Annotated in this window: 440 protein-coding genes, 6 tRNA genes, 5 pseudogenes, 6 riboswitches and 3 other annotated features; of the genes and pseudogenes, 210 read left to right on the top strand and 241 right to left on the bottom strand. The window is 33.5% G+C overall.

Annotated features, from left to right (window positions below; translation table 11 throughout):
- Positions 1 to 401 precede the first annotated feature (401 nt).
- The 5 genes and pseudogenes from Q8X41_RS03045 (at position 402) to Q8X41_RS03025 (ending at position 5,293) form a co-directional block, all read left to right on the top strand.
- A complete protein-coding gene (locus tag Q8X41_RS03045; protein ID WP_397538791.1) occupies positions 402 to 1,010 on the top strand; it encodes a trimeric intracellular cation channel family protein in 609 nt (202 codons plus the stop codon).
- An 86-nt stretch (positions 1,011 to 1,096) separates the two neighbouring features.
- Positions 1,097 to 1,468, top strand: a complete 372-nt coding sequence (locus tag Q8X41_RS03040) for a DUF2294 domain-containing protein (RefSeq protein WP_397538790.1) — start codon at positions 1,097 to 1,099, stop codon at positions 1,466 to 1,468.
- Positions 1,469 to 2,354: 886 nt separating this feature from the next.
- Positions 2,355 to 4,481 carry a DNA topoisomerase 3 gene (locus tag Q8X41_RS03035; protein ID WP_397538789.1) on the top strand — a complete coding sequence of 709 codons (2,127 nt, stop codon included), beginning with the start codon at positions 2,355 to 2,357 and terminating at the stop codon, positions 4,479 to 4,481.
- A gap of 1 nt (position 4,482) precedes the next feature.
- A pseudogene (locus Q8X41_RS03030) lies at positions 4,483 to 4,646 on the top strand (GNAT family N-acetyltransferase); the annotation flags it as partial.
- Positions 4,647 to 4,780: 134 nt separating this feature from the next.
- Positions 4,781 to 5,293, top strand: coding sequence for a cysteine hydrolase family protein (locus Q8X41_RS03025; protein ID WP_397538788.1), 513 nt, complete (start codon positions 4,781 to 4,783; stop codon positions 5,291 to 5,293).
- 777 nt (positions 5,294 to 6,070) lie between these two features.
- Here the strand turns inward: Q8X41_RS03025 and Q8X41_RS03020 are convergent.
- Positions 6,071 to 7,603, bottom strand: coding sequence for a thiol-activated cytolysin family protein (locus Q8X41_RS03020; RefSeq protein WP_397538787.1), 1,533 nt, complete (start codon positions 7,601 to 7,603; stop codon positions 6,071 to 6,073).
- A gap of 1,267 nt (positions 7,604 to 8,870) precedes the next feature.
- Here Q8X41_RS03020 and cdaS point away from each other — a divergent pair.
- Positions 8,871 to 9,482, top strand: a complete 612-nt coding sequence (cdaS, locus tag Q8X41_RS03015; RefSeq protein WP_397538786.1) for a sporulation-specific diadenylate cyclase CdaS — start codon at positions 8,871 to 8,873, stop codon at positions 9,480 to 9,482.
- Positions 9,483 to 9,603: 121 nt separating this feature from the next.
- Here the strand turns inward: cdaS and Q8X41_RS03010 are convergent, their stop codons facing one another.
- Positions 9,604 to 9,939 (bottom strand): 2Fe-2S iron-sulfur cluster-binding protein, encoded by a 336-nt coding sequence (locus Q8X41_RS03010; RefSeq protein WP_397538785.1) that lies wholly within the window; start codon positions 9,937 to 9,939, stop codon positions 9,604 to 9,606.
- A gap of 824 nt (positions 9,940 to 10,763) precedes the next feature.
- On the opposite strand from Q8X41_RS03010, the gene Q8X41_RS03005 reads away from it, so the two are divergent.
- Positions 10,764 to 10,946 carry a hypothetical protein gene (locus Q8X41_RS03005; protein ID WP_397538784.1) on the top strand — a complete coding sequence of 61 codons (183 nt, stop codon included), beginning with the start codon at positions 10,764 to 10,766 and terminating at the stop codon, positions 10,944 to 10,946.
- 68 nt (positions 10,947 to 11,014) lie between these two features.
- Here the strand turns inward: Q8X41_RS03005 and Q8X41_RS03000 are convergent, their stop codons facing one another.
- Positions 11,015 to 11,638, bottom strand: a complete 624-nt coding sequence (locus Q8X41_RS03000; RefSeq protein ID WP_397538783.1) for a TetR/AcrR family transcriptional regulator — start codon at positions 11,636 to 11,638, stop codon at positions 11,015 to 11,017.
- A gap of 504 nt (positions 11,639 to 12,142) precedes the next feature.
- Positions 12,143 to 12,652 carry a VanZ family protein gene (locus Q8X41_RS02995; protein ID WP_397538782.1) on the bottom strand — a complete coding sequence of 170 codons (510 nt, stop codon included), beginning with the start codon at positions 12,650 to 12,652 and terminating at the stop codon, positions 12,143 to 12,145.
- 568 nt (positions 12,653 to 13,220) lie between these two features.
- Between Q8X41_RS02995 and Q8X41_RS02990 the strand changes: the two genes are divergently transcribed.
- The 6 genes from Q8X41_RS02990 (at position 13,221) to Q8X41_RS02965 (ending at position 19,276) form a co-directional block, all read left to right on the top strand.
- Positions 13,221 to 13,946 (top strand): ABC transporter ATP-binding protein, encoded by a 726-nt coding sequence (locus Q8X41_RS02990; protein ID WP_397538781.1) that lies wholly within the window; start codon positions 13,221 to 13,223, stop codon positions 13,944 to 13,946.
- Positions 13,943 to 14,959: an ABC transporter permease gene (locus tag Q8X41_RS02985; RefSeq protein WP_397538780.1), complete on the top strand. Its 1,017-nt coding sequence runs from the start codon at positions 13,943 to 13,945 to the stop codon at positions 14,957 to 14,959. Before Q8X41_RS02990 ends, Q8X41_RS02985 begins: the two co-directional genes overlap by 4 nt.
- A gap of 478 nt (positions 14,960 to 15,437) precedes the next feature.
- Positions 15,438 to 16,526 carry a glutamate 5-kinase gene (gene proB / locus Q8X41_RS02980; protein ID WP_397538779.1) on the top strand — a complete coding sequence of 363 codons (1,089 nt, stop codon included), beginning with the start codon at positions 15,438 to 15,440 and terminating at the stop codon, positions 16,524 to 16,526.
- A gap of 12 nt (positions 16,527 to 16,538) precedes the next feature.
- A complete protein-coding gene (locus Q8X41_RS02975) occupies positions 16,539 to 17,786 on the top strand; it encodes a glutamate-5-semialdehyde dehydrogenase (RefSeq protein WP_397538778.1) in 1,248 nt (415 codons plus the stop codon).
- Positions 17,787 to 17,872: 86 nt separating this feature from the next.
- Positions 17,873 to 18,319 (top strand): CoxG family protein, encoded by a 447-nt coding sequence (locus Q8X41_RS02970; protein ID WP_397538777.1) that lies wholly within the window; start codon positions 17,873 to 17,875, stop codon positions 18,317 to 18,319.
- A gap of 432 nt (positions 18,320 to 18,751) precedes the next feature.
- Positions 18,752 to 19,276 (top strand): hypothetical protein, encoded by a 525-nt coding sequence (locus Q8X41_RS02965; protein ID WP_397538776.1) that lies wholly within the window; start codon positions 18,752 to 18,754, stop codon positions 19,274 to 19,276.
- A gap of 39 nt (positions 19,277 to 19,315) precedes the next feature.
- On the opposite strand, the gene Q8X41_RS02960 is transcribed toward Q8X41_RS02965, so the two are convergent.
- Entirely contained in the window at positions 19,316 to 19,717 is a 402-nt protein-coding gene (locus Q8X41_RS02960) for a hypothetical protein (protein WP_397538775.1), read from the bottom strand.
- Positions 19,718 to 20,240: 523 nt separating this feature from the next.
- Here Q8X41_RS02960 and Q8X41_RS02955 point away from each other — a divergent pair.
- Both Q8X41_RS02955 and Q8X41_RS02950 read left to right on the top strand, forming a co-directional pair.
- Entirely contained in the window at positions 20,241 to 20,672 is a 432-nt protein-coding gene (locus tag Q8X41_RS02955; RefSeq protein ID WP_397538774.1) for a DUF1641 domain-containing protein, read from the top strand.
- 34 nt (positions 20,673 to 20,706) lie between these two features.
- Positions 20,707 to 21,891 (top strand): NAD(P)/FAD-dependent oxidoreductase, encoded by a 1,185-nt coding sequence (locus Q8X41_RS02950; protein ID WP_397538773.1) that lies wholly within the window; start codon positions 20,707 to 20,709, stop codon positions 21,889 to 21,891.
- A gap of 165 nt (positions 21,892 to 22,056) precedes the next feature.
- Here the strand turns inward: Q8X41_RS02950 and Q8X41_RS02945 are convergent, their stop codons facing one another.
- Together Q8X41_RS02945 and Q8X41_RS02940 are read right to left on the bottom strand one after the other, a co-directional pair.
- Positions 22,057 to 22,794, bottom strand: a complete 738-nt coding sequence (locus tag Q8X41_RS02945; RefSeq protein WP_397538772.1) for a class I SAM-dependent methyltransferase — start codon at positions 22,792 to 22,794, stop codon at positions 22,057 to 22,059.
- 606 nt (positions 22,795 to 23,400) lie between these two features.
- Positions 23,401 to 24,996 carry an FMN-binding glutamate synthase family protein gene (locus tag Q8X41_RS02940; RefSeq protein WP_397538771.1) on the bottom strand — a complete coding sequence of 532 codons (1,596 nt, stop codon included), beginning with the start codon at positions 24,994 to 24,996 and terminating at the stop codon, positions 23,401 to 23,403.
- A 218-nt stretch (positions 24,997 to 25,214) separates the two neighbouring features.
- Between Q8X41_RS02940 and Q8X41_RS02935 the strand changes: the two genes are divergently transcribed.
- The 10 genes from Q8X41_RS02935 (at position 25,215) to Q8X41_RS02890 (ending at position 36,895) form a co-directional block, all read left to right on the top strand.
- On the top strand, positions 25,215 to 26,849 hold the full coding sequence (locus tag Q8X41_RS02935) for an acetolactate synthase large subunit (RefSeq protein ID WP_397538770.1): 1,635 nt from the start codon (positions 25,215 to 25,217) through the stop codon (positions 26,847 to 26,849).
- Between the two features lie 95 nt (positions 26,850 to 26,944).
- Positions 26,945 to 28,375: an aldehyde dehydrogenase family protein gene (locus Q8X41_RS02930; RefSeq protein ID WP_397538769.1), complete on the top strand. Its 1,431-nt coding sequence runs from the start codon at positions 26,945 to 26,947 to the stop codon at positions 28,373 to 28,375.
- A 204-nt stretch (positions 28,376 to 28,579) separates the two neighbouring features.
- Positions 28,580 to 28,622: riboswitch (PreQ1 riboswitch) on the top strand.
- 54 nt (positions 28,623 to 28,676) lie between these two features.
- Positions 28,677 to 29,336 (top strand): 7-cyano-7-deazaguanine synthase QueC, encoded by a 660-nt coding sequence (queC, locus tag Q8X41_RS02925; protein WP_397538768.1) that lies wholly within the window; start codon positions 28,677 to 28,679, stop codon positions 29,334 to 29,336.
- Between the two features lie 3 nt (positions 29,337 to 29,339).
- A complete protein-coding gene (gene queD, locus Q8X41_RS02920; protein ID WP_397538767.1) occupies positions 29,340 to 29,813 on the top strand; it encodes a 6-carboxytetrahydropterin synthase QueD in 474 nt (157 codons plus the stop codon).
- A complete protein-coding gene (queE, locus tag Q8X41_RS02915; RefSeq protein WP_397538766.1) occupies positions 29,806 to 30,534 on the top strand; it encodes a 7-carboxy-7-deazaguanine synthase QueE in 729 nt (242 codons plus the stop codon). Before queD ends, queE begins: the two co-directional genes overlap by 8 nt.
- 544 nt (positions 30,535 to 31,078) lie before the next feature.
- Positions 31,079 to 31,450: a hypothetical protein gene (locus tag Q8X41_RS02910; protein WP_397538765.1), complete on the top strand. Its 372-nt coding sequence runs from the start codon at positions 31,079 to 31,081 to the stop codon at positions 31,448 to 31,450.
- Positions 31,447 to 31,683 (top strand): hypothetical protein, encoded by a 237-nt coding sequence (locus Q8X41_RS02905; protein WP_397538764.1) that lies wholly within the window; start codon positions 31,447 to 31,449, stop codon positions 31,681 to 31,683. Before Q8X41_RS02910 ends, Q8X41_RS02905 begins: the two co-directional genes overlap by 4 nt.
- A 139-nt stretch (positions 31,684 to 31,822) precedes the next feature.
- Complete coding sequence (locus tag Q8X41_RS02900; protein WP_397538763.1) at positions 31,823 to 33,505, top strand: methyl-accepting chemotaxis protein; 1,683 nt, start codon at positions 31,823 to 31,825, stop codon at positions 33,503 to 33,505.
- Positions 33,506 to 33,686: 181 nt separating this feature from the next.
- Complete coding sequence (locus tag Q8X41_RS02895) at positions 33,687 to 35,369, top strand: methyl-accepting chemotaxis protein (RefSeq protein WP_397538762.1); 1,683 nt, start codon at positions 33,687 to 33,689, stop codon at positions 35,367 to 35,369.
- Between the two features lie 692 nt (positions 35,370 to 36,061).
- Entirely contained in the window at positions 36,062 to 36,895 is an 834-nt protein-coding gene (locus Q8X41_RS02890) for a hypothetical protein (RefSeq protein ID WP_397538761.1), read from the top strand.
- Positions 36,896 to 36,918: 23 nt separating this feature from the next.
- Here Q8X41_RS02890 and Q8X41_RS02885 read toward each other — a convergent pair whose 3' ends face one another.
- Positions 36,919 to 37,713, bottom strand: coding sequence for an enoyl-CoA hydratase/isomerase family protein (locus tag Q8X41_RS02885; protein ID WP_397538760.1), 795 nt, complete (start codon positions 37,711 to 37,713; stop codon positions 36,919 to 36,921).
- Positions 37,714 to 38,193: 480 nt separating this feature from the next.
- Here Q8X41_RS02885 and Q8X41_RS02880 point away from each other — a divergent pair, with 480 nt between their 5' ends.
- From Q8X41_RS02880 to Q8X41_RS02860, 5 genes are all read left to right on the top strand, one after another.
- Positions 38,194 to 38,967: an alpha/beta hydrolase gene (locus Q8X41_RS02880; protein ID WP_397538759.1), complete on the top strand. Its 774-nt coding sequence runs from the start codon at positions 38,194 to 38,196 to the stop codon at positions 38,965 to 38,967.
- A 190-nt stretch (positions 38,968 to 39,157) separates the two neighbouring features.
- A complete protein-coding gene (locus Q8X41_RS02875) occupies positions 39,158 to 40,501 on the top strand; it encodes a sodium-dependent transporter (RefSeq protein WP_397538758.1) in 1,344 nt (447 codons plus the stop codon).
- Between the two features lie 136 nt (positions 40,502 to 40,637).
- Positions 40,638 to 41,801, top strand: a complete 1,164-nt coding sequence (locus Q8X41_RS02870) for an exonuclease SbcCD subunit D (protein WP_397538757.1) — start codon at positions 40,638 to 40,640, stop codon at positions 41,799 to 41,801.
- Complete coding sequence (locus Q8X41_RS02865; protein WP_397538756.1) at positions 41,801 to 44,878, top strand: SbcC/MukB-like Walker B domain-containing protein; 3,078 nt, start codon at positions 41,801 to 41,803, stop codon at positions 44,876 to 44,878. The genes Q8X41_RS02870 and Q8X41_RS02865 overlap by 1 nt, the downstream gene beginning before the upstream one ends.
- An 824-nt stretch (positions 44,879 to 45,702) precedes the next feature.
- A complete protein-coding gene (locus Q8X41_RS02860; RefSeq protein ID WP_397538755.1) occupies positions 45,703 to 46,041 on the top strand; it encodes an LPXTG cell wall anchor domain-containing protein in 339 nt (112 codons plus the stop codon).
- A gap of 55 nt (positions 46,042 to 46,096) precedes the next feature.
- Here the strand turns inward: Q8X41_RS02860 and proC are convergent, their stop codons facing one another.
- Complete coding sequence (proC, locus tag Q8X41_RS02855; RefSeq protein ID WP_397538754.1) at positions 46,097 to 46,921, bottom strand: pyrroline-5-carboxylate reductase; 825 nt, start codon at positions 46,919 to 46,921, stop codon at positions 46,097 to 46,099.
- Positions 46,922 to 47,401: 480 nt separating this feature from the next.
- Positions 47,402 to 47,614, bottom strand: a binding site (T-box leader).
- Between the two features lie 114 nt (positions 47,615 to 47,728).
- On the opposite strand from proC, the gene Q8X41_RS02850 reads away from it, so the two are divergent.
- The 19 genes from Q8X41_RS02850 (at position 47,729) to Q8X41_RS02760 (ending at position 64,419) form a co-directional block, all read left to right on the top strand.
- Positions 47,729 to 48,673 carry an MBL fold metallo-hydrolase gene (locus Q8X41_RS02850; RefSeq protein WP_397538753.1) on the top strand — a complete coding sequence of 315 codons (945 nt, stop codon included), beginning with the start codon at positions 47,729 to 47,731 and terminating at the stop codon, positions 48,671 to 48,673.
- The gene (locus Q8X41_RS02845; protein WP_397538752.1) at positions 48,660 to 49,412 is read left to right on the top strand and encodes an SDR family NAD(P)-dependent oxidoreductase; all 753 of its coding nucleotides are present in this window, start codon (positions 48,660 to 48,662) and stop codon (positions 49,410 to 49,412) included. The genes Q8X41_RS02850 and Q8X41_RS02845 overlap by 14 nt, the downstream gene beginning before the upstream one ends.
- Before the next feature lie 354 nt (positions 49,413 to 49,766).
- Entirely contained in the window at positions 49,767 to 50,978 is a 1,212-nt protein-coding gene (locus tag Q8X41_RS02840; protein ID WP_397538751.1) for an argininosuccinate synthase, read from the top strand.
- The gene (gene argH, locus Q8X41_RS02835) at positions 50,975 to 52,369 is read left to right on the top strand and encodes an argininosuccinate lyase (RefSeq protein WP_397538750.1); all 1,395 of its coding nucleotides are present in this window, start codon (positions 50,975 to 50,977) and stop codon (positions 52,367 to 52,369) included. The genes Q8X41_RS02840 and argH overlap by 4 nt, the downstream gene beginning before the upstream one ends.
- 264 nt (positions 52,370 to 52,633) lie before the next feature.
- On the top strand, positions 52,634 to 53,311 hold the full coding sequence (locus Q8X41_RS02830; RefSeq protein ID WP_397540189.1) for a nuclease-related domain-containing protein: 678 nt from the start codon (positions 52,634 to 52,636) through the stop codon (positions 53,309 to 53,311).
- A 187-nt stretch (positions 53,312 to 53,498) separates the two neighbouring features.
- Positions 53,499 to 54,407 (top strand): alpha/beta fold hydrolase, encoded by a 909-nt coding sequence (locus Q8X41_RS02825; protein ID WP_397538749.1) that lies wholly within the window; start codon positions 53,499 to 53,501, stop codon positions 54,405 to 54,407.
- A 24-nt stretch (positions 54,408 to 54,431) separates the two neighbouring features.
- Positions 54,432 to 54,812, top strand: coding sequence for a hypothetical protein (locus Q8X41_RS02820; RefSeq protein WP_397538748.1), 381 nt, complete (start codon positions 54,432 to 54,434; stop codon positions 54,810 to 54,812).
- A gap of 112 nt (positions 54,813 to 54,924) precedes the next feature.
- Positions 54,925 to 55,209 (top strand): hypothetical protein, encoded by a 285-nt coding sequence (locus Q8X41_RS02815; protein WP_397538747.1) that lies wholly within the window; start codon positions 54,925 to 54,927, stop codon positions 55,207 to 55,209.
- A 154-nt stretch (positions 55,210 to 55,363) separates the two neighbouring features.
- Positions 55,364 to 55,939, top strand: a complete 576-nt coding sequence (locus tag Q8X41_RS02810) for a histidine phosphatase family protein (protein ID WP_397538746.1) — start codon at positions 55,364 to 55,366, stop codon at positions 55,937 to 55,939.
- A gap of 230 nt (positions 55,940 to 56,169) precedes the next feature.
- Complete coding sequence (locus tag Q8X41_RS02805) at positions 56,170 to 56,496, top strand: metalloregulator ArsR/SmtB family transcription factor (protein ID WP_397538745.1); 327 nt, start codon at positions 56,170 to 56,172, stop codon at positions 56,494 to 56,496.
- Positions 56,483 to 57,181, top strand: a complete 699-nt coding sequence (locus Q8X41_RS02800) for an SRPBCC domain-containing protein (protein WP_397538744.1) — start codon at positions 56,483 to 56,485, stop codon at positions 57,179 to 57,181. Before Q8X41_RS02805 ends, Q8X41_RS02800 begins: the two co-directional genes overlap by 14 nt.
- Positions 57,182 to 57,435: 254 nt before the next feature.
- Positions 57,436 to 57,555 carry a YjcZ family sporulation protein gene (locus tag Q8X41_RS02795; RefSeq protein WP_397538743.1) on the top strand — a complete coding sequence of 40 codons (120 nt, stop codon included), beginning with the start codon at positions 57,436 to 57,438 and terminating at the stop codon, positions 57,553 to 57,555.
- Between the two features lie 535 nt (positions 57,556 to 58,090).
- Positions 58,091 to 58,453, top strand: a complete 363-nt coding sequence (locus tag Q8X41_RS02790) for a hypothetical protein (RefSeq protein WP_397538742.1) — start codon at positions 58,091 to 58,093, stop codon at positions 58,451 to 58,453.
- Between the two features lie 17 nt (positions 58,454 to 58,470).
- Positions 58,471 to 58,725, top strand: coding sequence for a zinc ribbon domain-containing protein (locus tag Q8X41_RS02785; RefSeq protein ID WP_397538741.1), 255 nt, complete (start codon positions 58,471 to 58,473; stop codon positions 58,723 to 58,725).
- A 359-nt stretch (positions 58,726 to 59,084) separates the two neighbouring features.
- The gene (locus Q8X41_RS02780; protein WP_397538740.1) at positions 59,085 to 60,842 is read left to right on the top strand and encodes an ABC transporter transmembrane domain-containing protein; all 1,758 of its coding nucleotides are present in this window, start codon (positions 59,085 to 59,087) and stop codon (positions 60,840 to 60,842) included.
- Positions 60,839 to 62,629 carry an ABC transporter ATP-binding protein gene (locus tag Q8X41_RS02775; protein WP_397538739.1) on the top strand — a complete coding sequence of 597 codons (1,791 nt, stop codon included), beginning with the start codon at positions 60,839 to 60,841 and terminating at the stop codon, positions 62,627 to 62,629. The genes Q8X41_RS02780 and Q8X41_RS02775 overlap by 4 nt, the downstream gene beginning before the upstream one ends.
- Positions 62,630 to 62,794: 165 nt before the next feature.
- Positions 62,795 to 63,505 carry a cytochrome c biogenesis CcdA family protein gene (locus Q8X41_RS02770; RefSeq protein WP_397538738.1) on the top strand — a complete coding sequence of 237 codons (711 nt, stop codon included), beginning with the start codon at positions 62,795 to 62,797 and terminating at the stop codon, positions 63,503 to 63,505.
- Positions 63,506 to 63,535: 30 nt separating this feature from the next.
- Entirely contained in the window at positions 63,536 to 63,895 is a 360-nt protein-coding gene (locus Q8X41_RS02765; RefSeq protein ID WP_397538737.1) for a response regulator, read from the top strand.
- A 53-nt stretch (positions 63,896 to 63,948) separates the two neighbouring features.
- Positions 63,949 to 64,419 carry a CcdC family protein gene (locus Q8X41_RS02760; protein WP_397540188.1) on the top strand — a complete coding sequence of 157 codons (471 nt, stop codon included), beginning with the start codon at positions 63,949 to 63,951 and terminating at the stop codon, positions 64,417 to 64,419.
- Positions 64,420 to 64,564: 145 nt separating this feature from the next.
- Here the strand turns inward: Q8X41_RS02760 and Q8X41_RS02755 are convergent, their stop codons facing one another.
- Positions 64,565 to 64,993, bottom strand: coding sequence for a DUF2621 domain-containing protein (locus Q8X41_RS02755; protein ID WP_397538736.1), 429 nt, complete (start codon positions 64,991 to 64,993; stop codon positions 64,565 to 64,567).
- A gap of 104 nt (positions 64,994 to 65,097) precedes the next feature.
- Here Q8X41_RS02755 and Q8X41_RS02750 point away from each other — a divergent pair, with 104 nt between their 5' ends.
- From Q8X41_RS02750 to Q8X41_RS02735, 4 genes are all read left to right on the top strand, one after another.
- Positions 65,098 to 65,316 carry a DUF1659 domain-containing protein gene (locus Q8X41_RS02750; protein ID WP_397538735.1) on the top strand — a complete coding sequence of 73 codons (219 nt, stop codon included), beginning with the start codon at positions 65,098 to 65,100 and terminating at the stop codon, positions 65,314 to 65,316.
- 21 nt (positions 65,317 to 65,337) lie between these two features.
- On the top strand, positions 65,338 to 65,553 hold the full coding sequence (locus tag Q8X41_RS02745; RefSeq protein ID WP_397538734.1) for a DUF2922 domain-containing protein: 216 nt from the start codon (positions 65,338 to 65,340) through the stop codon (positions 65,551 to 65,553).
- Between the two features lie 67 nt (positions 65,554 to 65,620).
- The gene (locus Q8X41_RS02740) at positions 65,621 to 65,743 is read left to right on the top strand and encodes a YvrJ family protein (protein ID WP_397538733.1); all 123 of its coding nucleotides are present in this window, start codon (positions 65,621 to 65,623) and stop codon (positions 65,741 to 65,743) included.
- Positions 65,744 to 65,840: 97 nt separating this feature from the next.
- Positions 65,841 to 66,440 carry an SCO family protein gene (locus Q8X41_RS02735; RefSeq protein WP_397538732.1) on the top strand — a complete coding sequence of 200 codons (600 nt, stop codon included), beginning with the start codon at positions 65,841 to 65,843 and terminating at the stop codon, positions 66,438 to 66,440.
- A 41-nt stretch (positions 66,441 to 66,481) separates the two neighbouring features.
- Here Q8X41_RS02735 and mscL read toward each other — a convergent pair whose 3' ends face one another.
- Entirely contained in the window at positions 66,482 to 66,856 is a 375-nt protein-coding gene (gene mscL, locus Q8X41_RS02730; protein ID WP_397538731.1) for a large conductance mechanosensitive channel protein MscL, read from the bottom strand.
- A gap of 192 nt (positions 66,857 to 67,048) precedes the next feature.
- Between mscL and Q8X41_RS02725 the strand changes: the two genes are divergently transcribed.
- Positions 67,049 to 68,494, top strand: coding sequence for a DHA2 family efflux MFS transporter permease subunit (locus tag Q8X41_RS02725; RefSeq protein WP_397538730.1), 1,446 nt, complete (start codon positions 67,049 to 67,051; stop codon positions 68,492 to 68,494).
- A 56-nt stretch (positions 68,495 to 68,550) separates the two neighbouring features.
- On the opposite strand, the gene Q8X41_RS02720 is transcribed toward Q8X41_RS02725, so the two are convergent.
- Positions 68,551 to 69,099, bottom strand: coding sequence for a cysteine hydrolase family protein (locus Q8X41_RS02720; RefSeq protein WP_397538729.1), 549 nt, complete (start codon positions 69,097 to 69,099; stop codon positions 68,551 to 68,553).
- Positions 69,100 to 69,777: 678 nt separating this feature from the next.
- Between Q8X41_RS02720 and Q8X41_RS02715 the strand changes: the two genes are divergently transcribed.
- The 20 genes from Q8X41_RS02715 (at position 69,778) to Q8X41_RS02620 (ending at position 97,324) form a co-directional block, all read left to right on the top strand.
- Positions 69,778 to 70,953 (top strand): alanine racemase, encoded by a 1,176-nt coding sequence (locus Q8X41_RS02715; RefSeq protein ID WP_397538728.1) that lies wholly within the window; start codon positions 69,778 to 69,780, stop codon positions 70,951 to 70,953.
- Positions 70,941 to 72,260 carry a D-arabinono-1,4-lactone oxidase gene (locus tag Q8X41_RS02710; RefSeq protein WP_397538727.1) on the top strand — a complete coding sequence of 440 codons (1,320 nt, stop codon included), beginning with the start codon at positions 70,941 to 70,943 and terminating at the stop codon, positions 72,258 to 72,260. Before Q8X41_RS02715 ends, Q8X41_RS02710 begins: the two co-directional genes overlap by 13 nt.
- An 808-nt stretch (positions 72,261 to 73,068) precedes the next feature.
- Positions 73,069 to 73,968, top strand: a complete 900-nt coding sequence (gene ilvE / locus Q8X41_RS02705) for a branched-chain-amino-acid transaminase (RefSeq protein ID WP_397538726.1) — start codon at positions 73,069 to 73,071, stop codon at positions 73,966 to 73,968.
- Between the two features lie 12 nt (positions 73,969 to 73,980).
- Complete coding sequence (ilvD, locus tag Q8X41_RS02700) at positions 73,981 to 75,648, top strand: dihydroxy-acid dehydratase (RefSeq protein ID WP_397538725.1); 1,668 nt, start codon at positions 73,981 to 73,983, stop codon at positions 75,646 to 75,648.
- 341 nt (positions 75,649 to 75,989) lie between these two features.
- Complete coding sequence (gene ilvB, locus Q8X41_RS02695; protein ID WP_397540187.1) at positions 75,990 to 77,744, top strand: biosynthetic-type acetolactate synthase large subunit; 1,755 nt, start codon at positions 75,990 to 75,992, stop codon at positions 77,742 to 77,744.
- On the top strand, positions 77,741 to 78,256 hold the full coding sequence (gene ilvN, locus Q8X41_RS02690; RefSeq protein ID WP_397538724.1) for an acetolactate synthase small subunit: 516 nt from the start codon (positions 77,741 to 77,743) through the stop codon (positions 78,254 to 78,256). The genes ilvB and ilvN overlap by 4 nt, the downstream gene beginning before the upstream one ends.
- A 38-nt stretch (positions 78,257 to 78,294) precedes the next feature.
- A complete protein-coding gene (ilvC, locus tag Q8X41_RS02685) occupies positions 78,295 to 79,320 on the top strand; it encodes a ketol-acid reductoisomerase (RefSeq protein WP_397538723.1) in 1,026 nt (341 codons plus the stop codon).
- Between the two features lie 171 nt (positions 79,321 to 79,491).
- A complete protein-coding gene (gene leuB / locus Q8X41_RS02680) occupies positions 79,492 to 80,592 on the top strand; it encodes a 3-isopropylmalate dehydrogenase (protein WP_397538722.1) in 1,101 nt (366 codons plus the stop codon).
- 17 nt (positions 80,593 to 80,609) lie between these two features.
- Positions 80,610 to 82,019 carry a 3-isopropylmalate dehydratase large subunit gene (gene leuC / locus Q8X41_RS02675; RefSeq protein ID WP_397538721.1) on the top strand — a complete coding sequence of 470 codons (1,410 nt, stop codon included), beginning with the start codon at positions 80,610 to 80,612 and terminating at the stop codon, positions 82,017 to 82,019.
- Positions 82,020 to 82,033: 14 nt separating this feature from the next.
- Positions 82,034 to 82,624, top strand: a complete 591-nt coding sequence (leuD, locus tag Q8X41_RS02670) for a 3-isopropylmalate dehydratase small subunit (protein ID WP_397538720.1) — start codon at positions 82,034 to 82,036, stop codon at positions 82,622 to 82,624.
- Between the two features lie 765 nt (positions 82,625 to 83,389).
- Complete coding sequence (locus tag Q8X41_RS02665; protein WP_397538719.1) at positions 83,390 to 84,106, top strand: (Fe-S)-binding protein; 717 nt, start codon at positions 83,390 to 83,392, stop codon at positions 84,104 to 84,106.
- Positions 84,107 to 84,120: 14 nt separating this feature from the next.
- Positions 84,121 to 85,551 carry a LutB/LldF family L-lactate oxidation iron-sulfur protein gene (locus Q8X41_RS02660; protein WP_397538718.1) on the top strand — a complete coding sequence of 477 codons (1,431 nt, stop codon included), beginning with the start codon at positions 84,121 to 84,123 and terminating at the stop codon, positions 85,549 to 85,551.
- Positions 85,548 to 86,258: a lactate utilization protein C gene (locus tag Q8X41_RS02655; protein WP_397538717.1), complete on the top strand. Its 711-nt coding sequence runs from the start codon at positions 85,548 to 85,550 to the stop codon at positions 86,256 to 86,258. Before Q8X41_RS02660 ends, Q8X41_RS02655 begins: the two co-directional genes overlap by 4 nt.
- A gap of 816 nt (positions 86,259 to 87,074) precedes the next feature.
- Entirely contained in the window at positions 87,075 to 88,574 is a 1,500-nt protein-coding gene (locus tag Q8X41_RS02650) for an amino acid permease (RefSeq protein WP_397538716.1), read from the top strand.
- A gap of 194 nt (positions 88,575 to 88,768) precedes the next feature.
- The gene (locus tag Q8X41_RS02645) at positions 88,769 to 89,485 is read left to right on the top strand and encodes a (Fe-S)-binding protein (RefSeq protein WP_397538715.1); all 717 of its coding nucleotides are present in this window, start codon (positions 88,769 to 88,771) and stop codon (positions 89,483 to 89,485) included.
- A gap of 17 nt (positions 89,486 to 89,502) precedes the next feature.
- The gene (locus Q8X41_RS02640; protein WP_397538714.1) at positions 89,503 to 90,939 is read left to right on the top strand and encodes a LutB/LldF family L-lactate oxidation iron-sulfur protein; all 1,437 of its coding nucleotides are present in this window, start codon (positions 89,503 to 89,505) and stop codon (positions 90,937 to 90,939) included.
- On the top strand, positions 90,936 to 91,646 hold the full coding sequence (locus tag Q8X41_RS02635) for a lactate utilization protein C (RefSeq protein WP_397538713.1): 711 nt from the start codon (positions 90,936 to 90,938) through the stop codon (positions 91,644 to 91,646). Before Q8X41_RS02640 ends, Q8X41_RS02635 begins: the two co-directional genes overlap by 4 nt.
- A 114-nt stretch (positions 91,647 to 91,760) precedes the next feature.
- Positions 91,761 to 92,150 (top strand): thiol-disulfide oxidoreductase DCC family protein, encoded by a 390-nt coding sequence (locus Q8X41_RS02630; protein ID WP_397538712.1) that lies wholly within the window; start codon positions 91,761 to 91,763, stop codon positions 92,148 to 92,150.
- A 140-nt stretch (positions 92,151 to 92,290) separates the two neighbouring features.
- Positions 92,291 to 94,996: an aconitate hydratase AcnA gene (gene acnA, locus Q8X41_RS02625; RefSeq protein ID WP_397538711.1), complete on the top strand. Its 2,706-nt coding sequence runs from the start codon at positions 92,291 to 92,293 to the stop codon at positions 94,994 to 94,996.
- A gap of 375 nt (positions 94,997 to 95,371) precedes the next feature.
- On the top strand, positions 95,372 to 97,324 hold the full coding sequence (locus Q8X41_RS02620; RefSeq protein ID WP_397538710.1) for a M14 family zinc carboxypeptidase: 1,953 nt from the start codon (positions 95,372 to 95,374) through the stop codon (positions 97,322 to 97,324).
- A gap of 267 nt (positions 97,325 to 97,591) precedes the next feature.
- Here the strand turns inward: Q8X41_RS02620 and Q8X41_RS02615 are convergent, their stop codons facing one another.
- Both Q8X41_RS02615 and Q8X41_RS02610 read right to left on the bottom strand, forming a co-directional pair.
- On the bottom strand, positions 97,592 to 97,771 hold the full coding sequence (locus Q8X41_RS02615; RefSeq protein WP_397538709.1) for a hypothetical protein: 180 nt from the start codon (positions 97,769 to 97,771) through the stop codon (positions 97,592 to 97,594).
- Positions 97,772 to 97,844: 73 nt separating this feature from the next.
- Positions 97,845 to 98,294 carry a GyrI-like domain-containing protein gene (locus Q8X41_RS02610; RefSeq protein WP_397538708.1) on the bottom strand — a complete coding sequence of 150 codons (450 nt, stop codon included), beginning with the start codon at positions 98,292 to 98,294 and terminating at the stop codon, positions 97,845 to 97,847.
- A 351-nt stretch (positions 98,295 to 98,645) separates the two neighbouring features.
- On the opposite strand from Q8X41_RS02610, the gene Q8X41_RS02605 reads away from it, so the two are divergent.
- Positions 98,646 to 99,071: an acyl-CoA thioesterase gene (locus Q8X41_RS02605; RefSeq protein WP_397538707.1), complete on the top strand. Its 426-nt coding sequence runs from the start codon at positions 98,646 to 98,648 to the stop codon at positions 99,069 to 99,071.
- A gap of 47 nt (positions 99,072 to 99,118) precedes the next feature.
- On the opposite strand, the gene Q8X41_RS02600 is transcribed toward Q8X41_RS02605, so the two are convergent.
- Together Q8X41_RS02600 and plsY are read right to left on the bottom strand one after the other, a co-directional pair.
- Positions 99,119 to 99,406: a HesB/YadR/YfhF family protein gene (locus Q8X41_RS02600; protein ID WP_397538706.1), complete on the bottom strand. Its 288-nt coding sequence runs from the start codon at positions 99,404 to 99,406 to the stop codon at positions 99,119 to 99,121.
- 17 nt (positions 99,407 to 99,423) lie between these two features.
- The gene (gene plsY / locus Q8X41_RS02595; protein WP_397538705.1) at positions 99,424 to 100,026 is read right to left on the bottom strand and encodes a glycerol-3-phosphate 1-O-acyltransferase PlsY; all 603 of its coding nucleotides are present in this window, start codon (positions 100,024 to 100,026) and stop codon (positions 99,424 to 99,426) included.
- Between the two features lie 246 nt (positions 100,027 to 100,272).
- On the opposite strand from plsY, the gene parE reads away from it, so the two are divergent.
- From parE to speB, 11 genes are all read left to right on the top strand, one after another.
- Positions 100,273 to 102,249 carry a DNA topoisomerase IV subunit B gene (gene parE, locus Q8X41_RS02590; protein WP_397538704.1) on the top strand — a complete coding sequence of 659 codons (1,977 nt, stop codon included), beginning with the start codon at positions 100,273 to 100,275 and terminating at the stop codon, positions 102,247 to 102,249.
- On the top strand, positions 102,246 to 104,675 hold the full coding sequence (gene parC / locus Q8X41_RS02585; RefSeq protein ID WP_397538703.1) for a DNA topoisomerase IV subunit A: 2,430 nt from the start codon (positions 102,246 to 102,248) through the stop codon (positions 104,673 to 104,675). Before parE ends, parC begins: the two co-directional genes overlap by 4 nt.
- Before the next feature lie 105 nt (positions 104,676 to 104,780).
- Positions 104,781 to 105,995, top strand: a complete 1,215-nt coding sequence (locus tag Q8X41_RS02580; protein ID WP_397538702.1) for an MFS transporter — start codon at positions 104,781 to 104,783, stop codon at positions 105,993 to 105,995.
- Between the two features lie 403 nt (positions 105,996 to 106,398).
- Complete coding sequence (locus Q8X41_RS02575; protein ID WP_397538701.1) at positions 106,399 to 107,988, top strand: ABC transporter substrate-binding protein; 1,590 nt, start codon at positions 106,399 to 106,401, stop codon at positions 107,986 to 107,988.
- 296 nt (positions 107,989 to 108,284) lie between these two features.
- Positions 108,285 to 109,574 carry an ammonium transporter gene (locus tag Q8X41_RS02570; protein ID WP_397538700.1) on the top strand — a complete coding sequence of 430 codons (1,290 nt, stop codon included), beginning with the start codon at positions 108,285 to 108,287 and terminating at the stop codon, positions 109,572 to 109,574.
- A 49-nt stretch (positions 109,575 to 109,623) separates the two neighbouring features.
- Positions 109,624 to 110,598 carry a DUF294 nucleotidyltransferase-like domain-containing protein gene (locus tag Q8X41_RS02565; protein WP_397538699.1) on the top strand — a complete coding sequence of 325 codons (975 nt, stop codon included), beginning with the start codon at positions 109,624 to 109,626 and terminating at the stop codon, positions 110,596 to 110,598.
- 2 nt (positions 110,599 to 110,600) lie between these two features.
- Positions 110,601 to 111,323, top strand: coding sequence for an exonuclease domain-containing protein (locus Q8X41_RS02560; protein ID WP_397538698.1), 723 nt, complete (start codon positions 110,601 to 110,603; stop codon positions 111,321 to 111,323).
- A 328-nt stretch (positions 111,324 to 111,651) separates the two neighbouring features.
- Positions 111,652 to 111,900, top strand: a complete 249-nt coding sequence (locus Q8X41_RS02555; RefSeq protein WP_397538697.1) for a hypothetical protein — start codon at positions 111,652 to 111,654, stop codon at positions 111,898 to 111,900.
- Positions 111,901 to 113,014: 1,114 nt separating this feature from the next.
- Positions 113,015 to 113,197 carry a hypothetical protein gene (locus Q8X41_RS02550; protein ID WP_397538696.1) on the top strand — a complete coding sequence of 61 codons (183 nt, stop codon included), beginning with the start codon at positions 113,015 to 113,017 and terminating at the stop codon, positions 113,195 to 113,197.
- Between the two features lie 2 nt (positions 113,198 to 113,199).
- Positions 113,200 to 114,687, top strand: a complete 1,488-nt coding sequence (locus Q8X41_RS02545) for an aminotransferase class I/II-fold pyridoxal phosphate-dependent enzyme (protein WP_397538695.1) — start codon at positions 113,200 to 113,202, stop codon at positions 114,685 to 114,687.
- Between the two features lie 422 nt (positions 114,688 to 115,109).
- The gene (gene speB / locus Q8X41_RS02540) at positions 115,110 to 115,970 is read left to right on the top strand and encodes an agmatinase (protein ID WP_397538694.1); all 861 of its coding nucleotides are present in this window, start codon (positions 115,110 to 115,112) and stop codon (positions 115,968 to 115,970) included.
- A 151-nt stretch (positions 115,971 to 116,121) separates the two neighbouring features.
- On the opposite strand, the gene Q8X41_RS02535 is transcribed toward speB, so the two are convergent.
- Positions 116,122 to 116,682, bottom strand: coding sequence for a shikimate kinase (locus Q8X41_RS02535; RefSeq protein ID WP_397538693.1), 561 nt, complete (start codon positions 116,680 to 116,682; stop codon positions 116,122 to 116,124).
- Positions 116,683 to 117,404: 722 nt separating this feature from the next.
- On the opposite strand from Q8X41_RS02535, the gene Q8X41_RS02530 reads away from it, so the two are divergent.
- The 10 genes from Q8X41_RS02530 (at position 117,405) to Q8X41_RS02485 (ending at position 125,637) form a co-directional block, all read left to right on the top strand.
- Positions 117,405 to 118,712 carry an aspartate aminotransferase family protein gene (locus Q8X41_RS02530; RefSeq protein ID WP_397538692.1) on the top strand — a complete coding sequence of 436 codons (1,308 nt, stop codon included), beginning with the start codon at positions 117,405 to 117,407 and terminating at the stop codon, positions 118,710 to 118,712.
- A gap of 13 nt (positions 118,713 to 118,725) precedes the next feature.
- Positions 118,726 to 119,526 (top strand): transporter substrate-binding domain-containing protein, encoded by an 801-nt coding sequence (locus Q8X41_RS02525; RefSeq protein WP_397538691.1) that lies wholly within the window; start codon positions 118,726 to 118,728, stop codon positions 119,524 to 119,526.
- A gap of 131 nt (positions 119,527 to 119,657) precedes the next feature.
- Positions 119,658 to 120,164 (top strand): GNAT family N-acetyltransferase, encoded by a 507-nt coding sequence (locus Q8X41_RS02520; RefSeq protein WP_397538690.1) that lies wholly within the window; start codon positions 119,658 to 119,660, stop codon positions 120,162 to 120,164.
- 378 nt (positions 120,165 to 120,542) lie between these two features.
- On the top strand, positions 120,543 to 121,331 hold the full coding sequence (locus tag Q8X41_RS02515; protein WP_397538689.1) for a transporter substrate-binding domain-containing protein: 789 nt from the start codon (positions 120,543 to 120,545) through the stop codon (positions 121,329 to 121,331).
- A gap of 22 nt (positions 121,332 to 121,353) precedes the next feature.
- Complete coding sequence (locus Q8X41_RS02510) at positions 121,354 to 122,016, top strand: amino acid ABC transporter permease (RefSeq protein WP_397538688.1); 663 nt, start codon at positions 121,354 to 121,356, stop codon at positions 122,014 to 122,016.
- Positions 122,009 to 122,731 (top strand): amino acid ABC transporter ATP-binding protein, encoded by a 723-nt coding sequence (locus tag Q8X41_RS02505; RefSeq protein ID WP_397538687.1) that lies wholly within the window; start codon positions 122,009 to 122,011, stop codon positions 122,729 to 122,731. Before Q8X41_RS02510 ends, Q8X41_RS02505 begins: the two co-directional genes overlap by 8 nt.
- Positions 122,732 to 122,948: 217 nt before the next feature.
- Positions 122,949 to 123,410 carry a GNAT family N-acetyltransferase gene (locus Q8X41_RS02500; RefSeq protein WP_397540186.1) on the top strand — a complete coding sequence of 154 codons (462 nt, stop codon included), beginning with the start codon at positions 122,949 to 122,951 and terminating at the stop codon, positions 123,408 to 123,410.
- Positions 123,411 to 123,987: 577 nt separating this feature from the next.
- On the top strand, positions 123,988 to 124,206 hold the full coding sequence (locus Q8X41_RS02495; protein WP_397538686.1) for a hypothetical protein: 219 nt from the start codon (positions 123,988 to 123,990) through the stop codon (positions 124,204 to 124,206).
- 140 nt (positions 124,207 to 124,346) lie between these two features.
- Positions 124,347 to 124,814, top strand: a complete 468-nt coding sequence (locus Q8X41_RS02490; RefSeq protein WP_397538685.1) for a DUF523 domain-containing protein — start codon at positions 124,347 to 124,349, stop codon at positions 124,812 to 124,814.
- Positions 124,815 to 125,049: 235 nt separating this feature from the next.
- Positions 125,050 to 125,637, top strand: a complete 588-nt coding sequence (locus tag Q8X41_RS02485; RefSeq protein ID WP_397538684.1) for a Crp/Fnr family transcriptional regulator — start codon at positions 125,050 to 125,052, stop codon at positions 125,635 to 125,637.
- A gap of 7 nt (positions 125,638 to 125,644) precedes the next feature.
- On the opposite strand, the gene Q8X41_RS02480 is transcribed toward Q8X41_RS02485, so the two are convergent.
- Together Q8X41_RS02480 and Q8X41_RS02475 are read right to left on the bottom strand one after the other, a co-directional pair.
- Positions 125,645 to 126,364 carry a DUF4386 domain-containing protein gene (locus Q8X41_RS02480; protein WP_397538683.1) on the bottom strand — a complete coding sequence of 240 codons (720 nt, stop codon included), beginning with the start codon at positions 126,362 to 126,364 and terminating at the stop codon, positions 125,645 to 125,647.
- 260 nt (positions 126,365 to 126,624) lie between these two features.
- Positions 126,625 to 127,323 (bottom strand): nicotinamide mononucleotide transporter, encoded by a 699-nt coding sequence (locus tag Q8X41_RS02475; RefSeq protein ID WP_397538682.1) that lies wholly within the window; start codon positions 127,321 to 127,323, stop codon positions 126,625 to 126,627.
- A 200-nt stretch (positions 127,324 to 127,523) separates the two neighbouring features.
- Here Q8X41_RS02475 and Q8X41_RS02470 point away from each other — a divergent pair, with 200 nt between their 5' ends.
- Positions 127,524 to 128,000 (top strand): DinB family protein, encoded by a 477-nt coding sequence (locus Q8X41_RS02470; protein ID WP_397538681.1) that lies wholly within the window; start codon positions 127,524 to 127,526, stop codon positions 127,998 to 128,000.
- Positions 128,001 to 128,302: 302 nt separating this feature from the next.
- Here Q8X41_RS02470 and Q8X41_RS02465 read toward each other — a convergent pair whose 3' ends face one another.
- Complete coding sequence (locus tag Q8X41_RS02465) at positions 128,303 to 128,470, bottom strand: hypothetical protein (RefSeq protein WP_397538680.1); 168 nt, start codon at positions 128,468 to 128,470, stop codon at positions 128,303 to 128,305.
- A gap of 208 nt (positions 128,471 to 128,678) precedes the next feature.
- Between Q8X41_RS02465 and Q8X41_RS02460 the strand changes: the two genes are divergently transcribed.
- The 4 genes from Q8X41_RS02460 (at position 128,679) to Q8X41_RS02445 (ending at position 133,024) form a co-directional block, all read left to right on the top strand.
- A complete protein-coding gene (locus Q8X41_RS02460; protein ID WP_397538679.1) occupies positions 128,679 to 128,966 on the top strand; it encodes a hypothetical protein in 288 nt (95 codons plus the stop codon).
- Positions 128,967 to 129,271: 305 nt separating this feature from the next.
- Entirely contained in the window at positions 129,272 to 130,474 is a 1,203-nt protein-coding gene (locus tag Q8X41_RS02455) for a macrolide family glycosyltransferase (protein ID WP_397538678.1), read from the top strand.
- Between the two features lie 491 nt (positions 130,475 to 130,965).
- Positions 130,966 to 131,412, top strand: a complete 447-nt coding sequence (locus Q8X41_RS02450) for a DUF5946 family protein (RefSeq protein WP_397538677.1) — start codon at positions 130,966 to 130,968, stop codon at positions 131,410 to 131,412.
- Between the two features lie 718 nt (positions 131,413 to 132,130).
- Entirely contained in the window at positions 132,131 to 133,024 is an 894-nt protein-coding gene (locus Q8X41_RS02445; RefSeq protein WP_397538676.1) for a cation diffusion facilitator family transporter, read from the top strand.
- Positions 133,025 to 133,321: 297 nt separating this feature from the next.
- On the opposite strand, the gene Q8X41_RS02440 is transcribed toward Q8X41_RS02445, so the two are convergent.
- A complete protein-coding gene (locus Q8X41_RS02440; protein ID WP_397538675.1) occupies positions 133,322 to 136,105 on the bottom strand; it encodes a dynamin family protein in 2,784 nt (927 codons plus the stop codon).
- A gap of 321 nt (positions 136,106 to 136,426) precedes the next feature.
- On the opposite strand from Q8X41_RS02440, the gene Q8X41_RS02435 reads away from it, so the two are divergent.
- The gene (locus Q8X41_RS02435) at positions 136,427 to 136,774 is read left to right on the top strand and encodes a hypothetical protein (RefSeq protein ID WP_397538674.1); all 348 of its coding nucleotides are present in this window, start codon (positions 136,427 to 136,429) and stop codon (positions 136,772 to 136,774) included.
- A 187-nt stretch (positions 136,775 to 136,961) separates the two neighbouring features.
- On the opposite strand, the gene Q8X41_RS02430 is transcribed toward Q8X41_RS02435, so the two are convergent.
- Positions 136,962 to 137,345, bottom strand: a complete 384-nt coding sequence (locus tag Q8X41_RS02430) for a hypothetical protein (RefSeq protein ID WP_397538673.1) — start codon at positions 137,343 to 137,345, stop codon at positions 136,962 to 136,964.
- A gap of 262 nt (positions 137,346 to 137,607) precedes the next feature.
- Between Q8X41_RS02430 and Q8X41_RS02425 the strand changes: the two genes are divergently transcribed.
- From Q8X41_RS02425 to Q8X41_RS02375, 11 genes and pseudogenes are all read left to right on the top strand, one after another.
- Positions 137,608 to 138,039, top strand: coding sequence for a hypothetical protein (locus tag Q8X41_RS02425; protein ID WP_397538672.1), 432 nt, complete (start codon positions 137,608 to 137,610; stop codon positions 138,037 to 138,039).
- Between the two features lie 155 nt (positions 138,040 to 138,194).
- Positions 138,195 to 138,713 (top strand): hypothetical protein, encoded by a 519-nt coding sequence (locus Q8X41_RS02420; RefSeq protein ID WP_397538671.1) that lies wholly within the window; start codon positions 138,195 to 138,197, stop codon positions 138,711 to 138,713.
- A 477-nt stretch (positions 138,714 to 139,190) separates the two neighbouring features.
- Positions 139,191 to 139,394 (top strand): DUF4083 domain-containing protein, encoded by a 204-nt coding sequence (locus Q8X41_RS02415; protein ID WP_397538670.1) that lies wholly within the window; start codon positions 139,191 to 139,193, stop codon positions 139,392 to 139,394.
- A 538-nt stretch (positions 139,395 to 139,932) separates the two neighbouring features.
- Entirely contained in the window at positions 139,933 to 140,202 is a 270-nt protein-coding gene (locus Q8X41_RS02410) for a hypothetical protein (RefSeq protein ID WP_397538669.1), read from the top strand.
- 425 nt (positions 140,203 to 140,627) lie between these two features.
- Positions 140,628 to 140,874 (top strand): annotated as a pseudogene (locus tag Q8X41_RS02405) (ferredoxin--NADP(+) reductase); the annotation flags it as partial.
- A gap of 235 nt (positions 140,875 to 141,109) precedes the next feature.
- Positions 141,110 to 141,802: a response regulator gene (locus Q8X41_RS02400; RefSeq protein WP_397538668.1), complete on the top strand. Its 693-nt coding sequence runs from the start codon at positions 141,110 to 141,112 to the stop codon at positions 141,800 to 141,802.
- Between the two features lie 66 nt (positions 141,803 to 141,868).
- Positions 141,869 to 142,783 (top strand): sensor histidine kinase, encoded by a 915-nt coding sequence (locus Q8X41_RS02395; RefSeq protein ID WP_397538667.1) that lies wholly within the window; start codon positions 141,869 to 141,871, stop codon positions 142,781 to 142,783.
- Positions 142,784 to 142,885: 102 nt separating this feature from the next.
- A complete protein-coding gene (locus Q8X41_RS02390) occupies positions 142,886 to 143,647 on the top strand; it encodes an ABC transporter ATP-binding protein (RefSeq protein WP_397538666.1) in 762 nt (253 codons plus the stop codon).
- A complete protein-coding gene (locus Q8X41_RS02385; protein ID WP_397538665.1) occupies positions 143,637 to 145,631 on the top strand; it encodes an FtsX-like permease family protein in 1,995 nt (664 codons plus the stop codon). The genes Q8X41_RS02390 and Q8X41_RS02385 overlap by 11 nt, the downstream gene beginning before the upstream one ends.
- Positions 145,632 to 145,815: 184 nt before the next feature.
- Positions 145,816 to 146,445 (top strand): VC0807 family protein, encoded by a 630-nt coding sequence (locus tag Q8X41_RS02380; protein WP_397538664.1) that lies wholly within the window; start codon positions 145,816 to 145,818, stop codon positions 146,443 to 146,445.
- 95 nt (positions 146,446 to 146,540) lie between these two features.
- Positions 146,541 to 147,008, top strand: coding sequence for a YrvL family regulatory protein (locus Q8X41_RS02375; protein WP_397540185.1), 468 nt, complete (start codon positions 146,541 to 146,543; stop codon positions 147,006 to 147,008).
- A 214-nt stretch (positions 147,009 to 147,222) separates the two neighbouring features.
- On the opposite strand, the gene Q8X41_RS02370 is transcribed toward Q8X41_RS02375, so the two are convergent.
- Positions 147,223 to 147,573 (bottom strand): hypothetical protein, encoded by a 351-nt coding sequence (locus Q8X41_RS02370; RefSeq protein WP_397538663.1) that lies wholly within the window; start codon positions 147,571 to 147,573, stop codon positions 147,223 to 147,225.
- A gap of 21 nt (positions 147,574 to 147,594) precedes the next feature.
- Here Q8X41_RS02370 and Q8X41_RS02365 point away from each other — a divergent pair, with 21 nt between their 5' ends.
- Positions 147,595 to 148,443, top strand: a complete 849-nt coding sequence (locus Q8X41_RS02365; protein WP_397538662.1) for a LysR family transcriptional regulator — start codon at positions 147,595 to 147,597, stop codon at positions 148,441 to 148,443.
- A 162-nt stretch (positions 148,444 to 148,605) separates the two neighbouring features.
- Here the strand turns inward: Q8X41_RS02365 and Q8X41_RS02360 are convergent, their stop codons facing one another.
- Entirely contained in the window at positions 148,606 to 149,571 is a 966-nt protein-coding gene (locus tag Q8X41_RS02360; protein WP_397538661.1) for a quinone oxidoreductase family protein, read from the bottom strand.
- 322 nt (positions 149,572 to 149,893) lie between these two features.
- Here Q8X41_RS02360 and Q8X41_RS02355 point away from each other — a divergent pair, with 322 nt between their 5' ends.
- The 4 genes from Q8X41_RS02355 to Q8X41_RS02340 all read left to right on the top strand — a co-directional run bounded on the left by Q8X41_RS02355 (position 149,894) and on the right by Q8X41_RS02340 (position 153,632).
- Complete coding sequence (locus Q8X41_RS02355) at positions 149,894 to 150,049, top strand: helix-turn-helix domain-containing protein (RefSeq protein ID WP_397538660.1); 156 nt, start codon at positions 149,894 to 149,896, stop codon at positions 150,047 to 150,049.
- Between the two features lie 653 nt (positions 150,050 to 150,702).
- The gene (locus Q8X41_RS02350; protein ID WP_397538659.1) at positions 150,703 to 151,077 is read left to right on the top strand and encodes a DUF1761 domain-containing protein; all 375 of its coding nucleotides are present in this window, start codon (positions 150,703 to 150,705) and stop codon (positions 151,075 to 151,077) included.
- Positions 151,078 to 151,546: 469 nt separating this feature from the next.
- The gene (locus tag Q8X41_RS02345; protein ID WP_397538658.1) at positions 151,547 to 152,548 is read left to right on the top strand and encodes a hypothetical protein; all 1,002 of its coding nucleotides are present in this window, start codon (positions 151,547 to 151,549) and stop codon (positions 152,546 to 152,548) included.
- Positions 152,549 to 152,939: 391 nt separating this feature from the next.
- A complete protein-coding gene (locus Q8X41_RS02340) occupies positions 152,940 to 153,632 on the top strand; it encodes an AIM24 family protein (protein ID WP_397538657.1) in 693 nt (230 codons plus the stop codon).
- A 376-nt stretch (positions 153,633 to 154,008) separates the two neighbouring features.
- Here the strand turns inward: Q8X41_RS02340 and Q8X41_RS02335 are convergent, their stop codons facing one another.
- On the bottom strand, positions 154,009 to 154,848 hold the full coding sequence (locus Q8X41_RS02335; RefSeq protein ID WP_397538656.1) for an aldo/keto reductase: 840 nt from the start codon (positions 154,846 to 154,848) through the stop codon (positions 154,009 to 154,011).
- Between the two features lie 689 nt (positions 154,849 to 155,537).
- On the opposite strand from Q8X41_RS02335, the gene Q8X41_RS02330 reads away from it, so the two are divergent.
- From Q8X41_RS02330 to Q8X41_RS02285, 10 genes are all read left to right on the top strand, one after another.
- Complete coding sequence (locus tag Q8X41_RS02330; protein WP_397538655.1) at positions 155,538 to 156,842, top strand: VTT domain-containing protein; 1,305 nt, start codon at positions 155,538 to 155,540, stop codon at positions 156,840 to 156,842.
- A 1,007-nt stretch (positions 156,843 to 157,849) separates the two neighbouring features.
- Complete coding sequence (locus tag Q8X41_RS02325) at positions 157,850 to 158,356, top strand: DUF1648 domain-containing protein (RefSeq protein ID WP_397538654.1); 507 nt, start codon at positions 157,850 to 157,852, stop codon at positions 158,354 to 158,356.
- 175 nt (positions 158,357 to 158,531) lie between these two features.
- Entirely contained in the window at positions 158,532 to 160,223 is a 1,692-nt protein-coding gene (locus Q8X41_RS02320) for an alpha-glucosidase (RefSeq protein WP_397538653.1), read from the top strand.
- Position 160,224: 1 nt separating this feature from the next.
- On the top strand, positions 160,225 to 161,112 hold the full coding sequence (locus Q8X41_RS02315; RefSeq protein WP_397538652.1) for an ROK family protein: 888 nt from the start codon (positions 160,225 to 160,227) through the stop codon (positions 161,110 to 161,112).
- 20 nt (positions 161,113 to 161,132) lie between these two features.
- Positions 161,133 to 162,224 (top strand): ABC transporter ATP-binding protein, encoded by a 1,092-nt coding sequence (locus Q8X41_RS02310; RefSeq protein ID WP_397538651.1) that lies wholly within the window; start codon positions 161,133 to 161,135, stop codon positions 162,222 to 162,224.
- A 99-nt stretch (positions 162,225 to 162,323) separates the two neighbouring features.
- Positions 162,324 to 163,634 carry an ABC transporter substrate-binding protein gene (locus Q8X41_RS02305; RefSeq protein ID WP_397538650.1) on the top strand — a complete coding sequence of 437 codons (1,311 nt, stop codon included), beginning with the start codon at positions 162,324 to 162,326 and terminating at the stop codon, positions 163,632 to 163,634.
- Between the two features lie 388 nt (positions 163,635 to 164,022).
- A complete protein-coding gene (locus Q8X41_RS02300; protein ID WP_397538649.1) occupies positions 164,023 to 164,883 on the top strand; it encodes a carbohydrate ABC transporter permease in 861 nt (286 codons plus the stop codon).
- A complete protein-coding gene (locus tag Q8X41_RS02295; protein WP_397538648.1) occupies positions 164,883 to 165,698 on the top strand; it encodes a carbohydrate ABC transporter permease in 816 nt (271 codons plus the stop codon). The genes Q8X41_RS02300 and Q8X41_RS02295 overlap by 1 nt, the downstream gene beginning before the upstream one ends.
- 22 nt (positions 165,699 to 165,720) lie before the next feature.
- A complete protein-coding gene (locus Q8X41_RS02290; RefSeq protein WP_397540184.1) occupies positions 165,721 to 166,758 on the top strand; it encodes a LacI family DNA-binding transcriptional regulator in 1,038 nt (345 codons plus the stop codon).
- Complete coding sequence (locus Q8X41_RS02285) at positions 166,755 to 168,419, top strand: alpha-glucosidase (RefSeq protein WP_397538647.1); 1,665 nt, start codon at positions 166,755 to 166,757, stop codon at positions 168,417 to 168,419. Before Q8X41_RS02290 ends, Q8X41_RS02285 begins: the two co-directional genes overlap by 4 nt.
- A gap of 148 nt (positions 168,420 to 168,567) precedes the next feature.
- On the opposite strand, the gene Q8X41_RS02280 is transcribed toward Q8X41_RS02285, so the two are convergent.
- Together Q8X41_RS02280 and Q8X41_RS02275 are read right to left on the bottom strand one after the other, a co-directional pair.
- Positions 168,568 to 169,536, bottom strand: a complete 969-nt coding sequence (locus Q8X41_RS02280; protein ID WP_397538646.1) for an NAD(P)-dependent alcohol dehydrogenase — start codon at positions 169,534 to 169,536, stop codon at positions 168,568 to 168,570.
- Between the two features lie 52 nt (positions 169,537 to 169,588).
- Entirely contained in the window at positions 169,589 to 170,872 is a 1,284-nt protein-coding gene (locus Q8X41_RS02275; RefSeq protein ID WP_397538645.1) for a glucose-6-phosphate isomerase, read from the bottom strand.
- A 176-nt stretch (positions 170,873 to 171,048) separates the two neighbouring features.
- Between Q8X41_RS02275 and Q8X41_RS02270 the strand changes: the two genes are divergently transcribed.
- From Q8X41_RS02270 to Q8X41_RS02240, 7 genes are all read left to right on the top strand, one after another.
- Positions 171,049 to 172,098 carry a DUF4097 family beta strand repeat-containing protein gene (locus Q8X41_RS02270; RefSeq protein WP_397538644.1) on the top strand — a complete coding sequence of 350 codons (1,050 nt, stop codon included), beginning with the start codon at positions 171,049 to 171,051 and terminating at the stop codon, positions 172,096 to 172,098.
- 578 nt (positions 172,099 to 172,676) lie between these two features.
- Positions 172,677 to 173,306: a hypothetical protein gene (locus Q8X41_RS02265; protein ID WP_397538643.1), complete on the top strand. Its 630-nt coding sequence runs from the start codon at positions 172,677 to 172,679 to the stop codon at positions 173,304 to 173,306.
- 200 nt (positions 173,307 to 173,506) lie between these two features.
- A complete protein-coding gene (gene lepB / locus Q8X41_RS02260) occupies positions 173,507 to 174,037 on the top strand; it encodes a signal peptidase I (RefSeq protein WP_397538642.1) in 531 nt (176 codons plus the stop codon).
- 163 nt (positions 174,038 to 174,200) lie between these two features.
- On the top strand, positions 174,201 to 174,707 hold the full coding sequence (locus tag Q8X41_RS02255; RefSeq protein ID WP_397538641.1) for a YusW family protein: 507 nt from the start codon (positions 174,201 to 174,203) through the stop codon (positions 174,705 to 174,707).
- 324 nt (positions 174,708 to 175,031) lie between these two features.
- The gene (locus Q8X41_RS02250) at positions 175,032 to 176,351 is read left to right on the top strand and encodes an SPFH domain-containing protein (RefSeq protein ID WP_397538640.1); all 1,320 of its coding nucleotides are present in this window, start codon (positions 175,032 to 175,034) and stop codon (positions 176,349 to 176,351) included.
- Positions 176,352 to 176,363: 12 nt separating this feature from the next.
- Positions 176,364 to 177,455: a hypothetical protein gene (locus tag Q8X41_RS02245; RefSeq protein WP_397538639.1), complete on the top strand. Its 1,092-nt coding sequence runs from the start codon at positions 176,364 to 176,366 to the stop codon at positions 177,453 to 177,455.
- Between the two features lie 114 nt (positions 177,456 to 177,569).
- Positions 177,570 to 177,923 (top strand): VOC family protein, encoded by a 354-nt coding sequence (locus Q8X41_RS02240; RefSeq protein WP_397538638.1) that lies wholly within the window; start codon positions 177,570 to 177,572, stop codon positions 177,921 to 177,923.
- A 111-nt stretch (positions 177,924 to 178,034) separates the two neighbouring features.
- Here Q8X41_RS02240 and Q8X41_RS02235 read toward each other — a convergent pair whose 3' ends face one another.
- Together Q8X41_RS02235 and Q8X41_RS02230 are read right to left on the bottom strand one after the other, a co-directional pair.
- Positions 178,035 to 178,556 carry a GNAT family N-acetyltransferase gene (locus Q8X41_RS02235; protein WP_397538637.1) on the bottom strand — a complete coding sequence of 174 codons (522 nt, stop codon included), beginning with the start codon at positions 178,554 to 178,556 and terminating at the stop codon, positions 178,035 to 178,037.
- Positions 178,557 to 178,686: 130 nt separating this feature from the next.
- The gene (locus Q8X41_RS02230; protein ID WP_397538636.1) at positions 178,687 to 179,592 is read right to left on the bottom strand and encodes a DMT family transporter; all 906 of its coding nucleotides are present in this window, start codon (positions 179,590 to 179,592) and stop codon (positions 178,687 to 178,689) included.
- A gap of 110 nt (positions 179,593 to 179,702) precedes the next feature.
- Between Q8X41_RS02230 and Q8X41_RS02225 the strand changes: the two genes are divergently transcribed.
- Positions 179,703 to 181,100 carry a PLP-dependent aminotransferase family protein gene (locus tag Q8X41_RS02225; RefSeq protein WP_397538635.1) on the top strand — a complete coding sequence of 466 codons (1,398 nt, stop codon included), beginning with the start codon at positions 179,703 to 179,705 and terminating at the stop codon, positions 181,098 to 181,100.
- A 295-nt stretch (positions 181,101 to 181,395) separates the two neighbouring features.
- Here the strand turns inward: Q8X41_RS02225 and Q8X41_RS02220 are convergent, their stop codons facing one another.
- Positions 181,396 to 181,710: a YbjQ family protein gene (locus Q8X41_RS02220; protein ID WP_397538634.1), complete on the bottom strand. Its 315-nt coding sequence runs from the start codon at positions 181,708 to 181,710 to the stop codon at positions 181,396 to 181,398.
- A 248-nt stretch (positions 181,711 to 181,958) separates the two neighbouring features.
- Between Q8X41_RS02220 and Q8X41_RS02215 the strand changes: the two genes are divergently transcribed.
- On the top strand, positions 181,959 to 182,618 hold the full coding sequence (locus tag Q8X41_RS02215) for an HAD family hydrolase (RefSeq protein ID WP_397538633.1): 660 nt from the start codon (positions 181,959 to 181,961) through the stop codon (positions 182,616 to 182,618).
- Positions 182,619 to 182,716: 98 nt separating this feature from the next.
- On the opposite strand, the gene Q8X41_RS02210 is transcribed toward Q8X41_RS02215, so the two are convergent.
- Both Q8X41_RS02210 and Q8X41_RS02205 read right to left on the bottom strand, forming a co-directional pair.
- Entirely contained in the window at positions 182,717 to 183,997 is a 1,281-nt protein-coding gene (locus Q8X41_RS02210; RefSeq protein ID WP_397538632.1) for a dicarboxylate/amino acid:cation symporter, read from the bottom strand.
- 260 nt (positions 183,998 to 184,257) lie between these two features.
- Positions 184,258 to 185,304, bottom strand: coding sequence for a DctP family TRAP transporter solute-binding subunit (locus Q8X41_RS02205; RefSeq protein WP_397538631.1), 1,047 nt, complete (start codon positions 185,302 to 185,304; stop codon positions 184,258 to 184,260).
- 111 nt (positions 185,305 to 185,415) lie between these two features.
- On the opposite strand from Q8X41_RS02205, the gene Q8X41_RS02200 reads away from it, so the two are divergent.
- The 5 genes and pseudogenes from Q8X41_RS02200 to Q8X41_RS02180 all read left to right on the top strand — a co-directional run.
- The gene (locus Q8X41_RS02200; RefSeq protein ID WP_397540183.1) at positions 185,416 to 186,990 is read left to right on the top strand and encodes an ATP-binding protein; all 1,575 of its coding nucleotides are present in this window, start codon (positions 185,416 to 185,418) and stop codon (positions 186,988 to 186,990) included.
- A gap of 15 nt (positions 186,991 to 187,005) precedes the next feature.
- Positions 187,006 to 187,692 (top strand): response regulator, encoded by a 687-nt coding sequence (locus tag Q8X41_RS02195; protein ID WP_397538630.1) that lies wholly within the window; start codon positions 187,006 to 187,008, stop codon positions 187,690 to 187,692.
- Positions 187,693 to 187,730: 38 nt separating this feature from the next.
- Positions 187,731 to 188,243 (top strand): GrpB family protein, encoded by a 513-nt coding sequence (locus tag Q8X41_RS02190; protein WP_397538629.1) that lies wholly within the window; start codon positions 187,731 to 187,733, stop codon positions 188,241 to 188,243.
- A gap of 219 nt (positions 188,244 to 188,462) precedes the next feature.
- Entirely contained in the window at positions 188,463 to 188,873 is a 411-nt protein-coding gene (locus Q8X41_RS02185; RefSeq protein WP_397538628.1) for a hypothetical protein, read from the top strand.
- Positions 188,874 to 189,235: 362 nt separating this feature from the next.
- Positions 189,236 to 189,367, top strand: a pseudogene (locus tag Q8X41_RS02180) (hypothetical protein); the annotation flags it as partial.
- 567 nt (positions 189,368 to 189,934) lie between these two features.
- Here Q8X41_RS02180 and Q8X41_RS02175 read toward each other — a convergent pair.
- A complete protein-coding gene (locus Q8X41_RS02175) occupies positions 189,935 to 190,702 on the bottom strand; it encodes a GNAT family N-acetyltransferase (protein WP_397538627.1) in 768 nt (255 codons plus the stop codon).
- Between the two features lie 41 nt (positions 190,703 to 190,743).
- The gene (locus tag Q8X41_RS02170) at positions 190,744 to 191,448 is read right to left on the bottom strand and encodes a response regulator transcription factor (protein ID WP_397538626.1); all 705 of its coding nucleotides are present in this window, start codon (positions 191,446 to 191,448) and stop codon (positions 190,744 to 190,746) included.
- A gap of 116 nt (positions 191,449 to 191,564) precedes the next feature.
- Here Q8X41_RS02170 and Q8X41_RS02165 point away from each other — a divergent pair, with 116 nt between their 5' ends.
- Complete coding sequence (locus tag Q8X41_RS02165; protein ID WP_397538625.1) at positions 191,565 to 192,515, top strand: carbon-nitrogen hydrolase family protein; 951 nt, start codon at positions 191,565 to 191,567, stop codon at positions 192,513 to 192,515.
- A 277-nt stretch (positions 192,516 to 192,792) separates the two neighbouring features.
- Here Q8X41_RS02165 and Q8X41_RS02160 read toward each other — a convergent pair whose 3' ends face one another.
- Together Q8X41_RS02160 and aspA are read right to left on the bottom strand one after the other, a co-directional pair.
- Positions 192,793 to 193,401, bottom strand: coding sequence for a histidine phosphatase family protein (locus Q8X41_RS02160; RefSeq protein ID WP_397538624.1), 609 nt, complete (start codon positions 193,399 to 193,401; stop codon positions 192,793 to 192,795).
- A 266-nt stretch (positions 193,402 to 193,667) separates the two neighbouring features.
- Positions 193,668 to 195,089, bottom strand: a complete 1,422-nt coding sequence (gene aspA, locus Q8X41_RS02155; protein WP_397538623.1) for an aspartate ammonia-lyase — start codon at positions 195,087 to 195,089, stop codon at positions 193,668 to 193,670.
- Positions 195,090 to 195,450: 361 nt separating this feature from the next.
- Here aspA and Q8X41_RS02150 point away from each other — a divergent pair, with 361 nt between their 5' ends.
- Complete coding sequence (locus Q8X41_RS02150; protein WP_397538622.1) at positions 195,451 to 196,002, top strand: sigma-70 family RNA polymerase sigma factor; 552 nt, start codon at positions 195,451 to 195,453, stop codon at positions 196,000 to 196,002.
- On the top strand, positions 195,989 to 196,537 hold the full coding sequence (locus Q8X41_RS02145) for a hypothetical protein (protein ID WP_397538621.1): 549 nt from the start codon (positions 195,989 to 195,991) through the stop codon (positions 196,535 to 196,537). The genes Q8X41_RS02150 and Q8X41_RS02145 overlap by 14 nt, the downstream gene beginning before the upstream one ends.
- A gap of 154 nt (positions 196,538 to 196,691) precedes the next feature.
- Here Q8X41_RS02145 and Q8X41_RS02140 read toward each other — a convergent pair whose 3' ends face one another.
- The 3 genes from Q8X41_RS02140 to Q8X41_RS02130 are packed head-to-tail and all read right to left on the bottom strand — an operon-like array spanning position 196,692 to position 200,384.
- Positions 196,692 to 197,429 carry an SDR family NAD(P)-dependent oxidoreductase gene (locus Q8X41_RS02140; RefSeq protein ID WP_397538620.1) on the bottom strand — a complete coding sequence of 246 codons (738 nt, stop codon included), beginning with the start codon at positions 197,427 to 197,429 and terminating at the stop codon, positions 196,692 to 196,694.
- A 59-nt stretch (positions 197,430 to 197,488) separates the two neighbouring features.
- Positions 197,489 to 198,808 carry an MFS transporter gene (locus tag Q8X41_RS02135; RefSeq protein ID WP_397538619.1) on the bottom strand — a complete coding sequence of 440 codons (1,320 nt, stop codon included), beginning with the start codon at positions 198,806 to 198,808 and terminating at the stop codon, positions 197,489 to 197,491.
- Between the two features lie 16 nt (positions 198,809 to 198,824).
- A complete protein-coding gene (locus tag Q8X41_RS02130) occupies positions 198,825 to 200,384 on the bottom strand; it encodes an AMP-binding protein (protein ID WP_397538618.1) in 1,560 nt (519 codons plus the stop codon).
- Between the two features lie 175 nt (positions 200,385 to 200,559).
- Here Q8X41_RS02130 and Q8X41_RS02125 point away from each other — a divergent pair, with 175 nt between their 5' ends.
- A complete protein-coding gene (locus Q8X41_RS02125) occupies positions 200,560 to 201,162 on the top strand; it encodes a TetR/AcrR family transcriptional regulator (RefSeq protein ID WP_397538617.1) in 603 nt (200 codons plus the stop codon).
- Between the two features lie 289 nt (positions 201,163 to 201,451).
- Complete coding sequence (locus tag Q8X41_RS02120; protein ID WP_397538616.1) at positions 201,452 to 202,048, top strand: hypothetical protein; 597 nt, start codon at positions 201,452 to 201,454, stop codon at positions 202,046 to 202,048.
- A 337-nt stretch (positions 202,049 to 202,385) separates the two neighbouring features.
- On the opposite strand, the gene Q8X41_RS02115 is transcribed toward Q8X41_RS02120, so the two are convergent.
- The 8 genes from Q8X41_RS02115 to Q8X41_RS02080 all read right to left on the bottom strand — a co-directional run bounded on the left by Q8X41_RS02115 (position 202,386) and on the right by Q8X41_RS02080 (position 212,490).
- Positions 202,386 to 202,871: a GNAT family N-acetyltransferase gene (locus tag Q8X41_RS02115; protein ID WP_397538615.1), complete on the bottom strand. Its 486-nt coding sequence runs from the start codon at positions 202,869 to 202,871 to the stop codon at positions 202,386 to 202,388.
- A 756-nt stretch (positions 202,872 to 203,627) separates the two neighbouring features.
- The gene (locus tag Q8X41_RS02110; protein WP_397538614.1) at positions 203,628 to 204,212 is read right to left on the bottom strand and encodes an anthranilate synthase component II; all 585 of its coding nucleotides are present in this window, start codon (positions 204,210 to 204,212) and stop codon (positions 203,628 to 203,630) included.
- Positions 204,209 to 205,600: an anthranilate synthase component I gene (trpE, locus tag Q8X41_RS02105; protein WP_397538613.1), complete on the bottom strand. Its 1,392-nt coding sequence runs from the start codon at positions 205,598 to 205,600 to the stop codon at positions 204,209 to 204,211. The genes Q8X41_RS02110 and trpE overlap by 4 nt, the downstream gene beginning before the upstream one ends.
- An 86-nt stretch (positions 205,601 to 205,686) precedes the next feature.
- Positions 205,687 to 205,886: a binding site (T-box leader), on the bottom strand.
- 57 nt (positions 205,887 to 205,943) lie between these two features.
- On the bottom strand, positions 205,944 to 206,696 hold the full coding sequence (locus Q8X41_RS02100; RefSeq protein ID WP_397538612.1) for a hypothetical protein: 753 nt from the start codon (positions 206,694 to 206,696) through the stop codon (positions 205,944 to 205,946).
- Between the two features lie 496 nt (positions 206,697 to 207,192).
- Positions 207,193 to 209,448 (bottom strand): S8 family serine peptidase, encoded by a 2,256-nt coding sequence (locus tag Q8X41_RS02095; RefSeq protein WP_397538611.1) that lies wholly within the window; start codon positions 209,446 to 209,448, stop codon positions 207,193 to 207,195.
- A 648-nt stretch (positions 209,449 to 210,096) separates the two neighbouring features.
- On the bottom strand, positions 210,097 to 210,249 hold the full coding sequence (locus Q8X41_RS02090; protein WP_397540182.1) for a transcriptional regulator: 153 nt from the start codon (positions 210,247 to 210,249) through the stop codon (positions 210,097 to 210,099).
- A gap of 526 nt (positions 210,250 to 210,775) precedes the next feature.
- The gene (gene panF / locus Q8X41_RS02085; protein ID WP_397540181.1) at positions 210,776 to 212,221 is read right to left on the bottom strand and encodes a sodium/pantothenate symporter; all 1,446 of its coding nucleotides are present in this window, start codon (positions 212,219 to 212,221) and stop codon (positions 210,776 to 210,778) included.
- The gene (locus Q8X41_RS02080) at positions 212,221 to 212,490 is read right to left on the bottom strand and encodes a YhdT family protein (RefSeq protein WP_397538610.1); all 270 of its coding nucleotides are present in this window, start codon (positions 212,488 to 212,490) and stop codon (positions 212,221 to 212,223) included. Before Q8X41_RS02080 ends, panF begins: the two co-directional genes overlap by 1 nt.
- A gap of 560 nt (positions 212,491 to 213,050) precedes the next feature.
- On the opposite strand from Q8X41_RS02080, the gene Q8X41_RS02075 reads away from it, so the two are divergent.
- Positions 213,051 to 213,914: an aminoglycoside phosphotransferase family protein gene (locus tag Q8X41_RS02075; protein WP_397538609.1), complete on the top strand. Its 864-nt coding sequence runs from the start codon at positions 213,051 to 213,053 to the stop codon at positions 213,912 to 213,914.
- A gap of 217 nt (positions 213,915 to 214,131) precedes the next feature.
- Here Q8X41_RS02075 and Q8X41_RS02070 read toward each other — a convergent pair.
- From Q8X41_RS02070 to Q8X41_RS02045, 6 genes and pseudogenes are all read right to left on the bottom strand, one after another.
- Positions 214,132 to 214,425 (bottom strand): annotated as a pseudogene (locus tag Q8X41_RS02070) (ABC transporter); the annotation flags it as partial.
- 164 nt (positions 214,426 to 214,589) lie between these two features.
- A complete protein-coding gene (locus Q8X41_RS02065; protein ID WP_397538608.1) occupies positions 214,590 to 215,165 on the bottom strand; it encodes a MepB family protein in 576 nt (191 codons plus the stop codon).
- A 41-nt stretch (positions 215,166 to 215,206) separates the two neighbouring features.
- Positions 215,207 to 215,593 (bottom strand): GyrI-like domain-containing protein, encoded by a 387-nt coding sequence (locus Q8X41_RS02060; RefSeq protein WP_397538607.1) that lies wholly within the window; start codon positions 215,591 to 215,593, stop codon positions 215,207 to 215,209.
- Positions 215,594 to 215,654: 61 nt separating this feature from the next.
- Positions 215,655 to 216,566, bottom strand: coding sequence for a helix-turn-helix transcriptional regulator (locus Q8X41_RS02055; RefSeq protein ID WP_397538606.1), 912 nt, complete (start codon positions 216,564 to 216,566; stop codon positions 215,655 to 215,657).
- A gap of 197 nt (positions 216,567 to 216,763) precedes the next feature.
- Positions 216,764 to 217,714: a tyrosine recombinase XerC gene (locus Q8X41_RS02050; protein ID WP_397538605.1), complete on the bottom strand. Its 951-nt coding sequence runs from the start codon at positions 217,712 to 217,714 to the stop codon at positions 216,764 to 216,766.
- A gap of 290 nt (positions 217,715 to 218,004) precedes the next feature.
- On the bottom strand, positions 218,005 to 218,841 hold the full coding sequence (locus Q8X41_RS02045; RefSeq protein WP_397538604.1) for a MerR family transcriptional regulator: 837 nt from the start codon (positions 218,839 to 218,841) through the stop codon (positions 218,005 to 218,007).
- Between the two features lie 135 nt (positions 218,842 to 218,976).
- On the opposite strand from Q8X41_RS02045, the gene Q8X41_RS02040 reads away from it, so the two are divergent.
- The 3 genes from Q8X41_RS02040 (at position 218,977) to Q8X41_RS02030 (ending at position 222,575) form a co-directional block, all read left to right on the top strand.
- A complete protein-coding gene (locus tag Q8X41_RS02040) occupies positions 218,977 to 220,350 on the top strand; it encodes an MATE family efflux transporter (RefSeq protein WP_397538603.1) in 1,374 nt (457 codons plus the stop codon).
- A 291-nt stretch (positions 220,351 to 220,641) separates the two neighbouring features.
- Positions 220,642 to 221,046 carry a DUF485 domain-containing protein gene (locus Q8X41_RS02035; RefSeq protein WP_397538602.1) on the top strand — a complete coding sequence of 135 codons (405 nt, stop codon included), beginning with the start codon at positions 220,642 to 220,644 and terminating at the stop codon, positions 221,044 to 221,046.
- A complete protein-coding gene (locus Q8X41_RS02030) occupies positions 221,043 to 222,575 on the top strand; it encodes a cation acetate symporter (protein ID WP_397538601.1) in 1,533 nt (510 codons plus the stop codon). Before Q8X41_RS02035 ends, Q8X41_RS02030 begins: the two co-directional genes overlap by 4 nt.
- A gap of 684 nt (positions 222,576 to 223,259) precedes the next feature.
- On the opposite strand, the gene Q8X41_RS02025 is transcribed toward Q8X41_RS02030, so the two are convergent.
- From Q8X41_RS02025 to Q8X41_RS01980, 10 genes are all read right to left on the bottom strand, one after another.
- Positions 223,260 to 224,615 carry a D-serine ammonia-lyase gene (locus Q8X41_RS02025; RefSeq protein WP_397538600.1) on the bottom strand — a complete coding sequence of 452 codons (1,356 nt, stop codon included), beginning with the start codon at positions 224,613 to 224,615 and terminating at the stop codon, positions 223,260 to 223,262.
- Between the two features lie 45 nt (positions 224,616 to 224,660).
- Positions 224,661 to 224,981 (bottom strand): DMT family transporter, encoded by a 321-nt coding sequence (locus tag Q8X41_RS02020; protein ID WP_397538599.1) that lies wholly within the window; start codon positions 224,979 to 224,981, stop codon positions 224,661 to 224,663.
- 12 nt (positions 224,982 to 224,993) lie between these two features.
- Positions 224,994 to 225,350: a DMT family transporter gene (locus Q8X41_RS02015; RefSeq protein ID WP_397538598.1), complete on the bottom strand. Its 357-nt coding sequence runs from the start codon at positions 225,348 to 225,350 to the stop codon at positions 224,994 to 224,996.
- Between the two features lie 181 nt (positions 225,351 to 225,531).
- Entirely contained in the window at positions 225,532 to 226,404 is an 873-nt protein-coding gene (locus Q8X41_RS02010) for a Cof-type HAD-IIB family hydrolase (protein ID WP_397538597.1), read from the bottom strand.
- Positions 226,405 to 226,419: 15 nt separating this feature from the next.
- Positions 226,420 to 227,202, bottom strand: a complete 783-nt coding sequence (locus Q8X41_RS02005) for a DeoR/GlpR family DNA-binding transcription regulator (protein WP_397538596.1) — start codon at positions 227,200 to 227,202, stop codon at positions 226,420 to 226,422.
- 23 nt (positions 227,203 to 227,225) lie between these two features.
- The gene (locus Q8X41_RS02000) at positions 227,226 to 228,239 is read right to left on the bottom strand and encodes an ABC transporter ATP-binding protein (protein WP_397538595.1); all 1,014 of its coding nucleotides are present in this window, start codon (positions 228,237 to 228,239) and stop codon (positions 227,226 to 227,228) included.
- Positions 228,240 to 228,252: 13 nt separating this feature from the next.
- A complete protein-coding gene (locus tag Q8X41_RS01995; RefSeq protein WP_397538594.1) occupies positions 228,253 to 229,101 on the bottom strand; it encodes an ABC transporter permease in 849 nt (282 codons plus the stop codon).
- Positions 229,098 to 229,952: an ABC transporter permease gene (locus tag Q8X41_RS01990; RefSeq protein ID WP_397538593.1), complete on the bottom strand. Its 855-nt coding sequence runs from the start codon at positions 229,950 to 229,952 to the stop codon at positions 229,098 to 229,100. The genes Q8X41_RS01995 and Q8X41_RS01990 overlap by 4 nt, the downstream gene beginning before the upstream one ends.
- 181 nt (positions 229,953 to 230,133) lie before the next feature.
- Entirely contained in the window at positions 230,134 to 230,967 is an 834-nt protein-coding gene (locus Q8X41_RS01985; protein ID WP_397538592.1) for an alkaline phosphatase family protein, read from the bottom strand.
- Complete coding sequence (locus tag Q8X41_RS01980) at positions 230,957 to 232,072, bottom strand: ABC transporter substrate-binding protein (protein ID WP_397538591.1); 1,116 nt, start codon at positions 232,070 to 232,072, stop codon at positions 230,957 to 230,959. Before Q8X41_RS01980 ends, Q8X41_RS01985 begins: the two co-directional genes overlap by 11 nt.
- A 784-nt stretch (positions 232,073 to 232,856) precedes the next feature.
- Between Q8X41_RS01980 and Q8X41_RS01975 the strand changes: the two genes are divergently transcribed.
- The 4 genes from Q8X41_RS01975 (at position 232,857) to Q8X41_RS01960 (ending at position 236,527) form a co-directional block, all read left to right on the top strand.
- The gene (locus tag Q8X41_RS01975) at positions 232,857 to 233,417 is read left to right on the top strand and encodes a sigma-70 family RNA polymerase sigma factor (RefSeq protein ID WP_397538590.1); all 561 of its coding nucleotides are present in this window, start codon (positions 232,857 to 232,859) and stop codon (positions 233,415 to 233,417) included.
- Positions 233,387 to 234,754, top strand: a complete 1,368-nt coding sequence (locus tag Q8X41_RS01970) for a DUF4179 domain-containing protein (RefSeq protein ID WP_397538589.1) — start codon at positions 233,387 to 233,389, stop codon at positions 234,752 to 234,754. Before Q8X41_RS01975 ends, Q8X41_RS01970 begins: the two co-directional genes overlap by 31 nt.
- A gap of 2 nt (positions 234,755 to 234,756) precedes the next feature.
- On the top strand, positions 234,757 to 234,990 hold the full coding sequence (locus Q8X41_RS01965) for a hypothetical protein (RefSeq protein ID WP_397538588.1): 234 nt from the start codon (positions 234,757 to 234,759) through the stop codon (positions 234,988 to 234,990).
- A 463-nt stretch (positions 234,991 to 235,453) separates the two neighbouring features.
- On the top strand, positions 235,454 to 236,527 hold the full coding sequence (locus tag Q8X41_RS01960; RefSeq protein ID WP_397538587.1) for a saccharopine dehydrogenase family protein: 1,074 nt from the start codon (positions 235,454 to 235,456) through the stop codon (positions 236,525 to 236,527).
- Between the two features lie 843 nt (positions 236,528 to 237,370).
- On the opposite strand, the gene Q8X41_RS01955 is transcribed toward Q8X41_RS01960, so the two are convergent.
- The 16 genes from Q8X41_RS01955 to Q8X41_RS01880 are packed head-to-tail and all read right to left on the bottom strand — an operon-like array spanning position 237,371 to position 252,156.
- On the bottom strand, positions 237,371 to 238,891 hold the full coding sequence (locus Q8X41_RS01955; protein WP_397538586.1) for a cobyric acid synthase: 1,521 nt from the start codon (positions 238,889 to 238,891) through the stop codon (positions 237,371 to 237,373).
- 17 nt (positions 238,892 to 238,908) lie between these two features.
- Positions 238,909 to 239,445: a cob(I)yrinic acid a,c-diamide adenosyltransferase gene (locus tag Q8X41_RS01950; RefSeq protein ID WP_397538585.1), complete on the bottom strand. Its 537-nt coding sequence runs from the start codon at positions 239,443 to 239,445 to the stop codon at positions 238,909 to 238,911.
- Positions 239,446 to 239,461: 16 nt separating this feature from the next.
- Positions 239,462 to 240,025, bottom strand: a complete 564-nt coding sequence (locus Q8X41_RS01945; RefSeq protein ID WP_397538584.1) for a nitroreductase — start codon at positions 240,023 to 240,025, stop codon at positions 239,462 to 239,464.
- 12 nt (positions 240,026 to 240,037) lie between these two features.
- A complete protein-coding gene (cobA, locus tag Q8X41_RS01940) occupies positions 240,038 to 240,802 on the bottom strand; it encodes a uroporphyrinogen-III C-methyltransferase (RefSeq protein WP_397538583.1) in 765 nt (254 codons plus the stop codon).
- A complete protein-coding gene (locus Q8X41_RS01935; RefSeq protein WP_397538582.1) occupies positions 240,799 to 241,440 on the bottom strand; it encodes an NAD(P)-binding protein in 642 nt (213 codons plus the stop codon). The genes cobA and Q8X41_RS01935 overlap by 4 nt, the downstream gene beginning before the upstream one ends.
- Positions 241,433 to 242,821, bottom strand: coding sequence for a cobyrinate a,c-diamide synthase (locus tag Q8X41_RS01930; protein ID WP_397538581.1), 1,389 nt, complete (start codon positions 242,819 to 242,821; stop codon positions 241,433 to 241,435). The genes Q8X41_RS01935 and Q8X41_RS01930 overlap by 8 nt, the downstream gene beginning before the upstream one ends.
- A 20-nt stretch (positions 242,822 to 242,841) precedes the next feature.
- Positions 242,842 to 243,957: a cobalt-precorrin 5A hydrolase gene (locus Q8X41_RS01925; RefSeq protein WP_397538580.1), complete on the bottom strand. Its 1,116-nt coding sequence runs from the start codon at positions 243,955 to 243,957 to the stop codon at positions 242,842 to 242,844.
- Positions 243,954 to 244,736, bottom strand: a complete 783-nt coding sequence (gene cobM, locus Q8X41_RS01920; protein WP_397538579.1) for a precorrin-4 C(11)-methyltransferase — start codon at positions 244,734 to 244,736, stop codon at positions 243,954 to 243,956. The genes Q8X41_RS01925 and cobM overlap by 4 nt, the downstream gene beginning before the upstream one ends.
- Positions 244,736 to 245,443: a precorrin-2 C(20)-methyltransferase gene (gene cobI, locus Q8X41_RS01915; protein ID WP_397538578.1), complete on the bottom strand. Its 708-nt coding sequence runs from the start codon at positions 245,441 to 245,443 to the stop codon at positions 244,736 to 244,738. The genes cobM and cobI overlap by 1 nt, the downstream gene beginning before the upstream one ends.
- Entirely contained in the window at positions 245,436 to 246,656 is a 1,221-nt protein-coding gene (gene cbiE, locus Q8X41_RS01910; protein WP_397538577.1) for a precorrin-6y C5,15-methyltransferase (decarboxylating) subunit CbiE, read from the bottom strand. Before cbiE ends, cobI begins: the two co-directional genes overlap by 8 nt.
- On the bottom strand, positions 246,634 to 247,746 hold the full coding sequence (locus tag Q8X41_RS01905) for a cobalt-precorrin-5B (C(1))-methyltransferase (RefSeq protein ID WP_397538576.1): 1,113 nt from the start codon (positions 247,744 to 247,746) through the stop codon (positions 246,634 to 246,636). Before Q8X41_RS01905 ends, cbiE begins: the two co-directional genes overlap by 23 nt.
- Positions 247,746 to 248,396, bottom strand: coding sequence for a precorrin-8X methylmutase (locus Q8X41_RS01900; RefSeq protein ID WP_397538575.1), 651 nt, complete (start codon positions 248,394 to 248,396; stop codon positions 247,746 to 247,748). The genes Q8X41_RS01905 and Q8X41_RS01900 overlap by 1 nt, the downstream gene beginning before the upstream one ends.
- A gap of 11 nt (positions 248,397 to 248,407) precedes the next feature.
- Positions 248,408 to 249,175 carry a precorrin-6A reductase gene (gene cobK / locus Q8X41_RS01895; RefSeq protein ID WP_397538574.1) on the bottom strand — a complete coding sequence of 256 codons (768 nt, stop codon included), beginning with the start codon at positions 249,173 to 249,175 and terminating at the stop codon, positions 248,408 to 248,410.
- Positions 249,172 to 250,080, bottom strand: coding sequence for a sirohydrochlorin chelatase (locus Q8X41_RS01890; RefSeq protein WP_397538573.1), 909 nt, complete (start codon positions 250,078 to 250,080; stop codon positions 249,172 to 249,174). The genes cobK and Q8X41_RS01890 overlap by 4 nt, the downstream gene beginning before the upstream one ends.
- Positions 250,081 to 250,096: 16 nt before the next feature.
- Complete coding sequence (gene cobJ / locus Q8X41_RS01885; RefSeq protein ID WP_397538572.1) at positions 250,097 to 251,770, bottom strand: precorrin-3B C(17)-methyltransferase; 1,674 nt, start codon at positions 251,768 to 251,770, stop codon at positions 250,097 to 250,099.
- Between the two features lie 20 nt (positions 251,771 to 251,790).
- A complete protein-coding gene (locus Q8X41_RS01880) occupies positions 251,791 to 252,156 on the bottom strand; it encodes a (2Fe-2S) ferredoxin domain-containing protein (protein WP_397538571.1) in 366 nt (121 codons plus the stop codon).
- A gap of 158 nt (positions 252,157 to 252,314) precedes the next feature.
- A riboswitch (cobalamin riboswitch) is annotated at positions 252,315 to 252,507 on the bottom strand.
- A 238-nt stretch (positions 252,508 to 252,745) separates the two neighbouring features.
- Positions 252,746 to 252,931: riboswitch (cobalamin riboswitch) on the top strand.
- A 176-nt stretch (positions 252,932 to 253,107) separates the two neighbouring features.
- Between Q8X41_RS01880 and Q8X41_RS01875 the strand changes: the two genes are divergently transcribed.
- The 4 genes from Q8X41_RS01875 to Q8X41_RS01860 are packed head-to-tail and all read left to right on the top strand — an operon-like array spanning position 253,108 to position 255,779.
- Positions 253,108 to 253,869, top strand: a complete 762-nt coding sequence (locus Q8X41_RS01875; RefSeq protein WP_397538570.1) for an energy-coupling factor ABC transporter permease — start codon at positions 253,108 to 253,110, stop codon at positions 253,867 to 253,869.
- Entirely contained in the window at positions 253,866 to 254,174 is a 309-nt protein-coding gene (locus tag Q8X41_RS01870) for an energy-coupling factor ABC transporter substrate-binding protein (RefSeq protein WP_397538569.1), read from the top strand. Before Q8X41_RS01875 ends, Q8X41_RS01870 begins: the two co-directional genes overlap by 4 nt.
- Positions 254,161 to 254,952 (top strand): cobalt ECF transporter T component CbiQ, encoded by a 792-nt coding sequence (gene cbiQ, locus Q8X41_RS01865; protein WP_397538568.1) that lies wholly within the window; start codon positions 254,161 to 254,163, stop codon positions 254,950 to 254,952. Before Q8X41_RS01870 ends, cbiQ begins: the two co-directional genes overlap by 14 nt.
- Complete coding sequence (locus Q8X41_RS01860; protein WP_397538567.1) at positions 254,949 to 255,779, top strand: energy-coupling factor ABC transporter ATP-binding protein; 831 nt, start codon at positions 254,949 to 254,951, stop codon at positions 255,777 to 255,779. The genes cbiQ and Q8X41_RS01860 overlap by 4 nt, the downstream gene beginning before the upstream one ends.
- 363 nt (positions 255,780 to 256,142) lie before the next feature.
- On the opposite strand, the gene trpA is transcribed toward Q8X41_RS01860, so the two are convergent.
- The 8 genes from trpA to Q8X41_RS01820 form a co-directional block, all read right to left on the bottom strand.
- A complete protein-coding gene (gene trpA, locus Q8X41_RS01855; protein WP_397538566.1) occupies positions 256,143 to 256,925 on the bottom strand; it encodes a tryptophan synthase subunit alpha in 783 nt (260 codons plus the stop codon).
- On the bottom strand, positions 256,915 to 258,123 hold the full coding sequence (gene trpB / locus Q8X41_RS01850; RefSeq protein ID WP_397538565.1) for a tryptophan synthase subunit beta: 1,209 nt from the start codon (positions 258,121 to 258,123) through the stop codon (positions 256,915 to 256,917). Before trpB ends, trpA begins: the two co-directional genes overlap by 11 nt.
- Complete coding sequence (locus Q8X41_RS01845) at positions 258,124 to 258,738, bottom strand: phosphoribosylanthranilate isomerase (RefSeq protein WP_397538564.1); 615 nt, start codon at positions 258,736 to 258,738, stop codon at positions 258,124 to 258,126.
- Positions 258,735 to 259,526, bottom strand: coding sequence for an indole-3-glycerol phosphate synthase TrpC (gene trpC / locus Q8X41_RS01840; protein ID WP_397538563.1), 792 nt, complete (start codon positions 259,524 to 259,526; stop codon positions 258,735 to 258,737). Before trpC ends, Q8X41_RS01845 begins: the two co-directional genes overlap by 4 nt.
- Positions 259,523 to 260,557 carry an anthranilate phosphoribosyltransferase gene (trpD, locus tag Q8X41_RS01835; protein WP_397538562.1) on the bottom strand — a complete coding sequence of 345 codons (1,035 nt, stop codon included), beginning with the start codon at positions 260,555 to 260,557 and terminating at the stop codon, positions 259,523 to 259,525. Before trpD ends, trpC begins: the two co-directional genes overlap by 4 nt.
- A 23-nt stretch (positions 260,558 to 260,580) precedes the next feature.
- Positions 260,581 to 261,954 carry a chorismate-binding protein gene (locus Q8X41_RS01830; protein WP_397540180.1) on the bottom strand — a complete coding sequence of 458 codons (1,374 nt, stop codon included), beginning with the start codon at positions 261,952 to 261,954 and terminating at the stop codon, positions 260,581 to 260,583.
- Between the two features lie 359 nt (positions 261,955 to 262,313).
- Positions 262,314 to 262,528 (bottom strand) — a binding site (T-box leader).
- Between the two features lie 156 nt (positions 262,529 to 262,684).
- Entirely contained in the window at positions 262,685 to 263,467 is a 783-nt protein-coding gene (locus Q8X41_RS01825; RefSeq protein ID WP_397538561.1) for an SH3 domain-containing protein, read from the bottom strand.
- A 329-nt stretch (positions 263,468 to 263,796) separates the two neighbouring features.
- Positions 263,797 to 264,438 (bottom strand): alpha/beta hydrolase, encoded by a 642-nt coding sequence (locus tag Q8X41_RS01820; protein WP_397538560.1) that lies wholly within the window; start codon positions 264,436 to 264,438, stop codon positions 263,797 to 263,799.
- Positions 264,439 to 264,592: 154 nt separating this feature from the next.
- Between Q8X41_RS01820 and Q8X41_RS01815 the strand changes: the two genes are divergently transcribed.
- Positions 264,593 to 265,744 (top strand): acyl-CoA dehydrogenase family protein, encoded by a 1,152-nt coding sequence (locus tag Q8X41_RS01815; RefSeq protein WP_397538559.1) that lies wholly within the window; start codon positions 264,593 to 264,595, stop codon positions 265,742 to 265,744.
- Positions 265,745 to 265,981: 237 nt separating this feature from the next.
- Here the strand turns inward: Q8X41_RS01815 and fosB are convergent, their stop codons facing one another.
- Positions 265,982 to 266,404, bottom strand: a complete 423-nt coding sequence (gene fosB / locus Q8X41_RS01810; RefSeq protein ID WP_397538558.1) for a metallothiol transferase FosB — start codon at positions 266,402 to 266,404, stop codon at positions 265,982 to 265,984.
- 199 nt (positions 266,405 to 266,603) lie between these two features.
- Here fosB and Q8X41_RS01805 point away from each other — a divergent pair, with 199 nt between their 5' ends.
- Positions 266,604 to 266,861: a hypothetical protein gene (locus Q8X41_RS01805; protein WP_397538557.1), complete on the top strand. Its 258-nt coding sequence runs from the start codon at positions 266,604 to 266,606 to the stop codon at positions 266,859 to 266,861.
- Positions 266,862 to 267,000: 139 nt separating this feature from the next.
- On the opposite strand, the gene Q8X41_RS01800 is transcribed toward Q8X41_RS01805, so the two are convergent.
- The 10 genes and pseudogenes from Q8X41_RS01800 to Q8X41_RS01755 all read right to left on the bottom strand — a co-directional run bounded on the left by Q8X41_RS01800 (position 267,001) and on the right by Q8X41_RS01755 (position 274,267).
- Complete coding sequence (locus Q8X41_RS01800) at positions 267,001 to 267,966, bottom strand: zinc-binding alcohol dehydrogenase family protein (RefSeq protein WP_397538556.1); 966 nt, start codon at positions 267,964 to 267,966, stop codon at positions 267,001 to 267,003.
- Between the two features lie 271 nt (positions 267,967 to 268,237).
- Positions 268,238 to 268,678 carry a GNAT family N-acetyltransferase gene (locus tag Q8X41_RS01795; protein WP_397538555.1) on the bottom strand — a complete coding sequence of 147 codons (441 nt, stop codon included), beginning with the start codon at positions 268,676 to 268,678 and terminating at the stop codon, positions 268,238 to 268,240.
- Between the two features lie 112 nt (positions 268,679 to 268,790).
- Positions 268,791 to 269,237, bottom strand: a complete 447-nt coding sequence (locus tag Q8X41_RS01790) for a GNAT family N-acetyltransferase (protein ID WP_397538554.1) — start codon at positions 269,235 to 269,237, stop codon at positions 268,791 to 268,793.
- A gap of 258 nt (positions 269,238 to 269,495) precedes the next feature.
- Positions 269,496 to 269,885 carry a YybH family protein gene (locus Q8X41_RS01785; protein ID WP_397538553.1) on the bottom strand — a complete coding sequence of 130 codons (390 nt, stop codon included), beginning with the start codon at positions 269,883 to 269,885 and terminating at the stop codon, positions 269,496 to 269,498.
- Positions 269,886 to 269,938: 53 nt separating this feature from the next.
- A complete protein-coding gene (locus Q8X41_RS01780; RefSeq protein WP_397538552.1) occupies positions 269,939 to 270,496 on the bottom strand; it encodes a hypothetical protein in 558 nt (185 codons plus the stop codon).
- 196 nt (positions 270,497 to 270,692) lie between these two features.
- Complete coding sequence (locus tag Q8X41_RS01775) at positions 270,693 to 271,055, bottom strand: VOC family protein (protein WP_397538551.1); 363 nt, start codon at positions 271,053 to 271,055, stop codon at positions 270,693 to 270,695.
- 89 nt (positions 271,056 to 271,144) lie between these two features.
- Entirely contained in the window at positions 271,145 to 271,627 is a 483-nt protein-coding gene (locus Q8X41_RS01770) for a DUF4362 domain-containing protein (RefSeq protein WP_397538550.1), read from the bottom strand.
- Between the two features lie 452 nt (positions 271,628 to 272,079).
- Positions 272,080 to 272,781, bottom strand: coding sequence for an MgtC/SapB family protein (locus Q8X41_RS01765; RefSeq protein WP_397540179.1), 702 nt, complete (start codon positions 272,779 to 272,781; stop codon positions 272,080 to 272,082).
- 299 nt (positions 272,782 to 273,080) lie between these two features.
- Positions 273,081 to 273,614 (bottom strand): annotated as a pseudogene (locus Q8X41_RS01760) (cation transporting ATPase C-terminal domain-containing protein); the annotation flags it as partial.
- Positions 273,615 to 273,817: 203 nt separating this feature from the next.
- The gene (locus tag Q8X41_RS01755; protein WP_397538549.1) at positions 273,818 to 274,267 is read right to left on the bottom strand and encodes a hypothetical protein; all 450 of its coding nucleotides are present in this window, start codon (positions 274,265 to 274,267) and stop codon (positions 273,818 to 273,820) included.
- Positions 274,268 to 274,518: 251 nt separating this feature from the next.
- Between Q8X41_RS01755 and Q8X41_RS01750 the strand changes: the two genes are divergently transcribed.
- Positions 274,519 to 275,046 carry a hypothetical protein gene (locus Q8X41_RS01750; RefSeq protein WP_397538548.1) on the top strand — a complete coding sequence of 176 codons (528 nt, stop codon included), beginning with the start codon at positions 274,519 to 274,521 and terminating at the stop codon, positions 275,044 to 275,046.
- A gap of 130 nt (positions 275,047 to 275,176) precedes the next feature.
- On the opposite strand, the gene Q8X41_RS01745 is transcribed toward Q8X41_RS01750, so the two are convergent.
- On the bottom strand, positions 275,177 to 275,623 hold the full coding sequence (locus Q8X41_RS01745) for a DUF4306 domain-containing protein (protein WP_397540178.1): 447 nt from the start codon (positions 275,621 to 275,623) through the stop codon (positions 275,177 to 275,179).
- Positions 275,624 to 275,824: 201 nt separating this feature from the next.
- On the opposite strand from Q8X41_RS01745, the gene Q8X41_RS01740 reads away from it, so the two are divergent.
- Positions 275,825 to 276,262, top strand: a complete 438-nt coding sequence (locus Q8X41_RS01740) for a GNAT family N-acetyltransferase (protein ID WP_397538547.1) — start codon at positions 275,825 to 275,827, stop codon at positions 276,260 to 276,262.
- Positions 276,263 to 276,568: 306 nt separating this feature from the next.
- Here the strand turns inward: Q8X41_RS01740 and Q8X41_RS01735 are convergent, their stop codons facing one another.
- The 15 genes from Q8X41_RS01735 to Q8X41_RS01665 all read right to left on the bottom strand — a co-directional run bounded on the left by Q8X41_RS01735 (position 276,569) and on the right by Q8X41_RS01665 (position 292,899).
- Positions 276,569 to 277,762 carry an MFS transporter gene (locus tag Q8X41_RS01735; RefSeq protein ID WP_397538546.1) on the bottom strand — a complete coding sequence of 398 codons (1,194 nt, stop codon included), beginning with the start codon at positions 277,760 to 277,762 and terminating at the stop codon, positions 276,569 to 276,571.
- A 50-nt stretch (positions 277,763 to 277,812) separates the two neighbouring features.
- On the bottom strand, positions 277,813 to 278,325 hold the full coding sequence (locus tag Q8X41_RS01730) for a GrpB family protein (RefSeq protein WP_397538545.1): 513 nt from the start codon (positions 278,323 to 278,325) through the stop codon (positions 277,813 to 277,815).
- 74 nt (positions 278,326 to 278,399) lie between these two features.
- Positions 278,400 to 278,792, bottom strand: a complete 393-nt coding sequence (locus Q8X41_RS01725) for a hypothetical protein (protein ID WP_397538544.1) — start codon at positions 278,790 to 278,792, stop codon at positions 278,400 to 278,402.
- Between the two features lie 30 nt (positions 278,793 to 278,822).
- Entirely contained in the window at positions 278,823 to 279,047 is a 225-nt protein-coding gene (locus Q8X41_RS01720; RefSeq protein ID WP_397538543.1) for a hypothetical protein, read from the bottom strand.
- A gap of 361 nt (positions 279,048 to 279,408) precedes the next feature.
- The gene (locus tag Q8X41_RS01715; RefSeq protein ID WP_397538542.1) at positions 279,409 to 279,573 is read right to left on the bottom strand and encodes a hypothetical protein; all 165 of its coding nucleotides are present in this window, start codon (positions 279,571 to 279,573) and stop codon (positions 279,409 to 279,411) included.
- Between the two features lie 346 nt (positions 279,574 to 279,919).
- Complete coding sequence (gene helD / locus Q8X41_RS01710) at positions 279,920 to 282,259, bottom strand: RNA polymerase recycling motor HelD (RefSeq protein WP_397538541.1); 2,340 nt, start codon at positions 282,257 to 282,259, stop codon at positions 279,920 to 279,922.
- Between the two features lie 228 nt (positions 282,260 to 282,487).
- Positions 282,488 to 285,688, bottom strand: coding sequence for an SNF2 helicase associated domain-containing protein (locus Q8X41_RS01705; protein WP_397538540.1), 3,201 nt, complete (start codon positions 285,686 to 285,688; stop codon positions 282,488 to 282,490).
- Positions 285,689 to 286,583: 895 nt separating this feature from the next.
- Complete coding sequence (locus Q8X41_RS01700; RefSeq protein ID WP_397538539.1) at positions 286,584 to 287,369, bottom strand: PhzF family phenazine biosynthesis protein; 786 nt, start codon at positions 287,367 to 287,369, stop codon at positions 286,584 to 286,586.
- 260 nt (positions 287,370 to 287,629) lie between these two features.
- Complete coding sequence (locus Q8X41_RS01695) at positions 287,630 to 287,911, bottom strand: hypothetical protein (protein WP_397538538.1); 282 nt, start codon at positions 287,909 to 287,911, stop codon at positions 287,630 to 287,632.
- A 138-nt stretch (positions 287,912 to 288,049) separates the two neighbouring features.
- Positions 288,050 to 288,325 (bottom strand): DUF4190 domain-containing protein, encoded by a 276-nt coding sequence (locus Q8X41_RS01690; RefSeq protein WP_397538537.1) that lies wholly within the window; start codon positions 288,323 to 288,325, stop codon positions 288,050 to 288,052.
- Positions 288,326 to 288,444: 119 nt separating this feature from the next.
- Positions 288,445 to 288,885, bottom strand: a complete 441-nt coding sequence (locus tag Q8X41_RS01685) for an NUDIX domain-containing protein (protein WP_397538536.1) — start codon at positions 288,883 to 288,885, stop codon at positions 288,445 to 288,447.
- Positions 288,886 to 289,141: 256 nt separating this feature from the next.
- Positions 289,142 to 289,993 (bottom strand): YitT family protein, encoded by an 852-nt coding sequence (locus Q8X41_RS01680; RefSeq protein WP_397538535.1) that lies wholly within the window; start codon positions 289,991 to 289,993, stop codon positions 289,142 to 289,144.
- A 600-nt stretch (positions 289,994 to 290,593) separates the two neighbouring features.
- Complete coding sequence (locus tag Q8X41_RS01675) at positions 290,594 to 291,484, bottom strand: DMT family transporter (RefSeq protein ID WP_397540177.1); 891 nt, start codon at positions 291,482 to 291,484, stop codon at positions 290,594 to 290,596.
- A 391-nt stretch (positions 291,485 to 291,875) separates the two neighbouring features.
- Positions 291,876 to 292,397, bottom strand: a complete 522-nt coding sequence (locus tag Q8X41_RS01670; protein WP_397538534.1) for a GNAT family N-acetyltransferase — start codon at positions 292,395 to 292,397, stop codon at positions 291,876 to 291,878.
- Between the two features lie 67 nt (positions 292,398 to 292,464).
- Positions 292,465 to 292,899 (bottom strand): hypothetical protein, encoded by a 435-nt coding sequence (locus tag Q8X41_RS01665; RefSeq protein WP_397538533.1) that lies wholly within the window; start codon positions 292,897 to 292,899, stop codon positions 292,465 to 292,467.
- Positions 292,900 to 293,102: 203 nt separating this feature from the next.
- On the opposite strand from Q8X41_RS01665, the gene Q8X41_RS01660 reads away from it, so the two are divergent.
- Positions 293,103 to 293,555: a hypothetical protein gene (locus Q8X41_RS01660; RefSeq protein ID WP_397538532.1), complete on the top strand. Its 453-nt coding sequence runs from the start codon at positions 293,103 to 293,105 to the stop codon at positions 293,553 to 293,555.
- Positions 293,556 to 293,626: 71 nt separating this feature from the next.
- Here Q8X41_RS01660 and Q8X41_RS01655 read toward each other — a convergent pair whose 3' ends face one another.
- Positions 293,627 to 293,854 carry a hypothetical protein gene (locus Q8X41_RS01655; RefSeq protein ID WP_397538531.1) on the bottom strand — a complete coding sequence of 76 codons (228 nt, stop codon included), beginning with the start codon at positions 293,852 to 293,854 and terminating at the stop codon, positions 293,627 to 293,629.
- Positions 293,855 to 293,951: 97 nt separating this feature from the next.
- On the bottom strand, positions 293,952 to 294,488 hold the full coding sequence (locus Q8X41_RS01650; protein WP_397538530.1) for a DUF1572 family protein: 537 nt from the start codon (positions 294,486 to 294,488) through the stop codon (positions 293,952 to 293,954).
- Positions 294,489 to 294,812: 324 nt separating this feature from the next.
- Between Q8X41_RS01650 and Q8X41_RS01645 the strand changes: the two genes are divergently transcribed.
- A complete protein-coding gene (locus tag Q8X41_RS01645; protein WP_397538529.1) occupies positions 294,813 to 295,106 on the top strand; it encodes a hypothetical protein in 294 nt (97 codons plus the stop codon).
- Positions 295,107 to 295,304: 198 nt separating this feature from the next.
- Here the strand turns inward: Q8X41_RS01645 and Q8X41_RS01640 are convergent, their stop codons facing one another.
- The 4 genes from Q8X41_RS01640 to Q8X41_RS01625 all read right to left on the bottom strand — a co-directional run bounded on the left by Q8X41_RS01640 (position 295,305) and on the right by Q8X41_RS01625 (position 299,948).
- Positions 295,305 to 295,847: a hypothetical protein gene (locus Q8X41_RS01640; RefSeq protein WP_397538528.1), complete on the bottom strand. Its 543-nt coding sequence runs from the start codon at positions 295,845 to 295,847 to the stop codon at positions 295,305 to 295,307.
- Between the two features lie 275 nt (positions 295,848 to 296,122).
- The gene (locus tag Q8X41_RS01635; protein WP_397538527.1) at positions 296,123 to 296,680 is read right to left on the bottom strand and encodes a hypothetical protein; all 558 of its coding nucleotides are present in this window, start codon (positions 296,678 to 296,680) and stop codon (positions 296,123 to 296,125) included.
- A 122-nt stretch (positions 296,681 to 296,802) separates the two neighbouring features.
- A complete protein-coding gene (locus tag Q8X41_RS01630; RefSeq protein ID WP_397538526.1) occupies positions 296,803 to 297,816 on the bottom strand; it encodes a serine hydrolase domain-containing protein in 1,014 nt (337 codons plus the stop codon).
- A gap of 35 nt (positions 297,817 to 297,851) precedes the next feature.
- Positions 297,852 to 299,948: a peptidoglycan D,D-transpeptidase FtsI family protein gene (locus Q8X41_RS01625; RefSeq protein WP_397540176.1), complete on the bottom strand. Its 2,097-nt coding sequence runs from the start codon at positions 299,946 to 299,948 to the stop codon at positions 297,852 to 297,854.
- A 494-nt stretch (positions 299,949 to 300,442) separates the two neighbouring features.
- Here Q8X41_RS01625 and Q8X41_RS01620 point away from each other — a divergent pair, with 494 nt between their 5' ends.
- A complete protein-coding gene (locus Q8X41_RS01620; protein WP_397538525.1) occupies positions 300,443 to 300,904 on the top strand; it encodes a VOC family protein in 462 nt (153 codons plus the stop codon).
- Positions 300,905 to 301,129: 225 nt separating this feature from the next.
- On the opposite strand, the gene Q8X41_RS01615 is transcribed toward Q8X41_RS01620, so the two are convergent.
- From Q8X41_RS01615 to Q8X41_RS01600, 4 genes are all read right to left on the bottom strand, one after another.
- Positions 301,130 to 301,591 carry a lipoprotein gene (locus Q8X41_RS01615; RefSeq protein ID WP_397538524.1) on the bottom strand — a complete coding sequence of 154 codons (462 nt, stop codon included), beginning with the start codon at positions 301,589 to 301,591 and terminating at the stop codon, positions 301,130 to 301,132.
- A 555-nt stretch (positions 301,592 to 302,146) separates the two neighbouring features.
- Entirely contained in the window at positions 302,147 to 302,509 is a 363-nt protein-coding gene (locus Q8X41_RS01610) for a hypothetical protein (protein WP_397538523.1), read from the bottom strand.
- A 77-nt stretch (positions 302,510 to 302,586) separates the two neighbouring features.
- Positions 302,587 to 303,801: an MFS transporter gene (locus tag Q8X41_RS01605; RefSeq protein ID WP_397538522.1), complete on the bottom strand. Its 1,215-nt coding sequence runs from the start codon at positions 303,799 to 303,801 to the stop codon at positions 302,587 to 302,589.
- A 58-nt stretch (positions 303,802 to 303,859) separates the two neighbouring features.
- Positions 303,860 to 304,540, bottom strand: a complete 681-nt coding sequence (locus Q8X41_RS01600) for an HAD family hydrolase (RefSeq protein ID WP_397538521.1) — start codon at positions 304,538 to 304,540, stop codon at positions 303,860 to 303,862.
- Between the two features lie 204 nt (positions 304,541 to 304,744).
- Here Q8X41_RS01600 and Q8X41_RS01595 point away from each other — a divergent pair, with 204 nt between their 5' ends.
- Both Q8X41_RS01595 and Q8X41_RS01590 read left to right on the top strand, forming a co-directional pair.
- A complete protein-coding gene (locus tag Q8X41_RS01595; RefSeq protein WP_397538520.1) occupies positions 304,745 to 305,068 on the top strand; it encodes a PadR family transcriptional regulator in 324 nt (107 codons plus the stop codon).
- Position 305,069: 1 nt separating this feature from the next.
- Positions 305,070 to 305,936: a permease prefix domain 1-containing protein gene (locus Q8X41_RS01590; protein WP_397538519.1), complete on the top strand. Its 867-nt coding sequence runs from the start codon at positions 305,070 to 305,072 to the stop codon at positions 305,934 to 305,936.
- Between the two features lie 212 nt (positions 305,937 to 306,148).
- Here the strand turns inward: Q8X41_RS01590 and Q8X41_RS01585 are convergent, their stop codons facing one another.
- The 5 genes from Q8X41_RS01585 to Q8X41_RS01565 form a co-directional block, all read right to left on the bottom strand.
- Entirely contained in the window at positions 306,149 to 306,562 is a 414-nt protein-coding gene (locus tag Q8X41_RS01585) for a hypothetical protein (protein WP_397538518.1), read from the bottom strand.
- Between the two features lie 94 nt (positions 306,563 to 306,656).
- Positions 306,657 to 307,229: a tetratricopeptide repeat protein gene (locus Q8X41_RS01580; protein WP_397538517.1), complete on the bottom strand. Its 573-nt coding sequence runs from the start codon at positions 307,227 to 307,229 to the stop codon at positions 306,657 to 306,659.
- A gap of 79 nt (positions 307,230 to 307,308) precedes the next feature.
- Positions 307,309 to 307,761, bottom strand: a complete 453-nt coding sequence (locus Q8X41_RS01575) for a GNAT family N-acetyltransferase (RefSeq protein WP_397538516.1) — start codon at positions 307,759 to 307,761, stop codon at positions 307,309 to 307,311.
- 462 nt (positions 307,762 to 308,223) lie between these two features.
- On the bottom strand, positions 308,224 to 308,409 hold the full coding sequence (locus Q8X41_RS01570) for a hypothetical protein (RefSeq protein ID WP_397538515.1): 186 nt from the start codon (positions 308,407 to 308,409) through the stop codon (positions 308,224 to 308,226).
- Between the two features lie 26 nt (positions 308,410 to 308,435).
- Entirely contained in the window at positions 308,436 to 309,413 is a 978-nt protein-coding gene (locus Q8X41_RS01565) for an HD domain-containing protein (protein ID WP_397538514.1), read from the bottom strand.
- A 309-nt stretch (positions 309,414 to 309,722) separates the two neighbouring features.
- Between Q8X41_RS01565 and Q8X41_RS01560 the strand changes: the two genes are divergently transcribed.
- Positions 309,723 to 310,025 carry a hypothetical protein gene (locus tag Q8X41_RS01560; RefSeq protein WP_397538513.1) on the top strand — a complete coding sequence of 101 codons (303 nt, stop codon included), beginning with the start codon at positions 309,723 to 309,725 and terminating at the stop codon, positions 310,023 to 310,025.
- A 366-nt stretch (positions 310,026 to 310,391) separates the two neighbouring features.
- Here the strand turns inward: Q8X41_RS01560 and Q8X41_RS01555 are convergent, their stop codons facing one another.
- From Q8X41_RS01555 to Q8X41_RS01535, 5 genes are all read right to left on the bottom strand, one after another.
- Entirely contained in the window at positions 310,392 to 310,877 is a 486-nt protein-coding gene (locus tag Q8X41_RS01555) for a hypothetical protein (RefSeq protein ID WP_397538512.1), read from the bottom strand.
- Positions 310,878 to 310,949: 72 nt separating this feature from the next.
- Positions 310,950 to 312,488 carry an NAD(P)H-hydrate dehydratase gene (locus Q8X41_RS01550; protein ID WP_397538511.1) on the bottom strand — a complete coding sequence of 513 codons (1,539 nt, stop codon included), beginning with the start codon at positions 312,486 to 312,488 and terminating at the stop codon, positions 310,950 to 310,952.
- A 15-nt stretch (positions 312,489 to 312,503) separates the two neighbouring features.
- Positions 312,504 to 313,496, bottom strand: a complete 993-nt coding sequence (locus tag Q8X41_RS01545) for a S66 peptidase family protein (RefSeq protein ID WP_397538510.1) — start codon at positions 313,494 to 313,496, stop codon at positions 312,504 to 312,506.
- A gap of 158 nt (positions 313,497 to 313,654) precedes the next feature.
- Positions 313,655 to 314,626 carry an NAD-dependent epimerase/dehydratase family protein gene (locus Q8X41_RS01540; RefSeq protein WP_397538509.1) on the bottom strand — a complete coding sequence of 324 codons (972 nt, stop codon included), beginning with the start codon at positions 314,624 to 314,626 and terminating at the stop codon, positions 313,655 to 313,657.
- Positions 314,627 to 314,815: 189 nt separating this feature from the next.
- Entirely contained in the window at positions 314,816 to 315,415 is a 600-nt protein-coding gene (locus tag Q8X41_RS01535) for a hypothetical protein (RefSeq protein ID WP_397538508.1), read from the bottom strand.
- Positions 315,416 to 315,753: 338 nt separating this feature from the next.
- On the opposite strand from Q8X41_RS01535, the gene Q8X41_RS01530 reads away from it, so the two are divergent.
- Positions 315,754 to 315,885 (top strand): hypothetical protein, encoded by a 132-nt coding sequence (locus Q8X41_RS01530; protein WP_397538507.1) that lies wholly within the window; start codon positions 315,754 to 315,756, stop codon positions 315,883 to 315,885.
- A gap of 509 nt (positions 315,886 to 316,394) precedes the next feature.
- Here Q8X41_RS01530 and Q8X41_RS01525 read toward each other — a convergent pair.
- The 17 genes from Q8X41_RS01525 to Q8X41_RS01445 form a co-directional block, all read right to left on the bottom strand.
- Positions 316,395 to 316,850, bottom strand: a complete 456-nt coding sequence (locus Q8X41_RS01525) for a GNAT family N-acetyltransferase (RefSeq protein ID WP_397538506.1) — start codon at positions 316,848 to 316,850, stop codon at positions 316,395 to 316,397.
- 103 nt (positions 316,851 to 316,953) lie between these two features.
- Positions 316,954 to 317,823 (bottom strand): class I SAM-dependent methyltransferase, encoded by an 870-nt coding sequence (locus tag Q8X41_RS01520; protein WP_397540175.1) that lies wholly within the window; start codon positions 317,821 to 317,823, stop codon positions 316,954 to 316,956.
- 73 nt (positions 317,824 to 317,896) lie between these two features.
- Positions 317,897 to 318,472 carry a GDYXXLXY domain-containing protein gene (locus Q8X41_RS01515; protein ID WP_397538505.1) on the bottom strand — a complete coding sequence of 192 codons (576 nt, stop codon included), beginning with the start codon at positions 318,470 to 318,472 and terminating at the stop codon, positions 317,897 to 317,899.
- Positions 318,450 to 319,901, bottom strand: a complete 1,452-nt coding sequence (locus Q8X41_RS01510) for a DUF2157 domain-containing protein (RefSeq protein WP_397540174.1) — start codon at positions 319,899 to 319,901, stop codon at positions 318,450 to 318,452. The genes Q8X41_RS01515 and Q8X41_RS01510 overlap by 23 nt, the downstream gene beginning before the upstream one ends.
- A gap of 54 nt (positions 319,902 to 319,955) precedes the next feature.
- On the bottom strand, positions 319,956 to 320,495 hold the full coding sequence (locus Q8X41_RS01505) for a hypothetical protein (protein WP_397538504.1): 540 nt from the start codon (positions 320,493 to 320,495) through the stop codon (positions 319,956 to 319,958).
- Positions 320,496 to 320,661: 166 nt separating this feature from the next.
- Entirely contained in the window at positions 320,662 to 321,492 is an 831-nt protein-coding gene (locus Q8X41_RS01500) for an alpha/beta fold hydrolase (protein WP_397538503.1), read from the bottom strand.
- A 57-nt stretch (positions 321,493 to 321,549) separates the two neighbouring features.
- Complete coding sequence (locus tag Q8X41_RS01495) at positions 321,550 to 321,711, bottom strand: hypothetical protein (protein WP_397538502.1); 162 nt, start codon at positions 321,709 to 321,711, stop codon at positions 321,550 to 321,552.
- Between the two features lie 9 nt (positions 321,712 to 321,720).
- Positions 321,721 to 321,930 (bottom strand): hypothetical protein, encoded by a 210-nt coding sequence (locus tag Q8X41_RS01490; protein ID WP_397538501.1) that lies wholly within the window; start codon positions 321,928 to 321,930, stop codon positions 321,721 to 321,723.
- 103 nt (positions 321,931 to 322,033) lie between these two features.
- The gene (locus Q8X41_RS01485) at positions 322,034 to 322,396 is read right to left on the bottom strand and encodes a cupin (protein ID WP_397538500.1); all 363 of its coding nucleotides are present in this window, start codon (positions 322,394 to 322,396) and stop codon (positions 322,034 to 322,036) included.
- A gap of 557 nt (positions 322,397 to 322,953) precedes the next feature.
- Positions 322,954 to 324,237: a nitrate/nitrite transporter gene (locus Q8X41_RS01480; protein ID WP_397538499.1), complete on the bottom strand. Its 1,284-nt coding sequence runs from the start codon at positions 324,235 to 324,237 to the stop codon at positions 322,954 to 322,956.
- Positions 324,238 to 324,361: 124 nt separating this feature from the next.
- Positions 324,362 to 326,056 carry a sigma-54 interaction domain-containing protein gene (locus tag Q8X41_RS01475; protein ID WP_397538498.1) on the bottom strand — a complete coding sequence of 565 codons (1,695 nt, stop codon included), beginning with the start codon at positions 326,054 to 326,056 and terminating at the stop codon, positions 324,362 to 324,364.
- A 100-nt stretch (positions 326,057 to 326,156) separates the two neighbouring features.
- Positions 326,157 to 327,611: an aldehyde dehydrogenase family protein gene (locus tag Q8X41_RS01470; RefSeq protein WP_397538497.1), complete on the bottom strand. Its 1,455-nt coding sequence runs from the start codon at positions 327,609 to 327,611 to the stop codon at positions 326,157 to 326,159.
- Between the two features lie 100 nt (positions 327,612 to 327,711).
- Positions 327,712 to 328,887: a saccharopine dehydrogenase family protein gene (locus Q8X41_RS01465; protein WP_397538496.1), complete on the bottom strand. Its 1,176-nt coding sequence runs from the start codon at positions 328,885 to 328,887 to the stop codon at positions 327,712 to 327,714.
- Between the two features lie 209 nt (positions 328,888 to 329,096).
- Entirely contained in the window at positions 329,097 to 329,252 is a 156-nt protein-coding gene (locus tag Q8X41_RS01460; protein ID WP_397538495.1) for a hypothetical protein, read from the bottom strand.
- A 113-nt stretch (positions 329,253 to 329,365) separates the two neighbouring features.
- The gene (locus Q8X41_RS01455; RefSeq protein WP_397538494.1) at positions 329,366 to 329,650 is read right to left on the bottom strand and encodes a hypothetical protein; all 285 of its coding nucleotides are present in this window, start codon (positions 329,648 to 329,650) and stop codon (positions 329,366 to 329,368) included.
- Between the two features lie 97 nt (positions 329,651 to 329,747).
- Positions 329,748 to 330,356, bottom strand: a complete 609-nt coding sequence (locus Q8X41_RS01450; protein WP_397538493.1) for a dienelactone hydrolase family protein — start codon at positions 330,354 to 330,356, stop codon at positions 329,748 to 329,750.
- Positions 330,357 to 330,425: 69 nt separating this feature from the next.
- Positions 330,426 to 330,851, bottom strand: a complete 426-nt coding sequence (locus Q8X41_RS01445; RefSeq protein WP_397538492.1) for a GNAT family N-acetyltransferase — start codon at positions 330,849 to 330,851, stop codon at positions 330,426 to 330,428.
- Between the two features lie 176 nt (positions 330,852 to 331,027).
- Here Q8X41_RS01445 and Q8X41_RS01440 point away from each other — a divergent pair, with 176 nt between their 5' ends.
- Positions 331,028 to 331,573 carry a GNAT family N-acetyltransferase gene (locus Q8X41_RS01440; RefSeq protein WP_397538491.1) on the top strand — a complete coding sequence of 182 codons (546 nt, stop codon included), beginning with the start codon at positions 331,028 to 331,030 and terminating at the stop codon, positions 331,571 to 331,573.
- A gap of 10 nt (positions 331,574 to 331,583) precedes the next feature.
- On the opposite strand, the gene Q8X41_RS01435 is transcribed toward Q8X41_RS01440, so the two are convergent.
- Positions 331,584 to 332,048, bottom strand: coding sequence for an SAM-dependent methyltransferase (locus Q8X41_RS01435; protein ID WP_397538490.1), 465 nt, complete (start codon positions 332,046 to 332,048; stop codon positions 331,584 to 331,586).
- 411 nt (positions 332,049 to 332,459) lie between these two features.
- Positions 332,460 to 332,795, bottom strand: a complete 336-nt coding sequence (locus Q8X41_RS01430) for a hypothetical protein (RefSeq protein WP_397538489.1) — start codon at positions 332,793 to 332,795, stop codon at positions 332,460 to 332,462.
- Positions 332,796 to 333,104: 309 nt separating this feature from the next.
- Here Q8X41_RS01430 and Q8X41_RS01425 point away from each other — a divergent pair, with 309 nt between their 5' ends.
- Positions 333,105 to 333,623 carry a DUF4352 domain-containing protein gene (locus tag Q8X41_RS01425; RefSeq protein WP_397538488.1) on the top strand — a complete coding sequence of 173 codons (519 nt, stop codon included), beginning with the start codon at positions 333,105 to 333,107 and terminating at the stop codon, positions 333,621 to 333,623.
- 241 nt (positions 333,624 to 333,864) lie between these two features.
- Here Q8X41_RS01425 and Q8X41_RS01420 read toward each other — a convergent pair whose 3' ends face one another.
- On the bottom strand, positions 333,865 to 334,074 hold the full coding sequence (locus tag Q8X41_RS01420) for a hypothetical protein (protein ID WP_397538487.1): 210 nt from the start codon (positions 334,072 to 334,074) through the stop codon (positions 333,865 to 333,867).
- Between the two features lie 281 nt (positions 334,075 to 334,355).
- Positions 334,356 to 334,865, bottom strand: coding sequence for a general stress protein (locus tag Q8X41_RS01415; RefSeq protein ID WP_397538486.1), 510 nt, complete (start codon positions 334,863 to 334,865; stop codon positions 334,356 to 334,358).
- Positions 334,866 to 335,120: 255 nt separating this feature from the next.
- On the opposite strand from Q8X41_RS01415, the gene Q8X41_RS01410 reads away from it, so the two are divergent.
- On the top strand, positions 335,121 to 335,921 hold the full coding sequence (locus Q8X41_RS01410; protein WP_397538485.1) for an SMI1/KNR4 family protein: 801 nt from the start codon (positions 335,121 to 335,123) through the stop codon (positions 335,919 to 335,921).
- 280 nt (positions 335,922 to 336,201) lie between these two features.
- Here the strand turns inward: Q8X41_RS01410 and Q8X41_RS01405 are convergent, their stop codons facing one another.
- The 3 genes from Q8X41_RS01405 to Q8X41_RS01395 form a co-directional block, all read right to left on the bottom strand.
- The gene (locus tag Q8X41_RS01405; protein ID WP_397538484.1) at positions 336,202 to 336,354 is read right to left on the bottom strand and encodes a hypothetical protein; all 153 of its coding nucleotides are present in this window, start codon (positions 336,352 to 336,354) and stop codon (positions 336,202 to 336,204) included.
- Positions 336,355 to 336,766: 412 nt separating this feature from the next.
- Complete coding sequence (locus Q8X41_RS01400) at positions 336,767 to 337,180, bottom strand: hypothetical protein (protein WP_397538483.1); 414 nt, start codon at positions 337,178 to 337,180, stop codon at positions 336,767 to 336,769.
- A gap of 231 nt (positions 337,181 to 337,411) precedes the next feature.
- Positions 337,412 to 337,963 carry a hypothetical protein gene (locus tag Q8X41_RS01395; RefSeq protein WP_397538482.1) on the bottom strand — a complete coding sequence of 184 codons (552 nt, stop codon included), beginning with the start codon at positions 337,961 to 337,963 and terminating at the stop codon, positions 337,412 to 337,414.
- A gap of 280 nt (positions 337,964 to 338,243) precedes the next feature.
- On the opposite strand from Q8X41_RS01395, the gene Q8X41_RS01390 reads away from it, so the two are divergent.
- A complete protein-coding gene (locus tag Q8X41_RS01390) occupies positions 338,244 to 338,660 on the top strand; it encodes a helix-turn-helix domain-containing protein (protein WP_397538481.1) in 417 nt (138 codons plus the stop codon).
- 670 nt (positions 338,661 to 339,330) lie between these two features.
- On the opposite strand, the gene Q8X41_RS01385 is transcribed toward Q8X41_RS01390, so the two are convergent.
- Both Q8X41_RS01385 and Q8X41_RS01380 read right to left on the bottom strand, forming a co-directional pair.
- Positions 339,331 to 339,401, bottom strand: a tRNA-Thr gene (locus tag Q8X41_RS01385).
- Positions 339,402 to 339,516: 115 nt separating this feature from the next.
- The gene (locus Q8X41_RS01380; RefSeq protein ID WP_397538480.1) at positions 339,517 to 339,948 is read right to left on the bottom strand and encodes a DUF4395 domain-containing protein; all 432 of its coding nucleotides are present in this window, start codon (positions 339,946 to 339,948) and stop codon (positions 339,517 to 339,519) included.
- Between the two features lie 474 nt (positions 339,949 to 340,422).
- On the opposite strand from Q8X41_RS01380, the gene Q8X41_RS01375 reads away from it, so the two are divergent.
- On the top strand, positions 340,423 to 341,040 hold the full coding sequence (locus tag Q8X41_RS01375; RefSeq protein ID WP_397538479.1) for a TcaA NTF2-like domain-containing protein: 618 nt from the start codon (positions 340,423 to 340,425) through the stop codon (positions 341,038 to 341,040).
- A gap of 52 nt (positions 341,041 to 341,092) precedes the next feature.
- On the opposite strand, the gene Q8X41_RS01370 is transcribed toward Q8X41_RS01375, so the two are convergent.
- The 3 genes from Q8X41_RS01370 to Q8X41_RS01360 are packed head-to-tail and all read right to left on the bottom strand — an operon-like array spanning position 341,093 to position 343,826.
- Positions 341,093 to 342,193 (bottom strand): ABC transporter substrate-binding protein, encoded by a 1,101-nt coding sequence (locus tag Q8X41_RS01370; protein WP_397538478.1) that lies wholly within the window; start codon positions 342,191 to 342,193, stop codon positions 341,093 to 341,095.
- Between the two features lie 27 nt (positions 342,194 to 342,220).
- Positions 342,221 to 343,000, bottom strand: coding sequence for an ABC transporter ATP-binding protein (locus Q8X41_RS01365; protein WP_397538477.1), 780 nt, complete (start codon positions 342,998 to 343,000; stop codon positions 342,221 to 342,223).
- 4 nt (positions 343,001 to 343,004) lie between these two features.
- The gene (locus Q8X41_RS01360) at positions 343,005 to 343,826 is read right to left on the bottom strand and encodes an ABC transporter permease (RefSeq protein ID WP_397538476.1); all 822 of its coding nucleotides are present in this window, start codon (positions 343,824 to 343,826) and stop codon (positions 343,005 to 343,007) included.
- Between the two features lie 220 nt (positions 343,827 to 344,046).
- Between Q8X41_RS01360 and Q8X41_RS01355 the strand changes: the two genes are divergently transcribed.
- The gene (locus tag Q8X41_RS01355) at positions 344,047 to 344,505 is read left to right on the top strand and encodes a hypothetical protein (protein ID WP_397538475.1); all 459 of its coding nucleotides are present in this window, start codon (positions 344,047 to 344,049) and stop codon (positions 344,503 to 344,505) included.
- 113 nt (positions 344,506 to 344,618) lie between these two features.
- Here Q8X41_RS01355 and Q8X41_RS01350 read toward each other — a convergent pair whose 3' ends face one another.
- Both Q8X41_RS01350 and Q8X41_RS01345 read right to left on the bottom strand, forming a co-directional pair.
- The gene (locus Q8X41_RS01350; protein WP_397538474.1) at positions 344,619 to 344,771 is read right to left on the bottom strand and encodes a YpzG family protein; all 153 of its coding nucleotides are present in this window, start codon (positions 344,769 to 344,771) and stop codon (positions 344,619 to 344,621) included.
- Positions 344,772 to 344,882: 111 nt separating this feature from the next.
- The gene (locus Q8X41_RS01345; protein ID WP_397538473.1) at positions 344,883 to 345,296 is read right to left on the bottom strand and encodes a hypothetical protein; all 414 of its coding nucleotides are present in this window, start codon (positions 345,294 to 345,296) and stop codon (positions 344,883 to 344,885) included.
- 501 nt (positions 345,297 to 345,797) lie between these two features.
- Here Q8X41_RS01345 and Q8X41_RS01340 point away from each other — a divergent pair.
- Both Q8X41_RS01340 and Q8X41_RS01335 read left to right on the top strand, forming a co-directional pair.
- Positions 345,798 to 346,082: a hypothetical protein gene (locus Q8X41_RS01340; protein WP_397538472.1), complete on the top strand. Its 285-nt coding sequence runs from the start codon at positions 345,798 to 345,800 to the stop codon at positions 346,080 to 346,082.
- A 467-nt stretch (positions 346,083 to 346,549) separates the two neighbouring features.
- A complete protein-coding gene (locus tag Q8X41_RS01335) occupies positions 346,550 to 347,293 on the top strand; it encodes a hypothetical protein (protein ID WP_397538471.1) in 744 nt (247 codons plus the stop codon).
- A gap of 892 nt (positions 347,294 to 348,185) precedes the next feature.
- Here the strand turns inward: Q8X41_RS01335 and ribE (Q8X41_RS01330) are convergent.
- The 12 genes from ribE (Q8X41_RS01330) to Q8X41_RS01275 all read right to left on the bottom strand — a co-directional run bounded on the left by ribE (Q8X41_RS01330) (position 348,186) and on the right by Q8X41_RS01275 (position 362,624).
- Positions 348,186 to 348,653: a 6,7-dimethyl-8-ribityllumazine synthase gene (gene ribE, locus Q8X41_RS01330; RefSeq protein WP_397538470.1), complete on the bottom strand. Its 468-nt coding sequence runs from the start codon at positions 348,651 to 348,653 to the stop codon at positions 348,186 to 348,188.
- A gap of 12 nt (positions 348,654 to 348,665) precedes the next feature.
- Complete coding sequence (locus Q8X41_RS01325; RefSeq protein WP_397538469.1) at positions 348,666 to 349,856, bottom strand: bifunctional 3,4-dihydroxy-2-butanone-4-phosphate synthase/GTP cyclohydrolase II; 1,191 nt, start codon at positions 349,854 to 349,856, stop codon at positions 348,666 to 348,668.
- 18 nt (positions 349,857 to 349,874) lie between these two features.
- Positions 349,875 to 350,513 carry a riboflavin synthase gene (ribE, locus tag Q8X41_RS01320; RefSeq protein WP_397538468.1) on the bottom strand — a complete coding sequence of 213 codons (639 nt, stop codon included), beginning with the start codon at positions 350,511 to 350,513 and terminating at the stop codon, positions 349,875 to 349,877.
- 397 nt (positions 350,514 to 350,910) lie between these two features.
- Positions 350,911 to 351,041: riboswitch (FMN riboswitch) on the bottom strand.
- A gap of 179 nt (positions 351,042 to 351,220) precedes the next feature.
- Positions 351,221 to 351,351: riboswitch (FMN riboswitch) on the bottom strand.
- Positions 351,352 to 351,474: 123 nt separating this feature from the next.
- On the bottom strand, positions 351,475 to 352,221 hold the full coding sequence (locus Q8X41_RS01315) for a hypothetical protein (protein ID WP_397538467.1): 747 nt from the start codon (positions 352,219 to 352,221) through the stop codon (positions 351,475 to 351,477).
- A 480-nt stretch (positions 352,222 to 352,701) separates the two neighbouring features.
- A complete protein-coding gene (gene wecB, locus Q8X41_RS01310; RefSeq protein WP_397538466.1) occupies positions 352,702 to 353,898 on the bottom strand; it encodes a non-hydrolyzing UDP-N-acetylglucosamine 2-epimerase in 1,197 nt (398 codons plus the stop codon).
- 28 nt (positions 353,899 to 353,926) lie between these two features.
- On the bottom strand, positions 353,927 to 354,835 hold the full coding sequence (locus Q8X41_RS01305) for an ABC transporter ATP-binding protein (protein WP_397538465.1): 909 nt from the start codon (positions 354,833 to 354,835) through the stop codon (positions 353,927 to 353,929).
- Positions 354,836 to 354,849: 14 nt separating this feature from the next.
- Positions 354,850 to 355,653, bottom strand: coding sequence for an ABC transporter permease (locus Q8X41_RS01300; RefSeq protein ID WP_397538464.1), 804 nt, complete (start codon positions 355,651 to 355,653; stop codon positions 354,850 to 354,852).
- On the bottom strand, positions 355,650 to 356,927 hold the full coding sequence (locus Q8X41_RS01295; RefSeq protein ID WP_397540173.1) for a nucleotide sugar dehydrogenase: 1,278 nt from the start codon (positions 356,925 to 356,927) through the stop codon (positions 355,650 to 355,652). Before Q8X41_RS01295 ends, Q8X41_RS01300 begins: the two co-directional genes overlap by 4 nt.
- Positions 356,928 to 357,099: 172 nt before the next feature.
- Positions 357,100 to 359,808: a glycosyltransferase gene (locus Q8X41_RS01290; protein WP_397538463.1), complete on the bottom strand. Its 2,709-nt coding sequence runs from the start codon at positions 359,806 to 359,808 to the stop codon at positions 357,100 to 357,102.
- Entirely contained in the window at positions 359,795 to 360,052 is a 258-nt protein-coding gene (locus Q8X41_RS01285; protein WP_397538462.1) for a hypothetical protein, read from the bottom strand. The genes Q8X41_RS01290 and Q8X41_RS01285 overlap by 14 nt, the downstream gene beginning before the upstream one ends.
- Before the next feature lie 32 nt (positions 360,053 to 360,084).
- Positions 360,085 to 361,359: a glycosyltransferase gene (locus tag Q8X41_RS01280; RefSeq protein ID WP_397538461.1), complete on the bottom strand. Its 1,275-nt coding sequence runs from the start codon at positions 361,357 to 361,359 to the stop codon at positions 360,085 to 360,087.
- Positions 361,356 to 362,624, bottom strand: a complete 1,269-nt coding sequence (locus tag Q8X41_RS01275) for a glycosyltransferase family 4 protein (protein ID WP_397538460.1) — start codon at positions 362,622 to 362,624, stop codon at positions 361,356 to 361,358. The genes Q8X41_RS01280 and Q8X41_RS01275 overlap by 4 nt, the downstream gene beginning before the upstream one ends.
- Positions 362,625 to 362,923: 299 nt before the next feature.
- Here Q8X41_RS01275 and Q8X41_RS01270 point away from each other — a divergent pair, with 299 nt between their 5' ends.
- Complete coding sequence (locus Q8X41_RS01270; RefSeq protein ID WP_397538459.1) at positions 362,924 to 363,871, top strand: LCP family protein; 948 nt, start codon at positions 362,924 to 362,926, stop codon at positions 363,869 to 363,871.
- Positions 363,872 to 363,969: 98 nt separating this feature from the next.
- On the opposite strand, the gene Q8X41_RS01265 is transcribed toward Q8X41_RS01270, so the two are convergent.
- Positions 363,970 to 364,599 (bottom strand): M15 family metallopeptidase, encoded by a 630-nt coding sequence (locus Q8X41_RS01265; RefSeq protein ID WP_397538458.1) that lies wholly within the window; start codon positions 364,597 to 364,599, stop codon positions 363,970 to 363,972.
- A gap of 843 nt (positions 364,600 to 365,442) precedes the next feature.
- Here Q8X41_RS01265 and Q8X41_RS01260 point away from each other — a divergent pair.
- On the top strand, positions 365,443 to 366,096 hold the full coding sequence (locus Q8X41_RS01260) for a VOC family protein (protein ID WP_397538457.1): 654 nt from the start codon (positions 365,443 to 365,445) through the stop codon (positions 366,094 to 366,096).
- A gap of 356 nt (positions 366,097 to 366,452) precedes the next feature.
- Positions 366,453 to 367,142, top strand: a complete 690-nt coding sequence (locus Q8X41_RS01255) for a DNA alkylation repair protein (protein ID WP_397538456.1) — start codon at positions 366,453 to 366,455, stop codon at positions 367,140 to 367,142.
- 775 nt (positions 367,143 to 367,917) lie between these two features.
- Here Q8X41_RS01255 and Q8X41_RS01250 read toward each other — a convergent pair.
- Complete coding sequence (locus Q8X41_RS01250; protein ID WP_397538455.1) at positions 367,918 to 368,898, bottom strand: NAD(P)H-dependent flavin oxidoreductase; 981 nt, start codon at positions 368,896 to 368,898, stop codon at positions 367,918 to 367,920.
- Between the two features lie 140 nt (positions 368,899 to 369,038).
- A complete protein-coding gene (locus Q8X41_RS01245) occupies positions 369,039 to 369,881 on the bottom strand; it encodes a VanW family protein (protein ID WP_397538454.1) in 843 nt (280 codons plus the stop codon).
- A 300-nt stretch (positions 369,882 to 370,181) separates the two neighbouring features.
- Here Q8X41_RS01245 and cbpA point away from each other — a divergent pair, with 300 nt between their 5' ends.
- Positions 370,182 to 370,835, top strand: coding sequence for a cyclic di-AMP binding protein CbpA (cbpA, locus tag Q8X41_RS01240; RefSeq protein ID WP_397538453.1), 654 nt, complete (start codon positions 370,182 to 370,184; stop codon positions 370,833 to 370,835).
- A 273-nt stretch (positions 370,836 to 371,108) separates the two neighbouring features.
- Here cbpA and Q8X41_RS01235 read toward each other — a convergent pair whose 3' ends face one another.
- The gene (locus Q8X41_RS01235; RefSeq protein WP_397538452.1) at positions 371,109 to 371,543 is read right to left on the bottom strand and encodes a MarR family winged helix-turn-helix transcriptional regulator; all 435 of its coding nucleotides are present in this window, start codon (positions 371,541 to 371,543) and stop codon (positions 371,109 to 371,111) included.
- Between the two features lie 144 nt (positions 371,544 to 371,687).
- Between Q8X41_RS01235 and Q8X41_RS01230 the strand changes: the two genes are divergently transcribed.
- Positions 371,688 to 372,188 carry a CarD family transcriptional regulator gene (locus Q8X41_RS01230; RefSeq protein ID WP_397538451.1) on the top strand — a complete coding sequence of 167 codons (501 nt, stop codon included), beginning with the start codon at positions 371,688 to 371,690 and terminating at the stop codon, positions 372,186 to 372,188.
- 285 nt (positions 372,189 to 372,473) lie between these two features.
- Here the strand turns inward: Q8X41_RS01230 and Q8X41_RS01225 are convergent, their stop codons facing one another.
- From Q8X41_RS01225 to Q8X41_RS01205, 5 genes are all read right to left on the bottom strand, one after another.
- On the bottom strand, positions 372,474 to 373,637 hold the full coding sequence (locus Q8X41_RS01225; protein WP_397538450.1) for an iron-containing alcohol dehydrogenase: 1,164 nt from the start codon (positions 373,635 to 373,637) through the stop codon (positions 372,474 to 372,476).
- Positions 373,638 to 373,751: 114 nt separating this feature from the next.
- On the bottom strand, positions 373,752 to 374,765 hold the full coding sequence (locus Q8X41_RS01220) for a C45 family autoproteolytic acyltransferase/hydolase (RefSeq protein ID WP_397538449.1): 1,014 nt from the start codon (positions 374,763 to 374,765) through the stop codon (positions 373,752 to 373,754).
- 260 nt (positions 374,766 to 375,025) lie between these two features.
- Complete coding sequence (locus Q8X41_RS01215) at positions 375,026 to 375,646, bottom strand: ABC-2 transporter permease (RefSeq protein WP_397538448.1); 621 nt, start codon at positions 375,644 to 375,646, stop codon at positions 375,026 to 375,028.
- The gene (locus Q8X41_RS01210) at positions 375,643 to 376,488 is read right to left on the bottom strand and encodes an ABC transporter ATP-binding protein (protein ID WP_397538447.1); all 846 of its coding nucleotides are present in this window, start codon (positions 376,486 to 376,488) and stop codon (positions 375,643 to 375,645) included. Before Q8X41_RS01210 ends, Q8X41_RS01215 begins: the two co-directional genes overlap by 4 nt.
- Positions 376,481 to 376,864 (bottom strand): GntR family transcriptional regulator, encoded by a 384-nt coding sequence (locus Q8X41_RS01205; RefSeq protein ID WP_397538446.1) that lies wholly within the window; start codon positions 376,862 to 376,864, stop codon positions 376,481 to 376,483. Before Q8X41_RS01205 ends, Q8X41_RS01210 begins: the two co-directional genes overlap by 8 nt.
- Positions 376,865 to 377,111: 247 nt before the next feature.
- Between Q8X41_RS01205 and Q8X41_RS01200 the strand changes: the two genes are divergently transcribed.
- Together Q8X41_RS01200 and Q8X41_RS01195 are read left to right on the top strand one after the other, a co-directional pair.
- On the top strand, positions 377,112 to 378,488 hold the full coding sequence (locus tag Q8X41_RS01200) for a PLP-dependent aminotransferase family protein (protein ID WP_397538445.1): 1,377 nt from the start codon (positions 377,112 to 377,114) through the stop codon (positions 378,486 to 378,488).
- A 123-nt stretch (positions 378,489 to 378,611) separates the two neighbouring features.
- Positions 378,612 to 378,685, top strand: a tRNA-Lys gene (locus Q8X41_RS01195).
- 206 nt (positions 378,686 to 378,891) lie between these two features.
- Here Q8X41_RS01195 and betB read toward each other — a convergent pair.
- The 7 genes from betB to hpaI all read right to left on the bottom strand — a co-directional run bounded on the left by betB (position 378,892) and on the right by hpaI (position 387,067).
- On the bottom strand, positions 378,892 to 380,361 hold the full coding sequence (gene betB / locus Q8X41_RS01190) for a betaine-aldehyde dehydrogenase (RefSeq protein ID WP_397538444.1): 1,470 nt from the start codon (positions 380,359 to 380,361) through the stop codon (positions 378,892 to 378,894).
- Entirely contained in the window at positions 380,336 to 381,223 is an 888-nt protein-coding gene (locus Q8X41_RS01185) for a cytidyltransferase (protein WP_397538443.1), read from the bottom strand. The genes betB and Q8X41_RS01185 overlap by 26 nt, the downstream gene beginning before the upstream one ends.
- 18 nt (positions 381,224 to 381,241) lie before the next feature.
- A complete protein-coding gene (locus Q8X41_RS01180; protein WP_397538442.1) occupies positions 381,242 to 381,703 on the bottom strand; it encodes a flavin reductase family protein in 462 nt (153 codons plus the stop codon).
- A gap of 157 nt (positions 381,704 to 381,860) precedes the next feature.
- Complete coding sequence (hpaD, locus tag Q8X41_RS01175) at positions 381,861 to 382,850, bottom strand: 3,4-dihydroxyphenylacetate 2,3-dioxygenase (RefSeq protein ID WP_397538441.1); 990 nt, start codon at positions 382,848 to 382,850, stop codon at positions 381,861 to 381,863.
- A gap of 145 nt (positions 382,851 to 382,995) precedes the next feature.
- Positions 382,996 to 384,477 (bottom strand): 4-hydroxyphenylacetate 3-monooxygenase, oxygenase component, encoded by a 1,482-nt coding sequence (gene hpaB / locus Q8X41_RS01170; RefSeq protein WP_397538440.1) that lies wholly within the window; start codon positions 384,475 to 384,477, stop codon positions 382,996 to 382,998.
- A 24-nt stretch (positions 384,478 to 384,501) separates the two neighbouring features.
- Entirely contained in the window at positions 384,502 to 386,016 is a 1,515-nt protein-coding gene (gene hpaE / locus Q8X41_RS01165; protein ID WP_397538439.1) for a 5-carboxymethyl-2-hydroxymuconate semialdehyde dehydrogenase, read from the bottom strand.
- A 121-nt stretch (positions 386,017 to 386,137) separates the two neighbouring features.
- Positions 386,138 to 387,067, bottom strand: a complete 930-nt coding sequence (hpaI, locus tag Q8X41_RS01160; RefSeq protein WP_397538438.1) for a 2,4-dihydroxyhept-2-ene-1,7-dioic acid aldolase — start codon at positions 387,065 to 387,067, stop codon at positions 386,138 to 386,140.
- Between the two features lie 454 nt (positions 387,068 to 387,521).
- On the opposite strand from hpaI, the gene Q8X41_RS01155 reads away from it, so the two are divergent.
- Positions 387,522 to 388,400, top strand: coding sequence for a LysR family transcriptional regulator (locus Q8X41_RS01155; RefSeq protein ID WP_397538437.1), 879 nt, complete (start codon positions 387,522 to 387,524; stop codon positions 388,398 to 388,400).
- A gap of 52 nt (positions 388,401 to 388,452) precedes the next feature.
- On the opposite strand, the gene Q8X41_RS01150 is transcribed toward Q8X41_RS01155, so the two are convergent.
- Both Q8X41_RS01150 and Q8X41_RS01145 read right to left on the bottom strand, forming a co-directional pair.
- Positions 388,453 to 390,009, bottom strand: a complete 1,557-nt coding sequence (locus tag Q8X41_RS01150) for a cation acetate symporter (RefSeq protein WP_397538436.1) — start codon at positions 390,007 to 390,009, stop codon at positions 388,453 to 388,455.
- Between the two features lies 1 nt (position 390,010).
- Complete coding sequence (locus Q8X41_RS01145) at positions 390,011 to 390,379, bottom strand: DUF485 domain-containing protein (protein WP_397538435.1); 369 nt, start codon at positions 390,377 to 390,379, stop codon at positions 390,011 to 390,013.
- Between the two features lie 261 nt (positions 390,380 to 390,640).
- Between Q8X41_RS01145 and Q8X41_RS01140 the strand changes: the two genes are divergently transcribed.
- Genes Q8X41_RS01140 through Q8X41_RS01130 form a run of 3 tightly spaced genes read left to right on the top strand, consistent with a single transcriptional unit; the run spans position 390,641 to position 392,565 of the window.
- Entirely contained in the window at positions 390,641 to 391,396 is a 756-nt protein-coding gene (locus Q8X41_RS01140) for a fumarylacetoacetate hydrolase family protein (RefSeq protein WP_397538434.1), read from the top strand.
- Complete coding sequence (locus Q8X41_RS01135) at positions 391,393 to 392,151, top strand: fumarylacetoacetate hydrolase family protein (protein ID WP_397538433.1); 759 nt, start codon at positions 391,393 to 391,395, stop codon at positions 392,149 to 392,151. The genes Q8X41_RS01140 and Q8X41_RS01135 overlap by 4 nt, the downstream gene beginning before the upstream one ends.
- An 18-nt stretch (positions 392,152 to 392,169) precedes the next feature.
- Positions 392,170 to 392,565 carry a 5-carboxymethyl-2-hydroxymuconate Delta-isomerase gene (locus Q8X41_RS01130; RefSeq protein ID WP_397538432.1) on the top strand — a complete coding sequence of 132 codons (396 nt, stop codon included), beginning with the start codon at positions 392,170 to 392,172 and terminating at the stop codon, positions 392,563 to 392,565.
- A gap of 116 nt (positions 392,566 to 392,681) precedes the next feature.
- On the opposite strand, the gene Q8X41_RS01125 is transcribed toward Q8X41_RS01130, so the two are convergent.
- From Q8X41_RS01125 to Q8X41_RS01100, 6 genes are all read right to left on the bottom strand, one after another.
- Positions 392,682 to 392,906 carry a sulfurtransferase TusA family protein gene (locus tag Q8X41_RS01125; RefSeq protein ID WP_397538431.1) on the bottom strand — a complete coding sequence of 75 codons (225 nt, stop codon included), beginning with the start codon at positions 392,904 to 392,906 and terminating at the stop codon, positions 392,682 to 392,684.
- 12 nt (positions 392,907 to 392,918) lie between these two features.
- Entirely contained in the window at positions 392,919 to 393,995 is a 1,077-nt protein-coding gene (locus Q8X41_RS01120) for a YeeE/YedE thiosulfate transporter family protein (RefSeq protein WP_397538430.1), read from the bottom strand.
- A 177-nt stretch (positions 393,996 to 394,172) separates the two neighbouring features.
- Positions 394,173 to 394,667, bottom strand: coding sequence for a nucleotidyltransferase family protein (locus Q8X41_RS01115; protein ID WP_397538429.1), 495 nt, complete (start codon positions 394,665 to 394,667; stop codon positions 394,173 to 394,175).
- Positions 394,668 to 394,766: 99 nt separating this feature from the next.
- Entirely contained in the window at positions 394,767 to 395,261 is a 495-nt protein-coding gene (locus Q8X41_RS01110) for a GNAT family N-acetyltransferase (RefSeq protein ID WP_397538428.1), read from the bottom strand.
- A 40-nt stretch (positions 395,262 to 395,301) separates the two neighbouring features.
- Entirely contained in the window at positions 395,302 to 395,859 is a 558-nt protein-coding gene (locus Q8X41_RS01105) for an AAA family ATPase (protein WP_397538427.1), read from the bottom strand.
- Positions 395,860 to 396,014: 155 nt separating this feature from the next.
- Positions 396,015 to 397,283 (bottom strand): alpha/beta fold hydrolase, encoded by a 1,269-nt coding sequence (locus tag Q8X41_RS01100; protein ID WP_397538426.1) that lies wholly within the window; start codon positions 397,281 to 397,283, stop codon positions 396,015 to 396,017.
- A 326-nt stretch (positions 397,284 to 397,609) separates the two neighbouring features.
- Between Q8X41_RS01100 and Q8X41_RS01095 the strand changes: the two genes are divergently transcribed.
- A tRNA-Lys gene (locus tag Q8X41_RS01095) sits at positions 397,610 to 397,683 on the top strand.
- A gap of 226 nt (positions 397,684 to 397,909) precedes the next feature.
- Here Q8X41_RS01095 and Q8X41_RS01090 read toward each other — a convergent pair.
- The 3 genes from Q8X41_RS01090 to Q8X41_RS01080 all read right to left on the bottom strand — a co-directional run bounded on the left by Q8X41_RS01090 (position 397,910) and on the right by Q8X41_RS01080 (position 403,754).
- Positions 397,910 to 399,862: a GTP-binding protein gene (locus Q8X41_RS01090; protein ID WP_397538425.1), complete on the bottom strand. Its 1,953-nt coding sequence runs from the start codon at positions 399,860 to 399,862 to the stop codon at positions 397,910 to 397,912.
- Positions 399,863 to 400,111: 249 nt separating this feature from the next.
- The gene (gene metA, locus Q8X41_RS01085) at positions 400,112 to 401,020 is read right to left on the bottom strand and encodes a homoserine O-succinyltransferase (protein ID WP_397538424.1); all 909 of its coding nucleotides are present in this window, start codon (positions 401,018 to 401,020) and stop codon (positions 400,112 to 400,114) included.
- A 79-nt stretch (positions 401,021 to 401,099) separates the two neighbouring features.
- Positions 401,100 to 401,205: riboswitch (SAM riboswitch) on the bottom strand.
- A gap of 569 nt (positions 401,206 to 401,774) precedes the next feature.
- Positions 401,775 to 403,754: a methyl-accepting chemotaxis protein gene (locus tag Q8X41_RS01080; protein ID WP_397538423.1), complete on the bottom strand. Its 1,980-nt coding sequence runs from the start codon at positions 403,752 to 403,754 to the stop codon at positions 401,775 to 401,777.
- 328 nt (positions 403,755 to 404,082) lie between these two features.
- On the opposite strand from Q8X41_RS01080, the gene Q8X41_RS01075 reads away from it, so the two are divergent.
- Complete coding sequence (locus tag Q8X41_RS01075; RefSeq protein ID WP_397538422.1) at positions 404,083 to 405,258, top strand: aminotransferase class I/II-fold pyridoxal phosphate-dependent enzyme; 1,176 nt, start codon at positions 404,083 to 404,085, stop codon at positions 405,256 to 405,258.
- A gap of 209 nt (positions 405,259 to 405,467) precedes the next feature.
- Here Q8X41_RS01075 and Q8X41_RS01070 read toward each other — a convergent pair whose 3' ends face one another.
- The 7 genes from Q8X41_RS01070 to Q8X41_RS01040 all read right to left on the bottom strand — a co-directional run bounded on the left by Q8X41_RS01070 (position 405,468) and on the right by Q8X41_RS01040 (position 413,059).
- Entirely contained in the window at positions 405,468 to 405,962 is a 495-nt protein-coding gene (locus tag Q8X41_RS01070; protein ID WP_397538421.1) for a hypothetical protein, read from the bottom strand.
- 538 nt (positions 405,963 to 406,500) lie between these two features.
- Positions 406,501 to 407,643, bottom strand: a complete 1,143-nt coding sequence (locus Q8X41_RS01065) for an acetylornithine transaminase (protein WP_397538420.1) — start codon at positions 407,641 to 407,643, stop codon at positions 406,501 to 406,503.
- Positions 407,640 to 408,419: an acetylglutamate kinase gene (gene argB / locus Q8X41_RS01060; RefSeq protein ID WP_397538419.1), complete on the bottom strand. Its 780-nt coding sequence runs from the start codon at positions 408,417 to 408,419 to the stop codon at positions 407,640 to 407,642. The genes Q8X41_RS01065 and argB overlap by 4 nt, the downstream gene beginning before the upstream one ends.
- A complete protein-coding gene (gene argJ / locus Q8X41_RS01055; protein WP_397538418.1) occupies positions 408,382 to 409,608 on the bottom strand; it encodes a bifunctional glutamate N-acetyltransferase/amino-acid acetyltransferase ArgJ in 1,227 nt (408 codons plus the stop codon). Before argJ ends, argB begins: the two co-directional genes overlap by 38 nt.
- A 12-nt stretch (positions 409,609 to 409,620) precedes the next feature.
- Complete coding sequence (argC, locus tag Q8X41_RS01050) at positions 409,621 to 410,655, bottom strand: N-acetyl-gamma-glutamyl-phosphate reductase (protein ID WP_397538417.1); 1,035 nt, start codon at positions 410,653 to 410,655, stop codon at positions 409,621 to 409,623.
- Positions 410,656 to 410,833: 178 nt separating this feature from the next.
- Positions 410,834 to 412,036, bottom strand: coding sequence for an AI-2E family transporter (locus Q8X41_RS01045; RefSeq protein ID WP_397538416.1), 1,203 nt, complete (start codon positions 412,034 to 412,036; stop codon positions 410,834 to 410,836).
- 75 nt (positions 412,037 to 412,111) lie between these two features.
- Positions 412,112 to 413,059: an LCP family protein gene (locus Q8X41_RS01040; protein ID WP_397538415.1), complete on the bottom strand. Its 948-nt coding sequence runs from the start codon at positions 413,057 to 413,059 to the stop codon at positions 412,112 to 412,114.
- Between the two features lie 123 nt (positions 413,060 to 413,182).
- Between Q8X41_RS01040 and msrA the strand changes: the two genes are divergently transcribed.
- The 7 genes from msrA to Q8X41_RS01005 all read left to right on the top strand — a co-directional run bounded on the left by msrA (position 413,183) and on the right by Q8X41_RS01005 (position 422,081).
- The gene (gene msrA, locus Q8X41_RS01035; protein WP_397538414.1) at positions 413,183 to 413,710 is read left to right on the top strand and encodes a peptide-methionine (S)-S-oxide reductase MsrA; all 528 of its coding nucleotides are present in this window, start codon (positions 413,183 to 413,185) and stop codon (positions 413,708 to 413,710) included.
- A gap of 203 nt (positions 413,711 to 413,913) precedes the next feature.
- The gene (locus tag Q8X41_RS01030) at positions 413,914 to 414,819 is read left to right on the top strand and encodes an AEC family transporter (protein WP_397538413.1); all 906 of its coding nucleotides are present in this window, start codon (positions 413,914 to 413,916) and stop codon (positions 414,817 to 414,819) included.
- 122 nt (positions 414,820 to 414,941) lie between these two features.
- Positions 414,942 to 415,838 carry a DMT family transporter gene (locus tag Q8X41_RS01025; protein ID WP_397538412.1) on the top strand — a complete coding sequence of 299 codons (897 nt, stop codon included), beginning with the start codon at positions 414,942 to 414,944 and terminating at the stop codon, positions 415,836 to 415,838.
- Positions 415,839 to 416,094: 256 nt separating this feature from the next.
- The gene (locus Q8X41_RS01020; protein ID WP_397538411.1) at positions 416,095 to 416,931 is read left to right on the top strand and encodes an SH3 domain-containing protein; all 837 of its coding nucleotides are present in this window, start codon (positions 416,095 to 416,097) and stop codon (positions 416,929 to 416,931) included.
- A 325-nt stretch (positions 416,932 to 417,256) separates the two neighbouring features.
- Positions 417,257 to 418,318 (top strand): DHH family phosphoesterase, encoded by a 1,062-nt coding sequence (locus Q8X41_RS01015; protein ID WP_397538410.1) that lies wholly within the window; start codon positions 417,257 to 417,259, stop codon positions 418,316 to 418,318.
- A gap of 399 nt (positions 418,319 to 418,717) precedes the next feature.
- The gene (locus Q8X41_RS01010) at positions 418,718 to 420,223 is read left to right on the top strand and encodes a succinate CoA transferase (RefSeq protein ID WP_397538409.1); all 1,506 of its coding nucleotides are present in this window, start codon (positions 418,718 to 418,720) and stop codon (positions 420,221 to 420,223) included.
- Between the two features lie 253 nt (positions 420,224 to 420,476).
- Positions 420,477 to 422,081, top strand: coding sequence for an ABC-F family ATP-binding cassette domain-containing protein (locus Q8X41_RS01005; protein ID WP_397538408.1), 1,605 nt, complete (start codon positions 420,477 to 420,479; stop codon positions 422,079 to 422,081).
- 840 nt (positions 422,082 to 422,921) lie between these two features.
- Here Q8X41_RS01005 and Q8X41_RS01000 read toward each other — a convergent pair.
- From Q8X41_RS01000 to Q8X41_RS00990, 3 genes are all read right to left on the bottom strand, one after another.
- Positions 422,922 to 423,122: a cold-shock protein gene (locus tag Q8X41_RS01000; protein WP_397538407.1), complete on the bottom strand. Its 201-nt coding sequence runs from the start codon at positions 423,120 to 423,122 to the stop codon at positions 422,922 to 422,924.
- Between the two features lie 180 nt (positions 423,123 to 423,302).
- On the bottom strand, positions 423,303 to 423,503 hold the full coding sequence (locus Q8X41_RS00995; protein WP_102692015.1) for a cold-shock protein: 201 nt from the start codon (positions 423,501 to 423,503) through the stop codon (positions 423,303 to 423,305).
- A 224-nt stretch (positions 423,504 to 423,727) separates the two neighbouring features.
- Positions 423,728 to 424,006 carry a DUF1033 family protein gene (locus Q8X41_RS00990; protein ID WP_397538406.1) on the bottom strand — a complete coding sequence of 93 codons (279 nt, stop codon included), beginning with the start codon at positions 424,004 to 424,006 and terminating at the stop codon, positions 423,728 to 423,730.
- A gap of 125 nt (positions 424,007 to 424,131) precedes the next feature.
- Between Q8X41_RS00990 and Q8X41_RS00985 the strand changes: the two genes are divergently transcribed.
- The 3 genes from Q8X41_RS00985 to Q8X41_RS00975 all read left to right on the top strand — a co-directional run bounded on the left by Q8X41_RS00985 (position 424,132) and on the right by Q8X41_RS00975 (position 427,905).
- Positions 424,132 to 425,859 carry a methyl-accepting chemotaxis protein gene (locus tag Q8X41_RS00985; protein WP_397538405.1) on the top strand — a complete coding sequence of 576 codons (1,728 nt, stop codon included), beginning with the start codon at positions 424,132 to 424,134 and terminating at the stop codon, positions 425,857 to 425,859.
- A gap of 214 nt (positions 425,860 to 426,073) precedes the next feature.
- A complete protein-coding gene (locus tag Q8X41_RS00980) occupies positions 426,074 to 426,724 on the top strand; it encodes a 5-bromo-4-chloroindolyl phosphate hydrolysis family protein (RefSeq protein WP_397538404.1) in 651 nt (216 codons plus the stop codon).
- Positions 426,721 to 427,905 (top strand): toxic anion resistance protein, encoded by a 1,185-nt coding sequence (locus Q8X41_RS00975; protein ID WP_397538403.1) that lies wholly within the window; start codon positions 426,721 to 426,723, stop codon positions 427,903 to 427,905. The genes Q8X41_RS00980 and Q8X41_RS00975 overlap by 4 nt, the downstream gene beginning before the upstream one ends.
- Positions 427,906 to 427,964: 59 nt before the next feature.
- Here Q8X41_RS00975 and Q8X41_RS00970 read toward each other — a convergent pair whose 3' ends face one another.
- The 3 genes from Q8X41_RS00970 to Q8X41_RS00960 form a co-directional block, all read right to left on the bottom strand.
- Positions 427,965 to 429,866 (bottom strand): vWA domain-containing protein, encoded by a 1,902-nt coding sequence (locus tag Q8X41_RS00970; RefSeq protein WP_397538402.1) that lies wholly within the window; start codon positions 429,864 to 429,866, stop codon positions 427,965 to 427,967.
- A 10-nt stretch (positions 429,867 to 429,876) separates the two neighbouring features.
- Positions 429,877 to 430,740 (bottom strand): AAA family ATPase, encoded by an 864-nt coding sequence (locus tag Q8X41_RS00965; protein WP_397538401.1) that lies wholly within the window; start codon positions 430,738 to 430,740, stop codon positions 429,877 to 429,879.
- 170 nt (positions 430,741 to 430,910) lie between these two features.
- Positions 430,911 to 431,108: a DUF6501 family protein gene (locus Q8X41_RS00960; RefSeq protein ID WP_397538400.1), complete on the bottom strand. Its 198-nt coding sequence runs from the start codon at positions 431,106 to 431,108 to the stop codon at positions 430,911 to 430,913.
- A gap of 389 nt (positions 431,109 to 431,497) precedes the next feature.
- Here Q8X41_RS00960 and Q8X41_RS00955 point away from each other — a divergent pair, with 389 nt between their 5' ends.
- Positions 431,498 to 431,785 (top strand): hypothetical protein, encoded by a 288-nt coding sequence (locus tag Q8X41_RS00955; protein ID WP_397538399.1) that lies wholly within the window; start codon positions 431,498 to 431,500, stop codon positions 431,783 to 431,785.
- 45 nt (positions 431,786 to 431,830) lie between these two features.
- Here Q8X41_RS00955 and Q8X41_RS00950 read toward each other — a convergent pair whose 3' ends face one another.
- Positions 431,831 to 432,604, bottom strand: coding sequence for a serine hydrolase (locus tag Q8X41_RS00950; protein WP_397538398.1), 774 nt, complete (start codon positions 432,602 to 432,604; stop codon positions 431,831 to 431,833).
- Between the two features lie 13 nt (positions 432,605 to 432,617).
- Positions 432,618 to 434,387 carry a DNA helicase RecQ gene (recQ, locus tag Q8X41_RS00945; RefSeq protein WP_397538397.1) on the bottom strand — a complete coding sequence of 590 codons (1,770 nt, stop codon included), beginning with the start codon at positions 434,385 to 434,387 and terminating at the stop codon, positions 432,618 to 432,620.
- Positions 434,388 to 434,667: 280 nt separating this feature from the next.
- Between recQ and Q8X41_RS00940 the strand changes: the two genes are divergently transcribed.
- Entirely contained in the window at positions 434,668 to 435,582 is a 915-nt protein-coding gene (locus tag Q8X41_RS00940) for an EamA family transporter (protein ID WP_397538396.1), read from the top strand.
- 34 nt (positions 435,583 to 435,616) lie between these two features.
- On the opposite strand, the gene Q8X41_RS00935 is transcribed toward Q8X41_RS00940, so the two are convergent.
- Both Q8X41_RS00935 and Q8X41_RS00930 read right to left on the bottom strand, forming a co-directional pair.
- The gene (locus Q8X41_RS00935) at positions 435,617 to 436,051 is read right to left on the bottom strand and encodes a hypothetical protein (protein ID WP_397538395.1); all 435 of its coding nucleotides are present in this window, start codon (positions 436,049 to 436,051) and stop codon (positions 435,617 to 435,619) included.
- Positions 436,052 to 436,322: 271 nt separating this feature from the next.
- Positions 436,323 to 436,730 carry a hypothetical protein gene (locus tag Q8X41_RS00930; RefSeq protein ID WP_397538394.1) on the bottom strand — a complete coding sequence of 136 codons (408 nt, stop codon included), beginning with the start codon at positions 436,728 to 436,730 and terminating at the stop codon, positions 436,323 to 436,325.
- Positions 436,731 to 436,905: 175 nt separating this feature from the next.
- On the opposite strand from Q8X41_RS00930, the gene Q8X41_RS00925 reads away from it, so the two are divergent.
- The 4 genes from Q8X41_RS00925 (at position 436,906) to Q8X41_RS00910 (ending at position 439,880) form a co-directional block, all read left to right on the top strand.
- Positions 436,906 to 437,940 (top strand): PTS transporter subunit IIC, encoded by a 1,035-nt coding sequence (locus Q8X41_RS00925; protein WP_397538393.1) that lies wholly within the window; start codon positions 436,906 to 436,908, stop codon positions 437,938 to 437,940.
- Between the two features lie 304 nt (positions 437,941 to 438,244).
- On the top strand, positions 438,245 to 438,451 hold the full coding sequence (locus tag Q8X41_RS00920; protein WP_397538392.1) for a twin-arginine translocase TatA/TatE family subunit: 207 nt from the start codon (positions 438,245 to 438,247) through the stop codon (positions 438,449 to 438,451).
- 319 nt (positions 438,452 to 438,770) lie between these two features.
- Positions 438,771 to 439,664 (top strand): ComEC/Rec2 family competence protein, encoded by an 894-nt coding sequence (locus Q8X41_RS00915; RefSeq protein ID WP_397538391.1) that lies wholly within the window; start codon positions 438,771 to 438,773, stop codon positions 439,662 to 439,664.
- Positions 439,665 to 439,880, top strand: coding sequence for a DUF3006 domain-containing protein (locus Q8X41_RS00910; RefSeq protein ID WP_397538390.1), 216 nt, complete (start codon positions 439,665 to 439,667; stop codon positions 439,878 to 439,880).
- 395 nt (positions 439,881 to 440,275) lie between these two features.
- Here Q8X41_RS00910 and Q8X41_RS00905 read toward each other — a convergent pair whose 3' ends face one another.
- From Q8X41_RS00905 to Q8X41_RS00870, 8 genes are all read right to left on the bottom strand, one after another.
- A complete protein-coding gene (locus tag Q8X41_RS00905) occupies positions 440,276 to 441,205 on the bottom strand; it encodes a DMT family transporter (RefSeq protein WP_397538389.1) in 930 nt (309 codons plus the stop codon).
- Between the two features lie 129 nt (positions 441,206 to 441,334).
- Positions 441,335 to 441,407: transfer RNA gene (locus tag Q8X41_RS00900), tRNA-Phe, on the bottom strand.
- Between the two features lie 4 nt (positions 441,408 to 441,411).
- Positions 441,412 to 441,504: transfer RNA gene (locus tag Q8X41_RS00895), tRNA-Ser, on the bottom strand.
- Between the two features lie 5 nt (positions 441,505 to 441,509).
- Positions 441,510 to 441,584: transfer RNA gene (locus tag Q8X41_RS00890), tRNA-Gly, on the bottom strand.
- A 455-nt stretch (positions 441,585 to 442,039) separates the two neighbouring features.
- Positions 442,040 to 442,417, bottom strand: coding sequence for a PH domain-containing protein (locus tag Q8X41_RS00885; protein ID WP_397538388.1), 378 nt, complete (start codon positions 442,415 to 442,417; stop codon positions 442,040 to 442,042).
- A 164-nt stretch (positions 442,418 to 442,581) separates the two neighbouring features.
- Positions 442,582 to 444,189: a M20/M25/M40 family metallo-hydrolase gene (locus Q8X41_RS00880; protein ID WP_397538387.1), complete on the bottom strand. Its 1,608-nt coding sequence runs from the start codon at positions 444,187 to 444,189 to the stop codon at positions 442,582 to 442,584.
- A gap of 232 nt (positions 444,190 to 444,421) precedes the next feature.
- Positions 444,422 to 445,390, bottom strand: coding sequence for a DUF3221 domain-containing protein (locus Q8X41_RS00875; protein WP_397538386.1), 969 nt, complete (start codon positions 445,388 to 445,390; stop codon positions 444,422 to 444,424).
- Positions 445,383 to 445,910, bottom strand: coding sequence for a sigma-70 family RNA polymerase sigma factor (locus tag Q8X41_RS00870; protein ID WP_397538385.1), 528 nt, complete (start codon positions 445,908 to 445,910; stop codon positions 445,383 to 445,385). The genes Q8X41_RS00875 and Q8X41_RS00870 overlap by 8 nt, the downstream gene beginning before the upstream one ends.
- A 261-nt stretch (positions 445,911 to 446,171) precedes the next feature.
- Between Q8X41_RS00870 and Q8X41_RS00865 the strand changes: the two genes are divergently transcribed.
- Positions 446,172 to 446,498 carry a PadR family transcriptional regulator gene (locus tag Q8X41_RS00865; RefSeq protein WP_397538384.1) on the top strand — a complete coding sequence of 109 codons (327 nt, stop codon included), beginning with the start codon at positions 446,172 to 446,174 and terminating at the stop codon, positions 446,496 to 446,498.
- A 5-nt stretch (positions 446,499 to 446,503) separates the two neighbouring features.
- On the top strand, positions 446,504 to 447,343 hold the full coding sequence (locus Q8X41_RS00860; protein ID WP_397538383.1) for a DUF1129 domain-containing protein: 840 nt from the start codon (positions 446,504 to 446,506) through the stop codon (positions 447,341 to 447,343).
- A gap of 167 nt (positions 447,344 to 447,510) precedes the next feature.
- On the opposite strand, the gene Q8X41_RS00855 is transcribed toward Q8X41_RS00860, so the two are convergent.
- The 11 genes from Q8X41_RS00855 to Q8X41_RS00805 form a co-directional block, all read right to left on the bottom strand.
- Positions 447,511 to 448,194 (bottom strand): YdhK family protein, encoded by a 684-nt coding sequence (locus Q8X41_RS00855; RefSeq protein ID WP_397538382.1) that lies wholly within the window; start codon positions 448,192 to 448,194, stop codon positions 447,511 to 447,513.
- 153 nt (positions 448,195 to 448,347) lie between these two features.
- Positions 448,348 to 449,016, bottom strand: coding sequence for a reverse transcriptase-like protein (locus Q8X41_RS00850; protein ID WP_397538381.1), 669 nt, complete (start codon positions 449,014 to 449,016; stop codon positions 448,348 to 448,350).
- 272 nt (positions 449,017 to 449,288) lie between these two features.
- Positions 449,289 to 449,918 carry a class I SAM-dependent methyltransferase gene (locus Q8X41_RS00845; RefSeq protein ID WP_397538380.1) on the bottom strand — a complete coding sequence of 210 codons (630 nt, stop codon included), beginning with the start codon at positions 449,916 to 449,918 and terminating at the stop codon, positions 449,289 to 449,291.
- 229 nt (positions 449,919 to 450,147) lie between these two features.
- The gene (locus Q8X41_RS00840) at positions 450,148 to 451,107 is read right to left on the bottom strand and encodes an NAD(P)H-dependent flavin oxidoreductase (RefSeq protein WP_397538379.1); all 960 of its coding nucleotides are present in this window, start codon (positions 451,105 to 451,107) and stop codon (positions 450,148 to 450,150) included.
- A gap of 81 nt (positions 451,108 to 451,188) precedes the next feature.
- Positions 451,189 to 451,911, bottom strand: coding sequence for an ABC transporter permease (locus Q8X41_RS00835; RefSeq protein WP_397538378.1), 723 nt, complete (start codon positions 451,909 to 451,911; stop codon positions 451,189 to 451,191).
- Complete coding sequence (locus Q8X41_RS00830) at positions 451,912 to 452,622, bottom strand: ABC transporter permease (protein ID WP_397540172.1); 711 nt, start codon at positions 452,620 to 452,622, stop codon at positions 451,912 to 451,914. It abuts the gene before it with no gap.
- A complete protein-coding gene (locus tag Q8X41_RS00825) occupies positions 452,619 to 453,530 on the bottom strand; it encodes an ABC transporter ATP-binding protein (RefSeq protein ID WP_397538377.1) in 912 nt (303 codons plus the stop codon). Before Q8X41_RS00825 ends, Q8X41_RS00830 begins: the two co-directional genes overlap by 4 nt.
- Before the next feature lie 912 nt (positions 453,531 to 454,442).
- Positions 454,443 to 454,931, bottom strand: a complete 489-nt coding sequence (locus tag Q8X41_RS00820) for a GNAT family N-acetyltransferase (RefSeq protein ID WP_397538376.1) — start codon at positions 454,929 to 454,931, stop codon at positions 454,443 to 454,445.
- A 125-nt stretch (positions 454,932 to 455,056) separates the two neighbouring features.
- Positions 455,057 to 456,424 (bottom strand): histidine kinase dimerization/phospho-acceptor domain-containing protein, encoded by a 1,368-nt coding sequence (locus Q8X41_RS00815; RefSeq protein ID WP_397538375.1) that lies wholly within the window; start codon positions 456,422 to 456,424, stop codon positions 455,057 to 455,059.
- The gene (locus tag Q8X41_RS00810; protein WP_397538374.1) at positions 456,421 to 457,089 is read right to left on the bottom strand and encodes a response regulator transcription factor; all 669 of its coding nucleotides are present in this window, start codon (positions 457,087 to 457,089) and stop codon (positions 456,421 to 456,423) included. Before Q8X41_RS00810 ends, Q8X41_RS00815 begins: the two co-directional genes overlap by 4 nt.
- A gap of 237 nt (positions 457,090 to 457,326) precedes the next feature.
- Entirely contained in the window at positions 457,327 to 459,057 is a 1,731-nt protein-coding gene (locus Q8X41_RS00805) for a phospho-sugar mutase (protein WP_397538373.1), read from the bottom strand.
- Positions 459,058 to 459,278: 221 nt separating this feature from the next.
- Here Q8X41_RS00805 and Q8X41_RS00800 point away from each other — a divergent pair, with 221 nt between their 5' ends.
- Positions 459,279 to 460,100 (top strand): exonuclease domain-containing protein, encoded by an 822-nt coding sequence (locus tag Q8X41_RS00800; RefSeq protein WP_397538372.1) that lies wholly within the window; start codon positions 459,279 to 459,281, stop codon positions 460,098 to 460,100.
- Positions 460,101 to 460,536: 436 nt separating this feature from the next.
- On the opposite strand, the gene Q8X41_RS00795 is transcribed toward Q8X41_RS00800, so the two are convergent.
- Complete coding sequence (locus tag Q8X41_RS00795) at positions 460,537 to 461,367, bottom strand: helix-turn-helix domain-containing protein (RefSeq protein ID WP_397538371.1); 831 nt, start codon at positions 461,365 to 461,367, stop codon at positions 460,537 to 460,539.
- Positions 461,368 to 461,373 lie beyond the last annotated feature (6 nt).

Here is a 461,373-nt window from a genome sequence, read left to right as displayed (position 1 = left end):
ATGTTGAGGTTTTAAAGTGAAGAAATAATCACGGTATTTAAAAGGGAATTTTGTTGCTTTTCAACGTAATTATTTGTAAATTTGATATTGAGTTATAATGTTTAATGTAATATACTTATATAATATAAGTTTATGGATGATAAGTAATGCTAGATTGCTTACTTCTATTTCTTTTTTTATTTTTAAATGGTGAGATGGATAAACTAGTAGGATGAACTGCTTAGATATTAGCCCGCCATAAAATAGTTTGTGTAAAGTCATACGCAAACTATTTTATGGCGGGTTTTTTATTTTGGGGTAATGAGGTCCTTCTAACTGAAATTTTCCTATTACACACAAACTAATCAAGTCTCTGACTTCGAGAATAAAGACTTAGTTTTGATAAAGGGGGAGAGAGTCAATTGACTTGGTCGGTTTTACACACAATCGGAATTATTGCTTACGCAGCAAGTGGTGCATTTGTTGCTATGGAGGCTAAATATTCCTTTATTGGAATATTTGTGCTTGGACTTACAACGTCATATGGTGGATCTGTGATTAGAAACATAGTTCTCGATGTCCCAATTTCTGAAATATGGGATCGTCAATCCTTATTTGTTGTAATGATAACGCTATCTACAATCGTATTCATTGAGAGGAAATGGGTTCATCATTGGAAACGATGGGGATATTTCTTTGATTCTATTGGTCTTGCTTCTTTTGCGATAAATGGTGCACTATTAGCAAAAAGTTTGAATTATGATCTAGGTATTATTGTCATAGCTTCTATGTTTACTGGTGTTTGTGGAGGGATGGTTCGAGATTTGTTAGCGGGTAGACCTCCACTTGCTTTAAAGGAAGAAATTCATGCAATACTTACATTCTTATGCGCTTTTTGTATTTGGGCTGGGTGGAGCAGTCCTATTGAATTGTCGACCATAGTAGTTCTCGTTGTATTTATTCGTATGCTATCGGTTCATTATAAATGGAGACTAAAACTTCCTTGCAATCAGCCTGAAAAACATTTATAACTCTGTAAATTAATGATGTATTTGAATCAATATTATAACGAATAACCTAGAAGAAAATTAAAAAACAGAATCCGAGGAGGGATATAATGATAAAAAAAATGGAACATGCAATGAGTATGTTAATCCGCGAAATCCGTAAGGAAAATATCGGAAATGGCCCAAGAGAAATTAATGTTCGTATTGTAGGTTCTTGGGTAATTTGTGAGATGAAAGGTAATTTAACGAATGTTGAAAAGTTTATGATTGAAACAGAAGAAGGACAACAGATGGTTCATAAAGCAAGGACGACATTAGTGAAAGAAATTTATGAGGACCCTGCAAAGGTGAAAAAGCTTGAGGACATAGTTCAGGCGAAACTTGTCAATGTTTTTACAGATATCAGTATTAAAACGGATATCGCAATGACAATTTATGTGTTTGACAAACCTATTATGGACAATAGTCATATTAAAAATTAAATTCATGATCTCCTGTTGCAATTTTTAGGTTTGTAATCAGCACGTATTTATAATTATTGTAGTAGTTGTAAGTTCTATTTGAGTATTGTCTTTAGGACATGATTCTTATAATTAAAAATAGCTTACTATTCAAAAAAGGTACCCTGTAGACGCATTTAAAAAGTCTATCTATAGGGTACTTTTTGTATATGATCAAAATTGCTTAAAAAATCTAGGTGATTCTTAAGAAAGGTGGACGTTTGCTCCTGTATGTATTATCTATTTAAAACTTTCGAGGCAATTAGAATATGTAGTCTGATAGCCTCCAAAAGTAAGAACTAAACCGTTACTTTGAGCATTCCTCCAACCACATATTTTGTAATTGTGGAGCGAAAGACGGCGAGTCCTCGAAAATGCATTCGCATTTCCTTCGTGCGATGTAAATTCAGTGAAGTTCATTCAAAGTCCTTCGGGAAAGCTTGAGCTGAAAGCCCCACAGGAATGATTTTAAGGGACAAAGCCTAGAACGCCACATCCTGTGGCGACGGCTTCGTGACCAACATCGTGTTGGCCCGAGGAGATTGAAGCCAAGCCCGTGGAAAGCGCCGTCTGTAGCGGAACTTCCAAATCTTAATTCTGAAAAGTAATTGTGTTGAAATGATTGTATTTCAAACCGAAAATAGATATATGAAATTGATTCATATAAAAAATCAATCCAATTTAAGAGGAAAGTAGACTGTTTTGATCAATCTTATTTCTAATGCTACATATAAGTGAATAAGTGAATTAAAAAGTATCAAATGTTATTATGAATTATGATATAATTTATACTTTTTTATTTAAGTTACTTTAAAAAAAGACGATGACTAGATATATCAGTATATAAAAAGAAATGGAGTGACCTAAAATGGGACGTGTCGTTATATTTGCCGAAAAACCTTCACAAGCAAAGGCATATGCGGACGCTTTTAAAGTAGCGAAGAAAACGAAAAACTACATAGAATTACAGCCAACAGCTACATTTCCTCAAGGTGCTACAATTACCTGGGGAATAGGCCACTTAGTTGAACTAAAACAACCTGCAGACTACAAAACTGAATGGAAAAGATGGTCACTTGCTCAACTTCCAATGATTCCAGAAAAATATGAGTTTCGTGTATCAAAAGGGAAGTGGGATCAATTCCAAGAAGTGAAACGACTTTTTAAGGAAGCAGACTTATTGATTAACGCATGTGATGTGGACCGAGAAGGTTCTAATATCTTTTATTCGATATTACGTCAAACCGGTGTGCGCAATAAGCCAATCCAAAGATTATGGATCAATTCCTTAGAAATAGATGAAATTCGCAAAGGCTTTGCGAATTTAAGAGATAACCAGAAGGACATGCTTTTGTATAAAGAAGCACAGACAAGACAAATCAGTGATTGGTTAGTAGGGATGAATGCGAGTCGCTTATATACGATGCTTTTAAAAGCAAAAGGACTAAACGAGACAATGTCAATTGGCCGTGTACAATCACCAACTGTTTATATGATTTATCAACGCCAAATGGAGATTGAAAACTTTAAGCCATCCAATTTCTACGAGTTGACGGGTGATTTTTTATCTGAATTTGGCCCTTATAAAGGGAAAGCTGCTGTGAAAAAGGACAAGCGTGAAGAAGCTGAAGCCATTTTAATGCAAGCGGGTATTGTAGAAAATGAAGCTCTTCCTGGAATAATCAAAGATGTGAAAAAGGCTCGTAAATCGATTAAGCCACCAAAGCTACATTCGTTATCTACTTTACAAGCTAAGGCCAATAAGATTTGGAAATATAGTCCAGCGAAAGTGTTGGAGATTGTGCAATCTTTATACGAAAAGAAACTTGTTTCCTATCCTCGTTCTGACTGTCAATACATTACAGAAGCAGAATTTGGTTATCTAGTAGGGCAAATTCCGGCCTATCAGAGAATTATTGGACACCCATTTGAGGTAGCCAATCACCATCCTCAGAAACGCTATGTTGATAATGCTAAAGTTGAGGAACACTATGCAATCATCCCAACTAAAACAATTCCATCTGAACAAAAGGTAGCTGGGTTGCCACCAATGGAACAGAATATTTATCTTGAGATCGTCCGTAGTATGCTTGCGATGTTCCATAGAGATTATTTATATGAAGAAACAACCATTATGACAGATGTTAAAGGCATTGATTTTAAAACAGTAGGCAAGGTAGAGTTGGATAATGGTTTCCAAGAACTGTGGCCTGTCTCATCCAAAAAGAAAAAGGAAGAAGAGCCTTTATTACCACAAGTCAAACAACAAGAAATAGTTGAAGCACATATCCATATTCAAGAAGGTACAACACAACCTCCAAAGCCTTATACAGAAGGACATCTTGTACAAATGATGAAAACGTGTGGAAAGTTCATAGAGGATGAGGGAGAAAGTGACATTTTAAAAGAAGTGGAAGGTCTAGGTACGGAAGCCACGCGTTCTGGGATTATTGAAACGATTAAAAGACATGGTTATATAGAAGTAGCAAAAAATATCGTCATGATTACAGATAAAGGTAGAGTACTTTGTGAAACGATTGAGGGTTCGCTATTATCTAGCCCAGCAATGACCGCCAAATGGGAAACCTATCTACGGAAAATAGGTAATGGGAATGGATCACAAGAAGCATTCTTAGGAAGCGTTTCAAAATTTCTTCACCATTTAATTGAAGTAACACCTGAAAAAGTAGCAGGTACAAATATTCAAGCTGCAGTAGAAGCAGCACCTTCAAACGAACCAATTGTAGAGTGTCCCATTTGCCATCAAGGGAAAATGATCGCAAGAAAATCATTCTACGGTTGTTCCAATTACAAGGCAGGATGTAAATTCACTGTTTCTAAAACAGTAGCTAGCAAAAAACTTTCACCGAATCAATTAAAAGATCTTTGTCAAAATGGTGTGACAAAAGAGATGAAAGGCTTTAAATCAAAAAAGGGCTCAAGTTTCTCTGCAAAACTGAAGTTGGAACAGGGGAAAGTAGTTTTTGAATTTTAACTTAGTACTAGAGGTGATATTGTTTATTGCTAAAATAAACAATAAAGTGGTGGGCGTGTTCAATTGCATTTATTTACAAAGACAAATGGAAGCCACAGAGCTGAAATTTACAAGTTAATGACTCGTCCAAACTTTAGACGTAACGGTATTGGACGCTCACTCATTTAAATACTGTTATAAGGTATAGCTAAGTACAATTAAAAATTTTGTTTTCTATGGTTTATTGCAAAATGAAAATGTGTAATACATTCTCAAATATCGAATTAATAACATATTCCAAAATGAAAGAGGTAAAAATAATGGGGACTTGTGCAGATGTATTAATCGTTATCGATTTACAAAATGGAGTATGTTTCAGTGGAGATCATTTATTCGATTTACAAAATTTACTCAATAAAGTAAATAATAGAATTGCCTTATATAGAGAATTACAGAAACCAATCATTTTTGTTCAACATTGTGATGAAGAATTAGTTCCTGAAGAAGAACTTTGGGCTATTCATGCAAATCTAGATGTTCAAGAACAAGATTTTTTTGTTAGAAAAATACATGCAAATTCTTTTTACAAAACGAACTTAAAAAATCTTTTAGACCAATTAGCTGTACATCGTATTGAATTTTGCGGCGCCCAAACAGAATACTGTATGGATGCTACGATTAAATTTGCTCATGGATTGGGATACGAAAACTTCATGATACAGAAAGCAACGTCTACTTTGAATAATCCATTTATGTCTGCAAAAGAGACAATTAATTTTTATGAAAATATATGGAACCACAGATTTTTAAAATTAATAGAAGATGAATCTTAGAATGAACGATTATATAAATCGATCAATCAAAGGAATCCTAAAACGAGGATTCATCAGCGAAAATTAAACAATTTTATCATTCCTAAAAAATTAAAGATGCGGTGGTGTTGTTCATCAATATAGCGATATTGCAGCACCTACAGCGTACACACTTATTCAAAAAGGAGCAAACATTATTAGTTTTAATCCAGGCTCTACATTTGATATGATTTGCATTAGGAATAGGGCTGTCAGTTATGCTGATAGCCTTTTTGTATATCCAGATATATCCGTTTCAAGAACAAAAGTTAAACCAAGGGAAATATGATGTATATGGGCTTTGGATGATTCTTTTTACGGGGCTGCATTTATCTGTCACATCATTATTTACACGAAAACGGTTGGCAATGGGTGCTTAAAATCATTATAACCATTTTTGTAACAAGCTTTTCTATTGCATGTATCGGAGAACATTTTTATGATTTTCAGCATAAAAAGTTTCTATTTCAAAGAAAATAACTTATCAGATTCGCTTAAAATCGAATTTGGTTGAGGTATTAATAATTTGGTTTCAAACGAGTTTCTGTTTGTTATTCGGTATTTTAGATAGGGTAAATGGTTTTGTTGGGAAAATGGGGTGGAACAATGATTTTTTAAGGTTATTGCATATACTTGTTAAGTATTGGAGTTTTTAAGTTAAATTAACTTTGAATAGAGGGATTAAATTGAGTGAGATCAAAAATATAATAAGGAATGAAGCGCCCTGTAAATAGGGCGCTTCGGAAGTATACATTATCTTTAATTATAACTAATATTAGCAGAGGGGTATAATGTAGTTCCTCCAATTGAAACTTTGATTTCTTTTGATAATGGAACATTTTGTTCATTAATAATTGTTCTCCACCATTCCCATGCAAGACCTGTACATTCTCTCGCTAGGACTTTCACATTTTTTGAATTAGGTGGAAGTGGTATGACTGTAGAGAAATGAGCAGTTTTGTCTCTGTTGTTTCCTTCCCAAGTTTTATGGATTAGTATTTCTTTTCCATTTTCATCATATGAGTATTCATCCCAAGATACATCAAATTGAGCAACATATGCTCCATAATGATCAAGCGTCATTTTAGCACTGGAATATTCTGAAGTTGTAGTCTCGATATAATCTGTATTATTATGAACAGCAGCAACAGCATTATCTTTTAAGAAAGTGCTAGTATATGAAATTGGGTATGCTGGATTTTTAGGACTTAATTCTGCATTATCTTTAATAATATTTCGTATTTCATTAAAATCTTTTGTAATAACCTTGTTATGCTCTTTTGCATCTCCGCCTAATACTACAGCGGTAAAGGTACTGTCTTCAAAAATATCTTTGTACTGTCCACTCGTTTCAACGCTGTTATTCTTAAGTAAAGCTTTAAAGGCAGCTTGTACATCTTTGCTCTTAGATGTTGTTTCTAATTTTACATAAATTGTTCTGCCGTAAGCTACATTTGACACCATAACAGGCGGTGCCTCATTACTTACACCTTTACGAGTTAACTCGTCAAAAGTAACACTATTATCAAAAAGTTCTGATGGATTGTTAGGTAGTTCTGCACTAACGGAATAATATATTTGCTTATATGCCGCAACCATCACTTTTTTCTCTCCATTTGCAACAGCATTAAAGTCAATGTTCAGTCCATTATCAAGATATTTAGCGTTAACATTAAGAGCACTTGCTATTTGAGATTTACTATAAACCATAGATTCTGTATACTGCATTCTTGCAGGTAACGTATGTGTTGCTGAATACTTTTCATTCCAAGTAGATACTAAATCATCTACTGCTCCAGATACATTACTATATGTTGGATTTTGAACAGTTATGGTATTTTCTTTTCTCATACCAGGTAAGTCTATACTAATATTCAAAGGTTTTCTCTTAGCCACTAATAAACTAGGTTGATTATCCGCAAAAGCTTTATTTGCAAGTTGTACTGCTCCTGGATATGTACGATTAACCATAGAATCAATAATTGAAATATCCACTGGTGAAGTTGAAAGAGATTTTTTCTCACGATTAACCACTACAAATTTCCCATTTGAATTTATACCTTCTTTCGGCACAAAATTCTCTACTTTTTCACCATCTACTGCTAAAATCTTTTGATTATCATATTTTAAATTTGCTATACCAGTATCAATGTCACTAGCTTGTTCTGGTGCAATAGATGAATCACTTTTAGGTGTTTCAGCGAAGGCGATAATCGAATAATTAATAGTACAAAAGCCAATTAATAAACATACTAGTACTTTTATTACTTTAATAGAGCTTTGAACGTTCATAAAATTCACTCCTTATAATTTTTTAGTAAGATAGAAGAAAGATTTTTTTAAACACTGAATCCGTGAAATATTTTGGGTTAATCAAAGATTTCTTGAAAGTATTTCTGTAAATTCAATGCATTTTGAGTTGCAACAACATACATTACTTGATTGTCTTCCTATGTACCTCTTTTACAAGATAATCTATCTTTACTAAACGAATGATCATTTCTTTAATCGTTGATTTTTGTTTGAGCATCAGTCATTCGCATTACCTCCTTTAGAAATTGGAATATTTTAATTTTGAACCAATTTCAACCCATAACCTCATTTTAATGGTCTTGATTTTCTTTCCCAATCACCTTTTACAGGTTATATGATAATATCGGTTATGTGATTAAATATTTAAATAAAGAGGATACGTATTAAAAGTATAAAAAGCCTTTTAAATGTTGGAATTTAATATAATACACGAACATTAAATGGGGCATGTTATATAACATATCAATTAGAACATTGTCTATGAAGTGGAAGATGCTAGTTCTCGAAAATGCATTCGCATTACCTTCGTGCGATGTTAATTCAGTGAGGTACATTCAAAGTCCTGCGGGAAAGTGAGGTGGGCATTGAAAAGTAAAAATAGTTGTAAATTTATGATAAAAATCTAGTATAGCTATCTTCGTTGAAGTGGAATTAGCGGAGAGTCCTCGAAAATGCATTCGCATTTTCTTCGTGCGATGTTCATTCGATGAAGTTCTTTCAATGTCCTGAGGGAAAACGAGCTAGACGAGACACTGGAGCTTAGCGAGGAGGCTCGTCAGTTCGCCCAAGGAAAGCGGAGCTAATTCCACTTATTCAATAGCAGATATATATTATAAATATTTGCATTACTACACTTTTTCAGTGGCCTCAAAACGAAATGGGTGTACAATGTTTTAGCTTCCGAGGAGGCTCAACGCTCGCTTAGCACGAAAGCGCCATCTGGAGCAGCTTACTAATCAAATACTAGAAATTCAATATTTTCCGAATTATGGAGTTGATTATTTAGAAAATATTCGTATTTTTTAACTAGAACAGCATTTTGGGAATTGACTCAATTAATAAAGCAATCGATCCAACTCCCAACAAAGGAATAATAAATTCTATTTTAGACAAACTTTTAATACAGGGATCATGAATATCAGAGAAGATTTTACACTATGGAGTTATTAAGCCTTTAATTTATCTCGCTTTGTATGATAACAGCATGTAAACGAGGTTGAAATGATTATGAGGGAGTTGCTTGTTTGTGAAAGAATGTAATTGCGATTTTACACCGATGGAACAAGTATTAAAAGAGGATATTCGACAAGTCATAGCTGTACTACAGAATAGTTTAGATGAAATGGGCAAAGAAAATTATTGTCTTCTTGGTAATTTTGAAAATGTAAAAGAAAAATTTAGTGATATTGAAGTCAAAGCGGCTACTTTCTATTTAAATTGTTACCTGGCACCATATACAGATAAATATCCAGAAATATCAATTTGCGCACAAAAATTATCCAATAAAAGACATGGTGGTTTAATCGTTATTCAACGGGAAGATTCCTTGGCGTCTTTAATTCAGCCAGGTATAACTATAAACGCAGAGCTTACTCATTCTTTATTGGAATCCATTTTTTATCCTGGAAATCCATTACATGATGGGGCTGTTTTAGTAAATCAAAATCATATTAAATCTGCTGCAAATGTACTTCCACTTACAAATAAGTCTATAGGTGATCAAAAAAAGCTAGGTACGCGTCATCGTGCGGCTATCGGTTTATCAGAACGAAGTGATGCATTGGTGCTAGTGATTTCGGAGGAAACAGGTAGAGTATCTTTTGCGTTAAACGGAGAGCTTTACCCAATTTCAATCTGACATTGTCAGCTAGCATTTTGAAAAACTACCCGATTTCAAAATGCATACTAAATATTATTGCTTCACTTAAGTCTTGTTACTTATGTGAAGCTTTTTTTTTGGCAATAAAATACTTCTACTTCTAGTCAACAGGTCTTGGCCCAGCAGCTTTTCCGGTGTTTTCTACTGTCATTATTGGACGAATCGTAATATCTCCATTTACAAGAATTTGACAGGATAAACGCAAAAAATCTTCAACTATATGATTGTCAATTCCTTTATTAATAAAAGCTTTCTTTTCTTTGTCGGTTAATTCTAAATAATCTCCAGCCAGAATCTCTACCCTGCAAGTCGTACATTTAGCATTACCACCACATCGATGTAGAATATTTACACCGTTATCCTCCAAGGCTAATACTAACTTTTTCCCATTTTCAACTTCAAAAGTTTTCCCACCAAGTATAGTTACAAATGGCACTTATTATCACCTCAAGTACATGATTAAATTTCGTAAGGGTATTAATCTAGTTATCGCCTTATTGAGCAAACTTTAGACAGAGCATAGAAATCAAAGCTCATTAATAAAAATAATTATCTTTTTATAAACCTCGGTAGTCTATATGAGAAATTAAAAAGAATGCAATAAGATAAAAATAAATAAACTTAAAAGGGGAGATGTAATTATTCAACAACAGCAGAGATGCTGAATTGGACATATGAATCCTGGTGGTGCCATGGATTATGAAAAAATGGAATACCATGAAAAGGTCGGTTTATCTGAATGCTTGTCCTATAGAATAAAGTTGAAGAAACTATAATAAGTATGTCTACACTTCATTATGTTTATAAGCATTAAATTAGACAAACACATTATTCTATGCGATAATATAGTATATGCTGATTAGCTAATTTAGGAGTTATTGGCATTCTGCTATTTGTTTTTGAAGATACTTATTCACACTGGCGTGACTTTGGGGTCACAAGGACGCGAAAGAAGGTAGGGTTCGCGTTGCTTAAGTTAGAAAGCTTTCCAGTGGAATTTTACCGCGGCAAGAAAGGTAGACTTTCTCGTAAATATTCCCCGGATGATCGGGTTGAAATTAGAACTTTCATAAATTAGCTAATATATATAATCCAAGGGGTACGCTCATCGATGAGTGTACCCCTTGTCCAATTTATTCGTAATTTAGAAATGGCATGCTTTAGCATAATTATTTTGTTCACCTCTTATTAATATAGGATTACTTTCCAAGTATAAAACAGCAGGAAGTAGACAATTCTATTTGATGGAGGTGAGCTAAATTGACAAAGAATAATAAGAATAAGAAAAGTAGTGTAAGCCGTGAAGAATACGGCTATGGTTACGATTTGAGTCCTGATGACTTAGATGTTATTGGACAAAACAATGCAGCAAAAGCAAAAAATAATAATGAAAATCAGGGGAAACCAACTGATAAAGAGACTCAGTCAAAACTTAATAAATAACGACTAAAAGCACCATTGATGAAACAAGGTTAAATTGTTTCATCAATGGTGCTTTTTCTATATAAATACTATAATCGAATCAATTGAGAGCGAATCATTTGAATAATATTTAATTGAACAATTCCCATTTCTTCGGGTGTTTCTTGTGTATCATTCGCTAACCATTCTTCGATGACACCAAAAATTGCAGAGACGATGAAAGATAGAAAATAGTTATTAAATTGCTTAATTTCATGACGATCTGTATGTTCATTACTTTGTTGAGATATTCGCAAAAGTAACTTCTGCAAAATAGTTTCTTTATAGAGTGTTTTTACTTTTTGAGAAAAAGCTGGATCACCAGTCGGACCTAACAACACTTTAAAAGCTGTTGACTCTTGCCCAAAGTATGTAAACATTTGAATAATGGCTGGATAAGGTTTTCCGATTTTTATATAACCTAAGCCATCCAATGGTTCAATGTTATCAAGGCAATCTTGTAAACCTGAAAGTAACCGGTTTTGTATTTGGGTCATTAAATCAAATTTATCCGTATAGTGCAGATAAAAAGTGCCACGGTTTAGTCCAGTTGCAGATGCTAATGCACGAACGGTTACACCTTGAATACCATCTACTGCCATGATATCGATAAAAGCATCTTGAAATTTTTGCTGTGTTTCGAAATTCATTTGTTCATGGATTTTTCCCATCATAATTCCTTACCTTTCTCTCAATACAATCTGTAATTGATAGTGTAGCATAGTTTTGTTTAATTGTTAGATTTTTCAAATTGATAGTAGATAAAACAATGCAAAAAAAGTAAATCTTGCTAAGGGCCACTTTCATATAAAAGTGGCCCTTAGAATTTAGAATAGTACTCCTTGTCCTTCCATGAAAATAGCTTAAATATCTCGACAATCTACGATAATTGTTGAAGGAGCTTCAGTTGGATTTTCAGGATCAAAGAAGAATGCACAGCAATCTTTTCTGTCAAAGAAAATAAATATGACATTGGGTTTATTAGGAAGGGTATTAGTGAACTTGAAGTATATTGTGCAGGTTCAGGTGGTAAATATGGATGAAAAGAATTTCATTACAAAAGAATCCCTAACCTTTTGAATAAAGATTGTTCAAAAGGTTAGGGATAAATTATTCCATGTCACCTAATTTATAAAAAACTTGAAATTTCGGAAGGCGAATCGTACATTAGAGATCTCTTAATTTGCAATTAATAATATAATAAATAAGAAGAATATAGGCAAACCTACAAGTAAAGATAGTATAGATATAGCGTTCTTAATTTTTATATCATCTTTAAAGATTTTCTCGGCAATTTTATAAATAATTAACCCAATGAATCCACCAGCTAAATTTAAAATAATATCATCAACATCTGTTGCTCCTAAAGCAAAGATATATTGAACCACTTCAATAAATAAGCTCAATAAGAAAATATAAAATAGGTTTTTAGTGATAGATTTTGAGGCATTATGGAGTATCAAATAGATGCCGGCTGGAATGAACATTAAAATATTTCCCCAAATGTTCATATCAATGATTCTTGTACCACCAATCCCGTTATCAACCATAATAAAGTTTCTAATTGACTCAAATGGTATTAAATTAACACTTCTAATGCTATCTCTACTTATAAAAACTGTATCAACTAATAAAAATATGTAGAAAAATAGTATAGCCCAGTAAGTAATATTTAAGAATTTTTTCATCATTTATCGACCTTTCATTTCCTTAGATTTATCTCAAGTGTATACAAGATATCTTAAGGAAATGTAAGGATAATTCTTAAGAAACTCTTAAACTTCTCCGTGAAAGTTCATGAACTGAAAGTACGAACAGAATACATGAATGAAATTAAAAGAAAAATATTTGAAATCAGTAAGAATGATTGAAGTTTCCAATAGTGATAATTCATTTATGAAATGATTTACTGAACATTTCGAGGGTTATACACTATATGAAAAAGAGCAAAACTTGAAAGAATCAAACATCTGCTCAAATTCTCTTAGCAATGTAACAGGGATGTTGTATTTACGAGAAATATCAATATCCTTATTGTACGATAGTTCAAGAAATTGACTGTCCATCCTGATGATTTTTTTAAGTCGCTAACATTTGTACTATAAAAGTAAGGGGTAAAATCGTTTTTTAGTGCCTTTTCTGAATGTAATTGAAATACGATAGACAATTTTGATAAGACTGTTTATTGTATTCTTCTAAGTCATAAAGTACACTCGAAATATAGTCAACACCGTGTTTAGTGAAAGGATGATGAAGATGACGGTTTCAGTAGAAATCACCAAAGTAAATAAGCATTTTCATAAACATGTAGTTTTAAATGATATTAGTTTAACAGTTCAAAAGGGGAAAATCTTTGGCATGATTGGACCTTCTGGTTGTGGCAAAACGACATTAATTAAAGTGATGGTAGGGATGTTAAAGCCAGATAGTGGTAGAGTAACCGTTTTAGATAAACCAGTACCTCAATTTGAACTTTTAGAAAAAATAGGGTATATGGCACAATCTGATGCACTTTATTCAGATTTAACTGGTTATGAAAATCTCCAATTCTTTGCTAAATTATTTGGATTCCCTAAAAAACAAAGAGACCAACAAATTGCTTATGCTGCAGAAGTTGTGCAATTAACAGATGATTTAAAAAGAAAAGTTCTAGATTACTCAGGCGGGATGAAACGTCGATTATCGTTAGCTATTGCGCTTATACAAAATCCAGAAATATTAATTTTAGACGAACCAACTGTAGGGATTGACCCTGCATTGAAGAAAATAATTTGGCAAGAACTTGAAAGACTTCGCGATGAAGAACAAAAAACAATATTCATCACAACCCATGTGATGGACGAAGCCGAAAAATGTGATGAGTTGGCCTTAATGCGAGAGGGTAAAATCATTGCACAAGGTATGCCGGTAGAATTAAAAACACAATTTAAAGCAGATAATTTTGATGATGTATTCCTAAAAGCAGGGGGGCATCTATCATGAGACTTTTAGCATTAGTAACTAGGATTATTCAACAAATGATTCGTGATAAGCGAACAATGGCATTGCTATTTTTGGCACCTTTACTTGTGTTAAGTTTAATGTACTTTATTTTTAATTCAGACGAAGTGGATACTACATTAGGTGTTGTGAATGTAAATGAAAAAATCGTGAAAACAATTGAGAAGTCTGATATAAAAGTTAAAACATATGATGAATTAACAAACAAAATGGCAATAGATGATAAACTGGATGGCTGGTTGAAGGTTGAAGATGGCAAGCTTTCACTTACATTACAAAATGATCAACCAAGTCGTGCAAAAGCACTTCAATTAAAGCTAAAACAAGCACTTTCTGGTCAACCACAGCAGTCCACTCCAATTTCTATCGATTATGTTTATGGTGGCAAAGATACGGTATTATTTGATGTGATCAGTCCAATTTTAGTAAGCTTTTTCGTTTTCTTCTTTGTTTTTTTAATCGCAGGAATTGCGTTATTAAAAGAACGTACGACAGGAACTCTAGAAAGATTGCTTTCAACTCCAATAAGACGATATGAAGTAGTTTTAGGATATTTAATGGGGTATGGTATTTTTGCTATTATACAAACCTTAATCGTCGTTTTTTATGCAGTAAATGTATTAGATGTTGTACTTGTTGGCTCTATTTGGAATGTACTCTTGATTAATTTATGTTTAGCTTTAGTTGCATTGTCACTTGGGATTCTATTATCTAGTTTTGCAACTTCAGAGTTTCAAATGGTGCAATTTATTCCTTTAGTAATCATCCCACAAGTATTCTTTACCGGATTATTTCCGATGGATGGTATGGCAGATTGGCTTGTTAATATCGGACGAATCATGCCACTATATTATGCATCAGATGCGATTACTGGGGTCATGTACAAAGGATATGGCTTTAGTGATATCGGAATCGATTTATCGGTATTATTAGGTTTTGCATTGGTATTTATCGTGTTAAATATATTCTCATTGAAAAAATACCGCTCATTATAAGAAATCATTTATAAAATATTGACAATTAGCTTAATCTGTTGCATTCTTATATGTAATATTAAGCGTAAGTGAAGATTAGTACGTGTGTCACTTCTGTAAAAGAGAGCGATGTTCACCGGCTGAAAGGCATTGCAACAGAACCATGCTGAACCTACTTCATAGCTCCTAGCAAAACTAGGCGCAGTCTCAAGCGTTATGAGGAATGAGTGGAATATCAAAATTGGTATTCAACTAAGGTGGTACCACGAAGAGTAACCCTTTTCGTCCTTAATTTTAAGGATGAAAAGGGTTTTTTTAATCGTGTTTTTGGGCTCTAACTAACTGTTGGGGTATTCATATAATTTAGCAAAAATCAATAGAAAAGTATAGGTGAATGCCCAGACACTCCTGCCGAAAAACTGACAGTCAGTCGGCGGAAAGGGAGGGCAGGCACCGGAAAACTCACAGATTGAAGTTTCACTTTATTGGAGGAAATGATATGGAAAAGAAACGAATTGTTGTGAAAATTGGTAGTAGCTCTCTAACTAATTCCAAAGGGGAGATTGATCAGCTAAAATTTCATGATCATATACGAGCAATTGCTAAATTGAAACAAGTAGGACATGAAGTTGTTCTCGTTTCTTCGGGAGCAGTAGCTTGTGGATTCCGTAAACTTGGATATTCTTCAAGACCCGTAACTTTAAAAGGAAAACAAGCAGCTGCAGCAGTAGGTCAAAGCTTACTTGTGCAATCTTATACAGAGCAGTTAAGTGAATACGACATTGTGACTGCACAGATTTTATTGACAAGAACCGATTTTTCCAAAAAAGATCGTTACAAAAATGCCTATGCAACACTGTCTGAATTGTTAGAACGCTCAGTTTTACCAATTATCAATGAAAATGACACAGTTTCAGTTAAAGAATTAACCTTTGGTGATAACGATATGCTATCTGCATTAGTAAGTGGATTAGTACATGCAGATCAACTTATTATCTTAACGGATATTAATGGTCTTTATAATGCGAATCCAAAAAAAAATCCAGATGCAATACGTTTCAATCGATTAATTGAAATTACAGATGAGTTACTTGGTTTTGCAACAGCAGAAGGCTCAAAAGTAGGTACTGGTGGCATGCAATCAAAGCTTCTTGCGGCCAAAACTGCCTATGATTTAGGGGTTAAAGTTTTCATAGGTCGAGGTACAGGGGAAGATAAGCTATTATCCATTTTAAATGGCGATGGGGATGGAACTTATATCGAAAAAGATGAGTTACCAATATTGAATAGTCAAAAACAATGGATTTCAATATTCTCAGCTGTTGCAGGTAGAATTACGATTGACAAAGGTGCAGAAGTTGCGTTGATTAATCACGGGAAAAGTCTTTTACCTGCAGGTGTTATTGGCTTAAAAGGCGAATTTTCTACAGGAGATGTTGTTGAAGTTTATGGCACACAAGGCCTTTTAGGTAGAGGAGAAGTGCTTTATTCTTCAGAACAGTTGGAACAATCAATGGGGAAAAGAACAAGCGAAATTGAAACGCAATCGATAGAAGTGATTCATCGTGATCGTTGGGTTCAAATATAAGGAGGAATTAGTATGACGGAAGTTTTAGAAAAAGGTAAATTAGCTAAGAAAGCAAGCTATGAGATGAATCAAAAGTCAACAAAAGAAAAAAACGAAGCATTACAGTTGATTGCTAAGCAATTACTAATGGATAAAGAAACAATTCAAAGAGAGAATGAAAAAGATATTATCTCTGGTAAAGAAAAAGGACTTTCTCCATCAGTTTTGGACCGAATTTTACTTACAGAAGACAGAATAAATGGAATTGCTGAAGCCATTGAATTAGTAGTAAGCTTACAAGATCCAGTAGGGGAAGTTCTTGAAAATATTACAAAAGAAAATGGCCTACATATCGAAAAAAGACGTGTTCCGATTGGGGTAATAGGGATGATTTATGAAGCCCGACCTAATGTAACAGTCGATGCGGCAACACTTGCACTGAAAACTGGCAATGCTGTTATTCTACGCGGTAGTTCATCTGCAAAATTTTCAAATATAGCTCTAGTCGATTCGATCCATAAAGCATTAAGTAAATCAGCATTACCTATTAATGCAGTACAACTTATTGAAAATACAAGTCACGAAGTTGCTGAAGAACTATTTCATTTAAAAGAATACTTAGATGTATTAATCCCTCGAGGTGGCAAGAATTTAATTGATAACGTTGTATCAAAAGCTACGGTGCCTGTGCTTGAAACCGGGGCGGGGAATTGCCATATCTTCATTGATGAAACGGCAAATTTACAAATGACAAAAGATATTGTTCTAAATGCTAAAACACAGCGTCCATCAGTCTGTAATGCTGCTGAGAGTCTGTTGATTCATGAAAATTGGTATTCAGCTTATGGAAAAGAATTAGTAGAAACATTGCTTAAAGCGGGCATCACAATTTTTGGAGATGACACCGTTCAAGAAGCCGATCAAAATGTCCAAAAAGCAACAGAAGAAGATTGGGCAACAGAATATTTAGCATTAACGTTAAGTGCCAAAATTGTTAAGAATATCGACGAAGCGATTGAGCATATACATCAATATGGAACAAAACATTCAGAAGCAATTATTACTGAAAATCTAGAAAATGCAAGTGGCTTCCAAACAGGAGTAGATGCAGCAGCGGTTTATCATAATGCTTCCACTCGTTTTACCGATGGATTTGAATTTGGCTATGGAGCAGAAATAGGAATTAGTACACAAAAACTACATGCAAGAGGTCCTATGGGCTTACCTGCATTGACGTCTAGTAAATATTATATATCAGGAAATGGACAAATTCGTGAATAATAGGGAAATATAGGTCTTAAAGTTCTATTAAATGATTGATATTATTGTATAATAAAATTACTTAAAAGAGAAAGTAGTGACCAATAATGGCAACAGCATCACACACAGTAGAAGTTCAAGTACCACAAAAAGAAGTATGGGATTTCGTAAGTCAAATGGAGAAATGGGCAACACTAGTACCCGGATATCGTGAACACCAAATTTTAAATGACAAACAATCTACATGGACATTTGCTGGTAATGTTGGTGTATTAAAAAAAGAAGTGAAAGTACAAATTGATATTATCGGCTGGGAAGAACCTTCTAAAATTAGTTTCGAACTAACTGGACTATCTGATAAATTCTCAGGAACGGGTTATTTCGAAGACGTGGCATTAGATGCAAATAAAACGCAAATGACAGGACATTTAGAAGTAAAAGCAGGGGGTCTTGCTGCACCAGTTTTAAATCCACTTTTCACGGCAGTACTTCCTAAAGCAACAAGCGTATTAACTAATCGTGTTGCCAATAAAATTCAATTGGTTCATGCTTAATTTGACTATCTAAGTACAATTCGATAAAAATTATCACCTACTTGATAGGTAACTCAAACTGTAAACAAACTCGAAGAATTTTGAGCTTGTTTACAGTTTTTTTCTTTTACAATAAATATTTAATAAACGAATCAATTTCATAAATGGGCATTGTCATATGCCATATCTATTAGAACGTTGTCTATGGAGCGGCATACTAAGAATACTATCCAAATTATTGAGTTGTTTATTTAGAAAATATTCGTATATTTTTACTAGAAAAGCATTTATGAAAATGACTCTAATAAGACATTTGGTTTCCACTTCGGACAGCCGTATTCCACGGTCTGAGCAGAGTCGCTTACTTAAAGTAGGTATCTTTTATTTGTTTTAGGCAATATTATTCGATATAGTTTGGGTAAGGAAAATGGTATATAAGACAGGAGTAAACACATGAATAGTTATTATTATGTACATCCAAATACGATAAAAGAAACACCCATTATAGAGATTCAAAATGAACAAAAAGAAAAAGTTTTTACATGTCAACGAATTTATAGTAACTCTTTAAAACGTGTGTTTGACAAACTATTAGAAAATAAATATTTTTTAACATATAAAACTTATAATCTTGATCAACAAGAGCTTTTTACTTGTAGGAAGATATCTAGAAAAGGCAAAGTTTATTATGAAGTTATAGATGAACAAAAGAATGAAAAATATACGCTTGCTTACGATGGTTGGCAACAGATGATTCCAGATTTAATTATAACGAAAGGCAATTTTTTGATGAAGATACATAAAGAAATGGAAGATTGGTCTTCATTTCTAGTGAATGACACGGTGGTTGCGAGATGGAGAGCAAACTTGCAAAACGATTCCTTTCATATTGAGTTACAAATTGAAGAAGAAGCACCGATTACAAATCCTGCTTTTTATATTGCTGTTAGCCAGTGTGTTTTATATATAGGGGGATAGGGAACAAAATAAAAAAGGTTCCTAATGAGGAACCTCCAGCTAAATTTGATAAGTTTTTGTATCTGAAATGATTTTGAAGTAAATGCCTTTAACATCTTTTGTTACGGATTCTTTTAATGTTTCTAAGTTAACTAATTCGCTAGAACCAACATACTCCGCAAGTTCATCCATCAAACGTTCAAAAGAATCTGTAAATAATTTTCGTATATTATCAAAATCTAAGTTTCTAAAGCTACCATCTATTTGAAAAGCTTCTATTGAATTCATTTGTTTTGAAGCACCAGCAAAACGATCATCATAAACTGTATAACTTTCATCAGTAAGTGCAATAATAAATAATTCTTCCCCAGTTGTTGTACGTAGTTCAATATGGTTTTTATGTTTTTTGACGTCGACGATAATATGTATACCTTCTGCATGTCGAATGTTAAATAATGTCAAATTAATTCCTCCTTAGAAAAATAGAATAGCTACTTACTCTATGTAGGATAACATAACTTTTAAAGAATTTTCTTGAAATAATACAAATTTCACCAAGAATACAAAAGATAGAATTTTATAAATATACCAATAGAAGTGATAGGGAAAATATGTATATGAAAAGTCAATATATAAATATAGGAAAATGCTAAGAAATTCATGTTTTTGTTCATGTTTTCACATAAAATGTTCAAATTTGATGGAAACTATTTAAAGAAAGGTGTATTATTCATTTGTAGGCTTATAAAAGTGGATATATTCCACAATTTATAGGATAGAGGTAAAATATAGATCGTCAAAATGACACTCGCAATAAGATTGGTATACGAGCACTTTTTGAAGTAAAGTGAGCGTTGAAAAAGATGATTACAGGCATGCTTGGCCAAGATTATCGAACTAATGTAATGTCGAAAGATGATCAAGTATCACAATTATTTGTATTTTCAAATAATAAGTAAATAGTTATTGCAAAGGAGAATTGGATATGTCAGAAACGACTAATCAATTACAAGCTGAACAACCAGCTGTAAGCCAAGAAAAACTTGATGTATTAGATCAATTATTAAAACCTGAGGTGCAAGAGTCTATTACAGCATTGGTAAACGAATTACCAAAGTTGACAGAAATGGTGTCAACTATAACAAAGGTATATGATATAGCACAATCTCTTTCAACAGACAGTGTGTTAAAAAACGATATCGTTGGTGCTGTAGGAGAAATGGCAACTCCAGTTGTAAATTCAGCTAAAAGTTTAGCTGCAACAGCTATTGAAGCAAAAGATCGTGCTGCTGAAAGCACTGAAACTATTGGTCTTTTTGGTGTACTCCGTTTACTAAAAGATCCACAAGTACAACAATTATTCCGTTTCGCTAATGCTTTTCTTCAAGTGAACGAAGAACATAAACAAGTAAAATAGTCTTTACATCAATACTGATTATGGAGGATTAATTATGTCAAAAAAAATCATCATTTTAGGCGCAGGTTATGGCGGCGTTTTAACTGCACTAAAATTCCGTGAATATGCAACTAAAGATGACGCAGAAGTAACTGTAGTCAACCAATTCCCAACACACCAAATCATCACTGAACTTCACCGTTTAGCTGGTGGTACTATTAAAGAACAAGCTATTTCATTCCCATTAGAAAAACTCTTCAAAGGAAAAGATATTGATCTTCACATTTCTAAAGTAAAAGAAATCTCACCAGATAACAAATTTGTTAAATTAGAAGATGGATCATCTCTATCTTATGATGTTCTTGTAGTGGCTTTAGGAAGCCAAACTGGATATTTCGGTATCCCTGGACTAGAAGAAAACAGTATGGTACTTAAATCTGTTAACGAAGCAAACCAAATCAATGCTCATATCGAAGCTAAAATAAAAGCATATGCTGAAACAAAAGATCCTGCTGACGGCACAATTGTAATCGGCGGTGGCGGCTTAACTGGTATCGAACTTGTTGGTGAAATCATCGACAACATGCCGAAAGTTGCAGAAAAATACGGCGTTGACTTCAGCGAATTCAAAGTTAAATTGGTAGAAGCAGGTCCAAAAATTCTTCCTGTATTACCAGATACTTTAATTGTACGTGCTACTGAATCATTAGCTAAACGTGGCGTAGAATTCTTAACTGGTCTACCTGTTACAGCTGTTGATGGTAACAAAATCTCACTTAAAGATGGTCAAGTAATCGAAGCAAACACATTTGTTTGGACTGGTGGCGTTGCAGCACTTCCTGTAGTTGCTGAATCAGGTTTAGAAGTAAACCGTGGTAAAGCAACAATCAACGAATTTTTACAATCTACATCTCACTCAGATGTATTCGTTGTAGGTGACGCTTCAGTTTTAATTCCTGAAGAAGGTGCACGTCCATTATATGCTCCAACTGCTCAAGTAGCATGGCAAATGGGCGAAACAGCAGGATATAACCTGTTCGCACAATTAAAAGGCCAACCAATGAAAGAATTCAGTGCAGTTAACTCTGGTACACTTGCATCTCTTGGACGCAAAGATGGTGTAGCAACAGTCGGAGAAAACAATACTGAACTTAAAGGTTTACCAGCTTCATTGATGAAAGAAGCAAGTAACATTCGTTACTTATCACACATCAAAGCATTATACGGTTTAGCATACTAGGCCGATAATTTTAAAAAGCCGACTTCCTAAGAGAGGGAGTCGGCTTTTTTGTAGCCAATATGAAATCAGCCTTACTATTATTTTGTTTAGTTCACAAAGCAAAAAAGAGCCACTAAAACGGCAGCCAGGATTATAACGTACCTTCAGTTCATTAAAAACAAAACATTATATTTCACACTCAAATACATTGAACGAACTTCCTTCACCATATCCGTTAATGACTTCGTGAACTAATACATCACTAAATCCGTTTGTCAGGAGTAAATGCTTAAATTCTTCTAATTCATAAAGACGAATAGGGAAATCCATAGTTTCTATTTTCGCTAACTGCTTACCTTGAACTGATTGATATTTCAACTCAATATTTAATACCTTAGATTCCTGATCATAGTTCATTTTTTTATATTCAATAATCATATGATCATCAAATTGTTTCCTATTCGTTTCAATCCAATCAGGAACTTCTTTAACTTCTGTATTTTTTATCATAACAGTCAAAAGTAGTTTTCCATCTGGATTTAAAACAGACTTTAAATTTTGAAGGCTGTCGTACACTAATTTATCAGGTAAAAGTGAGAAGGAACCGAAAGGGACTATAATTAAATCATAATTTTTATTGCTCTTAAATTCCTCTATATTTTCAAGAAAAACTATTGGATTCAGACCTAGTTTTTTTCCTTTTTCTTCACATACATTCAGCATCTCTTTTGAGATGTCAAAGCCCTCGATATCAATCCCTCTTTGTAGAAAAGGAATAAGCATTCTACCATTGCCACACATAGGTTCTAAAACTTTCATATTATTATCTTTAACGAAAGATAGATAAAAATCCAGCTCTACTCCCATCGCAATGGATTTATCACTTTCATAAATTTTTGTACAAAGTTCCCCATAGTAATCCATCTTCTATTCACCTCATGAAACATTATTTACTTAATAGAAATTCTATATACTTATTGTATAATCCTGCTCTTTTAGTGAAATAAGAAATCCTGTTAGCTTTAGAGTTAACAGGATTTCTTGTAACTTTATATTAAATCACAAGTCGAGCGAAAGACGGCAAGTCCTCGAATATGCATTCGCATTTCTTTCGTTCAATAAATATTAATAATAAAATTTTGTATACAATTTTTGTTGAAGTGGAATCAGCGAAAATTCTTTTTGCTCCAGGAGCAAAAAGAATTTTCTGCGACGAGTAATCGCAGGAGCAATCTTTGCCTGCGGGAAAGCGAGCCAGAGAGACCCCACAGCGAGATTCTCTCTGCGACGAAGCTAGAGAAGCGATGCGGGAGCAGGAGCACAAGCGAGGAGGCTCGCCGGTTCGCCCGCAGAATGCGAAGTTGATTCCACTTCATGTTATAGTAGATTTATACTATAAAAATTAGAGGTAAATTCGTTTTTCAGTGCTCGAAAATGGATTTATGAAGTTGATTAATCTTAATATATATTTTGAAAGTAAACGGGCTGTAAAATTTGTCAACAGTCTGAAATGAATGTTAATCATTATATTTAACCAATCTGTTTCTCAATATCCTGAAGAATATTTTCTAAGGGAATTACCACACCTTTATCATCTTTAAACATAATATGCTTAGGTTGAAAGTGAACGGGTGAATCTATTCCAGCAGCTGCTGAGATTCGAAATAAACCTATTCGAAGAGTAACAAGATAATTCGCAACGCGATATTTCTTTTCATCAATCACAAGTGCCTTTTGTAAATCAGGGTCGGTTGTAGCTACACCAACAGGACAAGTATTTGAATTGCATCGCATCGCTTGAATACATCCGAGGGAAATCATGAATCCACGTGCTATATTGACTAAATCAGCTCCCATAGCAATAGCTATTGCAATTCGGTCTGGAGTGAACATTTTACCAGAAGCAATAATCTTAACTCGATCTCGTACGCCATATTTTTGAAGCGTAGCTACTACAATAGGTAAAGCGGATCTAATTGGTAAACCTACACTATCAATTAATTCTTGATAAGAAGCGCCTGTTCCGCCTTCACCACCATCCACAGTTATAAAGTCAGGACCTTTCCCAGATTCCTTCATATATTTTGCCAATTCTTTAATACTGTCATTTCCGCCTACAGCAATCTTCATGCCAACAGGTTTTCCAGTATGTGAACGAATTTTTTCAATGAATTCACACATAGTTACTACATCACTAAACTGATGAAATCGATTTGGACTATCTACGGATTTATACGGTTCTACTTTGCGGATTTCTGCCACTTCAGGTGTAACTTTTTCAGCATCAATATGACCACCGCGTGTTTTTGCACCTTGAGCTAGTTTGATTTCAAATGCCTTAATTTCTGGAATTTCACTTTTTCTTTTTAATTCGTCCCAATCAACTTCACCATTTTTGTCACGTATACCGAACAATCCAGGACCAATCTGCATGATGACATCTACTCCACCTTTTAAGTGATAGGGAGATAGACCGCCTTCCCCGGTATTCATCCAAGTACCCTTTGCTAAACTTAATCCTTCTGATAAAGCCGTAATTGCATGATTACCCAATGATCCATAACTCATTGCGGACATACCAATAAGGCCTTTCACTTTAAAAGGATATTTTGTGTTTGGACCAATCACAATCGCATCATCATCATGCAATAAATAGGCAGATGATTCTTCTTCTTCCCATTTTTCTTCTCTTTGAAAAAAGAGCGAATCTTTCACTAAAATATATCTTTTGGAATCTACCTTCGTTTCATTATCCATTTTTATTTCCTCTGTTAGTTTAGGAAACATATCATTTCGAACATAAAAACCTTCTTCTTCATAATTACGTTTTGATCCAAAGGCTACCACTTCACGCATATATTTAGCACCTTTTACTATATGCTCGTAGTCTACACGGGAAAATGGTTTCCCTTCAAGATCTGCGTCAAACCAATATTGACGAAATTCAGGACCGATTTTTTCAAAAAAGTAGCGCATTCTACCGAGCGCAGGATAATTTCTTAAAATAGCATGACGCTTTTGATTTCGATCAAATGTAATTATATAAACTAGAAATAAAACAATAGCTATAATAGCCAGTACAGTCAAAGTAAAAACAATAATAATTAACCAATCAGCGATATTCATCAAATTCCTCCTAAGAATATTTATACCTATTTGGTTTTAATCTTCTCGAAAAAACTTACATTTATTCAGATGGTGAAATAACCAAAATACATAATTTTTGATTAACACGCCATCATAAAAGGAAGATTGCAATTTTAAGTTCTAAGTCTATCAATGAATTAAAAATCGTCAGAACAACAAAATGATTAGCTTAAAACTTAAATGAAGGAGGAAATGACTTGAAGGCATCGGATTTGTTTGTGCGTTGTTTAGAAAATGAAGGAGTTAAGTACATTTTTGGAATTCCTGGTGAAGAAAATACAGATCTTGTTGATTCGCTCATTGGATCTAATATCGAATTTATCATAGTACATCACGAACAAGCAGCTGCTTTCATGGCAGATGTATATGGTCGTTTAACTGGGAAACCGGGTGTTTGCTTAGCTACATTAGGACCTGGTGCGACTAATCTTTTGACTGGAATTGGAGATGCATATCTTGATTATTCACCTGTTGTTGCAATTACAGGACAAGCAGGTCTAGAACGTATTCATAAGCAATCACATCAATATATAGACATTATTGGTATGTTTAATGAAGTAACGAAATGGAACCAGCAAATTCGAGTACCACAAACCATTCCAGAAATAATACGAAAAGCATTTAAAACTGCTCTTCTTGATAAACCGGGTGCTGTTCATATTGAACTTCCAGAAAATATAGCGATGATGGATACAGAGGGGGAACCACTACCAGTTACCCCAATGCCAATTTCTTGTCCAGCTGAAGAGCAAATTCGTAAGGCAGCAAAACTGATCAATCAAGCGAAAAGACCTCTAATTTTGGCTGGTAATGGAGTAATACGAGATGGGGCTACAGAAGAACTTCGAAAATTTGCCGAAGCGATGCAAATACCAGTTGTTAATACATTTATGGCAAAAGGAGTTTTACCTTCTGATCATCCGCTAACTTTATATACAGTTGGGATGCAATCAAAAGACTATGTGCTTTGCGGCTTTGATTCTGCAGATGTCATTATTACTGTTGGATATGATATTGTCGAGTATTTACCAAAATATTGGAATGATCAAGTTATGAATCCCATTGTTCATATCGATACCATGCCTGCAGAAGTCGATGCCTATTACCCGCTTGAAGCTGAATTAGTCGGTGATGTAAAAAAAACATTGGAAGCATTAAGCCCGCTAGTGAAAGAAAAAGAGCTTTGGTCAGAGGTAAAACGTTTAAAAGAACAATTAGATGAAAAACTGCATGCTTATGGTGAAGTAGAAGGAAGCCCAATTATTCCACAGCGAATAATAGCGGATATAAAAAAGGCAGAAAAAGGAGAAGCGATTATTATTTCGGATGTCGGTGCCCATAAACTATGGGTTGCCCGTATGTATCAACCTGAAAAACCGAATCATACAATCATTTCAAACGGCTTTGCTTCAATGGGGATTGCCGTACCTGGAGCAATTGCAGCCAAGCTAGCCCATCCAAAAAAGCCAGTCATTGCGATTACCGGTGATGGTGGTTTTCTCATGAATGGTGTGGAGTTAGCCACTGCCAAACGTCTTGGCCTTGCCATAGTGATTGTTATCTTTCACGATTCAAAGTTTGGTTTAATCGAGTGGAAACAGCTCAATAAATTTAATCGATCGAATGCAATAGAATTTGAAGATCCAGATTTTATAGAGTTTGCAAAAAGCTTTGGAGCAAAGGGCATAAAAGTTATGCATTCAGAGGATTTACTCCCAGCTCTAAAAGAAGCAATAAAAAGTTCAGAAATTGTATTAATTGATGTGGATGTTGATTATTCAGAGAATATCAAACTGTCTAAAATGCTTGGTGACTATATTTGTAATTTGTAAGGTGCTGTAAAGAATATCGAATCATACTAATATTTATGCTTAATAATTCGAATCATACTAATATTTATGTTTAATAAATGGAGGTACACTGAGAAATGAAACAAAAATGGCAATTATGGATCGGTGGAAAATGGCGAGAGGCAAAAACATACGAACCATTATTTAATCCTCATACAAATGAGGAATTAACCCAAATCGGACAGGCTGAACCTGCAGACGCCGTCGAAGCAGTTGTAGAGGCACATGTTGCTTTTCAAAACTTTAGAACTTTTCCAGCACATGCTCGAGCAAAAATATTAGCAAGAGCTGCGACGATAATGGAAGAACGAAGCGAAGAATATGCTAAGATTATTTCTTTGGAATCTGCTAAAACAATACGTAATGCTCGTGAAGAAATCAATCGAACAGTACAAACATATCGTTTTGCAGCAGAAGCCGCAAAAAATAATTATGGCGAACAAATTCCGATGGATGCAGCAGAAGGTGGAGAGAAGCGTTTTGGATTTACAATAAGAACACCAATTGGGGTAGTGACTGCTATTACGCCTTTTAATTTCCCGTTTAATCTTGTGGCGCATAAGGTTGGACCAGCAATTGCTGCAGGCAATTCGATCGTGTTAAAACCCGCTGAACAAACACCACTCAGTGCTTTAGCTCTTGCTGAAATTTTTAAAGAGGCTGGCCTTCCGGATGGGGTCTTGAACATTATTCCTGGAAAAGGCGATGTATTAAGTGAAGTGTTAACGACTCATCCCCATGTCAAAAAAGTGACGTTTACAGGTAGTGTAGAAGTTGGTCATATAATCCAACAACAAGCAGGGTTCCGTAAATTGACTCTTGAACTAGGATCTAATTCTCCTTTTATAATTGATGAAGGTGTGGATATTGACAAAGTCATTGACCGAAGTGTTTTGGGGTCTTTTTCAAACAATGGTCAAGTTTGTATCTCGATTCAGAGAATCTATGTACAACAATCGTTGTATAAACAATTTTTAGAACGATTTGTAAGTAGGACAAAACAACTTGTAATTGGTTCACCATTGGATGAAAAGACAAATATCACGGCAGTTATCTCGAAAAAATCTTTAGATCGATTAAAAACTTGGTTAGAGGAAGCAGTACAAGAGGGCGCAAAAATTGAGTGCGGCGGAAATGTAGAAGGGAATGTATTATACCCAACTGTTTTAACAAATGTAAATCGAGATTCTAAAGTATTTCGTTTTGAAGTCTTTGGGCCAGTTGTTTGTATTTTCCCATTTACTACATTAGATGAAGCTATCAAGGATGCAAATGATTCACGTTATGGCTTAAATTCAGGTGTGATGACTCCAAGTATCGAAAGGGCATTTTATGTAGCCGAACGACTTGAAACTGGAGGAGTCATTGTAAATGATATTCCGACTTATCGAAACGACAATATGCCTTATGGTGGATGGAAAGACAGTGGTGTTGGTAGAGAAGGGGTAAAATATGCCATGAATGAGATGATGGAACAAAAGTTTATTAGCTTTAAAACAGGGGATTAACTTTATTTTACCCTCCAATAACGAACAGTAAGCCCCACATAACAAGATTGAGCGAAGCTGAGCGGATGGGCGGGGAAAACGGCCCGTAATGAAGAGAAGTCTCCACTGATGGAAGTTTCACTTTATAACATAAAGAAAATTAACCCTTGATTTACTGATAACATAAATATACTATTATTATGGAATTAAATATTCTGCTGTAAAGCGGAAGAGGTTCTAGCTACCCTCTTTAAAAAACTAAGAAAAAACAGTACTCTTTCTTAGAGTGCTGTTTTTTTGCAATAAAGGAGTAATTGCAGAAATGAAAAAAGAAAAAGCTGTTATCGTGTTTAGTGGTGGTCAGGATAGTACAACATGTTTGTTCTGGGCACTCGAAAAGTTTGATGAAGTTGAGGTAGTAACGTTTGATTATGATCAACGACACAGACTAGAAATTGAATGTGCGCAAAATATTGCCAAAGAACTTGGTGTAAAGCATCATATTCTGGATATGTCACTTCTTAATCAATTGGCTCCAAATGCATTGACTCGTTGTGATATAGAAGTGAAAGAAGGAGAAGATGGGGAACTACCTTCGACCTTTGTGCCGGGACGCAATTTACTGTTTCTTTCATTTGCGGGAGTACTTGCAAGACAAATTGGTGCTAAACATATTGTCACAGGTGTCTGTGAAACAGATTTCAGCGGCTATCCTGATTGTCGGGATATGTTTATAAAATCTTTAAATGTCACTTTAAACTTAGCAATGGATGATTCCTTTGTTATTGATACACCACTAATGTGGTTAAACAAAGCAGAAACTTGGGCTCTTGCAGATCAATTAGGTGCTTTTGACTTTGTTCGTGAAAAAACCTTAACCTGTTATAATGGCATCATCGCAGATGGCTGTGGTGAATGTCCTGCGTGCAAGTTAAGGCAGAAAGGTCTTTCGGAATACATAAGTGTTCGAAAGGAGTCTTAAGAAATGTATGGATTTAAAATTGTCGATCATCTTCAAAAGATTGATGAAGATATAAAGCGAGATCAATTAAAATACCATGCTAAACGAGTACTTGTAAGTAAGGAATTTACTTTTGATGCAGCTCATCATCTACATTGTTATGAGGGAAAGTGTAAAAACCTGCATGGTCACACATATAGAGTAATATTTGGCTTAAGTGGTTATACAGATGAACGTGGTTTAATAATCGATTTTGGTGATATAAAAAATATTTGGAAAGAAAAAATTGAAATCTATTTGGATCATCGATATTTGAATGAAACGCTTCCTTTAATGAATACTACAGCTGAAAACATGGTTGTTTGGATATATGAAAAAATGGCAGAAGCTTTGCTGGAGGAGCAATCCCTTGAAGGAGCTCGTGTAGAATTTGTCCGCCTTTACGAAACTCCTACAAGTTTTGCTGAAGCAAGACGGGAGTGGATGGAAGTTGAGTAAAATTCCTGTTTTAGAAATCTTCGGCCCCACTATTCAAGGTGAAGGCATGGTTATTGGCCAAAAGACAATGTTTGTTCGTACGGCTGGTTGTGATTATTCCTGTTCCTGGTGTGATTCTGCTTTTACATGGGATGGTAGTGGGAAAGATCAAATTATACAAATGACAGCTGAAGAAATATGGAATGAGCTGAAACGCATTGGTGGAGATGGTTTTTCTTTTGTGACTATTTCGGGAGGTAACCCAGCATTATTGAAAAACCTAGATCGTTTAGTATCTCTATTAAAAGAAAAAGAGATACAAATTGGTGTCGAAACACAGGGGAGCAGATGGCAGGAATGGTTTTATGAAATAGATGAACTAACCATTTCCCCTAAACCACCTAGCTCTGGTATGAAAACAAATTTCGCTATTCTCGATGACATATTAGCGAAGCTTAATGACAGTGAGAACGGTCAACATGTGTCGCTAAAGATTGTTATCTTTAATGATGAAGATTTTGAGTATGGGAAACGGGTACACCATCGTTATCCAAATGTACCTTTCTATTTTCAAGTTGGAAATGATGATATAACCACGACTGATGATTCGAAGCTTATAAAAAAACTTTTACAAAAGTATGAATGGCTAATTGAAAAAGTCATTTCCGATCAGGAGCTGACAAATGTAAAAGTGCTTCCGCAATTGCATACGTATATTTGGGGGAATAAAAGAGGGGTATAATTGATCCTATTTTAGGTTGGTCGATCATTACGATTAAATAGATATAGATATAGATATACTAGCGTGCTGATTAGGATAAATTAGGATGAATATTTTTCTGTAATCTTCCTTTCAAGATGCTTGTGTCTAATTGTTTTTTGATTGTAGCGGAGGATTGCTCGACTCCCGCGGGAAAAGCGTGGCAGCTGAGACCCTGCACGAAGCGTAGCGAAGGAAGCGGCTCAGCGCACGCCCGCAGGAAAGCGAGCAATCCGTAGCGGGTATCAGTTGATTATATATTTTAATAGATGAATCAATTTCATTAAAGCTTTTCTAGTTATAAGATATAGAGTAAAAAAGAGTTCGATCAAATGTACTATGTTCCTGTTTTTAGGATAACATTCGAATTTTGAAATTGATTCTGATTCGATGAAAAAAACTGGTTAGGATAAGCCCACAGAAAATTATTTTTTCTGTGGGTTTTGTCGTTATTGTAGCTATTGTAGCTATTGATGATGTTCAATCATTTTACCTATGCTACACTTGTTTTGAAGGAGTGTTTGAAGTGAATGTTTTGAAGTTATTGAGTGGGCTTTTAGGTGCTACATTATTAATGTGTTATGACTTTTATAAAGAGTGGCCCATATGGCAATCACTTCCCAAGTGGACTTGGGTTGTTGTAGGATTTGCTTTATTAATTTTTAGCGTGTATGCACCAGCCTCCAAAGATAAAATGCTACATTTTTATGTAGAAGTTGCTGTTATGGTGTACTTAGTATTATTAATTATTTTCTTACCATATTTAGGAGGACAATCAGCTGTTGGATTCAGTATGAAAGAGCCATTTTTCTGGATAGTCATTTTAGTAACAGTTTGGCAACTAAATTCGTATCGAAAACGAATAACAAATGAAGCAAAGGACAATAAAAAGAAATGAAACATAAAGTAGTAATTTTAGATTATTCTTTTCACGGACCTATTACATGTTTTATTAAAGTTCAAGGATTTGATGGATCAAATGATCAACCTTTTGATGGAATGATTCGAATGGTAGACGGAGTTCCCTATGGAGATTTGATAAAAGAGGGGAAAAGTAGTTTATCATCTAATTGTATTCAATTTGTTAAAGCATATATTTATGAACAATATGAGAAAGGTTTTTTCTCGTAATAATAACAAAATAATCGAAATTGTTTAAATTTTAGTATTTTTTTACGAATCTATAGTTAATTTATAAAATGTATATCTTTTTAACCAATAATAATATACGATGAAAAAGTACTAGGAAATATTATTATGGGGTGAAAATATGTCTATAAGAAATAAGCTAATTGCAGGATTTAGTGCATCGATTTTAATTACCATAATTGCATGCATAGTTATTTTCAGTCAACTAACAAAGATTGATCATCAATACTACTCGACAATAAATAGTGGATTACCTCAAATCAATTCTGCAACAAAAATTGAAAATTTATCTTTACAAAAAGGTGTATTAATTAGATCTTATCTTTTAGGAAATAAAGATTCTTTAGATACATTAATGAATACTAGAAAAGAATTAAATGACGAAATCGATCATTTAAGTAAGCAATTAAAAAGACAAAAAACAAAAGATTTGATAGCACAAGTTTCTACTGAGATTGATAATTATGATCATATTGCAGATCAAATTATTGAATTAAATCAAAATGGGAAAAGTAAAGAAGCATTTCAGCTTACAAATACAGAAGGTGCTGCTGAATTAAAAAAAGCAACAGATAATACACGAGAACTATCAGATTATATAAAAACCTTATTTAAACAAGCTGAAAACCAATCAGAAACTATGGCTAATACAGCGTTCACTCTTGCGGTCATCATCATCATTATCGCGATTATGATAGGCGTGTTTATTTTAGTTTATATGAACCGGATTATTGCAAAACCTTTAGCGAAACTAAATCAATCTGTTAATGTTATTGCTGGAGGAGATTTAACTGAGCCTGCAATTCAAATCCATTCAAAGGATGAAGTAGGGGAGCTTGCAAAATCATTTAATACAATGAAAGAATCGTTAAAAGGATTGATTTCTTCATTAGCAATTAGTTCAGAACACTTGAGTGCATCAGCAGAAGAGTTGTCCGCATCAACCCAAGAAGTTTCTGCTTCATCAATCGAAGTTTCACAAAATCTTGAAAGTACAGTTCAAACCGCAGAATCTACTACATATGCAGCAAAAGAAAGTGCAATTGCTATGGATGAAACAGCTTCAGGTGTTCAAAAAATAGCAGAGTCTGCTCAAAGTTTACATAGTTCTGCAAGTGATACATCAGATATTGCCAATATTGGTCAAGAGAAAATTTCAAATGCAGAGCAACAAATGATGCTTATTCATTCTTCGACAAAAAATACTACAGATTTAATACAATCATTAAGTAAACAATCTGAAGAAATTGGGAATATATTAAAGGTCATTACAGATATAACTGAACAAACGAATTTACTAGCTTTAAATGCTGCAATTGAAGCAGCTAGAGCTGGAGAGCATGGAAAAGGTTTTGCAGTAGTTGCCGACGAAGTACGGAAATTAGCGGAGCAGTCAAAACTATCAGCAAGTCAAATTGAATCACTAACGGTTGAAATTCAGCATGATACAAAAAATGTAGAAAAAGCAATTCTAGATAATTTGGATACTGTTGAAGATGGGGTGCATCTTATCCAAGATGCAGGGGAATCATTTGAAAATATTGTTCAAGCAGTTGACAGTATGAAAGCTGAAATTGAAGATGTGTCTGCAATTACCGAAGAAATATCTGCTGCTGCAGAGCAAGTGGCGGCATCTGTAACTGAAATAGCAACTTCTACTGGCAACGCTACTGAACAAATGGAATTAATATCATCTAATTTACACCAAGTTACAGCAACTATTGAAGAAATCGCTTCAGTTTCAAATGCATTAACAAATGGAGCAGTTGAACAAAATGAATTAGTTCAAAAGTTTAAAGTATAACATGAAAATCCTAGTATAAAGTTATTATACTAGGATTTTTGCATTATATTATATTTTTTGTTACAGATGAATATCTATTAATTAGTAAAATGATACTAATACCATTTTCTGAAAATTAATGCTATTATAATATTACATTTACATAAATAGTGATAAATTAACTATGATGGGGGATGTGTATATGTCTGTACAAAGAAAAATAAGTCTAGGATTTATTATTTTGTTTGTCTTTATCTTGATTTTAATGGGGTATAATAACAATCGTATGAACAGCGTTGTTGATTCTTTTAATCACGTAATCGATACGAACATAAAGAATATTGATTTGGTCAATAACGTGAAATCTGATCTAGCAACTGAAGGGTTGTATTTGAGAGGGTTCATAATTGATGATAATGCTTCAAATAAACAAAAATTACTTGTTTATCAAGAAAAGTTATCTAAATCGGTTGAAGAACTTCAAAAAAATGCAGACTCCAAAAAAATGAAAGATTACTCAGCAATAATGAGTGATTTAATGACAAATTATAGTAAAGTAATCACTAATGTAGTCCAGCTTAAAGAAGAAGGCAATAATGATGATGCGGTATCACAATTGACGAGTGCAGAATCAGCTAATCATGACATGATGAGTATGATTGCATCTGCCGAAAAATATCAGCAAGATGAGTTAAATGCTGCACATGAAAATGTAGATCATATAGCTCAAGTAGCAAAAGTTGTAGCAATTATCATTGCGATTGTTGGAATGATTACAGCACTATTATTTATCAATCGAGTTAAACGAGTAGTTGTCAAACCATTACTGAAAGTCGTAGAAGGAGCGAAACAAATTGCTTCTGGAAATTTAATTCAAGAGGATATACTAATAAAATCAAAAGATGAATTAGGGGTATTAGCTTCATCCTTCAATGAGATGAAAAAGAATTTACAAACGATTATTATTCATATTGGAGAAGGGTCTCGTCAATTATCTGCATCAATTGAAGAACTTTCAGCATCTACTGAAGAAATTTCAAATGCTGCTGATGAAGTATCAAATAGTGTTGAAGAGACATCCCAAGGCGCAAGTGATTCAGCAGAAATTGCAAAAGATGCAGTTACCGCTATGCATGAAACATCGACTGGGGTACAACGAATAGCAGAGGCTTCGCATTCATTATTTAAACAAGCAAAACAAGCGACTGAACTTGCAGATAATGGTGGCAAAATTCTACAAGTTGCAAAAGGACAAGTTCAATTAATTTCGGAATCTACCAATCAAACAAATGAACTAATCATTCGTCTAAAAAAACAAGCAACAGAAATACAAGTAATGACGAAAGAAATAACAGATATTTCGGAACAAACAAATTTATTGGCGTTAAATGCAGCAATTGAAGCAGCAAGAGCAGGTGAACATGGAAAAGGTTTTGCAGTGGTTGCAGATGAAGTGCGTAAACTAGCTGAACAATCTAAAAATTCAGCAGAACAAATTGTTAAGTTAACAAATACAATTCAGACAGATACAGAAGTCGTAGCAAAATCAGTTACTAATAGTTTGAAGAATGTGGAGGAAGGCGTATATGTCATAACAAATGCATCCGATTCATTTGGTCACATTGTCAATTCTGTTGAAGATATGACAAGTAGATTAGAGGATGTTACAGCTACTTCTGAACAACTTTCTGCAGCAACAGAAGAAGTAACAGCATCAGTTGAAGAAATCGCAAATCATTCACAATTATCAGCTCAAGCAACTAATAATATCTCTGGTTCTGTTGAAGAACAAAATGCCACTTTACAAGAAATGAATAGTGTTGTCCAAGAATTAAGTAAGCAATCAGTTGAGTTACAAGAATTAACACAACAGTTTAAAGTGTAATAACACAAAAAAGTAAGCCTTGAAGCAAGAAAGTGCTTCAAGGCTTACTTTTGTTTTAAAAAGCCAAGCCCGTGAAAAGCACCGTCTGTAGCGGAACATCTAAATCTGGTAAAGTTAAAATGTTGAAATGTTCGTATTTAATAACCGATAATAGATTTATGAAATTGATTCATATTTAACTAGAAATAAATTTGCAACAAAATCAAGAATCGTCTAATATGGCTATTAATTTAATCAATTTAATAATTCAAAGATTTAATAAAAAACACGACCATTAATGGTCCATTGTTATATGCCATATCAATTAGAAAATTGTCTATGAAGTGGAAGATGGCGAGTCCTCGAAAATGCATTCGCATTTCCTTCGTGCGGTGTTGATTCAGAGAGGTTCATTCATAGTCCTGCGGGAAAGCGAGACAGTTGTGACCCCGCAGTGAAAATTCTTTTTGCCCCACAAAAAGAATTTTCTGCGACGAAGCTAGCGAAGCGATGCAGGAGCACGCTGTTTTAGCTTCCGAGGAGGCTCAACGCTCGCCCGCGGAAAGCGCCATCTGGAGCGGGATACTATGTAAATACGGGGAATGAAATATCAACCGAATTATTGAGTAGTTTATTTAGAAAATATTCGTTTTTTTTTAACTAGAAAAGCATTATCACTTCAGATTGGAAAATAAATAAGTAGGTGATTTATCTTGGAAATATATTCATTAAGTGGACCTAGTGGCACTGGAAAAAGTACAGCAGCTCTTTCATTTGCACATGATCATGGAATCGATGGAATTATTGATGACGGACTTTTTATTGTTAAAGGGAAGAAAATTGCTGGTACATCTGCAAAGTTTGAAAAAAGTGCTTTTAAAGCAGTAAAAAGAGCGATCTTCACAGATGAAGATCATTTACATGAAGTACAAAATGCTATAAATGAGCAAGGAATAGATAAACTATTAATCATCGGTACATCGGATCGTATGACTCAAAATATAGCAGAACGCTTAGCATTTGGAGAGATTCAATACTTATATCATATAGAAAATTTAAGAACATCTTCTGAAATGAAATTAGCTAAATTTATACGGAAAACGGAAGGAAAGCATATAATGCCCATTCCTGTTGTGCAGGTTGAGCAAAACTTCTTTAAACGATTCATACAAAAGGGCGTTGAAATTTTCTCACCTAAAAAAGAAAAAATTGGCGAAACAACAATAGTACAGCCGGACTTTCATCAAGTAATAGGACATGTCGAAAAACAACAATTTGTTCAGATTATCAAGCATGCTTGTGAAGAAGAAGACTTAATAGAAAAAGTAACAAAAGTACAATTTGAATTGTTACCATTACCTAAAACAATGATTAACATTGTATTAAGTGGACCAATTAATTTGAATGAACAGATACCGATCGATCAAGTGCAGCGAAACATCTTGCATGCTTTTGAAAAAGAATTTGAATTGGAATTACATAGTATCGATGTAAATATAATTTCTATTCAGAATGCAAAAAATAAGGAACCAGCTATTCATAAGTAAATGAATAGCTAGTTCCTTTATTCTTATGGTAAACGTTTAAATTGTGGTGTTCTTTTTTCTACAAATGCTCGTACTCCCTCGGGAAAATCGTGAGGATCCACAAATGGTGTAGAAGATTTCCAAAGAACAGGTGCAGAATCAACACATTCTTGGACGGATTTTTTAACCGCTAGTACTGAAGCAGGTGACATTGATGCGACAAGTTTACCTAGACGAATTGCATAACGATCCAAATCCTTTTCTTGTGTTATATAATTCAATATACCAACACGGTAGGCTTCATCTGTTTTGAGTAAACGGCCTGTATAAACTAAATCTTTAGTCATGCTTGGGCCAACTAGATTAACAAGTCGTGCTGCAAATTTATTATTTAAAGTGATTCCTAACTTTCCTACTGGAATTCCAAGCTTTGCTTTATCTGATCCAACTCGAATGTCACAGGCAAGAGCTAGTTCCAATCCAGCACCCATTGCAGGACCATTAATAACAGCAATTGTTGGAATTGGTAGATGTTCAATAGTAGAAATCGTTTTTTCCATATGAATAAACGCTTCCTCAGATTCCTCTAAAGAAATGGAATTGAATTCTTTAATATCAGAACCAGCTGTAAATTGTTGTCCATATCCTCTTATAAGCAATACTTTATTTTTGGGATTATCTAATGCTTGTAAGGCGATTATTCGAAGTTCATCCCACATATGTGCAGTTAGAGCATTTTTCGCTTGTGGACGACTGATTGTGATAATAGCTAAACCTGCCGTTTCTTGATAAATGATTTTGGCATCTTCTTTTTCTAGTCTAGTTGTAGAAACTCTCATCATTATCCCCCTAATTTTCATCTTATCTCTATTATATAACAGATTGAACTGTTGTAGTCTAGAAAGAATTTATTTAAAAATTAAAAATAATAATAAACGCGTAAAAATAAACTGAAAATTTAGTAATGCGAAGAAAGAATAATGAAATATTTGTAAAAAGTCAAAAAATTAAGTGAAATGCAACCAAAATATTGGACATTTGTAAAAAGTAATGATTTATTTTGTAAATTTTCTGAAATCCTATTAAATCAGCGTTTAAGGCATTGAAATCATAACTAAAATGCATGATTTTTTATAAGATAATACTGTGTACATTATAAAAGAAAGGTGTTATTCTCTATGTAATATTAAATGTGAACAAAATTGAGCGCCCCAAAAGGTAAAAATGTAAGATTGTCTATGTTTTTAGTTGACAGTTATATTATTTACATTTAATAGAAAAATTATAAAGGCACTCAAATTAAAAAGGAGTTCAAAAAGATGAAGTTATTGGCACCTCAACCATTTACATTAGAGGGAGATCGTCGAGCTGTATTATTGTTGCATGGATTTACTGGAAGTACAAAGGATGTAAAAAAATTAGGACAGTATTTAAATAAACAAGGATATACATGTCATGCGCCAATGTATCGTGGTCATGGTCTTAGTGCCGAAGAAATTTTGAAATACGGTGCGAAATACTGGTGGGAAGATGTGACAAGAGGTTATCATCATTTAAAAGAATTAGGTTATGAGGAAATTGCTGTTGTCGGTATATCTTTAGGTGGTGTCTTTACTTTAAAAGTAGGTGCAGAGTTCCCTGTTAAAGGCGTTGTTTCAATGTGTGCCCCTATTAAACGTAAATCAAAAGACGGTCTTTTCGAACGCTTATATAATTACGCAAAAGCGTATAAACAATTTGAAGGAAAAGATGAAGAACAAATTGAAAAAGAGCTTGAAGAATTAAAGAATTTACCACAAAATGCAATCGATGAAGTGCAAAAAATGATTCAACATACTTCAGATGAAATAGAAGAAATACATGCGCCAACACTTGTATTGCAGGGCAAACTGGATGATTCTTTATACCAAGAAAGTGCACCTTTTATTTATGATACAGTAGAAACAGATGATAAAGAAATTATCTGGTACCAAAATTCAGGTCACATCATTACGTTAGGTAAGGAACGTGACAAAGTATATGAAGATACACTACAATTCTTAGATGAATTACCATGGTCTGAAGAAGCTAAAATAAGTAAGCTTCATGCATAGTATTTTCAAATCATATACCTACAGATAGTAAACAACTACCCGTTATATTTGAATATAACGGGTTTTTTAGTGAGGAAAATTTAATAATAGAGCTCAAAAGTCGATTTTAGTGATAAAATAGTGAACGTCAGGAGACTCTTCAATCGTAAAATTGTTGAGACGAGCTGAGCAGAGTATAGGAGGTATTTTTTTGAACAAGAACAACAATCAGTGGTCAACAAAACTGGGTTTTATTTTGTCGTCCGCGGGAGCAGCGATTGGATTAGGTGCCATCTGGAAATTGCCATATGTAACAGGGCAAAGTGGTGGAGGTGCCTTCTTCTTACTATTTGTTTGTTTTACATTATTAATCGGTTTGCCCATGTTAATCTCGGAATTTATCATTGGACGTGGCACAAATCGTGAAGCAGTTAGTGCATATAAGATTTTAGCACCAAATTCAAAATGGACATGGATTGGTAAGTTAGGAGTCCTAGGTTGCTTTTTACTCTTGTCGTTTTATAGTGTTGTAGGTGGCTGGATCTTAATTTATACAGGGAAAGCTGTTGTAGGGAATGTTATCCAAACGGGTCAAGATCCAAGTGAATTATTTGGAATGGTCACAGGGTCGCCTTGGATTACTATAGTAGGATTGTTATTATTTACTGTTATTAACGTACTAGTGATAAGCTTAGGTGTTCAAAATGGTATTGAAAAAGCAAACAAAGTCATGATGCCGTTGTTATTTATATTCTTTATCATTTTAGTCGTACGTTCGTTAACTCTTGACGGTGCTATGGAAGGTGTAAAATTTTTCTTAGCTCCTGATTTTTCCAAAATTACTGCAAGTTCTGTGCTATACGCTTTAGGTCAATCATTTTTTGCTTTAGCAGTTGGATTTTCGTGTATGGTTACTTATAGCTCTTATTTGAAAAAGGATGAGAGTTTACCATATTCAGCTGGATCAGTAGTCATTATGAATATATTCGTATCCTTGCTTGCAGGACTTGCTATTTTCCCAGCTGTCTTCGCATTTGGTTTTAAACCGGAACAAGGACCGGCATTATTGTTTATGGTTCTCCCTGCTGTTTTTGGTAAACTGCCATTTGGTGAAGTGTTCTTCGCAATCTTTTTATTATTATTCTTATTCGCGACACTTACTTCGTCATTTAGTTTATACGAAATTATCGTTGCAGCACTTGTTGAAAAATGGCCAAACGCAAGACGTAAAATAGCATGGGGAATTGGCTTAGTAGTTTTTATTGCATCAATTCCTGCAGCCTTATCATCAAGTACATTAAGCGACTTTATGATATTCAAAAAAAGTATTTTTGATGCAACAGATTATCTTGTAAGTAATATTCTCTTACCCTTAGGAAACTTACTAATTGCTATTTTTATCATTCATAAAATGGATAAAAAATTAGTGGAAGATGAGTTTTTGAGAGGGAGCACTCTTCAGATAGGCTATTATAAAGCTTGGAGATTTTTGATGGTATTTATCGTACCTATTGTAATAGCTGTAGTGTTAATTTATACTATTTTACAATATTAAAGGATTTAAGGGCATATGAGACGAAATTTGTCTTAATGTCCTTTTTTCTTGTAAATTTCCATCTTGGAACATTTGTTCTCCAAAATAATTCTATGATAAAATACAATATATATAGTAACTGGAACGGAGTGAAGACATGAAAATTTTTCACACAGCTGATTGGCATTTAGGTAAATTAGTACAAGGTGTATCAATGACCGAAGATCAAGAATATATATTAAAGCAATTTTTAGATGATATTGATAAAGAAAACCCCGATGTTGTCGTAATAGCAGGCGATTTATATGATCGTTCTGTTCCACCTACGGAAGCTGTTCGGTTATTAGATGATGTTCTATCTGCCATTGCCATCAAACGAGGAATACCAGTCGTTGCGATTGCTGGGAATCATGATAGTCCTGGTCGAATACATTTTGGTTCTCGATTTATGGGGTCAAAAGGACTTCATATCATTGGAAACTTATCAAAGGAATTAAAGCCGGTAGTATTGCAAGATGAATTTGGCGAAGTACATTTTCATCTAATTCCTTATACCGATCCATCACATGTCCGTTATATTTTCGATGATGACACTGTAAGAACCCAACAAGATGCTATGGCCAAAATTCTAGAAAATGTTGTTGTTTCCTTAGATCCGAATGCCAGACATGTACTAGTGGGACATGCTTTTGTTACGAAAAATGGTGAAGAGGAAGAGAATAAAACAGATGCTGAACGCCCTTTATCAATCGGTGGTTCAGAATGTATTGATTCAAAACTATTTACACCATTTAACTACACAGCACTTGGACATTTACATCAAGCTCATTTTGTAGATTCAGAAAAGGTCAGATACTCAGGATCACCCTTAAAGTATTCTATTTCAGAAGAAACACATAAAAAAGGATACCTTATTGTAGACTTAACTGGCGACGGTTCAATTAATATAACAAAAAAAGAACTAAAACCTAGACGTGACCTAAGATCAGTAGAGATGACAATGGAAGAAATCTTAAAATCTCCTAAAAGCGAGGATTATATATTTGTAAAGCTATTAGATGCGACACCGATTATCTCACCTATGGAGAAAATCCGTTCTGTCTATCCGAACGCTATGCAAGTTGAACGTATCACGTTAAAAGATTTTACTAATGTACAACAAGAAGTCGTATCAAGACAAAAAATGGACGACCTTACACTGTTTAAATCATTTTATCGAGAAATTTTAGGGAATGAAGCAGATGATCAAACAATCGAACTTTTCCATGAAGTTTTGCAAGAAGAATTGTTAACAAACCGTGAAGTCGAGGTGAAGAGTTAATGAAACCGATAGAGCTAAAACTTACAGCATTTGGGCCGTATAAAGATACAGAAACTATTGATTTTAGAGAATTAGGCGAAAATAGATTGTTTGTTATATCTGGATTAACTGGTGCAGGGAAAACAACTATTTTTGATGGAATTTGTTTTGCTCTGTATGGTTCTGCTAGTGGAGAAGATCGTGCTGATATTAAAGAAATTCGTAGTGATTTTGCTACTGATGAAGTTCATACAGCTGCAGAATTGACATTCGCGATAAAAGGAAGAACCTATCGTATTTTACGCCAGCTACCTCACCAAAAAAAGGGAAACAAATCAGCTACAGGTGATAAATTTGAACTTGTAGAAGTTTTACCAGAAGGCGAAAGACCGGTTGTTGAATCACAAAAAGTTGGTGAAATCAATCGAAAAATTGAAGAAATAATTGGCCTATCAAAAGAACAATTTAAACAAATTGTCATGTTGCCGCAAGGTGAATTTCGAAAACTATTGACTTCAGAAACAGAAAATAAAGAAGCCATTCTTCGCAAAATATTTAAAACAGAATCTTATCGCCATTTAGCAGATCGTTTAAAAAGTAAAAAAGATGAGTCAGAAAAAGCATTAAATAGTGCAAAATCTATTGAGCACTTACATATTGATCGTGTTAAAACCTCATTACCGAAACGTGAATCTACTTTACAACAAGTTTTGTCTTCTGAACATATCAATATGTATCAATTAGTAGATGCATTAAATGAAGAAATCGAATTCTACTCAAAAGAACAACAATTAAAAGAAAAATTTTATCAAGAAATATCATCGCAAGTTGAGATTCAACATCACTTAGTTGTTGAAACAAAGGATTTTAATAAACGTTTACGTGCGTATCAAGAAAAAGAAATACAGTTAGTTGCATTAGAAAAGCAATCAGCTATTTTTGAAGAAACTAGAAAGAAGATAGATGCTGCTAAAAAAGCTAGCCATATTATTCCGTTAGAGGAACGTTATTATGAGAATCTCTATTTAAAAAAGGAAAAAGAACAGGCTTTAACCTCCTTGGAGCAATCATATACCTCTGCAAAAGCTAAATGGGAGCAGTCAGTAGTCATTTTTGAAAATGAAAAATTGCAACAACCGAAAATTGAAGAATTAACCGTTGAAATAGCTTCACTCAAAAACTTAGAAGAGAAATTTAACGATTTAACAAAAGCAACGCAATTATTAAAACAGCAACAGGTGGTTGTGGATCAAGATGTGAAAACGTTCAATGAGTTAAAATTACAACTTGATCAACTGAATTTAATTAGATTACAAAATAATGAAGCAACAAAAAATTTAACTCAACAATTAGAGCATTTTGATGAAAAAAATGAACAGCTAACCTTGTTAAAGGAAAAAACAATTGCATGGCAAAATTGGGAAGAACAAGAGATTTCAGTAAAAGAACTTCAAAAACTAGAGGTTGAGAAAAAAAGTATTTATGATCAAGCTACAACCAAGTATCGTACTGAAGAACAGAAATGGTTTAGCAATCAGGCAAGCATTTTAGCTGCACAGCTAGTTGACGGGCAGCCATGTCCTGTTTGTGGAAGTATTGAACACCATTCTGTGCAAGTGAGTCTAAGAGAAACAATAAGTGATGAGCAATTATCAACTTTAAAATCACAAGCAGAGCTTGCAACAAATCAATATTATGAATTACACGGTAGAGTTCAAGCAAGTACTCAACAATTAAGTCATTTAGTAGAAAAATTAACTCAATTAAAATTGCAACCTCAAGACGGTCAGGAAGTTCTTATCCAATATAAACAACTTCAAAATGAACTTGAACAATTAAAACAAAGAAAAAGAGAACTTGAAAATTTACAAACTCAAAAACAACAATTAGATCAACAATTTGAAATGCAAACTCAAAAACAACAACAAATTGAAATTGAAAAGAATGCGCATCTAGAAAAATACTATGATGCTCAAGCGAAATATAATAGTGTTCAAAAAGAAATACCTGAGGACATACCAACAATTCAAGTACTTCATACGAAAGTTCAAACAATCATATTAAATCGTGATCAATTAAAACTACGCTATGAACAAGCACAACAACAGGTAGAAGTGACTAATCGACAAGTAGTTTCGTTAGAAGCTTCGATTAAAAGTGCCGAACAAAGTAAAGTAGAAGCCGAAGAAAAGCTTCAACAATCACAAAATCGATTTAAAGAAGCGGTATTTACAGCTGGATTTGAAAATGGCAATGCTTATCAATCTGCGCGACTAAAACCAGAAGAATTAGAACAGCTTGAAATAGATTATACAAATTACGTAAAGCAAAAATATGCAATCATAGAACAACTAAAGGATGGAGCAGATGATTACGCAGAAAAAACGCTAAAAGATGAGTTACAGCTAGAGCGTCTTTTAGAAGAACTGCGCCAAAAGTCAATTGAGGCTAGCGATCAACTACATCAAACAAAACAACATCAAATCGACGCTATGCAATTATCTAGTGATATTAAAAAAATAAGTCAACAAATCATGGAACTAGAAGAAAAATGTTCTAAGATAATCGATTTATATGATATACTTCGTGGGCAAAATCAATTGAAAATTTCATTTGAGCGATATTTGCAAATTGAATATTTGGAACAAATTATTCAAGCTGCCAATGAACGATTGAACCCAATCTCGAATGGACAATATCGCCTGATCAGAAGTGATAGACAAGAGGCAAGAGGGAAACAAAGCGGGTTAGGATTAGATGTATATGATGCATATACTGGTCAAAATCGAGATGTTAAGACACTTTCAGGTGGGGAAAAATTCAACGCTTCACTGTCATTAGCACTAGGTATGTCTGATGTGATTCAATCGTTCCAAGGAAATATTCAAATCGAAACGATGTTCATCGATGAAGGTTTTGGTACTCTTGATGAAGAGGCATTAAATAAGGCTATCGATACTTTAATTGAATTACAAAATACTGGTAGAATGATTGGGATTATCTCACATGTTGCTGAACTGAAAGACGCTATGCCAGCTCTGTTAGAAGTGAAAAAAAGTAAAGAAGGATTTAGTCATACACGTTTTATTCTAAAATAATGACATACCCCCTCAAGTTAATGAATATATATTATTTATCCTGAATTATTCAAACATACTGTTTAGGCGATTTTAGTAGTTGTTCTATTTTAAAAAATAGAAATGGACTTCTGTATAAAGTCATATTCACTCATTTCATGCACAATTTAGGCGAACAAAAGCGATCATATCAGCTTTTTGTTCGCTTTTTAAATATATCTATGAATAAACTAGGATTATCATTTTCAAATCAGTAAATTGTTAAGTATAAAGGCTTATTTTTTATATTTTTATTAAAGAGTCGTAAAGATTTATAGTTAAAATAGCCAGATAGGTATATAATGTACCGATGGGACAATAATAAGTCCCTACTTGAATCAATTTCATAATTCAAAGATTTGATAAAAAACACGGACATTAAATGGGGCACTGTTATATCCTATATCTATTAGAACAATGTCTATCAAGCGGAAGATGGCGAGTCCTCGAAAATGCATTCGCATTTCCTTCGTGCAATGTTAATGCAGAGAGGTCTATTCATAGTCCTGCGGGAAAGCGAGACAGGTGAGACCCCGCAGAGAAGCAAAAATTCTTTTTGCTCCGCATAAAGAATTTTCTGCGATGAGTAACCGCAGGAGCACAATGCTTTAGCTTCCGAGGAAGCTCAATGATCGCTTAGCACGAAAGCGCCATCTGGAGCGGCATACTAAGTAAATACTGGAAATGAAATAATATCCGAAATCTTGAGTTGTTTATTTAGAAACTATTCGTATTTTTTAACTAGAAAACATTTATGAAATTGACTCACTTAAACTATTTGAATTTATTAATTGAGGGGTAAAAAAATGATGAAAAAATATATATTGGGGATTATTCTAAGTGTTTTTGTAATGAACGTCGTTTTATCACAAGGGCCAGTTGCACATGCGACAACAACAGATAATCAAGTGAAAACAACTGTAGTAGCTAATGGATCTGCTAATACAACAACGAATACTAAAAAAGAAACTGCATCTTCTAATAAGGCAGAATTTGTACAAAATACATTACCTCAAACAGGCGTTGAAGCTAATTATTCTGGCATATATTTTTCAATCGCTGGCTTCTTCTTATTGTTAGCATTTTTCACTAGTCGCTCTAAATTATTTAAGCGCAATAATGTTTCAGACAAACAAAAAAAGTAAACCAATAATGGTTTACTTTCAGGCTGTAGATTCACTTGACGAAAATCGAGAAGATCTACAGTTTTTTATTTTTTTTTACGGAAGCAAGTTCTCTTGATTTAGCTTCTGCATTTTGGATACATGCGTAGATGGTATCTTTAAAATGATTTTCTTCTAATGCTTTAATCCCTGCTTCGGTTGTACCACCAGGACTTGTTACTTTTCGTCGCAATTCCGTTGGTTCTTCACTTGATTGTTTTAGCATCTCAGCAGCACCAGCAATTGTTTGGACGGCTAACTTGCGTACTACATTTTGACTTAACCCAAATTTCATCCCTGCCTGCTCGAAAGCTTCTACTAAATAGTAAAGATAAGCTGGGCCACTACCTGATAGGGCAGTAACTGCGTGCAATTCATCTTCTTGAACCTCTATAACTAACCCAATGGCTTCTAACATGTGCATAAATTCCTCTTTAAGGGAAATGGTAGTGGAACTGTTAAATGCGACACCACTTGCAGACATACCAATTGTTGCTGAAGTATTCGGCATAACTCGTGCCATTGGTCTTTTTCCTAATGTTTGTTCAATTGTGTCCATGGAAACACCTGCTACTACGGATAAAATGGCTGTATTTAATTGAAGATATGGAACTAAATCTTCCATAGCTTTCTGAATGTCTTTTGGTTTCATTGCTAGTATTAAGCAATCAGCTTTTTTCACAATTTCGCGACTTTCACAAACAATTTGTACGCCATAGGTATTAGCCATTCTTTGCAGCTTTTGTTGATCGGATTTATTCATAACGTATATGTTTTCGGGTAAAACAACACCTTCTTTGACCCAGCCATGAATTAATGCTTCTGCCATTGAGCCAGCACCTGCAAATACAATTGTTTTCATTTTCGTCGCCTCCTAAATTTTTTATTGGCATTGTTTATTAATAATGTTGATATTCATTCGTCGCTACAGGAGGACGCTTTCCGCTGGCGATCCAACGAGCTTCCAAGTCCGCTAACTTGTGGGGTCTCTTCTTGCTGGTTTTGTGGCTACTGAAAAAGTGTAGTAATACAAATATTAATAGTATATTTCTGTTATTGGATGAAGTGGAATTAGCTCCGCTTTCCGTGGGCGAACTGACGAGCCTCCTCGCTGCACTCCGGGGTCTCGTCTAGCTCGTTTTCCCACAGGAGCCTCCGCTAATTCCACTTCAACGAAGATAGCAATATCAGATTTTTATCATAAATTTACATCTGTTTTTACTTTTTCAGTGGCTCCGCATTTTCTAGCAGGAGTCTCCGCTTTTGCTCATGTAAAGGCAATAAAAATTCAACATTATCATTTAACAAAGCGTTTTAATAAAAAAAGCATCTTCATCCTTAATATAAGGACGAAAATGCTCGATTCCGCGGTACCACCTTGTTTTGCTACTAATTGTAGCACAACTCAATTTCTCTTTATCGCAGAGATGCGACTGTGTTTTCACAGTAGCTCAGAAGTAGGTTCCATAAGTACATTGTTATGTGACTTGCAGCCGATGATCACACTCTCTATAAACTCCGTATCCTTTGTACTATTCTTCGTCTTTGCTTAACATATATAAATGTGAGTATAGGGAATGAAAGAAGATTTGTCAATGTAAAAAGATGACGATATTCAAAAAAACCTGTACAATAAATTGAATAAGTATTCATTAAAAGGGGCCTAAGTATGATTCAAAAAATTGTAACACCTGTACCTTTTCCTGAAGGAACAGTGAATTCATATATATTAAAAAATGATGCACTATCCATTATAGACGTAGGTACGAAAACACCTGAAGCTTTGGAAGCATTAAAGGAAGGTGTAAAAAATGCTGGATATCGAATGGGTGATATCGAACAAGTAATTTTAACTCACCATCATCCTGATCATGTAGGATGGATTGATGCTTTTCCAAATGCTGAAGTACTTGGGCATGTATATGTTGATGCATGGCTTCGAAGAGATCCAGTATTTATTAATTCACACTACGATTTTTATATGGATCGTATGAAAGAAGAAGGTGTTCCGGAAAAGTATTTATTTTGGGTAAACAAAATGACACGATCAGTAGAAATGCTTGGTGAGCGGACATTAACTGGAATTATCCATGATGGTCAAGAGATTCCTGGCCATAAAGGATTAGTTGCAATTGAGACACTTGGACATGCACAAAGTCATCTGGCTTTTTGGCATGAAGAGAAGAAGGCGATGATTGGCGGGGATTTATTAATTGGTAAAATTTCATCCAACCCTCTGATTGAACCACCATTAAATCCGAAGGCAAAAAGAGCAAAATCCTTATTACAATACAATGCGTCGTTAAAAAAGCTATTAACATTACCAATTGATATTCTTTATAGTGGACATGGTGAGGAAATAACAAATGTTCATGAATTGGTAAATGCAAGACTAGAAAAACAGCATCTTCGCGCAATGAGAGTACTCGATATGTTAGAAGAACGACCAAAAACTATTTTTGAACTAAATATTGAAATTTTCCCTGCACATTATGAAAGAGAACTTGGCTTAACTTTATCTCAAACAATTGGTCAAACAGACTATTTATTAGATAACGGCTTAATTACAGAAGAAAAAGATGAGAACGGTGTATTCTGGTATGCAAAAAAGTAAAACAATTTTAATAACAGGTGCAACTTCAGGTGTCGGCCGACTAATTGCAATAAAATTGGCGGAAAAAGGACATCGTATTATTGCAACTGGGAGAAATAACAAAGCTTTAAGCGAATTAGCTAAAAGGAATATGATGGTTTTCGAGAGTGATTTATCTACTCAATCAGGGGTGAAGGTTTTAGTTGAGCAGTTACCACAGATTGATATTGCTATTTTTTCTGCTGGAATTGGTACTTTTGAGTATGCTACCGAAATATTGGATGAAGATTTATTGGAAATGTTGCAAGTGAATATTCAAGCACCGATTCTTCTTACAAAACATATTGCGTCTAAGATGAAAACAAAGCAACATGGTCAACTCATTTTCATTGGATCACAGGCAGGGAAGGTTGCGACGCCTAAAGCAGCTGTATATGCTGCGACGAAACATGCGTTGATAGGCTATACAAATGCATTGCGAATGGAACTTGCGCCATTTCACATTGATGTTACTTGTATTCATCCAGGACCGATTGATACGCCATTTATTGATCATGCTGACAAAACAGCTTCATATAGAAAAGCGATGAAACGTGTTTTATTAGATCCTGAAAAAGTGGCGAATGCTACAATTAATACAATTGGTAAGAAAACAAGAGAAGTAAACTTACCTTGGTATATGGGGATTTCAAGTAAAATATATGCAATTGCTCCTAGTATTGTAGAGAAATTGGGGAAGAACTTCTTCAATAAAAAATGAATGACGTATACATTTGCTGTATTAAATCTCTACTATTTCATTTTCAAAAGGGCTACTTGTAAGTTTTTGATCATATGAAAAATAAAATATTTCATTGAATTTTTTAATATAAGTTTATTAAGATAGCGACTCTAAAGAATAATTTGAGTCGCTATTTTTCTGTTTAATCCACTGGATTCTATCGAAAATTACATTATTTTTACATTGAATATTTTAAATTGATTATTATTTATAATTTTTTAGAAAAATGCAAGAAAATACACTTGTGTTCATTTTTATTCCATGATAAGATGTATGCATAAATATTAATAAATGACGCATAAACATACACCGAGAGACATGGAGGAATGTAAGATGGCAAAAAAATTAGTGTTAGCATATTCAGGTGGTTTAGATACTTCCGTAGCGATTCAATGGTTAAAAGACAAAGGGTATGACGTAGTAGCATGCTGCTTAGACGTTGGTGAAGGAAAAGATTTAGACTTTGTACAAAAGAAAGCACTTGAAGTTGGTGCAGTTGAATCTTATATCGTTGATGCTAAAGACGAATTCGCTGAAGAATATGCTTTAATCTCATTACAAGGTCACACTTGGTATGAACAAAAATATCCTTTAGTTTCTGCTTTATCTCGTCCTCTAATTTCAAAAAAATTAGTAGAAATCGCAGAAAAAACTGGTGCAGTTGCTGTAGCACATGGATGTACAGGTAAAGGGAATGACCAAGTTCGTTTCGAAGTTTCTATTAAATCTTTAAATCCCGATTTAGAAGTTCTAGCACCTGTTCGTGAGTGGGCTTGGAGCCGTGAAGAAGAAATCGAATATGCAAAAGAAAAAAATATTCCGATTCCAATCAATTTAGATAGCCCATTCTCAATCGACCAAAACTTATGGGGTCGTGCAAACGAATGTGGTATTTTAGAAGATCCTTGGGCTGCACCACCAGCTGATGCTTATGAGTTAACAGTTGCTCTTGAAGATGCACCTAATACACCAGATGTAATCGAAATCGAATTTGAACAAGGTGTTCCAGTTGCTCTTGATGGTGTGCAATATAAACTAGCAGATTTAATCTTAAAATTGAACGAATTAGCTGGTAAACATGGTGTTGGACGTATTGACCATGTTGAAAACAGACTTGTCGGTATTAAATCTCGTGAAGTATACGAAGTGCCAGGTGCTCACACTTTACTTCTAGCTCATAAAGAATTAGAAGATATTACTCTTGTAAAAGAATTGGCGCACTTTAAACCAGTAATCGAGAAAAAATTAACTGAAATTATTTATGATGGTTTATGGTTCTCGCCATTACGTGTTGCAATTGAAGCATTCTTAAAAGAAACGCAAAAATACGTGAATGGTACAGTTCGTGTGAAATTATTTAAAGGTCACGCAATTGTAGAAGGACGTAAATCACCAAACTCTTTATATGACGAAAAATTAGCTACTTATACAAAAGATGACGAATTCAACCATGCTTCAGCTGTAGGCTTTATTGAATTATTCGGTCTTCCTACAAAAGTTAATTCAATGGTCAACAACAAAGGAGCAAAGAAGGTGCAAGCATGAGTGGTAAACTTTGGGGAGGTCGCTTCCAAAAATCTGCTGAACAATGGGTAGACGAATTTGGAGCATCCATCGGGTTTGATCAACAGCTTGTAACTGAGGATTTAGAAGGTAGCATCGCACATGTAACCATGCTTGGCGAAACCGGCATCCTTGATCAAGATGAAGTCAGCACGATAAAAGATGGCCTTGAACAATTAAAAGTAAAAGCTCAAAATAACGAGCTTACGTTTTCAGTAGCAAACGAAGATATTCATTTGAATCTAGAGAAGATGTTAATCGATTTGGTCGGTCCTGTTGGAGGAAAACTTCATACAGGCCGTAGCCGAAACGACCAAGTTGCAACGGATATGCATTTATTCTTGAAAAAGCGTGTAAAAGAAGTAGTTGAGCTAATTGCAAAATTCCAAGAAACAATTGTCGATCAAGCAGTGGCAAACATCGATACACTTGCACCTGGATATACACATTTACAACGTGCACAACCGATTTCCTTCGCGCATCATTTAATGACATACTTCTGGATGTTAGAAAGAGATAAAGAACGTTTTAGCGAGTCGCTGAAACGTATAGACATCTCTCCACTTGGAGCAGGGGCTCTAGCTGGAACAACATTCCCGATTGATCGTGAAATGAGTGCAAAACTAATGGGCTTTTCATCTGTCTATCAAAACAGTATGGATGCAGTAAGCGATCGCGACTTTATCGTAGAATTTTTAAGCAATAGTTCCTTATTAATGGCGCATTTATCAAGATTTGCTGAAGAAATTATTCTTTGGTCAAGTGAAGAATTCAAATTCATCGAGTTAGATGATGCCTTCTCAACAGGTTCAAGTATTATGCCACAGAAAAAAAATCCTGATATGGCAGAACTAATTCGTGGAAAAGCAGGCCGTGTATACGGCAATCTAATGGGATTGTTGACAGTCTTAAAAGGCATCCCACTTGCTTATAACAAAGATATGCAGGAAGACAAAGAAGGAATGTTTGATACACTTCATACAATTGTCGGAGCGCTTAAAATCTTTGAAGGCATGATTCGTACTATGACTGTTGAGAAAGAAACATTGAACAAAGCTGTTCATCAAGATTTTTCAAATGCAACTGAGCTTGCGGATTATTTAGCAACAAAAGGTATGCCATTCCGTGAAGCACATGCTGTAACAGGTAAATTAGTATTCCTTTGCATTCAACGCGGTATTTACTTATTAGACCTACCTCTTGAGGACTTGCAAGAGGCGAGCAATCTTATCGAAGCGGATGTGTACGATGTATTAGCACCGGAGGCAGCTGTTAAACGTCGTCATTCCCTAGGTGGAACCGGTTTCGATCAAGTGATAATCCAAATTGAAAAAGCAAAAGAAAAATTATCAGTTACAAAACAGACAATATAAAATTTTAACTTATGCAAAAAACTTGTCTGCCAATTGCAAGACTAAGATTTCATCACAAATTAGTAATTGAATGATTGGAAGGACGTTCACAGAGGGGGGCCAATTCCATAGACAGCATACATAGTGTGCTAAAGAAAAACCAGTTCTCAGAGGGGAGCTGGTTTTTTTATTTCTAGATTAAGTTAAAACCAAAATTGGAATAAAATTCATTTTGTAGTAAAATAGTAAAAAAAGACTATTAGGCAGGTGGATGATATGTTGTTTATGTTTTTAATTAGTACAATGTTAATGCTATCCCCATTGTTTTTAATATCATATTTTCATTTTGAAAAAAGTGCATATAAAAAATTAACGAATGTATCTTATTGGAAGGTTCGTTTTAATACAGGATTATACGGAGAATATTTAATCGTCAATGAATTGCAAAAAATCTCTGGTATACATAAAACACTAGTGAATTTATACATCCCTAAATCCAATAGTGATGAATTAACTGAAATCGATATTTTGTTTATTCACGAAAAAGGGATTTATGTGATTGAATCGAAAAATTATAGTGGTTGGATTTTCGGTAGAGAAAAAGATTACAAATGGACTCAAGTATTCCCGAATAAAAAGAAGTTTAAATTCTATAACCCTATTAAGCAAAATTGGACCCATATGCATGCTTTACAAAAAGTCGTTTCTGACCAACCTGAAGAATTATTTACTTCGATCATTGTCTTTAGCAATCGGTGCACACTTAAATCTATAGAAGTGACATCTTCCAGTATTCATGTAATTACAAGAAAAGAAATTCCGGTAATAAATAAAATTAATCAGCAACTTTCTCAAAATCATGTACCGGTTTATTCGCTTTATGGGAAATTAGTTAAATATACACAAGTCAGCGAAAAGGTTAAGGAAGAACATATTTCAAATATTCAAAGAAAGTTATCTTAAATATATTTCTATCTGAATCAATTTCACAAATCCATTTCCGGTTTTTAATACAAAGATTTCAACACATTAACTTTTCAATATTCAGATGTGGATGTTCCGCGACAAACGGCGCTTTCCATGGGCTTAGCTTTATCTCCTCGAAGTTTGAATCAAGAAAACCAAAGATAAATTGATATTTTACGAAAGGATGAGTAAAATCAGAGAATTTTTAACAATAAATCAAAATAAAATTGAGATATTTCAAAAAGGGAAAAATGGGACACCGATAATTATCCTTACAGGAATGGGCTGTTCATTCGATGAATGGTATGAAGTGACAGAATCATTAAGTAATACAAATAGAGTTATAATGTTTCATAGACCAGGTCAAGGTGCAAGTGAAATTCGTAATGAAGTCCGTAATACACAGACAGTCGTAAATGAAGTAAGTGAGATGATTCATTTACTTAAAATATCAGAACCTGTAGTATTAGTTGGTCATTCCTATGGTGGATTATGTGTACAGCATTTTGTGAAAGAGCATCCTAAAAAGGTTGCTGGAATAGTATTAGTAGATTCAACTTCGATTGATTTAAAGATTTTAGATAATTTGGATTTACCTGTTTTAAATGAAGGGTCAACCGATGATTTTTGGATGGAGAAATGTCATTCTTATTCTCAAATGACAAGGGAAGAATTAACAGAAGTTATTAAACCTACTTTAACAGAAAAACAAAAGCTTCTCCCAAATGATATTCAACAACGCTTAATAAATTTCCAAATAAATCCTTCTTTATATAAAGCAATGTGTTCTGAAATTAGCAACTGGAAGAAGGACGGAGATATTATTAAGAATTTAGTAGAATACCCTGATATACCTTTAATTGTTATTGGCCGAGATAAAGTGCATAACATTAGGTTAGGCATTATGGAGGGTTTACCAGAGTGGGAGTTAAGATTATTTGAAGAAAAGTGGCAAGAACTTATCATGAATCAAGTTAATCTTACTTCAAATGGTAAATTTATAATCGCACAAGAAGCAAGTCATGCAATACATATTGACAGACCCGATATTATAGTTCAATCAATTAATAAAATAAGTTCCTTATTTAACTAATGAGTGCTAAAGGAGGAAGTTTTGTTGAAGAATTTAATATACATATTGATTAGTATACTTTTGTTATCTGTTGTTGGATGTTCTTCTAATCAACAGGTAACAAGTAGCACATTTGCATTTACTGAAGAAAAGGAAAAAGATTTACAAAAAGTTGCTTATCAATCCCTATCGAACTCTATAAAGAAAGAAATAATTGATGAGGAGCAGGGGAAAGTTTCGGGTTTTAAATCGGGAAGTGAATTAGAGGTATTTAATAATATAAACAGCAATACTATAGATATTAAAGACACTCAAACAATATTGGTGAATTTTACAACCAAAGAAAAATCTAAATTTAAGTCTATCAATGTTTATTTGGAAAAAAATGGTGAAAAAGTATTAGGGTTTCTTACGGAGAATAAGTAGGTATATGTCTTAGATTTTTGAAACGGTGGCTTTAATTAAGATCTAGCTGTCATTAAAGTCAACATAGATATGAAAATAGGAATATATTAGATGATGCAGGAGGTGATATGAAATGGCGATAATTGTAGCATTAGCGGTTGCAATACTGGGTTCAGCTACGGCATACCAATTAAGTAAAGAAAAGTCAAAAAAAAGAAAATATATAATTTGGGGCATCACCACGATGGTAGCAATTGCTCCGTTCTTATCTTTTTCAATTGGTTTAACATATGCAATTATTGTTAGGAATGGTTGGGCAGCATTGATTATGGTGTATTTGTTTCCAGTGATTTTCATCATGGGGCTTATTATGTTATTGGTAGGTATCTTTAAGGAAAAAGGAACAGAATCTATATAGACTACAGGAAGATATTCCTCAACAAAGAAGGTAGCATTTTCCTTATTTAATTTAAAGGCACAGGTTAGTCCAATAAGAAATATCCAATATCATGATTGCAACACTGATCACTTTTACACAGTTTGAAGTAATCTAATTGCGGAGGATAATTCAAATGGAGTTTATATTTATTCGTCACGGTCAAGGAGAACATACATTAGATATACCAAGTAGCCTACAAATATCATCCCCATCATTAACAACTAAAGGGGTAGAACAAGCAAAATTATTAAGAAATCAGCTTCCATTAACTGATAAAGATATTATAATAATCAGCCCTCTTAGAAGAACACTACAAACCGCATTCATATGGAGTGAAAATATTGACTGTCGCAAGATTGTAAGTCCACTAGTTTCTCCAAGAATATTTCCCTTTCTCCCAGAACGGAACACGTTGCCTTGTGATAGAGTAATTAGTTCAGAAATAATTAAAAATGAATATCCAACTTATGAAATTGATATGAAGGATTTTTTCGATTTATGGTCTGATGGTATAAATGTTTTGCCAGAAAGAGATTTTATAAAAATAGCTAAACAGTTTATAGAAGATTGTAAACAACTTCAAAAAGAAAAGATTTATATAGTATCACATGATGGAACCATTACTTCATATCGTCAAATGATTTCTGGTCAAACTCTTACCAGAAAAGATTTTCCGCAAGAAACAGGCTGGTTTCAAATTAGTTGTTGAATTATTGGTTTTAAAAAAACAAAAAATTAAAGTCAACTTTATATAGTTGGCTTTTTGTATGCCACAAGAACAAATAGGTTAATAAAAAAATTTTTCTTATTAACTAAATGCTCTGTTATTTTAAATACGGAAAAGTATTTATTGTTTTCAGAAAATTATTGACATTATTTTCACTTATGTTTATATTACATATAACCAATTGGTTATATGTTAAAAGTGAGGGAAGGATAATGCCAGATGTTTATCGTGCATTAGGTGATTCAACGCGGCGCCGTATATTAAGTATGCTTAAACAAGGAAATAAAAGCCAAAAGGAGATAGTCGAAGCATTTGATATCTCTCAACCAGCAATTAAGAAGCATTTAAATATTTTATTGGAGGAAGGAATTATTTCGGAGAGCTTGAGTGGGAAGTATCGTATCTATTCATTAAATCTCAACGGGCTCCAAATTGCCTACCATGAAATGCTTCAATACATCGGAGAACTACTTGATGATCAACTCGTAAGTCTAAAAGATTATGTGGAAAAAGGAGAGTTTCGAGATGAAGATGATTAAGGATTCCATTAAGAGAGAAATTGTTGTTAATGCGCCTTTGAATCAAGTTTGGGATGCATTGACTAAGCCTGAGCATTTAAACCGTTGGTATACAAAAAATGCTGAGATAGAATTTTGTATAGGTGGAAGAGGTTATATGAATCACGGATGGGGGGCAACATCTGAGGGTGTATTTACAGAAATAGATACCATGAAACGCTTTGTACTTCAGAGCCTTGATGGGGATTTTACTACCATAACTTCTTTAGAAGAAGTAGAAAGTGGTATTCAGGTGAGTATAGAATATCAGGCTTCCTTTATTGGTGTAATGAATCAATCTACAAAGGAAAATATGTTGTTTGGTACAAGTCAATTCTTAGAAAATCTAAAGAGTGTCTATGAAACAAATACTGATAATCGTGCGGATTTTTGGAAAGCATGGATTGGTATTGTACACACAACAAACGAGAAGGATAGAGGTACAAGAGTTTTACAGGTGAAGGAAGGAACGGTAGCTGCAACTGCTGGAGTTAAACCTGAAGATATTATAGTGGAGATCGATGGAGAAGAAATTACAGGATATGAATCATTCGAAAGAACATTGAATAAAAAAACTGATAATGCCACTGTTACCTTAACAATAGTAAGAAAAAGTGAAAAGTTACGTGTTAAGTGCTTTGTAGAAGCTTACCCTGTATCTTATTAATAATAGTGAAGAAGATCTTCATGGATAGCTAACGAGGCGATTGCGAAATAAGAGCAGTCGCTTTTTTACTAAAGGTGCAGTTTAGTTGAATATTACCATTAAAATGGAAGGCTTAATTCTAGAATCATCTTCACTTAAGCGGAAATCACTCTAATGAAACTAAAATTAGTGCAAATAACCATATCAAATGCACAAAGCATCTCAACTTTTTAGCATAAGTTAAAGTATACCTAGATAGAAGGGAGGAATCATCTATGAGTGATTATCAAGGCGGTTATGGTGAAGAAAGACATGAAAACAAATTTACCTTAGTCGTTGTCTTGTTTATCTTGTTGATTATTGTAGGAACTTCTTTCATGAGATGTGGCTACTAAAAAGGGTTAATATGGAGAGGCCTCCACCCCTTACACTTTAGAATCCCACTTGTTGTGAACTGCCCCCAATTACCCCCAATTGTTAGACTCAAACTCTAATGATTGGGGCATTTTAGTGGCAAAATAATCAACAAAATTCAAATTAGTAGGCGAACATTTTATGTAAATAATTGTCCCTATGATTACTGTAAAAATAAAAACATCATATTGTCTGATTAATATGATAGTATGTGAATAGAATGATATCAACGTAAAAGAGGGATAATATGTCGATAGTGCCTAAGTTGGCCTCGAAGTTACAACGTCGTGATGAAGAACCAAATATTGAACTAGCAAGGAATTAGTTAACGATCATAATCTTGAAGGTATAAAAGAAGTTATACAAAACTTATCTAATAAGGATAAAGGTATTCAACAAGATTGTATTAAAGTAGCATATGAAATCGGGGAAGTTAAACCAGAGCTTATAAGTGAATACGCGTTAACCTTTATAAATTTACTGAAAAGTAGAAATAACCGTTTAGTTTGGGGTGCAATGACAGCATTAACTACCATTGTGACAATTTCATCTAAGATAATAATGGAGCATCTTGATACAATTTTTTTAACTATGAAAACTGGCTCCGTTATTACTGTTGATCAAGGGATATTAACCTTAGCAAAATTATCATCTGTAAGCAATGAAAACAATGACAGAATTTTTCCATTCCTGCTTCATCATTTAGAAACTTGTAGACCGAAAGAACTCCCTCAACATGCTGAGAGTACTCTTATAGCTGCTAATAATGATAATAAAGAGGCATTTTTAACTGCGTTAAAACGAAGAGAAAATGAACTTACAGCACCTCAATTAAAAAGAATTAAAAAAATTTATAAAGTAATAGGGCTAAATGAATAATATGTGGAGGAACTATGATGAAAGAATATAAAAAATGCCAAAGCTGTTCTATGCCAATTAAGAAAGCAGAAGACCGAGGTACTGAAAGAAATCATGAAAGAAGCTCAATGTATTGTAAACATTGTTATCAGGAAGGCGAGTTTACTCAAAAGAATATATCCGTAGATGAGATGACGGAGTTTGTAAAAGGAAAGTGTATTAAAATGGGTTTACCCAAATTTTTAGCAGGCATGTTCGTAAGAAATTTAAATAAGCTAGAAAGATGGAAATAGAAATACATATTGAGTTAATTGTACCTAGTTAAGAAAAAGATTTGAAACAGTCATAAGAAAATCTCATATTAATTTATAACAGTGAACCGTAGCATAAGTAAGGTTATTGTATTAAAATTGAATATTCTTAAGATGTAATTTGATATCTTTTTCTTAAGTAATCGGTGAACTTATCATTCAGGATATCATTAGTAAACAGCCAAAGGACTTCTATTAGAAGTCTTTTTTATTTATAAGCTTTTGATAAGGTAATAAATGCGATTGAAATATTTCATTATTCGAAATTTATTTTTCAGTTTCTTCCATAAGTTCTGAATTTTTGATAAACTGATACGTACGAAGAAAAGAAGGTGAATCTTTTGAAAGTATTTTTTGAATTAGGATGGTTTTTTAAAGAAAGGAAATGGCAATATGTAGCTGGCATTACAATGCTTATTTTTGTTGCCATCTTACAATTAGTCCCTCCGAAAATCATTGGGATTGTCGTTGATGAAATAGCCAATGCTCAACTAAATTCAAAGAGGCTATTAATTTGGCTTGGAATTTTGACGATTACTGCAATTGTTATGTACATAATACGATATTCTTGGCGTCAAATGATTTATGGTTCTTCTATGTCTCTAGCTAAGCGCTTACGTGCTCAATTGTTTCGACACTTCACTGCCATGTCTCCAGCATTTTATCAAAAGCGTCGAATTGGTGATTTAATGGCACATGCCACGAATGATATATCGGCCGTACAACAAACAGCTGGTAATGGAGTGTTAACATTAGTCGATTCACTCACAACTGGTGGTTTTGTTATATTAGCCATGGTGTTTACAATTGATTGGAGACTAACATTAATAGCTTTAATTCCAATGCCTTTTATGGCGTTATCAACCAGTTATTATGGAAAATTACTACATCAACGTTTTCATCATGCACAAGCGGCGTTTTCAGAATTAAATGATAAAACACAAGAGAGTATTACAGGTATCAAAGTGATGAAAACATTTGGTCAAGACAAAGAAGATGTAGAGGATTTTAAAAGGCTATCTCAAGAAGTGGTAGATAAAAACATTCGTGTTGCAAAAATTGATTCTTTATTTGATCCGACCATTTCACTTGTTGTTGGTATTTCATATTTTCTCTCAATGGTATTTGGTGCCAAATTTGTTGTGGCGGGAGATATGAGCATTGGAGATCTAATTGCCTTTATTGCTTACTTAGGTTTGCTTGTCTGGCCGATGCTCGCATTTGGTATGTTATTTAATATCATGGAAAGAGGTAGTGCTTCATATGATCGAATTCGAACATTATTAAATGAAAAGATTGATATAATCGATCATCCAAATGCCTTATCTATCCAACCAAAGGGAGATTTACATTTTCATGTGGAATCATTTACATTTCCAGGGGATCTATCACCTGCATTGCAGCAAGTAGACTTCACGTTAAAACGCGGTGAAACATTAGGTATTGTTGGAAAAACAGGTGCTGGGAAGACAGCAATTTTAAAACTTCTATTAAGAGAGTTTGATGGATTTCAAGGTCAAATTACTTTTGGAAACCATGAGCTTAATGCATACCAAGCAAAAAAATTACGTGAAGCAATAGGCTATGTACCTCAAGAGCATTTTCTCTTCTCTTCAACTTTATATCAAAATATAGCATTCGTTAATCCAAAGGCTACAGAGGCAATGGTATTTGAAGCAGCAAGTATTGCACAAATTCATGATGATATTATAGGCTTCCCAGATGGCTATAACACAATGGTTGGAGAACGTGGAGTATCTATTTCTGGAGGACAAAAGCAAAGAGTTTCAATTGCTAGAGCTTTACTGATGAATCCAGAATTACTTATTTTAGATGATTCCTTATCGGCTGTGGATGCGAAAACTGAAGAAAGTATTTTGCAAGCGCTAAAAAGTGCTAGGCAAGATGCGACAACAATCATTACTTCTCATCGTTTAAGTGCTTTGCAACATGCACAAATCATAATTGTATTACACGAGGGGACGATTGTAGAAAAAGGAACTCATGAGACGTTAATGGCATTAAAGGGTCGATATTATGAGATGTACCAATTGCAACAATTAGAAAGATTGGTTGAAAGTGGAGGTGGAAATGCATGAATAATGATCGAACCACCGCTTTAAGTAGTAAAGAGCAATGGCAAGTTTTAAAACGTTTGTTGGGATATTTAAAACCACATAAAAAATCAATAAGTATTGCACTTTTCCTATTAGTTATTACTGTGGTCGGGGATATCACGGGTCCATATATAATAAAAGTCTTTATGGATGATTATTTAACACCTAGAAATTTCCCTACGAATCCTTTAGTTATACTTGGTGTAACTTATTTGGCAATTCAGATTTTAAATGTCATCATAAGCTATTTTCAGATGATGAGATTTCAAGAGCTCGCATTAAAAGTCATCCAGCAATTACGAATTGATGTATTTCAAAAAGTCCATCAACTTGGAATGCGTTATTTCGACAAAACACCTGCTGGAAGTATTGTTTCTCGGGTAACGAATGATACTGAAGCAATTAAAGATATGTTTGTTACGGTATTAATTGGATTTATACAAAGTGGTTTTTTAATCATTGGTGTTTATATTGCAATGTTTTCTTTAAATGTGAAGTTAGCTTTTGCATCGCTTATTCTACTTCCTATTCTGTATATCATTATTAGCGCTTATCGAAAATATAGTGCTATTTTCTATATGGATATGCGAGAAAGACTGAGTCAACTAAATGCCAAAATCGCAGAGTCATTACAAGGAATGTCTATTATTCAAGCGTTTCGGCAAGAATCTCGCTTCTATGATGAATTTGATGAAATAAACGAAAATCATTATAAGGCAGCAATGAGCAGTATCAAGTTAGATAGCTTGTTATTACGTCCAATTATAGACCTTGTGTATACATTCGCAATTATATTGTTATTAAGTTTTTTTGGTATAACTTCTTTCCGTGAGCCTATTGAAATAGGTGTTATTTATGCTTTTATATCATACATTAATCGCTTTTTTGAGCCAATTAATCAAGTAATGCAAAGAATGTCCTTGCTTCAACAAGCAATTGTTTCTGCATCTAGAGTATTTAAATTGCTGGATGATCAAGAGTTAGATCCTCATCAACCTGAAAATAATAGTTTTCATGTTGAGAAAGGACGAATTGAATTTAAGAATGTATCGTTCTCATATGATGGTAAAACAGATGTTTTAAAACATATACATTTCACTGTAAATCCAGGAGAAACGGTTGCGCTTGTAGGACATACTGGAAGCGGGAAGAGCTCAATTATTAATCTTCTCATGCGATTTTATGAATTTAGTAGAGGGGAAATTTTAATAGATGGTCGGTCTATTAAAGAATATTCAAAGCAAGAATTACGTGAGCAAATGGGACTTGTATTACAGGATCCGTTTTTGTTTTATGGTTCGATTTCTAGTAACATTCGATTATTTAATGAAAGTATGACAGATGAAGACATAAAAGAAGCAGCGACATTTGTGCAGGCAAATGAATTTATCGAGCAATTACCTGATCAATATAACCATAAAGTATCTGAACGAGGTTCGACTTTCTCTAGTGGACAAAAGCAACTGATTGCATTTGCAAGAACAATTGCTACAAACCCTAAGATTCTCGTATTGGATGAAGCGACAGCTACAATCGATACCGAAACTGAAATGGCGATTCAAGTAAGTTTAGATAACATGCGTAAAGGGCGTACGACGATTGCAATTGCTCATAGATTGAGTACAATTCAAGATGCTGATCAAATTCTCGTCTTGCACCAAGGTGAAATTGTTGAAAGTGGTACACATCAGCAACTCTTACAGAAAAAAGGTTTATATCATAAAATGTATCGATTGCAAAATGGATTAGTAAATGAAATTAAAGGTTAATAATGAAAAAAGAATACCCATAGATATCTTTCGCTTTTATTTGAATTCAGCATTATAATGATAAGAAATACAAAAGTTCAAAAAAATGTCACAAGTAAAAAATAAGAATTTTTTCGTAAAGTTTGGTACGATGGATACAGTAACTATAAGGAGCGACATCCGCATATGAATACAGATATAAATTTATTCTTTGCTTTTGGTGCAGGCTTATTAAGCTTTATCTCACCATGTACGTTGCCTCTTTATCCGGCGTTCCTTTCTTACATAACTGGCGTATCCTTTAATCAGTTAAAAAACGAAAAAGGTATGTTGCAAAAAAGAGCCATCTTACACACATTATTTTTTTTACTAGGTTTTTCTGTGATTTTCGTAGTATTAGGTTTTAGTACATCTTTTGTAAAAGGTTTCTTTGTACAATATGATGAGTTAATCCGCCAAATTGGTGGTATTTTAATTGTAGTATTTGGTCTTGTTATTACTGGTATTTTCACTCCTGAATTTTTGATGAAAGATCGTAAATTTGAATTCAAAAATAGACCATCAGGATACATTGGTTCAATGCTTATTGGCCTTGTATTTGCAGCTGGTTGGACACCATGTACAGGCCCTATTTTAGCTGCGATTATCGCTTTAGGTACGACAAACCCAGACTCCGCTATATGGTATATGTTAGCCTATGTACTAGGTTTTTCAATTCCATTCTTCGTACTTTCATTCTTCGTTTCAAGAATGGATTGGATTAGAAGAAATAGCCAAAAACTCGTTAAAATTGGTGGGTATATCATGATTGTAGTTGGGGTTATTTTATTCTTTGATGGAATGACTGTTCTTAATCGCTTATTAACACCTATTTTCGGAGGATTCCAAGGCTTTTAATATTGAGTAAATAGTTACGAGGTGAAATGGTTGTCAACTGTTCTAGTAGTAGATGATGCAATGTTTATGCGTCACGCCATTACAACGATGCTTGAAGAGGCGGGCTTTGAAGTAATAGGCGAGGCGGAAAATGGAAAACAAGCAATAGAGCAATATCAAAAGCTACATCCTGATGTTGTTACAATGGATGTTACGATGCCAGTGATGTCAGGCTTAGAAGCTACTAAAGAGATTATACAAAATGATCCCAATGCCAAAATTTGTATTGTCACTGCATTAGGGCAACAAAAACTTATTTTAGAAGCACTGAAATATGGCGCAAAAGATTTTATTACAAAACCTTTTGAGAGGGAACATTTAGAGACGACCATTCGTCAATTGATAGAATAACTTTTTAATAGATAGGTGAGTGTATTACGTTGAGTTCTATTCCTTCTCAGTATATGGTAATTGCTTCTACTGTTGGTGTTGTATTTATGGGGATTATGATGATGATAGTTCGTGCTAAATCAGCTAAAAAACCAGCGAGTGTAAAAAAAATAATTATTCCTCCAATTGCTATGTCGACGGGTGCATGCATGTTCTTTAATGAATATTTCCAAGTACCTTGGCTACAAGTATTTGAAGCAGTAACTGCAGGATTAATTTGTTCAACAGTTTTGATTGCAACTTCTAAATTCCAAATTGTTGATGATAAAGTTTACTTAAAACCTTCTAAAGCCTTTTTCTTCATCCTAGCAGGCTTATTAATTGTTCGTACGGTTGTAAAAGTTAAATTAAGTGGTACATTCGACTTAGGAGAACTTGGTGGAATGTTCTTTATATTAGCTTTTTCTATGATTGCACCTTGGCGTGTAGCCATGTTGATACAATTCAAAAAACTTCAAAAGCAATTACATTTACAACAAGACTAAAAAAAGGTTCTTCTCCATTTCGGAGAAGAACCTTTTTTCATTTACCCTCTCGAGATTACTTTATCTCTGCTGAAAGCTAGAAATACGTTTGTAATTCGGATTTTCTAGAGATTGTTGATGCTGGAGCGTTCTCTACTTTTTGGTTTTAATCTAGTAAATCTTCATAAGGCGATAAGTCAATTTTCATTTGATTTAATTTTTTACGTAAAAATTTATGATCGCGTTTTGGTGAGGCTTGTATGTATCCTCTAATGATTAAGTCAAAATCGATTTTCTTTGCCTTTTCTTCTAAAGCAAGTTGTCCAATTTTACCTGCAATTTTTTGCTTCGCAACATCGCGAAATAGTTCTGGTACTGGGCTAACTAATTCATTTAATAAGTCCTTTTCTTGTTGATGCCATAAATGTAAGCTTTTGTTTACATAATAATCTTGCCAATCCAATGTAGATTTACCATCATCTTTTGGCATTGATTTCAAAAACTTGCGGAACATGAAGAAGCCGCCTATAGCCATAGTTCCTACTAGAACAACTACCCAAAATAATATAAACCACATAAACCAGCCGTTTAGCACACTATTCACCTCCCTATCATTATAAATTGAATATTAAAAAATTGCATCCCTTGTCCTTTTTCGAGATTTAAAGTCTATGTAAGAAGTGAAGGGAGGTGATCTTCATGGCAACGAAAACATTTGAAAATGCAACACTTCGTTTAAAGTTCTCATTAGGTGTAAATGAAAATGGTCAAATTATTGAAAAAACGAAAACGTTCCGTAACGTATCAGAACAAGCATCGTTAGATAATGTGGCTACTGTAGGTACTGCACTTGCTAGTCTGTTCCAAAACCAATTTATTGGTACAGGTTTAGCAACACAAGAAGCAATTCGAAATTAATAAGAAAAGGAGAGAGTGTAAATGGCAAAAGTTCTGCAATTACAATTTAAAACATCTGATGGATCTGCATGCTCTTTGAGTGTTGATACGCCAAAGGAGGATTTAACACCTGAAGTAATCTATCAGGTAATGAACACAGTTATAGACAGCAAGGTTTTTGCAATAAATGGTGTAACACTTTCAGAAATCGTTGGTGCACGCTACATTGAACGTACAGTCACAGAATTGCAAGCGTAAATTGTTTAAAACTGTCTCATTTATCAACAGATAGATGAGACAGTTTTTTTAGAGAGGAGGAATTGTGTTGGCTGAATGGACTACTCTTATTCAAGAAATAGGATTTCCTATCTTTGTCTCATTCTATTTAATGCATCGAGTAGAATCAAAGCTACAAGCAATTCACGATGCTTTATTGGACTTAAAATAAACAGATTCACAAATTCGTCTTAAAGCTTTCAATTAGTGTCCTTGTAATCTGTGTTACAATTCGATAAGATGAATGCAGAGTAGGAGTGAAATATAAGATGAAAAAAAGATTTATTTTACCGTCCTTATTTTTAGTTTTAGCTGTATTATTATCTGCATGCGGTGGTAGTGACAACTTTAAAGCTGAAACCGATTGGCAAGTACAGGATTTCAATTATACGAACCAAAATGGTGACAAGGTTTCACTAGATAGTTTGAAAGGTAAACCATGGCTTGCAATGTTTATCTTTACAAATTGTACGAGTATCTGTCCACCAATGACCATTAATATGACAGACATCCAAAAAAAGTTTAAGGAAAAAGGATTAGAAGACTACAAAATCGTTGGATTTAGTGTGGATCCTACAACAGATACACCGGCAAAATTAAAGAAATACCTAGCACAATATCCTGTACCGGACAATTCTAAATGGGATCTACTTACAGGTTATTCACAAGATGATATTGCTAATTTAGCATTAAAATCATTTAAAACATTTGTTAAAGATGATCCTAATACTAACCAGGTAGTTCATGGTTCAAGTTTTTTCCTAGTCAATCAAGATGGGGTAGTTGTGAAAAACTATAGTGGCTTTAAAGACGTCCCAGTTGATACGATTGCAGTGGACATGGAATCAATTATTGAAGATGGCAAATAAAAAGCAAATGAGCAGCTATTCAAAAAAATAGCTGCTCATTTTTATTTTCTCTCTTGAAGTAAAGCGCGAATATCCTTTAAAAGGTCTTCTGTTGTTTCAGCTGGTTGTTCTTCCAAAACTTCTTCTTGTTTTTTCTTGAAATTAAATTTTGAAATAATCCGAATGAAAATGAAGATGGAAAAAGCAACGATCAAGAAATCAAGAACGTTTTGTATGAAACTACCATACTTAATTTTGTAAAATGTTAAAGAAGTAAAATCAAATTCTTCTTTTCCACTAAATAGACTAATAATCGGCATAATGATATCGCCAACTAAAGAAGATACAATTTTACCAAAAGCAGCCCCGATAATAACCCCGACTGCTAAATCTACCACATTTCCTTTAAAAGCGAATTTTTTAAAATCTTCCCACATGTATTTTTTACCTCCTATAAAAAGGATGTTTTACTAAAAAGTAATATTTTTTATAAAACACCTATTACACATAGTATCAAACCTTATTCTTAAAAACTAGATAGTAAATATCTAATCTAGGTGATTTTAACTTTTCATGTTATGATATGTATTTAGTGATAATGGAAATATTTTTATGAGAATTGAGGTATTTTGATGAATAAAGTATTTGCCGCTGTATTATTAGCGACAGCTTTGGCAGCAATAGAAGGTACGATAGTTTCAACAGCAATTCCCAGTATAACAACCGATCTCTCTGGTGTTGATCTTATTAGCTGGATCTATTCTGCTTATCTTTTAACTTCGGCGATTTCTGCCATTATTTTTGGGAAATTAGCCGATCTATTTGGACGCAAGAAAATGATTATTGCAGGGATTTGTATTTTCTTAATAGGATCATTATTATGTGGAATGGCAACATCAATGGAACTTCTTATTATTTTCCGTGCAATTCAGGGGATAGGGGCAGGGTCCATTTTACCAATTACTTTAACAATTGTTGGAGAGTTATTTGATTCGGAGAAACAACGTGCTAAAGGACAAGGCTACATAAGTATGGTATGGGGTGTCTCAGGTGTTGTAGGTCCCTTAATCGGAGGATTTATTGTAGACCAATTGACATGGCATTTCATTTTCTTATTAAATATTCCTTTTGGTTTAGGGGCAATACTTCTAATTGCTAAACATTATAAAGAAGATCGAATTAAATTAACTCGTAAAATTGATTTTGCAGGTGCATTCCTTTTCTCAATAGGAATGGTTGCATTGCTTTATTCACTTATAGCAGGAAGTAATACGCAACATTGGGCAACCACAACACAAATAATCTTTTACATAATTGCAATTGTTTTTCTTGGATTGTTTGTATTTGTTGAAAAGAAAGCAAGTGAACCAATCATCCCACTTTCATTATTTAAAAATAAACGATTAAATGTGATAAATGGTTTAACTCTATTTTGTATGGCAGTTGTCATTAGTATTTCAGTATATTTACCAATTTACGCTCAATCTGTATTAGGGAAAAATGCGACAGAGGCAGGGCTTATGCTAACCCCTATTTCTGTAATGTGGACAGTAGGTGCAATTATTTCAGGTAATTTAGTTGGCCGTTTTGCAAACAAAACGATTATCCAAATCGGAACAGTCTTATTGTTGATTTCAACATTTATGCTTATGTTCTTATCTTCCTCAACTAGTTCACTTTTTGTCTATCTATCAACTTCGTTTTTAGGATTGGGCATGGGTCTTATTGCACCAATGATTGTATTAACAGTTCAAGCATCTTCTTCAGATGAGCAGTTAGGAACGGCGATTGGTTTAAACTCCTTTATCAATACTTTTAGCCAATCGATTGGTGCGGCCATTTTTGGAGTTCTATTTAATATAACTACAAGTGGGCGTTTGTCTTTATTAGGTGCTGAGCATATTAATTTAAATGGATCATTTGACCATTCAATCTTTTCGCAACAACAGATTAGTAAGATCATTGAAATTATAGCGGATGGTATACGATCTGTTTATACTGGTTCTTTCATTTTCGCTATCTGTGCTTTAATTTTGGCGATTTTTGTAACGAAAAGAAAATCTCAAGTAAAATAAGACTAATTAAAAGAAGGGTATCCACTAGAATTTAAATAGTTCTAGTGGATACCTTTTTACATAATTGTTGCACCTAATGAATTTTTAAAATGACCAAGAGCCCACTCATGCCCCGCTTGATTAAAGCTTGCAACAGAGTCTTCATAGATGAAAAGGTCAAATGCCTTATTATACGCATCAACTGCTGTATGAAGTACGCAAATATCTGTGCAAACTCCTGTTAAAAATAATTCATTTATTTTTCGTTCACGTAAGATCTGTTCTAGATTTGTTCCAGCAAACGAGCTGTAACGTGTTTTATCCATCCAAATAACATTTGGTAAATGTTTTATTTCTTCGTACAACGACTGTACTTCATTATATAGTTCTCTTCCTTTAGTATTGCGAATATTATGTGGTGGGAATAACTTCGTTTCTGGATGAAAAGGATCGTTTTTTTCATGTAAATCACAAGCGAAAATAATTAGCTCATCTTCATCGATGAATTGACGAATATGATGTAAAATAGCTTTCTCAAGTATTTGTCCTGGCTCTCCGCAAGTTAAAGCTCCATTTTCCGCTACAAAGTCTACAGTATAATCGATTACGATTAAGGCTTTCTTCATTTCATCACCCCAACATTTGTCTTTACATATATCATGACACACTTTATAGAAGAATGTCGAATCAATTTCATAAATACATTTTCGGTTTATAAATACGGAAATTTCAACATATTAAATTTTCAATGTTCAATTTTAGATGTTCCGCTCCAGACGGCTTTCCACGGGCTTGGCTTCAATCTCCTCGGGACAACACGAAGTTTCTTACGAAGCCGTTTCCAAAGAAAGTGGCGTTCTTAGCCTTTATTGAGTCGCATTCTGCAGCGAAGCAATAAAATTGGATATCACTAAATATCCGTATATTTTAATATAAATTTTGTATTTTATATTGATTAAGTCATATAAATATTAAGATTACTTACTCTTAAATATTTTGCAAGTTCAATTAAAATAGTATATAATTACGAAAACGTTGAAGGGAGTGTAAGCTTATGGATCGTGCATTAATGAAAAAATTAAACAAACAGGCATTAATTTTCGTAGCGATACATTCAATTTTCTTTTTGAATCTCGCTTTTGACTTCTTAGAGATCCACTAAGTCTTAAAATAAAATATGATCATACAGATACTAAATGCTTCTTCTCCGACGGAAAACACATTTCGCCTTTGAAGAAGCATTTTTGTTATTTAAAATGGATAAATTATAGAGTTATAGAGTTGGCAAAAGGAGTGATTACAACTTGCAATCATTTGAAAAGGCATTTGAAAACGTTGAAAGGCCATTTGCTTGGGTCGATATGAATGCTCTAGATGCAAATATTCGATTTATCAACCATCATGTCAAAGATAAAAATGTTCGCATCGCAACGAAATCCATTCGTTCTATTCCCTTACTTAGATATTTAAATGAAAAGTTATCTAATGTATCGGGGTTGATGACTTTTACTGCAAGTGAAACCTGTTATTTGTTAGAGAATGGCTTTGACCATTTGCTCCTCGGCTATCCAGTTTTGGAGGAAAAAAGCGTTTTAGAGTTATATAAATATATTAAAAAAGGCTATGATGTTTGTTTTATGGTAGATGATATTCGACAAGCAAAGTGGTTAAACGAATTAGCGAAACGTTCGAATGTAAATGTTGGAATATGTATCGATATAAATCTTTCAATTGAACTTCCGTTTATCTATTTTGGTACAAGGCGCTCTGCTATAACAAATTTAAAGGATTTAACGAACTTATTAGAATTGCTAAAAAAACAAACACATTTACATATTGAGGGTGTGATGGGCTATGAAGCACAACTCGCAGGTGTTGGTGATTTGCCAATACAAAAATGGAAGCGACCAGTGATTCAACAATTGCAAAAGGTTTCAAAAAATCGAGTTGCAAAGCTTCGAAAGGAAGCGGTTGATTTCATTTTAGCTGAAATTGGGGAGGTAGAATTTGTTAACGGGGGAGGATCAGGGAGTATAGATTTTACAGCACAAAGTTCAGAGGTAACAGAAATTACAATTGGATCAGCATTTTTTAATCCTGCATTATTCGATCAATATAGTCAATTAGATTTACAGCCTGCTGCTGGATTTGCTTTACGCGTCACAAGAAATCCAACAAGGGATGTTGTAGTTTGCCATGGGGGTGGTTATATTGCTTCAGGTGCTATTGGAAAAGATAAGCAGCCGGTACCTTATGAAGCCCAGCATTTTGCCTTTTTACCACTTGAAGGTGCTGGAGAAGTACAAACACCATTAAGAAGAAAGGATTATCAGAATACCAAGATTGGAGATACAATTTATTTTCGTCATGCAAAAGCTGGTGAGTTATGTGAACGTTTTACACAGTTAGAGGCTGTAAGAAGTGGTCAACATGTGAATTGTTTCAAAACTTATAGGGGGGAAGGAAAATGTTTTCTGTAAAAGATTGGGTAGATACACGAAAGTGGCAAAATTGGGCTGGAAATGTGAAAGGGACCCCAACTCAATCATTATTACCACATGACACTAAACAGTTGTCTAATTTAATTTGGAATACACAAAAACAACATAAAACGATTCGAGTAACTGGAGCAGCACATTCGTTTAGTCCAATTGCTAAACCAGATGATATTGCCATCTCTCTTCATAATATGCGTGGGTTAATTGATATTAATAGAGATACGGGGGAAGCCACATTTTGGGCAGGCACATATTTGTATGAAATTGGTCCAATATTGGCACAATTCGGCTTTGCACTTGCGAATATGGGAGATATACATGAGCAAACAATTGCTGGTGCTATCGGAACAGGTACGCATGGTACAGGGGTGACATTAGGTTCTTTATCCAGCCAAGTTGTGATGTGGGGGTTTGTAGACGGATTAGGTAACTATCATGAACATACGAGAGGAGACGATGACATATCAAAAGCTTTACACATATCCTTAGGACTATTAGGTGTGCTAGTTAAAGTAACCATTAAAACAGTTCCACTATACAGTCTAAAATGTCAAACAACCCATTACAATTTTGATGAAGCAAATAAAGTTTGGGATATGATGATTCGGGAACATCGTCATGTTGAATGGTTTTACTTCCCTGGTACTGAGCGAATTCAAGTGAAAATCATGGATCAAATCCCAATTGTGGAACAGTCTAAGAAATCTAAAACGGTAGAAGATTTAAAAAATAATGTAATTGAAAACGGCCTTTTATTAGTCGTTTCAGAAGTTTGTAAAATACAGCCTAAAGCCACAAAATGGGTAAGCAACTTAGCTTCAAAAAGTCTACCAAATAGCGTAAAACAAGGCCTGAGCTATGAAATTTTCCCATCATCTCGTAAAGTGAAATTTTTAGAAATGGAATATGCAATCCCTTTGGAACATTTCAATGATTGTATGGAAGAAATACATTTCACGTTAAAATCGCATCCATTCAAAGTGCATTTTCCTATTGAGTGTAGGACAACAAAGGGAGAAAGTGGCTTTTTAAGCCCAACACAAGACAGAGAAAGTGCATTTATAGCTTTTCATATGTACAGAGGAATGGATGAAAAAGACTATTTTAGATGGGTACAAAAATTGATGAGAAAATATAATGGTAGACCACATTGGGGGAAAATGAATCATCTAACTAAGGAGCATATACTAGAGCTCTACCCAAATTATCCACGCTTCCTTCAATTACGAGAAAAATATGATCCTGAAAATATTTTTGTTACGGATTATTTCAAAAAACTAATCGAATGAACAAATAACATCTAACATCATTGTGTAAAAAAATAGTTAGATTATGTTAGGTGGGAATATTCTAAATAGATTCAATTGAATCTATTTCTTAATGCATAATTAATATAAAATATACGAGCATTTAATTTTATCCAATTTTGCTAATTGTGGAGCGTAAGACGGCGAGTCCTCGAAAATGCATACGCATTTTCTTCGTGCGAGGCTAATTCACTGAGGCTCATTCAGAGTCCTACGGGAAAAGCTTGAGCTGAAAGCCTTGCAGGAACGTAGTGAAGGTACTGAAAAAGTAAAAATAAATGAAAAATTATAATGAAAATCTTATATAGCTATATTTATTGATGTGGAATTAGCGAAGACTCCTGCGGGAAAGCGAGACAGGTGAGACCCCGCAGGGAACGAAGTGAGCGAGGAGGCTCAACGCTCGCCCGCGGAAAGCGAAGCTAATTCCACATCGTGCAGAAATTAGATTAATACTATAAGCGCCGTCTGTAGCGGAACATACAAATCTGAATATGGAAAAGTAAATATGTTAAAAAGTTCGTATTTAAAAACTAAAAATGAATTTGTGAAATAGATCCAATTAATTAACTTTTCTAAAAATTTAATTTTGTTCAAAACTTAGCGAAAAATTAATATAAAGGGAATGAAAACGTATTCATTAAAGATTTAATTTTTTAAATTGAGTGACAATTCTAAAAATACTGTTGACTTCATTGGAAATACGTACTATGATAGCAACAATTTAAAAAATGTTTTATGCACATAGCTAAAGACAGATTATTGTATTTTACAGAAAGAAGTGAAGAGTATGGGGGAACAGTTAATTTTTCTTGATGGAAATTTAGTGAAAAAGGAAGACGCTAAAGTTTCTGTTTATGATCATGGTTTTTTATATGGTGATGGAGTATTTGAAGGCATTCGCTCATACAATGGCAACGTCTTTCGTTTAGAGGAACATTTAATTCGATTATATGAATCTGCTAAATCAATTTTACTCACCATTCCATACACAATAGAAGAAATGACTGAAATTGTTAAGGATACATTAAAAGCAAATGAGTTACAAAGTGCATATATCCGTTTGATTGTATCAAGAGGTGTCGGTAATTTAGGAATCGATCCTTCAACATGTATTGGAGCAAGTGTCATTGTTATTGCTGAACCACTTGCACTATTCCCAGCTGAATTATATGAAACTGGTATTTCAATCGTTTCAGCGTCAAGTAGACGTAACCGTTCAGATGTATTAAGTCCAAAAACAAAAACATTAAACTACTTAAATAATATTCTAGTGAAGCTTGAAGCGACACAAGCTGGTGTTTCCGAAGCATTAATGATGAATGATGAAGGGTATGTAGCAGAAGGCTCCGGTGATAATATTTTCATCGTTAAAGGGAATAAATTAATTACTCCTCCAGGTTATATTGGTGCATTAGAGGGAATCACTCGGAATGCTATTCTAGATGTTGCGAAAGAACGTGGCTACGAAGCGAGTGAAGGTGTATTTACAAGACATGATGTATATGTTGCGGATGAAGTATTTTTAACTGGTACTGCAGCTGAAGTAATTGCAGTTGTAAATGTTGATGGCCGTGTAATTGGCGATGGTAAACCTGGCAAAATAACAAAAGATATCCTTGAAGGTTTTCGTGAAATCGTCGAAAAAGAAGGCGTCAAAGTATATAACGAAGAAGTTACAGTAAAGTAAGGGGCGGTATACATGCGTAGTGACATGATTAAAAAAGGAGTCGATCGAGCTCCACACCGCAGCTTATTATACGCTGCAGGTGTAAAAACAAAAGATTTAGATAAACCATTCATCGGTGTCTGTAATTCATATATTGATATAATCCCAGGACACGTTCATCTTCAAAAATTTGGGGAAGTTGTTAAGCAGGCAATTCGTGAAGCTGGTGGTATTCCTTTTGAGTTCAACACTATTGGAGTTGATGATGGGATAGCAATGGGACATATCGGTATGCGTTATTCATTACCAAGCCGTGAGCTAATTGCAGATTCCGCAGAAACTGTTATTAATGCCCATTGGTTTGATGGTGTATTTTACATACCTAACTGCGACAAAATCACACCAGGAATGTTGATGGCAGCTGTTCGTACAAATGTACCTTCTGTCTTTGTATCTGGTGGTCCGATGGAAGCGGGTGTATCTTCAACAGGTGAACAATTATCACTTACTTCTGTTTTTGAAGGTGTAGGGTCATATAAAAGTGGTCTTATGACAGCCGAAAAACTAAAGGAAATTGAAGAAAATGCATGCCCAACTTGTGGTTCTTGTTCCGGTATGTTCACAGCTAACTCGATGAACTCATTAATGGAAATGCTAGGTATGGCATTACCCGGAAACGGTACAATCGTTGCAACATCTGAAGAAAGATATCAGTTAATTAAACAAGCTGCAGAACATCTAGTTCGTATGGTTAAAGAGAATGTTAGACCTCGTGACATCATTACTAAAGAAACTATTGATGACGCATTTGCACTTGATATGGCTATGGGTGGTTCAACAAACACAGTTTTACATACACTCGCAATCGCTCATGAAGCAGAAATCGACTATAACATCGAGGATATCAATAAAGTTGCAGAACGTGTTCCATATTTATCTAAAATCATGCCAGCATCCAACTATTCAATGCATGATGTCCATCTTGCAGGTGGTGTTAGTGCAATTATTAACGAATTATGTAAAATACCTGGCGCAATTCATAAAGATCGCATCACTGTCACTGGTCAGACATTAGAAGAATTGGTTGAAGGTCATGAAATTAAGAATTCGGAAGTCATTCGTACAAAAGATAATCCATATAGTTCTGTAGGTGGTTTATCTGTTCTCTTTGGCAATATAGCTCCAGATGGTGCAGTAATCAAAGTGGGTGCAGTAGATCCATCGATTAAAGAATTTACTGGAGAAGCAATTGTATTCGATTCTCAAGAAGAGGCACAAGCTCGAATTGATGATGGAACAGTTCAAGCAGGGCATGTTGTAGTCATTCGTTATGAAGGTCCAAAAGGAGGGCCAGGGATGCCTGAAATGCTAGCACCAACTTCTGCAATTATGGGGCGTGGCTTAGGAAAAGATGTAGCGCTTATAACTGATGGTCGTTTCTCTGGTGCATCTAGAGGCATCTCAATTGGTCATATATCTCCAGAAGCAGCTGAAGGTGGACCAATCGCATTAGTTGAAAATGGCGATATTATATCAATTGATTTGATAAACAGAACAATTGAATTAAAAGTGTCAGATGAAGTTTTAGCTGACCGAAAAGCAACATTAAAACCATTTGAACCCAAAATTAAAAAAGGTTATTTAGCTCGTTATTCTAAATTAGTTACTTCCGCTTCAACAGGCGGCGTTATGAAGATATAATTTGACAACAAAATAATGAAAAAACGTTGATAAGGTTAAAGGTATTAGAGTTTTGTATTTACAGAGAGCCGGGTTGCTGAGAGCCGACAATACAACTAATACTGACATCCCCTTGGAGTGGGTTACTAAAAGCTATTTGCAATTAGGTAGCCTCGGGCGCATACTTTTGTGCTCGTTAATGAAAGAATAGATTATTCTATTCATGAGGTAGTCGTTTTCTGACTATAAAATAGGGTGGTACCATGAAAGCTTTTTTCATCCCTACGCGAAAGGTCTTTTTTGCGTGGATGAAAAAGCTTTTTTTATATAATAAATTTAATATCCTAGGGAGGAGTTCTATGATGAATGCACAAGTTCAACTAAAGAAACAATCAGCGACAGATCAAGAAGTTGATCAAGAATGTAAAGCCAGTAAGACGGGTGCTGAGATTTTTATCGAATCGTTGCAAAACCAAGGTGTTGAAATAGTTTTTGGATATCCAGGTGGTGCAGTCTTACCTTTATATGATGCACTTTATCGTAATCCAATTAAGCATATACTTGCTCGACATGAACAAGGTGCTATTCATGCAGCTGAGGGCTATGCACGAGTATCGGGTAAGCCTGGAGTAGTAATTGCTACTTCTGGACCAGGGGCTACTAACTTAGTTACTGGTATTACTGATGCAATGATGGATTCTTTACCACTCGTTGTCTTTACAGGTCAAGTTGCAACAACTGTCGTTGGTACGGATGCTTTCCAAGAAGCGGATATTGTTGGAATTACTCAACCGATTACAAAACATAACTATCAAGTGAAAAATGTTCAGGACTTACCACGAATCGTAAAAGAAGCATTTCATATTGCATCAACTGGTCGCAGAGGCCCGGTTGTAGTTGACATCCCAAAAAATATTGCAAATGCTATTTTTGATGATAGCGCAGTTGAAGAGGCAACTATAAACTTGCCAGGCTATCAACCAACGTTGCATCCAAATTATTTGCAAATAAAAAAAGCCGTATCATTACTTAGCGCAGCAAAACAACCACTTGTTTTAGTAGGTGCTGGTGTTTTAGCAGCTGATGCTTCGAAAGAATTAACAGAATTTGTGGGAAAATTTAATTTCCCTGTTGTTAATACATTATTAGGACTTGGAAGTATTGAAGGAAACCATAAACTTTTCCTAGGAATGGCTGGTATGCATGGAACATTTACAGCTAATATGGCTATTAGTAATTGTGATGTTCTGTTAAACATAGGCGCTCGTTTTGATGATCGCTTAACAGGAAATTTGAAAAAATTTGCTCCGAAAGCAAAGGTAATTCATATTGACATCGATCCTGCTGAGATTGGTAAAAATGTTCCAACTGAAATTCCAATCGTTGCAGATGCTAAAGAAGCATTACTTTCATTATTAGAACAAACATTTGAAGTAGAAGATTTTACATTTTGGCATGAGTATTTGCACGAATGCCAAGAAGAATGTCCACTATGGTATGACGATGATGGTGATGGTACAATTTATCCTCAATTTGCGGTCGAAACGATTCACCGTCTAACTAACGGTGAAGCAATCATTACGACTGATGTTGGCCAGCATCAAATGTGGACTGCTCAATATTATCCATTTAAAAAAGATCATCACTGGGTAACTTCAGGTGGTTTAGGAACAATGGGCTTTGGTTTCCCAGCAGCAATTGGAGCACAATTTGCTGATCCTGATAAAAAAGTTATTTCAATTGTTGGCGATGCAGGATTCCAAATGACGCTTCAAGAGCTTTCATTGCTGAAAGAATTCAAACTGCCAGTGAAAATTTTCATCTTAAATAACAGTTGTCTAGGTATGGTTCGCCAATGGCAAGAGACATTCTATGAAGAACGCTATTCTTCTTCACTTATGCCAGTACAACCAGACTTTGTCAAACTTGCTGAAGCATATGGCATAAAAGGCTATAAAGTTGAAAAAGTAGACGACGTGGAAGCTGTATTCAAAGAAGCAATCGAATCAGATGAACCAACTTTAGTAGACTGCCGTGTGAAAGAACTTACATTAGTTAATCCAATGGTAGCACCTGGTAAAGGACTTGCTGAAATGATTGGAGTGAAAAAAGGATGAGAAGAGTAATAACCGTAACAGTTATTAACCAAAGTGGTGTTCTAAATCGTGTTACAGGGCTACTGATGAAACGTCAATTTAATATTGAAAGTATCACGGTTGGTCATACTGAACAACAAGGTATTTCTAAAATGACGTTTCTCGTAAACGTAGAAGATCAAGCTAAAATTGAACAGCTTGTAAAACAATTATCAAAGCAAATTGACGTGATTAAAGTCAATGACATAACAGAAAAATCAATTGTTATGCGTGAATTAGCACTTATTAAAGTAGTAGCTCCACCGAATTTGCGTAGCGAGATCAATTCAATCGTCGAACCTTTCCGTGGTTCAATCATTGATATGGGTAAAAATGTGATTACATATCAAATCGTTGGTAATCCGGAAAAAATAGATGCTTTTATTGAATTGATTCGTCCATATGGTATTAAAGAACTTACTCGTACTGGTGCAACAGCATTTGTACGTGATGCTCAACTTAAGCCATCAGCGCAACTTTCGATTTTACAATAAAAAAATATAAACTACAAAACAATCAGGGGGAATTTAAAATGGCAAAAATGTATTATAACCAAGACATCAATGAACAAGTATTAGAAGGTAAAAAAATCGCAATTATCGGCTACGGCTCACAAGGTCATGCACATGCTTTAAACTTGAAAGAATCAGGTTTTGACGTTCGCGTTGGTATTCGTCCAGGGAAATCTGCTGAAAAGGCAAAAAATGATGGTGTTGATGTTAAATCAGTAGCAGAAGCAGCTAAAGAAGCAGATGTAATCATGATTTTACTTCCAGATGAAAGACAAAAAGCAGTATACGAAGCGGAAATCGCTCCAGGATTAGAAGCTGGAAATGCACTAGTTTTCGCACATGGCTTCAACATTCACTTTAAACAAATCGTGCCACCTGCAGATGTAGATGTATTCTTAGTTGCTCCAAAAGGTCCAGGACATTTAGTTCGTCGTACTTACGAATCAGGTGCAGGTGTACCAGCTCTAATCGGTATTTATCAAGATGCTACTGGTACTGCAAAAGATATTGCTCTTGCTTATGCAAAAGGAATTGGTGCAGCACGTGCGGGCGTACTTGAAACAACTTTCAAAGAAGAAACAGAAACAGATCTATTTGGAGAACAAGCAGTTCTTTGTGGTGGTACAGCAGCTCTAGTAAAAGCTGGTTTCGAAACATTGGTAGAAGCGGGATACCAACCAGAAATTGCTTACTTTGAATGTTTCCACGAATTAAAATTAATCGTTGACCTTATGTACGAAGGTGGCCTTTCTAACATGCGCTACTCAATCTCTGATACTGCTGAATGGGGCGACTTCGTTTCAGGTCCACGTATCGTAACGGATCAAGTAAAAGCAGCAATGAAAGATGTTCTTACTGATATCCAAGAAGGTAAGTTTGCAAAAGAATGGATCAACGAAAATGAAACTAATCGACCAAAATACAATGCAATCAAAAAAGCTGAATCTGAACATCAAATCGAAAAAGTAGGGGAAGAATTACGCGCTATGATGCCATTCGTAGGCAAAAAAGTTGAAAAAGAAACTGTTGGTAGTACAAAAGCTTAGTAATTTTAGTTGATAGTATTCCATGATCTATATCTAAATAGTGATTTTTACAATTCACAACTTAAAGGAGTAGTTTACCTGCTTCTTTAAGTTAAATAGTTGTAACGAATGGAACTATCGAAAATTTAGAAGGAGTGCATGTTTAATCATTTTAGTATTGGAGGAGTTTTTATGGAAAAGAAGATTACTATTTTACCTGGTGACGGGATTGGTCCTGAGGTTGTTGCTTCTGCAGTAGAAGTACTACAAGCTGTGGGCAAAAGATTTCAACACACATTTCATATTGCATACGCAACGATTGGAGGTGCAGCAATTGATCAGCATGAGGATCCACTTCCTCAAGAAACCATTGAGTTATGTGAACAAAGTGATGCGATCCTTTTAGGCGCAGTAGGGGGTCCAAAATGGGATCAAAATCCTGCTGAACTGAGACCTGAAAAAGGATTACTCCGTATTCGTAAGCATTTTGATTTGTTTTCAAATTTACGCCCCGTTCAGGCTGTTCCATCACTCATAAAAGCTTCTCCTCTAAAAGATGATTTAGTAAAAGATGTCGATCTACTAATCGTACGTGAACTAACTGGAGGCTTATATTTTGGTGAGCCACGTAAACGTACAGATGAAGAGGCACTAGATTCACTAGTATATACTCGACCTGAAATTGAACGTATTGTGGAGAATGCGTTTGAACTAGCGCGTGTTCGTAGAGGAAAGTTGACATCTGTTGATAAAGCAAACGTTCTTGATACTTCTCGCTTATGGAGACAAATTGTAGACGAGAAAAAAGCACAATATCCAGATGTAGAAGTAGAGCACAGTTTAGTCGATTCGACTGCTATGAAGCTTATTACGAATCCAGGTGCATATGATGTCATTGTCACTGAAAATATGTTTGGAGACATTTTAAGTGATGAAGCTTCTGTTATTACAGGATCACTTGGTGTTCTACCTTCTGCTAGTATTCGCTCAGACAATTTCGGATTATATGAACCAGTCCATGGATCTGCACCAGAACTTGCAGGTAGAGGAATTGCCAATCCGGCTGCAACGATTCTCTCGGTTGCAATGATGCTACGCTATTCATTTGGATTAAAAGAAGAAGCTGCTGAAATTGAACGCGCTGTTAATGCTGTATTTGAAGATGGTTATTTCACTGCAGATTTAGCAACGCCAGATAGCCGCGTACTTACAACAAATGAATGGACTGAAAAAGTATTAAATGAATTAGATACAAGTTTTGTTTCAGATAGTATTATGACTACTTATATTTAGAAAATAGGTGAAGAATAATGGGGAAAAATATTATAGAAAAAGTGTGGGATCAACACGTTGTTTATCAAGAGGACGGTAAACCAGATTTACTCTACATCGATCTTCATTTGATTCACGAAGTGACTTCACCTCAAGCTTTTGAGGGGCTTCGTCTAAATAATCGAAAAGTTCGTCGTCCAGACCTTTGCTTTGCTACAATGGATCACAATGTACCTACACAAAACTTACCAGTAATCAATGATCCAATTGCTAAAACACAAATTAATACTTTAGCTAAAAACTGTGAAGAATTTGGTGTTCCATTAGCCGATATGGGGCATCCAGATCAAGGGATTGTCCATGTAATTGGACCACAACTTGGTTTAACTCAACCTGGTAAAACAATTGTATGTGGAGATTCTCATACGTCTACACATGGCGCATTCGGTGCGATTGCATTTGGTATAGGTACAAGTGAAGTAGAACATGTATTATCCACACAAACACTTTGGCAAAGTAAGCCTAAAACAATGCAAATTCATGTTCAAGGTGAACTAGGCTTTGGCGTTACTGCAAAAGATATTATCTTAGCAATTATTGCAAAATTCGGCATTGATGTAGGTACTGGTTATATCGTTGAATTCACAGGTGATGCAATTCATAAATTATCTATGGAAGAACGCATGACGATTTGTAATATGTCGATTGAAGCGGGAGCAAAAGCAGGTTTAATTAGTCCTGATGAAATTACAGCTGATTATATTAAAGATCGTCGTTACGCTCCTCAAGGTGAAAAATTTGAAAAGGCAAAGGAATACTGGTTATCACTTGCATCTGATGAAGACGCAACATATGATCAAACACTTGTTATTGACACATCTGAAATTGAACCCTTTGTAACTTGGGGTACAAATCCATCAATGGGTAGCGGTATATCCAAAGCTGTTCCGCATTCTTCTGATTTTTCAGAAGAATCAGATAAAAAAGCGTTACAAAAAGCCCTTGCTTATATGGATTTAAAAGAAGGTACACCTTTAACAGAAATTGAAATTCAACATGTCTTTATTGGCTCATGTACGAATTCTCGTTTACATGATTTACGTGCTGCAGCTTCCGTTATTAAAGGAAAACAGGTGCATTCAAATGTTCGTGCAATTGTTGTACCTGGCTCCCATTTAGTGAAAAAACAAGCGGAAGAAGAGGGGCTTGACCAGATCTTTAAAGATGCCGGATTTGAATGGCGCGAATCAGGTTGTAGTATGTGTCTTGCTATGAATGAAGACGTTGTACCAGCAGGTGAACGTTGTGCCTCAACATCTAATCGGAATTTTGAAGGACGTCAAGGTACAGGTTCAAGAACACATCTTGTTAGTCCTCCGATGGCTGCAGCTGCTGCAATCGCTGGTCACTTTGTTGATGTTCGCGAAATTATTAATGTACCTGTATGATGGAGGCGTAAATTATGAAACCTATTAATATTGTAAAAAGTGTCATCACACCTTTAAATCGTAAAAATGTAGACACAGACCAAATTATTTCGAAAGAATTTTTAAAACGAATTGAACGTACAGGTTTTGGACAATTTGTCTTCTATCATTGGCGTTTTAACCAAGATGGTAATCCAATAGAAGATTTTGTATTAAATCAATCACAATATAATGGCTCAAACATCTTAGTTGCTCATGAAAACTTTGGTTGTGGATCATCTCGTGAACATGCACCGTGGGCTATTTTAGATTATGGTTTCAATGTTGTTGTCGCACCAAGCTTTGCGGATATTTTCCATAATAACTGCTTCAAAAATGGTATTCTACCAATCAAATTGGAAGTATCAGAAATTGAAGAATTATTATTGAAAGGTGAACAATCTACTCTAGAAGCTGAAGTGAACCTACAAGACCAAACTTTAACTGCTGACGACAAAGTATATCACTTTGAAATCAATCCTTATTACAAGGAAATGTTGTTAAATGGTTGGGATGAGATTGCATTGACTTTCAAATACGAAGATTCTATTAAAGAATTTGAAGAAAAACGTATTCAATTCAATTAAACATGAAATTAGTAATATCATAAATAACTATCGAGTAAATCTAATGAATTAGACTTCTCGATAGTTTTTTTTATTTAAAGAATAAATTTCAGTATGCTAGCATTTCGTGATATCCAATTTTGTTTATCCCTTCGCTTTCGTCGGCGAGTCCTCGAAAATTTATATAAATTTCCTTCGTGCGATGTACATTCAGTGAGGTTCATTCTTATTCCTACAGGAAAAGCTTGAGTTGAAAGAACTTCAGGAACGTAGTAAGGGTACTGATAAAGTTGTTTAAATACAAATATAAATAGTATTAATCTGGTTTCTGCATGATGTGGAATTAGCTTCGCTTTCCGCGGGCGAACCGACGAGCCTCCTCGTTGCACTGCGGGGTCTCTCTGGCTCGCTTTCCCGCAGGAGTCTTCGCTAATTCCACATCAACAAAGATAGCTAAATTAGATTTTTATATATTCTTTCATCTATTTTTATTAATTAAGTGCCTTCAATGTAGTGCTACTAAGTCTAAGCTAGGCAAGCGTGCTAGACTTCAACGAGGGGATTGAAGCCAAGCGCGTGGAAAGTACCGTCTGTAGCAGAACTTCTAAATCCAAATCTGATATGGAAAAGTAAATGTGATTGCCTCGACACTCATTATGTAGATGACTAAAACAATTTCCATTTGTAAATAATGAAAACAACTACATGCTTAGTGAACATATTAATTGTTCTTCATTTTTATAAAATTGCATTTAGAAACAATTGAATATAAGGAGCTTGGTTTATGTGAAAGTTACATTATTTGTGACATGTGTTGTTGATATTTTTGAAACGGATGTAGGTAAAGCGACTGTTGAATTATTGGAAAGGCTTGGTTGTGAAATTGATTTTCCTAAGAAGCAAGTATGTTGTGGCCAACCCTTTCATGCGGCAGGTTATGTAGAAAGCTCAAAGCCCATGATTAAAGACATGATCGAAATATTTGAAGACGCCGAAGTTATTGTTACGCCATCTGGTTCCTGTGCATTGATGTTCAAAAAATACCCTGAAATTTTAGCTAATGAGCCACATTGGGCGAAACGGGCCTCAATCTTAGCACAAAAAACATTTGAACTGACTGATTTTATCGTTAATGTATTAAAACTTGAAAACGTTGGAGCAAAGCTAAATGGGATTGCAACTTATCATACATCTTGCCAGATGACTCGATTGTTAGGTGTAAAGGATTCACCTTTTAAATTATTATCAAATGTAGAGGGACTTCAGCTTAAACCACTTCCATATCGATATAATTGTTGTGGTTTTGGTGGAACTTTTTCTACTAAGATGGCAGAAATATCAGAGCAAATGGTGGATGAAAAGGTAAATTCAGTGATTGAAACGAATGCCGATATTTTAGTTGCTGCAGAAGGTGGTTGTATGATGAACATTGCTGGAAGAATGGAACGAAGAAAAGTTCCGATTAAAGTAATGCATATAGCAGAAGTATTAAATTCTCATTAGGAAGAAGTGTAAAAATGCCTATAAAGATTTCTAACGATCAATTTTTAGATAAAGTAAAAGCAAATTTGCAAGATCAATTTATGAGAAGTTCAATGACTGGGGCACAAGACGGGCTTCGATTGAGTAGGTTAAAAAACATTAAGGAACTTGGTAATTGGGAAGAATGGCGATCGCATGGAGAAGAAATACGAAAACATGTGATTGAAAATTTAGATTATTACTTGCATGAGTTGTCTGAAAATGTTGAAAAGCATGGTGGTTACGTTTTCTTTGCTGAAACTGCAGAAGACGCCAATCGATATATTCAAGATGTAGCAAAGAAAAAGAAAGCTAAAAAGGTAGTTAAATCAAAATCAATGGTAACCGAAGAAATTGGCTTAAATAAGCATTTGGAAGCAATTGGAGTTGAAGTGGTAGAGACAGATTTAGCTGAAGTCATTTTACAAATGGATAATAATGATCCACCTTCACATATCATTACGCCAGCACTTCATAAGAGCAAAGAGGAAATACGTAAAATTTTTGAAGAGAAACTGAACTATACGAAAACAAGTGATCCAACTGAAATTGCACGTCATGCACGCGATACGAAAAGAAATGACTTTTTTACAGCGGATATAGGGATTACTGGGTGTAACTTTGCTATTGCAGAATCAGGTTCCGTTAGTATTGTTACAAATGAAGGAAACGATCGTTTAACAACAACTATTCCGAGAACGCAAATAACCGTTATGGGTATGGAACGAATAGTTCCAACTTTTGCGGAACTTGAAGTACTTATTACTTTATTGATTAGAAGTGCTATTGGGCAAAATATTACAAGTTATGTATCGATACTTACAGGGCCAAGGCGTACTGAAGATGTAGATGGACCAGATGAATTCCATCTCGTGATTATTGATAATGGTCGTTCGAAAATAGTAGGAACAGAATTTCAATCTGTACTTCACTGCATACGATGTGCGGCATGTATAAATGTTTGTCCTGTATACCGTCATATTGGAGGTCATGCTTATAATTCAATTTATCCTGGACCGATAGGGGTGGTTTTATCACCGTTATTAGGTGGATATGAAGATTTTAAAGACCTTCCTTATGCATCTTCATTATGTGGCGCTTGTTCTCAGGCATGTCCAGTTAAGATTCCTTTACATGAATTAATCCATAAACATCGTCAGGTGTTAGTTGAGGAATTAGGTGAAGTACCTATTCAAGAGAAATTATTGTATAAGACATTTGGATTAGGAGGTTCATCAAATACATTATATACCACCAGCACGAAAATGATTTCATCTTTTATGAAAACATTTATTAAAGATAAAAAATTTATTTCAAAAGGTCCTGGGCCATTAAAAGAATGGACATCCAATCGTGAGTTTCTAATACCTAAAAGTGAAAGATTCCGTGACTGGTTCGACAATCGAGAAGGGGGATTTAAAGAGTGATTCAACAGCGTGAGCCTTTTTTAAATAATATTGCAAAAGCCCTTGGCAGAAATGTTAATACCTCAAGAAAGCCTGAATTAAAATGGAAACACAATCCTCAATCCTCTACACTAATTGACCTTTCACAGAATGAATTACTTCAATTATTTAAAAGTCAGTGTAATACAATCCATACTGATTATGTTGTATCGAAGGTTGCCGATTTAAAAAATGAATTAAAACATAGAGTCGAATTAAATGGTGGTGGTCCGGTTTCAGTTTGGAAGGATAAACGATTTGTTGAATTTGGACTCCAATCTTTGATACTAGATGAGTGGCCCTCTTCGAATGTAGTAGTAAACGAATGGAATCCTGATATTGGTGCCGCTAATATAGCACAAGCTGAACGATCGAATGTGGGAATCACTTTTAGTGATATGACACTTGCTGAAACTGGAACAGTCGTATTGTTTTCCAATTCGGGCAAAGGAAGATCCGTTAGCATATTACCGAAAACGTATATTGCTCTTATACCTCAAAGTACAATTGTGCCCAGAATGACACAAGCAGCGGAAGTAATATCTCAAAAAGTTAAAAACGGAGAGGCAATTCCTGCATGCATCAACTTTATTTCAGGACCTAGTAATTCAGCTGATATTGAGTTGGATCCAATTATTGGTGTACATGGCCCTATAAAAGCAACCTATATCATCATATCTGATAGATAATACCAATGATTCAGGTTAGTATTTGGTTGTTGAATGGGCAAAATTCGGAACGATTCTTCTTCAACTAATGGGTGCTTTTGTTCAACGAGGATTTCTATAATAATCAAAATTTTTTTATGAAAAGTTAATTTACTACATTAAAATAAGAGCATGTATTGAAAATTTTCTCCAATATATGCTCTTTAAATTTGTTGTCATTTCAAGGTTAATATAGTTAATTTATTTAAATTTTACTACTACTCTACATTTCATTATCTTAAATTCACATTTGGAGTGCATAGCACAATAGATATACCATAGCTATCTTTATTGATATGGAATTAGCGATGACTCCTATGAGTAAGCGAATAAGATAAAGACCCATGCTGCAAAAATTTTCTCCAACGAGTAACCGTATGAGCACTTTTTCTCTTTCGGCGGAGCGATGGCAAAGAAAATTTCTTCACTATCAAGGAGGCTCAACGCTCTCCAGTTAAAAACGCATCATGCAGAAAACGTCATATTTGAACGGAATTCAACAGATTCTAAACGCAAAAGTACAAATCCGAAGGCATTGATTTGCACTAATTTTACTCTTGACATACTTTTTGAAAATAAAAAGTATTAATTTTTTTAAAAAAAGTACTAAATTTCTAAAAATTCATTGCATTTCAGACAATTATGAATTATATTTCTAATATATTTATTTTGTAATTTCGACAACAAAATACTATTTTGCTCGAAAGTGTACTATTTTACTTGCTGACAAAGGGGTGTAATTTAGAACATTTAATTTTACAAAATAAAATGTTAGCGTTTTCAAAGGGGATGAATAGAATGACAGTACATCATGAGGAACAAAATGTTGTTATTAAACAACATGAACAAAGTAATGTTGAACAACAAGAACAACAGCATTTACAGCGGAAATTAAAATCCCGTCATTTAACGATGATTTCTATTGGGGGAGCAATTGGCACTGGACTGTTTCTAAGTAGTGGAACGGCAATTCATACGGCTGGTCCAGGTGGTGCATTACTAGCATATGCTATAGTTGGAGCAATGGTCTATTTTGTTATGACTAGTTTAGGAGAAATGGCAGCTTTTATGCCAACAAGTGGCTCTTTTAGTACTTATGCGTCAAAATTTGTGGACCCTGCATTCGGTTTTGCCATTGGATGGACTTATTGGTTTAACTGGGCAATGACGATTGCCGCAGAATTGACCGCATCTACGATGATTATGAAATTTTGGTTTCCAGATAGCCCTTCCTGGTTATGGAGTGGCGCATTCTTAACGATTATTTTCCTTCTAAACTATTTATCTGTAAAGGGGTATGGGGAAGGAGAATATTGGCTTTCATTAATAAAAGTAAGTGCTATTGTGATCTTTATCATTGTTGGTATACTTATGATTTTTGGGATTATGGGTGGAGAAGCAGTAGGATTTAAAAACTTCACAGTTGGTGATGCACCTTTCCCAACCGGTATGATGGGAGTATTCATTGTATTTATCGCAGCAGGATTTTCTTTCCAAGGAACTGAAATTGTTGGTGTTGCAGCTGGGGAAAGTGAAGATCCAGCCAAAAATGTACCAAAAGCTGTGAATAGTGTATTTTGGAGAATTCTACTATTTTATGTTTTAGCAATTTTTGTTATCGGACTTCTAATTCCGTATACAAATCCAAGTTTACAAAATGATAGTGTAATGGTTAGTCCGTTTACTCTCATTTTGAAAAAGGCAGGAATTGCATTTGCTGCCTCACTTATGAATGCAGTTATTTTAACAGCTGTTTTATCAGCAGGTAATTCTAGTGTTTATGCTTCTACTCGTATGCTATTCTCTATGGCTCGAGAAGGACAAGCTCCGAGAATATTTGCAAAATTGAATAAACGTGGTGTACCTTTTGCTAGTATGATTTTCACATGTGCTATTGGTGGGCTTGCATTTTTAGCTTCATTCTTCGGCGATGGTGCAGTATATCTTTGGTTGATGAACGCTATTGGTATTACAGGATTTATCTTTTGGTTAGGTATTTCTATTAGTCATTATCGTTTCCGCAAGGCATTTCTTGCTCAAGGACATTCTTTGGACGAATTACCATATCGTGCAAAGTGGTATCCAATCGGACCAATTTTTGCAATCGCATGCGGCATTATCGTAATATTAGCTCAAAATTTCCAAGCGTTTCTTGCTGACAATGTGGATTGGGGAAGTGTTGTAGCCGCATACTTGGGTATTCCACTATTCTTTATTTTACTGTTTGGTTATAAAATGTTTAGAAAAACGAAATTAGTTAAATTAGAAGAAATTGATTTTGACTTTGATAAAAAATAGTATTTAAAAATCTATGGATCAAAAAATAAAAGGAAGTGTGACCATAAGTTGTCGCACTTTCTTTTTGTATTTAATAATAGGTATAAATAGTGTAATTAAAATAGTTTGAAAATATAGAATTTTGAGTGTAGTATAAAAACTATCTAGTTAGTCATCTGATGACCTAACTTTCTTTTATTGAGGGGGATTTATGAATGAAGGTTTCATTATTTGTAACATGTATTGTGGATATGTTTCAAACAGATGTAGGTAAAGCTACAGTTGAACTATTAGAAAGATTGGGATGTGAAGTCATCTTTCCAAATGGACAAGTTTGTTGTGGCCAACCTGCTTATAACTCAGGCTATGTAAAAGACGCAAAAGAACCTATGAAAAAAATGATTGAAGCATTTGAGGATGCTGAAGTGATAGTAGCACCATCTGGTTCTTGTGCGTTTATGTTCAAAGAATACCCAAAAGTATTTAAAGAAGATCCAATTTATTTTGAAAAAGCGAAAAAGGTTGCTTCTAAGACATACGAATTAACGGATTTTATCGTCAATATCTTAAAGATAGAGGATGTAGGTGCGAAATTAGAGGGAAAAGCTACATATCATCCATCCTGCCATATGACTAGACTTTTAGGTGTATCTGAGTCACCCAAAAAACTATTAAGTCATGTGGAAGGACTACAATTGATTGATTTGCCAAAAAGCTATAATTGTTGTGGCTTTGGTGGAACGTTTTCTGTGAAAATGGGCAATATTTCCGAACAAATGGTAGATGAAAAAGTAGATAGTACGTTACAAACTGGGGCAGATTACTTAATAGGAGCAGACGGTGGCTGTTTGATGAACATAGGAGGCCGTATGCAAAGACGTGGTGAAAATGTCAAAGTAATGCATATTGCAGAAGTACTGAATCACCATTAGGGAAGGAAGGGAATTGAATGTCTATTCAATTTAATAATCATAAATTTAAAGATAACGTCGAAGATAATTTAAGTAATTCATTTATGAGAGGGTCAGTAGTTTCTGCTCAAGATCGTCTTCGTGCAGGTCGTTTAGCTGCTGCAGAAGAATTAGGTGATTGGGAAGAGTGGCGTTCACACGGAGAAGAAATTCGTCAACATGTATTAAATCATTTAGATTATTACTTAAATGAATTAGCTGAAAACGTTGAAAAAGCTGGCGGACATGTATTTTTTGCAAAAACAGCAAAAGATGCAACAGACTATATTCAAGAGGTCGTGAAGAAAAAGAAAGCAAAGAAAATCGTTAAATCAAAATCAATGGTAACCGAAGAAATCAGTTTAAATGAAGCATTGGAAGAAACAGGATGTACAGTTGTAGAAACTGATTTAGGCGAGTACATTTTGCAAATTGATAATCACGATAAACCTTCACATATTGTCGCACCGGCATTACATAAAAATGCCCATCAAGTGAAAGATGTATTTGTTGATAAATTAGGATATAATCCAGAAAATTCTGCTGATGCTGGTGATTTAGCAAGACATGTTCGTACTACATTGCGAAATGAATTCCTAACAGCGGATATTGGGATTACGGGATGTAATTTTGCCATAACGGAATCGGGTTCCATCAGTCTTGTGACGAATGAAGGAAATGCGGGGCTAGTTACAACAATTCCAAAAACTCAAATTACAGTCATGGGGATGGAAAGACTAGTACCAACATTTGAAGAACTAGAAGTTTTAGTGAATATGCTAACAAGAAGTGCAGTTGGCCAAAAATTGCCAAGCTATGTCAATGTTATTACAGGACCGCGTAAACCTGGAGAAACAGATGGGCCTGAGGATTTTCATTTAGTTATTGTCGATAATGGACGTTCAAGTATTTTAGGTACAGATTTCCAATCGATCCTACAATGTATTCGTTGCGGTGCTTGTGTCAATGTATGCCCAGTATACCGGCATATAGGTGGACATTCTTATAATTCTATCTATTCAGGACCTATTGGCGCTGTTTTAACGCCACTACTAGCTGGTTATGATGAATTCAAAGAGTTGCCATACGCATCATCTTTATGTGGAGCATGTTCAGAAGCATGTCCAGTAAAGATTCCATTACATGAATTGCTATTAGCACATCGCGAACGAATCGTTGAAAAGGAAGGAAAGGCACCCGTTTCCGAAGCCATGCTTATGAAAGCATTTAGTCTAGGTGGATCATCAAGCTCAATATACGCAACTGGAGCTAAAATTGCTTCACGCTTTGTAGCGCCGCTTTCGAAAAACGGAAAAATTTCAAAAGGACCTGGACCATTAAAAGCCTGGACTAAAGTTCGTGATTTCCCAGCTCCTAAAAAAGAACGCTTTAGAGATTGGTTCAAGGAACACGAAAAGGGAAGTGACAACAAATGATTCAACACCGTGAAGAATTTTTAGAAACAATCGGGATGTCTTTAGGTCGTGCTGTAAATACAACAGATAAGCCACAACGTAATTGGAAATACGCACCACAGAAAAAAGGCTATCAAGGATTATCACAAGACGATTTGTTAGAAATTCTTGAAAAACAGTGTCAAAGCATTCATACAGATGTAGTGAAAACGACTGTAGAAGAATTACCACAAGCATTAGAACAAGTAGTAGAAAATTATGGTGGTGGACCAATTTCAATGTGGCAAGATCCACGCTTTAATCAATACAAGCTAAAATCATTATATGAAGAAATATGGCCAAGAAAAGGGTATGAAATCTCACAATGGAAAGAAGAATTAGGAGAAAAAAATATTGAAAATGCGGAAAAAGCCAATATTGGGCTAACTTTTTCTGAGTATGCGCTAGCAGAATCAGGAACTGTAGTGCTATTTTCTGATAAGGAACAGGGTAAATCTGTTGGCCTTTTACCTAAAAGTTTTATCGCTATTGTCAAAAAAAGCACGATTGTACCTCGAATGACACAAGTAGCAGAAAAATTAAACAAACGTGTAGAATCAGGTGAAACATTACCATCAGCAATTGATTTCGTATCTGGTCCAAGTAACTCGGCTGATATTGAGATGAAATTAGTTGTTGGAGTACATGGCCCAATTCATGCAACATATATTATCTTGATAGATGAATAATTTAACTAAAAAAAGCCCAGCCTAAGCTGGGTATTTATATTGATAATAATTTCAATTCTCTGTACCATTAAGAGAAATTGGCGTTTCTTCTATTATAAAATAAAGGAGGATGTTATGAATTCGATTCTTTTCTATGATGGTGACTGTGGATTTTGCCAAAAGTCGGTGCAATTTGTACTAAAACATGAAAAGAAACCGATTTTTAAATTTGCACCACTACAAGGAGAAGTCGCAGCAAAGTTATTACCAGCAAATATAACTCAAAACCTAGATTCGGTTGTTGTTTATCAGGATGGAAAAATGTTAACAGAATCGAATGCGATTCTATTTATAACAAAAAATTTAAACTTTCCTTTTTTGTTCTTTTTTATTTTTAAAATAATTCCATCACCCATCCGTGATTATTTTTACCGAATAATATCCAAAAATCGTTATAAATTTACGAATTCAGGTAAAATGTGTAAAATTTCTGATGAAAATGTGAAAAAACGTTTTCTAAATTAGAGGTCATAATTTTTTCTTATCACAAAGTATAAAATTAATGTTATTTACTTATGTATCCTTTTCGATTATTATTGGTTTTGGAGAAAAGATGCTCAATTAAAAAGCCTTTTCATTAGTTTATTTAGAGGGGGAACCGAACAATGGCAAACAACAACTTGCATAATAGTCGTTCTTCATTCGAAGTTAACGGTAAAACTTATAACTTTTATCGTTTAGCTGCGATCGAAGAAGCTGGCATCGCACAAGTTTCACGCCTTCCTTATTCAATCAAAGTATTATTAGAATCAGTATTACGTCAATATGACGGCTACGTAATCAAAGAAGATCACGTAGACAACTTAGCTAAATGGGGTAAAGATGCAGACGCAAACGCTGAAGTACCTTTCAAACCATCTCGCGTAGTACTACAAGATTTCACTGGTGTACCAGTAGTAGTTGACTTAACATCTCTACGTACAGCTATGAAAGAAATGGGCGGCGACGCTAACGAAATCAACCCTGCAATTCCAGTTGATTTAGTAATTGACCACTCAGTACAAGTTGATAAATACGGTAACTCATCTGCACTACAAGCAAATATGGATCTTGAATTCGAACGTAACGCAGAACGTTATAACTTCTTAAAATGGGCACAAACTGCTTACGATAACTTCCGTGCTGTTCCACCAGCAACTGGTATCGTACACCAAGTTAACCTAGAATACCTAGCTCCAGTAGTTCACGTAAACGAAAATGCTGACGGTACATTCGAAACATTCCCAGACTCAGTAGTTGGTACTGACTCTCACACAACTATGATCAACGGTATCGGTGTTCTTGGTTGGGGTGTTGGTGGTATCGAAGCTGAAGCTGGTATGTTAGGTCAACCTTCATACTTCCCAATTCCAGAAGTTATCGGTGTTAAACTTACTGGTAAACTTCCAAGTGGTACAACAGCTACTGACTTAGCTCTTAAAGTTACTCAAGAGTTACGTAAAAAAGGTGTTGTAGGTAAATTCGTTGAGTTCTTCGGACCTGGCGTACCTGCACTTCCATTGGCTGACCGTGCAACAATCTCTAACATGGCTCCTGAATATGGCGCAACTTGTGGTTACTTTGCAATTGATGAAGAATCACTTAACTACATGCGTTTAACTGGTCGTGAAGAAGAACATATCAATGTTGTAGAATCATACTTGAAATCAAACAACATGTTCTTTGACCCAGAATTAGAACCAACTTACACTGATGTATTAGAAATCGACTTAAACGATATCGAACCAAACCTTTCTGGTCCTAAACGTCCACAAGATTTGATTCCACTTTCTAACATGAAAAATCGCTACCACGAAGTAGTAGTTGCTCCATCTGGCGTTCAAGGCTTCGGTTTAACTGAAGATGAATTCACAAAAACAGCAACAGCTAAATTTGCTGAAGGCGATGTAGAAATTCCAGCAGGTGCTGTTGGTATCGCTGCAATCACTTCATGTACAAATACATCAAACCCTTACGTTTTAATCGCTGCAGGTCTTGTTGCGAAAAAAGCGATTGAAAAAGGCTTAACAGTTCCTAAATGGGTTAAAACTTCATTGGCTCCAGGATCTAAAGTTGTTACTGGATACTTACAAGACTCTGGTTTACAACAATACCTTGATACACTTGGCTTCAACACTGTAGGTTACGGCTGTACTACATGTATCGGTAACTCAGGTCCATTACTACCTGAAATCGAAGAAGCAATCAAATCAAACGATTTATTCGTAACATCAGTTCTTTCTGGTAACCGTAACTTCGAAGGTCGTGTACACCCATTAGTAAAAGCTAACTACTTAGCTTCACCACCATTGGTTGTTGCTTATGCATTAGCTGGTACTGTAGATGTTGACCTACGTAAAGATTCATTCGGTAAAGATAAAGACGGCAAAGATGTATTCTTCGATGATATCTGGCCAACAACTGAAGAAGTTAACGCAGTACTTTCAAAAGTTGTTACTCGTGAATTATTCCAAAAAGAATATGAAACAGTATTCAACGCTAACGAAAAATGGAATGAAATTGAAACTTCAACTGATTCATTATATGAATTTAATGATAAATCAACTTACATTCAAAACCCACCATTCTTCCAAAACTTATCTGCTAAACCAGAAGATATTCAAGGACTTTCTGGCTTACGCGTGTTAGCTAAGTTTGGTGACTCAATTACAACTGACCACATCTCTCCTGCAGGTGCAATCGGTAAAGATACTCCTGCTGGTAAATACTTACGTGAAAACGGTGTAGAACCACGTAACTTCAACTCTTACGGTTCTCGTCGTGGTAACCACGAAGTTATGATGCGTGGTACATTCGCTAACATCCGTATCCGTAACCAAATCGCTCCAGGTACAGAAGGTGGATTCACTACTTACTGGCCAACAGGCGATGTTGAATACATCTATGATGCAGCAATGAAATATGCTGAAAACAACACTGGTTTAGCTGTACTTGCTGGTAAAGATTACGGTATGGGTTCTTCACGTGACTGGGCAGCTAAAGGTACTAACCTTCTAGGTGTTAAAACAGTTATCGCTGAATCATACGAACGTATCCACCGTTCTAACCTAGTAATGATGGGTGTTCTTCCACTACAATTTGTAGATGGTGCTAACGCTGAATCTCTAGGTCTTACTGGTGAAGAAACATTTGCAGTAAATATTGCTGAAGGTGTTAAACCTCGCGATATCTTAACTGTAACTGCAACTGCTAAAGATGGTTCTACAAAAGAATTCAAAGCACTTGCTCGTTTCGACTCAGAAGTAGAAGTAGATTACTACCGTAACGGCGGTATCCTACAAATGGTATTACGTAACAAATTAGCAAAATAAGTTCGTTGTAAAATGAACATTTTCATACATGTGCACGAGTAAATTGTGCACATGTATTTTTTTATGGTTTTTTATTACCTGACTTGAGCGAAAGATGTCGACTCCCACGGATAGTGTCCATTAGTAAAGATTCGGATGAATATCAACAGTATTGTTAACAAAGCATTGTAAAAAGAAACAAAAGTACTAATTTTTATGATATATTTATACTAGATGATCCCGTTTAAACGGGCAGTAAGATCTCGTCGGGAAGCGAAGAAGATAGGTGGGGAGAACTGCCCGTAAAAGCCCGATTGGTTCAACTAACCATCAGTGGGAAAGAAGTAAATCCCCATTGATGGAAGTTTCACTTTATAAATGAGGTGTTAGAGAATAATGGAAATACAAAAGAAAATTAGGCGCTCGCTTGTCTATTCAGCGGGATTTTTGCTGTCGATGAGTTTACTATCCGATGACGCATTTGCGGCTGAATTAAGTGAACAAGACAGTGCAATTAAAGTAACAAATCAAGGATTAGAAAACAGTTCAGAAGGAGATAATAATCAGACTCAGACTAATGATACAAATTCATCTGAAAGTGGAAGTGAAACTCAGAGTATTGGAAATTTCGCTAAAATAAGCTCAGATGCAGAGCTATTTACACCGGAATCGTTACAACCAACAAATTTGAAACTACCAGCAGATGATCATACATATTATGTAACAAAATCATCAAATGAGGACTATTTTGAAATCCTTATAGGGGAAAATACATATTGGATTAAGGCTGAAAACTTAATTGCTTCGCCTGAAAATCCATCAGAATTAACGCAGAAACGAAATCTAATCATCACCACTAACAGCAACTTTAACATTTACTCCGAAAACGATAACAATTCGAAAATTCTTGTCGAAGGAACAAAAGAAACGACATTTAAAGTAGTGGATGTAGTACAAGATTATTATGTAGTATCAATAGCTGGAGTAAGAGGATACATTCCTATTAGAGAAGTAAATATCGACTACAAGAAAAACAGCAATGTAGAGGTTGCGACAAACTCTGTTAAAATGTATAAAATCGATGGTAGTAAGTATAAAGCGATGGGTACATTAGATAATGGAGCAGTAGTAAAAGTAGCTAAATCAACAGCTAAATATCATATTATTCAAGTTGGAAGTCAAACATATGCAATCCTCAAAAAAGGTACAATTCCTACAGAAAAACCTGCATCGCTTGGAACATTAATGAAATCCACTTATCCTATCACGCTAACAGTAAGTAAAACAAACTCTATTTATACTTCTAAAGGTACCAAGATGGGTACAATCGATAAAGGACAAGTTGTTAGCTTAAAAGGTTTAAAAGCTAACAAAGGAATCATTAATTATATGGGGAAATCAGGTTATGTAGATCTTAAATACTTTAACCATTCCAATATAGTTAACCCAACTAAGAACATTACATACGGGATGTATAACTATTATCTTCGTGTCTTTGCACAGCTATACCCTGAATTTACTAAAGTCGAAAAGATTGGAGAATCCGTACAAGGACGATCTATTTATGCATTACGTGTAGGGAATGGAAAGAAAGAAATTTTAATGGATGCGGCTATACATGCGCGGGAACATATGACAACGAATGTTCTAATGGAAATGATAGATCAGTATACTGTTTCTTATCGAAAAGGAACAAATTATGCAGGATATGATGTAAAGAACGTATTAGATAAAACAAGTATTTGGTTTGTACCAATGATGAATCCTGATGGTGTCACTTTAGTCCAAAAGGGAATTGGATCAATGGATAGTAAATATAAAGCCAGCTTAAAAAAATATAATAAAGGAAGCAATAATTTTAATCGCTGGAAGGCAAATGGACGAGGCGTTGACTTAAACCGCAATTTTGATGGGTTATGGAAATATGTAGCCACAACACCTAAGTCTTATATGAATTATAAAGGAACAAGTGCATTTTCAGAACCTGAGGCACAGGCATTAAAAGCTTTTGTACAACGTCATGAATTTAAAACTGATTTATCCTACCACTCATCTGGACAAATTGTATATTGGTATAATTTCCAAAAAGGATCTAACCGGACGAGAGATTTAAATTTAGCTAAAAGTGTTGCGAGAATTACAGGCTATTCAGTTATACCTCCTTTACCATATAGAGGATCAGGATCATCCGCCGATTGGTTTATATTAAATCAAAAGAAACCAGGTTTAACCATCGAAATAGCTCCTTACGCAGGATATGGACCGGTTCCACATCGTTACTGGAATAATGTATGGAACAAAAACAAATCGATTGGCTTATTTGGTGCAAAAGAAGCAAGTAAGAGATAACTTGTTGGATAAGGACTAAGCTAAAATCATGAAATTGATCCAACTGTATTTTAAAATTAATAAGAAAGAATCCATTTTGATACCTTTTTTCAAAATGGATTCTTTTTATTTATCTATCAGAGTATTAGAAAGATTTTGGCCAGATTTATGATTTAAATAAAGCAAAAGATACTAACAAAGTTACTAACTTTTGATATAAAAATTGTCCTAGAAAAGACCATGTGAGAATTGGTCTTTTCTTTATGCTTAATAAGTGACAGGTATTATTTACTTATTTTTAATATTATCTAATTCCTCAGTTATTTTGGCTAAATCGTCTTTAATTTTTTTTAATTCAAGGGTTACAATTGAATTATTGATTGCATTTTTAATGATCCAGTATAGAAGGAAAGAGCAAATTACAATAGTAATAATCAATATCAAGATATTATTTCCTACAATATTCATAATATCCACTCCTTTTTTGTAAACATATGTGATTTATCAAGAAAAAAGTTTACAAAAATTCCCCTAGTTTCTGTTACTTAATAGGAACTAATATTTCACACAAATGATTATCAATCATTTGTGAAGTGTATCTTTCTATAATTGGCTGTTCTCTTATTGATAGATTATTTTTTTCTATTTCAAAAAAAATATTACTCCAAAATTCACTTATTGCCTCTTTTGTATGATCAAGCAAGAAAACAGCGTATTTACCACCATAAAATTTACCAACTTGAGCTGGTTCTTCAATATTAAAATCTTTATCTATAACAACGCAAACATCATAACGACATTCCTCTTTAGGAGTAACCTCAGGGTTATCCTGTGGTATACCTAAAATTGTAGAATTATCAAATACACCATTTAACTGTGCCCAATTTTTAAAAGACTCCATTAGTTCTTTGTTTTGCTTTTCACTATACTCACCATGATTTCGGAAATAAGCAATCCTTGATTCAGGTAATTCCTCAATAGATATTTTCATATTTTATTCCTCCTTTCTTAGATAAGGTAATTCTATATAAAATGTTTTTCAAGCTCTTTTTTAAAAGAATATATTTGAATCAATTTCATAATGCAAAACCCGTATAAAAAATACGAACATTTAATTATATCTAATTTTGTTCATTGTGGAGCGGAAGACGGCGACTCCTACGGGAAAAGCTTGAGCTGAAAGCCCCGCAGGAACGTAGTGACGAGGAGATTGAAGCCAAGCCCGTGGAAAGCGCCGTCTGTAGCGGAACATCCATATCTGAATAAGGTTTTTTGTTGAAAAAATAATCTAAATAAGATTTTTTGAAGAAATTTCGATATACTAAAGAATGAGGTGACAGAAATGTTTGTAAGTGAAAAAGAAATCGAAATTCGTTATGCAGAAACAGATCAAATGGGCGTAGTTTATCACGCGAACTATGTTATATGGATGGAAGTAGGAAGAACACAACTTATTCATGATCTTGGATTTTCAGTAACAAAATTTGAAGCAGATGGTTATGTTTCTCCTGTAATGAATGTAAATGTAAGCTATAAAGCCGCTTTACGTTATGGGGAAAAAGCAATTATTCGCACTTGGGTAAAATCACAAGATCGATTACGTACGGTTTATGCCTATGAAATTTTACATACAGATGGTACAGTTGCTGCAACTGCAACATCTGAACATATTGTAGTAAAAAAGGAAAACTTCCGTCCAGTGGCGTTTAATCATGTAGATGAAGTATGGTATAACAAATATAAAGAAATCGCTGAGATTCAAAAATAAAAAACAAAAAGCATGCTAATAACTCTAGCATGCTTTTTGTATGTATTTTATTTATAATCATAGCTAAGTTCATCTAATTCTTGATCGAAGTCTACATATAGATCATGATTATTAAAAAACCATACGTCATCTTCTTCGATAAAGAAAGTTACACCTTCATGTTTTGCTATGACAGTAGGATTCATAGGCTCGTCTTTACTCATGCCGAGTGAAAATCCTTCATGGAAAGGGTTAGAGCCTCCATATCGTACATAGAAGCGAATTGTGTCGCCTGCTTGTACTTCCATTTCATCTGAAAACCATTGTAAAGCTTGATTAGTTATCACAATATTCATGTGAACACTCCTTTTAACTATAACCAAGTTATTTTTGGCTCTGTACCATGTTTAATACGTGAAATATTTGAGCGATGACGATAGAATATAAAGACTACTATGATCGTTATGATGATTAAGAGTAAATATTCTTTTTCTAAAATAGCATAGATAAGTGCATAAATGAAAGCAACAACTGCTGCAAACATGGAAGCTAGACTTACCATTTTATATACTTTTAAGCAAAGTAAAAAAGCTAAAACTAATAAAACGAAGATAGGCCAATGATAACCAAGTAAAATACCTGCTGAGGTTGCTACAGCCTTACCTCCACGGAAGCCAGCGAAGATTGGATACATATGGCCGAATACTGCAACGACACCAGCAATAAGAGGATGTACACCACTATTAGAAAAGACAGCAATTGTTGGTAATAGAGTAGCAGCCGTCCCCTTTAAAATATCCATTAGGGTTACAGCTATTCCAGCTTTTTTACCAAGTACACGAAATGTGTTTGTTGCACCTAAATTGCCACTACCGTGCTTTCGGATATCTGTTTTATAAAATATTTGGCCAATCCATAGCCCGGAAGGAATCGATCCAATTAAATAGGCTATAACCAAAACAAGAATCATATCCATAAAAAACTCCCTCTTACTTTTTAGTAGTTGGTACTATTATATTGTGCTAATAGTTTATCATGAATTCAGTAGAATGCACAATCACCAACTTTATTCGCTTTTAATCATATTCTTATTTTCCTTTCAATTCAACGTTTGATACAATAAATGCTGTATGTATATAAAATGCAAGAAGTTGACAGTTCCAATGATTGTGTTTAATATTTATAAAAGTAGAACAGGTGTTTGTGTTTAGGGGGAATTTTTTTGACAAGTAAACAAACAATCACGTCTTACAATGAAGATGATATCCAAGTATTAGAAGGATTAGAAGCCGTTAGAAAACGTCCAGGAATGTATATTGGTTCAACAGATGGTAGAGGTTTGCATCACCTCGTTTATGAAATCGTAGACAATGCTGTTGATGAAGTTTTAGCTGGATTCGGTTCTCATATCATTGTAAAAATTCATGCTGATCAAAGTATTAGCGTACGTGACTATGGACGAGGTATGCCTACAGGTATGCACAAAACAGGTAAACCAACTCCAGAAGTAATTTTCACCATATTACATGCAGGTGGGAAATTTGGACAAGGTGGCTACAAAACAAGTGGTGGTTTACATGGTGTAGGTGCATCAGTAGTAAATGCACTATCAACATGGTTAGAAGTTGTAATTCATCGTGATGGGAATAAGTATCGTATGCGTTTCGAAAATGGTGGTAAACCCGTTACCACTTTAGAGAAAATAGGTAAAACGAAAGAAACTGGTACATTTATTCACTTCAAACCTGATGAAACGATATTCTCTACTACAAAATATAATTTCGATACATTAGCAGAACGTTTGCGTGAATCTGCATTTTTACTCAAAAACTTAAAAATCGAGTTAATCGAAGAAGCAACAGAACGTCACGAAGTTTATCATTATGAGAATGGAATTGAAGCGTTCGTAGCCTATTTAAACGAGGAAAAAGATATTTTACATCCTGTTAAATATGTGGAAGGAACACAAGATGACATTGAGGTAGAGTTTGCTTTTCAGTTCAACGATGGCTATTCTGAAACAATTTTATCATTTGTTAATAACGTACGAACTCGTGATGGTGGTACGCATGAAACAGGTGCTAAAGCTGCGATGACTCGCGTATTTAACGATTATGCTCGCAAAATTGGACTGTTAAAAGAAAAAGATAAAAACTTGGATGGTTCTGATATTCGAGAAGGACTTGCAGCTATTATTTCTGTTCGTATACCTGAACATTTATTACAATTTGAAGGTCAAACAAAAGGTAAGCTTGGTACATCTGAAGCTAGAAGTTCAGTTGATGGGGTAGTTTCTCAGCAATTGATGTATATCTTAGAAGAAAATGCTGAACTTAGTGCATCGCTTGTTCGTAAAGCTATTCGAGCACAACAAGTTCGAGAAGCGGCTCGAAAAGCAAGAGAAGATGCTCGAAATGGTAAAAAATCTAAAAAGCAAAGCACCATTTTATCTGGTAAGTTGACACCTGCTCAATCAAAAAATGCTTCGAAAAATGAATTATATCTAGTCGAAGGTGATTCTGCTGGTGGTTCTGCTAAACAAGGGCGTGATCGTACTTTCCAAGCTATCTTGCCACTTCGAGGTAAAGTGATCAATACAGAAAAAGCAAAATTGCAAGATATTATGAAAAACGAAGAAATTTCAACCATTATTCATGCAGTTGGTGCAGGCGTTGGTTCTGATTTTAATGTTGAAGATGCGGCGTATGATAAAGTCATTATCATGACGGATGCTGATACCGATGGAGCACATATTCAAGTGTTGTTGTTAACATTCTTCTTCCGATATATGAGACCACTTGTAGAAGCTGGGAAAGTGTATATAGCGCTACCACCACTTTATAAAGTATCAAAAGGTACAGGACGTAAAGAAGTCGTAGAATATGCTTGGACTGAAAAAGATCTTCAACAAGCGATTAAAAAAATTGGTAAAGGCTATATTTTACAACGCTATAAAGGTCTTGGTGAAATGAATGCCGAACAACTTTGGGAAACGACGATGAATCCAGAAACACGTACATTGGTACGGGTTAAAATCAATGATGTAGAACGCGCAGAAAAAGGTGTTGCTACTTTGATGGGGGACAAGGTTGAACCACGTCGTAAATGGATTGAATCACATGTTGATTTCGGACTTGAGGAAGACGATAACATTTTAGAAAGTGAATTTATACAGCAAGAGGAGGAAGAGCTTAAATGACACAATCAGAGAAATATCAAGACTTGCCTTTAGAAGAAGTCATTGGTGATCGTTTTGGTCGATATAGTAAATATATTATTCAAGACCGTGCTCTTCCAGATGCAAGAGATGGACTTAAACCAGTACAAAGACGTATTTTATATGCGATGTTCATGGAAGGAAACACACATGATAAACCATTCCGTAAATCTGCAAAAACAGTAGGGAATGTAATTGGTAACTATCATCCGCATGGTGATAGTTCTGTTTATGAGGCAATGGTACGTATGAGTCAAGACTGGAAGGCACGCCATATGCTGATTGAAATGCATGGTAACAATGGTTCTGTAGATGGTGATCCACCAGCAGCGATGCGTTACACAGAAGCACGTTTATCTACTATTTCTGCTGAAATGCTGCGTGATATTCAAAAAGACACAGTCGATCTCGTACCAAACTTTGATGACCAAGATATGGAACCTACTGTGTTACCTTCACGCTTTCCAAACTTACTTGTAAACGGTTCAACTGGGATTTCTGCAGGTTATGCTACAGATATTCCACCTCATAATTTAGAAGAAGTATTAGAGGCCGTTCTTATGCGTTTGAAGAACCCGAAAGCTACAATAGATGAGTTAATGACAGTAATTAAAGGCCCAGATTTCCCTACTGGTGGTATTATTCAGGGAATCGAAGGTATAAAAAAAGCATATGAAACAGGTAAAGGCAAAATTATCGTTCGAGCAAAAGCGGAAATCGAACAATTAAAAGGTTCAAAAGAGCAAATTGTCATCACTGAAATACCATACGATGTGAATAAGGCTAATCTTGTTAAGAAAATGGACGAAATGCGCCTAGACAAGCGATTAGAAGGAATTGCAGAAGTTCGTGATGAATCCGATCGTACAGGCTTACGAATTGTCGTTGAATTAAAGAAAGATATTAGTGGCGAACCTATTTTGAAATATTTGTTAAAAAATACAGACCTGCAAGTCACTTATAATTTCAATATGATCGCAATTTATAATCGCCGTCCTACGATGATGAGCTTGCCACTTCTTTTAGATGCCTACATAGCACATCAAAAAGAAATTGTAACTAGACGTTCTCGATTTGAATTGAAAAAGGCAAAAGATCGTTTACATATTGTTGAAGGATTGATGAAGGCTTTATCTATTTTAGACGAAGTCATTGCTACAATTCGTGCTTCAAAAGATAAAAAAGATGCGAAAAACAATTTACAACAAAAATTTGCCTTTACGGAAATACAAGCCGAAGCGATTGTATCATTACAGCTTTATCGATTAACAAATACGGATATTACAGAATTACGTGAAGAACAAGCAGAGCTTGAAAAGAAAATAGTTGAATTAGAAAGCATTTTAGGTAGTGATGCAAAATTAATAAAAGTATTACAAAAGGAATTACAAGATGTGAAAAAACGTTTTGCTGAGCCAAGACGTTCTTTAATTCAAGATGAAATTGAAGACATCAAAGTAGATATGGAAGTATTAATTCCAAGTGAAGATGTAGTTGTTACGGTTACAAAAGATGGCTATATCAAACGAACAAGTATTCGTTCATACAATGCATCGAATGGTAAGGATTTTGAAATGAAAGAATCTGATCGTTTATTGTATGAATCGAATCTTAATACACAGCAGCATGTATTATTATTCACAGATAAGGGCCACTATATTTTCCAACCAGTGCATGAACTACCAGACATCCGCTGGAAAGACTTAGGCCAACATATTTCAAGTATTGTGCCGTTAGATTCTGATGAAAATATAATTAATGCTTGCGGAGTTACTGATTTTAATGCAAATAAATATGTATTAACAATTACAAAAAATGGTCAAATCAAACGTACTCTTTTAGCTGAGTTCCTTGTACAACGATATACAAAACCGTTAAAAATGATGAATATTAAAAGAGAAGATGTCGTTATTTTTGCAGATATTGTAGAACCAACCATTGAAGTATTACTAACATCTTATTGCAGTTATTCAATACGTTTTAAATTAGATGAAGTGCAAGATACAGGTATTAAAACTGCTGGTGTAAAAGCAATGAATTTAAAAGATGATGACTACATTCAAGCTGCCAATGCAATTCCAGAACATCATAAAGGAAAAGTAATGGTTGTCACACATCGTGGGGCAGTGAAGAAAATGGCTTTAGATGAAGTGGAAACTGGAAACCGTGCTTTGCGCGGCGTGCTTACCCTTCATGAATTGAAGAAAAATCCACACCGTATTTTTGATGTCGTTTATGTAGAAAAAGGGGAAGGTATTCAAATCACCACTGAAAAGGGCGTAACAGAAGAATTACGTGAAGATCAATATCGATTAGCGGATCGATTCTCTAATGGTTCCTATGCTGTTGATGTTGATACAGATGGTGCTATTGTCTATGTGCAAAAACTTCCTGCAATTGAAAATTAATTTGATTAATTAGGTAGTCTAAATATTTGAATTACGATACAATAATACCATTATAAAACTAGAAAGGAACTGGAAGCAGTTCCTTTCTTTTTTGGAGGTGAGAATATGTGGAAAAATCAAAATGTTTGGATAATACTTTCGGGTGAATTGATTGCTGGACTAGGTTTATGGGCTGGAATCATTGGCAATCTAGAGTTTATGCAAGAGAGTGTTCCATCAGACTTCATGAAATCTCTTATTCTAGCTAGTGGATTACTAGCGGGGATTTTAGTGGGGCCATATGCTGGAAGGGTAATAGATCAATCAAAGAAAAAAACCGTATTAATCTTATCTGGAGTGGGGCGAGTGATTAGTGTGGTATTTATGTTTATTGCATTGGCAACAGATTCGATAACCTGGATGATTGTATTTCTAGTTACAATGCAAATTGCAGCAGCCTTTTATTTTCCGGCATTACAAGCTTCTCTTCCTTTAATTGTTGAAGAGAAAGATTTGTTGCAACTTAATGGCTGGGACATGAATATTTCAACAATTGCACGGGTAGCAGGTACTGCACTAGCGGGTTTAGTATTAGTGTATGCTCCAATTAGTGCACTATATGGTATTTCGATGATTGCCTATATAATTCTATTGTTGCTTACATTTTTGCTTAAAATACCTGAGGCGAAGGATAATCTTAAACAGAACTCAGTGGAAGAACGTAAGGATAAAGGGAGTTTCAAAGAAGTCTTTCCATTGTTGAAACGGGATGTAGGTATAAAATATACGTTAATTCTATCTTATATACCCGTGTTATTCATAGGTTCTTTTAATCTCCTAGTAATTAGTATAAGTGAAATACAAGATTCATCTTCGATAAAAGGCCTTATTTATACAGTCGAGGGAATTTCCTTTATGTTAGGTTCCGTTGCGATAAAATATATTGGTTCTAAGTGGAAAACGAATAATATATTATTTTTCTCCTTATTTGTAATAGGAGCTGCAGAATTATTGTTACACTTCGCCCATATTCCAGTCATGTCGCTAATTGCATTTGGGTTATTTGGATTATCGGTAGGATGTTTCTTCCCGACAGTAATGACCATTTTCCAAAAACAAGTACCGAAAGAATATCATGGCCGTTTCTTTTCATTCCGTAATATGTTAGATCGTACTTCATTCCAAATCGTTCTTCTTTCAACAGGTGCCCTATTAGATTTGATGGGATTAGAAAATATGGTTCTATTTTTTGGAACATTAAGTATTTGCCTAACTTTATATTATTTATTACAAGTGAAAAAGAATAATATTCGAATAGAAACAGATCAAAAAGCAGCCTAGTCAACAGAGATATGCGTCATCGATCGCTGTATCAAATGCCATTCCAATCGCTTTAAAGGTGTGAGGAAAATCCATTCTATTCTTAGGTAAATCTAGTTGATTGTAGTGCAGGTGGCGACTCCTAGGGGGAAAAGCGTGCAGCTTGAGACCCCGCATGAGCGTTAGCGACGAAGTGGCTCAAGGCACGCCCCTTGGAAAGTGACCGCCGGAATAAAATCAACGGCATAGAAGAAAAAAAGCCAGTTAGAGAACGATGAATCGTTTTCTAACTGGCTAAGCTTATTACTAGAAACTTATTAATAGTCTCGTTTAATAGACAGCTGCTTTTTTATCTATCATTTCATAATATTTTCATATATAATAAATTCAGAATATTCAGTTTACTGAACAAAGGGGGATTTTTATGAGGAAATGGTTAGTTTATAGTTTAATGGCAATTATTCTAGTGATATTAAGTGCTTGTGGAAAGGATTCTACAAATGATACTGGAGAATCAAATAACGGCGGAGAAAAACAAAGCTCACTCGTATATGGTCGAGGTACTGATTCGGTATCTCTTGATCCAATCACTATAACTGATGGGGAATCATTTAAAGTAGCAAGAAATATTTACGAAACACTTGTACAGTTCGGAGAAAAAGATACATCAATTAAACCGAGTCTGGCTAAAGAATGGAAAATTTCAAAGGATCAATTGACTTATACTTTTACACTACAAGAAGGAGTTAAGTTCCAGGATGGTACGGATTTTAATGCAGAAGCGGTAGTGAAAAACTTTGAACGATGGATGAATGGTACAGTTGATCAATTTCCGTATTACGGAGATATGTTTGGTGGCTTTATAGGAGATAAAAACCATATGATCGATTCTGTAAAAGCAGTAGATGACACTACTTTCGAATTAAAATTGAAAAAACCTTCTGCAGCATTATTAAATAATCTTGCGATGACTGCATTTTCAATCGCTAGCCCGACTGCCATTGAAAAAGAAGGCGACAAATATGGAGAAAATCCTGTTGGTACAGGACCTTTTAAATTTGTTAGCTGGAAAAGGAACAATACAATAGAACTTGAAAAGAACTCAAATTATTGGCAAAAAGGCTATCCAAAAGTTTCGAAGTTGATTTATCGTACGTTGCCTGATAACTCAGCTAGATTAAATAGTTTAGTGACAGGTGAAATTGACATTGCGGATGGATTAAGCCCGAGTGATCATACACGAATTGAACAAGATCAAAATCTACAATTATTAAAAAGACCATCATTTAATGTGGGGTATTTAGGAATGACAATGACACAAAAGCCGCTTGATGACACAAAAGTGCGAGAAGCAGTAAGTATGGCTATAGATCGCAAAGCTATTGTGAATAGTTTCTTTGAGGGATTCGCTACTGAAGCAAAAAATCCATTACAGCCGACAGCGCTAGGCTATAATGAAAATACAGAACCGTATACTTTTGATGTTGAAAAAGCAAAATCTTTACTGAAAGAGTCTTCGTATGATGGAAAAGTAGTTGAATTATGGGCAATGCCTGTTCCGCGTCCATATATGCCGGATGGTCAAAAAGTTGCGGAGGCAATTCAAAAGAATTTAGAAGTAATTGGGATGAAAACAAAAATTGTTACTTATGAATGGGCTACGTATTTAGAAAAAACACGTAAAGGTGAAGCGCAATTATTTTTACTAGGTGGAACGAGTGATAATGGAGATCCTGATAATTTGTTATCTTTATTTTTCTATAATTCAGGTTCACTAAACAATTCGCAATTACATGATGAAAAAATACAAAAATGGTTAGCAAAAGCCCGTTCCACAACTGATCATGCAAAACGAGAAGCAATTTATGCAGATATACAAAATCGTTTACGTGAAATTATCCCTGTACTAGCTTTAGTTCATTCAACACCGATTGTAGGGGCTAGAAGTAATGTAAAGAATTATCAACCACACCCTACAGAAGCAGATGATTTAAAAGATGTAACTGTAAAATAAAAGATCAGTTTGTAGTTATGAAAAAACGATTGTAATATGTTAGTCAAAAAGAAAAATACAAGAAAAGCAATGCAAATTTGGAGATTTGCATTGCTTTTTCATTTTATATATTACAGATGAATGCCCTTTATAAAAATCAAATGTCACAAAACCTTACATTGAATTTAAAAATATCTGAAAATTATATTGACTGTTCATATTCTATGTGTAAAATATAAATAAATAATAATTCTATGTTATAAAATGTAACATGAAATTATTGAATAATATTACATGAAGAAAAGGAGATGGTATTCATGGATGCAACCTATCTGATGAATAGCTTGTGGACGATGGTCAGCGGAGTTTTAGTTATTTTAATGATTGGTGGATTTATTTTATTAGAAGCTGGTTCCACAAGAATGAAAAATGCTGGCCACGTAGCTGGTAAAACAATTTTTACTTTTGGTTTAGCATCATTAATATTCTGGGCATTAGGCTATGGCTTAATTTTTGGAGGGAATGCGAATTTCTTTGTAGGGATGACAGACTTTTTCTACTCAGGAGATCAGGTGAAAGATGCTGGTCTAGCAACAACCGTATTCTTTGTTTTTCAATTAGCGTTTGCATCAATTTCAATTACAATTGCTCTTGCTGGTTTTGCGGAACGTGCAAAATTTTCAGCTTATGTAATTTTTACAATTCTATTTGGTATTCTAGTTTATCCTGTTATCGCTCACTGGATTTGGGGTGGGGGGTGGTTAGCGGAACACGGTAAACAAGATTTCGCCGGTTCTACAGTCGTACACTTAACAGGTGCTATGGCTGCCCTTGCTGCAACGATTCTTTTAAAACCTCGTATCGGTAAATTTAATAAAGACGGTTCAGCAAATAATATTGCAGGGCACAATCAAGTTTACACTGCATTGGCCGTATTAATTCTTTGGGTAGGTTGGTTTGGATTTAACGCCGGTAGTACAGTTTCAGTTGATAAAGCTTTCTTCGGTTTCGTTGCTCTTAATACAAATTTAGCTGCTGGAGCTGGTGCAGTTGCAGCAACATTAATTTCATGGATTGTACTAGGAAAACCCGACATTCCAACGATTTTAAATGGTGCGCTTGCTGGTTTAGTTGCGATTACAGCATCTTGTGCATTTGTAGATGTTTGGGCTTCTGTTGTGATTGGGTTCATTGCAGGTATCTTAACTTTCTACAGCGCTCGTTTCTTAGAAAAAAGCAAAGTAGACGATCCAATCTTCGCAGTATCTGTACATGGTATACCTGGGATTTGGGGTACATTATCTACAGGCTTTTTCGCAACAAAAGAATTAGCTACTGTAGGTAAACCTGGATTATTTTATGGTGGTGGTCTTCACCAATTAGGAGTTCAATTTATGGGTGTAGCTGTAGCAGGGATATACGCATTTGTTGTTTCGTACGCAATTCTTTGGGTAATGAAGAAAATTATGGGAGGAATTCGTGTCAGCGAAGAAGAAGAAATTATGGGGTTAGATATTAGCGAACACGGTAGCTATGGTTATCCAGAACAAATGGCACAAGAAAAAGCTGAAACCGTCATTGCTAGTAAAAGTCAAATAAGTTCATAAGTAAAAAGACTAAAAAATATAGGCTTTTTACGAAAAGGAAGTGCTTCTATTGAACGCTGGGGTGTTAACGTATGAAACGATTAAGGATTGGAAAAATCAAACCATTTTTCAATTCAAAGATGATTTAAAGGGGTTAAATTCGTTTCATGATCAAGTAATGAGAAAAGTAATGCAGGTGGCAATTATTAAGTTAAACAAAGGGATGCCACCTTGTAACTTTTCGTGGTTTGTGACAGGGAGTGGAGGAAGATTAGAGCAAGGTTTTATCAGTGATCAAGATCACGGTATCATTTATGAAGAAGACACTATAGAAAGTAACAGCTATTTTAAGGCTCTTGGGGAGGAGCTTTCGGATGGTCTTGCAATAGTTGGCTATCCTTATTGTAAAGGAAATATTATGAGCTCAAATCCGCTGTGGTGCAAATCAATTGATGTATGGAAAGAACAACTTCTTATTTGGATGGAATCTGAAAGTTGGGAAGCAATTCGTTATTTGCAGATATTTTATGATGCTCGAGTTTTAGAAGGAAAAGTAAATTATATCAGACGATTGAAATCTGTTATATATGAATATCAACGAACGAATCCGAATCTCCTAAAGCGATTTATGGCTAATATTATGCATGTAAAAAAAGTCATCGGACCATTTGGTCAACTTCTAGTAGAACGATACGGTATATATCAAGGTTATTTAGATTTAAAATATTCTGCATTTGTACCGTATGTTAATGCTACAAGATTATTAGCAATCAAAGAGGGTGTATATGAAACTTCAACACTTTCCCGAATGTATCGTTTGATTGAAAAAGAAGAATATGCAGAACTTTTAAGAAATTGCGAAAGAGATTTTGATCAACTATTAAAATATAGACTATTACTAAATAAAGTAGAACGTTACAGTGACACGCATTTTTTTAAAATAGATACGCTTGGGAGGATGGAAAAAAAGGAAATTAAACAAATTGTTAAAAATGGTATAAGACTACATGATGAAATAATCGAGCTCATTGAAAAAGGGTGTTAAATATGGCTTTTGAACCATTTCAACAATTACTAAGATCTATACAAGGAAGAAGTAATACAGGGGGATTAGGAGAAGTTCAAAATGCACAACAAATTGCTTTTTTGCGAGGACTTCAAAAAGAAATGCAGTCAGAAGAAGCATTAACGATTCCGTTATCTAAACTAAATGTGGTTGTATTTGATATTGAAACGACAGGCTTTTTCCCAGAAAAGGGAGATGAAATCCTGTCAATTGGTGCAATCAAAATGAGTGGCTCTTCTATTCATAGGGAAGAAATATTCTATTCGCTTATGCATGTTGAAAAGGAAATTCCTCAGGGTATTGTACAACTAACTGGCATTCAAAATGATGAAATAAAGAACGCTCCGGCAGCATCTGAAGTACTTATTGATTTCATGCGGTTTGTTAAAGAATCATCACTAGTTGCCCATCATGCAAATCATGAAAGGAGTTTTATGCAGTATGCAATTAATCGTTTGTTTAAAATGCCATTTAAACATCGTATCATCGATACAGCCTTTCTGTTTAAAATCGTTGAACGGAATCTTGGTATCGTGAAACTTGAGGATTTTTGTACTCAAAATGACATTCCGATCGTCAATCGCCATAATGCATTGGGAGATGCAATCCTAACTGCGGAACTTTGGAGTCTCTATATTGAAAGAGCAAGAAATATTGGGTGTGATACATTGCAAGATGTTTATGATCGATTTTCGAGATTATGAAAACTCGTTAATTAAAAATTGAAAAGTTAATAAGTAATCTGAAGTATAATTTGAAGCGAATTTCAATATAAACTGTATCTGCTAAAGGATGCGGTTTTTTTCATAAAAGAATCATCAAAAGTGTATCGATTTACAATTGATTACATTAAAAGTTTACATCAGGAACGATTGACTGTATAGAAGCATAGATTAAGAAATATGACACATATCCGAAATAAATTCTAGTCGTAAAGTTAATATAATGCTTATTAGTGTAATAAATATTCTGTTTTGTGCTATAATGTTATTACTATTTAAATAGTAAATGAAAGAAAGGGAAGTGATGTGTATGATGACAATTAACATCTATAAGGAGAATATGCATTATGTTGTAGAGTATGTTTCTAAAATGGGAGAAGGTGTAGTCCTGCATACAAAGGATTCGCTTTATGAGAGTATTTATAAACTCGGTAGACGTATCCATATAAATAATGTTCACTTTCGTATCCCACAGGATTTAAGCCTGCCATTGTTATCCTTCTTATCGATTGAATATCCAGGAGAGCTTTATGAACACAAGATTACAATTACCGATTAAACCCTATCATCTCAATCAAATAATCAACTTGCTTTTATTACAATAAGACAGATGGTCTAACTCGATATTGTTAGATCATCTGTTTTTCTATTGTTTTTTGGCTCTGTTATTTGATATGGTTGATTTTTTATGAATCTACTTGAGAGAAAGACAACGACGCCTTCGGGAAAGCGAGACAGTGAGACCCCACAGTGAAGCGCGGTACGGGCTTCCGAGGAGGCTCAACGCTCGCTCGGCACGAAAGCGCCATCTGGAGCGACTTACTAAGTAAATACTGAGATGAAATATTATCCGAATTATTGATTTGTTTATTTAGAAACTATTCGTATTTTTTAACTATAAAAGCATTTATGAAATTGATTCAAGTAGATGAATATATCATCTTTGATCCTTATAATGCTTAGGAATTGGGAAACTTCCAGCTAATGTATGATCTTTACCATATTGAACATACAAAATGAATGAGTTACATAATAAAACAAAAATTTCTGCAATCCATATTGCGTTTCGTGGTTAGAAAAAAATATTTAAGTTTTAAGGAAAAACCATATTGTTATATAACAATATGGTTTTTTTATTTATCTGTATTAAATTTAATGATTAAAAATCCAAATATGTGGAAGTTTCACCTAATAAGCTTGTATGGGTCAATATGTATTCAATAACCTGATAATTAAGCTAATTTTAAAAGTAAAATATAAATACATTTATATAAGAAGAAGTTCATTCGTACATTTTATTAAGACAAACTCGAGATAGTATAATACAGAAAAAATTTTTAATTTTCTAACGTTTCTGAAGTTAAATTAATGTAGAGTAGAAAATAAAAAAAATTATAAAAAACGAATTGACAGTTTTGAAGAAATCAATTAGTATTAGCCTCAGCATAAATAAAGTTGCTCTTATTAATAACCGTTGAGACTAGGGGTCTAGGATACGGTGGCAAACCAGTCTGGAAAAAACAGATGTTGGGGCTAAACCTGAGCGCAAAATGTACAATGTTTTGTGAACGATAAGAGGATAAGCAGTTGATATTAATCGAAGCTTTCCTTCTAATGGTTGGAGAGCTTTTTTGCATGCTAAAAATGTTATTTTTTAGTAGGAGATGATTTTATTGACTGATAAAATTTTATTTACAACGGAATCCGTGTCGCAAGGACATCGGGATAAAATGACAGATCAAATTTCAGATATACAACATGATATTGATAAAATCGCGCTAGAATCGCTAATGGAAATTTGTTCTACAGATGACCGCTTCGATATCAATGGAAATTTTATTGAGGTGGGTGATTAATAATGAATAGCTTACAAGAACAAACAAAGATAAGAGAATTAGCTCTTTCACAAGAGCGCATGCCATTATTTGAAACATTAGTGAACTATGCAAAAAAGGAAACAACCCCATTTGATGTACCAGGTCATAAAATGGGAGCAAAATCAAGTCCATTGAAGAATGTACTTGGTGAAATGACCATGAAGATGGATGTTAACTCCATGAAAGAATTGGATCTCCTAAGTCACCCTGAATCTGTTATCAAAGAAGCACAACAACTTGCTGCAAATGCATTTGGGGCTGATCATGCCTATTTTTTAGTGAATGGTACCACTTCAGGTATATTAGCCATGATTTTAGCAACATGTAAACCAAATGATGTATTAATCGTTCCTCGAAATTGCCATAAATCAGTGATGAATGGACTTATCTTGAGTGGTGCGAAACCTGTATTTATCGAACCAGAAGTAGACGTTCATTTTGGTATTTCTCATGGTATTTCAGTAAAAAACGTAGAAAAAACGTTATCTGCATATCCAGAAGCAAAAGCAATCTTAGTTACATATCCAACATACTTTGGATCAATGAATGACTTAAGAACCATCTGTAAGATGGCGCATGATCGTGATATTACTGTAATAGTAGACAGCGCACATGGCGCACATTTACCATTTATGCCAGGGCAAATTGATCCTCTCACAGCTGGTGCTGACATAGTTACAATGAGTATGCATAAAACGGGTGGATCGCTTACACAGAGTTCGATTTTACTTTTAAATGAAGGTCGTATCTCCGGTAAAAAGATGCAAAAAACACTGAATTTGTTACAAACAACGAGTGCCAATTATTTGTTGATGAGCTCTTTGGATGTAGCAAGACATGAGCTTGCATTATACGGATATGAGGGCTATAAAGCGTTAAAACCGATTGTTGAAAAAGCAATACATGAAATTGAACAAAAAACATGTTTTGAGGTATTAAAAAACAATTATCTGAAAAACAAATGCTCTCAATCATATGATTGGACGAAACTTGTGATTCGTGTGAATGATTGTGGTTTAACAGGCTTTGAAGTTTATACACTGTTAAAAGAAAAATATCAAATTCAAATGGAATTAGCAGAAGGCTATGTAGTGATGGCAGTTATTACTACTGCTGATGACGAAAATTCATTAGGAAAATTAGTGTACGCTCTTTGTGAAATTGAAAAACTTTATGGCAATAAAAAACCGATTTATTCAACAAATGTAACACCTAAACATGTAAATAAGTTAATGATTACACCAAGAGATGCACATTATGCTGAACACGAATTAGTGCCAATTGATATGGCTAAAGGGAAAATCAGTGCAGACTTATTGATGATTTATCCTCCAGGTATACCACTTGTAATTCCAGGAGAACTGGTTTCAGAAGAAGTAATTCAACAATATCACTATTATTCTCAAACTTTCGGTAATGTTCTTACTGAATCTGATTTAAAAGATCATATTACCGTTGTTAAAGAATAAAACTTAAGTGAATTTGGTATAAAGCGAAACTTCCATTAGTGGGGGGCTTCATCCGTCACTAATGGTTAGTTGAACCAATCGTGCTTTTATGGGCAGTAAGACCCCACCTTGTAAAGAGGTCACTAAAAAGTAAAAATAGATGTAAATTTATGATAAAAATCTGGCTTAGCTACCGTCGTTGAAGTGGAATTAGCGGAGACTCCTGTGGGAAAACGAGCTAGACGAGACCCCGGAGCGCAGCGAGGAGGCTCGTCAGTTCGCCCACGGAAAGCGGAGCTAATTCCACTTCGTTCAATAGTAGATATTTACTGTAATTATTTGAGTTACTATATTTTTTCAGTGGCTTCGTTCTATGCTTTTTGGGGGACCAACCGCCTGTTAGGATTAATATAAAGATAAGACAGCTAAAGGAGAAACTCACAATGCAAAATAAACCATTAAATTTATCAACATTCATCGGATGCGACAACAACTATGAAGAATCAGATGTAGTACTATTTGGTATTCCGTTTGATGGAACAACAAGTTTTAGACCAGGTACACGCTTTGCTATGCAAGCGATTCGCCCTGATTCTTATGGATTAGAATCTTATTCTCCATACCTTGATCGCGATTTAGAAGATATTGCAATCTTTGATGGTGGTGATCTTGAATTACCACTTGGTAATACTCAAAAAACAATGGATGAGATTTTAGATTATACTCGTTCAATAGTAGAGGACAATAAAAAATTTGTAATGGTTGGTGGAGAGCACTTAGTAAGTTTCCCAACAATTCAAGCAGTTTTTGAAAAATATCCTGATTTACATGTAATTCATATTGATGCACATACAGATTTACGTGAAGACTATATGGGAGAAAAACTATCTCATGCTTCTGTCATTCGCCGTTGTCATGAATTCTTAGGAGATGGAAGAATTTTTCAATTCGGAATTCGTTCAGGTTTAAAAGAAGAATTTGAATGGTCAAAAGAGCATACTTATATGGAACGTTTTTCAATCGATACACTTAGCGAAGTTGTGAATGATTTAAAGGACCTTCCTGTATATGTAACAATTGATTTAGATGTATTAGATCCAGGTACTTTCCCAGGCACAGGAACACCAGAACCAGGTGGTATTACGTATAAAGAATTGTTAAATGGAATGCAACAATTATCAAAATTAAACAATATTGTTGCAGCAGATGTTGTCGAATTATCACCACAGTATGATCCTTCTGGTGCGTCAACAGCAGTGGCATGTAAAACAATTCGTGAAATGTTATTAACTGTTGGTAAGTAGTTTTCTATCCTATGTGTAGATTATAGGTAGATAAATCAGAGCTTCATCAAACATTAGTTTAAATGTCATATTAAATAACAGAATATTTAATAGTAAATTTAGCAAAATAAAAAACACTTGGTCATATTTCCAAGTGTTTTTTATTATTGCTCTATAAATGAAAACTTTCTTTCACTATTTTTGCTACATCTTCGGCACTTAAGTTTGTATTGTTAATCTTGATATAGTTTTGGAATTTGATTTCACCTTCAAAGGAATTCAATCTATGTTTCTCCATTGTGCGTTTTAAATCGTTCTCAGACCACTCAATATCTCTTTTTTTAGGTTTGTGTTCAAGTCGATTCGGAGTTTTATTTCGCTCAAGTCTTGCTTCTAAGTCGGCCTCTAACTCAACATAGTAAACAGTGCCTCCTCTGGACTCAAAAAGCTGGGAGAGCTGTTTAACATAATCCCAATCCGACTCCATATCGAACATCCAGACATAAGTGAAAATCATTCCATACAAATTACTTTTTGAAACCTCTTCAAATATCTCCTGACGAAACAAATTTACTAATCTTTTTCCTTCTTTTGTACTGTAATCAAAAAAGTGATTAACCAAGTCAATCGTCATATGGTTATGAAAAAGTTTCATATCCGTTATTTTAGTTAATTCCTGTCCAACTGTCATTTTACCAACCGCCTGTGGTCCAAAAATATGTACAAATTTCATAGACTTCCTCCTAACTAACTTATTATTATCTATTTTAGAAATCTCTAAAATTTTAACATAAATATACAAGCTATCCTAAAAAAGAAAGATTGAGTTTGAATTTTACGATGAACTCACTTTGATTAGATTATAAATTTAATTCAAAGGTCTTAACTGTATTTCAAATTCTTTATGATGGAGTATGTTCTTTGATAAAGCGTAACCTAATTACACTTTGCATAGAACTTTTCATATTAAGCACATAATTAACAATACAATTATTCTATTATTTATATTTATTCATTTATCATTAAATGAACATTCTTGTATGTATCTATTAGAAGATTGTCTAAGTACCAGAAGATGGAATACTAAAAAATGCATACGCATTACCTTCGTGCCATTGTCCTAAAAGGAAGCGAGGGGAGTAAGCACGATACGTGCTTCTGAGGAGGGATTGAACGCTCGCCAGCAGAAAACGCTATCTGAAGCGGAATTTCCGAATCTGAATATTAAAATTTAATGTGTTGAAATGGTCGTATTTATAAACAAAATGGAATTGTTAAATTGATTAATATAAGTTAAATATAGGTAATATACGACTTTATTTGTATTAAAAATAAAAAAACAGATATATTTTTGTAATATTTTTATAGAAAAACTATTACAAAAATTTATATTTATGATATTATATTTATAAATATAAATTAATATATATTCAGAAAATTATAGGAGGAATACTATTGGAAAGTTGGCTCGATTTATATGACAATATGGGGAACTTTTTAGCACCAAGTATGGCAAAAGATCACCCCAACCTACCTGTAGTAAAAGAAGAAGGATGCTATTATTACGGGGCAGACGGTAAAAAATATTTAGACTTTACATCAGGCATCGCCGTTGCTAACACGGGACATCGTCATCCAAAAATCGTGCAAAGCATTAAGGATGCTGCTGATCAATTAATACATGGACCATCTGGTGTTATCATGTATGAATCGATTTTAGAACTCTCCAAAAAACTTGGTGAAATACTACCAGGAGATTTAGATTGTTTCTTCTATGGAAATAGTGGTACAGAAGCGATTGAAGGGGCATTAAAGCTTGCAAAATTTACTACAGAACGTCCATACGTGATTTCTTTTACAGGTTGTTTCCACGGACGCTCAATGGGGGCACTTGGTGTAACAACATCAAAAAGCAAGTATCGTAAATTTATGCAACCATCACATTTGTCTTACCAAATTCCGTATGCAAATGTGAAAGAAGCACCTGTTGGAGTTGACCCTGTCAAATATGTTGTAGACAAGCTTGAACATGATTTTGATCAATTATTCAAACATCAAGTAACACCTGAAGAAGTAGCAGCCGTTATTGTTGAACCAGTACTTGGTGAAGGGGGATATGTTATCCCGCCAAAAGAATGGCTACATAAAATTCGCGAAGTATGTGACCGTCATGGGATGCTACTAATCTTCGATGAAGTTCAAACGGGATTTGGACGAACTGGTGAATGGTTTGCAGCTCAAACATTTGACGTAACGCCTGATATTATGGCAATAGCTAAAGGAATTGCATCAGGGCTTCCATTAAGTGCAACAGTCGCTAGTCACAATTTAATGGAGAAATGGCCAATAGGTTCTCATGGAACAACATTTGGTGGAAATCCAATTGCTTGTTCAGTTGCATTAACGACACTTGAAATTTTCAAAGAAGAAAATCTCATTGGAAATTCAAAAGTAGTTGGTGCATACGCTGTTGAGCAACTAAAAGCAATTCAAGCTAAATACGATTGTATCGGGGAAGTTCGTGCAACAGGATTGATGATTGGCATCGATGTTATTGAACCAAAAACAGGACATGGTGATGGCAATGCACTTAAAAGAATTTTAGATCTAGCGCTTGAAGAAGGTGTATTGTTCTACCTTTGCGGAAACGAAGGTGAGGTAATCAGGATGATTCCACCACTTACAATTACTAAAGAACAAATTGATGACGGGTTAAACATGTTAGATCAAGCATTACAAAAATATACGAATGAATTGAAATAAAGGAGTTTTTAATATGAAAATCAAAAAAAAATGGCTATTTGTAGCAACAGCAGTTTTGGCACTATCACTTGCAGGATGTGGTACAAAAGATACGGGAAAATCAGCTGATAATGGTTCTGGTGATACTAAAGAGAAAAAAGTCTTAGTAATGGGTACAGCAGCAGACTATGCACCTTTTGAATATATCGATGCCAAAGTTTCTGATGATATTATCGGTTTTGATATTGATCTTGCAAAAGCTGCTACAGAAAAAATGGGCTATCAACTACAAGTGAAAGATATGGAATTCAATAGTTTAATCCCTGCACTTCAAGCAGGAAAAGTAGATTTCGTTTTAGCAGGTATGACACCAAATAAGAAACGTGATGAAGTAGTAGATTTCACTAAATCTTACTATGATACAAAAGAATATATGTTAACTAAAAAAGATAGTGGTATTAAATCTGATGCTGACCTAGCCGGAAAGAAAATTGGCGTACAAACTTCATCTATTCAAGAAGATTTAGGGAAATCTTTAGCCAAAAAAATAAAAGGAATTCAACTTGATAGTCGTGACCGTATTCCTGAGTTAGTACAAGAAGTAAAATTAGGCCGTATCGATGCATTAATCACTGAAGATATCGTTGCAGAAAATTACTTAAAACAAAATAAAGACCTATCATACTATGTCATTCAAAACCAAGAAGACCAATCAAAAGCAGCTGCATTCCCAGAAGGTAGTAAATTGACTGCAGAATTCGATAAAGCCTTAGATGAACTTAATAAAGAAGGAAAAGTGGATGAATTAAAAGCTAAATGGTTTAAAGTGAAATAATTTTAAAAATTACATTGCTTCAAAAGCATAAGAGCTTCATTTCTTAATGTAAGTAAAACATTGGGAAGTGAGGCTTTTTTTATGCGTTTTTGTTATTATGGTTCTAAATAATTTATTGGGGGGACTTAAAAATGTTGATATTAAAAACGAAAAATTTATATTTAAGAGAATATCGAAATGAAGATTTACCATCGCTTCATGCGATTTTTTCAGATGCTGAAACGATGAAATATTATCCTGCACCATTTAGTATTGAAAAAACTCGAAAATGGATTGAAACAAATCAAAATAGATATACACAAGACGGGTACGGGTTGTGGTCTGTATGCTTGAAAGATACAAATGAAGTAATAGGCGATTGTGGCCTTACAAAACAACAAGTAGATGGGAAATTTGAGGTTGAAATTGGATATCATATAAACAAAAAATATTGGGGAAAGGGATATGCCACTGAAGCGGCTACAAGTTGTAAAGAATTTGGCCTTAATCAATTAGGTTTAAAAAAATTAATCTGTATCATTGATCCTCAAAATAAGCAGTCAATACGAGTAGCTGAAAAGATAGGCTTTCTATTTGAAAAAGAGGCTTTCGTTTTTAACAAGTTACATAACATTTATTCAATCACGAAGGAACTATAATCATGCTGAGCTGGGAAACATATAAAGAATATTATTCTCATATGAATCCGAAATATTAGTAGGTTGAAAATATTTCGGAAAATAAATATTGCCCGAGGAATAAGGAAAACCGACAAAAATCTTATGTTGAAATGATTTTTTTCGACAAAAAGTTCATTTCTCTATTGAAAATAAACTTTTTTATAATAAATCTTAAAAAAATGCGCATTCTTACTTAAAAAGGACTTTAGTTTTTTTATATTTATGTTATTATATTCATAAATATTAATTCATATATATTCATTATTTGCAGTATACCCGTATTATTATGCAATATTTTCACTACTCAAATAAAAGAATATATAAACCGAAAACACAAACAGAATGGAGCTTTTCAACATGAAAAAGAAATGGTTATTTGCAGCAGCAGCTATATTATCATTGTCATTAGCAGGATGTGGGTCTAATTCAAGCAAAACGGCAACTGATAACACTAGCGATCAAAACAAAAAAGTATTAGTAATGGGTACATCAGCAGACTTTGCCCCATTTGAATATATCGATGCAACAAAATCAGATGAAATTATCGGTTTTGATGTCGATTTAGCAAATGCTGTTGCGAAGAAAATGGGTTATCAATTAAAGATTCAAGACATGGAATTCAATAGTTTAATTCCAGCTGTACAAGCCAAAAAAATTGATTTTTCAATGGCTGGTATTACACCAAACCCAGAACGTGCAACAGTAGTCGATTTCACTGATTCTTATTACGATACACATGATTATCTAATTACAAAAAAAGATACTAAATTCGATAAAATTGATGATTTAAAAGGGAAAAAAATTGGAGCTCAAGTTTCATCTATTGAAGAAGATACTGCAAAATCTATCTCTAACAAAGTGAGTGGTGTAAAAGTTGAAACCCGTGACCGTGTTCCTGAGCTTATTCAAGAAGTTAAATTAGGAAGACTAGATGGGATTGTTCTTGAAGATATAGTTGCAGAAAACTATGTAAAACAAAACCCAGATTTAAAATACTCAGCAATCCAAGGCGTTGAAAACCAAAAGAAAGCAGCTGCATTCCCAAAAGGAAGCAAATTGGTTAAAGAATACAACAAAGCAATAAAAGAGCTAAACGATGCTGGAGAAATCGATAAAATGAAAGCGAAATGGTTCAAAGTAAAGTAATTTAGGGAAAGAGGTTATTTAGATGAATTTGGATTTCACACCAATTATACCTTCGATCCCTTATATCCTTAAAGGGATTGGAGTTACATTAGAAATTGCTGCAATTGCGTGTGTGCTCGGTTTCATCCTAGGAGTATTACTTTCGCTAGTCAAATTAAGTGGCATTAAGCCACTAAAATGGCTAGCCGATTTTTATACTTCTGTATTCCGTGGTACACCACTTGTATTACAATTAATCATCATTTATATGGGGATTCCACAAATGTTCCCAGAAATCAAAATTGACCCTATGCCAGCTGCAATTCTAGCATTCTCTTTAAATTCAGCAGCATATATCTCCGAAATTATTCGCGGTGGTATTATGGCAGTGGATAAAGGACAAAGCGAAGCAGCACAAGCTCTTGGTGTCTCTTATTCTAGTATGATGAAAGATATTATCTTACCACAAGCTTTAAAAAATATTATACCTGCACTAATGAATGAGTTTATTTCATTAACAAAAGAATCAGCGATTGTGACAGTTATTGGTGCACTTGATATTATGCGTCGTGCCTATATTGTTGGTGGTGCAACATTCCACTACATTGAACCATTACTTATTGCTGGTGTAATCTATTATATTATTGTATTAGTTCTATCATATGCAGGTAAATTGGTTGAGAAAAGGATGAGAATAAGTGATTAATGTACAAGATTTGCACAAATCGTTTGGTAAAAATGACGTTCTTAAAGGCATTTCAACAACGATTCAAGATGGCGAGGTCATCGCAATCATTGGTCCTTCTGGTTCTGGTAAATCAACCTTCCTACGTTGCATTAACTTACTAGAAACTCCGACAAGTGGTAAAATCGTCATCAATAATCAAGATGTTACTGAGAAAAAAACGAACTTGATGAAAGTACGCGAAAAAGTTGGAATGGTATTTCAACATTTCCATCTATTCCCGCACAAAACGGTGATGGAAAACTTAATATATGCACCAATGAAAGTGAGTAAATTATCCAAAGCTGAAGCAGTTAAACGTGGTGAGGAATTGCTTAAACAAGTTGGTCTATTTGAAAAGAAAGACGAATATCCAAATCGTCTTTCAGGTGGTCAAAAACAACGTGTTGCCATTGCTAGAGCATTGGCAATGCAACCTGATATTATGTTATTTGATGAACCAACGTCAGCTCTTGACCCGGAAATGGTAAAAGAAGTGCTAGAAGTTATGAAGTCTTTAACAAAAACAGGCATGACCATGTTAATCGTAACTCATGAAATGGGCTTTGCTCGTGAAGTAGCGGATCGTGTATTCTTCTTAGATGGTGGTCATTTAATCGAAGATGCAGCACCACAAGAATTCTTTAATAATCCTTCTACACAACGCGCGAAAGATTTTTTAGAAAAAGTTCTATAATAATTGTAGTAATGGAAATTAAATATTAGAGGCACCTAATAATCCTTTGTGATTAAGGGTGTCTTTTTATTTACGAGCACTTTGGTTAAAATAGCCTAGGGAATAAAAAATTCTATTTGCAAAAATAGAACCTTTACGCAACAATAGTAATAAGATTTTTTTGCAAATACGTAAAGATAGTTAAGGAGTAATAAAAGTGATTATAAGACAAGTAGAAATGGAAGATTTTGATCGAATAATGGAAATAGAGCAATTAAGTTTTACACCCGAAGAAGCAGCTACAGAGGTGGCTTTCGTGAACCGTATTCGTATGATTCCAGATAGCTTCTTAGTTGCAGTAGAAGAAGGAGAAATCGTTGGATTTATAAATGGGCCTGTCATGGACAATGTATACATTACAGATGATTTATTTAGTGAAACAAAAGAAAACCCAGAAAATGGCGGAGTGCAAAGTATTCTTGGACTAGCTGTACATCCAACACATCGGAAAAAGGGAATTGCATCAAAATTATTATCTTATCTTGAAAAGGATGCAGCTTTGAAGAATCGTACAGCTGTGACTTTAACATGTTTAGATGCTTTAATACCATTTTACGAAAAACATAGCTATCAAAACGATGGTGTTTCAGAATCTGAACATGGTGGAGAAGAATGGTATAACATGACAAAGCATTTGTAATTCACTCGCATAAAATACAATAGATTAGGAGTTGAGTAGGGTGAATAATAATATTCGTTTAGTAGATCCAACGGTAGGGTCAAAAGCTGAATCTCTCTTTTATGAAGAATGAAAAGTAATTGATGAGAAATGATTCCATGGGTAATACGAAAAAAACCATCGAACTTTAAAGAAATGGTTCAGTTTCTCATGGATAATAAAAATGGCAAAAACCTGCCAACATGGTGGGTACATGACTCAACTTACTAGCTAATTAATGAGAACAACCGAGTACTAGGTGCAGTCAAATTTCGTCATGGATTAACGGAGGATTTACTTAATCGTGGAGGACATATTGAATGTGGAATTCGACCTTAAGTAAGAAGAAACAGCTACGCCACAAAAATTTTAGTTTTGGCACTTAAAAAAATAAAAGGACTTGATATTCATCGAGTATTAGTATGCTGTGATGCAACAAATATAGGTTCTGAAAAAACGATATTAATTACGGCGGAATTCAAGATAAAGACTTTATCGAAGAAGATGGGAACAAATTTCAGTTTTTTTTGATAGTATAAAGGAAGAATGTGGATTTAAAATGAAAGAGGAAAATAAAGATAAGACTAAGATGAGTGTTAAGCAACAGCTTTTGTTAGGAATTATACTCATTTTTATGATAATTAGTTTTGTTCTTAGCGTATTTTTAGGTATTGATTCTAAATGGTTACACCTCTTTGATCTATTTATTTGTGTACTTTGGGGAATTTTATTGTTTGGAATGGTAAAAAAACGAATGGATTTAGCTAAAAGTTTTTGATTTATACTTGTAGGCTATTACGTAACAAGCACTTGCTTATTGTGCTAACGGGGCAGTACAGATTAATAAGGTAACATGATCATATAAAAGTATTATAGAGCTGTATAATTATACTCATTTATTAGATTGAGGTGAAAACATTGATTTTAGTAAGTTCGTGTTTAGCGGGGTTAAAGGTTAGATATAATGGTACGCACAGTTTAGATAATAAAATACAGAAACTATTGATTGAAAATAGAGCAATCACTGTTTGCCCAGAATTACTTGGAGGCTTTTCAACTCCGAGAGAGCCAGCTGAGATAATTGGTGGTGACGGAGAAGATGTGCTCAACGGAAATGCAAAAGTTGTGGAAAAATCGGGTAGAGATGTAACAGAGCTATACATAAAAGGAGCATATTTAACACTAAAAAAAGCTCAAGAGGTTTGTGCAACAATTATAGTTTTAAAAGAGTACAGTCCATCCTGTGGAAGTTCGATGATTTATAACGGTGAATTTAAAGAGAAGAAAATGGTTGGAAATGGTGTTACCACTGCATTACTAAAAAGAAACGGTTTAAGAGTTATTTCAGAAGAAAACTTTACTGATTTTCTTGACGAAATTATTTAAGTAATTTTGGTGATGAATTTCCTTTGGAAGTAGTTATGAAAGTCTTGAAGATTATGGTCATTAATTCAGTACTTACCATAACACGGAAGCCTTCTTGTTCGACTAATATACAGGTGATTGAGTTATGGATAAATTCTATTTATAAACAATTAAATGGATAAAAATGTTAAAATAGATTAGGGATTATTCAAAATTAAACCGTATTAAAAAATGTGAAATTTAGAAAGGAAGTAATATGAAGAGAATACTCTTGAAGTATATGACTAAATTTACTTCACTCGGTGAAGAAGAACAACGAGCAATCTCTGAAAGTGTACAAGTTGAGGAATTTAAAAAAGGAGCATACCTTCTTAGACAAGGAGACCTTCCTGGCATTAAATGTTATTTTGTATTAATGGGGTGTGTCAGACAGTTTTTTATAGATGAATCTGGCAAAGAGGTCACATCAAATTTTTTCACAGAAGAACAAGCTATTCCAATTTTCAATGATCAAAAACAAGATGAGCTATCAAAGTATTCATTGACGTGCTTAGAAGACTGCATATTGGTTGTTGGCGATATTGATTCGGAAAAAACAATGTTTACTAAATACTCTCAATTGGAAACCATGGTACGCAAAATGATGGAGATAAACCTTGGTGAAGTACAAGAACAATTCGCAGAATTTATCAATTCTTCTCCTGAGGAACGCTACCTAGAAATTTTAAGGAAACGTCCTCATTTAGTTAATCGTGTACCACAGCATCAATTGGCTAGTTATCTTGGAATTACTCCTGAGTCATTAAGTAGAATCAAGAAGAGAATTAAACAAAATAAATTTTAACCAGAGGTCATTCACTTTTAGGAACTTTTCCTCCTTTAAACAGCATCCATATACCAAAGCCTAACTCACCCAGAATCATTGGTACACTAAGTATCGATTCAAGTATTGTGGTGATCCCATCGAATTTTGGAAGAAACGTGTGATTAAAGTGAATGATAATATAACCGATTGAGGCAATTAACAATAGTAAGCTAACGACCTTAGGAATGATGTCTGATTGGAACGATAAGTACCCCACAATCATTAAATGCCCTCCAAAAATGATTAATCCAACTGACCATATAAAATGAAATGCTTTTAAAAATAGCATGACAGAAGCTTCAAGTTGATTGATTTTGAATGAGGAAAAATATTCTGTATTACTTGTTAGAATCGATATGAAAATTAAATTTAGTATGGCAATTCCCAGGATACCAGCATAAATTAGGCGGAGCCATGCACCTAATAATGAAATTGGTTTATTTAGTGGCTTCAGGAATATATAGAAACTCCATGCGACCACAATGTCACATATTAAGATGATAAGCCAACCTACAATTCCAGCATTAAAAAGTGTACTTGAAGACTTGATGTTATGAAAAGTGGTGATAACATCTCCTTCAACTATAAGATTTTCAAGAACATATCCATAGGAAAAAAATGCAGCAAAGGTCATAAACATTAGGGCGATGCCAGCAGTTAGAGCATATTTACGCAGATTCGATTGTTCATTTGCAAAATTATTCATATAATAATCTCCTTGTTTTTATTTTATTTAATTGTAATAAGGAGACTAAAAACTTTCATTGACTTAAGTTAAGTTCTAGAGAAATTTGAGATTTTTTTATGGAGGTTATTGTTAAACAGGGAAGTGGAATATTAAGTGTTTTTGAAGTAATGTACTTAATCGAACAGGGGCTTTAAAGTGTAACATTAAAAAACACTCAGAGCGATATTTACTCTGAGCGTCGACCAAGTAATTGATAAAATTTGTAAATGAAATCGTATCTATTCTTCTTCACCATAACCGTACCAAAGAATAGCAGCTTTAAATGAATTCAATTGGTACATAATTGTCATGGCAAGATAAATCATTGCAGTAGGCTCATTAACTTGGAATATAATATAGACTTGAAGAATGATATTAATAAAGTTCGCCAAAATCCAACCCAGCCAAGAGACAGCCTTACCTTCTACCATTAAATATTGAGAAATTACCTGCACCAAGAAAACGGCAATATTTAGAATGATAACCCATATAGGTGCGTTTTCAGGTAATATTGTACCACTGTAGAAATAAAGAACAATTGCACCAACTATACTAATAATTACCGATATATATAAATTAGATCTTGTTACTTTAGTAACTTCTATTTCTTTATCTAGTGTAAAATATCCTTTTAAATAAAGAACACCGCAGTATAACCCAACAAAAACATTTCCTAGTAGGCCAAATTTATAGTTGTTGAATGTATCAAACCCGGCACCAACAACACCAAGAGCACTGGCTAGTTGTCCTTTTTGATTAGCAAATAAGTTCACTATAACTAATCCTAAAATTCCACCTACACAAGATGTAACAAGTAATAGATTAACTGAGCCTTCGTAGCTATAATAAGTACTCCAAAGAACTAAAACGATCCCAACGATTAACCAGACGATATCCCAAGTTTTACTTTTTAATACTTTATAAAGAGTCGATTTCATCTTTTACCTCCATTTAGTAACTTATATAATGCTTGAATCTTCATTAACTAATCTGTATGAGTGATTCTTACATAATATTTATTAATTTCAAATAATTCCAATTAATATTACTATTACTCTATAAAGAAATCAATATAATGTAACAATTATACAAAATATAAATTAATTGTAATAAACAATTTTTTAGGGGAGTGTTCACATTGATAAAGTTTTTTGAATATAACTGGCAAGTAAGAGACGAATGGTTTGAATGGTGTAATCAATTATCAAATGAAGAGTTGCTAAAAGACCGAACTGGAGGAGTAGGAAGTATTTTATATACCCTTTTTCACATTATTGATGTTGAATATAGCTGGCTTCGTGGTATTCAAGGCGAAGAAGACGTAGTAGTTGAATTTGCTGATTATGATACGCCTAAGAAGGTTAAATCTCTTTCAGATAGATTCCGAAATGAAATAGCTGAATTTCTAAAGATAAATTTAGATGAATTAAAAGAGAAAGTTGTATGTGTCGCTTGGGATGAAGATAAATATCCAGTTGAAGAAATATTACATCATATAATTGCTCATGAGATTCACCACATTGGTCAACTCTCTGTTTGGTCAAGAGAATTAGAACTTACCCCTGTAACTACTAACTTTATTGGAAGAAAGTTTAAATCCATTCACTCTTATTAATCGAAAGGGTAGGTTAGGGAATGAGGGGCAAACAATCGTGATTCATCTAAAGAGAATGATGATGACAAAACCCATATAACTTAATTTGGAGGAAACAGCTTTAATTGATGCACAAGCAAGCATGATTAACTTATTCAAAAGATGTTTTCAAAGTATAGAAATTTGAAGCAGACTGTAAGATAAGCCTCGAATAATATTTTTGCAATCCACTAGAACCCATTTACTTTGATTAACTTAGTTTTCAGCTTTGATAAAAGAAAAAAACTGACTCACAATTTAGAGTCAGCATTTTAGGATTATTTTTATTTCATCATATTAATTAATTTTTCTTTTTCCTTTAAATATTCAGCTTCAGTAATATCTGCTCTTTGAAGCAAACCCGCTAATCGTTGAATCTCCTGTAACATTTCTTCAGGAGTAAATTCTTTCTTTTCAGCTGGATTTTGAGAGGATTGTTGATTTGATGACATAGTATAACCTCATTTCATTGGTGATGTACATATATTTCTTCCATTTCATTTTACATTGCTCATAGAAAGAATACAAATGTCTATTTGAAAGATATTAAATGTTAATATTTCTAAAAAAGATGTATCTTAAAAGAAAAAGGCATAATTATCCTTTAAAATATCTATTCATGGTATAATGTTACTAATGTGGTTGTAGGGAGGGATATTCATGCTAACCAAAATTAGAAAAGTTAAGTTTCAACCAGAATATAAAAATCCAATTTATAAGGTAATACTCGAGTGCCCAAATGAAAATAAGCTTTACATTAAATTCGATTACACATATAAAAATAAGACTTTTATGCCGTTTGAAGTTAATTATAATAAAGAAGATAAGGGAGCAAAATTAGCTTGGTATACTCAAGAAGTTGAGAAAATGACTGTTCAAGAGTTTCTTGGACAAATTGCTCAAAAGATTAATAAACAATATAATTTCAAATTTAAAGAAATCAATTAAAATTACATTATAATAAGCACATCCACAATAGGTGTGCTTACTATACGCCTTCCACAAACCAATGTGGAGGGTTTTTATTATGCAAAAATGAGGTTGGAGCTAATTACCACCTTATTAGTTTATATTTTTTTCACTTAATTGACTAACCTAGCCGGTTAACTCAAAAAGGAGCATTTGTAATTTGTGATTTTCAAGTAATGTACTATGATAAAATTAATTCAATTATTTGAGTCGAGCGATAGTATGGGACAGTGACTCATACTCAAAGACAATATAGAGAACATTTTACTTAAGGAGCGGTTATAATGGCACGTGTTTTATTTATTAATGGGGGATCAGAGGGTCATATTAATCCAACTATTGGTGTTGTGCAAGAGCTTATTTCACGTGGAGAAGAAGTAGTGTACTTTACATACGAAGATTTTCGTGAGCGTATTGAGAAGACAGGTGCTTCTGTGCGAACATTTGATGTTCAAAAATTTATAAAAGCCTTTATCTCAGGTGGAAGAAATTCGATTCTCGAGAGAGTCAACGGTCTTTTACTTACTGCTGATATCATGATACCTAGTGTCCTGGAGCAAATCGAAGGAGAACACTTTGACTATATTATCCATGATTCCATGTTTGGTTGCGGATATTTACTTGCACAAAAACTTAATCTGCCGTCTATTAATTCGTGCACTACTTTTGCGCAGACAAAAGAATCATTCGATAAAACTTTGGAACAGTTTTTTGAAAAAAATCCTTCAGAAATCGTTAAACCTAAATACGATGAATTTCAAAGACTGACTGTATTAGTGAAGGAAAAATATGGCGTGGAGATCCATTCTCCATACGAAGTTTTTTGTAATCCTGCACCGCTTACAATTGTTTATACAACTAGAATGTTTCAACCTTCTAATGAGGAATTTGACCAAACATACAAATTTGTAGGCCCTTCCATCTCTTCACGTGTAACTCATGAAAACTTCGACCTTACAGCAATCAAAGGGAAAAGACCAATTTACATTTCATTGGGTACTGTTGTTAACCAAGCAATTGATTTCTATAAGCTTTGTTTTAAGGCATTTGGGAACACGGAACATACTGTTGTCATGTCTATCGGGACCAAAACTCAAATAGCGGATTTGGGGGAGATTCCGAATAACTTCATTGTAAAAAATTATGTTCCACAAACTGAAGTGTTGAAATACACTAAATTATTTATTACACATGGTGGGATGAACAGTACATTTGAAGGTCTCTATAACGGGGTTCCGCTAATAGTAATCCCACAAAGCGCAGATCAGCCGATCATTGCCGAACAAGTTGCCAATAATGGAGCCGGTGTCCAATTACAAATGCAAAGCTTAACTGCAAATCAACTACGAGAAGCCTCAGTTCAGGTGTTAAACAACCCAACTTTCCATAAAGCTGTCGAAAATATAAGGGGTTCCTTTCAAGAATTGGGTGGGTATCACCAAGCTGTTGATGAGATTTTCAAATTTAAAGGTCAATATGATATCTAAATATAATAATTTCTTAGCTGCCGTTATTGTGACTAATCAATAATATGAAACGTTTTGGACCCTTTTTTAGTTGTCTGTACCCTTTATTTAGAAGATATGTCTTAAAGAACTTAACAGTAAAATAGCAGCAATTAAAAAGAGCGAAATGAATATAAATTTTAATTTAAAACCCTTTAGAATGGTTTTATAGCAACTTAAAATATTTATAGATATATAAGAGAATTTCAATTGTAGCTTTGAAATATAGTCGCCCTGTTATAAAAAAGTTGTACCGGTTTAAAGAAAGTTATACTGTTTGCAAAAAAGAGGTATCGTTTTATTCCTTTTCGATTGAAGAATTCTAAATGAGTTTTAATCGATCTTTATTTTAAAGCTACAAATAACAGTAGAAAATTATAAGAACCATCATTACACAATTAATTGACATTTACGTAACGTGATGACTTAAAATTTATATGGTTATAATTAAGTTATGGAAAGGAAAATTAATTATGGTTAATAACGATACAGAAATGAAATTGGGACGATGTGTCGAATGTGGGGCCAAAGAGATAGAGGGATATTCATGTTATGAGCAATTTGGTTTTCCGCTTGTTTGGGAGCATAACGATCCAGCATTATATGCTTTACATTTCTGGCTTGTTTCCTGTTATATGATACAACATCCATCAAATTATACAGAAGAAGGGTATAGATATTTAATTACATTATTTACTGAAGCATATGATAAGGAATGGGAAGTAGCTTATATTCTAAAGAGAAACCGTGAATTAGTTAGCAATATAGATAAAATAACAAATCCTGTACCTAATAAGCATAGACAACGTACATTTAAATTTTGGTCCATGACAATCAATGATATATATATAGGAAAAGAAAAAAATGCAATCGAAAACATAAATAAATGGAAAGATCAAATAAGAATCGAATTAAAGTAATAGGGTATTAGTTCAATGAAAATTATCCCTCTACAAATGTACAAGTATGAAATAATCAAAGGATTACTGTTTCCGTCAACCGTGAACAAGTGTCATTGAAATGATCAAACTTTTTTATAAAAATTATATACTTTGTTTAAAGAAGATACTCCATTTTGATCAATCTTTTTTCAAAAAGGAGTGTTTTTGTTTGTTATCAAATTAGGGATCATTATGCCTATTACTCAAACATTATTCCAAAAATACAGCCATAGTAAAACTTAAATTCAAGCCAATTGTGAACAGAAGTTTACTGGTTGATTTTCAATGACTTATTTTTAAAATAGGAGAGAAGCCTTGGGAGAGTTGATGTGAGGGGGAGTTTCGGGTGGAAGGACTAAGTTACAGATACATAAAATCTTGAAATCTACCATAATCCATGAAGTGCATTTCCTTTTTTAGGTCTATTATAAAATTGCAAATATATGGTCTTGTTTGGTTGTTTTGCACAGTTTTAAAAGTTTTATTAGCATATTATGAATAAATTATATCAAGAATATCGATATGTAACACCAAATGTAATTATGTTATAATAAATTAATTAATAAAAAAGAGGTATGTTATGAAGTACATCGAATTCAATCATCAAATAAATATCGCTTTTTTAGTACCCTCACTCCTTACCAGGAGTGGGGGTATTTTTTTTCAATAGGGAAACTTTTTTAGAGGGGGATAACAATTGGTTAGTGAGAGAGAAAAAATAAGTAAAAAAGTAGCTTGGATAGCACTTATATCCAATTTAATATTGATGTTAGGTAAATTCTTTTTTGGACTTTTGGGTGAAAGTAAGGCTGTATTTGCAGATGGTATTCATTCCGCAGCTGATGTGGTAGCTTCAATTGCTGTTTTAGCAGTGGTTCGTATATCAAATAAGCCACCAGATAAAGACCATCCTTTTGGTCACGGGAAAGCCGAAGTAATTAGTGAGGCAATTGTTGGTGTAATCTTATTGTTAGTCTCTTTTTACATTTTTATAGAAGCCATCTTATCATTTTTTGGTAAACCTCAGGCTCCCCAATATAGTGCGTTATTTGCAGCTATAATATCTTATATAGCAAAAGAAATTTTATATCGTCATTCTATTAAACAAGGAAAAAAATGGAACAGTAAAGCTATTATTGCAATTGCTTATGATCATAAAGGAGATATATTTGCTTCGTTCGCAGCTTTTACAGGTGTTCTTTTAGCGATTATAGGGCAGTCTAACGGATGGTTCTTTTTGTTATATGCAGATTCATTAGCTAGTATTTTAGTAGCTTATCTGATTTTTAAAATCGCTTTACACTTAATTAGACCTTCTATTGATGTTTTGATGGAAAAGAGTGTCGATCCTGAGCTTCTAAATGAATATACTTCGATTATTAATCAATTTGAGCAAGTGAAAAGAATTGATAAAATTCGTGCAAGAGAACTCGGTCATTACAAATTAATTGATGTACGTTTATCTTTAGACCATCATTTAACGGTTAAACAAGGACACGATATCACGCATCATATCAGAAATACAATCAAAGCTAATTATCCAGATGTCGAAGAAGTTCTTATTCATGTTAATCCGTATTTTGAAGAATAGTATTAAGGTATGAGTGAATAAAAAAAAGAAGTGCAATAGCATTTCCTTCCCTCTGAATTACTATAGAATGAGTATTTATTATTTAGGGATTTAGGGAATATCTCGTTAAATTGAACGGAGAAATTAAGTGGGTTAAAACTGATCGTTAAATGATAAGCCGCCTGTATATTCTTTTGTAAAATATGAAAGAACAACAAGAATATTCACCATCTAGTTGCAGAGTACCAATAAAAGTGAAGTAAACAAAAAATAACTCCAAAATCTACGATTATTGTAGATTTTGGAGTTGCTTTACGTTTACTCTATGTTTGTTTCTAAAGTTAAATCTGTATATGAATTATCCTCACCTATATTTAAGAATATTTCACATTGACGTAATCTCAATTCAAATAGTGTTATAGAATCATTATAAACTTCAGGATTTGATCTCATATTCTGCAGTGTATCTTGTTTTTCTTGTATTTCTATATGAGTGTTTTCTACAGCTTGTTCTAACTCGACAAATGAATTTCTGAAGAACAAATTAATGTCCCGCTCTAATGCGTTTTCAAATAGCTCAAATTGTAAGAAAAATTGGTACATAATAGAAGCCGTTACATCGGTATAATCTTCATTTTCTAAGTACTGTTTGTATTTGTTATAAACAAGAGTTTTATTTTTAGGAAGAACTCCAAATAGTTTACCAGCACTTTTCAATAATAATTGTGTTGGTGTAAATCGGTGTAATATATTTACTTCTTCTATTTGTATTCTAGTTGTTATTCTATCAGTATCTCTGCGCCAGTCATCCAGCACTTTAAAGTCACCTTCTAATTGTATTCGATCTTCTCCACACAGATAATTAAGGCCTTCACTGATTTCTTCTAAGAACAATTTACTTTGAAGGAACTCGTTATTTGAAGTTGTAATCCAATTTTGCATAGATTGGGCAAGATTAGGTAACACAGTTTGTTCTAGATATTCTTGAACTCTTTCGTTCATTGCTGTATTTAGTTCAATGTCGATGTGCCCAAAATCGCTTTCTTCACTAATTAAATCAGAACAACTCTGCAAAAGTTTTGGAATATGTTCTATAAGATCATTCGAAATTTCTTTTTTCATTGTACGATATGATTCTGTAATTAACTGAATTTTTTCCTTCTCAAAATCAGAAAGGTTATGAATAAAACCATTTAGTTTAACTAACATATCTTCATTCCAATTAATAGAATCTACCATGGTTTTTTCCATCTCGACTCGTTTATCCAAAAGATGTGTAATTGTTTTTCGAATGAAATATAATAGCTTTTCAGTACGTTCTGCATCGATATTTTTATGATTAAAGTTAAAATGAATAAACTCAGTTAAATCGTTTACTTGTTGACTATTTGTATATAACGAAGAATAAGTGAAAACTTTAGCATACGGGAAATATGTGTTTATTCTCGCTTGAGTATCATGTATAACCCTTTTTACTTCTGCTTCACTGTAAATGTTATCTACTTTATTTAATATGAAATGAACTTGTAGATTTGGTGTATGATCTTGAATACTTAATAGAATGTCACGTTCTTTGTCAGTAAAAGGTGAATCAGCATTCAATATAAATAATAATTCGTCTGCAGTATTTAAATAGTCAAATGTCTCATCTCTAGTGTCGTTGTTCCTATTAAAGCTAGGTGTAACAACGAATGTAAGTTTATTTTCATTTAAAAATCTGCATGGTAATTTAAATTCAACACATGCTCTATCTCTATATGTTTGGCGGTTTAGAGGCATCAAGTTATGATAATCAGAGAAATTCTCAATTGTTTTAATAGTTGAATCTGTGATAGCGTTAATCTCTGTCTCTACGTCATTTTTAAAGACAACTACATTTGATATTGAGTTTTCTAATATATTTTCTCCTAGGATAGAGTTAATAAATGAAGCTTTTCCATTTCCTGAAGTTCCAGTTATTAAAAGGCGATTTGTTCTTAAATCTGCAAGCTCATCAACTAACCATCTAAAACGATGACCCATTTCTAAATCATGTTTTTGTGCCCACATAGTAATCGATTCAAAAAGATCTAAACTATAGTCTATGCCGTTCACATGATTAATAGAATATGACAGTAGATTTTCCGCATGTTTTATATTTGCAGAATCAATATTGGAAGGGAAAATCTCATCCCATGCAAATACTGCTGCAGATGGAATTACAGAATGGGATGGATTGACTATCTTTAACCAATTTGTTAAAAGATTTGGAACGATTTCATGTAATTCTCTCAACATATATTGACCTTGAATTAATTCAAAGTACGTTTCTTCGTAAAGAGAAGAAATTTCGTCCCATATCTCGGACGAATGTATTTCAATATGTAAGAAAAGTTCATTTATTGTTGTAAGCCACAATAAATAAGTTTGTTCATTTTTATAGCTGTGCCAAAGTGATGAAACAATTTGCGTAAATTGTACTTGGTCTACATTGTGTAATGTAACTAATACCTCATTAAAATAATCTGGTGCAATGGCTTTAGTAAATCCTTTATCAATATATTCTTTTAGAACCTCAAACCATTGGATAGATTCTGTTCGAATTAGCTCATTCACAGCAAGCTCTACTGCACTGTCAAAATCTTGCTGTTCTTCATAAAAGGAACGTGCAATTGTTGTGACATTTGGATAATCAGGATTTAAAGAAACTGCTTCTTTAATAACAACGAAAGCTGAATCAAAATTATTTTGCTCAATATAAAGAGATAGTAATTGCAATGCAATTTCGGTCAAAAGTGTTTTGTTATCAGTAGTAATGGATGTATAAACTTTTTCAGCAACTGATAGTTGGTTAAGTTCTACGTTGGCATCTGCAATATTTTTTTGTGCCCATGGTGCTAATTCATTACTGACTTTCTCCCATTTAAAAATAGCTGATTCAAAATCTTGGTGGTGATAATAAAATTCACCTTGTGCAAAACGAATATTAGATCCATCGGAATTTTCATTTTTTTGTTCGTTTAAATAAGCTTCTCCAAGTACTTGAAGAGGTGGATGTGTTTCATGCTCCATAAGGAATGTTTCATAATATTTTTTTAATATTAATTGTTGTTCTAATCTCATTTTTTCTCCTATTTCATCTTGAAAAATATATTTTTCAAGATGTGTCAACACTTTTTTTGTATTCATGCTTTTTAATTTTAGCAAAGAATTATTTTGGGGGGATTTCATTTTTATTTCATTTTTCAAGTAAGATTGTATTTTAATGAGAAAAGTTTCAGTCTTTTTTCAATTTCCTTTCAGTTGTAAAACAACATTAGATGTTTCTAATAACTTTATGTTAAAAGAAGAGTAAATACCAAAGTATAAATCCAAAAATTGATATAATTGTGATTAGGTACATATGCAAATTTACAATTATATATTTGAAATGGAGATTGAAAAATGATTTGGAATGTAAAAGAAAACTGTAAACATACTTCATATAAATTCGAAGCTGATTTTGTGGCTGATCCGATTTGGTGTAAAGATTGTGGTGTAAATTTTGATATAGAAGATTTCACATTATCAGATAAACTACAAGAAGAATTACGGGAATGGGGATCAGAATATGGTAAATGGATTGATTTAGAAACAGATTCATTAAAAGAAGATGGATTAATTTTAGAGGAAAATCACAATGAAAAAGGGTTACAATTATTCCATGAGGTGAAGAAACAATTAGGGGAGAAATATCCAATCGTATTTGTTCCATCCCGATATAGCACAACTGTAGTACATCTTGAAAAATAATTGAATTTCTTCTTATTTAGCTAACTGTTGCGTTGATTCAATAAGATTAGACGCTGTTTTTGGTGGACTTATTGTGTTAAAGAAGCAGGTTAGTTCAACGAGTAAAATATAATGAAACGCCTGATTTAAAGCTGAGCTGATATTAAGGAGTGGATTTATTTATTTTAGTTTATTTTTTCTTTCTCTGTTATTTTTGTACTTGATAATTAAGGATCTCTTTAAATTCTTTGCTAGAATTGATATTGTAAAACATATTTCTACTTTTTATGTTTGCTATAGTCCCTATATTTGTACTGTCTATCCATAAATAATATTCTCCATCGCTTAGTTTGATCTTATATTGCGGAACTATTGTGTTATCTACTTCACCTAATTTTCTAGCTTTTTTAAATGTCTTCTCTATAATTTTAATATCTCCCGCATCTGTTATTATGTGTAGTGTATTGGGTTTTTCTTCTTCGAAATTCATCATTTCTCGAAATTCTATTGTTTTTGATGTTTCTTTATAGCTGTTACAAGCTACTAACCACATAGAACAAATAAATAAAAACAAAATTGTTTTTATTTTCACCGAATCTTCACCTCTTATAATTCTATTTTCTCATCGTTTTTAATTTTACCATTTTAGTTATTTTTTGGTTATTTATTTCTCCCATTCTCTTAACTTTTGTTGTAAAACCTGTAGGTTATAGATTTCTAAACAAATTTTAGGTTTTCGTGGTATTATATTCATAATAATAAAATGTAATGATTTTACATAAAAGTGAAATTAATTAAAATAATTATATAATAAAAAATAAAAAAATAATTGTAAAAAGGAGAGTGTTATTGAAATGAAGAAAAGGATAATTTCATCTATATTAATTACTACTTTTTTGACTGGATGCAATACACATTCAATTGAATCTGAACCCGAAGGAAAAGTTGTTGTAGATAATAAAAATTATACAATGATTGGAAGTGAATATTCATGGAAAGGAAATAACATTGAAATTAATACAAAGAGTTCTCCAGATATATATGAATTAGCAGATCAATTCAAAACATTAGAAGTAAAAAAAGGAGATACACTAAAACTTGAAATTGAAAGAAATCCTTCTTCCATAACGGCAATTAAACTGAATGAAGATGGTACAAGTGATAATGTTGAAATTAAAGATAATAAAATAATTATGCCATCAGATGATGGATATTATATTTATAAACTTAAAACAACATGGGATAAAGGAAAAGAAACTTTTATTTTTGATGTAAATATAAAGTAAAAGGAGAGTTACTTAAACTAAAAATTTCGAGTCATTTCCTTTTATTTCCGAAGATGCTGATACAATACATATTTTAATTAAAGATACGCTTTTTTACTACCGGGACAAATTAAAATTATGGTTTTTTATGGTAAATTATTGTAGGGGGTGTTTATATGAAAAAGCTACTATTATGTATAAGTGTCTTATTCTTTTTGGTTCCAGTAGTTGGTTGTATTGAAAAGGAGACGACTGTAACAGGTGAATTTGATTTATGGAATATTGGTTTCACTTTTAAGCCAAATGAAGTTTATTATATTGTTAACACAATTGAATGGACAGGTAAATCGCCTGTGACAATTAAGTCAATTGAGTTGATTAAAAGAGCTGAGCAGCCTATCACATACCAGGATGATGGAATAAATTATGAATTTTTTGGAGCAGATCCATTAAAGAAATCTGGAATTTATGGTAAATCAGATATAGGGGATTTAAAAAGTATTGAAAATTTAGAAGTCAAAGGTAAAGGGAAAATTGTGCTCAAACTTTCATTAAAAGATGTAAAAGAAGATAGTGATCGAAGAGTGAAAATAAAGTTTAACGTTAATGGTAATGAAAGCGAAAAAGTTGTTGAATGGAATACCCTTGAACAATTAACTACAGATAAAGATAGTAACCATTCAATCCATTATTAATTAATAATCATCTTATTTTTCATGAGTTCAGCTCTTCAGTATGAAGGGAATGCAAACAGGGACGCCTGCTATACGAATCTTCGTTTGACACCGTTCTTTTTTCTGTACGAATTAAAGAATGTGAAAATGTTGAAAGACCTTAAATGATAGCAGACCCTAAATAATCAATACGGTTATTTAGGGTTTTGTGCATTAAAACGAAAATTTGAAGTGAAAAATGGATTCCTTAAAGGATTTTATCTTTATTATTAATGTAGGATTTCTTATTTGCTGTACAAAGCTAAATGAGGAAAGTGGACGTTGATTCAAGAAAGATTAACGTTTTTTTGTTGAACTAGTATACTAACGATATAGGATAGTGGAAGAAAAATTACTAATTAAACTCCAATCATCAACAATAAATGTTGAAATTAAGTAATTATTAAGTGTGATAGATGTACGTTATGCTGTACCATTTCTATAAAAGGGGATGTTTTAATGTTTAGTGTAGGTGACATGATATATCAAATAATAGTATTAGGACTTATCGTTTTATTTGTAGTATCGTTTACACTTTTTATAAGGAGATTACTTTTGAATCAAAAGGCGAAAAGAAATCAAGTTAATGAACTTGAAATGAAATTGGATAAAATAATAGAATTAATGGAAAAAGATAAAAGTGACTCTTTATTTAGAAAATAATAGTTTTAATATAGTACACTTAACTCCCATGCAAGAACGTAGTTTTCTTACAAATTTTGTGGTGAAGTATAGCTTCAAGGATGGCTAGAAAAAAGAATGGATATGAATTGACCTACTATAAGCATGAAAAATCGTTATGAAGATCAAGTATATTATGGTATTATTAACTCAATAGAATTATAACCTTATATTACAAAAGGCAACAGTTTACAACACCTAATCGCTTTAGGGTATGAAATTTCAACAAAATTAGTTATTCGTTAAAGTTGGTAAAATTACCATTATCAATGAGATATTGGTATGGTTGGAGTTATCATAGTGATTGATTCAAGAACGGTTTCCAGATGGAGGAATGCGTTCTTTTTTGTGATGTATTTCAGTAACAGTTACGTCTTTAGCTAGGTTCACTTGAAAAGAACTAAAGCTTATTTTTTATTGTTTACAATATTGAATGAATATAGGATATACTTTTATAGTCCTATGATTTACAGGTAAAGTAGGAGCTCAACATAACAGAAAGTTTTATTGGAGGATAATTATGAATTATAAAATTATGAACAAACAAGTATTTGAACAAGCACAGTTACGTTCGGTTTCGGACGTTCCATTTACTGAAGAAGAACTTCAAAATGGTATGGTGTTAGCTGTTTCAAAGGCGGATGAGACACTTTCTTTATATTTAGTGGATGTAGACGGTCAGAAGAAGTTCGATGTCCGTTGGGATGATTCATCTGAACTTTTTAACGGCTGGTACTCTGCTTGGGATAACTTCTCTTGGTGCTTAGATGTAGTGAGTCAAAAAAAATAACGAGTCCAAGGTCTTAATGATTAGAATAAATGAACAGCGTGTCGAGTGAAGAAAAGCGAAGAGTAAACATTTACGTAGTAATTTATATAGCATGCTAATTCATGTAAACGTGTGCTGTTCCTTAAGAGCAATTATTAAAATGATCAAATTTTTTATAAAAATCACATAAGTAGTTAGTAGGTGAAACTCCATTTTTTTTAAAATGGAGTTTTTATATTTGTCAGTAAATAACAATTGCGGTGCGCTTTTTTTCTAAACCAACAAATACAAATGTAATTTATCCTTTTATTTATAGAAATATATACCTCGCTAGTCTATATAAAATTAAAAAAGATAAGCAATAAGTAAAATACATAATCTATAAAATGGTAAGTAACCGTGCTGAAGAATCAATGATTCTTCAGCACAAATTGTAGAGCTTACAAATAGTTGATATTGTCGATGTGAATATTCACTACGAATCATCTCAACCTTGGGACCAATAAAAAAATGGAGTCTTGCTATATAGAAGAATTCTATTTTAGTGAACTCCAAGCATGAAACGAGTATTCCAGGAGTAAATGCAGCAGGAGATATATGTACCTATGAAGGGGAAGTAAAGCTGATCGCTATTGGTTTTGTGAGAAAGGACCAATAGCCATTAATCATGCCAAAGTGAATATAGGTCCTTAATCGAAAGTACAACCTTTGCATAGTACGTCTTTATATCCGTGAACATACAATTCAGATATTTAAATATAGGATAGTTCATTGTTTAATACTTGAATTGCTGAAATCGTGAATAGAAATCTACCAAACCAAAAGAAAATATCAAAACTCTTTTAGTAATAAAACAACACAATTATTCCATCCATTTCCACAAAAGTGTTATGATAATCTTTAGTAAACAGTAGTAAGGAGCTCTTTTATGGCATTTAATATTTTATTAATAGAGGATGATGAGGCAATAGCCCAACTCATCAAAAAGCATTTTTTACAATGGGATATGCAAGTTGAAGGACCAGATGATTTCAAACATGTGATGAATACATTTCATGAAATCCAACCACAGCTTGTGATCATCGATATTCAACTACCCGCGTTTGATGGATTTCACTGGTGTCGAGAAATACGATCAATTACTAAGGTGCCAATTCTTTTTTTATCCTCAAGAGATCAACCGATGGATATGGTGATGGCCATGCAAATGGGGGCAGATGATTATATTCAAAAGCCTTTCAATATGGACGTTTTAATAGCAAAAGTACAAGCCATTCTACGTCGAACCTATGATTACACAGAAGAAACAGTAGAGCATGTACTTTGGAATGACGCAACAATTGAATATTCAACTAGTACTATTACGAAAAAAAACAAAACGATTGAATTAACAAAAAACGAACAGTTTATCCTTCGAATACTTTTAGAACATAAAGACCAAATTGTATCAAGAGATGACTTAATGCGCAAATTATGGGATGACGAACGTTTTGTAAATGACAATACTTTAACGGTTAATGTGAATCGATTAAGAAGTAAATTAGAAGACCTTTCATTAACTGATGTAATTGTCACGAAGAAAGGCCTCGGATATATGGCTGTTACAAAGGATGTGCAATAGTTGATTCTATTGTTTTTGAGAGAAAGACTCTCGTGGATTCTATTTTTTGTATTTTGCATGATTTGGATGAACTTGCTTTTAAATTTAGATGTAGGATTTACAAGTATTTCAACAATGTATCTGAATGCTACATTACTATTCTTCTTTGTATGTTTTCTAATTTGGCGCTATATAAAAGAAATGAAAGTAGTAAAGATAATTATGGATTCATCAGAAGAATTTCATCGTTTTGAAGACCTTATTCTTTCCAAATTGCATGAATCAGAACTAGAACTGGAACGATACAAGAATGAATTGACGATACAATTTTCAGAAGATCGAGATCAACACTTAGCGTGGATTCATGAAGTAAAAACTCCTCTAACAGCTTTGAAGCTAATGATTGAAGATTTACCTATAGAGACAAGGAAACCTTTAGAGTTAGAGTGGTTGCGGATCCACCTACTACTTGACCAAACATTACACACATTACGTCTTAGAAGTATTGAGCAAGATACAGTTCTGGATAAAGTCTCTTTATATCCAATCGTATTAAAAGAAATAAAAGAGCTACAATCATGGTGTTTTGCCAAGAATTTAGCTATAGATGTAGATGATATCGAAATTTCAGTTTTAACAGATCAGAAATGGCTTTCATTTATAATACGGCAAATTCTTTCAAATGCAGTTAAGTACAGTCATAAGGGAGATACCATCACTATTTATGTAACGAAAGATGAAGAAGGACATCAGAAATTACATATTCAAGATACAGGAGAAGGAATTGATTCTGCTGATTTACCACGAATATTTCACAAGTCCTTTACGGGTTCAACAGGTCGTAAACAAAGTGCATCAACTGGTATGGGGCTCTATTTAGCTCATAATTCGGCAAAGAAATTAGGAATTGTTATCGATGTTCATTCAACCATAAATGATGGGAGTACATTCACATTAACATTCCCAATAGCCAATGAATTTGTAAAAACAATATCAAAGTGACAAAAATGTCATTTATGAATTCAAATTGTCACGTCAATCGAACGATTCCACGTCCTTTTCTTTATAAAATAGTATTAACAAATGCAGGAGGGAATCAAATCAATGGGCATATTAAAAGCAAGTAAAATAAAAAAAGTATACGGAAAAAAACTGTTCGCGCAAGAAGTACTAAAAGGAATTGATTTAGAAGTTGAAACAGGGGAATTTGTTGGGATTATGGGTCCTTCAGGTTCTGGTAAAACTACCTTGTTAAATGTTCTTTGTTCAATAGATCGTCCATCAGAAGGAATCGTAGAAATAAACGGTCAATCATTACAAAAGTTGAAATCAAAACAACTATCGGCATTCCGACGTACTGAAATGGGTTTTATCTTCCAAGATTATAACTTACTTGATACATTAACAGTTAAGGAAAATATCCTTTTACCTTTAGCTGTTGGAAAAACGAACAAAAAAGAAGCAGAAACACGATGCCATCAATTAGCGAAACAATTAGGAATCGAAGAAATCTTAAACAAATACCCTAACGAAATTTCAGGTGGACAAAAACAACGAACAGCTTCTGCACGTGCTCTTATTATTAAGCCAAGTATTGTTTTTGCTGATGAACCAACTGGCGCTCTTGACTCTAAATCAGCTGCAGCATTACTTGAAAACTTAGGAACGTTAAACAAAGCGAATCGAGTTACGATTATGATGGTAACACATGATCCAGTAGCAGCAAGTTATTGTAGTCGTGTTCTTTTCTTAAAAGATGGGAAAATTTATACTCAAATATACAAAGGGGATAAAACTCGTACTCAATTCTTTCAAGAAATCATGAAAACGCAAGGTGTACTAGGCGGTGATGGTTATGAAGCTTAGTACTCTCGTCATTCGAAGTATGCGAAAAAATATAAAACACTACTACTTATACTTTTTCGCTCTTATATTTAGTGCAGGTTTGTATTTTTCGTTTGTTACATTACAGCATAATGGAGCTATTGTTAAGCTAACTCATTCAAGTATGAAGGCTGAAGCGGCCTTTAGAGTAGGATCCATCTTATTATTGATTATTGTATTTTTCTTTGTATTCTATGCTAATCAATTATTTTTGAAGAGACGTAGTAAAGAAATCGGACTGTATCAAATGATTGGAATCCCCAAATCAACTATTTCGTATATGTTAACGATTGAAAATATCATACTTTGGGTGGGCGCAACACTTATTGGTATTCTCATCGGATTTTTCTTCTCACGATTTTTCGCATTAATTTTCTTAAAGGTGATTGATACGAAGAGAGAGGTATCACTAGATTTCTCAACAGAGGCTCTATTCCAAACATTGATGGTATTTGCAGGATTATTAATCGTTGTCTTACTCCAAACAATGTGGGTTGTTCATCGTACATCATTATTAGATTTATTTAAAGCAACAAGTAAAGCAGAACAAAAGATGAAAAAAATGAATCCATTTCAATTACTATTGGGTGTAATAGGAATTGGATTAATAATCTATGGCTATTACCTATCTACAATCCTATTTGAAATGGACAAAACAGCTTCAATAAATGAATTATATAAAAGAATGGGAATGGTATTAGGTAGTGTTATTATTGGTACATTCTTAATGTTTAGATATTCAATCGCATTTATCATGAATATGATTCGAATGTCTAGAAAGGGTCATTTATCATTAAATGATGTACTTTCCATTACCCCAATCATGCATCGAATGAAGAGTAATGCACTATCTCTTTCGATTATTACAATTATGACCGCGTTGGCACTAGCAATACTTTCTCTATCTTATATATCCTATTATTCTGTGGAAGCTAGAACTGAACAATTTACTCCTTACGACATGTCTGTTGTTAATAATGAAGGTAAAGCGTTCGAAAAAGCATTACAGAAGGAAAATATCGAATTCAAAACCAATCATTATGAACTTTTGAATGCGCAAATAGATTTAAATCCATTGTTAAAAGAACCAGTACCAGCTAATCAAAACAATTCGAAAATGGATACAATGGTAATAAAAGAAAGTGATGCCAAACAACTTATTCCAAATATTCATCTCAATAAAAATGAAGCTGTCATGTCGGGCTATAGTGATATAATGAAAAAATTTATACCTTTTGAAGTAGGAAAGAAAATGATTCTTCATACGGATCATTCCAAACAAGATCTTACTTTAGTAGACATTGAAAAACAGGCAAGTATTGATTCAATTCTTACTTTTGGCGCACCAGCAGTTATCATTCAAGATGAATTATTTAAACAACTTCAAAAAAATAAAGCGATCCAAAAAAACACACTTTGGACTTCTTATACTGGTTATACGATTACAAATAGTAAACAAATGGAAAAGGCAATATCGATTTTTAAAAAAACAACGAATGATGGTATATTTAAGGCAAGTGTGAAGAAGAAAGGGGATCGTGAAACACTCCAATTAGAAGCAAAAGAAGAGTCGTATAAAATGCAACTTGAAAGTTTAGGGTTAATGATTTTCATTACAGGGTTTTTAGGAATGGCTTTCTTACTTGCAACAGGTAGTATTCTTTACTTTAAACAAATGACAGAAGCAGAAGAAGAACGCGGATCATTTATGACATTGCGTAAAATTGGCTTCTCAACAGATGAAATTATGAAAGGGATACATCGAAAACAATTATTTAGTTTCGGGTTACCTTTATTGATTGGAATTTGCCATAGTTATTTTGCAGTAAAATCAGGCTGGATGTTCTTTGGTACAGAATTAGTGGTTCCACTCCTAATTACAATGGGAATTTATATTCTCCTTTATTCGGTCTTTGCGATCCTAACATCAAACTATTATAAAAAAATCATTAAAGAAATACTTTAAGAATAAGAAGCATCTCAATTTGCTATTGAATTGGGATGTTTTTTTGTATTATATTGGAATTAATTGATTGAAAATTATGTATATTTATTTTAATGAATCAATTTCATAAATGCTTTTCTAGTTAAAAAATACGAAAATTTTCTAAATAAACAGCTCAATAATTTGAATAAGTGAGGGGAAAAGGTTGCAAAAGAGTGTAGGAATATTAGATTTAATATTTTATGCTGTATTCCCAATAGTTATTTGGCAATTCAGTAGAAAATATATTGATGATTATTATGCTATGCTAATTTCTTCTGTACCTGGAATCATCTATAGTATGATTCGTTTCATTCTACTTAAGAAACTCAATTTCTTTGGTGTATTTATGATGGGTAATTTGATTGTTGGTACATTGATTGATGTTTTATCTGGATCTGCTATTCAATTGCTATGGAATAATGTGTATTACTCTTATTTCTTTGGGATTGTATTCATCGTTACAATTTTAGTGAATCGACCAATCTATTTGTATTTTTCATTAGATTTTGTAGAAATGCAGGGGTATAACCGAAAACGGATGAAAAAACAATTCTTTCAAAAGAAAATACTACTTATTTTTAAATGGATTACTTTTGGGTTTGCAATTAAAAACATATTACTGTCAACAATCAAGATTTGGCTCATTTCAAAATATGGAGTAGATGCTTTTGATAAAGGAATTATTATTAGAGAAATTATTGGATGGGGCATAGGGGGTATATCATTCTACGGATTTATTTATATTGCAAAACTACTACGACAGCAAGAATTTACTGCTAAAAATGTGAATTAATGCACTAAGCCTACTTTTAAAAATACGAGGAATTATATCTTAATCAACTTCTATAAAATTATTAATAAATGAGTAGAAAATTTGAATTGAAAGAAGTGTTTAAAATAAACAAAATAAAAACAATAGTGATCTGTTTATCTATTGTTCTAATTATTTTACTTGGTATTATCTTTTTTGAATTTATTGTATTAAGAATACTCGGATTACGATATAATTCATTTGCTTCTTTAATATCTTTCTTTGTTCTATATCTACTACTTGAATTACCTCTTTCATTAATAGCAAATGCGATACCCAAAGCATTAAAATCTGTTGGTATTATCCAATCAAGTAAAGGGTGGTTATCATATTCCTTGGATACCGGATTGACATTTGCCTTAATTAATTTACTTGATACCTTTATGGAGAATATAAGGATAAATTGGCAAGGTGCCGTTATATTTTCACTTATTACTGGATTAATTAGTTTAAAATTAAAAGCGAAAGATGAAGAACCACCAATAATTGATAGTGATGAATTTAAAGAAATAGATTCGATTTTAAAAAATAGTAGGAGACAATAAAGACAGTGCTTCCTCTATACTTATTCTTATTGTATTATTGTCCCCGCTAAGTGAAGAGCTAGAATGAAATAATTATATATAGGATAAATATACCTAATAAAAAGGCCCTCTCCAATAGAGAGAGGACTAAACGATTTATAATTTTGCCGAACAATAAGTAAATTTCACTTCACTACCCGAAAATAAATATAATAGAAAGATTCTGTTAAGGAATTTATTCTACTGAGTTAGCTATTCGAACTAATGTTTCGGGAGTTTCTACGTTTGATACTTCTCTATAAATTCCGAGTAGATATTGCAAATCATTTTTCTCAAAAATCAAAAAAATAAATTGGGGACTTTCAAAATAAATGGCTTTACTACGGTCTTGAAGTGTAAATTCTTTACCATTGCGGTTCAATTTATCTTTGAAATTAATTTTATTTATTAAAGGACGAATATCAATTTTATAAATATTTTCCCTTACATCTTTATTAACATACATGATATATAGGGAATGATTCATATTATATTGCTTATCTTCATAAATGCTCCCGAATTTATGTGTGAAAGAAATAGAAGGCATCAATCTGGGTAACTTTATGTAGTGGCTGCTGAAACAGGAAATTTTCGGGAAGCTGCTGAAAAATTGTTTATTTCACAACCGAGTATTACTGTTCATATTCATCAACTAGAAGAAAGTCTTCAAGTTAAGTTGTTTAAAAGAGAGCATACGAAAATCTCTTTAACCGAGGAGGGGCAATATTTTTTAAAACAAGCAACTGAAATACTAAAAAAAGTAGAGGAAAGTAAACGAACAACACAGCTATTTTCAAAGCAAAAGAAAACTGAAGTAACGGTCGTATTATCTCCGTTATTAACTGAAACGAATTTACCCCATATTATTTATCAATTTTTAATGGAGCATCCAGAGTATGATATTCGTATTATTGTTGAAGATTCGGAATTGATTGATGAGCAGCTGCTTTCTAATAAAGCGCATATTGGCATAGGGATTGGTAAAAGTAAGCATAGTTCTATCCATGCAGAAAAAATTATTTCAAGTCCAATGCAGTTAGTTTTCCCTCTTGATAGCCAAGATGATGAAACAGGGAGATACTATGAATTACAGAATTTATTCGCTAAATATCCATTATTTACGGGGCATTTAAATGAAGCAATATTAATTGAACCATTATTACAAAAGCATCTCAGCACAGTTCGCTTGATGTCTATATCCCAAAGCTACATAGTTAAAAGATTTGTAAAAGACGTTTTAGGAATGGCATTTTTACCTAAATCCATTATTTATAAAGAAATGATGGAAGGAAGATTTAATATATTAGATTTTGATTTATTTGAATTACCTACCGTTGATTTATATATAAAATACTTTAAAGAAAACGATCAAATTATACCATTGTTAGACAAAATCAGATATTCCCACTTCTATTAAAAAGGGAAACTGAAACAAAGGCGAGGTTTTATTATTCACCTTCAGAAATGAAATGATTATTTTAACTCTATACATGGAAAATCATAACCATGACAATTTATAAAGTCTTAAATAAAATAAGAATCATCCATATCGGATGATTCTTATTAAAAGTAATTATGCTTATGGTCTTAATAATATTTTTCCTGTACTCTTACGACTTTCAAGAAAATCATGTGCTTTTGCTCCTTCTTCAAGAGAAAACACAGTTGGAGATTGAAGTTGAAGTTTCCCAGCGATTATCCAGTTAAATAATTGTTTAGAACGTTTTTGTCGTTCTTCAAATGATGTAAGAACATTCCATAAATCGCCACCTGTTAATGTTTTGGAAGTATCCATTAACATACGTGGATCAACTGGAGCAGGATCTCCACCTGACATTCCAAAGAATACGACTGTGCCGCCAATACGAGTTGCTTTAAAACTATCTTCGAGAGTAGAGCCAACAGATTCGTAAACTACATCTGCACCCCTACCTTCTGTGTACTCAATGACTGATTGAACCCAATTGTCATCATATGTAAAGGCAACATCTGCACCAATTTTTAAAGCTTTATTAGCTTTTTCTTTGGTAGAAGTAAGGCTAACTATTTTTGCACCATAGATTTTTGCAATTTGTATTAAATTTTGTCCAACACCACCAGATGCTGCATGAACAATAACCGTATCATTAGGTTGAACTTGATAACTATCACTCGTTAAATAGTGAGCAGTTAAGCCTTGTAAAAGGATAGAAGATGCAACATCAAATGAAATTTCATCTGGAAGTAAAATTAATTTTTCAATTGGAGTGGCAACTAGCTCAGCATTTGCAAACGGAACATCCGCAAATGCAACTCGATCACCAATTTGTACTTCTGTAACATTAGCTCCAATCGCTTCAATAATACCTGCACCTTCGTAGCCTAAAATAAAGGGCGGTTCACCAGCTAAATGATAATTTCCTTTTCTTCTATATATATCAGCAAAATTTAGTCCAATACTTTTAGTACGAACTAAAACTTCATTTGGTCGAATTTCTGGATTTGGAATTTCTTCATAATGTAATACATTAGAATCACCAAATTCGTTGAAAACAAGTGCTTTCAATACTAAAACTCCCTTAGCAATAGAATGAAATTATTTTAACATTAATCCTGTTTGTTTGCTTAGGATTTAGCTTAGAATGGTGTGCATTTATCCATTTTACCATTGGATGATGATGTGAAAATCAAGTGCCTCTGATAAAATTGAAATAACTTAAGAACATAGTAGATTATAAAGGAGTACAAGCAAATCAATGAATTACGATAAAGTTCAGCACATGCAAATCAATAAAGTAGTGGAGTATATAGAAAAACATATTCATGAGCCACTCCCTCTTGAACAGTTAGCTAAAGTTTTGACCTATTCTCCTTTTCATTTTCAATGATTGTTTAAAGGGTTTATTGGCGAAACTCCAGCTAGCTATGTGAAACAACTTCGATTGGAGAATGCTGCACATTTATTAATTTATGAACAACAATTACCTATTACTCAAATTGCATTAATAAGTGGTTATTCATCATTGTCCTCTTTTACATCCTAATTTAATGCCTATTTTAAAACGAGTTCAAAAAGCTGGAGAGAAGGGGCCTACTTACAACGATTTCCTCGAGAATATCATAATCTCAAGAAATCTAAACTAGTAAGCACAAATAAGAAAGCAGGAAATGAACAAAGCAATTATAATGAATTCAAATGGCTAGACTTAACTAAAGTACAGGGTGTTCAATTTCCAAAGTGCACTACAGTAAACAGGTATAGTATTGGTTCTTATTTGAATGGAATTCCAGATGTTTGGGAAGAGCATTATCGATGGTCAAATGCTAGAGGGTTGAACGAACAGGATACAATGATGTTTGGTGTTCCGAGGAACAATCCCTACATTACATTACCGGAGAAAAGTCGTTATGATTGTCGTATCGCCATTCCGAATTCTGGAGAGATTTATTATTGATGACGAAATGACCATGTATTATATTCCTTTGATGAGCCTGTAGAGTATAGTGAAAGAAGTATGTTAATCGAATGTTATTCAGAATTATATAGCTATTGGTTACCGATTAGTGGGAATAAATATTTGGGGAATCCGATAGAACTTGTACATATCGAAGAAGTGAGCGGGACACTCAATCTTACTTGAAGGATCAGTGCAATCGCTTTAGCCATTGAGCCTAAATAAAACCGGAGGGTAAATGTATGTCTATTGATTTAAGTGCGTTAAATTATTTTGCTATTATTGCCGGTGGTATCTTGTATATGATTTATGGTGCCATCTATTATTTGATATTAGTAGGAAAGGAAAATCAAAGCGAAGGTGCATTAAAATATGTGATTTCAGTGATCGTTGCATTTATTAGTTCTTTTTTTATTGCTTTACTAGTACAAGCGACTAACTCTAATAATCTGTTGGAAGGTGCTATGCTAGGTGGAATAATTGGTATTCTAATTTCAATTGTTTATTTGAAAAATTCATTATTTGGACTTGTAAATAAGAAGAATTTCTTGATTGCAATCGGTGATCATTTAATCATTTTCACTTTACTAGGGGCACTTCACGCTCTTTTTGTTTAATCGAATTGCTTTTATTCTCTTTAAATGTGCAAAACAACGAATCGCAACGCAAATAGGGTACGAAATCTTAATGATTTTCGTACCCTATTTTTTATTGATTTATCAATGCTTTACGTGAATGAATTTGCCGTTCTGGGTAAGACAAAATAAAAAAGTATCTTTAAAGGAGTTCAGGTAATAGTTCATAACAATTTCTTTGGAGGTGCTTTTCAAAGCATTTAAATGAAAAATTGGGTTTTGAAGTAGATGATTGAGTAATTGATATGGAAATTGTTTACAGACCAAAAAGATTGAATGGGATTATCATCCCAGTAGTTTAAATTTGATACATTCATTTTTCTTAATTTCGGTAAATTATTTATTTTTACAGTATGGTCGTCTATAAAAAAATCTTCCTTGTGAATAAATTATATTAAAGTAAAAGATAGTTTTTTACTTTAATAAATCAAAATAGGGAGGCTTTTATGCATTGATAAAACGAAATGACTTCCTCTACATTGGCGACGGCTTCGACAACACTGTGAAGACCTTCGAAGCAGAAACGGGGAGGTTCCTTGGTAGTTTTGTTGCATCTGGAAGCAACGGGTTAAACGGTCCTAGAGGACTCATCTTTGACCATAGTGGTAATCTACTTGTTACCAACCAAAACATTGGTCAACCCCAGAATGGCGACGTGTTGAAGTACAATAGACAAACTGGGGAGTTTCTTGGTGAGCTTGTACAATCTAACGCACCAGGTGCTCCTTTCGCACCGCGTGGCATTGTCCTATCGAATGAAAATCTCCTTTTTGTGGCGGACATGGGTGATGTTGACGTGCCAGGAGAAGTTCGGCTGTATAATGGCACCACTGGGGAGTTTCTTGGCAACCTCAACCACTCCAGCTTCACTGGCCAGTTCCATCCACGTGCTGTGGTTATTGGTCCCGATGGATTACTGTATGTTTCCGTTCGAAAACTTCCACAGGGATCAGGTGGCTCGGTATTACGCTTTAATCTAAGAACAGGGCAGTTCATTGGAGTGTTTATTGCAAGCAATACTGAAAATGACCTCAACCGTCCTGAAGGTCTAGTTTTTGGTCCTGACGGTAACCTCTATATCACCAGTTTCAGAAGGGATGACAAAGACACGGACAAAATATTGATTTTTGACGGTAAAACGGGCAAGTTTCTAAATAAGATTGAACTCGATGTCGTCGGACAGCCACGCGCTTTTGCACAGGCACTCCTGTTCGGTCCCGATGGAAAACTGTTTGTTCCCATTACAGGCGATGGTCCTGACACTGGTTCGGTGCGGCGATATAACGTCATCCATCATTTTAAGACGTTTGATGTGATCGTGCCGTCTGCTTCAGCGGGAGGCCCTTTAGGTTCGCCATGGTATTTGACTTTTGGCAATACGAACCCTGCTACACTGGCATTCCAACACGACCGCGATGATTGTACTCGCGAGTTATCAAACGAAAGTTCCTGAGTTTCCGTACGAACCTTCGCCATATTTGTGACAACAAGATTAGTGAAATAAGACTCTTTATAAAAAGGTCAACTAGAAATATCGATGACACAGATATTGAGAATGATAAGGTGAAGGGCCGAGCGTAAAGTAATAAAAGGAGAAATTAAAGATTTAGGGGAAAATAAGAAATAATCATCTTTAATTTCAATTAATGAGTGCTTAGGTTTAATAAGATAAAGGCTCGGTTCCTGTTTTAGTAGAGCCGAGCCTTTATAATAGAACCGACCATACTTCAATTGCAATTGACCCCGCAGTTTGACGGAAAAAAGAAATAGATATAAAAGCTACTTTATTTGAAACCAGATAGCACACTTTTACGTATATGTAAAAAAAAGAAAGGATGTATGATATGAATAAATACTCGATTGCTGAATTTATCAAAAATACAGAGCAAGTGGATAAAGGAGAAGGCTTTTTTGAATTAGAGACACCTCGTTTGTTGGAGGTGAATCTTGATGGACTTGTTTGGGCCAAGGCTGGTTCAATGGTTGCTTACAATGGAAGTATTAAGTTTGAACGAGAAGGTGTTCTAGAACATGGAATCGGTGCTATGTTCAAAAAGGCTTTTACTGGTGAGGGTGCTGCTCTTATGAAAGCAAATGGGCAAGGAAAGTTATATCTTGCTGACAGTGGGAAAAAAATCATTATTCTTTATTTACAGGACGAAGCAGTTTATGTAAACGGAAATGACCTACTTGCATTCGAACCATCTATCAAACACAATATTAAGCTTATGAAAAAGGTAGCAGGTATGATGGCAGGTGGATTATTTAATGTTCGGTGTGAAGGAACTGGTATGATTGCTATTACGGCACATTATGAACCACTTACTTTACGTGTAACTCCAGGAAATCCAATTATTACAGATCCAAATGCAACTGTTGCATGGTCAGGAAACCTTCACCCTGAATTTCAAACAGATATTTCACTTAAAACCTTCATTGGAAGAGGCAGCGGTGAATCCATTCAAATGAGATTTGAAGGAGACGGGTTTGTCATTGTTCAACCGTATGAAGAAGTTTATATGCAGACACAGAGTTAATGACTTTTAGGTACATAACTTAATTAGCACTCATGGCAATTGAAATACTTGAAAAGCTCTTTCTAGAGTATTTAATTGAATAAATCCTTTCGAACTAGATGCAAAGAGAAGTTCAAAGCTATGTTTATAGTCTAGTCCAATATTAGTTTTGGCGAGCCGTTTATATGAAAAATTTGATTTTGTATCAGATGGAAGAGTAATAGATGGGGAAATAGTTTACAGACTAAAATTATAATCAAATAAAGAAGCATTAAAATTACTAATAGAATAATGAACTGTATCCAAAGTAACTAATATTAGTAATTAAATTATAAAAAGCTCTGTTAATAAAATCAAAAGCACAAACAAAATGTTTGTGCTTTCTGTTTTTTATTTATTATTTAAAATTATAAACTTCGGGATCAGGACCATAATGGAAATCTTCATTTAATGAAGAAATTTTTTCAAGTTCTTCTCCTGAAAGAGTAAAGTCATAGATATCTAAGTTTTCACGAATACGAGATGGTGTCATTGATTTTGGAATGGTGATAACGTCATTTTGAAGATCCCATTTAAGTACGACTTGTGCTGTTGATTTGTGATACTTTTCAGCGATTTCAACAAGTGTTGGATCATTTAAAATTTCACCATTCATAAGTGGTGACCAAGCTTCCACTTGAATTCCATGTTTTTTGCAGTATTCTCGAACTTCCATTTGTGTTAGACGAGGTTGGAATTCAATTTGATTGACTGCTGGTACAACCGTTGTATTTGCAAGTAACTCTTCTAAATGATGAACATGGAAGTTACTTACACCAATCGTTTTAACTTTGTTTTTGTTATATAGTTCTTCAAGCGCTTTATATACTTCAATATAGTTGTCATCTTGACCAGGCCAGTGAATGATATAAAGATCTAAATAATCAAGACCTAATTTTCGAATGCTTTCTTCGTAAGCTTCAATAGTTTCATCATAAGTAAGTCCGTCATTCCAAACTTTAGAAGTGACAAATAATTCTTCACGACTCACTAGGCCTTCATCTATAGCTTTTTTGATATCTCGACCAACACTTTCTTCGTTACCATAAATATGTGCTGTATCAATATGTCGGTAGCCTTCTTTAATTGCTAGTGTAACCTTTTCAGCAAGCTCATCACTATCTTTTACACGAAAAGTTCCATAACCGACTGCAGGTATATGTACTCCGTTGTTTAATGTAACAGTTTGATTTGTCATATCAATCACTCCTCCTTTTCTGAATACATATTTTACCACGTACTGAATGAGAAATCTAAGAATATATATTTCCTCTTATATTTTATACTACATTCAAACCTAAACAATTTATACATAGCTAAATCATTTAAATCATAGTTTAGTGTAATTAGTATTAAACGTCTTGATACTAAAATGTTTAAGCGCTTACATTTTTAGGCGGAAAGGGGATTGTTTATTGGACTATAAAACTTTATGGAAGACGATGGGTTTTGCCTCGGTTATTGGTCTAATGATACTGTTCGTCTTTGCTTGGATTGCGACTTCCTAAGATAATGTTCAAAAAGAAGCAGCTGCTCAGGTATATAAAAATGTAGCAACTTGAACAGAAAGCAGTAAAGATGAAAAGAGTATAGAATTGTGTCCTTCTAAGCCTAACGTAAAAGTATAATATGCATCAAAAGAACCGACAACACATGGTGGTGATTTATACAACTGCATTGATACCATTCTTAATCAAATTAATACAGAAACAATTACAATAAATAGGTCCATATAGGAGAAGTAGTTAAGCATATTAATTCAATTTAAAATAAATAAAATAAAAAACAATTCAGGGCTTCTGAATTGTTTTTTTGTTTAATTAAACAAGCAAATGAAAATACTCTAAATATCAACTTAAAGCTGTATTAAAAAAGGGGGGATAAATCATGGATAATATTACTGGATATATGGATCAGTACGGATATATTGTCTTATTTGTCGCACTTTTTTTGGAATTGATTGCCTTTCCATTACCTGGGGAAGTTCTTATGAGTTACAGTGGGTTTCTTGTATACCAAGGTCATTTGAACTGGATTCTTAGCATCTTGATTGCTGGACTTGGAGCATCTACTGGAATGACCTTTTCTTATTGGGTAGGTTATAAGTTAGGTACTCCTTTTTTCGAGAAATATGGCCATTATCTTCATTTTGGGCCGGAGAGAATTAAGAAAACATCTCAATGGTTTAGTTTACATGGGAATAAGTTGTTGATTATTGCCTTTTTCATTCCTGGGGTTAGACATATTACTGGCTATTTTTCAGGGGCTACCCGGATACCGTTTCGTATATTTGCACTGTTTGCGTACTTTGGGGCTTTTCTGTGGGTAACAGTGTTTATCACCTTTGGAAAGATATTAGGTCCTCAATGGGATAAGTTTCAAAGTTCAATTAAAAAGTATTTGATTATAGGTGGAATTGTTGCAGCTGTTATCCTCATAGCAATTTATATATACAAAAAATATAAAGTGCAACTTAAAAATACAGCAATTCGAATTCTGCATTTTTCTTTACAAATATTTCATACCCGAAAACGAGCTGCGTTATTTTTATCTTTTACAGCTTTGGCCACTTTAGGACTAATTATATTAATGATTGGAATGATTCAAGACTTTCTCGGAAATGAATTTCAGGATTTTAATGAACTTATAGGGACATTGATACCTTTAATTTTCAATAAAGGATGGACTGAATTTATGCTTAAATTCTCATCAATGGGGTCTTGGGCATTTCTGATTGTTCTAATACTTTTCTCACTAATTTGTATTGTATTGAAAAAACACGATAGAATCATGTATATAACAGCCCTTGTGGTTGTTGTACTTGGTGGCGAACTTTATGAAGATAGTTTAACGCGAATTTTCCATACCTTTTCTCCTAATCATAATTATCTAATAAATGATCTTATTCCTGCTTTCCCAAGTGAAAAATCCTTAATGATTATGGTGATTTATGGATTCTTTATCTTTCTATTTGTTCGTATATTAAGTAAAATTTGGGTAAAGACATTCGTTTCAATTGTTGGACTAATTATACTTTTCTTTATTGCCATAAGTTTTATATATCTTAAAATGGAAATTCCAAGTGATGTGGCGGCTGGATATGTATTTGGTGGCGTGTGGCTCGGGCTAAATATTCTTCTCCTTGAATTTTTCCAATTACTTAAAAGCATGGACGTTCAAGCCGACAGCTAAAAGTTGAATGGAGTAGAGTATGCTAAAAGAATTGAAGATCTCTCTTATATAGAGTTTAAGATTTGGGGAAGTGAATTAATTTACAACTATGTAATTGATTGAACATAAACTTACTATGGAATGCAATCACTATTAAGGATTTAGGATTACAGCAAAAATCATCAGACTATGATGTATTTTGCTGTAATCTTATTTTTTTAGATGAATCGATTTCATAATGCAAAGTTAATATAAAATATACGAACAAATAATTTTATTCAATTTTGTTGATTGTGGAGCGGAAGACGGCGACTCCTCGAAAATGCATTCGCATTTCCTTAGTGCGAGGGTAATTCAGTGAGGTTCATTCAGAGTCCTACGGGAAAAGCTTGAGCTGAAAGCCACGCAGGAACGAAGTAAATGCAATGATTAAGTAAAAGTAGATGAAAATCTTGTATTGCTAAATTTGTTGATGTGGAATTAGCGAAGACTCCTACGGGAAAGCGAGACAGGTGAGACCCCGCAGGGCGGTTAAGGAACGGAGTCTAAGAACGCCACGTCCTGTGGCAACGACTCCGTGACCAACATCCGGTTGCCCCAAGGAGGCTCAACGCTCGCCCGCGGAAAGCGAAGCTAATTCCACATCATGCAGCAAACAGATTTATAAGTACCTTTAACATAATGACGAGGAGATTGAAGCCAAGCTCGTGGAAAGCGCCGTCTGTAGCGGAACATCCATATCTGAATAGTAAAATTCGTAATTAAAACTAAAAATAGATTTATGAAATTGATTCAGATAGTTAAATAAAGCCTTATAAAAAGTTGTTGGATAACTCAACTACAGTCAACTTTATCCTTTAGAAAGATATAAAAAACTAAATTTTCATTAGTTTTATTCGTTACATTAATTCAATACATAAATATTCAGATTTTTGCACATAATTATAAGTAGACAAAAATTTCTCAGTAGAGTTGAAAGATAGCCTCTTTCTAATTCTACTTCTAAATAATTTAAAGGTGGGTTTGAAATGGAGCAAGGAACGACAACTATTATAAAAAAGACGACGTTAATGCATTTAATGGATACTGTCGGAATTGCATTGTTTGTTGCGTCTTTAGCCTATTTAATTCTTAATTGGTCCAATCTTCCTGCTAAAGTTCCGACACACTTTGGTTTTAAAGGAGAAATCGATCGGTATGGACCGAAATGGGAATTGTTTTTATTACCATTTATTACTCTTTTAGTTGGTATTGCACTTCAATTTTTAGAAACTCATCCAGAATGGCATAATTCTCCAATCGGAAAGATCGATTCAAATATGGAACGGATTATTAAACAGAGTATTCTAATGCTATCATTTATTAGAAACATGAGCTTTCTTTTATTTGCATTAGTTATTTGGGAAACGATTCATATTGCACAAGGAAATAGAGCGGTTTTAGAAGGAGCAATATGGATTATTCTTGCATTAATAATTCTCTTTCCCACTATTATGACACTGATTTCATCAGTTAAAGACTTGGATATGGATTGATATCGAGAAATCGTATCAATCTTTTTTTATGCATAAATATAGTAGTTACCTACATCTACATCATCGAAAACCCAAAATTATGCTCTTTTATTTAGCATGGATGTGCAACCGTTTGCATAAGTATAGGTAATTACAATTGGTCATCTTTCTTAACGGTTTAGATTGGAGTGATGGGATGGTTCAGTTACAGGAACCTTGGTGGAAACGAAGTGTAGTTTATCAAATATATCCGCGAAGTTTCATGGATTCGAATGGTGATGGAATCGGAGATTTACGAGGCATCATTTCAAAACTGGGTTATTTACAGCGCTTAGGAGTTGAAGTCATTTGGCTTAGTCCTATTTATGATTCTCCAAATGATGATAACGGATATGATATTCGAAATTACTTCAAGATCATGGAAGAATTCGGAACGATGGAAGACTTTGAAGAATTGATAATACAAGGTAGACAGCATGGAATCCGAATTATCATGGACCTTGTCGTTAACCATACTTCAGATGAACATGCTTGGTTTGTAGAATCTCGTTCCTCTCTCCACTCAAAGTACCGCGATTACTATATTTGGCGTGATAGTCAAAAGGAACAGCCTCCTAATAATTGGGGCTCCGTTTTTTCAGGTAGTGCTTGGGAAAAAGATGAGCAAACAGGTGAGTATTATTTACACTTATTTTCGAAGAAGCAGCCAGATCTAAACTGGGAAAACCCGCAAGTACGAAATGAAGTATTTGCTGTGATGAAGTTTTGGCTTGATAAGGGGATTGGTGGTTTCCGAATGGATGTCATTAACTTTATATCAAAAGATAGTAGATTACTAGATGGAGAAATTCAGCCTCATCATCAATTTGGTGATGGCAGTCCATTTTTTATAAATGGTCCAAAGATTCATTCCTATTTAAAAGATATGCATGAAAAAGTTTTGCAGCAGTATGATGTATTAACTGTCGGGGAAATGCCTGGTACGACTTCTGAATGTGCCAAAATCTATACAAATCCAGATAATAAAGAACTTCAGATGATATTCACTTTTGAACATATGGATTTAGATAGCGGCCCTTATGAAAAATGGGATCTCAAGCCTTTAGATTTTATTAATTTAAAACGTACTATGGAAAAATGGCAGCTCGAACTCCACGATGTTGGTTGGAACAGTTTGTATTGGAATAATCACGATCAGCCTCGCATTATATCAAGGTTTGGTAATGATAGTGAGATGTATCGAGAGTTATCAGGGAAAATGTTAGCTATTTGCCTTCATATGATGCAAGGAACACCATTTATCTATCAGGGTGAAGAAATTGGGATGACAAATGTGAGATTTCAAGATATTCAAGAATATCGTGATATTGAAACATTAAATATGTATCGTGCCAAACGTCAACAAGGAAATTCACATGAAGAAATCATGGAAAGCATCTACGCTAAGGGCCGTGATAATGCAAGGACACCAATGCAATGGACTTCATCAGGTGGTTTTACAACAGGTAAACCATGGATTGATCTAAATGAAAATACTTCGAAAATCAATGTAGAAAATGCATTAAAAAAGACTTCATCCATTTTTTACACCTATCAAAGACTAATTCAGTTAAGAAAAGAGTATGACATTCTTACTTATGGATCGTTTCAATCACTATTACGTGAACACCCAAGCCTTTTTGTTTATAAACGAAAATTAGGCAATCAGGAATGGATTATAGTAGCCAATTTTTATGGAGAAACAGAGCAAATATCTTGGGAGAACTTTGAAGTGGACGATAAACAAGGGAAAATCATCATTGCTAATTATGAATGTCCCTTAATTGCCTATGGCACAATCATCGTTCGACCGTATGAAGCCTTTGTAATCGAAGTTGGAGGTGAATAAGATGGGTTCAATAATTGGTATTGATATTGGAGGTACTAAAATACGTTTGGGAGTTATCTCTAAAACAAAAAAAGTACTCAAAGATGTTACAATTCCTACTAAAATACCGGTATATCCCTATTTAGAAAATGAAATTCAGAAGTTACTTGTCGAATATCCGGATGTCATTGGAATTGGAATTGGCACAAGGGGAATGGTTGATTACGAAAGAGGAATTATCCTTTATGAAAAAGAGTTAGAAGGCTGGGAAGGGACAGAAGTAAAGTCACAGCTAGAAGCTGCTACCAAAATTCGAGTAGAAGTTAATAATGACGCAAATTGTGCCGCACTTGCTGAAGCCAAGTTAGGTGCAGGAAAGGCATTCGACCGTGTGATCTGTTTAACAATAGGCACTTGTCTAGGTGGTGGACTTGTATTTGATGGCAAGGTGATGAATGGTGCTCATGGTGGGGCAGGTGAAGTCGGTCATTTAATTTTGTATCCACATGGTTTACCGTGCGGTTGCGGTAGAAAAGGATGTAGCGAACAATATGTTTCAGGCACAGCGATAAGAAGATTAATTGCAGAAAAACGTGTTATTGACCCCGTAACTAATGCATTCGTTACACCTCAGCAACTATTTCGATTAGCAGCTAATGGGCAGCAAAATGCAATTGAAGTGAGAGAACGATTTTTAACAGATTTATCACTCGTCATATCCAATTTGCAGGCCGTATTAGATATTGATTGCGTTGTTATTGGCGGTGGCGTTTCAGAATCCGCTAATGATTGGTGGGACTTGTTGATTGATAAAGTAAACCCTTTAAAATTGCAACCACTTGAAATAAGAAGAGCCATTTTTGGCAACGAATCTGGAATGCTTGGAGCAGCCTTACTTGTACAAGATTAAGTAAAAGGATGTGATAAAGAATGTCTACATTAACCCTAAGAGGAGTTTCCAAGATTTATGACGCAAAAGTTAAAGCAGTTTCTGAATTTAATATAGAAATCGAAGATCAAGAATTTATCGTGTTTGTTGGTCCATCAGGATGCGGTAAAAGTACAACTTTAAGAATGATTGCTGGTCTTGAGGATATTTCGGAAGGGGAATTATTCATTGATGGAAAACGGATGAATGACGTTCAACCGAAGGATCGAAATATCGCCATGGTATTTCAAAATTATGCATTATACCCACATCTAAGTGTCTTTGACAATATGGCGTTTGGGCTGAAAATGAGAAAAGTTCCGAAAACAGAGATTCAAGAAAGAGTTGAAAATGCGGCGAAAATTCTAGATTTGGCCCCCTATTTGAAGCGTAAACCAAAAGCTCTTTCTGGTGGACAGCGCCAACGTGTTGCTTTAGGTAGAGCAATTGTACGTGATGCCAATATCTTTTTAATGGATGAACCTTTGTCAAACCTGGATTCCAAATTACGAGTACAAATGCGTACAGAAATAATTAAATTGCACAATAGCTTAAAAACGACAACGATTTATGTTACGCATGATCAAACGGAAGCCATGACAATGGCTACTCGAATTGTCATCATGAAGGATGGAGTCATTCAACAAATAGGCACACCAAGAGAGGTCTATGATATTCCGGCCAATATTTTTGTTGCAGGCTTTATAGGCACACCTTCTATGAATTTCTTTAACGGAACATATGAATCAGGTATTTTCCAAATTGGTGCATTAAAAATACCTTTACCAGAGGAACACCATGCACTACTCAATGCACACAATGGAAGAGAAATTGTCATGGGTATTCGTTCAGAATATATTGCAAAAGCAAAACCTGTTCCAGCTCATAGCAAAATATTTACGTTTGCTTCGCAGGCTGAAATGACAGAATTAACCGGTTCCGAACAAATGGTTTTTTCATCCATCGAAGGTCAATCTTTTGTAGGGAAAATCGATTCAAAAGAATCACTACGTCCTGATGATCAACTGAACTTCTCAATGCAATTAGAATTTGCTCACTTTTTCGATAAAAATTCAGAATTACGAATACAGTGAATAAATTCATAACATAGACCATATGTTAGCATACGCTTCACGCAGTTTTGTGCAAACGTTTTCACTTAGTTCGATATTTGAAAATTCGGAGGGGAAAAGATGAAAAATATGTGGCGTGCAGGAATGCTTGCTGCTTCCTTAGGTGTAGCGGCAATATTAACAGGTTGTGGTGCTTCTGACAAAGAGAAAACAGCAGATAAACCGAAAGAACAAAAAGTGGAGCCAGTAACATTAGATGTCTTTCAATTTAAGGTAGAATTCAAAGATCAATTTGAAGCAGTTGCCAAGAAATATGAAGAGGAAAATAAAAATGTAAAAATCAATATCACAACAGTTGGTGGCGGTGAAGACTATGGTGCAGCACTTCGCTCGAAGTTCTCTTCAGGTAAAGAACCCTCAATTTATAATATCGGTGGACCACAGGATGTAGCCGATTGGAATGATAAACTTGCGGATTTATCCGATACTGCTTCAGCAAAAGCTGCTTTAGATGGCACACTTGATGGTGTTTCAGTTGATGGTAAAGTATTAGGACTCCCATACAATCAAGAAGGTTATGGTTTTATCTATAATAAAAATGTTTTCAAAAAGGCGGGAATTAATCCAGCATCCATTACAGATTTCGCATCTTTTGAAAAAGCTGTAAAAGAATTAGATAGCAAGAAAAAAGAATTAGGTCTAAAAGCTGTATTTGCCTTACCAGGTAAAGAAACTTGGGTAACTGGATTACATCTATCGAATGCATTTTTGGCTCCAGAGTTTGATAACAACGTATTAACAGCTTTTAATTCGAAAAAAGTAGACTACAAATATAAAGATGCATTTAAGAAAGTGCTAGATTTACAAAATCAATACTCTGTACAACCAACAGTAAGTTTAGACTACTCAAAACAAGTTGAAGAATTATTCTCACTTCAAAAAGTAGCCATCATTCAACAAGGTAACTGGGTATATGGTTCAATTGCTGGAATTGATGAGGACTTTGCAAACAATGGTATTGGTTTACTACCAATTCCTGTTGAAGGCTATAAAGGTGATAGTGTTCCTGTAGGGATTCCAATGTATTGGGGCGTAAACAGTAAGGCTGATGAAAAAGTAATTGCTGAATCCAAGAAATTCTTAGATTGGCTGTACACATCTGAAGAAGGTAAAGCGACTGTGTTAAATGATTTCAAATTTATCCCAGCTTACAATGGATATGACTCATCTAAGATCTCAGATCCACTTTCAAAAGCTGTTTATGATTATGCGAGCGAAGGAAAAACAATCGGTTGGACATTCATGGGATACCCAACAGGTTGGGGTCAGGATGAGTTAGGTGTTCAAATCCAAAAATATTTGAGCAAAAAAGCTTCATGGGATGAAGTTATCGATGCAACGAAAAAAGCATGGGAAAAGGATCGAAAATAATAATACTCTGATTTGAGTGAGGGTACTAATATAGATTTTATTTGAAGTGGAATTAGCTCCGCTTTCCGTGGGCGAACTGACGAGCCTCCTCGTTCGCTTCGCTTCCTGCGGGGTCTCGTCTAGTCCGTTTTCCCACAGGAGTCTACGCTAATTCCACTTCAACTTGGATGGTCACACAATATAACTATTCTAAAAACCAGTTATTTTTACTTTTACTTTTTCGATAAATTCTAACTGATCATGGCATCTCGCAAAATGAACATAAACATATGTTTCTTTTTAATAAAAATATTGTCTTCAAAAATAAACAATCCATCACTTTTTGAGTAGCTTAGATTTTAATGAATCATTATAACTTAATTTGCTTTCTGTAATCGGAGGTGAGAAAATGCGAACAAAAAATATATCCTATTGGCTCTTTCTAGCACCTGTTTTACTAGCACTGGCAATCGTTGTAATCGTTCCTTTATTGGTCGGCGTCTACTATTCGTTCACTGACTGGAATGGCATTCAAACAAACAAATTCGTTGGCTTTGATCATTACAAAGCATTATTTCAAGATGAAAAGTTTCTAGATTCATTATGGTTTACAACAAAATTTTCAATCGTTTCTGTTATTTTAATCAATGTAATTGGTCTTGGACTTGCCCTACTTGTAACGGCAAAACTAAAAACGAATCATTTATTACGTACGATCTTCTTCATGCCAAATCTAATCGGTGGTTTAATACTCGGATTTATATGGCAATTTGTTTTTACAAAGGTTTTTGAAAGCTTTGGGGAACTAATCGGAATGGAAAGTTTACAAGGTTGGTTATCTACTCCTGGTACGGGTTTTTGGGGACTAACTATATTAATGAGCTGGCAGATGGCAGGTTATATAATGGTTATTTATATTGCTCATATTGAAGGTGTTTCAAAGGAATTACTAGAGGCTGCAGACATAGATGGTGCCAATGCTTTTCAAAAAATCCGCTATGTGCTATTTCCACTCGTTGCACCAGCATTTACTGTCAGTATGTTTTTAACCCTATCCAATTCCTTTAAACTGTACGATCAAAATTTATCATTAACAGCTGGAGGTCCTTTTAACTCAACACAAATGGTCGCAATGGAGATCTTTAATACAGCATTCACAAAGTATGATATGGGCTATGCACAAGCAAAAGCAGTCATTTTCTTCATTATTGTAGCAGTTATCGCTTTAGTTCAAGTTTATATCAATAAGAAGCGTGAGGTGGAAATGTAATGCGGAAAACTTATTTAATTCCACTTGAAATCATCGGTATTGCATTAGGGGTTATTTGGCTACTTCCATTCTATCTAATGCTTGTCAATTCATTAAAATCAAAGCGGGAAATTTTCGAAGATACATTAAAGCCACCGGGTTCAGTAACATTTGATAACTATGTACAGGCTTTTAAAGAATTAGATTTCTTAAGAACGTTCGGAAATTCGCTACTAATTCTCGTGATCAGTGTCGCATTGATCATTATTTTCTCTTCGATGGCAGCTTATGCATTATCTCGTGTAAAGAGTCGTACGAGTACTGTAATTTTCTTTCTATTTGTAGCTGCTATGTTAATTCCTTTTCAGTCTGTCATGATTCCTCTTATTACTATTTTCGGGAAAGTTGAAATGCTAAATCGTATGGGCATAATTTTTATGTATTTAGGATTCGGAGCAAGTTTATCCATTTTCTTATACCATGGTGCTTTAAATTCGATTCCAAAATCCTTGGATGAAGCGGCAACAATTGATGGAGCAAATAAATTTCAAATATTTTGGTATATCATCTTCCCAATGCTTAAACCAATAACAGTCACAGTTGGGATCTTGAATACTATCTGGATTTGGAATGATTATTTATTACCATCTTTAGTGATTAACCAAAAAGGTATGGAGACGATTCCATTAAAAATGTTCTTTTTCTTCGGAGAGTATACTAAACAGTGGCACCTTGCATTAGCGGGTTTAACGTTGGCCATCATTCCAGTAATCATTGCCTATTTCTTTGCGCAGAAATCCATTATTAAAGGTGTATCTGAAGGTGCCGTTAAATAATCAATGGAAGGATGGAAGCCCATTGGCAGTTACGATCATAGATGTTGCAAGGGAAGCAAATGTGTCGCCATCGACTGTATCTCGGGTTATTTCAGATAGTCCAAGAATTAGTGAAAGAACTAAGCGAAAAGTAAGACAAGTGATGGATAGATTAAACTATCATCCAAACTTTCAAGCGAGAAATTTAGCTGCAAAGAGTACAAAAACGATCGGAGTAATCATGTCTCATTCCACTTCTCTTGCATTTCAAAATCCTTTTTTCCCAGAAGTCATTCGTGGCATCTGTACAAGTGCACATTCGAACAAATATGGAATGTATCTCTCAACGGGAGGTAACGAAGAAGAAATCTACCAAGAAGTTGTATCAATGGTACAAAGCAAAAAGGTGGACGGCATTATTTTACTCTACTCAAAAATGAATGATTGCACATTAGCATTTTTAAAAGAAGCTGATTTTCCATTTACGATGGTAGGACGTCCATTTCAATATGAAGATGAAATTACATATATTGATAACAATAATCGCAAAATTGCTTATGAATTAGTCAATTATCTTGTTGATTTAGGTCACAAGCAAATTGCGTTTATAGGAGGGAATCTAGAATATGTCGTTTCATTAGACCGTTTAGAAGGGTTCAAATCTGCTTTAAAAGATTTAGATCTTCAGTATAAAGAAGAATATATCATCTATAATCAAAATAAGTTAACAAATGATATTCAAAGTATTAATAGGCTCATGCATTTAGATGTTCCGCCTACAGCACTTATTGCACACGATGATTCTGTTGCGTATGAAATCATTCGCCACTTAGAACAACTTTCTATTCGAGTACCTGATGATATATCAATTGTTAGTTTTAATAACCACGCTTTATCTGCATTTGTGAAACCACCATTAACTACAGTGGATATTTCGATATTTCAATTGGGTTTAGAAGCAGCAAATTACTTATTTGAAAAGATGAGTAGCACACAAGCTCCTATCAAAAATCGTTTCGTACCTACTACTTTAATTGAACGACAATCTACAAAAGCCTTAAATCAAAGAGGTGAAATATGAAAAGAACATGGTGGAAAGAAGCAGTTGCTTATCAAGTGTACACGAGAAGTTTTCAAGATTCGAATGGAGACGGAATTGGTGATATTAGAGGGTTAATATCTAGACTCGATTACCTTAGAGATCTAGGTATTAATGTAATATGGATTAGTCCTATGTACCGCTCTCCAAATGATGATAATGGTTATGATATTAGCGATTATCAATCTATATTAGAAGAATTCGGTAAAATGGAAGACTTTGAAGATTTACTTGAAGAGGTCCATTATCGTGATATGAAAATAATTATTGACTTAGTGATCAACCATACAAGTGATGAACATCCATGGTTTATCGAATCTCGTTCTTCTAAGTCAAATCAAAAAAGAAATTGGTATATTTGGCAAGATGGAAAGAATGGGGAAGAGCCAAATAATTGGGGCAGTATTTTCGGCGGATCTGCATGGGAACATGATGAGACAACCAATCAATACTATCTCCATCTTTTCTCAAAAAAACAGCCTGATTTAAACTGGGAAAATAATGAAGTTCGTTTCGCTCTCTATGAAATGGTTAATTGGTGGCTTGATAAAGGAATTGATGGTTTCAGAGTAGATGCGATTAGTCATATCAAAAAGGATTCTTCATATTCAAACACGCCAAACCCATCAGATCTCCGTTTTGTTAAAGCGTGGGAAAAATATATGAATGTAACTGGCATTACAACTTTTTTACAAGAACTCAAAAAAGAGACTTTTTCAAAATACGATATTATGACAGTTGGAGAGGCAAATGGGGTTGGAATTGATGAAGTGAATGAATGGGTTGATGAACAAGATGGGGTATTCAATATGATCTTTCAATTTCAGCATTTAAGTCTTTGGGATACGACCGAAAAAAATAAATTAGATGTACCTTCGTTAAAAAAGGTCTTGACGAGATGGCAAAAAGCTCTAGAAAATTTGGGATGGAATGCTTTATTTATAGAGAATCATGATAATACGAGAGTAGTCACTACTTTAGGGGACGATCAAACGTATTGGCGAGAAAGTGCAACTGCCTTAGCAACTATGTACTTTTTCATGCAAGGCACTCCATTTATCTATCAGGGTCAAGAATTAGGGATGACGAATGTAAACTTCTTATCGATTGATGATTATAACGATGTTGCAACCAAGAATGCTTATAATGAAGGAATTGCTAAAGGACAAACTCATGAGGAATTGATAAAAAGTATTTGGAAAACAAGCCGAGACAATTCACGTACGCCAATGCAATGGTCAGATGAAGAAAATGCAGGATTTACAACAGGAACACCATGGATGGGTGTAAATCCAAATTACATGGAGATCAATGTTTGGAAGCAGCAACAAGACCCCAATTCTGTTCTGAATTACTATAAAAAAATGATTCAATTACGAAAGACAAATGAGATTTTCATTTATGGACTATATGACTTAGTACTTAAAGAACATCCTTCCATTTATGCCTATACAAGAACTCATGAAAATGAAAAAGTAATTATATTATGTAACCTAACCGGGGATTCGATAATTGTAGAGGAGATCGAAGGAATCAATTATAATAACGAAAATCTTTTATTAGCAAATATACCAGTTAACGATCATGAGAATGAAACAATTCTAAAATTTGCTCCATATGAAGCCAGGGTTTATAGAATATAAAAATGGGATAAACACCACTAAACTGCAGTGTTAAAAAATTATAACGAGAAATACAATAACCTTCAATCATTCATTTGATTGAAGGTTATTAAATTTATTAAAGCCTCGCCAGATTTCGTTCTTTACGTTTTTTATTCCTTCAAAGTTTTCATACAGTAATGACAACTTTTCCTTGAGCGTGCCCTTGTTCAAAATATTTGAATGCTTCTATAACTTCACTCATCTTAAAAGTTTTATCTATGACTGGTTTTACTTTTTCGGCTTCAAGGAGTTCTTTCATATAAATTAAATCTTTTTGGTTTTGTCTTTGTAATAAGCTAGACATTTTTTGACTTCCAGTGAAAGTGAACCAAGTCCCTAAGGTCATTGTTTGAAACAGTTGTGTACCCGAACCTCCGACATGAATAAAAGTTCCTTTAGCATTTAAGGACTGCTTATAAGCTGTAATCGAATGGTTCCCGTTAACCGCAAGAATCAAGTCATACTTCTGATCTTTTTCGGTGAAATTCTCTTTTGTATAATCAATGACATGATCTGCACCAATTGATCGAAGGATTTCTAAATTTCGCGTACTACAAACGCCTGTTACTTCTGCTCCGAAAGATTTGGCAATCTGTACCGCAAAAGTCCCAACACCTCCAGAGGCACCATTAATCAACACCTTCTGTCCTGACTGAATCTTGCCTTTATCCCTTAGACCTTGTAAGGCTGTAACTGACGCCATAGGTACCGCTGCTGCTTCCTCAAATGTCATTTTTTCTGGTTTTAATGCCAATGCATTCTCAGGAACAGATACATATTCAGCAAAACCACCCCAGCCAGAAAGAGAAAGGTCTCCAAATACTTCTTGACCTGGCTGAAACTGTTTAACATCTTTACCAACTGCTTCGATCCGACCTGCAATGTCACCTCCAGGTATGGAGTATTTTGGTTTTAGAAGACCGAAGGCAAAACGTGCTAAGAAGGGTTCTCCTTTTAGAAGCACTAAATTACCATAATTCAAAGATGATGCATGAATCTTTACCAGTACCTGATTGTCCTTAGGAATTGGTTTTTCTACATCTGTTAAATTAAGAACATCGGGTGAACCATATTTGTTACACACGACGGCTTTCAATAATTTTCCTCCGTATCCTTTATTAATTTGGATAATTTTCATCAATTGTTCTTCAACAATACCCTGGTTTCTTCAAAAATTTAAATATATTCATCTTATATTCTTCGACACCTGGTTGATCAAATGGGTTTATATCAAGAAGATAAGCACTATAGGCGCAAGACATCATAAAGAAATATAAAAGATGCCCTAGATGTCTCTCATCTAGTTGATCGATGGAGATTGCAATTTGTGGTACGCCTCCTCGATGGTGTGCAATCGAGGTTGCTTCGTAGCAAACATGATTAAATTCATGTAATGAGATGCCACTTAAATAATTTAATTCATCACCATTTTGATCTAATTTATATAACGTCAAATCTTCATCTACTTTTTCAACTAATAGAAATGTCTCAAATAACATTCGTTTACCATCTTGAATATACTGTCCCAATGAATGCAAATCAGTAGAGTAGAGAACAGAGGTAGGGAAGATTCCCTTACCATCTTTCCCTTCGCTTTCACCAAATAGCTGCTTCCACCACTCTTGTACATATTTTAATTTGTTATCAAATGTAGCAAGAATTTCAACAGGGTAACCTGAATCATATAAATGTTTTCGAATCAGAGCATATTGAATAGTTGAGTTGTTTTCAATATCCAATGTTCTTAAATCTTGTTCCGCCATTTTCGCCCCATTTATAAATTCTTCTATATCATAACCTGCTGCAGCAATCGGTAATAGTCCAACTGCTGTGAACACGGAATAACGGCCACCAATATCCTCTGGTACGATCAATCGTTTATAGCCCTTTTCAATTGCTAATGAGCGTAAAGCTCCTTTGTTTTCATCAGTTGTTACAATTATTCTAGATGAAGCTTGTTCTCCATAACGTTTTTCCATATACTGTATTAAGAAGCGTGAGGCAATTGCGGGTTCTGTCGTTGTACCGGATTTAGAAATAACATTGATGGTGACTTCTTTACTGTCCAAATATTGCATCAATTGTTTTAAATAAGAACCACTTACTTGATGACCAGCAAAAATAACCTCTAATTTATTAAATGGTTGGAAATTTTTTGATAATGCCTCTAGCACTGCTTTTGATCCTAAATAAGATCCACCGATTCCAATTACGACTAAAACATTTGATTTTTCTCGAATATCATTAGCGGTTTCGTGTAATTCCTTTAACCACTCTTGGCGTAGAGAGCTTGGCCAATCAACCCAGCCTAAATAATCAGCTCCAATAGCTGTCTTTGTATAGATTCCATGGTGAATCATCTGAATTTTATGTTTTATCTCTGCGGTTACAATTGCTGAGTAGTCTCCAGAATAATTTACTGAAATTTTCATGGCGTTCTCCTTTGAATCATATTCAGAAAGAGTAACTATATTGGTTGCATATATATAAATTGAATGAAGAATAATGTAAATCAAATTTTTTTGATTATCTCTTTCCAAAGCAGTATATGTTGGGAAACTATCAATTATCTATTTTGTTTAAAAGAAAAAGAGAAGAGGGATAATTTATGACTGAACAAAAATATTTAATTCAACTGGAGGTTGCTTTACAGAAACTAAATCCTTCAGAAAGAAGAGATATATTACGAGATTTTAAAGATTATTTTGAAAATGGAAGAAAAGAAGGTAAAAGTGATGGGGAAATCATTTCATCATTAGGTACTGCAGAAGAAATAGCTGTGGAATTATTAAAAGTTTATACGGAAGATGAATTTGTCACGAACAACCAAATAGAGCCACTAGATGTGGAACAATTTCAACAAGTAAATATTAATATAAAGGATGTTAATGTGATTGTTAAACCTTCACCAGACCATAATGTGTATTCAAATATAAAAGATCAGGATAGTAAGACTAAAGTTCAAATGAAGAATGTTAACGGAACTTTACATATTACCATTGATAGAGAAGAGAGCTACCGTAAGTTTCTATTTTTCCGAGTAGGATTGCATTTAGGCGGAAATGCTACGGTTACATTACAAGTACCTGAACAGATATATGACCAGATTTCTATTGATAATGATAATGGTTATATTAAGCTAAGTAACCAACAATCTAAGGTCGTTACAGTAGAAACAGATAATGGAAGTATCGAATTCGAAAAAGTTTTGGCAAACGAAGCGAATGCCAAAACAGATAATGGAGATATTATTATTGAACAATGTCAATTCACAGATTTCTATTCCGAGACCGATAATGGTCGTATTGTAATAGCAAACTCGCGAGCAGTTTTTTCAAAATTACGTACAGACAATGGACGCATTGAACTGGAATCATTACACGGTGACGTGGATGCCAATACGGCTAACGGACGCATTGAAATGTATGTACCGACAATCGAAGATACTATTCATCTTGAAACAGATATGGGGCGTATTCAACTGTTAACCGATCGAGTATTGACAAATGGCCATATACAGGCTGATTCTGATTTGGGGAAAATTGAAGTATTCGGTCAATCAGGACGAAACTATATATATGGAAATGGCCTACCAAAAGTACGGTTAAAAACGGCTGTTGGGAAAATCATTGTTGATATAAAATCTAATAAGGCATAAAACTATTGGCGCTGTTGTTTCTTGCAGCGTCTGTTTATATTGATGAAAAATCAATTGTTAATCTTACTGAGTTTGTTTGACAATTACAAGAATGTTCATTGTGGAGCGAAAGACGGCGACTCCTACGGGAAAAGCTTGAGCTGAAAGCCCCGCAGGAACGAAGTGACGAGGAGATTGAAGCCAAGCCCGTGGAAAGCGCCGTCTGTAGCGAAACTTCCCCATCTGAATATGAAAAAGTTAATGTATTAAAATGTTCGTATCTAAAAAACAAAAATAGATTTATGAAATTGATTAAATTGTACATTTATTGAAATGTACTAAAATGTTTTTCAACTTAGTCACCCCTATTCATTGCTCATTTCGTAGGACGTTGTTAAGATAGTAATGTTGGTTTACCCATCATTTTATCCCGCATTAACGGGCAATAAGACCCTCACTACAAAACTCAAGTAAAACGCAAGAAGATAGTTTGGGGATCAACTGTCCATAAATGTCCGATTGGTTCAACTAACATACCGTGGGCATAAAGAACACCTACACTGTGTTAAGTTTCACTTTATTAGTATTGGAGAATTGATATGAATATTTTAAGACTATTAATGTTTTACCTAGTTGTATTGGTAATAGGTGCAATTTTTATTTGGTTAAAAGTACCAACTAGTTTTTCCGTTGCATTTTTTACAATTCTTGCAGTTGCGATAGTTGGTTACTATGCTTATACAATGACATCTTCAAAAAATACAAAAGCGATACTTCGTCAAGTACGTAATCAAAAAAGAAATCCAACATATGCATATGCTCTTGCGATTAAAGAAGGTTCAAAGGAAGATGAAATTGCAGCACTGGATCGTCTGATCGAAAAGTTCAAAAATCAACCTGATGGACAGCAAGATTACGAATTTCAACGGGCAGTTCGTTTAGGAGATCTTGCTAGCGCTAGAGACATCGTAAATTCGATGAAAAACGGTCCACTTAAATCGTATAATACGGCATATGTTGAAGCATTATCGGGAAAATACGGTAATGCACGAAATCAACCTTTCCTTCAACCTTGGATGCCACATTCAATCGAAGCAGTCATTGCTAAAAAGCAGCATAAACTTGAACGTTATAAAGAAGAGATGCAACTTGCAATCGACAAATCAAGAGGGATTCAACGTTTGATGAACCAAGTAACGTATGAGAAAACGTTAAAAGAATGGAAATAAGGTCTTTCCTATACAAATCTTTCTGAAAGTAAGCAGTATATTTTGCTTAGTTTAAATTAAACTTATCGGTATACAAAAACCTGCATTCATAAAAGAATGCAGGTTTTATTCATTTTTGAATTGACAAAGTTCCATAAAAAATAAGATTATTAAGATAATAGATTCAGATGATTATATAAAGAAATTAGGCGAGTGAATTTATGGGTAAGTATTCAAGTTTACTAAAGGATTTACGAAAATTTTTTCTAACATTGATTGTGATGATCTGTTTAGTAATTAGCTTTCGTGCTGTTATTTCTCCTGAAATTGTGATTGGGGATAGTATGGAAAATAGCTTACATGAAGGAGATTATTTAATTTCTAGTAGACTTGCATATAAGTATCAAAAGCCTCACTACGACGATATTGTGAGCTTTGATGCAGAGATTGTAGCTGGGCATGATTTGTTTATTAAACGTGTAATAGGCTTACCTGGAGATCATATTCAGATAAAGGATAATGTTCTTTACCGAAATGGCAAAGCAGTTGATGAGCCCTATATTAAGGAACCGATGGACACAAATGACTTTGATATAAAAGTTGATAAAGGTAAAATATTTGTAATGGGAGATAATCGAAACCATTCAATGGATTCTAGAGATTTCGGAACAATCGACTTCCATAAAGAAGTCCGTGCCAAAGTTTTGTTTCGTTTAAAGCCGTTAAATCAAGATTTTAAATATAGTGAATAGAGTTCAGGAGCAGCATGCAAATATTAAGCATGCTGCTTTTTTTAATCCATCAGTTTAAAAATTCTTTAATCTCTAATTTCATCTTTTTTTAAATCAATTTGGAATTAATGTTTTTGAATTGGGAATGCTAACCATACTTATTAGAAAGGAGATTGATTGTAAAATGATGAAATGGTCAACTTTTTTAGCGGTATCAATTCTAACAGTTATATTAGTTGGTTGTGGAAGTGGAAATAAATCTAATAATGCATCAAATGTAAAAGATAATGCTCCAACTTCGGAAGGCAGTGCGTATGATTTAACGAATAGGGCAAATGATACGACTAAAACGAATGATAATACACAAAACAAAGCATTTAATTTTTCTGAGTTCAAACTAGACGCTGACTATGGATCTAATCAAACATATGAGATTGATTTTGAAAATCGAACTAATGGTGCAGATGTTTCAATTTCGGATGAACGTAAAAATCAGAAAATTGAAGGTAACGCAGCTTATACGAAACTTGAACCACTATTCAAACAGCTAAAGTTCGATGTCAATACACCAGATGAAGAAGTAAAGAAGCAAATTCTTAAAGTATTTAACCTCGATCCCAACTATCATAAAATAGAGTTAGATGTTAAGTTTTCTGATGGAACGAAAAAGAAATATACTTTTACTCCATAGAAGTGTTTCTGAATCCTAACATTTAAAACGATGTTCATTTTAGAATGTCGTTTTATTTTTTTGATTACGCAAAACGAGAATATTTATTTATTCCTTTATCAAATTAATACTCATGAATTGAGTTTGATAAAAAATCTAATAATAATTAAGGAATAGTTTATTTAATCAAATGTTTATGGAACTATGAATTTGGAATAATGATTCTGGATACATTATACAGTATGAAACTTTTTTAGGTATAAAACGTATATGTTAAGTGAATTACATTCTATATTCCCATAATGATAGAATAAATTTTATTACATAAAAAAGGATGGGATACTCATGGGTTTAATTAAAGCGGGAATCGGCGCTGCAAAAGGCGTTTTAGAGGATCAATGGCGCGAATACTTTTACTGTGAAGGGCTTTCGAAAGAAGTTCTGGTTACAAAAGGTGTCAGACGAAAAACAAAACGAGGCTCAAACAAAGGCAATGACAATATTATTTCAAACGGCTCCATCATTGCAGTTAACGAAGGTCAATGCATGATGATCGTTGAACAGGGGAAAGTGGTAGAAGTCAGTGCCGAAGCAGGCGAATATGTATACGATACTTCAACTGAACCGAGTATCTTCTTCGAAGGAGATTTTAAAGAAAATATTCTTCAAACATTTATGGAGATTGGGAAACGTTTTACTTTTGGCGGTGAGCCACCTAAGGATCAACGTATTTATTACTTTAATACAAAAGAAATTATGGGCAACAAATACGGTACACCAAGTCCAGTACCATTTCGAGTAATCGACCGAAATATCGGTTTAGATATAGATATTTCAATCCGCTGTCATGGTGAATATTCGTATCGTATCATCAATCCATTATTGTTTTACAAAAATGTATGTGGAAATGTTGTACAAGAATATCATCGAGATGAAATCGATAGCCAATTAAAAACCGAATTAATGACAGCTTTACAACCTGCTTTTGCCAAAATTTCAGCACTAGGTGTTCGTTACAGTGAAATTCCTGCACACACAATCGAATTGGCAACAGCATTGAACCAAGTATTATCAGAAAAGTGGCTGGAATCACGTGGTTTAGCTGTGGGTACCTTTGGTGTTAGCTCGCTAAAAGCTTCTGAAGAAGATGAAGCAATGATTAAACAATTGCAAAAAAATGCAGTATTTCGTAATACATCAATGGCTGCTGCTCAAATTACTGGAGCTCAAGCAGATGCTATGATTAAAGCTGCAGAAAATGAAAATGGAGCACTTGGTGGATTTATGGGGATGAATATGGCTTCACAGGCTGGCGGTGTGAATGCAGGACAACTTTTCCAAATGGCTTCACAAACTCAACAAAGTGAGCAAGTACCTCAAAACAATCAACCATCTGCAAATAAGTGGGATTGTGCGTGTGGCCAAACAAATACGGGTAAATTCTGTTCAAACTGTGGTACACCAAAACCAGCAAATGAGGGATGGACTTGTACATGTGGTTCTATCAACAAAGGTAAATTCTGTTCAAATTGTGGAACGAAAAAACCAGAAGGAACACCAACCTATATTTGTGACAAATGTGGTTGGAAACCAGAAGATCCTTCAAACCCACCAAAGTTCTGTCCTGAATGTGGCGATCTCTTTGATGATAATGACAAAAAATAGGAGGGATATACAGTGAGCGAAACTCTAAAAGATGCAAAAATTGATTTTGATGCTGAATGTCCCTCATGTGGTGCGTCTATTGAATTTAATCCTAAAAACGGTAAGTTAAGCTGTCCCTATTGTGGTTATGAAAAAGAAATTGCTAAACCAGAAGATGAAACCGACAAAGTAGCTCAGGAAATGGATTTCTATGCAGCCGAGAAACGTGGGAATTTTGACTGGGGTGTTGAAAAGAAGACAGTTATTTGTAGTGAATGTGCATCTGAGACAATTTACGATGCGCTACAAGTTGCAGATACCTGTCCCTACTGTGGTTCACATCAAGTAATGGAAGCAGCGACGGTAGATACACTAGCTCCAAATGGTGTTTGTGCATTTGAAGTAACTGATAAAGAAGCAGGTTCAAATTTCCAACGTTGGATTAAAGGTAGATGGTTTTCACCGCGTGCTGCAAAATTAAGTGCTAAGCCTGATGCTTTTAAAGGTGTCTATTTACCTTATTGGACATTTGATACAAATACAGGATCCTATTACACAGCAAATTATGGCATTAACCGTGTCATGAGAGATAAAGACGGGGATACATATATCGAAACAGATTGGTATACTACCTCTGGATTTTATCAAGAATTTATAGATGATCAATTGGTGAGTGCAACAACACGGTATGACCATGATATAATGAGGAAAATAGAACCTTTTAATTTACTGGACAATAAATCATATAAACCTGAATATGTTTCTGGATTCTTGGCAGAACGATATAGTATCGGTTTAGAAGATGGATGGAAAATTGCACAACAAGATATAAAGAATCATATTCGTCAACAAATATCATCAAAGATTCGCTTTGAACGTGGAGCAGATCAAGTTGGAAGTATCCAGTTTTCTACAACACATGATGACATCACGTATAAATATTTGATGCTACCTATTTGGCTATCATCATTCCAATATAAAAACAAAGTTTATCAATTTATGGTGAATGGTCAGACCGGTAAAGTTGGCGGTCGTGCACCTATTTCGCCAATAAGAGTAGCAATTGCTGTAATTCTTGCATGTGCTATTTTGGCTATCTTTGGATATTACTATGAACATTCATAAATCGTACTTTACCAAGTAGTGTTTTCTAGCTAATGGACGAGTTAGTGAAAGAAGGAATTCGCTTTCAATACTAGAATTTAAATTAATAACTAATGGGACAGGAAGGGGATTCTTATGAACATAAAGGGTTTTGGAGGAATCTTTTGGAGGACTAAAAATCTAGAGGATATAAAAAAATGGTACAGTAATGTCCTAAACATAGAAATTGAAAACTGGAATGGTACCATTATTAAACCACAATCAGGAAATGAAACTATCTTTTCCTTCTTTTCTGAAGATGACCGTTATTTTCCAACAGAACAACAAGTGATGTTAAACTTTCAAGTTGAAAATTTGAATGAAAGTATCAAACATCTAGAAAAAATAGGTGTTCCCCTTGCTAAGGAAAAGACGATTCATGAATTTGGAAAGTTTGTTTGGATTGAAGATCCAGAGGGAAGACGTATAGAGCTTTGGGAGAAGGAATAGGATAATAATAAATTTTGTTGTCGAACTAAAGAGTGCGTTAGTTCAACAACAAAATAAAAGGACCACACATTTGATATGTCTAAAATGTGTGGTCCTTTTATTTCAACGGTTTTAAGTATGTGGTGTTTTGTCAAATATCAAAAACTTAAGCTCTTCGGGGTCATCGGCTAACTGAATCAATTTCTCAAACTGAAATCCAATTTTTTTGAGCAGACTTTCTGAAGCTTGATTGTCTTGAGACGTGATTGCCACAATGCGAGTTAACCCTAATTTATCTTTTCCATAGGACATTACTGCGGAGGCTGCTTCATAAGCATATCCTTTTGACCAATACTTTGGGAGATAGGCAAATCCAATATCAACATCTTTCAAGGAATCTCTTTTTACCAAACCACAAATTCCAATCTTGGCATGATCTTCTTTTCGTTCCACCAAATAAAGGCAAAAACCGAATTGCTCATACATGCGAACAGGCCCATTCAAAATATAGTCTCTTGCGTCATCTAGCGTCCTCACACCACGATCACCTATGAAGCGCAACCAGGAAGGATCGTTCAAAAGCTCGAGGATAAACTCCGCATCATCGATTGTTTGCAGTCGTAGGTTAAGTCGATCAGTTTCGAGAATCTTCAATTAAAACACCATCCTTATTTTTTTCAATTAGCTTATTATATCAGATGTTTGATTGAAATCTGAAAATAAGCGTAAGAATTATTTATCTTGTAATGAGCTCTATTTTCGAGTCCACTAGATTTATTTCTTTTTAATTAGCTCTTTTTAGAGGCAATTTTGCATTTTGCCTCCAAGTTCCAAATCCTAATGCGATGGCAGCGCCAATACAGCTAAAGAAGCAGCCAGCAAACAAATACAATGATGGATCTGACTCACCGATTAAAACGGAAGCTATTCCTCCAATTACTGGGAAAAGTGCAACCATATAGCCACTTTGAGCTCCTCCAATTTTTTCAACAAGCTTCAAATAGAATAACCATGCTACAAATGAAGCAACCAGAGTTAAATATAACAACATAGATAAGTATGAAAACGATGTTGGAAATATAAATTCTTGTCCTTGAAATAACACAATTACTCCCATCAATATACTGCCCACTGTAAATCCAATGGCATTTGCGTAGATAGGATTCACCTTATGACTTGCATTTCGTGCTGAGCTGGCGTCACCTACTGCTGTAAGAAGCGTACCTAAGATTGCAACCATAATTCCTTTTATGTCATTGGACCCTTGAAAGCTGTTTAAATTTGGATAGATGAGAATACATACACCTAATACACCAAAAATCCCCCCAAACAAAACGCGTAAATGTAACTTTTCTTTTAAAAAAATCCGGAGAGTAATCGGGGTCAAAATCACCTTTAATGAAAAAACCAATGTTACGATTGCTGCAGAACTCAAAATTGTAGCGTAATAAAGGCATAAGTAGCTTAATGCAAAGTTACATACACCAAAAACTATTACAAATGGGATATCTTTTCTTGTTGGCCTCCCTTTTGGTTGAAGGAACCAAACAAGAATCAAAAGTAAAAAGGCTGTCATAACTAAACGATAAGTTAAGGATAATTCCAAGCTGACAGGAGTTCCTTGAATTTTTACTGCTATAAAGTTGAGTCCCCATACAATCAAACAAAATATGTACATAAATACTGTCATATGTTCTCTCCCAGATCAAAATTTTTTCTAAATTCATTATTCATTTATACTGTCATTTCTAAAAGGTACAGTTTACAATAAACACAAATGACAGATGAGGTATTTCAAAAATGAATGAACTAATATTTAATATCAATCGGGAAAGTAACACTCCTATGTACCAACAAGTTTATCAATACATACGTACTCAGATTTTATCTGGTAAATTAGAAAGGAATACAAAGTTGCCATCGATTAGACAACTTGCTCTCCAATTAGAGGTCAGCAGAAACACAACTCAGGTAGCCTATGAACAATTGCAATCGGAAGGATATATTCGAAGTGAGAACAAAAAGGGATTTTTTATAGAGGCAACTATATCGGATGAGAATCTTAATTATGAACCCATTAGAGAACAGCATCATGAAAAAAATCAAACTGACATAAAAACTATTGACTTTAAGATTGGGACAGTGGATCAAGAGAACTTCCCTTTGAAAAAATGGAGAATGCTTACAAACAAAATCGTTAAAGACTCTAGCATGTTTTCATACGGAGAAAAACAAGGCGATCTTAATTTAAGAAAGGCACTAGCAGATTACTTGTTTCAATCAAGAGGGGTTAATACTTCTGCTGAACAGATTATTATTGGCAGTAGTACTCAACATTTGTTATTACTTTTGACGCTGTTACTAAAGCCAGACTATCATTATCTAGCAGTAGAAGACCCTGGATATAATGTGGCAAGGGAACTATTTGCTCTTCAGTCGTTTATCATTGATCCAATCCCGGTAAAAGAACAAGGCATCCAAGTCGATTGCCTTTTAAAGTCGCCTTCTAGACTTTTATATGTCACACCTACTCATCACTTTCCATATGGAGTAACGATCCCCGTCAATGAAAGATTAAAGTTAATTCAATGGGCAAAAAAGGTGGAAGGATATATTATTGAGGATGATTACGATAGTGAATTTCGGTACATCCATCAACCTATACCGTCTCTTCAAAGTTTAGATTCTAATGATAGGGTGGTTTATTTAGGAACTTTTTCAAAAGCATTGCTACCTTCTATCCGTGTCAGTTATATGGTTTTGCCTAGGAGGCTAGTAAGTGAATATAAAAAGATACTCCCTTTGCTTGAGCAAACATCCTCATCTATTCATCAAAGAACATTGGCTGCATTTATGAATGAAGGATATTGGTACTCACACTTAAGGAAGATGAAAGCTTTGTATAAACGTAAAATGAATCTATTGAATAGGGAATTACTAATACACTTTAATAAAAATGTTGAAATAAAAGGTGGTAGCTCCGGAATTTTCGTTATTATTGAAGTTAAAACAAAAATGACTGAAAAAATGCTAATTGAAAGGGCATATGAACACAGAATTATAGTTTATCCATGCTCAAATTATTTCTCGAAATATAAACCACAATATCCGCATATTCAACTTGGATTGGGTAATTTAAGTGAAGAAAAGATAATAAAAGGAGTATCTCAACTAGCAAAAATTTGGTTAAGTCCTTGAATGCATAAGGAATAGGGGATGTATGCAGAAAGAATAGAAAATATATATGGGCATTAAATAATAATTAATCCTTTAATAAAAAGTAATGATGAATTTATTAGGAAGACCTCATTTTGATCAATCTTTAATCAAAATGAGGTCTATTTATTTATATAAAATTAGCGCCCGAGCTGCTTCGTTGATACGCTCCAGTAGGATCTCTCGTCGTCTGTCTCGCTTTTTCTGCTGTAGTCGAGCGAATATTTCTCTTAACGAATATAATGCTACATTAGTAGATGAACGTTAAATCTCAGTATTATGCATAAGTCACTGCCGTACCAGTAGCGACACACATTAACATGCCATCTCGAATTGTTTCGAAATCTAGATCCACACCGATTACTGCGTTAGCACCTAGTTTTTCAGCACGCTCTGTCATTTCAGAAATAGCTATTTCACGTCCTTCAGCGAGTTTGCCTTCATATGCTGAACTACGTCCTCCAATGACATCTGTTATAGAAGCGAAGATATCACGTACAATATTGGCACCCATAATCGCTTCACCTGTGACAATACCATGATAGGTTAGAATTCTTTTGCCATCAAGATTGTTTGTAGTGGTTACTAACATTTAATCATCTCCCATAGTATATTTTTTCACTTACTTACTATTGTATTTTCAAAACAGAAGAAAAATGTTTAGCTAAACAGATTATTTTAATACGAAGAAGGGTTTAGTTTTTCCTCAGTCTTTAATGGCTTTTGAATATTCCAGAATAAAAGGATTTGTTGAAATATTTCTAGAATGAATATCAAATATTGGATTAAAATTTTATATCGTGGTTATATTTTTAGAAGAATACATAGGGGAGAGATTCGATGATTAAAGCTGTTATTTTCGATTTTGATGGATTAATTTTTGATACGGAGACATACGAATTAGAATCTTATCAAAGTATTTATAAAAAATATAATGTAGAGTTTCCATTGCAACGATGGTATGAGTCAATCGGAACTAACTTCGTTTTCGATCCTTATGAAAAACTTATACACAGTGATACTAAATTAGACAAAAATGAAATCTGTAAAGAACGGACAGCTATTTTTGAGGATTCAATAGTAAAGAAACCTCCTCGAGATGGTGTGATTCATTATTTTGAACAGGCGAAGGAATTAGGATTAAAGGTAGCGCTTGCTTCAAGTTCAACTAAAAAATGGATTTATAGGTTTTTAGAAATGCTTGATTTGGAAAAGTATTTTGATTTAATTTATACAGCGGATGATGTAACTGAGGTGAAACCAAATCCTGAGCTTTATTTAAAGGTTTTAGAACACTTTGGAATTCAGCCAAATGAAGCAGTTGTCTTTGAGGATTCTCCAAATGGTTCTCTTGCGGCTATTCGAGCTAATATTCCATGCGTAGTTGTTCCAAATGCTGCAACGCAAAATTTGGTTTTTGATCATCAAGTTGCAATGAGAATTAATTCTATGAAGGAAATCGAGTTATCTGAGTTGCTACAAAAGTTAAGTTTAAAGTAAATCTAAAACAATAAAAAACCACCCGCAACGAGGAGAGCGGGTGGTTATATCGAAAGTCATTGTCGAGGAGATCGAATTCCTTTTATGACGTTCTGCTATTAATGAGAGTGTGTTTGTTGATGTGCTGCGGCAATTTCTTTTTCAAATTCTTTATGCTTAACAGGATCGAATTCTTTTTCCACTTTTGCTATTACGACTGTAGCAACTGAGTTACCAATGATGTTAGTGATGGCACGTGCTTCAGACATGAAGCGGTCAACACCAATTAGTAATGCTATACCTTCTACAGGAATCATTGGGAATGCAGCTATTGTCGCTGCTAATGTGATGAACCCTGAACCAGTTACCCCTGCAGCACCTTTTGACGTAATCATCAAAATCCCTAGTAAGTAAATTTGTTGCCATATTGATAAATCGACATTGTAAGCTTGTGCAATAAACATTGCTGCCATTGATAAGTAGATAGATGTACCATCTAAGTTAAATGAATAACCAGTTGGAACGACTAAACCAACTACTTGTTTCGAGCATCCGAATCGTTCAAGTTTTCTCATAATAGATGGTAATGCTGATTCAGATGATGATGTACCAAGCACGACGAACAATTCATCTTTGATATAAGCAATGAATTTAAAGATGTTAAATCCAAAGAATTTTGCGATTAGACCCAATACGATAACAACAAATAAAAACATGGTAATGTAAACAGAAGCCATTAGTAAGCCTAAAGATTTTAATGAACCTAAACCAAAATTACCGATTGTGAATGCCATTGCGCCAAATGCCCCAATAGGAGATAGTTTCATGACCATTCCGATAATTTTGAAGAAAATCTCAGATACTTGTTCGCAAAGTTTAATGACTGGTTTTACTGGATCTCCAATTGATGCAGCGGCTACCCCAAATAGAATTGCACAGAATAATACTGGCAATAATTCGCCGTTTGCAAGTGATCCGAAAAAGTTATCTGGAATAATATTCGAGATAAATGCCACAAAACCATGATCAGATTCGGTAGCTTGTTTTGTAAATTGTGAAATGTCTCCACCTTTAATATGTGAAGTATCTAAACCCTTACCTGGCTGGATGATGTTAACAACAAGTAAACCGATTGCTAAAGCAATTGATGAAACGATTTCAAAGTAAATAAGTGCTTTACCACCGATTGTACCAACTTTTTTTAAGTTGCCCATACCGCCTATACCAGTAACAACTGTAAGGAAGATAATTGGAGCAATTAGCATCTTAATAAGTTTAATAAAGATATCTGCCAATACTTTTAATTGAGCTCCAAAACTAGGGAAAAGTACACCAACGATAATCCCCAAGATAATTGCACAAATTACTTGAACGGTTAAGTTTTTAAAGTTAATTCTCATAGTCATACCCTCTTTGTGTGAAGTTTATTTCTGCAAATTGTTATCGCTTACATGGACCATGATACTCTATTAAAACTGAAAACGATTATTATGGTGATAAAACTCTTTTTGGTCATTTTGGTCATAGAACTTTGATGGGTACTCAAATGTATCGCAAAGCCAGTCATAGCGCTGAATAAGAAAAAACCGAGAATAAATTCTCGGTTTAAAAAATTTTTAGATAATTTAAGAATAAAGGTCTTTTTGTACTAATACAGATGTTAATGATTAACCTCAGATTGGATTTCTTTTAAGAAAACGGAACCGATTTCATCCTTATAAGATGTATATAACGGCTGGAGTTTCTGCTCCCATCTTTTCTGTTCTGCAACAGATAGGTAATTGATATCAATATTCGGTTCTTTTTCTAATTTTTCTAAGTCAACTTTATTCATTTTTTTAGCCATTTGAAAATTCCATTCGGTTGCTTCATTCATAGCCTCTGTCACATCTTCTTGTAGGTCTGGGGGAAGGCTATTCCAAAAGTCTTCATTCATCAAAACTGAATACCCAAGTAATCCATGATTCGATAATGTAATATGATTTTGAACTTTATAAAAACCTTTTGAATAAATATTTGAAATTGTATTTTCTTGCGCATCAATCTCATGATTTTCGATTTCAGAATACAGTTCATCAAATGAAGTGTTGGTGGAACTTGCCCCAAGCAATTCAAATTGCGATTGTAATACGCTACTTGGCATAGCACGCACCTTCAAGTTTTGAAAGTCTTCTAGCTTTACTAATGGTTTTTTCTCCGAAATCATTTGTTTAAAGCCATTATTCCAGAAAGCTAGACCTTTAATATTAGCATGACTTAATTGGTTAAGTAATTGTTCACCTACACGACCATTAAGTATTTTCTTTACATCTTCATCTGTATGAAACAAGTAAGGTAAATCTAATACTTGCCAAGAGGGGATTACTTTTGTCATTTTAGAGAAAGATGGAGCAATCATCTGTACATCTCCATCTTGCAATGCTTTTAATTCGTTATCATCGTTATAAAGCATCCCATTTGGATAGATAATGACATGGATACGCCCATTTGTCTTTTGCTCTAAAAGCTCAGCAAATTTTATCGCAGTACGTCCCTTTGGTGTATCTTCTGCAACTACATGACTAAAGTTGATCACAATTTGTTGATTTAACCCTTGCTGTTCATGATCCACCGGTAACGATGCTGTTTGCCAAAATTGCTGTTTATAGCCAATGGCACCTAGAAGCAGCACAATTGTTAAAATGGCGGTTGTAATATAAACTTTCATGCAATCACCAACATTCTGACATTTTCTTTCTATTCTAACATAATTTCAAGTGATACAATATTCGTATACTAACAGATAGGAGGAAGAACGGTGAAAAAGAAGCATCTGTCAATGAACGGCAAAATTATGTCGCTCACCTTCTTCATCATCGTATTTTCATTTTTAGTAGCAGGAATTTTTGTTTTAGGTAATATTCTGTCCACAAAGGAAAAAGAGTTAGGTAATCAGGCTATGCTTATTGCACGAACGGTTGCGAAACTTCCAGAAGTTCAAAAAGAACTATCAACAGATAAAAAACCTATGGATCAAGCAAAGGTCATCAATGAAACAATAGAAGGCATACGTATTATTAACAAAGCAGAATATATTGTTGTATTAAATATGGATCATATACGTTTATCTCATCCTGTAAAAGCCTTAATCGGTAAGAAATCTAATACGGGCGATGAAAATGCAGCTTTTGCTGAACACTATTACTTGTCTAAAGCAAAAGGTGAAGTCGGAAAAACCATGCGTGCTTTTGTGCCGATCATGAATGACAAGCATCAACAAGTAGGAGTTGTGATCGTAGGGTACAGTCTTCCAACAATAGTGGAAATTTTATATAGTATTCGTAAAGAAATCTTTGTTGCTACGTTATTATCACTCTTATTCGGTGCTTGGGGTGCATGGATGCTCGGTAGAAACATGAAAAAACAGATGTTTGATTTAGAGCCACATGAAATTGCTAAGCAGTATACAGAACGAACAGAAACATTTAATGCCATGCACGAGGGGATTATAGCTATTGATAATGACTTTACGGTTACTATTTTCAATACGAAAGCAAAACAAATATTAGGTGTTGATCAGCAAGAATTAATCGGTAAAAAAATCTATGATATTTTACCAGATACTCGTTTACCTGAAATTTTAGATTATAATATCCCCATCTATAACAAAGAACTACTCATCAACCAGCACAATATTATGAGTAATCGTGTACCAATAGAGGTCGATGGTGAAATAGTTGGTGCAATCGCTATTTTCCAAGACCGTACAGAAGTGAAAAAGCTAGCTGAAGAACTTACAGGTGTGAAGGAATTTGTACAGGCATTACGTATTCAAAACCACGAACACAAAAACAAAATTCATACAATAGCTGGATTATTACAGCTTGGTCATTATCAACAGGCATTGTCTTATATTGAGGAAGTAAAAGAAAAACAAGATGAGATTGCTAATTTTTTAAATGATCGTATCAAGAATCAAAACATCTCTGGACTTTTACTAAGTAAGATTAATCACGGAAAAGAGCTCGGGATTGATGTAGAAATTGATATGAATAGTCAATTAACGTATTTACCAGATCAATTAGACTTTAATGATTTTGTTGTTATAATTGGGAATTTAATCGAAAATGCTTTTGATGCACTTCAGTTGATAGATAAAGACGATAAGAAAGTTCTAATTAGTATCGATCAAGACGAGGAGACTTTATCAATCTTAGTCGAAGATAACGGTGTCGGTATGTCCGAAGAAGTGATTTCGCGTATCTTTGCAAATGGCTATACCTCAAAGAGAAATGAAAATCATGGAATAGGTCTTTATTTAATTCAAGACATTGTTAGAAAATTAGATGGTACAATTGATGTAACAAGTTCCCCTGGTGAAGGGACAAGCGTGTTTGTTACGTTTTATTTATAAAAGGGGATGAATGATATGCAACCGATTCAAGTATTATTAGTCGAAGATGATCCAATGGTTCGACAAGTGAATCGTCAATTTATCGAACAAGTAGCTGGATATCATCTAATTGGTACCGCTAAGAATGGCATTGAAGGCATTCAACAAATTAAACTGCTAAAACCGGATCTTGTCTTTATGGACATATTTATGCCAGAGCAAGACGGTATCGAGACATTAAAAAAGATACGAGAAAAGGGTTTAAAAGTCGATGTCATCGCTGTTACCGCAGCAAATGATATGAAAACCATTCAGAAAATGCTCCAACTCGGTGTATTTGATTACATTATGAAGCCGTTCTCATTTGAACGGATGAAGCAAACATTACAAAATTATCGACTCTTTAAAGCGAAAATTGAAGAAAAGAATGAGATGACTCAGAGTGAGCTTGATACTCTTTTACACAAGCAACAAAGCTCACCTCAAATTTCAGATGAACATTTACCAAAAGGTCTGAATGCTGCAACACTAGCGAAAATTGTTACATTTATCGGTACGCAAGAACAATCTGTTTCTGCTGAAGAGGTGGCAAATGGCGTTGGTCTTGCTCGAGTAACTGCTCGTCGTTATTTGGATTATCTTGAGAAACAAGATAAAGTGAAAATCGATATTCAATATGGCGGAGTCGGAAGACCTGTTAATCAATATCGATTAATTCACTAGTAAAGATAATAAAGAAAAAATGAAATGGAGATGAAAAGATGCGTGAAGTGAAAGTTGTTCCTTACAATGAAAAATGGCCAGAGATGTTTAATTTAGAAGCAGAGAATTTGCAAAAGCTATTACCAGAGGAAATAATAGAGATTTATCATATTGGTAGTACGGCGATACCAGATATGTCTGCAAATCCAATTATTGATGTGCTTGTAGAAGTTAAGAACATTCAACAGATTGATGATTTTACGGAGCGGCTTGCTGTAAACGGTTATAGAGCTTTTGGTGAGAATGGAATACCAGGAAGACGTTTTTTTATTAAAGGAACCTTATCAAATCGCACACATCATATTCATATGTTCCAAACAGGAGACAAAGAAATTAATAGACTTTTAGCTTTTCGTGATTTTCTAATAGCAAATCATTATGAAGCACTTCAATATGGGGCTTTAAAGAAAAAATTAGCGCAAGAAAATCCAGTTGATATTGAGAAGTACATACAAGGAAAACATGATTTTATCCAAACAATCGATAAAATGGCCGCTGTATGGGGAAAATAAGTGGATATAGATCAGTTTTGCTTTTTTTACCAATTTAATAAAAATGTCAATTTAACTTAGAAAGGCTGTTAAATACTAGCTGATGTATAAAAAGTAACCATTTTTGTGGTTGCTTTTTATTATTGCCAAAAAGTTCAAATATATTTGTGCTTTAAATGTTTTTAATGCATATAAATAGGGAATAGTGTGTTGTAGAAACAAAGGACAGGGGGGTTAGAATTGATATTTGTTTTTATCACACTTATTTTATCGTTAGCCTTGATCCCATTGGTGTTAATTGATATGAAAATCAAGGTATCAGAAACTCAATTTGATTTAGCAATTCGTTCATTAGAATTACCAGAAGAAACACTATCAAACAAAGCTCAAAATCGTATGAATACAAAACAACGATTATCTAAACTTAAATTAGTAAATTGGAATAAAATACAAACGAAATTAAACAGTAAATATCTAACAAGAGTAAAAAAATTACTTATTAGTGGATATACATTAATATTAGATAGTAGCAAATCATTGAAGCGTAAAATGAAGGAATCGTGGGACAAAATGCATCATTTGAGAAAATCAAAAAATAGCAGAACAAATCGTAGTATTAACAATCAAACAACTAGATCAGCAAAACGTTAAAAACTTCAGTTACCAATGCTGAAGTTTTTTTAATGCATAAAAATCAGGATATCTTCGAAAAAATCTCAAATATCTCACTGTTTCAAGTATACTTATCTAACGAAACGTAACTTCCTAGAATTTATATTATGTAAACTAAAAATAAAAAATGTGAGAGAGGGCTTGAATATGCCAATTCCCCCTAATATTTGTACTTTTCGATTTATAATTGTGAAGTTCCATATAATTTTCAAATGACCGATAACTCTCTTTTTACGATAATGAGATGAATGTTTAATATTTTATATGGAGATTATATTCTTGCAACTATATGCTGCCATTGATGAGTTTGTTTTGTGTATTAAGATTGAAAAAATTATTCGCTATATACAGTCACCAGTTATGAATACGATTTGCAGCTCTTTTTAACGTTTTTGACGGATCATGGCCGTTCAACCCTTTTAAATGAGATTACCAAGACCCAAGTACTCGATTTATTCAATACACGACATTAAATCTCCAAAAATCGACGGTAGACTCCCTGTCTATAAGACCTTGATGGATCCACAATAGTTATTTCGCTATCTAGGGCACACTCATTCATGTTTTCGAAGCGAAATGAGATTAATGTCTAAACTATTAGCTACGACCGTTTTAAGACGGTCTGAACTCGTTTTATTAACATGAGAACAAGTTAGTTTTGAAAATGAATTAATTCGAATTGATGTGAGCTTGTTTTCCTGAATAAAAACCATATAGCATTAGATCCGCGTGGGTTACATGTCATTTTCAAAGATATGTTGAAAAAAGCTGACCTCCCCTCACCCGTTTAACACTGCATACTTAAGGCATACAACCTTTTATCCCAAAAACTAACGATTATAAATAATGTTCGTGTTTTATTCAGTTGTTGATGAATCCAGCCGATGAGAGAATCGCACTTTAGGCATTAAAACACGAACGTTTTAATTGTAATTATTTTGTATCATTCGTTAATAGGTGTTAATCGCAAACAATCTTCCCTAGTTTTATGTATATATCAGGATACTATTCAAGAATCGCACCTGATTGCTGAATAAGATCTAACTATTTATTAATAAGTTCTTTTTATTAATCATTTTTAAAATTCTATTTTTTGTTTCAGGGTGATATGTAATAATTTCTCCTTTGTATATAACAGTGAACACTCCAAATGGCGTCGGTGATTTTTCTTGAGCTACATTATAACAATCCAAATCAACTATTTGAACACTAATACTTAAATCTTTAGAAGCCTCAATTATGTTTCTAACAGCATCTTGAATATAAGGGCATTGATCAGACTTAAATATAGTAATTCCTTCTTTATATTCTTTTGCAGATTCATTCCAGTTAAAAAATTGTGGTTTAGAATTTTTATTGAAACTAAGAGCCATCAGTTCAAATTCATCAATTTTATCAACCATTTTGAACCCTTTGCTTTCAAAAAACTTTTTATTAGGCAACCATCCTTGCTCACTTGTGACTAAAACAACGCCCGATAGCCCTAATTGTTTAGCTTCATCAATACATCCATTCAATAGTTGACTGCCAAATCCTCTTCCCTGACCCTTTCCAACAATCCAAAAGCAATGAATAACCATATATTCTTTAGCATTTATAGCTCTCCAAGTAAATTCACCAGGAATATATTCAATAAATCCTTTTTGCCTTCCATTCTCTTGGATTATTTTAATTTTTAATCCCTCTTTTAATCTTTCTTTTACCCAATTAAGTTTTTTCTGATAACCATCAGATTTCGGTTTACTCCTCATACAAAAAAATCCGTATTTATCAACATTTTCAGCATTTACATCAATAATTTCAACCATACTAGCCCTCCTTAATATTAAATAAAACTCATCTGTTATACTTATTCAATCTTTTTCAATAATGAAACGCGGTTATTTACGTTTAGTTTTTTGTAAATATTTTGTATATGCTTTTTTACTGTATTTTCGCTTATAAAAAGTTTTTGTGAAATGATGGAATTCGAGCAACCCTTCCCTATAAGTTCGCATACTGTTTTCTCTGATTTTGTTAACAAATTTTTCGAGATATTCGGCTGAAGATGTTTGCACTGTAAAGCGATATTATAGGCAAGCAGCTCTAAATAAAGAATTGTATCATTCAAAAATGCAGTATGGCCTTTTTCACCAATGAATGAAATACCACCAATAAGTTTGCCATCATATTTTAAATACATTCCCATTTCGTGATAGACGCCTCTCGTTTTCATAAACTCATTATAATACGAACTGTTTTCATATTCTGAAGTCGTTACAATATCTTGTAAATTTAGAGTGTTTTTAGAGATTATTCGATCTTTCACATGTATTGGTAACAAATAATCTTGGGACATATAATGCTTCTGATAAAATTCAATATCACTCTCATTTTGGTTAAGCATTAAAGGATGAGTAATCTCTCCTCTCTCATTACACAGCCAAAATATTGACTGCTCTAAATAGAATACTTTGTTAAACAGCTGTAAAACTTGCGAACGGAAATCTTCAATTCGATGGATTTGGTGAAGTTCATGTAAAATGTATTTCAATTTTTCAATGTTTAAGTTCATTTTCAAACCTCCACTAAAAATATTCCGAATTATCTAAAATATTATCATTTAAGGTAATAGATTTGCTAATATTTTCACTTTACAATTGAATTAATCGTATAAAGGAGGAATGTTTTATGAGTTCATTAAACATTGGGGTTGTTCAAGTAGCTTCATTTATGGAACCTGGAGATGGTGCTAAAACAAAGGGAACAAATTTGCAGACGATTTTCAGTTATATTGAGAAATTAGTATTCATGAATCCAACGGTTGATATGATTGTTTTTCCTGAGTTATTTTTAAACGGTTATGATTCAACGATTTGGGATGAAATGGCTGAACCAATTCCAAATGGACCTACGATTCAAGCGTTATGTAATAAAGCAAAAGAAGTGCAGAAATGGATTGTTCCAGGTTCACTTGTTGAACGTGGGAATGATGGAAAACTGTATAATACGACTCTACTTATTTCTCCTGAGGGTGAGATTAAGCTCAAATATCGAAAAGTATTTATTCCATATCCATTAGAGGTTTCATCACCTGGAAATGAGTTCCCTGTATACGAGATTCCTGGGGTTGGAAAAGTAGGTTTTGTCATTTGTGCCGATGGACATTATCCAGAATCAATACGTAACTTAGTAATGAAGGGTGCAGAACTGATTATTAAACCGACTCTTCAAGGTGAATGGATAGGTGGCTTGCGCAATCATACACCGATTGCCATTACTCGAGCAGTGGAAAATCAATGTTATGTAATTAGTGTGAATCAAGCTGGACCGGCCGGAATGGGAAATACGGTAGCTGTTGACCCTGAAGGACGTATTATCGAAGAATTAAACATCCAAGAGTCCTTTACATTTATTTACGTTGATTTTGAAGAGGTACGTCGTGTTCGCGAGACAGGTGCATTTGGCATGTTTGGCTTCTTAAAAATGTTAAAAGAATTTAAAGAGGATGGCTGCAATGTGGATGAATGTTATATAAATGATATTTCACAAGCTCCTGTTTATAACAATTTAACATTCCCACATCCAAAAATGCCATCAGACATTATTCGCTACGATCTAAAAAAAACAACAAACGTCTAATTAATTGTCTTTCTTAATATTTGAGATGGGCATTATCGTCGTGCCTAAAGATTATATACTTCGTCAAACTCCATCATAATAAGAGGTCGCTGAAAAGTCCTCAAAGGGATTTCAAAGTAAGTGAACGATATGTCGTTCACTTACTCGTTTCGACTAAAACAATTTAGTTGTTGGTTTATTGCTTAAGGAAAAAATCCCAAAATGACAGTACGAAACTTTTACCATTGCTTTCATCAGGTGAATAAAGAAAAAAGTTAACATTAGTTACATCTAGGAATCAAAATTCATCATATTCATAACAAAATCTTTCAATTTTATTATTGGTCAATTTAAAGAAGGTATTTTGAGATACCTCCAATCTTAATAATTGATCTTTTTCTAAACTTTGATAAACTCCCCTTATGATTCTTCCTGTTAGTCCGTGCGATACAGCAATAACTTTCTTTTTATCCCTTATACTTTCTAACCATTCTGATACTCTCCTCATAACTGAATCATAGCTTTCCCCATCTGGAGAATTGAAATACCAATTATAAGTATCAGTATTTTCAAGCAATTTTGGCCATGAAGATTCAATTTCTTGTGTGGTTAAACCTGCCCAAGAACCTACTGAAACCTCTTTTAATCGACTGTCAGTAGTCACTTTATTCAAGTCATATCCCAATATTTCACATATAATTTCTGTACTTTGCAAGGTCCTTCCTAATGGACTCGAAATAATTTCCCATTCATTAGGCTCATCAATTACAAGTTTTAATAACTTTGATATATTTTTCACTTGTTCTATTCCATCTTGAGTTAATGGTGAATCAAGTTGTCCTTGGTATCTCCCTTGTGAATTAAAAACTGTTTCCCCATGTCTAATTAAACATATTGTTTGCTCCAAATTGTTAGCCTCCTTCGTACAATAAAAATAATGGTGCTATATGATGTCTACCAATATAGTATCTTATTACAAAAAAATAATTCTATTTTATTCTATTCTTTCCAACTAAACTGCAAGATATTTCGAAAGATTACTTGTTTAAAATTATTTACCAAATATTGTATCAAATAAAACAATAATGCACAAAAAAAGTGAACGAATCATTTCGTTCACTTTTTTAAATAATTTATTTTAGTAGAGTCTTTTATACAAACTTAAGAACTTACTTATTTAACTAAAGATTTACCACCAGCAATACCAGGTTGTGTCATTGCATAAGGATCTAAAATCTTATCTAATTGTTCTGCTGTTAAAGCCCCAGATTTTATGCAAAGTTCACGGACAGAAGCACCTGTAGCTATAGCTTCTTTAGCAATTTGTGCAGCTAATTCATATCCGATATGTGGGTTTACTGCTGTTATAATCCCAACACTCTTTTCAACATATTCTTTTAGATGCTCTTCATTTGCTGTAATACCTACTATACATTTTTCTGTAAATACTGTGAATACATTACTCATTGTAGAAATCGATTGAATTAAATTAAAGAATAATACAGGTTCCATTACATTTAATTCAAATTGACCTGCTTCAGAAGCTGCTGAAATAGTTAAATCATTACCCATAACTTGGAAAGCAACTTGGTTCAAGACTTCAGCCATAACAGGATTTACTTTACCAGGCATAATTGAAGATCCTGGTTGACGAGCTGGTAGTACGATTTCAAATAAGCCATCACGTGGTCCAGAAGCCATTAAACGTAAGTCATTTGCGATTTTAGACATATTAATCATACAAACTTTTAAATTTGCTGATACTTGTGTATAACAATCCGTATTTTGAGTTGCATCAACTAAATGTTCTGCACCTTTTAATGGTAAGCCACTTAATTCGCTAAGATTTCGAACGACAGCATCAATGTATATTGGATCTGCATTCAATCCTGTACCAACGGCAGTTGCTCCCATATTTACTTCATATAGGTGTTGTCTTGACAGTGAAATACGATCAATGTCTCGAGAAACAACACGACTATATGATTCAAATTCTTGTCCAAGTAATACTGGGACAGCATCTTGAAGATGTGTACGACCCATTTTAATAATACCTGCAAATTCTTTTGCTTTAGAAATAAATGCATTTTGCATTGTTTTAGAAGCATCAAGTAATTTATTCAATAAACTTAAAACTGCGATATGAGTAGCAGTTGGAAAAGCATCATTTGTTGATTGAGACATATTAATATGACTATTTGGGCTAATTAATTTGTAATTCCCTTTTTCTTCTCCCATCAATTCAAGCGCACGATTTGCAATTACTTCGTTTGCATTCATGTTAATAGATGTACCTGCTCCGCCTTGAATTGGATCTACGATAAATTGGTCATTCCATTTTCCTGCAATGACTTCATCACATGCTTGAATAATATATTGTCCAATTTCTTTTTCCAGCATGCCCACTTCCATATTTGCTAGTGCTGCTGCTTTTTTCACAATACCTAAAGATTTAATTAGTTCAGGATGGATTCGATATCCCGTAATCGGAAAGTTTTCAATTGCTCTAGTTGTTTGAACACCATAATAAGCATCTTTCGGAATTTCTTTTTCTCCTAAAAAATCTTTTTCAATACGAAATTCTGTCGTTAACATAATAATATTCTCCAGTTCTATGATGTAATTAGGAAGCGTTTACATTGTTTTTTCTAACACAGATTAGATAATATAATATTTTTATAAAAAAAGAAACACCGAATCAAAATAAATTATCGATAATTTACATTATCTCAACAAAAATATGTATCTCTATATCTAATGACGCATCATAATGTCAGAAACTAGTAGGAGAACTTCGAGACTTACTTGAACAAGGAAATGAATGATGCTTCCAATAAAAGTATATTTTAATTTCTTATTTCCAGGATTTTATTGTTACGGTATATTTACAATCTTTTGAAACTCAGTTAGCTTTTTGGTCGTCTTTAGGGAAATGGAAAAAGAAAGGAGTGAAAAAATGGATACATACGCAGAAACGATGGATTTTTCTAACTCATATGAGTGGCTTAACTATTTAATGGATGAATACGGTGAAAAGTTAACGAATTTGGCCTATGGTTACTGTAAAGACTGGGGAAAAGCAGAAGAAATTGTTCAGGATGTGTTCATAACCTGTTTTCATCAATATAAGAACCGCCATAAAATTAAATCATATAAAGCATGGATCTATCGAATTACAATAAATCGAGCAAAAGATTCTCTACGAACCGCATGGTTTAAACGTGTGAGTGTTCAAAATGAGCTCTTTGCACATTTAACTTCGAATACATCAACACCTGAACGAAACTTAGAAAGTAATGAAACAAGTGAACAGTTAGCAACTGCTATTATGCAATTACCTCTTAAATATCGTGAAATGATCATACTCTTTTATTATGAAGAACTATCTATTCAAGAAATAAGCGAACTTATCAATATGAATGAGAATACAGTAAAGACTCGATTAAACCGTGGTAGAGAAAAACTAAAACCATTATTAGAAAGAGGTGATTATTATGAACGACTATAAGCAAATTCGAAGTTCCTTAGAAAAAAATATCTTCAATGAAAATCATTTTACAAGTATTCATAAAGCCAACATTCGCAACAAATTGGCAAAAAAACGACGTTATTATTTAGTACCCTATATTGTCTTGGCTTTATTTTTAGTAACTTTATCAGGTTTTCTTTATCTTAATTTTAATAGTACTCCTCCGCCTTCACATACAGTCAAGGGCACTTATGAAGCTAAAGCAGCATATTTAAAAGAAATTCAATTTGTTGATCGTATTCATAAAGGAAATACGTTAAATTTTTCAAAAGGAAAATTAACGATTGTTAACAATGAAATAGATAACGCGATAAAACCTTATATGGATACAGAAGACTTAGCTGGATTGAAAAACAACATGAAGGTTATTTCAAATATTAAGATTAAAACAAAAGGTGATACTTTTTATATTACGGGTGATGAAAACTTCTCCATGACGCTCCAAATCATTGCCCCTCGAATTGTGATGGATGAAAAAGGTAATGAGTATTCTACTAGTACTTATTTAGAGTGAGTTAGATTATCTGTATTAAAGTTACATTAAAACAAGCCAATGAAGCTTTTAAGAACTTCATTGGCTTGTTAAATTATAGCTTTGTCTTGATTGCACTTATTGTTTTTACGGATGGTATAGAGACAAGTTGCGAATAAGGTAGCTATCATTCGGTTTACATATAAGCTCCACCATCTACAACAATAACTTGCCCCGTTATATAACTAGCTTCCTTTGAAACTAAATAGCTAACTGCTGAAGCAATTTCAGCTGGTTTTCCCATTCGATCAATGGATTGATGGCTCGTATCATAGGGTACACCTTTTGTAATTCCTGTTTCCGTAGCGCCAGGTGCGACGGAATTGCAGGTAATATTGTATTGTCCAATTTCTCTTGCTACCCACTTAGTTAGCGCAATAACTCCACCTTTTGATGCTGCATAGGCAGGTCCAGATCTTCCGATTGTTTCATCACCTGATTTTGCGCCACCATTCATGCCGGAAATAGAGCTAATATTAACAATTCGACCTGCTTCTTGATTTTTCATGTAAGGATAAACAACCGCCTTCGTAAATAAGAAAGTTGCTAATAAATTCGTGTTAATATCCCGTTCCCAATCATCCACTGTCATTGTTTCTAAATTTAATCGACTAGCTGTACCAGCGTTATTAACTAAAATATCGATATGTCCAAAAGTATTAGAAGTATCTTCCACGACATGTTTAATAAATTCTGCCTCTCTAATATCACCTAAGTGTTCAACATGTCCATCACCTTGCAATTGTTTGATCGTGTCATCGCAAGAATTTTTATCTACTAATACGATTTGAATGTCTTTTTGATCTAAAGCTATGGCAATGCCTTGACCAATGCCACTTGCCGCGCCTGTTACAATGGCTACTTGTTTTGACATATTCTCACCCCGTAACAAAGTAGAGGGCTATGTCTCTACTTTTAAATTATTTGAAAAGTTTAAACAGATACTTTATCTATTGATGGTTGAGAGATCTCAGCAGCTTCTGGCTGATCCGCATATTGCGTTATTTTTCGTGTGTCCGGTGCGAAAATGGCTAAAGTGAGTGAAATCAATAACCCAGCAATCATCAATCCACCAAACAAATATGGTGAAGCGCCGTATTTAGCACCCAATTCAGTCCAAAGCATTGGGCCAAATCCGCAGATAGCGGCAGCTACTTGATATCCAAGTGAAAGGCCTGTATAACGTACATTTGCTGGGAATAGTTCTGAGAAAAGTGTTCCTTGTGTTGAGAAAATGGAACCCCATATTACACCTAATAAGATAACTTGCATTGCGTAAAACCAAGTTGTACTTTGAGGAATCATTGTGAAATATGGAATAGCTAATAATAGCATCGCAACAATTCCACTGATATAAATTGTTTTTCGACCGATAAAATCAGATAAATAGCCAACTAAAGGAATTGAAATGATCATCGTTGCACAGCTAATTGTCAAAGCGAATAATGCCACATCACGGCTGTATCCAAGATGTGTAGTTGCGTAAACCAAGATAAAAGACATAAGGAATACATTGAAAAGTCCGTCCCCTACTTTTAAACCGATTAAACGAAAAATATCTTTTTTGTTGTATTTAAATGCCTCAAAAATAGGTACTTTTGCAAGCTCACCTTGCTCTTTATTACGCTTGAATTCTGGCGTCTCTTCAATACCACTACGTATCCAAACAGCTAAAATAATTAATACGGCACTAAATAAAAACGGTAATCGCCAACCCCAAGACATAAATTGTGCTTCTGTTGTTAATGAACTAATTAATGTAAAACTAAATGTTCCTAATACTAACCCGATTGGTACCCCTAATTGTGGAATAGAACCGAAGAATCCGCGAACGCCTTTTGTTGCAGTTTCGGTTGCAAGAAGTACAGCTCCTCCCCATTCACCACCGAGTGCAATCCCTTGTAGTAAGCGTAATACTACAAGCATGATGGGAGCGGCTACCCCTACTTGTGCGTATGTAGGAAGCAACCCAATTAAAAATGAACTTCCGCCCATCCCAATCAATGTCAGCATTAACGATGCCTTTCTCCCTATCCTATCACCCATGTGGCCGAAAATAATACTACCTAGAGGTCGCGCTGCGTAACCTGCACCAAAAGTGGCAAAAGCAATTAAGATGGAGACAGATGGATCCGAAGAAGGAAAGAATAATGTCGTAAACACAAGTCCTGTTGCAGTACCATAAAGGTAAAAGTCATACCATTCAATAATAGAGCCAGCTACACTTGCTAATAAAACCCTTAAATTTTTCATATGATCCCCTTCTTTCTTATATTGAAATCGAATTTCGCAGAATATGCTTCTGAATTTTCCCTACAGGTGTTCGTGGAAAATCCTCTACAAATTCGATAACATCCGGAACTTTAAACTTTGCTAATCTTTCTTTACAGTGTTCAATTAGTTCATTTTCAGTTACCTTTGCATTTTTATTTAAAATGACATAGGCTTTAATCGCTTCATCACGCATATCATCTGGAATTCCAATCACAGCTACTTCATAAACTGCTTCATGTTCTACTAGAACGCTTTCAACTTCATTTGCTGCTACGTTCTCTCCTGAACGTTTGATCATATCCTTCATTCGATCAACAAAATAGAAATAACCATCTTCTCCGATGCGTGCATTGTCTCCTGTTAATAACCAATCCCCCTGGAATGTTTGCTCTGTTGCTTCGTCATTTTTAAAATATCCCTTCATTAGTGTTCTACCACGTCTACCTTTGACAGCTATTTGGCCAACTTCTCCATCGTTTACTTCATATCCATTTTCATCAAGTAGTTTTACTTCATAGCCAATACTTGGTTTTCCGATGCTCAAATTTTTTGCAATATCGTTGATTGGATTGATTAATGGAACGCCGATTGTTTCTGTCATCCCGTACATTTGTAAAAGCTTTAAATCGAATTTTTCTTCAAATGAAGTTATTTGATGTTCTGCTATTGACTGTGCAAATAGGATTAAACGAATTGAATTATCTTGATCTGCGTTGTCATATTCTTTTGCAAGTATCATTCGTATAGGAGCAGCAAATAATGACCCAATCGTTCCACCTAATGCCTTTGCTTGTTTGAAATATCGAGATGCGCTGAATTTCTCAGTTACTGCGATACTGGCACCTACAACGAGTGCTGACATAGTTGAGTAATATTGTGCATTGCCATGGAACAAAGGTAAAACAATGAATGGTCGGTCATTCTCGCTCAAGTTAATCGATTTAGATAATAGTTCACCAGCATAAATATAATTTGCATTTGTAACTTGTACACCTTTAGGTTTAGACGTTGTTCCTGAAGTGTAAAGCATAGCTACGACATCTTCTGAAACAATCTCAGGTAAATCTAGCGTATTAGTAGATGTATTTGCTAATAAATCATCAAAATTTAGTACATAATCTATAGCACAGTTACATCTTGTAACGATGATTTTTTGAATAGTTGGAGTTTCTTCGCGAATTTGTTGGAATTTATCTAAGTATTCAATTTCAGTCATTAAAACTAGTGCTTCAGAATGATTAATAATATATTTCATCTCATCCGCTGTTGATAAAATATTTGTAGGAACCATAATCGCACCAATGTTTGCTAATGCAAACCATGTTGTGAAAAATTCCATATTGTTTGGCAAATGTAAAACAACATGATCACCTTTTTTAAGACCTAAGTTCATAAAAGCATTACTTAATTTATTCACTTCAGTTTGAAACTCTGTATACGTTTTTTTGAATCGTTGCTCATTAGCATCCTCATAGTGGATAAAGTACTTCTCCACATGTTGATTGACCTTATCCGCTAATAATGAACGCAACGTTCGATTACCTAAAATATCCATTTCTCTACACCCCTTTGCTAAAACGCTTACATATTTATAGACTATAGTCTATAAGATAATATAGTTATATTTTATTTGTCAATATAAATTTCAGACTATTTAGTAAATTTAAAAAATAATATTTTTATAGATATATGTTAAATTAGTTATTAAGAATAAAGAGTAGGTGTTGACCATGATAAAGAAAACTAGAGAGCAACAAGCAGAAGAAACAAAACAGAGAATCTACACTACCGCATTGAAATTATTTGAAAGTAAGGGATTTAATAATGTTAGCGTCGATGAAATTGTTCGTAAAAGCAAAAGCTCTAAAGGGGCTTTTTATGGCCACTTTACTTCTAAATATGATATTTTCTTAGAAAAATTCAAAGAAATAGATTCATTTTATGAAGCCTTTGTTCAAACGTTATCTCCTAAATTAAAATTTGAAGACAAGATTATTGCTCTATTTAATGCACAAATGACGTACTTAAAAGAAGATTTAGGTGAAGATTTAATGAGAAGTGTTTATACGAGCGGTTTGATCGAAAGTGAAGAAAACTTCTTTGCAAATTCACAGCGGAGTTTATATAAAATCTTAAATACATTTGTACAAGAAGCTGTTAGCAATGGTGAGCTGCCGCCTACTACAAACATCGAAAAGACAGGTATGCTTATTTCAAGATGTATGCGAGGAACACTATATGATTGGCTATCTTTCGGAAATGATTTTCAATTGAATAAAGAAGCAGAACTGTTCGTTTCTATTTTTCTTAAAGGATTAAAATCGAATGGGTAGATAGTATGTAAAAAATAAATGTTTAACTTAAGGATTATTCAACTATTTTGTTATGTCCATAAAGGGAAATTATATAAGAACAAATGTTCTATATGCTAAAAAGGGGCATTTATTACACCGCATATCACGTAATATATAATAAAAAAATGATATAAAATACAATATAAAAGTGATTTTTATTAGATATGCTATTTTCTATAACACAGAACAAATGTTCTTTATTGTGCATTTCCCCTATCCATCTTAAATAATATATAATAGTAACATCCACTGAGAAAGGTTGAGAATTATGTCGAATGTTGAAAAAATGATTAATCACGCTCTTGAGTTAAAAAGCTTAGGTCAATACGACCAAGCATTAAATATGTATACAGCTGCAATTAAGGAAGAACCATCTAATAGCAATTTATATCGAGGAATTGGTAAAATCGCTTATCTTATGGGACAAAGTAAACTTGCTGTATCCGCATATTTATCCGCATTACATATTGAGATTGCCAAAATTGAACATTTTGGTTTGAATGCAGAAACGCAAAAAATGTATGACCAGCTACCTGAAGCACTAACAAAGGATTTACCGGTGAAAGGTGCATTTATCATTTATTATGATACGAACACATTGCGCCATTTAGCTCACGCTATTGCTGATTTTGACGACAATGCATTAAATCAGGAACCAGAACTTGTGGCATATAAAGAAATTTACACAGCTAATCTCAAAGGTGATCAAGATTTAGCTGAAATTTTAGCTATTTATAATCGCACCGAAAGCGACTATACAGAACAAGAATCCACTTTCTATATTCAAATTGGAAAAGAACTTGCGCTTGCTTGGATTAAATGGGACCGTCTCGCTAGCTTAGATGTTGGACATTTGTATTTTTAAATAAGTAATTTTTATAAGATACAGCTAATTTAATGAAATTATCAGGAGTTATTGCGATGTGATATTTACTTGCGATAACTTCTTTTCGTTTTTGCTTAGAATTTGAAATTAGTTGTAACTCTTGAATAATTTAAAATATTTATTTTGAATACGCTTATTTATTTGAAGAAAATCAAAAATTAAGTTATACAGAGCCAAAATAAAAAGGATATAATTCAAGTTTACATAATTATATTATTAGAAATTAATTGACGTCATATTTAGATTTATTAGGTTATAACTAAAAAAAGAGCAATCAACAACTTAAAATTAGATGTTGATTGCTCTTTTAAATTATCTAAAACTTTAATAGCATAATGTAAGATGTTTCGTCTTTCCCAACTACTATAAAACCTAATCTAAGATAAAGATTTACTGCAACTGTATTATCAGCATCTACGCTTAATGATACAGCTTTAAAACCATCATTATTTGCTTCCTCTAGAATTGAATTCATTAATTTGATTCCAAGACCTTTATTCCTTGCGGCTTCTTCAATAGCAATTCCTAATTCTGGTGTATCATCGTCCACATAGCCATAACTTCTTTCTTTACTACTATATAATCTGTACCAAACTGCACCAACTGGGGTATCTGTATGATCAACAGCAATTAACGCTTTATCCCCTTTTCTGCCCCAATTTTGATGATACTTCTTCAATTCATCAGTATTAAGCAGTTTATCTATAGGTGGTTTTTTCTCTTTTTCAATGAAAATAGACTCGTATAGCATCTTCATAAAAAATTCTTTCTCATTTTCTCTCATGAATCTGATTTTAAACATATTCATCCCCCAGAATATATCATCCAAAATAAACTTCAATGCTAGTTTATAGCATAGTTTAAAATAGAAATATATACCAATTTATGCATACACAAATAACATGAAACCCGAAGGCCCTGCTAAATAGAGTGTTAAACCATTGCCAATCCACCGTTTACGGAAAGAGTTTACTGTGGCATTTATTCATCAATTAGGAATGAATATTTTGTTACACTAAAAAATTGGTTTATGTCACTCTAAATAAAGTTGCTTTTTTGCAACAAAAATAAAAATTGGACTTGAAGATAATGTTGGAAAACTTTATTTATTTCCTTGTAAACTAATTCAAAAGGAAGAACTTTCCATGAAGTATAACGTCTTATTTAAAAATAATACAAATGAGGTGGTATTGTGGGGTTTTGGTATTTCTTAATTTTAATATTAGGATTGTTTTTGATAGCTAAAGGACTATTTATAAAAAAGCCATCTTTGTTAATTAAAAAAATTGGTTTTGTATTTGTAGGACTATTATGTATATCATTGTCAATTTTTATGTTTACAGATGGAAGTGCAGAAATAATTTCGGATTTACTAAATCTAGATTAAAGAAATAGTAAATAAGCGTATTCATTTCGAATACGCTTATTGATTTGAGAATATTCTACTATCAAGTTATACAGAGTCAAAAAGAAAAAAGACCATAGACAAACTCGAAATTCTTTAAGTTCGTCTACAGTCTAAATGGTTTTATTTTATACTTTAGCTATTAGAAGATATTTAAACAACTTCTTTACAATAAGAATCTAAAAACATTTGAATCATCAAGTCTCCATCTTTAGTACCGATTGATTCAGGGTGGAATTGCAATCCAAATACCGGGTATTCCTGATGTTGAATGGCCATAATCTCTTGATCATCTTTAGCAATCGCTATAATTTGTAATTCAGGAGGAAGGGTTTTTTTGTCAATCACTAGAGAGTGATAACGCATGACGGAAACAGATTCTGGACATTTCTCAAAAAGTCCTGTTTGTGTATGTTTAACGGTTGAATATAAGCCATGTTTAATTTGTTGAGCTCTAATAATTTTCGCTCCAAATGCTTCTGCTATTGATTGATGACCCAAGCAAATCCCTAAAATCGGGAATTCAGTATACAAGTTTTTTATAACCTCAATTGAAATCCCTGCTTCAGAAGGAGTTCCAGGACCCGGAGAAATGACAATTGCTTCAGGTTGCATTTCTCGAATCTCGTTTACTGTAAGCGAATCATTACGAACAACTTTGACTTCTTTACCTAGACTACTAATTTGTTGATAGAGGTTATAAGTAAATGAATCATAATTATCGATTAATAAAATCATGATCGCACCTCCAGTAAGGCTTTGGCTTTGTTCAGTGTCTCTTCATATTCATTCTCGGGAATAGAATGGTATACAACGCCCGCTCCAGCTTGAACATAAGCTTTTCCTTTTGTAATCACCATTGTTCGGATTGCAAGTGCCATATCCATATCACCAGTTATCGAGATATAGCCGACTGCTCCAGCATATACACCTCTTTTATCGTGTTCTAAATCATTGATAATTTGCATCGCACGAATTTTCGGAGCACCAGATACAGTTCCTGCTGGTAAAGCTGTAGCTAAAACATCCAGAGGATGAATTTCGTCTTTTAACTCACCCGTCACTTCAGAAACAATATGCATCACATGTTTATAGCGCTCTATTTGCATAAATTTCGGTAGCTTAACAGAACCAACTTTACTTAACTTACCAATATCATTTCGACCTAAATCAACGAGCATTCGATGTTCAGCAAGTTCCTTTTCGTCTAGTAGAAGATCTTGTTCTAACGCTAAATCTTCTTCTACAGTGCTCCCACGTCGTCTTGTACCTGCAATTGGGTTTGTTGTAACAACGCGACCATTTACTTTTACAAGACTTTCTGGTGATGTTCCTAAAATCACATATTCTTCAAAATCCATATAAAACATATAAGGAGAAGGGTTCGTCGTACGAAGTCTTCGATAAAGATTCATTGGATTCCCTGTGAAATCTGCTTCAAATCGTTGCGATAATACAACTTGAAAAATATCTCCTTGCTCTATATGCTGTTTTGCTTGTTTCACCATCTCACAGAATTCTTCTTTTTCTATAGTAGATCGGAATTGAATCGTATCTGAATCTTCATCTGCCTGTGTTAAAATAGTCGTTTCCAGCTGCTTCTCAATATCATTTATTCTCTTTCGTAATTCTTGCTGAGAATATTCCTTTTTCAATAAATCAACAGCTACAATATGCACGTTTTGCATTAAATGATCTACGATTATGAAGGTATCGTAAAATAGTAAATGCATATCAGGCATGTGTAGGTTATCTTTTAATATGTCACCGATTTTTTCATGATAAAACGCCGTTTCATATCCAAAATAGCCAATTGCTCCTCCGAAAAATGAAAAAGGCAGTTTCACGTTCTCTGTTGGTAGCAATGATTTTAGCTTTTGAAAAGCATTTGTACCATGACTAACTAGTTCATGCTCTTTATTAAATAATTGATAGTCATTATTTGATGCAACCATTTCTGCTATAGGATTGATTGCAATAAATGAATATCTACCGCTTTCTTCATGCTTTGCGGATGATTCAAATAACATTTTCTTCTTCCCATTTAAAGCGTGGTAAATCGAAATAGGTGTTAGCATATCACCTTGGATGGTCTTCATTTCATACATTCTCGTCTCAACTGTCATTTGTTTAACTCCTTTACTAAGCTCTACTCAACTCTCTCCAGCGCATTCCGCTATAATAAAAAAGTCCTCCATAGAGAAAACACTCTATGAAGGACGGAGATCCGCGGTACCACCTTACTTGTAGCGATTAGCTACCACTCACATATAACGGTATGTGCCGGATTACCCTACTTTGTTCAAGTAATCACTCACAGGTCCATTCAATAAGGAAATGGATCGACTTTCACTAGTGTCGACTCTCTGTACCATTTTGTGCTTATCTACTACTCCTGCTCAACGATTTCAATTTGAAATTGTAAGTATGTTAAATATTATAAAGAATGATGATGGAATATTCAATAAATTATTGTTCAACATGTATTCTAGAAAAAAACTTGAGCATATAGCGTAAATAACTACGAATAGTCGTGATGCGTTCTTCTAGTGATGCAGCAATTGTTTTATAGAATGATACACCTTCATCAGTACCTTTTAAATTTCGAACAGTTCTCTTTTCATCCGGCCATGAACCCACTAAATAGTCTTTATCTTCAAGCTCCCATGCAATTTGATATAAATAGCCATTTGATGGACACCAACCAAATAAGTCCTCTAATTGTTGTCCAACTTCTGCCATATAAAAACTGGAACGAGTTTGAGAAAGCTTTAACGCGAGATAACGTATAGCATCTTTGACTGAAATGAGTTTAGAAAAATAGCTCCGAAACTCTTCAGGTAATGGATGTTCAGGCTTAGGTGGTTTCTCTCCGTTTTTCGTTAATTCATAATAGAAGCGGTCTAATACTAAGACAATTTCATGGAAACGTTCAAAATAGAGTTCATTATAACGATTTAATCGATTTGTACCAAGTTCTGTACTCGTATAAAGCACCTTTTTATGAATTTGTCTGGATGATAATGCACCTTCTGCTTCTAGCTGTTTTGCTATTCGTGCAACATATTCATAACCAACCTTACGTCCTGGAAATTCATCCTGAAACTGTTGGTGGATTTCTACAGAGTACTTTTCTGCATTTTGCGTTGCGTAAAGCCAATAAAGTGCTAATGTATCTTTTACACTAAAGCCTACTGATTGTTGAAAATTCTTTTCTTTCATGATGAACCTCCTTTTGGGCTATTAACAATATTATACCAAATATATTGCTATATAGTGGAAATATGCTACTCAATATTTAGCATTAATTCTCTTTAAAAAATTCTATATCACTTATATAAGGGTATATTGATTGGAATTAGGTGTAATTTATTAATTTTCCGGTTAAATAATAGTTGAAAATACCTAACAAAAAAGCCAATACCTTATTTATCAAAGAATTAGCTACTTTATTACTTCGAAAAATTATAATTAAATTGAGCGAAAACCATGATCAAGGTAATTCAGATGTAATAATTAATTTTTGTTCATTATTTCTTTTCTCCATTTTTATTAAATAAATTCTAATATGAGTTGTAACAAGTTTACATTATTTCATCCCATATCAAATAATCATAAAAGCCGAAGCTTCCTTAGTGTAAGGATCTTCGGCTTTTTATCTTGAAATCTACTTAGGGTAAGTTTTCATCTTTTTGTCGATAAGGCACCCCAAAACGTATTATTTAACTGTAATTTTCAGAGGTATACTTTTCACACCTTGTTTATTTGTAACATAAACAGTTAAGATCGTACCTTGCTGTTGGTTACCCATAAATAAGAAAAAGTGACCTTTTGAATCTACGTGATCGGAAACTATTAAAGTTTTGCCTCGATAAACGGAGACTTTAGAAGAAAGCTCAGCTTTCCCACGGATATATTTTGTTGTTGTATAAACTTTATCTACAATTGGCTGTGCTGTTGTTTTAGATTGTTTAACAGTTACATTCTTAGCTTTACTGATGTTCCCAACTGAATCTTCTGCAGTTACTTTCAAGATTGTACCTACAGCTTGAAATGGAAGAGCTAGCTGGAATTTACCATCTTTATTAGAAAGCCCTTTTACAACCATTTTTGAACCGTTTTTAATTGCTATAGTTGAATTATGTGTTGCTTTCCCGGAAATGGTATGGCTGCTTGTTGTAACCGTTTCTACAGTAGGTGTTTCGATCTTTTTTGCTCCTGGTGTATGAATGGTAGATTCTACACCTTTAGATATATTCCCTGTGGTATCTTCAGTGATTAATTTCAGTCGATAATCTGTGTCTGGTTTTAAATTTTTAAATGAATATTCTTCACTATTTGTAGTGTCTACAAGTTGGCCATTAAGATAAACTTGTGTTTCATTGAAATCTTCATCAATTGGATTAATCCATGCTAAATTGAATGAATCTATTTTAAGGTTTTTTATTTTTAATTCATCGATATTAGCTGGAGGTGTTATATCTTCTAATGTCCGAAATGATTGTTGAACTCCATCTGAACTATCTCCGTTTTTATTGATGACTTTTAATATAACTTTGTATGCTCTATCAGAATCTAAATTCTTTAATGTATATGTCGAATGGGTCGTATATTTTATTGTTTTGTCATTGATAATGATCGCTACTTTGCTGAAAGAAGTATCAACCGGAAGCTTATAAGAGATTGTAGCATTATGATCTTTTATCTTAGAAATGGTAACGCTCTTCAACTCATTCGGTTTTGTCATAGAAAACTTAGGTAATTGCGCTAGCCCGTAACCGTATTTATCATCCTTACCTTTGGTACCTAAATCTAAAGCGCTCTCTCTCAGTTTTTGAATGAGTTCACTTGATGTACTATACGGATATCTTTCTTTTAAAATTGCGAGTAGTCCAGTTACATGAGGAGCAGCAAAAGATGTTCCTGACGCATGGAATAGCTCCCCTTTACTATTAATTGTAGGTACGTAATCACCAGGAGCTGTAAAGTCAATAGAAGTACCTGTGTTTGAAAAGCTACTACATATTTTGTCTTTTCCTATAGACGTAACAGCAATGACATTACTGTATCGTGCAGGATAAGTCGGCTTATTTGAATTCCCATCATTTCCTGCAGAGGCGACAATAATAATTCCTGCTTTAACAGCTTGATCTACTGCTTTTTTTAGTGAAGAATCATCCTCGTAAATACTAGACGAGATATTAATAAGATCCATTTTGTGTTTAATTGACCAGTTGATTGCTTCGATCACTTCTGCAATACGCCCATCCCTTGTACCATCAGCATATTTTAAAGAATAAATCAGAACATTAGGAGCAACGCCAATAACATCCGAAATTGTACTATCAAATGTTGCTCCGCCTATTTGTGCCCCAAGAACAGCTGCAACGCTTGTGCCGTGGCCTTCACCATAATTACCTCGATCCCATTCATCTGATTCATCGATGTTTTTTGTATTTGGGTTATCTTTAACAAATGATACTCGTTTCACTACATTTGTTAAATCAGGAATTTCATTTACTCCAGTATCGATTACCGCAACTTTAACACCTTTCCCTTGATAGCCGTTTTTCCAATAAGTTGGAGCTTTTACATAATCTAAATTCCAGTAAGATTTAAAAGCTGGAATTTGACCACCAGTATTCACCACCGATTCTGTTGATACTAGCATTTTCTTTGTACTTTTATTGATAAATTCGATATTTTTATTATTTATTAATTGGTCATATTGCTTTTTTGTGATAGAAGCTCTTACCATTTCTACTTTATTTAATACTTTTTCAACCTTTGTAACATTCTTTATTATATATCTTTTTCCAGCATCGTTTTTGTAGGAAATCATTACATCTGTGGTTACTTCAGTAGATTTTTTTGCATCTACATTTGGTGCTTGAAAGATAAAAAAGCAACTAGTAAAACATAAGACAGATATCAATTTTATCTTTAAATTCATAAAAAATTGCCAATTAATCAAGAAATCACTCTCCATTTCTATCTAAAAGAATAGATTAAACTTATACTAGTATAATAAAATAATGATTTATACTATATTATGCCCTAAAAAATAGAAATAAGACCGTTTAAATGTATTTCAACACAAAAAACAGTCTTTTTCTACTATTATTTTAATAGTTCATAAATTATTTATATAAGTAATAATTTTTCACCAATCTGCCTATCAAGTATGCTGAAGATCCTTATAATTAAAGAGATTTTAAGGTCCGTCCTCCCCGTTTTTGCTATCATTCTGGCAATAAAACCTAATAGTCTCTAAGTGAACATTTAGAAAGGGTGTCTATGGTCCTTGCCGAATAAAAGATTTAATGATTAAGCAGTTGTAGCTCCTGTAACAAATCCAGTAGTGGGACCAAAAGCAAAACCGGTAATTACAACAAAAGCCATTACTGGTTTATATGCTTAATACCACTCAATCATCGGCAGCAATTGCAGACATCAAAGCATTAATTTTTTCTGGTTAATTGTCATTACCATTAGTATTCCATAAACTTAAAACCATGAATGCTTTTTCACTTTTCAAATTCGATATTGATGTAAACGCTATAAAACCCCTACCAATCACTAATTTGATTAGTAGGGGTTTTATAAGTGACTCGCGACGACATCAGGCATTTAATTCTTCTCTCCCTTTTGAATGCTCCTTGAAAGCATTGAGTTGTTCTTCCGTCAAGTTGTTAATAAAAAAGTAAAAGTCTTTCGATTCTAATCCAAATTCTTCACAAGCGCTACAATATCTTTCATAACCTTCTCGATACATATCCAATTAAATCTCCTCCTGTTATATAACAAATTTATTTGTTGGTATTAATATATAACAGATATGAAATCCTGTCAACTGAATTATCAGAAAATAAAATAAAATTAATTGCAAAAAAGTGGAAATTTCTACTATAGTTAAAGTTAAAGGAAGTTTTAACTATCCGTGTAATCTAATCTTATTGGAGGTGATTTAAATCAGAAATTTAATAATTGGTGTTGTGTTGTTTTTATTATTTGTACTTATTCTACATTTTTCCGGAATTCAATATTTCGTACTATTTAGTGTAATACAATGGGCGACAAAGTTTATTCTCCCATGGATATTGTTATATTGGCTAGCAAGAATGGTAAAATCTTTAGAGAAGAGGGCTTAAAATAGCCTACTGATGCAACGTGTTGCAGAGAGAAATCACTTTACTAAGATTGGAATTGTTTATTATGGCGGTTCCCCTCGCATCGTATTTGAAAAATTAATCTAAAAGATAAAACCCAAGCTCCTATCATACAGAAGCTTGGGTTTTACTTTATATAATATGTTCAAAATCTTTAAATTTTCGATGTGTCAATAGACTAATAATAACATAACTAATTAGTGAGAATAAGATCGGTAATGTCACTGTATGCATTCCAAATACATTCGGCCAATACTGATTAATCAAAATATAACTTGTTAAGCCTACAATCATCGATGTAATTGCCCCGTATTTATTGCCTTTTTTCCAATATAGACCGAAAATAACAGGCCATACAAATACAGATTCTAAGCCACCAAATGAAAATAGGTTCAGCCACACGAGTAAATTGGGTGGTCTTAATGCAACGATGATAACTGCAATACCGATAACTGCAGTGACAATGAAACTAATTTTCTTAATTTCATTATCTGTTGCCTTAGGTTTGATAAAGTTTAAGTAAATGTCTTTTACAATTGTTGAGCTCACAAGCATTAACAATGCATTTACCGTTGACATGATAGCAGCCATTGGTGCAGCTAATACGATACCAGCTAAAAACGGAGGCAGTACTTTAAGTGTTAGCAGCGGCATAACTTTATCGCCAATTTCAATACCTGGTAACACAGGGTGTGCTAAAACCCCTGTTAAATGCATACCGAACATCACGGTACCAATTGCAATTGTCCCAATAATAATTGCTGTATGCATACTTTTAGAATTTTTATATGCCATAGCGCGTACTGCTATTTGTGGTAAACCAATTACACCAATCCCAATTAAAATCCAAAATGTAGATACATACAACGGTGTTAAGCTTCCATCTGCTCCAAAAGGTGAAACAAGTTTTGGATTTTCAGCTACTAGGTCGGACATAATATTTGAAATGCCACCACCAGCTATAATTGTACCTATTAGCAAGATGATACTACCTAATAACATGACAGAACCTTGCACAGCGTCTGTCAAAGCTACTGCTCGGAAGCCACCGATAATAACATAAACAAGTACAACAGTCGCAAAGATAAATAGTGCAGTAGAATAATGTAATCCTGTCAATGACTCGATTAATCGTGCGCCACCAATCCATTGTGCTGCCATTGATGAAAACAAAAAGATAATAATACTAATTGCAGAAACGATAACAACCACATTACTATGATAGCGTTCTCTTAAAAAGTCGATCAATGTAATCGCTTTATATTTTCGTGCAATAATTGCAAATTTCTTACCTAATACCATCAAAACAAAATACCCAGCAGGTAATTGCGCCATTGATAATAGCACCCACCCTAGACCGGTATTATACGCAACCCCTGGGCCACCAATAAAACTAGAGGCACTTCCATATGTGGCCATCATTGTCATCGCAAGTAAGAAGCCGCCCATCTCTCTTCCACCAAGGAAATATTCTTGTAAGAAAGAATCAGACTGCATAACATGCTTATTCGCCCAAAATCCAATTAAAAAGATGATAACAAGAAAAATAACAAGTGGAATAATAACTTGCCAATTCATCATCGATCTTCACCATCCTCTTCTTCATCAAACGGTACATCCTTAAAGAAGAATTTGATGACAACATAGATTAATACAATCATAAAAATTGTTCCAGCTATACAGCTATAAAAGAACCATGCTGGAAAGCCGAAAACATATGTATACTCTTTCGGATCCCCTGAGCCAAGCCCATATGCAAACCCAAACCAGATTGCAAAGTTGATAATAACTAATGCAACACCTATTAACGCTTCGCGATGAGCTGTTTTAAAACGCTTATCTTTCATATTTACTCCCCTTCAATCAATTCGAATACTTTACTATTTTACTTTTTTGATAAAGAAAAGGAAAGTGTCAATAATTAGGTATAATCTTAAAAGTATTTAGTTTACATAATAAAATTATTTAACAACAAAATAGTTTTACATTTATTACCTAATTAAATCGATTTAATAATTTAAAGATTTAATATAATACGCGAACATAAAATGGGGCCATTATTATAAGCCATCCCTATTGGAACATTGTCTAAGAAGCGTAAGATGGCGACTCCTGCGGGAAAGCGAGACAAGGTGAGACCCCCGCAGTGAAGCGCGGTACGGGCTTCCGAGGAGGCTCAACGCTCGCCCGCGGAAAGCGCCATCTGGAGCGGCTTACTAAGTAAATACTAGAAATGAAATATTATCTGAATTATTGAGTTGATTATTTAGAATATATTTGTATTTTATAACTAGAAAAGAATTATGAAATTGATTCAATTAATTGAAATATTATACAATATTAATTAGAACAATAAGAAGTTAGAGGAGTGATAATTATTAGTTCTTTAAAAGAAGTAGTATATAAAATGAAATTACAAGTTGAGTCTTATGAAATACCACAAAACTCATATGGATCTGAAGTATTTTTGCTACATTTAAAAAATGGAGAAAATGCCTATTTGAAAATCCCTTATAACAAAGACAAGTTATGGCGTGAACATGATATGTTGACACTACTTCAGGGTAATGTGCCTGTTCCTAAAATACTAGACTTTTTACCAAGTGAAGCTGATTTCAATGGTGCCCTACTGTTATCTGAACTACCAGGAAAACCTACAACAGGAAAAATAGATTATACATTAGCTTTTGAAATCGGAAAATATCATGCGCTAATGCATTCTCACACTTCACAACATTATGGTTACAGAACTGAGGAAGGTTTTCAAAAACTTAAAAATAATGATTGGCGTAGCTATATAATAGAAAAATTTTTTATTGCTCTGGAAAAATCACAACCGTTTCTTAAAATAAAACAAAGTGATTTGGCTTATCAGCGATTCAATCAATTGTTCAAAAGTTTGCCGTCCCCTGATGGCCCTTGTGTTGTACATTTTGATTTCAGATTAGCCAATCTAATTATTGCAGATCGTCACATAAGTGGCATCATTGATTTTGAAACATCCAAATTTGCCTCAACAGAAATTGATTTTGTCAAAATGCAGCAAGAAGTATGGAATGTATTTCCTTCAACAAAAGAAGGCTACATAGCAGGTTATGAAAGCATTCGCCCAATTATTGAATTGGAAATGGTGCAACCATTTTATACACTCTATAACGCTATGGCCTCAATTGGTTGGTGCGTTGATAGAGGAATAGAAAAACATCAAGATTTTTATAAAGAGAATATAGTTATATTAAATTCTTTTGAATCAATTACCCAAAAGCTTTAAACATTATATTCTTTAGAATATCTAATACATTAAGTTAACATAATATAATTATTTAAAGTTAATTGAAATTACAAAAACATTTAAACATTCAGGTAAATCCAAAATAAAGAGCCCGTCTTCTCATCAATTTAAAAGAGAGAAAATGGGCTTTTCGGTTTCATCTATTAAACTTTTTATACAATAGATTGAAACCACTCATTAAGACTTTTGCTATGTAATTATTTTCCTCAAGGAATTGGTAAATCGCCATCATTTCTAGTTTATTTAACTCACGAATACGATTGAAAATAGGAATATCTGCAACATCCTTAAGATTTATGCTATCAGTTACAACATCACTTACTTTGCCAGTTAGCCATGTTTGGACGTCTATGCCTTCAACGATTTCGTTTCGCCCTTCATCATTGATGCCACTTGCATAACAACTAACACATGGTACCGATAATTTATACACGCCATCCATGACTGGACAGGTAAGAGCTTTTTTCTTCGGTAAACAAGGAGAACTTCGGGAGCGAAGCATAAATGCAAGAAGCCGGTGCTTTAAACATAATTTAGTCACCATATCAAAATAAGAAAATTGTACGTTTGGATACAATTTAAACACAAATAAACCAGTTCCTTGTTTGTAAGGAACCGGTTTGTAGTTTAATTCAACCTATATGTTGGTTTATATTAACGATTTAGTCTGTAGAGCATTTGGGAACGAACGTAATCTATAGGTTTATTTACAGGTATCTCTAAAAAATATTCCAGCTGCCATCTTTGAGTTTTTTGAGCCTGGCTACTCGTTGGCTTGTCCCAAGGTGGATAAACGCGAATTGCTCGTTTACCACTTTTATTCTTATTGGATACTATACCCTGATTACACAGAACAGCTTTTGGAAATACAAATTGCCCAAAGTTTTTCCCGTCTCGAGTACTAATAATAAACAAATCGACTGGATCTGATATGTCATATGGCTGGATTGGTCTATCCCCAATTCTCTCCCACAAAGTCACAAATTGCCCGCCCTTTGTAGGAGTAATTTTTGCGACACGAAATCTAATGGAGAGAGCGTTTAATTTAAATACATTGGCCCCATATTCAGCGTTTTGTAGTTCTAAACGTGGTTGAGAACACTCGAATCTACATGGGCTATAGACAAGATCTTTAGTGGCAAGAAGATCACTGTGAATTGTGACAGAGGAATGCCAGGGATTTTGACCGCAAAGATCAGCATCTGAAAAGTCTCGATTTTTCTCATTCATCTTTTCAAATCCCCCATTTTAAATAGTAAGCTTACTATTCATTATTCAACCGACAGAAATATCTTTATACCCCCATCTTTAGAGTGAAATTGAAAATCAGTTTTATATGCTCTTTTTATATTACTTTTCCAGATATCCATCCAAGCATTAAAAACTCCTTGTGGATCAGTATTATCTACTTCTACAACATGATAGTTGCCTGCTGGAATGATGACACTACTTTCATCAATTAATTTCTCTTCAGTACCAATATGTAAATCATAATCACCTGTATAATCACTTTCATAATTATTATACACAGCATATACATCACCATTTAAATTCAAATGAAGTATCTCATCCCATAGACTGAATAGTGCGTCTGTATTTTGATTATTTGTTCTTATTCTTTTTCCATAAATATGTTTTTCAGTAACTGCTACATTCATTGTTAATTCCCCCTACTAGTTGATATAGAAAGTGTAGCATTCATAATATGACAACAGTATGTCAGCTTTTATAAATACATTTAATTTCATTCATATATTCATTTTTAAGCCATAGTGGAGATAGTATCTTTACATGCCTACCAAACATCAATAAAAATGGTAGTAAATTTTTATTGATGTTATAATTAAAGACTACTTTTAAACTCCCATCTTCAAGTACGAATATTTCATCCTCAGTAAAGAAATCGTATAATTTCCCAAGTTCACTTTTAGAAAACAGTAATATTATTTCCTCCACTTTAGCTGACTTATTAGTCAAATAATCATTTTCTTCCATATAGACAGTTTTAGTATTGTCATATATTACTTCCATATTTCTTATCCTAGTCAATTTAAATAGTCTCATAGCTTTTCTGGATTCACAAAAGGCTTCTAAATACCAACTACCATTCATAAAATTTAATTTTAAAGGTTGAATAATTCGACTAGATACATTCGCTGTTTGTGAAACATAAGAAATACAAATTTTATTTTCCTCATCAATTATAGAGAGTATTTTTTTTATCTTCACTTTTGTTTCATCTTCTATAATTTCTCTATGCAAGGTAGATGATCTCATCGTAATGTTAGAATGATAGTCTTCTTTATTTTCTTTCAATAGTTCTATTTTTCTTTGTAAAATTGACAGCTGATTCGTATCAAATAATTCATTTTTTAATGTTAAACCTTCTAATAAAAATTTCTTTTCCTCTTCATTAAATGTAAATTTATCTAGTTGATAGTTATCAATTAAAGTAAATCCACCATTCTTTCCTAAATATGAAATAATAGGGATACCCATTGACGACAAAGCATCCATATCTCTATAAATTGTTCTTGTACTTACTTCAAATTCATTGGCCAATTCTTCAGCAGACACTATATTTTTCTTCAATAAGTAGATAAGTATTGAAAACATTCGAGCGGTTTTCATATTTTTTCATCCTCCTATATTCGTTAATTATCAAAAAAATTTATTAAACGCTGATAAATAGGCTTGTTCTTTTAATAAGAACAAGCCTATTTTGTGCTCATTTATCTAGCCTTATCGTAGCTCTGAAAAACTCATAGAAAGTATTTAGCAAATCATTTTAATTCATGTTTAGTTTACATAATAAAATTATTTTAAATCTAAATATTAAACGGATTATTTTCGATTACGCGTTGGATTTCTTTATCTTCTACATGCGTATAAATTTGCGTTGTGGATACATTAGAATGACCAAGTATTTGTTGAAGGCTTCGAATATCAGCTCCACTTTTATACATCATAGTTGCTGATGTGTGTCTAAGTTTATGTGGAGATAATTTCTTTTTATCTAAACCAGATGTATGATTGATTTGCTTGACGATTTTAGCTACTCGCTGTCTTGTTAACCGAGTTCCTTTTTGAGAAAGGAATAATGCTTGGTTATTCGTAGAATCCTTGATATGAGGCCTTTCATTATCCAAATACACTTTTAAAGTAGCAATACAAGCATCATTTAGATAAACGGTTCTTTCTTTATCCCCTTTACCTCTTACAGTCATAAAACGTTCTTGAATAGAATCTAAATTCAAGTTACACAGTTCACTAACGCGAATACCTAGATTTAAGAAAAAGGTCATCATGCAGTAATCCCGATCATGATGCGTTTTTGATTGAATGCCAGTCATAAAAGTCTTTGCTTCATCAAAGCTCAAATAAATAGGTTGTCTTTTACTTACTTTTGGTGTTTCGAGATCTTCTGCAGGGTTTTCTTCTATTAAATGTCGTTTTGATTTTAAGTATTTAAAAAAGGATTTTAAAGTTGCGACTTTTCGAGCTCTTGTATAGGCGGAGTTGTTTCTTCGTTCCTCACAATACTCCAAAAACAAATACATATCTTCTAATGAAATTTCTCTGAAAAAGTTTTGATTAACTTCATGAATATCAATCGTATCTATATGTTCAAAATCTAAATCTTGTTGAACGGCAATGCTGAATTTGAAAAAAAGTGTTAAATCATAATCGTACTCATCTCTTGTACGTTTTGATTTCCCTTTGATTGCTGTTAAATAAATAAGAAAATCACGTAAAATTTTTGGTTTTTGTTGATTCATCGTATATCCACCTCAATTACTATTATTTTAGCATAAAAAAGGTTCCCAAATATACATTTGGGAACCTTTTTAGAAATAATACTTAGTTCCAAACAAAAAAGGATCAAATTCTAATTATAAGAATCCAACCCCCTTTTTATTTCTAATTTTTGTAATTTGAATTTCACGTTTTAATGAATGACTATATTGCAAGTCGCTTAAAATATCGTTATTTAGCGAATTCTAAAAATAACAGAAAATATCGATGTTATCGAGTGATTATCGTGTGCAGAAGAGAGAATAATAAAGAGCTATAAGGATTGTTCATTTTCCACTTGAATCATTATTTTCGTTACGTAATTATCTTCACCATTTACTGAAATTTCATCAAATATAAACTCCTCATATGAATAATCTTTCATTTTCAAATTTTGTTGCTCCATGAATTCAAAAATTCGCATGTATGATGATGCTATTATTTCATCATCCCCTTTATGAAATCCAATTACATATTTTCCAGCAGGCTGCACAATCGTAGAAGGACTAAAATAATCTTGTGGCATCATTGTATAAAGATAACTATAATTACCAAATTGTTTTTTTATCATTTCTTCTTTTGAAAGAATGGCACCAATTGGATGTCCAGTATATAACTCATTTCTGTTACACAAATCGATGAAATCTGAAACTGTATTTAAATATTCCTTGTCTGAAACATCCAATATATTATTGCTTATGAGCAGAACACTTTGTTCTAAGTCTTCCACTGTAATTCCTTCAATATCAATATTCATTGCGCTCTGAATCTTTTCCATTTTTGTTTTGACTATTGTCTTTGTATGATTCAATTTCTTAATTTTATTTTCAATTTGTGTTAATTGATTTTGCAATAATTGAACAGCTTCTTCAGGCGTTTTATTACTTAAAAAGTTACGGATCTCTTTTAAAGGCATATTCAGATCCTTCATTAATTCGATTACAATGAAAACTTCATATTGCTGATAAGAATAGTATCGATAACCATTTTCTTTTTTGATTTCAGGTTGAAGTAACCCAATCTCGTCATAATGAAATAAGGTTTGTTTCTTTACGTGACAAATTTTGGCGAATTCACCCGTTGTGAAGAATTTATGCATTGGCTGTGTCATTTTTACACCTCAAAATTATTTTAAATTATTAGCAGTATCTTTGTTGACTATATGGTAACCGTATACTATAGAATTTAGTTATAACTTAAATTGTATGTTAAAGAAAGGTTGTGTTGCTCCGAAAAGGAGAATATTATGAGTGAAACCACATTAAAATTACAGGAAACTCCAATTCACAAATTATTTTTATCTTATTTATTTCCATCTTTATTAGGTATGGTCTTAATGGCTGTCAATATTTTGGTGGACGGAATATTTGTAAGCAACGGTGTTGGAGCTTTAGCACTTGCTGGTGTTAATATTGCAGTACCGATTTTCTCCATTTTACTTTCCATATCTTTATGGATTGGAATTGGTGGTGCTACATTATATTCAATCGAAATGGGAAAAAACAATGTTGACAAAGCAAGATCAATCTTTACGCAGAGTGTTATGATGACAGTTTCAATTGTTAGTATTTTGGTTGTACTATGTTTATGGAAGCAAGAACAGATTGCTTATTTGTTTGGTGCAAGTCCAAAAGTCCTTCCATATGTAGAAGATTATTTACATGTCATCTTACTTTTTGGTCTTGTTTATGTATTAGAAAATATCTTAAGTATTTTTGTGCGAAATGATGGGAATCCGAAATTAGCCATGATAGCATTAATCACTACTTCAGTACTAAATATTATCCTTAATTATATATTCATTTTTAAAATGAATATGGGTGTGAAAGGTGCTGCATATGCAACTGCTTTATCAACAGTTGTAGGATTACTTGTACTTCTCTATCATTTAATTAACAAAAAGAGTAATTTGAAATTTACTCACTTACATTTTAACATGGCTACCTGTTCGGAAATACTTAAAATAGGTTCTCCTAGTTTTATAACTGAAGGATCAACAGCAATTGTTGTTATAGGTTATAATATTGCATTTAGTCACTTTGTTGGTGAAATTGGTGTCTCTTCGTATGCAATTGTAAACTATTTACATGCGGTTTTCATTATGATTTTCATTGGTGTGGGTGCAGCCATTCAACCGATTGTGAGCTTTAACTTTGGTGCACGTTTAAAAGAACGAATTAAACAGGTATTAAATTTAGGGATTAAAACTGGGATGATTTTTGGTGTATTAATTTTATTAATAGGTTGGTTTTTTGCAGATCAATTAATCGTATTATTTGGTATAACGGAACCAGATGTAATAGAATACACCAAAGACGGTATTTACTTATTCTTTATTGGATATCTATTTATGAGTTTTAATTTAATTCATGCAGAATTTTATCAAGCAGTTAAAAAAATAAAGTTATCCATGATTATAATTGTCATGAGAAGTTTAGTGATTTTTTTACCTTTACTTTATATTTTACCTTCGATGTTCAATAGTAAAAGTATTTGGCTAGCATTCCCAATTGCAGAAGGATTGACTGCATTAGGTATTACCATTTTCAAATGGTCAACCAATACAATACGCTCAACTAATTCATCAGCAATTGAAGAAAAACAATCTGCAATACAATAGATTTCTTCTCGATTAAACATTAAATTGCTTTTTAACTTTATTTGTAATACAATTTACTTATTAATACAAACAAAGAATATCAAATATTGTAATAAACCTCAATAAATCCGCCATCCTTTTATATTAGGATGGCGGATTTATTTGCTTTAAGGAGAAAATTTTATACTTAAAATAGAAAAAATAATTATTTTTATAAAAAAAATGTTGCTATTTTTGTCAAATTTGAATATTATTATTTCAAGGGATGGAAGCACTTCCAAAACCGAAAATAGAAAAAAAGGGGGATTTAGTATGAGTCAAGACCTATCAAATGCATTAGAAAAAGATCATGCATTGGGACAAGGACATGCTAAAAATAAGTCTGTAAAAGGATCTAAAAAAGATTATACTGCAGAAGAGTATGTATCGATTTCAGAAAGTTCTGAATTTAAAACTTTGGTAAAGAAGAAAAATGGATTTATAGTACCTATTTCAATTATGTTTTTAGCTCTTTATATTTTACTTCCTATTTTAACTTCCTTTACAACAGTTTTAGATGGAAAAGCAATTGGGGATATTACATGGGTATGGATTTATTCTTTAGGTCTATTCATCATGACATGGGTTTTATGTATGACTTATGTTAAAAAAGCAGCTTCATTTGATGGAGATGCAAATAAAATTATTGAAAAGGCTAAGGATGGTGGATATAAATGAGCACAGTTGGAATCATATTCTTCCTAGCAATCGTAGGTTTAACCTTAGTTGTAACTTATATTGCTTCTAAACGAACTAATTCTGCAAGTGAATTTTACACTGCAGGTGGCGGATTAACAGGTTGGCAAAATGGTATTGCCATTGCAGGTGACTATCTATCAGCAGCATCATTCTTAGGTATTGCTGGTGCAATTGCTCTATTTGGATTTGATGGTTTCTTCTATAGTATTGGTTATTTAGTTGCTTACTTAGTAGTTTTATATATTGTGGCTGAACCATTACGAAATCTTGGTCGTTATACTTTAGCAGATATGATTACTGCACGTTTTGATCAGAAAAAAGTTCGTGGTACAGCAGCTGTTAGTACGATTGTAATTGTATTGTTCTATATGATTGCACAGTTAGTTGGTGCAGGCGCACTTATTCAATTATTATTAGGTATTGATTATTGGGTAGCAGTTTTACTTGTTGGTATCATGATGACAATCTATGTTCTTTGGGGTGGTATGGCAGCAACAAGTTGGGTACAAATTATTAAAGCTGTGTTATTAATGATTGGTACCGTTATTATCTCATTCCTTGTATTAATGAAATTTAATTTTAATATTTTAGAAATGTTCTCATCAGTTAAATCAGCAACACCTCATGGAGAAGCATACTTAAACGCTGGGGTAAAATATTCAAATGGTGTTGATACTTTATCAATGATGATCGCATTAGTTTTGGGTACTGCAGGTCTACCTCATATCTTAATGCGTTTCTTCACAGTAAAAGATGCAAAAACAGCACGTAGTTCAGTAGTTACTGCAACTTGGATTGTAGGTATCTTCTATATCTTAACTATTTTCTTAGGTTTCGGTGCTGCTAAATTTGTTGGAGCTGAGAAAATTGTTGCTGCAAACCCTGCTGGTAACATGGCTGCTCCCCTACTAGCTGAAGCTTTAGGTGGCGACTTACTAATGTCATTTGTTTGTGCGGTAGCATTCGCAACAATTCTTGCGGTAGTAGCAGGTTTAGTATTATCAGGTGCATCTGCCTTCGCTCATGATATTTATGGACAAATCATTAAAAAAGGTAATGTTACTGAAAAACAACAAATGAAAGCTGCCCGCTTTGCATCAATCGGTGTTGCAGTATTCTCTATCATTCTTGCTTTAGGTGCTCAAACTTTAAACGTAGCGTTCTTAGTATCACTTGCATTCTGTATCGCTGCAAGTGCTAACTTACCAGTTATCATTTACACAATCTACTACAAAAAGTTCAATACAACTGGTGCAGTAGCTGCTATGGTAACAGGTTTGGTTTCTGCTTTAGTTCTTGTATCATTAAGTCCTAACATTTGGAATCCAGATGGTGCTGCAATTCTTACAGGTACACCATTATTCCCTCTTACAAATCCTGCGATTGTTTCTGTACCACTTGGTTTCTTAGCAGGCTTTATTGGTTCACTTGTTGGTCAAAAATCTGATGCTAAAAAATATGCTGAAGTTGAAGTTAAAGCAAATACTGGTTTAAAAACAAACTTATAATAATTTGCTTTTCGATAAAAATAAAGAAGTAGCTGGATGAGAGAGTATTTTTCCTTCCAGCTACTTTTTTAATTGTAAAGATATATAGAATCAATTTCATCATGCAAACATTATATAAAATATAAAAAAATTTCAGGATATCCGATTTTGTTCATTGCTTCGCTTTCGACGGCGAGTCCTCGAAAATGCATTCGTATTTCATTTGTGTGATGTTAATTTAGTATGGTTCATTCATAATCCTACAATAAGCCTCAATCTGAAAGACGCACAAATAGTATTAATCTAGTTTCTGCATGATGTGGAATTAGCTTCGCTTTCCGCGGGCGAGCGTTGAGCCTCCTGGGGCAACAGGATGTTGGTCACGGAGTCGTTGCCACAGGACGTGGCGTTCTTAGACTCCGTTCCTTAATTTCACTGCGGGGTCTCACCTGTCTCGCTTTCCCGCAGGAGTCTTCGCTAATTCCACATCAACAAAGATAGCTATACAAGTTTTTATAAATAAAAGGCCCTAACATATTATGATGATATGTTAGGGCGTTTATGTTTTACGCTATTTGATTTAGGCATTGATTACGGATATTATCCATGTTATTTAAAGTAGGTACAAAATTAATTATTAGTAGGTAATGTCTTATTTTAAAGGATGTGTGCCTTATTTCTGTATAGAAAAATTAAATGTGTTTCTTAATATTCCAATCCCTTTTTATAATATTCTTCCATAACTTCTTTAGGGACCATACTGCCACCTGTAGCCCACATGATGTGTGTGGCATTTTTCATTTTTCCCACTAAATGATGTTGCTTTATATATTCTTGTCCTGTTTTTTCTTTAAGTAATTGGATTGGCCCATAGACACTCGCAAGTGCAGATGGCTCAAGGCGAATATTTTCTGAATCAATCATCGCACTTAGCAGTTTATACATTTGATCATCACTTACCGTATAACAGCCACTTAAAAACGGCTCGATTGTTTGACCAACAAATCCAGATGCTCTTCCCACAGCAAGTCCGTCTGCCGCAGTTAGGTTATCTATACCAATGTCCTGAACAGAAACTTTATCATGTAATCCTGTTACTAAGCCAAGTAACATGCATGGTGAATGGGTCGGTTCCGCAAAGAAACAGTGTACATTATCTTGATAAGTTAATTTTAAACCGAACGCCACTCCACCTGGACCTCCTCCTACTCCACAAGGCAGGTAAACAAATAATGGATGGTCTTCGTCAACAGTTATGTTCATATCCATTAGTTGGTTTTGTAACCGTGAAGCTGCCACTGCATAGCCTAAAAATAAGTCGCTAGAATTTTCATCATCAATGAAGTAGCAGTTTGGCTGACTATTGGCGTGCTTTCGCCCTTCTTCCACTGCCTGACTATAATCTTCTTTATATTCAATCACGGTTACTCCTTTACTTCTAAGGAGATCTTTTTTCCATTTCTTCGCATCTGCTGACATATGAACTGTTACGCTAAAGCCCATTTTTGCACTCATTATTCCAATGCTAAGTCCTAAATTACCGGTCGATCCCACTGAAATAGAGTACTGTGATAAGAAGTTTCTGTATTCCTCATTATCAATGATAGAATAATCATCTTTCATCGTGAGCATTTTTTTTTCTAGAAGTAATTTTTCTGCATGTTTTAGAACTTCATAAATACCTCCTCTTGCTTTAATAGAGCCTGAAATAGGAAGGTGGCTGTCGCATTTTAGTAAAAATCCCCCTGGTATTTGAAGATCATAAACTCGTTCTAAATGTTGCTTCATAGATGGAATTTTAACGATTGGAGATTCAATAATTCCATTAGACTTACTTGTTTCTGGAAAAACTTTAGCAATGTAAGGAGCAAATCGTTTTAATCTCTCCTCTGCCTCTTTTACATCTATTTCATTCAGCTTTGTTTTCCTTATCTCAAATTGAAACAACTCATATTTAGGGTTTGGCCAAAATATTTCCTTAGTTGCAATTAATTCATGCAGTAAAGGGTACTCTTTTTTCAAATCTTTTACTGTTTTTCCTTCTATCTCAAATGCACTCATCGCTTTTCTCCTTTTAAATTGAAATCCGACGTGTCCTAATGTCTTTTAATGTCCAGAGGTTAATTTAACACCAATTGCTCCGATTAATATGCAAATGATTAAAGCAATTCGTTTTCTATCTCTAGATTCTTGAAAGAAAACCATCCCAAATAGTACACTCCCAACAGAGCCGATGGCTGTCCAAATTGCGTACGCTGGTCCGATGGGGAGTGTTTTTAATGAAAGTGAAAGAAAATAAAAACTTAAGCTTCCAAAACAAAGACAGGCTATTGAAGGGAACCATTTTGTAAATCCATTAGCTTTCTTTAGGCTTATGACACTACCTATCTCAGCTAAGCCGGCGATAAGAAGAAAAATCCAAGACATCCTCCTATTCACCTACCTTGGTACATTTCTTTTGTGTCTTGACACCTTCTGACCTTCTGGAATCATTTTCAATCCAATGATTCCAATAATCATTAACATAATAAAAAGTACTTTTAACACATTGATGGGCTCTCCCCAAAAAATGACGCCAATTGCGATAGTTCCGATTGTACCTAAACCCGTAAAAATGGCATATCCTGTTCCAATTGGTATGGAATGCAATGCTTTTGATAATAAGAAAAAACTAAAAATAATGATTCCCACCGTTAAAATACTTGGTATTAGTACTGTAAACCCTTGTGAATATTTTAGGCCTACAACCCATACTATTTCTAAAAATCCTGCAATGATCAAATAAATCCATGCCATCTGATGGATCTCCTTTTGTTGCTTCATTATTAATTGTTTACGATTCTTTAATACGGAATATTCACTTAACCTTTTTAAAAATTCAAAAAATACAAACCAAATTGACTTTTTATCGCCTGCACTTTTTTTCAAAATCACATTTGTCACGCATATAAAGATATTAAGCTACAATATTAGCAGATTATTTTTGTAATACGATATTTTCAAGGTAAAGGTAAATAGCGTGAGCTACACCATTTTTATCATTTGTTAGTGTGGTTGCGGTGCAAATTTCTTTTATCTCATCCTTTGCATTGCCCATTGCAATACTGTAGCCAACTTTCTTAAACATGGATAAATCATTGTTGCTATCACCAATTGCCATTGAACGATTAAGGGAACGGTTCAATAAAGTAGCTAATTTTTCAAGCGCAATTCCTTTTGTTGCGTTATTATTTGTTATTTCAATATTATGATCAGCTGATGAAACGACCATTAAATTATCAATACTTTGGATGTGTTCTTGTGCTTCTATCAATTTCTTTTGATCAAAGGAACATGCCAATATATTATAAAAGTTTTCATCTTTTTTTAAGATATCTTGGTAGTTTTCAACTAAAACATACCCAAACTGATCAAATTGCCTTTCAGCTACATCAACAATCTCTTTCATTTCTTTATCCAAAATGCTGTTTTTTAGGATTTGAATTTCATTATGAAAATGGTCTCTATGTTTTTTTAGAGCATAAATAGCTTTATCTGTAAAAACTTCATAGTAATATTCACGTTCATCTAGCCACTGGAGAATAGAAAGGACTTTGTTTTTATCTATTGTAGTAACATCAATCCGCTTGTCATCGTTTGAATGAATGGTTGCACCATTTGTTCCAATTACATAGGTTGATAGTCCGGCCTTTTTGCAAATATTTTTCACATCAAAATACGCTCGACCTGTCGATATGACCACTTCTATTCCATTCTCTTGTGCATGCTTGATGGCACTTAAATTTTCTTTGCTAATTTCATTCTGATGGTTTAATAGTGTTCCATCTAAATCGATTGCAATTAAACTCATATTGTTTGACTCCTCCTATGCTTTTATCCATTCGGTTTCGTAAGCCTTTAAGTCATCTTTCCAAGTATTTGGATATATTTGATCGCAGACAATCATGTCAACTTTATCTAATGGGCAAACTTTATTGAAGGTATCCACACCTAATTTAGAATGATCAGCTAATAGAATGATTTGTTTTGACACTTCGACCATGATACGAGAAACGAACGATTCGTTTAAATGATAATTGCTAACTCCATTCTGGATCGATACACCACCGGCTGAAATGAACGCCTTATCAATATTGAATTGGTTTAACATTTGCTCGGTTAGATGCCCACTTACAGACTGCTGTTTCGGGTCAATTTGTCCCCCCAGCAGTAATATCTCTCCTGTAAATTTGTTTTGATTGAGAGATTCCGTTAATACAGTAGAGACAGGAATAGAATTTGTCAGAATGGTCAAGTTCTTTCGGTTTTGAATAAATTGAACAAATTCAAGCGTAGTAGTACCAACATCAATCGCAATAACATCACCATCAGAAATTAGTTCTACTGCCTTTTGCCCTATTTTTATTTTTTCTGCTTGATTAACGGTAGTTCGTTGTGAAAATGGAGGTTCTCCGGAATGAAAGATGGTTGCAATCGCTCCACCATAAACCTTCTTTAGGGACCCCTTCTCCTCAAGAAGCGTCAAATCGCGCCGAATGGATTCCTCAGAAATACTAAATTGTTTTGCTAATTCAGCGACTTTTACTTTTCCATTTCTTTTAAGTAAATTTAAAATTTCATTCTTTCTTTCCTCTGGTAAAATAGACATAATATCTCCTAAATAATTATAAGTTATAAAGCGATACAATCTTTTTTTGGTATAAGAATCTGAACAGATGTGCCTTTGTCCAGCATTCCACCCTGATGGTGAAGTGAATCCACATGGAAAATAGAACCACCCACTTCCACCTCATATCTTAACACATTCCCTGTCATGGAAATATCTTTAATCATTCCTTTGGCTTTCCAGTTTTCTGATTGTACAGGGAGACCGCGATCAGCAGGTACCAATTGTAAAACTTCTGGACGAATTGCTACATCCTGGCCCTTCAATTCGGTGCTGCAAACAAGTTGATTAAAATCATTTATATTCATAACATTATAGTTTCCGATAAATCTTGCAACAAATGTATTGACCGGAGATACATAAATATCTGAAGGTGCACCAGATTGAACAATGTTTCCTTTATTCATAATAAATATTTTATCAGACATCGTCATCGCTTCTTCTTGATCATGAGTAACAAAGACTGTTGTAATATTCAATTCTCTTTGTATTCGTCTTAATTCCTTTTGTAAGTTTTTTCTTATTTTTGCATCTAACGCGCTTAATGGTTCGTCCAAAAGTAACACTTTCGGTTCCATCACAAGTGCACGTGCTAGTGCAACCCTCTGCTGTTGCCCGCCAGATAATTGATGAGGATAAGAACCTTCCTTACCTGTTAAATCAACCATTTCAATCATGTTTTGCACTTTTGATTTTATATTTTTCTCTTTTTTCATTTTAAGACCGAATGCGATGTTATCAAAAACAGTCATATTTGGGAAAAGAGCATAAGACTGAAACACCATACCAACCTCACGCTGGCGTGATGATAAGTTTGTAATATTCTTTTGATCGACCAAGATATTTCCTACATCCACTTCTTCAAGTCCTGCTATTGAACGTAATAATGTACTTTTCCCACATCCACTTTGCCCGAGAAGGGTAGCAAATTCGCCTTTTTGTAATGTTAAGGAAATATCATTTAAAACCACCTGATTATCATATTTTTTGGTCACGTGATCAATAGTTACATATGTCATAAGTTATCTCCTTCTAAGAAGTTATTTTTTTAGAATATTGCTGTTTAAGCTTCATTTCTTTTTTAGTAGAAATAGCTTTTTTTGGATCTTTAAACGTAATTTTTAAAATTATCCATGTTAAAATCATAATAACTAAATAATATGTTATGACAATTGCACTTGAAAGATGGCCACTGCTAATCATTTGGTTAGAAAGATAAATTTGCAGAGTTTCAAACTGCCCTCCAACGAGTAGCTTAGCAAAAGAAAACTCACCAAATAAAAGAGCAACGGATAACAGAGTAGAAACTAAAATACCAGATAAAATATTGGGTAACACTACTGATCGAAAGGCTTGAAATTTTGTTGCCCCCAGTAATTCAGCAGCGTCAACAAGTTCTACTGCATTTATGGTTCGAAGACTATTACTAATCCCCTGAAACATGAATGGTAAAATCGTTACAAAATAAGCACCAATCAAAATCCACGGTGTACCGGAAATTTGAATCGGTCCATTGGAATATAATTTAATTAACCCAACAGCTCCAACAATCGAAGGAATTCCATAAGGAAGCATGGCTAGGGTTTGAAGCAATCCTTCCAATTTAGGTAAATAGATATTTATTATAAAAATGGTAGGTATCATGATTAACATACTGAGTCCCACTGTCATAACAATCAGAAACAGCGTTCGTAGAAAGGCAGCAAAATATCGTGGATCTTGAAATAATTCAATATACCATTTCATTGTCCAAGACTCAGGTAAAATGGTATGATCCCAAGTACCAGCTATGGAAAATAAAAATGTACCTAGAAGTGGTATTAACAAATAAATCATTAATAACCCTACTGCAGATTTATGAAATTTCATAGAAGACTTCATCGTAAATCTCTCCTAACTCTACGCATCATTCGCTGATTAAACCACATTGCTACGATCATAGTTGATGCTAATAGAACTCCCAGGGCACTACCTAGATGTGGATTTAATGTAACTTCGCTAGAAACAAGATTCGCTATTTGTAATGATAATAGATTATAGTTGCTTCCGACTAAGGCATAGGCAGTTGCATAAGCCCCCATGGCATTCGCAAACAAAATACTGAATATACCAACAATACTAGGTAACAAGACTGGTAGTCCGATATGCATCCAAAACTTCAGTTTAGAAGCTCCTAATAACGCAGCAGCTTCATTCCATTGGTGTTTAATCCCTTGAAAGGAAGGATAAAGAAGCATAATTGCCAATGGAATTTGAAAGTAAACGTAAACGAGAATTAATCCAGTCCACGAATATAAATTAAAGTGGGCAAAAACATCCATTCCCAGCTTGGCGAAGAGTAAAGTGAAAAGCCCGTTGTTTCCGAGTAAAATGATGTATGAAAATGAAAGTGGAATTCCTTCAAAATTAGAAGTCATATTGGCAATCATGAGTAGCCGGTTTTGTGCTTTCTTTGAGAATTTTGTAAAGGAATAGGCCAAAACAACTGCCACAATGATAGAAGTTATGGCGGAAAATAATGAAATCAGAACACTGTTTTGAATTCCTTGCAAGTAAAATTTACTTTTGAATATAGTTGTATATTGATCCAATGAAATTTTGATTCCATCGTTTGCATAGAAGCTATCTTTCACCATGGAAATTAACGGTCCAATTTCAAAGCCAATGACCAGAATGAAAAATGGTAGTAAAAGAGCTAATAAAAACAACTTTTGTTTCTTTATTTTGAGCAAGATTTTTCTCTCCTCTATTGTGCTAGCAATTTATTTGAATCGATTTAGCTAAATACGCTAAATCGATTCAAACAATATTGGGGAAATTTTCTTCTGAAAGTACATAAGACATGAAAGCATAGTTTACAAAGTTTAGCTCCTTAGTCGTCGAATCTATTTCATTATAGATAATCTGTAAATTTTAATGGACGACCGCTTCTTTCAACCCAGGGAATCGATAAGAGATCATTTTTTCGGTTTGTTCAATACCTAAGAGTTCACATACGAGTGGTGCAAAAGCCAATTGTGGAACGACTTCCTCGTGAATACCAGTTTCAATTCTAGGGCTGATGATGAAAAGCGGTACATCGCGCTCACCATCAGTGATGCCTCCATGGTTACCTGTTTCACTCATACCATGGTCAGATGTAATTAAAATATGGTAACCTTCTGAAATCCAAGTAGGTAAAAGTTGTGCTAACAAACTTGCCACTTTTAAAATTTGTTCACGGTATTCTTTTGATTCCGATCCGTAGTTTTCACCTTTTACATCAACTCCCATTGGATGAATGTATAAAAAGTGTGGATCATACTTTCTACGTAATGCTTCTGCATCCATTAGGACATGACTATCTGGATAATCATCATCCCAATAAAATGATCCATGTTGAATTGGTTTAGACTCATCATCTTGATGACGGTCTTCAATATAATTGAATGGTGCACGATTATAAAGCTCGCTTACCCAGTAATAAGATGCCGTTGCATTTCTTAGGCCATTTTCTTGAGTAAGATGGAAAATACTTTTCTGTGAAGAAAGACGAACTGCTAGATTTGATGTAATTCCATTCATTGATGCAGGTGTACCTGTCAGTAATACTTCATATAATGGGCGAGAAAGACTTGGAAGCTCGGACTTTACTTTATAAAGTGCCGCTTGATTCGTTTCAACCAGGTGCTGAACAAATCCCAGTGCTTCTGCCCCCTTATCGTATCGCATGCCATCAACAACAATCACTATAACTTTATTTGACATTTACTACTACCTCCTCTTGCCATAATTGTGGTAACGTTTTAGCCGTTTTTTCCCAAGCTTTAGGGTCTTTAATAGGTGTTGCATTTTTGTATTCCTCTTTTGGAATTAATTTATTTTCAACATCTTTTGGAAGTTTTACATTATCACGAATTGGACGGGCATACCCTTTCGCCAAGTTAATTTGTCCTTGGTCACTAAGGATATATTCTCTAGTCGCCATCGCAGCATATGGATGTTTTGCATATTTATTAATAATGGTCGTGTAGCCACTTACTACGGAACCTTCTTTTGGAATGCTTACATCAAATTGTTTACGGTTAATTTGGTTTGCATAACCTAGTGCATTGAAATCCCATAAAATTGCAACTGGTACCTCGCCTTTTTCAATATTTGCCGGTTTAGCATCTGTTAGACTTAGACGTCCTTGCTTGGCAAGCTTTGCAAAAAAGTCGATCCCAGGTTGAATATTTGATTCACTACCACCGTTGGCCATTGCAGCAGCAAGCACACCCATCTGATTCTGTGCTCCGTTCAGAACATCTCCAATCGATACTTTATAATTTCCCTTTAATATGTCATCCCATGATTTTGGAGGGTTTTTTACCAAGTTTTTATTTGTTAAAAAGGCAATCGTTCCTTGGTATCCAACGACCCAATTCCCTTTATCATCTTTCGCCCATGAAGGTATATCTTTCCAATGAGAAGTTTTATACGGGAGAGCCAATCCTTTTTCTACTGCAATTGGAGCAAAAGATATTCCCATGTCACCTATATCAGCTGTTGCATTCTGTTTTTCGGCTTCAAATTTAGCAATCTCTTCAGCACTAGACATATCAGTATCAGCATGTTTTAAATTGTATTTTTTGGTAACGTCGCTCCAAGTTTGTCCCCAGTTTGCCCATGTGTCAGGCATACCAGCACTATTAATTTCCCCTTCTTTTTTTGCTTTTGCTTCAATTTCTCCAATGGTTAACTTATTTGGGTCACTAATTACCGGAGCAGCAGAATCTTCTTTGGCTCCACATCCAGCTAAACCTAGTAAACTTACTCCTAACACCGCTGCTTGAATAGATCGAATAGATTTCTTGCTCCATTTTTGATTCATTAACATTTTCCTCCAATTGGTGTTGTTTTGTGTTGATTGTTTACTGTTTCAGTATAAATTCACAATGTAAAAACCACATTAACGCAATGTAAAAGGTTTGTATATTAAGAAAATAGGATGTTTCCCCTATAGCATGGACTAGAGTGCTTCGATGTTACTTAGCGTAGAGTGAAGAGCGAAGTACACTAGGCGTTGATCGTAGATGAGGAAATCAACAGATAATATTTAAATAGCAAAAAAGAAGCAAGAGAATAATCCCCTTGCTTCTTCTTTCCATTGTTCCTATTAAAATAATAGCTTCTAAACAAATTAGCCGGAATAAACAGTGTCATATATATATATCATCTAGCGATTCGTAGCACTCGTGATAATTATGATGTCCTGTAACTCACTCGTGCGTAACAGTTGTTCTGGGCATAAGTTTTTGCAGTACAAAATAACACAAATTGATTGTTTTCTGATAAATTTATTAGGGTTCCCATAAACGACAATTTTAGAGCCTTATTCGGATAAATCCTTATATCAAGACAGAGATACTTAGGAAAACTTAGGACTAGACTAATGTAATCCAATATGAGCATCTCTTAATACCAACCGTTTTAATTAAAAAACATTGATGAAGATAAAATTTTTTGAAACCAAACGAGCTGTTACTTTCATCTAATAAGTGAAAATGAAAATAACAATGCCTTACCCGAAAGAGTTAACTCAAAGATAAACATACTTTTTAGATTTCAAAATGAGCAAACTAATTTAGGCATTAGGCGAAACAAGGAGTGTTTTGATGGATGAAATAAAGCTTGTCAAAAAAGCTAGAAAAGGTGACGATACAGCTTTTGAAGAGTTAATTTGCTTGTATGAAGATCAACTTTATCGAACGGCATATTTATATGTACAAAACAAAGAGGATGCATTAGATGTTGTTCAGGAAACCGTTTATAAAGCTTATTTATCTTTAGCACAATTAAAAAAACCACATTATTTCAAGACATGGTTGATACGAATTCTTATACATAATGCGAATGAGTTGTTGCGTAAAAAGAAGAAAGTTGTAAAGTTCGAAGATACAAGTAAATATGAAACGATCGAGGAGTCGACTAACCAAACAAATCAAACGGAGCAAAACCTTGATTTAAAGGCAGCCATTCATCAATTGGATGAAAGTTATCAAACGGCAATTATTTTATATTATTATCATGATTTATCAATTCACCAAATTGCTTGGCACATGAATGTACCCGAAGGAACAGTGAAAACGTATTTGCACAGAGCGAGAAATTCGTTAAAAAAATTATTAGAGGGAAGTGATCAAACATGGATAAACAGCAGTTTAATGATGAGATAAATAAAATAGAGGTTCCACAGTCCGATGTTCGTGCGGTCATAAAAAAAGGGATTACCAAAGCACAAAAAGAAAAAACAGTAAAACGAAAATCGAAACGTCTCGCGATTCCATTAATTGCTTCATCTCTAGTATTTGGTTTTTTCGGTTCAGGGTTTGTTGTTCCACAAATGGGCCATGTATTAGCAGACGTACCAATCATCGGGAAAGTTTATTCGCCTTTTCATGATTCAGTTGGTAAAAATCTTGCAGCAAGTAAACTAGTCACCGAATTGAACGAGAGAGCGGTCAGCAATGGTGTTGGCGTAACAATCAATGGTGTGTATTACGATGGCGGGAGAATTAGTGTCACCTTTAAGGTAGATCACTTAAGTCCAAAATCAAATGATTTTTGGTATGATGTAAAAATTGCGGATGGTAGTGACAAATGGAGTTCGGCAGCCCAGTACGATGGCCGAATAACATCGGAAGGTTGCGTTGGACAACTTCTTATTGATTATCCTGACAAAGATCTTCCTAAGCATATGACGTTGCCTCTCACGTTCACAGAATTTAACGGTGTAAAAGGACAATGGAAATTTGATATACCGATTCATCAATTGGCTAACAAAAAAGTGAATATTGGACAGTCTGTACAAAGTGACGAAAAAGATTTAAAAATGAATTTCGAAACAATTACCTTTGGTAAAGGATCTGCAATACTTGACTACAAATCCATTTATTCCTTAGTTGGTAAAAACGATATGACTCGGATTGATAAAGTAACGGATGATAAAGGGAACATAATTGATGTATTAACCTCTGGTACCGAATTCGGTAGAAAAAGGGTGGGAAATAGGATTGAATCAGAAGAACGCTCAACTATTGGTAAAATACCCGAAAACGCGAAGTTTCTCAAGATTTATCCTTATGTTAGGTATTCTGGGTCGTATGTTACGCATCCATTAGATCGCAAGGGTTTTGAAATGAAAAGTACACGTGGTGATGAAACCTTGAAGGTTCACCAAATTCAACAAAGTAAAGGAGAATTAACAATCCAATACTCACTGGATAATATAGATTTAAAACATTTAAGGATTGATTTGGAGAACTTTGGGGAAAATATGAATCTCATTGATACTGCAGAAATTGGTAAGGAACAACCGGCAATGGGTCATTTCGTTAAAGGGAATACGATAAAAGTATTGGACAGCGATAGCTTACAATACCAAGCAACATTTAAATTGGATAGCGAACACGGCATTGATGATTTTAGCTTAGAAAACTATTCTTTAGAAGTCCCATTCTCGATGTTACTACCCGAAAAAAAATTACCGCCAATAACAGTTAATTTAGAGTAGATGTGTATCGTCAAAAGTGGTACTGGGATGGAACTGAACTAGAAAAAGTTTTAGATACCCAAGAATTTTATCGCTTTATATCAATATTTAAAGACATAGCACCTTATCATTTGAAAATTCATCAAGCAAATGGTTGCATTGAAATATTGGATAAAGGAGAAATTCAAATCTTTCAGCAACTTAAAAATGAGCTAAAACCATATTATGAAAAGTTAGATAAGGCATGGTTTAGTTGAATCTCCCTGAATACGATGGTTCGCATTTTTTACAAAACCAGTTAATATCATGACAAGATATTAACTGGTTTTTTTGTCATCAATAAAATATATAGATTTGATACATAGGTATTCGCTTCTGTTTTATTGCCCATTGATAAATATTGTCCATTCGGCATTAACATAAGCTTGATAAAAGCTCTTCTTCATTGGAAACATCAATGAAACCAAGAAAATAAGCACAATTCACCACTTCCCCTATTATTATTATCTTGACTGACTAGCAACACTGTGGTCAAGCCTTTAAATAGAATGAAAAAGATATTAAAGTGATTGATAAAATCAATTACTAATCCCTGTCCCTTCTAAAATGAATTAATAGAGCTTTTAATAAATATGTCAAATATGTCTATGGTATAATTTACTAAATTGGCAGCTTTTTTGCTGTACATATATAGAAAATTTGTAATGAGAGGTTATTATTATGCAAAAAGTAATGGTCGTTGGTGCCTCTGGGGTTCTTGGTAGGTTAGTTTGTAAAGAGGTACTTCGAATATTTAACAATCAAGTAACTTTAGTAGTAACAGATTATCAAGAGGAACGAGGAAAGAAATTAGCAAAGTCTTTTAATAAAGAAGTTCTATTTCAACATTTAGATATAACAAATAAAGAGAATATATCAAAGGTAATTAAAAATATCGACATTGTAATCGTTGTATTAATACAACAAAACCCAGATATTCAAAGAGCTTGTATTGATAACAGTATTACATGTATAGATGTAACTCCGTTCTCTGATTTTGCAAAGAAAATACAATCATTATATCAAGAAACAGAAAAAGATGAGATTTGTTCTATTGTAATGTCTGGATTCTTTCCTGGATTATCTGGAATAATGGTTAAAAAAGCCGTTTCAAATTTTCAAGAAGTAACGGAAGTGAATATTGGATTACTGCAAAATACGAACGCAAAAGTTGGAGTCTCTGGTATTTTAGACATGTTAAAGATCATTTCTCAACCTGTTGATTATTACGAAGAGAACAAAATGGTAAATATACTAGGGTTCACCCAAAAAAGAAAGATGCATTTTGAACAATACAATGAAAAAGAAGTAAGATTAATAAATCATGCTGAAAAGAATTTTCTAAAACAAAAACTAAAGATTGATAAAATAAACTATTGGACTTCCTGGAATAACTATTTTTTTAATAAACTAATCTCCTTTCTAAAAAAACTTGGGATAATTAATACTATAGTTAAGTTAGATAACAATAAGTTCCTTTCAAAAATTGTTAAACATAATCCATCTAAAAATGAAAAAGCTCTTCTTACTGTTGAGGTTAAAGGTACAATCGATAATAAAGAAATGATAAAGACGTTAAACTTATCTACCTTTTCTGATTATCATACTACGGCAATGGTTACAGCCGTATTGGCAAAAATTGCAGTACATAAAAAACTTAAAGGTTTAGTCTTCCCATTTGAAATAATTGATCTAGATGAATTGCTTTCTGAAATAAACTGCAAAGACATCATTCTAAAAGAGTTTAATAGATAAGAAGTTAATTTATGGGGATTAATATTTGTTGTGATAATACTTTGATATTGTAGTAGTAAATGAGGTCATAAAAAGTTTTAAAAAGGATAGATTGATGCAGTTATTTTTTTTGCTTCACTATCCTTTTTGTCATTATTATTCTAAGCTGTATACCCTGTCTCCCTAAAAAGATGAAATCCCCCAAGAATGTTCTTACACCACCTTTTCCTTTAAAAATTACCCAAAAATGGAATTATTACACACTCTATTAAATCAGTTATTTGTAAGGGACTGATAATAACTCTGAATCCCCGTTAATATTCCCTTTACAATCGCTAAGAATATAACGTACTTCTTTAATTTAACAAGAATACTAATCTAAAATGAGAGAAAACAAAAAAATAGTCAACCAAGAAATCAGTTAAAACTGCCTCCTTTTTTGCTATGAACTAAAACATGTACATTGCATAATATAGATATTGATATGAAATATTTATAAAAAAAGGATGATATATAAAATGTCATTGATGTTATTGTGAGTATTTCAATAACAAGAACTGTTCCCCTACCAAGTGGCGGTGAAATCCCAGAAGTCTGGGACGATTATGTATGGGACATTGATCGGTGGGAGAATGACGGCGGTAGAAGTCATGGCCCCTATCGATCCTGACTCCCTATTTGTAAGCTGTTTTCCACTCGGATATAAAACGAACTATCCTTTTTGTCTAATTGGTTCCTTCAATTTCTAACATTTTTATAACTAATTCATTTAATGTTGAATATTGCTGTTACAGAATTTTAATTTCTTTTACAGTTAATTAAAAAGACAGAATCTTTATGGATTCTGTCTTTTCTCATTTTTCGTTAAATTGATTGAATAGAAGTTTGAAGCATCCTATATACTTTTTCCAAATCAATATTTTGTCTCACATGTTCAGCTAATAATTGATAGGCAGCTTCTCTTCTTTCAGCATCTGTCTTTACTTTCTGATCAATGGGAGCAAGTCCCTTTTTAAATCGCAGTTCGTTTACCAATTTTCTTGTAAACTCTCGATTATTAAAGATACCATGAAAGTATGTCCCAATTATTTGTCCATTCTTTGTAACGGCTCCATCATTTCGTCCATCTGATAACGCTAAAAACGGTGAACAATTTTCATTTTCTATAACAGTTTTTCCAAGATGTATTTCATAACCTGTTAATTCCATATCTTTTTCAAAGACATCTACAGAAACTTTCCCTGTCATTTGTACGGTCTTTTTAACTTTATTAAATATGGTTGTCACTGGTAATAATGAAAGGCCTACTGCACTTCCTCCATCCCCTTCTACTGCGTGAGGATCCTGAAGTGCGTTTCCTAGCATTTGAAAGCCACCACATATTCCGAAAATACGTGTTCCTTTTTCGACGAGTTTATGGATAGCTGTTTCAAATCCTTCATCCTTTAACCACTGTAAATCATCCATTGTATTTTTTGTACCTGGTATTATCAACAAATCTGGATCACCTAGCTCTTTTATATTACCAACTAAGCGAACGCCTACTTCTGGCTCATCAAAAAACGGATCAACATCAGTGAAATTAGAAATGCGTGGTAAACGAATCATTGCTATATCAATTGCAAATTCATCTTGTTTTGGCTTTTTAAAACGTAAAGAGGATAATGCTAAGGAATCTTCTGCCTCAATATTAATATCAATGTAAGGAATGATACCGAGAACAGGAATCCCGGTCTCTTTTTCAAGCCATTCTACACCATCATCTAGTAACTCACGCATTCCTCTAAACTTATTAATAATGATTCCTTTAACTCGTGCTCTTTCTGAATCATCAAGAAGTGCTAATGTTCCAATGATTGATGCGAACATACCTCCTCGCTCTATATCTGCAACTAATATCACAGCAGCATCTGTAGCGTGAGCCATACGCATATTGGCTATATCTCGATCCTTTAAATTAATCTCAGCTGGGCTACCAGCACCTTCTAATACAATAAGGTCATATTCATTTTGTAATTTATGTATTGATTGTTCTACAATCGGCATCGCTTGTTCAACAAAATTATTTCGATAACTTGTTGCACTCATATCCATAAAATGCTTACCATGTACGATGACTTCAGAGACCATATCTTGTTTTGGTTTCAGTAATATGGGATTCATATCTGTAGTTGCTACGACTCTAGCAGCTTCAGCCTGTACACCCTGTGCACGACCAATTTCGCCGCCATCAATTGTAACAAATGAATTGAGTGCCATATTCTGAGACTTAAACGGAACAACTTTCAAGCCATCATCAGAAAAAATTCGGCAAAATGCGGTACATATCATACTTTTACCTACATCTGAAGCAGTACCCTGAATCATTAGTGCTTTAGCAGCCATAAGCTAACCTTCTTCCTTTAAAATTCTAACCCTTTTACCGCTGGTATTCCGCTTTCGTAATAATGCTTTGTTGCATCAATCGTTGATACTAAATCAGCTAAGTCTTTCAATTCATTTTTTGCATTTCTACCAGTGATGACAAGATGCATAGTTGAAGGACGATTTTGAATAGCCTCGATTACTTCTTGCAATGGAAGAACATCATCGATTGGAAATTTATCAATAGATAAAGCATTATTTAATTCATCAAGAACTAGTAAATCAATAGAAGGATCTGCTAGTGCAGCCTTTGTTTTTTGCCAGGCTAAACGTAAAGCTTCACGATGTTCTTCTGGTGTCTTAGTCCAAGTAAAACCAATGCCCATTTGTTCCATTTCTACACCGAGTTTTCGAAGGGCTAATGCTTCACCATATGTACGTTCAGGTGATTTGATAAATTGCATATATTTTACTTGTAACCCTCTACCGATTGCTCGTAATGTAACACCAAGTGATGCAGTTGTTTTTCCTTTTCCATCACCTGTGTAAATTAAAAATAATCCTTGACGTGCCATTTTCCATTCCCCTTTTTTATAACCAAGTAGTTTTCTCTTCAAAAGGAACTCTTGAAGTTGCAGGAACTTCTGTGCCTTCTTCAGGATAACCAATGAAAATTGTACCAATTACTTTTTCATTTTCTGGTGATCCGATAAAGTCATGCATGCGTTGATCATGCACTAAACCTACTCCTCTTGTTCTCCAAACAAAGCCTAAATCTAATTCTTGTGCTGCTAACCACATCGAATGGATTGCACAGCAAGTTGCGAAAATATTATCTTCCGTATCATCCGGTTTATCTGGAATTAAAGCGGATGTAACAACAATTGCAACGGGTGTAGTAGTTACTACTTTTAAAGAACTTTCTACTAAATGTGGTTTTGTCGGAAAACGTTGTTGTAAGTATTCGGTTGCCATTTCTTCATAACGTTTCATTGCCTCGCCTTGTATCACATAGAAATGCCATGGTTGACGTAATCGGTCATTTGGTGCATATGTAGCTACTTCTAACAGTTTTTCAATTTTTTCTTTTTCAACAGGTCGATTTGCGTAATTTCGAATTGCTCTGCGCTCTTGAATAGCTTCAATAATCGTCATATTTGATTCTCCTTAAATTAAAATAGTTTGCTTTTCAAACCATTGAATTTTATCTCGTAGTTGAACAACTTCCCCAACTAATACCATCGAGGGATTATGAAATTCTTCTTGAATAACAAGATCATGAATTGTTTCCAAAGTTCCTGTGATCGTACGTTGATGTTCTGTTGTTCCCCATTCAATTACCGCAACAGGCGTAGTTGCACGTTTGCCATTTTCAATAAGCTTTTTACTAATATAATCAAGATTTCCAACACTCATATAAAAAGCAATCGTATCAATACCATTTGCTAATGCATACCAGTTTAAGTGATCTTGTCCTTTCTCTTCACGACCATGTCCAGTTACAATCGCAAAACTTGAAGCAAACTCTCTATGAGTTACAGGAATACCTGCATAAGCTGGTGCCGCAATACCTGCTGTAATTCCAGGAACAATTTCATATTCAATACCATGTTCAACTAATACTTCTGCTTCTTCCGCGCCTCGGCCAAAAACGCATGGATCTCCACCTTTTAAACGTGTAACAATTTTACCTTCAAGTGCTTTTTCAACCAATAAATCATGAATTTGATCTTGGATGAAATGATGTTTACCTGGGGATTTACCACAAAAAATAAGTTCTGCGCCATCTTTTGCATGTTCTAATAATGATGGATTCACTAAACGATCATATGCAATGACATCTGCTTTTTGAATGCACTCTAGGCCATATACAGTTATTAGTTTAGGATCTCCTGGGCCTGCACCTACTAAATAGACTTTTCCTGTAGTCATTGAATCGTCCCCTTTTTTATTAATTTCTCAAACAGTTGTTCACGTTCTTCTATTTGTTTTGTTTTAGTCAATGTTAAAAACTGTGAATCTAGAAGCTCTTTTAAGAGATTACTTTTATGCTTTGAATCCTTTACTTCATCAATAATTTGACGTCTTGCCTTTTGCAAGAATAATATATAATCTTCATAAGAATCGTCATATTGCGCTTCTAATTCTTTTTTTATCTCTTTTGCGAGTTTTGGATTTGCACCTGATGTAGAAACAGCAATTGTCAATGGACCTCGTTGAACCACTGATGGAACTATAAATTGACTAAGCTCTTCATGATCAACGATATTACAAAGCTGATGTTTACTAGCTGATTTAGCTACCAGTTCATTTATTTCTGAAGAATTGGTAGCAGCAATGATCAAAAATGCATCGATTAAATCATCCGGTGTAAAGGTTTTCTTTCTCCATTGAATTGTGTTTTCTTCAGCTAAGATTTGGAGTTTTGGAGATAGTTCCGGGCTAATAACTGTTACATGTGCTTGCGCTTTTAATAGACTTACGACCTTACGTGAAGCAACTTTACCTCCGCCAACAACTACAACAGGTCGTTTTTCTATATTCAACATCATTGGATAATAATTACCCATTTACATCCACAGCTTTCTTCTGATAGTTTTTACAATGCTCAATCCATTGAACAATTAATTGTGGATTGGAAGCGAAGTGGAAATGTGTATATCCTGCAACTAAATTATCATGCAGATAACCTTCTCCTTGCTTTTTAAAACGGCTTTTTGTTTCATAAGCATAGTTGATATTTTCTGGTTGTGAATAGGTTGAATAATGAAATTCATGCCCTTTTGCTTCTTGACCTTCTCCGATTAAGAAATTCCCTTTTACACCAAAAATTTCACGATAACCTAATGCGACTCTTTTGGTTTGCATCTCTATAGTTCCTGGTATAGCTCCTACCATTTCATAGCATTTTCCATCAGTGGTGAAAATTTCCTCCGTCAGGAACATAAAACCTCCACATTCAGCTAATGTTGGAATTCCTTTTGAAATTGCGTTATGTATGGATTCTCTCACAGCAGTTTGTCGTGATAGTTCGTCCGCAAACTCTTCAGGAAAACCTCCACCAATATAAAGTCCATCTGCATCAGAAGGTACTACTTCCCCTTTTAATGGTGCGAAATACTCGATTGTTGCCCCATTCGCTTGAAGTAATTCGATATTTTCCTCATAGTAAAAGTTAAATGCTGCGTCTTTAGCTACTGCAATTTTAACTTGTTGATTCATTTTTTGTTCGAACATACTTGGATGAATGGTAGATAGTTGACTAGTAGATGATAGTTGATATATTTTTTCTACATCAACGGTTGCACTGATTAAATCACCTAATTCTTTGAAGTATGGCTGTAATTCTCCTCGTTCGATTGCAGGAATTAACCCTAAATGGCGACTTGGCATATGGATGTTCTGTTCTTTTTTTAAATACCCAACTACTGGAATACCACATTCTTGTTCAACAGCAGCTTTCACTATTTTATAATGTCCTTCACTTCCAACCTGATTAGCAATAACACCTACTATATTGACGTTTTCGTTTAATAGTTGAAAACCTTTTACAATAGCAGCTACGCTACGAGCCATACTTGCACAATTGACAATAAGTAGTACCGGACTTTTCGTTAATATGCTTATTTCAGCTGTTGAACCTCGATCTTCTATAGGCGATTTTCCATCATAGAAACCCATAACGCCTTCAATAATAGAAATATCTACATTCCTACTGTTTCTTTCTAATATTTCAATAACCGTATTTTCATCAAACATCCAACTATCCAAATTACGAGACGGTCTACCCGTAACTGCAGTATGGAATGTAGGATCAATATAATCTGGTCCACATTTGAATCCTTGTACTTGATAGCCTTTTTGTTGTAATGCAGCCATTAGTCCAATTGTAAATGTTGTTTTACCGACACCACTACCAGTACCAGCAATTACTAATCTATGTGCTGACATCTTATTTCCTCCTAAACTCGTTACATTAATGCAACAGAAATCGTAGTATTGCCAGATTTTTTCTTAACTAGCTCTAGCTTTTCTGCACCAGTATAAATTCTTACGGCCGGTTCACTTACACCGTATGCGCCTGTATATTTAAATACAGTATCTGAAGGTGCTTCGATTTTCTGTGCGTTCAATTCTTCTGGTTTATAATAGGCAAACTCCCAACCATATTTTGAAACTACTTCTAATAAACCAACTTCATCTTTTTTCAATTCAATTGTACAAAGTGCTTTAACACTTTTCATCGAAATTTGAAGTTCGTTTAACGTATCTTGAATAACTTGTTTAATTTCTTCAGCAGAAGTTCCTCGATTACATCCCATACCAATTACAACATTTTTAGGACGGTAAAGCACACCATTTTCAAGAATTTGTTCCTCTTCTTCCGATAAAATTCGATGAGTAATAACGAGAGCTGCATTTGGCTTTGCGTGTAATGCTTCTCGAATGGATGCATAAGTTTTAAAATTTTCTGGTATAGGGCTTTCCAAATGCCACCAATTTGTTTCACCAGATTCTTGTACAATAGCAACTGGCTCCTCATTAACCACCGATGCACTAACAGGAGTTAGTTTTTCATCAGAATCCCATTCCCATCCAAAACGTGAACCAAATAAATCAACTGGAATTGTTTTTTGCACATCTGATGCTGTGGTGATAATAGCACGAGCTTCTAAGACATGAGCAACTTCATGTGTTAATTGGTTCGCTCCACCTAAATGACCTGAAAGCACACTAATTACATTTTCACCACGATCATCTATTACAACAACAGCAGGGTCTGTTTTTTTATCCTTTAAGATTGGTGCAATCATTCGAACTACTGCACCAAGTGAAATGATAAGAATGATGCCTTTATACTGTTTGAAAAGAGTTGGTAGAAGCATTCGAACACTACCTGAAAATAATTGAATATGCTTTGCTTCTTCATCTCCTTGTTCAAATTTACTCATATAGTAAACATCTGAATGGATAAAGGAACTATGTAACTTCCGCGCAAGTTGTACGCCATGTTTTGTAATTGCTACGATTGCATAAGGGTTTTGCCTGTCAACTTCTGGCATGATTCCTTCTTGTAACTCGATCATTGAGGTTTCACACCTTTTCTGAAACCATGTGTAAATGTAGCATCATATAATTTTGAACGATATTCATCTTTTTCATGGATAGCTGGATCTAATGCCCAACCTGCTAAAATCATGGCATGTTTACGAATACCATTCTTGCGCATATCTTCATCTAAATTTACTAAAGTAGTTCTTACGATTTTTTGATCTGGCCAAGAAGCTCTTTGTATAACTGCGACTGGCGTATCATCAGTCCAACCAGCAGCTTGTAATTCCTTCACAATTTTCTTTGTTAAAGTTGCACTTAAGAAAAGAGCGATTGTACAGTGGTGCCCAGCTAGATCACGTAATTTCTCATATTCTGGTACTGGTGTACGACCTTCTGCACGAGTTAGGATTAGTGTTTGAGTTAAATCTGGAATGGTTAATTCAGCACCGACTGCAGCTGCAGAAGCAAATACTGAGCTGACACCTGGAATAATTTCAGCATGAATATCTTCTTTTTTTAGTAAAGCCATTTGTTCCATGATTGCTCCGTACATGGCTGGATCCCCAGTATGAATACGTGCAACAGTTTTCCCTGCATTTACACGGTCAACAATTGTTCCAACCATTTCTTCTAAATGCATGCCAGCCGTTTTTAATACTTCTGCATCAGGTTTTGCTTTGGCGATAAGTTCTTCATTCACTAAAGAGTCCGTGTACATAACGACATCCGCAGTTTGTAAAATATGTAGACCTTTAACTGTGATTAAATCTGGATCTCCAGGACCTGCACCGACAATATAAATTTTCTTCATTATTTACGCACCACCATTAATGTTAAGTATTCTAGCTCTACTCCATCTAACTCATCCATTGACCAAATGACTTCCTCTTCAGAAGTTACTTTTGTCACTACTGATGCTTTATCTAGAAGATTTAAATCTTTTAGTACTTCAATCATTAAGTCAATTACTTTTGCTACTTTGATAAACACGACTGCATCATGGTCTTCAATCGCTTTACGCATTTCAGCATAGTCATCACGTGCCGGTATAATTGCAACATGGTCATCTCCATCTGCTAATGCAATACCTAATCTAGATGCAGAACCATTAAAACTTGAGATACCAGGAACTGTTTTCACATCAACATGTGGGTGAAGTTCTTGCATTAATTTCATCATATGAATGAATGTACTATATAAAAGTGGATCGCCTTCAGTAACAAATGCTACATCTTTGCCTTCTTGTAATTTGCTGTAAACTACATCTACTGTATTACGCCACTCTGCATCTAAGATCGCTTGGTCTTTCGTCATTGGAAAAACTAAACCAAGCATCTCTTTTTCACCCGGCTGAATGTAAACATCAACAATGCGTTGTGCGTAGCTTTTGCTTCCTTTTCTTTTTCGAGGGTACGCAATTACTGGTGTTTCTTGAATTACTCGAAAAGCCTTTACAGTGATAAGCTCGGGATCCCCAGGCCCTACTCCGAGACCATATAATGTGCCGATATTAGTCATTCTTCTCTTCCTTTCGCACTGCTGTAATGATATAAATTGGGTTTAATGGTGAAAATCGGTTCATCCCTAAAATTGGTTTGTTATGAGACAATTGTGCATGTAAGATGCTTGTTTCAAAATTCAATTCTTTAAAGAATTCTAGAGCTTTATATAAATTTTCAATAGTTGCTGCATTTAAAACGATTCGACCACCTAGATTTAATCGATCACAGCAAACTTGTAATAAGTCTTTCATATTGCCGCCAGTTCCACCTATGAAGATTGCGTCTGGATTTGGAAAAATCTCTAAACCTTCTGGTGCTTTGCCATGAATTGCTGTGATGTCTGTACGGAATTTATGTTGATTTTCAATACAATTTGCAAGGTCACCTTCATTTTTTTCGATTGCAAATACTTGTCCATCTCGAGCAATTTTTGCAGCTTCTATTGCCATCGAACCGGTGCAAGTTCCGATATCCCATACAGTGCTATCTTTTTGTAAATGCATTGCATGAAGGCTTAGCACACGAATTTCCTTTTTGGTGATTAAGCCTTTATCAGGACGTCTTTGAGAAAATTCATCATCTGCAATTCCGAGAGCCCATTTAGGTGGTGGTGCAATTCGTTTTAAAATCACAACATTTAACGGAGAGAAAGTACTTGCTTTCATATCTTCCAATGAATACCAGCCTGTTCTTTCGTTCTCACCTTGTAAGTTTTCTGCAACAAATGCTTTATATTCAGTCATCCCAAATTGAAGTAAATACTCAGCAATCGCACTTGGATTATTTTCTGCATCCGTTAATAACGCAATTTTGTCATTGCCATCAATTTTCTGGATTAATCCTTTCATTGACCGACCATGTACACTTGTAATATAGGCATCTTGCCAGCTTTCCCCGATTTTAGAAAACGCCAATTGTATAGAACTTACGTGAGGATAAACTTCTAAATTGATTTTTTTTGATAGATAGCTCCCAAGTCCATAGAACAGTGGATCTCCTGAAGCTAATATGATGATATTTCTTGATTCATTTTGGATAATTTCAACAAGTTTTTTTAAACCACTTTTTACCGTGATTTTTTCACCTTTATAATAAGGAAAGAACTCTAACAATCTTTCGCCACCAATGAGGACTTCACTTTCTTCTATCCACTTAGCATATTGGGGTAGTAAACTTGCTAGGCCATTGTCTCCTATACCGATTAACTTAATCGATTGTGTCAATTCCATCAGCCCTTCCTAATAATTCACCCTTCATCGAGTAAATAGCGGTATCCATTACGAGGCCACCTTTTACATGATTTAATGAGGATGTACAACACGCTTCACATAAATGATCGAAGAACCGCTTATTACCAGTCTCAAGCATAATCTCTCCGACTTGTGAAGCTGTGTTCGCAGCTGAAACCTGTTGAACGATTTCGCTAGTTGCTCCAACCTCTTCTGCTAATTGTGCTAAAAATTCAAAGTTAATAGGCGCACTTTTTGAATGGACCATCATCACGCCTTGTGCTACTTTTGAAAATTTCCCCATCATACCTACTAGAGAAACTCTTTTTATACCCAGTCTTTTACAATGTTTTACGGCGAAACCTACAAAGTCGCCCATTTCTATAAAGGCTTCCTCAGGTAATCCTTCATATTGTTTCATGGCGTATTTTTCACTTCTACCACCTGTTGTCATGACTACATGATCATTTCCGGTTGCATGTGCTACGCTAATCGCTTCTACAATACTTGCCATGTAGGCTGAACTTGAAAAGGGTACAACAGTGCCTCTTGTCCCTAATATTGAAATGCCACCAATTATACCTAGCCTACCATTGAGTGTGTTCTTAGCAATTTCCTCTCCATCTGGAACTGAGATAATCACTTTAACACCTCGGGTTATTTTGAACTCGGCTAATGTTTCTTCTACTGTTGAGTAGAGCATTTTGCGAGGTACAGGGTTAATCGCTGCTTCACCAACTGCTACTGGTAGCCCGGGTTTTGTCACGCGACCAACTCCAATTCCACCGTCCAAACAAATACCAGGTTCATCTTGCCAACTAACAGTTGATACAATCAAAGCACCGTGCGTAGCATCTGGATCATCTCCACCATCTTTGATTGTTTCGCAACTTACTGCTTTGTCAGTAAATGAATTCTTTTCAATTGTAAATGTTACGTCTCGCCCAATTGGTAAATGTATCGTAGCTGTTTCTTGTGCTTCACCAGTAATTAGGGCAGTTAACGCTGCTTTTGTGCAGGCTGTCGCACAAGCGCCTGTTGTGTAGCCATGACGCATTTGCGATGGGTCTTTTTTATTTTTCTTTTGCATTAAGCTTGATCAGCTAAAATTGAAATGGCATTTAATGCTGCTACAGTTACCGTACTTCCACCTTTACGACCTAAATTAGTAATAAATGGTACCTCTGTAACCTTTGCCAATTCATCTTTAGATTCAGCAGCTGAAACGAAGCCTACAGGCATACCAATGATAAGATCTGGTTTTACTTCGCCTTCTTTAATTAATCGAATAAGTTCTAAAAGTGCAGTTGGTGCATTACCAATTGCATAAATCCCACCCTCATGTAAATGAGCTGCTTTTTGCATTGACATAATGGCACGAGTAGCTCCTGCTTCTTTTGCAGCTTTAGATACATCTTCATCAGAAATATAGCAATAAACATCACCACCATATTTTTGGAAACGTTTATGTCCGGTACCCACTTGAATCATTTGTACATCTGCAATTACTGGTTTTCCTGCACGGATGGCTTTAATCCCAGCTGCAATAGCATCTGGATGAATCATCACACTACGACCTAAATCAAAATCTGCCGAAGCATGAATAATACGACGAATGATCTTCCACTCATCTTCTGTAAAATCATGTGGGCCATATTCTTCTGCGATTGTTTCAAAGCTATGCTCATAAATTTTATCTGGGTCAACTGTAAGTGGTTTGAAGTCTGTTTTAAAATCCATTTTATTTCCTCCTAGATAGTTAGTTTTGAAGCTAAATCTTCTATAACTCCCTCAAAACTTGAATGCATATTTTCATATTGTATTTTCGGTCTTGCAATCATAATCGTTTCAATACCACACGCTAGTGCGGCTTCTAATTTTTCATCGACTGATCCTACTTTGCCACTTTCTTTTGTAATCATTAATGTGGCTTTGTATTGATGAATAAGTGCAATATTTAACTCTTTCGAGAATGGTCCTTGCATTGCAATAATATCTTTTTGTTCTACACCTAAAGCTTGACATTTTTCCATATTGTCAAGTCTTGGTAGCATTCTAGCAACCACTCTTGTATTTTCTAAACCTAATAAATGTTTTGTGAAAATTCCTAACGTTTTACTACCAGTTGTCAGCATAATAACGCCACGTTTTTCTCTAGCTAATTTTGCTGCTTCCTCATAGTCTTGAACCATAGTTACTAGTGGGTTACTAAAAGTTTGACTCGCCCTTTCATAGCGAATATATGGAATACCAGAAGCATCTGCTGCAGACAGTGCATTTTTTGAAGCTTCTTCAGCAAAAGGATGGCTAGCATCTACGATTGCTTGAAATTGATTTTCTTTGATAAAATCCGTCATTTGCTCTTTAGTTAAACGACCGATATTTGTTTTTATACCAGCTTCACTTAAACTTTTAGCTGCAGATTCAGTTACGACAGTTGCTATTACCTTCCGACCATTTCCTTCCAGTTTTATTGCTAGCTCCCTCGCATCACTTGTACCAGCTAACATGAAAATCATTTTTCAGCACCAACTAAATGATCGTGGTGGTCGTGATTATGATCATGATGATCGTGATCGTGATGTTCATGATCATGGTCGTGATGATGGTGATGTTCTACAAATTCGGCAGCATTTAGACGATATTGGCAAGTATCGCAATTCATCTTCACTTCACCTTGTAATGATTCAGCAATACGATCTTTTAACACAGTTTTAAGTGCTGTATGATAACCGAAATAATTCGCTAATTTTACTTCTACCTCTGTGTATTTTGATGCATATCCCTCACGCATCTCTTGCATTCTTTCCATCAAAATGCCTGTAAATAAGAAATAAGGAAGCATGATGATTTTCTTTGCACCTAGTTTCACACAACGCTCGATACCTTCATCAACTGTTGGGTATGTAACGCCCATAAATGCACATTCAACTGTTAGCACATCTAATTGTTCCCAAAGCATACGAGAGATTTTGTAAAAATCACTATTTGCGTCTACATCACTACCACCACGTCCGATCAATAGAATGGCAGTATCTTCATTTTTTTCTTCTTTAACGTATCCTGTTTCTGAAAGACGTTCTTTTAAAATATCAAAAATACCTTCGTGGACACCAAGAGGTCTAGCATACACAATATTCACATTCGGATATTTTACTTTTCCTTCATCAATCGCTGCAGGGATATGTATTTTAGAATGACCTGCTTGCAATAGAATAATTGGTACTACATGAATTTCAGTTGCCCCTTTTGCAACGCAAGTGTCAATACCTTGTGCAATATCTGGTGCTGCAAATTCTAGAAAACAACTTTCAACTAGTAAATCTTGATCTAAAGTTGGTTTTAACTGCTCTACAAATTTTGTTACTTCCTCATTACCTGCCTCTAATCTACTACCATGACCTACAAATAAAATGGCCTTCATATTTTTCCTCCTATAATCAGTCCCCACAAGGTGCGGGTTCTATGTTAATTTTTGGTGCGATATCTTTATACACATATCCTTGTATTTGTTTCACTCTTTTAAAATATTTAAATAGTCGCTCATTTGGATGCGCATTTTGTTTATACTCTTGAATAATTTTCGTAATAACATCAACAATTTTGTCAGGCTCAATGCCTTCTGCCACAGGTTGTCCTGCATGAGCTGTTCTTCCAACAGGCTTAGCACCTAGGAACAAATCAAATTTCCCTTTACGATAAATAATTCCTATATCTTCAGTAACAGCTTTGTAACAAGCCATGCCACAGCCATTGAATCCAATTGTTAATTCTTTTGGTAACTGAAGACCACCTAATTTTTCTTGAATTTCCTCTGCATAAGGAATGCCACCTGTTTTTTCACCATCACAGAAATCACAAGCCTTTAAGGTTAAAACATCTCCAATAGGTGAAAGTAAAAATCCAACACCATTTAGTTTTGCAGTAATTGCATCAGGATTTGAAGTTGGAATCTTTAATACGATTTGATGATTCGGTGTATATTCCATGGTACCTTTTTCGCCAACAACCATTGCTAAAGTCAGCATTTGTTCAGGTGTGAATTTTTTATTGGCAACACCAGGACTAACTGCTAATTCGAAAATTTCTTCAAAGTCTTGATAAACATAATTTGTTGTTTTTGGTTGTTTACCAGTAACACGTTTTAAAGCTTCCATAGCCATATTATATGAGCTTACTTTAGGTGATTGAGGTCGTATGTTTTCAACTATTTGGTGCTTCTCATCTTTTTCAATCTTTTCATTTACTGAAGATTGTACTCGTTGAACACCAGTCATTTGATCCATAGCCCAAGGTTCCGCTTCTTCTCTCAAACGTTGATGTGGTTTTAATGCTTGCTTCTCACTATTTAACGTATATTTTCTTTGATAACCTCGTGGAGTAATCATTTTATTGTCATAAAGGAAAGTTGCAGAGTTCCCGATGATGACTGTTGTCAACATACCTATATCGTGATCTAGCATTTCTTCTAGGTTTGTAATAATGATATGTTGACGATCACGATATGCACTTTTCACAAGACCAACCGGTGTTTCAGGCGATCTGTATTGTAGAAGAATACGTTGTGCCTCTACAATTTGGCGCGTTCTACGTCCACTGCGAGGATTATAGAGTGCGATGACAAAATCAGCTATTGCTGCTGCTTCCACTCTTTTAGCGATTAAATCCCATGGTGTAAGGTGGTCACTCAAACTTATCGTACAAGAATCATGCATAATAGGAGCACCCAACAATGATCCACATGAATTGATGGCTGAAATACCTGGGATAATTTCAACTGGCACCCCATTTGCTTCAGTCCAACCTTTCTCGATTAAAACCTCATAGACTAATCCAGCCATACCATAAACTCCAGCATCGCCACTTGAAATCACTGCAACTTTTTTTCCGGCTTCAGCTTGGCGAACAGCTTCCTGAGCTCTTGAAACTTCTTCTGTCATTCCTGTACTGATCACTGATGTTTCATTTGTGATTAAATCTTGGATCAGTTCTACATAAGTTTTGTAACCGATGATAAAATCACTATCCTGAAGCGCTTCCACTGCTCTCGTTGTAATATGTTTAAAATCCCCAGGACCAAAACCAACGACATATAGTTTCCCTTGTGTTGTCATGCAAACCTCTCCTTTACAAATTATTTGTTTTTATCGATTCCTGTAATGGACGCAACCTCTGGATTTAATATCATTTCCCCATTTTCCATACGATAAATTGTATGTTGTTCATTTTGTTGCTCTATACAATCTTTTACAATTTCACGGCCAATATCAGTTGTTGATGCTTTGTACCAACTCCCTTGTGGATAAGCAATTACAATGCATGCATCTTTACAACGACCATTACATCGTGTTCGAGTGGTATGGATTTGTTCGTCCATATCAAGTTGTGCAATTTCTTCACGAATTGCGAGCGTAATTTCTTCTGCACCTTTCTTCATGCATGAACTTCCATTACAAATGAATAAATGACTTTTCATACCAGATAAATTCCAAGTTGTCATATCCAACCTCCGATTAATTAAAATAGGACGGAGAAAAAAGGAAAATAAAAAACCTTAATTCCAAGAATTAAGGTTTAAAAACTAGATTATTCAGAAAATAGCCAAATATAAAATGACATTCTGCTTTTATAGTCTTTACCTTTCCCTCCGAAAAGTATCGTACTTCCGTTTTTAAAAGCAGGTTTCCTGGCTTACACTTCATCTTACTCTGATCTCTTCCCAGTCTTTTTCGACCAGTGAGTTTGTATCATTTCATCCATGTTACAGTAGCGGGGGCTGCATCGGATTCTAACCGATTTCCCTATTATCCCTTTGTAAAATTACAAGAGCACTTTTAAAATAATATGAAATTGTATAATAAAGTAAAATTAAAAACTGACATAATCATATACTATTTCCAGACAATTTAAAATAGATATTTTTATTCATGCACATTTTACAGAACATAAATGTTTAAATTTATGCACATAATTTCTAAATACTATATTAGTTTATCTTTTTTATGACAATCTTTCTTTTGCAAAATTTCTTTGTAAAAAATATAGTAGTATTGAAAATATAACCATGCTAAACTAGATTAGTAATCTAACAATTCAATAAACTTTATGGTGCTAAATATTGAGATTTAGCTGAAAAGGGAAGTTTGTGAAATACAAACGCGGTCCCGCCACTGTAAAGACGAGTTATGTTTTTAAATGCCACTGTCAACGATGGGAAGGTAAAAACATAATGATGACTCTAAGCCAGGAGACCTGCCATAAAGTGTGGATTTGTATCAGCCTACGAGGATAGGTGTGAGAATAGCTATGCTTTTTTTGCAAAGCATTATTTTACTATTCGTTAACACTTCTTCTGTTTGAAGAAGTGTTTTTTTATGTCCTGTTTGGTTTATTAGGAGGTGTATCTCGTTAAGTTACGAACAATTGAATACAAAGATGGAGGAAAGATAAAATGATTAAGTTTAAGAATTTAGTAAACTGGAAGCTAATATATTTCCTATTAGCACTGTTAATCGTGCCAAAACCTGCATTTGCCATGCACATTATGGAAGGTTTTTTACCCGTTGAATGGGTAATTTTCTGGTGGGCTGTTACCATTCCATTTTTAATCATTGGATTCCGTTCTATTAGAAAAACGATTGAGGAAAACCCAGAAACAAAAATGATGTTAGGCTTGTCAGGTGCCTTTGCATTCGTGTTATCTGCATTGAAAATTCCGTCCGTTACAGGAAGCTGCTCCCATCCTACGGGTGTAGGACTTGGTACTGTTTTATTTGGGCCGTTTGCAATGAGTATTGTAGGTTTTATTGTACTTTTATTCCAAGCTTTGTTGCTAGCTCACGGTGGACTAACTACTTTGGGTGCTAATGCTTTTTCAATGGCAATCGTAGGACCACTCATTTCATATGGTGTATTTAAGGGTGTTACCAAAATAGGATTCTCATTTTCTTGGGCAGTGTTTTTGGCTGCTGCACTTGGCGATTTGGGTACCTATGTTGTAACATCTATCCAATTAGCACTTGCTTTCCCATCTGAAGTTGGAGGTTTCTTTGCTTCATTCACTAAATTTAGCAGTATTTTCGCTCTCACTCAAATTCCTTTAGCAATTAGTGAAGGTATTCTTACAGTTGTGATTATGAACTTCTTACAAAAATACAATTTAGCAGAACTAAAAGCACTAAAAGTCTTTAAGAAAGGTGCTGAACAATCATGAAAAAAAATATATTATTAATCGCGATGGTAGTCATATTGGCTGTTCTGCCACTGTTCTTCCAAAAAGGAGCGGAATTTGGTGGATCGGATGATCAGGCTGAAGCAGCAATTACGAAAATTGATTCTTCCTATAAACCTTGGTTCTCAAACATTTGGGAACCGCCAAGTGGCGAAATTGAAAGTTTATTATTCTGTTTACAAGCTGCTATAGGTGCTGGTTTTATTGGCTATTTCATCGGCTTCTCACGTGGAAGACACAAAAAAGAAGATAGTAAAGAAGGCAAAGGTAAGCATGTTACTCATTGATCAATATGCTTATATCAATCGCCTCGTAAAGACGCATCCAGTAGAAAAAATCGTATTATCCTTTTTTCTATTATTATTTTCATTAACCGTAAAAGATGCGCTCATCTCACTCATCACATTTTTTGTAATGAGTTCACTTACAATATTGGTAGCTAAAATTCCATGGCAATATTATTTAAAAATGTTATGTATCCCTGGCGTTTTCCTAATAAGTAGTATGTTTGGTATTTTACTATCGTTTACCCGACACCCTGAGCTTATTCACACTGCAATTTGGCAATTTCAATTGTTCGATTGGTCTGTTTATATTTCATCACAAAGTGTCAAAATGAGCATTCAATTATTCTTTTCTGTGTTAAGTAGTATAAGCTGTTTATATTTTTTAACTTTAACAACACCGGTACATGATTTAATGCAAGTATTAAAAAAATGTAGAGTACCTCAATTATTGATCGAATTAATCGAACTTACGTATAGATTTATATTCGTTTTTTTAGAGAAATCATTTGAAATTTTCCAATCACAAAATTCAAGACTTGGATATCTTTCAATTAAAAGAGGGTTGCATTCTTTAGGAATGCTTATTTCTTCTTTATTTGTCCATGTTTTTCAGCGTTCTAAGGAATTATCAATGGCTATGAATTCTCGTGGTTACGATGAATCTATGGTTTATCTTGAGGATCCTTACCAATATTCTGCAAGAAATTGGGCGATCATTTTTATTATTATTTTGTTAATCATTGCGGTCTACATTCAGTTTGGGGGCATTCTAGTTTGAATGATTTATTCTTTGAAATTCAAAATTTAACACATCGTTATGCTGATGGGACTGTAGCTTTAAATAATTTATCTTTGAAAATTGCTAAAGGTAAGAAGATTGCATTGCTTGGGAATAATGGTGCTGGGAAATCTACATTATTTCAACACTTAAATGGAATTCTGCAACCGACTTCCGGGCAAATTCTTTTTCAAAATCAACCGATGAAATATAACCGCAAATCATTGCTGGCATTACGATCCCATGTAGGGATTGTTTTTCAAGATCCTGATTCTCAACTTTTTGCTGGAAATGTTCGTCAAGATATATCGTTTGGTCCTATAAATCTTGGTTGGCCCATTGAAAAAGTAACTGAAATGGTTGAATGGGCAATGTCTGAAACAGAAGTGTCCACTTTACAAGATAAACCCATTCATTTCTTAAGTATTGGGCAGAAAAAAAGGGTTGCATTTGCGGGGGTGTTGGCAATGGATCCTGATGTGTTTATTTTAGATGAACCTTCTGCAGGACTAGATCCCTATTATGCAAAGCAAATTTTGCAATTACTTAATACGATTCATGAGCTTGATAAAACCATTATTCTTTCTACTCATGATGTGAATTTTGCTTATGAATGGGCGGATGAAATCATTGTTATGAGTGGTGGAGAAGTTATCTATCATGGAGATCCTTTTAGTATTTTTGAGCAAGAGCATCTGTTATTAAAATCTCATTTAGAAAAGCCTTGGGTATTTGAATTGGCACAGGTATTAAAATCTAAAAATGTAATTGATAAAATTGAAGATTTTCCAAGAGAAAAAGAACAATTAATAGCTTTCTTGAAATGAATGTTACCCAATAGCTTCTATTTCAAGTAAAGTCTAAAAGGGCTGCTCAAATAGTGAATGAATAACTCACTTTTGAACAGCCTTCTTATTTGAAATATAAATTTTACATGTAATTTACCATCCATTTTATCCACTTAAAAGGATGGTAAATCGTTACCCGCTACGAACAGGGTCTCAGCTGACACGCTTTTCCCACGGGAGTCTAGAAATCCTCCTCTACAATCAATAAACAATAAGACACATGTGTTGTCTGACTCAGTTTGTTCTTGCACTTTATGCAAGGTGTGAGTGCTAACTTAATTTCTTCTACTAGATTAAGAGCTGATTAGACAGCACCTTTACTATCTTTATTATAAAAAGTTGCTATTCTCCAACTGTCACTTTTGGTAGTAAATTCTTAATCGATTCTTCTTTACCTTCATGGAAGGCTTTTACGATTGCACTTCCGACAATAATCCCATCTGCCATCGCTCCAATTTCCTCGACTTGTTCAGGTGTTGAAATACCAAAACCAGCCAAAACAGGAATATCACTGATTTCTTTGAGATTGTGTAAATGTTCATCTAAAGATTGGCCAAATTCATTTCGCACACCAGTAATTCCATTAACAGTTACAGCATATATAAATCCTTCTGCAGCTTTTGCAATTCGTTCAATACGATTTATTGGACTAGTTAATGAAATAAGTTGAACGAGTGCAATAGGTGATTTTGTGAGTTTGGATTGGATAATATCTGCTTCTTCTATTGGTAAGTCTGGAATAATCAAACCAGTGATGCCTACATTTTCGCATTTTGCTATAAATTTTTCTATCCCAAAAGCTAGAATTGGATTTAAATAACTCATGATAACTAAAGGAACATGAACTTCTTTTTTAAATTGCTCAATTTCATCTAGTATCGCTTTTAAATTTACACCTTCTTTTAATGCACGATTCCCTGCTTCTTGAATAACTGGACCATCTGCTACAGGATCTGTGAATGGAATTCCCAATTCAATTGCAGTTACACCAACTTGCTGTAAGAAAAGTATTTGTTTACGAATGGCTTTAAGTCCCCCATCTCCTGCCATTATGTAAGGAATAAATGCCTTTTGCCCTATTTTTACTTTCTCTTCAATTGCTAGTTGTAATGGTTTAGTCGTCATTTTTTTCTCCTCCTAATGCAGCTCTTACTGTCTCAACATCTTTATCTCCACGACCAGATAGGCAAATAACAAGTATTTCTTCTGGCTGCATTTCTTTAGCGATTTCAGCAGCCCGATAAATTGCATGAGCACTTTCTAAAGCTGGAATTATCCCCTCTGCACGAGATAATAATTTCAATCCCTCTAATGCTTCATCATCTGTAACAGAAGAATAGTTAACACGGCCAATATCATGTAAATAGCAATGTTCAGGTCCTATTGCTGGATAATCGAGCCCTGCCGAAATGGAATGTGCTTCTTGTATAAAACCATTATCATCTTGCAGTAAATACATATATGCACCATGTAAGACACCTTCTTTTAAATCAGCAAATGCTGCTGCATGAAGTCCAGTTTGAATGCCTTTTCCTGCAGCTTCTACTCCAAATAATTTGACAGATTGATCTTCAACAAATGGGTGGAACATACCAATTGCGTTACTACCACCTCCAAGGCATGCGACTATAGCCTCTGGTAGTCTACCTTCTTTTTCGAGTATCTGTTTTCTAGTTTCTACACCAATAATTCGTTGGAAATCTCGTACAATTCTTGGGAAAGGATGTGGACCAAGCGCAGACCCCAAAATATAATGTGTATCTTCAACATTTGTCACCCAATAACGAAGCGCTTCATTAACGGCATCTTTTAGCGTACCAGCACCTTGATCTACAGAAACAACGGTTGCACCTAATAATTCCATGCGAAATACGTTCAATGCTTGTCTTTTAACATCCTCCTTACCCATAAAGACAACACATTCTAAATTAAAAAGAGCACAAACAGTTGCTGTTGCTACACCATGTTGACCTGCTCCTGTTTCAGCAACGATTTTCTTTTTTCCCATTCTTATTGCAAGAAGTACTTGGCCTAAAGCATTATTAATCTTGTGTGCGCCTGTATGGTTCAAGTCTTCTCGCTTTAAATAAATTTTTGCTCCGCCTAATTGTTTCGTTAAACGTTCTGCATAATATAGCGGATTCTCACGTCCTACGTAATCTTTTAGATAGTATTGTAGTTCTTTATGAAATTCAGGATCATCAATTGCTTTATCATAAGCCTTTTCCAATTCATTTAAGGCTTTCATTAGGGTTTCAGGTACGAACTGTCCACCAAATTTACCATAACGACCTGGTTTTTGTTCATTGAATTCTTTTACCATTTATAAAACACTCCTTTTTACTGTATCTATAAAATTCGTGATAAGTATATTGTCTTTTTGCCCATTGTTTTCTACTCCACTAGAGACATCCACCATATATGGTTGTGCAATTTCGATTGCATGTTCAACATTTGTTGGATTTAATCCACCTGCTAGAATAACTTTTCGATTTTTCAAATTTGGATGGTTTAATAAACGCCAATCGAATGTCTGACCACTTCCACCCGCAAATTGGATTCCTGGGGCATCTAGCAATAAATAATCTGAATCATAGGATAATGCCCGTTCGATATCTTCTTCATTTTTAACTGAACATGCCTTAATAGTAGGAACTCCCACTTTCTTTATTTCTTCGTTTGTTTCATGTCCATGTAATTGGACCAAATCTAGGGGCACTTCCCTATATGCTTTCAAAATGATTTCAACAGGTGCATCAACAAAAACACCGATTTTCATTATTTGTTGAGGAATTTGTTTTGCTAATTGATGAGCCGTTTCAATTGAAACTTCCCTTTTACTTTTGGCAAAAACAAATCCTATGGCATCGGCACCTGAATCTACTGCAGCTTTTACATTCTCCTCTTTCATCAAACCGCATATTTTCACTTTGGTCATGGCGTCACAACACCTTTTGGAACTTGAAGAGATTGCAATGTTTCTTTAATATCACCGCTACGCATTAATGTTTCTCCAACTAGGATTGCACTTGCTCCTAGACCAGCAACAAATTTTGCATCATCTGTAGTTTTAATACCACTTTCACTAATCAACACTCGATTTTCATGAAATGGGAAATGTTGTGCAATTGTTGCTGTATGTTGTAAATCGACTTCAAATGTTTTTAAATTTCGATTGTTGATTCCTATAATTCGGGCATCAATTTCTAAAGCTATTAGAAGTTCTTGTTCATCATGTACTTCAACTAATATTTCGAGATCTTGTTTCATTGCGTATCGATAAAGGGATACTAATTTCTCTTTTGATAGTGCAGCAACAATCAATAAGATGATGGATGCTCCATTTACTTTTGCATAATCTATTTGAATTTCATCAATGATAAAATCTTTGCAAAGAACAGGGATTTGAACAGCTTGCGTTACTTCTTTTAAATCTTCAAACGTTCCTTTAAAAAATGGTGTATCTGTTAAAACAGAAATGCAAGATGCTCCAGATTTTTCATATTGTAATGCTTGCTCTACAGGATTTACGACATTATTAATAATGCCTTTTGAGGGTGACGACCGTTTAATTTCTGAAATGATTTGTAAATGATTAGCCCCTTTAAGCTTTTCATAAAGTGAAGGTCTCTTTTCTGGTTCAAAGCTTTGTTGTAAGGTTAATCCTTTCAATCTTTGAACCTCATTTTCTTTTTCAGCTATGATTTTATCTAAGATTGTTGTCATGAAATTTTCTCCTTTCGATGTGCTTCACTATAGGCAATCACTGCATCCAATTTATCGAGTGCTTTTCCAGTTAAAATAGTATCAATTGCCATTTCCACTCCATCTTGGATTCTATCTACTTTGCCATATGAAAATAGACCAATTCCTGTATTTAATGCCACTGCATCAAAATAGGCATCTCGTTTACCTGCTAATAATTTTCTTAAAATAATAGCATTTTCATCTGGATTCCCTCCTCGAATCGCTTCAAGTGGTGCTTCGTTTAATCCAACATCTTCTGGACGCAAAGAAAACGGAATCAAGTCATCATGATCAACTAGTACAAACTGATTTTGCCCTGCAAGTGATGCCTCATCCATACCGCCTGCACCGGTTACGACAATTCCTCTTTTACGGCCAAGCATTTTCATTACGTTTGCATATTCCATTAGAAAATCCCGCCGATAAATACCTGTGAATTGAGTTTCTAAATCAACAGGATTCGTTAAAGGTCCAACTAGATTAAAGATTGTCGGTTTTCCAATTTTTCTTCTTACTTGACCGATTCGTTTTAATTTCGGATGCACATTTGGTGCGTATAGGAATGTTACGTTTTCTTTTTCCAATAATTCAAGTGTTTCCGCAATAGTGAAATCAGTATGAATCCCTAATGCTTCCAATACATCCGAACTACCAGCTGCACTTGAGATTTTGCGGTTACCATGTTTTGTAACCTTCGCGCCAGCTGCGGCTAATACAAGTGCTGAAGTTGTACTGATATTAAAGCTATTGCATCCATCCCCACCTGTTCCGCAATTATCCATGTAACGTTCTCCTGGTACTGGTACCTCTATTGCAAAAGATTTCATGACTGTGGCAAGCGCTGCAACTTCTTGTGCAGTCTCACCTTTTTTAGATAATGCGATTAATAACTCTTCTATTTCTTCAAGAGGTGTATTATCATGGAACATTTTAATAGAAGCATCTAACATTTCCTCATAATATAAATGCTTCTTATCTTTTACTTTCTCTATCGCTAGTCTCATACTCATCTCTCCTATCTCATCTCATAGCTCTACTCAATATTTGCTAATGTAGTTAAAGAATTTGTCTTTTCAAGGGTCTCTTCAAATTCTCTATCTGCAATTGAATCTTCCACAATTCCAGCACCTGATTGAATGTGTGCGATACCATCTTTTAAAAGCATAGAGCGAATTGTGATTGCAAAATCTATATTGCCATTAAAACCTATATAACCAATCGCTCCACCAAATATATTCCGATGGGATGTTTCAATTTCATCAATTAAATTAATCGCATTTGCTTTAGGTAAGCCTGTGATTGCTCCAGCTGGAATTGCAGACATTAGTACATCTAAAGAATGATAAACAGGTGAAAGCTTTCCTTGAATGGAAGAAACCAAATGCATAACATGTTCAAATCGGTTAAGTTTCATGTATTGTTGTACTTGCAAAGTACCTGGCTGGGCTACTTCCATTAAATCCTCTTTTGCAACTTCTACTATCATGGCATGTTCTTGCTGCTCTTTCGTGCTATTAAGAAGTTCCTTTGCTAATTGTTGATCTTCTTCTTCCGTTGCCCCTCTTTTCCTTGTTCCACCAATTGGATTTATCGTGATGGCTTCATCTGTTACTTTAATAAGACTCTCTGGTGATGTACCCAAAATGATATGGTCATCAAAATCCATGTAATACATATATGGAGACGGGTTTTGTTTTCTTAATTTTCTGTATATAGAAAATGGATTTCCACTATAAGTAGCCTGTTGCGGTCTAGATAATACAATCTGATCGAGTGTACCATCAATGATATATCCCATTGCTTTCTCAACTTGATTGACAAATGTCTCTTTTGACAATTCACTTGTAAACTGAGAAAGTTGATAATCTTCATCCTCTATATCTGACGGTTGTGTTTGAATTTCATTAATAATCCTATCTAAATTAGCTTTTTGCTGTTCTGGATTTACTTCCGTATGAATTATCGTCACTTCATCTTGTAAATGATCAAATACTATAATCGTTTCATAAATATAAAAATGTACATTTGGAATTTGCAAAGTATTTGGATGCCGTGATTTTACTGATGCACCATATGAAATATATCCAACTGCACCACCCGCAAACGGAAATTCTGTTGGCCCAGTAATCCTAGGCATCACTCTTTTTAACAATGTCAATAAATCACCATCGTAGCGATACTCTTTTTCTGTATTGAACTGTTTTTCGATTAATGTATTACGACTGCCACTATACGATTTAATTGGATTTACACCAATCATTGAGTATCTACCTGAATCTTTAAGCTTTGAATCTGACTCAAGTAAAAATTTACGTTTTCCATTTAATCTTTGAAAAATCAAAATAGGTGTCAACGAATCACCATTAATCTTCTTAATTGTTGTACGGAAACTTGTTTGTTCTACCATCAATTAATCATCTCCTAATTTGGTCGATTGTTGAGAAAATACAATACTGTTGCTATTTCAAAACTTTTCGCTTTCGTTACAGGCGGACGCTTTCCTCGTCACATTGAGGCCTTTGAAAAAGTGTAGTAATACAAATATTAATAGTTTATCCGCTATTGAATGAAGCGGAGCTAATTCCACTTCAACGAAGATAGATATCAGGTTTTTACCGAAAATTTACACTATTTTTACTTTTTCAGTGCCCTCGTCACATTCTTGCAGGAGTTTCCGCCTTTTGCTCAAGTAAGAAGCTAAAGAAATTTAACAATATCAAATTATTGAGACTAAATAAAAAAAGCCCTCATGAAAGATAATTCTTTCATGAGGACGATATAGACCGCGTTGCCACCTCAAGTTGAAGTTTAAAAACTTCCGCTTAACTATCCGTAACGAGGATTAGTCGTCATCCGCTACTAACAATGTGTTGACGGATGCTCTCATAAGTCCATTCACATATGACATTGATCAGCTTGCACCATCCGCTGACTCTCTTAGCAATGTTCAATATGCTACTACTCTTATTCTTCAATTTCTCGGCTATTCTCAAAATTTCTAATCTCAACTCATAAGGCCAACTTCGCTACCGAAGCTGCTACCTCTTCGAACCTGTTATTTATTGTAATCTTAAATATAATAATTACAAATGTCAACAATTATTTAAAACCATTTATATTTTATTTGCTCATTTGAATTATTCTTCATCTGATGGAAGAACAATCCAGCCATGAACATATTCATTTAGTACTTTTGCCCATTTAACTTTTTTAACTATTACTGTTTTTTCAATCTGTAGTTCAATCCCAGCTGGAATTATTGCTACAACTTCTTCACTATCATTTGCATTGGGATATAAATCTGTATCTTCATCTAAAATGATACTATCTAAAGTGGTAGCAGGCTTTTCCGGTTTTATTGGTTTTTCATTTACTTTCTTTAAGTAAGCATATGAAATCCAACCTTTTTGCCCATTATAACTACCATATGCCCATTTGACATAATTGATTGATTTGATCTTAGTAATTGTTACAGTTGCATCTTTTGGTAATGTTGATAAAATTGTTGCGTTCATTGAAGTTGATTTTCGCATATTCACATTCGCGGTTGTTATATATTTTTCGTTAACATTTTCTATTGTGACTTTATCTTGGGCAACAGGGATATTATCTTTACTTACTTTCAAATAACTTGATGATATCCACCCTATTGTATTATTCCACTTTATTTTTGCCCATTTTACATTATTGACTTTCTTAGTTGTAATTAAAGTAACTTTATTTCCTTTTTTTAAAGTTGTAATTAACTCTTTATCAACGCCAGGTCCTTTTCTCAAGTTCACCTTATCTGTTGTTTCATAGATTGCAGATGTTGCTGCTTTCGCATGAAGTGGTTCATTTTCAAAATGATTTGTAAAAGAAACAGCTGAAAATGCGATACTCCCTGCAACTATTGCTTTCATTAATTTATCTAAAAACATCGTTATTTCTTCCTCCTAAGAACTTTTAAATCTATTACGAATAATAGTATAGCACTATTATCGTGTAAGTATATGTATATATCCATAAAATTAGTAATTTATATATTTAATTTCTATGTTCAAGAGGTTCTTCAGTCGAAACAATTAGAGGTATTTATAACAGATATAGATTGGATATTAGATTACGACAGACCCCAAATAGATAAAGTATTTAATTAAATAAAATGACTTACATGAACAAAAGAAGATTAAATAATACAAGATAAAAAGGCTGCTCTAAGATGATTGAATTCATTTTAGAGCAGCCTTTTTTTGGAAGTTATAATTTTCTACATATTTTCTTTTAAAAATGCAATTAATGCTTCCTGCACTTCAGGTGTTACACCATGTCCATTTTCGAAACTTTTGAATGTTACATTCGCACCTTGTTCAGTAAAGAAATCACGACTAGCTTCCCCCCATTGATATGGTAGAGCCATGTCCATTGTGCCATGTGATATCAAAACAGGCATATCCTGAACAGAGTGTTTTTGGTAACCGTTTTTTACAAAATCAGGAGTGTAGCCGCTTAAAGCAACGATTCCTGCTAGTTTTTCTTTCCCCATCGCTACAGCTAAAGATTTTGATAAGATTGCTCCTTGGCTAAAGCCCATCAAAAAGATTTTCTCTGCATCGATTGGGTATTCGGTGATAGCTTCTTCTATAAAATTCATAATATGAATAATGACTTGATCAAACACATTGCGATGTGGTTTGCCAAATTCTTCGATAGTGAAAAATGCATAACCAGGTGGTTGAATAATAGGTCCTTGCAGGCTAAAGATATGGCATTGATCTTTTACTTCATCAATTAATCCTGGTAAATCTTGTTCGTTGCTTCCCATTCCATGCATAAGGAAAACTGCTGGATATAATTTGCCATGCTCCATATTCTTAGGAGCTGAATGTATAAATGTAAATGGAGAATTCATAATATCTTCCTTTCGAGATAAATTCATTTTATGATACCATACTATTTTCTAAACTCCCAATAAGCTTTCTCATTTTCGACAAATATCAGTTTTTTTCATAGAAAATCAGTAGGAATTAGATGTATGATATGGATAAAGATATGGAGGCGTTAGAATGGAAAGTTTTATTCGTACAGAAAAACAACGTGAAATACTCGCTAAAATAGAAGAACTAATTCCAGTTTTCCAAAAACGAGAACCACAATTAGATGCTCCTGGTTCATTCCCTTTTGATAACATTGAAGATTTAAAAAAAATTAATTATACCAAACTAACATTACCTAAAGAATTCGATGGTCAAGGTCTAGGTTTATATGAATATATATTAGCTCAAGAAACAATCGCTGAAGGATGCGGTTCAACTGCTTTGTCAATTGGGTGGACGACCGGTATAATTTTAGAATATATAGAAAGTCATCATTGGAATTCTGAAGCAGCTAATGTTGTATTAAAAGCGATTGCAAATGGAGGTCTTATTAATACGGCTTCATCCGAAAATAATGCTGGAAGCCCTACACGAGGTGCACTTCCAACAACATCTGTTCTACGTGAAGATAATGAACTTGTTATAACAGGAGAAAAAATCTTCACAACTGCTGCTCCCGCATTAACTCATTTCATCATTACTGCGACAAATGAAAAAGAAGAAGTTGAATTGATTTTAGTACCTAGTGACACAAATGGTGTTTCATTAAAAGATACATGGGATTCCCTAGCGATGAGAGGTACAGCTAGTCAAACTGTGATTCTGGATCATGTTCGTGTACCAGATACATACGTATTGCAAACAAGATCACATCAACTTAAAGCAGCAAAAGGTTGGCTATTGCATATCCCCGCATGTTACATCGGTATAGCAAAAGCAGCACGAAATTATGCTTTAAACTTTGCGACGACTTATATTCCTTCATCACTTGGTAAACCAATTGCTGAAGCACCCAATATTAAACAATTGATTGGAGAAATGGAACTTACTCTAGCCACTGCAAGACATATGCTATATGGAACAGTTGAACGTTATGAACACTGCGAAGACAAAACAGCATTTAAAGAACCTCTCGATGTAGCAAAAATTGAAGTAACAAACGCAGCAATGAAGGTAGTCGACCTTGCAATGCGAATTGTAGGTGCAAGAGCCTTATCTGAATCAAACCCCATGCACCGATATTTCTTAAACGTTCGTGCTGGTCTGTACAACCCACCAATGTCAGATGTAATTCAAACAAAATTAGCGAATGAAGCGATTGCGAAGTTTATGGAGAAATAGACTTATTAATTTAGGACTTTTAGTAGCAAATGAAGATAATGAATCTCTAGATTAATTGTCTTCATTTGTTTTGACCTTAGCTAAAGACTGAAAATGTTGAATTAGCGGATTAAATTCGAAAAACGCAGATACTTTACTGAATTTCTCGTATATATAGTCAAATATCGCGGATATAATCAATAGAAATTAGTCGATCTACCATTTAATTTTTCTTTTGATGTTGGCCCCTTAGTTATTTTACTCATAAAATGTCATATGTTTTTTATCTTGTACATAATATTCTAATCTATCTTGTAAAGTACCGGTATGATACTCAAATTTATGTCCATCAGGATCCGTAAAATAGATGGATTTCTTATCTTTTTCATTTCTCGGCCGACTAGGGAAAATGTTTACATTTAAATCCTGAAGTTTATTTAGCATCTCATCATATTTGTTTAATTCTATTGTAAAAGCAATATGTGTGTAGGAATCATGTATTTCATTTCTAGGAATATCTTTCTCTTCGTTTAATGCGAGCCAAATTCCATTTAAGTCAAAATACGCTGTGCTACGACCTTTTGTCAATAATTTAGCTTCAAAAACTTTCTGATAAAATTTAATTGAGTTTTCTAAGTCTGATACAGAAAATAGAAAATGATTCAAACCTAAAATAGACATCATAATCCTCCTTGTATATTTGAATAATTTTAAACGCCGAATAATTACTTCTTCCATCACAAATTCACTCTTCTATCATATACTACACAAACTATAATTTTTACCATTTTAATGTAATATTGTAAATGTATTAGTTGAATGTACTATAATAATTACATATATTATATCGAGCATATTTTTCACAATCAGGAGGTAGAGGATGAAAAAATACAGCGGGATTCTATCAATCTTATTCTTAGCATTTGGGGTAAGTACATTTTATTTAGCAAAGTATATTCAATATTTCACAGATTATATGTTTCAAATAATGATTGTTTGTTATATTGTAGCTTGGATATTTGCACTTATATCTGAAAAGGGAGTATGGAAAAGAGTTTCTTTAATAGGGTTAGTATTCATAACTATCCTCTATATTGGTTTTTTTCTTGTAATGTCCTTACTTTGGAATACGCCATAATTCCAAATGTTTTCGCCATTGCAGAATAGATGCGTATATATTTAAAAATACACAATTAAATTTTTATAACCTAAAAATAGTTAAGCTTATACTACTTTTTAGGTAGTATAAGCTTTTTTAGTATGTTTCTTTTTACCTTCTACACCTTCAACAAAATCTTGCCTTGATATTTCCTACTTTCCATTAAATCATGCGCTTTTGCTACATCACTTAATTCAAATACATGTACTACGGGAAGTTGTAATTTTCCCTCAGTAAAAAGCTTACATACTTTTTCAGCCACAGGAGCTAATCGTTCCGGATAATGTTTTCGTGTTGTACCTAAACTAAAACCTTTGATATTTCTGCAGCTTGAATGTACATCACTCGTTTTGAAGTGGCCAGCTTTTCCACTACTATTACCAAATTGAACTAGGGTCCCATAAAGTGCTAAACAATCTAAGCTTTGACTCGTTACGTCACCAGCTACTGAATCGAAAATCACATTTGCACCTTCACCATCTGTCATTTTCAACACGGTTTCAATAAATGTATCGTATGTAACGACTTCATCAGCACCTAGTTCTTTCACATATGTAGCTTTAGCGATATCTCCAACAACGCCTATTATTTGCTTCACTTTGGCTAACTTTGCTAATTGAACAAGCATCGAGCCAACACCACCAGCTGCACTATGTATAACGATTGTATCTGTTTCTTTCACTTGTCCAATTTCATGGATTAAAATATACGATAAAATCGCAACAGTTGGAAATGCTGCAGCATCCTCAAATGATAAAGAATCTGGTATTTTATAAACAAGTGATTCTTTTGCAACAGCATATTCTGCATAGGATCCATATTTAGGAAAAGCAATAACGCGATCCCCAATAGAAAAAGGACTATTTCCATTGACCTCTTCAACAGTACCGGCCATATCCAAACCTAATATCATTGGGAAATTCCCTTTAGCTTTATTGCCAGAGCGATTTTTTATGTCTGCATAATTTACGCTTGTATAAGCTGTGCGGATTAACACCTCATTCTCATCAATAATTGGTTTGTTTATATCCTTATATTTTAAAACACTAGAATTCCCGAATTCATTTTGAATAACTGCTTTCATCTTTAGTTCCTCCTTCATTATTTGATTGAGATTTCGTTTATCATCGGGTGTGGGGAGAAACCGCTTCCTTTCCTCGGACAAGCAAGAAAGCCTTCTCACTCACTTCGTTCGCTCCGGGGTCTTTCTTACTTGTTTTTCCGCAGGAGTCTCGCAGTTACTTCCCACTTATATAAATTTAAAAAACCAAAAAGATTATACTTCTTATACAACAAAATAATTAAATAATATGGTCTAATAAGGTTAAGCTACATGTGTGAATAAATAAGTTTCATCATAATTTTTTTTCAAGAAGAATCTTATGTATTCCTTGACTGTCTATTTGTGTATTTACAACATCAAATCCATTTTTTATATTTAAGATGAGCATACTTCGCCATTTATTCATCGTTTTCGTCTGAACAGTTCGATAACCTTCCTCTTTTAAAAATTGATGCTGATTTTTCATTAAGATGGAAGCAATACCTTGTTTTCTATAATATTGATCTACACCTCCTAACCAACTATAAAAAGTATTCGAATCAATTTCATATCCTATTTTATATCCAACTACATTAGTTCCATTAAATGCAACAATAGTTAAAAGTTTTGGCTTGTTTGTCAATTTGCTTATTAATTTGGTATCAACGCCAAAAATTTTCTTGTGTAATTCTACAATTCCGGTTAATAATTCGCCTTCAGGTAAAGAGTTAATGGTTACAAAATTTAATTTCAATTTTTACTCCTCTTAGTAAAATGCTCAATTTTTTAAATTCGTAGATAAAGAAAAGAACCTTTGACTATTTCTCGGTTCTTTTCTGATATATTAAATTTCTATTTTAAATTTACTAGTTTAAGCGTTTAATAACAGCCATTTCTCTGCCAAAACGATCACCATTATCCACAAATCCAAGGCTTGCATATAAAGAATGGGCTCCAATGTTTTCAGGATGATAGCCTACTACGATTTTTTTAGCATTCGGTAGGTTAGAAATCTCGGAGATCATTAATTTTGTTGCTGCTTTTCCTATACCTTTTCCTTGCCAACTTTTATCAATCATAATTCGATAAATCCAATAACCATCCAATTCCTCTTGAACTGAATTATACATTAAGAAACCTACCATATTTTGTTCACAATAAATAACATATGCTTTTAAAGTAGGTTCAAATTTAGACTGAATAATTGAAATCGAATTGGGTTCTATATAGTCAGACTGATCTTCTGATACCTCTAATTGACAACATTCATACCAATTTTCTGAATTTAATTCTACAAGTTTAACATTTTCCATCTTCTTTCCCCTTCCAATAATCGGGGAAACCTTTTATAAAATATTAATTTAACGATTTCCCCTTATATTCATCAAAAAGAAAAAACTGTATAATTTTCATAATGAACGCCCCCTTTTAAAAAACTATCTGTAAATTTCATTAATTCTAACATTTCTATTGTACCATATATATCCATATAGTTTAAATGATGATTATATATTATACGCTGCATCATGAATAATTGAATCTTCAATAACTTATATCAGCAGGTTTATTCTCTAACGATTAAGTAAATCTGTACCATATGAATTTTCAATTGCACAAAGCAACTCGCCATTTGAATTTTTTCTAAAAACATAAGTTGCTCTTCTATCCATAGAATATTCCGAATTCTCTTTATCAGAATTTAATAGTGTTTCTGAAATAACTAGTTCAGCGTTACCCGCTTCTAATATAATCATTTCTCCCTGTGTTGGCTCAATGCTATTATTGAAATAGTTTGCTATTGAGATAAAAGCTTTTTTGATCTCTTCTTTCCGTCGAGCAATCATTCCAGGCTTTACAACAAGAATGTCATCATCCGAATAGTAATTCATTAGCGACTCAAAATCTTCTTGCTTTATAGCAATATCGCATCTCTTGATAATCTCTTTTATTTCGTCTTCCATAGTTTTATCGCTCCTTTCCTAAATGCTTTTCTTTAGAAAGACACCGAGATATTTTACCTAGCATCTTTATACGCCTTGTAAAACGAAACGAACATATCAAAGCTACTAATAAATTCACCATGAAGGTTACGATATTGTCTTTTCAAGGTTATTCTTGAATTAAAATAAGAATTTTTTAATTCTTGGATTTTCTCCTCAAGTTCGAAGCAAAACTGTATACTTTCCTTTAAGTATTGTTTTGCCATTGGTGAGTAGTTTTCACGGAAAGCAAGATCCAATAAAATTTCTCTGTTTTCTCTAACTTTGATTAAGATAATATCAAGTTCATTAAACTTCATGTTAACCGGCTTTTTACTTATTAACCATTTTTGTTCGTACATTTGTAAGATATATTGTATTCTATCTGTTGTTATGTCTGATTCAGGTTCTATTATATATATACTTTTAAAATCACTTAAATCTTGCAAGTATTGTTGAACTACTGAATTGCCTTCATCATGAGTAACACTTTTATTGAAACTTAGAAAAGAATAAGGATAAAACCAATTTTCAGCAACTAATGCAAGTAAGATAGCTATGAACCAAATCTTTAATGTATTATTTTTCTTCATCTTTCACCTTCTTTTAGATTTTTAAGTTAAAAAGCTTTGTCTTATTGCCATTCCAATGAAGAAATATGCAATAAATATAAAATCCACATAAAAACTAAAAAGAAAAAGAAACCATTTGATTTATATTTACTCAAAATGGTTTCCTAGAGGATTAGAAAAACTGAAACTTAGTCACAGACAAATATTCTGACATGATTTACTGAAACTCTAATATTTCTATATAGTTTCCAAAAGGATCTTTAATTACATTAAACAAGCCCGGTGGACATTTTTGAGGCTCTTCAAATAATAATTCAATCCCCTTATCACGAAGTATTTCTATTTCAGATACTATATCTTTCGTTTGTAAACCCATAACAATTTGAGAATTATCATAATAATCTAAGGTGTTCAAGTCAGATACTTTCTCAAGTATGATTGGGAGTCCATCAAAGTTTAGCTCTACTATACTTTCACTATAAGCTTTTTCCACTTGAAAGCCTAAGCCCTCACAATAAAAACGTTTAGCCTTTTCAATATCATTAACTTTAATAGAAATCATACACATTGCAAGACTCATACATACACTCTCCTACATTTTTTTATTGTTTTAGCTTTATTCAAATCTATTTTCATACTCACATATAATGCTGTGTTCCATTTCAGTTACTAGTATTGTTTATTTTGAAAATCATTCTGATCTATACTAATAAGTGAATATGACTTGTTTTTTGAACAACCACTTGCTGAGTACCAAATTGTACGTTGTTCTTTCTTTTCCTCAATAATCGTATTGCACACATCATTAATAATTTCCTTTGCCCCATAAGCATCATTAGAATTATCATTGGTATAGTGTATCTTTTTTCCATCGTAATCCAAATCGGTAAAGATTGGATCTCCTTCAATGGTATAACCAGTTATTCTTATTTTGTCTGCTTTTTCATCATTATAGTTACTTAAAAACTTTTTGAACCGGTCAAAATTATTAACCGTAATATTAGTTTGAACCACATCCCCTCTTTTAATAGCTTCTTCAGAAGTATAAGGTTTGTTTTGAGAATTGGTATTTGTTTTTGAATTGCTTTGCGTGCACCCAAAACAGCTAATCATTATAACTAATAAAATAAAGATAAAACATGTATTCTTCAAATGATGCCCCCTAATAAAACCATCTATATAATTGAATTATAAATTATATTTGGTATTAAATACAAATATTGTTATATACTAATCATTAGAAATAATAATTGTCTACTGTGGATAAGGATCAAGATGGACTTATGAATATTAATGGTCGTGAATGAACTTGTAAGTAGAACTACCTACCGTAGAAGAGTTGCTCAAAATCGTGGAATGAACTGTTTGAAAAGAATATTATATTGATGCTCTAAAAGGGGGTTCAGCCGAGATCCATTTAAAAACGGGTCATGTTCTGGAATTTAACCCCAGGATATGACCCGTTTAACTAATCAGCTTCATTTTAACTAACAATTTAAGCCATAAGCATAATTACATTTCAAAGCTGAATCATGTATAGACTTATCACACTAGATTAGAAAACATTTAAAGTAGTTAGACAAAAGATTTTATACAGAAATTTATCAATCAGACTCTTGTTCTACAATAGTTTTCCATCCGACAGCTGTTACACCAGCTTCCAAACTTAACCGGCTCACTATTTTTTCAATAAGCGTAGCTTTTTTTGAATCGCAATGCATAAGTGCTTGTACAACTACTTTTTTGCCCTCTTCAATGTCTTTACTAAACAATTCTTTTAGACCAATTCCTTCTGTATGAACCATATGCATTAACAAAACTCTAATATGAGACTCATCTTTATCTAAGCAGGTTACTGATAACATATAGCTCATTTCTTCTTGCTGTTGATCTCGGGACTTTTTGTTCATAATCAATGCCACAGGTCGAAGGAAAATATTTGCTAAAATAACACCGAAAGCACCAATAATACCCACTTCTAAAAATCCAGCTCCAACAAGAGTGCCAACTGCTGCAGCACACCATAATGTAGCAGCTGTATTTAATCCACGAATACTAAAACCATCTCGAATAATGACTCCACCGCCGAGAAAACCAATTCCACTTACAACCTGAGCAGCGATACGTGTAGGGCTTCCTTCTCCTGAAGTCATAACAGATAATAAAACAAACAAACAAGCGCCTAACGAAACGAGAGCGTTCGTTCGTAATCCAGCCATACGATGCCGCCATTGCCGCTCAGTTCCAATACAAGCCCCAGCAAATATAGCAACTACTAATCGAACTACAATGTCTTGCCATAAAATATCTTCCACCTCCAATTATCCATACATAGTGAAAGGAGGACTACAGAAGTAACCTCCTTTTCATATCACTTTTTAAGTGTCATATATTATATAAAATTTCCACTACCCATTTTTGGTTTTTAACATTGCTTTTATTCCTAACAAGATAGGAGATACGTTATTATATCCATAAAAATGCGCTCTCTCTTTGCCTTGCCTTTTTAATTCATTTAGGCAAAGAGTTCTTCGTCTGATAATGAGAAGTGCATTTCTCCATTCATAATAGAAATATGCAATAAGAATGCATGTTCAAAGTGCTGTTATAACCAACTATGAAATTTCTTAATATTTAACTGTTTAAGAAATTGAGTCAATACAGCATATCCTTTTAATATCCCTACTAGCCATAGGAAATAATTAAGGGGAAGTGGCTGTAATCCTACTGCAGCCCCCAATGGAGAAAATGGAACGTAAATGCCAATAGCCATAATGAGTTCTGTTAATAATAGTACTGGAATAGCAGCTGTACTTTAAATAAATGGAATTCTTTGTGTTCGAATCTTATACACAATTAACGTTTGAATAAGTAGTCCTACTACAAACCAACCAGATTGGAACAATGATTGTTCTGCAACTGTATTGGCACCAAATACTTTCCACATCACTATAAATGTTAAAATATCGAAAATTGAACTAATAGGACCAATACAGATAATAAAATTATTTAAGTTTGAAGCGTCCCATTTTCTAGGCTTTACTGAGAATTCTTTATCTATTTTATCCCATAGAATCGAAAGTTGAGATAAGTCATATAACAAGTTCTGAATTAATAAGTGAATAGCCAACATCAGAAAACTAAGTAATAATAGTAACGAGAATCGACCTATCGTACTTATTGGCTACTCGAAAAAATAAGCATATTCGAAATAACTCTCGAATATGCTTATTAATTTGAAGAAATTCCAATCAAGTTAATCAGAGTCATAATTTTAAAAAACAGCTTAAGATTTTTATTGAAAGCTGTCTTTTATTTCATGAAAAGAAAATATATAAAACCTTAAGGCTTATCACTCGCAAGTTCTTCTTTTACGATCGAACTTTTCAAAGAACTAAAATCGTCGTCTAATCCTGTTGTTCCTTTCGTTCTACTACTATATCCAGATGTAAACAACTCACCGTCTAGTTGATAAATCGCAAATTTCTTTACAATTCGCTTATCGTTGTCAATAATGGACGCAAAAAAATACACATCGTTTTTTGGAATGCTATTTGGTAAAAGTCCAACGTCAAATGAGTACTTCCCTAATTCTTTTTCTAAATCCTTATATGCGGTCACTTTCATTTTCTTTCGAATATTTAAAGTTGCCTTTTTATATTCTTTATACACATTTTCGTTGGATAATGCTGAGTAAAATTCATCTATTTGTTTATCTTTAGCAAGTACAGTTGGAGCAATATTCATAATTAGTAATATAGTCGGTATCATAATTTGTAAAATCTTTTTCAATGATTCCACCACCTTTGATTTTAGTATTTACCTTTCAAGGAACTTAATACGAAGAATCAATTAAAATTTTTTTAAATTATTGAATTAGTAATTGTTAGATATATTCAATCTAATTTGAGTTTTAATTCCTTATTGCGATTTTTTAAATTATTTATATAGACTATCGTGGTTTATAAAATGTAGATTTATGTATAAAATTATTATTTCGATTCAGTCTATATTTAAACACATTAAGGTAAGGATGATTCGAGATGAAAAGATATTTCATGGCTACTTTTTCTTTATTATTGTTACTTCAGCTAAACACCTATATTGCAAATGCTGCAAGTAATGATTTTGAAAAGTTCTACCGCGATATCGGTTATAAAGATATTTCTAATGCATTATTAGATAGTAATAGACATTTTAAAACGAATATTTCACTACCTTCTCAATTGCCTGGTGTATCCTTTACACATGCTTTTGGAAGACTTAACGATTTAGAGGGCGAACAAGGTGATGGATTAGAATTTGAGTTTATTAATCAAAATTCTCCTCACAATCACTATAAAATATTTATCAAGCCTGTAAAACATAAGCTTCCATTTGGGGAAAGACAAAGTAATCAAAAAGTGAAACTTAAAGATGGAAGTGAAGCTGTTTTTAGCAAAGCCTATACTGGATATAATACTTTGGTTTTCGAAAAGAATGGTTGGCAATATATTTTAAGCATGGATCGTGAAAGCGAAAAAGAGATCTCTTCGGCAAATTTAGTTGATATAGCTAATTCAGTGAAATGATTTTCTAACTTAGTTCTACATTTCATTTTTGAATGTCCTCGCTTATTTTGTAAAAATTAAAAGACTTGACTCTACATGAGTAGAATCAAGTCTTTTTGTATTCCTGGATTTTTTAGTTATCTTTGCAAGCTCACGTAATCTGTTCTGTAATTTTCTTTTTAACGATAAAAGAGAAAGCAAGTAAAACAATACCAACTGTTAAAAAGAGATAAGAAAATGCTTTTCCTCCAAGAGTTGATGCATTAAGTAGTACTAAAGATAATCCAAACATGATCAAACTATATAGACTAAAATATAATGCTGTAATATTCTTTTTCCTTTTAGATATGATGAGCCCAAGTATAATAAATAGATAAATCATACTTAACACCATTATTAATGGATAAACAGGATGAAATTTAGCTGCATACACAAAATAATCGAATGTTGAAATATCTGAAGCAAGCCTAACATCCACGCCAATAAAATGTGAAAATGGTGTTGAATATTCCCATTCCCAAGGATTATCAACAATACCGCTTCCCTCGTAGAAAGCAATTAATGTTGATCCAAAAAACATAAGAAATGCGAAGACTATTTGAACGATTAACTTATAGATAAGATTCTACCTCCTACTAAATAATTTATTTCTAATTAATAATAAACATCCGTATCAATTTGTCGCTAGTTCATTTAATTTGCTAATGCACTTCTTTAATTGAATCATATTATCCCATAATATACAATATATAGAAATATAAGTAAGGGGTATCATCTGTAAAAAGGAGATTGTAAATTTATGGACATACAAATTAGAACACTTCAAGAAAATGACTATACTGAACTTACAAAATTATTAACTGAGTTAGGATATCCATCAACCACTGAAGATGTCACTTTTAGATATAATGAATTGCAAAAGCAAACTGATTATGAAGGTCTTGTAGCAGTTAAAAATAAGCAAGTTGTAGGCTTTGCAGGAGTTTGCAAAGCTTATTATTTTGAGATGACAGGTTCATACACTCGCATATTAGCATTTGTCATAAGTTCACAGGAAAGAAAACAAGGGATTGGAAAGAAATTACTCAGTGCTTGTGAACAGTGGGCAAAAGTCCAAGGATGTAATGCAATTGCTTTAAATAGTGGGAATCGTGAAGAACGTAAGGCAGCTCATGCTTTCTATAACGCGAATGGTTATTTAGGAAAAAGCACAGGTTTTTCTAAGGAAATTATATAAATTCTTACTTGTTATATTTCAAATAAAAAATTCACTTAGTTATACCCATTTGTTACGGAACAACTAAATGAGGAATTTCACTGAAATAACTGTTTTGCCCATTAGGTATTTCTTTAATTTTTGCACTTATTTAATACTTTTGCCTAAGTAATCAGCTATCCCTGACTCGGTATACGATTGAAGTTTATCGGTTATTTAGTTTAATATGATTATCGCTTAAATCATTAGAAATTGACCAACTACTAATGACGGAACACACTGCTTAAGTCCTTTTTAGATGAACATAGATAGTATTGAATAAGATGATCAACAATATGATTTAACAGATTTATATCTCAAATATAGATATCCAAAAACAGATGTTCCACAAATAATAGTCCCAATTATTAAATACATCCCCCTTATAGTTACAAACTCTACACAGAACGAAGCACATAGAATTCCTAAAGGAAGCATTATTCGCATAATCAATAATCTAACAGATGTTACTTTTCCCATAACATGATTGGGAATGGATTGCTGGATAAGCGTTATATTATTAATATTGAATATTGCAATTACAATTCCTGCAATACATTCTGTAATTATAGCGAGAAAATACCAGGGCGTTAAACTTAATGATATGTATGTACAGCCACCTATAAATAAAGAACTGAACAATATTCCAAGATCTTTATTTTTTGATAGTTTAGAGTTTAATAAAGCACCAAGAATATAACCTACAGGAAATCCAGCCATAAACAGGCCATACGCTGTATAGGGTAAGTCTAATACAGTAGTGATAAATGGTAATGTTGTAACAGTTGTAACCCCTACTCCAAATTGAACAAATCCAAAAAAGACTCCTAGCCATACAATTAGTGGATGATCAAAATACAAATGTAATCCTTCCTTAAAATCTGTAAGCCATGGTTTTCTAATTTGCTGTGGGTTATAATTTTCGCTAACCTTTGATAAAGCATATGTACTAATTAAAAAGGCAAAACCAATTACAAGTAACAACCACTTTACTTCAATAAACTCAACAGCTATTCCTGCAAGGATCGGCCCCATAATTGCCATCATTTGCCGGATACTTTCTAGTGTAGCATTTGCCTTTCCTAGCTGTTCTTTTTCAATAATTGTTGGCAAAATAGCTTGATTTGCTGGTGTAAAGATTGGCATTACGATTCCAACAATAACTTGAACTAAGAATATTAAACTGATTGAAAAAAATTCTCCTATTAAAGAAACAGACAATGTTAAAGCAAGAAAAGCTCGTATCATATGACAAATAATCATTGTCCGTTTTCGACTCCACCGATCGATATATGGACCAATAATAAGTTGCATGAAAAATGATGGGACATAATAGATTAGCCACACTAATCCCAGTTTTGTAGGCGAACCCGTTAATTTATAAATTAATACAGAATTACAAAATGTAAAAAATGCACCTCCCAGTTCAGAAGTTGCACAACTTAACCATATAGCTTTAAAACTGTTATTAATATTTTCCACCCTCTAACAACCACATCTGAGCTAAAGCTTCAAAATTGAATAATTTACACCTATTTATTAATGCTATTTAGAATTGACATAACAAAACTTGATTTATCCTCTGCATATTGATGTTTATCATGTTTATTCATTTGTGAAAGCTCTTGTTTTAATTTTCCATATTCTATTCTTGCAGTTTCATTATTTATTAAATAATCTCTAAACTGTAGCTGCTCAACCAAGTATTTGTTGCCACTTTCATACATATGAATTTGGTGGGTTCTTGGTTCTCCCTTATTAAAGTAATGTCTTTCAGGTAATACAGCGGTTCCTCTATATTGATATCCTAGTGTTTTTAACCCTGAAACACATGCTAAGCCGTATTCAAATGTTTTTATTTCAATCGCTATATCAATTATTGGTTTTGCACTTAATCGTGCCACCGAAGTACTACCAATATGGTGAATTGCTACAGTATGTTGACCAATAATATTTTCGATTTGTCTTTTTTCTACTAAGAATTCTTTTTCCCACTCACTAGTCCAAGGAACTAAAAACACCTCACCTCTAGGTAAGCCAAGCAAAGAAATCACCTCCCCCCTAAACTGAAATTACGAATGGGAAATATGTGAGAATATTCAATACTGATCAATCATTATTACCCTTCCGATAATGCATAATACTTCTTCTCAATTCCTTTATATTGAACAATTAATACATCTTTTCTCTCATTAGTTGAAAATATTTTACTTCCGGTAGGCAGTTTAGTAGCCATCTTATTTTTGAATGGTTCGTCTGAAGATATAGAATATTTACTTTCAATTTCGCCTATTTCATTCTTCTTTGTAAGATTTAATTGATTTACCCAGTCAATATCCGTTTTATAGACTCTATTACCCAACATAAAAATATCCGCATTTTTATCTAATTTTACTTCTTCTTCTGCTGATGGTGCTGGAGTCTTATACTCAGTAGTCTTCACCTTGTATCCGCATCCAATTAAAAAGATAGAAATAACAAACAGATAAATAATAATTTTTTTGAATTGCATTACCTCACCTCTATCTACTTAATCCCCCTCTTATTCCATCATCTGCGAAAAAATGTAAAGATTATAAAGAGCCGGCATAAGAATGGCAAAAGCTAGGCAAAATACTGCGGCAAATTTACTTTGTTTTATTCCCCGCTCATCCTCAGTTTTTAGTTTTTGGAAGAAAGTTAATGTAAAATATAAGCATAATATAATAAATACTGATGAAAGTAATCCAATCCAATTCGCTGGACCAAATACATTTAAATTTTCCATAGAGAAGTCCTCCTCTTCATTCTTCTAATTGATTTACAGTGTTCTAATTGATATATGGTATATAATAATGGCACATTTAATATTCGTGTATTTTGCCACACGCTGGATGAAATAATTAGAAAATGAATATGGCAATTAACCTGCTAAAGTTGGATTATTATACGGGTTATTGAAAACAATGTTAATCCATATAAATATGGACAATATTCCTTCAATTAAAACCTATAAAAGATATTTTTGTGAGATATTAAATCACCTCTTATTAAAATACCTTGTTCGACTCTTCTGATCCCAGTTTTCAATACCATATTAAAGAAACCAACATCGTTATATAAAGAAAAATGAAAATAGCTACCCAATGTTAATACCTGCTTTTCCAATCATTATAAAAATCTTTAATGGTTGTATGTATTGCATTTAAAGTAATTAAAATTAAGTACAACATCATAACAGTAGCAATTTCTCCTGTGAAAAATGCAATAAATGCAATACCGAATATCCAGAAATAAAACATAAATTTATTCATATTATTTATATCCTCTCACGTCCAAATTCAATTTAATTCTATAGTAAATTTTGTCTGCCCTATTTATGCTTAAAAACATCAGAATTAACTCAAGAACCACAAATAATACCAAACAATCATTATTTAATATACCATAATTTAACTATATTAGAAATACAACTGAAATACTCAGATAAAAAGAAGCATTATCTCTACATATAAAATGTAATCCAATAACCCAAAAGAGGAAAGAAATTCGATTCATCTCTATACTATAGATCCTTTTCACACATAGAAGAGGCACTACTTCAAATAAAGTAGTGCCTATTTTTATTCATTTCCAAAAAGAATTGTCATATTTATATCATTAATTTTGAATTACCACATTTTCCGGTGAAACGTTTTGCAAAAAGGGACTCGGTTCACCTACACTGTATAGTTGCAAATAATGCATCGCTCTCGTGCAGGCAGTATAAAACAGCCTACGAAGACTTTCATTTCCATATACTTGTGCCGATGCATCATATATGATGACTGCGTCGAATTCGATGCCTTTTGCCAAATACGCCGGTATGACAACAACACCTTGTTCATATTCAATTGATCCTGTCTTCACGAGTTTAATATTATCGATGTCACTGAGGGCATCATATGCGACAGTGCTTTCGGTAGCAGATTTACATATAATCGCTATCGTATTATACTCCTGTTTCAGTAGCTCTTCGACTTTGGCAACAATTGATTTGTGTAATACATTAGTATTGGATAATAATGTAAAAACAGGAATGTCACCATCACGTGCAAATGCGGAAATCCGTTCACCATCAGGTATAAGACCACGTGTAAATTCAGTGATTGGTTTTGTGGATCTGTAGCTTACACTCAAGTTAAACGTATCCGTTTCATCCTTTCCATATAAACTTGAAAGTGTATGGAAATCAACCATTTCACTAGCATGTGCAAATATTGCCTGATTAAAATCTCCAAGTACAGTCATTTTTGCAGCAGGAAACAATTGCTTCAAAAACTCAAATTGAAACAATGAGTAATCTTGAGCTTCGTCTACAAGTACATGCTTAATTGCGCGATTTGTTTCAAACCCTTGAATCAACTCTTTCAGAAGCAAAAACGGAGTAGCATCTTCGTAATATAGTTTTCCTTCATTCAGCGTCTTCATTGTCAAAGTGCAAATATCTTCCCACTCTTCAGGTATTTTCTCGGGATTCCATAATTCGATGCTTGTAGGATCCGTGAAAAGCTGTTTGTATATTCCTATAAAATCGACAAAACGAAAAGTTTGTATCCATTTGCGGAGAGGCTTTAACTTCTTACGAACAATCATTTGTCTTAATAATTTCCTTTCGTATTCATAATAATCCAACGAGTCCTCAGTAATACCTCTTTTTTTCTTTAAATAAGTATATGCCTTTTGATACTCGTCTTTGCTAAGCAATTCCATCTCTTCTTGAACCCATGGCTTTGTTAATTCGAGCTTTTCAATTTCATCAATTCGCATTTTTAACCATTCTTTCAATTTCTCAAGCCTGTTTTGAAATCTTAGCGAGGAGTTGGTGTTATAAAACCTATCCATGATTTGTTTGGCTGAGACAATTGTTTCACCTCTGAATATTATTCCCTTAAATACCATGCCTGATATTTCAAGAGACTGTCTATATTTTTTAATTGTTTCAAAAAAACTTTTCGATGCCTTGAATTCAATACTTGAGATTCTAGTCTGGTAGTATGGATCGTCCATTCCGGTTAACACATATTCCAATTGTTTATAAGGATCTTCAACTTGGAATGAACCGCTTAACCTTTGATTTACGTATTCTTGGAATGTTACCTGTTGCATATTTTCTTCACCGAGTTCAGGCAATACATGGGATACGTAACTATTAAACATAGAATTCGGTGAAAAAAGAATAATTTGATCGGCTTTCAATTTATTTCGATACTTATATAGCAAGTAAGCAATTCGCTGTAAGGCTGAGGAGGTTTTGCCACTGCCAGCAGCACCTTGAACAATAAGTAGTCGACCATGATCGTGTCGAATAATCTGATTTTGCTCCTGTTGAATGGTTGCTACAATACTTTGCATATGTTTGTTTGTACCTTTACCAAGTACCTGCTGTAAAATCTCATCTCTAATAGTCAGATTCGTATCAAACAATGATTCGATTACTCCTCCACGGATGATAAATTGCCACTTTTGATCCAACAAGCCATGTACGACTCCTCCAGGTGTATCATAAGAGGCTGGACCAGGTGAATAATCGTAGTAAACGCTTGATATAGGTGCCCGCCAATCGTAGATTAGAAAATTCTCTCCATCTGTATCCATAAGCGTAGAGACTCCGATATAGATACTTTCTATCTCAGAAGTTCCTTTTTCGAGAAAATCAATTCTACCAAAATACGGTATTTCTTTCATACGATTCAATACATTCAATTTATCGAAGGAGTGTCTGTGGATACTTTGACTTACGAACAAGTTTTGAGCCTGTTGTCTTAAGCCAATAATTGTTTCGAGATAATCATCAAAAGAATCAGTGTTAACCTTAACTTCATCCCAAAAATGTTTTCGGAGATTTACCACTTCTTTTCGACGATTGCCGGTATCATCTTTGATCTTGATGATTTGCTCCTTAATCGTCTCCATTACACTATCCAATCGTTCCTGCTCCTGATGAAGATCTGTGTTCATACCATCCACCCCTTAAAAAATGAAAAGTTTAATTTGACAAAAGAGAATATTTAATGTATAATTAATTTAGATAAAATATACACTCTTTTATAAAAAAGTGTTTCCATACTAATTTAACACTTTTCCTCAATTTAATCAATGTAAATTTCATTCAAAATAAACAAGTAAAGAGGCACAACTCTAGAGTTGTGCCTCTTTTTTCAATATTTACAGAGAACTTAGCTTATTCTAAATCATCAAAATTTCTCGAATGTCCTCTTCAGTTAGTGTTGCTGATATTTTTTGATCCCCATCAATAATATTTGAAACGAGATCTCTCTTTTTTCCTTGTAACTCATTCATCTTTTCTTCAATTGTGCCACGTGCCATGAGTTTAATCACTTGAACTTCATTTTTCTGCCCAATACGATGGACTCGGTCAGCAGCCTGTTCCTCAACTGCAGGATTCCACCAAAGATCATATAAGATAACTGTATCCGCACCTGTTAAATTCAATCCAGTACCTCCTGCTTTTAAGGAGATAAGGAATATGTCTCGCTCGTAATTATTAAATCGATTGCATATTTCTACTCGTTCTTCTGAAGGCGTTTGTCCATCTAGATAAAAGAACGTCTGCCCTCGCATTGTGAGTTCTTTCCCTATTATCTTCAGCATTTTCGTAAATTGAGAAAAGATCAGTACTCTTCTTCCAGAAAGTTTAGCTTCCTCTACAATTTTCAGAAGTTGTTCGAATTTTGCCGAGCTTCCCTTGTAGCCTTCAACAAACAATGCTGGGTGGCAACAAATTTGTCTTAACCTTGTCAATCCCGCTAAAATTTTAATACGATTCTTGCGAATTGTTTCTTTATCAAGGTGTTTTAAAGTCTTATGTCGAAGCTTCGCTAAATAGGCAGCATAAAGTTTCTTCTGTTCAGGTAATAGTTCTGATGATTCAAGTGACTCAATTTTTTGGGGCAACTCTGCTAACACGTCTTCTTTTAATCTTCGTAACATAAACGGTCGTACTCTTCTAGCAACTGCTTTACTGGATAGATAGCTATATTCCCTTAGCCCTTGGAAAAGTTGCGGAAAGACAACATGGTATATTGACCACAGTTCTTCAAGTGAATTTTCAATTGGTGTACCAGTTAAACCGAAAAGATGATCTGCTTTTATTTTTTTAACTGCACGCGCGGTTTGGGTTGTCGGATTTTTAAAAGCCTGTGCTTCATCAAAGAATACAGTATGGAAGGTTTGGTTTTCATACCATTTAATATCATGTCGTAGTAATGAGTAGGATGTAATAATGACATCTACACCTTTGATATTCTTTTGAAGATGTTCTCGATCCACTTTATTACCATCCATTACAATCACTTGAACTTCAGATGCAAATTTCATTATTTCATGTAACCAATTGTAAGTTAGAGATGAAGGACAAACTATAAGAACAGGGAGACTTTTATCTCGAATGCTTGAAAGTTCAGATACAATGTATGTAATACTTTGAACAGTTTTTCCAAGCCCCATATCGTCTGCTAAAATTCCACCAAAACCATAGCTAGCAAGTGTCTTCAACCATTTATATCCATCTTTTTGATAGTCTCTTAAAACATTACTTAAACTTTTTGGAACATCTATATCCAATGAACTTGGATGAACTAATTGATCAATAAACTGGCGGAAAGATTCCTCTATAGTAAAGATTTCGCCATCAAGAAAATCAAGAAATTTAAGACCTTGTGTGATAGGCAGATTAAGACTTTCTTCAAAACCATCATCCTGAATAGGTGCTTCATTTAGAAAACGCTGAATTTCTTCCATTTCCTTTGTTTCAAGTGATAATAGTGATCCATCACGGAGGCGATAATATTTCCGTTTTTCTTCAAGTGCCCCTAATATCTCTCGAATCTGATCATCAGCAATACCCTTCATCTCAAATTTAAATTCCAACCAATTCATTCGATCTTTTTGATGCTTAACTCTAATTTTAGGGAAGGCATTCTTTGTTACGATTCGGTTTCGTACCGCAGTTGTCGCAAAAATTTGTACCAATGATTGAAGCTTTGGTACAACATGATATAAAAATTCATACTCTAGTTCTTCATTTTGCATATAATAGCCGCCTTCTGTTTTAGAAAAGCTGCTGTTCTCCATGAGTTCAAGTATTTTTTCTTCCTTTTCTAAATCCCTAATTATCATTGGTCCTGTTGCAAAATCACGGCTTTCTAGTGGTTGAATCATGGCATTTTCATAATGGAACTCTAATCCCGCTAGTAAGCGATTGTGCACTCGATCCAAGTATAGCTTGGCAATTAATGGTTCTTTCAAGATCTTTTGGGTAACTTTTTTAGACACTTGTACTTCGCCAATTTTTTTTAAGCCAGGTACTATCTTGTTTAGAAAAAAATCAATCTGTTCATGTGAAATCGAAATGTAGTTTGAATCAATAGATGGTAACATTCTCTTAAGTTCAATTAATCGGTCTAAATCATTATCTTCTGAAGAGAATACATTTCCTTCATTCAATACACATTTATAAGCATCCATTATGGTCAGTTGCTCAAAACCTTTTATCGTAAGTTGGTAACCATTACTTTTCATTTCTTCTATTGTGAATTGAAGTGGTGGCGGTCCATTCAGTACTTGTAAACTCTCAAAAAATTGCCCCTTATATTCAAGTTTAAATGAGGAATACGCAATTAATTTGTTGAATCTGTCCCAAATGGATGGCGGAATCAGTAATGTTTGATTACTAACTCTCCAATCAAAATCGTTTGGAAATGAATTTAACAAGGTTTTTTCATCCTCTAAAATTTCGATAAGTTGTTGAATCACTTCATCTGACTTGTTTACAAAGCAATGAATGTTTGGATCATAACAAATTGTAGGAGATAACCTACTAGGTTTTCCTTGTTTTACATCTTGCAAGAATGCTCGAATGTTTTGTACCTTCAAATGCTCAATATTCAGTTCTATTCCAAACAAATGCTGATCTTTACTAATAGATAGTGGTTTAAGTATAAACAGGAGATCTAATACTTCTCTATTTTCAAAATGACGTTGATGTCCGCTAGTTCTTTTTGTTGGATGATTAAAGATTTTCATGAAGTCTTCTGTAATTTCACTATTATGTTTTTTATTTGCATCGATCGGACTTGTTCCAAGACGTTGATATTCACAGATGGCTAATAAAACAGCAGCTATGTGTTGACAACTTTTTTGAAAATTTTCTAACTTAGGACAGCTGCATGCTGTTTTCATTTTGCCCGCTGAATCTTTTTCAATTGTGACATGAAAAGCTTCCGTTCCATTAACTATGGCATAACAGTAATCATTTCTATATTCATTAATCGTAACTTTATTTGATCGATAAAAAGAGTCTCCTCTTTTGAAGGCAACGGTACCGCACATTTCTTTGATCATCTTGTGAGTTACTTTTATGTCCATGTACTCCCGCTCCTTTCTTTCTATATATCCTTAGTAATTATCAATTTAAAGCTTATACTTTTTTCTTCAATTGTCTTCATTTTATCATGTATTCTTTATTCAAACGAATCTTTTACATTAGGAACAGTTAGGGTTATTTGTCGTGTTAGTGAATCTTTGGATGAAGAAATAAAGAGGTATAAAAAAGAATGTGAAATTCAAAGAAAGGTGTTTTGAGAGAGGATAAAAGGGAGGATATTTGATGAAAAGTAGCGTTAAATATTGATGGGAGGGTATTTGAAATGAGTACAATTCATTTTTAAAATCAATGAATGAACAAAATACACCGAAATTTATCCATTTTAAAAGTAAAAAACGAATATAATGAAAAGACATTTTTACATTTTTCTGTTTTAAATTATTAATCGTATTTTGTTCTTGTGAAGAACACCATAATAAACATTAACCAAAAATATATTGAAATTAGGGCTAAGACAAACGTCAAATCGTATATTTTGGCTATAAGAATAACAAATATCATGTAAATAAATGCTATCGTAAAACTCCCCCATAAAAAACGTTTCTTACTTGCACTAGCTTGTAAAATAATAAAGCCTATTGAAATTAATAATGGCGTGTATATATTCATAACAATTCCTACTTTTCTATTATTTGACATATTAGTAAATAATTAATCATAATATAGTCGAAGGGTGGTGTTTAGGATGAAAAAATTATTTATTGTACTTTTTAGTATATCTATAATTGCCTCTACCAGTGCAGTAACACCAGCGTCTGCATCTTCAAAAGTTGAACCGGCTGCTGGTTGTTTGTGGGCAGGGCCATGTTTGTGGAGATAAAAACTCGCTATTGTTCTAAAACTCTTCTATATTTAGAAGAGTTTTTTCTCTTTATTTTAGACTGTTAGCTTTCCTTCAAAAATAGTTACTGCCTTACCAGATAATAAAACTGCACCATCTATTACTCTAAGTTTTATTATTCCCCCTCTTTCAGAAGCTTGGTATGCTGTCAAATTATTTTTTTTGAATTTATCCTTCCAATAAGGTCCTAAACAGCAATGTGATGAACCATTTACAAAGTCCTCATTTATCCCTTGAGATGGAGAAAAGAAACGTGAAACAAAGTCGAATTCACTTGTATTAGATTTACTTGTAACAATCACACCTCGAACTGCTAATTGAGTAATCAAATCTATATTTGGTTTCAAATTTCTAACAAGATCTTCAGATTCCACTTCAACTAAATAATCAAGTTTATTTTTACCAACATATGTAAGATCAACTCCCAGAGCCCTTACTAATACATCAGGAGCAATTGTCTTTTCTTGAATCATTGTAGGAAACTGTAATTGAACCCAATCATCGATTAACTGCGCTTCAAGTACTCCACTTTTAGTTTGAAAAGTAATAGATTTCTCTTTATCAAATAATCCCTTTTCCCATAAAAAATATGAACTTGCCAGTGTTCCGTGCCCACAAATTGGTATTTCGGTGGTAGGAGTAAACCATCGAAGATAATATTTATTATTTAATAAATTGATGAAAGCTGTAGTTGGTAAATTAATCTCTTTTGCAATTTGCTGCATCCAGTTACTTTCTTTTTCTTCACTTAAATAACAAACAGCCGCTGGATTTCCTTTAAAGGGCTGTTCTGTAAAAGTATTTATAATCGAAAGTTGCATAAATTTCTCCCACTTTCTATAATAAAGAACATTATTCTTAAAGTTCGATAGTAAATATCTAAATTCCTTTTTCACAATTGAATCAATTTAATAATTCAAAGTTTTGAAAAAAACACTAACGTTAAATGGGGAGCATTTGTTATATGCCATATCTATTAGAAAAATATCTATCAAGCGGAAGATGGCGGAGGAACCTAGATAACTTCATATCTCATGTGGGTTGCTATCAGTGTTCCTGATTAATACCAATCATCACTATGTTAAGCAATATTTTTAAGCCATGTTATTATGCGAATGACTTGGAATGGTTCAAACAAAGTAACGAAAAATAGGATAAATAAAAAAGAAGTGAGAGATATAAATTTTAAACTACCATTTTCTTTTTTTGCGATAGCGATTAAACTAAATCCAGTACCTATTAATAAAAAAATTAAACCTATAATTACAATTGCATCAGAATAACCATCAATTATCCAATTAAATCCCCAAATAAGTAATCCTAAAATTATTAAGCCGATTGACCCTATACTGAATGGTTTCATAATACACCTCTACTCGAAATGATTTTAACATCACCAACTATACAGATGGGGAGTATGACATATTTTTAATAAAGTAAATGCGTCTCTACATTTTTTGTAAAGACGCACCTATATTGTAGAAAAATCTATAATAATATTTTATTTAATTCCAGTTTCATTATATAGTGAAAATGATAAAAATCCTAAAATAATAAATCCAATTAGAATAATATGAATGCACACTCCTACGATACCGCAAACCATACCTGATACAGCCAAACCTTTTCCATTTTCACTTGAAACCTTCATCTCTTTTAAACTTATATTTGATAAGATAATTCCTACAATACCCAGAATTAGGCCTGCTAAAGGTATGAATATAGATAATATGCCCATTATGAGTGATGCAATCGATTTACTATTTGTATTACTCATTTCATCCCTCCTTAATAAAATGATACAATAATTTGCCATATTATACATTAACTTTTTAAATACCTTAATACATTTTTAACCAAGTATCTCCAAAGACATTTTCTTCAAATGTATTCACTTTAACGAATAAATGCCCTCTCTTGATTAGCTAGAGCATCATCTAACCATCGAGGATGCATTTTTAATAAATCTTGAGGAAGATTTTGTTGGTCAAAGAACTTTATTTCTAGTGATTCCTCTAAATTACATTTAAGTAGTCCACCTGTAATTTCAGCAAGGAAACAAGTTGTAATAAAATGTACTACCTGACCATTTGGATATTCAAATACTTGAGAATTTGGATCAGAGTATACACCAATTAGTTTTTTAATCTTAATATCTAAATTGGTTTCCTCTTTTATTTCCCTAATTGCTGCTTCAGAAACGGTTTCCCCTATTTCTATATGTCCTGAAGGAATACCCCATAACCCAACATCCGCTCTTTTCTGTAATAAAACTTGTTTTTCCTCATTAAAAATAATAACAGCAATACCAGCGCCTAATTCATCAATTTTTTTCATCCTATAAATCCTCCTTAAAAATAAAAAAAGTCCGAGGGGAAAGATTTCAACGCATAACAAATACGCTGAACCTTTCCCCTCGGACCTTTTATGTCAATAGGTGCCTTTTACATTCGTAAAAGATGTAGACCTCGGTCTCAGTCCTATATAAATAGCGGAACCCTATCTACAATTTTCCAGTTCATAAACAATAATTATAATTTTTTAGTACACTTCAACATTATACACAAATAATTTAAAAATAAAAGGTTATCCTTCACCAAATCTGATGGAAACGACCAATGACGTTTTGCGTTGTAATAACACTGACAAAAGCATGTGGATCAGCCTTCTTTACAATATTTTTTAATTGAGCCAACTCTCCTTTAACAATAACACAAAATAAAACGGTTTTTTCTTTATGGGTATAACCACCACTAGCTTGCCAAGAGGTAGTACCACGATGTATATCATGGGTTATTAATTCTGCTACTTCGTCTCCTTTATCTGTAATAATCAATAAAGTAATACGATTAACGTGGTTTAAAATAAGATCAGATGTTTTCATAGAAAATGTCATCGAAATAATAGTATATAAGGCGATTTCACTCCCAAATATAAACCCAGAAATCGTAACAATCACGATATTAATCATTAAGTTTATTTTTCCAACCGAAATATTTTTATATTTAGCAATGATTCTTGAAGGTATATCTAAGCCACCCTGCGAACCGCCGAAACGAAGGACAATGGCACTCCCAATCATGTTAATCACACCTCCGAAAATAGCTGAAAGTAAGATATTATTTGTTAAGATGGGTCGAATAGGAATAAAAACAAGGAAAACAGAGACTAATGTAATGGAAAGTATAGTATAAATACTGAATTTTTTCCCTAGAAATTTATATCCCAAAATCATGAGTGGTATATTTAATATAAAATAAAAATACCCTACATTTATGGGAATAAAATGTTTAATAATTTGAGAAATCCCTGTTACTCCACCTGATAGAAGTCCTGCTGGAATAATAATCATGTTCAAAGCGAATGCTGAAATTAATGTTCCGAGAATTACGCATACTACCTCAAAATAAATAGGCACATCTTTTTTTTGTGCAATAAATGACATAATTTTACTCCTTTTTATTAGTCAATAAACTAAAGTGAATACTATTCAAATATTTTTGGTAAATAATCTCTTTCAGAAATCTTTTCCCATATAGGACTTGTATATTCAATCTATTTATATAAACCAACCATAAAGTCACTTGCTCCATTTCAAAACTTATTGATTCCTCTACCTTTACAGGAACCTTTCGTATAGGATTTGATGTTAATTTTGAAAAAAACAATGGATTATTATGAATTCATATATACCTTTCTAATACTTAACAAAAAACGCCCCAAACCCCTTATATTAAAGGATTTGAAGCGTCTTTTAATTTTAATGAAACAAATATACATTTAGTTTTGATTACGTAATTACACCATAACAGCCTTTTTCTGATGAATCGTTATCTATCATGATTTTTATAATACGCTTCATCCAAATATTTTTGCCTGCTTCTTTCGTATAAGTCCTTTTCACATTCTTCATTCCAGTATTTACATATATAAAACAAGAAACCTATAGAGGTGAGATGAACTATTCCTTTTTAAATTGTCTTGCTCCTGCTTTAACTGAAACTAGCTTACATATCATCCCATTTTACTTTTAGTTGGTTTGTATTCATTGGCCATGCACTTTACCTTCTAGACTCTTTTGATGTCTAAATCTCGGCTTTAATTCAGCAACAAGTATCGCCACTAAAATTAAAATGCCACCTATTATCATACGTCCCGTTAAAATTTCATGTAGGATCATGACAGAGAAAATTGTCCCAAAAAGTGCCTCTGTTGATAAAAGAAGAGCTGATTTTGTTGGGTTAGCATACTGCATTCCGATGTTTTGGCAAACGTATGCAATGGTAGTACAAAATACGCCTAAGTAAAATATGATAGATATTTCTTCTGTTGATATAGTTGTTGGTACCTCTCCTAATAGTATGACCGCTGAGATACTTAATATCGAAGCGGTTAATAATTGAACAATTGTTAATGCTAATGCATCTTCCGTTTTCACAAACACATTTGTATAAAAAATATCAAAAGCAAATCCTATTGCACTCACCATAGATAAGAAATCCCCAATATTAATCGTCATTGAGCCTTGTAATGATAAAAAACCAATCCCTACAACAGCCAACACAGCCGCTAGTATTTCAAAACGATCAAATTTTCTTTTATAGATAATATAGGCAATAACAGGTACGATAATTACATTAATTGCTGTTAAAAATGCATTTTTTGATGGTGTTGTATAGACTAGCCCCATTGTTTGCACGGTAAATGCAATAAATAGAATTCCTCCAAGTATTGCTCCTTTCCATAAAACCGATTTACTTATCAACTTTAATTTCTTCCAGAAAATTAAACTTAATAAGATGGTCGCAACTAAAAAACGCCCCGCCATTATTTGGAATACCGTTAGATGTTCAAGCCCTATTTCCATCCCAATATATCCGCTTCCCCATATAATAGCAGTTATTAATAGAAGTATTTCCCCTATGTATTTCTTCATGTTGATCAATGTTGATCCTTCTTTCTATATGTTGTGATTTACGGAACATTACTTATACCCTCCCACTTTGGAGATGAGACATTGCTCCCTACCTTCAGTTGTCTTTCTTTTTCTCCTTCTTTTATCCATAGTTGATGATCTCGAATAACGGCTGCTTTAAGAGGTTCTTCAGCTGACGCACTCACTGAAAAATTAAAACTAATTAGTTATAGAGCTTATTATATTATTCTTTATACCATCTTTCATCAAATTCAAGGTTTAATGCTTTCCCAAAACAACTCCTAAATCTAACAAACCCACGGCCTCTTGCTGTTATGTTGTTTCCATCTTGCACTACTAGGTCTTCTCAGAAAATTATCTACTAATTCAAAAAAACTCTCATTTTAGTATACTAATTATGAACTTCCCAATAATAATGAATAAAATTAAAACTTTGTCCATTAATCATTACTGTTGATTCATCATTTTTGTTTACAAGATTAAAACCATTCTTTTCTAAGACCTTTTGGGAACCTAGATTATTAATAGTAGTTTTTGCAGATAACTGATTTGCAATTCCTTCATCAAGAATTATCTCTTTAAGTAACTTTAAGGCTTTGCTCGCGACTCCTTTTCCATTATTCGATTGGCCAACTCTATATCCAAGATATCCATGGCCTTTTGATTGTTCAATATCAACAACATTAATCCTTCCAAGAATGGACCCTTTCGTATCTTTAATTAAATAATAATATGATATTCCTTTTGTTTGTTCATCTAATAATGAATTCAATCTATCCAAAAATACTCCATAATTATAATAATCGTCACCTCTTGAAGGTACTGATTTTTCAAAAAAATCTTTGTTTTCACTTTCAAAGTTAAATAAGTTTTCAGCATCTCCAATATTTAGTCTTTCTAATAAGATTTCCATTTCTTTTCCCACCTTTTTATTATTACTTCTAAATTTCAAAATTCTAGTATTTAGATAATATATCAAATTATTTAAGCTCTTCTGCCTTTATTATGAAATTCGTAATAGGCTTATCATCTATAGTAACGTCTATTTTCCATAGTCCCTCTTTATCAAAGCCGAATTTTGCTCCACTCTTATTACTCCAGATGTCCCATTCATAGAGAGTTACTGTTTCTGTACTATCTTGATGGGTAGCGGTCATTTTATATTTTTTCCCATCATTTTCGTGAACTCCTTTAGAAGAATCTAGAAAATAGATATCATATAATCGACCTTGTTTAGTTGGAAATTCTGGTTCATTTTTTTCTCCATTTGCCTTAACAATTCCAAACGTTCCTTCTGTTCCATACATTGTCTTATGATCATATTTAAAAGTTGGTGATACTGTCCAACTTGTTTTATCCTCTGTAGAACATCCAAATAATAATAGATTTAATGTATACAAAATACTTATAGACACTATTTTTATTCTTTTAATAAAATCCAGCCCCTTTGAAGTTTTTATATCTTTTATACTATTCTCTTGTTCTCTCAGATAAAAAATGAAATATGTTGCTGCATTTTCAGGATTGACATAATTTATCCTCTTCTATAGATGCATGAATTCTTATTAGTAAGGCATTATAAAATTAGAAATTGAATAATCAAAAGGAAGTGAATATCTTGAAGCACAAGCTATATTTAATATTGTTAATATTTTTTGCTTGTTTGAACATCTCTTCAATTGTAAATGCAAAGGAAAAATCTGTAGATGAATTTTACTCTTCCCTTCCTCAAAAGGAACATGTTTATAAAGAGTACAAAAATGCAACCTTAAATATACGTGAAAAAGTTAATGGAAGCGATTTAGATGTTATACAAAAGAAACTAGGAAGGTATGCACTTCTCTCTTTACCTACTGACTATAGAGGACAAGTTTTATACTTTTTTGCTTCTGTATATGAAGATAAGCGAATGATTGTAAAAAAATCCGTCTTTTATGATTTAAACGGAAAATTTTTAGAGGCAAATTTCACTCGTACAGCAAAAAAAGAAGCAGTATTAAATGGTGAATTCGATGGTTGGGATGGAGCTACAAACAGCGATGAGCTTGCGGATGATAATCCTTTAGACTAATCGAATACGACAATAATTAGGTTTTATTCTTATAATTTCTAAATCTAATTTCCCTTTAATTAAAAAATGCTCTATTTTTTCTGGTTTAAATAAATAATCCATCCACATAGTACGCCAACAAAAGATGCTATTACCCCATATCTCAAAACAGAGATTATATACTCACTAAGAGGCAAATAAGCAATTTCTATACCTCCATTACCCAAATCTCTAATTTCTTTGTAATTAACAAATATAATTGCTATCCCTAAACCTATGACAAACCCATATAATGTACTTTTTTTAAGTAATTTCTCCATAAAAACTCCTCTTTTTTCTATTAAGTAAAGTTAAGATCTTTAAGTTGCTTTTTCTATCTCATTTATTAGCTCTTTTATTTTATATTCCGGCTTCTCCTTACGATTGCTTATGCTTGTTGATCATTTCTCGTAAAAATTCATCTGATTTACCTACTGGAATACTAAGGCTATCCCATTCTTTTCCTTTTACTTGCTTGCCAATATATACAATTTGACCAACATGATAAGAATAGTGAGCGACTTGTCGTTCTATTGCCTCAATTACACTATGTTTTTCTCCGCGAATGTAAATGCTTTTTAATAAATCCTCAGCTTTTAGTGAATTTAAGGCTTTAAAAAGTATAGTCCACCCTTTACTCCAAACATTAATTAATTCTTCAACCGAAGAAATGGTATCCAAGAATTCAGCATCTCTATTTCTACTTTGTTTCTCCCCATCGGTTGTCAGAAAATCAGTCCACCTTGAAATCATATTTCCACTCACATGTTTAACAATAATAGCTATACTATTAGATCCTTCGGATGGAATCCAATGAATATCCATATTAGTTAGTCGCTGAAAAGTCTTATCACCTAATTTTTTCATTTCCAAAAACCTAGTTCCCACAGCTTTTAAATATTCCTGTTCAATCAAGAGTGAGTCCTCTCCTTTTGATTTGTTTTAATCAAATCCATAAATAATTTTAACAATTTTCTTACAACTTTGAATGCAGCAAAGATTATTATTCTTTCTGAAAAGCTCTGCAGTTTAGGAATGCCCCAACGTACTACATTATTCTTTAAAGGACGTACTTAGGGTCTAATGGCCAATAAAAAATATTTTGCTTTTTAAACTTAATTATATTTTACAATTATTTGTAATAATTGTAAAATATAATTATAAATACTATTAGTTTTTCTAAAAATCCTTTCAACATTCAAGCTACTAACAATATGCTATAAAGAAAGGAGAATTTTTTTGAAGAATCATAGCTTTTATTCTTTAGTGTTGAGTCTTGTAGGAATAATTTTGTTATGCATTAGTCAATATCTTGGGAATGTATACGGTGATTTGAGCAAAGAGAGGGCCATTGCAACAATTAGTGTCGCAATTTTAGGATTAATTTGTTGGCTTGCCAGTTTTATATTTGGAATTCTTGGACTGAAAAACAAAGAAAAGAAGGCCATCATTAGATATTCAGGTATAATTGTAATTTTTATCTTTTTAATAATTGTGATCTTATGGGCGTTTCTTTTAAGTTTTTCGCTTTAGATATTAACTTTATATATACATTCATATATACATTCATTTTTTTAATGGCTGTTTTAGAGATAAAATTTATTATGAAATTGATTCAAGTAGAAGTAAAAAATGAAGAACCACAGTTTTATAAACTGTGGTTCTTTTAAGGTTCATTAAACCCATAAAAAGCAATTATATATACGCCGGTAAACACTACCAATAAACTTATTAGTAATATGTTTCTTGCACGTCTATTACTTTACCCTCATGGAAGTGGAGAATCAATTCTTTGTTCTTTACACATTTATGCGACATTGAACCAGTTAATTTCTTACCTTCATAATAGAGAACCCCATCAACTACTTTGATAACCTTCGGTACGATTTTTCCGTTGATGTATTTAGTACTTGTGTTTTTCATTGTTTTGTTGATTTTCTTGCTTTGATTTGCAGTGACGAAATAACCATCTTTAATCGATACCTTTGTATCTTGTAAAGTTACTGTTTGGTTCTTTTTTAACTTAACATACGTGAAACCATAAAGACTCTTATTCATTTTCAGCTGATTCTTCTCATACTTAGGGTTAGAAGATTCATCAGCTATAGTGTAATCTTTGGATTTCTTCATTTCGTTTATCGTGTATGCTGAATCTGTTTTGTACTTGTACTCGTATTCAACATATTTCGATTTGGCATTTGCTTGTACCGTTGCTAAAGTTGTAATTGCTAGTAAGGCAGTTAAAGCGAAAATTAAGAACGTTTTTAATTTCATTTGAAATTACCCCTTTTCGTTTTTATTTAGTGTCTTGCTAGTTATTAAATTAATTCATTTCTGTTACTTGAATTACTGCTATTATTTATTTCTTGTAGTATGAAACAGCTAAATCTAGTAGAATTGTTAGTATTCAGGCGATTCCTAATTATACCACAATTATTATATATTGTTAAGAAAGGTCGATTCATAGATTATCCGTTTGAATATAAAAATAAGCAACTAGATTAATTTTTCTAGTTGCTCACACTTATTTTATTTGGAGTTGAGTTAGGTTATTTCATGTATTCTGAATCTAAGATACGTAGATTGCTCATCTTCCATTTACCTTTATCCTCTACCATGTAGAATTGAACATTATCTGTATACTCTTTTGACTTTCCTTTTATTATTTCGCTTACCTTTGCTTCATACTTAAATTCTGAATACCCCTCTTTTCCTTCGTAAGAGATTTGTTTTAATGACTCTAATTTATAGTTAGCATGTTTCTTAATGGCTAATTGTGGTAGTAAACTAAACATACCGTTCTTTAATGCTCTATTATACCCCTCTTTGGTGAAGAAGGATTCAAATGATTTAGGGTAAAGTTCACCTACTCTATAATGTACATCTGCTGTTGGATTTTCTTCTTTATTGTCTTTTACTTGTTCAGCTAATGGATTGGTTACCTTATCCATTATTTTAATACTTTCTTCATATGATACATTGTAGTATGCATTTAGAAAAGTTTTTGCATCTTCAACACCATTTTGCTCTTTATCCTCTTGATCAGAACAACCTGTGGACATCAAAAGTAAAAATGTTAGTATAAATAGTAATTTTACTTTTCCCATACTAAAACTCCTCCTATTTTAAAGAGATTTAATGTATTGAATTGCTTTTAGGTAATCAGGAATCGCATCAAAAATTAATTTCAATAGTCTAGAACTAATTTTTATAATCAAGCTAGGAATAACTATTTACAACTGATTACTGTATCACCAAAACTTCTCACGTCAGACAAATAGTCATATCCATTGGGAGAACCAAAACTATTAAATGCACGGACAGCCACTATATCGTACTTAGGAATAACTAACAATGTAACACCTGTATAACCTAAAATTTGATAGGAGCCTTTCGGTACATTTCCGCCTATTTCCGTTTTCATCGAAGGTAAGTCCTTAACGAACCATAAATAGCCGTTTTGAGGAAGATCCGAGTCTAGTGTCTTGGGACTTATAAGTGATGTAGACAAATTAATTATTTCCTTTGTAACAGCCTGTTTTCCATCTATACATCCCTGTTTTAGATGAAGGTATCCCCATTTTGCCAATTCTCTTGCAGACACATACATATTCATTTTATCGCCAGCTGTACTTTTGCTTGTATACCAACTTTGGTCATTCGGCTTTCTAATCACATCAACAAGATTTTCAGTTAATTCTCCATACCATCCACTTTCCTTGAAATTTAATGGTTCGAATACTTGTTCCAAAACTATCTCTGATACTGTTTTACCAGTTGTAATTTTGACAATTTGCGTTAACATGTCAATTCCAGTTCCACGATATGCCCAATTGCTTTCTGGCAAGAACTCCCTTTGCACTTCTCCAATACTAATCAATAATCCATGCGTATGCGTTAATAAGTGCCTAATCGTAGTCCCTCTTATCAAATCAGGTTCTAGGAAAGGAAGGTATTTTTCTACTGGATCATCAATTGAAGAAATAGATCCCTTGTGTATTGCATATGCGACTGCAAAACCGATATAACTTTTCCTTACTGAAGCAACGTGAAATTGTGTATCGGGTTGAATTAATCTTGCATTTTCAGATTTTGATTGCTTCCCCCAATACTTCTCAGTCACTATTTTATCGCTTTGTATAATAATAATAGCAGCGCCAGAACAATCGACTAATTTAGATGTATTTTTAACATGCGTAACAACCGATTTAAATTTGTCACTTAGTCTTCTTTCAATAATCATAGATTCCATGCTCCCTGATTTCAGAATTCGCTTAATCAGTTTCTTTTATCCGTTGTAGATTTTTGAATTTTTTGTCCAACAGTTTCTTCGGCATTTTTTGTTTTTTTCTTTTGTAGTTCAAAATACTTTTCAATAGCCTGTCTTGCGATGATGTTATTGGTAGGATTAGTGATTGAACCTGAAGTAGTAACCCATGGAATGACAACTGCATACGCAATTTCTGGATTGTCATATGGGGCAAATCCGATATGTGTTATTGTCAATGTTTTTGTACCATATGATGTTTTTTTAGGACCATAGTATACAACTTCCGCAGTACCTGTTTTCCCTGCTGCGTCAAAGTTAGCGTCTTTAAACTTAGAAGCGGCTGAGCCTTGATTTCCAAAGTATACGCGGTGCATCCCATTTTTCACATGTTTGATTTCCTCTTGTGAATTATCAATAATATTCAAAACGTTAGGTTTTACTTCTTCAATAATCTTGCCTATTGTTTTTCCATCTTCTGAAGGTTCCCGAATTTCTTTTAATAAATGTGGTTGTATTCTCTTACCTCCATTGGCAATGGTCGAAACATACTGGGCTAATTGTAGCGGCGTAAACGTATCATATTGCCCAATGACTAGGTCAAGAAATTTACCAGAAAGGGTTTCCTGTCCTTTAACTCCTGTTGCTTCGCCAGGAAGATCAATACCCGTTTCAACACCTAAGCCAAACTGCGCAAAAGAATTACGGACTTTAGCAAAATTATTAGCATCTATACGTAAACCAGCACCAGGTACATAATTAACTCCAGCAATTCTAAACGCTGTTTGAAACATATAAACGTTAGAAGAACGTTCTAAAGCAGTTAAGTCATCTAAATACATAGCACCAGATGGGTTAAAAATAGATTTTTTTATCGTACCAGCAATATTTATAGGGGTATCTAGTAATACTTGTCCCGGCTTAATTGCACCTAGAGAGTAACCCGTTAGCAATGTTGCCGGTTTAACAACAGAACCTACTTCATAGGAAGAGGTGAATGTACCAATTGCATAATCATTAACTGAGGTATTCCCTTTTTCATCTGTATCAAGTTTTTTTCCTACCATTGATAAGATTTCACCTGTATTTGGATTCATCATGACTAAAAAGGCACGGTCCAATAAGTAGGCACCACCTTGTGATTTTGCAGTAAGCAATTGCTTCTCTACAATCTTATCTAATTGTAATTGCAATTCACTATCAACAGTTAAAACTAAGTCATTACCAGGTGCTCCTTCAGATACGGTAGTTGTATCAACTACTTGTCCAGATCCATTTGTTTCACTTTTCACCACTGCTTTTTGCCCTTGTAGTACTTCTTCATATTCTTCCTCTATGTAACTTTTCCCAACTCGGTCATTCCTCGAATAATTTCGAGCTAAATAGTAATCTAATTTATCTTTTGGTATACCTTCAGTTGGGGATGTGGTAGAGCCAAGAATACTTAAATCAGAATTTTTAACACGATCCCAATCAGTAGTTGTGTTGACATTTGGTAAATCAAATAAATGTTCTGAAACAACAGCGAATTCTTTATCTGTTACATGATCACTTTTTATGATTTGTGGTGATAAGTTATAACCTGCAATCATTTTGCTGTAAATCGCTAAAACTTGTAAGTCTTTTTTCGTTAAACTTTTCAGATCTGATTTTGTAATCCTATCTCGTACTAATTTATCGATCTCAGCTTGTTTATCTGTAGCAGCTATTTTTTGGCTTTTATTAATCGCATCTTGTTCACTTTTCGAAACCTTTGCATAAGCTTCTTTATTATGTAGCTTGATCCAAAAATCTTGTTTATCTCGTAATGCAATTTTACTTGTATCCATCTTAATGAGCGTTGCTAATTTTCTTGCTGTTTTTAACATTTCATCACTTGTTGTAGATTGAAGTTTCGTATACGTAATCGCATTTTTCGGCTTATTATCGACTAATACTCTTCCTTGACGATCATAAATTCGCCCCCGTGGTACACTAGTATTAACTGTTACTTCTTCTGTTTGCTGTAATGCTCTAACATAGTCATTTCCTTTTACGATTTGCATGTAACCCAATCGTAAAATAAGGATTGAAAATAAGACAAAAATAGAGAAGAAAAGAACATTCATACGAAATGAAAGCTTTTCATGTATTTTGTTTGTTGTATTATTTCGACGCAATCATTGACACCTTCTCTTTTGAATATACAAATATTGTTATATTTTAATAATATACTAGATAGCGCCTTAATACTACTATTGATTCCAGTTTTAAACAAATTATAAAGTAGGAGTTTTTTAACTTTCTATATCCGTATCCGGTGCTAATTGAATAACACGATAGAGCATGTGTTTTTCAAACTCATTTTCTAGTGAGAATCCTTTCACGTATTTAAGTTCCAGTCAGCAAACCTATATACAAACTATGACCGGCTTAACTTCAAACTATCTAGATGTAGTGTATATCTGCTATTTTGCATCTTGCTGAATTTAATTTCTTCTTTTTTCCGTTATTACATTTAGCAAAATATAAAATAAGCAAGTTTAGACCTTTGATTGATTTTAAAATTCTGAATTTACCGTATATTGATAATAGATTTAAATAAATGAAGGAGTTGGAGAATTTGATAAAGGGTTTATATGAATCACATTTACCGGTAAAACATTTAAGTACATCAATAAACTTTTATGAAAAATTAGGCTTGAAATTGGCTTGGCGTAATGATAAAATTGCTTTCTTTTGGATTGAAGAAGGTAGAAGCTGGTTAGGATTATGGGAGGGAAAAGAGTATCAAGCTCCTTATCACCCTTCTCTACGACATATTGCTTTTGAAGTTTCATATGATGACTTAAAAGCGTCTTTAAAATGGTTAGATTCTATTCAAATTGATGCTGTACCCTTTGGTAGTAGTAATTCTATAGAACCATTTGTTCGTCCATACCAAAATAATGCTTCGGTTTACTTTCAAGATCCAGATGGAAACAGTTTAGAATTGATGTGTTATGTTGAAGTTCCTGATTTCCTGCAACATATGACAGATAAGTTATCATTTGAGGAATGGGAAAAATTATTGAATGAAGGATGATCAAATGAGTAATTTGATACAACAAGACAAAAAAGTAATATCACTGGTGCAAGCACTGGCAATGGGAAAGCTATAGTTAAATTTATAGGATAGTATCCCATCCATCACTTAACTACATATTTAATTATATGTCAGTAAATGCTGTACGAAAATTTTTAACTTCTTAAAAAATACCAAAAGAAGCATCTATTGTAGATGCTTCTTTTTTATTAGATATATTATAATTTACATTTTAAGAGCATGTTCTTCCAGATCACGAGTTATTTTAAGCCCATCAACTGTTAATTGACCATTTTTTTCAATAACTTCAGAGGATTGATCATCATAAAATTTCAATTTCAATGTGTAATTGTAATCAATTGACCCATCTTTATTTTCTTTAGCTTTCTTTAGCTTAACATTTTCTAATTGGATGCTTTTATCTGAAGTTTTCGATATTTCTGGAGCTAATTGAAAAACTCGATTAGCCATCTGTCTTTCAAACTCATCTTCTGAAAAGTACACTTTCACTTTTTTTCCTATCTCTATTCCAGATGGTGGGTTCGAAGGATCTTTAATATTATACTGTACTGTCTTGTAATCTTTTAGAAGCTTCAAAACATCTTTTTCGCTTGCTTGATCTTGCCCACAAGCAAATAAAGTTAAAGCCATTATACATAAAAGTAATAATCCAACTATTCTTTTCACATTTTCCCCTCCCTATCTATATGTATTTGTATTTTATATACTCATTTTTTATTAACAAATATTCATTTTTCTTACAGTGAATTAATTAATTAATTTCATACATCCATTTTCGATTTTTAAATACGAAAATTTCACCACATTTACTTTTCCGTATTCAGATTTGGATGTTCCGCTACAGGAGCTTTCCACGGGCTTGGCTTCAATCTCCTCGGGCCAACACAATGTTGGTTACGAAGCCGTTGCCACAGGACGTGGCGTTCTTAGGTTTTGTTCCTTAAAAGATGTGCTCCTGCATCGCTTCGATAGCTTCGTTGCAAGAAGGAAATGCGAATGCATTTTCGAGGACTCGCCGTCTTTCGCTCCACAATGAACAAAAGAATGATATTATTATATGCTCGAATATTTCATATGAAATTTGCATTATGATATTGATTCACTTAAGAATAAATTAGATTCAAATGATAATTGAAGCACACTTATAGATTTCCGAATATTCATTGAAATTCAAAGCTCAGCTTCAAAATTTATGGAGACTAAGCTTTTCTTAATTTTATGTTATTTAAGTGGTGTGGTTGGTAAAACCCCTTGAGCATTCGGGATGTTTCTAGATCCAAATGAGCCGTATTCACCATTGTCATAAGAAGAATCATGCATGTACTGCTGAGCTTGTTTGAATTGATCTCTAAGTGATTGCTCAAATTTTTTTGGTGTCATATCTTTTACATTGCTATATAATTTTTCTTTAATTTCATCTTCAACATAAAAAGTAATTCCAAATTCCTTACTTAGGTTATCCAGTACTTTTTGATAAGGTATAAGTAAAAAATCCATGTCGTCTTTTGTCTTAGCTATAGACGTAGATGAACCAAATACAAAAAAGAATACAATAGACAATGCTATAACCGAAAATCCCCTCACTATATCCCTCCATTTATGTAACTATGATTTTAATTTTTTCTTCTTAAATACATTTTTAAAAGAATGTTATCTTGCGATTACGTATTTTCCGATTCAATATAATAGCTGTTATGTTCTTTGTCGAAAACACCAAAGCACAAAATAGCTGCTACCAAAACACTTGTTGCTGCAAATAATATAGCTACAATTTGTAAAGAAAACAAATCGGCAAGACCTCCAAGAATAATCGTAAGAGTAATTTGTAATACATTTTGAAGTATAGAAACACTTCCTCCAAAACGCCCCATAATATTTGAAGGTACATTTTTTTGATAAAAAGTATCAAATCCTGCATTACTAAATGACATAAAGAATCCCAATAAAAGAAAAGCTGATGTTGCTGACCAAAATCCTGTTGAGCAATAGAACAATAAATATCCAACCGAAGTTAAAAACATTCCAATACCTAAATATGCTTGAAGTGATAAGAACTTTACTAGAGCAACCGATGCAGATGCACCAACAACAGCCCCAATACCTGTCAGACTAACTATCAATCCATACATTTTTTCAGATTGCTCTAAATCATGTTTAATAAAAGTAGCCTCCTGTGAATCGAGAGCAAATGCTATCATTAAAGTGGCTTGGAATAACAAATAGATTTTAGTAAAGTATCGTTCTCCTATCATAAAATTCTTTACGATTCGCCAATCATCTTTTATTACTTTCAAGTTAATTGAGACGCGTTTTTTAGAATTTTCATCTTGAATATCCGGTAATAAATAGATACAGAATGCACAGATGAAAAATGAAACTGCATTAATAATAATGCACCATGTTATACCAGAAAGTCCTATCAAAAAACCTGCAATAGCTGGACCTGTACAAAATGCTCCTGTATTCAATACACCCATTATTGAATTAAATTTTTTCTTATCTGGATCATCTACAGATTTTGAAATATAAAAAGTTGAGCTTGGTCCAAAGAATGCTCCAGCAATGCTTGTCGCAAATATAATTGCATAAATTCCCCAAATAGAATGGATAAAGGGAACTAATAGAACTACCATACCTCTTAATACATCAGTTACTATCATTAATTGCCTTTTATTCATACGATCTATTACGGACCCAGCCCATAAGCTTGTTAATATTCTGGCTATTGGACCTACAATATAGATACCAGCTATAGCTGTCATAGAATTTGTCATGTCTAATATCAATAAATTCAAAGCTATTAGATATATCCAGTTGCCTAAATTAGATATCCCTATCCCACTAAATAAAAGTGAATATTTCTTCAAACTCCCCATATTATGCCTCCGAATAATTATGTAATTGAATTTTCAAAATTTATTTTACTAGATTATTTCAAATGGAATTCTTCTCTTTTTCCATTACTTGAACAATTCGTGGAATTTCTATTAAATTGTTTACAATGTAATCTGCTTGTACAGTTTCATAAGTTAATTCGCTTTTCCAAATCGCTATCATACCGATGCTTTTAGCTGCTTCGATATCATGTTTCGGATGATCTCCGATAAATACACTTTCAGTAGCTTTTACTCCTAACTTTTTTAATGTACGTTCAAATATTTGTGGATTGGGCTTTTTTAAGCCTTCCCATTCAGAAATACTGATTACATCAAAATACTCTTCAATATTTAAAGCTCTTATATTATCTAACTGAAACTGTCCAAATCCATTTGTAATCATTCCTATCGATAACCCCTGCTTTTTTAGCTGAGAAAGCACTTCTTTAAGATTTTCAAAAGCCTTGCAATGATGTTTAAATTCCGTAAGATAATCCTCTAATAAATCCTCAGTTGTCATACCAGAAATTTTATATTCATTTATCAGTTGACTATATACTTTATCTTTCCATACATTACCGTCATTATCTAACTCAATAAATCGTTTAACATATGAATCTTTCTGAATATGAGAAAGATATACAAGCAATCGTTCATACTGATTTTCAATAAAGGAAGCAACTGAAGCTTTTCGATTAAGTAATGTCCCATCTAAATCAAAAATAACTGCTTTTATCATTCTCTAGATCCCCTTATTAAAACTTTAAGATTTGGATTTATTTCCTTAATAATAATCATTCGACAAAATCCATTTTTTCCCTTCATTTATTTTACCCTATAAGACAATTGTGAGAAAAAAATAAATTGAAAAAATATTTTGACACTATTAAGTACCTCGTTGTATTATGTACTTAACAAAAGTAAGTTAAGGTTGTGAAGACGAATGGATAAGGAACAATTACGAGGTAGCTTGGAGTTAATTATTCTTTCTAGAATGGTGAAAGCGGATAAATATGGGGGTGGCATTCTAAAGGAAGTGTACGAAGCAAGTGAAAATACTCTTAAAATCAGTGAAGGTTCTCTGTATTCACTTTTAAAGCGATTAGAAAAAAAATCCTACATTGAATCTTATTGGGGTGAGGAACATTTAGGAGGCAGAAGAAAGTATTATCGGATAACAACTTCTGGACGTGCTTTATTTGAAGAAAAGTTAGAAGGATGGCGAAAGATTAATATTCTAATTGAATCTGCATTGGAGGAAAAATAATATGTCTAATATAGACAGGTATATCGATCTTATTTTAGAGCGTGTTGAAGTAAACAAAGATGAGTATCGAAATTTGAAATCCGAATTAACTTCTTTATTAAACGAGAAAAAAGAAAACTATATTCGCCAAGGGTTTACAGAAATCAAAGCTATAGAAAAGACAATAGCGGATTTCGGAGAAGCTGATGAAGTTGGAAAAGCTTTAACAAAATCCTTCTCTCCTCAGCGAACAATGGCTATGTATTTGCTTGCAATAACCTCTGTGGTTTTCACAGTTTTTGTAATCTTTAAGTTATTAATTGAAAATATTAACATCGACCTTCCTTATTTATGGATTACAATGATGGGTATTATGACAGTTCTAACTATCTTTTTATCTAAAAAGCAATTACTTATTGCTAGATATCGGATGATATTTATCTTATTTTGCTTTTTTTATATACTTGTATGGTTTTTCGGAATTTTACTAGCCGATGGACCATTAGATCAAGTTATCCCGTGGATTTCTCGTATACTTGCAATTGTATTGTTAATTCTAATCATAGTTAATATGATTCTTGGTGCTATTTATCAACCTGTTAAAAGCCAATTCAAATCATTTAAAACAAAAAATCGTATCTTCATTGTAATTTGTAATTCCCTCAGTGGCATAATTGTAATTTTTTATACTTTAGTAATACTTTTCGGTTTTTTGGTTTTTGGAAGTGCGTCAGATATATCAAGATTACTACCGGCTGTTATTTTAACGTTTCTTTGGCTATGTAGTTTATTGATCAGTAGTTATCGCCCTATTTTAATATGGTTAAGTCTTTTCATTCAAATTGGGATTTGTGGATATTTAATTACAGTTTTCTATTCTATTTTCTGAGTATTAAGTTAACTGTTTTCTGATTCGCTTGAGGTTGATTGTTTAATCGAATGTAAGGACATTTACTAAATATATTTATTGGAAGGGCAATCTATATGAGAATGAAGCAACTTAATCAAATTTCAGTTTTAGATTCTCACTCACAATTGTCCGATTTTTGTTTCTTGGATACTAGGTAGGTATCCAAGGGCAATAATAGCCAAATTCTATATTCAATCAACTTCAATTATCATTTTATTCAATTCAATATCAGGTGTAAGTTCCAATGTTGTCGATGGTGCTTCCTCTACTACTAATTGTACAGCTTTCGTTTTATTATATAGCTCTTGAATTGATCGAGCATTCGTCTTATGAACTGTAATCGTATAGAGAACACCCACATTTAAATTAACTTGCGCTTGTTTTTGTTTGTTTGTAATTAATTTCTTTTCAATTGGAAGAACTGCTTTATCTTTGAACGCCTTTCCGTTTGTTGTTATTTTTAAAGAATATCTCTGTTCATTATTTTGATGGTCAACTATTTGGATAGTTATATTTTTTGATTTAATATCTAGTTCTTTCTCTTTAGGATTCGAACAACCATTTACTAAAAGTAGAAACATAATAATAGCAACGATATTGCGCAATTCCTCACCCGCTTTCATTTTTATACAAGGTTAAAAGAAATTATCTCTTGTATTAAGTTAAACGGTAATACAAAAATAGCTGCAATAAATCTTATTATTCAAACCTATTATTATTATTTAAATAATCCAGCACTGTTTGTGTCGATTGAATCAATTCTACATGACCACTTACTTTACGAATTTTGAGTGCTTCATATAGATATTCTTTTGCAAACTCTATTTCACCTAGCTCCATTAAGCACTTTCCTTTATGCTGAAAAATGAAGTCCTTGTAATTTGTGATTTGGAAATCTATAGAAAGATTCAATGCACAATCGAATAATTGTAATGCTTTTTTATGTAAATTCGCATATTTATAGGCTTCTCCCAAACGAATCAACGTCACAATTCTCCATTTTGGATGATGCTCATCCAAGTTTAAACATTTTTTGAAGTAATAAATTGCTTGATTGGCTTCATTTATCACTCTATATGCATATCCTAAAGTACTATACAAAAAATAAAGCTCTTGGTTGATCAATGATAAATTAATTATTTGTTCTGCATCTTCTATAAATTTTTTCACACGTTGGATAGAACTTGTTTGTTCACGAAAATATTGACTTCCGTCAAAATAGATAAATTCACTTAATTTTCCATATTCTTCTTTTAATTTGTCGATATTCATGAATCCGCACCTTTTTAAATTAATTAATATTATTGAATTTCGTAATCATATAGAATATTAAACAATCCCTCATTTCAATCTATAAATCTTGAGATAACCGAATCATGTCCCTACACTGTATACCATTTTCAAAAATTTTCTCCGTGTAATGTCTAATGAAAAATTCTAAATCCACACCAATTATTCTAAATCCGCATTTTTGATAAAGCATTAATTGCCCTATGCTTGAATTTCCTGTTCCCACTTCAATAGTTTTATATCCTCTTGATTTAGCTGCTTGTATCGCATGTAATACTAACTGTTTTCCAATTCCTCTATTATGGAGGTTTTCTATAACTGCAATATTTACTAACTCAACAGTTTCAGGTCTTGTCGGAAGTAGTACATATACTCCAATCGTTTGATTTTCACTCTCTGCTACAAAACATTCTCCTCTTATTACATATTCTTCAATAAGTGATTCGGAAGGGTCTGCTAATAACAACAATTCCATTGGAGTTTTTTCATCTGGATTTAGTTTTCGAATATTCATTTTTCTCTCCTTTAAAATTACTTTAAGTTTTAACAATTAAACTCAATTTTTCAGTTAAAACAATTCCCTTTATACCATTTATTAGGATTTAATAAATCTATTTTCGGTTTTTAAATACAAAAATTTCGACACATTTACTTTTCGCTATTTAGATTTGGATGTTCCGCTACAGACGGCGCTTTCCACGGGCTTGGCTTCAATCTCCTCGTCACTCCGTTCCTGCGGGGCTTTCAGCTCAAGCTTTTCCCGTAGGAGTCGCCGTCTTTCGCGCCACAATAAACTAAATTGGGATAATATCGCCAAGACAGACAAGTGATATTGAAGGAGCAAAAGCTTTTCTAAATTCTCGAATAGAGCAGCAGCAATCTCTTGTTCTACTTGCTTATATCAATTATTCACCAGTTGGCTTTGCCCAGCTAAATCCAACGTTTTCATCGGTGGCTGTGAAACGTGCATTTATCTTTAATGATTTATAATATTTACAATGATGATTGTTATAATAACTAAAATTACAATTATTCCCCCGATTGTTGGACTACCATATAAAGTTCGATTATAGTGATCGTTTGTTTCAATTTTGCTTTTTTGCTCCTCAATCCACTTTTCTCTATCTTTTTCGTAATTATCTATTCTCTTTTTGCTTTGCATGAAAATCCTCCCTGCAGTCTGATTAGCTAATTAGATATTATTTTCACAAACATACCCTCCTCAGCTTTTTTCCTTGCTGCTTTTCCCATTTTCTTGATATTTTCAGAAAGTTTAGATGCTCTTATTAATTCATTACCACGCAGTACAGATGGATCAACAATTCTCAACTTATTTCTTCTATGTAAATCAAAGTTATTCTTGTCTTCTTTAACGATTACATTTCGATGAACATGTTTTACAAAAGCTAGTAATTCATCATCTTGGTTTGTTCGCAATTGATTCATTACTATTGCGTCTGTTCCTAATAATGTATCCAAAGTGATGATGTTTTTGTTTAAAGCTATTTTTAAAGCTTTTGCTAAAAAATCGTAAGCATATATATTTAAAGGCTCCATAAAGAAATCAATGACTTCTTTATAATATGTTTGAACAAACCATTCAGCTGTTTCAATATTTTTAACGGCCAACTTTCCATCTATTATAATTAAATTCTCTAAAAAGTGTTGAATCTCCTCTATACTAATTTGACCATATTGATACATATCACGAAGTGTGTAATCAACACGATCCGCACATAGTTCTGGGGCAGGTCTTTCAAGAAGATTCCATTTTGAATCTTCAATAAGAATATGTTGATAATTGTAACCATATTTACTTAAAATATTTGGTATTTCAGATTTTTTTACGATAGCTTCATATATTTTTTCATGATAATCTTCTTCCCTATTTTCAAGTACAAAATCAATCACATGAGAAAAGGCTGTGTGCGACACATCATGTAGTAAACCGGCAATTTGTTCTTCTATGGAACCACCTAGTTTTTTAATTAATAGCATCACACCTATTGAGTGATCATATCTTGTCACATTCCATTTTTCATTTACTAAATAGCTAGCACCTCCTTGATATATCCCCTTTAGTCGACGTATTGGACTACTCAAAATTAATTGTTCCAAAACTCCATCGATACAAAAATCCCCGTATATTTTATCAATTATTCTCATACATGTGCTCCTATCCTTTATTTTCACACTTTATAATTTGAGTGTAATTAGTGCTGATTACAGTACTTATACTTTTTTTCTTAACTCCAAAGCATAAATTTCAATATCGATAAATATGCATGAAAAATTTTTGAACATTTAGAAAAAATAAGCTAATTAAATGCGTTTTATCGTCATATTATTTGATATACAAATTGTCATGCTTCCAAAGGCTATTTTGAAATTTCCGTTATTCAAATGTTAGTTGTATTAATTTTTATGCTGTTTGACAAAAAGAAGAGACAATACAATTAAATTGGGGGAATCCAATTGGAGAAAAGGAAGTTTAACAAGATTTCAATTAGTTGTTTTATTGCTACAGTTATCTCGTTTTTAGGCTGTTATAAGTTGTGGCAGTATCCAAGCAATTCAATATCAGATAATTATAGTCAAACAGGATTTGTAGGATATATTTGTTTCATTATTGTTTTTGCTTCTCCATTAGTAGGTCTTCTCTTTGCTATTATTGGAGAAAAAGGATTTTTGAAAGCAATTTTAATAATCGGTAATACAGGTGCCTTTCTAACACTTGGGCTCGTAATTGCAGTGATTGCTTTTAGAGATTTTGTCTAAATACGCTGTTAAATTTAATAAGGCAAATTTAAAATCGATTAATCATAATAATTCTATATGTATAACACCTTCTTTCGCTTGAAGGTGTTTTTTTATTTGTTATATGTTTTTTTTGTTCTAAAATTTCCCTTTGTAAAATTTAATAAGTTTAAAAAAGCACTGCTTATATTATAATAGCAGTGCTCTAAAAAAGGGCTTTAAAAAAGAAATTAATTCGGCATTTTAAAATTTGAATATAAAATGGCCAGCATATCAGCCTCTTTCGTAACATAAGAGAGAAAATTTAGCGACCTATCTTATGTTTACAATAAATTGAAACAATTTATTTGTTTACAATACCATAGTCTTTTCAATCCAAGCACTATATCAATCCTGTATTTCATCTTCGTTTTCGATAAGCCATTCTCCTTTTCGGCCAAAGAATCCACATATAAATACGAAGAGATGGATAAGTAAAAACATATTTTCGTTAAAGTACCAACTGTTTGTGTAAAAATTGAATGGACCTTTTTGATAAATAACAGAATCAGTATCATTCCAATTTCCGTGTAAAGCTTTCAATGAGTTCTGTACAAGCTGATATTCTCCAGGAATACTAATTAGTAGAATAAGAGCAATGACGAACAATAATAACCATGGTCTTTTTAAAGGTTTTATTGCAAAATATTTTCTACCAACTGACCATGTGATAAAAATACTTAACAATAGAAATGGAACAAGAATCACAATAGGTATGAAAGCTTCATTTCCATTAACATCACTTTTGGTTGGATCTTGTGTAAAATAAAATTCGATTATGATAAACCCGAAAAACGTAATTGCCAAAGATATGTACCATGCTAAATTTCGCAATTTAATTCTCCTTTCATTGACAAAAATCTTCAAATTTCGCAAATAGCATAGATAAAATTTGACATTTTACTTCTAAAACAATTTGTTAAGAGTTTGAGGAATTCCTTCAATAATACTATTTGGCGTTACACCGTAATGTGATAAATCTTTTGCTTGTAATTCTGCTGTTCTAGCATGTAAGAAAGTAGCACACACTAATGCTTGTTCTGCGTTAGCCCCTTGGCATAATAATGAGAGGATGACACCCGTTAATACATCACCACTCCCCCCTTTACCTAAAGCATCATGACCAAATGGATTGATCCAAGTATTACCTTCAGGTGTAGCGATAATCGAACGATGACCTTTTAATAAAACATACACATTATATTTTTCTGCAAGCTGTTTTGCAATTGCTAATCTATTTGTTTCTACATCTTTAACTGTTGTATCTAGCAATGCGGCCATTTCTCCTGGATGAGGTGTAATAATCACTGCTCCCTCGTAATCTTTTACTAATTGCATTTGATTTTTCAAGAAATAGAGTCCATCCGCATCAATAATGATGGGCTGCCCATTCAGCTCATTGAACAATCCTCGTACTAATGCTTCACCACCATTAAATCTTCCAATCCCAGGACCAAATGCAATCGCTTTATACTTTGATAACTCCAATTCGTTTAAAGCAGTAGACGAAAGATGACCATGTTGTTCATTTAATGGCAAAAATAATGATTCAGGCAGCTGAACAGCTGAAAGAGGATAATTACATTCAGGAACTGCAAGAGTTATCAAGCCAATCCCTGTATGAAATGCTGCTTTTGCTGAATAAATAGGTGCTCCTACATACTGTTTGGAACCTCCAATTACTAAACCATGACCAAATGTTCCTTTATGACCATTCGCAGGACGTTTAGGCATTTGTGCAAAAACATCAGCACTTGTAATCAGTTTAGGTAACGACAGGTTTAACTTCTTCACAAGTGTTGTCGGAACTGAAATATTCACTACTTTCCAATCTCCAATATAGTTAGGTCCCTCTTGCAAAAAGAAACCGACTTTCGGCATAACGAAGGTAACTGTTTGATCTGCCTTTATTGCAAATTCTTCTACATGACCATCGTCTACTTGAAGCCCAGAAGGAATATCTACAGATAAAACGAATGCGGTGGATTGATTCACCATTTGAATGACTGAACGATATGGTTCTCTTAAATTGCCATAAGAACCTGTACCTAACATGGCATCGACAATAATTGTTGCGTGATTAATTTTTTGTCTAAGTTCGTTTAAGTTATCTTCAGTCAATTGTAAAAAGGGTAATTGTCGTTTTCTATAAACATTAAAATGAACTAAAGCATCACCTTTTATTTTTGATTCACTTACAAGGAGGCAGAGTTCTACATTTAAGCCCTGATCACTCAATTTCCGAGCAATAACAAAACCATCTCCACCGTTATTACCTGCACCAGCTAATACAAGTATCTTCCCTTCAACATCTTCGTAATGTTCCAACAATGTTGAAGCTACAGCTGTACCCGCATTTTCCATTAGCACAGTTCCAGGTAAACCTAATGTTTCAATCGTGTATTGATCTAATAGATATAAATCTTTTTTTCCACCTATGTACATTTTTTCACTCCTATTTTATAGCCAATTTTCTACAAATGTTACTCTTTTCTCTGTTGCATTAAGTTCGACTTGTCGCCCAAATGGCATTGAATGCAGCGGATGTGTGTGACATGTATCGAAATCCGCTAAAATCGGAATCTCTCGTCCATCTAATTGTTCTAATAGAATTTCATACGGTTTTCTTCCTGTACCCATATCATCATATTGTTCGTGTTTTCCTAAAATAATACCTGATACCTTGTCCAAAATCCCATGAAGTTTTAACATAGCAAAGTTTTTTTCAATAATTGCAGCTGTCTTCGTTGTATCTTCTATTAATAGTAGATCGCCCTCTTCAATTATTGGAAAATACTCTGTACCAATCGTGCCATACATCGTATTAATATTCCCACCAATAAGCCTTCCTTGTGTTTTTCCTTTTTGAACACAAATCCAATCATTTTTGAACAACTTTTTTGTTACTGTCTTTTCTAACCAATTCACCCTATCATCAGACCACCACTTCGGCATTGGTACATTATAAGGTGCTTGTAACCCTTCCATAAACATCATTCTAAAATACTGTGTCGTATCTTCAACTAATGGTGGGAATTCTCCTAAAGTTGAAGCAACTGAAGGACCATAGAATACAGGTATCCCTGTTTTTCTATATAAAGCAAGTAAGATAGCTGTTACATCAGACAAACCTACAACGATTTTAGGGTTCTTACGAAATGCTTCATAATCGATATACGGCAAGATACTATTAGCATTTGTACCTCCAATAGATGGTAGGATCATTTTGACATCTGGATCACGTAGCAGTGCATTTAATTCAGCTGCGCGTTCTTTCGGCGTCCCGGACCTATAATAATCCTCTTTTCCAGTTAATTTCCCCTCTTTTACTTTTAAACCAAGCGATTGAAGTATTTTCTTCCCTCTTTCATAACGAGCATGTGCAGCTACAGAAGCTGGTTTTGAGGGAGAATATACGCCTACAACATCGCCTTTTTTCAATGGTTGAAACATCCAACCCCTCATTTCACTAATATTTACATTTGCTACTATTATAGAGGAAATATTGAGTAGTGCCAAAAAAGTTTCATGTTTTCATGAAGTTTTACAAAAATCTTAATATATGAGGCAATTTCATATAGCAAATTTAATATTGAACAATTTATGTTTCATTAGTAATGATTTATATTCGATGAAATAACCTTATCCAAACTATTAAATAGGTGATATTGTCTAGGAATATTCTGACCAGTAAACCATTTAAAACTTCTTTCTAGCCCTTCTCTTAATGAAATAGTCGGTGTAGGTAAACCAAATTTTTGTAACTTTTGTATATTCAATAAATATGTAACATCTCTAAAAGGGAAAAATTCTTTACTGGTAACGTCTAATCTTTCCATATCACTTTGTGAAATTGAAATTACTTCCCCTTCCTTATTCGTTACTTCTTTAAAAGTTTGAATTAATTGCTTCCACGTAAAAATTTCTGGGTTTGTTATGTTAAAGACTTCTCCATTCGTCTCTTCATCTTTAACTGCCTCAATTGATATATTAACTAAATCATCAATATGGATATATTGCGATTTTCCCATATTAGTATCTGGATAAGGTATAGGTAATTGATCGATTAATCTTTGGAAAAAGTAGGATTCTCTATACAAATTGTTTCCTTCACCATATATATAAGTTGGTCTGAAAATTAAAATTGGGAAATTTGCTAAAGCGTGTTCCTTGATTAATTTCAACTCTACATTTCTTTTATCAACACCATAGTTTTCCCAATTTTTGTTATAACCAATATTGCCTTCTTCGGTTAATATTGAATCGGATTGAGTATATACTCCACCAGTGCTCATTAAGAAGTATCTTTTTAATCTTGATCGATTGAGTATATTTAATATTGGCATAATATCCTCAACAGTATAAGCTGAAATATCAAAAATATAATCATATGTACGATTTTCTATATGCACCGCTAAAGCCATTTCATCTTTTCGATCACATTTAAAGTGATTCCGATATCCTTTAACAGTAATCGGCTTAATCCCTCTCGTAATAATATCGACAGTATAGCCTTCAGCAATTAACTTTTCTAAATAAGCTCTACCTACAAATTCACTGCCACCAAATAATAAGACATCCATTTAATAGCCTCCTCAAAATGCTCTTTTCTATAATATCAAATCATGCTAAGGGAAATTATTTTTATATTCAAAAATTAACTACATACTTATTTTACTAAATACTGAAATATAAAACAGCCTAATTTCCCTCGGTATTTTATGAGAAAAATAGGCTGTTGTTTTAGTAAGCTTTGATTATCGAATTTTGATCTAGGTATTCTTTTTTATCTTCTTGAGTAAGCCACCGTCATCAACATACGTAATATTCTCAATTTTTCCGTCCTTCTCCGGTATCGTCGCAAGTCCTTTAATTTTATAATTCTTTTCAGAATCCCCGGTTTCTTTATATTTTACATTTACAATAAATTCATAGTCATCTTTATAATTCTTATTTTTCTTAATTGAAATATTGTCTACTTTGATTTGAATTTTTTGTGAATGCAGGGTGTAAGAAAATGCAGATGCTACAAAAAATTTTTCGAAACCACTAATGGTAAAATACGGTTGATATAAGTCTTCTATATATTGATATAGCTCGCTTCCATTTGAAGCTTTCAACACTTTCTGCCCTTTAATCTTCATAATGTTATTGGGATCATTTAGAATTTCATTGTATTTTTGTTTTGGACTTGTAAATTCAGATTTAAGAACATGTGCAATTGATTTGATGCTCTTATTATTTGCTTCTACATTATATTCTACTTTCACGGTTGTCTCTTCTCCGGATTGTTCAATCTGTGAACACCCTACTATAGCAAGAAGAAACATTAAGAGAACACTGCAACTAATTATATTCCTAAACTTATTCATCAATGAACATCACCTTTCATTTCAACTATTTGAGTTACTCCAGACTAATTCAAAACTAAGTGATTTTTTCATCTATTTATTTTCCCAAAAATTCTTTTTCATCTTTAATAGCTTTAGTATTACGATTCTATTTTCACCTCCTACTTTAAAATTTCATATCTGTCATTAGAATCAATGGTTTTAATATTTTTGTTTATACATCTTATTTAAAATTTTGATACATTATCATTACAGAATCTTTAAAATTCGGTATACTTATGAAATATGATTGTAACATTAACTTAATTTTTGATAAGAGGTTGTTTTTTTGATGAGAATTCAAAAAGAGGAGCTTAGTTATGAATTCTATAATTGCGACAGTAAAAGGTTTAATTTTTAGAAATGGTCAATTACATAGAGTAAAGAGAGAAGAGCTTGGGGCTTTAACACAAGAAACAGTTGAAGGAGTTCAAATAGATAAGGCGTTTTAACCTCTAATTCCCACTTGTTTGCTAAATGTATTAATTTCATAATTCAAGGATTTGATATAAAACACGCACATTAAATGGATTATTGTTATTTGCCAAGTTTAATAGAACATTGTTTAAGAAGCGGAAGATGGCGACTCCTGCGGGAAAGCGAGACAGGTGAGACCCCGCAGTGAAAATTCTTTTTGCCCCACAAAAAGAATTTTCTGCGACGAAGCTAGCGAAGCGATGCAGGAGCACGCTGTTTTAGCTTCCGAGGAGGCTCAACGCTCGCCCGCGGAAAGCGCCTTCTGGAGCATAATACTAAATAAATGATGTAAATGAAATATTATCCAAATTATTGGGTTGTTTATTTAGAAACTTTTCGTATTTTTTTAACTAGAAAAGCATTTATAGGATGTGTTAAACATTACTGTTAATTAAATGTTAACAACCCCAAAATAAAAAAGTGCTGGACTTGGTACTAGAACGCTGCACAAGTTTGCACTTTAAATTCCACTACTATTCTATTTTCATAATAAAACTAATTTATATAAAATCTCGCCGTCTACAATTTTATAAGTATCAATAAATCCAAGTTTCTCATATAGTTTTTTTGCTACTTTATTTTCAGGTTCAAAACTCAAAAATATTTCGTTGCAATCATTCCAACTTTTCATCTCATCAATTACTTTTAATAATGCTTGAGTACCATAGCCTCTTTGCTGATATTTATAATCAATCATGAGTCTACATATTTCATAAATTTCATCCTCAAATGCATATCCATACATCGTAAATCCAACGATTGTGTCTTCATCATATATAGCCTTTGTAATCCACCCATCTTGGATCTTTGATTGAGCAATTGATGCCGCGTTCGAAGCTACAAATTCTTCAAAAACTGTATTACTACCATCAGTATTGGTAGTTAAAGAAATACACTTAATCCAATTCTCTTCTGTAACATCTCTAAGATTAATATTCATAATTTGAACCCTCCATACAAATTTACAAATTAGATTAAGCAGTAAGAACTTTTATCATCGTAGAACCGTTTAATTTCTATAGTGTTTGAATTTTTCAAAACAATTACTTTTTCTTTCCTATATACAACAAATGTGAAGAAATCCCAAGAATATATGGGTTGGTTGCTTGATCTACAATGAAACTGAATATTTTTCCGATCTCTTGTTCGCCTTTTCCCTCCCAGTAATCCCAGCTATTTTTGTTTAAAATTGTGCCTGCATTTGAACCAATTAAATGGATTGTTTCAAAACCCATTTCTTCCATAAAAGGATTAATATCTTCAATATTAAAATAATACGCTCCAGTAAAACGTCGTTCTTCTGCATGATCAAAGCAACCTGTTTGTGAAAATTGCATGATTGTATCTATATTATCGTTTGGTTTCCAATTCTCTGGATAAATAAGTGAATTAAACACATGTCTAATTCTCGGCATGAAAGCTACAAACACAACACCATTCTTCTTTGTAACTCTATATAATTCATTAACAGCCTCAATACGTTCCTTCTCTTCTTGTAGATGATATAGTGGACCGAGCATTAAAGAAGCATCAAAGCTTTCGTCTTTAATCATTTTGAGTTCTCTAGCATCTGCTTCGTAAAACCCATTAAATTGGCTTTCTAGACCGTATTCTTTTACTTTATCTTTTGCAATTTCTACTAATCTCGTTGTTATATCAGTTAATGTTACATTATAGCCTTGTTTTGCAAGTTCTATAGCGTATTTTCCAGGGCCAGCTCCGTTATCTAGAACACTACCGGTTATAGGCAAATATTTTTTTATATAATGCCAATTCACTAGAAATTCTATTGGTTCTCTCTCAAGCCTTCCCCATTCATCAAATTGATTGTAGTAGTTAATTACTTTATTCATTAGTTTTCCCCTTTCATTAACAGTCTCTGCAAGTGAATCTAAGTTTTCAAGTGATTGAATGTAATACAGATAGAATGAAAGTTTCGTTTCTTATTCTCGATAATATGTTTATGAAAATCACACTCTCATCAAATTAGTCAATAACTGTGATACCCCTTATTACAGCATATCCATCTCTTACTTTAATTTCTGCCTTTAATTTACCTCTTTGGGTTAGTTTTTCTAAGTGTGTACCTGTGTTATCTTCTACATAGTATCGTTCTATAGGAATATTAATATGAGCTACTTTGGTTGATCTATTGTTATCCCCTTCTTGATTAATATAGGATGCTAATTTACCTTTGATAAATACCCCTGATCTAGGCTTGATTTCCGTTACTTTTATGGCTTCATAGATATTTGTTCTGTTGTTTTGCTTTAGAGTAATGTAGACAGTTTTGTCACTATCAAAATTGAAATAGTCTTTATCATTTCCTAGTTGTTTCTTTAACCCATTATCTAATAGATCTAGAGGTACGTTTTCGATTTCAAACTCTAAGTCTACATAGTCTCCATAAGCTAGATCGGATGGGTCAACTGGTGTAGTTTGTAAATAAATTGTTTCACCTGTTAAGACTGTTAAAAGAGGTTTTACTGTCATTGCAATTAATATGATTACAGGAACTAGAAGAGAGAAGAAGAATTGCTTATTTCTTGACAGTTTGCTCATTCTTCTTGCCTCCTTTACGTGTACGTTCAAACCAATAACCAAGAGCGATTAGGAGAATACCCCCTATAATGAAAGCGATTGATTTACTCATAAATTGAAGTGACAAGTCAACATAGAATCTGAATACAAAGATACATACGATAGCTACCCCTAGTAGGTTGTTTTTAGCTACTAGTGTGAATGCATAGATACAATATGCTACGCCAAACACAAGACAAATGATTGCAGGAATAGATGAATCTGATAGCCTAGGGTAACTGGATTCCCATAAAGCTGGAAAGGTTAAAGTTAAAGCTGTACTGAAGTGTATGAATGTACCCATTATATTTGAAGATGGTTCATACTCTTTGAAAGGTAGGTAGAATAAAATCATACCTGAAACAAACAAAATAGCTACAAGTAATACTGGGTTATTTAAATGGTCATAATAAGTGTAAATGGTGATAAAAGCTATTAAAAAAGCTAAAGTGTTCGTTGTAAATAAGATGATAGATTTATCATAGTAATAGTGTGTTAAATAATATAGTGTTGGAAAGACGACAAGGAAAGATATTAAACCAAATGCTATTTCCATTGTATTGCTGATATTTGAGTCTTCGGAATATAAAGTAGTAATAGCTTGAATGACGACAGCAGTATTAATGACAAATAGTAGGATTGATTTATTATAAAATCGATGTCCTATGAAATATAATATTGGAATACTAATTAAGAATATCCACGGGATATTATTATCCCCTATAGGAATGAAATAGAAATGGAATTGGATATACTGATAAACAAAGAATAAATTCACCCATTTCAATATGTACTGATATTCCTTTAACATATAATGTCCGATTAGGAACAGTAGTGGTATTACAATGATTGCTCCGTATGGATATAGACTGTCGATTGAAATAAATTTCATTTCTACAAAAATATAAACGAAAGCTAAACTGGCTATTTTTACATACTTATCTTTCAAGTAATACGCAAGTGGAAAGATACCTATCCCCCAAGCTAGGAACATATCTGATGCGTGAATCCCTAAGTGAAATAACTGACCAATATAGAATAGTTCTCCACCAAAAGCGAAAACACCAATGTAGTAAGAGGTTTTTGAAAGGGAAGGTTTCTTCTCTTCTAGCAACTTACCTACTATGAAGAAGCTGATTAAGGCAGCTAATAAAATGATATACTTCGTGGTACTTGTTAATTGTGACCAATTACTAGCAACAAACGTAAGGATACCTAAGCCAATGAGGATCGAACCAATTGTGAGTAAAACTTGAATAACATTAATATTACTCTTTGTTTTGGGTTGAAGATGGTTCGGATAGTCATACAATTGCATCAATTCTTTGGCTTGACCTTGTTGCAGTTTTCCTTCTGACTCTAAAAACTTTAACTCTTTAGATAAAAAATTATAAAAGGATTGTTGAATCATCCTTTTCAAATGTTGCACCTCCAATAGCTGTTTTTTTAAGAAGCTCGCATGTATTTAAACTTTCTCCTTTTTAGGCCAAATAAAGTAAGAAATCGTGAAAACAAGGTCAACACCTAACACAAGTGTCCATATTTTCAACACACCAAATAATGCTTCCGTTCGGGAGGAATCATTTACTAAAAAGATCATTCCTCCTAAAAGACCTGCACCAATTAGATATGATAGTACGTGCTTTCCGTAACCTTTTAAATAATTCAATGCATGATCCATTCCGACTAATGGAATTGGTTTTACACCTTCTTTTTTAACGTAATAAAGAAATTTCTTATCAGCCCATTCAACCATGCTTTTTCCAAAGGCGATAGAAACACCTATATAAATGGCAGCAATCGCATGCGCTTGTGTTGCAGTTGCCCCACTAAATAAATCAATACTCGTTGTAATTAATAAAATTAAATCAATTACAGGGGTTAAAGCTAATAAGAATAATCCTAACGTATTTAGCTTTAGCACATATCGCGTCATCAATCCTAATACTATAACGATCCAAAACATAATTTCAGATGCGACAATCATCCAAGCAACAAAATTCAAAAAGACACCCCCTATCTAATCCGTTGTTTTATAATTAACTATTTTTCTAGTGTTTTTGTTCTTTGAAGATACTTTTGAATTCTTTTTTATATCTTGATAGAAGTGTTCAACATAGATATTTTATGTAGTTTACATATAGGTATGACCTATTTTTCTGAACACAGTATTATATGCTTAATATGCTATTTTTAAATTTCTCCTTTTCTTCTAGAAACGGATAATGATTACTTTCTTCAAATATTACTAATTTGTTATTTGGAATTAATTGACTCATTTCAATTGAATATTGAATGGGGCATTGAACATCGTACCGTCCACAAATAATTAGTGTATTTGTTGTTATCTTGTCTAACTGTCTTGTCACATCGTAAATGCTTAATTCCCTATTGAAAAAATCTAATCGCTTAGTTGACATTTCTTTTTTTATATTAAAAGAAAAGTACTCATCATATTTATTAGGATTATATAATGAAAGTTTTGTTCTTTCCTCGGTTAATTTTTCTTTTTCAATTTCAGTTAAAGTCCCTGATTTCAAGAGAGAGAGCAATTCAATCATTCTTTGATTTTTGGGATGCTTTGAATTATATATACAATCTTTTGAAGACAAAGTATATTCTCTTGCTGAAGTCCCCACAAGTATTAAAGATTTTAATGAATTCGAAAAATGTATACCATATAAAACTCCAATCATGCCACCAGTTGAATGACCTGCAAAAGACCATTTTTTATATCCTAATTCTTTTCTTATTTCTTCTAAGTCCAACACAGCCTCGATCATACTCAATTGGTATGGTTCAGTTGCTTTTGCTGAATTACCAGTTTCTCGTAGATTAACAAGAATTACTTTGTGATTATCAGTAAACTTTTCTGCAAAAGCATCCCCAGTTTCATTGAATTCAGAATAATTATGTGTTATACAAACAGGAATACCTTCCCCTGAAATAAAAATTTCAAAAAAACCTCTTTCAGTAGAAATATATTGTCTTATCCATTTCATTGATAATTCACCTTCAATCTATACGAATTCTTTATTATTAAAAATTCATCTTTAGAATTATTTTTCTCTTTTTTCTACAAAAAGCAAAATGAATGTTGCTAGTGGACCTAACAATAAAGATAAGAGAAACCAATTAAGTCCCGTTCTATTCTTACCTTGGGCAATTCCTGCGTTAATAAGTGCCAACGTTCCCCAACCAATATAAAAATCTTCTTTCACGTTTACACCTCAATTTTCATAAAATTTCTTTTCTCTGGATTGAATAAATTTTTGTGTTAACAAACCAGCATTATAGATACTTAAAATCATCACGAAGAAAAATACTTTTTGCGCAAATTTATCCCCTTTAAGGAACTCAATATTCGAAGAAATATTATAAATAAAAGCAAAAGAAACAAGTATAGATAAAATAAGTTGCCATTTTAATGATTTAATCACAGTTCTTCCTCCATCATATTTATTTAGTAACTTAATATTAAATTAATATGTGTTTTAAAAAAGACACTTAAAAAATTTAATATAATATATACAATCCTAGCTATTATTTACTAATTTTCTCCAGTAGGATGTGTTCCGACGTAATTATTTTACTTTCTAAAATTAGACCAATAAGCCCTTTCTCTGTTTTTGTTTCATGCCATTCATCTTGTGTCCAAAAAACTGCTTCACCTGGATGAAGTGAATAAAACTTCCCAGAATAACTACGAACAAGCCCCACACCTTGAATAATTAGTAACAATTGAGGAGTTACAGCTTGATGATAACCAATCACTCCATTTTCATTTAACTGAATTAAGCCAATTTTAGATTCCTCATCAATCATCATTATCTGCTTCATGTAAAAGTTTGAATTAAATTCTGTAATATGATGGCCACTTTCGGCTGTAAATTTATAAAATTCCATGTGTTTCCCCCTCCATTAAACGCAGTTTTAACCTTTTCATAATCCATCTAAATAGAAATACTTATTATATTATACACATAATGGAAGTAAATACATATATAACATTATAGTTAATTATTGTAATAAAGAAATCATCAAATTTGAAAGTAGGAGGTACAGAGATGGATTAATTTATTGAATTTTATTTATCATACTGTTGCTTTTTAATCTTTTTTCCATCCAATACACAAAAACAATAAAATGCAACTTTGGTTGTCAGGGATAATTATTTCAAATTTCCTGATTCCAACCAATAAAACTGCATGAAAAAGAGAGATTCACATGTAAAATTGTCGTCACTAGAACAACATTTTACTAAATGAAGAATCTCTCTTGAGCAAATAACACGATACTTACACTCACTCAAAACTTACCTTCTTAAACTAAGCTTCAACCCGTTTTAATTGACTTCAACTATTTTGATACTGTACGAAAATGTAAAGTTTTGACGCTCATTTCGTATATACTTAGCGTTGCAACGAACGAATCAATAGATAGCAGTGGACTATTAAATCTATTTATTGATAAATACGGACTGGTGCATCATCATCACTTGTTTCGATCTCTTCACTATTATTCGAATCTTTTTTAGAATCCTTTCCTAATAATGAAGCAAGGAAATTTAGAATAAAGGTAGCAACGATGATTCCTATAAATCCTATTGTGTAAGCACCCGTAATGTCTTTTATATATCCTATTATATATGGATATAAAAATCCCCCTACTACAAATCCTATTCCTAGAATAAATCCATTTGCGGTTGCAACAGCCTTAGTTCCTACAGAATCTATTGCTGAAGCTAATGCTACTGGCATTCCTGTATAAACCCCAATACCAACAAGTGGCATCATAAAGGCAACTAGACCATAATTACCAGTTGCTAAAGCAATTGTGAGAACAACTAATGTTAGCGTCATCCATAAGCCCGCAAGTAAGATAAACGGCTTTCTTTTCCCCATCTTATCGGAGATTAATCCAAAAATAATGGAAGGAATGACCCCAACAAGGACATATAGGGATGTTAAAAATCCAGCAAGTCCCTCTGACCAACCTGCATCTTCTATTAAAATAGTAGGTACCCAATAGGCAATAACTGCATATAAACCCCATTCACCGATGAAAAAGGCGGACGCAACGATTACATTTCGATTACTTATAACTTTCAAATAGTCTTTTAAAGAAAATTTTTCCCCCAATTCTTTCGATGAGTTTTGACGATCCGTGATATGTGGTGGATTCTTCAAAAAAATGAAGGCTATAATTAATACGGCAATTAAGAAAATACCTCCAACAGCAGATCCATGTCTCCATCCTATGGCAGTAAGAACATAAGAAAATAAATAAAGGGCAAAAACCGTTCCCACCCCATCAGATGAAAACATTACCCCCATGGCAGAACCAACACCATTAGACTTTTCAAACCATTGGGCAGCCATTGTGTAAGGTCCTACAAACAATAAACCAACGCCCAAACCGATCAGAGCTCGAGACAATACCAATAAAGAATAATCTGGCATATATGAAAAAAGAATTTGACCTATAGAACTAATTAAAAGTCCCCATAAAATTGTGTTTCGAGCACCCCACTTATCGACCAATACACCCACAAAAGGTAATGTTAAGCCTCCAACTAATGCCGTAACTGAAGCCAACATCCCTGTTTGAGCATAACTGATAGATGTGTCCTCCATAATTTTAGTTATCTGTGTTGAGTAGCCAATATAGGGAAGGAAACAACCTATTAAAGCTAAATAAGATAACCAAAGCATTGTCCATTGACCTTTTACTTTTATATTCTCCATAGGCGAAACACCTCCTAAATTAATTAGCAAAAATAAATTATTCGAAAACATTAAATTTTCAAATAATTTAGGTCAAATAAAAAATATGGATAATAGATTATTAAACTTTCTATCAACAAATAACCTACAAATTATACTTTTTTAGTTTCCTAACAATAGTAGATTGATTAACGCCCAAAAGTTCAGCCATTTCCCTAGTATTTTTTGTTTTTGCTTTTGCCTCTAATAATATTTGCTGTTCAGCTTTTTCAACAAAATCAACTAAACCTGGCAACTTCCTATTATCACTCAATACCAAATCATTTGATAACAACGATGAGGGATTAAAATTAATGAAAAAATCTTGATTAGTAATAACAAATCTTTCAATTATATTTTGAAGTTCACGAACATTCCCTGGCCATGAATATTTTTTTAATCTTTCTAACATCAATTCATCAATTTCAATATTTTTATAATATTTTTCGTTAAAAAATTGAAGATAGTAAAATGCAAGAGCCTGTATATCTTCTTTTCTTTCTCTAAGAGGAGGGATATTAATAGGAACGACATTTAGTCGATAATACAAATCTTCTCGAAATGATTTTTCTTTTACTTTTTTTTCAAGATTTTGATTTGTAGCGGCAATAATACGCATATCTATCGGTATATCTTCTACTCCCCCTATTCTTTTTATCCTTTTTTCTTGTAAAACCCTCAAAAGTTTTACTTGAAGATTTACGGGGATTTCACCAATTTCATCTAAAAATATCGTACCTTTATTAGCCAATTCAAAAAATCCTATTTTCCCTCCCTTTCTAGCACCTGAAAATGAACCATCTTCAAAACCAAATAACTCCGATTCTATCAAGTTCTCCGGTATAGCTCCACAGTTTACTGCTACAAATGGTTTTCCATTTCTGTTACTCAAACTATGAATTCTATTAGCAATTACTTCTTTTCCAACCCCAGTTTCACCTAAAATGAGTACTGTGGTGTCAACCGGTGCAATGGATTTAACTAGACTGTCTATATCTTTCATTTTCTTACTTTCGAAAACAAAAGATTTTTTATTTGAATTTTCCTGCTGAATTCTTATTACTTCTTGCTGATAGCTAGTCAAAAGACTTTTAACTTCGTTTAGTGTTTCTGTTAATTCATTAATTTCGGTAGAATCTTTAGTAATAGATATAACACGAACAATTTCCCCATTACTTTCCTTTATAGGAATCGATTCTATTGTAAAAACTTCCCCAGTCTTTGTATATTGTAATCCTCGTTCTCTTTTCCCTGTATTAAGTACTTTTGCAGAAACGGAGGGATAGAATTCTTTTTGTCTTTCTAAATCAAAAACATTTTTCCCTAGATATTGTTGGTCATCCTTAGCTGTCGCAAATGTGATATTTCCATATCCATCAGTGATAAGTATATTTTCGAAAAAGTTACAAAAAATAGCTTCCAACTCTTTAATTACCCATTTATCTGAAGCAATATGATCACATATTTTTTGATCAATTTGCCAATCAATGATACTTTCTATTTTTTCAAATTTATTTTTTAAAATAGACCCTTTATTCTTTTTTAGTAAAATTTCATATTCATTATTAACTACGGGTTTCGTAATAAGCTCTTCTAAAGACAGCGATAGAACTTTTTTGAAACCGACTTCCTTCACTTTTTTATACAGAGTAGATCTGTTTATATATCCTATAGTCTTTTCATCTTCTTGCAAAATGAGCCATTGACAATCTACTTCTAATACCTTGAGAAGGATTTTTTCAATGGTAGTTGGCCATGGAATACAAATAGCATTGTGTATATGATGTTTTTTAATATCCATACCTATTACCCCTAATGTGATATTATTTGGTATTAACTAAGGAAGCGATTTAATATATGGTTGCGAACATATGTCGCAACCATATATACAACTAAATAAATTAAGAAGAGAAATCCCAAGTAACCGTTCGAAGATGTGTCATATCTAACATTGTATATCTTCCACCAATACGTCCCCAGCCTGTGCGAGTCCCAGCTGCTCCACCAAATGGTACATGAGGCTCCCAATAACCGCCATGTTCATTGATAATCGTATTTCCAGTTCGTAAATTATTCATATATTTAAAAGCACGTGCAGAGCTTTTTGTATACACAGCAGACTGTAGTCCCAAATAAGAGTCATTACCAATTCTTAAAGCCTCTACATCACTACTCACAGTAATGATTGGTACAATCGGTCCAAAAGTTTCATGTTGATTGATTAAAGTATCTAGTCCTACATTATCAATAACTGTAGGTTCGAAATAAAGATTCGTTGGATACTTTGTTGCTCTTTTACCGCCTAAAAGAACTTCTGCACCTTTTTCAATAGCATCTTGTACATGTGATTCCATTTTTGAAGCTACAGCTTCATTGTTCATCGGTCCCACTTTTGTTGACCCATTAAATGGATCTCCTAATGACCATTTTTTTGCTTCTTCAACTACTCGTTCTACAAACTCATCGTGAACTTTTTCATGAACAAGAACTCTTGCTGTAGCACAGCAAACTTGGCCACCATTAAAGAACCCTCCATGAACAGCTCCCTTTGCTGCAGCATCAAGATCAGCATCTTCACAAACAATTGTTGGACCATTACCACTTGCTTCAATAATCGATGGTTTTAAGCCCGCTGCACGGACAATTTTTTCAGCAGCAGTATGGGATCCGATAAATCCAATTGCATCAACTTCTGGGTGTTCAATCAATTGTTGGCCAACTTTTCCGTCACCATAAACCAAGTTAAATACTCCTGGTGGGATGTCCGCTTCGTGCATTATTTCTGTAAACAGACTAATAATGCCTGGTGTATACTCCGAAGGTTTAAGAACGATTGTATTTCCTGCTGCGATTGCAGGAGCTACAAATTCTGCTAACATAAGCGTTGGGAAGTTCCATGGAATAATGATTCCATAAACACCATTTGCTTTTCGGAATGTGAAAATTCTTTTATTTTTATCTAGAGATGGGATAATTGACGTTTCCATACGTTTAGCATCTTCTGCAGCAATTCTAAATAGTTCTGCTGATTCTTCTATATCTGGAAGTGATTCACCTTCATATGGTTTACCTTGTTCCAGAGTAAGAGCACGGCTTAATTTTTCTTTATTTCGATCAATTGCATCAGCGATTGCATAACAAACACGACCACGATCCCATGCAGTTAAAGATTCCCAAGATAATTGAGCCTTTCGTGCTGCAGCAACCGTAGCGTCAATTTCTTCTTTAGTAGACTCTGGAGCTCGATGTATTATTTCACCAGTAACCGGTGAAACTATTTCACGTACGTTTTCACTATCTGACTCTGTCCATTCCCCATTAATAAAATTTCGTAATACCACCATTTTAGTTTGCATAACAACAACCCCTTTTTTAAGTTTTTAAACTTCATAAAAAACCATTTTGATTTAAGAGAAGAGAGTTTTATAACATTACGAAACTAATTTCTTTTACAAATTAATAATTGATAGTATTTTTTATTTTTATTTTTTCTTTTTTAATTTGTTCTTTTTCTGAATAGGTAGAGAGTAAAGTGATATTCTTTTGGGCTAAATAAGAAACAAACTTCACTGGATCAATACATTGTTCAGGAGGTTTTACACCTTTCCCTTCGATTTCATTATTTAATAACATTTGAGCTACGATTGATGCAGGCATACTTGTGACATACGCTAACGCATTAATATTCCGCTTTTCTTGCCAGCCACATAATAATTCAAATTTAACAGAAGCTTTTTTTCCTGCTTTACTTCCTTTTATTTCAACCATTAGTTCATCTGTTCCCCACTGAGGATTTTCAGAAATTGTTTCTTTAAGCAAAGATACCAACTTTTGTCTAGGAGAGAGAGAGTTATTACTACGAGTATCATTAAGCATTCCAAATTGTTCAAACACTTTAATCTTTTCAATTGTTGACGGATCCCAAGTGTCTTTATAAGTTATTTCTTTCACTTGTGGAAAGCTTATTGGCAACGTAGCTAACTCAGAATGAAGAATAGAGTATGTTGTTTGAGCACCAATTTTTTCATTAAAAATTGTATCCTCTTCATCACTCAAAGGTGGTATTTCATATAAATGTCCTTTTTTAACAACCATTGCATTTTTAGTAGCTTCATCTATAATGGTATCAATAGCAAAAGGGAATGTTACCCCTGTAGTTGTAGATCCATAACGGATATGGATTTCTTCAGCAATGTCTAATAATTCTACTCCATATCTACTTAAGACATTGGAGATACCAGGGTCCGATCCCATACCTGGAATTGAAAGAACACCTGCCTCTTTCATAAATTCATCGAGTTTAAGTTGTTCTTTAGTTAAGGTATAGAGCCCTCCCAAATCTAGTACATCTACTTTTGCAGCAGCTGCCATTTTCATTACATCAATGTTAAACATGTAATTGGTTGCATTTACACATACCTTAGCTTGTTTCAATAAATTTATCGTATTCTCATAATCTCTTATATCTAAGGAATGCACTTCTAAATTTTTTGCATTTAACTCATTCTTTAGTTGATGGAGTTTACCGAGGTCCATATCAGCTCCTATTACTTCCACACCACTTTCAACTAAATCTCTGACAATAACATTTCCAATAGTTCCAGCTGCACCTAATACAATAACTTCTTTCAAGATCCTGATCCCCCTTTCACCTATTTCACGTGTTTTCACGCTCGATTTAATCTATTGCAAAATACATGCCAACATTAAAACCCAATCAATAGGCAATTATTATCTAGCTAAATCTTACTATGATGGCATCATGCATCAAAAAATAGGTAAAATCGCATCAAAATTTTAAAAGAATCATTATATTACATTTATTCGTATTCCTCTTCCGTTTAATATTTTCGATTTAATTTTTCATCAATTGATTGTAAAATGCGATTATTCTCTTTCTGCAATTTAACCATAGTTACCATAAACCAAATCACAAAAACGATAGGTGTAATGTAAATAATTAACATAAACAATGAAACAAAAGGTCCAATTCCCATATATTTATTCACCTTCCTATTCCCTTAAATGGGGTTTTTTATTATATTAAACACAAAATAGTAACATCCTTCTTTACTGTTTTAAACTAATAAACCATTATTAACTTAGCCCATTATTTTGAAGAAGCAAAAAGTATGAATACCCCACAAACAATTACAAAAACAAATGCAAATACTACGACAAAGGTTAATTGTATTTTAATAAATCTACCCAATGTACTTTGACATTTAATCTCTGCTACTGTTTTTGCAACTTTTAAATTGATTGGGATAAAGAACAAAGAAAGTAACATACCAACACTTAGAGTTACGCCCGTAAACTGTACATACCAAGGGGTATTTAGTTCGAATAACCATTTACTTACAATAAAAATAGGTACACCTGCCCAAAAATCCAAAAGTAAAAAATATTAAGGCAAATGCGATTACTAGCAACATAAAATCTTTTTTAAGGATGGATTTATATGTAATTCCATATAACCTCATCATATCCCCCTAATCCGAAATCTTTTTCAATAAGAAGGTATTTACTATTTCTTTTGCTTTATTATATGTATCGTGTTTAAACTCCTTTGAATATGGATCAGCAAATCCATGAGCACCTGTATAGATGTGGGATTCAATCCGCTTCTTTTGTAGTTGGTTCACAAGTAATGTAACATCGAATGATTTTTCTGATTCACCATATATACATAGAACTGGGCAAGCTGGTGTTAATTCTAAATAATTTCGAATACGAGACCCATAAAAACAAACGATACGATCAACTTCTTTCAACTCACTGCATAACCAAGCAACAGTTGCACCGACACTAAAGCCTATGATATGTATCTCTTCATATTCAGAGCTTAATTCTTCAATCAATTTCTTGGTTTCAAATGCAGCGGATTTAAAACCAATAGTGTCTGTAAAATAAAGATAAGCTTGATGTTCATCATCATACCTAAATGGACTTTCTAATTTAATTAAATTTGGGCAAATTACATCGTAATCAAAATCAGCATAATAATTGGCGTAATGCTTCATATGGTCGTTTATACCATAAATCTCATGTAATAATAATATAACTTTCTTTTGATTTTGCTTTATTTCAAAAATGTTCATGCACCTCTTTTTTCACTACTTCTCCACTTTATCAAAGAATTTAAGCAAATAAACAAATAACTGTTCATCCTATTCTAAATATTCATTCGCTAAATCCTCATTTTGATAGATCGCCATTCCTGTTTTCAGCCTTTTAAAACCAAATTTTTCGTAAAAGGTATCGTTTCCAGTTGTTGCAATTAGTTGTATGCAAGACACATGCTTTAATTGGTTTAGTAAATCTTCTAAAGCTATTCTTGCTATGCCTTTATTTTGAAAATCTTTATGTACTACAACATCATAAATTGCTGCGTTAAAGACACCATCAGAAAGAGCTCTAGCAAATCCAATAATTTTTAAATCTTCCATTACAAATACTTTATGAGTACTTGAATTAAAAACCTTTTCAATTATTGATTCATCATGTTTCATCCAACCAACAGATTGATAAATATCCTTTAAAATAGCCAAATCTTGTTGATCTAAACCATATTTGATCGTAATCAAATCATCCATCCCCTAACTAATCCTAATTTTCTTTCGTTTTTACTATCCATTTTTAATATATATTATCATTAATTACCATCAAATTTGTAATTAAAATAGATACTTGAAGGTTTTTTTGATATAAAAGAGAAATTATATATGACACTTAATTACATAAATAAACATAATATGAACGGAGCATTTCAATGATTATAAATAATAAAGCATTTTCTTCAAATGGATTAACTTACACTATAAGATCTGCAGTTGAAAAAGATGCAAAAGTATTGTCTGAGTTAAGATTACAGATTGACGGAGAAACGGAAAATCTTGATAGAGAAGAAGGAGAAGCATTCATCGATATTCAGGGATTTAAACAACTTGTCAAAACAGACACTGAGTTGACAAGAAACTTATTTTTAGTTGCGGTTGTTCAGGATACCATTGTAGGATTTTCAAGGTGTGAAGGAACTTATCTACATAGATTCACTCATAAAGTTGAATTTGGCGTGTGCGTTTTGAAAGAATTTTGGGGACATGGTATCGGAAAGAATCTACTAAAAGAATCCATTCACTGGGCTGATTCCAATAACATAAAAAAAATCACCTTAAACGTTTTAGAAACAAACGAAAAAGCGATTAAACTGTATAGCAAATTAGGGTTTGAAATAGAAGGTGTTTTGTTAAAAGATAAAATCCTTTCTGATGAAAAATACTATAATACAGTGATTATGGGAAGATTTAACGAATGATCTTCCTTTGTCATTCCTCCCAATATCTTTCCATTAAGGAGACGGCCCAAGTTGGCTGCCTTACTTCACCATTAGGTAAAAATTCTTTCATTACTGGTTTAATATCAATAATTGGTGTTCCATCAATCGCATCTAACCCTTTTACTATGATTTGATTGTCTTTAACCTCTAATAGTTCCACAATTGTTGCGCCCAATTTATTCGGTCTATTTTTTCCTCTTTGAGCAAATATTCCAACTTCAGGATATTCTGTATTATTTCTTGGATGTCTAGCTTCATACTGGATTTTATCATCTGATACTTTGTTGAAATAAAAAATGATTTCTAGGTGAGAAAACTCATTAATTCCCTTAATAGCTGCAATATTTATATTTTCTTCAAGCTCAATTATTGATATGATGGATCCCCACTGATCATCTTCAATATCAATTCTAGAATTACTTACAAAAGCAATAGGACTGATTATAAATTGCACAGTAATCCCCTCTTTACTTTTAATTTTCTTTCATAATTCAATCTCTTTACACTTATTTTATAATAGAAGCATCATTAATAAAATTAATATAAAATTTATCATTTACATAAGATTTTCTTATGACATTTAGCCCCTGAATGCCTCCAGTTATAATAACGATTTTATTTCCAAATTTTAATGATGCATCTAGAATATATAATGCACATACAAATCCGGACTAAAAATGTTAAGCATAAGCAGTGGACTAATGATCTTGGGCAGCAATATTCATAATCTTCATGGAAAAAGGCTCGTTAGCTCTGATTTTTTAATAGGCTCTGTTTAACAATGCTGTTGATATTTCATCTGTTTTCGCAATAAAACTTATATGTATTTAGTTACGCCCCTTTCTCAAATTTTAGTGATTTTACGCTAACTGTGATTATGGTTATGCTCGTCATGCTGTTCGTGGTCATGATCACAGCCACATGGTTCAGGAATAATATATCCATCTAAAACGAGCTCGACTTCTTCACCGGTATCATCAATGCCAATAGTGACATCTTTTAAATCCTCCACAACAGCATGTTCTATTGCAATTTTCACATTGTCGACGATTTCAATTTTATCGTCCGCCTGAGCGGGTTCAAATTCAGCAGTCAAAACTGGCTGACAACATCCTGCTAAATTATAAAAACGCAAAGTATCTTCATTCTTCTCTGCCATTTCCTTCTTAAAAAATGCTGCAGCTTGTTCGGTCATTTGCATCCTTATCGCCTCCAAATTTTGAAAGTCCAACATACAATAGAACTAGTGTTGCCACTAGCAATTCTCTTCATACATCGGAATCGTTTAATCTATGGAAATAAGGTGAAAGACCACTCTATAAAGTTCAATATTGATTTCAAGAACTTAAAATAAGTAAACAACGCAAACGAATAACTTAAATAAAACTCGTAAAGACTAACTTTAACTTGCATTTAATACAATGGTTTTTTAGTAATTTCCAACAATTAATTTGAACAATTTGCATATATTTTGTTCGTAATAGCTGTCTTTTTAGAGGAGGAAGAAAAAATGAAAAAGAAATTAAGGTATATTGCTCCTATGATTTTAGCACTATTCCTTTCAGCTTGTGGAGATACGAAAGTAAAAAAAGAAGAGGCTGATTCATCTACAAAAACAGAACAAAAAGCAGAAAAAAAAGAGAAGAAAAAAAACAAAACCTACAAAGTCGGTGAAACAGTTAAAGTTAATGATGTTAAAATTACTATTACTAAAGCGAAAATTGTAAAACCTGATAAAAACATTAAACCTCAAAATGGAAAAGTACTTCAGCTGAACATAACAGTAAAAAACTCTAGCAAAAATAAAGTATATGTAGATTCAAGTCATTTTACTTTACTCAAAGGTGGTAAATCTCAAGACGAATACTATGGTGGTAAAACACCTATTTCTGGAGATATAAACAAGGGTGAAAAACTTTCAGGTATCATCAAATACGACGTTTCTAAAAAAGGTACTTATAAATTAATTTACACACCTACATTTAGTTTAGATCATAAAGAAATTAAATGGAAAATCGACGTAAAATAGTAGTCAACTAGGCTACCAATTAAGGTGGTCTTGCTTTATTTCGCACGAATTATTTATTAAGCAAGGCTACGGTACGAGCAAATAAAGAACTGCTTCTTTACTTTCTTCTTACTATTGTCATCATTTATTGCACTTATATCTTCACATAAAAAGACCACCTGTAACAACTCTGCTAATTAGTTATTTCCCTCTACCTAATACCAGACTAGAATGTGAAGTTAAGCTCAATCCCCAAAATGTTTCATACTTTTTCGACTTTAATTTTCGATTTCCAACCACATTTACATGTGCGTTCAAAAGTTCCTAATTTACCATTGTAGCCCATCGAACCAAGATTTGTGCTACTTCCTATGCTATTACTTCCACATTCAGGACAGGATTCATAATCTCTAACAAGTTCTCTGACCAAGCTCAAACTGTTAAGTATTTCATCCTTATATCTAAAGCTCAAAATTTCTCTCCTCCACATAATTTTTTAAATTGCGTCACACTTTCATCATATTCCATCATTCGTGTAATTAGTGCATATTTCTTGTATATATGCCCAAATGTTAATTAATGAACACACAGTTCAAATTCAATTCACACTACACTAAGATAACTCAAAATGTAACTTAATTTAAAAATCACGATATAAAAAGGAAATGCTTTAGATGGTAATCTCTACTCTTGTTTTGGCTTAATGGCAAAGGCAACCCAGATTCAAATGTAAACCGGATTTGTTTTATTATTTTACTCTTTACTCCATTTCCCCAAATCTTTACTAATAGGAGACTTTTTTAGTCTTTTGTTTTTTAGTAAATATTCAATATCAATTCGATTATCGTAAGAAAGCTGAATGTAGAAATAGTTAATGTACTCTAATATCGCAAAAATATAAAAAAATCCGCTAATCGGCGATAAATTATTCCATTTAATATAATCCACAACAAATCCAAGTATTGTCACAAGTAGTAATATTGTGTTTAGTGTTTTGAAAAGCTTGAATATACGTACGATTTTAAAGGGGGTATTAACTTTATTTTCAGTTCGAATCCTCTTCCATCTTACGTACCAATAATACGCTCCTTGAAATAAAAGAAGCTCAAAAAAAATAAATGAAAACCAAAACGAACACAATGAATACAAATGAAATTGGGAATACACTTTATTAAAAGAGTAGCTTAAAAAAATAAAAAGAATCGCAGAGATAAATTCACCTGTATATAAATAAAAAAATCTTTTCTCTAATGATTTTTTCATTCACATTACACCTTCTTTATAGAATTTTATTAAAATGCCTTTTACTCCATTAAAAGCAAATTCTTTTCTTTACAGATTATTCAACAAATATTTCCATAAACCCTGTTAAACTGTCATTTTAATTAATGGAAAGGTACTCGTTTTATTTGTTGAATACGAACAACACCCTATGTATGCCTGCTAAGTACATATTACAAATTTTAGATTATAATATATTTATGATTATCAGATTATTCTATAGATGGAGGAAATTGTATGGTTAAAATTTGGGCAAATAACCCTGAAGATACATATAAATTAAAAAAGCTAAAAGTATCCGATATTAAAAAGGCTGAAAAAATTTTCGGCATTAACTTACCTAAAGAATATATAGAAATTCTTAAAGTTCAAAACGGAGGGGAAATTATATACAATGCTTTCCCTAGTCCTCAACCTACTGCATGGGATGAGACTTCTGGATATATTGATCATATTTTTGGAATAGGTAAGGATCCAGGAATATTAGATACACCTTATTATATACAAGAGTGGGAAATGCCTGAGAATATCGTACTAATTAGTGGGGATGGGTCTGAATGGATTGCTTTTGATTATAGACATACCAAAATAAACCCGCCTATTATTTATATAAATAATGACAGTAATGAAATAATAACTGTTGCTGACTCATTTAATGAATTTATTTCAATACTATATACTCAAGAAAATACTGGAACGTCTTTACTCGAACTTTATGAGGCACCTCAAACATCTCAACAAGAGGTAGAACAGTTTATTAAAGAAAACAATATCTGCGAACTTATTGGAGCAATAGATCTTATTAGTCATGATATAGATGAAATGGATCATATAAATGTAAATTGGTATACTGATAAATTAATACAGCTAAGTCACCATAATGATAGTGATGTCAGAATAGCGGTTGTTAAAGCAGCCATTGTATTAGAATACTTAATAGACAAAGACATACTAAATAAAATAATAAACATACTCAATAATGATTCCGATATCGATGTATTAAATTTTATTGAAATACTAAAAGAAAAAATGAAGTAAGATTTATATTTTTTCACCAATCACTTATTGAATTAGTAAAATTAAGCAAATTTCATCCCCTTTCCAAGGGGGTGCTCCAAGGATATAAGCTGTTTATTACAAGACGGCGTTCTAGAACTATCTACTATTTAATTAGCCTTCCTTTTGAGTGGTCCATATCCAAGGAGGTACTAATGTATTTAATTACTTTCTCAAACAATCACAATATCAGGTTTCCGCGAATATACAATGGTTTCTAACGCTTCACCTTATTTTAAATTAAAGTTTAGTTAGATTCGATTTATCTTGTTAATACATAGTAAATTACATAAATCCAACTTAGAATACCATGGAATATTGCCCACAAAATTGATTTATTTACACTCCACGAAATTGCAATAGCTAAAGCTGACCCAAAGCCAATGCCTGTTTTTACAGTCTCTTTCTTCTTCAATGTATTACCCCCTAATTTTTCCATAAATTATCCATTCACACTTTACATATACTCCATCATCAGGATAAATTTTGTTTGTTATATATATGCCCTGTTTTATAATCTAACTCATGGGCAATCACTTAAACTGTTAATCCTTTCAGAGAAATTAGTATTGAAAAATGCTATATTTCCTTTCTAATCAATGGTGTTGATTTTAAAGCATTTCAGAATATAAAAGTGTAATAACTGTGAAACATCAATTTAGAAGATAGGTGGTTTATATTCTTGTTGAATTTTGCATTCATTATGATAAAAGAATTTAATTCCTTTTCTTCACTTTCATATATTAGAAAGATATATTAGAAAGATAAATTAGTTAATGTATCCCAATAAAAAAAGAAACACCCTCAGATGAAAGTGTTGATTCTTACTATTCTTCTTCATTTCTAATTGTAATTCCTGCCATATTTAAATACTGCTCATACTCATCGCTAACTGATGTATAGGGTTTATTAATGATTCTTCCAATTTGTTTCTGTTTTCGTGTAATAGTCAAATCAGTTAACCGAGGACTTGGAATAATCATTCTATATCCATCGACTGCAACACCATAAAAAGATTCGATACTAGCCCCGTTAAAACATAAATTATATCTATTAAAATAACCCTTTTTATCAGGGTAACAGTTCAACCATTCATTCTCATATGATTCATCAGGTTCTCTATCACTAACAATACTAATTCTAATATCATTTTTATAGTTGTATCTACCTAAATCATCATCATATGTCCAATCATACTTATCAGAGTTAATAATTTCATCTAAAAATTCAATAAGTTTCATTCTAATTACCTCCCTTTTATCTTTATAATTCGACATTTAGGGATATATTTCCTTTATTACTTATAATTATAAAAAATCAGTAAAAAAGATTAACCATACAGCTATGCTACACTAAACTAATGATGGTTCATAGCCTGGAAAAATTCGTGATATTTTAGAAAAAAATATGAAACCAATATACAAAATAAAAAGAATGCTCAACATAATTGCCTTCTTTTTATTAATAGATTTTTAATTAATTTTGGGAATATTTATAAAAAATAACTCTTCATTTTCATTTAATGATAATTCTTTAATATCCGACGTAGTTAAATACATTAATGTATTACATCCATAATCCTGAGATGTATAAACAGAAAGTCCATTTTGATCCAAAATTTCAAAATGAAAAAATGGCGTTATATTTTCATATTCTGATTCTATCTCTTCTACCATACTTTTATAAATAACATTCTTAATGCTTTCATTAATACTTACAGTAAATTCAATAAGATTAGCTTCGTTCTTTTCTTTCTTACATTGAGAGTCTGATAAAATTATTTTTTTTACACCATATCCTGTTGAGGGATATCCTTTATTTGGGTTTATTTTATCCTTGTCATAATAAAGAATAGTTAATTTCGTACCTTTCGTTATAAAGTAGGCTGTAACTTTGTTCCAAATAGTAATTATTTTTTGCATTCGATTTTTAAACTTTTCTTCTTCATCTTCTGGGTTACTAGTATCTAATCGAAAATTGAAATTTCTATGGTTATCTGTTGTTCGATACTCTATATTTAACAATTTTATTTCCCCCTTTTATTTTACTGTGATTATTTTCTTCACTTTTACTATTTTTCACCGTTGATTTAAATGAAGCTGAATTTGAGGAAGAATAGTCTTTGATTACATTTTCTTCGTTTTTGTTTGTAACTTTGTACGTGTATTTATACTGCAAGTAAGTGCCTGTTGCAGATGCCTCAAAAACCAGTCAGATATTACATTTTGCTTTATATAACAGTATACTGTAACATAAGATATTATATAGATATACTTTTTATAGTATTGAGAAGGAGCAATTTTAGTGAAAAAGATTAAAGTTAAAGACATATTAGGGCATTCCCACAGCTTAATGAACGATATGGTAATTAATACAGCAAGTCAATTAGAGAATGCTTATGTAATTATTAAATTAGATGATTTATTAAAAGAGAGAGGGATCACTCAAAAAGATTTAGCATTCTTGACAGGAATGAGAGTAGGTACTATTTCTGAAATAGCTAATGGCAAAGGTATCTCATGGAACAAAGCTCAATTGATTTCTATAATGTCTGCTCTTAAATTAACTAATTTCTCTCAATTATATGAGATTAGATTAGAACCTACTCAGCATGAAGAATATGAAATCGAATCTTCACAGTGGATAGCTACCAAAGAAATGCCTAACAGTGTCAAGGATATGTATAGAGAAAATTTATTAAAATCTAGAGGATTAGATTAAATAGAACGAGAATAATTTTAATAATAAAAGAGGTAATTAGTCAACCGAATTTGGATGCCTAATCGCCTCTTTTTTCTTGTTGAAGAAAATCATGACCCCAATCTTTATTAAGTGTATCTGTCTCACCTTTTAATCGTTATTGTTTTTATTTGGTGATTGCAAAAAATCAACCCCGAATCATTGGTATCTAAGCCTTTTAAAATATCGTAACTAGACAGGTAATGCACCATTAATGTAATTTATCGGTTGAAGACTAACTATATTATGCCTATTTTTACAAGTTAATGTAATTATTATAAATATCCCCACTAACCTGTTACGGTAAAAAGTAAACACCCATTTAAAAAATACCATAATTCTCTAATTCCGAGCGTTAAAAAGCACGCGATAATACAATATTAAATCCATTGAAGAATTGAAATAGTTCATGAAAAACATTGTTGTCTTGGTACAGAATATTGCAAATCAGCATTTATCATGTGTAAAGTTGTGTGTAATGTGTAATAAAATGTGTAACATTATTACAAAAATTGGATTTTTCATTTAAAATTCCAATAATCAGCGAAAAAAAAAAATACAGACAATCGTTGTTATTTCAACGTTCATCCGTATTTCTTAAACCGTTATAGGCTCTTTAGTATTATTAGATAAAGATCAATTAGCTATATTATGCCGAATAAGAGAATCGAACTCTTATCAATGGATTACGAGACCACCGTTCTACCATTAAACTAAATCGGCATTTAGATGATATATTTATTATCAACTACAGGAGTTATTGTAGCACTTTTCAGGGAAACATTCTAGGGAATAAAATAAAAACATATATCATTTCCCCTTTTACTTCATCAGAATTTTATGAATGAGTAGCTTTTTTTATCTTGTAACGGAATTGATTCAATTGGAAAAAGATAAAGCAGCCAATGCAAAACCCTAGAATTGCAATACCAGATGCTGTTGCAACCATAATTGTAAAAATATAACCAATTACAGGTTTATCTAACTCAAATCCTATAAAGCCAAGAACTAAGCAACTTATGGCAATGCACGAATTAAATTTTTGTTGAACGACATCTTCAGGAATATACTCAGAAGACTTTTTCTTTAAAAATAATCGTGAAAATTTCATTAATGGATTAAAATTGAAAAATAACCCCAATAAATTTGCAATAAGTGGTATTAATAATAAAAGTGGTTGATGAAATATCCAAGTAGCTATTGTACTTAATAAAATAGACCATTGATTAACGCGAACTAGTGGTCTTGGAATAGAAACTGGTCTTTGCATTCTAAAACCAACCTTTCATATAAGAATTATATAAATAATACTACTTATTAAGAAAAATCGAAAGGCTTTTATTTTAAAATTTTTATTTTTTTCTAATTCCACATATTTCTTTAATATTCGAATCAATTTTATAATGCAAAATTCATATAAAATATACGAACATCTAATTATATACAATTTTGTTCATATGGAGCGAAAGACGGCGACTCCTACGGAAAAGCTTGAGCTGAAAGCCCCGCAAGGAGATTGAAGCCAAGCCCGTGGAAAGCGCCGTCTGTAGCGGAACATCTAAATCTGAATATGAAAAAGTTAATATGTTGAATTGTTCGTATTTTTAAACCGAAAACGGATTTATGAAATTGATTCATTCATGAAATAATTAACTTTACATTAAAACAAATACCTTCCATACTATCAACTTTGTAACAAATACCTTATAATTATAGAAAATAGTTTGTGAAAGAAGGTACTAAAATGAAAAAATGGAAGCTCATTTGTTCAATTTGTATAGCAGCTTCACTAATAGCCGCATGTAACAATGATTCAGAAAAAACTTCAAAAGAACCCGCTAAAACAGAAGCATTTACTACTGATACGCATAAGACGACTCAATCAGATAAAACTAATCAAAGTTCTACTACTTCTAAATCAAGTAAGCAACCTGAGAACTCTTCAAACGAGCTTACTGTTTCTGGACAAAAAATGACAAAAGTAGAACAACAGAAACTAACTGATTTAATCGCAATGTATCCCGTTGTGCGAGCCCAGGCTGTTGAATCAGGTGACTTTACACCTTTAGCAAACGATTACATCATGCACGACACAAAATTATACGAGGACCTTTTAGCTGAAATCCCTAAAAAACATAAACAAGGGATACAAGAACAAGTAAATACACTTGAAATTTTATCCATCAAACGTGAATCAGACACTGATTTCACTGTTAATACAAAAGAAGTCATTGCCGAAACACAAAATGGCAAGAAGAATACAAAAGTTTATCATCGTAAATATAAGGTCTATTACAATTATGTTGAAGGCAATGATGCACAAAGTTTCTTCCAAATTTCTGAAATTGCAAATGTTAAATAAACTTAATACACTAAAAAGGAATAAGCACATAGCTTACTCCTTTTTTATTACTCTATTTATAGTTACCTAAAATCTTAACAGCATCTTCAGTAACTGATGTGTCAATCGCTTTATTAAAGTCGAATTCACCTTGCGTTGCGCCATTAGCTTTGTACATTTCATACTGCTTTTTAATATCATCAACACGCATTTTTCCATCTGGATCCAGCCCAGTCACATTTACTTTATCCCATATTGCAGGATCTTTTAATGCTGTATATTTTGTCATGATATTGACGACTTCAGCTTTTCCTTCCCCTTTAGTGAAAGCATCGTTGTAATCACGTACACCTTTTAAATATGCAAGCATGAAGCGTAGCGATATATCCTTTTCATCTTTCATAAACTTAGGAGAAGCTAAAACTAATGCAATTTGTGAATCTGGTGCAAAATCAGTTGCATCACCAAAACGTGTAAGTATTCCTTTACTAACACCTTGTGCAATCAATGGCTCAATACTGAGTGCTGCGTCGATTGATCCATTTTCCAAAGCACCAAGCATGCTACCAAAATCATTCATAATAACTGTCTTAACATCCTTTTCTGTTAATCCAGCATGTTTTAACATCAGCTGATAGATATATCCATCAATTGAGTTCTTTGAAGAGATCGCAACTTTCTTCCCTTTGAAATCTGGGTAATCTTTGATTACATCTTTCATCTTGTTCCCAATAACGAATGTGAAATAGGATTTCCCTGGCATGTTGTGACCTTTATCCCCTACAATTTTAACGTCGATTCCTTGTGCTATCGCATTAAAGAATGACGCTGTCGATACCCCGCCTGCGATATCTACTTCACCTGCTGCAAGTGCTGGGAGCATATCATCACTATTTGCGAATTGTGCAAATTCTACCTCAATATTATAATCTGCAAAGTAGCCTTTCTCATTTGCGATATAGAATCCTGCACCAGATGCAGCACCATCTTCAGCAATGACTACTTTAGCTTTCTTTTCTAAAGGTGATAAATCCCCTGATTTGTTATCCTTACTTACTTTATTGTCTACTTTATTATGATTAGTCGATGTTGTACTTTTATCAGTACAGCCAGTAATGACCATTGCTAATAGTATAAATGGTATAACAAGCCCCCGTTTCAACCATTTCCCCATTCAAATCCCCCTTTATAACACCTGATACTACTTTCTAGATTTTTGTACTTCTTCATGCAGATGCTTTAGTATCTCTATAAAATACTCTGCAGTTTGTTGATTTGCACGAATTTGTTCGATATTCCGTGGTCTTGGTAAATCGTTCTGTATTTCTTTTATTATTCTCCCAGGCTGTGCACTCATTAATAAAATACGGTCGCTTAACAATAAAGCTTCATCGATACTATGTGTGATAAAAAGTACCGTCTTTTTCGTTTCTTCCCAAATGGATAGTAATTCTTCTTGTAGAATGAATTTATTTTGTTCGTCAAGTGCTGCAAAAGGTTCATCCATTAACAATATTTCTGGATCATTTGCAAATGCACGTGCAATACTAACACGTTGTTTCATTCCACCGGATAACTCTTTCGGATATAACTTTGAAAACTTTTCTAGACCTACTTTCTTTAAATAGTAATCTGTTCTTTCTTTAATTAGGTTGCTAGGTAAATGTCTCATTTTCAAACCGAATGCTACGTTATCCTCAACAGTTAACCAAGGAATAATCCCTCTTTCTTGAAAAACCATGGATTGAAGAGGACGATCTTCCTGTCCTTGCATAATTTCGAATTCGCCAACACTTGTTGTTTCCAGTCCCGCCAAAATTCTGAGCAATGTTGTTTTCCCGCAACCACTTGGGCCTACAAGACAAACAAATTCACCTTCTGAAATATCTAATGAGACTTGATCTAAAGCTGTGACACTACTATTTTTCTTATAAAATGCTTTCGTCATATTTTTGATAGATATTTTCGTTTTATCTTCCATTGTCTCACCTCCAAGGAAGAATTTTCTTCTGAAGATATCGAAGTATTAGTGAAAATAGATAGCCAAAAAATGAGATGAGTATGAGCCCAACAAACATCTCTTTAAGCAAAAAGGCTTTATAGGAGGTCCAGATTAAGTAACCAATCCCTGAAGTTGCCCCCATCATTTCAGCAGCAACAATCGTTAAAAGTGCAATTGCCTGCCCCATTTGAATGCCTTCCATCATAACGGGTAAAGCACCTGGAAATGCAATCTTAAAGAAGAAATCCTTTGAACTAGCCCCATAGTTCTTAGCTACATCCAAGTAAATGGAATCAATGCTGATAACTCCTGCAGTAGTGTTAATAACGACTGGGAAAAACACACTTCCAGCGATTGTCACTACCTTCGATAGATCACCTATTCCAAATAAAATGATTATGATTGGTAACAGGGCTAGAGTTGGAATTGGCATTAGTGCCATAACGATTGGTGAAATGAAATGCCGAATAGGAGAATATAATCCCATTAATAATCCGATGACTACACCAGGGATAACGCCCAACAAAAAGCCAGCAAATATCCGGTATAAAGAGATCCAAATATGATGAAATATTTCTCCACTTACTGCCATACTAAAGAAAGTGTGTAGAATTTCAGTTGGTGGCGGGAAGAAACGTACATCAATCAAATTTGTTCGAGATAAAAACTCCCATAAAAGTAAGAGAAAAATAGGTGAAGCGATTGTAAGTATCTGCTTCATTCGTTCATTTAACCGTCTTTTTTTCCATTCCTGTTGTTCAATTTCGACAGGGTTATGGGTTTTAGTTATTTTTTCGTCTCTCATTCTTCACCACCTCTTCAATAAAGGATATGTATTTTCCCTCTAAAGTGTGTCGATTGCCTACGAATGAGTATAAAAACATGGTTGTAATTTATCATTTCTAAATACATTCTTAAAATAATTTCAGATGATTCCAATTTTCAAAAATAAAATCGAAACATAATATAAATAAAATGTATATTTTTATTACATCTTATTTACTTAGTCCTTAAGTATCTATATAATGAAGGTGTTATATGACTTTAATCATATAAATGTATATTATTTAGGGGTAAAAAGAATTAAATTAGATCGAGATATTCTATTTTTAGAAAAAAGTATTGCAAAAAGTGATTTCACTTCAGCTCGTATAATTATTGAGCACAACAAAGAGAAACTTTCAAGTCCTCGTATTCGTTCAAAACTAAGTATGGAAGCCTTAACCTTCTTAAATTGTGTAATTCAATTAAATAGTGAAAGCAATCAAGATTTACTTTCTAGAGAAACACTACTGATTATCAGGCACATTAATTCTTTAGCTTATGACTGTAAATTTGCAGAGCTTAAATCTTATTCTTTTTTACAAAAAGATTTATTATCTAATCCTAAAATTTATAATTCGCTATGTGAAGATGCAAAGACATTCCTACCAAAGCCAAAGAATATAGATATGCAAGAAGTAGCAGCAGTTAATAATATGTAAGGGAAAAACATTAAACACGTAAAAGTTTCTAAATAAAAAGTGGAAGAAGTCACATAAGTAGTTAAACTACTTATGTGACTTCCAAGTTGATTACACCCTATCCTACACGATGATTAAAATTGTCGAGCTTTCGCTTCACTTTTCAAAATACGGTTATGGAGAGTCATCTCCGACTGTCCCTTTACCTGAGATTTTGAATGTTTTAACCTAGTCCAGAGCTGATGAACTTTTTGAGATTTTGGATCTAAATGGTCCGGTTTCCCCATTGTTTTCACCCTCCTGATCATGTTGGATTTCTTAAGTGAAATCTTATATAGTATCGCCTAAGCTACGTTTTGTATACATCTTGATAATTCATTTTTAAGGAAAATTCAATCTTAAACTTTCACACTATCCAGCAATACATACCCAAAAACAATACCAGCAACTGTTGTTAAAGTTATCGTTGTATCACCTAACAGGAAAATTTGATTCGAAAATAATAATTTTTCTCCTAACGATGAATATACTAAGTAAGGCAACAATGCAACATAAAGTGCTGGAAATGCAATAGCGATTAACTTTACCCAATCAAAACTCCACTTCTTTTTTGCTTTATTCTCATGTAAAAAATTTGGTAATCTTAACAATATACCAATAATTATAGGAAAAACGAACGAATATATCATAATAGGTAAATTATTATATGATATTTCTGCTTCCTTTCCTAAATATACTCTAAGTCTTAGTCCAAAATATATTCCTATCCCAATAATTGCTACCCACATTATATAACTTATGAAGCGTTTCATTTTCATTTCCCCCTAAAGGAACTTATTTTCCGCTTAAATTTTCTCTTTATTAGTAACATTTTCCTGAAAATTATGATTAATTGCAATTATTTTTTGTTTAAAATCAAAATAAAAACCCGGAAAATTAATTCCGGGTCTGATTTCACTTTTATCCTTTACGATGATTAAATTGTTTTGCATTCAGCTTCAATACTCAGACCTGATCCACGGGACTTCACTCCGTTTCTTAATACCTGAGAATTTTTAACGATTTAATCTTTGTTTAGAGCTATAGTGCTCACCTGGACTTGGTTCACCCATAGGATTAACCCCTCCTGATCAATAAAGAATATCTTAAGTGAAATCTTTAATAGTATAGCCCAATCTACGTTTTGTATACATCCATAAGCTAAATTCATGATTGTTTTTGCTTTGGCTCGTAAGTTTTTGTAATGCTTATTTTTTACAATTTACTATATATGTAAAAATGTATACATTTATGTAAAGGAGGGATTGATAATTGTGGATAAGAGAAGAGTAGGTATCGTTTTAGGTTTTACATCCTTAGTGCCTGTGATAATAAGTATTATCGATTTCTATGTGAGAAAAAGACCAATCTCTGAAGTTTATTGGGATATCACCATTTATACCGTGCTATCAATTATCGGTATTGCACTTGCAATATGCTCTTGGGTTTTGGCGAAACGAAGAACTTTAATTATCGGTATTATCGGGCTATTAGCAAACGTCTTTGTTTTGGCTTGTACTTTTTTATTACTACTCGCAATGGGAATTAGTGAAAAATAAACCCTTTTTCAACTAAATGGGTTTTAGTTGAAAAAGGGTTTATTAGAATATTATTGATAACCTATTTTTGGGGAATTTTAACGAAATTGGATTTCCCCTTCAAACCTAAACAATTTGTTTAGGTTTGATTCTAACTTATTACATAATCATTTTATTTTTATGTTGAATCACAAAGGACAAAGAATTCTCTATCCTATTTCCCGTCATAACCCCAAACTGCTGGACATCCCTTGTAATAATAACAGCTTGTATGATGCTCACAGAAATCTACATATTTTACGTGGACTTCATTGCCTAAAAAGCATTTTATAAGAAAGGTTATTTCTTAAAATAGATATGTTGTGTTAGAAAGTGCAAAAGTTAATATTCACTATTTATATCTTTGAAAAAAAATCACATTACAAAGTGAGGATTTCTAAAGTACATACTTTCTCATGAATAAAGCAAAATAATTTTGAGGTGAATCTATGTTAAATGAAACCAAAATTACTCTTTGTAGTATTTGTATTGTATTATGCAATTTAATTATAGCTCCTTCTTATTATGCTGAAGAATCAACTAAGGCTGAAATAAAAATTCTAGAGAAAAAAATTGAAAATCTCCAAGACCAATTAAAAGAAAAAGAAAGACGTCTTCAAAATTTAGAACCGACAGAACCTAATAGGATTGTTACTCTTCCCTGGAATCAGTCTTTTCCTTCAAATGTAGTACTAATTTCTGAAGTAATAGAGAATGGTACCAAAATTCCTTTCAAATTAATTGTAGATCAACCAGAATATATAAGACCTGTATATGAAGAAGAATGGCATAGTTCGATTGGAAGATGGAGTTATATTCCAAATAGAATTTATTTTGCTCAACATCGATTATTTCTCAATTATGATGTTGGACTTTCTAGTTGGTATGATTTCGAGCATAACATCGGTTTGTCAATTCCAATGTTTCAAAATGAAAATGATTTGGATTTATATATTGTTGCTTTTCAGACTGAAATCACTTCAGTATATACATTAGGAAATCAAATTGTAGTAGTTGGCCATCCGAAAAGAAAAGGAGTACAGGCTATCACTATAAAAACCGGGGTTTTATTTCCCAAAAATAAAGCCCAGAATTTGCTTGTTCAATTAGTGACTCAAACTGGGGATGAAATGGATTTTTCACTCATTAATTATATGCCACCTGATTTTTGGCTAAAACAAAAGGAAAATTAAATGAAAATGAATGAATGAAAAGAATATTGGGAAAGTTTTTAGTTTAAATTAATTTCATAATTTTAAGATTTGATAAACACGAATATTAAATGGGCCATTATTATATGTCATATCTATTAGAACATTGTCAACGAAGCGGAAGATGGCGACTCCTGCGGGAAAGAGAGACAGGTGAGACCCCGCAGTGAAGCACGGTACGGGCTTCCGAGGAGGCTCAACGCTCGCTCAGCACGAAAGCGCCATCTGGAGCGGCTTACTAAGTAAATACTGAAAACGTTATATTATACGAATTATTAAGTGATTTATGTAGAAAATATTCGTATTTTTTAACTAGAAAAGCATTTTTTAAATTGATTCGATTTGTAAATATTAATAAAACTCCAAATAAAAACCCGGAAAATTAATTCCGGGTCTGATTTCACTTTATCCTTTATGACGATTAAATTGTTTAGCTTTGCATTTCAACTCAGACTCCTTACACGGGATTTTAAGCCGTGTCCTTCACCTGAGATTTAACTATTTAACCTTTACCCAGAGATTGTGAACTCCCTGAGATGCCTGAACTATTTTGTCCGGTTCACTCATTGGATTTTCACCCTCCTGATCATTCTAGATGCAGTAATATAACTTTATCCTTCATGATGATTAAATTGTTTTGCATTCAGCTTGATTACTCAGACCTGATCCACGGGACTTCACTCCGTTTCTTATTACCTGAGAATTTTAACGATTTAATCTTTGTTTAGAGCTATAGTGCTCACCTGGACTTGGTTCACCCATAGGATTAACCCCTCCTGATCATAAAAGGATTTCTTAAGTGAAATCTTTAATAGTATAGCCCCTGCAATCGTTTTTATACATTTTACTTCAAAAAGTTATCGTTCATTTTAAATTAATCGAACATGTGGCTTAAATTAGCCATTTCAATTGCTGAAACCGCTGCATCATAACCTTTGTTACCTGCTTTTGTTCCAGAGCGTTCGATTGCTTGTTCAATATTTTCTGTTGTAACGATACCGAACATAACTGGAACTCCTGTATTTAATCCTACGTTAGCAATACCTTTTGCTGCTTCATTGCAAACATAATCATAGTGAGAAGTTGCTCCGCGAATAACAGTTCCTAATCCTATAATGGCATCATATTTTTTTGTATCCGCCATTTTTTTTGTAATAAATGGTACTTCAAATACACCTGGAACCCAAGCTACATCGATATCATCTTCTGAAACGCCATGACGTTTTAAACCATCCATTGCACCGCTTAATAATTTTGCAGTTAAAAATTCATTAAATCTACTTACTACAATTCCAACTTTTAAGTCAGTTCCGATTAATTGTGCTTCAAATGTTTTTGCCATTTCCATTCACTCCTATGCTAATATATGTCTCATTTTTAATTTTTTTGTTTCTAAATATTTTTCGTTTTCTGGCTCTGCTGCAATTTCCACTGGTACGCGGTCAACAACTTCAATACCATATTTCGTTAATCCTTCAATCTTAGATGGATTGTTTGTCATTAATCGTATTTTTGTAATACCTAAATCTCGTAGCATTTGAGCGCTTAAACCATAATCACGCATTTCTGCAGCGAAACCTAAGTGAATATTTGCTTCAACTGTATCATAGCCTTGTTCTTGTAACTCATAGGCTTTTAGTTTGTTAAGTAGTCCGATTCCTCTACCTTCTTGACGCATATATAAAACGACTCCAGTACCTGCTTTTTCAATCATTTCTAATGATTTGTGGAGTTGCGGTCCACAATCACAGCGTTTTGAATGAAAAATATCTCCGGTTAAACATTCTGAATGAATGCGTACAAGTGGTACTTCATCGTCTTGTGGATTTCCTTTTAAAATAGCAAGGTGTTCTTTGTCATTTAATTGGTTTGAATAGCCAATCATTTGAAATTCTCCAAATGATGTAGGTAAATTTACTGAAGCTACTCGCTCTATCAATTGTTCATTTTCATAACGATAACTTATTAAATCGGCGATGGTTACGAATTTTAAGTTATGCTCTTTAGCAATATCGTGTAGTTGTGGTACTCTTGCCATTTTTCCGTTATCAAGCATGATTTCGCAAATGACACCTGCAGGATCTGAATCACAAAGTTTAGCAAAATCGACTGCAGCTTCTGTATGCCCTTGTCTTTCCAATACACCATTATCTTTTGCTATTAAAGGAAATACATGTCCAGGTCGACGGAAATCAGAGCTTTTTGCTTCTGGGCTGATCAATTGTAACATCGTTTCTGAACGTTCATACGCACTGATCCCTGTTTCAGTCGTTTTGTAATCGACACTAACTGTAAATGCTGTTTGATGATTATCTGTATTATTGTCAACCATCGGATTTAGCTCAAGATGATTTGCTAATGTTCTAGACATTGGCGTACAGATTAATCCACGGCCGTATTTCGCCATAAAATTAATATTTTCAGGTGTTGCAAATTCGGCCAACACTAGAAAATCTCCTTCATTTTCACGGTTTTCATCATCAACAACAATAACTATCTTACCGTTTTTTAAATCTTCAATTGCTTCTTCGATTGTATTAAACATTTCAATACACCAGCCTTTTTAAAATCCATTTTCATTTAGAAAATCCATCGTTATCGTTGAATTTTCTTGTTTTCGTTCCAAATGGTTGATCACATATTTCCCTAGTAAATCATTCTCAATATTTACGACATCATGTTCTTTTTTTATGCCTAATAATGTTAGATCAAAAGTATGAGGAATAAGCGATACTGTCAGTTGAGTTGGCTTGACATCGAAAATCGTTAAGCTTATGCCATCGATTGTAACAGAGCCTTTCAACATACAAAACTTGCTCAACTCTCTGCTTATTCCTATATCCACATAAACGGCATTAGCAATTTTTCTTTTTCTCAATATGACGCCTGTACCATCGACATGCCCAGATACAAAATGACCACCGAATCGACCATTTGCGGGCATCGCTCTTTCCAAGTTTACATATTGGCCAATTTGTAAAGATTGGATATTTGTTGCTTTTACTGATTCAGGCATAACATCCACTGTGAATTGACTATTTGAAAAGGAAATGACAGTTAAGCAAACTCCATTAACTGCGATACTGTCACCAAGATGGACATCTTCTAGGATTTTTCTTGATTCAATCGTTAGTTGCATACTATTTGTTGCACTTTTTATTGCCTTAACTTTCCCTAAATCTTCTACAATTCCTGTAAACACATGTAACACCTCATTTCGAAACAGAAGTAATCTTGATATCATTGCCAATTATTACGTATTTGGTCACTTAGCTTAATTTTAGTAAGCTTGCATTAATATCTACCAGCTTCAATGTAAAGTTTTTGCTTGCCAAGCTTTTATATTACTTTTTCTATAGATATAGTTGGCTTTTGTATTTAGACAATCTCATTTTGAGTTTGTTGGAAGTTTTTTATCATTACTTCCGATTCATATAATAGTCATCAGTCAAATTAACCCCTCCAATTTGATTATCTTTAACCAAAAAGAAAACTCCTATAGGAATTTTACCTAAGGAGTTTTCGGGAGAATATGTAGTAAATGGTATAACTAAATAAGCCTATTGAAATCAATTTTTCAAAAGCTTCTACCATTGCTCATTGTCCTTCTCCCATCCAGACTATACTGTCGGCTTTGGATTTACACCAAATCCTGCCTATAAAAGGCTCACGGGCTTAGAATTGCTTCATCACCGTCGATTGGGAATTTCACCCGACCCCGAAGGACTACGTATATTAAATTGTTAATGGTTTTCTAATATTTAAGCTAAATACTCTCTAGCATTCAAAGCTTAATAAAAAAGAAAACCCCATAGATTTTTCTCTAAGGGGTGGATTGGAAGTCTGTTTATTTCATCATCAAATAAACCTATGAAATACAATAGTAAATCATAAGAATTTAACGTTCCATACATCCTTCTCACATCCAGACTATACTGTCGGCTTTGGACTCACACCAAATCCTGCCTATAAAAGGCTCACGGGCTTAGAATTGCTTCATCACCGTCGATTGGGAATTTCACCCGACCCCGAAGGATTTATTCATCTATGCGCAAAGTATATCACTTTTAATTTGAAAAATCATTAATATTTTATTATTTATTTTCAATTTATAAAAATCAGCAGTAAATTCCAATAAAATCGAAATGAGTAATCCCTAGAGGCTAAACAACTCTATTTGAATTTTCATAACGCTTAATGACTACTTTATTTAGGTTATCATGTCGTTTAATTAATACACTGATCATTTGATGCCATTTTTTACATTGCTTAGATGCTTCCTTGTATACATCCGAATCTTTTTCCACCGGTTCTTCAGGTTCCAAAAATACATACTCAATAATTGGGGTGGACAAATCATCAACTACCACTTTCAAACTTAACTTTGATACTTCTTCCGAGCTCTTTTCTGTTGTTTCTTCAGACTCCTCATCTGAATCATCTTTCAAACTATTTTCTGGTTCCATAACATAGACTAATGAATTTCCTCCTCCGTCAAGTAATGATCCTCCAAGTAGTCCACCTCTTGAGATTAATGCTATTTGATTTCCATCTTCTTCAATGGCTGTTTCATAAATTTCATTGAATAAATATTCCGTAACTTCAAAATCTGAATCTGTATCTTCTCTTTTTGCAACAAAGAATGTTTGCGATGCCTCTCCTATGAGTAATGCATTTAAATAATCTGAAGATACTGTAGAATGACTATGCGGATACTCTTGCAGCATTTCTTCTGTTTCCTTTTTAATTATCTCATCTCTTCTCATCTCTATTAATTTAATCTGATAAGAGCCCCATTTATACAATAAAATTGAAATGAGTAAACAAAGTAACTTGGTTCCAAGTGTTGAAACGATAAAAGTTAAAATAAAGAACAAAGCACTTGTAAAAAATATTAGTAAGAGATTCATGAGCAGCCCACCTTTTTAATAGATCACATAAGGTTATAAAATCATTTCATCAAAATACTATACCTTAATAGAAATACTATTCGGTGTCTATATATTTCATTCTTATTTTGGATAGTTTTTTTAAAGAAAAATGCGTTTACCTTGAATACTCATAGATTTATTCAAAAAGGCTAACAAAGCTGAAACTATCGAATTAAAGTATAAATAATTTAAGTTTAATAATTGGGTGCGACATTTATCTTAAGTTATTACAAGATTATTTTCGCACATTACAAATTTGAAAAGGCAATACGGATATGGTGACCGTATTGCCTTTCAATTTGTAATTTAAAACGATAAGTTTTAAGAAGATTTAATTGTTATTTTTATTCATTTTCCAATCATTTGGATAAGGGGAAGTGATACTTCTAGTATCATTTCACGGTAAAGCTCTTGTTTTTGCCTATTCTGGCTTCTCTATTAACTCTTATATTTTTAATTTCAATTGAGAACCTTTTCAATATTTTTATGTAAACTAGTGTTTTCCAATCTTTCGAAAGGGTTTGGCATATCTTCTCTTTTCTTAAAATGATAAAGTATCGATTCTACAATTCGTTCTGAAGCATGTCCATCGCCATAGGGGTTGGATGCTTTCGACATCATTTCATATTTCTTTGAATCCGTTAGTAATTCCTTCGTTAATTCATAAATTGTTGATTGGTCTGTACCCGCAAGCTTTAATGTACCTGCCTCAATTCCTTCTGGTCTTTCTGTTGTATCACGAAGGACTAATACCGGAACACCTAAGGAAGGTGCTTCTTCTTGAATGCCACCCGAATCCGTTAATATGATATGTGCTCTTGATAAGAAATTATGAAAATCAATCACTTCTAACGGTTCAATTAAGTGAATTCTAGAGTTCTCTCCTAATATTTCACCAGCAATTTCTCTTACTGCAGGATTTAAATGAACTGGATAGACCACTTGAAGATCATTATGTTCATCTACAATTTGTTTAATCGCATTGAACATATGTCTCATTGGTTCACCTAGGTTTTCCCTACGATGAGCTGTCAAAAGTATCATTTTATCGTTGCCTATCTTCTCTAAAATAGGATGACTATAATTTTCAGAAACAGTTGTCGATAAGGCATCTATTGCTGTATTTCCAGTTACAAAAATTGTTTCTAACTTTTTGTTTTCATTTAACATATTTTGCTGTGCTTTTTTAGTAGGCGCAAAATGAAAATCTGCGATCACTCCAGTTAGTTGACGATTCATCTCTTCTGGAAATGGAGAGTATTTGTTCCATGTACGTAATCCCGCTTCAACATGTCCAACTAATATTTGGTTGTAAAATGCTGCAAGACTTGCGACAAATGTTGTTGATGTATCGCCGTGAACAAGAACTAAGTCAGGCTTTTCTTTCTGTAATACTTCATTCAAACCTTCTAATGCACGTGTGGTAACATCAACTAAGGTTTGTTTTTTTGTCATAATATTCAAATCATATTGAGGCTGAATATTAAATACATCCAACACTTGATCAAGCATTTCTCGATGCTGAGCTGTTACAGTTACAATCGATTCGATATCATCTTGATGTTTTTCTAATTCAAGAACTAAAGGCGCTAATTTTATCGCTTCTGGTCTAGTACCGAATATTGTCATTATTTTCACTTTACTTTGATTAGTCATCTAGAACCTACACCTCTATCTATTTAAATTAGGCAAAAATATATGCTGCACTTATAATTACTATAAATAGTAAAATAGCAGTCTGTGTTAGAAAAGAAAAATTCAAGCCGCTTTTTTGCTTGTTTTCGCTTATTAAATTGCTTGATTCCTCTTCATACTGTTCATCCAACAATTTAGTCCGATTCAATTTCTTTTCTTCTTCACTTAGAGCATTAAACCATTTAATAAACTTTTTATATTCCCAAATTACTTTTTTTGTAGCGTCAAACATCTTAATTTGTCCAAAATGAACCCACATCACTCGATCACAAAATGCTTCTATTTGGGACAAGGAATGACTAACAAAGATAATCGTTTTTCCCTGGCTTTTAAATTCATTAATCTTATTCAGGCATTTTTGATAAAATGTCTGGTCACCTACTGACAATGCTTCATCGACTATTAAGATATCAGGATTTGTGTGAATCGAGATAGCGAAACCTAAGCGTGATTTCATACCACTTGAATAATTTTTGACCGGTTGGTTAATGAAATTGCCTATGTCTGCAAACTCGATTATATCTGCAGTTAATTCATTGATATCTGCAATGCTTAAACCGTGCATCAAACATTTCATTTTAATATTTTCCAAGCCTGTTAAGGATGCATTTAAACCAACAGAAATGGCGATTAGGGATGTTTCACCGTTAATTTCTATCGATCCTGAACTTGGTGGAATAACTTGTGCTAGTAAATTTGAGAGAGTAGACTTACCAGATCCATTCAATCCAATAATTCCAATCGCCTCGCCTGCATTTACCTCAAAACTGATATTTCTTAGTGCATTAAACTGATCTCGATCTTTTTTTAAAGAAATAATATCTACTAATTTATCAGATTGTTTACTATATAAACTGAAACTTTTTGTTATATCCGTGCATCGAATTTTCGTATTCATACATCTTCCTCCGATTATAGGTAGTCAACAAATTTGTTACGGAATTTGATGTGTAAAAAGGAGCCAACTGTTAATATTAAAATACTTAAACTCCAGAAATAAATTGTATATGGTAGGTCCTCAAAAAACCATTGTCCGCCCAAAATAGAAAATCTAAAGCCTTCAATAATATAAAATAATGGATTTAGCTTTAATATATTGACAAAGAAATCGGGAAAATTATGAACGTTCCATACAATTGGTAAGAAAAACATTAACAGACGTACAATCGATTGCACCATCATTTGCACATCTCGAATGATTGTCGTGAGTGTCGATAAAAGTAATGTTGTTGCAAAAAGAAAGAAATATAAACAAATTAGATAATAGATTAGCTGAAGTAAATAAGCACCTGAGAAGATACCGAATGATAATGCAATTCCAATTGTAATAATAATCATGGGAATTAATGATATTGAATTTCCCACGATTTTAATTGTTGGTAAAACGCTAACTGGAAAATGCATTTTAGATACTAAATTTACTTTTGCAAAAACACTATTTGAAGCTTGCGTAATTGTTCGACTTATATATAACCATGGAACAAGTCCAATGATTAGCCAAAGGAAAAATGGGGTTCCATCAACTGGCGACCCTTTTCTAATCCCAAGCCCGAAAATCAGCCAATAAACACCTATTTGAATGAATGGGTTTAATATTTGCCATAATGCACCCAAATAGTGCATTGTATATTTCCCTTTCTCTTCATATAAACTTAAACGGAGTATCAAATTTAAATGAAGAAATTGCTCTTTCAAAACTTGCCCAGCGAAGTTCATACAAGGGTAGCTTCCTTTTTCGTATATTTAAAGAGATTTCCATAATTCATATATTCAACATCATGTGATAGTTTTTGCACAATATTCTTTGTATCAAAAATTCTTTTATTCGACATCTTCATAAAATCACTTTCGCCAAATCCCTTAAATTCATCATGATCTGTAAGTACGACAATTAAATCTGAGTCATTAACAGCTTGCGCAAGGTCTTGCATAACCCAATTCAATTGAACATGTGGATCATATGCACGAACTTCATAATTACCTTGGGATTTTAGCATTTCAAAAATTTCTAAAGCTGGACTTTCACGGATATCATCTACATTTCCTTTATACGTTAGCCCAAAAACAGTTACGACTTTTCCATTTGCATTTTCCATCAATTTATTAACATTATCTACCACGAAATGTGGCATGGATGTATTAATCGTACGAGATAAATTGATTAATTGTGCTGTTTCAGGAGCTTTTGCGACGATAAAATATGGATCGACTGCTAAACAATGTCCCCCTACTCCAGGACCTGGTGTATGTAAGTTAACTCTTGGATGTTTGTTAGCCATTTTAATAACATCAAGGCTATTAATTTCTAACTCATTACATACTTTCGCGAGTTCATTTGCAAGTGCAATATTAACATCTCTAAATGTATTTTCCATAAGTTTAGACATTTCTGCTGTCTTTGCATCTGTTCGAATAATTTCACCCTGAACAAATGTACTATATACATTAACGCCAGCTTCCGTACAAGCCGCTGTAATTCCTCCAACAATACGATTGTTGAATACTAACTCTTGCATAATTTGTCCTGGTAAAACTCTTTCAGGGCAATGAACTAGAAAAACGTCCTTTCCAACTATAAAGCCAGCCTCTTCCACTAAGGGTCTTACAAAATCATCCATACTACGTGGTGCTATTGTCGATTCAACAATAATTGCATTCCCACTCTCAATATATGGTAATACTGATTTTACTGCACTTAGCACATAAGTTAAATCACAAGATTTGTATTGATCATGATAATTAGGGGTTGGTACGGAAATAATGAACGTATCCGCCTTTTCAGGTGCAAATTCAGCTCTAAAAGTTCCCATTGAAATTACTTCTTCGAGAGCATCTTGTAATCCTGGCTCTTCTAAATGAATTTTCCCGCGATTCAATGAATCTACTACTTCTTTCTTAACATCAACGCCTACAACATTCACATTGTGTTTTGCAAACATGATTGATGTTGGTAATCCAATATATCCTAAGCCGATCGTACATAATTTCATCATTATTTTCCTCCAATATACAAATTAGTCATTTTAATAAGGTTTTCGATCAATATATTGATTCAAGTTAACCTTGAAACTGTATGAGAAAATGAGTAAAAATTAAATTTTGAATCCAGTACGAATAGTTATACGTCACCCCCCTTCAATTTGATGTCTGAATTTTCAATTATCAAATTTTAGAGAAGTACTTGGCAATTTTTTTGTATTTTCCTCTTTTATAAAAAGCTTCAAATTTATCAATTTCTACTGATTGTTCCACAACAAATTCTTTGTATAAGGAATAAATTTTGTAAAGAGTATCGATAGCCTCTTTTTGATCTACATCATTTATTCGTTTAATTCTTATCAGATACCAATTTCTGAAATAGAAGGTAAATCGCTTTTCCATATACAAAGTGAGCAAATCATTGCTTATCAAAAATGGCAGTCTCTCTTTCTCTAATGTGTAATATTTTTCAAAGAATTTTTTTGTCACAGTATTCGTAACTGAACCTGATACAGCTGCATAATAAATGTGTATATCCAGGTCAAGAACCGCACCCTTTGTTGAATGTAAAAGTAATTCTTGGAAAAATAACGTATCTTGACCACCTGCATTTTCAACCATTTTCAATTGATGCTCTGTAATGATTTTTCTTTTCACAACTAAAGCCTGAATACTTTGCGTTCTCAAATCAGTACTAATTAGTAATTGTTTCGGATTATTAATAATCCTACTTTGAATAGCTTCAGTTACTGTTTGATAATATTTAAAATAGCTAATTTTGGTATTATCAAATTTAATCATGTTACCTATTGCAATATCTAATTCATGATCACTTTTTAATAAATTTAGTAACTGTGCATAACCATCATTAACTGCCTCATTGTCTGGATCTAAATATGTTACATATTCACAGTTCGCTAGGTCTACTCCCATGTTCCTTGCTCTTGAAGCACTACCGCTTCCACCCTCTGGAAAGAAATAGGTAATTACATTTGAATGCTCTCTTGAAATTCTATTAATCGTGTTCAAGGTTTCTTTGTTTGAAGAACCATCATCCACCATAATTATTTGCATTTTCTCAAAAATGCTACTTCTTTTTAGGCTATTAAAACACTTGTTTAACAAGTATTTTCCGTTATTATAAACAGGGACAATTACAGATAATTCATATTCAATATCTGGTACCTCAAGTTCATGAACTCTAGAAGTATTTAATTCAAAATGATCTATGCTATAGCCATATTTCTTCTTGTAATTTGTAGGCATTTCAAGCAATTCATCAGCATGGAAAGTATTTGCCCAAAAAACTGTTTTATATTTATCCTGAATTTCATTGATATAAATGTGTTCTAATCCTTCGATTAGTTTGCTGCCATTATAGAAGCTATTTTTAGCAATATAATCAGAATCTGTATACTTAAATCCATTAATCATATCTTCTAAATAGAATTCTAGATAATGATAGTTTGAGTTGAAGAAAGCAACGATATCATATTGTGATTTTAATTGATCATTGAATTCTTGCTCAGAAATTAAATACTTTTCTAGATATGATTGATTTTCAAAATCTCTAATAACATTTTTAGTTAATTTATCAGCCACAACTAGTACTTTTTTAGCAGTAAGATGTGAGTCCATTTCAATTTTCTCTAATAAGTTATTAAATCTTTGGAATGTTGTATGTGATGACATCGCATTTCGTATTCCTACTACTTGATGCTTATAAACTTCTTCATCTGTAAATCCGTTCAAAATATCTTGGACTTCTTTGCGATTATTCACTATAAAGACGTTTGGAAACTTATCATTCACCCCTACACTATAATTCGAAATGATGATGTTCCCGATTGCTTGTAGCTCATAAATTCTGTTGGCAAACATGGTTTCACTGAATTTCACTGAGTTTAAATTAATTGCCCAGTCATAAAGTTTATGAACTTTTTGAAGATACTCATGTTCAATAGAAGGCGAAACATATTCTAAGTACTCTTGTGGGAAGAAATAATTTACTTTATCTAAATGGAAATTTCGATCGATTATTTTTAAATTTCGATTGGCGCTGATCACACCCTCGAAAATCTCTATTGTTTCTTTTTGTCTTTCGGGATACTTATTTAACCAAGACCCTGCAAAGAAAACACCATTGCTTTTTTTGTTATTATTTATTCCAATTGGATTATGATATAGTGGATTAATTCCAAATTCTAAAACAAAAACTTTATCATGATTACATGCCTTTTTATAGCTTTCAATTTTTTCTTTCGCTGTTGTAAAAACATAATCACATTTCTTTGCAATTCCAATAAATTTATCATAATTAACAGGATCTTCTTTAGAGTAAAATACTGTTTTTACATGATTCTTTTTGTAGAAATTTATCATTTTGTATAATTCTTTTCGTTTTGAAGATGTAGGGTTCGCTAATCCAACCCAACTTCCATCCAAGCCTTTCCAAGCACTTACAACGAATAAGAAATCTAATTGATCCTTGAACTCTTGATAATTTTGAATTGTAATGGGAATAAAGTTTGCGACATCCTTATAGGATTGATATAAAAATTCATCTGCAATGATTCCCACTCGAATCGTATTCTTTTGGAAATACCGACTTCCATTACTATCAGGAATATAATCTAGTAGTGGTTTAATGTGGTCAAAATAATGTAAATCAGCTAATTCTTCTCGATAGCTTAAATATTCTTCCTTCGTCATATTTGTTGGTGCTGTTTTAATCTCATAAAGAAGTAATGATTCTTCAGGGATTGTTGAAGGTAACTCTCCATTTTCTTTTAAGTAATCAATTTGATATTTTTCTTTTTTGATCTCATTTTCAAGATTTTGTCGTCTTGATTGGATTTCTTTAAGCTGCTCATCAATGTTAGTTATTTGCATTTCTTTTGCCTCGCTTAATTCTTTTTAAGAATCTCCAATATACATAAGTCAGCTTTCCAAGTTTCGAATTACTGATCGCATGATATTGTGATTGTAATTTTTGATGAGAAGCTAATAGATTCTCTTCTTGGGTGTACATTCTTAAAAGTTCTTCCTGAAACATTACTTTAGATTTTTTTTCGTTAATTAAAGATTCTTTTAGAGATTCCAATTCTTTCGATAAAACTTCTGTTTTTAACTCCAAAATGAGCACTCCTAGTAGTAAATTAGATGGTTTTAAGATACTTTCGCATATACATTGATAAATAATTCCCTTTCTTTTTCCCAATTGAATAATTCACTAGCTTTTAAACTGTTTTCGCTTAATCGGTTGCGTAATGCATTATTATCCAATAGTTTGTTAACAGCTGCTGCAATTTCATCAGGCTTATGCGAATCAATACAGATCCCCGTTTCTTCTCCTTCTACAACTCTTTTAATTTCGGGAAAATCACAAGCGACGACTGGAACACCTGCCATCATGTACTCAAATAATTTATTGGATGAAGCTGAGTAATGATTATAGTTCGTGTTATTTAATACTTGAAATCCTAAATAAGCATTTCGTGTATATTTCGGTAATTCACTTAGTGGTACTTTCGGCAAAAATTTCACTTTTTCTTGAAGATTCATTTCGTTTACCATTTTAATTAGATCAGGTTTAATGCGACCATCTCCAATTAGAACAAGAGTTCCCTCCTTGAATTTTGGAATAGCTTTTATCAATTTATCTAATCCTCTCCCTGCTTGAATTCCTCCTTGGTAAAGAAGAATTTTTTCATCTTCGGGCAATTGAAGGATTTCATGAAGATCCACTTGGTTATTCTCAATTTTCTTTTGGATAAATGGGTAATTATGCACGACATTTGGATAAAATCCATATAGAACTTCATTGTATTTAGCTCTAGTATGATTTTCGACTATCATCGAATCCATTCTTCTAATAAAGAATTGCTCCATCTTGCTATAAATTGAGCTATCATAACCTGTTCGGCTAGTTTGTACTTCATGAGAATCGTAAATTAATGGTTTCTTTATTAATCGCCATTTTGCACATATATAACCTTGAGGTAATGTATTTAAATCATTTGAATGATAAATATCGTATTTTTTCATTCTGCCTTTTAAGATCATTCGCATAATGACGCTGCCTCTTAATATAGCTGTTTTTAATTTAGTCTTTAATATAAGTACCCCTAATAGGGTTAGTGGTAGGAAAACTAAAGGGAAATAGTATGCCAAAAATAACCAAAGAACTAACGCTACTCCACCAGCTAATTTATTCTTCATGCAATATTGAAGTGTTGTAAATACGAAAGGATATCTCCTAACTCTATACACATTGAAATTGTCATTCCTTTCTTCAACATACTTCATATTTTTATCACTTGGATCATGTATACAGATAAGGTCTACTTTATATCCTTTTTCTGATAAAGCCGTGCATTCTCGAAGTACTCTCGCATCATTTGTAAAGTGGTTCCAAACAAACATACATACTTTTTTTCTCATAGTCTGATGTCCTTATCTATTTGGTTTAGTAATGGTACCTTTTCCGTTTCGGGTTCAGCGACTTGATTCTCTTCTTTAAGCAAGGATATTAATTTTTTGATATTCTTTTCCCATATGAATTGATCCTTAATTAAATTAATCGCATTATTTGCTGTTTTTTCTCTTAATTCAGGGCTATATTTTAATAATAAAATATATTTCACAATTTCATATGCATCACGTTTTTCAGAAAAAAACCCTGATTGATATTTTTGAATGATCTCTTTAGAGTACCCTGATACAGCTGCTACAACTGGTAAACCAGATATCATATAATCTATTAATTTTCCAGGTAGCACTGTATCGAAAACATCATTGTTATTTAAAGAAAGAACTCCAGCATCATGTTCGGAATTTAATTTTAAACACTCAGCTCTTGTAGTAGGATTTACAAATGAAACATTGTTCAATTTGTTATCCTTAATAAACCTTTGTAACTCGCTTTTCTTTTGACCATAACCGACAATCGTTATTAAAATATGGTTTTTATCTAATTTTCGAACTAAGCTTTTTAAGAATTCGACATCCTGAGCAAGCCCAATATTTCCCGTGTAAATAACTCTAAAATTTCTATGATATCTATAGGTTTGTTGTAATTCATATTGTCTGCCTGCATTCGGAATATAAGTGATTTTGTTTGAATTTATCTTTGCCTTATTAACAATATAATCTCTAAATCCAATGCTATTTATAATGATATGATTTGCTTTCTTATATAAATAAATTTCAAATAGCGAGAAGAGGTTGATAATTACTTTTTGATTAAATACCCCTACTCCTTTCAATGATTCTGGCCATAGATCTCTGACATCTAAAATAAACCTCGACCTATACCTCAATTTTGCAACAACTCCAACAAATGCAATGAAGATAGCTGGTGTTGTAACAAGAACAACATCATATTTTTGTTTACTAAATAGTACAAAAAGTAACATTTTAATCGATATTTCGAGATAGTGAATCAACCTATTTAGCATATTTAAAGCGTATTTCCTATTTTTCACTTTAATTCGATGGACCTTACTTGCATCATCGAGTGTTTTGTCATTCCAAAATTTTTTTTCTTTATAAAGTTGTTTGTTTGGATATGTAGGCTCAGTTGTCAGTACGGATACATCATATCCTTCTTTCTGTATTAGCTGGAAAATGTTATTCATTCGATTTGCATGACTACCTATTTCAGGATAAAAATTTTGGGTGATGATTAATATTTTGGAACTAGACAATGAGAGCAACCTCCTAAAGTAGCTATAGTCTTGAAGATTCGAATTATTTTGGATATTTACTTTCCAGCATCTTCGTTACGCGTTCATTGTAGCATAGTTATTTACATATTTTGTTAAGGTACTGATCCATTTTTATTAACTATTTGTAAATTATTATTAATTTTATTAATAAACTCTTTATTTTTTCAAAAAGTGGTCTATTTTAAAAGAAGCCCATATTATTTATGAATTAATCGCATATGGTGCTATTTCTGATGATTTCAACAAATGTTTTTACAAATTGCATACGGAGGCTCGAGATGGCTGGTGAACGAAAAAAAAGAATACACGAAAAGAAAAAAAGAAGCTTTTGGAAATGGATTGTAGGCATTGTTATGGTGTTAGTACTTGGAATAAGCGGGATGACCTACAGTATGTATAATAGCTTTTCGGCAAATTTGAAGGAAACGCATGTTAACATTAATCGTGATCAATCGAAACAGCGTGCGAAACAAGTTAATTTTGAAAAGAGAGACCCATTTTCCATATTATTATTAGGGGTTGATAGTCGTGAAGGTGAGAATGGTCGATCCGATACCATTATTGTTTTAACAATAAACCCTAATTCTAAGGATACAAAAATGCTCAGTATTCCACGTGATACATATACCGAAATTGTAGGGCATAATACAAATGATAAATTGAACCATGCTTATGCTTTTGGGGGTATTAAAATGTCAATGGATTCAGTAGAACACTTATTAAATATTCCAATTGATTATGTTGCAGAAATTAATATGGATGGTTTTTCAGATATGATTGATGCTGTCGGAGGAATTACAGTAAACAGCAGCCGAGCATTTGAGCAAAATGGTTATCAATTCAAAGTAGGAACAAATAAATTAGATGGCAAAGCTGCTCTTGCCTTTATTCGTAATCGACATGATGATCCTGAGGGGGACTTTGGTCGTCAAGAACGACAAAGACAATTGATTTCAGGAATTATTAAAGAGGCAGTGTCAGTGGATAGTCTATTAAACTATAAGGATATTTTTAATTCATTAGGAAAAAATGTGCAAACAAACTTAACATTTTCCGAAATGATGAAGCTTCTACAAAATTATCAAGATTCTATTTCAAATATTGATCAATTACGGTTTGAAAAAGGTGGCGGTGAAATTATTAATGGGATTTGGTATTACAAGATGGATGAAAAAGAATTGATGGGAATTTCCAAGGAATTGCGTAACCATTTAGAGTTACCTTAGTATCTTAGTTAAAGAAATGGAGCTGTCTATTAACAGATAGTATTTTGCTCATAGACAGCTTTTTCTGTTACAAGTGAATTATTGGAGTTGATTATACTTCAATAATTTTCATAAGATTTAAGACTTAAATATTGTTTCATATTTTTCCTAATCTCTTCATCATTTAAGCGATATCCACTTTTTAGCATATCAATACTTAACCCGAACGTCATTTGTAGATGAGGGTAATCTTTAAATCCAATCCAATCGCCCCCCCAGTTAAACCCAAGTTTTTTTCCTATATCAGCAACTTCGAACCAATCTGATTTCCCATTTCCATTGCCATCATAATTCGTATCCCAAATGATTTCGCCATTCTTATCTAATAATGCATAATCAAATGCTAATCCATAATTATGAAAGGACTCGCCTGCTCTTGTATTTGTAACAATTTTACCTCTAGTAGTTCTCCCTTGTTGATACAATTCGTCCTGTTTTGCAAAAGATCGGATTCCTTCTGTGATAATTACATCTATTTTTTGATTTGCTGCGTCATTAATTAACTTATTTTTCATTTCATCCACAATTGGATCTAGTGCCGTTGGGATTGGTGCATCTTTCCCTAAATAGATATACTCTTTCCCTTCTTCGTGGGGTTTAGGAATTAAAGTTATACTTAGAATCACTACTATAATAAATACGATTATGATAATCCATGTAATTAATAAATAATTATTGATACTTTTCATTATTAAAAGTGTGCTCCTTAAAAAGTTAATCCATCATAGTATGAATTATCCTGTTTTCTTCGTTCTTTTTATGAATCTGCTCTAGCATCTCAATTAAAGTAATTTCCAGAGACTATAACTTTCATACGCTAAATAATTTTAATTTCATGAATCAATTTTTTTAAATCCATTTTCGGTTTTTAAATACAAAAATTAATAGTATTAATCTGCTTTCTGCACAATGTGGAATTAGCTTCGATTTCCGATGGCGAGCTTTGAGCCTCCTCTCTTTGAGCCCCCTGAAAAAGTGTATTAATACAAATATTTATAGTATATAGCTGCTATTGAATGGAGTGGAATTAGCTCCGCTTTCCGTGGGCGAACTGACGAGCCTCCTCGCTTGTGCTCCTGCATCGCTTCGCTAGCTTCGTCGCAGAGAAAATCTCGCTCCGGGGTCTCGTCTAGCTCGTTTTCCCACAGGAGTCTACGCTAATTCCACTTCAACAAATATAGCTTTACCAGATTTTGATTATAAATTTTTATCTATTATTACTTTTTCAGTGCCTTCACTTCGTTCCTTCGGGGCTTTCAGCTCAAGCTTTTCCTGTAGGACTATGAATGTATATCGCACGAAGGAAATGCGAATGCATTTTTGAGGACTTGCCGTCGAAAGAGTTACAATAAACAAACTTGGATATCATTAAATGTTCGTATATTTCAAATGAATTTTACATTATGAAAGCTTCACTTAAATAATCCTTTCTTCCATCTAAAGTTGTAGATCAATTCATACTTGTGTATGACGCAATTTTATCCTTCTAATTATTATAATTATTTCAAAGGATTGTTACTGGAGGGATTAAGATGAAGATTGTAAAGGTTTCACTACAGATTTCTAACTTTGAACAGACAGTAAACTTTTATCAAGATATACTTCAATTTAAAATGATAACATTTAATACTAATTGTGCAGCTTTTCAAATTGGTGAAAGTATACTTGAATTAATTAAAGACCACGAAGATAATGCGTACTATTACCACTTCGCCTTCAATATCTATGCTAATTTATTTGCAGAAGCTAAGAACTGGCTTTCTACACGTTTAACGCTACTAAAAGAAGACGATATGGATGAAATTGATTTTGATGGGAAAACTCAGGCGAATGCTTGTTATTTTGAAGATCCTGCAGGGAATATTGTTGAATTTATAGCAAGAAGAACTACATCACCAATATCTGATGATAAAGAATTCTCAATAGATCATATTTTATCCATAAGTGAAATAAGTTTAACTACTGCAAATGTTCGAGAAACTGCAGGGAAACTGGATAAAATCGGAATTCCTATTCGTGATGGAAAAGAATTAAAGAAAATGAGCCTTAATTTTATCGGTGAATTCGAAGATGGTGCTTTTATACTTTTAGGACCGATCGGAAGAAGATGGCTATTTTCAACTAAAAATGCTATTCAGGCTCCTATAATTATTCAGACAAATAAAGGAATTATTGATAACTTTTAATGAAATTGTTGGAGATTCCACCATTTTTTCACGAAAAAAAGCAGACTTTAAAGGTCTGCTTTTTGTTTTTACTTATAAGATTGCTCATCTGCAGTTTTCCACCGATTACTACAAAAGTAGCTTCTACTGATATATTGTATTTTGAAACATGAAATACAAGTTGAATATAGGGCAATTTTGATTTAATCATTGAATCAATTTTTAATTGTCTTAGTTGCTATAAATTATTTCCGTATATAGACTATCGAGACTTATAATATTGCTAGAAATTAAGGTCTTAACTGTGATTTGAATTTGTTCGCTTTTATATTTTCATTTAGACTAAAACAAAGCATTGTATGAAAAGGAGAACTTATATGAAGACTTTTATTCAAGAACGTTTATTTGAGGAGCGAGATCTGCCCTACAGAGATTTTAATGCTAGGCTGATTCCAACAGTTGATAAAGATTCGATGATCGGTGTGCGGATTCCAGCTATTCGTAAAATAGCGAAAGAAGTGGCAAAAGAAGACACACATTCTTATTTATCAAACACTCGAGATCAATATTATGAAGAAAAAATGCTTCGAGGAATGGTCATTGGTTATGCAAAAATGGATTTTGAGGAGCAATTAACATATATAGAAGATTTCATACCGAAAATTGATAACTGGTCTGTTTGCGATAGCTTTTGTACTGGACTTAAAAGTACTAAAAAACATCAACAAGAAATGTGGCGGTTTATCCAACCTTATGCAGTATCAAATGAAGAATATAAGGCTCGTTTTGCAGCCGTCATGCTACTTAATTATTTTGTGGATGAAACATATATACAACAAACACTGGACTTACTTGATTCCATGCAAAATGGAAAGTTCTATACCCAAATGGCTGTTGCATGGGCGATTTCCATTTGCTATATTAAATTTCCTGAAATAACAGGAGCCTATTTAATAACAAGTTCGCAGGATACATTCACTTACAATAAAGCCCTGCAAAAAATTATTGAATCAAATCGTATTGATCATCCAACAAAGGATAAGATTCGAGAAATGAAACGTAAGTAGAACTATTTATGAGACTAATTATTTGGTCACAATCAAAAGGACTTCACTTTTCCTTGAAGTCCTTTTTTGTGTTCCTATGTTTAATTATATAGCTTAGCAGGAAAATCTTTTGTATGACAAAAGATTTTTTGCTTACTGCGGGGTCTCACCTTTCTTGCTTTGAAGTCACTGAAAAAGTGAAGTTATACAGATATTTATAGGATATATAATCTACTTAATGAAGTGGAATTAGCTCCGCTTTCCGTGGGCGAACTGACGAGCCTCCTCGCTTGTGCTCCTGCATCGCTTCGCTAGCTTCGTCGCAGAGAAAATCTCGCTCCGGGGTCTCGTCTAGCTCGTTTTCCCACAGGAGTCTCCGCTAATTCCACTTCAACGAAGATATCTATACTAGATTTCCATCATAAATTTACATCTATTTTTACTTTTCCAGTACCTTCATCACTTTCCCTGGAGTCTCAATCTTCCGCTTCATTGACAACTGTCTATAGTCAGGACATATAACAATGTTCAATTTTTTTATCAAATATCAAAAACTGATTATATAAACTTCGCAAATCAAGTTTACTTAAAACAAGTGACTCAGTCTATCCAGTAAAACAAGTAAAAAATTTGATTTAATTCCTCCATCACTTATTTTCTTGAGATAATTAACCAGATCATTCGACAAATATTTCAAAAATCCTTCATATCAGAAACATATCAATTATTTAAAGCCCCAAAAAAAAGTAGCTTTATATTCACTTGAACAAAAGCTACTTTGCTTTACTATATCTATTTACAATCTAATTTTCTTTTGTTTTTTTTCAATAACTTTATTAATACTCTCTTCGTATTCAGCACTCAACTTTTTAACTAACTCTGCTACCGGTAATACTTCATGAATGCCACCAACTCCGTGGCCTGCACTCCATATGTTCTTCCATGCTTTTGCTTCATCATCTGCCTTATGAACAATTTCAAGTTTTTCAGGCTTTTGAAGTTCACTAGGATCTAGTCCAGCTTTTAGGACACTTTGCAGAATAAAATTAGCATTCACTCCACTCAGTTTATCCGTATAAACAATATCTCCAGCTTCAGCTTCTAACAACATATTCTTGTAAGCATTGCTTGCCATTGATTCTTCTGTCGCGATAAAGCGAGTACCCATATACGCTAAATCTGCACCTATTACTTGGGCAGCCAATATGTCTTGTCCATGTGAAATTGCCCCTGATAAGATAATTAATCCATCAAAGAATTGCTTCACTTCATGTACGAAAGCCATAGGATGCAACGTACCACCATGCCCCCCTGCCCCATTACATACAAGAACAAGTCCGTCAATATCCGCTTCTATTGCTCTTTTCGCATGTTTAACACTTATCACATCAGAGAATACTAGTCCTCCATATTGATGTACAATTTTCGCAATATCTGTTGGTTTTCCTAATGATGTGATGACAATCGGCGGCTGATATTTTTTGATTAATTCAACATCTGCATCATAGCGATCATTTGACTTATGCACGACAAGATTGACTCCCCATGGTGCTACACTTTGATTTATTTTTTCAGCTTCTGCTAATTGGGTCGTAATCTCCAGCATCCATTCTTCTAATGCTTCTGATGTTCTAGCATTTAACAACGGAAAAGTCGTAACCACCCCTGATTTACAACCTTCCACGACAAGCTCGATACCGGATACTAAAAACATTGGTGCAGCAATTACTGGTAATTCTAGTGCCATCAACTGTTCTTTCACATTTTTCTTCACCATTCCATCCCATCCTTCCGAAAGTTAAATCTATAATAATTTTACTTAAAATAGAAATTTTTGTACAGTAAACGCAATAATATTACATTATAAAGAGAGCGATAGTATACTTTCTTATAAATCTATATTGTTCATACTTCATTTTATTTCATCTTTTTATCTTTCAGAGTTGAATCTTCCAAAAATGGTTCATACATCATAATGGCATGGTTTTCTGTTATAAATTCATCGTCGATTTGTTCGAGGGCTTTGTTATATATTTTACGATGTATTTTATTATGTCTAATATATTTTCCCCATGTTTCAAGAGTAATCATGTGTTCTTTCTCATATATTTCATATGAGTAAATGGCAGGAACATCAGCTCGCCATTCACCAACAAGATGCGTATCTGTTAAATACACCACTAATTGATAAGTATAATTGGTTTCATTTTTTATTTGTAAGTCAAGATAATTATATGCACATGTTGCTCCACTCCCAAAAGGTTGTGTTCGTTTCGAATCTGGAAACACATCGTAGCTATGACGATATCTTTCCGTAACTGTTAAAGGGGTATGCAATGTCATCCAGTAGATTAAATTCGACAGTTGACAGAGGCCACCTCCAGCACCTGTTTTTACTTTCCCATAGTGTAAAATCATGCCTTCTACATAACCTTTTCTTTTAGTTGTATTACCGAGTATTCGCCAATAAGAGAACGTTTCACCAGGACGAATAATGATATGGCTAATTTTATTTGTTGCAATTTTAAGATTTTTTATTTTATTATGCTGTAGCCACATATCTACGTCTTTTAATTCACGTAAAAGTACGGTTTGATGAGTAAAAACCACATTTTCTAGTAGTTTAGTGTTTAACTTGTTTGTTGCATACTTTTTCTCACCAAAGCTCCACTCTAGATACCTTTTAAAACGATAGTATTTAGTACCAAGATATATCCGAGTATGACTTCTTTTAATTGGTTTTAGTGGTTGCATATTCATCCTCCATAATATGAGTTAATACCTTTTACCAAAATCAGGTTATAAAAATAATTCTTGAAAATATATCTCCTTTAGATTATATAATTTATTCCATTTAATACAACAAATAGGTATATACTTATTTCGACATTCAGGGGAAGAATACTTATTTTTTTGTCCTTAAATCGTTTATCCGGTTCTTTAAATATGAATTTGAAAAAATATTTACTTCAAAATACCTTCTATTTCCGAATACTTTCATCATTCGATACATACTCTAGCCTGTATGATTTTGTTTTGAATTCTCTAGGAGGGATTTACATGATCGTCAAGCAGAGATATGTAAAAAAAAGTAACGTTGTGTTTTGTACTGAGACAGATCTTGCCTCATCTGTTTTAGAAAAACTCTACGGGTCAGGATATAGATGTATCCCCATTTTAGATAAAAATAAAGAAAAATTTTTAGGAAATGCCTACAAAATTGATATTCTTGAATATCAGAAAAAACATGGAGAACAAGATATCGTTATCTCAGAACTCGCAATGGATAAAGATGGCGTAATCGATATAAATAGTTCATTTTATAAAGTTTTCTTAAAGATTAAATGGCTTCCTTATCTTGCTGTTACAGATGAACACGGTAATTTTTGTGGTATCCTAACGCATTCTAAAGTATTTGAATTGTTAGAAGAAGCTTGGGGGTATAGGACTGGAAGCTGTGCTCTAACGATTGCAGTCCCTGTTGCTGAAGGGATTCTTGCCAAATCACTTTCACTTATCCGAAAAATATGGCCAGTTCACTCTGTATTCTCAATTGATGACGATGACTGGTATTTAAGAAGAATCATCATTACGCTTGATAAAGGAGCAAATAAGCAAACTGTGAAAGAAATTGAAGCGATTCTTCATAAAGTTGGTGTTCGCATTGTAGATGTTGAAGTATTTAATGAAGAAGAATTCGAAACCAATAAATAATACCACTATCCTTCCTCAAAGATAATTTATAAAATTCTCTTTTCATTAGTCAAATCTTACTTTAGATTTGACTTTTTCTGGTTCTTCAGTTTTCCACTTTAGAAAAAAACTGTTAATTCTTAGTAAGAGAACTAACAGTCTTTTTATTAGACTTAAAGTAATCCATTGATTTAAATATACGTTGAATTATAATTTTCATCCGTTTTAAATTTTCTTCATCACCCCATCAGGGCAACCTAAAGCACCAGCTAAAACAAATGCATTAGTTCATTTTTAGTCTTCTATTCCCCAGTCACTACTTATAATCGCTTTAAGGAGCTGTAATTGTTCTTTACCGATATGGTGGCTAATATCTGATTCTAGCTCGTTTTTTATTTTTGTATATTCTTTATATATGGAAGCGCCGTAGCTTGTTAAAGTTACACACTTATCTTTTTTATTATGCAAAGCATTATGAATTTCCAATACGCCTTTTTGCTCTAATCCTTTAATTAATTTGTGAGTCGCTTGGCGTGTAATATCTACCTTTTTCGTGATTGTAGCAATTGTTGGCTGTTGCTTGTATGTATACGAAATGACATACCATTCAGAATTGGAAATCTTAATTTCATGTGCAGCATTCCACATTCGTTCAACTTTCTTTCTTAAGTTCATGTGTCGTTTACTTAATAAATCTAGTACACCAAGTTCTTCTAATTGACTACACAAGGTGTGTTCACTCCTATCATTTCTAATGAATACACTTTATAATAGCTTTTCTTTAACGTCAACTAAGTTGACATTAGCTCACTATAAAGACTATACTTAATATTGTCAACTTAGTTGACAATATACACTAAAGGGGTCGTTACAATGTATAATAATGGTGATTTGATTATTTATTCTACACATGGAATTTGTCAAATTGATGAGGTAAGTGAAAGTACATTTAATAATCATACAAAACTATACTACGTTCTTCATCCGATTGACAAAGAAGGATTAATTATTCGAATTCCAGTTGATAGTGCAGAAAAAGCTTTCACACCTTTAGTTAACTCACAAGAATCGGAAGCATTGATTAAACAATTTTCTTGTAAAGGTGTTGATTGGATTGATAACGCCTCAAACCGAGTACGAATGATTGAAAATACGATCCATAACGGCAATCGTAATGATATCGTTAGTGTTTTGATTACACTTTTACGAAAAAAATCTGAATATGCTAATTCAGAAAGAAAACTTTCCAATCAAGACAATAAGTTCCTAGAATTTATGCAACATACACTATTTGCAGAAATGGCAGTTGCGTTACAAACCACCCCAGCAACTGTTGAAGCTTTAGCACTTAAAGAATTGAATCTTCACTTATAAAATTCATTTAATACATCTCAATATTTAATTTCAATGAAGCTCACCTATAGTTTTGGTGAGCAGTATTGTCATTTGAATTTATAACTGTTCTCGATGAATTAACAATGAAATAATCTATCCAATATAAAAAACGAGCCAATATACGAAACAGACTCGTCAACTTTTATAATTTTGTTTAGACATCAATTTCTCTAAATCCTGATAGGAAAGTAATATAGAAATACATAAAATGCCGTTGAGAAATAAGGCTCTCAACGGCACAAATGAATTTCTATATTTCTTAGATTATAAAGAAGCTTGATAAATATCTAATACATCTTGCTTGTTAAGCTTTGCAAATTTACCAAATTCTCCATTTACCATCGCTTTATCAGCCATCAGTTCTAATTTGCTGTCATCAATATCATAATCAGCTAAACGAGATGGTGCTTCGATGATATTCCAAAATTCGCGAAGTTTGTTAATTCCTTCAAATCCCACTTCTTCATCACTCTTGCCTTGTGGATCGACATTAAACACACGTACGGCTAATTGTTTAAAACGAGACGGTTTTACTTTTAGATTATGTTCCATCCAATGTGGGAACAAAATAGCTAATCCGCCGCCATGTGGAATATCATAAACTGCAGAAACAGCATGCTCAAGATTATGTGTCGCCCAATCACCGGCATACCCCATATTTAATATTCCATTTAACGCCATTGTTCCACTATATAAAATGATAGAGCGATATTCATAATTTTCAAGATCATTAAGAAGTTTTGGTGCGGTCTCCATAACTGTAATTAGTAATGATTCACACATACGATCTTGGTAAGGGGTGTTTTCTTCAAGATGGAAGTAATGTTCGAATACGTGTGACATCATATCTACAATTCCATAAATTGTTTGGTTTTTAGGAAGTGAAAAGGTATTAACTGGATCTAAAATTGAAAATTGTGGGAATGTTACGCTACTACCCCAGCCATGTTTTTCTTGTGTTTCCCAATTTGTAATAACTGATCCTGAATTCATTTCAGATCCAGTTGCTGCAATTGTTAAAACAGTTCCGAATGGTAATGCTTCAGTAGCATATGCTTTTTTCACTACCAAATCCCATGCTTCTCCATCATATTTAGCCCCAGCAGCAATGAGTTTTGTACAATCAATCACACTGCCCCCACCAACAGCTAAAAGAAAATCAATGTTTTCTGCTTTACAAATTCCAATTCCTCTTTCTGCTGTTGAAAGACGAGGATTTGGTTCAACCCCTGATAATTCAAAAACCTCTGCACCTATTTCTGCTAATAAGTTTGTAACTTGCTCATATAATCCATTACGTTTTATGCTACCGCCACCATATACAAGCAATACTCTTTTCCCGTATTTTGGTAGTTCTGTTTTTAAAGCTTCTAGTTGTCCTTTCCCAAAAATAAGTTTCGTCGGATTCCAAAAGGTGAAATTTTCCAAGTTGTAAAACCTCCTATTCGTATTCCTATTATATAGTTTAAAAGCTTATAAAAAAAATAATCTGCATAAGAAGAATAATTCGTCCAATATTAGCAACATTTTTTTGAACTCAATTTATTTAATGATACCGGATAGAATACATGGTTTTATATCTTTCCCTTTTACCCACTCAAGAAAATTTATATCTAATATTTGCTCACTTTCAGCAATGGAAGTTAAAATCCTTTCATCTTTGAACGAATATGAAAACGTATGGAGTGTTCCAAATAAATCATCATAATTAGTGAAAAATAATGGTGATTCACTATTTGCAAAATTGTTAAACATTTCACTTTGTGTTAAATTACCATCTCGAAAGCTTTGCAAAATATTATTTCTTTTGAGTGAATTATCGATAACTGTTCTATTTTTCTGTTTTAGGTCTTCCTCTTGAAAATGGTTTACACATGACAATAATTCCGGGTCCCTTCTTATTACCACTTTACTTGGAGTAGCTTCAACAACCGCTATATCTCCATTTCGATCAGCCATTGAAAAGTTGTAACAAGCCGAATGTGGGATTTCCTTCAACATTTGAATGGCATCATCTGTCGTGGTACAAGTATCAAGAACCATTCTAATTGAAGTCCATGCTGATAATCCAACTGAATAATCATGATGACTCACAAAATGCAGTCCAATCACTAATCCTTTTTCGTTCACCCCTTCATGTCTTCCGATAGCTTGTAGATTATAACCTGCTGAAGAAAAAACTTGATTTGGTTGAACTAAACTAAAGCAGCCATCATATAAAGCCGGACCAAAATCATAATTGCGTACATAATAATCTTTTGTTATTACAGCAGAACACCCCATTGCTTCTGTTTTTGGAACATCATATCCACTAAATAAAGTGACTGCTTTGTTTAAAGAAATTTCTAAACCATCAGACAAACCTTGCATCTCATCAAGTAAATTAGGAGCAAATGAAGTATAAATTGATTTCATATTTTCATAATCAATCTCAGGTTTCGTTATCATCTCTAAAGCTTTAATAATCGGTTTACCTTGAATAACTTTTCCAGTTTTAAATCCAATATTATATGAGCTATCTCGAATCTGAAGCACTTGAACTTCAAAATTTGACATATACATCCCCCATCCTGTCATTTTTAATTTTAGAGAGTACTTAATAGTTAAATCATAAATTATTTGGAATATATTAGTAAAGTTATATTTGTAATCTAATGTATGTTAAGTATCAAATAATTTTACATAACAAAACGAGCCTAGTAATTCCATCAGACTCGTCGATTTGAATCATATTGTATTTTGACATTAAAATAGTAAAGAGATAAATGGTTGTTTCATAACAATTACAAAATTCAAGTGTACTTTGATTGTCCAAATTACCAATCCTGTTTCTTATATATCTTCACAGAAATATAATAAGAAATGATAATTAACAAAATAACAAATCCCAAGTACAAATAAGATAACCATAATAAATCACCTGGATTATTTAAAAAATCCCTTACCATGGGTGTATCAACAAATTTAATGCATAGCAACCATGGAATGAGAAATACCAGAACCATAACTAATCTCCCTTTTTCCTGACCAAAACGAATAGATGCTGGTAATGTGATGGCCGCTATAAATAAAATACTGGCAACTATAAGAGCCCATAATGGAAGTATAAAATTAGGCGTATCATGAACACTGAACCACAAGACAGCAACTGCAACGGTTGCTGGAAAAATTGCAACTATTGATGCTAGAAAATATTTGCTCAAAATCAGTTTTTCAGTTTCTATAGGTAATGTACATACCACTCTTTCCCATTTAAATTGCTGATCAAGTGTCATTAAATTTCCTAGAACCATGACCGCAACAAAAACTATTGGAAAAGCAAGTCCTGCACCAAAGGATGTTACAAAGCTTAGTACAATTGCTATCAATGACATTCCAAATAAAATAATAAAATGCGTTTTCAACATATAAAAATCTTTTAAAAGTAAAGTTTTCATGATTGTTCCCCCTTCATCATAAACATCATGATTTCTTCTATTTTAGGTTTTTCTAAGAAAAAAGCTGGATTTACTTTTTCTGTTAACACTAACGCTTCCATTCCATAGGCGTATTTTCGAGTTCCTATGACTGCATTCTCTGGTAATTCCATAAACTCTTCTTCAGAGCCTTTAAAAATCGAATACTTTTCCAGTAACCATTCTTTTTCTTCGCTAAATTGAATTCTGCCATCGTGAATAAACGTGATATAATCTGCTATTTTTTCTAAATCACTTGTAATATGAGTAGAGAATAAAATACTATGAGTTTCGTCTTGCATGAAATCTAAAAATAGTGTAAGAATATCATCTCGAATAATTGGATCAAGTCCACTAGTTGGCTCATCTAAAATAAGTAATTTTGGATGGTGTGCCAAGGCAAGTGCAATTGATAATTTCATTTCCATACCACGTGATAATTTTTTGATTGTTTTGTTTCTAGGAACTTTCAATTTATCTAATAGTCGATAAAAATAATCTGTATCCCAATTTTTATATAAACCTTTCCAAATCTTTTCAATTTCAGTGATTTTCAGCATGTCAGGGATATAAAGTTGATCAAATACAACTCCAATTTCTTCTTTTATATGTACTTCTTCACGTGACATGGATTCACCAAAAATTTTAATGGTACCTTTATTTTGATGCAATATATCAAGAATACACTTAATCGTCGTTGTTTTTCCTGCCCCATTTTCTCCGACAAACCCCATTACAACACCTTCAGGTAAAGTCAAATTAATATCTTTTAACGCAAAATTCCCAACTCTTTTTGTTAAGTCTCTAATTTCGATGCTATTCATTTGGATCATCCTCCATCAACAAATTTACGATTTCTAAAAATTCTTTTTTGGATACATCCGCATATACCGCCATCTCTACTGCTTTTGAAATATGCTCTTCGATTTTCCGCAAATATTCTTCTCGTAAAAACTCACGATTACTTGATGACACAAAACTCCCCTTACCTGGAACAGTTTCAATAAAACCTGCATTCTCCAGTTCGGCATATGCTCTTTTTGTTGTCATCACGCTAATTCTTAACTCCATTGCAAGTTTTCTTATGGAAGGCAATGCTTCTCCGGCTTTCAAATCTCCGTTCACAATCATTGCCTTTAGCTGCTCTGTAATTTGTTCGTAAATTGGCTTATTGCTCGCATTTGAAATAATGATTTTCACACTTGCTACCTTCCTTCATATAACTGTATATACTATATATATACAGTATACACAAAATAATTCAATAAAGTCTACAAAAAATTTATATTTGGATTTTGGATGAATGAATTCACATGACTGTTCCAATATTTATGAAAACTGCCATAATTTTTATGGTTAGGTTATTGTATAATGAAAAGAAGTAAATCTTTTGATATGTTTCGCTAGTTTACACCAAGGTTTCGACATATAGGAAAGGATGATTTGGATGAAGACTTTGAAATTGCTAATAAAAAAAGGTACACCAAAATATCAGCAAATTTATTTTCATATAAAAGAGTTAATATTAAATAAAACATTAAAATCAGATGATCAATTACCATCCATTAGGCAATTATCAATTGATTTAAAAGTTAGTCGTAGTACTACATTATCAGCTTATGATCAATTACTTACTGAAGGTTATATACGCAGTAAAGGTAGAAAAGGTTACTTTGTGAATTCAGTTCAGAAAAAACATGATAATTGGAAAACCGCTAATTATACAATTTTACGGAATCAGATTCCAACATACACGATTAAGTTCCAACCCAACGCTGTTGACCAGGATTCATTTCCTACAGTGAAATGGAGACAATGTACGAATCTAGCAATGGAACAATCATTTATCTATTCAAAGGACCATTACCAAGGTGATCCTTTTTTACGTCAACAACTATCTTATTATTTACTAAAATCAAGAAGGATTAATGCGGATGCGCAATCTATCATTATAGGAAGTAGTAAGCAGGAATTGTTAATGAAAATTGGTCTACTTTTAAAAAATGAGTATCATACAGTTATTTGTGAAGATCCTGGTTTTGAATCTACCCGCAAATATAGCCCATTATTTGATTTTACAATTAGTCCGATGCCTATTTCTGAACGAGGAACGTTTTTAAAACAGTTACCCGAAACTACAAATAACATTTTATATACTACGCCTTCTCATCAATTCCCAACTGGTGTAACAATGCCAATTTTTGAACGCCAAAGATTAATAGAATGGGCATATAATTCAAATAGTTTTATCATTGAAGACGATCACGACAGCGAATTTCGTTATTCACAGCAACCAATACCTGCATTAGCTTCCCATGATTTAAGTCATGTAATCTACCTAGGAAGTTTTGCAGAGTCATTTTTACCGACAATGCGGGTTAGCTATATGATTCTTCCACCAAAGTTGCTGAAAGAATATCATCAATCTTTTTCAAAGATTGAGCAAACAGCATCTGCAATTCATCAAAGAGCGATGGCTATTTTCATGGAAGATGGTTTTTGGGAATCTCATATTCGAAAAATGAGAACTACTTACAAAAATAAAATGGAGACATTAACGACTGCAATCGAAGAAGCTTTTTGTAATGATATAGAGATCTTGGGCAAAGAATCTGGGCTTTATGTTCTACTGCAAGTAAAAAAAGGATATTCAGAACAACAGTTAATCCAAAAAGCAGCTAATTATGGTGTAAAAGTGTATCGTGCCTCACGTTATTTCATCAAAAGAAAACCGAACTATCCATTGATTCAATTGGGCTTTGGAGGAAACTCTAATGAAGAAATATTGAAAGGAGTTGAATTACTAAAAGAGGCTTGGAGCTAAATGTTACATAGTAACGAGTAAATTATTTTCTCAAAAAATAAACAGTAAAAATAATAATATCCTAGTTCCCCTCTTGACATTATAAGAATATAGCGTTATGATAACTTATGTCATAAGGCATACGGGCGTATGGCGCAATTGGCTAGCGCACCTGACTCTTAATCAGGGGGTTGTGGGTTCGACCCCCACTACGCCCATACTTTTGAAAGAATATCATCGTTTGATGATGTTCTTTTTATTTCGTTAAAAAGGATTTGGAATTTATCCCCTCTTTTGAAACTCTTTCAGGTTCGAAGATAGAAAAAAGGTTGTTTCGAAAGGAGAATTTTATGAATAAGCTCAAACTAATATGACTAAAACTGCGTATAAAAAGAGCTAGCCGTTTAAGCTAGCATGAAAGCCTTTATACTCCATACCAATTAAAACCATTCTCATTTAAATCAATCCAAACATGCTTTGTAGTTGTGTACATTTGTAATGCTTCAATACCTAGTTCACGACCGATTCCACTTTGTTTCATACCACCAAAAGGTGCAACTGTGTCTAGCATACTAAAAGTATTTACATAAACAGTTCCTGCTTTTAATTTTTTCGTCATTCGATGTGCTCTTTGAAGATTGGACGTCCATACACCAGCTGCAAGTCCGTATAATGTATCATTTGCTTTTTGAATTACATCTTCTTCATCCTTAAATCGAATAATAGAAAGTACAGGGCCGAAAATTTCTTCACGTGCAATAGTCATATCATTCGTAACATCACCAAACACAGTTGGAGTATAATAATTACCCTTCTGTAAGTTCTCATTACGTTCACCGCCTAGAAGTAGAGTTGCTCCTTCTTCTTTCCCTTTACTTACGTAATATTCAATTTTTTCAAGTTGATCTGTACTTGTTTGGGGTCCCATCTGAGTCGCTTCGTCCAATGGATCTCCAACTCTTATTTTTTTTGCTTTTTCTACGAATTGTTCAACAAATTCATCATAAATTGAATCTTGCACAAATAGGCGGGTTCCTGATGCACATACTTGACCTTGTGCAAAGAAAATACCAAACATCGAACCATTCACTGCATGTTCGATATTCGCGTCTTCAAAAACAATATTAGGTGATTTACCACCGAGTTCTAAGCTTACATCTGTCACATTTTGACTTGCAGTTTGCATAATCAATTGACCAGTTTTTGTGGAACCTGTAAAAGCAATCTTATCAATATCAGGATGGGATACTAGAGCATTTCCAGCTTCTTTACCAAAACCAGGAATGACATTAATAACGCCGTCTGGGATACCAGCTTCTTTGAATAGCTGTGCCATTTCTAAAATACTAATTGGCGTGTGCTCTGAAGGTTTAATGACAATCGTGTTACCTGCTGCTAATGCAGGTGCTAATTTCCACATTGTCAGCATAAGTGGAAAATTCCAGGGAACAATTGCTCCAATTACACCAATAGGTTCTTTTAATGTGTAATTTAAACGGTCATTTGGTGAAGATAATGTACTTCCTTGGATTTTGTTTGCAAGTCCAGCATAAAATTCTAATACATCAATCATGCTTGGAATGGCAATATATTTTGTCTCATTAATCGGTAAGCCATTATCTGTTGATTCAATAATAGCTAACTTTTCTTGATTATCTCTTAATAGATTTGCAACTCTCATCAGCAATCGCCCTCGATCACTTGGAGCCATATTGGACCATTCACTATTTTCAAAAGCTCGCCTTGCTGCCTTTACTGCTATATCTACATCCACAGCTCCTGCTTCAGCAACCTCTGCATATGCTTCACCAGTAGACGGATTATTCGAATAAAATGTTTTACCTGAAACTGCTTCTTGCCATTTACCATCAATAAACAATTGATATTTTTTCATTTAATTCTCCCCCTAAGTCAGTAGATTGTATTGGTAATTGATAAACTGTATAAGGCTGCTTTTCTAGAATATGTAACTTGATCTTTAATTGCTGATCAAACTTCATAAAAGTTGTGAAATCTTGTAAAATACGAATGGCATGGTTATTTGAGATAATACAGTTTTCTATATAACTTACATGTTTCATTTCTATTTCTACTATATATAAACCAGGTGCTGGCAATAAATATTGCCCAGCAACATCAATAAATAGTCCGTTTGTTTGTCTTCTTAAAGTGCCGTTAACACAATAAGGATTCCCTAAATAATGTGGAATTTTAGCAACATTTCCTTTATTCAAAAGTTCACGAATTGCACTCGAACTAATTTTCTCATTTTTATATTCTACTTTTTTGATAACGCTTACACCAAAACGATTTCTGCTTTCTTTTTGTAGAATATCCATATTTCCTTTACCCATATGCCCAAAAGTAAAATCGAATCCTGCAACAACATGTTTGCAGCATAGACCCATAATATAATCTTCTATAAATTGTTCATAGGGTAACTTAGAAAAATGAGAATCAAAATTTACAATATATACTTTATCAATATTTAATTCTTCAAAAATTGCAACTTTTCCTTCTTTAGGTGTTAAATATTGATTGACTTTCTTTTTATTTGGAAGAACATTACTAGGATGAGGGAAGAATGTCATCACTGATAATTCAAGAGATTTTTCTTTTGCAATGGATCGAGCGACTTCTAATAACTCTCGATGACCATTATGCACACCATCAAAAAATCCTAATGCTAAGACACATGGATTTTTTGCACGATATTTTTTTACATTTAATTCTGCGTTAAACTCAATAATTTCCATTTCTCCCTCTCCCCTCTTTTAATGAATTTCTTGATATTTTCCTTCGTAAAAGACGAGTGGATTATTCCCCTCTACAACCTCAAAATCTGTTACTTCACCAATATATAAAGTATGGTCACCTTCAACATGTGTGTTATATACTTTACAAGTTAAATTTGCAATTGCATTCTCAATGACTGGTAAATTATTAAGCCACTTAAATTCTACTTTTTGATTTTCTTTTACCTGTCCTGCAAATAACATAGATAAATCTTTTTGGTCTTCTGCTAAGAAACTCACACCAAACTCACCAGCTTTTGAAATTCGAGAGTTCATATGTGCGTTCTCACCGATTGAAACAACAACTAATTTTGGTGTTAGGGATACAGACATAAATGCATTTGCTGTCATGCCATATGGTACACCTTCAACTGCTGTTGTAATCACAGTTACGCCAGTGGCAAATTTACCCATTGTATTTCTAAATAAGCGATCATCCATCGAATTTCCTCCTTCAATTAACATTTCATAACAACTAATTTATGCTTAACTATTTTTTCAATGGAATATTTAATTTCCTCTTTGCCAACGCCAATTCACCTTATCCCAACATATAGCATATTATCTGCTCTAAATGTAGGAATATTGCATCTTCTATCTATATAGCAAATATAGGTTTTGCCTGTTTTAACTTGCCTTGTGTAGTTGAGATTGTTTCGTTTGTTTCAATATCGATAACTTTTGATGCTTCTGAGAACCAACAATCTGGTGCTTCTGCTCCCCAGAATGTTTGACGGCGTTTATCGTTTAAGTCCCACCGAATTGGATTAAAATCTGGATCACTTGTTAAATAATCGCCATTATAAAGTTCAATACGGTGACCATCTGGATCACGTAAATATAAGAAGAATGCATTTGATAAGCCATGGCGAGCAGGACCACGTTCTATATTTTCCGCGTATCCTAATGATGCTAGTACGTCACAGCCATGAATTAAGCTCATTGGATCACTTAACCAGTAAGCAACATGGTGTACACGTGGTCCTTCTCCATTCATAAATGCAACATCATGTACAGATGGCTTACGGTGAATCCATGCTGCCCAAATACGATTTTCATCATCTGTGGTAAATTCAGAACATGAGAAATCTAGTTCATTAATGTAGAAATCATATGCTTTTTCCACATCTGGAACCATACAGTTAAAGTGATCAATTCGTTGCGCTTTAGCCCCTTGGTATAAGTCATAACGTTGTAATAATCGTTCTGCCCCTTCCATTTTCGTAAAAAATTCAACTGGTAATCCTGAAATATCTTGCACTCGTAATGCACGTCCTACTGCATGTTGTGTACCCGCTTCTAACCATTTCACTTTTAAATTATGTTTTGCAAAGACGGTTGCAATTTTCTCTAAATCATCTTCAGAACGTACTTTATAACTTATTGCTTCCACTACAGGTGTTTCTGCTTTTTTCAATACTAAACTATGGTGAATATGTTCCTCTAAACCTCTAAGATAAATTGCATCTTCAGTTCTTTCTGTAACAATTAACCCTAAACCTTTTGTATAAAATGCTTCTGATTTATCTAAATCAGTAACATGTAAAATAGCACGCGCTGTGCGAATAATATCAAAGTTTGTAGTCATCTTCATATCCCCCTATCTATATTTACACTACATAAGCCGAAATTTTTAACTTCTTTCAGCGAATGTATGGGCACCGGCTGAAAGTAGACATAAATTTTAATTTAGTCTACCACCTATATTGGTGGTAGACTTCTGAAGAAAGATTTTATATTTTGATAAAATTACTTGTAGCTGAACTTGCAGATTTCCCTAAGAAATCTGTTACACGTTCTTTTAGTAAATCTTTTGCTTCATAGTTATCGAAATAAGACATTCCCATACGAATTGGATCACCGAAGAAATAGTATTCATAATGCGATTGACGGCTACCAAATGCACTCATTGTCATATCCCAAGCTAAGCGGAATAATTGTACACGTTCATATCCTTCAAGGTTTTTACCTTGCAATCCTCTATGAATTAACTGACCAATTTCAGGATTTTCAAAATCAGCTTGTGTTGGAATACCCATTAAGCCCGATGCACCCAGAACTCGAACAATTTCAGTCAATTTCGGATAAATACGGGGGAACCATGTACGAGCTGCATCTAATGCCTCAAAATCTGGTGTCATTGTACCCCATTTATCTAATTTTGCATTATGTTCTGCACGATATAAGTGTGACTTTAGACCTTCAAGAGTCAACATAATTTCTGTTCCTTTATCTTTAACATGTTGGAAACCATCAATTCCAATAGCATCCATCATAGATAAGGCAACGCCAAGTACAAATTCTGTTTTGATGATATTTTTTGATACAACTTGATGAGACATATGGACAACTGCATTTGTTTCTCGGAAAGTTCTATTACAAATAGAGGAGTTCCCACAAACAAAGACACGTTCCCATGGTACGAAAACGTTTTCAAAAGAAACAATCGCGTCTCCTTCTTCAAAACGAGAACCTAGTGGATGATCATAGTCATTTTTGTTGTAATCAAATGATTCACGGCTAATGAATTTTAAACCTGGTGTATTGTTTGGAATAGCAAATGCTAGTGAATAAGGATCGTCAAGTTCACCTGCTTTTTTCACTGTTGATGGGAATACGAGAATTTCATCTGTAATTCCGCCTTGAGTAGCTAATAATCGAATGCCATCAACGATTATACCTTCCTTATTTTTTTCAACTAGATGAAGTGCTACATTTGCATCCTTTTGTTCATGCTGTGCTTTAGCACGATTTACTTGTGGGTGGATGAGTGTATGAGTTAAACTAATATCATTTTCACGTGCAAACTCATAATATTTACGAGCATTTTCAGCAAACATTGGATCTGCTTCAGCGAATAATCCATTTGACACACCCATCGCCATTACTTCGGCATTCAAGTAGTCTGGTGAACGTCCCATCATCCCACCTGAAGTTAGTGCCCATTCTTGAATTGCTTGTCTTCGAGCGATAATATCTTCGACTGATTTTGGTTGTAAAAATGTTGTCCCTACTTTTTCACCCGTTGTTGGAGATGTATATAACATTTTTTCTGGCTTTTGGAATTGTAAATCATATAAATTAGCCATTGATTGTATAACACCTTTTAAACCAGGATGTGTTGTAACATCCTCAACCCGTTCACCGTGTAAATAAATATTGTTGCCTGCTTTTTTTAGTCGTTCAATATATTGTGCTCCTGTTTTAGCCCCCATTGAAGTCACCCTCTCTTTTAATTTTTATGATTTTTTTCCAAATTGCGGGATATGATGGTCACCAATTGCAACATGAATAACAGTAGGTTCGGTATAGAATTCGAAAATAGCGTAATGACCACCTTCACGCCCTATCCCACTTGCTTTTGTACCTCCAAATGGAATACGTAAATCACGTGTGTTATGAGAATTAATCCAAATCATACCGGCTTCAATTGCTTGAGCAACACGATGACCGCGAGTTAAATCTTGTGTCCAGACAAAACCAGCAAGACCATATTTCACATCATTTGCTACTGCAATAACTTCATCTTCGTGTTCAAATTCAATAACTGCCATAACTGGACCGAAAATTTCTTCTTGGCAAACACGCATATCATTTGTTGCATTTAGCAATAATGTTGGTGGTACATAATTACCTGCTTTAAATTGTACTGGTACCGTACCTTGGAATACTTCACAGCCTTCTTCTTTTGCTAACTCGATATAACCCTTAACTTTGTTGAAATGCTGTGTTTCAATCAGTGGGCCAAGTTCTGTAGAAGCATCTAGCGGATCACCAATACGAATATTTGCAACTCGTTCTTTTAATTTCTCTATAAATTCATCTTTAATTTTTTTATGAACGAATACACGTGAATTAGATGTACAACGCTCACCATTGAATGAGAAAATGCCCCAAATTGTTGCATCCAAAGCACGATCTAAATCTGCATCGTCAAAGATAATTAATGGCGATTTTCCACCAAGCTCCATAGAAGTCTTTTTCAATGAATCAGCTGCATTTTTTATGATAATAGAACCTGTAACCGTTTCACCTGTAAATGAGATTGCTTTTACATCCGGGTGTTTTACAAGTGCATCTCCTGCTGTATCACCAAAACCATGTACGACATTGAAGACACCCTTTGGCAATCCTGCTTTATCAATAATTTCAGCTAATTTATTTGCTGATAACGGTGATAATTCTGCAGGTTTTAAAATTACTGTATTACCTGTTGCTAATGCAGGCGCAACCTTCCACGTTTCTAACATAAATGGTGCATTCCAAGGGGTTATAAGACCAACTACACCTAATGGACGATGTAATGTGTAGTTAATAAACTCTTTTTCTACAGGAAATGCTTGACCGTGCAAATGTGTCTCTACCATTTTCGCGTAAAAGCGGAAGTTTGTTGCTGCGCGTGCAGCTTGACTACGTGTTTGACTTATAGGTAATCCAGTATCAAGCGCTTCCAAATAAGCAATTTCTTCTGCTTCTTCTTCGATGAGATCCGCAATTTTATTGATATATTTCATACGTTCTGAAATTTCTAGATCTTTCCATTCAGTATCAAATGCTTTTTTTGCAGAAGCTACTGCCTCATTGATATCGTCAATACCGCCTGCTGCAATATTATTGATGTGCTCATTTGAGAATGGATTTACATTTGTAAAAGTCTCACCAGTTTTAGCCGGTACAAATTGACCATTAATGTATAATGAAATGTCCTTTACAATTACTTCTCTAATTGAGTGTTCAGTAATTGAATTTGTCATTTTACTCATCCCTTCTATATGTATCAAAGTATCTTCATAGTCAACGAACATTAACACCGTTAATATAATGAATATCCTGTATTTAAATCCTATAAAGATACTTTGCTACTAATAAATTTTATTATTTTGATGATACGACTTCTGAAAGTTCAACATGTTGGGATAAAACTTTACGAATTTCATCTTGCAATTGTTGTGATGGTAAATCCATTGGTAAACGAAGTACTGGTTTAATTTTCCCCATCATTCCAAGTGCAGCTTTTACAGGAGCTGGGTTTGTATCTTTGAACAATACATCGTTTAACTCCATCAAACCATAATGTAAATCTTGAGATCGTTTAACATCACCTTCAACCCAAGCATTGTAAACTTCTGCTACTTTATCAGGTACTATATTCGCAGTTGCACTAATATGACCTGCACCGCCTATTGCTAGCAATGGGTAGCATAATAACTCAATACCTGAATATACATTGAAATCACGTCCACAACGTAAAAGTACGCGATTGATATGTTCAAAATCTTTGTTCGATTCTTTAACTCCGATAATATTTGGACAAGCATCTTTAAGTTTGACCATCGTATCAATTTCAAGATTAACAGCTGTACGTCCAGGAATGTTGTATAGGATAATTGGTAAGTTTGGCACTTCATCGGCTATCGCTTTAAAATGCTTAAATAACGCATGTTGTGAAGGTCGGTTGTAATATGGAACAATGATTAATACTGCATCCGCACCTAATTCTTCAGCTTTTTTTGTTAAATAAAGAGCTTCTTGATGATTTGTTGAACCAGTGCCTGGCACAAATGGTACGCGTCCATCAATCACTTTAATAGCCTTTTCCATCACTTGCACACGTTCTTCAATTGTTAAAGAGCTCGGTTCACCTGATGTTCCTGTAACAGAAATACCATGACTGCCACTTTCAATATGCCAGTTTACAAGTTTTTCAAATGATTCAAAGTCAATTGAACCATCCTCGTTAAATGGTGTAATAACTGGTGAAATAGATCCTCGAATACGTTGTTTAATTTCTGAAAAGTTTGTCATGCGACCTCTCCTTTTTTGAATTTTTTGAATATTACCTACAAGAACATCGTAACATGTGGTAAATTAGAATTAAAATACAGATTTTATTGTTAAAAGATACAAAAAAAGTATATATCAGTTTCTCTGAGGTCACTGAATAAATTCAAAATACATGAATTTTATTATTAAATTTTTGTGATGCAATTTTTGTTGGAATGGATGTAGCGAAAATTCTTTTTGCTCCAGGTTCAAGAAGTATTTTCTACGACGAGTAATTTCGCAGGAGTAATCTTTACATGTGGGAAAGCGAGCCAAAAAGGCCACACAGCGAAGAGGCTCGTTGGTTCGCCCGAGGAAAGGATAGCTGATTTTCACGTCATATTACATTTGTACTCTAATAATTAGAAATAAAATCGTTTTTCAGTGCCTCGTTTTTCATAGTGTCTTTTTACTTAACAAACAAAGGGGGATTTGTATGGATATAAAACAACTATATTACTTTTGTACAATTGTAGAAGAAGGACAAATAACAAAAGCTGCAGCTAGGCTACATATGGCACAACCTCCTCTTAGTCAACAATTAAAACAATTAGAAAATGAATTAGATGTTGTACTTTTTGAAAGACAAGGTCGTAAGCTATTGCTCACAGATTCCGGAAAATCTCTTTATGAAAATGCACAAAAAATTCTTGCAGATCTTGAAGATATTAAAACTAAGGTAAAAGAAATGAATGAGGGAATTCGTGGAAAATTATCGATAGGTGTTAGTAAAACTTGCTTTTCTTATTTACCGGAACGAATTCAATACTTTCGTGCCGAATATCCTGAAGTTCTTTTTCATATTATCGAAGGTGATACTGCTTACATTTCTGATTTACTAGTAAATCGTATTATAGAAGTAGCCATTACCAGATTTCCAATCGAACAAGAAAACATAGAAATGAAAGTGTTTAAAAGTGAACCTTATATATTAATTATCCCCAAAACCTGGAAACATCTAATATCAAATAAAACTAAAATTGCACTCAAAGAAATTAAACAGTTACCACTAATGCTTTTACATCGTATTCATGGAGCTGGTCAATTTGAAATTATTACTAACGCATTCAAAGAACAACAACTTAAACCTAACATCATACTTGAATGTCCAGATGTTAGTATTTTATTTTTATTAGTAAACTCTGAAATTGGCGCAACAATCGTTCCAAAAGGTGCTATAAAGAATCAATCATACGATAATATTCATATCATTGAAATTGAAGATGCAAATATATATTCAGAATCAGGTGTTATTTGGTTAAAAGATCGCCATTTATCAAAATGTACACAATTATTTATCGATTCATTTGTATAAATGGAAAAGCTGTTTTCGATTAGAAAACAGCTTTTTTATTATACTAATAGTATTAATGATTTATAACTCCACCAACATCACTACCTGTTTGCGCCTTTACTAAAATTTCATCATAATTATCAGGTTGTTTTACGGCTTTTCTATTACCCATAATTGTTCCAATGTAACAAGCTAAAAAGCCCAGAGGAATAGAAACAATGCCTGGTGATGCTAATGGGAAAATAGGCTTTCCAACGAAAATTGCTTGACCCTCGACTGGACTCCAAAAGTTAGGTCCAATGACAACAAGTAAAATTGTCCCAAATAAACCAACAAGCATCCCTGTGATTGCACCAGTTTTATTAAATTTCCGCCAGTAGATTGTCAATAAAATAACTGGTAAATTGGAACTTGCAGCTAATGTCATTGCTAGCGTCGAAAGAAACGCCACATTGAATTGTTGTAAAAATAGTGAAAATACAATAGCAATCGCGGTTATAGCAATTGATGCAATCCGAACCATAAACATTTGTTGTTTTTCTGTTGCTTTCCCATTTTTGAAAATCTCATTATATAAATCATGAGAAAATGCAGTTGCGCCCGTAATAACAATACCCGCTACAACAGCTAAAATAGTTGCAAATGATACTGCTGACACAAATGCAAACATAAATCCTCCTCCTAACACTTGTGCTAATAGAGGTGCTGCCATATTACCTGCAGGATTTGCTTCGATGATCTTACCTGTACCAACAAGTTTAGTTGCAGCAAGACCTAAGAATATTACCATCACATGGAATAAACCCATAAGCCACATTAACCATACAACTGATTTTCTTGCAGTTTTACCATCTGGAACTGTTAAGAATCGAACCAATACATGCGGTAAACCAGCTGTACCTAATAATAATCCTAGCGTTAATGATATACCATCGAGACTACTTTTATACTTGATACCTGGATTTAAGAAGTTTTCGCCAAATGGGGTTGCCGTCTTTGCTTCTGTAAAAACGTTAAGGAAATTAAAGTTAAATTGGAACATCGCTAATATAAATAGCACAACTGTCCCACCGATTAATAAAATAGCTTTAATAATTTGAACCCAGCTCGTTGCTGTCATACCACCGAACAAAACAAAAAGAAGCATTGTAATCCCAACAAATAAAACAGACACATTATAAGGAATCCCAAGTAAAAGTTTAAATAGCGCTCCAGCAGCCACTAATTGACCTAACATATAAAAAACGGAAATTACAATCGTGTTAACCGCAGTTACTCCACGAACTTGTTTAAAACGATAACGCGAAGTAATCATATCACCAAGTGTATATTTCCCCAAGTTTCTCAATGGTTCTGCCACTAAGAACAAAATTACCAAAAATGATATAAGTGCTGGATACATTAAGAAGAATCCGTCATAACCATTTAAAGAAAATGCTCCGATTAACCCTAAAAATGTAGAAGCTGACATAAAATCCCCAGCTAAAGCTAAACCATTTTGCCTAGCTGTTAATCCACCTCCAGCTGTATAAAAAGAACCTGCTGTTTTGGTCTTTTTAGAAGCATAATACGTAACAAATAATGTCATGAGTGTAATTGCAGCAAACATAATAATAATGCTTATATTCATCTTATACCTCCTGATTCTCTAGGATTTTTTTTGCTTCTTTATCGAAATAGTCAGCTTTCTTAAGATAAATACTACAAACAATAAATGACATAGGAATCATAGAAATAGCGTAGATCCAGGCCCAAGAAATTTCTCCTATTATTTTTCCATTCAACAAATTTGTCGAAAGTGCTAAATAAGGTAATAACAATGAATACAACATGTAAAAAATTGTATAAGAAACAGTAAATACTGTTTTTTCCTTACACATCTTTTTAAAATGATCTGACTTTACAATTGAAGAGTAATCAAAGGTTGTTGCACTTTCGGAATATTCAGTATTTTTAACAGATGGCTGTTCAACCAATACTTTTTCATCCGTTTGAATCATCCACTTCATCCCCTTTTCAATATTCAGTTGTATCCCCTTTTTAAACGAAACTGATTTCTTGATAACACCCCTTCCAAATGTAAGCCCTTACCTTTGAGCTTTTTCAGTCATACTATCAAAGTATCAAGACAATGAATAATACTAAAAATGTATCGTTTGTATATGAAAAAAATATTTTATGTACATAGTCAATTGTCTTATATTTATTTTAATAACTATTTTTTCCACAATCAATCAATTTCGTACAAAGGAGTGAAGAATGTGAGTACACTATTTGTAAAATATCAGGGCACTGCTCAACTACAAACAATCAAGAAAGATGATTTGCAAGAAATTCCGGTAGATTTTCCAGTTAAGGGTACTGTATACGGTACATTACTAAACTATCAAGATGAAATTAATAAATTAAAACCAGAGTTTTCAGTTGCTCCATATAATGAGCCACCAAAATCCCCAATTCTTTATATAAAACCAAGCAACACATTCAATGCACATCAACACATTATTCCATTACCAGATGGAGTCAGTGAAGTTCAAGCAAATGGTTCACTAGCAATTGTTATTAAAAAAGATGCTTATAAAATAGAAAAAGAGCATTATGAAAAGTATATTTTAGGATTTACCATTGCAAATGATATTACCATTCCACACGAAAATTATTACCGTCCAGCAATTTCCCAAAAATCTCGTGATGGATTCTGTCCTATTGGCCCATACATTATAAGTACGGATGCTATTAATAATCCTAATAATTTAATCATATCTACCTATGTAAATGGTGAATTAAAACAACAGTTTTCTACCCGTGAGTTGGTTCGCTCTATTGGTCAACTTCTCGAAGATGTAACTGATTTTATGACATTATCTGCAGGGGATGTATTGTTAACTGGCATACCGAATAATCCACCACTCGTATGCAGTGGTGATTCGGTTTCTATTACAATAAGTGAAATTGGTACACTTACAAACCATATTAAAGCATTAAATGAAAGTTATGAGAAAGGAGAAAATATATGAAGCATGCGATTGTAGCATATAAAGGAAGCATTCATAATGCAGTGGAGGAAAATGGTGCCTTACGCTTAGCTTCCGGTCAGCTTGTCTCAGAAAATGAAGTGGTATGGTTACCCCCTGTTACACCTCAAACTATTTTTGCACTTGGTTTAAACTACGCTGATCATGCGGCAGAGTTATCATTTAATGCACCCAAAGAACCTCTTGTATTTTTAAAAGGACCCAATACGATAATCGGCCACAATAGTGAATCAGTTCGTCCAGATGATGTAACATTTATGCATTACGAATGTGAATTGGCTGTTGTCATAGGAAAGTCTGGCAAAAATATTAAACAAGAAGATGCCTATGATTATGTCTCTGGTTATACTGTTTGTAATGATTATGCAATACGAGATTATTTAGAAAACTACTATCGTCCAAATTTACGAGTTAAAAATCGTGATTCCTTAACGCCACTTGGTCCTTGGCTTGTTGATAAAGAAGATATTACAAATCCAATGGACTTAGCACTCAAAACTTATGTAAACGGTAAGCTTGTACAACTAGGATCTACAAAAGATATGATTTTTAGTATCCCAGTCTTGATTGAATATCTAAGTAGTATTATGACTTTAAACGAAAATGACATTATTTTAACAGGTACTCCAAAAGGTTCTGTGGATACGAAAGTTGGAGACCATGTCGTTACTGAAATTGAAGGGATTGGAGCCCTCCATAACACAATCATTGCTAGCCCTGTTGCTGTAAAATCATAGAAAGGTGGGAGTCTTTCAATGCCACATTTTATCGTAGAATATACGGATAATATTGCCGACCAAGCAAATATTCGAGATCTTCTAAAAAAAGCAAATGAAATATTAATATCAAAATCTACGTTATTCCCAACTGGTGGAATACGATCACGCGCAATTCAATTACAAGATTATTATGTTGCAGACGGTACGGAGGACTATGTTTTTGTTCATGCCACATTAAAAATTGGCTCAGGAAGAAGTGCTATAGATAAGCAAACTACTTGTGAAGACTTATTTAATATGATGAAGGAACATTTTAATAAAATATATAATGAACGTTATTTTGCTTTATCATTAGAGCTTTATGAATTTAGTGAAGCAGGCACATATAAATTTAATAATATTCATCAAAAATTTAAAGCAAAAAATCTATAAGGCGTTAATGTCGATTATCCTGCAAAATAATTTATAATTCGTTTCCATAAAAAAGCAACACTTAAGCTGTTAATCAAGCTAAGTGTTGCTTTTTAATCATCGTCTATTTCAAATCCTTATTTCTTCTGAACAGTAATTGTCCATGCTGCATCGTTCAGCTGTTCGTAGTTTGTTACTTTATGGCCTGCCTCTGCAACCCATCTTGGAATACTTTCTGTTGCTTGCGTGCAGTCAAAGTTAATGATCAGTTCTTCACCTGATTCAATTTCTTCGATTGCATTTTTTGCTTCTACTAATGGGAATGGGCAAACTTGCCCCATTGTTTCTAATACTTTTACCATTTTACATTCCTCCTAATGTACTGATACAGGTGCCACTGATTGTTTTGCAGTTGCTTGTTTTTTTATTCTTGGTCTTACAAAGATAAAGTAAGATGCTGTCCATACACCTAAAATCATAAACGTAAGTGAGATCCACCCTTGCCATGTCATCATTGCTGTACTTACAAGACCATTACCAATCGTACATCCGCCTGCTAAGCTCGCTCCGATACCCATGAAGATTCCGCCAAAAAGACTTGAAACGATTGTTTTTACATCTGGCACACGTAATCGGAATTCATTGCTAGCTTTAGCCGCAATAAATGAACCAACGAAAATGCCTAAAACTAAGAATACGCTCCAATTTAAATAAGATTTATCTCCAATTACTAAATATTGCACGATATTGGCTGATGGAGTAGTAACTCCTAAACCAGCATTACGCCCAGTTGCTTCACTTAATGGCCATGCGATAATTGCAATGATTCCCACTAGTGATGCTGTGAAAAATGGATGCCAGCGACGCTCAAATAATAGATGTGCAATTCCAGTTTTCTTAGGTTTTAAGGATGGAATAACAACTTTTGGCTTTCTTGCTTCTTTAATCATGATTATTGCTACAATTGCAACCAAAATAACGATAAATACCCATACATTCAAACCAAAAGTTGCTGGAATTGAGTTATTGTGAACTTGAATAGATGACAATCTTTCATTTGCTGGTAATAGCACCCCAGATTTCATAATAGCGCTTGTAATCATATAGAAAATAAGTGCAATCCAACTACCAATTAATCCTTCTGCTGCTCGATACCAAGTTCCTGTTGCACAACCCCCAGCAAGTACAATCCCTATTCCGAAGATGAATGATCCAAGAACAACGGCAACCCAAGAAAAAGTTCCAGCTTCATATTGTAACAATCCAAATTGAATTAACGCATATACACCTACACTTTGAATAGCAATAGCTAGTAAAAGTGCATAAAACATTCGATTATCTTTTGCCAGATACATATCACGGAATCCACCTGTTAAACAGAATCTGCCCCTTTGTAAAACGAATCCTAATGCAGCTCCGCAAAGTAAACCGGTAATAATCATTAATATCATTTACTCACCTCATTTTTATTCTTAGTAAACTTATATGTATTTAATTATATTCATGTATTTTGCAATAAGCAATAACTATTTCAAACTAAATTAATAGGATTAGTTGTTTATATAAAATAAAATCCCAATACACACTTTAAATATGTGTATTGGGATTAAATAGTTAGTTTTGATGAGTTAGAGAATACATAAATCAGGCCATATTTGGTTCCATTTTTTTGTTTTTATACGTTGTTGATAAATTTTATGTAATTCCTTATCTACCGCAAAATATGGTGTCGGCTCCACTCTTTTGGAGAATAATACATCAATACCATATGGAGCCATAATTTGTATTTTTCCGTTAGTCACTTTTGCTCCAATTGCAGTAGGGATTTCAGGGAAATGTGCAATACCATCCATTGAAGATATATACGGTTTTGAATGGTTTTTTATATGCATTCTAGCTTGATTTTTCACTGACCAAGGTTCATCAGGCATCATTTTAAGTAAATCACTTTCTAACTTTTTTTCCACTTCTTCAGCTAGATTAAATGGATCAAAATAAATTACATCAATATCATTTAGCGGTGTTCTTTCTGAATAATTATGCACTACATCCCACACTTTATTTCGAAGAAACCCAGCACAGACCCAGCAATCAGGCAAATTTAGTTTTTCAACTGCTTTCAAAATTTTTAGCATCCAAACATCGTTTTGAATCATGTCTAGTAGTTCTACTTTCCTATTATTCGACAATACAGTAGCATTCCTTTCCCGATTCATCCAATATCATATTTTCTTATACATCGCCCATTCATCAACAAATCGACCATCAATATTTAACGAGTCAATTCGCATTCCTTCTTTTATAAATCCCACTTTATCATATAGTTTAATTGCGGTCTCATTTGTTTCAATAACTGTCAATTCTAATCTAGTAAAATGTTTTCCTTTAATCCATTCAAATACTTTTTGGAATAATTTTGTTCCAATACCCATTCCTCTTGAGTGTTCTGAAACCCCTATAACAATACGTCCAATATGTTTGTTTCTTTGCAAATCTCCGGCTGATATACCTATATAGCCAAACAGTTCATCATTTCTTTCTGCAACAAAAAAAGCAGAACGTGGATCATTTTTAAATCTAATTATAATATTTCTTTGTTTTTCGACACTTGTTTTTCTCTCGCCAGGACTAAACAACATATTATTGGATTCATCAACTTCGCATAGTAACTTCAAAAAAGCCTCAGTATCTTGTTCTTCAACTTCTCGAATAATCATTTTAAATACCTTCTTTCATCCTTTTTTTTACTTAATATGATTAGAGTTCAAACCTTTTTTTAATCATCTGTGCTACTTTATCTGGAGCTAAATTTGAATTGTTAATCTTCAAATAATTTTCTTGTTTGATTTCACCTTCGTTGGAATTCAATCTATATTGTTCAATACTGCTTAGAAGGTGTGCTTCAGATTGAGTAATATTTCTCTTTGTCGGTTTATGCTCAAGCCTATTTGGCGATACATTTCGTTTTAGCCTTTCTTCAACATTTGCTTCTAATTCTACATAGTAAATTTCCGCTCCATTCGAGCTGAAAATATCACATATTTTCTCAATAAAATCCCAATCTTCTATTAAATCAAATGCCCAAACAAATGTAAAAATCATGCCGAATTGATCGCTCTGTGAAAATGATTTAAAAATTTCTTCTCTAAAATGTGTTGTTAATCTCCACATTTCTGGAGTAAATCCAAAAAACGGTTCTAATAAATCAATTGTCATATGATTATGGAATAGCTTTAACTGTGTAATTTTCTCTAGCTCTTGTCCAACGGTCATCTTTCCTACTGCCTGTGGGCCAAATAGTAAAACAAGTTTCATATTATACACCTCATTTCGAAAGAGTCATAATATTTCCCATAATATTACTCTCTTGGATGTAAAAACACAATATAGTTTTCAAAATAATATAAAAAAATGATTACTGTACTTGTCAGTTCAGTAATCATCTTTTATTCAATTGAATATTGAATCCTTTATTTAGTGATAAATTTTACTATCGACGGAACAAGCTCGTCATGTAACGGTAACTTTGGATTCGTATAAGTAGCAAAATTCCCCGCTCTATCAGCCGGAGCATTTTTTAATACATGATTCATCCCATCTATGTATACTAATTTTGCTTCATTTTTTTCCGCTTTTAATGCCTGTGCATCTTTCTTAGATACCTGTAAATCATTTGTGCCTTGAATAATTAAAACAGGAGACTTTACATTCTGAATACTTTTTGACGGATCATATTTCATCCATGACATTAAGTAGGGTTGTACTGAAGGTCTAAATAATGCTTGAAGCTCTGTTGATACATTTTGGACGGTTTTCCCATTTTTTAAAGAAGTTATTACATCTTTTGTTTCTGTCATTAATGCAGGTGGTAATTGCCCTTCTAATTGTTCTAATAACAGTTTATCTGCAGGTCTACCTGCACCTGCAAGCGATATAAATGAAGCTATATCTGCATTCCTTGCTGCAAGCATACCTATTAGTGAACCTTCACTATGTCCGATAATGTAAATTTCTTTGAATTGCTGATTTGATTTTATATATGCTACGATTTTCAACACATCATCTACATATTGTTCTATTGATAAATCTTCTTCCTTTTTAATTAAAGAAGTGTTCTCACCAACCCCACGTTTATCATATCTAATGGAAGCGATTCCCTTGTCTGCAAGTCCTTCAGCTAACATCTTCAAACTATCGTTTTTCCCCATTCCAGCAGTATTACCATCTTTATCTGTTGCGCCTGAACCTGAAATAATAATCGCTACTGGGTAAGACTTTTCGTTTTTAGTAGGTTTTTCTAATGCAGCTTTCAGTTGTCCCTTTTCAACTGGAACAGAAATTTCTTCATACAATAAAGGTTGTTCTTCAAATGGCTTTAATTTAATCGCAAATGTTTGACCATTCTGTATTAGCGTACCTTCAATTATATCTTTCTTCAATTTTCCTATGATTTTGATTTTGGAACCTTGTAAATTAATCATTATATCTAAATCGTTGCCATCATAAGTAATGTTTTCAAAAGGATAATTCTTTAATCCTTGTTCTGGGACAGATAAAGAACCGTCATTTTTATCAAGCTTCAAATTAATCGTCAATGGTGATTGTGGTATTTCGATCTCACCTGCCCAATCACCTAGAAATTTTTCATTCATCTGACCAGCCTCCTTATTTCCATCTTTTGTCGAACCACAACCAGTTAACAAAATCACCATAACAAGTAAAATCCATAGCTTTTTCATATTTTCCTCCTAAAATCTTTAATTTTACATTTATAAGTTGATCTCTTAATTATTATACTAAATAAATCATATTTTATATATTTTACCTTATATAGTAATATATATAAACATAAAACCAATAATATTCCAGAGTGTAATCATCTTAATATTTATGTAACAAACTCACTTTCAAGTACTTCTATAACAGACATTTTATTTGCAATTGAATTATAGTTGAATTGTAAAACTTCAAATACTTAAGCTGAAAATAAGAGCAGGTAGATTTTTACCATTACTCTTGACATTATAAGAATATAGCGTTACGATGGTTACGTTATACGGCATACGGGCGTATGGCGCAATTGGCTAGCGCACCTGACTCTTAATCAGGGGGTTGTGGGTTCGACCCCCACTACGCCCATACCTAAAGGAGAACATCATCCGGGATGAAGTTCTTCTTTTTCTTTTTCTATATTAAAATATTATTTTAAACTAGATTATTTATTAACTCTAAACCCAATATACAACTGCTAAAATTGCCTAGATAATTTATTGGAATAAATATGAATAATCCAGATTTAATACTTAAGATAATTTCATATTAAAAAGGTGCTAATTGGCCATTTTTCACCAATTAACACCTTTTTCTATTTTTTTAAGCAATGCATAACTGCTTCTGCTTCCTCCCATGGTACTGGATAACCTTTTCCTTTTGCACAAAAGATGCTTGATGATGTATATTCTGGATCTGCATTTTTGTTATAGCCAATCTTCGCAATTACTTCTTCTTTGTTATGGCAAGAATCATAGCCACTAAATGTTAATGAAAGTGCACCTTTCCCATTTGTATATGATGCAAATATTGAACTGTAATTCATAAAAGTAGAAACAGGTGCTCGACCTTTGATAATTACTTTTCCTTCTATTATATTAGGTGATTCGAACTCCCCACTTGCCTGTTGAATATCTGTCATCATGCGACCAACAAACTCACTAGAAGCTTTTATTTTAAAAGTATAATAAGGTTCTAAAAGTCTATTTGAAGCTTGTTCAAGGCCTTGTCGAATAGCTCGATATGTTGCTTCCCTGAAATCGCCACCTTCCGTATGCTTAATATGGGCTCGCCCAGTGACGAGTGTAAATTTAATATCCGTTATCGGAAATCCAGTTAAAAGCCCATGATGTTCTCTTTCAAAAATGTGCTGTTCGATTAATCGTTGATGCCCAACTGATAAATCATCCGCATGGCATGCATTTTCAAATAGGATTCCAGTTCCTCTTTTTGCTGGTTCCATACGCAAATGCACTTCAGCATAATGCTTCAAAGGCTCAAAATGTCCAAATCCTGATACTGAATTATCGATTGTTTCCATATATAAAATTTGAGGGTTTTCAAAATGTACTTGAAGTCCAAATCGTTCCTTTACAACTTCGACTAGCACTTCCAATTGAATAACGCCCATAACATGGACATGAATTTCTTGGAATTTTTCGCTCCATAAAACATGAAGTGACGGGTCTTCGGCATCTAGTAATCTGAAATTAGCTAATACATCTTTTATATGATCAGTACCTTCATTGATCACTCTGGATTGTAATGTAGGTATGAGTTCAAAGATTTGCTTACTATCAGGATCAATTCCTCCGATTACATCTCCAATTGCGGCTTGTGTGATGCCTGTTACTGCAAAAATTTCTCCAGCTAGTACTTCTTTCACAACCTCATATTGTTCCCCATTATATAGGCGAATCTCTGTTACTTTTTCAGAAATCTCACCAAAATGAAGTTCATCACGAACTTTTAACTTTCCTTTCTTAGCCTTCATAAATATAATCCGCTGCTTTTTTTCATCATGCCGAATCTTAAAAACTTTTGCAGTAAAAGGCACTTCACTATTAAAACTCGTTTGAGTTAGAGTCATAAGCTGCTCGAAAAATTCCATAACCCCAATGTCCTTTAATGCTGAGCCCTCAGCACATGGGAATGCCTCTCCATTTTTTATTAATTGGCGAAATATATCTAGAAACTGTTGAGTATTTATATCTTGTTCTATATATTTTTCAAATAGTTCTTCATCTCGTTCTGCAATAAATTCCAATAATTGATCTGAAATTGAATGATCCGTTAGTTGATTTGTAATCGAAATAATATTCTGAGATAATTCCTGCTGCATTTCATCCATTACTTCAGAAACATTCGCACCCTCACGATCCGTTTTATTGATAAAAATAAAAGTAGGAATATTATATTTTCTTAGAAGTTGCCAAACTGTTTCTGTATGGCCCTCAATACCATCCACTGCACTGACAATAACAATTGCGTAATCCAAAACTTGAATCGCTCTTTCCATTTCAGGAGAAAAATCGACATGCCCTGGTGTATCGATAATTGTATATGTATCATCCCCGATAACGATACGACCTTGCTCAGCAAAAACGGTAATCCCCCTTTCTCGTTCAATTGCATGATTATCTAAAAATGCATCTTTGTGATCGACACGTCCACGTTCTTTTATACTATTTGTATGATAGAGCAATTGTTCAGAAAAAGTAGTTTTCCCTGCGTCAACATGAGCTAAAACGCCAATTGTTTTAAACATAATGAGTTCCTCATTTCTTACATCCATTCATTGTAACTATTATAGCAAAACATCATAGATACTTATGTAATTGGGCATAAATAAACCGCTGAAAGATATTGAAATTTCTCAGCGGTAAACTATTATTTTGAAGTGAATTGAACAATGCTACTTGGGTTTTCAACGACTGTAAATGAAAAATTCTTTTTATTATAATGTTCATGTTTAAAATATGAATCGCTTACACTACTATAACTATGAATGAATTCATTATTCCCATTCATATGGTGTTTCTTGGTAAACGTAGTAGTTTAACCAATTTGAAAATAATAGATGTGTATGTGAACGCCATATATTTAATGGTGTTTTTGTAGGATCATCGTTCGGGAAGTAATGTTCTGGAACGGCAATATCTAAACCCTTTGCAACATCTCTTTCGTATTCTTCCTTCAATGTGTCCGCATCATATTCTAAATGTCCAGTCACCATTATTAATTTTTCATCGTTTGAAATAGCCATAAATAGCCCAGCTTCATCTGAAGCTGATAATACAGTTAGATCTGGATGTGCTTCAACTTCTTCAAGTGAAACGGAAGTGTTCCGTGAATGGGGTGCTGTAAATACATCATTAAAACCTCTTAATAATTTAATTGTTGAATCATTCACAGTATGTTGATAAATTCCCGAGCATTTCTCTGGTAATGGAAACTTTCCAATTCCAAAGTGATGATAAAGTGCTGCTTGTGCCCCCCAACAGATATGCAATACGGAGGTAACATTTGATTTTGACCAATCCATTATCGCTTGAATCTCATCCCAAAAGTCGACGTCTTCAAACTCCATTAATTCGATTGGTGCCCCGGTAATAATAAGACCATCAAATCTTCGATGTTTTACTTCTTCGTATGTTGTATAGAATGTTTCTAAATGGGATTTGCTAACATTTTTTGATTCATGTGTTGCAGTGTTTAAAAACGTTACATTTGTTTGTAATGGTGTGTTTCCTAGTAATCTAAGAAGCTGTAATTCTGTTTTCTCTTTTTGAGGCATTAAGTTTAAGATTGCTATATTTAACGGACGTATATTTTGGCTATTTGAACGATCCTCATCCATTACGAAGATTTTTTCTTTCTTTAAAAGTTCTGTGGCAGGTAGATCTATTGGAATATTAATTGGCATTCGTGAACACTCCTTTTCATATTAAAATAAAAACCTCTTTTCTATGATAAGAAAAGAGGTTTAAAATCTGAGCTTCTTTTTCTTATCTTCCAAGACGAATGTCTTGTAGGACTTAGCACCTTTCTGCAATGCAGAGGTTGCTGAAGCTTCATCGGGCCATTTCCCTCAGCTTCTCTTGATAAGAGTTATGTAATTAATATTATCCTAACATGTTAATGTTATTAATGCAAACTTTTCTGAAAATTAAATTTCTAAATAAACGTTGATTTACAAAGGCTATTAAACATATTATTTTTATAGGCAATAAGATGTTTCACACATTTTAAGTAATATAACCCAAACGTTTGACTTAAACGTTTGGGTTATTTATTCAATTTTAATAATCTTTTAATGTACTAGAACCAATTTCATAAACGCTTTCCTAATTAAAAAATATGAATATTTTCTAAATAAGCAAGTCAATAATTCGTATAATATTTCATTTTAAGTATTTACTTAGTAAGCCGCTCCAGATGGCGCTTTCGTGCTGAGCGAGCGTTGAGCCTCCTCGGAAGCTAAAACATTGTGCTCCTGCATCGCTTCGCTAGCTTCGTCGCAGGACAATGAATGGACTTCACTGAATCAACACCTCACAAAGGAAATGCGAATGCATTTTCGAGGACTCGCCATCTTCCGCTTCATAAATAATGTTCTAATAAATATGGCATATAACAATAGACCATTTAATGTTCGTGAATTTTTTGAAAAAGACTCACTAATCTATATTAAATTTTTTAACGGCTTTTGAAAGATTTTCACTTAATTGAGTTAAGTTTTCGGCAGATACCGAAACCGATTCGATCGCATTTAATTGTTCTGTTGAAGAGGCACTTACTTCTTCACATGCTGCTGCTGTTTCTTCAGAAGTTGCTGCCATTAGTTGAATAATATCAACTACTTCATCTTTAAAATTCGTTACTTCTAATACATCTTTAGTAACTTCTGAGATTGATTCTTCAAGACGAAGAACTAGATTCGAAATATTACCAAAAGTTTCACTTGTGATTTCCACCACTTCATTTTGTGATTGGAAAGTTTTTTTGGTTACTATCATTTGTTCTGTTACTTGTTTTGATTCTAATTGTAATGCATTGACAGTTTCTCGAACCTCTTCAGTTGCCGTTGCTGATTGCTCTGCTAATTTTCGAACTTCTTCTGCTACGACAGCAAAGCCTTTTCCATGTTCTCCTGCTCTTGCTGCTTCAATACTAGCGTTAAGTGCCAATAAATTTGTTTGATTTGAAATATCCATTATTGTTTGCATAACACTATTAATTGAGTTGATTTTACTTTCCAATGCCAATATTACATTCGCCATTTCTGACATACTATTTTCTGACTCAGCGAATGTGGATTGTAATTTATTTATTTGCATTTGGCCGCCTTTATTTACTTGTTGTGCTTCTTCTGCGATAACCTTCATGCCAATAGCTTTTTCGTGAATATCATTAATTTGGATGCTTAATGAATGCGCATGTTCGCCAGCAGTTTCTGCACGACCCGCAGAATTACTTGCACCTTCAGCAATTTCACCTATTGCAGCCGTAACTTCTTCACTTGAAGCATTGGTCTCCTCAGCTAAAGAATTTAATTTGATAGAGTTATCATTCACTTCAAAAGATGAATCTTTTACAACTCGTATAATTGAATTCATATTTTCTGTCATTTTGTTGAAATCTTGTGACAGTTGTCCCACTTCATCATTGCCTTTGTATCGTGAATGGACGGTTAAATCACCGTTTGCAACTTGATCCATTAACTTTCTTAATGCACCTATTGGTTTTGTAATTTTGGCAATAACTCCTACTAGTGCAGCAAAAAGGATACCTAATAGAATAATTGAAACAATAACAAAGATATTTCGGATATCTGTAGCTGTTTTGTGAATTTGCCCTTCATCATAAACTGCCCCAATTTTCCACTTTAAGTTAGGTAAGGTATTGTAAATAGTTATGTACGATTTACCTCCTTCATCATCATATACAACGCCTTTTTCCTTACTGCTATCAAACATTTTTTTGACATATGAATATTTTGATAAATCTTGACCAGATTTTGTCGGATGTACAATTGCTGTACCATTGTTTCCGATAATAACCGGATAACCATTAAACCCAAGTTCCCTTTTAGAAATTTCTTTTGATAAGTTTGATAACAAAATATCAGTCCCTACTACACCAATAACTTCGCCATCTTTCACTACGGCTTTTGCAGCAGATATCGTATATTCCTTTGTTGCTTGATCAATATATGGAGCAGTCCAATATACTTTATCTGGATTATTGGAAGCATTTTTATACCAATCTCGTGATGTAGGATCAAAATCAGAACCTAAATCAACTTCGGGCATAATATCTAAATGTCGGTTCGTTTGTGCATAGTATACAGAAGTTGTTGAGTCATAGATTGATAAGAAATCATTGAACTTTCCATTTAAGATTTTTTTAGATGACTTGCCTTTATTATTAAGAACTTCACTTGATTTAGAAAATTGAATAAGACCTTTTTCATAGTTACCAAGATAATTTTCAATTGATGAAGACATTTCAGTTACCATTACTTGACTCTGGTCGATTAAACTAGCATCTGTTTTTTTATTTACTGTATATGTACTGACAATATTCAGTAAAACTAATCCTACAGCAACCAGTAAAATAACTGTACTTATAATTTTCCACTTAATTGTTTTACCCATTTTATTCTTTTCCCTTCTAAGCCTCACAGTAATAAATACTATATTTATTAACTTTAATCCGGTAATAAAGACTCATGAATTTTCCCACCTTAATAGTATAACAAATTTCGACAAAATACTTCACAAATAATTTAATTTTTTATGAAAATTCACACTAATACTTGATTTTTTCGGAATATGATACTTCTAAAATCGATGTATACTATACTTCAAGCTTTAAATGAACTTATTTATATTTTTTAAATTTATATATATTTCTCTGTTATATAATAGATAAATATGGTAGAATATTTGTTAAATTTATATTTCAACTAAGGAGTGCTTACTAGTGAAAATCGAAAGATCAAAGAAAATGGCTATGTTTCCAAAAGCAATATTCGGAGATTTAAAGGCCGCCGCCACTCGTAAAGCAGCTACTGGTACAAAGATAATTGATTTAAGTCTAGGTAGCCCAGATCTACCACCAGATGAGAAGGTTCGTATGGAACTTTCAAAACAAGCAGCTTTGGCAAGTTCTTATGGTTATACTTTAGGCGGAACAAAAAAATTCTATCAAGCTGTAGCAAATTACTATAAACGCCGCAGTAATGTAGATTTAGATCCCGAAACAGAAATTATTCAAACAATGGGTTCACAAGAAGGTTTAGTTCATTTACCAATGGCTTTTTGTAACCCTGGGGATTATGTTTTATCAACTAATCCCGCCTATGTAGCCTATGATGCCGGTATTCACTTAGCCGAAGCGATTCCTTATTATATGCCTTTATTAGAAGAAAACTCATTTTTACCAGACTTAGATGCAATTCCAACGGAAATTGCAGAAAAAGCTAAATTGATGATTTTAAATTTACCTGGTAATCCAGTACCTGCTATGCCATCTGAAGAATTTTTTGCAAAAGTCGTTGAATTTGCAAAAAAACACAATATTATCGTACTTCATGATTCTGCATATTCAGAGTTCTATTTTGATGGTGGTAGACCAATGAGTTTCTTATCTACTCCTGGTGCTAAAGAAGTTGGTATGGAGATTAATTCACTATCAAAAAGCTTTAGTTTAGCTGGATCACGTATCGCATATATCGCAGGAAATGCTGAGATGATTTCGATCATTCAAGAGCTAAAATCAAATCTTGACTTTGGTACTTTCCAACCTATTCAGGATGCTGCTTGTGTTGCTTTAGACAATGCTGAAGAAATTACAGATCGTATGCGTGCTGTATTTACAAAGCGTCATAGTACCCTAATGGAAGGTTTAAAAAACATTGGCTGGACAGTTACACCTTCAAATGGTGGTATGTTCGTTTGGGCAAAATATCCAATGCAAGAACTGAATGATATCGATTTTGTTTTCAAAGTGATAGAAGAAACAGGTGTCGTTATAGTACCTGGTTCAATCTTCGGGGAAGCTGGAAAAAATTATGTCCGTGTAGCATTAGTTCAAGATGAAGCATTATTAAGTGAAGCAGTTGAACGTCTGGGAAAGCTATCTAAGATTGAAGCCTAGAAAAAAATATTAAGTTAAAAAAACAAGTTTACTGAATGTAAACTTGTTTTTTTGGGTTAGAGAATATCTAAAACTTCAATGTGTTTTATACTTAGTGCTAATTATTTCTTTCTTATATAGACTATCGAGGTAAATAATAAGCATAAAAATAACTCCTTAACATAGCATTTTCACAAAAACTACATCAAGGAGCTTATTTTATTTATTATTTATTTTCCCAAAATAACCCAAAGTTGAGGAGTTGCTTTTGGTGGGATTGAGAGCGTTCTTATCTTGTAAAATGCCGCTAAATCACGTTCTTTAAACATACCTTCTTTATATTTTAACAATCCTGTAGTGGAGCTAATTATTGCACTCTCATCTATTCGTGTGAGTAATTCATTACCTAACATATTTGACTTTTCATCATATTGACCAATCGTTACCTCAAAAAATTTTTCTGCTTCATTTACTACAAATATGGAGGGTTTATATTCTAATGAATCTTTTCCATATTCAAAATCTTGACTTTGAACATATGCTTTAAAAAATTGCCCAACCTTTAAATCATTCATATTTAGTAAATTAAAACTTTTACCATGTACAATAGGGATAGAAGCATTTAATTTTAGCAAGATAGTTTGATCTGAATATTTAATCTTACAATAAATCAAGGTTCGTTCTTTTATTTCTTTAATAATTCCTTCAAAACTTTCATATCGCATAAAATGCCCCCTTTTCTACTATTATAGTTGAAGTTGTAGCTTTAAAAAAAGGTTGGACAATTGATCCTCTATAGCAGACTATTTTTTTGTTAACTATTATTCTTAATTAGAATTTATTTTACAATGCTAATCACAAAGCCAATAACTGTACAAGAAAGGGAGAAAACAAAGTTTGCTAATAGAAAAATTTATTGAGACTTGTAAATAAACTCTACTATAAAAAGGTGAAGTTTAATCTCATCCAGCAGTAATTAAGTAAATTGCTGTCGAATACTAACAATAAAATCAGAATATACAGTTGAATAAACGAAGTTGTTTCTTTCCAAGTTATATTATAATTCATACAGTAGAGCGATCTCACTATCTTAGATTTTCTTTTTCTTTGATAGGTTTCCCTAAAAATACTTTTAAAGAAAGAATAAAAATTGTGCTTTCCAATAAGTGAAAAGGTACCCGTTCCTTTCCGCTTATTGTAAGCACTAAAAAGAGGTTATTTGCTTGTGAATGGCGGTTCTCTGAGCGCTTTAATTCACTGATGTTATTTGACTGATGTTGTAGCCGGAATTATAGCTTGTAAAATTGCAACTGCGTCATCAATTTCGTCGTAGGTTACGGTTAGTGGCGGTAAAAGACGAACAACATTTTCGCCAGCTGCTACGAGTAATAAACCGTTCTTTTCTGCAGTATCAACGATTACAGAAGAATTTTCACAAGTCATACCTTGTAGTAAGCCCATACCTCTAACTTCAACTGATTTAGGTAATGCTTCTATTAATTTCTCCTTTAAATATTGGGATTTTTTCTTTACACTTTCTAAAAAAGTTTCATCAAATATTTCAGTTACAACAGTTGTTGCAACTGACATCGCTAATGGATTCCCACCAAATGTACAGCCGTGAGTACCGGGACCAAAACTATCATATAACTCTGCTGTACCAAGCATTGCACCAATTGGAAATCCACCAGCTAAGCCTTTTGCGAGTGTTACAATATGTGGTTTTAAGGCTGTTTGCATATACGCAAAAGCCGTACCTGAACGACCAATTCCCGTTTGCACTTCATCAACAATGCATAAAATACCTTTTTCTTCGCATACTTTTTTAATTGCTTCAGCGAATTCTGGTGTAATGACATTTACACCACCTTCTCCTTGAACAACTTCTAACATAATCGCTGCTGTTTCGTCGTCAACTGTAGCAAGTAAAGCTTCCACATCGTTATACGGAATATATTCAAATTTTTCAACAATCGGTCCAAAGTCACTATGTACTTTATGTTGTCCTGTTGCTGACATTGCACCAAAAGTTCGACCGTGAAAAGAGTGTAAAAAAGTAATGATTTTGTGTTTACCCGTATGTTTTCTTGCTAATTTTATAGCTGCTTCATTTGCCTCAGTACCACTATTACAGAAAAATGCATATGTTAAGTGCGTATCTCTTACTAATTTTTCCGCTAATTGTTCTTGATACTTACTTTCGAACAAATTAGAAGTATGCCATAATAGTTCACTTTGATGTTTAATGGTATCAACTAAAATAGGATTTGCATGGCCAAGACTTAATACTGCAATGCCACTAGTAAAATCTAAATAAGTCTTTCCTTTTTCATCCCATACTTTGGTACCTGCTCCTTTAACAAGTTGAATTGGTCTTCTTGTATAATTTCCGAATAATGCGCTCATAAACAGACACCCTCTTTTGCAATTTTTGTTCCTTCAAAATATTGATTTACAATATGAATTTCCGGAATTCCTGCTTCTAAACATTCAATCGCTGCTGTTACTTTCGGAATCATACCACCATATATATCTTCTGATTCAATCCATTGATCAATTTTTTCTGGATGAACTTCTTGTTGTACCTCACCATGTATCTTAATACCGTTTGTATCAGTAACAAGAACCAAGGCTTCAGCCCCTATAGCTAACGCAATGTCACTTGCCACTGTATCCCCATTGATGTTAAGCGGGACCCCACTGTTTGTTGCTCCAAAACATGCAATAACAGGCAATTGGCCAGAAAGTAAATAGCTTTGTATTTTTTCATGATGAACTTTTTTTATTTTACCTACATAACCGTATACATTTTGATCAAGAAAGTCACTTTCAAAAATGCTACCATCTATACCGTTTAGTCCTATAGCTTGAATACTAGTTGATTTGAGTTGTTTTGTTAAAAAAGGGTTCACTTTTTCAACTAATGCATCTTGTACAATTCCGACAGCTTCTTTTGAAGTATAGCGAATACCATTAACCGTTTTATAGGCAATGTTATTCTCCGCCAATTCTGCATTAATCATCGGTCCACCACCATGGACAATGACAATCTGAAAACCTTCCATTCGATACTTTTTAAGAGCCTCAAAAAAACATGAGTCAAGGCCTTCTAACATACTTCCTCCTAGTTTGATGACAATTATCTTAGGATCTGTATGTAGCATTGATTTGGACATAGTCATATGTTAAATCGCACCCCCATGCTGTTCCTATTCCTTCACCGATTCCCATATCTACAGCAATTTTCACTTCATTTTGTTTCAAATATTCCTTTAACACTTCCTCTGAAAACGGAATTGGTTCACCGAATTCTACAACAGTTGTTGAACCGATTTGGATGGTGATTGTTTCAGGATTAACTGTCATACCGCTGTATCCTACAGCACAAATGACTCTTCCCCAATTCGCATCACAGCCAAACACGGCTGTTTTTACTAAGGATGACCCTACCACAGTTTTTGCAATTTGCAATGCTTCTAATTCTGTTTTTCCACCTGTAACGTTAACTTCGATTAGTTTTGTAGCACCTTCCCCATCTTTTGCAATCATTTTAGACAAATCTTCACATACTGCATTAAATGCTTCAGTAAAAACATTCCATTCAGGATGATCAGGTGTTAACTCATTGTTTCCAGCCAAACCGTTTGCGAGAACAAGTACAGTATCATTAGTAGACGTGTCACCATCAACTGTAATCGCATTAAATGTTTTTTCTGTCGTGTCTATAAGTAATCCTTGTAAAGTTTCATGACTGATATTCGCATCTGTTGTAACGTATGCTAGCATGGTTGCCATATTCGGCTTAATCATGCCAGACCCTTTTGCAACTCCACCTAAGATCACTTCTTTGCCATCAATTTTTATCGTATAAGCTGTATGCTTTGTTGCTGTATCTGTAGTAAGAATGGCCTGTGAAAAATCTAGAGCATCTTCTAATTGAGAGCCTGCTTCGATATTTGCTATTCCTGCTTTGATTGTATCCATTGGCATTAATTCACCGATAACACCAGTTGAACAAACACCTACCAAGTTTGAAGATATCCCCAATTTTTCTGCAGTTAATTTTTGCATGGTATAGGCATCTTCTGCACCTTGTTTCCCTGTGCATGCATTGGCATTTCCTGAGTTGACGATGATCGCTTGCATTTTACCTGTGTTGTGCACAACTTCTTTGGATAATAATAATGGCGCTGCTTTGATCACGTTTGTAGTGAACACACCTGCTACATTTGCAGGTACTTCGCTCACTAAAATCGCTAAGTCTTTCTTTTTATGTTTTACACCACAATGGATTCCTGCTGCTTTAAATCCTTTTGGTGAAATGATATTAAGGCTAGCACTTCGCATTAAGTTTTCTGTCATTAAAGTCATATTCTTCACTCCTTAAATCCATATTGGAATTTGTGTTAATCCTTGTGTTTCTTCTAGACCAAACATTAAATTCATATTTTGAATTGCTTGGCCAGCTGCACCTTTAACTAAATTATCTATCACCGAAATAATTGTGGCACGACCTGTTCGTTCGTCTACATTTATATGAATATCACAATAATTTGTTCCTCGAACTTGAGTCGTACTAACTTTTGTTGCATCGCCAATAATTCGAATAAATTGATGATGATCGTACTTGTTATGAAGACTATTTAGAAGATCGCTTTTTGTTACACCTGGTTGTAACTTTGCATAGCTAGTAGCCATTATTCCTCGATTCATTGGAACCAAATGTGTTGAAAAGGTAATCGGATGATCTGAATACGCGAACATTGATAGCGCCTGCTCAATTTCAGGAATGTGTTGATGTTTATTAATTTTATAAATTGATGTATTATCATTTGTTTCACAAAATTGATTATTTGCATTCGGTTTATTACCTGCTCCGCTTATTCCACTTTTCGCATCGATAATTAAATTCTCTGAATCTACCAGTTGATCATGCAATAGCGGTAAAAGAGACAACAAAACAGCTGTTGGATAACAACCAGGATTAGCAATTAGATTGGCTTTTTGAATTTCTTTTCCATTCCATTCTGTTAATCCATATACACTTTGATCGAGTAATTTTTGTGGTGCTGGAGATAATTTATACCATTTTTCATAATCTTCTGCATTTTTAATGCGGAAGTCACCAGAAAGATCAATCACTTTTACTTTCTCCGTCAAAATTTCTGGAATTAGTTTGCTTGATACGCCAGATGGAGTACTTGTAAAGATAACATCTAGTTTTTGCAATGCTTCAGGTATAATTTTTTGTAATGGCTGGTCTATAATTTTTCGCAGATGTGTATGTTTATTCGAAAATTCCACCCCATCTTCTGAAGAAGAAAATAGATGGATGTTTTCAATTTCTGAATGATTATACAAAAACCTTAATAATTCTAGACCTCCAAACCCTGTTGCTCCAATTATTCCAACCTGCATTGCTCTCACCTCTTGTTTATGATGTAACTATTATATTTCTGAATATTTATAAAGTCAATTGTATTTTTATTATTTATTGAATTTTTTATCAAAAAGGATCTTATTCATTATTAAAGCATAAAAAAGACACCCTGCAGACGATTGAACGTCAACAGAATGTCTTTGTTTTCGTTATGATTTATTTTTTCCAATCTTTTATTTCATATTCTAATTCTGGATGATCGGTGTATTTGTTATAACGTTTTTTAAATAAATAAAATAGATGTGTTACAAATACTTTTAACACGGCATATCCCGGGATTCCAAGAACAACTCCAGGTACACCAAAGAGAGAGCCTGCTGTTAATAATACGAATATAATCGTGATCGGATGTACGTGGAGAGATTTCCCCATAATTTGTGGTGAGATAAATTTACCTTCTACTAATTGTACAACCGTCCAAACAACAGCTAATTTAAGTAACATAATTGGAGCATTTACAATTGCAATAATAGCTGCTGGTGTAATCGCAATAATCGGGCCCAGATATGGCACAACACTTGTTAACATCGCTAAGACCCCTAAAACAACTGCATAATCTAAACCGATGATTAAAAAACCTATTGTCACCATGACTCCAATACAAAATGCAACTAAAATTTGACCTTGAATATAACTACTAATTTGGTGATCTGCCTCATGAAATACATGTGCAGTATCTTCACGCATACGTGGTGGAAGAAGTTTCAGTATATATTTTGGTAACTTTTCTCCATCTTTTAGTAAATAAAACAAGATAAATGGAACTGTAACGATTGCCAAAACAATCCCTGTCAATGTTGAGATAAAGCCTGTAACACCGGTTGCTAAACCGGATCCTAATTCTTTTGCTGCATCTTTTACAGTGGCATTTAATTGATTTGAAATATTATTTAATACTTCATTCAAATCAAAATTGTATTTTGCTAATGTTTCACTAAAACTTGAGCTCTCAATCACGTCTTGAACTGAATGGACAACTTGCATAAAGTAACTCGGAAACTCTTGTATCAAATTCATAAATTGACCTTTTAAAAACGGAAATACGAGTGTAACAAACAATGAGATGAGACCGATACCTACGATATAAATAATGAGGATCGCCCAAATTTTCGGGATTTTCAATTTCATCAATAAATGTAAAACCGGTCTTAGTAAATAATACAAGATCATCGCTAATATTACGGGTAAAACAACAGTTCTTAAAAAAACTATAATTGGATAAAAGATGAAGGAAATTTTATCATATATTAAAATGATGACCCCTAATAATAGTAATGTAATTAACCCAAACAACAGATTTTTGCCACCCAGAAACTGGATAAACCTTGTTGCAAAAAATGATCGTTTTTCTGGTTGCAATGAATTTCCCCCTCTTTTATTACACTCTCAAAAAATTATTTCTCTCTATCTTCTTTTTACCATTATACTCATATATTACTTATTAGAACCAAGAAATTTATCTAAAGCTTGTTGATTTTGTTGAACATTAATTTCTAGTACTGAACCCGCTTGTGGATAATAGCCATAGCTATAACTATGTTCTACAGGTATTGTTAATCGTTCCATTTTAATATTACCTTTAATAATAGGAAGTATAAAAGATAATTCTTGTCGGTCTGTAATATCCGTTTCTACAAAACCTTTAACAGCACCTAATAATTTTGGGTAGTTTTTGAAATTGCTTGGTGAAAGAGCTTCTTTTTTAAGAGCTTCTAGTGCTTTTTGTTGTCGATCAACACGGCCAAAGTCACCTAGATTATCGTGACGGAAACGTGAAAATCCTAAAAGTTCTTTCCCATTTAATCGTTGTTCACCTTTTTTTAAACTGACGCCAATGTTTTGAGACATATCATGATCCACATATACTTTGACACCATTTGGTGCAATGATATCCACTAATGATTCAAAGCTTTTAAAATCGATTAATGCATAATGATTAATTTCAACATCAAAAGTATTTTGTAAAGTATTTTTTAATAATTGTACACCGCCTAAGTAATAAGCAGTATTCAGTTTATATGATTGATATCCAGGAATATTTGCATAGATATCACGCATAAAGGAAACCATTTTGACATCATTAGTATCTTTGTTCCAATTTACTAATATCATGGAATCAGTACGGGATCTTGCTTCACCACGTGAATCAACGCCTAATAATAGGATATTTTCAACATTCGATTTCGTTTGTGTATCTCCTTTAAATTGTTCTGTTTTTTTGGCTATACCAGTACTAGATGCTATTTTAAGGCCTGCTTTATATTGTGTATATGAGTAAATACCAGCAACAACAGCTAGTAGAATAACTATAATTAAAAAAGTACGACCTTTTCTTAATTTTCTTTTTTTCTTACGGACATGTGTTTGTCGCTTTTCGTCCATATGACATTCCCCTTTCATTACTTCTTTTTTTCTAGGAAGTTATCATGTACACTACATAATAGTTGTAGAAACTATTCTACGCAAGTATATTTACACCAAATTTGACTTGAGGAGGTCATATAAATGACAGTAACAACTCTTTCAACTGCTACTTTTGCCGGTGGATGCTTTTGGTGTATGGTCAAACCATTTGTTGAATGGGATGGCATACATAGTGTAACTTCAGGTTATATGGGTGGCAACTTAGAAAATCCTACATATGAAGATGTAAAAAAAGGTTCCTCTGGGCATCTAGAGGTCGTCCAGATTGTTTTTAACGAAGAAGTCTTCCCATATAAAAAATTATTAGAAGTCTTCTGGCAACAAATTGATCCTACTGATGATGGAGGTCAATTCCAAGATCGTGGAAGCAATTATCGCGCTGCCATATTTTATCATTCAGAACAACAAAAATTATCAGCAGAACAATCTAAACTAGATTTAGCGAATAGTGGTCGGTTCAAGAAACCTATCGTAACTGAAATTAGAGCTGCTAAAACCTTTTATCAAGCTGAAGATTATCATCAAGATTTTTACAAAAAGAATTCTGAACATTATAAAAAGGATCGCGCTACATCTGGTCGCGATGAGTTTCTACAAGATAATTGGTAGTCACATTCTTATGTAAAGACGCTCTAGTTTAAAATAGGATTCATCTCAGGGTACATATCTTTTTGTTATGTACCCCTATTTTTAATTCTAGTATAAAAATTCTCAAAATGGCTAATAATTATACATTTTTCTTACAATAATTATTGCTATTATTTGGAAGAACGAAAGAATAAGAGCCGTAAAATTAATAAGAGGTGAAATCAGTGGATTTATTTTTAATTATTTTACCAGTGTTAATTGTTTTCCTTATTGGTTATTTCGGACAAAAGATCATCGGTTTTGATATCAAAACCATATCTACCGTATCGTTGTATTTAATGTCGCCTTTTTTAGCTTTTCGTACATTTTATACAACTGCATTGACAATGGATTATTTATACATATGTATATTTGCAATTTTGTTAGTCATTGTATTGTTTATACTCACATGGATTTGGGCTAATTTTCTTAAAGCAGAACGATCTGAAATTTCAGCTATGATGCTTGGTGCTGTCTTTATGAATAGCGGAAATTATGGTGCACCTGTTGTAATGTTCGCATTAGGTTCTCCAGGATTTAATATAGCTGTTATTATCATGGTTTTACATTCATTATTAATGAATTCTCTTGGCATTTTCTTTGCAGCAATTGGTGGAAAAGGACAAGCTACTGTCAAACAAGCACTTCGTAACGTTTTTAGAATGCCTGTTTTATATGCTTGTATAATCGGGATTTTGCTACAACTGTTTCATGTAAATATTTCAAAGTCAGTAATGAATGGCGTTGATCTAGTTGCTGATGCCTCTATTCCTGTAGTCATGCTTGTATTAGGTATGCAACTCGCTTCCATTAAGAAAACACGTGTTAAATACCGTTTTGTTACATCCGTTAGCTTTCTTCGTATCCTTGTATCTCCACTTGTTGCAACCGCAATTTTGTGGTTTATGCCTTTAAGTGATTTAATAAAATCCGTTCTAATTATTCAAGCAGCAATGCCAGCAGCCGCAAATACGACAATGCTAGCCTTACAATTTGATACAGAACCAGATTTAGTATCATTTACAACATTTATCACAACGATTATCAGTATTTTCAGTATCCCTGTTGTGTTGCATTTTTTAGGGATTTAATAAAAATTATCTGAATAAAAAAAACATCAATTTCCTTTTTCATTTTTGAATCAATTTCATAAATACTTTTCTAGTTGAAACTACGTTCGCGTATATTAATTTTATTAAAGTGAGGTCTTTCGATGAATAATATTCCTCCAGTTGTGCTGTTATTATTAGCAACAATTTTATGGGGTGGAAATTTCGTTATTGGACGTGCTGTCGCAAATGATTTACCACCATTTACATTAGCATTTCTTAGATGGTGTGTTGCGTTAATCGTGCTTCTTCCGATTACGTTTACTGCACTTAAACGAGATTGGTCACAAATTAAGAAACATTGGATAATTGTTTTAATATTGGGTTTTACCGGAGTAGCCAGCTTTAATACGCTTGTTTACATAGCTTTACACTACACTACTTCTATTAATGCATCATTGATGAATATGTTGACACCCGTCATTATTTACATCTTGTCATTCATATTTCTTAAAGAAAAATTAAACCGCAATCAAATGATTGGTACAGCTATTTCTTTTATTGGTGTAATGACCATTATTTCAAATGGATCGCTTAAAACATTGCAGCATTTTACATTTAATAAGGGTGACTTGATTGTTATCTTTGCAGTAATTCTTTGGAGTATCTATTCACTATTAGTTAAGCAATATGCAAAAGAACTTCCTGGACAATCAACATTTTTTGTTTCGATTACCATAGGAATAATCATGCTACTACCGTTTTATATCCATGAATCATTCTCAACTTCTATGTTGATTCATTGGTCAGTTACTTCAATATTTGCCATTCTTTATACAGGTATATTAGCTTCTATTGTAGCATTTATTGCTTGGAATACAGGTGTAGTTCGTTTGGGTGCCAACCGTGCAGGTATATACTTAAACTTTATCCCAGTGTTTGCATCTATTTTCGCTGTTATTTTCATCGGTGAAAAAATAATCTCTTCACAAGTAATTGGAGGACTTCTCGTTGTGGTGGGAGTATATTGGACAAGCCGTAAAATTAATGAAGCATTTTAATATATAACATCTTTCTTTTTTCAGTCGTAGAATTTTCTACGACTTCCTTTATTTCCTCCCCCTATGCTTACTAGTCTATTAATATGACTTAAAATGAATGAAATCCCTAATTTGATACTTTAAACTTAGTTAATATTTCTCTATTTAAGGCAATGTAGTGTACAAGGATACTTCTAAATAATCATTTTTCAATTATTACAATTAATACTTGCTTTTTGTAACAATTGTAATATATATTTAATTTAAGGAGGAATTAATGATGAAAAACAAATCCATTATTTCGATGACATTGATCGCTACTCTAACTTTTGGGACAGTTTCTTCTTTACTTTTGCAAACAGAATCAGCGGCTGCATCAAATGTTACAAATATTACTAAAGCATCTCAAAGTGAATCTACTTCTACATATAAAACAGCATCTATTAAATCATTCAAATTAATTCGTACTAATAAAACAATTAAAATATATGAAAAAGCTTCTACAAAAAGTAATGTGATGGATTCTATAAAAAATGACCAAGGTGTAGTTGTCTTAAAAAATTATAACAATGGCTGGTCAAAGGTTTCCTTACAATTTGATACCGGTTATATCCAATCAAAATATTTATATAGTGCAAAAGCTAATAAAAAAAATCACTATGCAATGAACACGAAAAAAACATATTCATATTATTCCCCAGAAAATAATGGCTCTGGCTTTAAATCTTATTCCAAAGCAACATTCAAAAAGCTATATTCTGGAAATAAAACGTTAACTGATTTTTGGTATTTCAATTCTGAACCTGATGCAAACGGAAGAATGGAGTACGAAACTTCAAAAGGCCTTTACTCTGGATATAAAGATATTGGAATCGCAACTTTAGCAGTTAGATATCCTGTAAAACTAAACAGTTCTTGGAAAGGCCTTGATGGTCAAACTTTGAAAATAGTTGATACAAATAAAATGGTCAAAACAAAAGCGGGTACATTCAATAAAGTCGTTGTCGTCAAAGAGGGTAAAGGCAAAAACTATTCATACTATGCTCCCAAAGTTGGTTTGATCAAACAAACATATAACGGTAAGACTTTAAATGAACTTTCAGCAATCCATTAATACTTCGTGGCGTGTCAAATATGCCTTAAGAACTGTTTGACACCCCTTAATATAAAGTGAAACTAACCATCAGTGGGGTTCCATCATCCCCACTGATGGTTAGTTGAACCAATCGGACTTTTACGGGCAGTTTCTCCATCATTTCTCTTAGTTGAGTCTTTAAGGGGCTTACCATGAAATTACATGAAAAAGAAGTTAGTCAAAGCAAGTTATTGACTAACTTCTTTTTATCTTTAGTACACTTTGTTTCATAACACAACGATTATTTCGAGCAAAAAAATGTTATAATGTATATCTATGTTTGAAATGAAAGGCGTTGAAAGACTTGAATTTAAAAAATTTGCCAAAAAGGTTACAAAATTATGAGAATATCCATTTAATTACACACACTGATTTAGATGGTGTTGGCCCATCAATAGTCTTACGTGCATATGGGATTACTCACTCACCTTATTATGTTGAAACACGTAAAGTGGATGAAGCTGTACAAGCTCGTTTAGCTGAGTTAAATGATCATGAATTATTAATTATTACTGATTTAAGTGTTAATGATGAAACAGCCGAAATGATTGAAAAAGTTAATCGTAAACCTGATGGGCGTTTTGTTGTTTTAATTGACCACCACGCTTCCGCTGTTTCTCTAAATGAATACACTTGGGCTACTGTCCTTCCAACAGTAAATGATATTAAAATGTCTGCTACTACATTAATCTTCAAAGAATTAAAAGATGCAGGCTATGAAGTATCCCCTATTATTCACGTAACAGATGAAGAAATTGAAGATATCGAAAAAACAACTGAGTATTCAGTTATTGAAAAGGAATTGTTCTTTGATCGTTTAGCACATCTAGTGGAAGATATCCGTTTATATGACACATGGGATTGGAATGTGCTCTCTATTCAAGAAGCAACTGATCTAAACACTATTTTCTATGCAAGAAGAAGACATGATTTTATCCATGCACGAATGGATTATATTTTAAATGGTCAATTGTTTACGCCCGAAGATACTGCTTACCTAGAATTTTCTAAAGATGAATTACGTAAAGTGTTAAAGAAAAAAGCAAAACAAATGGTAATTGTCCCTAACTTCCAACTAAAAGGACATGAGACACCAATCAATATCGGTGTAGTTGAAACCGATTCCTACTATAGTGAATTAGGAAACCATTTAGCAGAAAAATACACTGAAGAAATTGATGCTGTATTTATCATAAGCCTTGTAAAAAACCGCGTTTCTCTTCGCTCTATCGGTGATACAGTCAATTTATCTGAAATTGCGAAAGCTTATAATGGTGGCGGACATCCAAATGCCTCTGGTTGTGATTTATCTGAACTAGGTCCAGAATTTCTACTTGCTGTACTTGAAGCAGGCAAAAATAAATAATAATTTACACCAAATGTAAATTTTATATACTAAAGCAGCCATCTAAATGAGGCTGCTTTTTAGTTAGTTAAATCTATTTTCAATTACTTCATCCAATAAATTTTGTTGATAAAAAAACGCTAAATTCCCTATTGACCTTTTCATAATTCCTACTCCTCAAAAAAATTTTTTTATAAATTTTATAGAAAATAGTAGATTATTCTAGTGATTTTATGTATAAATATAGTTAGAAACCGATTACATTTAATGTTCAGAGTGTTTCAAAAGCTCTCAACTCATTCTACCTATTATTTTTAAATAAAAGTTATCATGAAATTGAATTCATATACATTGAACAACGTCATGTTTCATTTGTTAGATGAGATTGAGGAAACATTTCATTATAGGGGGTATTTATTTATGGAAGCAACAATCGAAAGTCGTATTGGATTAAAAGAATTAGCAGACAAAGTAGTATCAGCAGACCAAGCAGCTGCACTTATTTCTAATGGTGATGTAGTAGGTATGAGTGGTTTTACTCGTGCTGGTGATGCGAAAGTCGTTCCTATGGCACTAGTTGAACGCGCCAAAACAGAGAAATTTAAAATTGATGTGTACACAGGCGCATCACTAGGTCCAGAAGTTGACCAATTCTTAGCACAAGCTGGCGTTATTCGTAAACGTGGACCATTCCAAGGTGATAAAGGAATTCGTACATTGATAAACAATGGTGAAATTCTATTTGCAGATATGCATTTATCTCATGGTGCTGAACAATTCCGTCAAGAAATCTTCGGACCAATGAAATACGCTATTCTTGAAGCTGCTGCAATCACAGCTGATGGTTATTTAATCCCAACAACTTCTGTAGGTAATAACCCGATCATTGCTGATGTCGCTGAAAACATCATCATTGAATTAAACATTTCACATCCTGAATCTCTTATTGGTATCCATGATATCTATGTTCCAGAAAAACAAGGTGAACGTCAAGCTATACCTTTAACAAATGCATCTGATCGTATTGGTGAAAAAGGTATTAAAATTGATCCTTCAAAAATTAAAGCGATTGTTATCTCTCAAGAACCTGATGCACCTTCTCTTATCGTGCCACCAGATGAAGAAACACAAACAATGGCTAATTACTTATTAGACTTCTTCAGTTCAGAGATTAAAGCTGGACGTTTAACAAAAACTTTAGCACCTATTCAATCTGGTGTAGGTTCAGTTGCAAACGCTGTATTAGATGGCTTTGCTGATTCTGAATTTGAACATTTACAAGTATTTTCAGAAGTTCTACAAGACGCTGTATTCAACTTAATTGATGCTGGGAAAGTTGATTTTGCCTCAGCAACTTCGATTACTCTATCAGAAGAATTAGGCAAACGTGTATATGAAAATCTTGATCAGTATGCGGATAAATTAGTATTACGTCCACAAGAAATTTCAAACCACCCTGAAGTAATCCGTCGTTTGGGTTTAATCTCAATCAATACAGCTCTTGAAGCAGATATTTACGGAAACGTTAACTCTACTCACGTTTCAGGAAGTAAAATGATGAATGGTATCGGTGGTTCAGGTGATTTCGCACGTAACGCTCGATTAGGTATCTTTGTAACTAAATCATACGCTAAAGGCGGCTCAATTTCTTCAATCGTTCCTATGGTACCTCACGTAGACCATACAGAACATGATGTTGATGTTATCGTTACAGAACAAGGTGTTGCTGACCTTCGTGGTTTAGCACCAAAAGAACGTGTGCCATTAATCATTAACAACTGTGCGCACCCTGATTTTAAAGAACAACTTTGGGAATACTACAATGCTGCAGTAGAAGCTACAGGCAATGCACAAACTCCACACATTTTAAACCGTGCATTTGAAATGTATGACCTACTTGAAAAAACTGGTTCTATGAAAAAGTAATAATTTCTAATTTAAGCGAAGAGAATACCATTCTCTTCGCTTTTATATTTGCTTTAATCCCCTACTTCTCACCTTCCACACAATTTTAATTAATTTTCTATAAATACAAAACAAATTAATCAGCATTAAGATGTATGATCAATCTTTTATCTCAAAATTTTTTTGAAGTAAACATCTCTTGATACCATAATGTTATAGAGCTTTCCACTTATCCATGATATAATAGTAATATTGTGAAAAAGGAGGTACTTACATGATTCAAGTAAGTAACGTAGGTCTTCGCTATGGCGACCGTAAGCTATTTGAAGATGTTAATATTAAATTTACACCTGGTAACTGTTACGGTTTAATCGGTGCTAATGGTGCGGGGAAATCTACATTTTTGAAAATTTTATCTGGAGAAATCGAACCCCAAGATGGTCATGTTAGTATGAATCCTGGTGAACGTCTTACTGTTTTAAAACAAAACCACTTCGAATACGAAGAATATTCTGTTCTAGAAACAGTTATGATGGGTCACAAACGATTATATGACGTGATGCAAGAAAAGAATGCCATCTACATGAAAGACCCTTTCACTGACGAAGATGGTATCCGCGCTGCAGAGCTTGAAGGCGAATTCGCTGATATGAATGGTTGGGAAGCCGAGTCTGATGCAGCGATCTTGCTACAAGGATTAGGAATTCCCGAATCAATGCACTACATGAAAATGGCTGAGCTTACTGGTTCTGAAAAAGTAAAGGTTTTACTTTCTCAAGCCCTATTCGGCAAACCAGATGTACTATTACTAGATGAACCTACCAACCACTTAGATTTAAAAGCAATCCAGTGGTTAGAAGAATTCCTTATTAACTTTGAAAACACAGTGATTGTTGTATCCCATGACCGTCACTTCTTAAACAAGGTATGTACTCATATCGCGGACCTTGACTACTCTAAAATTCAAATTTATGTAGGTAATTACGACTTCTGGTATGAATCTAGTCAATTAGCTCAAAGAATGTTAAATGACCAAAACAAGAAAAAAGAAGAAAAAATTAAAGAATTACAAGCTTTCGTTGCTCGTTTTTCTGCAAACGCATCAAAATCAAAACAAGCAACATCTCGTAAAAAAATGCTCGATAAAATCGAATTAGATGATATCAAACCTTCAAGTCGTAAATATCCATTTATCAACTTTTCAATTGAACGTGAAATCGGTAACGATGTTTTAAGTGTTGATGGTTTATCAAAATCAATCGAAGGTGAATCACAATTTAAAGATATTCGCTTCACAATGAACAAGGAAGATAAAATCATTCTTCTTGGTAACCCTATTGCGAAGACAGCATTCCTTAAAATTGTTGCTGGTGAAGATGAAGATTTCGAAGGCTCTTACAAATGGGGTGTAACGACTTCTCAAAGCTACTTCCCTCTTGATAACGATGAGTTCTTCAAAGGTTCTGAAAAAACATTAGTAGAATGGTTACGTCAATTCTCTCCAGAGGATGAGACAGAAACATTCCTACGTGGCTTCTTAGGTCGAATGCTATTCAGTGGTGAAGAAGTTAAGAAATCTCCTGAAGTACTTTCAGGGGGCGAAAAAGTACGTTGTATGTTATCTCGTATGATGCTATCTCACTCAAATGTATTACTATTAGATGAGCCGACCAACCACCTTGACCTTGAATCTATTCAAGCATTAAACGAAGGTCTTACTAACTTTAAGGGTGCAATGCTTTTCACATCTCATGACCATCAATTTATCCAAACTATCGCAAACCGCGTAATTGAAATTCGTGAAGATGGTTCTATTTTAGATAAACAACTTACTTATGATGAATTCCTAGAATGGAAAGAGCAAAATAAATTAGACTAATTGATCTAATTTATTTGTTTCCTATTGAAAAGAGGAGATTAGATGTCAGAAATTGACTTCTTATCCCCTCTTTTTTCATGCTATTAAACCTTATTTAAGATTTATTGGATAAATATAAATAAAATGAATGAAGTGGAATTAGCTCCGCTTTCCGTGGGCGAACTGACGAGCCTCCTCGCTAGTGAAACATTGTGCTCCTGCATCGCTGCGCTAGTTTCGTCGCAGAAAATTCTTTTTGCTTAACTCAAAAAGAATTTTTGCTGTGGGGTCTCGTCTAGCTCGTTTTCAAACAGGACATTGAATGAACTTCACTGAATGAACATCGCACGAAGAAAATGCGAATGCATTTTCGAGGACTCTCCACTCTAATTCCACTTCAACGAAGATAGCTACACTAATTTTTTTCATAAATATACATCTATTTTTACTTTTTCAGTTCCCTCCTCGCTTTCCCCGATGACTATGAATGCACCTCTCTGAAATAACACCGAGCGAAGGAAATGCGAATGAATTTTCCAGGAGTAGCCATTTCCGCTTCATAGACAATGTTCTAATAGATAGGGTAAATAACGATAGCCCATTTAATGTACGTTTATTTTATTAAATCTTTGAATTATGAAATTGATTCTACTATCAAAATAATTATTTTTTTATAAAAATAAAATTGTATATATTACACTTATACTATCCATAATAATAATACTTTCCTATCAGTACTGGCCAATAAATCATACAAAAGGCTATTAAATATTGTTCAAAGTATAATCAGTTCGAACCATTATTTAAATATAACAAATAAAAAAGAGCACCCTATAAGGATGCTCCTTTTACTAAGTGTTATTAGAATTTAGTAACGTTTGCTGCTTGTGGTCCGCGGTTACCTTCAACTACTTCGAATTCCACTTTTTGGCCTTCTTCAAGAGTTTTGAAGCCTTCGCCACCGATTGCTGAGAAGTGTACGAATACGTCATCTTCACCTTGTACTTCGATGAAACCGAAACCTTTTTCTGCGTTAAACCATTTTACTGTACCTTGTTTCATGTTTGAAACCTCCAAAAAATAAATATTTTAAATCAATACGAAATTTTTAATCGAGATCAAAGATTTACATATTACAAAAAGCATCTATTCGCCAGCTACTCTTTGTAATACATAAATATCTCTTGTTTCAAACTAGGTTAAGAAAAAGGGGTAAACGAGTTACCCCTATTTAGCAGTAAATTAAAGTTTTGTAACGTTTGCTGCTTGTGGTCCGCGGTTACCTTCAACTACTTCAAATTCTACTTTTTGACCTTCGTCAAGAGTTTTGAAGCCTTCGCCTTGGATTGCGCTGAAGTGTACGAATACATCGTTTTCGCCTTCTACTTCGATGAAGCCGAAGCCTTTTTCTGAGTTAAACCATTTTACTGTACCTTGTTTCATGTGAGAAAACCTCCAAAAATAAAAGTGAACAAATAAGAATTAATACCCAAAACAAAAATTCACATATTACATAAAGTACCGATGACAAGCCGATCACTTTTTGTAATATGTGAATGGAAGTTTGCGGTAAATCAATTTCATTTGTTATTTATAGTATAACACGCAAAAAATCTATGTCAACAAAATTGAAGATTTTTCAAAAAATTTATTACTTTCAACTTGGTTTAATGCATTTCTTCCCATATAATTCCATGGTAGGTTTGAATATCATCATCACAGGCTTCACAAAATTGTATTTCATCATCTGACCAAAATGCCCAAAAGCGTTCTTTCTTTTGCCCATGATACATATATTTTTTTTTAAATGTTTTTAGAGTTGCATCTAAAAAGTTTTTAGCTTCTTCTTTATTTTCAAAAACTTTCTCTTCAACAATACTCTCTTCCCAACCTTCAAACTGCCACCAAGGCTCATAATCTGCTTTCATATAGATAATCTTATACATTTATGTCAATCCTTCTAATTAATTTTATGAAACGTTTACAAAATACAATTAAATCTCTATTTTACAAGTAACCTATATGCTAAAATAACTATATATACCATTCCAAACGTATTAGGGGGAGCTCTATGTTCACGTCGATTAGACCTAAATTAGAAATGAACCAGCTATTAGAAAGAGGCACTGATATATCAATAAATGGAAGGTTTAAAGAAACCTTAGCATTTAATCACTTCGAACGTAAAGACGAACAGATGTTAATAGAATTATATAAGAAGCTTTTAGATTGTACGCCATCAATGAAAGAAATTTTCATATCTTATTTAAAAGAAATTTCTCCAAATAAGCAAAATCTTATTGATGAAAAATATATCGAACGCTATTTACATATATTTTTTAATGCCCCACGAGACGAAAATTACGTAGATGAAATAGTAAGCTTCTTCTATTTATTTAGAAATTATAAATATGAACCGGGAAAAACAATTGTCGTATTTAACCAATTCGCATTTTATGTGACTACGCATATATTGTATAACTTTGGCTTTAAACCTGCAAAAGCATTTGACTTCATGCGTTCTTTTCAAGCTGCTGTCAATATTGATCAAGAATTACTATTTGAAGTTATAACCGAACGAATAATTGAGCATTCTGTAACTGAAGTTTCTTCTTTAATGGACACAGCATCTCAAATAATGTATATGAAAGATTTAGTCCTTAACTTAGATCGCCAATCTGAAGAAATACAATCTTCTACAGCTGCTACAGAACAAATAACAGCATCAATTAGCGAAGTTGCCAAAAACTCTAATCGTATCTCTGAAAAGACATCTGCATCTGTAAAAGATGCGACTAATTCAAAAAATACAATCTCCTCTGCTTTAAATGAGATATTTAAAACTGGTGAAACATTTACATCTATCGTTCATTCTTTTGATGAATTGAAAAAACGTGTAAATGATATCGAAAATGTTGTTACTTTAATTAAAGGAATAGCAGATCAAACAAATCTACTTGCCCTTAATGCATCAATTGAAGCTGCTAGAGCTGGTGAACATGGTAAAGGTTTTGCTGTTGTTGCGCAAGAAGTCCGTAAGCTTGCGGAAAATACAGTGTCAGCACTAAGTGAAGTCTCATCTAATGTCCAACATTTAAAAGATTACTCGGAAAGCGTTGCTACCTCAATCACGGAAACAACTTATATAATAAAGGAGGCAACTGGAGAAGCAAAAAATTCTCTACCTTTATTAAGCCAAATTGTTGATACGATTGAAGACATTAATACAGATGTAAGCCATACCGCTGCTATTTCAGAAGAACAAGCAGCAGCAGCAGATGAAGTTTCAAATCGAATGGTTCAAATTACTGATTTGCAAGAAAATATTAGAGAGCTAGCTCATTCTACTTCTTCGGGCATTCATCAGTTAGGAAATCAAATTAATCATTACAGACTAAGTCTAGTCGATCATAATAATGTTCAGCTATCTAGCCTTGCCCTATTACAATTATCAAAGGCAGACCACATTTTGTGGAAATGGCGTATATATAATATGTTCTTAGGCTTAGAGAAAATATCCGAAACCGAAGTTTCCTCTCATAAAGAGTGCCGATTAGGAAAGTGGTACGGATCTCAGAAGGCACTAGATCGATTTGGAAAAGAAAATGCATTTAAGGAGCTTGACATTTATCATCAAGAAGTTCATGATCAAGCGAAAATAGCTGTTCAATTATTTAATGACGGTCAAATACAAAAAGCAGAAAATGCATTAAAGCAAATTGAAATTTCTTCATCTAAGGTACTAATTAATATTAACCATCTAGTCGAAAAAATTGAAAAAGAACGATCAATACTATAAATTAAATAGTAAGGAGTAATTGAGCCGACATGGAAGTATTCTTCGTCGGCTTTTCCTTTCGCAAAAACTTATAAAATATATTAAAATAACATTAATGCTCTTTAATAAACTAAATCACATGTACTGAATTAAATCACTCTTATTTGTAAAAAGGTGAAACTTTCTCACGCTTTATTCGTACTTAAAATAAGAGCGTTAGAAGGAGGCAAATTCATTGCTCAAATTTGGACAATTTATTTTAAGAAATTTTCTCAATATAATCGTATTACTATCTACATGGACCATAAGTGAGTGGTATTTTGATGTAAATTTTTGGATTAGCTCTTTATTAGCGATAAGTAGCTATTTCCCATCAAATTATATTATTAAGAACATCCAACAATTCCGATACTTAAAAAGAGTTGGACTAACTCGTTCAGAATTCAAACATATTCAAACACAATTAGATGAAGCACAAAGTGAGTTAAGAAATTTAAACCGCTATTATACTAAGGTCCGTTCGATTTCAACATTTAAACAACTATTTGAAATGAATCGCCTTGCAAAAAGAATAGTAAACATTGTAAACAAAAACCCTAAAAAATTTTATCATGCCGAGCAATTTTTCTACGCTCATCTTCATTCTGCTAGTGAACTAACTGAAAAATACGCACTTCTATCATCTCAACCCATTAAGAGTTCAGATGTTCACTTAGCTTTGCAAGAAACACGTGAAACTTTAGAAGATCTAAATAATATTATGCAAGAGGACCTTCATTCAGTACTTGCTACAGATATAGAAGAACTTAAAATGGAGTTAGATTTCGCACAATTATCAACAACCCAAAAACAAACTTCCGCTACTTTGAGAGGAGACTCTAAATGACTAATTCATCTTCCAATTCAGAAAAATCGATAGATGATTTACTTAATAATCCATTTGAGCTACAACCTGAACCGGTTCCATCTAGTGTTAAACCCGCTGAAAAAAAAGCAACAACCGTACTTGAACGTTTACCAGAAGAAGATCAGGTTAAGGCAAAACAACTAGCTGATCAAATTCCCGTTGGCAATTATGAAACAATTTTAACCTATGGAGCAAACGCACAAAATGAACTATCTCGTTTTTCTCACCAAATGCTTGACCATGTTCAAAGAAAAGACATAGGTCCAGTAGGTGATGTTCTAAAAGATTTGATGGATAAATTAAATGAACTTGACCCAGAGGAACTCCAACAAGATAAAAAAAGTGGTATTCGCAAATTTTTCAGTCGAGTATCTCGTTCATTGCAAGAACTTATGACAAAATATCAAAAACTAAGCACGCAAATAGATCGAATTGGTATTCAATTAGAACATTCTAAAGCAGGGCTTGTAGAAGATGTTCATATGTTAGATCAACTATACGAACAAAACAAAACCTATTTTCAAGCTTTAAATGTCTATATCGCTGCCGCTGAACTGAAAAAAGAGGAAATCGTCTCAGTAATGTTACCTAAATTAAAACAAAAAGCAGAGACTTCTCAAGATCAAATGGATGTACAAGAATTTAATGACCTAGCACAATTTGTGGATCGTCTTGAAAAACGAATTTACGACTTACAATTATCACGACAAATCACCATTCAAACAGCACCACAAATTCGAATGATTCAACAAACAAACCAAACATTAGCAGAAAAAATCCAATCTTCCATTATGACTGCTATCCCGTTATGGAAGAATCAAATTGCTATTGCATTAACTTTAAATAATCAACGAAGAGCTGTAGAAGCTCAAAAACAAGTTACGAAAACTACCAATGACTTACTTCTGAAAAACTCTGAAATGTTAAAAGTGAATACAATCGAAACCGCTAAGGAAAATGAACGTGGATTAGTTGAAATTGAAACATTGAAGAAAACACAAGAAAATCTGATTTCTACAATCGAAGAAACATTACAAATTCAAGCAGATGGCCGACAAAAACGAAAAGCCGCTGAAATTGAAATTGCACGTATGGAAGAAGATCTAAAACAACGTCTATTAGCTATTCATACAAAACAACAAGATAGATCACCCTATTAGCTTTAGCTTATAAAAGGGAGAGGACAATTAATTGCCCTCTCCCTCTTCATTTGCAATGATTATTGACTTTGAATAACAAGTGTAATCAGCTTCCGCAACAGTCTTACTGTAATTTCTGTAAATTTTTCAACACTATCTGCGGCGACTGTATGCGTACCATAGATCATATGGAACAGTTGTAGCTGCTCCTCTCCTGGCATCTCTGTATTTAAAAATAAATGAAGCACTTGAATATTCTGCTTTTCAGCTTCTAGAACTGCCTCTGCTGTATCTTTTACACCATTTTGTGCATAATCAAATGCCGATGGTTCCCCATCAGAAAATACGAGTAAGAAGCGATGTTTTTCATCACGGTGTTTTAAGCGTCTAGTCGCCCAACGAATCGCAAATCCATCACGATTATCCTCATGCGAAGATAAAGACATAATAGCTGCACCACTATCTGCCTGTCCATCCTCTAATTTATGCAACCATTCAAAAGTATTTGGCTGAACTTCAGGTGTTGCTTCATAAGCATCTTCGTAATAAGAAACCATTTCGTGTGGGATGTTCATTTGTCGTAATACATCATGGAATAATAATACTGCTTTTTTCGTTTCATCCATTTTGTCCATCATGGATGCTGAACCATCAATTAGTAATCCAAAAACGGCGTTTAATGGTTTTGCTGGCGCATTTTTTTGATAAAACGGTTTTGGTCGATCCTCTAAAAGAAAGTTGACTAATTTTGAAGAATCTAGTCTACCTTTTGATAAATACTCTCTTTTAGCTATTTCCTTTTGTGTAATGCGTTTACGAAACTCAGTCGTCAATGCTTTTACACTTGATGCTTGTGCTGCACGCCATGTTGCCAATGTAGTTAGTTCCTGTAATTCTTTTGTCTTTCCTATTCTTTTTTCTTCAAAAACAACATTTACATTTTGCTCTCCATATTCTTTTCCTGCCTGTCGTTTACCTCGAGGAAGTTTTTTTGCTTCGTCCATTAAAGCATTCTGCGGTTTTGCATCCGTATTTGGAGCCCCACCTGTCCCCTCCTCTGATATTTCATTGCTGTCTTTACCTTCTTCTGCTTCTAAGCTTAACGCTTTACCCGCATTGCCACGTTCTAATTCATAACGTAAATGAACACCTGTCTCTTCTTTCGTCTCTCTATGCCAAGTTCGGAATAGCTGTTCAATCGTATCTTTTTTATCTTGTCGATTGCCACATTCTTGACCATTGACGCCTTTATGTTCATTGAATTTAGCAGCTTCAGGAATAGAATCCATTAATGCGTAATAATTAAGCATTAAATCTTTTGCAATGCTTTTCTCAACATAAGGCATCACTCGATATATCAAATTAATACTATCTTGCGTCGATTTCACATCATAAATTTGTTGAAAAGAATTGAGTGCTGCTTCAAATTTTTCAGCTACTTCATTTTGAGGTAGTTTCATCATTCCTTCATGAGCTGCTAAATATAGATAATTAACGAAAGCATCGGCTACAAATCCCTTTTGACAATTGACTTCGAAACGATGTTTATGCGAATCAATATACGCATTTCTTCTTATTTGGAAAGCCTTATTTGTTCCTGGTCGTTTTTTCACAACCATGTCCATAAATCTAAATTCTTCAACAAGTAGAACCATCTGTTTGAATAACTTTTTTAATGGATGATCTTGGATTTCTTCTTCAAAAGTTAGCCAGTCTTTAACTGAAAACTCTTGCCAAAACCCAACTGTAAGTAAATAAATATCCGAAAGCCTACCTAAATGAGTAGTCTCCTCATCACGATGACGCCAAAATACACTCATTGCAATTTGCTGCCCTTGTGGTTTCATCTCGATTAATTGACGTTCAGTTATAGATAGAAATGGAGCATTCGCAAGCGCTTTAGCGAGTTGTTCATAATGAAGCATTAATCGAGGATCCAATTGCTCATTATTAAATTGTATAAATCGACTTAGATCGGCCATTTTAAAAACCTCACTTCATCCACGTTTTTGCTAACTCAATCACTAAATCTTTTTCACTTTGATCATCTAATTTTTCAGCAACTGCATATCGAATGGCTCTATGCGGATCCATATACTGAGCTAATTCTGTTGCATCAAGTAAACTTCGAATAGATGCAGCTTCTTCACTTAATAAGCCATTGATTACTTGTTGTTTTAAATCTTCTGCTATATTTAACATCAATGTATGCAATTCATTTGATAAGCTTGGAAATCTCTTTTGCCATAATTCTTTTAACTGTTCCCCATTCAAATAAGGAGTGCTAAAAGAAACGAAGCGATTTTTTAAAGCTTCATTCATGGGTGCTGTACCAATATACCCCTCATTGATTGCTGCTACCACGCTAAAATCAGGATGTGCTTGAATTACTTCACCTGTAAATGGATTTGTCAGCATGCGACGGTAATCCAAAACACTGTGTAAAATTGGTAAAGTTTCAGCTTTGGCCATATTAATTTCATCAATATATAGAAGATTACCTTGTTTCATCGCCTTTACAACGGGACCTTCGACAAATTCAATGAGTGTTTGTCCATCTTTTTGTACCATTGTTTTAAAACCAAGTAAACTTTCAGCATCTAAATCCACTGAACAGTTAACACTGTGCATAGGTTGATTAAAAAAGTGAGATATTGATTCTGCCATTTTTGTTTTACCAGAACCCGCAGGGCCTTTTAATAAAACAGGCTTTTTTAGTGTTACACTTAATAGCACATCATCCCACAAATAATCATTAGGAGAAATATAGCCACCCTCTCCTATTAAAAGTAAATCTTCTCTAGCATGATTTCGATTTTTTCGTGTTGATTGTTCCTGCTGAATAATTTGTTGCATACTACCTTCTCCCTTCATTTGAACCAGCTGTGACGGCCAACTGTCTCTCCTATATACGTCTCGGAAAACTTCTAACTTAGTACGTCGTACATATCTTCCTTTAAAATCGCCAAATTAAAAAAGCTTTCCGCATCCGATAGGTAAGCGAAAAGCTGAGTTATTGCTTCGATCTATTCGAAGTAATCTTTGTAATAGCCACCAACATGACCAGTATTATCGATGACGAAATAGAATTCTTCTGTTTCGTTTTTCACTTCATATTCTTTTCCAACTGTTAATACATTTGAAACCAAATATTTTTTTGCATCAGTATGCTTACAAGTAACTGCTTTGATTGTTGGTGCTTCTTTCCAATTTAAATGAATCATTTTTTAAAACAACCTCTCTTAACTAAATACATATCCAAGTTATATTTTAAACGATTTCACTACGTTTGTCCTAAAAATAAGAGGATTTTTTCAGAAAAACTTTGGTTGATGAAATTTTAAATAGCTATTAAAAGGAACTAAGTAAAATTTATGTTACGATTATGAAAAAGAATTTTCAGGAGGTGGCTTAGTTGGCATTTGGCGGTGTACCTATATGGTTTTTCATTTTAGCATTTGCTTTTTTTATCATATTTTTTATTGTTGCAGAATGGATAACAAGAAAATAAAGATTTTTTTCAACTTCAGTTTCTTCTTGTTTAAATCAATGAATGGTGTGGAATACTTACAGCAGAAACGATTTCTGATCTTGCGTAAAGGATGATTTCACTATGAGACTAACCATTCAGGGGAAGAAATTTATCACTAATTTAACAGCTGATAATAAGTACCACCTGCTCCGTTTTTATGCAGTAGCAGATCGAAACGGTATGCAGTTCGCTGCTGATATTGATACCCCGATTCATACCGATATCATTATGGAAGTAGAGGGACTTCATGTTGCACTCTCGCCAAAATTACTGCCTGTATTAAAGGACAAAATTATTCATTCCGAAACTGTCAATGGCATCACAGGGATTGTGTTGTTAGATGAAGAACATGCGCATTTAACAATATGAAAGACCGACATCACTGAGATGTCGGTCTTTCATATTAGTTCAACTCTATAAATAATCAGCGATTACTTTTCCAATCTCAGCAATACATTTCTTTCCTGTAAAGCCATCTTCCCAGCCTTGAGTTAAAACGGCAGCATATATTTTTTTATCTTGGTATTCGATAATTGCTACATCGTGATCTACACCTGTTAAACCACCCGTTTTGTGATAGTAACGGATTTCCTCATCAAATGTATAGGCTGGTAACATGTCTTCAAATTGTTGATTACCTAAAATTCTACGCGCATCTTTTCGTTGCTCGTTATTTAAGATACTGTTTGATTCTCCTATTTGTTGAAGCATCAATATCATATCTTTAGCAGTTGTTGAATTGTCTAATCCTTTTATTACAGCATTTTCATCCATAAAAAAACGTTCAATCTTACTTTCCTCACAACCAATATATTTCATCAACTGGTTTACTTTTTCCATTGTATTCGCATGTAACAACGCATTCGAAGCAGTATTATCCGAAACGATAATCATTAACTCCATTAAATTTCGGTATGTAAACGGCAACTTACCAGTTAAAAATGGAATAACACCCGCCCCTTCAACAATTAAGCGATCATGAATTACTGCGATGTCATCTATTTTAGATGATAGGTACAAGTAACTCGCAAGGAGAATCGGTATTTTAATCGTGCTAGCTGCTCGAAAGACTGCCTTTTCTTGATGATAAAAAGATTGCGCTCCATCTATAATGGCAATTCCCATTTGTACATTTGGATAAGTTGCAATTATTTCATGACATTGCGAAACTAATTTTTGAAAAGTCATCTCCTATCCCCCACTATTCATTTGTTTGAAAATCTGCAATTGCATTTAAGAATATTTCTCCATATTTTTCAAGTTTATTTTCCCCTACACCATTAACGTCTAAAAATTCTTGATCATTTGTTGGTTTTTTTGCACACATATCTCTCAAAGATTTATCTGAGAAAATAACAAACGGTGGTACATTGGCTTCGTCCGCTAATTGTTTTCGAACAATTCTTAGTTCTTCAAATAATGGATCTGTGTCCGCTATTTGTTTTGTGACAATAACGCCTCTTCTTTCTACTTTTCGATTTGCGACAAGAACTTCTTTTCCTTTTGGTGTCACATAAATGGTAGGCATCGTTCCTTGATTCACAGCTAATAAATCCTCAGCTATCATAAATTCCATGAAATTCGTTACTTCTTTAATAGTCATTTCTTTTAATAAACCATATGTTGATAGACTTTCAAATCCAAAACTACGAATCTTTTGATTTTTTGAACCCACTAAAACTTGTGCGACCATCGTTTTCCCAAATTTTTGTCCCATTCGAATAGTACAAGATAATACTTTTTGGCATTCAAGCGTAACATCGAAAACTTCACGATCATCCATGCAATTACTACATTTACCGCATTTTTCATCAGCTTCATCGCCAAAATAATTGACAATATACTGTTGCAAGCAATTTTCAGTATGACAATAATCCACCATACTTTGCAGCTTTTGCAATTCTGTTGGTATCCTATCTCGATCATCCGTTTGGTCGATTAAAAAGCGCTGTGTTTGAACGTCTTGAGGAGAATATAGCAAAATACACTCACTTGCTAAGCCATCCCGGCCAGCTCTCCCCGCCTCTTGATAATAACTTTCCATATTTTTCGTCAATTGGTAATGAATAACAAATCTCACATTGGACTTATCTATCCCCATTCCAAATGCATTAGTCGCTACCATAACAGAAGCTTCATCATGTAAAAATCGATTTTGCTCTGATTGGCGTAAACTCTCAGATAAACCAGCATGATATTTCGCAACTGAAATCCCTGCTTTTTTTAGTACTTCATAAAGATGATCGACTGTTTTTCTAGTAGCAGCATATATGATTCCTACTTCATGCTTGTTTTTCTTTACCAATTCTTTTACATATCGTTCCTTATTTTGTCCGATAACCACTGAAAAGCTTAAATTATCACGTGCAAATCCTGTCATAACTGTATTTTCTTCCGGAATAACTAATTGATGACAAATGTCTTCACGAACTGCTGGTGTTGCAGTTGCTGTTAGTGCAACAACTGTAGGTTTATGTGTAAAACGTTTTGTCAATCTACCAATTGCTCGATAGCTTGGTCTGAAATCATGGCCCCATTGTGAAATACAATGTGCTTCGTCAACTGCGATTAATGGAACTCTTAGTGAAGCGAGTAAGTTTGTAAAAGATTCCGATTCCAAACGTTCAGGAGCAATATATAATAATTTGTAGTGTCCCTCTTGTGCATTTCGCATTGTTTCTTGTAATTCATTTTGACTTAAAGACGAGTTAATATAAGCGGCTTCAATACCCATCTCTAGTAATGTATCTACTTGGTCTTGCATAAGTGAGATTAATGGAGAAACAACAATCGTTGTACCTTCTAGCAAGAGCGCTGGAATTTGATAGCAAACTGATTTTCCTCCGCCAGTTGGCATCACACATAAACTTGATTCACCAACCAGAACTTGCTCAATTATTTTTTCTTGTCCCAAACGAAATTGTTTGTAACCAAAAAATTGTTGTAAATAATGCTGTGCTTTTTCAATCATAGAATCGATCACCTTTCGTTTGCTATCCTGACATTATTGTACCATTTCAGCTTTCTTTTCACCTTCAAAATCACAGTATTATCCATAAACATTCGAGTTTAATTCCTAGAATTTTGTAGGTTATTTTTTAATCGTACGTTGTTTTTTGAAAAATCATCTATAAATAAATTTCTGTTGAAAGTGAATTCATCTATTGTTTCTTCTAAATAAACTCTTTTCAGCTAATATAAATAACCTTATAATATATTAGTTGTAAAATTATATAAAGGAGTACACTGTTATGTGGTTTTTCTTTTCAATACTAACTGCTTTGGCATGGGGCGGTGCAGATTTATTCTATAAAAAGGGGTCTGACAGTAATGACAAATACAGTCATTTAAAAATTGTTGTGATCGTCGGACTTGTAATGGGAATTCATGCTACTGGATATATGTTTTATAAAGGCATTAATTTTCAACCATTTGATATGGTGAAATACTTACCAGTTTCTTTCTTCTACATTGTCTCTATGACGATCGGTTATGTAGGGTTACGATACTTAGAATTATCTATTTCTTCACCAGTTCAAAATTCTTCAGGTGCTATAACAGCGATTTTACTTTTTATCTTCTTCCAACAAGATATAGATTGGATTCATATCTTAGGTGTTGTGATTATTACGGTAGGAGTCATTGGAATTGCTGTAGTTGAAAAACAAGAAGAAAGTAAAGTCATGCGCTTAAACAATGTTCAAGTGGACAAAAAATATCAACTTGGCTTTATGGCTGTTATGTTCCCAATCATCTATGCATTATTAGATGGTGCTGGTACTTTCGCAGATGGCATCTATTTAGATGAATTAAAGTTAATGAGTCAAGATGCTGCGCTTTTAGCTTATGAATATACATTTTTTATCTGTGCGGTTGTTACATTTATTTATTTAAAAGGCGTAAAGAAAGTTCAATTCAATGTTTTCAAAGAACGTAACAAAGCATGTGCAGCGATTCTTGAAACAACAGGTCAATTCTTCTACGTTTACGCAATGAGTGCATATGCAATTATTGCTGCGCCACTTATTGCATCCTATAGTATTTTCTCCGTTATTCTTTCTCGAATTTTCTTAAAAGAGAAGTTAACGCCAAAGCACTATTTTGTCATTGCACTTGTTATGATTGGTATTATTGTTTTAGGAGTTGCTGACGCAGACCAAAGCTAAATGCATTTATCGTGCAATTAGCTTTTATTTTTGTTTAAGCATATCTATTTTTAAAATAAAACACCATCAGCACCACTACTACTACAAATACGATTACCCCTCCAATCATAATAAACCCCATTGTATTGCCATATAATTTGATCTTTTCATTTCTACTTTCGCTTAATAGTTCACTTTGATGTTTTTCTATATATTCTGCTACATCAAGTGTATGTAAGAATTTCTCTTTGGAAAAATTATTCATTAATCGGATTTGCAAATTGTGATAGTAAATATCTGACCATTTATAGGGATTAGTTTCAAATGGTTCTCCTATATTTCCTTCCCAAAAAGCTACACTTTGTGGATATTTATCGATAACATTAATAATATTTTGTTTATCATTAGGATGCTCAACTACATACTGAATTAACAACTTGCGTAATTTAACAGGATCTGTGATAGACAGGACTTGATCTAATACCGCCACAGTTTCTCCCCCTCTACATATATTCCTATCTATTGTATGATATAAAATCATACACATATAGAGAGTTCACAAATTAGTAAGAATCTAATTTGGCTTCCGTTTAAAATAGAAATGAACAAGCATTACAGCTAAAGGTGGAAAGACAAATAAAATAACATGAGTGACTTTATAAATAATGAAAGTTGCAACTAAACTAATAAAAAAACTTACTAAATACCAAAACCACATGAGGTTAACACGCTCCATATTCTTTTCTTTCAGTATACAACCATCATTTACTGCCTTCATCATTTAGTAATAAATTTCTTAGAAAATCCATATCGTCATCTACAATTCGATAATATGAATACGGTTGAACATGATCCGTAAAAATGATGCGATTTTTATCACGATCAAACCAAACATTATAATTACTAATCACTAGATTTTGGTTATCATCTTTGAATTGAATATAATGCGTTTTTAAGTTTTCAACTTCTGAGGGAGCTACTTTAATATTACGACCATTATTAAAAGTATCTAGGCTTTTTTGATAAATTTCTTCATCGCTTTCTGATTTTAATAATTGAATTGCACCTTTTTGATCAACTGTACCTATTTGTACTGAGTGATTAGTCTCCATACAACCAGTTAATACCAAAAGAAGTATAGAAAAGCAAATCCATTTCGACCATTTCATTACATTCATCATTCCTCCGCTTCATATTAATACTTCATTTATTCCCTTTTCAGTTCATTTTTATCAACGAAAAATAATGATTATTAAGAATATTAAAACTTCCTGTTTACTTTGCCGCTTTAAAGCGTTAAACTTATAAACTATATAAATTAATAAGACTGAAAGGAGATTTTCCATGAAAGATTTTTTCAATAAATTATTAACCGGTATGAGTATTGGGATTGTCGTTTCTTTAATCCCAAATGCATTAGTCGGGGAAATTTTTAAGCTTTTAATTCCACATGCTCCATTCTTACAGTCCATTTTGAATTTAACTGTTATAGCTATGAGCATGCTGCCCGCTATGATTGGGGTGATGGTTGGGGTGACATTCAAATTAACACCAATTCAAACAGCAAGTATCGGACTTGCCGCTGTTGTAGGTAGTGGGGTTATAACAATGAAAGATGGCATTATGACATTAGCAGGTATTGGAGTCGTGTTAAACACAGGAATCACTGCTGCTTTAGCAGTTCTATTTGTTCAATTTGTCGGGTCAAAACTTAAAGACTACACTATCCTCTTAATGCCAACATTATCTATTTTCATTCCTGGTCTTATTGGATATTCTATTTTACCCTTTGTTAAAAGTGGAACTGGATTAATAGGTACGGGTATTCAATACGTTACAAACCTACAACCAATTTTAATGGGCGCAATTATTGCAGTTATTTTCTGTGTATTGATCTTATCCCCTCTTTCAACTGTAGGCGTAGCAACGGTTATTATGCTTTCAGGAATCGGGTCAGGAGCAGCTAACCTTGGCGTCGTTTCTGCTGGGGTAGGCCTTTGTATTGCAAGTTACAGAGCGAACTCACTCGGTACAGCTCTTGCACATGTACTTGGGTCGCCCAAAATTCAAATGCGAAATTTCTTTATGAAACCTAAAATTGCATTCCCTATGATTATCACTGCGGCCATTTTAGGTGCATTAGCAGGCGTATTCAACATTCAAGGTACACCAATGAGTGCTGGATTCGGATTATCCGGATTAATCGGACCATTAAATTACATTAATCTGACTTCCGATGGTTGGACTACATCAAATATTATCATTATGATTACTATGTTCTTGGTACTTCCAATCATTTTAAATACGGTATTACTTCGATTATTTGAACATAAATTTAAAATGATTGAAGCGAATGACTACAAAATTTCAATCGAATAATACTAGAAGTGACCAATTGATGCTTTGGACATTTTTTAGCTAAGTAATTCAGATTGACATTTATTAACGGAACACAAGATTAGGACAAAGGACCGTCTCATAAGGTTTTAATCACTTATGGAACAGTCCTTTTTATGTTTAGAGGCATTTCTTATGAGTAAATTATAAGATTCTCAAATAAGCTAAAGGCCATATTTTCCCTAAAAGAAAATTGTCAAAACGAATTAATGCACTTTTTCTCTGTTGTTATATAAAATATTGGCTAAAGATGATTGCTATTCTTTAATTTTAAGGAGGATTTCTTATGGGACTTTCAAGTATCGATATGCCCGGACTAATCGTAATTTTAGTTATTGCATTGATTGTATTCGGACCTTCCAAATTGCCACAAATCGGTAAAGCTGCTGGTGAAACTATACGTGAATTCAAAAATTCTACTCAAGAACTTAAAGATGATCTTTCACTTACAAAGAAATCTGAGAACAATACATCTGATTCAGAACAAAAATAATGACCTTTGAAGAGCAAACTTTAATGTTTAGCTCTTTTTTTAGGATATATTCATTCAAAGTTCCAGCACCTATTCGCACAAACCTCAGCACACCTCTTTTATCTCCCACGATTCCGTATTCGGGTGGCTTCCATTCGTCGCTAAACAAAGTTTTCTTATGCTTTGTGAGTATTGGCAAAATATCGATTCTTTTCACATATAAACAACCCTATTTTAAAGCGCTTATTTTTAAAAGTAATTTCATTCTTATAATATATTTAATCCAAACATCTGTTCTAACCTTCTATTTCATGCTACAGTATGTATAGGAGGAATATATATGAAAAACAATTTTCGAGCTATACTTTTTACCCTTATTAGTATTTTATTGCTAACTGGTTGTACAAATGCATTGGATGATGGAACTTCAACAAACATTTCTAATACAAAACCGGTTACAACTGCAACTGATCAAGTGAGTGTACATATAATTGATGTTGGACAAGGTGACTCCATTTTTATCCAAACTCCAAAAGAAAACATAGTAATTGATGGTGGAAATAAAGGTAAAGGTGAAACAGTTATCGAATATTTAAAACAACATGGTGTAAAACAACTAGACGCTGTTATTTCCACACACCCTGATGCGGATCATATTGGTGGTTTAGCTGATATTATAGATGCTTTCCCTGTTAAATCTGTATACTCACCACGAATTACACACACAACAATCGCCTATCGTAATTTCCTACAATCAGTAAAAGCACAGAATCTAAAAATTAAAGTTGCAAAAGAAGGTGTCTCGATTCCAGTTGACGAAAAATCATTAGACCTACACTTTATAGGTCCAGTTAAGGATTACTCAAAAAGTGATTTAAATGACTGGAGTGGCGTATTATTAATGCAACATGGTGATAAAAAATTCTTATTCACTGGGGATGCAGAAACACCAGCTGAAGAAGATATGCTTGAAGCGGGTCTAATTCCAAAAGTTGATGTGCTGAAAGTGAGTCACCATGGTGCAAAAGAAGCTACAAATGCTGATTTTTTAGCAGTTGCAAAACCTACTTATGCAGCAATCAGTGTAGGTGAAGGTAATCGCTATCATCATCCAACAGACGAAGCCTTAAGTCGTTTAAATGCAGTTCATGCGAAAATCTACCGTACCGATCAACATGGAAGTATTGTCTTTACATCAAATGGTTCAACAATTTCTGTAAAGGTGGAGAAATAATTGCAAAAAGGAATAATAGACCGTTTCGAAGGTGATTTGGTCGTCATCGAAATTGAAAATAGCACAATTAATATTCCAAGAAAAAAACTACCTAAAGAAGTAAATGTTGGTGATCAAATTATCATCGATGGGGACCACATTGCATTGGATACTGAGGGAACAAAGAAATTAAGAGCAGAGATTGACACTATGGCAGATGATCTGTTTGAGGAATGAGAATATTACTGGAGTGACGCTAAGTTTATATTGCTTTCTTGAGTACACATCTGTTATGATTACAACACATAGGTAAACCATGTAAGTATATATCATATAAACGTAAGAGTGAGAAATCGAATTGATTTCTCGCTTTTTTGTTGTGATTAAAGGAATTGTGTAAATATTCGATACTTTAATGGTTTTTTTCAGTTGTATTTTGTGAAATGGTTTTAAGCATTTAAAGATTTTTTATCATTTTGGACCAGTAATTTGGATCCAATCGATATCTTTTTTTAGTAGTTTTTGTTTAATTTAATTGTTTGATTCTCTTTTTGCTTCTCTCGCCTACTTGTATGCTCAACTCGAGTCCTAAGAATCCTCGACTTTTCCCTCTCCTCAACAAAATATACCATTTAATTTGTTTTCTCATTCATTTCTTCAGCTCTCTCTTTTCTTGACGCAATAAAAAGCGTACTCAATATGCAAAGAGTACCAATCCATTCTGGAAAACCAAATACAACATTTAGAAAGATAACCGACAACACGGATGCTGCAAATGGTTCTACGCATGCTAATACACTTGCAACTGTCGGCTTTACATAGCGAAAACTTTCAAGGTAAAAATAGAATGCAAGAAGTGTCCCAAAGATTACGATAAATACAAAACTAGCAATTGAGGAAATCGACCATGTTCCTTCGAACTGCCAAGGCGGATGAATAAAACTAAAACCAACGCCACCAATTAACATACCCCAACCAACTACAACAATCGAACCATATCTTGCCAATAACTTCTGTGGTTGAAGTGTATAAAAGGCTAAAGCGAATGCAGAAGTGATTCCCCAAATCAAAGCTGGCCCGGATATTGAGAGTTGTGTAATTTGACCATGCGTTACTAATAGAACTGTTCCAATAATCGCTAGCAAAACTGAAATTGCTTCATTTCTTGAAGGTATTTTCTTATTTTTACCAACTATATATGCAAGAATAATAATTGGAGATAAATATTGCAAAACAGTTGCAGTTGCTGCATTTCCATGCTTAATCGCTGCAAAATATGTATATTGAACTGCTAGCATTCCTACAAAACTAAATAATAGTAAACTAAGAACGTCATGCTTATTTTTCCATATTGCCCAAATCCGTTCGCGCTCCTTTGGATAATTCACTAATAACAACAAAAAACCTGCTACTAGCAAACGTAAAACAACTAACCACTCGGTATTAAACCCTTTTACTTGAAACAAATATTGTGCAAGAGTACCAGCTATTCCCCAGAAAATCGCTGCTAATAAAACTAAAATAATCCCTTTCCACTTATTATTAATTGAAATTTCAGTCATTTTTAACTCCAATCTTCGAACTAAATAATTTACTTTTCAAGGAATATTGTACCATTTCCTATTTGCTTTACAATACCATTTCAAATACAGAAAAAAAGATGTCCAAATACTTTTGGACATCTTTTAATATGGGTCGGGACAGAATCGAACTGCCGACACTTAGAGCTTCAATCTAATGCTCTACCAACTGAGCTACCGACCCGATATGGAGGAGGAAGAGGGATTCGAACCCCCGCGCGGTTTGACCCGCCTGTCGGTTTTCAAGACCGATCCCTTCAGCCAGACTTGGGTATTCCTCCATTTGTGGAGCGGAAGACGGGGTTCGAACCCGCGACCCCCACCTTGGCAAGGTGATGTTCTACCACTGAACTACTTCCGCGTTCCATTATTATTTTTTCGACATAAATTATACTATCATAACAATTGAATTTGTGCAATACTTTTCAAAATCTATGTTAATTACATGTTTTCTATAGATTAAACCGTTCAATTTTACAAACTCATAAAGTTATATAGGAACGTAAGATGGGGTTCTAACCGATGACCCTCACCTTGGGAAGGCGATGTTCTACCACTGAACTACTTCCCCTAATAGTTTTACTAAATTAACATTTGGACAATTAATATAATCGCATGGGGTTTTTATCCACGTTAGTATTCTGTTTATAAAGTAGTATTGAAAATACTTAACACTTCTTCAAAACTAAAACTTCCTATTCAGCCCATTCCTCATACAGGCGAGATGTCTCTATCCTTGGCTTCTTTCTCCAATATAGGCGTGTACAGTTTTTAAAATAAAAACATCCAATTAATTTCAATTGGATGTTTTATAATCTATTTTAAAACATAGTCAGCTAAGACACTTTGAATTTTATAGATGTTCAATGTTTTATTAAATTTCTTTTCGATTGGTTGAGCACCATTGGATAGCCAAATTTTTAGTTCCGCTTCGAAATCAAAGGTGCCTGCTGTTTCAATGGAGAAGTGTACTACACTTTTGTATGGAATCGAATGATATTCGGCTTTCTTGCCAGTCACGCCTTGTTTATCAATCAAAAGTAAACGTTTATCTGTAAAGACAAACAGATCTCGAATCAATTTATAGGCTTGCTCTACTCTTTCATTCTTTGCTAATAAATCTTTTATCTCAGATTCAATGACACTTAAATTCACTTCTGATGCATTTCCCATTAAACCATCGAATAATCCCATACACAACTCCTTTTCTACATTTAATTAGTCTTCCTTTTTTAAAATCTGCCATTAATCAATACAACTGAATTCAATAATGTTTCCCATCATTTTTTGCTATTAACAAATTCAAATTGGATTTGAAGAAAGTTTCCATTATCATTTTATTATTGAGTATTCAACTTTTATTCTGTAACTTTTGATTTTCCGCTAACAAATTTCAACAATTCATAAAGTAATTCTGGCATTTCCTCAAATCCACTTTTTACATGTAACCGCTCTGAAATTTGGTGTGCATCTTTGCCAAATGGTCCTACATTTAATACTGGTGCTGAAAACTGCGCCATTTCCTGGAATGGAATATCATATGTTTTGCCCCATACTGGTGTGTTTTTTTCATATGTTTGCCAATCCTTATCAGCATGGAATTGGCAATAACTCAGATCGCAAATCCCATTAAAATAATGAATTTGTTGTAGTGGTATATTATATTTCTTAGATTCTTCAAGAAGTAAAGAGATGGCACCTTGTATTAATGGATTGTCTGATGAATTCGCAGCTGGATAATATGGTGGTGCAAAAAGAAGTACAACTGCAGGAGCCAATTCTTGGCAATGTATCATCAATTGATCCGCTATTCGTAAAGACATTTCACGATCATCTAAAGCTTTATTTGCAATTACACTTGCTGTCAACTCAGTTACTTTTTCGCTCCCCAGCTTTTTCACTGCATGATCGTGTAATTCTGCAAACCGGAGCACTCGGATTTTCCCTACGCCTGTTATTCCTTGTCTTTTACAAACATCATCACAACGTGATTGACATTTTGTCATCGCTTCTTTTGCTACATCTTCAAAAATTGACATAATCTCTTCAGCACTTCGTTTCATTAAGAAAACATTGTACATCGCAACTGCTCTATAGGGTGTTTGAGTTGAGTATTGGTCTTTTAAATCTTTTAGCTGCAAGGAAACAGGTAGTGGTGTAACCTCTCCATATTCACTCTCTATAAATTTATCATTCCACTCCATTTCCATTGTAAGAAAAGCACTCATATATGGTGCCGTCATTCCTTTCAACGGTTCTCCTACATGTGTTTCCTTTCCATAAAATAATGCTGACGGCATGATTTTCCCAATTGTCCCTGAATAAATATATTCCTGTAAATCTGTTGGGTCTTGTGAAAAAGAAGGTTCGCTATTCAAAAATAATACGATATCTAAATCTAGATCATTTTGTAATTCATTAATATGTTTTACTGCTTGACGCATTCCTTCAGAGTTTACTTCTTCATCAGGTACCGTTACAAGTAATAGATTGATAGGCCATTTTTCTGAAATCGCACGTTCTATCATTTGCATATGAAGTGCAAGGCCCATTTTCATATCCATTACGCCTCGTCCAAACAAGTAATCTCCAGATTCTAAGTCTTTTTTAGCAGATTCATTTAACATATCTGGAGAAGACAAAAGTTCTTTTGTTAGTTCTTCTGGGATTGTTGCTAATGGCTTTAATGCCCCATACTCTTCAATTTGAACAGTATCAAAATGACTGATCAATACTACTGTATCCTTAGCATTTGAATTTTTATATAGAGCTGAAACTACTTGTCTTCCATGATCCACATCACAAAAGTTTAAATAATCTGGATGTTCTTCAAAAAATTGAAGCTGTTGCAATTTTGCTAAGAGCTTTCTTGAAAATTGTTGTTCTCCCTTAGTTAATGTTTGACTTTCCCAACTAACAAGCTCACAAAGCAACTTACGTAATTTTTCTGGAGAATTCCATCTCATTTCCCCCACCATCTCTCTAATTAGGCTTTTCTTCTCCTTTAATCGTAATCCAAACACCATAAAAAGGAAAAAGTATAATTTGAATATATGAAAGATTTCTTTAGTGGTCGCTATCAACTTTTAGAGAATTACAGGAGATTTATTGTTTAAAAAAATAGTGATTATAAATAATGGTATTCCATAATTTAAAAAGTAGAAATTTTATTTTTCTAATTTCTACTTTATTTCAAATTTATTTGTTGTTTAATAATTTAATACTTACAAGGTTAGCTACTTCCGGAAAAGTGTCTTGAATTCGATTATAAGAGACTTGTACTTTGTCACCAATCCTTATTTTTTGTTTGACATGATGCATTGGAAACCATGTTCCATTTTTATGTTTCTTCACTATCCTATCTGAAGATAATTGTGCCAATTCTTCATCTGAAGCATTATTTACAACCAAAAATCTATCATCTTCAATTGCCACAACCAGACCAATTTTTAAGAAATTACCTAATTCTTTTGTTTTTTTAGGGATATTATATTTTGCTTGAAGATTTGCTATCTTTTTAGAATATTTTTCACTTAGATAATTCATTGCATCTTGTTCTAAGGAAGTTTTTACGTGTAATTCGTAAGCATCTTTATGTTGCTTATAATGGTTAGATATAAGCTGATCAAAAGCTGCAGTTTTAATAGCTTGTGGCTTTATATATTGATCGATCATTTGTTGTTCAGTTAGTTTTAAAAATTTAAGTGATTCTCTAAATTCTTCTCTCCATTTTGGATCTTGCTTTAGTTCTTCAAGATTCCTCAGAAATTCCTCTTCTTTTTTATTTACCTCATTTTCAGTTAATACAACCCCTTTATTTAATGCATAAGCATAATTTGCATCAAGCTGTAAAGAATCATAGAATGCTTTATATTTAGACTCATCTTTTGATAATGTATTCTGTTGCAACTGTAATTTTAAGTTGATATCAAAATTATTTTTTTCTAAAATTGGAACTTCATTTGCAGTATGATTTCGGGAATCAATTATTTGGGTGAAAATAAATAAAATCATACAACCAGTTACAAATAGAGTTAAAATACCGTATCCCCATTTACTTTTATCTTTTTTTGTAGTTTGATTTTCAATATGCCTCAAAACATTTGTCACAACTTTCTCTTTACTTTTAGTAAGATTACTCAAGTCTTCAAAATTAATTTTATTCATTTAACAGCACCTCCCATTCATATTTCTGAAGTTGTGTTTTTAAAAGTTGTTTACTTCTTCTAATTCTAGTTTTCACTGTACTCTCAGGAATTTCTAATAATCTAGAAATATCTTTAATAGACATTTCTTCAAAATAATAATAAATAAGCGGTTCTCTCTGCTTCAAGGGGAGCTTCAGAATAGCTTCTCCTAATATTGTTTCTTCATCTTTTCTGATTAGATTGTCCATTTTCTTTTGACTGTGTTTACTAAATAACCTGTTTTGTAATTGGATTTTTCGGTATGACCAGCTTTTCAAATAATCTTTACTTTTATTCACAACCATCTTGGAGAGATATGCCTTTAACTCACCACGTTCTTCATATCTGTTTCTATCTTGATAAAATTTAATAAAAGATTCTTGAACAATATCTTCTGCAATATGTAAGTCTTTTACGTAATAATAAGATAAGCGTAATAAAGATTCTGTATGCTGATTCATTATTCGTTCTAATTCCACAATATTTATCAAATTTTCCATCTACTCCTTTCTTTGTATTTTAAACGAATCTCAATATGTATAAGTTTGTTTTTACAGAAATTTTTTATAGTTTTGAATCAATTTCATAAATGTTTGTGTTTTTTAGCTGAGTACAACAAAGTTTGATTACTTCTCCGCTTTTGATTGACTTTATCTTGAGCCAGTATATAACTCTCATCTAACTAGTATGTTTTACAAACTAGTGAATGTATGATACAGTGTTTTCAACTAGTATGTATTACTATGTAGTGAGGTGATTAAATGAAGGAGACGCAATTATTAAAAGGTGTACTTGAAGGATGTGTTTTATCAATTATTAAACAACAACCAGTATATGGATATGAGCTTGTACAAATGATGCGCGATTATGGGTTTACAACCATAGTAGGTGGAACGATTTATCCTCTAATGCAAAAGCTAGAAAAACAAGGGCTAATTAAAACTAAGGAGCTCGCTTCCCCAGATGGACCGAATCGAAAATACTTCTTTATTACGCCTGATGGAGAACAACAATTAGAAGGTTTTAGAGAACAATGGAGTTCGTTGATTGTAAAAGTGAATCGGATTTTAGAAAAGAACGGAGAGTGAATGGGTTGAAAAATGACGCAGCCAAACAATTAGTGAAACAAAATAATAAGTATAGAGAACAGCTGTCCCCAGAAAATAAAGTGTACTATGAAGATATTCTACTATATATGCGAACATTTGGAATTTTCTATGATGAATTAGAAACAGAACGACAATTAATGACGATATTACAAGATATTTTAGAAGCTCAAAAGCATGATGAATCGGCAGAAGAGTATTTCGGTAAAAATCCGAAAGAAGTTGTTGATCAACTGACAAAGCAATTTGATAAACCTTCATGGAAATCGATTTTTAAAATAAGTAGTTGGATTTTTTTAATCAGTACGTTTTACACCATTGTCGGTAGTTTTACAGCACCAACATTACAAGTAAATGTATTTGTTATATTGTTGAATGGGATTTTTTCAGTTGCATTGGTTTATGGCATCTTTAAATTGTTACATCTGAGTGTTTATATAAAAATAAAATTACCTAAATTAATTAATTTTTTCGTAATATGGATATTGGCAATGATTCCATTCGGCTTATTTTTCCTTATTCAACTTTTTACTCCTAAACAAGGTATTGTAAAAATCACTGCCCCATTTGATTGGATTGCCATTCTTACTATTTTAGTCATGGCGGTTGTATATGTAATATTCAAAAAGAAACGAGAATTTTATGGAGGCCTTGTTTTCGTTATTACTTTAGGAATTTTTGGTTTATTATTAAGGATTCCTCAAACGAAGGTATTATTCCAAGATGGTAAAAGCCAAACTTTTGTTGTTCTTGGCATTATTTTACCCATTGCTCTCTTTGTACTTTTCGAATGGCTACTACTCAGAAAAATGAAAGAGGAAAATTAATGGATAAGTTTATAATCACATTTTAATATCCAGATTTGGATGATCTGCTACAAACGGACCCTTTAAACGGGTAAAATTTTTCGAAATATAAAAACCTACATTTGACTTTTAAATCAGAATGTAGGTTTTTTATTATTGAGTTTTCCCTAATGAAAATTAAACTGCTTTTACTTTACCGGTGATAATTCACTTTCGATAAGCCATTGATAATTTTTCACTTCAGTTCCACCATTAGTTGGTGTATAGTTCACCATATACACTGTTGTTTTCTTTACTGAATCAATAGTAGCCATGGCTCCCTTCATACCTGGTAAATGGTCAGCTTCAAGTGTTACTTTAGCTCCTGGTTGAAGTGTTTTATTATCAGCACTTCGAATCTCTTCCTGAATTACCCATTTGTGATTTTTTACCACTGCTCCACCTGTTGCTGGTGTGTATGATACTGAATAAGCAACTGTGTCATATGCGCCAACAATAGTAGCCTTTGCTCCCTTCATACCCTCCACAAGGTTTGCATTGATGGTTACCTGACTACCATCAGGATACTTAGGATTCACCGCTTTTTTAACGCCAGTCGGAACAATACCTGTAGTCGATTTATTCATATCGGTATGATCATTTGTAAGATTATGATCTGGTGTAGTTGGTGCTGGTGCGTTTGGTGCCGGTGGTGTGGTTGGCGCTGGTGTTGTACTTGGATACGTATTGTCGTGCGTATTCATATTATCATCAGGCGCTACGTTTACATTCTTATTTGCTTCGTTCTTACCTGTGTGAGTGGTACCACAAGCAGATAAACCCAAGACTGCAACAAAAGTTAGGATTACTACCATTAAACCATTCTTTTTCATGCTATTCCTCCATATATTCAGCTTTTTGACCTTACACTAAAATTATTCCCATTCAATCGAATATTAAACATAGGTCAATTAAGTCAAATTAAAAATTTTAAAGGAATATTTAAGAGTAATTAGCATGTGCTTAGTATAAAATAGTTGTAGAAGTTAATCATTTTCAAGAATCAATTCAACCTGTGCAATAATTTCAATTCCATGTATTGCTTGTGTTGCAAGACGGTCAGCTTCTGTGTTCATTTTTCGTGACACATGTTCGTACTCTGGTTGAATTCCTAATTCTTTCAGCTTGTCATCAATACGGTCAGCCCACTTTGCTAACTCAGGTTCGAGTACTGCCCAATCACCATTCATCTGACTAATTACTACTTGAGAATCTCCGATAAACCTGATTGGCATCGTTTTTACATTTAGGAGTTCGAGTTCAACAATACTTAAATGAAGTGCTGCATATTCTGATTCGTTATTTGAATTTAGTCCAAATGTTTGCGCATTTTTCCGTACACGATATGGCTTCCCATTCTTTTCAAAGTAAATAACACATCCTAATCCTGCGATGCCTGTCCCTATGTCAAAACCACCATCAAAATATACGGTAATATTATGAGGTTCTCCTTCGACTTCTTTTAAATACCTTTTCATTTCTTTGATGGTCCAAGTGCTATCAAATTGATCGATAAAAGTAATTCTCTTCGCACGGCCCGTTTTCTCCAAATCTTGAGCAATCTTCAATCCTTGTTCTGCTGGTATTTCGTCTGAACGAAATAAAGTTTCGGTTCCTTTTGGTGTCCTGTATACCCATTCAATCGTTATATTCATCACAGGCCCTCCTACATCAATAAAATGATAATTTGATTTAATTTCTTTTTATTTTCTCCATTGTCATCAATAAATATGAAAAAGATTCGATTGGATTCTGTTGTTAAAGTTAAGTCTTGTTTGTTTAACAAAACTGTTATTATTCAATCATTTGCTGCAGGCGATTGTTTTCCATTGTAATTACAGCCTTCCAAAATTTCATATAACAAAGCCAACGTCAAAAAACTGTAAATAAACTTTTACCTTTAAGTTTACCTACAGTTTGTTCAGTTTTACCGTCTTGTAATTATAAATACACCACCGCAATGTGATATCGGATGAAACTCACATTGGCAGAATTCTTTCAATAATGGATGTAGTTCTTCTTCAACAAAATAAAATTCATCTTCGTCCCAATAATTATTACTTTCTTCTCTACAAGTTCCGAGTTGTTCCCTTGTCTTGAAGGCGATATCACCAATTATTATTTTCCCATCCTCTTCTAACAAAGATAATAAGTTTCTAATAAAAGAAATTTTTTCTTCATTTGATAAGTGGTGTAACGTATATGTGCTGATGATGAAGTCATACTTATTATTTTTTAATGAAATGGGGAATCCCTTCGAAATATCCCACTCCATTAATCGTGCAGTCGGCATTTTAGCTTGTGCAATTTTAATCATCTCTGAAGAAAAATCTAGACCATCTATACTGTGTCCCTCTTCATAGAGCTTACTCGTTAGCACAGCTGTACCAAATCCTATATCCAATACTTTGGATTGTTTCTTTTGCATGATTTCATTGAAAATGGTATTTAAAATCGTTTTATATCCTGCAAATGGATAGTGATTACTTTCTTCACTTAATTGTACTGTTTGATCGTAATCATTTGCCCATAAATTAAAACCTTGTTTATTTAACATTTATGCTCCTCCTATTATTCAAGCGAATAATTGAGCACTATTTATTATTCGCTAAGTTTACCTTTTAAAGTTCTGTTCTCTTTCATATCGATAATGTTTTTCATAATTATTCCCCCTTACATAATAATTAGAATATTACCATAATTTTGTATAATTTAAAACTATTTATTCAATAATTATTTTAATAGACAAAAGCCCCTTCCTATAGAAGAGGCAAAAATTGATTCACTTATAAAATATTATTTATTCTTTTTCTTCCTTCATTTGCATTATGAATAATCTCATCAAACAATTCCTGCACAGTAGGTATATCATTGATCAGCCCCATAACCTGACCAGCCCATCCAAAACCTTCTTTTATATTACCTTCATAAATATATTTACGATTCGCTCGCCCACTAATCAAATCTTTTAAATCTTCATAGGTAGCTTCTTTTTGTTCACGAATTACAATTTCTTCAGTAAATTCTGTTTTTAAAGCACGACCAGGAGTACCTAAGGATCTCTCGATTACAATTGTATCTGTTTCTTTTGCGTTTATAAGTGCTTCTTTATATACATCATTTGCATGTACACATTCTTTTGTCGCTATGAAACGAGTGCCCATTTCAATCCCTTCTGCTCCAAGTGCAAATGCGGCAAGCAAACCCCTTCCATCGCCAATTCCACCACTAGCTAAAACTGGTATTGATACAGATTCCGCTACCCTTGGTACAAGTACTATAGTACCGAGATCTTCACGGCCTAAATGTCCTCCGCCCTCTTGTCCAACTGCCATGACAATATCAGCACCAAGTTGTTCCGCCTTTTGTGCTTGTCTAACACCAGAAATAAGCACCATTGTTTTTATGCCTTCATCCTTCACTCTTTCAAGAACCGGTTTCGGGTTACCACCTGTAATCGAAATAGCAGGCACCTTTTCTTCAATTGCCACTTCCAACAAATCTTCGTATTTTCGATCATGTCTTGAAATTGCAAAATTCACACCAAATGGATTTTTGGTTAATGCTCGAACCTTGTGAATCTCTTCACGAAGTTTTTCAGGAGTCCCTAAAGTCGCAGCTGTAATTTGACCTAGACCGCCCGCATTTGATACAGCCGCAGCAAGTTCCGCATAAGCTAAATAAGCAAGCCCTCCTTGAATGATTGGATACTTAATCCCTAATATTTCTGTTACACGTGTTTTCAAACATTACACCCCCGCTGTCATTAAAAACATAATTTAAACACTATTAATTATACATAATATTCTGAAATCGTAATATGTTTTCTATACAGCTTTTCTTTGAAAATATAAGTATCCACAAAGAAAGAACAATATAAATCCTCCTCCGACAACAGTTATCAATTGTTCCCAAGGAATGTAAAATACATCACTTGTTTCTCCACCAACATACATCATCGAAAAGGGTTGTGCCCATAAATAATAGGGACCGACACGTTCTGAATTGATAGCCAATATTGAAGGTAATGTGAAGATCACATTGATAGCAAATGGTAATGCAAAACTATTAAATATGATGGACATCCATAATTGAAAAGCAACTAATGGGAATGTCGCAACCCATCCCCCTAAAATACATTTCCAGATAATTTCTATAGGAAAAGGTTCACTAAATCCTCTTATAGCACCTACTGCAAATAATGCACAAAAATATAAAATTTGAATGACCAAAACAATTAACATTAAAATAATATATTTAGCAACAAATACTTGCCCTCTTGAAACAGGTAGTGCCAAAAGTTGTTTCCATCCCCCCGCTTGATGTTCATATCTACATATAAGACTAGCCAGCACACCCGTAACAAGCGGTAAAAATAGTAATGCATATGTTAAATTCATATATAACAATGCCTGTTCCCATTCACTTACCTTCAATTCAAGAGGTGAATTAATACCAGTCATTAGCCCGATTAATGGTCCTATTATAATGATGGTTGTTATTTTGGATTTGCGTAATTTAAACCATTCTGATTGTAAAATAGCTAGCATTTATTTCACGTCCCTTCTATTAAAATCAACCATTCCAACAATATATAAGACGATTCCAACACTAATTCCTAGCACAACATTTATGATTGGTTTCTCCCATTCATTCATTAATGATGGCCACTTCCAAATCATCCAATCTGGTAAAGCAGAACCTGCAAAGGCTAATATAGTACCTATTATTCCTGTAGTAATTGGAATTGCTTGATTTTGGCTAACAACTGCAATCCATAGTTGTAGCGCCAATACTGGCAATGCAGCCAAGATTGGATAAAAACTATATTTAAGTATATTTATATATGGAATCGGATCTCCTAAATCAAGAAAAACACCAAATCCAAGTGTAAAGATCATTAATAAGAAAGATGATAAAAATAACAAACAAAAAACAACTGTAAATTTGGATAAGTAGACATTAATTTTTGTAACTGGTAATGCAATCAACTGTTTCCATGCATTTGTTTCATCTTCCAGACTTGCCATTAAAGATGTTAAAATGGCAATTCCTAATACAATAGCCAACGGCGTAAATGAACTGACATTGTCTAAATAATAGCCCCAATCATCGTCACTTTGCTGTAAAAGATAATCTTTTCGAACACCATAATTGACCATTTGCATCGCAACAACACCGAATGATCCTAGAAATGTTAAAAACCAAAAACCTTTCCGCTTTATTTTAAGAAAATCTGTCACGATTAGATTTCGAATCATGCCCATTTCTCTCCCCTCGTCATTTGAAGGAAGATTTCTTCTAATGATCTTTTTTCTTCTTCAACTCGATATATAGAAAATCCGTCATGAACAAGAGTTTCTACAGTTTGTGCTACTTTTTCATTTGAACAATCAGATAGCTCAATATGGTCATTCTTATATGTAGCTTTTATTCCATTAGCTAGTAATGATCTACATGCTTTCTCACCATCACTTACAGTTAACGATACGTTTTGCTGTGCATATAAGCGCATTGCATCGATAGAATCTTGGAAGATTAGCTTTCCCTTATTTACGATTCCTACAGTTGTTGCCATTTGATCAATCTCAGATAATAAATGACTTGATATAAGGACTGTTATACCAAATTTGGTTGGAAGGCTTTTAATTAGTTCTCGCATTTCAATTATTCCTGATGGATCTAATCCATTCGTTGGTTCATCTAAGATTAACAATTCGGGATTATGCAACAACGCTGCTGCAATCCCTAATCGTTGCTTCATTCCTAGTGAAAAACCTTTTACTTTTTTATTACTCGCTTCTGTTAAACGCACAATTTCTAATACTTCATGAATTCTTGATGGCGGTACATCTAAAATTATTCTTATTGCCTCTAAATTTTCATATGCAGTCAAATGTGGATAGTAAGATGGATTTTCAACTAATGATCCGACTTTCCGTAATATCTCTATTCTATCTTTTTTTAAATCTTTCCCAAAAATGTGGATGTCCCCAGAAGTAGGCTTCATTAAACCTAAAAGCATACGAATTGTTGTCGTCTTTCCTGCTCCGTTCGGCCCCAAAAATCCATATATTTCTTTTTTAGGTATTTTCAACTCTACTCCATTAACTGCTACTTCTTTTCCAAACGTTTTTGATAAGTTCTCTGTGTGTACTATATATTCCATGTCTCTCACCTCATTTTCTATCTTAGAAAATGAAGGTTAAAACCAGGTTAGTAGTAAGTTTAAATTTTGTTTAAAAAATCACTATATCCAAAATTATTCATAGATTTCTTCAAAAGCTGAACAAAGCTGATATAATCGACTTTATTCGACTTTTGCTATACATCAAATAAGTGAAGATGTTTTTTCAAAGATTACGTTTGTGAACGGGGTTGGTAGAAACCACTCCCTTTCCCCGGACAAGCAAGAAAGCCTCCTCACTCACTGCGTTCGCTCCGGGGTCTCTCTTACTTGTTTTTCCGCTGGAGTCTCGCAGTTTCTACCCACGTATACAAATTTAGAAAAATAAATTAATCTATTTTTGTTAAGGTTAAAACAACACTGCCAAAAACAGCACTTCTTCAATCCGGAAATCTGAAGCTACAGTCATAGAGGTAAAATCAGCACTTTATTCTTTTAAGACAAAGAAAACAATCAATTCCCCTAAATTCCACAACTCATGAAGTTACTGTGAATAATTCAGGTATATATTTATTTGAAGTATCTTGATATGTTAATTACAATTCAGAAAAACTTTTTTATCGGAGAGTAGATAATCAAAAGTAACTAATGATTTCTCAAGGGAGGAAATTAAGTTGAAGATAAGATGGTACTACAATATCGAAAAATTTGTTTGACTCTATATAAAAAAAGCGAATGTACATATTAGACATAAAGAAAGTTTGGGAACAGATTACCTATTCCCAAACCCTTATAAATTTCAGGTTCTTCTTCCCATTGTTGTTCACTCTTATTTCTTTAATAATATATATTGCTGGAATAAATGAACAATAGGAAAAACATCTCTATAAACAGAGAATATTTAATTCATTTAATGTAAGAAACATTTATGTTTGAATTTTTATTTCTTAGCTGTTATACCTTAAACTTTTGTATTAGACATAGATCTTCACCTGAAACTAATTCATTTTCTTCATATTCAATCTGAGAATTGTGATATATAGCATGCCAAAATGTAATTGCTGGTTTATTGTTAACTAATTGCATTACAGCATATGACCCTTTATATTGATCAAAAATAATTTTAGTTACTACTTTTCCCAATCCTTTGCTACGGAACTTTCTTAAAATGAACATATCATTGATAACATAATCCACTGTTTTACCTTTTATTAAGAAAATAAATCCAATTATTTCGTCGTTCAATAATATTTTTATTGGAAGTAAATTGTCTTGTGTGATAAAAAGTTCTACATCGCTACTATCAAACTTACCATCACTTTCTAAACTAAGATTCTCCGTATACTCAGACAAATCATGTAAGTAATACTGAAATAAATTTTCTAATATATTCTTATCTTCCGAATTGGACTCAATTAACTTTATATGAATTTCATTTTTCATTATATTTGCCTCCTATTGGTAGAAAATACTGCATTTCACTCAGATACTTCTGTGACTTTATCTAAAACTTCCTTCTTGTCGTTTTAAGAAATAACCATATTCCAAATAACTCCAACCATTTTATATCATGTCCTTATCTTGTTGTTATTCATAATAGTAATCGTTGTACCATCAATGGTCGATTGAATATCCCATTCAAGATCCATATTTTTTATCATTAAATCTACTATCGATAATCCAATTCCCGCTCCTTTTTCATTAGATTGGTTGTTCATACCTCTACCATGGTCAGTAATGAATATCGCATCGTATTGTGTCGTCGATACGGTTTTCACTTTGATAAATAATCCATCCTTGGCGTGGCGAAGGACATTTTGAAATAAATTATCTAAAATTCTTTCTAGCCAAATTGGATCAACATGCCATTGGTGATTATTAAAAGATTGTAATTCCACATCAATAGTAAATCCTTCTTTTTCAAATACTGGATACCAACTAGCTATACACTCACGCACTTGTCGAACCACATCTACTTCTAAAGGATCAAAATTATATTTACTTGCCATTAGTAATGTATATGACATTAAGTTTTCAATTAAATGATCTATATTCAAAACAGATTTCTCTAATCCTTTTACTGCATTTATTCCTTCTTGCGATAACTTCTCCTTACTAATTGTATAAGTTTGCGCACGTATTTTCGTTAAAGGTGTTCGTAAATCATGTGAAAGGTTTGCGATTAATTCTCTTCTTAATTGCTCTTCTTTCTTTTCACGCTGTTTACTTTCTCTTAACTCAATAACCATTTGATTAAACGTTTGTTCTAGCTGACCAATTTCATCTTTCTTTTTCAGATCAATTTCAATTGGGAGTTGATCGACATCCCGAATTGTCATTGCGCCTTGCAAATGTAACAATCTTTTTCGAATGCCTCTGAAGAAGATGAAGGAAATAGCGATAAAGAGAATAATAATAGCCAACATAACAATACTTAACATCGTGCCATATTTTTCATTTACCTTTACCATAGGAGGATTAAAGGTTTTTCTTGGGATTTGTATAACGACAAAACCATGGAAATTGTCTTTTCCTACAAACGCAATAACTGTAAATGGATCATTAGCATAACTTTCTTTCATAAATTTTGCTGTATAAGATGAATCCCATTTATTCGGAAATTGACGTTTTACATTTACTTTTTCTGATAAAACACCGTTCTGATCAATCCAAAACATTGTTGCTTCTGGATATTTCTCTTTCCAATTATCAAAAAGACTGAAAATATTTTTATTTATATCTTTTTCAATACTATTTGCAGCTCTATGCCAATTTGCTTCAACTACTTCTGGGCTTTTATTATTACTATTCTCTATATGATGATCTATCTTGACCATAAAAAAGGCGATAACTAGATAGGCAATTTGAACAATAAATATAGCCGTCAAAATAATTAACATATATTTTGCTAATAAAGAACGAAAGAATTGTTTCATTGTTTCACCCGGTATCCAATTCCCCGAATTGTTTCAATGATAATTGGCTTACCTGGATTTTCTTCAATTTTTTCTCGTAAATATCGAATATGCACCATTAATGTTTTATCGCCTTCAATATAGGTTTCTCCCCATACCCCTTCATAAAGTTGTTCTTTAGTTAAGATTTGATTTAAATGGCGGATAAAATATTGAAATAAATAATATTGTTTTCCTGTTAATTGAATTTCTTCCTCTTTATTTTTATCAATGATTCTTAAATCTTTTGTATAGATTTTTAGATGTTGAATTTCTAAAATATCATCATTCTTTTGGAATCTTCGTAACAGTACATCGATTCGTGCAGCGAGTTCATCTGGATGAAATGGCTTTGTTAAATAGTCATCTGCAAAACTTAGGCCTTCTATTTTATCCTCTACTGCTGTACGTGCAGAAAGCATCAAAATGGGGAAATTCTGCATTTCCCTTTTCATACGTTTACCAATAGAAAAACCATCTAGCCCTGGAAGCATTATATCTAAAATAGCAATATCCACAGTTGCTAGATATTCCTCAGCATTCTCTCCAGATTTTAGCCATGTCACATCATAGCCCCTTTCTTTTAAATCTTTTGTTACCCAATTACCAATTTCACTTTCATCTTCTATGTATAGAATATGAACCATATTATGCTACCTCATTTTCTATTGAATAATAATAAATCCGAAAATATTCTTTATATTCACTACTTGCAATTTGTTTCATTTGATATTTACTATTCTATATTATCAGATTGAACTTACATATATGTAAATGGCTTGAATCTTTAGGTGTATTTTAATTTTATTGATAAAGTAAAAAGGACTATCTTTAGAGTCAATGAATCTACTTTAAAGAATAGCCCTTTTGCTAAATTAACTATACTATTTCAATTTACTCTCCATCAATTCAATCATTGCATTTTTCACTTTTTCAAGCTGCTCATTCGATTCTTTCTCTGTTTTACTTTTCACACCGATATAATATTTAATTTTCGGTTCTGTGCCACTAGGACGAACGCAGACCCATGAACCGTCCTCAAGCGTATATTTTAAGACATTAGATTTTGGCAACGAAATTTTAACACTTGGATGACCGTCAGTATATGAAGTCGTTTGTTTTAAATAATCTTGAATTTCGGTTACATGTAATTCCCCAATTTTTTCTAAAGGATTATCACGAAGTTCTGTTAAAGCATTTTTGATTAACTTCGCGCCTTCAATTCCTTTTTTTGTAATAGATACAAGTGCTTCTTTGTAATAACCATGTTCTTTATACAGTACTTGTAAGACGGCTAGAAGTGATTTACCTTGTTTTTTGTAATAGGCGGCTGCTTCCGTTAATATAAGAATCGCTTGATTAGCATCTTTGTCTCTTGCAAAGCCTTTGATTAAATAGCCGTAACTTTCCTCATATCCAAAAAGGAATTTGTATGCACCTGATTTATTGTACTGATCGATTTTTTCTCCGATGAATTTAAATCCTGTAAGGACATTTTCTGTACTGATACCAAAATGATTGGCGATAGATTCTCCAAAATTAGAAGTAACTATTGTTTTAATGATTCGTCCGTTTTCTGGTAGTACACCATATTCCTCCATACGTGAGAGCAAATAATAGAGAATGATTGCACCCGTTTGATTGCCCGTTAATAGTTGATAAGAATTTTCATCTTTTACTGCAACGCCCAATCTGTCACCATCCGGATCAATTGCAAGAAGTAAATCTGCTTGGATTTTTAGCCCATCGCGTATTGCGTATTCAAAAGCAGACTTTTCTTCAGGATTTGCAGAAATGACAGTTGGAAATTCGCCATTTGGCTTGAATTGTTCCTGAACAATATGCAATCCTTTGAATTGCAAACGCTCGAAGATTTGTTGAACAGTGTATCCAGAAACACCATGTAGCGGTGAAAATACAACTTGTAAATCCGTTGTATTGAAAAGTGAGGCGTCAAATAGAATCGTTGAAAGTTCATGAAAATAGTCTTCATCAACTTTTGTTGTGATGATTTGAATGTCGCCACTTTTTACGTATTCATCAAAATTGCTAGCTGACAATTGAAGCTCGTCCCCCACTTTTTCTATAAAAGAGATTACTTCTTCAGCAGCTTGTAAATTCAATTGGGCCCCATCTTCTCCATATACTTTATAGCCGTTGTATTCAGGTGGATTATGGCTAGCTGTAATCATCACACCCATAAACGTATGAAGTCTTCTTACTGAATAAGATAACTGAGGCGTTGTACGAGAATCTTCAAATAAATATGCTTTTACGCCATTCCTTGCAAGTGTAGCAGCAGTTTCGATTGCAAATTCTTTAGACATCCGACGACCATCAAAGGAAATAACTACTCCTTGATTCGCCCTTTCATGACCAAAAGTCTGAATATAATCAGCAACACCCTTCGTTGCTTTTCGAATGGTAAAAAGGTTTAAGCGATTTGTTCCTGCACCCATTTCACTGCGCATCCCACCTGTTCCAAATGATAAAGTTTTACCGAATGCATCTTCTTTTTTCGACTCGTCATGAGCCATTTTATGTAAATCTGATCGTAAATCTTCTGGAAGCTCCTTTTTTTTCTGCCACTTTTCAAAATTATTTTGGTAAGTCATGCTAACACCTCGTCAGTTTATCTCAATATTTAATAGTTTAATTAATCAATGTCTACTTGTAAAAAACACGTTTTATTTAGCCTAACTTCTTTCATTTTATCTCTATTTTAATAATGTACCTAGTCATTTCAATATATGCGATATTTTAAGGAAAAATGCACCTCCAATGAATCGAATATATTGATATAATAAAAATAATATAGATTTCAGGAGGAAGACATTTGGATTTTATTGCATTAGAGATTGAAACAGCAAATCAGTGGAGAGATAGTATTTGTTCTATTGGACTTGTCAAAGTCATAGAAAATGAGATTGTCGATTCACTTTTCACATATATTAACCCCAAGCAATCGTTTGATGAATTTCATATATCACAACACGGAATTACCGAAGATATGGTCCAACTTTCACCAACATTTGAAGAATTTTATTCAGTATTAAATGATTGGCTGACAAATCAAATAGTCATTGGATACTATAGTGATTTTGACAAATCAGTTTTAGAAGAATCCTGTGTGTCTATTGATCAACTTGTTCCGTACTGCAAATTTGGTTGTACCCTTCAATTTGCCAAAAATAAAATGACAGACGAACATCATTTTTCATTACCCACTCTTGCACATCTATTTGGCATACCACTAGAATTTGAACGTGCTGAAATCATTGCGCACCTTGTTTTGATCTTCGAAAAAAATTTTGTAGGATTTTCTCTTCATGAACTAACCAATCCAGCAAAAAATATTTCATCGAAAGGTACATCCATTTCATCCCCTTCGTACTTTCAAGGAAAACATATTGTCTTTACTGGTGGACTTGAAGGTTTAACAAGATCGATGGCTGCAAAAAAAATTCGTGCAATCGGAGGGATGTTTAGCAATACCGTAACTAAACAAACAGATATTCTCGTAGTTAGTAATAGTAGCTGGTCTAAAGCTGAATTAGGTCAGAAAAGTTCGAAGCTCAAGAAAGCTGAACATCTACAAGCTATGGGGTATGCGATTGAAATTATTCAGGAAGAAAAAGTCCGTTCATATTTGAAATAAGCAGTAAGAGTAACACTAAGAAATTATATAGTTTTATGGATGATTGTTGATGGTGAGATGGAAATTTATATTTTTTAGACATTTATTTCATGGATTTTATTAATATATGAAAACAAATTACTTGCGAATTCCATACTTTTACTTGCGACTTTCGATGATTTACTTGCGAATTTACTCCACTTACTTGCGAATTTTCAAATTGTATTTGCGTTCTTGATAATTAAAGTCTTGTTTTCATCATTTCTCAACCTTCCCCAACAAAAATGGCATCCCCAAAAGGATGCCATAATAATCGCTATGCTTTTTTCACTTTTCTCCCATACTAAAAAATTCGTTAAAAAGATAATCAAAAAGTCTTTCGTCCAAAGTTGGGATGATTGTATCAAGTGTTTAATCCCATCTGTATTTGAAATTTACATTATCTAAGATAAACCCTCTAGTGTATAGTGAATTGATTTACTTTTATACGAATTTCTTTTAACCATTCTTCTGGTTGATTTGAGATAATACCATCAATGATTTTACGAATATATAAAGGACCTTCTGTTTGATAATTGTGCGCTTTGATAAAACGTAAGAGTTTTTCTATGTATTTATGATCTTCATCCTTTTTTTCTCTCCATCGCATTATTGCAAAATCTCCTTCATCGATAGGGGTCATACTATCCATTTGCATATGCAATTTTTGATCCACCAAAAAGAAAATACCGTCATAAGAAAATTCTTTATTACTTCGATCTTCAATATTCACCAAATAACCAATATTCCCAATGACAATTGGTGCTATATGTTCATAATGGCTCTTCAATTGACGAAGCTCAGTTTCAATTTCTTTTAATGAACCAACTTTTTTGTTGACTTGAATAATGTTGTACGAATCAAGATGTTCAATATATGGTTTCCCGATACTGGTATCATCTTTGGTATTTTCTAGTTCTGTGACACGTGAAAACAATCCTTGCTCAATTCGTTTTAATATCTCAATTTTCTCACGAGTGATTCTTCTTATATTCTCTAAAATAGAAATAAAATCATCTAAACTGCGATTTTCCAGCTGCTTTTTTATATCTTTAAGTGGAACCCCCATCATCTTCAAATATAAAATAATTTCTAATTCTTTAAATTGCTCTATTAAATAATAGCGACAACCTGAAGCTGCATCCACTTCATAAGGTCGAAACAACCCAATCTCATCATAATAACGAAGTGTTTTAATCGAAACATTATTTAGCCTCGACATCTGACCAATCGAAAATTTGTTTTTCATGAATTG

The organism is Rummeliibacillus pycnus, assembly GCF_044359855.1.
GTDB lineage: Bacteria > Bacillota > Bacilli > Bacillales_A > Planococcaceae > Rummeliibacillus > Rummeliibacillus pycnus_A.
Note: the sequence above shows the minus strand (reverse complement) of the source record. Positions and strands in the feature narration are given on the sequence as shown.

Coding starts and splice junctions, on each gene's coding strand:
- Q8X41_RS01800 (WP_397538556.1), bottom strand. CDS start 267,966: ATGAAAGCAGTTATTCAAAATGAATTCGGGAATTCTAGTGTTTTAAAA.
- Q8X41_RS02950 (WP_397538773.1), top strand. CDS start 20,707: ATGTCAAAAAAAATCATCATTTTAGGCGCAGGTTATGGCGGCGTTTTA.
- Q8X41_RS01605 (WP_397538522.1), bottom strand. CDS start 303,801: ATGGGGAGTTTGAAGAAATATTCACTTTTATTTAGTGGGATAGGGATA.
- Q8X41_RS02850 (WP_397538753.1), top strand. CDS start 47,729: ATGATTCAAAAAATTGTAACACCTGTACCTTTTCCTGAAGGAACAGTG.
- Q8X41_RS01925 (WP_397538580.1), bottom strand. CDS start 243,957: ATGATCGAGTTACAAGAAGGAATCATGCCAGAAGTTGACAGGCAAAAC.
- Q8X41_RS00850 (WP_397538381.1), bottom strand. CDS start 449,016: ATGAATATAACGATTGAATGGGTATACAGGACACCAAAAGGAACCGAA.
- Q8X41_RS01975 (WP_397538590.1), top strand. CDS start 232,857: ATGGATGAAATAAAGCTTGTCAAAAAAGCTAGAAAAGGTGACGATACA.
- Q8X41_RS01210 (WP_397538447.1), bottom strand. CDS start 376,488: ATGAATAGCATCGAAATTAGAGACTTAACAAAAAGAGTTGGGAATTTT.
- ilvN (WP_397538724.1), top strand. CDS start 77,741: ATGAGAAGAGTAATAACCGTAACAGTTATTAACCAAAGTGGTGTTCTA.
- Q8X41_RS02080 (WP_397538610.1), bottom strand. CDS start 212,490: ATGAAAGATAAGCGTTTTAAAACAGCTCATCGCGAAGCGTTAATAGGT.
- Q8X41_RS01145 (WP_397538435.1), bottom strand. CDS start 390,379: ATGATTCAAACGGATGAAAAAGTATTGGTTGAACAGCCATCTGTTAAA.
- Q8X41_RS02335 (WP_397538656.1), bottom strand. CDS start 154,848: ATGACAAATCAAACTGTTACATTAAACAACGGAGTACATATACCTGCA.
- Q8X41_RS00965 (WP_397538401.1), bottom strand. CDS start 430,740: ATGCAACAAATTATTCAGCAGGAACAATCAACACGAAAAAATCGAAAT.
- Q8X41_RS01415 (WP_397538486.1), bottom strand. CDS start 334,865: ATGAAAAAATCATTAGAGAAAAGATTTTTTTATTTATATACAGGTGAA.
- Q8X41_RS02495 (WP_397538686.1), top strand. CDS start 123,988: ATGAAAGAGGAAAATAAAGATAAGACTAAGATGAGTGTTAAGCAACAG.
- Q8X41_RS01685 (WP_397538536.1), bottom strand. CDS start 288,885: ATGAAAAAAATTGATGAATTAGGCGCTGGTATTGCTGTTATTATTTTT.
- Q8X41_RS01080 (WP_397538423.1), bottom strand. CDS start 403,754: ATGGGTAAAACAATTAAGTGGAAAATTATAAGTACAGTTATTTTACTG.
- Q8X41_RS01935 (WP_397538582.1), bottom strand. CDS start 241,440: ATGGGTAATTATTATCCAATGATGTTGAATATAGAAAAACGACCTGTT.
- Q8X41_RS01255 (WP_397538456.1), top strand. CDS start 366,453: ATGAAGACTTTTATTCAAGAACGTTTATTTGAGGAGCGAGATCTGCCC.
- Q8X41_RS02040 (WP_397538603.1), top strand. CDS start 218,977: ATGAGTGAAACCACATTAAAATTACAGGAAACTCCAATTCACAAATTA.
- Q8X41_RS01530 (WP_397538507.1), top strand. CDS start 315,754: ATGAATTCTATAATTGCGACAGTAAAAGGTTTAATTTTTAGAAATGGT.
- Q8X41_RS01900 (WP_397538575.1), bottom strand. CDS start 248,396: ATGGATTTTAAAACAGACTTCAAACCACTTACAGTTGACCCAGATAAA.
- Q8X41_RS00805 (WP_397538373.1), bottom strand. CDS start 459,057: ATGACTTACCAAAATAATTTTGAAAAGTGGCAGAAAAAAAAGGAGCTT.
- Q8X41_RS01305 (WP_397538465.1), bottom strand. CDS start 354,835: ATGAATACGAAAATTCGATGCACGGATATAACAAAAAGTTTCAGTTTA.
- Q8X41_RS01460 (WP_397538495.1), bottom strand. CDS start 329,252: ATGGGAATTGGACCTTTTGTTTCATTGTTTATGTTAATTATTTACATT.
- Q8X41_RS02110 (WP_397538614.1), bottom strand. CDS start 204,212: ATGATTTTATTAATCGATAATTATGATTCATTTACTTATAACCTCTAT.
- Q8X41_RS00815 (WP_397538375.1), bottom strand. CDS start 456,424: ATGAAACAATTCTTTCGTTCTTTATTAGCAAAATATATGTTAATTATT.
- Q8X41_RS02150 (WP_397538622.1), top strand. CDS start 195,451: ATGGATACATACGCAGAAACGATGGATTTTTCTAACTCATATGAGTGG.
- Q8X41_RS01550 (WP_397538511.1), bottom strand. CDS start 312,488: ATGTACATAGGTGGAAAAAAAGATTTATATCTATTAGATCAATACACG.
- Q8X41_RS02170 (WP_397538626.1), bottom strand. CDS start 191,448: ATGAACTTAAACATTGAAAAATTGAAATACATTTTACATGAACTTCAC.
- Q8X41_RS02880 (WP_397538759.1), top strand. CDS start 38,194: ATGAAGTTATTGGCACCTCAACCATTTACATTAGAGGGAGATCGTCGA.
- Q8X41_RS01010 (WP_397538409.1), top strand. CDS start 418,718: ATGGAAGCAACAATCGAAAGTCGTATTGGATTAAAAGAATTAGCAGAC.
- Q8X41_RS01500 (WP_397538503.1), bottom strand. CDS start 321,492: ATGAAATGGATAAGACAATATATTTCTACTGAAAGAGGTTTTTTTGAA.
- Q8X41_RS00825 (WP_397538377.1), bottom strand. CDS start 453,530: ATGGAATATATAGTACACACAGAGAACTTATCAAAAACGTTTGGAAAA.
- Q8X41_RS02370 (WP_397538663.1), bottom strand. CDS start 147,573: ATGCCTTCTATTTCTTTCACACATAAATTCGGGAGCATTTATGAAGAT.
- Q8X41_RS01950 (WP_397538585.1), bottom strand. CDS start 239,445: ATGGCACGTCAAGGATTATTTTTAATTTACACAGGTGATGGAAAAGGA.
- Q8X41_RS01695 (WP_397538538.1), bottom strand. CDS start 287,911: ATGAAACCATTCAGTATAGGGTCAATCGGCTTAATAATTTTAGGATTA.
- Q8X41_RS02210 (WP_397538632.1), bottom strand. CDS start 183,997: ATGAGAATTAACTTTAAAAACTTAACCGTTCAAGTAATTTGTGCAATT.
- Q8X41_RS02100 (WP_397538612.1), bottom strand. CDS start 206,696: ATGAAAGAAAAGAATTTTCAACAATCAGTAGGCTTTAGTGTAAAAGAT.
- Q8X41_RS00810 (WP_397538374.1), bottom strand. CDS start 457,089: ATGGTTCATATTCTATACATAGAAGATGAAAGTGAAATTGGTAATTGG.
- Q8X41_RS01805 (WP_397538557.1), top strand. CDS start 266,604: ATGAAAAAATACAGCGGGATTCTATCAATCTTATTCTTAGCATTTGGG.
- Q8X41_RS02390 (WP_397538666.1), top strand. CDS start 142,886: ATGGGCATATTAAAAGCAAGTAAAATAAAAAAAGTATACGGAAAAAAA.
- proC (WP_397538754.1), bottom strand. CDS start 46,921: ATGAAAACAATTGTATTTGCAGGTGCTGGCTCAATGGCAGAAGCATTA.
- Q8X41_RS00830 (WP_397540172.1), bottom strand. CDS start 452,622: ATGATTCGAAATCTAATCGTGACAGATTTTCTTAAAATAAAGCGGAAA.
- cobJ (WP_397538572.1), bottom strand. CDS start 251,770: ATGACAACACAAGGGAAACTATATGTCGTTGGTTTTGGTCCTGGGGAT.
- Q8X41_RS03020 (WP_397538787.1), bottom strand. CDS start 7,603: ATGAACGTTCAAAGCTCTATTAAAGTAATAAAAGTACTAGTATGTTTA.
- Q8X41_RS02215 (WP_397538633.1), top strand. CDS start 181,959: ATGATTAAAGCTGTTATTTTCGATTTTGATGGATTAATTTTTGATACG.
- Q8X41_RS02250 (WP_397538640.1), top strand. CDS start 175,032: ATGGGTTTAATTAAAGCGGGAATCGGCGCTGCAAAAGGCGTTTTAGAG.
- metA (WP_397538424.1), bottom strand. CDS start 401,020: ATGCCAATTAATATTCCAATAGATCTACCTGCCACAGAACTTTTAAAG.
- Q8X41_RS02135 (WP_397538619.1), bottom strand. CDS start 198,808: ATGAAAAATTTAAGGGTTTTATTAGCAAGTGTAGCTGGCTCTATTATT.
- Q8X41_RS00990 (WP_397538406.1), bottom strand. CDS start 424,006: ATGTATAAGATTATCTATATGAAAGCAGATTATGAGCCTTGGTGGCAG.
- Q8X41_RS01930 (WP_397538581.1), bottom strand. CDS start 242,821: ATGTCAGCACATAGATTAGTAATTGCTGGTACTGGTAGTGGTGTCGGT.
- cobI (WP_397538578.1), bottom strand. CDS start 245,443: ATGACTAATATCGGCACATTATATGGTCTCGGAGTAGGGCCTGGGGAT.
- Q8X41_RS02985 (WP_397538780.1), top strand. CDS start 13,943: ATGAGACTTTTAGCATTAGTAACTAGGATTATTCAACAAATGATTCGT.
- Q8X41_RS02465 (WP_397538680.1), bottom strand. CDS start 128,470: ATGTCATCAAATCAACAATCCTCTCAAAATCCAGCTGAAAAGAAAGAA.
- Q8X41_RS02090 (WP_397540182.1), bottom strand. CDS start 210,249: ATGTATCGAGAAGGTTATGAAAGATATTGTAGCGCTTGTGAAGAATTT.
- Q8X41_RS01845 (WP_397538564.1), bottom strand. CDS start 258,738: ATGACCAAAGTGAAAATATGCGGTTTGATGAAAGAGGAGAATGTAAAA.
- Q8X41_RS02240 (WP_397538638.1), top strand. CDS start 177,570: ATGAACATAAAGGGTTTTGGAGGAATCTTTTGGAGGACTAAAAATCTA.
- Q8X41_RS02220 (WP_397538634.1), bottom strand. CDS start 181,710: ATGTTAGTAACCACTACAAACAATCTTGATGGCAAAAGAATTCTAACC.
- Q8X41_RS01335 (WP_397538471.1), top strand. CDS start 346,550: ATGTTAAATGAAACCAAAATTACTCTTTGTAGTATTTGTATTGTATTA.
- betB (WP_397538444.1), bottom strand. CDS start 380,361: ATGAAAAAATATCAATTGTTTATTGATGGTAAATGGCAAGAAGCAGTT.
- cbiQ (WP_397538568.1), top strand. CDS start 254,161: ATGTTACTCATTGATCAATATGCTTATATCAATCGCCTCGTAAAGACG.
- Q8X41_RS02455 (WP_397538678.1), top strand. CDS start 129,272: ATGGCACGTGTTTTATTTATTAATGGGGGATCAGAGGGTCATATTAAT.
- Q8X41_RS02785 (WP_397538741.1), top strand. CDS start 58,471: ATGAAAGAATATAAAAAATGCCAAAGCTGTTCTATGCCAATTAAGAAA.
- Q8X41_RS01350 (WP_397538474.1), bottom strand. CDS start 344,771: ATGGGGAAACCGGACCATTTAGATCCAAAATCTCAAAAAGTTCATCAG.
- Q8X41_RS02190 (WP_397538629.1), top strand. CDS start 187,731: ATGCGTGAAGTGAAAGTTGTTCCTTACAATGAAAAATGGCCAGAGATG.
- Q8X41_RS02145 (WP_397538621.1), top strand. CDS start 195,989: ATGAACGACTATAAGCAAATTCGAAGTTCCTTAGAAAAAAATATCTTC.
- Q8X41_RS02640 (WP_397538714.1), top strand. CDS start 89,503: ATGTCTATTCAATTTAATAATCATAAATTTAAAGATAACGTCGAAGAT.
- Q8X41_RS02580 (WP_397538702.1), top strand. CDS start 104,781: ATGTGGAAAAATCAAAATGTTTGGATAATACTTTCGGGTGAATTGATT.
- Q8X41_RS02485 (WP_397538684.1), top strand. CDS start 125,050: ATGAAGAGAATACTCTTGAAGTATATGACTAAATTTACTTCACTCGGT.
- cbpA (WP_397538453.1), top strand. CDS start 370,182: ATGATCGTCAAGCAGAGATATGTAAAAAAAAGTAACGTTGTGTTTTGT.
- Q8X41_RS02045 (WP_397538604.1), bottom strand. CDS start 218,841: ATGACACAGCCAATGCATAAATTCTTCACAACGGGTGAATTCGCCAAA.
- Q8X41_RS01675 (WP_397540177.1), bottom strand. CDS start 291,484: ATGAAGAAATACATAGGGGAAATACTTCTATTAATAACTGCTATTATA.
- aspA (WP_397538623.1), bottom strand. CDS start 195,089: ATGTTAACGACAGAATTTCGTATTGAAAAAGATTTTTTAGGAGAAAAA.
- Q8X41_RS01375 (WP_397538479.1), top strand. CDS start 340,423: ATGAAAAAATGGAAGCTCATTTGTTCAATTTGTATAGCAGCTTCACTA.
- Q8X41_RS01985 (WP_397538592.1), bottom strand. CDS start 230,967: ATGTCAAATAAAGTTATAGTGATTGTTGTTGATGGCATGCGATACGAT.
- Q8X41_RS01230 (WP_397538451.1), top strand. CDS start 371,688: ATGTATAATAATGGTGATTTGATTATTTATTCTACACATGGAATTTGT.
- Q8X41_RS02205 (WP_397538631.1), bottom strand. CDS start 185,304: ATGAAAGTTTATATTACAACCGCCATTTTAACAATTGTGCTGCTTCTA.
- Q8X41_RS00940 (WP_397538396.1), top strand. CDS start 434,668: ATGTGGTTTTTCTTTTCAATACTAACTGCTTTGGCATGGGGCGGTGCA.
- Q8X41_RS01430 (WP_397538489.1), bottom strand. CDS start 332,795: ATGCAAATGACCGAACAAGCTGCAGCATTTTTTAAGAAGGAAATGGCA.
- Q8X41_RS02660 (WP_397538718.1), top strand. CDS start 84,121: ATGCCTATAAAGATTTCTAACGATCAATTTTTAGATAAAGTAAAAGCA.
- Q8X41_RS00905 (WP_397538389.1), bottom strand. CDS start 441,205: ATGACTGAAATTTCAATTAATAATAAGTGGAAAGGGATTATTTTAGTT.
- Q8X41_RS02015 (WP_397538598.1), bottom strand. CDS start 225,350: ATGGCATGGATTTATTTGATCATTGCAGGATTTTTAGAAATAGTATGG.
- Q8X41_RS02165 (WP_397538625.1), top strand. CDS start 191,565: ATGAGTTCATTAAACATTGGGGTTGTTCAAGTAGCTTCATTTATGGAA.
- Q8X41_RS00795 (WP_397538371.1), bottom strand. CDS start 461,367: ATGAAAAACAAATTTTCGATTGGTCAGATGTCGAGGCTAAATAATGTT.
- Q8X41_RS02225 (WP_397538635.1), top strand. CDS start 179,703: ATGAATGAACTAATATTTAATATCAATCGGGAAAGTAACACTCCTATG.
- argH (WP_397538750.1), top strand. CDS start 50,975: ATGAGTGGTAAACTTTGGGGAGGTCGCTTCCAAAAATCTGCTGAACAA.
- Q8X41_RS02645 (WP_397538715.1), top strand. CDS start 88,769: ATGAAGGTTTCATTATTTGTAACATGTATTGTGGATATGTTTCAAACA.
- Q8X41_RS01125 (WP_397538431.1), bottom strand. CDS start 392,906: ATGGTAAAAGTATTAGAAACAATGGGGCAAGTTTGCCCATTCCCATTA.
- Q8X41_RS02615 (WP_397538709.1), bottom strand. CDS start 97,771: ATGAATATTGTAGGAAATAATATCTTGATATTGATTATTACTATTGTA.
- Q8X41_RS01515 (WP_397538505.1), bottom strand. CDS start 318,472: ATGAGCAAACTGTCAAGAAATAAGCAATTCTTCTTCTCTCTTCTAGTT.
- proB (WP_397538779.1), top strand. CDS start 15,438: ATGGAAAAGAAACGAATTGTTGTGAAAATTGGTAGTAGCTCTCTAACT.
- Q8X41_RS01150 (WP_397538436.1), bottom strand. CDS start 390,009: ATGAATATAAGCATTATTATTATGTTTGCTGCAATTACACTCATGACA.
- Q8X41_RS01890 (WP_397538573.1), bottom strand. CDS start 250,080: ATGAAGGCCATTTTATTTGTAGGTCATGGTAGTAGATTAGAGGCAGGT.
- Q8X41_RS02140 (WP_397538620.1), bottom strand. CDS start 197,429: ATGTCAAAACAAGTAGCCATTGTAACAGGCGCGGCAAGTGGCATTGGT.
- Q8X41_RS01945 (WP_397538584.1), bottom strand. CDS start 240,025: ATGACGATTATTGAAGCTATTCAAGAGCGCAGAGCAATTCGAAATTAC.
- Q8X41_RS00950 (WP_397538398.1), bottom strand. CDS start 432,604: ATGACTTTTCAAAAATTAGTTTCGCAATGTCATGAAATAATTGCAACT.
- Q8X41_RS02030 (WP_397538601.1), top strand. CDS start 221,043: ATGAGCACAGTTGGAATCATATTCTTCCTAGCAATCGTAGGTTTAACC.
- Q8X41_RS02895 (WP_397538762.1), top strand. CDS start 33,687: ATGTCTGTACAAAGAAAAATAAGTCTAGGATTTATTATTTTGTTTGTC.
- Q8X41_RS00865 (WP_397538384.1), top strand. CDS start 446,172: ATGAAGGAGACGCAATTATTAAAAGGTGTACTTGAAGGATGTGTTTTA.
- Q8X41_RS01325 (WP_397538469.1), bottom strand. CDS start 349,856: ATGTTTAATACAATCGAAGAAGCAATTGAAGATTTAAAAAACGGTAAG.
- queC (WP_397538768.1), top strand. CDS start 28,677: ATGAAAAAAGAAAAAGCTGTTATCGTGTTTAGTGGTGGTCAGGATAGT.
- Q8X41_RS01980 (WP_397538591.1), bottom strand. CDS start 232,072: ATGAATCAAAAATGGAGCAAGAAATCTATTCGATCTATTCAAGCAGCG.
- Q8X41_RS01110 (WP_397538428.1), bottom strand. CDS start 395,261: ATGATTATTCGAGAAGTTGAAGAACAAGATACTGAGGCTTTTTTGAAG.
- Q8X41_RS02195 (WP_397538630.1), top strand. CDS start 187,006: ATGCAACCGATTCAAGTATTATTAGTCGAAGATGATCCAATGGTTCGA.
- hpaE (WP_397538439.1), bottom strand. CDS start 386,016: ATGACAAATTCAATTACTGAACACTCAATTAGAGAAGTAATTGTAAAG.
- Q8X41_RS02555 (WP_397538697.1), top strand. CDS start 111,652: ATGATGACAATTAACATCTATAAGGAGAATATGCATTATGTTGTAGAG.
- Q8X41_RS01315 (WP_397538467.1), bottom strand. CDS start 352,221: ATGAATCTCTTACTAATATTTTTTACAAGTGCTTTGTTCTTTATTTTA.
- Q8X41_RS01290 (WP_397538463.1), bottom strand. CDS start 359,808: ATGCAAATAACTAACATTGATGAGCAGCTTAAAGAAATCCAATCAAGA.
- Q8X41_RS01630 (WP_397538526.1), bottom strand. CDS start 297,816: ATGATTATTGAAAGAAGACTAAGTGACAAATTTAAATCGGTTGTTACG.
- Q8X41_RS02395 (WP_397538667.1), top strand. CDS start 141,869: ATGAACTTGCTTTTAAATTTAGATGTAGGATTTACAAGTATTTCAACA.
- Q8X41_RS01480 (WP_397538499.1), bottom strand. CDS start 324,237: ATGGAGAATATAAAAGTAAAAGGTCAATGGACAATGCTTTGGTTATCT.
- Q8X41_RS01905 (WP_397538576.1), bottom strand. CDS start 247,746: ATGCAAAAGAAAAATAAAAAAGACCCATCGCAAATGCGTCATGGCTAC.
- Q8X41_RS02425 (WP_397538672.1), top strand. CDS start 137,608: ATGAAGAAAAGGATAATTTCATCTATATTAATTACTACTTTTTTGACT.
- Q8X41_RS00915 (WP_397538391.1), top strand. CDS start 438,771: ATGAAAAACAATTTTCGAGCTATACTTTTTACCCTTATTAGTATTTTA.
- Q8X41_RS02535 (WP_397538693.1), bottom strand. CDS start 116,682: ATGAAATTTGTACATATTTTTGGACCACAGGCGGTTGGTAAAATGACA.
- Q8X41_RS01135 (WP_397538433.1), top strand. CDS start 391,393: ATGAAGCATGCGATTGTAGCATATAAAGGAAGCATTCATAATGCAGTG.
- Q8X41_RS02330 (WP_397538655.1), top strand. CDS start 155,538: ATGGATAATATTACTGGATATATGGATCAGTACGGATATATTGTCTTA.
- Q8X41_RS02860 (WP_397538755.1), top strand. CDS start 45,703: ATGATGAAAAAATATATATTGGGGATTATTCTAAGTGTTTTTGTAATG.
- Q8X41_RS01360 (WP_397538476.1), bottom strand. CDS start 343,826: ATGAGAGACGAAAAAATAACTAAAACCCATAACCCTGTCGAAATTGAA.
- ilvD (WP_397538725.1), top strand. CDS start 73,981: ATGCGTAGTGACATGATTAAAAAAGGAGTCGATCGAGCTCCACACCGC.
- Q8X41_RS02510 (WP_397538688.1), top strand. CDS start 121,354: ATGAATTTGGATTTCACACCAATTATACCTTCGATCCCTTATATCCTT.
- Q8X41_RS01740 (WP_397538547.1), top strand. CDS start 275,825: ATGGACATACAAATTAGAACACTTCAAGAAAATGACTATACTGAACTT.
- Q8X41_RS00835 (WP_397538378.1), bottom strand. CDS start 451,911: ATGCTAGCTATTTTACAATCAGAATGGTTTAAATTACGCAAATCCAAA.
- Q8X41_RS01445 (WP_397538492.1), bottom strand. CDS start 330,851: ATGGATGATTTGATTACGATCAAATATGGTTTAGATCAACAAGATTTG.
- Q8X41_RS02055 (WP_397538606.1), bottom strand. CDS start 216,566: ATGAAAACCGCTCGAATGTTTTCAATACTTATCTACTTATTGAAGAAA.
- Q8X41_RS02480 (WP_397538683.1), bottom strand. CDS start 126,364: ATGAATAATTTTGCAAATGAACAATCGAATCTGCGTAAATATGCTCTA.
- Q8X41_RS02025 (WP_397538600.1), bottom strand. CDS start 224,615: ATGAGTGCATTTGAGATAGAAGGAAAAACAGTAAAAGATTTGAAAAAA.
- Q8X41_RS02630 (WP_397538712.1), top strand. CDS start 91,761: ATGAATTCGATTCTTTTCTATGATGGTGACTGTGGATTTTGCCAAAAG.
- Q8X41_RS03035 (WP_397538789.1), top strand. CDS start 2,355: ATGGGACGTGTCGTTATATTTGCCGAAAAACCTTCACAAGCAAAGGCA.
- Q8X41_RS01830 (WP_397540180.1), bottom strand. CDS start 261,954: ATGGTAGAACAAACAAGTTTCCGTACAACAATTAAGAAGATTAATGGT.
- Q8X41_RS01270 (WP_397538459.1), top strand. CDS start 362,924: ATGGCTGGTGAACGAAAAAAAAGAATACACGAAAAGAAAAAAAGAAGC.
- Q8X41_RS02350 (WP_397538659.1), top strand. CDS start 150,703: ATGTCTATTGATTTAAGTGCGTTAAATTATTTTGCTATTATTGCCGGT.
- Q8X41_RS02230 (WP_397538636.1), bottom strand. CDS start 179,592: ATGACAGTATTTATGTACATATTTTGTTTGATTGTATGGGGACTCAAC.
- Q8X41_RS02420 (WP_397538671.1), top strand. CDS start 138,195: ATGAAAAAGCTACTATTATGTATAAGTGTCTTATTCTTTTTGGTTCCA.
- Q8X41_RS00870 (WP_397538385.1), bottom strand. CDS start 445,910: ATGGAAAATTTGATAAATATTGTGGAATTAGAACGAATAATGAATCAG.
- Q8X41_RS01780 (WP_397538552.1), bottom strand. CDS start 270,496: ATGAAGAAAAATAATACATTAAAGATTTGGTTCATAGCTATCTTACTT.
- Q8X41_RS01475 (WP_397538498.1), bottom strand. CDS start 326,056: ATGGATATTAAAAAACATCATATACACAATGCTATTTGTATTCCATGG.
- Q8X41_RS00955 (WP_397538399.1), top strand. CDS start 431,498: ATGAGACTAACCATTCAGGGGAAGAAATTTATCACTAATTTAACAGCT.
- Q8X41_RS01565 (WP_397538514.1), bottom strand. CDS start 309,413: ATGAGAATAATTGATAAAATATACGGGGATTTTTGTATCGATGGAGTT.
- Q8X41_RS01040 (WP_397538415.1), bottom strand. CDS start 413,059: ATGGACGAAAAGCGACAAACACATGTCCGTAAGAAAAAAAGAAAATTA.
- leuC (WP_397538721.1), top strand. CDS start 80,610: ATGGGGAAAAATATTATAGAAAAAGTGTGGGATCAACACGTTGTTTAT.
- trpB (WP_397538565.1), bottom strand. CDS start 258,123: ATGGTAAAAGAATTCAATGAACAAAAACCAGGTCGTTATGGTAAATTT.
- Q8X41_RS01880 (WP_397538571.1), bottom strand. CDS start 252,156: ATGACAACTTGGAATTTATCTGGTATGAAAAGTCATTTATTCATTTGT.
- Q8X41_RS02865 (WP_397538756.1), top strand. CDS start 41,801: ATGAAACCGATAGAGCTAAAACTTACAGCATTTGGGCCGTATAAAGAT.
- Q8X41_RS02815 (WP_397538747.1), top strand. CDS start 54,925: ATGGCGATAATTGTAGCATTAGCGGTTGCAATACTGGGTTCAGCTACG.
- lepB (WP_397538642.1), top strand. CDS start 173,507: ATGGGTAAGTATTCAAGTTTACTAAAGGATTTACGAAAATTTTTTCTA.
- cobM (WP_397538579.1), bottom strand. CDS start 244,736: ATGAAGAAAATTTATATTGTCGGTGCAGGTCCTGGAGATCCAGATTTA.
- cobA (WP_397538583.1), bottom strand. CDS start 240,802: ATGACTACAGGAAAAGTCTATTTAGTAGGTGCAGGCCCAGGAGATCCT.
- ribE (WP_397538470.1), bottom strand. CDS start 348,653: ATGGCAAAAACATTTGAAGCACAATTAATCGGAACTGACTTAAAAGTT.
- Q8X41_RS01690 (WP_397538537.1), bottom strand. CDS start 288,325: ATGAGTAATACAAATAGTAAATCGATTGCATCACTCATAATGGGCATA.
- Q8X41_RS01105 (WP_397538427.1), bottom strand. CDS start 395,859: ATGAAACTTGTTTTACTATTTGGCCCACAGGCAGTAGGAAAGATGACC.
- Q8X41_RS03040 (WP_397538790.1), top strand. CDS start 1,097: ATGATAAAAAAAATGGAACATGCAATGAGTATGTTAATCCGCGAAATC.
- Q8X41_RS02515 (WP_397538689.1), top strand. CDS start 120,543: ATGAAAAAGAAATGGTTATTTGCAGCAGCAGCTATATTATCATTGTCA.
- Q8X41_RS02410 (WP_397538669.1), top strand. CDS start 139,933: ATGAATTATAAAATTATGAACAAACAAGTATTTGAACAAGCACAGTTA.
- Q8X41_RS02520 (WP_397538690.1), top strand. CDS start 119,658: ATGTTGATATTAAAAACGAAAAATTTATATTTAAGAGAATATCGAAAT.
- Q8X41_RS02790 (WP_397538742.1), top strand. CDS start 58,091: ATGACAGCATTAACTACCATTGTGACAATTTCATCTAAGATAATAATG.
- ilvB (WP_397540187.1), top strand. CDS start 75,990: ATGAATGCACAAGTTCAACTAAAGAAACAATCAGCGACAGATCAAGAA.
- Q8X41_RS00820 (WP_397538376.1), bottom strand. CDS start 454,931: ATGAAAAATGAAATTCATATAAAGTTAATTGAGTCCAATTCGGAAGAT.
- Q8X41_RS01590 (WP_397538519.1), top strand. CDS start 305,070: ATGTCTAATATAGACAGGTATATCGATCTTATTTTAGAGCGTGTTGAA.
- Q8X41_RS01200 (WP_397538445.1), top strand. CDS start 377,112: ATGAAGACTTTGAAATTGCTAATAAAAAAAGGTACACCAAAATATCAG.
- Q8X41_RS01815 (WP_397538559.1), top strand. CDS start 264,593: ATGGAAAGTTTTATTCGTACAGAAAAACAACGTGAAATACTCGCTAAA.
- Q8X41_RS01995 (WP_397538594.1), bottom strand. CDS start 229,101: ATGAAGTCTTCTATGAAATTTCATAAATCTGCAGTAGGGTTATTAATG.
- Q8X41_RS02825 (WP_397538749.1), top strand. CDS start 53,499: ATGAGTAAAATCAGAGAATTTTTAACAATAAATCAAAATAAAATTGAG.
- Q8X41_RS01670 (WP_397538534.1), bottom strand. CDS start 292,397: ATGGAAATCTTATTAGAAAGACTAAATATTGGAGATGCTGAAAACTTA.
- Q8X41_RS01440 (WP_397538491.1), top strand. CDS start 331,028: ATGATTATAAATAATAAAGCATTTTCTTCAAATGGATTAACTTACACT.
- Q8X41_RS01485 (WP_397538500.1), bottom strand. CDS start 322,396: ATGGAATTTTATAAATTTACAGCCGAAAGTGGCCATCATATTACAGAA.
- Q8X41_RS02650 (WP_397538716.1), top strand. CDS start 87,075: ATGACAGTACATCATGAGGAACAAAATGTTGTTATTAAACAACATGAA.
- Q8X41_RS01510 (WP_397540174.1), bottom strand. CDS start 319,901: ATGATTCAACAATCCTTTTATAATTTTTTATCTAAAGAGTTAAAGTTT.
- Q8X41_RS01250 (WP_397538455.1), bottom strand. CDS start 368,898: ATGGTGAAGAAAAATGTGAAAGAACAGTTGATGGCACTAGAATTACCA.
- Q8X41_RS01215 (WP_397538448.1), bottom strand. CDS start 375,646: ATGAAAACTTTACTTTTAAAAGATTTTTATATGTTGAAAACGCATTTT.
- Q8X41_RS01185 (WP_397538443.1), bottom strand. CDS start 381,223: ATGGAAATTATTGAGTTTAACGCAGAATTAAATGTAAAAAAATATCGT.
- Q8X41_RS02000 (WP_397538595.1), bottom strand. CDS start 228,239: ATGACATATGTAACTATTGATCACGTGACCAAAAAATATGATAATCAG.
- Q8X41_RS02285 (WP_397538647.1), top strand. CDS start 166,755: ATGAAAAGAACATGGTGGAAAGAAGCAGTTGCTTATCAAGTGTACACG.
- Q8X41_RS02945 (WP_397538772.1), bottom strand. CDS start 22,794: ATGGATTACTATGGGGAACTTTGTACAAAAATTTATGAAAGTGATAAA.
- Q8X41_RS02325 (WP_397538654.1), top strand. CDS start 157,850: ATGGAGCAAGGAACGACAACTATTATAAAAAAGACGACGTTAATGCAT.
- Q8X41_RS02450 (WP_397538677.1), top strand. CDS start 130,966: ATGGTTAATAACGATACAGAAATGAAATTGGGACGATGTGTCGAATGT.
- Q8X41_RS02060 (WP_397538607.1), bottom strand. CDS start 215,593: ATGAATGTAGCAGTTACTGAAAAACATATTTATGGAAAAAGAATAAGA.
- Q8X41_RS02400 (WP_397538668.1), top strand. CDS start 141,110: ATGGCATTTAATATTTTATTAATAGAGGATGATGAGGCAATAGCCCAA.
- Q8X41_RS02720 (WP_397538729.1), bottom strand. CDS start 69,099: ATGAAGAAAGCCTTAATCGTAATCGATTATACTGTAGACTTTGTAGCG.
- parC (WP_397538703.1), top strand. CDS start 102,246: ATGACACAATCAGAGAAATATCAAGACTTGCCTTTAGAAGAAGTCATT.
- ilvC (WP_397538723.1), top strand. CDS start 78,295: ATGGCAAAAATGTATTATAACCAAGACATCAATGAACAAGTATTAGAA.
- Q8X41_RS01410 (WP_397538485.1), top strand. CDS start 335,121: ATGGTTAAAATTTGGGCAAATAACCCTGAAGATACATATAAATTAAAA.
- Q8X41_RS01450 (WP_397538493.1), bottom strand. CDS start 330,356: ATGAACATTTTTGAAATAAAGCAAAATCAAAAGAAAGTTATATTATTA.
- Q8X41_RS02130 (WP_397538618.1), bottom strand. CDS start 200,384: ATGGATATTTTAGGTAATCGAACGTTGCGTTCATTATTAGCGGATAAG.
- Q8X41_RS02440 (WP_397538675.1), bottom strand. CDS start 136,105: ATGAGATTAGAACAACAATTAATATTAAAAAAATATTATGAAACATTC.
- Q8X41_RS01790 (WP_397538554.1), bottom strand. CDS start 269,237: ATGGAAAATGTTAAACTTGTAGAATTAAATTCAGAAAATTGGTATGAA.
- Q8X41_RS02305 (WP_397538650.1), top strand. CDS start 162,324: ATGAAAAATATGTGGCGTGCAGGAATGCTTGCTGCTTCCTTAGGTGTA.
- acnA (WP_397538711.1), top strand. CDS start 92,291: ATGGCAAACAACAACTTGCATAATAGTCGTTCTTCATTCGAAGTTAAC.
- speB (WP_397538694.1), top strand. CDS start 115,110: ATGCAAAATAAACCATTAAATTTATCAACATTCATCGGATGCGACAAC.
- Q8X41_RS01725 (WP_397538544.1), bottom strand. CDS start 278,792: ATGCAATTCAAAAAAATTATTATTTATCTGTTTGTTATTTCTATCTTT.
- Q8X41_RS02265 (WP_397538643.1), top strand. CDS start 172,677: ATGAATATTTTAAGACTATTAATGTTTTACCTAGTTGTATTGGTAATA.
- Q8X41_RS02065 (WP_397538608.1), bottom strand. CDS start 215,165: ATGAATGAGAAAAATCGAGACTTTTCAGATGCTGATCTTTGCGGTCAA.
- Q8X41_RS01775 (WP_397538551.1), bottom strand. CDS start 271,055: ATGAGTCTTGCAATGTGTATGATTTCTATTAAAGTTAATGATATTGAA.
- Q8X41_RS00995 (WP_102692015.1), bottom strand. CDS start 423,503: ATGAAACAAGGTACAGTAAAATGGTTTAACTCAGAAAAAGGCTTCGGC.
- recQ (WP_397538397.1), bottom strand. CDS start 434,387: ATGATTGAAAAAGCACAGCATTATTTACAACAATTTTTTGGTTACAAA.
- leuB (WP_397538722.1), top strand. CDS start 79,492: ATGGAAAAGAAGATTACTATTTTACCTGGTGACGGGATTGGTCCTGAG.
- Q8X41_RS01600 (WP_397538521.1), bottom strand. CDS start 304,540: ATGATAAAAGCAGTTATTTTTGATTTAGATGGGACATTACTTAATCGA.
- Q8X41_RS01180 (WP_397538442.1), bottom strand. CDS start 381,703: ATGGATGATCGCTTATTTAGAAATACAATGGGTAAATTTGCCACTGGC.
- Q8X41_RS01575 (WP_397538516.1), bottom strand. CDS start 307,761: ATGAATATTCGAAAACTAAATCCAGATGAAAAAACTCCAATGGAATTG.
- trpE (WP_397538613.1), bottom strand. CDS start 205,600: ATGACAGTTGAGACGAGAATGTATGAAATGAAGACCATCCAAGGTGAT.
- Q8X41_RS01655 (WP_397538531.1), bottom strand. CDS start 293,854: ATGGAGAAATTACTTAAAAAAAGTACATTATATGGGTTTGTCATAGGT.
- Q8X41_RS01700 (WP_397538539.1), bottom strand. CDS start 287,369: ATGCAACTTTCGATTATAAATACTTTTACAGAACAGCCCTTTAAAGGA.
- Q8X41_RS02940 (WP_397538771.1), bottom strand. CDS start 24,996: ATGAATATCGCTGATTGGTTAATTATTATTGTTTTTACTTTGACTGTA.
- Q8X41_RS02745 (WP_397538734.1), top strand. CDS start 65,338: ATGGCAAAAGTTCTGCAATTACAATTTAAAACATCTGATGGATCTGCA.
- Q8X41_RS02200 (WP_397540183.1), top strand. CDS start 185,416: ATGAACGGCAAAATTATGTCGCTCACCTTCTTCATCATCGTATTTTCA.
- Q8X41_RS02275 (WP_397538645.1), bottom strand. CDS start 170,872: ATGAAAATTTCAGTAAATTATTCTGGAGACTACTCAGCAATTGTAACC.
- Q8X41_RS01295 (WP_397540173.1), bottom strand. CDS start 356,927: ATGAAATTATGTACGATCGGCTTAGGATATATTGGATTACCAACATCA.
- Q8X41_RS02710 (WP_397538727.1), top strand. CDS start 70,941: ATGTTTTCTGTAAAAGATTGGGTAGATACACGAAAGTGGCAAAATTGG.
- Q8X41_RS02525 (WP_397538691.1), top strand. CDS start 118,726: ATGAAAATCAAAAAAAAATGGCTATTTGTAGCAACAGCAGTTTTGGCA.
- helD (WP_397538541.1), bottom strand. CDS start 282,259: ATGAACACAGATCTTCATCAGGAGCAGGAACGATTGGATAGTGTAATG.
- Q8X41_RS01065 (WP_397538420.1), bottom strand. CDS start 407,643: ATGAGCGCATTATTCGGAAATTATACAAGAAGACCAATTCAACTTGTT.
- Q8X41_RS01265 (WP_397538458.1), bottom strand. CDS start 364,599: ATGAAAAGTATCAATAATTATTTATTAATTACATGGATTATCATAATC.
- Q8X41_RS02930 (WP_397538769.1), top strand. CDS start 26,945: ATGAAACAAAAATGGCAATTATGGATCGGTGGAAAATGGCGAGAGGCA.
- queD (WP_397538767.1), top strand. CDS start 29,340: ATGTATGGATTTAAAATTGTCGATCATCTTCAAAAGATTGATGAAGAT.
- Q8X41_RS02115 (WP_397538615.1), bottom strand. CDS start 202,871: ATGTTTAAAATCAGATTCATGAGAGAAAATGAGAAAGAATTTTTTATG.
- Q8X41_RS02575 (WP_397538701.1), top strand. CDS start 106,399: ATGAGGAAATGGTTAGTTTATAGTTTAATGGCAATTATTCTAGTGATA.
- Q8X41_RS00845 (WP_397538380.1), bottom strand. CDS start 449,918: ATGTTAAATAAACAAGGTTTTAATTTATGGGCAAATGATTACGATCAA.
- Q8X41_RS01680 (WP_397538535.1), bottom strand. CDS start 289,993: ATGTCATTTATTGCACAAAAAAAAGATGTGCCTATTTATTTTGAGGTA.
- Q8X41_RS02475 (WP_397538682.1), bottom strand. CDS start 127,323: ATGAAATCGACTCTTTATAAAGTATTAAAAAGTAAAACTTGGGATATC.
- Q8X41_RS00975 (WP_397538403.1), top strand. CDS start 426,721: ATGACTAATTCATCTTCCAATTCAGAAAAATCGATAGATGATTTACTT.
- Q8X41_RS01070 (WP_397538421.1), bottom strand. CDS start 405,962: ATGCGATATGAAAGTTTTGAAGGAATTATTAAAGAAATAAAAGAACGA.
- Q8X41_RS02545 (WP_397538695.1), top strand. CDS start 113,200: ATGAATAGCTTACAAGAACAAACAAAGATAAGAGAATTAGCTCTTTCA.
- Q8X41_RS01535 (WP_397538508.1), bottom strand. CDS start 315,415: ATGAATAAGTTTAGGAATATAATTAGTTGCAGTGTTCTCTTAATGTTT.
- Q8X41_RS03025 (WP_397538788.1), top strand. CDS start 4,781: ATGGGGACTTGTGCAGATGTATTAATCGTTATCGATTTACAAAATGGA.
- panF (WP_397540181.1), bottom strand. CDS start 212,221: ATGAATTGGCAAGTTATTATTCCACTTGTTATTTTTCTTGTTATCATC.
- Q8X41_RS02735 (WP_397538732.1), top strand. CDS start 65,841: ATGAAAAAAAGATTTATTTTACCGTCCTTATTTTTAGTTTTAGCTGTA.
- Q8X41_RS01280 (WP_397538461.1), bottom strand. CDS start 361,359: ATGAGAAAAAAAGTATGTATGTTTGTTTGGAACCACTTTACAAATGAT.
- plsY (WP_397538705.1), bottom strand. CDS start 100,026: ATGGATATGATTCTTGTTTTGGTTATAGCCTATTTAATTGGATCGATT.
- Q8X41_RS01820 (WP_397538560.1), bottom strand. CDS start 264,438: ATGAATTCTCCATTTACATTTATACATTCAGCTCCTAAGAATATGGAG.
- Q8X41_RS00875 (WP_397538386.1), bottom strand. CDS start 445,390: ATGAATAAAATTAATTTTGAAGACTTGAGTAATCTTACTAAAAGTAAA.
- Q8X41_RS01090 (WP_397538425.1), bottom strand. CDS start 399,862: ATGTTTAAAACAATTGGCGTTTTAGCTCATGTTGACGCAGGGAAAACT.
- Q8X41_RS00920 (WP_397538392.1), top strand. CDS start 438,245: ATGGGACTTTCAAGTATCGATATGCCCGGACTAATCGTAATTTTAGTT.
- Q8X41_RS02570 (WP_397538700.1), top strand. CDS start 108,285: ATGGATGCAACCTATCTGATGAATAGCTTGTGGACGATGGTCAGCGGA.
- Q8X41_RS01955 (WP_397538586.1), bottom strand. CDS start 238,891: ATGGCTGCTAAAGCACTAATGATTCAGGGTACTGCTTCAGATGTAGGT.
- Q8X41_RS02635 (WP_397538713.1), top strand. CDS start 90,936: ATGATTCAACACCGTGAAGAATTTTTAGAAACAATCGGGATGTCTTTA.
- Q8X41_RS02805 (WP_397538745.1), top strand. CDS start 56,170: ATGCCAGATGTTTATCGTGCATTAGGTGATTCAACGCGGCGCCGTATA.
- trpC (WP_397538563.1), bottom strand. CDS start 259,526: ATGACAACAATCTTAGATAAAATCATAGCTGAAAAAGAAAATGAGGTT.
- Q8X41_RS02975 (WP_397538778.1), top strand. CDS start 16,539: ATGACGGAAGTTTTAGAAAAAGGTAAATTAGCTAAGAAAGCAAGCTAT.
- Q8X41_RS01345 (WP_397538473.1), bottom strand. CDS start 345,296: ATGAAACGCTTCATAAGTTATATAATGTGGGTAGCAATTATTGGGATA.
- Q8X41_RS02385 (WP_397538665.1), top strand. CDS start 143,637: ATGAAGCTTAGTACTCTCGTCATTCGAAGTATGCGAAAAAATATAAAA.
- Q8X41_RS02500 (WP_397540186.1), top strand. CDS start 122,949: ATGGAAGATTTTGATCGAATAATGGAAATAGAGCAATTAAGTTTTACA.
- Q8X41_RS01960 (WP_397538587.1), top strand. CDS start 235,454: ATGCAAAAAGTAATGGTCGTTGGTGCCTCTGGGGTTCTTGGTAGGTTA.
- Q8X41_RS01705 (WP_397538540.1), bottom strand. CDS start 285,688: ATGGACATAAAAGTAACTCACAAGATGATCAAAGAAATGTGCGGTACC.
- Q8X41_RS01260 (WP_397538457.1), top strand. CDS start 365,443: ATGAAGATTGTAAAGGTTTCACTACAGATTTCTAACTTTGAACAGACA.
- Q8X41_RS02050 (WP_397538605.1), bottom strand. CDS start 217,714: ATGAATCAACAAAAACCAAAAATTTTACGTGATTTTCTTATTTATTTA.
- Q8X41_RS02120 (WP_397538616.1), top strand. CDS start 201,452: ATGTCGAATGTTGAAAAAATGATTAATCACGCTCTTGAGTTAAAAAGC.
- Q8X41_RS02175 (WP_397538627.1), bottom strand. CDS start 190,702: ATGGTTGAAATTATTGATGTAAATGCTGAAAATGTTGATAAATACGGA.
- Q8X41_RS02840 (WP_397538751.1), top strand. CDS start 49,767: ATGGCAAAAAAATTAGTGTTAGCATATTCAGGTGGTTTAGATACTTCC.
- Q8X41_RS01130 (WP_397538432.1), top strand. CDS start 392,170: ATGCCACATTTTATCGTAGAATATACGGATAATATTGCCGACCAAGCA.
- Q8X41_RS01370 (WP_397538478.1), bottom strand. CDS start 342,193: ATGGGGAAATGGTTGAAACGGGGGCTTGTTATACCATTTATACTATTA.
- Q8X41_RS02965 (WP_397538776.1), top strand. CDS start 18,752: ATGAATAGTTATTATTATGTACATCCAAATACGATAAAAGAAACACCC.
- msrA (WP_397538414.1), top strand. CDS start 413,183: ATGACAGTAACAACTCTTTCAACTGCTACTTTTGCCGGTGGATGCTTT.
- Q8X41_RS02900 (WP_397538763.1), top strand. CDS start 31,823: ATGTCTATAAGAAATAAGCTAATTGCAGGATTTAGTGCATCGATTTTA.
- Q8X41_RS00930 (WP_397538394.1), bottom strand. CDS start 436,730: ATGAAATGGTCGAAATGGATTTGCTTTTCTATACTTCTTTTGGTATTA.
- Q8X41_RS00880 (WP_397538387.1), bottom strand. CDS start 444,189: ATGAGATGGAATTCTCCAGAAAAATTACGTAAGTTGCTTTGTGAGCTT.
- wecB (WP_397538466.1), bottom strand. CDS start 353,898: ATGACTAATCAAAGTAAAGTGAAAATAATGACAATATTCGGTACTAGA.
- Q8X41_RS02870 (WP_397538757.1), top strand. CDS start 40,638: ATGAAAATTTTTCACACAGCTGATTGGCATTTAGGTAAATTAGTACAA.
- trpA (WP_397538566.1), bottom strand. CDS start 256,925: ATGACGACTAAACCATTACAACTAGCAATTGAAGAGAAAGTAAAAATA.
- mscL (WP_397538731.1), bottom strand. CDS start 66,856: ATGTGGGAAGATTTTAAAAAATTCGCTTTTAAAGGAAATGTGGTAGAT.
- Q8X41_RS01245 (WP_397538454.1), bottom strand. CDS start 369,881: ATGAATATGCAACCACTAAAACCAATTAAAAGAAGTCATACTCGGATA.
- Q8X41_RS02605 (WP_397538707.1), top strand. CDS start 98,646: ATGTTTGTAAGTGAAAAAGAAATCGAAATTCGTTATGCAGAAACAGAT.
- Q8X41_RS01155 (WP_397538437.1), top strand. CDS start 387,522: ATGGATATAAAACAACTATATTACTTTTGTACAATTGTAGAAGAAGGA.
- hpaB (WP_397538440.1), bottom strand. CDS start 384,477: ATGGGGGCTAAAACAGGAGCACAATATATTGAACGACTAAAAAAAGCA.
- Q8X41_RS02905 (WP_397538764.1), top strand. CDS start 31,447: ATGAAACATAAAGTAGTAATTTTAGATTATTCTTTTCACGGACCTATT.
- Q8X41_RS01750 (WP_397538548.1), top strand. CDS start 274,519: ATGAAAAGATATTTCATGGCTACTTTTTCTTTATTATTGTTACTTCAG.
- Q8X41_RS01785 (WP_397538553.1), bottom strand. CDS start 269,885: ATGGAAGACGAAATAAAAGAGATTATCAAGAGATGCGATATTGCTATA.
- Q8X41_RS03000 (WP_397538783.1), bottom strand. CDS start 11,638: ATGATGGGAAAAATCCATGAACAAATGAATTTCGAAACACAGCAAAAA.
- Q8X41_RS02845 (WP_397538752.1), top strand. CDS start 48,660: ATGCAAAAAAGTAAAACAATTTTAATAACAGGTGCAACTTCAGGTGTC.
- Q8X41_RS02955 (WP_397538774.1), top strand. CDS start 20,241: ATGTCAGAAACGACTAATCAATTACAAGCTGAACAACCAGCTGTAAGC.
- Q8X41_RS01220 (WP_397538449.1), bottom strand. CDS start 374,765: ATGTCAAATTTTGAAGTTCAAGTGCTTCAGATTCGAGATAGCTCATAT.
- Q8X41_RS01970 (WP_397538589.1), top strand. CDS start 233,387: ATGGATAAACAGCAGTTTAATGATGAGATAAATAAAATAGAGGTTCCA.
- argB (WP_397538419.1), bottom strand. CDS start 408,419: ATGACTATGTCCAAATCAATGCTACATACAGATCCTAAGATAATTGTC.
- Q8X41_RS02750 (WP_397538735.1), top strand. CDS start 65,098: ATGGCAACGAAAACATTTGAAAATGCAACACTTCGTTTAAAGTTCTCA.
- Q8X41_RS01875 (WP_397538570.1), top strand. CDS start 253,108: ATGATTAAGTTTAAGAATTTAGTAAACTGGAAGCTAATATATTTCCTA.
- ilvE (WP_397538726.1), top strand. CDS start 73,069: ATGGGGGAACAGTTAATTTTTCTTGATGGAAATTTAGTGAAAAAGGAA.
- cbiE (WP_397538577.1), bottom strand. CDS start 246,656: ATGGAATTGACACAATCGATTAAGTTAATCGGTATAGGAGACAATGGC.
- Q8X41_RS02990 (WP_397538781.1), top strand. CDS start 13,221: ATGACGGTTTCAGTAGAAATCACCAAAGTAAATAAGCATTTTCATAAA.
- Q8X41_RS02795 (WP_397538743.1), top strand. CDS start 57,436: ATGAGTGATTATCAAGGCGGTTATGGTGAAGAAAGACATGAAAACAAA.
- Q8X41_RS02610 (WP_397538708.1), bottom strand. CDS start 98,294: ATGAAAATATCTATTGAGGAATTACCTGAATCAAGGATTGCTTATTTC.
- Q8X41_RS01355 (WP_397538475.1), top strand. CDS start 344,047: ATGAAGGTGTTATATGACTTTAATCATATAAATGTATATTATTTAGGG.
- Q8X41_RS01715 (WP_397538542.1), bottom strand. CDS start 279,573: ATGAATAAATTTATGTTTTATTTCTGGATATTCGGTATTGCATTTATT.
- Q8X41_RS02415 (WP_397538670.1), top strand. CDS start 139,191: ATGTTTAGTGTAGGTGACATGATATATCAAATAATAGTATTAGGACTT.
- Q8X41_RS01380 (WP_397538480.1), bottom strand. CDS start 339,948: ATGCAAAGACCAGTTTCTATTCCAAGACCACTAGTTCGCGTTAATCAA.
- cobK (WP_397538574.1), bottom strand. CDS start 249,175: ATGATTTTCATGTTAGCTGGTACAAGTGATGCGAGGGAGCTAGCAATA.
- argJ (WP_397538418.1), bottom strand. CDS start 409,608: ATGACTTTAATGACAGAAAACTTAATGCGAAGTGCTAGCCTTAATATC.
- Q8X41_RS00885 (WP_397538388.1), bottom strand. CDS start 442,417: ATGGGATTATTCGATGGTTTAATGGGAAATGCATCAGAAGTGAATTTA.
- Q8X41_RS02560 (WP_397538698.1), top strand. CDS start 110,601: ATGGCTTTTGAACCATTTCAACAATTACTAAGATCTATACAAGGAAGA.
- Q8X41_RS00960 (WP_397538400.1), bottom strand. CDS start 431,108: ATGATTCATTTAAATTGGAAAGAAGCACCAACAATCAAAGCAGTTACT.
- Q8X41_RS02075 (WP_397538609.1), top strand. CDS start 213,051: ATGAAATTACAAGTTGAGTCTTATGAAATACCACAAAACTCATATGGA.
- Q8X41_RS01570 (WP_397538515.1), bottom strand. CDS start 308,409: ATGCAAAGCAAAAAGAGAATAGATAATTACGAAAAAGATAGAGAAAAG.
- Q8X41_RS02035 (WP_397538602.1), top strand. CDS start 220,642: ATGAGTCAAGACCTATCAAATGCATTAGAAAAAGATCATGCATTGGGA.
- Q8X41_RS02620 (WP_397538710.1), top strand. CDS start 95,372: ATGGAAATACAAAAGAAAATTAGGCGCTCGCTTGTCTATTCAGCGGGA.
- Q8X41_RS01000 (WP_397538407.1), bottom strand. CDS start 423,122: ATGAAACAAGGTACAGTAAAATGGTTTAACGCAGAAAAAGGTTTCGGT.
- argC (WP_397538417.1), bottom strand. CDS start 410,655: ATGCAGGTTGGAATAATTGGAGCAACAGGGTTTGGAGGTCTAGAATTA.
- Q8X41_RS02800 (WP_397538744.1), top strand. CDS start 56,483: ATGAAGATGATTAAGGATTCCATTAAGAGAGAAATTGTTGTTAATGCG.
- Q8X41_RS01100 (WP_397538426.1), bottom strand. CDS start 397,283: ATGAAAAAGCTATGGATTTTACTTGTTATGGTGATTTTGTTAACTGGT.
- Q8X41_RS01545 (WP_397538510.1), bottom strand. CDS start 313,496: ATGTTTCAACCATTGAAAAAAGGCGATGTTGTAGGCGTATATTCTCCC.
- Q8X41_RS02320 (WP_397538653.1), top strand. CDS start 158,532: ATGGTTCAGTTACAGGAACCTTGGTGGAAACGAAGTGTAGTTTATCAA.
- Q8X41_RS01580 (WP_397538517.1), bottom strand. CDS start 307,229: ATGAATATCGACAAATTAAAAGAAGAATATGGAAAATTAAGTGAATTT.
- Q8X41_RS01540 (WP_397538509.1), bottom strand. CDS start 314,626: ATGGATGTCTTATTATTTGGTGGCAGTGAATTTGTAGGTAGAGCTTAT.
- Q8X41_RS02125 (WP_397538617.1), top strand. CDS start 200,560: ATGATAAAGAAAACTAGAGAGCAACAAGCAGAAGAAACAAAACAGAGA.
- Q8X41_RS01870 (WP_397538569.1), top strand. CDS start 253,866: ATGAAAAAAAATATATTATTAATCGCGATGGTAGTCATATTGGCTGTT.
- Q8X41_RS02010 (WP_397538597.1), bottom strand. CDS start 226,404: ATGAGTTTAATTGCAATCGATTTAGATGGAACACTATTAAACCATCAG.
- Q8X41_RS01020 (WP_397538411.1), top strand. CDS start 416,095: ATGATGAAAAACAAATCCATTATTTCGATGACATTGATCGCTACTCTA.
- Q8X41_RS01470 (WP_397538497.1), bottom strand. CDS start 327,611: ATGCAAACTAAAATGGTGGTATTACGAAATTTTATTAATGGGGAATGG.
- Q8X41_RS00925 (WP_397538393.1), top strand. CDS start 436,906: ATGAAAGATTTTTTCAATAAATTATTAACCGGTATGAGTATTGGGATT.
- Q8X41_RS02340 (WP_397538657.1), top strand. CDS start 152,940: ATGAATAAATACTCGATTGCTGAATTTATCAAAAATACAGAGCAAGTG.
- Q8X41_RS01825 (WP_397538561.1), bottom strand. CDS start 263,467: ATGTTTTTAGATAAATTAATGAAAGCAATAGTTGCAGGGAGTATCGCA.
- Q8X41_RS02775 (WP_397538739.1), top strand. CDS start 60,839: ATGAATAATGATCGAACCACCGCTTTAAGTAGTAAAGAGCAATGGCAA.
- Q8X41_RS02770 (WP_397538738.1), top strand. CDS start 62,795: ATGAATACAGATATAAATTTATTCTTTGCTTTTGGTGCAGGCTTATTA.
- Q8X41_RS02600 (WP_397538706.1), bottom strand. CDS start 99,406: ATGAATATTGTGATAACTAATCAAGCTTTACAATGGTTTTCAGATGAA.
- Q8X41_RS01425 (WP_397538488.1), top strand. CDS start 333,105: ATGAAAAAGAAATTAAGGTATATTGCTCCTATGATTTTAGCACTATTC.
- Q8X41_RS00985 (WP_397538405.1), top strand. CDS start 424,132: ATGTTCACGTCGATTAGACCTAAATTAGAAATGAACCAGCTATTAGAA.
- Q8X41_RS01120 (WP_397538430.1), bottom strand. CDS start 393,995: ATGATATTAATGATTATTACCGGTTTACTTTGCGGAGCTGCATTAGGA.
- fosB (WP_397538558.1), bottom strand. CDS start 266,404: ATGTCTATTTTAGGTTTGAATCATTTTCTATTTTCTGTATCAGACTTA.
- Q8X41_RS02005 (WP_397538596.1), bottom strand. CDS start 227,202: ATGTCTATTTTACCAGAGGAAAGAAAGAATGAAATTTTAAATTTACTT.
- Q8X41_RS02460 (WP_397538679.1), top strand. CDS start 128,679: ATGCTAACCAAAATTAGAAAAGTTAAGTTTCAACCAGAATATAAAAAT.
- Q8X41_RS01025 (WP_397538412.1), top strand. CDS start 414,942: ATGAATAATATTCCTCCAGTTGTGCTGTTATTATTAGCAACAATTTTA.
- Q8X41_RS00970 (WP_397538402.1), bottom strand. CDS start 429,866: ATGGCCGATCTAAGTCGATTTATACAATTTAATAATGAGCAATTGGAT.
- Q8X41_RS01300 (WP_397538464.1), bottom strand. CDS start 355,653: ATGAACTTCGCTGGGCAAGTTTTGAAAGAGCAATTTCTTCATTTAAAT.
- Q8X41_RS02020 (WP_397538599.1), bottom strand. CDS start 224,981: ATGTCTTGGATTTTTCTTCTTATCGCCGGCTTAGCTGAGATAGGTAGT.
- Q8X41_RS01400 (WP_397538483.1), bottom strand. CDS start 337,180: ATGAAACTTATTGAATTTTTAGATGAAATTATTAACTCTGATAAGTAT.
- Q8X41_RS02255 (WP_397538641.1), top strand. CDS start 174,201: ATGATGAAATGGTCAACTTTTTTAGCGGTATCAATTCTAACAGTTATA.
- Q8X41_RS01595 (WP_397538520.1), top strand. CDS start 304,745: ATGGATAAGGAACAATTACGAGGTAGCTTGGAGTTAATTATTCTTTCT.
- Q8X41_RS00855 (WP_397538382.1), bottom strand. CDS start 448,194: ATGAAAAAGAATGGTTTAATGGTAGTAATCCTAACTTTTGTTGCAGTC.
- Q8X41_RS01635 (WP_397538527.1), bottom strand. CDS start 296,680: ATGGGAAAAGTAAAATTACTATTTATACTAACATTTTTACTTTTGATG.
- Q8X41_RS02760 (WP_397540188.1), top strand. CDS start 63,949: ATGGTAATTGCTTCTACTGTTGGTGTTGTATTTATGGGGATTATGATG.
- Q8X41_RS01625 (WP_397540176.1), bottom strand. CDS start 299,948: ATGAATGTTCTTTTCTTCTCTATTTTTGTCTTATTTTCAATCCTTATT.
- Q8X41_RS02435 (WP_397538674.1), top strand. CDS start 136,427: ATGATTTGGAATGTAAAAGAAAACTGTAAACATACTTCATATAAATTC.
- Q8X41_RS02810 (WP_397538746.1), top strand. CDS start 55,364: ATGGAGTTTATATTTATTCGTCACGGTCAAGGAGAACATACATTAGAT.
- Q8X41_RS01640 (WP_397538528.1), bottom strand. CDS start 295,847: ATGAAATTAAAAACGTTCTTAATTTTCGCTTTAACTGCCTTACTAGCA.
- hpaI (WP_397538438.1), bottom strand. CDS start 387,067: ATGACAAACTTTTCAGAAATTAAACAACGTATTCGAGGATCTATTTCA.
- Q8X41_RS02300 (WP_397538649.1), top strand. CDS start 164,023: ATGCGAACAAAAAATATATCCTATTGGCTCTTTCTAGCACCTGTTTTA.
- Q8X41_RS02970 (WP_397538777.1), top strand. CDS start 17,873: ATGGCAACAGCATCACACACAGTAGAAGTTCAAGTACCACAAAAAGAA.
- Q8X41_RS02295 (WP_397538648.1), top strand. CDS start 164,883: ATGCGGAAAACTTATTTAATTCCACTTGAAATCATCGGTATTGCATTA.
- Q8X41_RS02885 (WP_397538760.1), bottom strand. CDS start 37,713: ATGAGAGTTTCTACAACTAGACTAGAAAAAGAAGATGCCAAAATCATT.
- Q8X41_RS02310 (WP_397538651.1), top strand. CDS start 161,133: ATGTCTACATTAACCCTAAGAGGAGTTTCCAAGATTTATGACGCAAAA.
- Q8X41_RS01525 (WP_397538506.1), bottom strand. CDS start 316,850: ATGAATATTAATCTTAGAGATGTTACAGAAGAGAATTGGATTAAGTGT.
- leuD (WP_397538720.1), top strand. CDS start 82,034: ATGAAACCTATTAATATTGTAAAAAGTGTCATCACACCTTTAAATCGT.
- Q8X41_RS01005 (WP_397538408.1), top strand. CDS start 420,477: ATGATTCAAGTAAGTAACGTAGGTCTTCGCTATGGCGACCGTAAGCTA.
- Q8X41_RS02995 (WP_397538782.1), bottom strand. CDS start 12,652: ATGAAAAAATTCTTAAATATTACTTACTGGGCTATACTATTTTTCTAC.
- Q8X41_RS01365 (WP_397538477.1), bottom strand. CDS start 343,000: ATGGAAGATAAAACGAAAATATCTATCAAAAATATGACGAAAGCATTT.
- Q8X41_RS02315 (WP_397538652.1), top strand. CDS start 160,225: ATGGGTTCAATAATTGGTATTGATATTGGAGGTACTAAAATACGTTTG.
- trpD (WP_397538562.1), bottom strand. CDS start 260,557: ATGAGTATGAGACTAGCGATAGAGAAAGTAAAAGATAAGAAGCATTTA.
- hpaD (WP_397538441.1), bottom strand. CDS start 382,850: ATGACTACAAACTTTGATATTATTCGCACAGCGCGTGCTATTTTACAT.
- Q8X41_RS02270 (WP_397538644.1), top strand. CDS start 171,049: ATGACTGAACAAAAATATTTAATTCAACTGGAGGTTGCTTTACAGAAA.
- Q8X41_RS01720 (WP_397538543.1), bottom strand. CDS start 279,047: ATGGAAAATTTAAATGTATTTGGTCCAGCGAATTGGATTGGATTACTT.
- Q8X41_RS02830 (WP_397540189.1), top strand. CDS start 52,634: ATGTTTTTAATTAGTACAATGTTAATGCTATCCCCATTGTTTTTAATA.